A 454,236-nucleotide genomic window follows, 5' to 3' on the forward strand; every position below is an offset into this window, starting at 1 on the left:
GCACATCCTGTTGGTTGAAGGGCCACTCAGTTTATGAGAATCGGCTTAGTATAGCCCGGCGAAGCGGCGCAGTCATTGCGGCAGAATGCTCTGAGAAATAGTTAGCATTCACTTTCATTGTGCTGGGCCTGCGGCAATAACCCTGCGTTTTGTAACATTAAACTGAATCAATTCAGCTAAATCGTTAACAATAGTTCGCAAGCAAATTAATGAGTGCTACAATCGCCTCCGTTTTGAGACTTGGATCACATTAGTGCGGCGAAGCAACCCGATTGCGGCGGGCACAACAGGCGATACATTCTATCGCAGGAATCACCGACTTGTGTAATTTCCAGGCAAACTGGTCAAGGGGTTATATACTTTTGGCAGGTTGCCTGGCTGAAACTTAACAGTTGGACGTCAGGGAGTGACGGGCGCCTGTCCGGCGGAGCCGGGCAGGCCTTTTGGTAATTTTACTTATCGAATAATTCCAGTGAATAAAAAAACCTCTGCTCTCTTTTTGACGCCGCTATTCCTGATGACGCCGGTCGCCATCAGCTATGCGCAATCCTCTGCCGCCGCCACTCAGGAGCAGGAACCCTCCCTGATGGTGATCAAACAGCGTACCGGCCTTTCCGAGCTGGATACGCCTGCCGCCGTCAGCGTGATCGACGGCGATGATATGCGCCACGCCAGCGCTCAGATCAATCTTTCCGAAAGCCTTGGCAGCGTGCCGGGGTTACAGATCCAGAACCGTCAGAACTACGCCCAGGATTTACAGCTGTCGGTGCGCGGTTTCGGCAGCCGTTCGATGTACGGCGTGCGCGGCGTGCGCATGTACGTTGACGGTATTCCGGCCACCATGCCGGACGGTCAGGGCCAGACCTCAAACATCGATATTAATTCGATTGGCAAAGTTGAAGTGCTGCGCGGCCCTTACTCTGCGCTGTACGGTAATGCCTCCGGCGGCGTGGTGAATATCGATACCACCACCGGCACTCAGCCCACCACGCTCGAAGCGGGTACTTACTTCGGCAGTTTTGGCAGCTGGCGTAACAGCGTCAAGGCCAGCGGCGCCACCGGTGACGGCACCCACGCCGGGGATGTGAATTACACTGTTTCCGGCTCGCGCTTCACCACCCACGGCTTTCGTGACCATAGCGGCACGCAGAAGAGCCTCGGCAACGGCAAGTTTGGCGTGCGCCTCGATGACGTCAGTACTCTGACGCTGATGTTCAACAGCGTATCGGTGGATGCCAACGATCCTGGTGGCCTGACCGAAGACGAATACAAAGCCAACCCGCGCCAGTCGCCGCGCGGCGACAACTTTAACACCCGTAAGAGCCTTGACCAGACCCAGCTAGGCCTGCGCTATCAGCGTGAGATGAGCGACAACGACCTGCTGACGCTCACCACCTGGCACGGCGAGCGCCATACCACCCAGTACCAGTCGATCCCCCAGGGGCCGCAGAACAATCCGGCCTATCCGGGTGGCGTAATCGTGCTGGAGCGTAAATATCAGGGCGTCGATACCCGCTGGAAGCACGATGGCCTGCTCGGTGCGATGCCGGTGACGCTGACCGGCGGCATCGACTATGAAACCATGACCGAGCGCCGCCAGGGCTTCCAGAACTTTAATCTGGTGGGGGGCGTGCCGGAGTTTGGCGAGAAAGGGGCGCAGCGTCGCAACGAGAAGAACACCATGTGGAACCTCGACCCTTATCTGCAAACCAGCTGGCAGCTGACGCCGAAGTGGACGCTGGATGCCGGCCTGCGCTACAGCACCGTCAGCTTTGACTCCACCGACTACTACATTACCACCGGCAACGGTGACGACAGCGGCAGCGCGCGCTACCACAAGCTGCTGCCGATGGGGTCGATCAACTATGCCGTCAGCGACGCGTGGAATGTCTACTTCTCCGCCGGGCGCGGTTTTGAAACCCCGACCATCAATGAGCTTTCATATCGCTCCACTTCCGGCACGCAGACCGGGCTGAACCTCGGGCTGAAGCCGGCCACCAGCGATACTTTTGAGCTGGGCAGCAAAACCCGTATCGGCTATGGCCTGCTGACTGCCGCCGTGTTCCAGACCAACACCGATAACGAGCTGGTGGTCGACAGCAGTTCCGGCGGACGTGCGGTATATAAAAACGCCGGGGAGACCCGCCGTCGCGGCGTCGAGCTGGGCTTTGACCAGCAGTTTGCGATGGACTGGCGCCTGAAAATGGCGTGGACGCTGCTGGATGCCACCTACCGTAACGAAACCTGCTCCGCCAGCGGCAGCTGTACTCCTGCGGGCAATCGCCTGCCGGGCATCGCGCGCAATATGGGCTACGCTTCGCTGGAGTATGCGCCGGAAAGCGGCTGGCATGCCGGGGCCGATATTCGCTATATGAGCAGCATTCAGGCCAATGACGCCAACGACGCGCAGGCCGCGACCTATACCGTCGCCAGCCTCAACAGCGGCTATCGCTTCAACTGGAGCCAGTGGTCCCTGGATCTGTTTGGCCGCGTCGACAACCTGTTCGACCGCCAGTACGTTGGCTCAGTGATTGTTAATGAAGGCAACGGGCGCTACTTCGAACCGGCGCCGGGGCGCAACTGGGGCGGCGGCGCGACGCTCGCTTACCAGTTCTGATAGCAAAGAATCCAGCAACAGCCTGCGAACGTTCGCGGGTAAAAAACACCCGATGGATAGGGCAGTACTTACCTTAAATAGTTCGAGTTGCATCAAGGCGGCAAGAGAACGAATCCCGATGAGCTTACATGAGTCAGTGATTCGGGTGAGTGAGAGCAGCCACCGCAGAGGCAGCTTGAAATATGACGGGTAAAAGGGTGTTTTAAAAGATTGGGCTTATGCTCAATCGACGACTTTAAATTTTGGTAAGGTTCAAACTATGCAAAGTAAAGCATCAAGAATACTGATCCTGTTAACGGCTATTTTCGCCACTCTGAGTGGTTTATACCTGTTAATCGGTGGTATCTGGTTGGCTAAATTGGGCGGTTCGCTCTACTACATCATCGCGGGTGTGGTTCTGCTGATTACCGCTTTCCTGCTGTATCGTCGCCGGGGTGCAGCCCTGCTGCTGTACGCACTGTTCCTGCTGGCCACCACAATCTGGTCGCTGTGGGAAGTGGGCTCTGACTTCTGGGCGCTGACTCCGCGCCTCGACGTCACCTTCTTCCTTGGCCTGTGGCTGGTGCTGCCGTTCATCTGGCGTGGCCTGGGCTCTAAAGGCGCGTTCCCGCGCGTGGCGCTCTCTGCCGTGCTGGTGTTCGTGGTGGCGGTGCTGGCTTACTCGGTGTTTAACGACCCGCAGGAGATCAACGGCACGCTTAGCCACGATCAGGCTGCTGCTGCGCCTGCTGACGATGGTATTCCTGCCGGTGACTGGCCTGCCTATGGCCGTACCCAGGGCGGTACGCGCTACTCGCCGCTGAAGCAGATCAACGACGGCAACGTTGATAAGCTGCAGGAAGCCTGGACCTTCCAGACGGGCGACCTGAAAACCGCCAGCGATCCGGGTGAAATCACTAACGAAGTGACCCCGATTAAGATCGGCGACGCTCTCTACCTGTGTACTGCGCACCAGAAGCTGTTTGCTCTGGATGCCGCGACCGGTAAGCAGAAGTGGATGTTCGATCCGAAAATGAAGACCGACCCGACGTTCCAGCATGTGACCTGTCGCGGTGTGTCTTACGTGCAGACGCCGGAAGCGGCGGCCACGCCTGCGGGCAGCAAGCCTGCGCTGTGCTCACGCCGTATCCTGCTGCCGGTGAACGATGGCAGCATGTACGCGCTGGACGCGGAAACCGGTGCGCTGTGCCCGGAGTTTGGCGAAAACGGCAAACTGAATCTGCAGAGCAACCTGCCGTATAACAAAGTCGGTTCTTACGAGCCAACTTCACCGCCGATCGTGACCGATAAAACTATCGTGATGGCCGGGGCAGTCACCGATAACTACTCGACCAAAGAGCCATCCGGAGTAATCCGTGGCTTTGACGTTAACAGCGGTAAGCTGCTGTGGGCGTTTGATACCGGCGCGAAAGATCCGAATCTGATTGCAGAAGGCGATCAGCACTACACGCCGAACTCGCCGAACTCGTGGGCACCTGCTGCTTACGATGCCAAGCTGGACCTGGTTTACCTGCCGATTGGTGTCTCGACGCCGGATATCTGGGGCGGTCACCGTACCCCGGAAATGGAGCGCTTCGCCACCGGTATGCTGGCACTGAACGCCACCACCGGTAAGCTGGCCTGGTTCTACCAGACCGTGCACCACGACCTGTGGGATATGGACGTTCCGGCGCAGCCGACGCTGGCTGACATCAACGATAAAGATGGCAACAAAGTTCCGGTTATCTACATTCCGACCAAAACCGGCGACATCTTTGTGCTGAACCGGACCAACGGTAAGCCCGTGGTTCCGGCACCGGAAATGAAAGTACCGGGTGGTGCGGCGAAGGGCGACCATGTCTCCCCAACCCAGCCTTACTCTGAACTGAGCTTCCGTCCTAAGGCCCAGCTGGCCGGTAAGGATATGTGGGGTGCGACCATCTACGATCAGCTGATCTGTCGTGTGATGTTCCATCAGCTGCGTTACGAAGGTCCGTTCACCCCGCCATCCGAGCAGGGCACCCTGGTGTTCCCGGGTAACCTGGGGATGTTCGAGTGGGGCGGTATTGCCGTCGATACCGATCGTCAGGTCGCGGTGACTAACCCAATGGCGCTGCCGTTTGTCTCCCGTCTGATCCCACGCGGCCCGGGCAATCCCATCGAGCCGGATGAGAATGACAAAGGCGGTACCGGTACCGAGTCTGGCGTGCAGCCACAGTACGGCCTGCCGTACGGCGTGACGCTGAACCCGTTCCTCTCTCCGCTGGGCTTCCCATGCAAGCAGCCTTCATGGGGCTACATCTCTGCGGTTGATCTGAAGACTAACGATATCGTGTGGAAAAAACGTATCGGTACCGTGCGCGACAGCTCACCGGTTCCGCTGCCGTTTAAAATGGGTATGCCGATGCTGGGCGCACCGGTCACCACGGCCGGTAACGTGTTCTTCATCGCGGCAACCGCCGATAACTACCTGCGTGCCTTCAACGTTTCTAACGGCAAACAGCTGTGGGAAGCGCGTCTGCCAGCGGGCGGTCAGGCTACGCCAATGACCTATGAAGTGAACGGCAAACAGTACGTACTGATTGTTGCCGGTGGTCACGGTTCGTTCGGCACTAAGCTGGGCGACTACGTGAAAGCCTATGCACTGCCGGACAGCAAATAACGGGATCGAATAACGGGCGAGGCATGCCTCGCCCCTACTAAAATCGGTAGGGGCCGGGTACGCCCGACCCGCTAAAATCGGTAGGGGCCGGGTATGCCCGACCCGCTAAAATCGGTAGGGGCCGGGTATGCCCGACCCGCTAAAATCGGTAGGGGCCGGGTACGCCCGACCCGCTAAAATCGGTAGGGGCCGGGTATGCCCGACCCGCTAAAATCGGTAGGGGTCGGGCATGCCCGACCCGCTTTATCCCAGTATTCAAAAAGGCGACCTTCACAGGTCGCCTTTTTTTATGCCAGCGCTTTCAGCCCGGCGATTTGTTCGCGCCAGCGCGCCAGCGCGGCGGCTTCATCCTTCAGGCTGAACGTCAGGCCGCTGACCACGGTGGCATACGGTGCGCGGTGGGCGATCACCTGCTTCACCTCGGCGCGAAACACCGCCAGCGCCAAATCCGTCAGCGTTTCCGGGCGCGCGACTGCCAGCGCCTGAATCTCGATCACCGCATCGTTCAGCACCAGCGCCAGGGTGATCTTGCCATCGCGCCTGAGGTTCTGCGTGGTGGTGGAGTGCGGCCAGATGGCGAACAGCAGCTCCGTGGGGGAGGTGGCAATGATTTCGCCGAGGCTAAGCTGCGCGGCATACGGCCAGCCGTTTTCACCGACGCTCGACAGGCGGATCGCCTGAAAGCGATGGCTGGCGGGCAGCGAACCGTCAAGCAGCGTCAGCAGCGCAGGGGGCAGAGTAATACTGTTCACCGTTCGTTCCTTCTGGCGATTAAGGGAGGACTATTTTACCACGAACAATCACTTTGCCCGGCTTGATCGCACTCTCGGTGGCGCGGCGGATCGCCAGATTGATCGCCTGCCAGGCAATTTCATGCAGATCGTGCGCGATGCACGGAAAGTGGAAGCCGTAGATTGCCGCGTGTGAGATCTCATCAATGCTAAACAGGCTGACGTCGCGCATCGGCACCAGCTGGCGGTCGATGCACGATTTGATAATCCCGAGTGAGATCTGGTTATTGCAGCCGACAAACACGTCCGGCGGGGCGTGATTATCGAGGTAGTGACCCGTCACCTGCGCCGCAACATCCATATAGAAATCGGCGTAAAGGACCTCAAGGCTGGCAACTTTCCCCTGCAGCGCGGCGCTCAGCCCGGTGACCCGCTCGCGCGCGACGTTGGAGTCCTCCGGCCCGGAGACCACCACCACGCGCTGCGCCTGCTGCTCCAGCAGATAGCGCCCGGCCTGCAGGCCGCAGTCGAGGTTATCGATATAGACGCCGCTGCACGAGCTGATATCCAGCTCACGGTCAACGAGGATCACCGGAATGTTTAGCGCCTCAAGGCGTTGCAGATAGGCTGGATGATAGTTGCAGTCGGAGGAGAGCACCGAAAGCACAATGGCATCGACGTTATAACCGATCAGCTTATCAATGATGCGGTTCTCCAGCTCCACCGATTCTCTGGAGTCAAATACCAGCGTATCGTAGCCGGCTTTCTCGGCTTCCTCGGTCATCAGGCGCGTCAGCCCGCCAAAGAACGGATTATTCATATCCGGGTTGACGATGCCGATGGTTTTGCTGTCGCGCGCGCGCAGATTGCGCGCGGCGGTATTCACCACATAGCCCATTTCGGCGGCGGTCTCCAGCACGCGCTTCAGCGTTTCAGGATGCACCTTATCCGGATGTGAAAATGCGCGGGATACGGTGATTTTACTGACGTTTGACTGCATGGCCACACTCTCCAGCGTGGCCTTCACTTTCCTGCCTGGCGTCAATTTATGCTCCCGATTCGCGACGTTAAAAAGTCATCATTTTGTACCATTTGCGCATCATGACAGATTGCCTGACAGGTTGCGAATGTTGTCGCGGCTATCCCGCTCTTTTCACCCGGGGATCGGTGAAGATATCCAGATCGTCACGGCTCTCTGACGAGAACTCCGACACCACCGCACCGCAATCGCCTGCCTGGAACCAGTGGCGGGTATTCGGGGCAATGGTGTACTGCTCGCCGGGGCGCAGCAGGATATAGCGTGTGGCGCTGTACCACTGCTCTGCGCCCTCCGGCGGCTGACACGCGCCATTGTTCGGGGTCAGGCTGTCGTCGTCGACAAACAGGTAGACCTCCCCCCAGCGGCAGCGAAAGGTCTCCTGTTTGCCCGGGGTGCCGTTAAACGGCGGATGCCGGTGCTCAGGGCAGGTCTGGCGCGGGAACAGCACCAGCTCTTTCGCACAGTAGCGCGGGGTATTGACGTAGGTCAGCAGCTGCAGCCCGGAGAGCGGATAATCCGGCAGGCCGAAGGTGGCAATCTCAATCTGCTGCTGCTCATCCGGGGTCAGTTCAATCGCCGCTGTTGCGAGGAAATGGCGCGTCTGCTCGCAGGCCTGGTGGAGACTGGGCATGGTAATTCTCCTTATCTGATGTTATCGATATCATCGTTAATAACCGCGTTAGCGCACTGTTTATCGTGCCGTTAGCCATTATTGCCGCGTTTTTTCTGCGGTGAATGTGCTTTTTGCTAAAAATTTAACCAGGTTCACATATTTTTAACGCCGACTCTTTTACTCTCGCTGCTATTGAAATGATATCGATACCATTTAAAACATCACAGGGGAGAGGATTATGAAAGCTCTGGTGCTTGAACAAGCCGGTAAGATTGCCATTGAGGATCGTGAGTTCAGCGAGACGCTGGGCGATGACGATGTGCAGATTAAGATCCACTCCGTCGGGATTTGCGGCAGCGACGTTCACTACTACCAGCACGGCCGCATCGGACCGTTTGTGGTGAAAGCGCCGATGGTGCTGGGGCATGAAGCCTCCGGCGTGGTGCTGGCGCTGGGCAAAAACGTGAAGCACCTGAGCATCGGTGACCGCGTCTGCATGGAGCCGGGCATTCCGGATATGCAGTCACCCCAGTCGCGCGCCGGGATCTACAACCTCGACCCGGCGGTGCAGTTCTGGGCCACGCCGCCGGTGCATGGCTGCCTGCGCGAGACGGTGATCCATCCCGGCGCGTTTACCTTCAAACTGCCGGACAACGTCAGTTTTGCCGAAGGTGCAATGGTGGAACCGCTGGCGATTGGCATGCATGCTTCGACCAAAGCAGGCATCAAGCCAGGGGATATCGCGCTGGTGATCGGTGCCGGTCCGATTGGGGTCGTCACCGCGCTGGCGGCGCTGGCCGGGGGCTGTTCCGACGTGATCATCTGCGATCTGTTCGATGACAAGCTGAGGGTGGCGGCCAACTATGAAGGCCTGCACGCGGTGAACAGCTGCGGGGAAGGCGTGGCGCAGAAAGTCGCCCAGCTCACCAGCGGTAACGGCGTTGACGTGGTGTTCGAGTGCAGCGGTGCCAAAGCCGCAATCCTTAGCATCTGCGACCATATCGCCCCCGGCGGCACGGCGGTGCTGGTGGGAATGCCGATTGATGCCGCGCCGGTGGATATCGTGGCGGCCCAGGCTAAAGAAGTCACCTTTAAAACCATTTTCCGCTACGCCAACATGTACCCACGCACCCTGCGCCTGCTGAGCGCCGGCAAGCTGCGCGTGCAGCCGCTGATCTCTCATACCTACAAATTCAGCGACAGCGTGGCCGCCTTTGAACGCGCGGCGGCGGGCAACCCGACCGACATCAAAATCATGCTGGAAATGGAGTAGGTCATGGCGCTGTATGCGGGCATTGACTGCGGAACGCAGGGCACCAAGGTGGTGATTATTGATGACCAGCAGGGCACCATCCTCGGCAGCGGCAGCGCGCCCCACGCCATGCTCAGCGACGGGCAGGGCAAACGCGAGCAGCACGCCGAATGGTGGATCGCTGCGTTGATCGCCGCCTTTGCTGCGGCAACGGCAGACGCTGACGTTGCACCGCAGCAGATCGCGGCGCTGGCGGTTTCCGGCCAGCAGCACGGCTTTGTCGCGCTGGATGCGGCGGGTGAGGTGCTGCACCCGGTCAAGCTGTGGTGCGATACCTCCACTTCTGCCGAGAATAGCTGGCTGCTGGAACAGCTCGGCGGTGAAGCGGCGGCGCTGCAACGTCTTGGTCTGGTGCCGGCGACGGGCTACACCGCCTCGAAAATCATCTGGTTTAAGCGTCAGCATCCGCAGCTTTGGCAGCGCCTTGCCTGCGTGCTGCTGCCGCATGACTATCTCAATTTCTGGCTGACCGGCGAGCGCGTGGCGGAGTACGGTGACGCTTCCGGCAGCGGCCTGTTCGATATTCGCCAGCGCTGCTGGGACCGTCATACCGTGGCGCTGATCGACGACAGTGGCCGCCTGTGGAATGCACTGCCGCCGCTGATTGCGGCGGAAAAACCGGTCGGTACAGTGTGCCAGCGGGCTATCGATGCGCTGGGTCTGCGCCCCGATACGCTGGTCGCCAGCGGCGGCGGCGACAATATGATGGCGGCGATTGGCAGCGGCAATATCCGCCCAGGGGTGCTGACCATGAGCCTCGGCACCTCCGGCACGCTGTTTGCCTGCGCCGACAGCCCGGTGGTGGCCGATTCCGCGGCCATCGCTGGATTCTGTTCCAGCAGCAACGGCTGGCTGCCGCTGGTCTGTACCATGAATGTCACCTCGGCCAGTAGCGCGGTCCAGGGACTGCTGCAGCAGGATATTGCCGGGTTTAATCAGGCGCTGGAGCAGGCCGAGCCGGGCGCGGGCGGCATGCTGCTGCTGCCATTTTTCAACGGTGAGCGCGTACCGCCGCTGCCGAATGCGCGTGCCAGCCTGCATAACCTCAACAGCGATAATTTCACCGCCGCCAATCTCTGCCTGGCGGTGGTCGAGGGGGCAACCTACGGGCTGCGCTACGGGCTGGATCTGTTCCGCCAGCAGGGCATCAGCCTGGATGAGATCCGCCTGACCGGCGGCGGCGCCAACAGCCCGCGCTGGCGGCAAATCGTCGCCGATGTGATGGGCTGCCCGGTGGTCTGCCCGCAGGAGAAGGAGTCGGCGGCGCTCGGAGCCGCTATCCAGGCCGCGTGGTGCCATCAGCAGGCTGACAGCCCGCAAGCGGCCGACAGCCTGGATTTGCTGTGTCAGCGTTTTGTGCAGCTGGATGAGCGCAGCCGCGCGCTGCCGGATGAGGCTCGTCAGCGCCGCTACGCCGACCTTTATCAACGCTATTTGCATCTGCTGCAAAAAGAATATGGGGTAACGCTATGAGCGACACAGCAGCGGCTTATCTGCTGGAAGTCAGCGGCCTGAAGAAGAGTTTCGGCCCGGTGGTGGCGTTAAAGAATGCCGAGTTCTGCCTGCGTCGCGGCTCAATCCACGCGCTGTGCGGCGGCAACGGCGCCGGAAAATCCACCTTTCTCAGCATTCTGATGGGCTTTATCCAGCCCGACAGCGGCGACATTTTTATCAACGGCCAGCGCTGTGAGTTCTCCCACCCTAAAGAGGCGCTGGCGGCCGGGATTGCCATCGTGCAGCAGGAGCTGAGCACCATTGCCGACCTGAGCGTGGCGGAGAATATCTGGCTGGGGCGCGAGCCGCGTCACTTTGGCTTCGTCGATTTTAAACGGATGAATCAGCAGACCGCCGACCTGCTGGCCGACCTGCACTTCACGCTGTCGCCGACGGCGATTATGCGCAACCTCAGCGTGGCCGAGCAGCAGCTGGTGGAGATTGCCAAAGCGCTGTCGCACGCCAACGCCGACATCATCATTATGGATGAACCCACCTCGGCGATCGGCGAGGAGGACGTGCAGAAAATCTTCCAGGCGATCAAGCGGCTGGCGGAAAAGGGCAAAGGCATTATTTACGTCTCGCACCGCCTGGCGGAGATTTTCCAGATCGCCGACAGCTACACCATTTTCCGCGACGGCAGCTATATCCACGAAGGGCTGCTGGCCGATATCACCCGCGAGCAGCTGATCGAACATATCATCGGCGGCGAGTTCGACAGCGAGTTCGCCAAGTTTAACCAGCCGGGCACGGAAGTGATGATGGAAGTGGACAGCCTGTGCTGGGGCAGAAAGGTGCGCAATATCAGCCTGACGCTGCGGCGCGGTGAGATCCTCGGCATTTATGGCCTGGTCGGTTCCGGGCGCAGCGAATTTCTCGACCTGATTTTTGGCATTGAACATGCGCAGAGCGGCACCATTCGCATGGGCGACAGGACGCTGGCACGCCACTCGCCGCGCCAGGCGATCGACAGCGGCATTGCCTATGTGACGGAAGATCGTAAAGAGACCGGGCTGGTGCTGTGCCGCTCGGTCAATGAGAACATCAACATCGCCTCTTTCCCGGCCATCAGCCGTGCGGGCTTTATCAGCGACCGGATGGAGCAGGAGCGCACCCGCGCGATGATCCAGCGCTTTAACGTTAAAACGCCGGATGGCGAGCAGCTGGTGGGCAATCTCAGCGGCGGCAATCAGCAGAAGGTGGTACTCGGCCGCTGGGCGCTGCTGGACCCGCAGGTGATGCTGCTGGATGAGCCAACGCGCGGAATCGACGTCGGAGCAAAAAAAGAGATCTACCGCTTTATGTCGGAATTTGCGTTGAAAGATCGCGGCATCATTATGGTCTCCTCTGAGCTGTCGGAAATTATTGGTATGAGCGACCGGATATTAGTGTTTAAAGATGGCGCGCTGGCCGGTGAATTATCGGCTGAAAATGTCACCCAGGCAGAATTAATGAAGCTGGCGGTGTAATCTTCAACAATATTGACTCTAAATAATTCTAATCGCAGGAAGGCGGCAAATCCATGAGTCCGCAGGAGCATAGTTAACTATGTGACTGCGGTGAAGGGATGAAGCCAACGCACCTGCGGTTTGAAGTATGACGAGTAGAGAGATAAATTTATGAGTGCAATTCCTTCTCTGAAACCAGGGCCGTATTTCCTTACGCGTAATAAAAGCCGTCTGCATAAATACGGCATTATTATCGCCTTCTTCGTGCTGTGCCTGATCGTCACCGTGATTGGTGAAGTGCAGGTGGCAAACGGGGCGTGGAGCAGCAACTATTTTCTCAGTAACGAAAATATGCTGATTGTGTTACGCCAGATCTCGATTAACGGCATTCTTGCCGTCGGTATGACCTTTGTGATTATTACCGCCGGGGTCGATCTCTCGGTCGGTTCGGTGCTGGCGCTCAGCGGGATTGTCGCGGCGCGTTTTGCCACCACCAACAGCGGGCTGGCGATAGGTGATACCGCCCATGCGCTGATCGTGCCGATGATTATTGCGCTCGGTATTGGCATCGTCTGCGGGCTGCTCAACGGCACCATTCTGGCGCGCTATCGCCTGCAGCCGTTTATCGTCACCATGGGAATGCTCTCCGCCGCGCGCGGCCTGGCGCTGCTGACCACCGACGGTAACCCGGTGTCGCAGCTCAACCCGGACTTCCGCTGGCTGGGGAATGGCTATGTGCTGGGCATTCCGGTACCGGTGCTGATTTTTGTGCTGCTGTTTGCGCTGGCCTGGGTGCTGCTTAACCGCACCCTGTTTGGCCGCTACGTCTATGCGGTGGGCGGCAACCAGAAGAGCGCGCGCACCTCGGGCATCAGCGTGGTGAAAATTAAAGTGCTGGTCTACACCCTGTGCGGTGCGCTGGCCGGGATTGCCGGGCTGATCCTCACCGCCCGAACCGGCTCGGCCCAGACCAGTGCCGGGGCCGCCTACGAACTGGACGCGATTGCTGCGGTGGTGATCGGCGGCACCAGCATGGCCGGCGGCGTGGGCACGCTGGTCGGCACCCTGTTTGGCGTACTGATTATTGGCGTAATGAATAACGGCCTCGACCTGCTGGGCGTGCAGTCCTATTACCAGCAGATCATAAAAGGGGCATTAATTGTCGTGGCAGTACTGCTTGACCCATCGCGTAAGCAACAGCGCGATTAAATTAAATAATAAAACCTCACTCTACAAAACCAGGAGTCACCATGAATAAGATGACCAAAATTGCCTTATTCACCTCGGGCATGTTAATGGCGGGCAGCATGGCCGCCCAGGCTGCGCCGGTAAAAATCGCCGTGCTGATGTATGGGATGAAAGCGGAATTTGTGCAGCTGATGGAAAAAGCCGGTAAAGAACACCCTGCTGTGAAGAGTGGCGATGTGCAGCTGACCGTCTATGACGGGCGCTATGACCCAATGGTGCAGAACAACCAGGCGGAGACCGCCATTCAGACTCATGCTGACGCCATTATTATTAACCCGATGGACTATGAAGCCAATATTGATGTGGTGACCATGGCCAATGAGGCAAAAATCCCGGTTATCGTCACCAATGCGCGGTTAAATACCGACAAAATGACCGCCGAAGTGGTCTCCGATGACGTGCTGGGCGGCTATCTGGAAGCGAAGTCGGTGCTGAAGAAAATGAACTGCAAGGGCAACGTGGTCATTATTGAGGGGCCAAAGGGCGGCAGCGGCGAAATACAGCGCGGGCAGGGCAATGATAAAGCGATTGCCGAGTGCGGCGCAGGCAACATTAACGTGCTGGAGCGTAAAACCGCTAACTGGTCTCGCGCCGAAGCGCTGCCGCTGATGGAAAACTGGCTGCAGAAGCATCGCGGGCAGATCAATGGCGTGATTGCGCAAAATGATGAAATGGCGCTGGGGGCGATTGAGGCAATTAAAGGCGCCAACCTGAACGTTAAAGATTTTGCCATCGCCGGGGTGGACGGAGTTTCAGACGCCATTCGCGCCGTGCAGGCGGGTGAAATGGTGTCGATCCTGCAGGACGCACACGCGCAGATGCAGGGCTCGATTGACGTCGCCCTGCGGGCCGTGAAGGGGGATAGCTATCAACCCCAGTCAGATATCTGGAAGCAGTACGAAGGCAAAATGGCGTGGGATGATGGCAAAGCGAAGCGCTACTCGGTGCCGTGGACCGAAGTGACGGTGGACAATGCTGCGCAGCTGCTGAAAGCGCGTCAGTAAGTTTTCAATAAAGGCCATGTCCCAACCGGCATGGCCTGAATGCTTATTCAGGCTACCCGATTTTTCTGCACATAAACTGTGACAATAATAATAACTTTTAATTAAATTTGAGTTTTTCCTGGCGAAATGAGCGCCGCTGCATTTTCTAGTTAAACCCGCCATCAACCAAACTGATTTAATTCCCCGATTAGCCGGCTCTTAATCTTCCCCTAAGGAATTTCATTTACGCTTTATATACCCAGGCGTTGCTAATCTCGGTAGCGCTAATTTTGCGTAATGATTCTTTGAATGGATTGAAATAATGTCCGAATTTCTCCCTTTCTCGCGCCCGTCTATGGGCAATGAAGAGCTGAGCGCCGTTGAAGAGGTGCTGCGATCGGGCTGGATCACCACCGGGCCGAAAAATCAGCAGCTTGAGCAGGCTTTTTGCCTGCTAACCGGCAACCGCCATGCGATTGCCGTGAGTTCGGCCACCGCCGGTATGCACGTTACGCTGATGGCGCTGGGCATCGGGCCGGGGGATGAGGTGATCACGCCGTCGCTGACCTGGGTTTCCACGCTGAATATGATTGTGCTGCTGGGGGCGACCCCGGTGATGATTGATGTCGATCGCGATACGCTGATGGTGACCCCAGCGCTGATCGAAGCCGCTATCACGCCGCGTACCAAAGCGATTGTGCCGGTGCATTATGCTGGCGCACCCGCTGATATTGCCGCTATTCACGCGCTGGGCAAACGCCACGGCATCGCGGTGATCGACGACGCCGCGCACGCTGCGGGCACTTACTATCACCAACGCCACGTCGGCCACAGCGGTACCGCCATCTTCTCCTTCCATGCCATCAAAAACATCAGCTGCGCCGAGGGTGGGCTGGTGGTCACCGATGATGATGCGCTGGCTGAGCGCGTGCGCAGCCTGAAGTTTCACGGGCTGGGCGTGGATGCTTTTGACCGTCAGACACACGGGCGCGCGCCGCAGGCTGAGGTGATTATGCCGGGCTTTAAATACAACCTGGCGGATATCAATGCGGCGATAGCGCTGGTGCAGCTCGACAAGCTGGCGGCGAACAATGCGCGCCGCGGGCAGATTGCGGCGCGTTATCTGGCAGAGCTGGCGGACACGCCTTTCCTGCCGCTGAGCCGGCCTGTATGGCCGCACCAGCACGCCTGGCATCTGTTCATTCTGCGTGTCGACCCTGCGCGCTGCGGCATCGATCGTGACTCGCTGATGCAGGCGCTGAAACAGCAGGGCATCGGTAGCGGGCTGCATTTCCGCGCCGCGCACACGCAGAAATATTACCGCGAGCGTTTTCCGCAGCTGTCGCTGCCGCACACCGAGTGGAACTCCGATCGTATCTGCTCTATCCCGCTGTTTCCCGGCATGACTGATGACGACTGCAGCCGCGTGATTGCGGCGCTGCGTAAGCTGGCAGGTAAATAATCCGTGAAAGAACAAGAAATTAACAAAGTCTCGATAGTGATCCCGGTCTATAACGAACAGGATAGCCTGCCCGAGCTTATCCGCCGCACCGATGCCGCCTGCGCCCAGCTGGGGCTGCAGTATGAAATTTTGCTGGTGGATGATGGCAGCAGCGATAGCTCGGCGGAGATGCTCAGCGCGGCGGCGCAGGCGCCGGGCAGCCATATTGTGGCGGTGCTGCTCAATCGTAATTACGGCCAGCATTCGGCAATTATGGCGGGTTTCAGCCACGTCAGCGGCGACCTGGTCATCACGCTGGATGCCGATTTGCAGAACCCGCCGGAGGAGATCCCGCGCCTTGTGGCGACGGCACAGCAGGGCTATGACGTGGTGGGAACGGTGCGCCAGAACCGGCAGGATAGCTGGTTCCGCAAGCGCGCCTCGCGCCTGATTAACCATCTGATCCAGCGCACCACCGGCAAAGCGATGGGCGATTACGGCTGTATGCTGCGCGCCTATCGCCGCCACATTGTCGATGCCATGCTGCACTGCCACGAACGCAGCACCTTTATCCCCATTCTGGCGAATACCTTTGCCCGCCGTGCCACCGAGATCCCGGTGCTGCACGCTGAACGCGAATTTGGTGATTCCAAATACAGCCTGATGCGGCTGATTAACCTGATGTACGACCTGATCACCTGCCTGACCACCACGCCGCTGCGCCTGCTGAGCGTCTTCGGCAGCGTGATTGCGCTGTCAGGTTTTGCTCTCTCCCTGCTGCTGATCCTGCTGCGCCTGTTCCTCGGGCCGCAGTGGGCGGCAGAGGGGGTATTTATGCTGTTTGCCGTGCTGTTTATCTTTATCGGCGCGCAGTTTGTTGGCATGGGACTGCTGGGTGAATACATCGGGCGTATTTATAACGATGTACGTGCCCGTCCCCGCTACTTTATTCAGCGCGTTGTCAGCCGTGATGACGCCAACTCTTCACAGGATGAGAAATCATGAAAGCCGTCGTATTTGCCTACCATGACATTGGCTGCACCGGGATCCGTGCGCTGGCTGAAGCCGGATTCGCAATTGAAGCGATTTTCACTCACGCGGACAACGCCGCAGAGAATCATTTTTTTGGCTCGGTTGCGCGCACGGCGGCTCAGCTGGGTATTCCGGTGTATGCGCCGGAAGATGTTAATCACCCGCTGTGGGTGGACCGCATTAAGGGCATGAAGCCGCAGGCTATTTTCTCATTCCACTATCGCCATATGCTGAATGATGAAATCCTTCACTGTGCTGAGAAGGGGGCGTTTAATCTGCATGCTTCACTGCTGCCGAAATATCGCGGGCGCGCACCGTTAAACTGGGTGCTGGTCAACGGCGAACAGGAAACCGGCGTGACGCTGCACCGCATGGTGAAACGCGCCGATGCCGGTGCGATTATTGCCCAGCAAAAAGTGGTTATTGCCGCGGAAGACAATGCGCTGACGCTGCATCACAAGGTGTGCGAGGCGGCGAAACAGCTGCTGGAAAGCGCGCTGCCGGGGATCCAGCGCAATGATTTTGTCGAGCAGGCGCAGGACGAGACTCAGGCCACTTATGTTGGCCGCCGCACGCCGGAAGATGGGCGTATTGACTGGCAGCAGCCGGCGCAGACCGCCCACAATCTGGTGCGGGCGGTAACCGATCCGTGGCCTGGTGCATTCAGCTATGTTGGCGCGGGGAGATTTATCGTCTGGCAGTCAAAGGTGCGCAGCGATCTGCCTGGCGCCAAAGCGGGAACCGTGCTCTCCGTGGCGCCGTTTGTTGTCGCCTGCGGTAGCGGGGCGCTGGAGATTGTCACCGGGCAGAGCGAAAACGGCGTCTACATGCAGGGCAGCCAGCTGGCGCAGACGCTGGGCCTGGTCGAGGGCGCACTGCTGCATAACCAGCCGGTGGCGGCGGTGAAGCGCCGTACCCGCGTGCTGATCCTCGGAGTGAACGGTTTTATCGGCAATCACCTGACCGAGCGCCTGCTGCTGGACGATAACTTCGAGGTGTTCGGTCTGGATATTGGTTCCGACGCCATCAGCCGTTTCCTTGGGCATCCGCGCTTCCACTTTGTCGAAGGGGATATCAGCATTCACTCCGAGTGGATTGAGTATCATATTAAGAAGTGTGACGTGGTGCTGCCGCTGGTGGCCATTGCCACGCCGATTGAATATACCCGTAATCCGCTGCGGGTGTTTGAGCTGGACTTCGAAGAGAACCTGAAGATTATCCGCGACTGCGTGAAGTACAAAAAGCGCATTATCTTCCCGTCGACCTCCGAAGTGTACGGCATGTGCACCGATACCACCTTCGATGAAGACAATTCCAACCTGGTGGTCGGGCCGATCAATAAGCAGCGCTGGATCTACTCGGTTTCCAAGCAGCTGCTGGACCGGGTTATCTGGGCTTATGGCGAGAAAGAGGGGTTGCGCTTCACGCTGTTCCGCCCGTTCAACTGGATGGGGCCGCGCCTCGATAACCTGAATGCGGCACGCATTGGCAGTTCGCGCGCCATCACTCAGCTGATCCTTAATCTGGTGGAGGGTTCACCGATCAAGCTGATCGACGGCGGTCGTCAGAAGCGCTGCTTCACCGATATCAGCGACGGCATCGAAGCGCTGTTCCTGATTATTGAGAACAAGCACCACAACTGTGATGGTCAGATCATTAATATCGGTAATCCGGTGAATGAGGCCAGCATCAAAGAGCTGGCGCAGCAGCTGCTGGAGAGCTTTGAACGCCATCCGCTGCGTCAGCAGTTCCCGCCGTTTGCCGGTTTCCGCGAAGTGGAAAGTAGCAGCTACTATGGCAAGGGTTATCAGGACGTGGAGCACCGCAAGCCGTCGATTCGCAACGCGCAGCGCCTGCTGGGCTGGCAGCCAACGGTGGCAATGACCCAGACCATTGATGCGACGCTGGACTTCTTCCTGCAGACCGTGGAGCCGGGAGAAAACGAAGCATGATCGACGTCGGGCTGCGCATCGATGTTGATACCTGGCGCGGCACCCGCGACGGCGTGCCGCGCCTGCTTGAGATCCTCGACCGCCAGCATACTCAGGCCAGTTTTTTCTTCAGCGTCGGGCCGGATAATATGGGCCGCCACCTCTGGCGGCTGTTGAAACCGCGCTTCCTGTGGAAAATGCTGCGCTCGAATGCGGCATCGCTGTACGGCTGGGACATCCTGCTGGCGGGGACGGCCTGGCCGGGGCGCCGCATCGGGCGCGGGCTGGAAAAAACGATCCGCGCCGCCGCGCGTCAGCACGAGATTGGCCTGCACGCCTGGGACCATTTTGCGTGGCAGACGTGGGCTGGGGTGTGGCCTGCGCAGAAGCTGACGCAGGAGATCCAGCGCGGCGTGGAGTGTCTGAGCGAGATTGTCGGCCAGCCGATCCGCTGCTCAGCGGTGGCGGGCTGGCGCGCGGATGAGCGCGTGCTGGTTGCCAAGCAGCCGTTTGATTTTGCCTATAACAGCGACTGTCGCGGCACGGCCCCCTTTCGCCCACTGCTGCCCGACGGCAGCGTGGGCACGGTGCAGATCCCCGTCACGCTTCCTACCTGGGATGAGGTGGTCGGTAGCGGGGTCACGCGTGAAGGTTACAATGCCTGGATCCTCGATTTAATCGCCAGCCAGCCGGGCGTGCCGGTCTACACCATCCATGCGGAAGTGGAAGGGATCGTGCTGAGCGAAATGTTTGCCGAACTGCTGGTGATGGCGCGGCGACGTGGGATCCGTTTCTGCCCGTTAAGCGAGCTGCTGCCTGCGGATTTGTCGCAGCTGCCGACGGGAAATCTGGTGCGGGGTAGTCTCCCCGGTCGTGAAGGTTGGCTGGGATGCCAGCAATAATCAGAGTGACCCCGGCATGAAATATCTGCGTTATGCGCTGCCGCTACTGTTTTGCTATGCCTTGTATTATCTCATTCCATTAGAGCTGCGCGCGCTGTGGCAGCCCGATGAGCTGCGCTACGCGGAAATCAGCCGTGAAATGCTGGCCAGCGGTAACTGGAGCGTGCCGCACTTCCTTGGTTTGCGCTATTTCGAAAAACCGATAGCCGGGTACTGGGTCAACAATCTCAGTCAATGGGTATTTGGCGGCAGTAATTTTGCGGTGCGCTTTGGTTCGGTGGTATCCATCACGCTCAGCGCGCTGCTGGTCTACTGGCTGGCGCGGCGTATAGGGCAACAGCGCGGCACGGCCCTGCTGGCTGCGGTGATTTTTCTTACCTGTTTTCTGGTGTATGCCATTGGCACTTATGCGGTGCTTGACCCGATGATCACCCTGTGGCTGGTGGCAGCGATGTGCAGCTTTTGGCTGGCGGCGGAAGCAGGCAGCAGCACGCGGCAAAAGGTACTGGGTTGGCTGCTGCTCGGGCTCGCCTGCGGCATGGGTTTTATGACCAAAGGCTTTCTGGCGCTCGCAGTGCCGGTAGTGGCGATTGTGCCGTGGGCGATCTGGCAGCGGCGGTTTAAGGAGCTGCTGCTGTACGGGCCGCTGGCGCTGGTCAGTGCGGCACTGATCTCCGCACCCTGGGCAGTCAGCATTGCGCGCCAGCAGCCGGATTTCTGGCACTACTTCTTCTGGGTGGAGCATATTCAGCGCTTTGCCGAGGAGGATGCGCAGCATAAGGCACCGTTCTGGTACTACATTCCGGTGCTGATTGCCGGCACGCTGCCGTGGCTCGGGCTGCTGCCGGGGGCTTTAGCCCGGGCATGGCGCGAAAGAAACAGCCATCAGGGATCGCTCTATCTGCTGTGCTGGGTGGTGATGCCGCTGCTGTTTTTCAGTCTCGCCAAAGGGAAGCTGCCAACCTATATTCTGCCGTGCTTCGCGCCGCTGGCGATCCTGCTGGCGCACCACGGCGTGCGGCTGGTTTCCGAGGGGGGGCGCGGCCTGAAAGCCAATGGCATCATCAATCTGACGTTCGGCGCGCTGCTGATGCTGACGGTGCTGCTGGTGCTGGCGCCGTGGGGATTGATGCATCATCCGCTCTATCCTTATGCCGAACTGTTCAAGGCTCAGCTGGCCACGCTGGCGTTCCTGTTCTGGGCGGTGATGGGGATGATCACCCTGCTTGGCGGGGCGAAATTCTGGAAGCTGGCGGCGCTGTGCCCGCTGATGCTGGCACTGGTGGTCGGCGCGGCGATACCGGACAAGGTCATCTACTCCAAGCAGCCTCAGCCGTTTATTGCCAGCCTGATGCCTGAACTGGCGCACAGTCGCTTTATCCTGGCGAATAACGTTGGCATGGCCTCGGCGCTGGCGTGGCAGCTGAAGCGCAGCGATATTCTGCTCTTCGACCAGCCGGGCGAGCTGGCGTATGGGGTGAGCTATGCTGACAGTCGCCAGCGCCTGGTCACCGCAGTGCAGTTTGCCCAGTGGCTGAGTGAGCATCGTCGCCAGGGCGAGGTGTCGCTGGTGATGAAGCTGTCGGACGATAAACGCCCGACGGACGATCGTATTCCGCAGCCCGATCGCAGCTTTCAGCACGGCAGAATGCTCTATTACCTGTATCTGCAGCAGCCATGAATATGCTGCTGATCCTCCTTGCCAGCCTGCTCAGCTGTGGCGGGCAGTTATGCCAGAAGCAGGCGACGGTGCAGCGCGCCGCACTCTGGGGCTGGCTGGCATTAAGCGTGCTGCTGCTGGGCCTGGCGATGCTGGTGTGGCTGCGCGTGCTGCAAACCACGCCGCTTGGCGTCGCTTACCCGATGCTGAGCCTGAATTTTATCTTTGTGACCCTTGCCGCCCGCTGGCTGTGGCATGAGGCCATTCCGCTGCGTCATGCGCTGGGGATTATCCTGATTGTTGCCGGGGTTGCGGTGATGGGGAGCTATACCTGATGGGCTGGCTGCTGGCGTATTGTAGCGTGCTGCTGGTCAGCGCGGCGCAGCTATTGCTGAAGTGGGCGATGGTGCGGCTGCCGGCGATCGGCGAGCCATCGGCATTTTTCACGGTGCTGTTCAGTCTGGTCCCGGCGGTGCAGGCGCTGCTCGCCGGAGTGCTGGCTTATGCACTGTCGATGCTGTGCTGGCTGCTGGCTTTGCAGCGCATAGCGCTGAGCCGCGCCTATCCGCTACTCAGCCTGAGCTATCTGCTGGTGTGGGCCGCCGCGCTGTGGCTGCCGGGGCTAAACGAGGAGTTTGTCTGGGGCAAGCTGGCGGGCGGCGGTTTAATCCTCGCCGGGCTGCTATTGATCTGCTGGCCGCAGAAAAAAACGCGCTGACGGTGCTATTATTCTCTCCATTCATTTTTCAGAGTTTCAATAATCTATGACCACCACATCTCCTCTCCTGCAGGTCAGGGAGGTCTCTTTTGCGCTGCAGGAAAAAACGCTGCTGGCGCCGCTTTCATTTGAGCTGCACAGCGGCGAGTTTCTCTGGCTAACCGGGCCGTCGGGCGCCGGAAAAAGTACGCTGTTAAAAATTATTGCCTCGCTGCTGGAACCGAGCGCCGGGGAAGTGCGCTTCAACGGTAAGCCGCTTGCGGACCTGAAGGTGGAAAGCTACCGCCAGCGTGTTTCATACGTGTTCCAGACGCCGCAGCTGTTTGGCAGCACGGTCTATGACAATCTGGCGCTGCCTTACCAGATTCGTCAGCGCTCTGCCGATCGTGCACGCATGATCGAGTGGCTATCCAGGGTCAATCTGGCGGCAGAGCTGCTGGACAAGCCAATTGACCAGCTATCGGGCGGTGAAAAACAGCGCGTGGCGCTGCTGCGCAATCTGCAGTTTCCACCGGATATCCTGCTGCTGGATGAGATTACCAGCGCGCTGGATGAAGAGAATAAGCAGCGGGTTCAGCAGTTGATTGATCGGCAGGTAGAGCAGGGCTGTGCGGCGATCTGGATCAGCCACGATCCCCATGAAATCGGCGGCGAGCGGCGGGTGCTGCGGCTGGAGCCAGCAGTAAAAGGAGAGCAGCATGAACCAGCATAATATTACCAATGAGTCGCTGGCTCTGGCGCTGGTACTGGTGCTGATTGCCCTGCTGTTGAGTAAGAAAGAGCGGCTGGGGCTGGAGAAAGATATCGTCTGGAGCGTGGCGCGTGCCATCGTCCAGCTGGTGATTGTCGGCTACGTGCTGAAATATATCTTCGACCTGAACAACCGCTGGCTCACCATCCTGATGGTGCTGTTTATCTGCGTGAATGCCGCGCTCAATGCGAAGAAACGCAGCCGGGCGATCGACCACGGGTTTGTTATCTCATTTATTGCGATTACGCTGGGCACCACGCTGACGCTGGCGATTCTGCTGCTCAGCGGCGCGATTGAGTTTATGCCGATGCAGGTGATCCCGATTAGCGGGATGATTGCCGGTAACGCGATGGTGGCGGTGGGGCTGTGCTTTAGCAATCTCAATCAGCGCTTCAGCGATAACCGGCAGAAATTGGAGGAGATGCTCAGCCTGGGAGCAAGTGCCAAACTGGCTTCAGGGAGTATCGTGCGTGACAGCATTCGCGCCGCGATGATCCCCACTGTGGACGCCGCAAAAACGGTGGGGCTGGTCAGCCTGCCGGGAATGATGTCCGGGTTGATTTTTGCCGGGATTGATCCAGTAAAGGCGATTAAATATCAGATCATGGTGACGTTCATGCTGCTGGGAACGGCCAGCCTGTCGACCATTGTTGCCGGATATCTGGCCGCCCGCCGTTTCTATACCGCGCGCGTGCAGTTGAAATAACCCACTGGATTGACGACTGAATGCGGAGGGGCGACCGGAAACAAGGTCGCCCCCTGAAGTATCCCCACAAACACTGATTTGAATATTATCGCGGGATGACAGATGCCCGGTTTCAGGAGGGAGGGCTGCTTTCCGCACCGGCATGAATACATCCCTGTAGCCTGGCTCACGGCCATCCCTGGCCGTGGGCCTGCTGCAATCAGCCCTCCCTCCTTGCACCCAAAGCCGCAGCGTCGCGGTTTAAAACCTACAGCGAGCACGATGCGAGTGGGGGATGAGCTTGGCCTGAGGTAAGCCGGACGTCACGCGGCAGGGATGCCGCGTGCCGAGGCCCGCAGGGAGCGTCTTTTGCCGTTCCGGCGTGCTCAGGCTGAGCTCAGACCGGTTAGCGGAGGTTTAGCGAGGGAAGCCATTTCTGGGAATACCTCAGAGGTATCCCCCTATACGTAGTCATAACGGCGGACCCTCTGTTTCGGTCCGCCCGCTGCCTGCGAATTTTCGCTACATCAGAAGTTCACATTGGCGCTCAGACCACCAATAAACGCATCTTTCACGCCGCTGACGCCACCCGGAGAGGCAACGTACTGCAGGCTTGGGCGCAGATTTAGCCAGTTAGTGGCATGCACGTTGTAATACACCTCGTAGTTCCATTCGGAACCGTGCTGGATCGGCAGATAGGTTGGGCTGTTATAGTCGTATTCGCCGTTGAATTCGTTGCTCTCTTTCTGCATTTTGCTGTAGTCACTGTTGACGTGAATACGCGCAGCGCCCAGGCCAATCTCATCCTGCGCGCGCGCAGCAAACGGCCCTTTCCAGGTAAATGAAACGGCCTGATAATTGTCGGTTTTCGAGGTTTTGTGGTCATTCATGACCGCCTGAACCGTCACGCCGAGGCCACGATTGACATCGCCATCCGTTGCCGTCAACTGCTGCTGTAACAGCACGTAGCCGCCGTAAGCTTTGGCCTGATTACCGTAGCTGCCGTTGTGATAGCTGGCGTATTTATCCCCGTTAACCGAGGAGTAGTAACCGCCGATGCGATAGTTACCCGGCAGCTTGTCAGCGCCCAGCAGAGGTTTCCAGCCAAATTCGAACGGCACCAGATTCCCCATGCTTGGGCTGCCATCCAGATAGAAACCGTTGCCGCGATCGTAGTTATTACGGTTCTGATTATAGAAGCCGACCTGGAAGAACATATCGTCCGGCAGGTTTAACTTAATGCGGCCGCCCCATTGCGAAACCGGCCAGTTAAACCAGCGGTCACCGCGCCAGTTACCGGCCTGGCCGCTGCCGAATGCCAGGTTTTCAAATTTGCTGTCGAAAGAGCCAAAATCTTCCCCGACCGTCAGGCGCCCCGCTTTAACCTCCACCAGATGATTAAACAAACCTTTGTTGATCCAGAACTGAGTCAGACGCCAGGTCTGCCCACGCCCCCAGACCTCTTCTACGGAAGAGAGGCCGCCAGTGCGCGGATCGTTGATATGCTGGGTCAGGTCGCGACCGTTACGGCTGGTGATAGTGGTCTGGAACTGGGTATCGTCCCAGTTAAGCAGCTTTTCCAGGTCGAGCGTGGTGCCAAATGCCCACTGGTCGGTGTAGCGTGCAGTCGTGGAGGTATTGTAGCCGCCGGCGAGATTGGCGGCCGACTCCATGGTGTAATTCACCTGGAAATCCACCCCGTCCTCTTTTAACTGGCTACGATAACCGTCCCAGTCACCGAACATATATTGTGAGTCAACGCTCAGCGGAGCCATATCGGCGCAGGCTGCAGCAGACGCCATCAGCAGGGAACTGAGTAATACGGATTTTTTTAGATGCCGCTGGCAACACGCTTTTCTTTTCATTATTCATGCCTTTTAAATTATCAAATCCGCTACGCGTACAATCATCCTGAAAGTGAGAAACCGTGCGGAATGTTGGGTGCTAAATGCTTAATAGGGTATTACCGCACAAAGTTACGCGGCGTTGTATATAACAGCATGTCAGGGAATTATCCCGATTATAGATTTGTGCTAAGTTCCATAAGTGAAAAAACTTATTGTGTATGCGAATGATTTAATTTGTGAGGGGATGTATCAGGTGCGGGTTTGTAGAGTAACGGAATAGCCCGCCCGTTCGGAAGAACGAGCGGTAGTCTGGTCAGAAGTTAATGCCAGCGCCGATACCACCGACAAAACGCTGTGAATGGTCACTGACTGCACCGGGCTTAGTGCTCTGTTGCAGATTAGGGCGCAGGATGATGTGCGGTGTTAAACGGTAGTTGTAATACAGATGATAGTTGAAGCCTTCGCCGCGCATTAACGGTTGTGGTTTGGCGGCGCGATAATCTTCCGGCGGTGCGCTGGGCTGTTTGCTCGCGCTATTTGGCGCTTGGATGAGATAAGGTGCTGTTGGCGTAACCTGATATCGCAGTGCGTCATGTAATACATGCTCTGGCGCTGCAGCGGCCTGGGGGCCGGTCAGCGCTGTGGCTACTGCGATAATGGCAATACCCTTTATCAGACGTGATGTTCTTTCCATGATTCACCTCTTGTTGTGTTTAGCGAATGCAGGGTCCGCCACCAGTACAGCACAACAGCCTGCGCGCATTACTCTGTTTAATGCGCCGCGCGAGGTTTTCAGGATAGCGCCCATAAAAAAACGCCCGCGAAGGGCGTTTGTTTCACAACGCGATGGGGTTAACGGCGGCCGAAGATCTTGGCAGCCAGGAAACCGACACCTGCAGCAATCACCAGTGAAACCAGCGGTGAATCCTGAGTTTTACTCTTCACACAGTCCAGCGCATCATCGATGGCGTAAGAGGCTCTTGCCGCCTGCTGGCGCGCTTTGCCCTTGAATTCATGCTCAGGCGAATCTATGGCTTTGCCAAACTCTTCCTGGCCTTTTCCAACAGCTTCTTGTGCTTTATCGTTCGCTTTATCAAACAGACTCATACTGCCTCCTTTGATGGCATGATTTCCTCAATCAGAACATTAAGCGTAGACCATCATCCGGAGTTTGCCGCTGCGGTTGTATGTAAAAATATGACTGTATGAGCGAAAGATTGACAAAAAAAAGGCGGACTCTGCGGTCCGCCCTGACTGTCAGTGATACCCTTCATCCGGCTTGATTTTGCCGCGGAACACGTAGTAGCTCCAGAAGGTGTACACCAGAATCACCGGGATAATCAGCAGACCACCGACCAGCATAAAGCCCTGGCTCTGCGGTGGCGATGCGGCATCCCAGATGGTGATGGTTGGCGGAATAATATTCGGCCAGACGCTGATGCCCAGCCCGGTAAAGCCGAGGAACACCAGCGCCAGCGTCAGCAGGAACGGCGTATAGTGCGCATGGCGCTTCAGCGCACGCAACAGGCCCCAGCTTGCCACCACTACCAGCACCGGAACCGGCAGGAACCAGAACAGGTTTGGCAGGGTGAACCAGCGGTGCATGATGTCCGCATGCTGCAGCGGCGTCCAGATACTGACAATGGCTATCACCACCAGCAGACCCAGCAGCAGTGGCCTGGTCAGCGCGGTCATCTTGCGGTGCAGCTCATTCTCGGTCTTCATAATCAGCCAGGTACTGCCCAGCAGCGCATAGGCCAGAACCAGGCCCACGCCGCAGAACAGAGAAAACGGCGTCAGCCACGCCAGCTCCGGGCCGCTATAAGTACGATTGGTCACTTCAAAGCCGTTGATGAACGCGCCGAGTACCACACCCTGGCTGAAGGTCGCCAGGAATGACCCACCGATAAAGGCTTTATCCCAGAATGGGCGGTGCTCTTCAGTGGCCTTAAAGCGGAACTCAAACGCCACGCCGCGGAAAATCAGTCCGATCAGCATGATGGTCAGCGGAGCGGCCAAAGCGGAGGTGATGACCGAGTAAGCCAGCGGGAAAGCGCCATACAGAGCAGCGCCTCCGAGGATTAGCCAGGTTTCGTTGCCGTCCCAGACGGGCGCGACGGTGTTAACCATCATGTCGCGCTCAACCGGATCTTTATTGAACGGGAACAGGATACCGATGCCAAGGTCGAAACCATCCATGATGATGTACATCAGGGTGGAGAAAATGATGATCACAAACCAGATAATGGAGAGATCGATTCCCATCTTATTTTCCCTCTTCCGATGAATTAAGTTTTTCTTTCACGGCGGACAGCGGGCGTGAAGGGGTGTGGGAGGTGCCCGGACCGCCATCTGGCGTATGGTCGCCTTCGCCCGTCTCTGGGCCTTTCTTGATCAGATTGGCCAGATAGCTGTAGCCAACGCCGAATACGGCAAAATAGACCAGCAGGAAAGCAATCAGGCTGATGCTCATCTGCAGCGTGCTGTGTAGCGACACGGCATCACGAGTGCGCAGCAGGCCGTAGATGACCCACGGCTGACGACCCATTTCGGTGGTGATCCAGCCTGCGACCAGCGCAATCAGACCTGATGGCCCCATCAGCAGCACAAACCACAGGAATGCACGCGAGGTATACAGACGCTGTCCGCGACGCATCCACAGGCTGACCACGCCCAACAGGATCATCAGCATGCCCAGCGCCACCATCACGCGGAATGACCAGAACACCACGGTGGAGTTCGGGCGGTCTTCTTTCGGGAAGCTTTTCAGCGCCGGAACCTGTTTATCCAGGCTGTGCGTCAGGATCAGACTGCCCAGATACGGAATTTCCACCGCGTATTTGGTGCGCTCTTCTTTCATATCCGGGATACCGAACAGGATCAGCGGGGTCGCTTCTCCCGGTGGGTTTTCCCAGTGCCCTTCAATCGCCGCGATTTTCGCCGGCTGATGTTCCAGGGTGTTCAGGCCGTGGGCATCACCAATCATTGCCTGAATAGGGGAGACAATCAGCGCCATCCACAGAGCCATTGACAGCATTTTGCGCACTGCTGGCGTGTCGTTTTTGCGCAGCAGATGGTAAGCCGCAGAAGCGCCGACGAAGAACGCCGTTACCAGGAATGCCGCGACGGACATGTGCAGCAGGCGGTATGGGAAGGAGGGGTTGAAGACAATTTTCAACCAGTCCACCGGCACCACGATGCCGTTTTGCAGCGCATAACCCTGCGGCGTCTGCATCCAACTGTTGGACGCGAGGATCCAGAAGGTTGAGATAATCGTACCCAGCGCGACCATGCAGGTAGCAAAGAAGTGCAGGCCACGGCTGACACGGTTCCAGCCGAACAGCATCACGCCGAGGAAGCCAGCTTCAAGGAAGAACGCGGTAAGCACTTCGTAGGTCAGCAGCGGGCCGGTAATGCTGCCGGCAAACTGAGAAAATCCTGCCCAGTTAGTACCAAACTGATAGGCCATGACCAGACCGGAAACCACGCCCATACCGAAGTTAACGGCGAAGATTTTCGACCAGAAGTGATAGAGGTCGCGATAAACCTCATTTTTGCTTTTCAGCCACAGTCCTTCGAGCACCGCCAGAAAGCTGGCCAGCCCGATGGTGATGGCCGGGAAGAGAATGTGGAAGGCTACGGTGAAACCGAACTGTATCCTTGCCAGATGGAACGCATCTAATCCGAACATTGCTTACCTCGATCTAACATAAACTGCCTTTTATTTTTTTTACCCACTATTAACAAATAGACTACATTTGATAAAAATGTAGCGGTGCTAATTGGGGACTTCTCATCGAAGGTTTGATCGTAAGACCAAATCAGGTGAAGGAGTAGCAACAATAATATTGATCTGACGTATAACAGTAATGGATATTACGAGAAATTGTTTCGTTAACAGGTTAAATCAGGGCGCTGGAATGTTAAGGCAAGATGGCGGGATGATCCCAATATGTGAAGAAACTGTAACTTTCTGGCGGGAAGGCACTTTTTACCCTCGCAGGATGCATGTTTTCGCCGTGAAACTATGACGGGGCAGCGAATTGATTGCTTATAACCAAGTGGATTTTATATAACGATTAAGCCTGATGGACCGCCCTTAAGTATCAGTTCAGCACAATAACCCTCTGCTTTATCACTTATTATGACCCTGGTGTTGTAAAAATGTTATTAGTTAGCTAATTATTATATTCCTGCGCCGTCAGGCTTAAATCGCTCCCGCTTAATAATATCGTCACGTCACTTTCCCGCGACTTTTGACCGACAAATGTTAAGGTTGTAATACATACAAATATTCATATTGAATCATTTTGTAACACTTTTAAGGCGGTTTACTGGCAAATACTTGTTGGAAATCAAAAACGGTTACCCATGAACGTGCAGGGTGCTTGTGAGATACCTGACGTGCTATAAATCAAGGAGCAATCGTCTACAGCTCAGGGGACAGGATGGACACATTGATAGCGTTGTTGCCGGTATATATGGCCTATTTACTGGGGACAGCCAGCCCCGGGCCAAGCAATATGGCGATTATGGGCATGGCGATGAGCCAGGGACGCGTCCCGGCGCTGATGCTGGCCGCCGGAGTGATCACCGGATCGCTGTGCTGGGCGCTGCTGGTAGCCACTGGGTTGTCGGGCCTGCTGCTGATTTATGCTCAGGCGATTGTGGCCATCAAAATTGTTGGCGGTCTATATCTACTGTGGCTGGCGCTCAAAGCGGCACGCAGTGCGATGCGCAAAGGTGAGGAAAGAGGCGTTCCGCTCGAAACGGTGACGTTAACTCACGGGGCTTTATACCGTCGCGGGCTGCTGCTACATCTCGCGAATCCAAAGGCGATTCTGGTCTGGACAGCAATTATGTCGCTGGGTATCCACCCTGATGCCTCTCCGCTGATTTTGCCCGCTATTGTCGGCGGCTGTGCGGTGCTGGGGGGGCTGGTATTTAGTAGCTATGCGCTGCTGTTTTCTACCCGGGCGATGAGCCGGGGTTATCAGAAATGTCGCCGCGGCATTGAGGGTGCTTTTGCTCTGTTTTTCACGGCGGCCGGTTTAAAGCTGCTTTTTTCCCGTTAGGCGTAAGCCGTTACTGCTTATTTTTAAACGATTAATGGGTGTTTTCCCCTGAAGACCGTACAGAAATAGCGCTCTCATGCGTTTAAATTAGCGGCAAATCAGATGCGGTGTATTGCTAACCGGGCCCCTTGCTACATATACTAGTTCATTGATATTTATTGGTTTTTTTACTAAAGCCAAATTTTTTTATGGTATATGAAGCAGCCTTTGGGGTGAACAGCAGTATGGAAAATGAACAGACAGAGCCCAGCAGCATTCCATTACTGGATCTTGCGGCGATCCCGCGCGATATCATGCTGCTGGGTAAGCGACTGGCCGATACCAAATATCAGATTGATATGCTGGGGAAAAAAGGCTGGGGTGAGCTGACCGCTAATCTGCACGGCCTGGAGGCGAGCGGGGAGTGGAACGGGCCGGATGATGCGCTGACCTTTTTCAGTAAAATTTTCCCCTTTGCCATTTTGCCGTCGGAAACCGAACCGCTGGGCGTGTTTCAGGTGCCGACCGAACGGGTGATTGGCCGCAGCTGGCGCTGGTGGCCGGAGCATCTGAGCGGCAATAGCGAAGAGAAGCTGCGTGAGCACCTTGCCAGCCCAGCCGCTGCGGAAAGCACCTCCTGGTACTTTATCTCGGCGCTGGCGCTACTGTTAGCCGTGCAGGGACAGAGCCGGGTGAACTACTGCCGCATGCGCCATATTCCGCTGATTGCCGCCAGAGTGACTTATCTCTCTTACCCGCCGGCAGACCGCCTGAAGATCTATCATATGAATAAAGGCAAAATCCGTCAGAGCTGGGTAGTGCTCAACGACCGCTATCTGCAGGCGATTCAGTGGCCGCGTATTACGCTGCCTGCACTCAGCACCTATGGGGTGCACAGCGCAACATGGCCACACACCTTTCCAGCGCCCGATTCGGTGTTTGAAGCCCTGTACGATCCGCAGCCTGCAGAAGATTTTGTTGCCCCCTGCGTCGACCTTCAGGCGCTGCAAGAGAAGCTAGAGGCGGAGAAGCAGGCACAGCTGCAGGCCGCCAGACCGGTGAAAATGGCGCTCAGCGATATGGACATTGTCAATATCTGGCCGGTCAGCATGACGCTGATGTTCTTTTTCCTGCTGTCGCTGGTGGCGGCGGGCGTGACCGCCGGCAGCGGCTGGTTAGGGCTGGTGAGCCTGGTGATTTGTGGCATGTCGGGCAGCCTGCTGCTGTTTCTCGCCGCGCCGGTTTTCCTGGTCAGCCAGCGCTTACGCAGCCGCCGCAGAGAGGAGGATGAAGAGGGCGTCAATGAGGAGATCAAAAGTGGGGAGGTGCCTCCCTCGGTTCGATCGTAACGCTTGCGCTTTTGCGGCCAAAAAAAGCCCGCAGGTTATGCGGGCAATAATGCTTTGATTGTGGCTTTGCGATGAGTTGTCGCACTAAAATAATGGCACTATTTAACTAGAAATTATAAGCGTTTATACCGATCGATAGCAGATTATCGATCTAATAATCCGATTGGTTGGATAACCTGCTAATCGTGCGAAGCACCCCAGCTATTTTCTCTGTTAACCCATTCAGTGCGGCTGCTCAAATCCCGCTTCAATCATCTTTTCACGCATGGCGCTGGCGATCACCCGGTTACCGCCAGTGACCGGATAAATCACGTTATTGACCACGTCATCGACATCATGTTCGTTAAATTCCTGCCGGGTGAGCTGTGCTCCGCCCTCATCATTAATCGCAATCGCGCCTTTAATATGGCCACCAGAATTCTGCGCGGTCAGACTGTAACGTCCCATACTGGTACTGATAGTGCTCATAAGGTCACCTCATCGCATTTTCAAGGAAAAGGGTGGCAAGTGAGTCCATAAAACAGCCTGGATAAGTTTAGCCACCCGCCTGCGACTTCTCCCTGGCGCCAGCGTAAAGAAGTGAAAGGTCGCGATCGCGATCGCGAAAATAGGGCGGCAGGATCACTCCGCAATGATCACGCCGACGTCCAGCGTATTCAGTTCCTGACGGGCCGCGCTGGCAAGATGTGGATCGGTGATGATGCTGTCAAAACGCGTCAGCGGCAGCGCGAGAAACGTGGCAATCTTGTTGTATTTCGAACTGTCCGCCAGCAGGACGCGTTTGCTGCTGACCTCGTTCACCGCCCGCTTGACGGCAATTTTCTCTTCGTCAGGCGTGAAGATGCCGCGCGGCCCCCAGCAGGAAGCCGAGATAAAGGCGATATCAACCGACAGCCCGCGCAGAGACTGCGCAGCCGCATCGCCGACGCAGGAGCGGTTATCGCGGCACAGCGTGCCGCCGGTATGGATCATACGGCACTGGCTGGTATCGATAAGGAAATTGGCGATGACAAAATCGTTGGTGATCACCAGCAGGTCGTCACGCGCGCCCAGCTCCCGCGCCAGCGCCAGCGTCGTGGTCCCGGCATCCAGGTAGATGCAGCTGTTGCGGGGAATATGGCGCGCAGCGGCAGCACCGATAGCCTGCTTCTCCTGGCTGAACATGCTGGTTTTATCAAGGTGCGAAGGCTCGCTCGACAGGCGCTCGGTGGAACGTACGCCGCCGGAGACCAGCAGCACGGCACCCTGTTCCTCCAGCTTTTGCAGGTCGCGGCGGATGGTCATATGCGAGACGGCAAGGCGCTCGGTCAGCTCGGCGATGCTGACCACACCGCGCTCCTGTACCAGCGTGAGAATTTGTTGATGACGTTCAATCGGGATCATCGCGGCTCCTGAAATTAACGGTTTATCAGAGTGTAACGGAGCGCAGCGCGGCTCTGCACCACAATTTTTATCAAATTATCACGTTATTCCCTGATGAGCATGATGCTATTCGCATTATCCTTTAGGTAAGTCGTTGAAATTGATTCTATTTGCCAGCGTGAGCGGATGAGTTAAAGATGTTAAGCGTTGTGAAATATGCGCTTTCTCTTGTTAATTAATGTGAGCGTGGTCACCAAATTATCACCATAAAGCGCCTATACTTCACACAACAAAACAAATAATCACCAAAATTAACACGGAGAGCGTATGTCAAACGCAACATCTATGTCGGTCTGTGTCGTTGGCCTCGGTTCTATGGGGATGGGTGCGGCGCAATCCTGTATTAAAGCTGGCCTGAAAACTTACGGCGTCGATCTCAACCCGACCGCGCTGCAAACCCTGCGCGACAGCGGTGCCGTGGCTGCCGAACCCCGCGCCGATAGCTTTGCCGCGCAGCTGGACGCCGTCGTGCTGCTGGTGGTGAATGCCGCACAGGTGAAGCAGATCCTGTTTAGCGAGAGCGGGCTGGCAGCAAAGCTGAAGCCGGGAACGGCGGTCATGGTCTCCTCGACCATCTCTTCTCAGGATGCGCTGGCGATTGAACAGCAGCTGGCGGCCCATCAGCTGATCATGCTGGATGCGCCGGTTTCCGGCGGAGCGGCTAAGGCAGCTAGCGGTGAGATGACGGTGATGGCCTCCGGTAGCGAGCAGGCGTTTACGCTGCTGCAACCGGTGCTGGATGCGGTGGCGGGCAAGGTATATCGCATCGGCGCGGAAATCGGCCTCGGCTCGACCGTGAAAATTATTCATCAGCTGCTGGCAGGCGTGCATATCGCTGCCGGGGCTGAAGCGATGGCGCTCGCCGCCCGGGCCGGTATCCCACTTGATACCATGTATGACGTAGTGACTAACGCGGCGGGTAACTCCTGGATGTTTGAAAACCGCATGCGCCACGTGGTTGATGGCGACTACTCGCCAAAATCTGCGGTCGACATCTTTGTGAAAGATCTTGGCCTGGTTGCCGACACCGCCAAAGCACTGCACTTCCCGCTGCCGCTGGCCTCCACCGCTTTTAATATGTTCACCTCCGCCAGCAACGCAGGCTATGGCCGTGAAGATGACAGCGCGGTGATCAAAATTTTCAGCGGCATTACGCTGCCGGGTAAAAAGGAGCAGGAATAATGCGTCTTGGTGTGATTGCAGATGATTTTACCGGGGCGACCGATATCGCCAGCTTCCTGGTGCAGAACGGCATGTCCACCGTACAGGTGAATGGCGTGCCTGCTGAGGCGCTGGAGCTAAACGCCAATGCGATTGTGGTCAGCCTGAAGTCGCGCTCCTGTGCGCCTGAAAAAGCGGTGGCAGATTCTCTCCAGGCGTTGCAGTGGCTACAGCAGCAGGGCTGCGAGCGCTTCTATTTTAAATACTGCTCCACCTTCGACAGCACCGCTCAGGGCAATATTGGCCCGGTGACCGACGCGCTGCTGGATGCGCTGGGTGAATCGCAAACCATTATCTCCCCGTCGCTGCCGGTCAATGGCCGCACGGTGTATCAGGGGCATCTGTTCGTGATGGACCAGCTGCTGTCCGATTCCGGCATGCGCCACCATCCGGTGACGCCGATGACCGACAGTAATCTGCTGCGCCTGATGGAAGCGCAGAGTCGCGGTAAGGCAGGACTGGTTGCCAGCCCGACGCTGGATCGCGGGGCCGCTGCCGTGCGCGCAGCGCTGAGCGCGCTGCAAGAGCAGGGTGTGCGCTACGTGGTGCTGGATGCGCTGAATGAACAGCATCTGCTGACCCAGGGCGAAGCGCTGCGCGACATGCGGCTGGTCACCGGCGGTTCCGGGCTGGCAATCGGCCTGGCGCGCCAGTGGGCCAACGCAGCGCACGACAGCGCTCAGGCTCAGGCCGCGGGTGCGCCGCAGGGCGAGCGTGCCGTGGTGCTCTCTGGCTCCTGCTCAACCATGACTAACCGCCAGGTAGCGCGCTATCGCCAGCAGGCGGCGGCGCAGGCGGTAGATGTTGAACGTGCGCTCAACCAGCGGGAAGAGTATGCCATCGCGCTATGCGACTGGGTGGCTGAGCATGAAACTGACGCGCTGGCCCCGCTGCTGTTTGCCACCGCCGAACCGCAAGTGCTGCAGCGTATTCAGCAGCAGTACGGCGCCCAGAACAGCAGCGAAGCGATTGAACAGCTGTTTGCTGCCGTGGTGCGCGAACTGCAGCAGCGCGGCTGGCAGCGCTTTATCGTCGCAGGGGGCGAAACTTCCGGCGTGGTGGCACAGACGCTGGGCATTCATGCCTTCCATATTGGCCCGGCCATCTCTCCCGGCGTTCCCTGGGTGCGCGGCGTCGGGCAGCCGGTTTCGCTGGCGCTCAAATCCGGTAATTTCGGCGATGAAAACTTTTTTGCCCGCGCACAGACGGAGTTCACAGTATGACAGAGCAACAGGCACGTGAAGAGATGGTGCGATTAGGCGCCTCGTTTTTCCAGCGCGGTTATGCCACCGGCTCGGCAGGTAATTTATCGATGCGTCTGGAAGATGGCACCCTGCTGGCGACGCCGACCGGGTCCTGTCTTGGCGAACTGGTCGCCGATCGCTTATCAAAAGTGACGCCGGAAGGGGAGTGGATTGGTGGGGATAAACCCTCGAAAGAGATCAGCTTCCACCGGGCTATCTACCTCAACAACCCGCAAGCCGGGGCGATTGTGCATCTGCACTGCCTCTACCTGACCGCGCTCTCCTGCCTGGAAGGGTTGGATACCCAGAACTGCATTCGCCCGTTCACGCCGTATGTGGTGATGCGCGTCGGCGATGTGCCGGTGGTGCCCTATTACCGTCCGGGCGATGCACGGCTGGGAGAGGATCTCGCGAAACTGGCTCCGCACTATAAGGCATTCCTGCTGGCTAACCACGGCCCGGTGGTGGTGGGGAAAACCCTGCGCGAAGCGGCAGATAATACCGAAGAGCTGGAAGAGACTGCCCGGCTGATCTTTACCCTGGGCGACCGCCCGATTCGATATCTCAACGATGCCGAAGTGGCTGAATTACGGAGCTGAACATGCCTAAGTTTGCTGCTAACCTCTCGACCCTGTTTAACGAAGTTCCCTTTATGGAGCGCTTCGACGCCGCGGCGCAGGCCGGTTTTCGTGGGGTGGAGTTTCTGTTTCCCTATGAGTATGACGCCGCGCAGCTGAAGCAGGCGTTATCGCGCAATCGGCTTGAGCTGGTGCTGTTTAATACCGCACCGGGCAACACTGCCGCCGGGGAGTGGGGCGTTTCCGCCATCCCGGGGCGTGAAGAGGATGCGCGTCGCGATATCGATAACGCGCTGGAGTACGCGCTGGCGCTTGACTGTCGCCAGGTGCATATCATGGCGGCAGTGGTGCCGGAGGGGGCCGATCGCCAGGCGTACTGCCGCACCTTTATCGACAACGTGCGCTATGCCGCCGATAAGTTTGCTCCGCACGGCGTGCGCATTCTGCTGGAAGCGTTAAATCCCCAAACCAAGCCGGGCTATCTCTACTCAAGCCAGTACCAAGTGCTGGAGATGGTGAAGCGCATCGACCGGCCTGGCGTGTACAGCCAGCTCGATCTGTTCCACGCGCAGCGGGTGGACGGCAATTTAAGCCACCTGATCACCGCGTTTGCCGGGCAGTACCAGCATATTCAGATCGCCTCTGCCCCGGATCGTCACGAGCCGGATGAAGGCGAGATCAATTATCCCTGGCTGTTCGATCTGCTGGACCGCAGCGGGTATCAGGGCTGGATCGGCTGCGAATATTTCCCACGAACCACCACGCTGGAAGGACTGGGCTGGTTCTCAGCCTATAAATAAGCGGACGTTTAGCTAAACGCTGCGTGTTTATGACGCGCAGCGCTGAAATCTTGCGGCCTGAATCCGGCGGCAATATAACGATAATGAGGTCTGAAAGATGTCCACCGCCCTGCTCTTAACCATTGCTGTGGCCAGCGTGCTGATACTGCTGCTGCTGGTGATTAAAATAAAGATCCACCCGTTTGTCGCTCTGCTGGTTGTCAGCCTGATGGTGGCGATGGCTACCGGCATCCCGGCAGATAATATTATGAAAGTGATCGTCTCAGGAATGGGCGGTCTGCTGGGGTCTATCACCATCATCATTGTGCTGGGGGCGATGCTCGGCGCAATTATTGAAGCCTCCGGCGGAGCAGAATCGCTGGCGCAGCGCTTTACCCATACGCTGGGGATTAAACGCACCGTCGCGGCGCTCACCATGGCAGCATTTATTCTGGGTATTCCGGTCTTTTTTGAAGTCGGTTTTATTATTGTTATTCCACTGATCTACGGTTTTACCAAAGTGGCCCGCGTCTCGCCGCTGAAGTATGGCCTGCCAATGGCGGGCGTGATGCTGACCGTTCATGTGGCGCTGCCGACTCACCCCGGCGCTGCGGCCGCGGCCGGACTGCTGGGGACCGACATGGGCTGGCTGATGCTGCTGGGGATTGCGATATCGATCCCGGTGGGCGTGGTGGGGTACTTCGTGGCGAAAGCGATGAACCGCCGTCAGTATCATCTGTCGCTCAGCGTGCTGGAGCAGCTGCAGCTGGCAAAACCGGAAAACAGCCCGCGCCAGAACCAGGAGAAGCCGCCAGGCGCGCTGCTGATCTCTTCGCTGATTGTCGTGCCGATTGTGCTGATCGTGGTCGGGACGCTGGCGCATACCGTGCTGCCGGAAGGCAATACGCTGCGCCAGCTGTTAACCCTGATCGGTACGCCAGCGATTGCGCTGCTGATTGCGCTGGCGCTATCGGCCTGGCTGCTCGGTCTGCGCCGTGGCTGGAGCCGTGACAAGCTGAGCGATATGCTGGACCGCGCAATCCCCAGCTCTGCCGGAGTGATCCTGGTGGCGGGCGCCGGTGGGGCATTCGGTAAGGTGCTGGTGGAGTCCGGGGTGGGTAAAGCGCTGGCGCTGTCGCTGGAAACCATTCATCTGCCGCTGATCCCCGCTGCGTTTATTCTGTCGCTGGCGCTGCGCGCTTCGCAGGGGTCCGCGACCGTGGCGATCCTCACCACCAGCGGTCTGCTGACCCAGGCGGTAGCGGGCATTAGCGATATTCAGCTGGTGCTTGTCACGCTCTCGGCCTGCTTTGGTGCGCTGGGCCTGTCGCACGTCAATGATGCCGGCTTCTGGGTGGTGACGCGCTATCTCGGCCTGTCCGTGGCCGACGGTCTGAAAACCTGGACCGTGCTGACTACCGCGATGGGGCTGACCGGTTTTGTACTGGTGTGGCTGCTGTCAGCGCTGCTGTAACAGCGGGTAACATCGCAAACCAGGCGAATCAGTTATCTTCTTCTATACTCAAGTCACTACAACGTAGTGACTTTTTTTTACATTAGAGGGCATGGAATGAAAATTATCCTTTGGATTATTGCGATCATCTTTATCGTTGGCTTATTAACAGTGACGGGCGTGTTTAAGTTGATATTCTAAGATTACGTTCTGGCAGCCTGAAGAGTCACTCATTCGGGCTGCCTGTAATTGTATGTTTTGAAATTATAACCACGATTTTGAAATGTAATTTATTATTTATTTTATTGGTTTGTTATTTCCTGAGGTGTCGTTTGACGATTCCTGCGCATAATATCAATGCCGCTTCAATATCACCCTTTCACTACATTAAATATAAAACCCAACAGATATACTCGCACTTCTCAAAATGAAAATGCGGGAAATGCTATGAGCATGAATGAAGAGCAGCTGTTATCAGATGAAGCCAGGTACTGTTCGCACGGTGATACCGTCCACTATGTTAATCCCCCCAAAATCTTTGAACGCTGCCAGGGCAGTTATCTGTTTGATGCCCAGGGAACCCCTTATCTGGACCTGCAGATGTGGTACTCCGCCGTCAATTTCGGCTATGCCAATCCCCGTCTCGACAACGCGCTGAAAAAACAGATCGATGTTCTGCCACAGCTGGCGAGCCAGTATCTGCACCCGACAAAAATTGAGCTGTCGAAGGTGATTGCTCAGGATATGGAGCGCAAATTTGGCCTGCCGGGCCGGGTGCATTTTAACGTGGGCGGGTCGCAGTCCGTTGATGACTCGCTGAAGCTGGTGCGCAATTTCACCCACGGCAAAAGCCGGATGTTTGCTTTTGAAGGCGGCTATCACGGGCGTACGCTCGGCGCTTCTGCCATCACCTCCAGCTATCGTTACCGTCGCCGCTTCGGCCACTTTGGTGAACGCGCCCAGTTTATTCCCTTTCCCTACCCATTCCGCCGTCAAAGAGGGATGACGGCGGAAGAGTATGCCGAGAAGCTGGTGGCCGATTTTGCCCGCCTGTTTGAAAATGAGTATCACGGCGTCTGGGACCCCAGGGTGCGCGAAGCGGAATTTGCGGCTTTTTATATTGAGCCGATTCAGGGCACGGGCGGTTACGTTATTCCACCGCGCAATTTCTTCCCGGCGCTGAAAAAAGTGCTGGATGAGCACGGTATTTTGCTGGTGGTGGATGAGATCCAGATGGGCTTTTACCGCACCGGTAAACTGTGGTCGGTGGAACACTTTGGTATAACGCCGGACGTGCTGATCTTCGGCAAAGCGCTGACCAACGGACTGAACCCGCTCGCCGGAATTTGGGCACGCGAAGAGATGATCAATCCGCAGATCTTCCCGGTGGGTTCCACCCACTCCACCTTTGCCTCTAATCCGCTGGGAACGGCGGTGGGGCTGGAAGTGATGCAGATGCTGGCCGAGAAGGATTATGAAAAGCAGGTATCAGAAAAAGGCGCTTATTTCCTGGAGGGGCTCAAAACCCTGCAGCGCCAGCATAAAGAGATCGGTGATGTCGATGGTCTCGGCCTGGCCCTGCGCGCCGAGCTGTGCCAGGCCGATGGCTTTACCCCGGATAAAGCGCTGCTCGACAAAATGGTGGATATTGGTCTCTCCGGCACGCTGGAGTACCAGGGGCAGAAAACCGGACTGGTGCTGGATGTCGGCGGCTACTATAAAAATGTCATCACCTTCGCACCCTCACTGGAAATCAGTCGGGCGGAGATTGACCAGGCCATAACGCTGCTCGACCAGGCATTGACCCGCGCCAAACAGCAGCGCTAATCCTGCTTTATTTCCGTTGTTGAGGCGCCATCAGGCGCCTCTTTTTATGCTGACTGAGCCACCGCTTCCCCTTTCGCCAGGCAGAGTACGCCGGCGAGAATCAACAGGCCGCCAAGGGCTTTGACCAGCGTTAACGCATCATCGAACAGCCAGACGGAAACCAGCGTCACGCTGAGGATCTCAAGGTGCGAGGCGGCAAACGCCGGGCCGAGTGGGGCAGACCTCAGCAAATTCATCCAGGTAAAGAATGCCCCGGCATAGCCGAGAAGCGCAGCGTAAATCCATAGCTGGCTAAATAGACGTAACAGCCATGCCGCATCCAGCGTCAGTGGGGCCGCGTGAAGTGCGGCAAGCTTAAAACTGACCTGCGCCAGCGTATCGAACATCAGTAGCGCCAGAAAACCGACCAGGTAAAACTTTTTCATCAGCCGAGCCCCACGATAATAACGCCGAGTGAAATCAACAGCATGCCGGCCAGCCGCCAGCGAGTAAGACGTTCGTTAAAGCACCAGCGGGCTGCCAGCATGATCGCTACCACGTTAATCGATGCCAGCAGCACGGCCTGCGACAGCGCGACCCGCGAGAGAAATGCCAGCCACAGCAGAAACTGGACTGCGTAACTGACAAAGCCCAGCCAGACCCAGGGGCGGGCCAGCATATAACGCCACGGCTGCGTGCCTGAGCTGTGGGCGCTGCTTAGCGCTGCGGTCTTAAAGGCGAGCTGCCCGCAGCAGTCGAGCAGGGTAGTCAGTAGCCACAGCAGCAGCGTCAGGCGGCTCATTGCAGCAGGCGGTCGGCATCTACCGCAGGTCGGGGAGTGCCGTCAGGGGATGAGAAGTGATTGATAAAAGCGATGGAACGCTGAAAAAGCTCATGGCGATCGTTATCAATAGTGATCATATGGTAGCTATTGGCCAGCAGCACCAGTTCTGCAGGGCCACTCACGCTGTCGCGCACCAGTTCCGCATTGCGCCGGTGGGAAATATCATCTTCGCTGGCGTGCAGGATCAGGCAGGGTGAAGTGGTGCAGTGCAGCCTGAGACGCACCGTGCGCGACAGCACGATCATTTCGTTCAGCGAAGCCCACGGGGTACCCCGAAGCCCGGCGGCGGCGCTGTTACCGCTCAACATCTTTGCCGCAATTTTTTTACGCAGGCGTTCATTACGAATGCCGTAGGGGGGCTGTTCATCAACGCAACGGCAGCTGCCTATTTTCAGTCGTGCGGCCAACTGCAGTAGCCAGGGGCCGATAATACGTTTTAGCGCTGGGACGCTCCAGCCATCTCCGCGAAAGGTAACGGCATAAACCAGCACACCGTCAACCCGGCTGGGATAGTCAGAGGCGTACTTTAGCGCCAGCAATGCGCCCATTGACAGCCCCGCAACAAACAGCGTACTGACCTGCTGGCGCAAGCGATCCGCACCGTCGATCACGCTCTGATACCAGTCCTGCCAGCGCGTGGCGACCAGGTCTTCAACCGTGCCACAATGCCCGGACAGCTGGAGGGCATAGACAGTAAAACCGGCGCGATTAAACGCTCTCGCTGCGCCGCGCATTTCGGTCGGCGTTCCGGTTAAGCCATGAATCAACAATACCCCCTGGCTGCCCCCGGTTAGCCAATAGTCATATTTCATGAAGATGCCTGCGGGCGAGTGAGCAGAGCCTCAAGATAGGTTTGAGCCTCGCTGAAATCATGGAATGGGGTGAAGGGAAGAGCGGCTCGTTGGCACTCGGCGATCAGGCTGCTTTTGGCCAGCACATGGCTGGCCTTAGCGGCGACGCAGAAATCTGAGCGCCCATCGCCGATCGTCAGTAGATGCTGTCTGGACAGACGCCTGACGAGGGCGCACTTGCAGGTACCGCTGGCCTGGCTGCACAGCGTGTCAGAATAGGGAGAGCTTAACCGCCAGCGCCGCTGCGCAATCTGCTGCAAGCGGTTGGCGAAAATGGGCACCCCGGAAATCCGCTCCCTGCGCAGCAGATACGCGATGGCATAATCCAACCCGTCACTGACAATATAGAGAGGAACATGGTTTAAGCGTGACCAGCGCGCGAAAGCCGCGAAATGAGGATCGAGCTCGATATTATCCAGACAGCTTTCCAGCTGCTGGCGCGATGCATCCAGCAGGGCGACTTGCCCACTCAGACAGGCGAGGGAGCCAATTTCCCCTTGCACCCATCGCTCTTCAAGCTGCTGCCATCCCGGCATACCAAACTGCGCCATCAGCGTGTCAGTCACGTCCTGGCCGCTAATTGTGCCGTCAAAATCGCAAAAAACAGTCCAGCTGGCGTGGCTGCCGGGAGGGATTATTTCGGGAAGCGTCATTGATTTACCCGCAACTTAATTTGATAACTGATTACGCTATATCAGGAGTAAGTTTCCTGATAACTGACCATCTGGCCTGGAGGCCTGGTTTGATGAGGAAAATAACCTCTTCATTTGTCATCCTTAACGCCGTAATTGTCCGCAGCGGTTATTCTTTGGTTTGCAGGGGCAGAGTAAGTCAGCGGATATCAACGGGGGGTAAATCGCGATGAGAGATAATAGGGAGTAGCAGGAAGAGATAAAGAATAATAATGGTGAAAGGCGTTCACCATGAGCCGCTACGGGGTGAGAAAATTTTCAGGTTTTATCAGGATGACGGTAGACAGGTGTGTCATCACCGTAGGTGGCCGGCCAGGTTGAAGAAATTTCCCTAAAATTGATACGTATATCTCGCGCGTTTAGCTGCTTGTGACAAAGCGCGCAGATAGCGCCGTGGGGTTTATCGAATTCATCGCCGGCGGTAGTAAAAATAAACTTACGACACCCGCATCTGCCACACCTTAGCATTATTGACACCTCACCGTTCCCAGTCCCGTGGTTGGTAAGAATTATCTTATCAAAAAAAACGCAGAGATCTATAAATAAAATTAATTGATTTAGTAAAATCCCTTAAATGCATAACTCATTGAATTAAATAATTTAAACTGATTTTTCTCGACATTATAGATTGTTAAATGATAAAAGTTATCAACTGTGATGGCCTTTTGATGATTTCAGTCAATTTTGTTTACATAATGCTTAAAACAAAGTGTAAAGACAGAGCTAAGCTAGTACTGGCGTGATAATCGGAATATGTTTCCTGATAATTGCGAAAATTCCTGGCGTTATAACTCTGCGGGCAGATTCTTTTTTATTCAACCATATCAATAGTTTTGCTCGCTGAGTGAATAAAAATTCATTTTCATCAATCTCTTAATAAGTTAGTGATTAATGGAGTGTTTAGGTGAGTTTGATATAATCATTTCCACAAGCATTGATTATTTTCGGTCGACATTTTTTGACCTTTTCAGGATGCCGTAAGATAGCGCCATCCAGGGAGCTGTGAAATTTAGTATGAAAATCAAAACGATTATATCCCTTTCCGCGCTGGTCGCCGGGGTAGGGCTTCAGGCTGCACAGGCCGCGACTCTGGTAGATGGCATTTCTGATACCTGGCAGGCATTTAGTGATAACGTCAGCGAAACGTGGAACGACCCGCAGACGGTCGATCTCTATGTCCCGGCTATCACATGGCATAACCGCTGGACTTATGACAAAGAGAAAACGGATAAGTACAACGAACGTCCGTGGGGTGCCGGGGGCGGGATCTCCCATTATGATGAAAAGGGTAACTGGAACGGCATCTATCTGATGGCGTTTAAAGACTCCTTCAATAAGTGGGAGCCGATTGGTGGCTATGGCTGGGAGAAAACCTGGCGACCACTGAACGATCGCGATTTTCATCTTGGCCTTGGTTATACCGCCGGGGTGACGATGCGTGACAACTGGAACTATATTCCCATCCCATTAGTGCTGCCATTAGCCTCGGTGGGATATGGACCAGCAACTTTCCAGATGACTTATATTCCGGGTACTTACAATAACGGTAACGTCTATTTCGCCTGGCTGCGCTGGCAGTTTTGATGGCGCCAGGCCTGTCATCAAAATGACATAGGGTAAAAAAAAGTCGATATTTATCACTTTTTCGTCGTCGGCTACTGGACAAAAGCCTTCGCAATTGCTGTACTAACCCTCGACACAGTTTAGTGTCCATTTTTCATGTAAAGGTAATATAGATGTCTAAGATCAAAGGTAGCGTTAAGTGGTTTAATGAGTCCAAGGGATTCGGTTTCATTACTCCTGAAGATGGTAGCAAAGATGTGTTCGTTCACTTCTCTGCCATCCAGAGCAACGGTTTCAAAACTCTGGCAGAAGGTCAGCGCGTAGAGTTCGAAATCACCAACGGCGCCAAAGGCCCATCTGCTGCTAACGTTGCCGCTATTTAAGTTATCAGACAGAATTCTTAAAACCCGCCTGAAGGCGGGTTTTTTTTCGCCTGCAGATCGCTAGCTGAGATACTGTACCAGCCAGACGAGCGTTGCGGCACAGGCCAGAGTGAAGGCAAGTAGTTCGTTTTTACTGCGCGGAAGCCAGTTCATCATTATCCCCTCGGATGGCTGAATGATAACCAGTGTGCCGAAACAGTATTAAGGAAACATTAACGCTCGCCCTCATCGTTAATGAGTAAGCTAAATCTTACATTAATCAGCTTCTGTAACATTACCGTGTGATCTGTCTCCTTGCAGGGATCGCTGCGCTAAGGCTATAAACATAAGCAGAGATGTTGACTGCTAACCTTTGCTGCTGGCTGACTTCGGAGAATGAGTAATGAATATTCGTCTGGCTGAATCGAGAGATGCATTTGCCCTCAGCGCTCTGTTAGCGGAACTGGGATATGCCGATACCGCGCCGTTCATTGAACGGCGTCTTGCCCAACTGATGGCGGATGATACAGAGAGGCTGTTAATGGCCGAGCAGGGTAATACGGTGCTGGGGTTCCTCTCGCTGCATTTTATCCCACAGCTGGCGCTGGCCGGAGATTTTGCGCGCATCAGCTACTTCTGCATTGCCGAAGGAGAGCGTAGCAAAGGGGCCGGGCAGCAGCTGTTGCAGCACGCTGAACGGCTGGCCGCCGAGCGCGGCTGTGACCGTATGGAAGTCCACTGTCACCAGCGCCGTGAAAAGGCCAATGCTTTTTATGCGCGCGAGGGTTATGAAGAGTCCCCGCGCTATCACATCAAAGATCTGACCTGATCGCCCCCGGCTCGCGACCGCTGGCGATCAGCAGCGCGTCGGCAACTTCGTCTACCAGATGTTCAGGCAGCATGGAGGTACTGACGCGCACAAACTGCCCGCTGCCGCTGCGGCAGCGCTCCCCTGGCAGCACGGCAATGCCCCTGGCGGCCAGGGTGATCATCGCAAACTGCTCCGACTGCACCGGCAGATAAATACTTAACCCATCCCGATCCGGCAGCGCCACGCCGCGCAGGTTCAGGGCGGAGAGCAGGCGCTGCCGCCGCTGACGATACACTTCACGCGCCTGCGCGATACTCTTTTGAACCCCCTCGTCAGCCAGCATCCATGCTACGCTCTGCTGCAGAATGCGGCTGGTCCAGCTGGCACCGAAGTTGCGCCATGACCGAATGCGCTTCACCAGCGCTTCCGGCCCCGAAAGCACGCCAAGCCGCAGATCGGGACCATACGCTTTAGAGAATGAACGCACGTGCAGCGTGCGCTCGGGGAAGAAACGCCCCAGGCTCCACAGCGGATGCGCTGACAGTGCGCCGATACCGTCATCTTCAACAATCCACGGCGTTGTGCCGCTCAGCACCGCTGCCAGCTCACTGCTGCGCGCTTCGCTGAGCGTATGGCCGGTGGCGGAGTGGGTGCGCGGCTGGTAAATAATGGCGACCGGGCGCTGGCGCAGCAGCAGGCTTAGCGGGCCGGGCAGCGGCCCCTGCTCATCGCAGGCCAGCGGCAGAACTTCCGCCCCGATATTATCCAGCATATCCAACAGGCGCGTGGCAGTCGGATCTTCGATCACCACTTTATCGCCGGGTGAAAACAGCGTCTGCATAATGCAGTTCATCGCATCATAGCCCCCGTCGGTTGCCAGAAAAGCTTCGGCGACAAAAGGCCAGTCGCCCTGCACGGCGGCCAGCAGGGCCGGGGCGATCGCCTCGCGCTGATAGCTGTTGAGATTGGGCGCCAGGATCCCCTGCTGTATGGCGCATCTGAGATCGGGAAGCAGGTCAGGGTCGGGGGAAGCCATCGCCAGATCGGCTTTGATCTGGCTGCCGTAGTGACCAATTTTTTCAAAGCGCACCGGGCGTGGCGTGACCTGATCGCCACATACCCACACCCCGCTACGGCCCTTACCGGCAATGACCTTATGGCGCTTTAACTCTCCCCATGCGGCGGAGACCGTCGCCGGACTGACGCCGAGCTTCTCTGCCAGATCGCGCACCGCCGGCAGCTGGGTGCCAATCGGGATCTCACCTTCGCGGATCAGCCGCGCAGTCGTCGCGGTGATCCCTTTCACTGAAGCCTCTTCAATGCGGGCACTCAACCAGTTCACATCCAGCAGCGTGGTCATAAGAAATCCATTTGTTCAGTAACAAAGAAAACATTGTACAGATAATATTATCGATCTAGTATCAAATTCAAGCAGGTATTGGTGTTTTTTTGAACGCGGCAGGGCTGCGCTAAACCGGAGAGATTGCACATGGTGACCATCAGGCTGGCGGTACGCGACTGGGACTATTTTACGCCGCTGGCGCTGGGGGATATTCGCCCTCAGGGATTTAAGCTGGAGGTGCATCGCGTTGCGACGCTGGTCGGCGATCTGGCAAACAGCGAGCAGTACGACGCGGCCGAAGTCTCTTTCAGTCGCTTTGCTCAGGCCCGTGCGCGCGGGGATTTCAGCCTGCTGGCGGTGCCCCATTTCCTGATGCGCGGTTTCCGCCAGCGCTGCATTATCACCACCGCTGACAGCCCGCTGACCTCCCTGGACCAGCTGAAAGGCAGGAAAATCGGTCTCACCGGCTGGCAGGATTCGGGCAACACCTGGACGCGCACGCTGCTGCGTGAAGCCGGAGTCGAAATCGATGACGCTTACTGGTTTGTCGGCCGCCTGACGGGTGACCATCCGATCGTCGATCGCCTGAATGGTTTTGGTCGCCCTGGCCGGATAGAGGCCGCGCCGGGAGAACACCCGCTGATCGACCTGCTGCGCGCCGGTGAGCTGGATGCGGTGTTTACGCCTTTTATGCCGGAGGGCTTTTTCCTGCCGGATTCCGGGTTACGTCAGCTACAAACCGACTTTCGCCAGGCCGAGCTGGAGTACTTTCAGCGCTGCGGTTATATCCCCGGCATTCATCTGCTGGCGCTGAAAGGCGGGCTGGAAGAGCGCCACCCGGGTATCGCCAGCGAACTCAGCGCCCTGATTGATGAATCTGCCCGCGTCTGGCAGCAGAAGCGCGAGAAGTATGCCGACACGACCCCGTGGCTGCTCGACGATTTGCGGCGCACCGCGCAGGATTTACCTGCCGGCTGGAATGCCAACGGCTTCCAGGCTAATAAGAAGATGATCAACGATTTCTGCCTGGAGCTGTTTGCTCAGGGGCTGACGGCTGAACGCCTGACTGCGCAAGCACTGTTTCCGGCAATGACCCCAGGAGCATAACGATGAAAGTGGCATTAGGACAGTTCGCGGTCAGCCGCGAGTGGCAGGAAAACGCCGATATCTGCATCGGTTTAATGGCTCAGGCGCAGCAGCAGGGGGCAAGTCTGCTGGTGCTGCCGGAAGGGGTGCTGGCGCGTGATATCACCGATCCGGATCTGGTACTGAAAGCCGCGCAGCCGCTCGACGGGCCGTTTCTCACTCAGATGCTGGCGGCAAGCCGGGAAAATACCCTGACCACCATGATGACGGTACACGTACCTACTCCAGACGGCCGTGCGCTGAACGTGCTGGTGGCGATGCGCAATGGCGAGATTATCGCCCGCTACGACAAGCTGCACCTGTACGACGCCTTTGCGATGCAGGAGTCGCGCAATGTGACCGCCGGTAACGAGGTGCCGCCGCTGGTGGAGGTTGACGGCATGAAGGTCGGGCTGATGACCTGTTATGACATCCGCTTCCCGGAGCTGGCGCGCCGCCTGGTGCTGGACGGTGCGGACCTGCTGGTGCTGCCTGCGGCCTGGGTAAAAGGCCCGCTGAAGGAGATGCATTGGGAAGTGCTGGTGACGGCGCGTGCGCTGGAAAATACCTGCTACGTGGTGGCGGTCGGCGAGTGTGGTCCACGTAATATTGGCAACAGTCTGGTGGTTGATCCGCTCGGCGTGGCGATTGCCAGGGCCGCAGAAGGCCCTGCGCTGGTGTTTGCTGACCTTGATCCACAGCGTATTCAGGATGTGCGCCGTGCCTTGCCCGTGCTGGCTAATCGCCGTTTTGCCCGCCCAGAACTTGACGCCGGGGAGGCGCAATGACCATGAATAAACACGCTATTGCACTGGCGCTGATGCTGACCACGCTGAGCGCGGCCAGCCACGCGGCTGAAGCTATTCCGGTGCAGAAGATGGACCCGGCGCTGCACGATCGCCTGCCGGACGCGGTGAAGAGCGCCGGAAAGATGACCTCGGTAAACAACGGCTCCTTCCCGCCGTATGAAATAGTGGAAGGCCCAACGTCGATGACCGGTGCTTCAGCCGACCTCACCGAAGCGCTGGCACAGCTGCTGGGGGTGAAAATTGAGCACGCCACCGTCAGCGGTCTGCCTGGCCTGCTGGCCGGAATAAAATCCGGCCGCTACCAGCTGGCAATCGGCCCGGTTGGCGACTATCCGGACCGTCAGCAGAAAAATGACTTTATCGATTTTGTACAGGAGTTCGTGGTGTTTGCCGTACAGAAAGGCAACCCGGCTCACATCAACGGGCTGGAAGATACCTGCGGAAAGCGCATTGCGGTGATGGCGGGCGGTTCAGCTGAGCAGGTGATCCGCAAGCAGTCGACCGTTTGTACCACCGCAGGCAAACCGGCGGTGACCGTGCAGTCGTTCACCGACCAGCCATCGTCGATTCTGGCGGTGCGCTCAAAACGTTCCGATGCGTTCTTCTCCTCTCAGGCGCCGCTGGTCTATTTTGTGCAGAAGGCGGAAGGGCAGCTGGAGTTGACCGGCACCGGCCAGAAAAATGGTTTTGGCGATATTTTCCAGGGCACCGTGGTGCCGAAAGACTCTCCGCTCGGGGAAGTGGTGCTTGACGCCTATAAAGTGCTGTTCGCCAACGGGACTTATGCAGCGATCATGAAAAAATGGCAGCTGAGCGGCAACATTATCAGCGCGCCGGGACGTAACCTTGCGCAGGGGGCAGCAAAATGACCCAGCCCGCCACGCAATCTTCAACCAGGGATCGGACAGACGCACAGCGACGCGATGTGGCCTCGGCTCTCAGCGCTCCCCGCTACGGACGACTGCTCGGCTGGCTGCTGGTGCTGGCGGTCGCGGTGAATTTTCTCTGGATAATCGCCACCAATCCTAATTTCGAGTGGAACGTGGTGTACCAGTGGTTTATGGAGGGGTCGGTGCTGACCGGGCTGAAAGTGACGCTCGGTCTGACCGTGGTCTCCATGCTGCTTGGCGTGGCGATTGGCCTGCTGCTGGCGGTGGCGCGCCTGTCCGATAATCGCCTGATGAGCGGCCTGGCCGGTCTGTACATCTGGTTCTTTCGCGGCACGCCGCTGCTGGTGCAGCTGATATTTTGGTACAACCTCTCGACGCTGTTTCCGCAGATCTCGCTGGCGGTGCCGTTTGGTGGGCCGATACTGGCGAGCTGGAATACCAACGATGTGATCACCCCGCTGACCGCGGCGATTGCCGGGCTGGCGTTAAACGAAGCCGCGTATATGGCGGAGATCATTCGTGCCGGGCTGCAGTCGGTGGATAACGGCCAGGTTGAGACCACCCAGGCCTTCGGCATGAGCCGGGCGCGGGCGCTGCGGCGCATCATTATTCCGCAGGCGATGCGCGCCATTATTCCACCGACCGGCAATCAGCTGATCAGCATGATTAAAGCGACGTCTCTGGTTAGCGTCATCGCGATGGGTGACCTGCTGTACTCGGTGCAGGCGGTATACAACCGCACCTTTGAAATTATCCCGATGCTGATGGTGGCGGTGATCTGGTATCTGCTGATCACCTCGGTGCTGAACGTCGGCCAGTCGGCGATTGAGCGCTACTACGCTCGCGGTACGCGCCGGGTGGTTGCCAGCAGTAAAAAGCACCCGCCAGCGATGGCAGTACGTCCCCTGGTCCAGAAGGAAGAACGATGAGCAGAGCTGAACCGCTGGTACGGGCGCGCAACGTACAAAAAAGTTACGGCGATAATCAGGTGCTGAAGGGGATCGACCTCGACGTGCTGCCGGGGGAAGTGGTGGTGATCCTCGGCCCTTCCGGCTCCGGTAAGTCGACCTTCCTGCGCTGCATTAATCATCTTGAAGAGCTTAACGCCGGCTCGATTATGATCGGCGAACAGCAGGTTGGCTTTGAGCTGAAAAAGGGGCTGCTGCATCGCCTGTCGCCAAAGCGTATTGCCCGCCAGCGCCAGGAGATCGGCATGGTGTTTCAGCAGTTCAATCTCTATCCGCATATGACGGTGCTGCAAAATATTATTGAAGCGCCGGTCGGTGTGCACAAGCGCCCGCGGGCAGAAGCGATGAGTGAGGCGCGTGAGCTGCTGGCGACCGTTGGCTTAAGCGATAAGGCCGATGCCTGGCCGCGCCATCTTTCAGGGGGGCAGCAGCAGCGCGTGGCGATTGCCCGGGCGCTGGCAATTAAACCGAAACTGATACTGTTTGATGAGCCGACCTCGGCACTGGACCCGGAGCTGGTCGGTGAGGTGCTGGCCACGATGCGCACGCTGGCCGATGGCGGGCTGACCATGGTGGTGGTAACGCATGAAATTGGCTTTGCGCGTGAAGCGGCTGACCGGGTGGTGTTTATGGACGGTGGACATGTGGTGGAGCAGGGGCCGCCGGAAGCCGTGCTGGTCAACCCGCAGCATCCGCGCACCCAGGCTTTTCTTAGCCGTTTTATCTGATAAGATCGCCGCTGCATATTCTGTTACAGATTGCAGTTGTATTCCCGCACGTTCAGCGCGTTAATACAGGTCGGTTAAAGGCCGTGATGACGGTCAGGTAAATAGAAGAAGGTAAGTATGGAAGGTATCAGTCTCGCCAAACTGCTGATCGTCGGCGCATTAATCGTACTGTTATTCGGCACTAAGAAATTGCGTACCCTGGGTGGCGATTTGGGCTCAGCGATTAAGGGCTTCAAGAAGGCCATGAATGACGATAATGCTGCTGCGGCTGAAGCAAAGCCCGCCGAGAAGATTGCTCCTAAAGAGTGATGTTGTTCAGGCATAAAAAAACGGATGACTGGGTCATCCGTTTTTTTATGCCTGAATCGTAGGGGAGGGGCATGCCCCTCCCGTTTTAAACCGGGTCAGGCATGCCTGACCCCTTCAGGCTTATTTGACCTCTAATCCTTTCGCCTGCATATCGGCATGATAAGAAGAGCGCACAAACGGGCCGCAGGCCGCGTGGGTGAAGCCCATTTCCATTGCGGCTTCTTTCATTTCATCAAACTCAGCCGGGCTAACGTAGCGCTGTACCGGCAGGTGGTGACGGCTTGGTTGCAGATACTGCCCCAGCGTCAGCATGGTCACACCGTGGCGACGCAGGTCGCGCATTACTTCAACGATTTCGGCGTTGGTTTCACCCAGACCGACCATCAGGCCGGACTTGGTTGGAATGTGCGGATGCGCTTCTTTAAAGCGTTCCAGCAGCTTCAGCGACCAGTCGTAGTTAGCACCCGGGCGAACCTGGCGGTAAACGCGCGGCACGTTCTCAAGATTATGGTTGAACACGTCTGGCGGAGTGGCAACCAGAATGTCCAGGGCGCGATCCATACGGCCACGGAAGTCCGGCACCAGCGTTTCGATCTTAATCGTGGGGCTTTTCTCGCGGATGGCGGTAATGCAGTCGGCAAAGTGCTGAGCACCGCCGTCGCGCAGATCGTCGCGGTCAACGGAAGTGATCACCACGTAGCGCAGCGCCATATCGGCGATAGTCTGCGCCAGTTTACCCGGCTCGTTAGCATCTGGCAGGGTTGGGCGGCCGTGTGCCACATCGCAGAATGGGCAGCGGCGGGTACAGATAGCCCCGAGGATCATAAAGGTCGCGGTACCGTGGTTGAAACACTCGGCAAGGTTAGGGCAGGAAGCCTCTTCGCAAACGGAGTGCAGACCATTTTTGCGCATCGCGGCTTTGATGCCCTGAATACGGCTGGAATCGGCGGGGAGTTTGATTTTCATCCATTCCGGCTTACGTAACACTTCCGTATGCTCGGTCACCACGGTTTTCACCGGGATCAACGCCATTTTGTCTGCATCGCGGTATTTGACACCGCGTTCCATCACGATCGGTTTACTCATAATCTTGCAGGTTCCAGGTTGGATTACGGTAGTCAATTCGTTGCCGAATCTGCATTACCGCGAACACTCAATGAGTTGGTGACTTTCAACTTTTTTTGATAAAGCGCAAAAAATTATATCATCTCCGCGCGGCAGATTCAGCACTGGCAGTGCGAGAAGCGTTACAGAATTGTAAATCAATCGCCATTTTATCCGCTATGTTAGCGGGAGTTCTGCGCTATTGCTCCACTGAATGTCAGTAATTGCCAGCTGGCGGGCAAAATTCTCAATCAGCAACGGCTTTACATCAGCCATTTGCACCGTCGGCTTAAGCTGCGACAGCTGGGTCATTTCCAGCCCGGCATAACCGCAGGGGTTGATGCGCAGGAACGGGGTGAGATCCATCGCCACGTTGAGCGCCAGGCCATGGAAAGAGCAGCCGTTGCGAATGCGCAGACCAAGCGAACAGATTTTTTTGCCGTCAACGTAGACCCCGGGGGCATCCGCGCGCGCGCTGGCGCTAACGCCGAGCTGTGCCAGCGTCTCCACCACCGTCTGTTCGATGGCGGTGACCAGCTGGCGCACGCCAACTTTACGCCGCTTCAGATTCACCATCACGTACATCACCTGCTGACCGGGGCCATGATAGGTCACCTGGCCACCGCGATCGCTCTGCACGACTGGAATGTCGCCAGGCATTAACAGGTGCTCGCTTTTTCCCGCCTGACCCTGGGTAAATATCGGGTGATGCTCGACCAGCCAGATCTCATCCGGCGTCGCATCATCGCGCTGGTCAGTGAACTGATGCATAGCGAGGGAAACGGGTGCCCATGGCTGCAGGCCAAGCTGGCGAACGATCAGAGTTTCTGGAGGCAAAGCGAAGGGTCCGGTTGGCAAAACAGGGGGAGTAGTATAACGCTGGTGCAGGGCAAGAACCATGCCCTCACCAGCATTCAGGAATTACAGCACCATGCGAACAATTTCGATTTTGCCTAATTCTTCATACAGGGTTTCGACCTGCTCGATATGCGTTGCGGTGATGGTGATCGACACCGAATGGTAGTTGCCTTTACTGCTGGGCTTCACGTCCGGTGAGTAGTCACCCGGCGCATGGCGCTGCACCACTTCAACCACTTGATCGACCAGCTCTGGCTGCGCCAGCCCCATCACTTTATAGGTAAAAGAGGTGGGGAATTCGAGCAGTTCTTTAAGGTTGGTTTTCATATTGACTCCGGTGACACAAATAAGGACTCCCGCCGTAGCGGGAGTTCACAGATACTAACAATATGGGGATATTTCAGGAAGATTTCAAGTAGGAGCCGATCGGCGCTCGGCCCGTCTGGTGCACGGCGATCGACCCTTAATCACAGCGGGGATCAACCAAACCAGTGATGGAACATCAGCTTAATGTAGTCAACGATGCGGCCGAAGAAACCGCCTTCCGGCATATCGTTCAGAACCACCAGAGGGTGCTGTTCAATGGTTTTGCCATCCAGCTGGAAGTTGATGCTGCCTACCACCTGATTTTTCTTCAGCGGCGCGTGCAGTTCAGTATTGCTCAGGGTGTAGCTGGCTTTCAGGTCTTTCATACGGCCGCGTGGAATCGTCAGATAGACATCTTTCTCGACGCCCAGCTGTACGCGATCGCTGTTACCGAACCACACCGGCTCAGAAGCAAACTCTTTACCGGCCTTCAGTGGCGCAACGGTTTCAAAGAAACGGAAGCCCCAGGTCAGCAGTTTTTTACTTTCTGTTTCACGCCCTTTGTAGGTATGACCGCCCATTACCGCAGAGATCAGGCGCATCTGGCCTTCTGTCGCGGAGGCCACCAGGTTGTAACCCGCCGCATCAGTATGCCCGGTTTTAATGCCGTCAACGTTCAGGCTGGTATCCCACAGCAGGCCGTTACGGTTCATCTGGCGGATATTGTTAAAGGTGAACTCTTTTTCATGGTAAACCGCGTACTCATCCGGCACGTCGCGGATCAGCGCACGGCCAATCAGCGCCATGTCGCGCGCCGAGCTGTACTGGCCTTCGGCATCGAGACCGTGCACGGTCTGGAAGTGAGTATTCTGCAGGCCCAGCGCTTTCACATAGTTGTTCATCAGCCCGACGAAGGCGTCCTGGCTGCCGGCCACATAGTCGGCCATCGCCACGCAGGCGTCATTACCGGACTGCAGCACGATACCGCGCGTCAGCTGGGAAACCGGCACGCGGTCGCCTGGCTTCAGGAACATCAGAGAAGAGCCTTTGAATACCGGGTTACCGGTTGCCCAGGCATCTTTGCCCACGGTGACGATATCATCCTGATGGATTTTGCCCGCTTTCACCGCCTGACCGATAACGTAACTGGTCATCATTTTGGTCAGGCTGGCCGGGTCGCGACGCGCGTCGGAATTCTTCTCTGCCAGTACCTTACCTGAGTTGTAGTCGATCAGAACATAGGCTTCAGCGTCAATGTCCGGCACGCCGGGGATCATGGTTTTGATGTTGACGTCATCGGCAAGAGCGACAGCGTTGAGGCTGAGCGCGATCAGGGTGCCTGTCGTCAGGCGTTTCAGTAATCGGGATGGGTTCAAAGTGTTCATGTAAGGACTACAACATCCATGGGCTAAGTTAAAAAAGTGACTCACTATAGCAAAATCATCCAGCCACAACCCGCCTAATTCAGGCGGGAAAGGGGGGATTTACCTGCTTAAGGTGCGACGGTAATAAACGATTGCTGCTGGGCTTCATTCGCCAGTCGCTGCTGCAAAGCGGCGGCCTGCGAACGCGAGCTGAATTGGCCCAGCTGCACGCGATAAACATTGTTGCGGCTATCGACAGAGCCGGGGACGCCGAACTGCTTGCCGAGGCTGCTGGCGAGCGCGCGGGCGCGGGTGCCGTCGCTCAGCGCGCCGACCTGCACCACGTAGGTGCCGGAGGCGCTGGCAGCTGGGGCAGCAGCCGCTGCTGCGGCCGGAGCGGCCACTGCAGCAGGGGCGGCAACCGGTTCGCTGCCTTCCAGCACGCCGTTTTGCAATGGCTGTGCGGCACCGAGGAAGCCACTGCTGCGCACTGGCGCGCCCATATTGTCTTCGCTATTCAGGGTGCTGTTATCCACCGGGCGCGACTGCTGCTGCTGCACTTCCTGCGGCTGCGGGCTGTTGTATTGCTGCGGCTGCGAGTTGCTCATAACGGCAGCGCCTGCGCCCATGGTCATGCCGCCACCGATATCCGGGCGTGAAGGCAGGGCATAGCTCTGCTTAGCGACCGTGGTCCCGATGGTGCCGGGGCCGGAAAGGCTACCGTCCGGCGCGACGCTGATGAAGTCAACGCGCACTTTGGTGTTGTTCGAGGTATTCAGGCGATCTGCGGCGGCACGCGACAGGTCAATAATACGGCCAGGCGTGTAGGGACCACGATCGTTGACGCGTACTACGATCATGCGGCCGTTGGCCAGATTCGTGACGCGCACGTAGCTTGGCAGCGGCAGCGTCGGGTGTGCCGCCGTCATGGCATTGGGGTCAAACTCTTCACCCGTGGCGGTACGATTGGTGCCCATCTCTTCGCCATACGACGCAGCCAGACCGGTTTGGCTAAAATTCGACGGGTCTTTCACTACCGTGTAGCTTTTGCCGTTAACCGAGTAATCCTGCAGGGTGCCGGGATTAAACGGTTCATAACGCGGCTCTGCACCGCCAATCTCCACCACCGGGCCGTTATAGGCGGCCTGCTGCTGCGTGACCGGCGCCTGCTGGTCGTTGTCTGTAGTACAGGCTGCCAGCAGTGCTGATGCCAGGGCAACCCAAAGCCAATCCTTACGCATGTGTTTATGCCTCTTAAACGCTCTTCGACAACAGTTTTCGGTGGGTGTGAATCGACATTATGATGCCAAACCCGGCCATCAGGACGATCAGTGCGGAGCCGCCATAGCTGACTAACGGTAACGGCACGCCTACCACCGGCAATATACCGCTTACCATGCCAATGTTAACAAAAACATAGACAAAGAAGATCAGCATTAATCCACCGGCCATCACGCGACCAAAGGTGGTCTGCGCACGTGCAGCCATCGTCAGGCCACGCATGATCAGCAGCACGTAGAGTATCAGCAGAATCAGTACCCCGACTAATCCTAATTCTTCGGCCAGTACCGCAAAAATAAAGTCGGTATGGCGTTCGGGCAAGAACTCAAGCTGTGACTGGGTTCCATGCAGCCAGCCCTTACCGCGCAGCCCGCCTGAGCCGATGGCGATTTTCGACTGGATAATATGGTAGCCCGCGCCGAGTGGGTCGCTTTCCGGGTCGAGCAGCATCATCACGCGGTCGCGCTGATAGTCGTGCATCAGGAAGAACCACAGCACCGGAATAAATGCCGCCACCAGCAGCACTGCAATGGCGATCAGCTTCCAGCTCATGCCGGAGAGGAACAGCACGAACAGCCCGGAGGCAGCGATCAATATTGCAGTACCGAGATCCGGCTGTGCCGCTACCAGCAGGGTTGGCATAAAGATCAGCACCAGCGCGATGGCGGTGTTTTTCAAGGTCGGCGGGCAGACATCGCGGTTAATAAAGCGTGCCACCATCAGCGGTACGGCGATTTTGGCAATCTCCGAGGGCTGGAAGCGCACCACGCCGAGGTCCAGCCAGCGCTGTGCCCCTTTACTGATCTGCCCGAAGGCGTCCACCGCGATCAGCAAGATCACGCAGATTATATAGAGGTAGGGCGCCCAGCCTTCATATACGCGCGGCGGGATTTGCGCCATCACCAGCATCACGACCACTCCCATGGCAATCTGACCGAGCTTGCGCTCCATCATGCCCGGATCCTGGCCGCTGGCACTCCACATCACCAGCGCGCTGTAAATCAGCAGCGCGGCGATGATCAGGCAAAATGTCGGATCAATATGGATACGCGTCCAGATTGTCCTTTTCTGATGGCTATCATTCATAACCGGTTATTCACCTTCGTAGCCTGGCGGCGTTGGCGCAGCGTCAGGCAGGTTAGTATTGTTATCGCCAAGAATAATGTGGTCGAGGATCTGGCGCATGATAGTCCCGACGGCCGGACCTGCGCCGCCGTTCTCAAGGATGATAGTGACGGCCACGCGGGGATGATCGTAAGGCGCAAAGGCCGTCATCAGCTTGTGGTCGCGCAGGCGTTCCGTCAGCTTGTGGGCGTTATAGGTTTCATTCGCTTTCAGGCCAAATACCTGTGCGGTACCTGACTTGGCGGCGATTTTATAGGAAGCGTCCGCAAAGCTCTTACGCGCAGTACCGTTTGGACGGTTCGCCACGCCATACATGCCGTCTTTGGCAATTTCCCAGTAGCCGGAGTGGACGTCTGCGACCGGGGCCTCCGGCGGCTGACGCCATGGCACTTTAGTGCTGCCCTGCATGGCGTCCATCATCAGATGCGGAGTTTTAATCACGCCATCGTTAATCAGGATCATCAACGCTTTGTTCATCTGTACCGGCGTGGCGGTCCAGTACCCCTGGCCGATACCCACCGGTATGGTGTCCCCCTGATACCAGGGTTTCTTGAAGCGCTTCATCTTCCAGTCACGGGTGGGCATGTTGCCGGCGGTCTCTTCGATCAGATCGATACCGGAAAGATGGCCGTAGCCGAATTTACTCATCCACTCGCCGAGCCGGTCGATGCCCATATCATAGGCAACCTGATAGAAGAAGGTATCCGCGGACTCTTCCAGCGATTTGGTGACGTTCAGGCGGCCGTGGCCCCAGCGTTTCCAGTCGCGGAAACGTTTTTCGGACCCGGGCAGCTGCCACCAGCCCGGGTCAAACAGGCTGGTGTTGCGGGTGATGACGCCGGCGGTCAGGGCGGACACCGCAATATACGGTTTCACCGTGGACGCTGGAGGGTAGGCGCCCTGTGTCGCGCGGTTAATCAACGGGCGGTTTTCATCATGCAGCAGGCGGTTATAGTCCTTGCTGGAGATACCGTCGACAAACAGGTTCGGGTCATAGCTGGGCATGGAGACCATCGCTAGTAATTCACCGTTACGCGGATCGCTGACCACTACGGCGGCACGACTGCCCGCCAGCAGCGTCTCAATATACTGCTGGAGCTTAAGGTCAATCGTCAGGTAGATATCGCGCCCGGCCTGCGGAGACTGCTCGTGCAGCTGGCGAATAACGCGGCCGCGGTTGTTCACTTCGACCTCTTCATACCCCGTTTTGCCGTGCAGTACATCTTCGTAATAGCGCTCAATACCCAGCTTGCCGATGTCGTGGGTGGCAGCATAGTTGGGCCACTTGCCCTCTTTATCCAGGCGCTCAACGTCGCGGTCGTTAATTTTCGACACGTAGCCGAGCACGTGGGTCAGGGCGGAGCCGTAAGGGTAGTAGCGGCGCTGATAGCCTTTGACTTCAACGCCGGGGAAACGGTACTGATTGACGGCAAAACGCGCTACCTGAACGTCATTCAGGCTGGTTTTCACCGCAATAGAGGTAAAGCGACGCGAGCGTTTGCGCTCTTTTTCAAATGCTTCAATATCTTCATCGGTCAGATCGACGATAGGCTTCAGCTCCTGCAGGACTTGCTGCAGGTTATCGACTTTTTCAGGCACCAGCTCGAGCTGGTAAATGGTGCGGTTAAGCGCCAGGGGGACGCCATTACGGTCGAAGATAATGCCACGGCTGGGCGCGACCGGAACCAGTTTGATGCGGTTCTCATTGGAGCGCGTGCTGTAGTCGTCAAAGCGGGTAATTTGCAGGTGGTAAAGGTTCGCCACCAGCACACCGGAAAGCAGCAAAATGCCAAAAAATGCGATTAGCGCCCGACGAACAAACAGCGTCTGCTCGGCGGTATAGTCACGAAAGGAGTTACGTTGTAATTTCATCCGCTGCTTTTGTCTGTCCGGTTAGCCTTATCCGTTACTCACGATGATAAGGATGATTCGCAGTAATGCTCCATGCACGATACAAACTCTCTGCAACCAACACGCGAACCAGCGGATGGGGCAGGGTCAGCGCTGAGAGTGACCAGCTTTGTTCCGCCGCGGCCTTGCAGGCGGGTGACAGGCCTTCCGGTCCGCCAATCAACAGGCTGACATCGCGGCCATCCTGCTTCCAGCGTTCCAGTTGACTGGCGAGCTGTGGGGTTTCCCACGGCTGGCCGGGTATATCCAGCGTGACGATGCGGTTGCCCTTACCGGTGGCTGCCAGCATCATTTCGCCTTCTTTTTCCAGAATGCGTTTGATATCGGCATTCTTGCCGCGCTTTCCGGCCGGGACCTCAGTCAGCTCGAATGGCATATCTTTCGGAAACCGACGCAGATATTCCATAAAACCCGTTTGAACCCAGTCCGGCATTTTGGTGCCAACGGCGACCAGTTGCAGCTTCACGGCTTAACTCCAGAGCTTTTCCAGTTCGTACAGCTGACGGCTGTCTGCTTCCATGACGTGAAGGATCACTTCACCGAGGTCAACAACCACCCAGTCACTTGGCGCACGGCTGTTAACGCGAAAAGCATCCAGACCGATCTGCTTCGCTTCCTGAACCACGTGTTCAGCGATGGAAACCAGATGGCGGGTTGAGGTGCCGGTGCAAATCACCATATAGCTGGTGATGCTTGATTTGCCCTGAACGTCGATAGCGACAATGTCCTGAGCTTTTAAATCGTCACATTTATCAATGACGAAGTCTTGGAGTGCTTGACCTTGCAAAAGGTTCCCCCTTGGGATTTAAGTCTGAAGGGTTATCGCATATTCACGCGTAAAGCGCTGTCGACAACCGTAACATGATGTTTTAGCCGGGCGAATGCCCCGAAAAATTAGCGGCGAAGTATATCACGCTGTGGCGGGTTGCGATATACACGTCCTACTTCGATCCGCAGGTGCGTTGGCTGCTCGCGCTCACCCGAATCACTTACTTGAGTAAGCTCATCGGGACTCGCTTGTTTGCCGCCTGCCTGCAATTCGAATTATTTTGTGTATAAACCTTCGCGATCGATGTAATCGCTGACGGCCGGGGGTAACAGGTCGCTATCTGACTTGCCCTGATGACGACGCGTGCGGATTTCGGTAGCCGAAATGTCGACCAGCGGAGTGTCGGCGAGAAACACCTTACCGGCGGGCGTTTGTTGCAGGAGCAGCGCGTCGCGCGTCAGATGCTGGTCCAGCCACCGTTGCAGCTCCGGCGTTTCCATCTCGCTGCGATAGCCCGGACGCTGACAGACCAGCAGATGACAGAATGACAGCAGCGCCTGCCAGCGGTGCCACTTATGTAAGGTTAGCAGGGAATCCTGACCGATGATAAAGGCCAGCGGCTGGCGCGCCCCGCGCTCGGCGCGCAGCTGTTCCAGCGTTTCGAGGGTGTAAGAGGGGGTGCTGCGCTGCATTTCACGCAGGTCCAGCTCGAACAGCGGGTTCCCGGCAATCGCCAGCCTGACCATTTCCACGCGCTGTGCGGGCGTGGCCTCCGGCTGCGGGCGATGCGGCGGCACGTTGTTTGGCATCAGCGTGACTTTTTGCAACCCGACCTGTGCGGCCAGCGCTTCAGCCGGCTGCAGGTGACCGTAGTGGATCGGGTCAAACGTGCCGCCGAGCAGCGCGTGCAGTTTAATGGTGTCACACATCACAGAAACTCGGCGGGAAAGCCGGGTGGCACAGCACCAGCGCCAGCGTCTCCAGCTCCGCCCAAACCGACTGGCCGTAATCCTGCTTCAGCGTCAGTTCGATGTGCGTCAGTGCGCGCACGGCCTGGCCCAGCTGCGCGCTGCTCAGGCGCTGCAGCGCATCGCTAAACAGCGTGCGGCGGTTCTGCCATACCCGGTGCTGGTCAAACAGCGTGCGCAGCGGCGTGCTGGCCATCTGGCGCTGCAGCGTCACCAGCAGCAGCAGATCGCGCTGCAGGGTGCGCAGCAGGATCACCGGTTCACTCTCTTCTGAACGCATCTGGCGCAGGATGTGCAGTGCGCGCTTACTTTTCCCGGCCAGCAGGGCATCAACCCAGTGGAACGGCGTGAAGTGCGCGGCATCATTGACCGCCTGCTCAACGCGCGGCAGCGTCAGTTTCCCGTCCGGCCACAGCAGAGCCAGCCGTTCCAGTGCCTGAGACAAGGCCAGCAGATTGCCTTCATAGCAGTAGCACAGCAGCTGATTGGCGGCATCATCCAGCGTCAGCTGCTGTTTTTTAGCGCGGGCCGCGACCCAGCGCGGTAGCTGCGCCTGTTCCGGCGTCTGGCAGGGAACCAGCACACCGTGGGCGCTCAGCGCCTTAAACCAGGCGCTGTTTTCCTGAGCTTTGGTGAGTTTACTGGCGCGCAGCACCAGCAGGATATCGCTGTGCAGCAGCGTGGAGAGCATGAGCAGCTGTTCGCTCATGGCGGCATTTGGGCCGTTTTCCGGCAAAATAAGCAGTAACGTCTGGCGGCTGGCAAACAGGCTGAGCTCCTGGCAGGTGGCAAATATATCCTGCCAGTCGGTTCCCGCTTCCAGCACTACGCTGAAATGTTCAGTAAATCCCTGCTGCTGGGCGGCGGCGCGGATTTCATCCTGCGCTTCCTGCAGCAGCAGCGGTTCATTACCGCTTAACAGATAACAGGCGCGCAGCCCCTCTCGGAGTTGCACGCCCAGTTGCTCAGGGTAAATCCTGATCATCGTGTGTAAGAGCTGTCCGACACGCTGTTGGCAGCACCCGGCAGGTTATCCACCGCTGAAGGCGTGCTGTCGAGCGTGTTAATGGCCGGGTTCTTTTCCGCCGCATGCACCGTCAGCAGCTTACGCACCAGCTGCTCAACCGCCTGAGTACGCATCTCATTCACAATGATCTGCTGCTCGGAGTCTTTTGCCAGCGCGGCCAGCGGGTTATCGAAGAATGAACGGTAGACGGTGGCGCTGATCGGATAGATGCCCTTATTCGGCACCAGCACCGAGGCGCTCACGGTCATCACCATCGAGTACTCGGCGGTTTTACCGTCCTGGAAGATCGAGGCGGTATCGCGGCCGCTCCTCTCACCCTGTAGACGCAGTGAAGGCACATCGGTGCGCTCCGCCGCGTTATCGAGGATGGTGACGTTGTTCAGACGCAGCTGTTCGCGCACGGCACGCGTCAGCGGGCCATACGGGTCAGCGGTATCAAGAACCAGCGTTTTCATCTCCGGCGGCACCGAGGTGGTGCCGCGCAGATGGTAGCCACAACCGGCGGTGATCAACACCGCCATGCCGAGTAATAACGAGACTATCGGATGTCGCACAATTCCTCCTGACATCAGCCCACGACCAGGTTAAGCAGCTTGCCCGGTACGTAAATCACTTTACGAATGGTGACGCCATCAAGATATTTGGCCACCAGATGCTCCTGCGCAGCGCGAGCCTGCACCTGTTCCTGGTTAGCGTCAGCTGCGACGGTAATCTTCCCGCGCACCTTGCCGTTAACCTGTACCACAACCAGCAGTGAATCTTCGACCATTGCCGCTTCGTCTGCCTGCGGCCACGGTGCGTTGTCGATGTCGCCCTCGCCACCCAGCGACTGCCACAGCACGAAGCTGGCGTGCGGAGTGAACGGGTTGAGCATGCGTACCACGGCCAGCAGCGCTTCCTGCATCAGCGCACGATCCTGCTCGCTCTCCTGCGGGGCACGGGCAAGTTTGTTCATCAGCTCCATAATCGCGGCAATCGCAGTGTTGAAGGTCTGACGGCGGCCGATATCATCGGACACTTTGTTAATGGTTTTATGCAGATCGCGACGCAGGGATTTCTGAGCGTCGTCCAGCGCATCAACGTCTAGCGCGACGGTTGCACCTTTTGCGGTGTGCTCAAAGGCCAGTTTCCAGACGCGCTTCAGGAAGCGGTTGGCCCCCTCCACACCGGACTCCTGCCACTCCAGCGTCATTTCCGCCGGGGAAGCGAACATCATGAACAGACGCACGGTGTCAGCACCGTAGCGCTCCACCATCACCTGCGGGTCGATGCCATTATTTTTTGACTTCGACATTTTGCTCATGCCGGCATAAACCAGCTCGTGGCCTGCTTCGTCTGTTGCTTTAGTAATACGGCCTTTTTCATCGCGCTCAACGGTGACGTCAACCGGAGAAACCCAGTTACGTTCGCCGTTGGCACCGCTGTAGTAGAAGGCATCTGCCAGCACCATACCCTGGCACAGCAGGCGTTTAGCCGGCTCGTCAGAGTTTACCAGCCCGGCATCACGCAGCAGCTTGTGGAAGAAGCGGAAGTAGAGCAGGTGCATGATGGCGTGCTCAATGCCCCCCACATACTGATCGACCGGCAGCCAGTAGTTAGCGGCCGCCGGGTCCAGCATGCCTTTGTCATAGTCCGGGCAGGTGTAGCGTGCGTAGTACCAGGAAGACTCCATAAAGGTATCAAAGGTATCGGTTTCGCGCAGCGCAGGCTGACCGTTGACGGTGGTTTTCGCCCACTCGGGGTCGGCTTTAATTGGGCTGGTAATGCCATCCATCACCACATCTTCCGGCAGGATCACCGGCAGCTGGTCTTCAGGCGTTGGCATCACGGTGCCATCTTCCAGCGTCACCATTGGAATTGGCGCACCCCAGTAACGCTGACGGGAGACACCCCAGTCGCGCAGGCGGTAGTTTACCTTACGCTCGCCAACCCCTTTGTCGGCCAGTTTGTTGGCAATGGCGTTGAAACCGTCTTCATAGGACAGACCGTCAAACTCACCGGAGTTAAACAGCGTGCCTTTTTCGGTCATCGCGGCTTCGCTCAGGTCTGGCGCGCTGCCGTCAGCGGCAAGGATCACCGGCTTGATGGCCAGGTCATACTTGGTGGCGAATTCCCAGTCGCGCTGGTCGTGGCCAGGTACGGCCATTACGGCACCGGTGCCGTATTCCATCAGCACAAAGTTTGCTACCCACACCGGCAATTTCTCACCGGTCAGTGGATGTTCAGCAAACAGGCCGGTCGCCATGCCTTTCTTCTCCATGGTCGCCATTTCAGCTTCGGCCACCTTGGTGTTCCGGCACTCGGCGATGAAGTCAGCCAGCGCCGGGTTGGTTGCGGACGCCTGAGCGGCCAGCGGGTGGCCCGCAGCGACGGCCAGGTAGGTCACACCCATAAAGGTGTCCGGGCGCGTGGTGTAGACGCTCAGCTTCTCTGCGCTGTCGATAACGCTGAACTCGATTTCCACCCCTTCGGAGCGGCCAATCCAGTTGCGCTGCATGGTTTTAACCTGCTCAGGCCAGCTTTCCAGCTTGTCGAGGTCATTCAGCAGTTCGTCGGCATAGTCGGTGATTTTGACAAACCACTGTGGGATCTCTTTGCGTTCAACCTTGGTGTCGCAGCGCCAGCAGCAGCCGTCAATAACCTGCTCGTTAGCCAGCACGGTCATGTCGTGCGGGCACCAGTTCACCGCCGAGGTCTTTTTGTAGACCAGGCCTTTTTCATACAGCTTGGTGAAGAACCACTGTTCCCAGCGGTAATACTCTGGCTGGCAGGTGGCGAGTTCGCGGTTCCAGTCATAGCCAAAGCCCAGCAGTTTCAGCTGGTTTTTCATGTAGTCGATGTTGGAGTAGGTCCACGGAGCCGGTGCGGTTTTGTTTTTCACCGCGGCGCCTTCAGCAGGCAGGCCGAAGGCATCCCAGCCGATTGGCTGCAGCACGTTTTTACCCAGCATGCGCTGGTAACGGGAGATCACGTCACCAATCGTATAGTTGCGCACGTGGCCCATGTGTAGGCGGCCAGAAGGATAGGGCAGCATGGAGAGGCAGTAATACTTCTCTTTACCTTCCTCTTCGGTCACTTTGAACGTTTGCTTCTTATCCCAGTGCTGCTGGACGTGGGATTCTATCTCTTCCGGGCGGTATTGCTCTTGCATAGTAGCCAGTGGTCCTTTGTATCGATTTTTTGTGTTCGTTCAGATCCGCATAGCATAGCTGATAAGCAACTGTGGCAACAACAGTAAGCGTCCTGATGGTGGGCATTTCTCTGCAAGCTGGAAGCGCGGCGGCAAAATTTATCGCTGAAACACGGTAAATTTTCAGCAGGCGCTAGAATGAGAGGAAACGCTTTCGTTATCAATAAGGAGAGTCTATGAACAAGGTCGCTCAGTATTATCGTGAGCTGGTATCTTCACTGACAACGCGTCTGGAACGCGGAGAACGCGATATCGATGCGCTGGTTGAGAGTGCGCGCCAGCGGATGAATAATCGTGGAGAGTTAACGCGCAGTGAAATTGATGACGTGAGCCGCGCCGTACGCCGCGATCTGGAAGAGTTTGCCCGCAGCTATGCCGAAAATCAGCAGGAGCTGGGCGACAGCGTGTTTATGCGCGTGATCCGGCAAAGCATCTGGAAGGAGCTGGCGGATATTACCGACAAAAGTCAGCTGGAGTGGCGTGAAGTATTCCAGGACCTCAACCATCATGGCGTGTATCAGAGTGGCGAAGTCGTGGGGTTAGGCAATCTGGTGTGTGAGACCTGCCAGTTTACCCGGGCGATCTACACCCCTGAGGTACTGACCCGCTGCCCGGAGTGCGGCCACGATCACTTCGTGCGTCAGCCGTTTGAACCGTAATACCTTTATTACGGGCGGACCAAAAACTGCGGTCCGCCCCTACATACACTTGACCAGTAGGGGCTGACCCTCTATTTCGGTCAGCCCTCAGGCAGGTTTAATGCAGGATCTTCGCGAGGAAGTCTTTAGCACGCTCCGACTGCGGATTGTTAAAGAACTCATCTTTCGGTGAGTCTTCAACAATCTTGCCTTCATCCATAAAGATGACGCGGTTCGCCACCTTACGCGCAAAGCCCATCTCGTGCGTCACCACCATCATCGTCATGCCTTCGTTAGCCAGTTCGACCATAACGTCCAGCACTTCATTGATCATCTCCGGATCTAGTGCCGAGGTCGGTTCATCGAACAGCATGGCGATGGGATCCATACAGAGCGCGCGGGCAATCGCCACGCGCTGCTGCTGCCCCCCGGAGAGCTGGCCAGGGAACTTGTTGGCATGTGCGCCCAGCCCGACACGCTCCAGCAGCTTCAGACCCTTTTGACGCGCTTCTTCTTTATTACGCTTCAGAACTTTTACCTGCGCCAGCGTCAGATTTTCAACAATCGACAGGTGCGGAAACAGTTCAAAGTGCTGGAACACCATCCCGACTTTTGAGCGCAGCTGCGCCAGGTTAGTTTTCTTATTGTTGACCGGGGTGCCATTAACTTCGATCAACCCCTTCTGCACCGGCTCAAGGCCGTTCACGGTTTTGATCAGCGTGGATTTACCGGAACCGGAAGGACCGCAAACCACCACCACTTCACCTTTTTTCACTTCGGTTGAGCAGTCGGTCAGCACCTGAAAGTGACCATACCACTTAGAAACATTTTTCAGGGTAATCATTTAAGCAGTCCTTTTTTTCTTTAAATAGCTGACCAACAGCGACGCGCTAAGGCTAATAACAAAGTAAACCGCACCGGCAAACAGCACCATTTCAATCTCGGTACCGTTATTCACCCCGATGGTATCGGCGGTACGGAAGAAATCGGCAAGGCTTAAGACATACACCAGTGAGGTATCCTGGAACAGCACGATGCCCTGCGTCAGCAGCAGCGGCACCATGGCGCGAAACGCCTGCGGCAGGATAATCAGCTTCATGGACTGCCACTGGGTCATGCCCAGCGCCAGCGCGGCGTTGCCCTGACCGCGGGCGATGCTCAAAATACCGGCGCGGATTATTTCCGAATAGTAGGCCGCTTCAAACAGCGAGAAGGCCACCATGGCTGAGATCAGGCGGATATCCGTTTTCGGCGACAGCCCCAGAACCTGCTGCAGGAAACTCGGCACCACCAGGTAAAACCACAGCAGCACCATCACCAGCGGCACAGAACGGAACAGATTGACGTAAATCTTGGCAAACCAGCTGATCGGCTTAAACGTCGACAGGCGCATTACTGCCAGCAGCGTGCCCCAGATAATGCCGAAGACCACCGCGGTGACGGTGATCTTAAGCGTGATGACCATGCCATTCCACAGGTAGGGCAGGTTAGGAACGATGGTGCTCCAGTCAAATTGGTACATTATTTGCCTCCCTGGCCCGGCAGGCGGACTTTGCGTTCAACCAGGCTCATCAGCAGCATGATCACCGCGTTAATTGCGATGTAGGCGAGGGTGATAGCAGTGAAAGATTCATAGGCGTGTGCCGAGTAGTCCAGCAGTTTCCCGGCCTGAGCGGCCATATCGACCAGGCCAATCGTCGAAGCGATAGCCGAGTTTTTTACCAGGTTCAGCATCTCCGAGGTCATCGGCGGCACGATCACGCGGTAGGCATTCGGTAACAGAACATAGCGATAGGTTTGCGGCAGCGTCAGGCCCATCGCCAGACCGGCATTCTTCTGTCCAGAAGGCAGCGACTGGATCGCCGCACGTACCTGTTCGCAGACGCGCGCGGCGGTAAATAAGCCCAGGCATAGCACGGAACAGGTAAAGAACTGGATGTTCGGATCGATCTCCGATTTAAACCACATGCCTATCCCTTCTGGCAGCAGCTCCGGCACCACCAGATACCAGATAAAGAATTGCACAATCAGCGGCACGTTACGGAACAGTTCAACGTAACAGGTGCCGAGTGAAGAGAGCAGGCGGTTAGGTACGGTACGTAAAATACCGAACAGTGAACCGACCAGCAGGGCGATTATCCAGGCGCAGACCGAGACGGCAATGGTGACCTGGAAACCAGACCATAACCAACCGAGGTAGGTAGTATTGCCGAAGGGGGCCTCCTGCAGGAATATTCCCCAGTTCCAATCAATAGACATAAAAAGCTCCGGTAAAAAAAGGGTAGCGACCGCTACCCTGAAGATTGATGAGAGGCTCTGCTGTGCTCGCCGGGGAACGACCGGCTTGCACCTTCACCGGGCCGTATGGTTTGAGCCATATCAGCCTGGCTGTGTCTGTCCGAGCCTGTTTTCAACAATCGTAGGGCAGCTACCTGCCCTTAACCCGTCCTAATTAACGTTGCTACTGCGTTGGCTTCACTCTTTCACCCCAGTCACTTACTTTCGTCAGCTCCCGGGGATTCATGCGCTTGCCGCCTTGTCGCCACGCTAATTATTCAGGATTTCTTTTGATTATTAATTCAATGCTTTGTCATTAGGTGTCTTGAACAGGGCTTTCATGTCGTCGGACAGTTCAAAGTTCATGTTCATATTCTTAGGTGGGATTGGCTGCTTGAACCATTTATCGAACCACTTAGCTGCTTCACCGGAAGTCTGTGCCTGAGCGATGGTGTCATCCATCAGCTTTTTAAACTCACCGTCACCTTTACGCAGCATACAGCCGTAGGCTTCTTTCGACTGTGGCGTACCGAGGATCTCCCAGCCATCCGGTTTTTTCGCCTTGGCACGTTCACCGGCCAGCAGGGCATCATCCATCATAAACGCCACGGCGCGGCCGCTTTCCAGCGTGCGGAAAGAGTCACCGTGATCTTTAGCGCTGATAATACGCATGCCCATTTTCTGCTCATCATTCAGCTTGTTCAGCAGAATTTCTGAGGTGGTGCCGGACGTCACAACCACGGTTTTGCCCTTCAGATCGGCGAAATCTTTAATCGGGCCGCCTTTTTTCACCAGCAGTCGGGTGCCGACAACAAAGATGCTGTCAGAGAACGCAGCCTGTTTCTGGCGCTCGAGGTTATTGGTGGTGGAACCACACTCAAAATCGTAGGTGCCGTTCTGCAACAGTGGGATACGGTTCTGAGAGGTGATCGGCAGCATTTTTACCTGCAGATCGGGCTTGTTCAGTTTTTTCTTGATGGCGTCAACAATCGCGTTGGAATAGTCCTGAGAGTAGCCCACCACTTTCTGAGCGTTATCGTAATAGGAGAACGGGACGGATGATTCACGGTGACCTACGACGATGACGCCGTTTTTGGCAATTTTTTCCAGGGTAGGCATTTGCTGTTGAGCATCCGCAGCGGCCTGTGGTTTGGCGTCCTCAGCATGAGCGATACCGGAGGCGAATCCTGCCAGTGCAAGGCAAAGCCCCAGTTTCCGTAATTTCATGTTCCTACTCCTTTGCAGTTGTGGCGCGAAATAAAACTGCGCCGACGTGATGTTGTGTGTGTATTTCCTGCTAATTATCTGTTTTTTTTCACGGCTTAACGCGTGTGGTTCCCCAATAACATAGCTGAATGTTAACGGCATGAAATGAAAAAGTTTCTTTTTTGCGAGGTGCGCCGCACCAAATGTGGGCGGTATTCCAGGCAATGCTCCGCAAGGGTGCAATTAATGCGCCTTAGCGGTGCGGGGACGATTTCATCGTGACATTCGTCGGGGGCCAGCACAGGTTTCCATGGAAACAATCCATAAAAACATAGCAATCATCGTGCCAATGGGGGAGTTTTAACAAAAGTGCAGCATAAACTGTGGGGAAGGGGGAGAGTAGCATGAGGTGGGGCTGACCATTTTTTCCGGTCAGCCCGCAATAGGGCAGGCAAGGGTCGAGCGAAAAGAGCATCGACCCCGACTGACTACTTACGACGACAACGACGTGAACCAATCAGACCGGCAATAGCAAACAGCAATGAGATCGCCCAGATGCCCCAGTTGCCGATGCGGGCATAAGGCGTCAGGCCGGTAGTCGGGGTCACTTTCGCCGCTAACACTTCCGCTTTGAACTGCGGAATGATGTGGATGATGTCACCGCTGGCATCGACCACTGCCGTCACGCCGTTATTCGTGCTGCGCAGCAGTGGGCGGCCCAGCTCCAGCGCGCGCATACGCGCCATCTGCAAGTGCTGCCACGGCCCGATAGAGTGACCAAACCAGGCATCGTTCGAAATCGTGAGCAGGAAGTTGGTATCCGGACGGAAGTTGTCACGCACCTGCTGCCCCAGCACGATTTCGTAGCAAATGGCGGCGGTGAGGTTATAGCCCGCCACCTGCAGCTGCGGCTGGACGTAGCTGCCGCGGCTGAATGACGACATCGGCAGGTCGAAGAAGGGCGCCAGCGGCCGCAGCAGCGACTCCAGCGGGACAAATTCCCCGAACGGCACCAGATGATTCTTCTGGTAGCGGTTGCCGCTGAAGTAGTTGTAAGGCTGCGGGCCGCCCAGCACGATGATGGTGTTGTAATCGTGGTAGCGATTACTCTGCAGGCGTGAATCGACGATGCCGGTCACCAGGCTGCTGCCACTGTCGCGCAGCTGGTCATCCACTGACTTCAGGAACGGCTGCTGGTTGGTTTCCAGATCGGGAATGGCGGATTCTGGCCAGATGATGATCGGAGCTTTACCCACGTACGGGCGGCTGAGCGCCGTGTAGGTTTTCAGCGTATTGATCAGCTGATTCGGGTCCCACTTCAGGGACTGCTCAATGTTGCCCTGCACCATTGCAACGTTCACCGCCCGTTCAGGCAGCGGCTGGAACCAGCTAATCAGACGCAGCGGCCACGGCAGCAGCAGCAGGGCGGCGGCGGCGATAGCAGGGACCAGACGGCGCTGCACCAGGGCATAAACCGCCAGGCCTGCAATCACCATCAGCAGGAAGGTGATGCCTTCTACGCCCAGCAGCGGAGCTAACCCTTTCAGCGGGCCGTTGATCTGGCTGTAGCCAAACTGCAGCCACGGAAAGCCGGTCAGCACCCAGCCGCGCAGAAATTCACTGATCTGCCACAGCACCGGAGCCGCAATCGCCAGGCGCAGCAGCGAGGCTTGCGGACACAGGCGGTTAAGCAGCGTGGTGAACAGCAGCGTGTAGAGCGACAGGTAGGCGGCCAGCAGCAGTACAAGGAAAACATTTACCGGCCCTGGCATTCCGCCGAAGGTTGCGATGCTGACATATACCCAGTTGATACCGCTGCCAAACAGGCCAAAGCCCCAGACAAAACCAATGGCGCTGGCCTGGCGGGTGGTGCGGTTAAGGGTTAATGCCTGCAGGCCAAACAGTGAAACTAAAGCAGCAGGCCAGAAATCATACGGGGAGAAAGAAAGGGTGCCAATGGCACCCGTAATCAGCGCTAAAAGCAGGCGAACCCGCTGGCGCTGGTAGATTGAGGCAATTGCCATACGGTAGTTACTCTTCCAGAGTCGGTTGCGGCGAATTTTCCGGGATACGGACATGGACCTGAATAATACGACGGCTGTCCGCCATCGCCACTTTAAACTGGTAACCGTCAATCTCAATACTTTCACCGCGGGCCGGCAGATGGCCGAAGCCCTGCATCACCAGGCCACCGATGGTGTCGACCTCTTCGTCACTGAAGCTGGTCTCGAAGACTTCATTAAAATCTTCGATCGGCGTCAGTGCCCGGATAGTGTAGGTGTGGCGACTCAGCTGACGAATATCGCGATCTTCTTCATCGTCATACTCATCTTCAATTTCACCGACAATCAGCTCGAGGATATCCTCAATGGTGACCAGACCGGAAACGCCACCGAATTCATCAATCACAATCGCCATATGGTACCGCTGCGAGCGGAACTCTTTCAGCATGCGGTCAACGCGCTTGCTTTCCGGTACCACCACCGCAGGGCGCAGAACCTTTTCGATGCTGAAAGGCTCAGATTCACTGCTCATAAACGGCAGCAGATCCTTGGCCATCAGGATGCCTTCAACATGGTCCTTGTCTTCACTGATTACCGGGAAACGTGAGTGCGCGGAGTCAATAATGACCCCAAGGCACTCTTCCAGCGTCTGGTTACGCTTCAGCGTCACCATCTGGGAGCGGGGGATCATAATGTCACGTACCCGCTGTTCGGCAATATCCATCACCCCTTCCAGCATGTCCCTGGTATCCGGGTCAATCAGGTCATTCTGTTCGGAGTCGCGGATCAGTTCCAGCAGGTCGTCACGGTTTTTTGGCTCACCGTGAAAAAGCTGGTTGAGAATGAGTGAAAAAAATCCCTTTTTACTCGGGGGACTGTCATTATTTTGTGAATGGTCATCGCTCATGGCGTTTTTGAGTTTGTCTCTCTGTTGTGTGATCGGCTGCCCCGAATTATTCAGGGGCAGGCGTGTTTACCCTTGATACTTCGAACGGCAGGTGCGTTGGCTGCGCTCGCTCGTCCCCGTCACATAGCTGACTGTGTTGCCGGGAACTCTCGATCTGGCCGCCTTGCTGCAATTCGAATCATTTTGGGTTAGTTCAGTTATTCTTTCTCCGAAATGTACGGATCGGGATACCCGAGAGCAAGCATTATCTCGGTTTCCAGCGATTCCATCTCTTCGGCTTCTTCATCTTCGATGTGATCATAACCCAGCAGGTGAAGGCTACCGTGGATCACCATGTGCGCCCAGTGGGCCTCCAGCGCTTTTTCCTGCTCTGCAGCTTCCTGCTCAACCACCTGACGGCAGATGATCAGATCGCCCAACAGCGGCAGCTCAATACCCGGTGGTGCTTCAAACGGGAATGAGAGCACGTTGGTCGGCTTATCCTTGCTGCGATAGGTGTGGTTCAACTCACGGCTCTCCGCCTCATCAACCAGACGGATTGTGACTTCGCTTTCCGGCTGGAACTGCGGCAGAACCGCCTCCAGCCAGCGCTGAAAGTCCGACTCTGGCGGCAGACCCTGCGCGTTCTCGCAGGCAAGCTGCAGATCAAGAATCACATTACTCATTTGTTCTCCTGTGAAGCCTGCTGAGCAGCAAGCGCTTCACGTTTACGTTCTTCTGCCTGAGCATCGCGACGTTTCTGGTCGGCGGCTTCCCAGGCTTCATAGGCCACGACGATACGTGCCACCACCGGATGGCGCACCACGTCTTCACTGTGGAAAAAGTTAAAGCTCAACTCTTTCACGTCGGACAGCACCTCAATGGCGTGGCGCAGGCCGGACTTCAGGTTGCGCGGCAGGTCAATCTGCGTCACGTCACCGGTGATTACCGCTTTGGAATTAAATCCAATGCGCGTGAGGAACATCTTCATCTGTTCGATGGTGGTGTTCTGGCTTTCATCGAGGATGATGAAGGCATCGTTCAGCGTACGGCCGCGCATATAGGCCAGCGGCGCGACTTCGATGACGTTGCGCTCAATCAGCTTTTCAACGCGCTCAAAACCGAGCATCTCGAACAGAGCGTCGTACAGCGGGCGCAGGTAAGGGTCAACCTTTTGGCTCAGGTCGCCCGGCAGGAAGCCAAGCTTTTCTCCGGCCTCTACCGCCGGGCGGGTCAGCAGAATGCGGCGGATCTCCTGGCGCTCCAGCGCATCGACCGCTGCCGCCACGGCCAGATAGGTTTTACCCGTTCCGGCTGGGCCGATGCCGAAGGTCACATCGTGGTCGAGGATGTTGGCCACATACTGCGCCTGATTTGGCGTACGTGGCTTAATCACGCCACGTTTGGTCTTGATGTGAATCGCTTTGCCAAACTCAGGCACGCTGTCGGCTGTCTGCTCCAGCACGCGGCTCTCTTTCACCGCCAGATGGATCTGTTCCGGATCGATATCCGGAATGTGGCCGCGTATCGGGGCGGTATCCACATACAGATGGCGCAGGATATCGGCAGCGGCGTCGACACTCAGCGCACGGCCAACCAGCTTAAAGGCATTCTCACGGCGATTAATCTCAATCCCCAGACGGCGCTCGAGCAGCTTGATATTGTCATCAAACGGGCCACACAGGCTCAGCAACCGGGTATTGTCGATGGGTTCCAGAGTTATTTCACGTGTTTCAATATTCAAACTAATCCTTTGGGTCACATAGGGCCAGGTTGAGAAATGGATGGCGAGACGGGCTTTAACAGCAGAGCCATAGCGAAATTATTTATGGCGAAGCGCAAAGCTGCAAGCGTCCGTGTGGATATTTGGGCGCGTGTTTCAGAAAGCAAGTGTAACGCGATGAAATGATGCGGCACATCTGAAGACGTGCCGCAAAAATGGGGGATCAAGGCTGGAACGTTCCCACGCCGAGTTCGTTCTCTTTGCGCGTGCGTGCAATAACGGAGGCTGGGGACTCAAGAGTGCGCAGATCCATCTGATCTTCAGCGCGCACCAGCACGCCACGCAGCGAGTTGGCGTAGACATCAACGATTTCCACATCGACAAACTTGCCGATGTGCTCCGGAGTGCCTTCAAAGTTCACCACGCGGTTACATTCGGTACGCCCGGAGAGTTCCATCACATTCTTGCGTGAGGTACCCTCCACCAGAATGCGCTGCACGGTGCCGAGCTTGCTGCGGCTCCAACTCATCACCTGCTGGTTGATGCGGTCCTGCAGAATATAGAGACGCTGCTTTTTCTCTTCTTCCGAGACATCGTCCGGCAAATCGGCGGCTGGCGTGCCGGGGCGCGCGGAGTAAATAAAGCTGAAGCTGGTATCGAAGTTTATCTCACCAACCAGCTTCATGGTCTGCTCAAAGTCGGCCTGGGTTTCGCCCGGGAAGCCGATGATAAAGTCAGAGCTCATCTGAATACCCGGGCGTGCAGCGCGCAGTTTTCGGATGATGGCTTTGTACTCCAGCGCGGTATGGGCGCGCTTCATCAGGGTCAGAATACGGTCCGCGCCGCTCTGCACCGGCAGATGCAGGAAGCTCACCAGCTCCGGCGTATCGCGATAGACATCAATGATATCGTCGGTGAATTCAATCGGATGGCTGGTGGTAAAACGGATACGGTCGATGCCATCAATGGCAGCGACCAGCCGCAGCAGCTCGGCAAACGAGCAGATCCCGCCGTCATAGGTGGCTCCGCGATAAGCATTGACGTTCTGGCCCAGCAGGTTAACTTCACGCACGCCCTGCGCGGCCAGCTGAGCAATTTCAAACAGAATATCGTCAGAAGGGCGGCTGACCTCTTCACCGCGGGTGTAGGGCACCACGCAGAAGGTACAATATTTGTTGCAGCCTTCCATGATCGAGACAAAAGCGGTCGGTCCTTCAGCACGCGGTTCCGGCATGCGGTCAAACTTTTCTATCTCCGGGAAGCTGACATCCACCACCGGGCTTTTACTGCCGCGCACGGTGTTGATCATCTCCGGCAGGCGGTGCAGCGTCTGTGGGCCAAAGACGATATCGACACAGCTGGCGCGCTGGCGCAGCTGGGCACCCTCCTGCGAGGCCACGCAGCCGCCAACGCCGATAATCACATCGGGGTTCGCTTCCTTCAGCTTTCTCCAGCGGCCAAGCAGCGCAAAAACTTTTTCCTGGGCCTTTTCACGAATCGAACAGGTGTTGAGCAGCAGTATGTCGGCATCTTCCGCCTCTTCAGTCAGAACATAGCCGTGTGTGCTGTTTAACAGGTCAGCCATTTTGGATGAGTCATACTCATTCATCTGACAGCCCCAGGTTTTGATATGTAGTTTTTTTGTCATCGACTTGCCATTTGTCATGCAGAAAGAGGAGCAGGGCGCGTATTCTGTCGTGCAGAGACGCCCATTAAGCCCGTGTTGCGGCGATCTGATTGTCACAGAAAATTCCGGTACACTTAATCACGCTCAGGATAACAGAATTCAGCCGCTGAGGTGTAGCCACACAGCACGCCAGGTCAGGCCGGCGAAGGAAAAAAAATGACGGAAATAAAGCAGAAAGTGGACGTGGCCATTGTCGGTGGCGGCATGGTGGGCGCAGCGCTGGCGAGTGGCCTGGCGCAGCACGGTTTTCAGGTTGCCGTGCTGGAGCAGGAAACGCCGGCAGAGTTTGTGGCGGGGAGCGATCCGGATGTGCGTATTTCCTCTATCGGTGCTGCCTCCGCTGCGCTGCTAAAACAGCTTGATGTCTGGCCTGCGGTGCTGGCGATGCGCACAGTGCCTTACCGCAAGCTGGAAACCTGGGAGTGGCAGACCGCAGCAGTTCATTTTGATGCCGAGTCGCTTGGCCTGCCAGAACTGGGTTTTATGGTGGAAAACAGCGTGTTGCAGCAGGCTCTGTGGCAGCGTCTGCAGCAGCAACCGGTTCAGCTACTTTGCCCGGCACGCCTGCGCGATCTGCAAAGTGAAAACGGCGGCTGGCAGTTAACGCTGGATAACGGTGAGCAGCTGCACGCACGGCTGGTGGTTGGCGCTGACGGGGCGAACTCTCAGGTTCGGCAGCTGGCCGGAATTGGTATACACGGCTGGAACTATTCTCAGTCGTGCATGTTGATCAGCGTGCGCTGTGAGCATGACGCCGGCGATACCACCTGGCAGCAGTTCACTCCGGATGGCCCACGCGCATTCCTGCCGCTGTTTGATCGCTGGGCGTCGCTGGTGTGGTATGACAGCCCGGCACGCATCCGCCAGCTGCAGGCGATGAGCATGCCGCAGCTGCAAAAGGAGATCCAGGCACACTTCCCGCCGCGAGTGGGCAGAGTGACCCCGGTCGCCGCCGGTTCCTTCCCGCTGGTGCGCCGCCATGCCACGCGCTATGTGCTGCCCGGTCTGGCGCTGGTAGGCGATGCGGCTCACACCATTAATCCGCTGGCCGGGCAGGGGGTGAACCTCGGCTATCGCGACGTGGACGCGCTGATTGAGGTGTTGAGTGAGTCGCGGCTGCGTGCGGAGGACTGGGCATCCGCAGCGGTATTACAGCGCTATCAGCGCAAACGCCTGAAGGACAACCTGCTGATGCAGAGCGGGATGGACCTGTTCTATTTTGCCTTCAGCAATCAGTCGGCACTCCTGAAGGTGTTGCGTAACCTTGGATTGATTGTCGCGCAGCATTCGGGCGTGCTTAAGCGTCAGGCATTAAGGTATGCGTTAGGTTTGTAGCAACGGTGGGATGGCGGGCTGACCGAACCAGAGGGTCAGCCTCTACCGTTAGCAACAGTGCCCGGTCATTTCGTCGGGGCCGATGTTTTTCCGATCGCGCCATTATTCAGACGTAAAAAAGCCCGCTTGCGCGGGCTTCTTTACTAATTGGCTGGGGTGCAGGGATTCGAACCCCGGAATGCTGGTATCAGAAACCAGAGCCTTACCACTTGGCGACACCCCAATTATTACTTATGCGACTGGCGAACCAGGCGTCTTTTTCTTTGCGACTCGTATTACCAGCCGTCTAAATATGGCTGGGGTGCAGGGATTCGAACCCCGGAATGCTGGTATCAGAAACCAGAGCCTTACCACTTGGCGACACCCCAATAAAATTGGTGGCTACTACGGGAATCGAACCTGTGACCCCAGCATTATGAGTGCTGTGCTCTAACCAGCTGAGCTAAGTAGCCTAATTTTACTGCTTTACTGCTAATACATACTACCAAAAAAAATGGCTGGGGTACCTGGATTCGAACCAGGGAATGCCGGTATCAAAAACCGGTGCCTTACCGCTTGGCGATACCCCATCCGTGCAAACCGCGCTTGGAAATGGTGCGGGAGGCGAGACTTGAACTCGCACACCTTGCGGCGCCAGAACCTAAATCTGGTGCGTCTACCAATTTCGCCACTCCCGCGCAAAAAAGATGGTGGCTACTACGGGAATCGAACCTGTGACCCCAGCATTATGAGTGCTGTGCTCTAACCAGCTGAGCTAAGTAGCCATCTTTTTTCGCGTAACCTTCTGCGGCGTTGCGGGGCGCATTATGCGGAGTTGGTCCAAAAGCGTCAACAAGTTTTTTGCCGTTTTTTATCACAAGCGTGTTGTTTGCACGCCTTGTAACCATCATGCCGATAAAATCAACGAATTCTGATGCTAACAGACGCAACGGGTAAATAAAAACGGGCCTGAGCGGCCCGTTTTAGCTTTTTAATCCATGACTTATTAGTAAGCGGACTGGTGCACGCCTACGGCACGGCCAGACGGATCGTCCATGTTTTTGAACGCTTCGTCCCATTCAATCGCTTTAGCGGAAGAACAGGCCACTGACGGGCCACCCGGCACGCACTCTGCCGCGCTGGCCAGCGGGAACAGCTCTTCAAAGATTTCACGGTACAAATACGCCTCTTTCGAGTTCGGCGTGTTGTACGGGAAGCGGAAGTTCGCGGTTTGCAGCTGCTGATCGCTGACCTGCTCTTTTGCCACTTCTTTCAGGGTATCAATCCAGCTGTAGCCAACGCCGTCAGAGAACTGCTCTTTCTGGCGCCATGCCACGCTCTCCGGCAGGTAAGATTCGAAGCATTCGCGCAGGATGTGTTTTTCCATCTTGCCGTTGCTGCCGCACATTTTATCCTGCGGGTTGATGCGCATCGCGACATCAAGGAATTTCTTATCAAGGAACGGGACGCGGGCTTCAACGCCCCAGGCAGACATCGCCTTGTTAGCGCGCGCGCAGTCAAACATATGCAGCGCGTGCAGCTTACGCACGTTCTCTTCGTGGAATTCCTGGGCGTTCGGTGCTTTGTGGAAGTAGAGGTAGCCACCAAACACTTCATCAGCACCTTCACCGGACAGCACCATCTTAATGCCCATTGCTTTAATCTTGCGTGACATCAGGTACATCGGCGTGGAGGCGCGGATAGTGGTCACATCATAGGTTTCAATGTGATAGATCACGTCGCGGATAGCATCCAGACCTTCCTGCACGGTGAAATGAATTTCGTGGTGCACGGTGCCAAGATGTTCCGCTACCGCTTTTGCCGCTTTCAGGTCGGGTGAACCTTCCAGACCGACCGCGAAGGAGTGCAGCTGTGGCCACCAGGCCTCGCTCTTATCCTGGTCTTCAATACGCTTGGCAGCAAAACGCTTGGTAACAGCCGAGATAATTGATGAGTCCAGACCGCCGGACAGCAGCACGCCATAAGGTACGTCTGACATCAGGTGACTTTTTACTGACTCTTCCAGCGCGCTTTTCAGCGCCGCGGCGTCCGTGACGTTGTTTTCGACCGCAGCGTAATCAAACCAGTCGCGCTGCCAGTAGCGGCGGATTTCACCGTCGGTGCTCGACAGGTAGCTGCCCGCCGGGAACTCTTTAATGCTGCGGCACACCGGCACCAGCGCTTTCATTTCTGAGGCAACATACAGGTTGCCGTGCTCATCATTGCCCATATACAGCGGAATGATACCGATATGGTCACGACCGATCAGCCAGGTGTTTTTCACGCTGTCATACAGAATGAAAGCGAACATGCCTTCCAGGTCGTCGAGAAAGTCGATGCCCTTCTCCTGATACAGCGCGAGGATCACTTCGCAGTCAGACTCGGTCTGGAACTCATAGCGATCGCTCAGCTCAGCACGCAGCGCCTGATGGTTGTAGATTTCACCGTTTACCGCAAGAACATGGGTATGTGCTGCGTTGTACAGCGGCTGTGCGCCGTTGTTCACGTCAACGATCGACAGGCGCTCATGGACGAGGATCGCTTTATCATCAGCATAGACACCGGACCAGTCCGGGCCACGGTGACGCATCAGGCGGGAAAGCTCCAGCGCTTTCTTACGCAGTTCAACCGGATCGCTTTTCAGATCGAGTACACCAAAAATAGAACACATAAACAGCTCCCTAACGACTTACCTTGCGGTGGTGATATTGGTTTAAGCGACAGTTGCCGCGTGATGTATAAGAAAATGCGCTAACGCGGCAGGTGATGCAAGTAATTTAGCTAATAGGTGAAAAATAGGCTGTTGACGTGCGCGAATCCTTAACGGATTTTCAGTTTATGGCTTTTTTTATTGTGGAATCGATAATAAACGCCGGAAAGTGGATGAAAACTATCCAGTAGGGCGGGGAGAGCCCGGTAAACCGGGCAGGGGATAACTAAATAATGTCGATGTCGGCCACAGAGGGGTAAACCCAGGTCGGACGGAACGGCATAGCGTCGATATCGCTAAGCGTTGAGACGCCGGAAAGTACCAGAATCGTTTCCAGCCCTGCCTGAAAACCGGCGAGGATATCGGTACGCAGATTATCGCCAACGATCACCGTCTCTTCCGAGTGCGCCTGCATCTTATTCAGCGCGGCGCGCATAATCCACGGGCTGGGTTTACCAACGTAAAATGGCTGGCGACCGGAGATCTTTTCAATACCCGCGCACAGTGCGCCGCAGGCCGGGGAGAAGCCGTGGCCGTGGCTGTCCGGGTTGGTGGCAATAAAGCGCGCGCCGTTCGCCACGAAAAAGGCCGCTTTATGCATCATGTCCCAGTTAAACGACCGGGTTTCGCCAACGATAACAAAGTCAGGATTAATGTCGGTAATGGTGAATCCGGCTTTATACAGCTCGTGGATAAGTGCGCCTTCACCGACCACATAGGCTTTTTTACCTTCCTGGCGCTTAAGGAAATCAGCGGTGGCCATGGCCGAGGTGTAGAACACGCTGTCCGGCAGTTCGATTCCGGCAGAGGCAAAGCGGTTCGACAGATCCATCGCCGTTTGCGAAGGGTAGTTGGTCAGCACCACCAGCGGCATATTATTGCCAATAATACGCTGGAGAAATTCACGCGCACCCGGCACGGCGGTATTGTCGTGCATCAGTACGCCGTCGATATCGCAGATGACGTTCTTTATAGTCATTCGTTCGGAATCCATTTTTTATTAACCTTCCAGCAGACGTTGCAGCAGGATGCCATTCAGCATGGCGCGTTTCGCCAGGGCAAAGGCGCCAATAGCCGAGCGGTGATCAATTTCGGAACGGACCACCGGCAGATTTTTTCGGAATGCTTTCAACGCCTGAGTATTAATGCAGCCTTCAATAGCGGGCAGCAGCACTTTATCGGCTTCGGTAATTTCACCCGCAATCACAATTTTCTGTGGATTAAACAGATTGATGGCAATCGCAATCGCCTTGCCGAGATGGCGGCCCACGTGTTCAATCACTTCAGCCGCCAGCGCATCGCCGCGGTTTGCGGCCCGGCAGATCGGCTGAATATGACAATCGTCGAGGGTCAGGCTGCTTGGATAGCCCTGAGTCAGCAGGTGGCGCACGCGGTTTTCAATCGCGCTGTTGGCCGCGATCGTCTCCAGACAGCCAAAATTCCCGCAGTGGCAGCGCTCGCCGAGTGGGTCAACCTGGATATGCCCAATCTCGCCCACGTTGCCGTTGCTACCAAGAAAAATATGCCCGTTAGCGATAATACCGGCCCCGGTTCCGCGATGCACACGCACCAGAATGGAGTCTGCGCAGTCGCGCGATGCGCCAAAATAGTGCTCCGCCAGCGCCAGGCTGCGAATATCGTGACCGACAAAGCTGGTAACGTTGAAGCGCTTTTCCATATTGGCAACCAGCGGCCAGTGGCTGACGCTGATATGCGGCATATAGCGGATAATGCCATTTTTAGGGTCAACCAGGCCGGGCAGGATCACTGAAATGGCAATCAGCTCGCGAAGCTTACGCTGGTGCTGCTCACTGAAATCGGCAATGGCGTTGAACAGGGCATTTTCCAGGGTTTCCTGGGTACGTTCCGGTAGCGGGTAGTGCTCTTCCGCCAGCGATTTTCCGCTCAGGTCGAACAGGGTGACGGTGGCGTCATTGCGCCCAAGGCGCACGCCAATAGTATTGAAGCCGCGTGTTTCCGTAATGATAGAAATCGCCCGGCGGCCCCCGGTGGAGGCCTGCTGGTCGACTTCACGGATCAACCCGCGCTCAATGAGCTGGCGGGTGATCTTGGTGACGCTGGCGGGCGCGAGCTGACTGTGCTCGGCTATCTGAATGCGTGAGATAGGTCCTTGCTGATCGATCAGCCGGTAAACGGCTGCGCTATTAAGTTGTTTAACGAGATCAACATTTCCAATTTGAGCCTGGCCGCCGGTGGTCATTAAATCGCTACTCGCTTAAGACCTCGTTACCATTAACGATGGTCCGAATGATTTTGTAATCGCGGGTGAACACGGTCAGATTTGCCACTTTTCCGGCTTCAATTGAACCTAACTGGTTATCCACCCCCATTGCGCGGGCTGGGTAAAGTGTTGCCATTCTCAGCGTCTCATCGAGGGAGATGCCAACATGTTCAACGCTGTTCTCTACAGCTTCAATCATAGTTAGCGCAGAACCACTCAGAGTGCCGTTCTCATCAACACACAGCCCGTTGCGATAGTATATTGTTTTACCAGCAAAAATGAACCGATCAATACTGGCTCCGGCAGGGGCGGTAGCATCGGTCACCAGGATCAGCTTGTCGCCTTTGATCCGTTTAGCGTTACGAATGTTAGCGTAATGCACATGTAAACCGTCGGCGATCACGCCACACCATACATCTGGTGAATCAAACAGCGCACCAATCAGCCCCGGCTCGCGTCCGCTGGTGGCAGGCATGGCATTATACAGATGAGTAGCAAAGGTCACGCCTGCATCGATTCCGGCGGCAGCTTCCTCATAGGTCCCGTGCGAGTGTCCCGCAGAGATGACGATCCCGGCTGCGCGCAGCTGGCGGATTATTGCTGCATCCACTTTTTCCGGGGCAAGGGTGATTTTAGTAATCACATCGGCATTCGCGCAGAGAAAATCGACCAGCTCTTGGTCTGGCGCACGGATCAGGGCAGGGTCATGGGTGCCTTTTTTCAGCGGGTTGAGCCACGGCCCTTCCAGGTGCAGTCCCAGTGCCTGGTTGGCATTCTGCGCCAGATAAGCGCGCATCACTTCAACTGCGCGCTTCATTAATTCGTCGGTGCTGGTAATCAGGGTAGGCAGGAAACTGGTGCAGCCTGATTTTTCGTTGGCTTTCTGCATGATTTGCAGCGTTTCTACACTGATCGCCGCAATGTCATCGTTAAACTGCACGCCGCCACAGCCGTTGAGCTGCAGGTCGATAAATCCAGGGGCAACAATCGCACCACCGACATCGCGAGTTTCGATGCCAGCGGGCAGATCTTCCAGCGGGCAGACTCGCTCGATCAGACCATCGGCAATGACAACAGCATGGTTATCGAGGATTTTGTGGCCGGTGAAAATGCGGCCCTGGGTCAACGCGTACATAATTTTTCTCCTGACTTTCCTGATAATTCCGGCTCTGCCCGGCGGTTATTGCGCTCAGGCAGAGCCGTTCAGTGATGCGGGCATCACAGATCTTTAATATTTCCTGCTTCCATTTCGCGGAAATACTTCACGGTTTTGACTTTCAGTTCTGAGGTGGCGGGCTCATCACAGACCACGACTGCTTTGGCGTGCAGCTGCAGGCAGCTAATGGTCCACATATGATTCACATTGCCTTCAACGGCGGCCTGCAGGGCCTGAGCTTTCACGTGGCCGGTCACCAGAATCATCACCTCTTCCGCGTCAAGCAGCGTACCCACGCCGACGGTCAGCGCATATTTTGGTACCTGATCAACATCACCGCCGAAGAAACGTGAGTTGGCGATACGGGTATCGTGAGTCAGCGTTTTAATGCGGGTGCGTGAAGCCAGTGATGACGCCGGCTCATTGAAAGCGATATGACCGTCGTTACCGACACCGCCCATAAACAGGTGGATTTTGCCATAAGAACGGATCTTCTCCTCATACTGGCGACATTCTGCGTCAATATCCGGGGCATTGCCATTGAGAAGATTGATGTTTTCACTTGGAATATCAACATGATCAAAAAAGTTACGGTACATAAAGCTGTGGTAACTTTCCGGGTGCTCTTTTGGCAGGCCTACGTATTCGTCCATGTTGAAAGTGACAACGTGTTTAAAGCTAACCTGGCCCGCTTTATGCATATCGATTAAATGCTTATAGGCTTCAAGCGGCGTACCGCCCGTCGGCAGACCTAATACAAAAGGACGGTCGGCAGTCGGGTTAAAAGCGTTGATGCGGTTAACAATGTGGCGTGCTGCCCACTTGCCGACCTGAGTTGGCGTTGCCAGAGGAATCAGTCTCATGTTGCACCTCATTTTATGCAGAGTTGGAATGGGTTAAAAACGGTGCTCTGTAATGGCTCAGGGTAAGCGTAACGTGATTACCGCAGGAGAACAGAGGGATTTATCCGTTATGATTTTTCGAATCATAAAATAAGTTTGTGCCGATCGCCAGCTGCATGCTAAGAATAATGCGTTTTTTGGTGATTTTAGTCACAGATACGGTGCTTTAATTTGCGAAGCGAATTAATTTTTTTTTACACTTCGTCTCGTGGTGTGTAGTGTCATACAAATTCCAAAAAACCGTGTAAAAAAATCAAAGCGGTTTTTGGTGCTATATCGGGTCTCATAGGGGGAAATGGTGAATATTCTAGGCTTCTTTCAAAGATTAGGGCGGTCGTTACAGCTGCCGATTGCCGTGCTGCCAGTCGCAGCACTGATGCTGCGCTTCGGCCAGCCCGACTTACTCAACATGCCGTTTATTGCCCAGGCGGGTGGTGCGATTTTTGACAATCTCGCGCTGATCTTCGCTATTGGTGTGGCATCAACCTGGTCGAAAGATAACGCCGGTGCAGCTGCGCTGGCGGGCGCGGTGGGGTACTTTATCCTCACCAAAGCGATGGTCACCATTAACCCAACGGTCAATATGGGCGTGCTGGCGGGGATTATTACGGGTCTGGTTGCCGGTATGACTTACAACCGCTGGTCCGACATCAAACTGCCTGACTTCCTGAGCTTCTTTGGTGGTAAACGCTTTGTACCGATTGCCACCGGCTTCTTCTGTCTGGTGCTGGCCGCCATATTTGGTTACGTCTGGCCACCGGTGCAGGCGGGCATTCACGCAGGCGGTGAGTGGATTGTCTCTGAAGGCGCGTTAGGCGCGGGTATCTTCGGTTTCGTTAACCGTCTGCTGATCCCAACCGGTCTTCATCAGGTGCTGAATACCATTGCCTGGTTCCAGATTGGTGAGTTTACCAATGCGGCCGGTGCGGTATTCCACGGTGACATTAACCGCTTCTATGCGGGCGATGGCTCGGCGGGCATGTTTATGTCTGGCTTCTTCCCGATCATGATGTTTGGTCTGCCGGGTGCCGCGCTGGCGATGTATCTGGCCGCGCCGAAAGAGCGTCGTCCAATGGTCGGTGGCATGCTGCTGTCCGTTGCGGTTACCGCCTTCCTGACCGGTGTCACCGAGCCGCTGGAATTCCTGTTCATGTTCCTGGCGCCGATGCTGTATCTGATCCACGCCCTGCTGACCGGTATCAGCCTGTTTGTTGCCACCACTCTGGGCATCCACGCGGGCTTCTCGTTCTCTGCCGGCGCTATCGACTACGTATTGATGTACAAACTGCCTGCGGCCAGTCAGAACGTCTGGATGCTGCTGGTGATGGGCGTTATCGCCTTCCTGGTTTACTTCGTGCTGTTCAGTGCGGTTATCCGCATGCTGAACCTGAAAACGCCGGGTCGTGAAGATGCGAGTGACCTGGTGGTGACCGACGAAGCGAATAGCAATACCGAAGAGGGGCTGGCCCAGCTGTCGCGTAGCTACATTGGTGCGATTGGCGGCTCCGAAAACCTGAACGTGATTGATGCCTGTATTACCCGTCTGCGTCTGTCGGTGAAAGATGCTTCCCTGGTTAATGATGCTCAGTGTAAGCGCCTTGGTGCTTCCGGTGTGGTGAAACTGAACAAGCAGACGATTCAGGTGATCGTCGGTGCGAAAGCCGAATCGATTGCTGAAGAGATGAAAAAGCAGATTGCTAAAGGCCCGGTGGCTGCGGCTTCTGCTGCCAGCGCAGCACCTGTGGCACCGGTTGCGGCTCCACAAGCCGTGCCAAACGTGGCGAAAGGCATTATCGGCACGCTGGTTGCGCCGGTCAGCGGCAAAGTTGTCGCCATTGACCAGGTTCCGGATGAGGCCTTTGCCAGTAAAGCGGTAGGCGATGGCCTGGCGATTCTGCCAACCAGCAGTACCGTTGTATCCCCTGCTGCAGGCACCGTGGTGAAAATCTTCAATACCAACCATGCCTTCTGCCTGGAAACGGAAAAAGGGGTTGAAGTAGTGGTGCATATGGGGCTGGATACCGTGACGCTGGAAGGAAAAGGTTTCACCCGCCTGGTGGAAGAGGGCAGCCAGGTGGTCGCCGGTCAACCGGTGCTGGAAATGGACCTTGAGTTCCTCAATGCCAATGCCCGTTCGATGGTCAGCCCGGTCGTGGTCAGCAACATCGATGATTTCGCTGGCATCACGCTGCTGGCGGGCGATACGGTGGTTGCCGGTGAGACCCGGTTATACGAAATTAATGGCTAAGCCACCCGGCTGAGGCTTGATTAAAAGGGCGGGAAGCAATTCCCGCCCTTTTTTTATGAGATTCCCGCAACAAACGGTTGTTTCGCCTCCCCGCTTTGTGGATCATACTCCGTTATTTGACAGCTAATTTATACTCGTCATTCTTCAAGTTGCAGCTGTGTTGGCTGCGTGTGTTCACCCCAGTCACTTACTTTGTAAGCTCCCGGGGATTCTCACACTTGCCGCCTTGCCGCAACTCGAATTATCTAGAGTAAATGCCATGCATTATTGAGGAAATTGAGATGAGTGAGGCTGAAGCCCGCCCAACTAACTTTATTCGTCAGATCATCGACGAAGATCTGGCGAACGGTAAGCATGCCACCGTGCATACCCGCTTCCCGCCTGAGCCGAACGGTTACCTGCATATTGGTCATGCAAAATCTATCTGCCTGAACTTTGGCATCGCGCAGGATTATCACGGGCAGTGCAATCTGCGTTTTGATGACACTAACCCGGTGAAAGAAGACCTGGAGTTTGTTGAGTCAATTAAACGTGACGTGAAGTGGCTTGGCTTTGAGTGGAGCGGCGAAGTACGCTACTCATCTGACTATTTCGAACAGCTGCACAACTATGCGGTTGAGCTGATCGGTAAAGGTCTGGCTTACGTTGACGAACTGTCACCTGAGCAGATCCGTGAATACCGAGGTAGCCTGACGGCGCCGGGTAAAAACAGCCCTTACCGCGACCGTAGCGTGGAAGAGAACCTTGAGCTGTTTGCCAAAATGCGCGCCGGTGGTTTTGCTGAAGGCACCGCCTGCCTGCGTGCAAAAATCGATATGGCGTCCAACTTTATCGTGATGCGCGACCCGGTTATCTACCGCATTAAATTCGCCGAGCACCACCAGACCGGCAACAAGTGGTGCATCTACCCGATGTACGATTTCACCCACTGCATCTCCGATGCGCTGGAAGGGATCACCCACTCGCTGTGTACGCTGGAGTTCCAGGACAACCGTCGCCTGTATGACTGGGTGCTGGACAACATCACCATCCCGGTGCATCCGCGTCAGTATGAGTTCTCACGCCTGAATCTTGAATACGCCATTATGTCCAAGCGTAAGCTCAACCTGCTGGTCACTGAGAAAGTGGTTGAGGGCTGGGATGACCCGCGCATGCTGACCGTGTCTGGCCTGCGCCGCCGCGGTTACAGCGCGGAATCAATTCGTGAGTTCTGCCGCCGTATTGGCGTGACCAAACAGGATAACAACGTGGAAATGGCCGCGCTGGAATCCTGTATTCGCGACGATCTCAACGAAAACGCGCCGCGTGCGATGGCCGTTCTTGACCCGGTAAAAGTGGTGATCGAAAACCTGCCTGCGCATCATGAAGAGATGATCAGCATGCCGAACCATCCGAGCAAGCCGGAGATGGGTACGCGCGAAGTGCCGTTCAGCCGTGAGATCTGGATCGATCGTGCTGACTTCCGTGAAGAAGCGAATAAGCAGTACAAGCGTCTGGTGATGGGCAAAGAAGTGCGCCTGCGTAATGCCTACGTGATCAAAGCTGAGCGCGTAGCCAAAGATGAAGAGGGCAACATTACCTGCCTGTTCTGCACCTGCGACGTGGATACGCTGAGCAAAGATCCGGCCGATGGTCGTAAAGTGAAAGGCGTGATCCACTGGGTGTCCGCAGTTCACGGCCTGCCTGCGGAGTTCCGCCTGTATGACCGTCTGTTCAGCGTGCCAAACCCGGGCGCAGCAGAAGATTTCCTGACCACCGTTAACCCGGAATCCCTGGTGATTCGTCACGGTTACGTCGAAGCGGGCATGCAGCAGGCTGAAGCTTCTGCACCTTACCAGTTCGAGCGTGAAGGTTACTTCTGTGCCGACAGCGTCTATTCCAGCGCCAGCAATCTGGTGTTTAACCGCACCGTTGGCCTGCGCGATACCTGGGCGAAAATGGGCGAATAAGCCGTAATCAGCTATATAAGAGGGCGATGATTCGCCCTTTTTTTCGTCCGCTGGATACCGCTATCAGCGACGTATCGACAATCTCACCTGAAGGATATTGCATGTCTGGATTAGCCGAACAAGCCAGCCGCAGCGTGATTGTGCTGCATGAACTGATCGCCGAAGTGTTTCACGGCGACGGCAGTAAAGTGCCCGAACTGCTCGCTCATTTTGCCCCCGAATTCACCATGGTCACTCCCGGTGGAAAAATGCTGGCGCTGGCAGACGTTGCCGCACTGTTTACCCGCCTGACTGGCGGACGTCAGGGCGTGGAGATTCGTATTGAGCAGTGCCAAATTATTTCGCAGTCAGAGCAGGATGTGGTGATTCATTACCATGAGCTGCAGCAGCAGGGGGATGTGCATACTCATCGTATCTCGCTGGCGGTGATTGACTGTAGCGCAACCCCACCACGCTGGCGCTATTTGCAGGAAACGATGGTTGCCGACTAGTTACCGTACTAGTTCGCGAGTGTGATTTTGTGTAGACTATGCGGCATTAATGCCGTTTAGCCAGTGGAATATCCCGGCGCGTGCGTTTTGTTACCGTTTCTCGCTAAGGATTTGCCATGGCTCTGCCTGCTTCTGCTGCTCCGTTACCCTCCACGCTGTGGGGGACCTTAATCATCAGCGGCACCATTATCGGTGCCGGGATGTTCTCCCTGCCGGTGGTCATGTCGGGGGCGTGGTTCCTCTGGTCTTCACTGTTGCTGATCCTCACCTGGTTTTGCATGCTGCTTTCCGGGCTGCTCTATCTTGAGGCCAGCCTGCATTATCCGCCGGGCGCCAGCTTCGATACCGTTACGCGCGACCTGTTAGGGCGCGGCTGGAATCTGGTTAACGGGTTGTCGGTGGTTTTTGTGCTCGGCATTCTGACCTACGCCTATATCTCTGCCAGCGGGGCGATTATTCAGCACAGCCTGAGCCAGCTGAGTGTCGATCTCTCTGCCCGCACCGCCGGGCTGCTGTTTGCGCTGCTGGTGGCGCTGTTTATCTGGCTGGGTACGGCCGTGGTCAGCCGCATGACGCTGATCTTTCTCGGTGCGAAGGTGATCACATTCCTGATGATTTTTGGCGGCTTGCTGTGGCACATCGAGCCGGTGAATCTGCTCGACAGCGCGGCGGAAGACGGCCACTACCTGCGTTATCTCTGGGCGGTAGTGCCGTTCTGCCTGGCCTCATTTGGCTACCACGGCAATATTGCCGGGCTGGTGAGTTACTACCGTAAAAACGCCGGGCGCGTCAGCCGCTGCCTGGTCTACGGCACGCTGCTGGCGCTGGCAATTTACCTGGTGTGGATCGTCGGCACCATGGGCAATATTCCACGCCATGACTTTAAAGCGATTGCCGCACAGGGGGGGAATATCGATGTGCTGGTTGCGGCGTTGTCCGGCGTACTGCACAGTCAGTACCTGAATCTGCTGCTGGATATCTTCTCCAACTTTGCCGTGGCCTGCTCATTCCTCGGCGTCAGCCTGGGCTTTTTTGACTACCTTGCCGACCTGTTTAAGCTGGATAACTCTGCCACAGGGCGCCTGAAGACCACCGTGCTGACCTTTATTTTCCCGCTTACTGCCGCGCTGATCTGGCCCAACGGCTTTCTACTGGCGATAGGTTATGCCGGGTTGGCTGCTACCCTTTGGGCGGTGATCACGCCCGCGCTGCTCGCCTGGCAGTCGCGCCGCCGCTTTGCCACCGCGGCCTGGCGGGTGAGGGGCGGCGTTGCGCCCATCGTACTGGTGCTCTGCTTTGGCGTGCTGAATGCCCTGGTATCACTGCTCTCATACGGTCACTGGCTGCCGGTATTCGGCGAATAGCAGGCATAAAAAAACCGCTGGCAGGCAGCGGTTTTTACACAATCATGGAGATTACTGGTCGTGCAGAGTCTCGTCTTCGCGGCAGTCGCCCAGAGCACAGTGACCGTAAAGATAGAGGCTGTGGTTGCTCAGTTTGATGCCGTGGCGCTTAGCGATTTCACGCTGGCGCTCCTCGATGTATTCATCACGAAACTCGATAACTTTACCGCAGTCCAGGCAGATCAGATGATCGTGATGGTGCTGCTGGGTCAGTTCGAAAACGGATTTACCGCCTTCAAAGTTATGGCGGGTAACGATCCCCGCGTCGTCAAACTGGTTCAGCACGCGGTAAACCGTGGCCAGACCAATTTCTTCGCCCATATCAATCAGGCGTTTGTACAAGTCTTCCGCACTGACGTGATGGCCCTCTGGTTCCTGAAGCACTTCCAGAATTTTCAGTCGGGGAAGCGTGACTTTCAGGCCGGCCTTCTTTAATGCGGTGTTATTGTCAGTCATGCGGATATTGTCCTGTTACTTTGCTAGTCACTTAGTGGCTGAAAAGCCATGAACATCGGTCGACGCTAAAGCTGAATGCGTCTCAGTATAGAGCTGATAGTTCGAAATGAAAACTAAAAGGGATGCCTGAACCGCTGAGGGATGTAAGGATTAATGTCGTTACATCCTGGGAAGCGCGCGCCCGAATTATGCTGGGTTAACATTTCGTTCTCCCTCATCTCATCACACTCGGTAAACCAAGTGTCGTCAAACAGTGTGACGGGCGCTGAGTAAGCGGGTAACCGATGGGGTTATTGTACAGTTTTGCAGGTGAAAGTTACAAACATGTATCTATTACTTCTATAGGAAAAACCACTGACTTGATGTGAGATAACTCCCACATCAAGCCGCTGTGGTTAGGCTTCGATGATTTCTTTCAGCTGAAGTTCATCAAAAATCTGTTTTACCCACTTTTCAACGCGTTCGTTAGTGAGTTCTGGCTGGCGGTCTTCATCAATCGCCAGACCGAGGAAGTTGTTGTCATCTGCCAGGCCTTTAGAGGCTTCGAAGTGATAGCCTTCGGTCGGCCAGTGACCAACGATAATCGCCCCGTTCGGTTCAATGATGTCGCGAATGGTACCCATCGCATCACAGAAATATTCAGAGTAATCTTCCTGATCGCCGCAGCCAAACAGCGCGACCAGCTTACCGTTGAAGTCGATCTCTTCCAGCGTTGGGAAGAAGTCATCCCAGTCGCACTGGGCCTCACCGTAGTACCAGGTGGGAATGCCCAGCAGCAGAATATCAAAGGCTTCAAGGTCTTCTTTGCTGCTTTTGGCAATATCACGAACTTCTGCAACATCTTTACCCAGCAGTTTCTGGATCTGTTTTGCAATGTTTTCCGTATTGCCTGTATCGCTGCCGAAGAAAATGCCGACGAGTGCCATGAGTTTAATAACCTCTTGAATCTTAATGATATGGTGACTGCTGAATTTTTCGCAGATATCGCTAATGATAACAGACCGCCGGAAGCGGATAAACGTGTAATGCTGCTGGTTTTGTCGCTGAGTGCTTAAGCCAGGCGATCAGGATTGATGACGCTGCAGCTGTTCCAGCAGCATCTCTTCAATCAGTTCGCTGCGACTCATATTGCGCTCTTCTGCCAGCTGGTTCAGGGTATCAACCGCGTCGCTGTTCATTTTCAGCTCAACGCGCTTCAGGCCGCGCACTTTATCCCGCTTCAGCTGGTTGCGCTTGTTGATGCGTAGCTGCTCATCACGCGTTAGCGGATTCGTTTTAGGTCGTCCCGGGCGACGTTCATCTGCGAACAGATCGATCGTTGTGCGGTCCGTGTTCTCTTTTGCCATAGGGATAGTGATACTGAAAGGCTGAATTTCTGAAGACCAGGGTCGTTATGCCGCGTGAAGAATCAGCAGCGGCAAATTTTAGCGCGCCATCATACCCCAGCGAAAGTGATGACGACAATCATTTATACCCTTCATTCTTCAAGCCGCAGATGCGTTGGCTTCATCCATTATTCGGCCCATCCCTGGACCTCCCCCCTTCGGGACCACTGTAGACAGCGTTCAAATCTGCTCCGGGCAGATTTGTCACCCCTGTCACAGAGCGATCTATGCTGCCGGGGACTCATGGCCTTGCCGCCTTTCTGCAGCTCGAATTATTTTGGCTATATCAACCCGAGGAAATAATTGTTTTTACAGCGCAAAAAATCGACGGATTGCGCGTAACACGGCATCAGGTTTTTCCGCATGTACCCAGTGGCCGGCTCCGGCTATCACATGCGCACGCGCCTGAGGGAACTGAGCTAGCAGGGCATCACGGTACTCATCCGCCAGATAAGCCGAGCGTTCGCCGCGGATAAACAGTGCCGGATGCGGGCAGGGGGCCAGAGGCTGCCAGCCAATAATCTGGTCGTAACACTCCCACAGCACCGGCACGTTGAAGCGCCAGTCACCTTCATGGAATGATTTCAACAGAAACTGGATCACGCCTTCTTCATCTATATGCAGGCGCATCAGCGCGGCGGCTTCGCTGCGCGTTTTAATTCCGGCCTGCGACACCGCTTGCAAGGCGGCAAAAATGTCGTCGTGATGGCGAGTGCTATAAGCCACGGGGGCGATATCGATGACCACGATCTCACCTACACGCTCGGGGGCCAGCGCGGCCAGCGCCATCGCGATCTTGCCACCCATGGAGTGGCCAATAAGGCTGAAGCGTTCAACCTTGAGTTCATCGAGCGTATCGAGGATATCCTGCGCCATCAGCGCATAGCTCATCTCATCAGCCCGCGGCGAAAGCCCATGATTGCGCACATCAATTTGAATCAGACGACGGTCATCTTTTAACCCTCGCGCCAGCACGCCAAGGTTATCCAGGCTGCCAAACAGACCGTGGATTAGCACCAGCGGAAGATCGTTTGATGCGGATTGTTCAGATTGCAGGCGGAAGTTTAAATTCATAGAGAAAGTTCTTACAGTTGATGTGAAGGCTTAGGGTATCATGGATCCCACAATTTCTGCCGCAGGCGCCATATGCGGTTACGATCTTTTTGCGGCATATTCCGACTTTTGCCCTGAAATGGGTCTGGCGCTACAACCCGGCAGGATTTAACTTTATAATCCTGATGTTAGAACTGGATCGGTTGAGCACGGGCGATCCCGACGATCGTTTTCGTCTCTGTGACCCGCGTTCTGACACAAGCACTAACCGTACTGGATAAAGATGAAAACGATAGAAGTCGACGAAGAGCTATACCGTTATATTGCCAGCCACACTCAGCATATTGGTGAAAGCGCATCGGATATTTTGCGCCGCATGTTGAAGTTCACTGCGGGTCAGACGGCTCCGGCTACAGCGGCAACATCCGCTGCAGCGGCGGGGAAAGAGCCAGCAGCGAACACGGCGGTGAAAACTGAAGCCCGTCCGCAGGATCGTGTGCGTGCGGTACGTGAACTGCTGCTTTCTGATGAGTATGCCGATCAGAAAAGAGCAGTGAACCGCTTTATGCTGGTTTTATCGACTTTATACAGTCTGGATGCCAAAGCGTTTGGCGCAGCGACAGAGTCTCTGCACGGTCGCACGCGCGTTTACTTCGCGGGCAATCAGCAAACGCTGGTAGAAAATGGCACCCATACCAAGCCGCAGCACGTTCCGGGCACGCCGTACTGGGTGATCACCAACACAAATACTGGCCGTAAACGCAGCATGGTTGAACACATAATGCAGTCGATGCAGTTCCCGACGGAACTGACTGAGAAAGTTTGCGGTACCCTCTAACTGAAGCGTCAGGGAGAAGCGCCAATGGCCAATCACCCCCGTGCCGGGCAACCCGCCCAGCAGAGCGATTTGATTAACGTTGCACAATTAACATCTCAGTATTATGTCCTGCAGCCTGAACTGGGCAATGCAGAGCATGCGGTGAAATTTGGCACCTCCGGCCATCGCGGTAGCGCGGGTCGTCACAGCTTCAACGAGAATCACATTCTGGCTATCGCGCAGGCGATTGCCGAAGAGCGTAAAAAGAACGGTATTACCGGCCCTTGCTACGTGGGTAAAGATACCCACGCGCTGTCTGAGCCCGCCATTATTTCCGTGCTGGAAGTGCTGGCTGCCAACGGGGTGGATGTGATTGTCCAGCAGGATAATGGCTATACGCCAACGCCGGCGATCTCCAATGCTATCCTTGAGCACAACAAATCTGGCGGCGCACAGGCGGACGGCATCGTCATCACGCCTTCGCACAATCCACCAGAAGATGGCGGCATCAAGTACAACCCGCCGAACGGTGGTCCGGCGGATACTAACGTCACCAAAGTGGTGGAAGATCGTGCCAATGCGCTGATCAAAGATGGCCTGAAAGGCGTGCAGCGCATGACGCTGGATCAGGCCTGGGCCAGCGGCCACCTGACGGAAAAAGATCTGATCCAGCCTTATATTGAAGGTCTGGCCCAGATCGTTGATATTCCGGCGATCCAGAAAGCGGGTCTGAAAATTGGTGTGGATCCCCTTGGCGGTTCCGGTATCGCCTACTGGCAGCGTATCGCGGAGTTCTACAACCTCGATCTGACTATCGTAAACGATGCTGTCGACCAGACTTTCCGCTTTATGCATCTGGACCATGACGGCGTGATCCGTATGGACTGCTCGTCTGAATCTGCCATGGCTGGCCTGCTGGCGCTGCGTGACAAATTTGACCTGGCCTTTGCCAATGACCCGGACTACGACCGCCACGGTATCGTGACTCCGGCCGGTCTGATGAACCCGAACCACTATCTGGCGGTGGCGATTCAGTATCTGTTCCAGCACCGTCCACAGTGGGGCAAAGACGTCGCCGTGGGTAAAACCCTGGTGTCGAGTGCGATGATTGACCGCGTGGTGGACGATCTGGGCCGCAAGCTGGTGGAAGTTCCGGTTGGCTTCAAGTGGTTTGTGGATGGCCTGTTCGACGGCAGCTTCGGTTTCGGTGGCGAAGAGAGTGCGGGAGCTTCCTTCCTGCGCTTCGACGGTACCCCGTGGTCGACTGACAAAGACGGCATCATCATGTGCCTGCTGGCGGCTGAAATCACGGCTGTGACCGGTAAGAACCCGCAGCAGCATTACGATGAGCTGGCGGCCCGTTTTGGCGCACCGAGCTATAACCGTATTCAGGCTCCGGCAACCTCCGCGCAGAAAGCCGCGCTGTCAAAACTGTCGCCTGAAATGGTCAGTGCCGACACGCTGGCGGGCGATCCGATCACTGCGCGTCTGACGGCGGCTCCGGGTAACGGTGCTTCCATCGGTGGCCTGAAGGTAATGACTAAAAACGGCTGGTTTGCCGCGCGCCCTTCGGGTACTGAAGACGCTTACAAGATCTACTGTGAAAGTTTCCTCGGTGCCGAGCATCGTGCGCTGATTGAAAAAGAAGCCGTGGAAATTGTCAGTGCGGTGCTGAAAAACGCCTGATTGCTGACACGCTGAATAAGGGCTGCTCACGCTGTGAGTGGCCCTTTTTTTATTGCAGAATTACGGAATAAAGCGGTAGCCGACGCCGGTTTCCGTGATCAGATGCTGCGGCTGTGCCGGGTCGTGCTCCAGCTTCTGGCGCAGGTGGCCCATATAGATGCGCAGATAGTGGCTGTGCTCAACCGCATTGGGTCCCCAGACCTGAGTCAGCAGCTGGCGCTGAGTCATCACCTTGCCGGGATGATTAAGCAGGCTGACCAGCAGGCGAAATTCTATCGGCGTCAGATGCAGCTCTTCACCGTGACGGGTAACGCGACGGGTGGCGATATCCACGCTGACGCTGCCAAAAGTGACCTGTGCGCTGAGGCTGTCACTGCTCTGGGCCGGACGGTGGCGGAGCGCCACGCGCACCCGCGCCATCAGTTCGCCCACGCCGAAAGGCTTGGTGAGGAAATCATCGGCCCCGGCATCCAGCGCCGCGATTTTATCCTGCTCATCGCTGCGGGCGGAGAGCACGATAACCGGCATGCTGCTCCACTGGCGGATCTCACGGATAAACTGGCTGCCATCACCGTCCGGCAGCCCGAGATCGAGGATCGTCAGCTCCGGCTTGCGCGTTGCTGCTTCAATCAGACCGCGGCTCAGCGTGTCTGCATCAACGACACGAAAACCTTCCCCCTCCAGCGCCAGGCGCAGAAAACGGCGGATCTCTTTTTCATCTTCCACAATCAGAATGGTGACCACATTGCCTCTGCTGCATAACCGCGTAATAGAAGCTAATTTAGCAAAAAGTAGACAGAGCGTCTGTGATAGTTCGCAATCACCTGAGGGGTTAACAGAGTCGCTTTAATCATGCTATTCACGCTACGATTTTAACAATCATGTAACTAAGTTTCAGTCAGGCTGAATTAATAGGCTTTTTTTTCGCCAAAAGTGGTCTGATCAGTAGTAAAATTACACCAGAAGCGCTACTATTTTAGTCAGATTACAGACAGCATCTTTTCAACAATTATTCAGGAGGACGTATGAGTCTTTATCACAACTATTCACCCACACGGATTTTCATGCGTCGTGCCGCCGTCGTGGTTTGCGGTGTGCTGGCCCTGCCGGTGATGTTATTCCGTAGCGATCGCGCACGTTTCTATAGCTATCTGCATCGCGTATGGGTTAAAACCAGCGACCAGCCGGTCTGGCTGGCGCAGTCAGAAGCCGCAGGGTGTGAATTCCTGTAACTTTTGGGGTTGACCGACCGGTAGCGGGCCGACCTTTTTTCCGGTCGACCCTCCTATACGAATAGTTTCCCGCCCGTTGGCGGGATTTTTTTTGCCTGTCGTCGGGCTTTTTCCGCTACACTAAAAGTTGTACATGGCTTTAGGGGTTGTATAACTATGGGCGAAAAAATTCCGGTGGGTATCAGTGCCTGTTTACTGGGCGAAAAAGTGCGCTTCGATGGCGGTCATAAACGCAATGCTTTTGCTGCCGAGCAGCTGGCACCGTTTATACGTTATGAGCCCGCCTGTCCTGAAATGGCGATTGGCCTGCCAACACCACGCCCGGCACTGCGCCTGACAGAGGAGGAGGGCGGAGAAGTCTCCCTGCGCTTCAGTAACGGCCAGGCGGATCCGGTCACAGAAGCGATGAAGGCATTCTCTGTCGAAAAAGTGCAACGTCTGCGCCACCTTTGCGGCTATATCGTTTGCGCTAAATCTCCCAGCTGCGGGATGGAGCGGGTACGCGTCTATCAGCCTGATAACAATAACAACCGTAAAGAAGGCACGGGACTATTTACCCGCGAGCTGATGGCACAGATGCCGTGGCTGCCGGTGGAAGAAGATGGTCGCCTGCACGATCCTAATCTGCGTGAGAATTTTGTGGCGCGGGTGTATGCCCTGCACGAGTTTAACCAGCTGTGGAGCAGTGGCCTGACGCGCGCCAAACTGATGGCCTTTCATACCCGTTACAAGCTGCTGCTGCTGTCTCATTCACAGCCTGCCTACCGCCAGATTGGCCCGTTCGTCGCCAAAATGGACCAGTGGGAATCGCTGGAAGAATTTGCGCTGGAGTATCGTCAGCGCCTGATGGACCTGATGAAGCATGAAGCTACGCGCAGCAATCACACCAACGTATTGATGCACGTTCAGGGCTACTTTCGCCGGGAGCTGACTTCAGCCCAGCGCCAGGAGCTGGCTAACCTGATCGACCACTATCGCCAGGGCCTGCAGCCGCTGCTGGCCCCGATAACCCTGCTTAAACACTATATGGCGGAATACCCGCACCCGTGGCTGGCCGAACAGCGCTACTTTGCGCCTTATCCGGAAGCACTGCGCCTGCGGTATGGACAATAATTTCAGGGAGCATTATGACAACTCATCTGGTCTGGTTGCGCAATGACCTGCGCATCAACGACAACCATGCGCTGTACGCCGCCTGTCGTTCTGACAATGCACGGGTTATTGCCCTGTTTATCGCCACGCCCGGGCAGTGGCAGTCACACCATATGGCACCGAAGCAGGCGGAGTTTATCTGGCAAAGCCTGCAGGAACTCCAGCAGTCGCTGGCGGCAAAAGGTATCCCACTGCATCTTGAGCAGTGCGCCGACTTCGACGCCTCCGTTCCGCTGCTGCGGCAGTTTTGTCAGGAACACCAGGTTGACCGCCTGTTCTACAACTATCAGTACGAGGTGAATGAGCGCCAGCGCGATGCTGCGGTAGAACGCACGCTATTGGAAGACGAGGTGACGGTACAGGGCTTCGACGACAGTCTGCTGCTGCCGCCAGGCAGCGTGCTGACCGGCAGCCGCGAGATGTACAAAGTTTTCACGCCTTTCAGTAAAGCCTTTGTGAAGCGGCTACAGGAAGGATTGCCCGAATGTCTGCCAGCGCCGGCCTGTCGTGCGGAAGGTGCGGTGAACCCCCACCGGCTGAAAGTGTTTGACTATCCGCGCGAGGATATCAACAGCGCGCTGTTTCCTCCCGGAGAGAAGGCCGCCATCGCCCGGCTGCGCGAATTCTGCCAGACCCCGGTGACCCACTATCAGGCACAGCGTGATATCCCGGCGCTTGACGGCACCAGCCGCCTGTCGGCTTATCTCGCGACCGGGGTGCTGTCACCCCGCCAGTGCCTGCATCGCCTGCTAAAGCAGCATCCGCGCGGGCTGGAAGACGGCAAAGTGTTTGTCTGGCTTAACGAGCTTATCTGGCGCGAGTTCTACCGCCATCTGCTGGTGGCTTACCCGTCGCTGTGCCGTCATCAGCCGTTTACCCGCTGGACGCGCGGCGTCAAATGGCGCGACGATGCCGAGGGGCTGAAGGCGTGGCAGCAGGGAAAAACCGGCTACCCCATTGTCGATGCTGCGATGCGCCAGCTTAATACGCTGGGCTGGATGCATAACCGCCTGCGCATGATTACCGCCAGTTTCCTGGTGAAAGATCTGCTGATCGACTGGCGGGTGGGTGAGCAATATTTTATGTCGCAGCTGATTGATGGTGATCTGGCCGCTAACAATGGCGGCTGGCAGTGGGCAGCGTCTACCGGTACCGATGCCGCACCCTATTTTCGCATTTTTAACCCCACCACTCAGGGTGAGCGCTTCGATGAAAGCGGTGAGTTTATTCGCCACTGGCTGCCGGAACTGCGCGATGTGCCGGAGAAATATATCCATCAGCCGCAGGAGTGGGCAAAGAAAAATCAGCAAACCCTCGATTATCCGCAGCCGATCGTGGAACATAAACAGGCACGCCTGCAAACCCTGGCCGCTTTTGAAGCGGCACGCAAACAAACGGACTGATTATGCTGAATACTGAACTGGAACGGCTGGTTAACCAGCTGCTCAACACTGAGAATTTCAAAGATTACGCCCCCAACGGATTACAGGTTGAAGGGCGGGGCGAAATTAAAAAAGTGGTGACCGGCGTAACTGCCTGCCAGGCACTGCTCGACGAGGCGGTGCGCTTAGATGCCGATGCCGTGCTGGTGCATCACGGTTATTTCTGGAAGAGCGAAGCCCCGGCGATCAAGGGCATGAAGCGCCAGCGTCTGAAAACGCTGCTGGCCAACGATATCAACCTGTTTGGCTGGCATTTGCCGCTGGATGGTCACCCCGAGCTGGGTAATAACGCGCTGCTGGCGAAGATGTTCGATATCGACGTCAAAGGTGAGATCGCGCTGCTGCTGCCGTGGGGAGAGCTGAAAACGCCGTTAAGCGGCGAGCAGCTGGCGCAGCGCATTGCTCAGGTATTAGGCCGTGAGCCGCTGCACTGTGGGGATAATGCACCGGCATTGATTAAGCGCGTCGCCTGGTGCAGCGGCGGCGGTCAGGGCTACATTGATGACGCCGCGGCGTTTGGCGTCGATGCCTTTATCAGCGGAGAAGTCTCTGAGCAGACCATCCACAGCGCGCGCGAGCAGGGGCTGCATTTCTTCGCCGCCGGGCATCATGCTACCGAGCGCTGCGGTATTCAGGCGCTGGGCGACTGGCTGGCGCAGCATCATGGTCTGGATGTCACCTTCGTCGATATTTTCAACCCTGCCTGATCCTCTTTGTCACTGCCAATGACCTTCAGCGCGCAGCATTAAGGCCGCGCTGAAGGTTGACAGCCACGCGACAATTCCGCATAACTACCTGTCATAATTGATATTAAGTATCACTTTTTCCTATTTGTCAGGAGGCAGCTTTTGCAACGAGCACGTTGTTACCTGCTGGGCGAACGCGCAGTGGTGCTGGAGTTAGAACCTCCGGTCTCACTTGCCAGCCAGCAGCGTATCTGGGGGCTGACACAACGCCTGCAGGACCGTTCGGAAGTAGCGGAAATCGTCCCCGGGATGAACAATATCACCGTGATGTTAAGCAACCCGCAGCAGAGCGCGCTGGACGCGATCGAATGGCTGCAGCAGTGGTGGGAAACCAGCGATGCGCTGGAGCTGGAGTCGCGCCTGATAGAGATCCCGGTGGTCTACGGCGGCAAGCTGGGGCCGGACCTCGACGAAGTGGCTCATCACAGCGGGCTGAGCGCCAGCCAGGTGGTGGCCTGCCACGCATCAGTGGATTACGTGGTCTATTTCATCGGCTTCCAGCCTGGCTTCCCGTATCTGGGCGGACTGGATGAGCGCCTGCATACCCCGCGCCGCGCCGAACCGCGCGTGCAGGTACCGAAGGGTTCTGTCGGCATTGGCGGCAGCCAGACCGGTATCTATCCGGTCGTCGCCCCCGGTGGCTGGCAGCTGATTGGGCAGACGCAAACGGCACTGTTTGCCCCGGACCAGCATCCTCCGGTGCTGCTGCGCCCCGGCGACCGCGTGCGCTTTGTGCCGCAGAAGGAGGGCGTATGCTGAAAATTATTCGTGCCGGAATGAGCAGCAGTATCCAGGATGCGGGCCGTATCGGCTGGCGGCAATATGGTATTAGTCTGAGTGGCGTACTTGACCACCCGGCGATGCAGACTGCCAATATGCTGGTGGGAAATGCGCCCGACAGCGCGGTGCTGGAAATTACCCTCGGGCAGTTTTGTGCCGAGTTCCAGCGCGACGGCTGGATTGGCCTCGCGGGTGCAGGCTGCCAGGCCCAGCTTGATGGCGAACCCGTCTGGACGGGCTGGCGCACCGCGGTGAAAAAGGGCCAGCGCCTGACGTTGAGTATGCCGCAGCGCGGAATGCGCAGCTATCTGGCGGTCAATGGCGGTTATGCGGTTGAGCAGCGGCTCGACTCAGCCAGCACCGATCTGAAAGCCGGATTCGGCGGCTTTAACGGGCGTCAGCTACAGGATGGTGACAGCCTGCCGCTGGGCGAGCCAACCTGCGACTTTAGCCAGCCCGCAGGCGTACGACAGCTGCTGTGGGGGAATCGGGTGCGGGCGATGCCCGGCCCGGAATATCATGAGTTCAGCGCAGACAGTCAGGAAGCCTTCTGGCGCAGCGCGTGGCGGCTTAATCCACAGAGTAACCGTATGGGCTACCGTTTTCAGGGGCGCAAACTGACGCGCAACGTCGGCCGCGACCTGCTCTCCCACGGGCTGATCCCGGGGGTGATTCAGGTGCCGCCGAACGGTCAGCCGATCGTGCTGCTGGCCGATGCGCAGACCACCGGCGGCTATCCGCGCATTGCCTGCGTGATTGAAGCCGATCTCTACCACCTGGCGCAGCTGCGGCTCGGCGAGCCGATTCACTTCGTCTACTGCACGCTGCAGGAAGCGCTGCAGGCGAAGCGTGAACAGCAGCGCTCACTGGAACAAATGGCCTGGGGGCTTGCCAATGAAAGTCGATCTTAATGCCGATCTCGGCGAAGGGTGTGAAAACGACCGCGCCTTATTGCAGCTGGTCTCCTCGGCAAATATCGCCTGTGGCTTCCACGCGGGTGATGCGGAAACCATGCTGCAATCCGTGCGCTGGGCGCTGGAGTTTGGTGTGGCTATCGGTGCGCATCCCAGCTTCCCGGACCGGGAAAACTTTGGCCGTACCGCCATGCAGCTGCCGCCGGAAACCGTCTATGCCCAGGTGCTGTATCAGGTCGGGGCGCTGAAGGCGCTGACCGAGAGTGAAGGTGGCAAGCTGGTCCACGTCAAGCCACATGGCATGCTGTATAACCAGGCCGCACGCGACCCCCAGCTGGCCGATGCGATTGCGCGGGCGGTGAAGGCGGTTGATCCGGCGCTGGTGCTGGTCGGGCTGGCGGGCAGCGAGTCGATTCGCGCCGCCGAACGTCACGGCTTAACCACCCGCCAGGAGGTGTTTGCCGATCGCGGCTATATGGCGGATGGTTCGCTGGTGCCGCGTAGTCAGCCCGGTGCGCTGGTGGAAAGTGACGAGCAGGCGATAAGCCAGACGCTGACCATGGTTCAGAAAGGTCAGGTGAAAAGCCTGAGCGGCGAGTGGGTGAAGGTGCAGGCCGACAGCGTTTGCCTGCATGGCGATGGGGCGCACGCGCTGGCGTTTGCCCGCGAGCTGCGTCAGGCATTTAGCCAGCAGAATATCGACGTGACCAGCCGCTAAACGTCGGCGAATTTTCATTCTGCCCCGTCCACCGCGTCGGGGCATTTTTTTCTGAGGAATCAACATGGACGCTGCTATTAATCTCTGGCCGCTATTGGGCATTGCTGCCATCGTCGTCGGCTTTATTTTACGTTTCAACCCGGTCATTGTCGTGGTCGCCGCCGGCGTGATCACCGGACTGACCGCACAGATGCCGGTTAGCGACATCCTGGAAAAGCTGGGCTCCGGCTTCCTGAATACCCGTAACCTGCCGTTTATCCTGCTGCTGCCGCTGGCGGTTGTTGGCTTGCTGGAGCGCCACGGGCTGAAGGAGAGGGCGCAGGCATGGATTGCGCGGATACGCAGCGCCACTGCCGGACGTCTGTTAATTGTCTATCTGCTGGCGCGTGAGCTGACGGCCGCCATGGGGCTGACCAGCCTCGGCGGGCACCCGCAGATGGTGCGTCCGCTGCTGGCACCGATGGCCGAAGGCGCCAGCGAGAACCGCTATGGTGAGCTGCCGCCTCAGGTGCGCTACCGCCTGCGGGCAATGGCGGCGGCAACGGATAACGTTGGCCTGTTCTTCGGTGAGGATATCTTCGTGGCATTCGGCGCGATTATCTTTATGCACAACTTTATGCAGGAATCGGCGGGTATTCAGACCGAACCGCTGCATATTGCCCTGTGGGGTATTCCGACCGCGGTCTGTGCTTTCCTGATCCATGCGGTGCGCCTGCATCGTCTGGATAAAAAACTGGCGGCTGAACTGGGTAAATTAAATACCAGTGCCTTACAGCAGAAGGGGGCTAAATAATGTTCCAGCAGGCTTATCTCTTCTGGCTGGCAGGCACTATTCTGCTGATCGTGGCGCTGATGTCATGGCGTGATAAAAGTAATCCGCGCCGCTTAACTACCGGGCTGTTTTGGGCGCTGTACGGCCTGGTTTTCTTTATCGGCGACTGGGCGACGGCCTGGATCGGCGCACGCACCCTGCATATTGGTGTGGGCGTGGGCGTGGTGGTGATGGCGCTGATAGCCGGCTGCGGCGGCGTCAGGCTGGGCAGCTACTCTACCCGCACGCCGCAGCAGCGCGAAGAGAGCGCGAGTCGCCTCGGCAATCGCCTGTTTTTACCGGCGCTGGTTATTCCCGTGGTCACGGTGATTGGCGTGCTGGCGTTCAATAACATTCCTGGCCTGCAGCTGGCAGTGTTCGGCGCGGGGAATCACTCGACGCTGGTGACACTGCTATCGATGTCGGTTGGCTGCCTGCTGGCGTGGCTGATAGCGCTGAAGATGACGCATGAAGCACCGGCACAGTCTTTACAGGAAGCGCGCCGCCTGCTGGACTCGATCGGCTGGGCGTTTATCCTGCCGCAGATTCTGGCGACCCTCGGGTTACTGTTTACCAGCGCGGGGGTGGGGTCGGCGATTTCTCATCTGACCGAAAGCTATCTGGCGGTTGATAACCGCTTTATCGCCGTGGTGCTGTATACCGTGGGTATGGCGCTGCTGACGATGGTGATGGGCAATGCCTTTGCCGCATTCCCGATAGTGACTGCCGGCATCGGCATTCCGATTCTGGTGCTGCAGCATCATGGCAATCCGGCGGTTATGGCGGCGATTGGCATGTTCTGCGGTTACTGCGGCACGTTAATGACGCCGATGGCAGCGAATTTCAACATTGTTCCGGCGCGCCTGCTGGAGCTGCCGGACCGAAATGCGGTGATCAAAGCTCAGATCCCAACCGGTGTGCTACTGTTAGTGGCCAATACCTTCCTGCTCTATTTCCTGATGTTTTTGTGAGGGAACGATGAAAACTGTATTGATTACCGGCTTTGAACCCTTCGATGGCGAGCTGTTAAACCCGGCCTGGGAGGCAGTCAGCCAACTGAGCGACCGGATGATTGGCTCGACCAAAGTGGTCGCCAGACAGCTACCCTGCGTGTTCGGTACTGCGATAGATGAGATCACCCGCATTATTGATGAGCTGAAACCCGAACTGGTGATTGCGGTGGGGCAGGCGGGCGGCAGAGCCGATATCAGCGTGGAGCGCGTCGCAATCAACGTGAATGATGCCCGCATTCCCGACAACGCCGGGGCGCAGCCGGTTGATGAACCTATCGAGCCGCAGGGACCGGCTGCCTATTTTGCCACGCTGCCGGTAAAAGCGATGGTGGCGGGTATTCGCGAGGCGGGGATCCCCGCTTCGGTCTCGCAGACCGCGGGCACCTATGTCTGTAACAACGTGATGTATGGCCTGCTGCACCACCTGCGGCGCCGTAAAACTCGCGGCGGCTTTATCCACATTCCCTATCTGCCGGAACAGGCGATAAAGCACCCTGGCGTACCCAGCATGTCGCTGACCACGGTGACGCTGGCGCTGGAGATGGCCATCGGTATTGCGCTGACGGTGAAAGAGGATATCCCTCTCGAGGGCGGCGCCACACATTAATTCGCAGGGAGGAGAGCATGCCAGAGGGTCCTGAAATCCGTCGCGCGGCGGATCGGCTGGAACAGGCGATTAAGGGCAAGGTGTTAACCGACGTCTGGTTCGCCTTTCCGGCATTGCAAACTTATCAGCAGGCGCTGGTGGGTGAACGGGTCATCGCAATCGAAACCCGTGGCAAAGCGCTGCTAACTCATTTCTCAAACGGGCTTACGCTGTACAGCCATAATCAGCTGTACGGCGTCTGGCGCGTGGTGGATAGCGGTACTGAACCTGCCAGCAAGCGCGTATTGCGGGTGAGACTGGCGGCAGCGGATAAAACCCTGCTGCTCTATAGCGCTTCGGAAATTGAGCTGCTGGATGCAGACGGGTTGGCCAGCCATCCGTTTTTGCAGCGCGTCGGGCCGGACGTGTTAGATATGACCCTGACAGAAGCACAGGTGCGCGAGCGTTTATTATCAAAGCGTTTTCGCCGACGTCAGTTCAGCGGGCTGTTGCTGGACCAGTCATTTTTGGCCGGGCTGGGAAACTACCTGCGGGTGGAAATTCTTTGGCAGGCCGCGCTGGCGCCGCAGCATAAAGCGGAAACGCTTAATGATGCTCAGTTAAATGCGCTGGTTACGGCACTGCTGGCGCTCCCGCGACTCTCTTACCAGACGCGCGGACAGGCGGATGAGAATCATCATCACGGCGCTCTGTTTCGCTTTAAGGTGTTTCATCGGGAAGGGAGGGCGTGCGAGCGCTGTGGTGCCACCATTGAACGCACCACGCTGTCGTCGCGGCCGTTTTACTGGTGTCCGGGCTGTCAGAAATGAAAAAATAAGGGCCGATCAAAACGATCGGCCCCTATGTCAATCTACTCTGTTACTGTAGGAGCGGACTCTCATTTTCGCTCCGCCCGCAAATTACTTCTTAATATTCGACGTAAAATCGCGCTGATCGTAGCCAGTATACAACTGGCGCGGACGGGCAATTTTCACGCCGTCGTCATGCATCTCTTTCCAGTGTGCAATCCAGCCCACGGTACGCGCCATCGCGAAGATCACGGTAAACATGGAAGACGGAATGCCCATCGCTTTCAGAATGATGCCTGAATAGAAATCGACGTTTGGATAGAGTTTACGTTCGATGAAGTACGGGTCGTTCAGCGCAATGTGTTCCAGCTCCATCGCCACTTCCAGCAGGTCATCTTTCATCCCCAGCTCATTCAGCACTTCATGGCAGGTTTCACGCATGACGGTGGCGCGCGGGTCATAGTTCTTATACACGCGGTGACCGAAGCCCATCAGACGGAACGAATCGTTCTTATCTTTGGCGCGGCGCAGGAACTCAGGAATATGCTCAACGGTGCTGATCTCTTCCAGCATGCGCAGACAGGCTTCGTTGGCGCCGCCGTGTGCGGGTCCCCACAGGGAGGCGATCCCTGCCGCGATACAGGCAAACGGGTTAGCCCCGGAAGAGCCGGCAGTACGCACGGTAGAGGTGGAAGCATTCTGCTCATGGTCAGCGTGCAGGATCAGAATACGATCCATCGCACGCTCCAGCACCGGGTTCACCACGTACTCTTCGCACGGCGTGGAGAACATCATGTTCAGGAAGTTACCGGCATAGGAGAGGTCGTTGCGCGGATAAACAAACGGCTGACCAATGGAATATTTGTAGCACATCGCGGCCATGGTCGGCATTTTCGACAGCAGGCGGAAAGCGGCGATTTCACGATGGCGCTCAATGTTGACGTCCATCGCATCATGGTAGAATGCTGCCAGTGCACCGGTTACACCGCACATCACGGCCATTGGGTGTGAATCACGACGGAAACCACGGAACAGATGGTGAATCTGCTCGTGCAGCATTGTATGGCGCGTCACCGTGGTCTTAAATTCTTCGAACTGCTCTGCGCTTGGGGCTTCGCCATTCAACAGGATGTAGCACACTTCCAGGTAGTTGGAGTGCAAAGCCAGCTGATCAATCGGAAAGCCACGGTGCAGCAGAATGCCTTCATCGCCGTCGATATAGGTGATTTTAGATTCGCAGGACGCAGTAGAGGTAAAGCCGGGGTCAAAAGTGAAGTAACCTTTTGAGCCGAGAGTGCGGACATCAATTTCTTCCTGACCCAATGTGCCTTTTAGCACATTAAGCTCAATAGGAGCTTCGCCATCGAGGGTTAGCGTTGCTTTTTTATCAGCCATTTTACAGTCTCCTTAGCGCCTTATATAGGGATCGTAATCAACAGAATGCGGCATTTCCCCAGCCTCTTGCCTGGCGCATGAGGTAATCAACTCTGTGGCATCTTTTTACGTGCAGGGTACAGAGTGACGGGCGCGTGCTGGCCGGAGTGGCGCAATTCTGATGTGTAACATGGTCGTTCATCGATGCGGTATGGCTATAACAAAAAGTGATAACCAATCCTGATAGTCTATTGATGATCCTGACCAATGTTACATAACTTGTGCTTAGGGGAAAGTGTATCCCCATAACTTTTGTGCATCATAGAACTTTTATCCGTCCGTTTGTAACAAGAATGTTGAACTTTTGTCAAATCAGATAATTAAAATTGTATCAATTGTGAAAATCGTGAGGCTGATCACTGTTCCGCCGAAATGTTCCCAAAGTGTTTGTAGGGGAATTGTAATGAGAATGTGATCCACCTATACTGCCGCCAGGTCTCCGGAAATACCCTGCAGTAGGAGCCACCCAGCGTTTCATACGCGTCGTTTTTGACACTGGACGTTCGTTGTTGTTTTGGTGCCTGGCGCGAATGCTTGCCTTATTAACGCTGTCTGACCCGCCTTCAGGACCGGAGGAAGCAAAATAAGAAAGGCTGTGTGGGCAAAACCGTGAAAAAACAAAGACCTGTCAACTTGGATCTCACTACGATCCGGTTTCCCTTAACTGCAATTGCGTCCATTCTCCACCGCGTCTCCGGCGTGATCACCTTCGTGGCGATCGGGATTCTGCTCTGGCTACTGGGTCTCTCGCTCTCTTCACCCGAAGGCTTCCTGCAGGCATCTGCCGTGATGGACAGCTTTATCGCTAAATTCATTATGTGGGGCATCTTAACCGCACTGGCGTATCATATCGCCGGCGGCATTCGCCATATGATGATGGACTTTGGCTTCCTGGGTGAAACCTTGCAAACTGGCAAGCTCTCCGCGCAAATTGCATTCGGTATCACTGTCGTGCTCTCAATCCTGGCTGGAGTCCTCGTATGGTAAGCAACGCTTCTGCACTGGGTCGCAACGGCATTCATGACTGGTTGCTGCTGCGTGCTGCCGCCATGGTTATGACCCTGTATGTGCTGTATATCCTCGGTTTTATTGTGATGTCTGGGACCCTGACCTATGACATCTGGCGCGGATTTTTTGCATCCTCCTTTACTAAAGTGTTCACCCTTCTGACGCTGTTCTCCATTTTGGTGCACGGCTGGATCGGCATGTGGCAGGTACTGACCGACTACATTAAACCACTGGCGATGCGCATGATGCTGCAGCTGGTGATTGTGGTTGCGCTGTTGGTATATGCGATTTATGGAACTGTAGTAGTGTGGGGTGCGTAATGAAGTTGCCAGTAAGAGAATTTGATGCCGTGGTAATCGGCGCAGGCGGCGCAGGTATGCGCGCCGCGTTACAAATTTCCCAATCGGGCCAGAGCTGTGCCCTGTTGTCTAAAGTTTTCCCAACCCGTTCCCATACCGTGTCTGCGCAGGGTGGTATCACCGTTGCCTTGGGTAATACCCATGATGACAACTGGGAATGGCACATGTACGACACGGTGAAAGGTTCCGACTATATCGGCGACCAGGATGCGATTGAGTATATGTGTAAAACTGGCCCGGAAGCGGTGACCGAATTGGAACATATGGGGCTGCCTTTTTCTCGTCTGGAAGATGGCCGCATCTATCAGCGTCCGTTCGGCGGTCAGTCGAAAAACTTCGGCGGTGAACAGGCGGCACGTACTGCCGCTGCCGCTGACCGTACCGGGCATGCTCTGCTGCATACGCTGTATCAGCAGAATCTGAAGAACAAAACCACTATCTTCTCCGAATGGTATGCGCTGGATCTGGTGAAAAATGCCGATGGCGCTATTGTCGGCTGCACTGCGCTGAATATTGAAGATGGTGAAGTCGTCTACTTTAAAGCGCGAGCCACTGTTCTCGCAACCGGCGGAGCCGGGCGTATTTATCAGTCGACCACTAACGCCCATATCTGTACCGGCGATGGTGTCGGCATGGCGCTGCGAGCCGGTGTGCCGGTGCAGGACATGGAAATGTGGCAGTTCCACCCAACCGGCATTGCCGGGGCGGGTGTACTGGTAACGGAAGGCTGTCGTGGTGAAGGCGGATATCTGCTGAATAAACACGGCGAGCGCTTTATGGAGCGTTACGCACCGAATGCCAAAGACCTCGCCGGTCGCGATGTGGTCGCGCGCTCAATGATGATCGAGATCCGCGAAGGGCGCGGCTGCGAGGGGCCTTGGGGGCCACACATCAAACTGAAACTGGATCACCTGGGCAAAGATGTCCTTGAGTCCCGCCTGCCGGGTATTCTGGAGCTGTCCCGCACCTTTGCTCACGTTGATCCGGTAAAAGAGCCGATTCCGGTCATTCCTACCTGCCACTATATGATGGGCGGTATTCCAACACGCGTGACTGGCCAGGCGTTAACCGTTAACGACAAAGGCGAAGATGTGCTGATCCCGGGGCTGTTCGCCGTGGGAGAAATTGCCTGCGTGTCCGTGCACGGTTCAAATCGACTGGGCGGAAACTCGCTGCTGGATCTGGTGGTATTTGGTCGTGCGGCCGGTGTGCATTTGCAAGAGTCGATTGCCGAACAGGGCGAACTGCGCGATGCCACCGAAGAAGAGGTCGACGCTTCTCTGGCACGTCTCAACCGCTGGAATAACAACGTGACCGGTGAAGATCCGGCAGAACTGCGTAAAGCGTTGCAAACCTGTATGCAGCATAACTTCTCGGTATTCCGCGAAGGCGATGCCATGGCAAAAGGTCTGGCAGAGCTGAAAGTGCTGCGTGAGCGCCTGAAGAATGCCCGCCTGGATGACCGTTCTCCAGATTTCAATACTCAGCGTGTTGAGTGTCTGGAGTTGGATAACCTGATGGAAACGGCTTACGCAACCGCAGTTGCAGCTAACTTCCGTACCGAAAGCCGTGGGGCACACAGCCGCTTCGACTATCCTGACCGTGACGATGCAAACTGGTTATGCCACAGCCTGTATCTGCCGCAAAGTGAAAGCATGACGCGCCGTGAGGTGAACATGCAGCCGAAACTGCGTGCGGCCTTCCCGCCGAAAGCGCGTACATACTAGTTTGCGGAGATAATCATGAGACTCGAATTTTCCATCTATCGCTATAACCCGGAAGTCGACGATGCTCCGCGTATGCAGGAATATACGCTGGAGTCAGAAGACGGCCGTGACATGATGCTGCTGGACGCGCTGATGCGTCTGAAAGAGAAAGACCCGACGTTAGCGTTCCGCCGCTCCTGCCGTGAAGGAGTGTGTGGTTCCGACGGTATCAACATGAACGGTAAAAATGGTCTTGCCTGTATTACCCCAGTCTCTGCATTGGGCAATGGTAAACAGAAGATTGTCATCCGCCCGCTGCCCGGTTTACCGGTAATCCGCGATTTGGTGGTAGACATGGGGCAATTCTATACTCAATATGAGAAAATTAAGCCTTACCTGTTGAATAATGGGCAGAATCCACCAGCAAGGGAGCATCTGCAGGAGCCAGAACAGCGTGAAAAGCTCGATGGCCTGTACGAATGTATTCTTTGCGCCTGCTGCTCCACCTCATGCCCGTCATTCTGGTGGAATCCGGACAAATTTATTGGTCCGGCAGGCCTGCTGGCCGCTTACCGTTTCCTGATTGACAGCCGCGACACCGAAACCGATGCGCGCCTCGACAATCTGAATGATGCTTTCAGCGTTTTCCGCTGTCACAGCATTATGAACTGTGTAAGCGTATGTCCGAAAGGGCTGAACCCAACGCGTGCGATCGGCCATATTAAGTCGATGCTGCTGCAGCGGGGCGCATAGCGTTAAACACCGGGAGCCTCAGGTTCCCGGCGTTTTACCAGGCGATCTTTGTAAGGTGTTTTCGGTACTGAATCATGCCGGAAACCCTTTGCAAAGGTTCCCTTACGGGCCTTTCGCTCGTATCGAAGAACCGTACCACGGTAAGCCGTTAACGCGGCGGGGACTTGCAAAGGTTCCACTAATACAACCACGGCGAAAAAAAAAGCACACATATGCTTAAGGGATCACAATGCAGAACAGCGCGATGAAACCCTGGCTGGACTCCACCTGGCTGGCCGGCGCGAACCAGTCCTACATAGAGCAGCTCTATGAGGACTTTTTAACCGATCCTGACTCTGTCGATGATGCCTGGAAGACGCTTTTCCAGCAGCTTCCTGGCACTGGGGTTAGACCTGAGCAATTTCACTCCACCACTCGCGAATATTTCCGCCGTCTGGCGAAAGATGCTTCGCGCTATACGGCCTCTGTTAGCGATCCTGAAACCAATGCCAAACAGGTTAAGGTACTGCAGCTGATCAACGCGTTCCGATTCCGCGGTCATCAGCAGGCAAACCTCGATCCGCTTGGCCTGTGGAAACAGGAAGATGTTCCGGATCTCGACCCAGCCTATCACGGCCTGAGCGATGCAGATTTCCAGGAGAGTTTTAACGTCGGGTCCTTCGCCATTGGCAAAGAGACGCTAAAACTGGCGGACCTGTATGCTGCACTGAAACAGACCTATTGCGGTTCGATCGGTGCGGAGTACATGCACATCACCAACACGGAAGAAAAGCGCTGGATCCAACAGCGTCTGGAATCCGTAGTGGGGCAGGCCTCTTACTCTGTTGAAGAGAAAAAGGGCTTCCTCAAACAGCTGACCGCAGCAGAAGGTCTGGAGCGTTACCTCGGGGCGAAATTCCCGGGTGCCAAACGCTTCTCACTGGAAGGTGGCGATGCGCTGGTGCCAATGCTCAATGAGATGATCCGCCATGCCGGTAAGAGCGGCACGCGCGAAGTGGTGCTGGGTATGGCGCACCGTGGTCGTCTGAACGTACTGATCAACGTGCTGGGCAAAAAGCCTCAGGACCTGTTCGACGAATTCTCCGGCAAGCATAAAGAGCACCTCGGTACCGGCGACGTGAAGTACCATATGGGCTTCTCTTCTGATGTGGAAACCGAAGGCGGCATGGTTCACCTGGCGCTGGCGTTTAACCCATCGCATCTGGAGATCGTCAGCCCGGTAGTGATGGGATCGGTACGTGCCCGTCTCGACCGTCTGGATGAACCGAGCAGCAACAAAGTATTACCGATTACCATTCACGGCGATGCCGCGGTAATCGGGCAGGGCGTGGTGCAGGAAACCCTGAACATGTCCCAGGCTCGCGGCTATGAAGTGGGCGGTACCGTGCGTATCGTGATCAATAACCAAATTGGTTTCACCACCTCAAACCCGAAAGATGCTCGCTCTACGCAGTACTGTACTGATATTGGTAAAATGGTGCTGGCACCTATCTTCCACGTCAATGCCGACGACCCGGAAGCGGTGGCCTTTGTTACCCGCCTGGCGTTGGATTTCCGTAACACCTTTAAACGCGATGTGTTTATCGATCTGGTCTGCTATCGCCGTCACGGTCACAACGAAGCTGATGAGCCAAGCGCCACGCAGCCGGTGATGTACCAGAAAATCAAGAAGCACCCGACACCGCGTAAAATCTATGCTGACAAGCTGGAAGCTGAAAAAGTCGCCAGCCTGGAAGATGCCACGGAAATGGTCAACCTGTACCGTGATGCGCTGGATGCCGGTGAGTGCGTTGTGCCGGAATGGCGCCCGATGAGCCTGCACTCCTTTACATGGTCGCCTTATCTGAACCATGACTGGGATGAAGGTTATCCTGAAACCATCGAACTGAAGCGCCTGCAGGAACTGGCTAAGCGCATCAGTACGGTGCCGGAAGCGGTGGAAATGCAGTCGCGCGTTGCCAAGATTTACAATGACCGTGCAGAGATGGCGGCCGGCAACAAAATGTTCGACTGGGGCGCTGCAGAAAACCTCGCTTATGCCACGCTGGTTGATGAAGGCATTCCATGCCGTCTCTCCGGTGAGGATATGGGGCGCGGAACCTTCTTCCACCGTCATGCCGTCATCCACAATCAGGCTAACGGCTCGACTTACACGCCGTTGCAGCACGTTCATAACGGTCAGGGCATCTTCAAAGTCTGGGACTCCGTCCTGTCGGAAGAAGCCGTGCTGGCATTTGAATATGGTTATGCGACTGCGGAACCGCGCACCCTGACTATTTGGGAAGCGCAGTTCGGTGACTTCGCCAACGGTGCTCAGGTGGTTATCGACCAGTTCATCAGCTCTGGCGAACAGAAATGGGGCCGTATGTGTGGCCTGGTGATGCTGCTGCCGCATGGTTACGAAGGCCAGGGTCCGGAACACTCTTCCGCACGCCTTGAGCGTTATCTGCAGCTTTGCGCCGAGCAGAACATGCAGGTTTGCGTGCCTTCAACGCCAGCACAGGTTTACCACATGCTGCGCCGTCAGGCTCTGCGCGGCATGCGCCGTCCGCTGGTGGTGATGTCACCGAAGTCACTGTTACGTCATCCACAGGCAGTATCTTCACTGGAAGAGCTGGCCAATGGTGCGTTCCAGACGGCAATTGGTGAGATCGACGACCTTGATCCTCAGGGCGTGAAACGCGTTGTGCTGTGCTCCGGTAAGGTCTACTACGACCTGCTTGACAAGCGCCGCAAAAATGAACAAACCAACGTCGCCATCGTGCGTATTGAGCAGCTCTATCCGTTCCCGCATAAAGCGGTGCAGGATGTGCTGCAACAGTATTCCCACGTGCATGACTTTGTCTGGTGTCAGGAAGAGCCACTGAACCAGGGTGCCTGGTATTGCAGCCAGCACCATTTCCGCGAAGTCGTGCCGTTTGGGGCTTCATTACGTTATGCCGGTCGTCCTGCATCTGCATCACCGGCAGTAGGCTATATGTCCGTTCACCAGACGCAGCAGCAAGATCTGGTTAATGACGCGCTGAACGTTGAATAATTAAGGATAAATAATGAGTAGCGTAGATATCGTTGTTCCTGACCTGCCTGAATCCGTCGCCGATGCCAGCGTGGCAACCTGGCATAAAAAGCCCGGCGACAGCGTTAAGCGTGATGAAGTGCTGGTAGAAATTGAAACCGATAAAGTGGTGCTGGAAGTTCCTGCACCTGCGGATGGTGTGCTGGAAGCGATTCTGGAAGAAGAAGGCGCGACCGTGCTTTCTCGCCAGGCGCTGGGTCGCCTGAAAGAAGGCAACAGCGGCGGTAAAGAGACCTCAGCTAAAGCAGAAAGCAATGATTCTACTCCGGCACAGCGCCAGACTGCTTCGCTGGAAGAAGAGAGCAATGACGCACTGAGCCCGGCGATCCGTCGCCTGATTGCTGAGCACAGCCTTGATGCCGCAGCCATTAAAGGCACGGGTGTCGGTGGCCGAATCACGCGTGAAGATGTGGAAAAACATCTGGCTAAAGCACCTGCGAAAGCGGAAGAACCTAAAGCGGCACCTGCTGCTGCTGCTCCAGCAACTTCACTCGGCAACCGTAGCGAAAAACGCGTTCCGATGACGCGCCTGCGCAAACGCGTCGCTGAACGTCTGCTGGAAGCGAAGAACAGCACTGCCATGCTGACTACCTTCAACGAAGTGAACATGCAGCCAATCATGTCACTGCGTAAGCAGTACGGTGAAGCGTTCGAGAAACGTCACGGTGTGCGTCTGGGCTTTATGTCCTTCTACATCAAAGCGGTGGTTGAAGCGCTGAAGCGTTACCCGGAAGTGAATGCCTCCATTGATGGCGAAGATGTGGTTTACCACAACTACTTCGACGTCAGCATCGCGGTTTCCACGCCGCGCGGTCTGGTGACGCCAGTGCTGAAAGATGTTGATGCGCTGAGCATGGCGGATATCGAGAAGAAAATTAAAGAGCTGGCGGTGAAAGGGCGCGACGGTAAGCTGACCGTTGACGAACTGACCGGCGGTAATTTCACCATCACCAACGGTGGTGTGTTCGGCTCGCTGATGTCTACCCCGATCATCAACCCACCGCAGAGCGCGATCCTTGGCATGCACGCCATTAAAGATCGTCCAATGGCGGTGAATGGTCAGGTGGTGATCCAGCCAATGATGTATCTGGCACTCTCTTACGATCACCGTCTGATCGATGGCCGCGAATCTGTCGGCTATCTGGTCGCAATCAAAGAACTGCTGGAAGATCCACAGCGTCTGCTGCTGGATGTCTAACCCCCTGGGCACGGCCTTGCGCCGTGCCCAACCCTATGTGTAGCCACAACGTGGCTAAGTCTTTTCAGACCTGAATGGATAGAACATCATGAACTTACACGAATATCAGGCAAAACAGTTGTTTGCACGGTATGGCTTACCGGCACCAACCGGTTATGCCTGCACCACGCCACGCGAAGCAGAAGAAGCCGCCTCTAAAATTGGTGCCGGCCCGTGGGTAGTGAAATGTCAGGTTCATGCCGGTGGCCGTGGTAAAGCGGGCGGTGTGAAAGTGGTAAACAGTAAAGAAGACATCCGCGCATTCGCTGAAAACTGGCTGGGCAAACGTCTGGTGACCTACCAGACAGACGCACATGGTCAGCCGGTTAACCAGATTCTGGTTGAATCTGCGACCGACATCGACCAGGAGCTGTACCTGGGCGCGGTAGTCGACCGTGGCACGCGTCGTGTGGTGTTTATGGCCTCTACTGAGGGCGGCGTAGAAATTGAGAAAGTCGCGGAAGAAACCCCGCACCTGATCCATAAAATGGCGCTGGACCCGCTGACCGGACCACAGCCCTATCAGGGCCGTGAGCTGGCGTTCAAACTGGGTCTGACCGGTAAGCAGGTTGGCCAGTTCACCAAGATCTTCATGGGTCTGGCAACGCTGTTCCTGGAGCGTGACCTGGCACTGGTTGAGATCAACCCGCTGGTCATCACCAAGCAGGGCGATCTGGTCTGCCTGGACGGTAAACTGACTGCCGACGGCAACGCACTTTTCCGTCAGCCTGAGCTGCGCGAAATGCGTGACCCAAGCCAGGAAGACTCACGCGAAGCACACGCAGCGCAGTGGGAACTGAACTATGTGGCACTGGAAGGTAACATCGGCTGCATGGTAAACGGCGCCGGTCTGGCAATGGGCACCATGGACATCGTGAAGCTGAGTGGTGGCCAGCCAGCTAACTTCCTGGACGTTGGCGGCGGCGCAACCAAAGAGCGCGTCACCGAAGCGTTCAAAATCATCCTGTCTGACGACGCGGTGAAAGCCGTATTCGTTAACATCTTCGGCGGCATCGTACGCTGCGACCTGATTGCTGACGGTATTATTGGCGCGGTCGCTGAAGTGGGCGTGAACGTACCGGTAGTGGTCCGTCTGGAAGGTAACAATGCCGAGTTGGGTGCCAAGAAACTGGCAGACAGCGGCCTGAATATTATTGCAGCAACCAGCCTGAGTGACGCGGCGCAGCGCGTTGTTGCCGCAGCGGAGGGTAAATAATGTCTATTTTGATCGATAAAAACACCAAAGTTATCTGCCAGGGCTTCACCGGTGGGCAGGGTACTTTCCACTCCGAGCAGGCATTAGCTTATGGTACTCAGCTGGTTGGCGGTGTCACCCCAGGCAAAGGCGGTACTGAGCACCTCGGTCTGCCGGTATTCAACACCGTACGCGAAGCCGTAGAAGCCACGGGGGCAACTGCCTCTGTGATCTATGTTCCTGCTCCGTTCTGCAAAGACGGTATCCTGGAAGCTATCGATGCAGGCATCAAGCTGATCATCACCATCACTGAAGGTATTCCAACGCTGGATATGCTGACGGTAAAAGTGAAGCTGGATGAAGCTGGCGTGCGTATGATCGGTCCAAACTGCCCGGGTGTTATCACCCCAGGCGAGTGCAAAATCGGCATCATGCCAGGTCACATCCACCAGCCGGGCCGTATCGGTATCGTTTCCCGCTCTGGTACGCTGACTTATGAAGCCGTTAAGCAGACTACAGACATTGGCTACGGCCAGTCTACCTGCGTGGGTATCGGTGGTGACCCGATTCCGGGCTCTAACTTTATCGATATCCTGAAGCTGTTCCAGGATGACCCACAGACTGAAGCGATTGTGATGATCGGTGAGATCGGTGGTAGCGCAGAAGAAGAAGCGGCTGCGTTTATCAAAGAGTACGTCACCAAGCCGGTTGTCGGTTACATTGCAGGCGTGACCGCGCCTAAAGGTAAGCGTATGGGCCATGCGGGTGCAATTATTGCAGGCGGTAAAGGGACAGCTGACGAGAAGTTTGCTGCACTGGAAGCGGCAGGCGTGAAAACCGTGCGCAGCCTGGCTGACATCGGTGACGCGGTGAAAGCGGTTCTGCCTCAGTAAGCACGCTGTGCAATACAGCAAAAAAAGCCACCTGCGGGTGGCTTTTTTATCTTCTTATGCCACACTTTTATCAGCTTAAGATTTAACTTTATTTTTTATCCATCCATCGGGTAAAAATCATTTAACCTAAAATAACCACGATCTTGTGTTTATTTTTAACGCCCATCTGGAAAGCGCATACAATAACTTAACATCTCCTTTTTGCTACCATATTAATGCCAGTCATTATCTTAATCTGGATCAAGAAAAGCAGGTTTATTTATCGTCTTTATTGCTGGAAAGTGTCTTAGCTTTTAGTTTAAATTGCGCTGTATCAATTTGGCGGGTTTACCTATATCGCTCAGCAAATTGATGTGAAAAGGGAAAAATAATACTGTCGTCACAAAACCGCTTTAAAGTTGTGTGTATAAAGGCGTACAATAGTAAAACCTCTAAAATTAGCGTGTTTAAGCCGTTGGTAACCTTTAGTCGTCAGGCTAAGGCGTCGCGCCCTGCGTCGAAAACTACCATGGGATAAAATTTCATTTGTTGGAGATTTCGTCGAGAATAACTGAGTGTTTTACTCGGGTATTATTCAGCGCGATCTGCTAGCGGAGCAAGGAGTCGAAATGTTGGATATTGTCGAACTGTCGCGATTACAGTTTGCCTTGACTGCCATGTATCATTTCCTGTTTGTGCCATTAACGCTGGGTATGGCGTTTTTACTGGCAATCATGGAAACCGTATATGTTCTGTCCGGCAAACAGATCTATAAAGATATGACCAAATTCTGGGGCAAGTTATTTGGTATTAACTTTGCTCTGGGCGTCGCCACCGGGCTTACCATGGAGTTTCAGTTCGGCACCAACTGGTCTTACTACTCTCACTATGTCGGGGATATCTTCGGTGCTCCGCTCGCCATTGAAGGTTTAATGGCGTTCTTCCTTGAATCCACCTTTGTCGGTCTATTCTTCTTCGGCTGGGATCGTCTGGGTAAAGTACAGCATATGGCTGTGACCTGGCTGGTGGCATTAGGCTCAAACCTTTCCGCCCTGTGGATTCTGGTGGCAAATGGCTGGATGCAAAACCCGGTTGCCTCCGATTTCAACTTCGAAACCATGCGCATGGAGATGATCAGCTTCTCTGAACTGGTCCTCAACCCCGTTGCTCAGGTTAAATTCGTTCACACCGTGGCGGCAGGCTATACCTGCGGTGCGATGTTTATCCTTGGGGTCAGCTCCTACTATCTTCTGCGCGGGCGCGATATGGCCTTTGCCAAACGCTCCTTTGCCATTGCCGCCAGCTTTGGCATGGCCGCTATCCTCTCCGTCATCGTGCTGGGTGATGAGTCAGGCTACGAAGTCGGTGACGTGCAGAAAACCAAACTGGCGGCTATTGAAGCCGAATGGGAAACCCAGCCAGCCCCGGCGGCGTTTACCCTGTTTGGTATTCCCGATCAGGAAGCACAGCGCAATAACTATGCTATTCAGATCCCCTGGGCGCTGGGCTTAATTGCCACTCGCTCCGTGGATAAGCAGGTGACCGGCCTGAAAGAGCTGATGAGCGAGCACGAAGTGCGTATTCGTAACGGCATGAAGGCTTATCAGCTGCTGCAGCAGCTTCGCACCGGCAATCAGGATCCTGCCGTACGTGCTGAATTCAATGCGGCCAAGAAGGACCTCGGTTACGGGCTGTTGCTGAAACGCTATACGCCGAACGTAGCGGATGCCAGCGAAGCACAAATCCAGCAGGCCACTAAAGATTCGATTCCTGCCGTGGCGCCGCTCTACTTCTCATTCCGCATTATGGTGCTGTGTGGCGTACTGATGCTGTTGATTATCGGCCTGTCATTCTGGTCGGTGATCCGCAATCGCATCGGCAAGTGCCCGCTGCTACTCAAATGCGCGCTATACGGTATTCCGTTACCGTGGATCGCCATTGAGTCAGGCTGGTTTGTTGCTGAATACGGCCGCCAGCCGTGGGCCATCGGTGAAGTGCTGCCAACCGCCGTGGCGAACTCGTCACTGACCATTGGCGATCTGCTGTTCTCCATCGGACTGATTTGCGGTCTGTATACGCTATTCCTGGTCGCTGAAATGTATCTGATGTTCAAGTTTGCGCGCCTTGGCCCAAGCAGCTTGAAAACCGGGCGCTATCACTTTGAACAGTCCGCCACCGCGCCGCAGCCGGTTCGATAAGACAGGAGTGCACACATGTTAACTTATGAACTAATGCGTTTTATCTGGTGGCTGCTGATTGGCATCCTGTGTATCGGATTCGCCATCACCGATGGTTTCGATATGGGGGTGGGGGTGCTGTCGCGCATTCTCGGCCGTACCGATACCGAACGCCGCATCATGATCAACAGTATCGCCCCGCACTGGGACGGCAACCAGGTTTGGCTGATCACTGCCGGCGGTGCACTGTTTGCCGCCTGGCCTACCGTCTATGCGGCGGCCTTCTCCGGCTTCTACGTGGCGATGATCCTGGTGCTGGCCTCGCTGTTCTTCCGTCCGGTCGGTTTTGACTACCGCTCGAAAATAGAAGATCCGCGCTGGCGTGGAATGTGGGACTGGGCAATCTTTATTGGCAGCTTTGTACCACCGCTGGTGATCGGGGTGGCGTTCGGTAACCTGCTGCAGGGCGTGCCTTTTCATATTGATACTGACCTGCGCTTGTTCTACACCGGCAACTTCTTCCAGCTGCTTAACCCGTTTGGCCTGCTGGCAGGTATCGTTAGCCTGATGATGTTCCTGACTCAGGGGGCAACTTATCTGCAGATGCGTACCGTGGGTGAGCTGCACCTGCGCGCGCGTATTACCGCGCAGATCTGTGCGCTGGTTATGATGGTGTGCTTTGTGCTCGCAGGCGTCTGGGTGGTTTATGGAATTGACGGTTACGTGGTGACCTCGGTACTGGATCATAACGGCCCGTCCAACCCGCTGGTGAAAGAAGTGAGTCAGCAGGCGGGTGCCTGGATGGTGAATTTCAACAATGCACCGATTCTCTGGACCATTCCGGCGCTGGGCGTGGTGCTGCCGCTGCTGACCATTATGTGTTCGCGGCTGGAAAAAGGGGCGTGGGCATTTGTCTTCTCTTCCTTAACCATGGCGTGCGTGATCCTGACGGCGGGGGTAGCGATGTTCCCGTTCGTGATGCCTTCCAGCACCGTACCTAACGTCAGCCTGACGATGTGGGATGCCACGTCGACGCTGCTGACCCTGAAAGTGATGACCGTGGCAGCCATTATCTTTGTGCCAATCATCCTGGCTTATACAACCTGGTGTTACTACAAGATGTTCGGTCGCCTGACCAAAGAGCATATTGAAGGTAACAGCAATTCTCTCTATTAACAGAAGGAGCGTCATCATGTGGTATTTTGCCTGGATCCTCGGCACGCTGCTGGCCTGTGCCTTCGGTATTATTACAGCCCTGGCGTTAGAGCAGGCTGAAGCGGCAAGCGCTGAAGAGAAATCGTAATGGGGGAGGGCATCGCTCGTCTTTATCAACTGATGGATAAGGGCCCGTTACGGGCGCTGTCCCTGGCGGCGGCGTTGCTGCTGGCGGGCTGCATGTTTTGGGACCCGTCACGCTTCGCAGCCAACAGCAGCGAACTGACTATCTGGCAGGGGTTACTGCTGATGTGGGCGGTGTGTGCCGGGGTGATCCACGGTGTTGGATTCCGCCCCCAGCGTCTGCGCTGGCGTGGGTTATTTGCGCCACTGCCCGCGCTGCTGATATTGCTGAGCGGGGTCGGCTTTTTCTTCCTTTAAGCATGCCATGGGCCAGGTTTCTCTGGCCCATAATTTTTCCCGCTAAATTCCACTTCATTCCCGCCTTCGCCAATCTTTTTTTACCTGCTTTTTTGTCAATCATTGTTTAACAAATATGCTGAAATCAGTGAAGTTGTTACCGCCGGATAATTATTTTCGTAACCCTCTGGCAATCCATTCCCAAGCAGTTAGCTCTTGCGTATAGTAGCAACGTTTTCCTGTACCAATGATTAGCATTACCGGGATGTAGAGTGAGTACAACGCTGTTTCGATGGCCGGTGCGTGTCTATTACGAAGATACCGATGCCGGTGGTGTGGTTTACCATGCCAGCTATGTCGCTTTTTATGAACGGGCACGGACTGAAATGTTGCGCCAGCACCATTTCAATCAGCAGGCTTTGCTGGAACAGCAGGTCGGCTTTGTCGTGCGTCGTATCACGGTCGATTACCTTGCAGCTGCCCGTCTCGATGATATGCTCGACGTGCAGAGCGAGGTCATTGCCATGAGCAGAACGACCATGACATTCGCACAACGCATCGTTAATGCAGAAGGCCGTGTGCTCAATGAAGCAGAAGTCCTTATTGCCTGCATCAATCCACATCTAATGAAGCCGATAGCGCTTCCCAAGTCTATTGTCGCGGAGTTCAAGCAGTGACTGACATGAACATTCTTGATTTGTTCCTGAAGGCGAGCCTTCTGGTCAAACTTATCATGTTGATTTTGATCGGGTTTTCTATCGCCTCCTGGGCCGTTATCATTCAGCGTACCCGTATTCTGAATGCTGCCACGCGTGATGCGGATGCCTTCGAAGATAAGTTCTGGTCCGGTATCGAGCTGTCTCGTCTCTATCAGGAAAGCCAGGCCCGTCGCGATGAGCTGGGCGGTTCTGAGCAGATTTTCTACGCAGGCTTTAAAGAGTTTGCCCGTCTGCATCGTGCCAACAATCACGCGCCGGAAGCGGTCGTAGAAGGCGCGACGCGCGCTATGCGCATCTCCATGAACCGTGAACTGGAAGCGCTTGAAAACCACATTCCTTTCCTTGGCACCGTCGGTTCAATCAGTCCGTATATCGGCCTGTTTGGTACGGTGTGGGGGATCATGCATGCCTTTATCGCGCTGGGCGCGGTGAAGCAGGCCACCCTGCAAATGGTGGCACCGGGTATCGCTGAAGCACTGATCGCCACGGCGATTGGTCTGTTTGCAGCCATCCCGGCGGTTATGGCCTATAACCGCCTGAGCCAGCGCGTTAACAAGCTGGAGCAGAACTACGATAACTTCATGGAAGAGTTCACGGCTATCCTGCATCGTCAGGCATTCTCAAGCGACGTCAGCAAGTAAGTCGGAGGTTAGCATGGCCAGAAAACGGGGTCGCGGTGGTCGCCGCGAAGTTAAGTCCGAGATAAATATCGTACCGCTGCTGGACGTGCTGCTGGTGCTGCTGCTGATTTTCATGGCAACGGCGCCCATCATCACCCAGAGCGTGGAAGTCGATCTGCCGGACGCAACGGATTCTAAGACCGTCTCCAGCGATGATAACCCTCCGGTGATCGTCGAAGTTTCCGGAGTCGGGCAGTACAGCCTGGTGGTTGATCACGATCGGATGGAGCAGCTGCCACCGGAACAGGTGGTTGCCGAGGCGCAGCGTCGCATTACGGCTAACCCGAAAACCGTGTTCCTGATTGGCGGAGCCAAAGAAGTGCCTTATGACGAGATCATCAAGGCGCTTAACTTGCTGCATCAGGCCGGCGTTAAGTCTGTCGGATTAATGACGCAGCCGATTTAATTCATTCGAACCGTTTTTGGGAACCGAGAGTGTCGAAGGCAACCGAGCAAGACGAAAAGTTAAAACGTGCCATAACCGTATCAGTCATTTTGCACATCATTTTGATTGCACTACTGGTATGGAGCTCGTTTGACGAAAACATCGACGCCAGCGGCGGCGGTGGCGGTAGCGATATTGATGCAGTGATGGTCGATTCTGGCGCGGTGGTAGAACAGTACAATCGTCAGCAAAATCAGCAGAGCGAAAGCAAACGTGCCGAACAGCAGCGCCAGAAACAGGCGCAGCAGCAGGCGGAAGAGCTGCAGCAAAAGCAGGCTGCTGAACAGAAGCAGCTAAAGCAGATGGAGAAAGAGCGTCTGCAGGCGCAGGAAGAAGCCAAACAGCAGGCCGCACAACAGGCGGCTGAGCAGAAACAGGCAGCGGACGCGGCGAAGCAGGCGCAGCAGGAGCAAAAACAGGCAGAAGCCGCCGCGGCAAAAGCGAAAGCCGATGCCAAAGCTCAGGCGGATGCCCAGGCGAAATCTGCGGCTGACGCCCAGAAAAAAGCGGCAGAAGAGGCTAAAAAAGCCGCTGCTGATGCGAAGAAACAAGCTGAGGCCGAAGCGAAGCAGGCCGCCGCAGAAGCCGCTAAAGAGAAAGCCGTGGCCGATGCGAAAGCCAAGGCGACCGCGGAAGCCAAAGCGAAAGCAGCGGCGGAGGCGAAAGCAGCCCAGGAAGCGAAACAGCAGGCTGCTGCCGATGCGAAAGCCAAAGCCGCAGAAGAGGCGAAAGAGAAAGCCGCTGCTGCTGCGAAAGAAAAAGCCGAGGCCGCTGCCAAAGCCAAGGCTGATGCTGCCGCTCAGGCAAAAGCTGACGCTGCGGCGAAAGCCAAAGCTGATGCCGCCGCCAAGAAGAAAGCCGCAGCGGAAGCCGCGAAAGAGTCTGGTGATGTCGGTGACCTGCTGGGTGACCTGACTTCAGGTAAAAATGCGCCGAAGTCCGGTAAAGCTGCCGGAGGCGGTGGGGCTGCGGGGCAGGGTACGCAGAAGAAATCCGGTGCGTCTGGTGCTGCTATCGACAGCTATCTGGGCCAGGTAAAAGGCGCAATACAGAGCAAGTTTTACGACGCGGATACCTTTGCAGGGAAAACCTGCGATGTGAAAATTAGTTTGGCAGAGGATGGATTCTTGAAATTTGCTAAGGCAAGCAGTGGTGACCCGGCATTGTGTCAGGCGGCAATTAACGCTGCCAATATGGCGAAAATGCCGAGACCGCCAAGCCCAGAAGTCTGGCAGGCAGTAAAAAACGCCACGCTCGAGTTTAAGCCGTAAGTATTCGGTAATAAGCGGCATGTTGAACTATGTTCACCATGTCGTACTCTTAGGTTTGTTGATTACAAGGCTATTTACCACGGGTGCTATGTCCGGGTAAGGGAGAAATAATGAAGCAGGCATTTCGTGTAGCGCTGAGCGTTTTAATGCTGTTTGTCGCGGTTGCGCATGCAGAAGTTCGCATTGAAATTACTCAGGGTGTGAACACCGCGCGTCCTATCGGCGTTGTGCCGTTTAAGTGGGACGGCCCGGGTGCAGCACCGGAAGATATTGGTGGCATCGTTGCTGCCGACTTACGTAACAGCGGTAAATTTAACCCAATCGATCGTTCACGTTTACCACAGCAGCCTACCTCTGCTGCCGAAGTGCAGCCTGCTGCATGGACCGCGCTGGGTATTGATGCGGTGGTTGTGGGCCAGGTTCAGCCGGGCGCTGACGGTAGCTATACCGTCTCTTACCAGCTGGTCGACACCTCGGGTAACCCTGGTGCGGTACTGGCGCAAAACCAGTTCAAAGTCACCAAGCAGTGGCTGCGCTACGCCGCACACACCGCCAGTGATGAGAGCTTTGAAAAGCTGACCGGGATTAAAGGTGCATTCCGTACGCGTATTGCTTACGTGGTGCAGACCAACGGTGGCCAGTTCCCGTATGAACTGCGCGTTTCCGACTACGACGGCTACAACCAGTTTGTGGTTCACCGTTCACCGCAGCCATTGATGTCCCCTGCCTGGTCTCCAGACGGGAGTAAAGTGGCTTATGTGACCTTTGAAAGCGGTAAGTCTGCGCTGGTGATTCAGACGCTGGCTAACGGTGCAATTAAACAGGTAGCCTCATTCCCGCGTCACAACGGTGCGCCTGCATTCTCACCCGATGGTTCTAAGCTGGCATTCGCACTGTCGAAAACCGGCAGTCTGAATCTCTACGTGATGAACCTCGGTTCAGGCCAGATCACTCAGGTGACCGACGGTCGTTACAACAGCACTGAACCGACCTGGTTCCCGGACAGCCAGACTCTGGCCTATACCTCCGACCAGGCCGGTCGTCCGCAAATTTATAAAATTGGTGTTAACGGCGGCACGCCGCAGCGCATTACCTGGGAAGGCGGTCAAAACCAGGATGGCGACGTAAGCACTGATGGCAAATCAATGGTGATGGTCAGCACCAACAGCGGCGCTCAACACGTCGCTCGACAAGATCTGGTAACGGGAGCCGTTCAACAATTAACGGACACGTTCCTGGATGAGACGCCAAGTCTCGCACCTAACGGCACGATGGTAATCTATAGCTCTACTCAGGGGATGGGTTCCGTATTGCAGTTGGTTTCGACGGATGGGCGTTTCAAAGCGCGTCTTCCGGCAACCGATGGACAGGTCAAATTTCCTGCCTGGTCGCCGTATCTGTGATGCATGTGTAAATATGTATGGCAAACTATAATAGGAATTAAATAATGCAACTGAACAAAGTGCTGAAAGGCTTACTGCTGGCACTGCCAGTAATCGCAGTGGCTGCATGTAGCTCTCACAAGAACAACAACAATGACCAGACCAACGGTATGGGCATGGGTGACGGTTCTAACAGCGGCATGAACAGCGGTAACATGTCTTCTGACGAGCAGGCACGTCTGCAGATGCAAGAACTGCAGAAAAACAACATCGTTTACTTCGGTCTGGACAAGTTTGACATCCAGTCAGAATTCGCTCAGATGCTGGATGCACACGCAAACTTCCTGCGTAGCAACCCATCTTACAAAGTGACCGTTGAAGGTCATGCGGATGAGCGCGGTACTCCTGAGTACAACATTTCACTGGGCGAGCGTCGTGCTACTGCTGTGAAAATGTACCTGCAGGGTAAAGGCGTTTCTGCTGACCAGATCTCTATCGTTTCTTACGGTAAAGAAAAACCTGCAGTACTGGGTCACGACGAATCAGCTTATGCTAAAAACCGTCGTGCAGTACTGGTTTACTAAGAGAATCACATGATTAGTAGCTTCAGAACTCACCTGTTGAGTCTGTCGTTACTGATTGGCGTAGCGGCCCCCTGGGCCGCTAATGCCCAGGCAACAATCAGTAACGTTGGCTCTGGCTCGGTTGAAGACCGCGTCACCACTCTTGAGCGTATTTCTAATGCTCAGGCACAGCTCCTCCAGCAGCTTCAGCAGCAACTTTCCGCTAACCAAAATGATATTGACCAGTTACGTGGTCAGATCCAGGAAAACAGCTATCAGCTGAACCAGGTTGTGGAACGTCAGAAAGGCCTTTACCAGCAGATCGACAGTCTGAGCAGCGGTGGCGCAAATGCTAACGCAGCCGCAGCTGGCGGCGATGCTGCGGCAGGCAATAGCGGTGCGTCAGGTAGCGACGCGGCGGCGGCTCCTGCCGCCGCTGCTGCTGCGCCTGTGCAAAGCGGTGATGCCAACACCGACTACAATGCCGCAGTGGCACTGGTGCTGGAGAAAAAGCAGTACGATCAGGCGATCGCCGCTTTTCAGGCCTTTGTGAAGAAGTATCCGGATTCCACCTTCCAGCCGAATGCCAATTACTGGCTGGGACAGTTGAATTACAACAAAGGTAAAAAAGACGACGCGGCCTATTATTTTGCCACCGTAGTAAAAAATTACCCTAAATCACCGAAGAGTGGCGATGCGCTGCTGAAGGTGGGGGTGATCATGCAGGAAAAAGGCGACAAGGCAAAAGCCAAAGCGGTGTATCAGCAGGTGGTAAAACTTTACCCTAATACTGATGCAGCGAAACAGGCGCAAAAACGTTCGGCCGCTCTGTAATTTGCGCCATCTGGCCAGATTTCGCCTGAATTCTGGTCTTACCGCGTGAAAGCTAAGCAGTTGAACAGCTTAACCTGAAATAGTGGTTGCGCTGGAAATTCAAATCAGTAATATATGCCGCCGTTGCCGGGGGATATGTTAAGAGACGCCAGCAGCACAAAAGTGGGTCGTTAGCTCAGTTGGTAGAGCAGTTGACTTTTAATCAATTGGTCGCAGGTTCGAATCCTGCACGACCCACCACTATTAAGTTTTACGCGGTGTAAACCGTGAAGGATGAGAACCGTAAAGGTTCGAGTCGAGCGAAAGCGAGACAACGTTGCGTCAGCAACGGCCCGAAGGGCGAAGTCATCCTGCACGACCCACCACTATTAAGTTTCAAGCGGTGTAAACCGTGCTTTAAAGTTTCGATATGGGTGATTAGCTCAGTTGGTAGAGCATCTCCTTTACACGGAGGGGGTCGGCGGTTCGAGCCCGTCATCACCCACCATATCGGGTCGTTAGCTCAGTTGGTAGAGCAGTTGACTTTTAATCAATTGGTCGCAGGTTCGAATCCTGCACGACCCACCAAACTTTAAAGCGTGAAAGTAGCAAAGATTAACCGCATTGCGGGTCGTTAGCTCAGTTGGTAGAGCAGTTGACTTTTAATCAATTGGTCGCAGGTTCGAATCCTGCACGACCCACCACTATTAAGTTTTAAGCGGTGTAAACCGTGCTTTAAAGTTTCGATATGGGTGATTAGCTCAGTTGGTAGAGCATCTCCTTTACACGGAGGGGGTCGGCGGTTCGAGCCCGTCATCACCCACCATATCGGGTCGTTAGCTCAGTTGGTAGAGCAGTTGACTTTTAATCAATTGGTCGCAGGTTCGAATCCTGCACGACCCACCAATGTAAGAAGGCGCCCTAAAGGCGCCTTTTTGCTATGTGCGATTCGGGCGGGGTTCGAACCTGCAGCAGGTTCGGGTCGAACGCAGTGAGACAGCGTTGCGCCAGCAACGACCCGAAGGGCGAGGCGAAGCCGAGTTATCCTGCACGACCCACCAATGTAAGAAGGCGCCCTAAAGGCGCCTTTTTGCTATGTGCGATTCTGTGCGATTCTGGCTGACCGAAAAAGAGGGTCAGCCACTACGAGCCGGTAAGTCGCATATCGCGCCGGGTTTCGTAGGGGACGACCGCTTTTCTGGTCGTCCCGGGTTTTTTGGCTGACCCAAAAAGAGGGTCAGCCACTACAGGCTGGTAAGTCGCATATCGCGCCGGGTTTCGTAGGGGACGACCGCTTTTCTGGTGGTCCCGGGTTTGGGGGCCGGTGTTTCGTAGGGGACGACCGCTTTTCTGGTCGTCCCGGGTTGAGGGCCGATCGAAAAAGAAGATCGGTCCCTGCGCATATTTCATATTACCCCAACTTGCCGCTCTTCCAGATATGCATCACCGCATAACTGCGCCATGGCCGCCACGCCTGTGAACGAACCTCTGCCTGCTTCGCGCTGATACCCCCCAGATTGTTACGTACCACGATATCCCCGGCGGGGAAGGCATCCGGCCAGCGTAGCGCACGCATTGCCAGATACTGCGCTGTCCATTCGCCAATCCCCGGCAGGGCTAACAGCTGCGCCACGGTTTGCTCCGGCTGACTGGCAGCGTCTAGCTGCAGCGTTCCATCCGCACAGCTTGCCGCCAGCGCCAGAATGCAGCGGGTGCGGGCGCTGACAATGCCCAGGCCGGCAATCTCATCTACTGAACATTGAGCAACGCGAGCAGGCAGGGGGGAGAGGTGGGTTAACTGCGCAAACGGCGTGGTCAAGCGATCGCCGAACGCCGTGGCGAAACGTCCCCCGAGCGTCGCTGCGGCCTTTACGGTGATCTGCTGACCAAGGATGGCGCGCACCGCCATTTCGAAGCCGTCAAAAGCCCCGGGCACGCGCAGGCCAGGGCTGGCATTCAGCGCGGGCTTTAACAGCGGGTCGAGCGCCAGATGTTCAGCAATCAGGTCCGGACGGGCGCTGAGATCGAACAGATTACGCAGGCGACGGAGCAGAGCGGGCAGCACCGGCGTCAGCGAATGGGTGAACTCCACCAGCAGCACACTCTTCGCTGCCGCCTGAGTGACCCTGATCCACCCCTGATGCGCTCCCAGACGCACGGTACGCGCATAACTCTGCTCATCAACATATTCCACGCCCAGCAGTGCACGCAGCCGCAGAAAGCCGAGCATGGCCTGCCAGTCGTAGGGGGGGCGATAGCTCAGCTGTAGCGTAGAGGTATCACTGCCGTTCAGCTCGCGCTCTTCGCACTCGCTGGCCTTGCGCAGGCGGGTGGGTGGCATCCGGTACTGAGTGCTGAAGGCAGCGTTAAAACGGCGCAGGCTGGCAAATCCGCTGGCAAAGGCGATCTGCGTGACCGGCAGCCGCGTTTCACTCAGCAACTGCTTAGCCAGCAGCAGGCGGCGCGTCTGGCGCAGCTCCTGCGGCGATACGCCCAGCTCCTTCTGCACGATACGCCGCAGCTGGCGCAGGCTTAGGTGAAACTGCGCGGCGATCTCTTCCAGACTCTCCACCTGCTCAATCAGCCCCTCGTCAATGCGCTGCATCAGCCGCCCCGCGATGCGCTGGCTGTTATCCACCGGGGCGTTGCCGGGGGCCAGCTCCGGGCGGCAGCGCAGGCAGGGGCGAAACGATGCTTTCTCCGCTGCCTCGGCGCTGTCGAAGAACAGGCAGTTTTCCGCGTAGGGCGGTTTCACCGGACAAATCGGGCGACAATAGATACCCGTCGAAGTCACCCCGACGTAAAATACGCCGTCGAAGCGAGCATCGCGGGAAGTGAGGGCACGATAGGCAGAGTCTGGGTCAATCATGATATTGTCCTGTGGAACGGGAATCTCTCCAGGTTAGCGCACCGGGATGCGTTGCACTCGCCATATTCGGTCATATAACGATTTTAACCCGGTGACCGAAAACGGCCAGTGCTGCATGTCAGAACGCGCATAATCAGGGCAGAGACGGTATCAGTTAAGGAGAGGCAAAATGGCATTCTGGTACAAGATGATGCAGTCACCGGTCGGTGAGCTGAAGCTGGTCGCAACCGAGCGCGGGCTGGCGGCGATCCTGTGGGAAAACGACGATCCCAAGCGCGTGCGCTTCCTGCCGCAGGACGAAGACCCGACAAACGCGATCCTGCTGGAAGCTGAAAAGCAGCTGCGCGAGTATTTCTCCGGGCAGCGTCAGCAGTTCAATGTAACGCTCGACTTTATCGGCACTGAATTCCAGCGCAAAGTCTGGGCGGCGCTGGTCAACATTCCGTTTGGTGAAACGCGCAGCTATGGTGAAATCGCGCGCCAGGTGGGCAGCCCGGCTGCCGTCAGGGCCGTCGGGGCCGCCAATGGTCGTAACCCCCTCTCGATTATTGCTCCATGCCATCGGGTTATCGGCGCCAACGGCAAGCTAACCGGGTTCGCCGGCGGGCTGGAGACCAAAGCGTTCCTGCTGCGTCTGGAAGGTGGCCAGCTGTGGTCGCAGGAAGCGCTATTATGATCGGCGTCACATCCTGCGGTGAAAAGTAAATAGTCGGCGACATCGGTTCATTTTTCAGCTATCGTGTTTAGCATATAAAACAAACCAACCGTAGAGTTGGCGCCGGACCGGCCATCTACGCTAATTCGGTTAAGTTGAAGAAACGAGAGTCGCCTTATGAGCCTGATGTTCGATCCCGAATCCGCCGTATATCCTTTCCCGCCCAAACCGGCCCGTTTATCCGTTGATGAGAAACAGTTTTACCGCGAAAAAATTAAGCGCCTGCTGAAAGAGCGGGATGCGGTGATGGTGGCGCATTACTATACCGACCCGGAAATCCAGGCGCTGGCCGAAGAGACCGGCGGCTGCGTCTCTGATTCACTGGAGATGGCGCGCTTTGGCAGCCAGCATCCGGCTTCCACGCTGCTGGTCGCCGGGGTGCGCTTTATGGGCGAAACCGCCAAAATCCTCAGCCCGGAAAAAACCATTTTAATGCCGACGCTGCAGGCGGAGTGCTCGCTCGACCTCGGCTGCCCGATTGAAGAGTTCAGCAAATTCTGCGACGCCCACCCCGACCGTACCGTTGTGGTGTACGCCAATACCTCCGCAGCGGTCAAGGCGCGCGCCGACTGGGTCGTCACCTCCAGCATTGCCGTTGAGCTGATCGAGCATCTTGATAGCCTGGGCGAGAAAATCATCTGGGCCCCGGACCGCCATCTTGGTCAATATGTGACGCGCAAAAGCGGCGCGGACGTGATCTGCTGGCAGGCCGCCTGCATCGTCCATGACGAATTCAAAACTCAGGCGCTGCAGCGGATGAAAGCGCTGTATCCCGATGCCGCCGTGCTGGTGCATCCTGAGTCGCCGCAGGCTATCGTTAATCTTGCCGATGCGGTCGGTTCGACCAGCCAGCTGATTCAGGCAGCGCAAACCCTGCCGCACAAGCAGATGATCGTCGCCACCGATCGCGGCATCTTCTATAAAATGCAGCAGGCCTGCCCGGACAAAGAGCTGCTCGAGGCACCAACGGCCGGCGAGGGCGCCACCTGCCGCAGCTGCGCGCACTGTCCGTGGATGGCAATGAACGGGCTGCAAGCCATTGCTGACGGTCTGGAGCAGGGCGGCAGTGATCATGAGATCTTTGTTGACGATGCACTGCGAGAAGGTGCGTTGATCCCGTTGAATCGTATGCTAACCTTTGCTGCAAATCTTAAACTCAATGTGAAGGGTAACGCCTGACGTTACGCTCTGGACAGGATGGCAATATGGATTTTTTCAGCACGTCGAATATTCTGGTTCATATCCCTCTTGGGGCCGGTGGCTACGATCTGTCCTGGATTGAAGCCATCGGTACCCTTGCCGGGCTGCTGTGCATCTGGCTGGCGAGCCTGGAGAAGATCGTCAACTACGCTTTCGGCCTGATCAACGTGACGCTGTTCGCGGTCATCTTCTTCCAGATCCAGCTGTACGCCAGCCTGCTGCTGCAGCTGTTCTTTTTCGTCGCCAATATCTACGGCTGGTATGCCTGGAGCCGCCAGACCAGTGATAATCAGCAGGCGCTGAAAATTCGCTGGCTGCCGCGTGCGCAGCTGCTGGCCTGGACAGCGGTGATTGTTATCGCCATTGCACTGATGACGCTGTATATCGATCCGGTATTTGCGCTGCTGACGCGTGCCGCGGTAAACATTATGCAGGGTATGGGCTTCAACGTGGTGATGCCGCAGCTGCAGCCGGATGCTTTCCCGTTCTGGGATTCGTGCATGATGGTGCTGTCGATTGCGGCGATGATCCTGATGACGCGCAAGTACGTTGAAAACTGGCTACTGTGGGTGGTGATCAACCTGATCAGCGTGATGATATTCGCCCGTCAGGGAGTGTACGCCATGGCGCTGGAGTATGTGCTGCTGACGCTGATCGCGCTGAATGGCTCGTGGCTGTGGATGAAAAGCGCCCGCCAGAGAGGATAATTGGCCACGGGTCGACCGAAAAAAGGGTCGACCCTCACGGTTAATGATGGTGGTGATGCTGGTGCTCGCCGCCGCCCTGAATCCACCCCACATCACAATCATCGCCATCGCAACGCTGATACTCCATCTGCACCGTGGCGTGCTCAATCTGATAATGCTGGTGCAGATACTCGTGAATGCGCTGCAGCAGCGCGTCATGATCGTAAGGCGGGATCACCTGTACATGCAGCGTGATCACCGGCTTCTCGCCCACCTGCCACAAATGCACATGATGCACGTTACGCACCTCCGGGATGCTGCGCGCCAGCGCACGCTGTAGCTTAGCCACATCAATATCCTGCGGCGCCCCCTCCAGCAGTTCGTGACCGCTCTCCTTGATCAGCATCCAGCCGCTGCGCAGCACCAGCAGGGACACCACAATCGACAGAATGGGGTCGATCGGCGTCCAGCCGGTAAACATAATAATCAGCGCGGCGGCAATCGCCCCGACCGAGCCGAGCAGGTCACCGAGCACGTGCAGCGCCGCCGCGCGCACGTTAAGGTTCTTCTCGCCGCTGCCGTGATGCAGCAGCCAGAACGCCAGCAGGTTTGCCAGCAGCCCGCCGATAGCCACAATCAGCATCATGCCACCCGCCACCGGCTCCGGCTGCCAGAAACGTCTCAGCGCCTCCCAGACAATCAGCACGGTAATCACCAGCAGCGCGATAGCATTGACAAAAGCTGCCAGCGTGGTCAGGCGCAGCAGGCCAAAGGAGTGGCGCTGGCTGGGCTTGCGCTGCGCAAAATGCGTGGCCAGCAGGGCCACCAGCAGCGCGGCGGCGTCGGTCAGCATATGCCCGGCATCGGCCAGTAGCGCCAGCGAGCCGGAGAGCAGACCGCCCGCCACCTCGGCCAGCATAAACAGGGCCGTGACAACAAAGGCTGCCAGCAGACGTGAACGGTTACCGTTCTTTTCAGTGTGGGTGTGAGCCATAGGATCCCAATTGAGTTAACAGGCTTTCGCTTAATGATATCAATAAATTCATTGCAGGCTTAGGGTTCTGGTGCAGGCGGGCAGCCTCAATGATTTGCTGGCACAGGGTTTCCCCTTCACTGTAGTTCAGCAGCAGCCAGCTGCCTTTCATTCTGTGCGCCGCTTTCTCAACCTGCTGCCACTCTTCTGCCGCTATTGCCTGCCTGAGCGCGGCGCAGTCGCGCTTCAGCGTCTCGCCTAGCGTCTGGCACAGGCGTTGAAAATAGTGCTCATCGTGATGCGCCAGCTGATTTAAACGCTGCGGCAGGTCGGCAAACGGCGCGGGCGCCTCCGCCTGCAGCAGAGCGGCAAGATCCGCTAACGAAACTGGCTTCACCAGCAGGCGGTCAGCAACCTGTCGCGCCTGTGGCCGGTTGAGGATCTGCGCATCGGCAGAGCACAGCACCACCCGGGTATGATGCGGCTGATGGCGTTCGCCACGGCGCACTATTTTCGCCAGCTGCACGCCGTCCGGGTGCGGCATGCTGTAGTCAACAAACAGCAGGTCCCACTGGCGACCGTCTTTCAGCAGCGCCCGGCCATCAGCGAAGGTTTCCGCCTGGATACCGCAGTGCGCCAGCTGTTGCTGCATCACCAGCAGATTGGTCGGATGGTCGTCGACAATCGCCACGCGCAGATGGCTGACCGCCTCGGTAATGCACTGCTGCGGTTCGGCATCTGCGGCAGGCAGTGGCGAGGGGATAAGCTGCCACGGTAGCAGCACGCTGACGCAGGTTCCCTGGCCGGGGGTGGATTGCAGCGTGATAGTGCCGCCCATGCGGCTGACAATTTCGCGGCAGATCGACAAGCCCAGCCCGCTGCCCTGCACTGAGAGCTGGCGACCGGAAGGGGTCTGATACCAGGGTTCAAACAGACGCTGCTGCTCATCCAGCGGGATGCCACTGCCGCTATCGCTGACCTGAAAATGCAGCTGTGGCGGCGTGCTTAGCGCTTCCAGCGTCAGCCGGATCTCACCCTCGCGGGTAAATTTGATCGCATTGGCAATCAGGTTGTTGGCAATCTGCTGCAGGCGTTCGCCGTCAATCAGCACCCAGGCGGGCAGGGGATTCAGTGCGCTGACGCTCAGCCGCGGTCCCTGTTCGCGCATCAGCGGGTGGTAGAACACCGCCAGCCGCTGCAGCCATTTTTCCGGCTCCAGCGGACGGGGGGCCAAGCTGAAGCTGTTGCTCTCAACCCGGGCGTGATCCTGCAGATCGCCCAGCAGCGTCATCAGGCTGGCGGCGCTGCTGTGGATCAACGCCAGGTTATGGCTCTCAGGCTGCTGCATCAGCTCCAGCTCCAGCAGGCCAAGCACCGCCTGCATCGGCGTGCGCAGCTCGTGGCTGACGGTGGCGAGGAACTGACTTTTCATGCGGTTTTCCCGCTGGGCCACTTCGCGCTCCTGCTCCAGCAGCAGGCGCTGCTGCCGCTCACGCCGCTGCTCCAGATAGCGTCTCAGCAGCAGGATCAGCAGGAAGACGATGGCGAACAGCGCGGCGACCAGTACGAAGAGGGAGATCGGCCGCATCTCGCCGCTGTTGCTATCGCTAAAGCTGTCCGGCGTGCTGCTCCAGGTTTCGCGCAGCCGCTGCCAGCTTTCCGCTGGGATCTGCTGCAGGCTGTTATTCAGCAGTGCGCGCAGCAGCGGCCGATCGGGGGCGATGCCGATGGTCACCGGCCATGCGGTGTCGCTGGCGGCAAACGCCAGCTGCAGAGTATTGGCAAAACGCCCCTGGATGCGCCAGCGCGCTGAGAGCACATTGTCGACCAGCGCGTCGATCTGACCGCTGGCCAGCGCATCGTACAGGCTGCTGGCATCCTCAAATGTCTGGGTTGTGCTGCCTGCGGGCAACAGGCGCCCGGCGATATCCCCGCGCAGCACGCCGATGCGTTTACCGCGCAGATCCGGCCAGCCGGTGACGTTATGCGCCGCCGCCTGAACATAGACTCCCCACAGCGCACGCCACACCGGCTGGGTATTATTCAGCATGGCATCATCACCGGTCAGCGGCAGATTGAGTTGGATCAGCGCCCGCCCCTGCTGCACCAGCGCGCCCGCCTGCTGTGCATTGCTGACCCAGTATGGCTGAAAGCGCAACCCGGTAATCTGGCCGATGCTGTTCAGCAGGTCAACACTGTAACCGGCGGGCTGCCCGCTGGCATTGCGGTAGCTCCACGGATAGTCGTCGCTGACGGCGGCATAAATCACCACCGGATGCTGCGCTATCCAGCTGCGCTCCATCGGCGTCAGGTGGGCGGTATTGCTGTCCTGATAGCGCGGCAGCGCACTGCTCCAGCGCCCCTGAATGCCGTTCACCACCTCCATCGGCAGCTGACGAATAGCGTTATCAAGCTGCTGCGCCAGTGCGGCATCCGCTGTGACCGCCTCCAGCTGAAGCACCCCTGGGTCAAGAGAAGAGGCGAGCTGATAAACTTCGCCCTGCTGCAGCTGGCTCAGCAGGAATCCGGCGCTGGTCTCATCCGCCACCACATAGTCGCTGTGCTGATTGAGCAGGGTGGAGAGGGCCTGTAAATCACTGGGCAGCACCTGCCAGTGATGCTTGCGCGCAAACTCGGGGTCAACGCGCGCCAGGGTGTCGCGGCTGACGCTGAGGCGGGCATCGCCAGAGTTGAACATCACCGGCCGCAGGTTATTGCGATTACGGTAAATACGCAGCGGGCTGGAGAACCACGGTTGCGTCGCGCTGAGGCCCGCAGGCAGCGTCTGCTGCGGAACGCCAAACAGCACATCCAGCTTTCCGCTCTGCAGTGCCGCCATCATCGCCTGCTGCGTGCTGAACCCCTGCACGCTGACGTGCAGGCCGCTGGTCTGCTGCAGCGCCACCAGATAGTCGGCATTGATACCGTACAGGTCGCTGCCAACGACAATATTCCACGGCGAGCTGTTGTCCTGTAATACGCCGACGCGCAGGGTTTTTCCCCATTCGACCGGCATCGGCATCATCTCCTGCGGCAGGGCGATGCTGCTCACCGGGCGCAGCGTCGCCAGCGCGCTGCTGGTGAACAGCAGCAGCATCAGCAGTAGCGTTCTCACTGCTGTGACTGCCACAGCTGAGCCAGTTCGACGACCGAACCCGCTCCGGTTTTTTCCATGATGTTCTTTTTATGGGTGCTGACGGTTTTATTGCTGATATGCAGCTGCCCGGCGATCTGCAGATTAGACAGGCCGCGCGCCAGCAGCGCGAGGATCTGCTGCTCTTTGGCCGTCAGCACCGCGTTAAGCGTGTCGCCATGCTGGGCAGGGAAGACGCGCTGGCCGCCGAGCACGGCAAGGATGGCGGAGAGCAGCTGGCTGAGCGGCTGACGCTTGGCAACATAGCCAGATGCCCCGGCGGCTTCCGCCAGACGCGGATAGACCTGCTCCTCCTGTGCTGAGTAGATCACCACCGGCAGCGGCGGGTAATGGCGCTTAATCAGCTTAAGCAGCTGTAAGCCGTCGCTGTCCGGTAAGCCAATATCGAGGATCACCAGCCCAATAGCGCGATCGCCGAGCAGCGCCAGGGCATCGCGCTGATTATCCGCCGCCAGCAGCTTAAGCGGGAAGGGCGCGTGTACCAGGGCCGCTTCCAGCGCCACCTGGACCAGCGGATGATCGTCAATCAGCAATAGGGTGGTCATGAACAGTTCCAAATCAGGCAGGGGGTTCAGGATAGCCGAAGGTGGGCGGGAAAAAAACGAGAAAAGGAGAGCCGAAGCTCTCCTGGGTCATGCACCGGCTGACATTCTGCCTCGATCTACGGCTGACATTCTGCCTCGATCTACCGGCTGACATTCTGTCTCGACGTATGGCTAACGTTCTGCCTCGGTCATGTAGTGGCTGACCCTCTTTTCCGGTCAGCCAGCTTTTCCGGTCAGCCAAATGCTTTTTTTGGCGAGCCAGAATCGGCCAGCCAGAATTCAGCAAACGTTACTGCGAAGTACCGTCAGTTTTGGTATTCGCATCAGCGCCGACTTTTTTGTTAATGTCCGGACATTTACCATCTTTGCACTGAGTGTTTTTGTTGATCTCATCAGCACTCATTTTCTTATGGTGCTTCATGGTTTTATGCTGAGTTTCATGGCCAGTGTTGATTTTGTCGTTATCAACTTTGTTAGGCGCAATATTTTCTTTTGCGCTGCCAGCCACTGCGCCGGCATCGGCCGCTGCATTTGCTGAACCGTCGGCCATTGCAGCGGTGCTGCCCAGAGTCATTGCGGCTGTCAGTAGTACCATAGAGAACTTATTCATTATTATGCTCCTTTAATTTTTGAATACGACATCATCAAGATCTAACGGTGTTTGAAACAAAATAGTGTGATTGCGGCGTTCGCCAATCATAAGTTGTGCAAATAGATTTATTTCAAGAGGTAATGATTAAAAGTGTAGTAGGGCTCCCAGAAAAAGCAAATCACGTCAGCAACGAATCCGCGAAAGGCGATTTACAGTCACCGGGAGTCACGATAAATTGGAGGAGATGCGCCTGGTGTGCAGTATGGCAATGAAATAACCTGGAAATATTATGAATTATCAAAACGATGATTTAAGAATCAAAGAGATAAAAGAACTTTTACCTCCGGTTGCGTTATTTGAAAAATTCCCCGCCACGGACAAGGCTGCTGCAACAGTATCCTCGGCCCGCCAGGCAATCCATAACATTCTGACTTCCCATGACGATCGCCTGCTGGTGGTGATCGGCCCCTGCTCTATCCATGATACTAAGGCAGCTAAAGAGTACGCTGGCCGCCTGCTGGCGCTGCGTGACGAGCTGAAAGACTCGCTGGAAGTGGTGATGCGCGTCTATTTTGAAAAACCCCGTACGACCGTGGGTTGGAAAGGGCTGATCAACGATCCCCATATGGACGGCAGCTTCCAGATTAATGACGGCCTGCGTATTGCGCGCCAGCTGCTGGTGGAGATCAACGACAGCGGCCTGCCGGCGGCGGGTGAGTTCCTCGATATGATCACGCCACAGTACGTCGGCGATCTGATGAGCTGGGGCGCCATCGGCGCGCGTACCACGGAATCGCAGGTCCACCGCGAGCTGTCATCCGGCCTCTCCTGCCCGGTAGGTTTCAAGAACGGCACCGACGGCACCATCAAAGTGGCTATCGACGCCATCGGCGCGGCCAGTGCGCCACACTGTTTCCTCTCCGTGACCAAATATGGCCACTCGGCGATTGTGGAAACCAGCGGTAACGAAGACTGCCATATCATCCTGCGCGGCGGCAAAGAGCCAAACTACAGCGCTCACCACGTCAGCGCGGTGAAAGCCGGTCTGGAAAAAGCCGGCCTGCCTGCCCAGGTGATGATCGACTTCAGCCATGCAAACAGCAGCAAGCAGTTTAAGAAGCAGCTGGATGTTGCCACTGACGTGGCGCAGCAGATTGCGGGCGGCGAGCAGGCAATTATCGGCGTAATGATTGAGAGCCATCTGGTCGAGGGCAATCAGAACCTGGAGAGCGGTGAACCGCTGGTGTACGGCAAAAGCGTCACCGACGGCTGCATCGGCTGGCAGGACACTGAAACCGTGCTGCGCCAGCTGGCCAGCGCGGTGAAAGCCCGCCGCGCGTAACGGCTTGCAGGCAATAAAAAACCCGCCATCTGGCGGGTTTTTTTCAATCAAATCAGCAGCAATTATTTTGCTTTACCCTGGTTCGCGACGGCTGCGGCTTTCGCAGCAATCTCGTCGGCATCGCCCAGGTAGTAGTGTTTGATTGGTTTGAAGTTTTCGTCGAACTCATACACCAGCGGCACGCCGGTTGGGATGTTCAGCTCGAGGATCTCTTCTTCGCTCATGTTGTCCAGGTATTTCACCAGCGCACGCAGGGAGTTACCGTGGGCCGCGATGATCACTTTCTCGCCGCTTTTCATACGTGGCAGGATAGATTCGTTCCAGTATGGCAGAACGCGATCGATGGTCAGCGCCAGGCTTTCGGTGGTTGGCAGCTGCTCAGCGGTCAGTGACGCGTAGCGCGGGTCGTGGCCAGGGAAACGCTCATCGGCGCGGTCCAGCTCTGGTGGGGTCACGGCAAAGCCACGACGCCACTGCTTAACCTGATCGTCACCGTATTTCTGTGCGGTTTCTGCTTTATCCAGACCCTGCAGCGCACCGTAGTGACGCTCGTTCAGGCGCCAGGATTTCTCGACCGGCAGCCACACCTGGTCAACTTCATCCAGAATGTTCCACAGGGTGTGGATGGCACGTTTCAGCACGGAGGTGTAAGCGAAATCGAAGGTGAAACCCTCTTTCTTCAACAGCTGACCAGCGGCTTTCGCCTCGGTGCGGCCTTTGTCTGACAGGTCAACGTCGTACCAACCGGTGAAACGGTTTTCGTTGTTCCACTGGCTTTCGCCGTGACGTACCAGAACCAGCTTAGTTACAGCCATAGCTTAACTCCTTAATAACTTTACGTTTCTATGATAATGGTGACCGGTAAACTGCCGGAAAGAACCGCACGGCAATTTTAATGTGCATTACCATAGCTGAATTCTGCGCAGCGCGTAAGCCCGTAACGCTCGCGATGCGCGATTTTCATGCGCTTTATCAAACCGCCGTCAGTTGGTAACGCGTCACTGACTGATACGATTCACCTGGCTGCAGCCAGCAGTCGGGCTGCGGATACTCAGGATGATGCGGCGAGTCGGGGAGAAACTCGCTCTCCAGCGCAATCCCCTGGAAAGCAGTATAGACGCCCTGTTCGCGTGCCGGGGTGCCTTCCAGATAATTCCCGCTGTAGAACTGCAGCGCCGGGGCGGTGGTAAACACCGTGAGGCGCAGTTTGCCATCGGCGGACCACAGCTGAGCAGCCGGACTTTCGCCATCCTGGGTATTTAACAGGAAGGCGTGGTCGTAGCCTTTTACCGCACGCTGGTCGTCATCCTGCAGGAAATCCTGCTGCACGCTCTTCCGCTGGCGGAAATCAAAGCTGCTCCCCGCCACGTCCTTCAGCGGCGCATTGGGAATGCCCGCGCTGTCCACCGGCAGATAGCGATCGGCATTGAGCAACAGCTGGTGCTGGCGGGCATCGCCGTGCTGCGCATCCAGGTTGAAGTAGGCGTGGTTGGTCAGATTGACCGGGCAGGCTTTATCCACCGTGGCGTGGTAGTGAATCGCCAGGGTGTTGTCGTCGCTCAGCTGATAGCGCAGGGAGACCAGCAAATTGCCCGGAAAGCCCTGATCGCCATCCGGCGAATCAAGGCGATACTCCACCTCGCTGTCGCTTTGACTGACAATCTGCCAGCGGCGATTGTGGAAGCCACCCGGGCCGCCGTGCAGCTGATGCTCGCCCTGATTGGCGGCCAGCGGGAAGGTCACGCCGTCGTGCGCGATCTGCGCATGGGCGATGCGGTTAGCGTAACGGCCCACCGTGGCGCCGAGATAGGCCGACTGCTGCAGATAGTCGGACGGTGTGGCGCAGCCGAGCAGCGCTTCGCGCACGCTGCCGTCACCCATCGGTACGCGGGCGGAGAGCCAGGTCGCGCCCCAGTCCATAAATGTTGCCACCATCCCGTTGCGGTTGCGCAGGGTGGTGATGCGCCACGCCGCGCCGTCGGGGGCGTGCGAGTTGCGGTTGAGGTTTAGCATTCACCCGCTCCTTCAGACGCTTTGCAGACGTAGAAGGTCTCTTTGATGCCGGACTGCGCTTCATACTGCGCTTCGACGGCGGCTTTCACCTCATCGACCAGGTCCAGCGGCATTAGCGCCACGATGCAGCCGCCAAAACCACCCCCGGTCATTCGTACGCCGCCGCGTTCGCCGAGGGTCTGTTTGACAATGTCCACCAGCTGGTCGACCGGCGGCACGGTAATCTCGAAGTCGTCACGCATCGATGCGTGGGATTCCGCCATCAGTACCGCCATGCGCGCCAGGTCACCTTTCGCCAGCACGTCGGCGGCTTCCAGCGTGCGGGCATTTTCGGTCAGCACGTGGCGCACGCGTTTCGCCACCAGCGGGTCAAGCTCGTGCTCGCGCGCCTCAAATTCGCTCAGCGAGACGTCGCGCAGCGAGCTTTTACCAAAGAACTGCGCTCCTGCTTCACACTGCTGGCGGCGGGTGTTGTACTCGCTGCCCACCAGGCTGCGGCGGAAGTTGGAGTTGATAATCACCACGGCAATATCGGACGGCATCGGCACCGGGCGCGTGCCCAGCGTGCGGCAGTCGAGCAGCATGGCGTGATCCTGCTTGCCCAGTGCGGAGATCAGCTGATCCATAATTCCGCAGTTACAGCCGACGAACTGGTTCTCCGCTTCCTGGCCGTTGACCGCGATAGCCGCGCCGTCCAGCGGCAGCTGATAAAGCTGTTTGAACACCGTGCCGACCGCCACTTCCAGCGAGGCAGATGAGCTTAAGCCCGCGCCCTGCGGCACGTTGCCACTAATCACCATATCCACACCGGCAAAATCCGGGCAGCGGGTCAGCAGGTGCTTCACCACGCCGCGCACGTAGTTTGACCACATCTGGTCGGGGTGGCTTTCGATCGCCTCGTCCAGCGAGAAGATATCCTGCTGATTTTCGTAATCGGCGGCGATAACCCGCACCTGACGATCGCTGCGTTTCGCGCAGGCGATCACCGTCTGGTAATCAATGGCGCACGGCAGCACGAAACCGTCGTTGTAATCGGTGTGTTCGCCGATCAGGTTGACGCGGCCCGGTGCCTGAATAATGTGGCCTGGAGCATAGCCAAACGCGCTGCTGAAAATCTGCTGGGTAGAGGTCTGTAAACTCATGGTTATGCTCCCGTCTCACGGAAATGAATATCGCTGACGGCGCGCAGACGTTCTGCCGCCTGCTCCGCCGTTAAATCACGTTGGGTTTCAGCCAGCATTTCATAGCCGACCATAAATTTACGCACCGTGGCCGAGCGCAGCAGCGGGGGATAGAAGTGCGCGTGCAGCTGCCAGTGGTCGTTGGCGTCATTGTTAAACGGCGCGCCGTGCCAGCCCATGGAATAAGGGAAAGAGCACTGGAACAGATTGTCATAGCGGCTGGTGAGTTTTTTCAGCGCCAGCGCCAGATCGTCGCGCTGCGCCTCACTCAAATCGGTGATGCGTTTAATATGCGCCTTTGGCAGCAGCAGCGTTTCAAACGGCCACGCTGCCCACCACGGCACCACGGCCAGCCAGTGTTCGGTTTCGACCACCGTGCGGCTGCCGTCTTTTAGCTCGCGTGCGGCGTAGTCCACCAGCATCGGCGCACCGTTTTTGCTGAAATACGCGCGCTGCAGATCGTCTTCACGCTTCGCTTCGTTAGGCAGGAAGCTGTTCGCCCACACCTGGCCGTGCGGATGCGGGTTGGAGCAGCCCATCGCCGCCCCTTTGTTCTCAAACACCTGCACCCACGGATAGTGCTGACCGAGGTCGGCGCTCTGTTCCTGCCAGGTTTTCACCACCTCAACCAGCCCGGCAACCGTCAGCTCGGGCAGGGTTTTGCTGTGGTCGGGGGAGAAGCAGATCACCCGGCTGGTGCCGCGCGCGCTCTCGCAGCGCATCAGCATATCTTCGCTTTCCGGCGCGTCCGGGGTATCGGTCATCAGCGCGGCAAAGTCATTGGTAAACACGTAGGTGCTGCTGTAGTCGGGGTTTTTATCCCCGGTGACGCGCGTATTGCCGGGGCAGAGGAAGCAGTCAGGATCGTGCGCCGGCAGTTTATCCTGCGACGGGGTTTCCTGCGCACCCTGCCAGGGGCGTTTGGCCCGGTGGGGTGAAACCAGAATCCACTGATCGGACAGTGGGTTATAACGGCGATGCGGGTGATCGACCGGATTAAATGTCTGCATGTTGAGTTCCTGGTAACCTTTTTTATGCATTTTTTGCTGTGAAGGAAAATAGCACAGAGTCGCTGCGGAAAGCGTGATCAAGTCTGTATAAATGGAATCGTTTACACAAGCTGAAAAATCCGAAGTATCAATAAAAGTAGTGCAGGGATGAGGGATAACCAGGCAAGGCGGGGGAAATAATGGTAGCGGTTACATCATGATTATGGGCTGACCGAAACAGAAGGTCAGCCCCTACGCGGAACCCTGTAGGGGGCGACCATTTTTTCCGGTCGCCCCGTGTGGATGATTATCGACGAAGGTAATGACGACCATTTTTTCCGGTCGCCCCGTGCGGATGAATATCGACGAAGGCAATGGCGACCTTTTTTCCGCTTGCCCCGTTAAACCTACAATGCCTCTTGCGTATAACGATAGCCGTCGCCGTCGGCCACAAAGCTCAGACGATGGGTAATACACTGCGGCGCATCTTCGGCATGGTGGGAGACAAACAGCAGCTGGGTGCGGCCTTCGCCAATCAGCACATCGATAAAGCGGCGTACCAGCAGGCGGTTGATCGGGTCCAGCCCCTGCAGTGGCTCATCGAGGATCAGCAGCGCCGGATGTTTCACCAGCGCGCGCGCAATCAGCACCAGCCGCTGCTGGCCCCACGACAGATCGTGGAACGGAGAGTCGGCCAGCGCGCCGTGCATTCCCAGCAGCGCCAGCCACTCGCGGGCCAGCGCCTGCTGACGGTCCGACACCGCCTGATAAATGCCAATTGAGTCAAAATAGCCGGAGATCACCACGTTGCGCACGCTGCTGCTGACGCGGTAATCAAGATGCAGACTGCTGCTGACGTAGCCGATATGCTGCTTGATATCCCAGATGGTTTCACCGCTGCCGCGACGGCGGCCAAACAGGGTTAAATCGTTGCTGTAACCCTGCGGATGATCGCCGGTAACCAGGCTCAGCAGGGTCGATTTCCCTGCGCCGTTCGGGCCGACAATCTGCCAGTGCTGGCCGCGATCCACCTGCCAGCTCAGCTGGTTGAGGATCGGGCGATCGTTATAGCAGACCACGCCGTCGCGCAGCACAATCAGCGGTGCCCCGGCCGCCAGCGCTGGGATGGCGGCGGCATCGTCAGCTTCCGGCAGCGTCATGCCGGCCAGCTGCTCGCTGTGCGCCAGCTGTGCCACCAGGGCTTGCGCGAGGATAGCATCACGCGCGCCGACGTGGGTCAGGGTACACTCCGCCAGCACGCCGACGTGCGCGATAAAATCGGGGATGTCATCAAAGCGGTTCAGCACCAGCACCAGGGTAAACCCGGGCTGCTGCAGCTCACCCAGCACGCTTGCCAGGTTGGCGCGCGAATCGACGTCAAGGCCGTCAAACGGCTCATCGAGGATCAGCAGGTCCGGCTGCGCCATCAGCGCCTGGCACAGCAGCGTTTTGCGCGTCTCACCGGTTGAGAGATATTTAAAGCGGCGCGTCAGCAGGTGCGCAATGCCAAACTGCGTCGCCAGCTGCTGGCAGCGAGCGGGGTCTTTGACCTCTTCCTGAATAATCTCAGCGGCGGTGCGGCCGGTATCGTCTTCGCCGGGGCTGAGCAGGTCGGTGTTATTGCGCTGCCACTCATCGGAGACCAGCTTTTGCAGCTGCTCCAGCGACAGGCGCACCGGGCGCTGGTAGTGGCTGCTGACGCTGCCTTTGGACGGCGCCAGTTCGCCGGAGAGCGCGCGCGCCAGCGACGATTTACCGCTGCCGTTAGCGCCGACAAACGCCCAGCTTTCACCGGCGTTAAGGGTTAAATCATTCAGGTTCAGGGTTCGGGTATCGCTCAGGCGAAAGATGCCCTGCGTAATTTGCAATGTTGACATTGTTCATTCCATTTTATGCATTACAAAAACATTAGGGGCTTCCTGCTGCTGATTGTCAAACCTGCACCCGGGATTCAGAGCAGCGTCGCGATGATGGCGCGATCGGCATTAAAATATGCTGTCACCGCCGCGCCCGGCTGCAGTTTTTGCTGGGCAATATGCTGATTGTCCACGGTGGCGCACAGGGTTTCACCGCCGCTCAGCGCGATGAGGACTTCGCTGTGCGTCTCACCCTGTTCAATCTCGCGCACGGTGCCGGAGAGCTGGTTGTCCGCCTCGACGCGCTGGCGGGACACCTCAACCCACGGCGCCTTAATCAGCACCAGCACCTCTTTACCGCTCGTAAGCCTCAGGCGCTCGGCGCTCTGAGCGGTCAGCGCGACCTGCACCCGGGTGACGCCATCGGCCAGCTGCACGCTGACGTGCTGCTGCACCGGCTGATTGTCGCGGCTGATGATGGTGCCAAAGAACTGGTTGCGCGCGCTGGTCTGCAGGGAAAAGCGCGCAATCGCGGCTAACAGACTGCCGGGCGCGGCATCCTCCTGCAATACATCAAATGCTCTCTGCTGGATCTGCTCAAGCAGGGCGTACAAATCCAGCAGGCGCTCTCCCCAGGCGGTCACCTGCGCGCCGCCGCCGCCTTTCCCGCCGGTGGCGCGCTCGACCAGCGTGCGCTCTGCCAGCTGGTTCATCTCATTGATGGCATCCCAGGCGCTTTTGTAGCTGATGCCCGCCAGCTTCGCGCCCTGACTGATCGATCCGCTCTCTTTCACCTGGCGCAGCAGTTCAATACGGCGCGGGTCGGCGAACAGCCGCTGCTGTCGTTTCAGTATCAGGGCAATTTCAGCCTGCATAGATCCTCCGGGTGATAAGTTTTGGCCGGCGATTGTAGCAGCTACTGCCGCATTAGAAGCACTGGCAATAAAAAGCGCACGAAAGCACAAAAGGTCAGTGCATTCTTACAGACTACCGTTACAATAACTTTTTTCTTCAGCAAGATGAGGCTTCCATGCTGGAATTACTGAAAGGCCTGGCCGTAGCAATTATTATGGTGCCAATCGTGATGGCAATTATTCTCGGCCTGATCTGGGGACTGGGTGAAGTCTTCAACGTGATCTCGAAAATCGGTCACCGCAGCGAGCATCCCGCGAAGAAAGACCGCATCGTTCAGTAACACTGATTGCGCCATTCTAAACGCCCGGACCTCCGGGCGTTTGCTTTTCTATCATCCCACTTCCCGCCGATTAAACTTCTTCCCGCCAATGCCGATATTTACTGTGGCAGAGGGTAATGCATCGCTATATCATAAAGTATATAACGTAACCCCTGAAACCGGAGAAACATCATGTCTGTAAACTGGAACTCGTGGCTGGCTGCGGCGGCCGTCAGTCTGAGCGTTGGCGGCCACGCGATGGCGGCCGAGAACATCACCGTGTTTGCCGCCGCTTCCCTGACCAATGCACTGCAGGATATCGCCAGCCAGTATGAGAAAGGCAAAGAGGTCAAAATTGTCTCTTCTTTTGCTTCCTCGTCAACGCTGGCGCGCCAGATTGAGCAGGGCGCGCCGGCCGATCTGTTTATCTCCGCCGATCAGCAGTGGATGGATTACGCCTCCGGGAAGAAAACCATTGATGACGCCAGCCGCTTCACCCTGCTGGGCAACGATCTGGTACTGGTGGCGCCGACCGCGACGCAAGCGCAGGCCGTTACCATCAGTGAAAAAACCGACTGGAAAAGCCTGCTGAAAGGGCAGCGTCTGGCGGTTGGCGATCCGGATCACGTTCCGGCTGGGATCTACGCCAAAGAGGCCTTACAGAAACTGGGCGCCTGGCAGCAGGTCTCGCCGATGCTGGCCCCGGCTAACAGCGTGCGTGCCGCCCTGGCGCTGGTTGAACGTGATGAAACCCCTTACGGTATCGTGTATGGTTCAGACGCTATCGCCAGTAAAAAAGTGACGGTCGTCGGCACCTTCCCGCAGGCCAGCCACAAACCGGTGGAGTACCCGATGGCCATGGTGAAAGACCATAACAGCGCCAGCGTCACCGCGTTCTACAACTATCTGAAAGGGCCGCAGGCCGCAGCCGTGTTCAAACAGTATGGATTCTCCCCGTTAACCAAAAGCTTTTAAGCTGCAGCAAGGCGGCAGTTGAGTGAAGCCCCAGGTGCTTACTCAAGTCAGTAACTGGGGTGAATGAGAGCAGCCAACGCAGCTGCAGTTTAAAGGATGAAGGTTAAAATGATGTTTCTCAGTGAGCCAGAATGGCAGGCCGTCGCCCTCAGCCTGAAAGTGTCCGTGGTCGCGGTCGCCTGTAGCCTGCCGTTTGGCATCCTGTTGGCCTGGATCCTGGTTCGTCGCCAGTTTCCCGGCAAAACCCTGCTCGACAGCGTTATCCACCTGCCGCTGGTGCTGCCCCCGGTGGTGGTGGGCTATCTGCTGCTGCTCGGATTCGGGCGCCGCGGATTTTTGGGGGAATATCTTTATGACTGGTTTGGCTTCAGCTTCGCCTTCAGCTGGCGCGGGGCGGCGCTGGCTTCGGCGGTGATCGCTTTTCCACTGATGGTGCGCGCCATCCGTTTGGCGCTGGAAGCAGTTGATAGCCGGCTGGAGCAGGCGGCGCGCACGCTGGGCGCCGGGCGCTGGCGGGTGTTCTTTACCATCACGCTGCCGCTGACCCTGCCGGGGATTATCGTCGGCACCGTGTTAGCCTTCGCCCGCTCGCTCGGCGAGTTTGGTGCCACCATTACTTTTGTCTCTAACATTCCCGGCGAGACGCGCACGCTGCCGTCCGCCATGTATACGCTGATTGAAACGCCCGGTGCGGAAGGGGCGGCGGCGCGTCTGTGCGTCATTGCTATCCTGCTGGCGCTGGTTTCATTGCTGCTTTCCGAATGGCTGACCCGCTGGGGTCGTAAGCGTTTAGGTCTCTGATGTTAGAACTCGATTTCAGCCAGCAGCAGGGCGACCACACCCTGACGATTAACGCCAGCGTGCCCGCTCATGGCGTAACCGCCATTTTTGGCGTCTCCGGCGCCGGAAAAACCTCGTTAATTAACGCCATTGGTGGCCTGACCAAACCGCAACGCGGCACCATCGCCCTCAACGGGCGCCTGCTGAGCGATGCGGAAAACGGCGTCTGGCTGCCGCCGGAAAAACGGCGTATCGGCTATGTGTTCCAGGATGCGCGTCTGTTCCCGCACTACCGGGTGCGCGGCAATCTGGAATATGGCATGGCGAAGTCGATGCGCGCGCAGTTCGATTCGCTGGTGCGGCTGCTGGGTATTGAAGCGCTGCTGGATCGCTATCCGTGGTCGCTGTCCGGCGGCGAAAAACAGCGCGTGGCGATCGGCCGTGCGCTGCTGAGCGCGCCGGAAATCCTGCTGATGGATGAACCGCTGGCCTCGCTGGATCTGCCGCGCAAGCGCGAGCTGCTGGCCTGGCTGCAGACGTTGGCACGCCAGGTGGAAACGCCGATCCTTTACGTCAGCCACAGCCTCGACGAACTGCTGCATCTGGCGGATAACGTGATGGTGCTGGATAAAGGTGAGGTGAAAGCCTTTGGCCCGCTGGAGCGCGTCTGGGCCAGCAGCGCGATGCGCCCGTGGCTGCCAAGAAGCGATCAGAGCAGTATCCTGCGCGTGATGGTGCTGGAACAGCATCCTCACTACCAGATGACCGCGCTGTCGCTGGGCGATCAGCATATCTGGGTGAACCGGGTGGATGCCCCGCAGGGTACGCCGCTGCGTATTCGCATTCAGTCGGCGGATGTTTCGCTGATATTAAAACCCCCGGTCAACAGCAGCATTCGCAATGTGATCCCGGCGAAAGTGGCAGAACTGCTGGAGATTGACCATCAGATCGAAGTCAAGCTGCTGGTGGGGCAGAGCGAGCTGTGGGCGCGCATCACGCCCTGGGCGCGCGATGAACTGATGATTAAGCCCAATATGTGGCTATATGCGCAGATCAAAAGCGTGTCGATCACCACCTGATCGACACGCTCTGATTACAGCACTTCGCGGTAAAGGGTATCGGCAATCCCGCTCTCGAGGTTGGTGCCAATGACGCGTTTCGCCCGCGCTTTGATGGCATCGTCCGCATTGCCCATCGCCACGCCTAAGCCAACGGTCTCCAGCATGCTGAGATCGTTATAGTTATCGCCGAACGCAATCACCTCGCTCATCTGGTAGCCGTTCGCGGCTACCCACTGCGCCAGGCGCTTGCCTTTGCTGTTGCCCGCTTTGGCAATATCCACCTGGTCATGCCAGGACCACTCGCAGGCCAGCCCCATTTCAGCTTCAACTTTTTGCGCGAACTGCTGCAGCGCGTCGGTGTCTGCATGGGACAGGGCAAATTTCCAAATCGATTCAGCACTGCGTGCCGCGTCGGCCAGGCTGTCAACCTGTAAGAATGTCGGGCGCTGGTGTTCCGGCAGCGACAGTCCCCAGTTAATGGTGCGCGTCACGTGGCCGGTTTCAGTCTGATACAGCATGGCATTATCGACATACAGCAGGCCGTGGATGCCCGCGTCGTCCAGCATCTCCACGACGCGCAGCGCCTGCTCCTGCGGCAGCGGATCGCTCTCGAGCACCGTTTTAGTCTGATAATCATACAAATAAGTGCCATTACAGCAGATTGCAGGTGTATCGAGCGCCAGTGCCTGATAAAAAGGGTGGATGGCAACGTGATGGCGACCGGTCACGATCAGGATTTTTATTCCCGCCTGCTGCGCTTTTTTCAGCGCGGCAAGCGATTCTGGCAGAATGGTTTTCGTCGGGGTTAACAGCGTGCCGTCCAGATCGAGGGCGATGATGCGATAGCTCATGTGCGATTCCGTGACTCGAAGTAAGCCAGTAAGTGTACACCTTGTGACGCCAGCTTTAAAACTGGCGGTGCAATAATCCATTCACCTGATATCCCGTTCAGAACAAGGAGCATTCATGAAACAAGTTGTTTATACCGCCAGCCCGGAAAGCCATCAGATCCACGCCTGGCAGTTGCATGATGACGGCGCACTGACGCTGCTGCAGGTGGTTGATGCACCGGGCCAGGTTCAGCCAATGGTGGTCAGCCCGGACAAAGCGTTTCTGTATGTGGGCGTGCGCCCGGATTTCCGCGTGGTGGCCTATCAGATTGATGCCGAAGGTAAGCTGAAAGAAGCCGGCCATGCGCCGCTGCCTGGCAGCCCGACGCATATTTCTACCGACCGTAACGGGCGCTTTATTTTCGTGGGTTCCTATAACGATGCCTGCGTCAGCGTCAGCCCGATTGCTGCCGATGGCCTGCCGGGTGCGCCGCTGGAGGTGGTGAAAGGGCTGGAAGGCTGCCACTCTGCCAATATCGATCTCGGTAACAACACGCTGTTTGTTCCGGCGCTGAAGCAGGACCGCATCTGCCTGTTTACGCTGGGTGAAGACGGCAAGCTGACGGCACGCCCGCAGGCGGAAGTCAGCACCACCAAAGGTGCCGGTCCGCGCCATATGGTGTTCCACCCGAACCAGCGTTACGCCTACTGCGTCAACGAACTGGACAGCAGCGTCGACGTCTGGGACATCAGCGCCAGCGAAGTGCAGAAGGTGCAGAGCCTGGATATGATGCCGGAAGGCTTCAGCGACACGCGCTGGGCGGCAGATATTCATATCACCCCGGATGGTCGCCATCTGTACAGCTGTGACCGTACCGCCAGCATGATTACCGTGTTCAGCATCAGCGCCGACGGCGCGGCGTTAACGATTGAAGGCTATCAGCCAACCGAAACCCAGCCACGCGGTTTTAATATCGATCGCAGCGGCCAGTATCTGGTGGCGGCAGGGCAGAAGTCGCATCATATTGAGGTGTACAAAATCACTTCCGATCGTGGCCTGCTGCAGCCGCTGGCGCGCTACGCAGTTGGTCAGGGCCCGATGTGGGTGGTGATTCACTCACTGGCTTAATGCCCGTAGCGGTCAGGCATGCTAGGGGATCGCTGTAGGGGCGGGTCATGACCCGCCCGGTCCAGGCATGCCTGGACCCTACGTTAATTCTCGAACATTCATGACAGATCCACGCATGCCTGGAGCCTGGGTTAATTCTCTCATCAGGCAGCGGCGCAACGAAAAAGGGGCGGACCCAAACAGCGGTCCGCCCCTACAGGTCTTAAGCCAACCCGTCCATCCAGCTTAACTACGAATAGATCGCCGTAATGGAAGCGCTGCCCAGCGAATGGAAATGCACGTTGAAACCGACCATAGCGCCACTGGCGTTCTCATCCACTTCCAGCGTCTCTACATCAATGGCATGCACGGTAAAGATATAACGGTGCGATTCGCCTTTCGGCGGTGCCGCGCCGCCGTAACCTGCGCTGCCGAAATCGGTGCGCGTCTGCACCGCGCCGGCTGGCAGCTCCGCTTTGCCGGAACCGGCGCCCTGCGGAAGCTCGCGCACCCCGGCTGGCAGGTTCGCCACCACCCAGTGCCACCAGCCGGAGCCGGTGGGGGCATCGGGGTCATAACAGGTGATAACAAAACTTTTGGTGCCGGCAGGCACGTCATCCCACTTCAGGTGCGGCGACAGGTTATCACCCTGATAGCCCATCGCATTCAATACCTGGCGCTCCGGCAGCTTATCGCCGTCGTTAAAATCGTGACTCAAAAGCTTCATTCCAACTCCTTAACTTTCATATTTGAGGCTGCATCTGCGTTAACTGCGCTCGTTATTCGGGCCATCCCTGGCCCTCACCCCTTAGGGGGCCGCTGTAAACAGCGTTCAAATCGGTTCCTGACTGATTTGTCATTCTCTTGTCGCCTTGATGCAACCTCAACTATTTTGGTTAGCAATTATTGATGTAACAACTTCAGCAGCTCTTCGGCCGCAGCAGCGGAGGAGGCCGGGTTTTGTCCGGTGACCAGGTGGCCGTCGGTCAGGACATAAACACCCCAGTTATCCGTGTGTTCAAACTGGCCGCCAAGCTTTTTCAGCTCGTCCTCAACCAAAAAAGGTACCATATTCGTCAGCCCAACGGCATGCTCCTCGCTGTTGGTAAAGCCGGTCACCCGTTTGCCCGCCACCAGCGGCGTACCGTCCGGTTTCCTGGCGTGGCGCAGCACGCCCGGCGCGTGGCAGACGGCGGCAACCGGTTTACCGTTGGCGAACAGCGTTTCGATTAAAGCAATACTGGCTTCATCTTCCGCTAAGTCCCACAGCGGGCCGTGGCCCCCGGGGTAGAACACCGCATCGTAATGGCCGGGATCGATATTTTTCAGCTGCTGCGTATTGGCCAGCGCCTGCTGAGCAATGGGGTCCTGGCGGAAGCGTTCGGTATCGGGAGTTTGTGCATCCGGGGCGTCGCTGACCGGGTCGAGCGGCGGCTGCCCCCCGGCGGGAGAAGCCAGCACCACATTGATATGGGCGTCAAAAAAGACATAGTACGGCGCGGCAAACTCCTCCAGCCAGAAGCCGGTCTTTTTACCGCTATCGCCCAGCTTATCGTGGGAGGTTAATACCATCAGGATCCTCACGGCCGATCCCCCGCAACGCGAATCACCACCTTGCCGAAGTTTTCCCCCTGCAGCATGCCGATAAAGGTTTCTGGTGCCTTATCCAGACCGTCGACAATATGTTCGCGGAACACCAGGCGATCTTCCGCCACCCACTGGCTCATCTGGCGGAAAAACTCGTCAAAGCGGTGGCCGTAGTCCTGGTTAATGATAAAGCCCTGCACGCGCAGGCGTTTGCGCAGGATCGCACTTTGCAGCAGCGGCAGACGGTCAGGGCCGGCAGGAACGCCGGTGCTGTTGTAGTCGGCTATCAGCCCGCAGACCGGGATGCGCCCTTTGGTATTCATCAGAGGTAATATCGCATCGAATACCCGCCCACCGACGCTTTCAAAGTAGACATCGATACCATCCGGGCAGTGGCGCTTCAGCTGCTGTTCCAGATTGTCATCGCGGTGATCCAGGCAGCGGTCGAAGCCCAGCTTCTCTTCGGCGTAGCGGCATTTCTCCGCACCGCCCGCAATCCCGACCACGTGGCAGCCCTTGATTTTGGCGATCTGCCCGACCAGCGAACCGACAGCCCCCGTGGCGGCCGCGACCACCACCGTCTCGCCCGGCTGCGGGTTACCGATATCCAGCAGGCCCATATAGGCGGTGAAGCCCGGCATGCCCAACATGCCCAGCGCCCAGGAAGGGTGTTCCAGCACCGGGCCGCTGAGCTTAAGCAGGTCTCGCCCGTCAGACAGCGCGAAATCCTGCCAGCCGTTGCCGCTCACCACCCAGTCGCCCGCGCTGAAATCAGGATTTTCTGAGCGCTCAACAATCGCTACCGTGCCGCCGCACATCACCTCATTCAGCGCGACCGGCGGAACGTAGGAAGGGGCGTCGCTCATGCGCCCGCGCATGTAAGGGTCGAGGGAGAGCCAGACGGTGCGCAGCAGCACCTGTCCCTGAGCGGGCTGCGGCACGTGCTGAGATTCCAGGCGGAAGTTCGCCTCGGTCGGCGCACCGTGCGGGCGTGAGGCCAGCAGCAGGCGGCGGTTGGTCTGTTTATCTTGTGGCATAGTTCCTCCGATTTCTTAATGCGGCAGTAGTGCCGCTTAAAAACGTTCTAAAAGCGTAGCGCATCACGCTTTTGCCTGCCGGGAGGGTGAGCCGATCCTGATTAATTAAACAGGGCCGGATGAGCAATAGCTTCGCTGATGGCGTGCGTTAACTGCGCCAGCGCCGCCGGGGAGATGATATAGGGCGGCATCAGGTAGATCAGGTGACCAAACGGACGGATCCACACGCCCTGTTCGACAAAGAACTGCTGCATCGCCGCCATATTCACCGGTCGCTGCGTCTCTACCACGCCAATCGCGCCCAGCACCCGCACGTCCGCCACGGCAGGGTGGTCGCGCAACGGCAGCAGCGCGGCGGCCAGCTGGCTTTCAATTGCGGCGACCTGAGCAGGCCAGTGGTTCTCCTGCAGTATCGCCAGGCTTTCGGCGGCCACCGCGCAGGCCAGCGGATTGCCCATAAAGGTTGGCCCGTGCATAAAGCAGCCGGCAGTGCCCTGGCTGATGGTATCGGCCACATGGCGGCTGGTCAGCGTGGCGGAGAGCGTCATGCTGCCGCCGGTTAGCGCTTTTCCAACGCAGAGAATATCCGGGGCGATCTGCGCGTGTTCACAGGCAAACAGCCTGCCGGTGCGGCCAAAACCGGTGGCGATCTCATCGGCAATCAGCAGCAGCGAATAGCGGTCGCACAGCGCGCGCACCCGTTGCAGATAGCGCGGATGATAAAAGCGCATCCCGCCCGCGCCCTGCACGATCGGTTCGAGGATGACGGCGCCGATCTGCTGATGATGTGCCACGATCAGCTGCTCCAGCGCATCGGCATCGCTCTCCTGCCACTCATCGTCAAAGCGGCAGGCCGGGGCCGGGGCAAACAGATGCTCGGGCAGATAGCCCTGATACAGGCTGTGCATCGAGTTTTGCGGGTCGCACACCGACATCGCCGCGAAGGTATCGCCGTGATAGCCGTGGCGCAGGGTGAGAAACCGCTGCCGCTTTTCACCGCGCGCCTGCCAGTATTGCAGCGCCATTTTCATCGCCACCTCCACCGCCACCGAGCCGGAATCCGCCAAAAACACGCACTGCAAATTCTGCGGCACCATGGCCAGCAGCCTGCGGCACAGCGCCACCGCCGCCGGATGGGTTATGCCGCCAAACATCACGTGTGACATCTGCGCCATCTGCGCCTGCAGCGCCCGGTTGAGGCGCGGATGGTTATAACCGTGGATCGCCGACCACCAGGACGACATGCCGTCGACCAGCTGGCGCCCGTCGGCCAGCTGTAGCGAGGTCTCCTGCGCGGCGACGATCGGGTAGCAGGGCAACGGCGCGGACATCGAGGTGTACGGATGCCAGATGTGGTCACGGTCAAAGGCAAGATCGGCTGGGGTCATAAAATCACTTGTAAACCAAAAATAAAATATTTAGTTTACAAGTATAACCAGGCCGTGAAGATAAATGACAGACTTTTTTGGAGCAAGCAATGGCACATCGTTGGACTATTTCTCAGGCGCAGGCGCTGTTTGAAAAACCCTTTCTCGAACTGATGTTTGAGGCGCAGCAGGTACACCGCCAGCATTTCGACCCGCGCCAGGTGCAGGTCAGTACGCTGCTGTCGATCAAAACCGGCGCCTGTCCGGAGGACTGCAAATACTGTCCGCAGAGCGCGCGCTACAAAACCGGGCTGGAGTCCGAGCGCCTGATGGAAGTGGAGGAGGTGCTGATCTCGGCGCGCAAGGCCAAGGCCGCCGGCTCCGGCCGTTTCTGCATGGGGGCGGCGTGGAAAAATCCGCACGAGCGCGATATGCCGTATCTGGAAAAGATGGTGCAGGGCGTGAAAGCGATGGGGCTGGAAACCTGCATGACGCTGGGGTCGCTGAGCGAGCAGCAGGCGCAGCGCCTGGCCGATGCCGGGCTGGATTTCTATAACCATAACCTTGACACCTCGCCGGAATTTTACGGCAGCATTATCACCACGCGCAGCTACCAGGAGCGCCTGGATACGCTGGGCAAGGTGCGCGATGCCGGGATTAAAGTCTGCTCCGGCGGCATTGTCGGATTGGGCGAAACGGTCAGCGACCGCGCCGGGCTACTGGTACAGCTGGCGAACCTGCCCACCCCGCCGGAGAGCGTGCCGATCAACATGCTGGTCAAGGTGAAAGGTACGCCGCTGGCGGATAACGATGACGTCGATCCGTTTGATTTTGTGCGGACCATCGCGGTGGCGCGCATCATGATGCCTGGCTCCCATGTGCGGCTCTCCGCCGGGCGTGAGCAGATGAGCGAACAGACTCAGGCGATGTGCTTTATGGCCGGCGCCAACTCGATCTTCTACGGCTGTAAGCTGCTCACCACGCCGAACCCGGAGGAGGACAAAGATCTGCTGCTGTTCCGCAAGCTGGGTCTCAACCCGCAGCATACGGAGACCCACCGCGGCGATAACGAACAGCAGCAGGCGCTGGCGGCGCAGCTGATGACGGCCGATAACGACCTGTTTTACAACGCGGCACGATAATGGCCTGGTCACAGCGAATGAAGCAGGCGCTGGAAACCCGCCGCCTGCACGGCCAGTATCGCCAGCGGCAGGTGAACGAATACGCCGATGCGCGCAGCCTGCGGGTCGACGGCCATGATTACCGCAATTTCTCTGCCAACGACTACCTCGGGCTGAGCCACGATGCGCGCATTGTGGCCGCCTGGCGCACGCGCTTGTCGTTGAACGGCTTCTCGCGCGTATTCAGCAGCAGGAACCACACGTGTGGGCCAACCGCCTGGTGCATCTGAAACTGCGGGTTACCGGCAAAGGTTTTCACCGTATCCGGCGGCACTTCCACCATTGCATCAATGCCGCCGGAGAGCATCTCCGCGGTGCGGGTATTGCCATCGGTGATGGGGCGGAAGACGGCTGCCTCAAGCTGTGGCGCGCCGTCCCAGTAGCTTTTATTTGCCGTCAGCACCACGCGCTGATTGGCCTGCCACTCGGCAAAACTGAAGGCGCCGGTGCCGACCGGATGGCGGCCATACTCTTTGTCATACTTTTTCACCGCCGTCGGTGAGACGATCAGCCCGGCAGGGGTGGCGAGATTGGAGAGCAGCGGAGCAAAGGGCTGTTTCAGGGTAAACACCACCGTGTGCGCATCCGGCGTGGCGATCTGGTCGATTGACGAGAAGAAGAAGCTGAGCGGGAACGGGCCGGTGTGATAGTAGGGATGCTGCTTGTTGAGCATCCGTTCGAAGGTGAACTTCACCGCGTCGGCATCCAGCGGGGTGCCATCCTGGAACTTCACGTTGTCGCGCAGATGGAAGGTGTATTTCAGCCCGTCGGGGCTGATCTCCCAGCGGCAGGCCAGCGCCGGTTCAATCGACAGCGAACCGGGTGCGTTACGCACCAGCCCGTCGTAAATATTCACCAGAATGCGCGAGTCGTTCGCGGCGGTAGCCACCTGCGGGTCAAGGGATTGCGGTTCTGCCACCTGGCCAATCACCAGTACGCCAGGCGGCGTATCGGCATAAGCCGCAGGCAGGGTAGCCAGCAAGCTCAGGCAGACGGGAAGAGAGTGCAGCACGGTGCGTAGCGATCTCAACATGGTGGTCCTCGTTAAGCAGAGTGTTCAGGCCGCAGTGTTAACACGCGGATGAACAAAATTTGTCCTGTATGTTATTTATGCGTATAAATAGCGGTGAGTGCAATAATTTATCCATATAAATTTCATCTGACTGGCAGAAGGGGGGGCGATGACCTTTTCGATTGTGGCGCGCGATGCCGTAAGCGGTGAGCTGGCAGCGGCCACTGCAACCGGCGGTCCGGCGGTGGGAGCGTTGGTGATCCACGGCCGCAGCGGGACAGGAGCTATCGCGACTCAGGCGCTGACCAATCCGCTGTACGGCAGTCGCGGGCTTGAGCTGCTGGCGGGCGGGCTTAATGCCGGGCAGGTGCTGCACCGGCTGTTGCAGGAGGATGACCAGTGCCAGCGGCGGCAGGTGCTGATTATTGATAACGCAGGCAGCAGCGCACACTGGAGCGGTCGTCTGTGCGGGCCGTGGTTTGGCAGCGTGGCGGGAACACAGGTGGCGGTAGCCGGCAATATGCTGGTCGGCGCCGGGGTGACGGGCGCCATGCTTGACGCCTTTGAGAAATTTAGCGACTTACCGCTGGCCGACCGTGTGCTGGCGGCTTTGCATGCCGCACAGCAGGCCGGTGGCGACCAGCGCGGCATTCGCTCTGCCGCGCTTAAAGTCTGGCATCAGCGGCGCTATGCCGATATCGATCTGCGGGTTGACTGGTCAGATGCGCCGCTGGAACAGCTGGCTGAGGTATTAAAACAGGTGCGCGCCCCGGCCTACGCCGATTTTTTTCGCTCTCTACCCACAGGTATTCCGTAGGGGCCGATCTTTTTTTCGATCGGCCCGCTGTTACTTATCGCGGCGCTTCAGCGCAATGCGAATACCCCAGACAATCGCGACCGCCAGCACCACCCAGAAAATACGCTTCAGGTGATGATCGAGCGTATGCAGCCACGGGGCGATCACCTGGCCGCCAAGGTAGCCGAGCGAAACGAAAATCAGCGCCCACAGTGCGGCACCAATCACATTAAACAGCAGAAATTTGCGTGGGCTGAGGCGGCTGGCCCCGATAATAATCGGGCCGACAATGCGCAGCCCGTACATGAAGCGCACGCCAATCACGAACAGCACCGGCCTCTTGCGGATCAGGCGGTTGGCCTTATCGATCTGTTTCTGGTGCTTCTTAAAGCGTTTCAGGATCGGCTCACCGTAGCGGCGGCCAACGAAAAACAGCGCCGTATCCCCGAGGATACCGCCGCACATCGCCACCAGTAGCACCCAGCCAAAGCGCAGCAGCCCTTCATGGGCCGCCACGCCGCCCAGCAAAGTAAATGTCTCCCCCTCGGCCAGGCAGCCAATAAACAGGGCCCAGTAGCCATACTGGGAAATTAACGCGTTCACATCCATCGGTAATTCAGGCCTCCATTTCGACATCAAGCCGCTAAGTCTAACCGTTCCTGGTAAATCCGCCGTTAAAATTGCCAAAATCGCACTTTATTTTCACTCTGAAATGAAGTGCTTACCCGCTATTTGCATCGGTTGAAAAATAAACAACCCAAGGCCACGTATACTTGAAGAGATGCCGCCCGGGACAGTGCCAGTTGGCGGTCCGATGTTCAGAGGAGTAATGATATGAACCATGTCTGGGGACTGCTGGCGCATCCGAATCGTGAGATGCGCGACATCAAAAATGAGAACGAAACCGTTTCTCACCATTACACCCATCACGTGCTGCTTTTGGCTCTGATCCCGGTGGTATGCGCATTTATCGGCACCACGCAAATCGGCTGGGATGTGGGCGTCGAGCGCACCATTCCCCTGTCGTTATCCAGCGCGTTCGGGCTGGCTATCCTGTTCTATGCCTTAATGCTGGCCGGTGTGGCGGTGATGGGGCGGGTGATCTGGTGGATGGCGCGTGACTATCCACAGCGGCCTTCGCTGGCCAGCTGCATGGTATTCGCCGGATACGTCGCCACGCCGCTGTTTATCAGCGGGCTGGTGGCGCTCTATCCGCTGGTCTGGCTCTGTGTGCTGGTTGGCGCACTGGCGCTGGTGTATACCGGCTATCTGCTGTACGTCGGCATCCCCCTGTTCCTGAGTATCGACCGCGAAGAGAGCCTGCGCTTTTCCGGTTCGACGCTGGCCATCGGTATCCTGGTACTTGAAGTGCTGCTGGCGCTGACGGTGGTCATCTGGGGCTACGGCTACCAGCTGTTCTGAACGCGGTAAGTTGCTGAAAACCGCCGGGCCACCGGCGGTGATTTGGTAATGCCCGGAAACGAATATCCTGTAGGAAAATGCTTAACATCCGGCGTATTATGCGCAGGCCAGCCCCCGCTGTAGTGCGGGCAGCGGCGTGTGGTATCCACACTGTCATCATCAGCCGTTAAGTTTCTACGATGCCTGCAAAAATTCGTTTATCGCTGTTAAGTCTGGTTCTGCTGTGTTCCGCTCAAAGCATCCTCACGCCGGCTGCTGCCCGTACTCATCAGCCCGCGGTGGCTGGCGCTGCCGCTCAGCCAGAAATTGCTTCCGGCAGCGCGATGATTGTCGATATGAATACCAATAAAGTGATCTACTCCAGCCATCCGGATCTGGTGCGCCCGATCGCCTCTATTACCAAGCTAATGACGGTGATGGTGACGCTCGATGCCCATCTGCCGATGGATGAGATGCTGGCGGTAGACATCAGCCACACGCCGGAGATGCGCGGCATCTATTCCCGCGTGCGCCTGAACAGTGAGATCAGCCGCAGAAATATGATGCTGCTGGCGCTGATGTCGTCTGAAAACCGGGCGGCGGCCAGCCTGGCGCACCACTATCCGGGCGGCTACGATGCGTTTATCAAGGCGATGAATGCCAAAGCGCGGGAGCTGGGGATGAACAACACCCACTACGTTGAACCGACCGGCCTGTCGATCAAAAACGTCTCGACGGCGCGCGATCTCAGCAAGCTGCTGATCGCCACCAAGCGCTATCCGCTGATCGGCCAGCTGAGCACCACCCATGAAGATATGGCCAGCTTCCGCAACCCGACCTACACGCTACCGTTCCGCAACACCAACCACCTGGTGTATCGCCCGGACTGGAATATTCAGCTGACCAAAACGGGCTTCACCAACGAAGCCGGTCACTGCCTGGCAATGCGCACGGTGATCAATCAGCGCCCGGTATCGCTGGTGGTACTGGATGCCTTTGGTAAATACACCCACTTTGCCGACGCTAACCGCCTGCGCAGCTGGCTGGAAACCGGCAAGATCTCCCCGGTGCCGCCGGCGGCGCTGAGCTATAAAAAGCAGAAAGCTTCGCAGATGGTGAGTAACCGTGCGCCGGATGACAGCGCGGTAGATTAATTTATAGGGGGCGACCTGTGAGGTATCCCAGATATGACTTCTATCGCTAAACGTCCGATAACCGGTCTGAGCTCAGCCTGAGCACGCCGGAACGGCAAAAGACGCTCCCTGCGGGCCTCGGCATGCGGCATCCCTGCCGCGTGACGTCCGGCTTACCTCAGGCTGAGCCCATCCCCCGCTATCATCGTGCTCGCTGTGGCTTTCAAACCGCGACGCTGCGGCTTTGGGTGCAAGGGGGGAGGGCTGATTGCAGCAGGCCCACGGCCAGGGATGGCCGTGAGCCAGGCTACAGGGATGTATTCATGCCGGTGCGGAAAGCAGCCCTCCCTCCTGAAACCGGGCACCTCTCATCCAGCGATAAAATACAGAACAATTTTTTGTGGGGATACCTCAGGGGGCGACCTTCTTTTTTGCTCGACACAATTTCGGTCAGTCCGTTATAACGCCAGCTGCATCAATAGCGTATCGCGCCATTCGCCGTGCTTAAACCCGACTTTACGGAAGTTGCCGACAATCTCGAAGCCCATTTTTTTATGCAGACTGACCGAACCCGCATTACGCTCGCCGTTGCCGATAATCGCCAGCATCTGCTGATAATTGCCCAACTGGCAGCGGGCAATCAGCGCCTGCATCAGAGCCGTACCTACGCCACGCCCCGCCATTTCGGCATCGATATAAACCGAGTCCTCAATGGTGAATCGGTAGGCGGGGCGCGGGCGATATTGGGTGGCATAGCAGTAGCCGACTACCGCGCCGTCGATTTCGGCCACCAGCCACGGCAGGGCGAATGAGTGCACCTTAGCCAGCCGGGCGGCCATTTCTACGGCATCGGGCGGGATCTTTTCAAACGAGCCGCAGCCGTGCAGCACGTGCCAGGCATAGATACGGGTAATAGCGTCAATATCGGCAGGTGCGGCATCGCGCACTACCATGGCAGAACCGGGAAGGGACATCATTGCTCCATGCACTTTTTTTTATTCAGTTTGCCACTGGCGGCTGAAGTTGCGGTCATAGATTATTCTTATGACGGCGAACAGGTTTTTACATCGCAAATCCTATAGTCCCGGCCAGGGCAAAAGCATAAACTAGCCGGCAAATTGACTGGCGCATCGCAGCGTCTACTTCAGTATCAGGAACCTTTTTCATGTCTGGCTTGTTAACTTTTCTTCGCATCTGTCTGCTGGCGCTGGTCGCACTCTCCCCGCAGCTGGTGCTGGCTGCCGATAATAGCGATTCGCAGCAAACTGAGGATGCCGCACCGAAGGTCAATGCGGCCGTCGAACTGCCAAAAATGCAGAAAGTGCTGGATAAAATCAAGCAGCAGGTTTCAGGCGAGACTAACGACAGCAAGCTCAGCGCGCTAAATGATATGGCGCTGGAGCTGTCCGGCGATGCCGATACCCTGGTCCAGAGCATTACCCCGCAGCGTGCGCAGCTGCAGGCGCAGCTGGCGGTGCTTGGCCCGGCCCCCAAGGCCGACAGCGGGGTGAAAGAGACCGCTGAAGTCACCAGCAAGCGTACCAAGCTGGAAAACCAGAAAAGCAAAATGGACGACCAGATCAAGCAGGCCGAAGCGATTAAAAGTGGCTCGATTAATCTGTCGGCACAGATTGTTAACCTGCGACGCGACGCGCTGAAAACCCAGCTGGCGCTCAACGCGGGCAGCATCTTTGGCCCGCGCTTCTGGGCTCCGCTGTTCAATACCCAAAGCGATGACAGCAGCAAGATCGGTGATTTTGTCGATGAGCTGACATCAACCGCCGCGCTCTCCTGGGAGCCTGGCTGGCGTTTAGGCACGCTTGCCTGGCTACTGGCTGCCGTGCTGGTCGCCACGCTGGGCCGCCGTTACCTGGAAGAGTTCCTCGCCTGGGTCGGCATCCATCATCTGCCGGAAGGGCGCCTGCGCCGCAGCTTCCTTGCGGCCGCCACCGCGATGACCACGCTGGCTGCCGTGGTGCTGGCGTTTAACTTCCTCGACCAGGCGTTTACCCGTCACGATGAAGTGATCGATGACGTGCGCGACTTCGCCGATAAGCTGGTCGGCCTGAGTATTTTCTGCGGGCTGATTGCCGGGCTGGGGCGCGCTTTCCTCTCCACGCGCCGCCCGTCCTGGCGCCTGCCCAATATCTCTAATGAAGTGGCAATGGCGTTAAAACCTTTCCCGCCGCTCACTGCCGCGCTGGTGTTTATCTTCCAGACGGTGGAAATTTTTAACAGCAGCGCCAACACCAGCGTTGGCACGACGATTTTTGCTAACGGCATGACCGCGCTGTTGATTGGCGCGACCGCGCTGTCGATCAGCATGCGCACTAACCGCGTGCGCCGCCGGATGATCCAGCAAGGGCAGCAGCCGGAGGCGAAGTCGACGCTGGTCGGCTTGATCCAGATGGCGCTGACGCTGATTGGCGTGGCGATTATGATTGCGCTGACGATCGGCTATATCACCATGGCGCGCTTCCTGAGCTACGAGCTGATCTGGATGGGGCTGGTGTTTGGCACCTTCTATATCTTCAGCCAGCTGGTAGCCGACGGCTGTGAAAGCCTGTTTTCGACCAACAATGCCACCGGTAAGCGTATCCAGACCTCGCTGAATATTGACGAGCGCCACCTGGGGCAGATTGCCGCGGTGCTGGGCGCTATCGGCAAAACCCTGCTGGTGCTGGCCGCTGCGATGGCGCTGCTCAACGGCACTTTCGGTAGCTCAACGCCGATTGAGCTGGTGCAGAAAGCCATTGAGTTTTGGGGCGGTAAAGGGCTGGAGTCGCTGAATATCGTGCCGGCGCATATGGTGAATGCGCTGATCTGCCTGGTGGTCGGTATCTGGGTGCTGCGCTCGGTGAAGCGCTGGCTGGAGCACGACTTCCTGCCGAAAACCACCATGGATACCGGCATGCGCGTCTCGCTGATCACGCTGTTCAGCAACATCGGCTTTGTGCTGGTGATCCTGATGACGCTGTCGATTATGGGCCTGCAGTGGAACAAACTGGCGTGGATCGTCAGCGCCCTGTCGGTAGGTATCGGTTTTGGTTTACAGGAGATAGTGAAGAACTTTATCTCTGGCCTGATCCTGCTGACCGAGCGCCCGGTGAAGGTCGGCGATCTGGTGAGCATCAGCGGTATCGAAGGCGATATTCGCCGGATTAACGTGCGCGCCACTGAGATCCAGCTCAGCGATAAATCGACGGTGATTGTGCCGAACTCGCAGCTGATCTCACAGAATGTGCGCAACGCCACCATGGGCAACGCGCAGGGCGTAGCGACCATTACGCTGACCTTCCCGCTGGATATCGACCCGCAGCAGGTACGCCAGCTGCTGCTGGATGTGTATAACGAAAACGAGCGCATTCTCGAGAACCCGGAGCCGTCGGTGTCGTTCAAAGACCTGACCACCAGCGGCATTGTGCTGTCGGTAACCGGTAACGTGGCCAGCCCGCGCCAGGTGAGCGGGGCGAAAAGCGATCTGCTGTTCGATATCCTTACCCGCCTGCGTAAAGAGGGCGTGGTGCTCTCCACGCCGCAGACCATGATCATTGAACGCAAGAATGGTCAGGTGGTATTGCAGGAACCCAAAGAAGAATAACCCGGCCCGTGATAATCCGTAGGGGACGACCATTTTTTCCGGTCGTCCCGTGCCGAAGGTTTGCACCAGCCGTAATGAAGACCTTTTTTCCGGTCGTCCCGTGCCGAAGGTTTGCACCATCCGTAATGAAGACCATTTTTTCCGGTCGTCACGTTCAGATCGGCAGCGGGTTTTGGTTGCGGGCTGACCGAAAAAGAGGGTCAGCCCCTACAGGTGGACTGTTACGGTTTATCGCATCCGCACTCACCCCAGTGTTTCGCACGCGTGGTTTTGCCAATCCCCGGATTAAAACTGTTGGTCGGGTCGAGCTGCTGGTAAAACGCCTTCAGCTGCGGCTTGGCCTTGTACAGATGGCCAACATTGTGCTCGGCCGGGTACTCCGCGCCGCGCGCCGCCAGAATCTCCAGCATCTTCTCTTTTAACGCGTGCACATCCACGCCTTTCTTCACGATATAGTCCTGATGGAACACGTGGCACAGGAAGTGGCCGTAGTAGAGGCGATGCGTCAGCGCCGCATCAAACTCCGGCGGCAGCCGCTCGAACCAGTCGCGGTCGTTGCGGCGCAGGGCGATATCCAGCGCCAGGATATCCTCCACCTCGTTATGGTGCACCGCGTGATAGCGCACCGCCGCACCCGCCGCCGCAAAGCGATGCAGGAACGCGTGCGCCCCCTCTTTGCCCGCACATTCGAAATATTCGCCTTCGGCCTGCTGGAAGAACGTTTGCAGATAGGCGCGCGCTTCCGCCACGCCCTCACCGGACATTTTCAGCATCAGGTGATGTTCAAAACGGTCGCGATACTGCTTCATGCGCGCGGGCAGATGCGAAGGCAGCAGCGCGGCCAGTTTCTGCAACAGGCGGTCGCTGAAGTGCGGCTTCAGCCACGGGATACGCGCCAGCAGCGCATCGGCACGCCCTTTCAGGGTGAAAAACAGCGGCATTTTGTCGGTACCGAGCTTGTCGATCATCACAAAGGTATCTTTGCCGTAGGTCTCGGCGATATCGAAAATATCGCGATGCATATATTCGCCCGCCACCGGCAGGTTACTGAAGTTAGCGAGCATATGGCGACGCAGCTGGTCGAGCACCGCCGTGTCGTTGGTGCCGATATAAAACACCTGCTGGGCGCTTTCACTGGCAAAGGTGTCAAGGCGAACGGCAAACAGCGCCAGCTTTCCGGCGCAGCCGCTGGCTTCGAACAGGCGGCGTGCGTCGGCGTTAAAGCGGGAGGGGGTATCGGCATCAACATCGCGCACCCGCTCGGCGTAATCGGGGTCGGAGGCGTGGCGCTCATCGTGCTGCACGTCAGCGGGCTGCCAGCTTTCATCATCCAGCTTGCTGAGGATCTGCTCCGGCGAGCTGCCAAGTGCGATCCCCAGATGGTTAACCAGCTGCAGTTTGCCCTCGGCGGTAATCTGCGCATACAGCGCCATCTCGCTGTAGGCCGGGCCGCGCTTCACCAGCGAGCCGCCAGAGTTATTGCATATCCCGCCCAGCACCGAGGCACCGATACAGGATGAACCGATCACCGAATGCGGTTCACGCCCCAGCGGCTTCAGCACTTTCTCCAGCTGATACAGCGTGCTGCCCGGGAAGGCCAGCACCTGCTTACCGCCGTCCAGCAGCTGAATTTTGTCCATGCGCAGGGTGCTGATAATCACGATATCGCGCGGATAATCATTGCCGTTCGGCGTGGAGCCTTCCGTCAGGCCGGTATTGGCCGCCTGCATCAGAATAATCACATCAGCGGCAACGCAGGCTTGCAGAATACGCCACTGCTCCAGCAGAGTGCCTGGAAACACCACGGCGAGGGCATCGCCTTCACCCGATCGGAAACCCTTACGGTAGCGTTCGGTTTTTTCCGGTTCGGTGAGCAGATGGTTGCGGCCAACGATACGGCCCAGTTCAGCAATCAGTTTTTGTGCGGCGGGTTGAGAGGTGTGCATGTCATGTCCTTGTCAGTATCACCGCTTTACTGTAGCACTCGTGAGCGAGCAATAAAGCCCTGGAGGCGAGCGCTGTGATTCATCACCTGAAAACTAGCTGCTATTCTCAAGGTATGACACACTGCACCCACTTGTTACCTCAGGGTAAAAAAAATCAAACAACCTAGTCACTTGAGAGAAAATCATCTGATGAAATGGATTTGTTCTGTCAGCCTTGCCGTCACTCTGTCTATGCAGCCCGCTTTTGCCGAAGAGCTTATCGGCCCGCATCAACTGACCCCGCAGGCGCGCGACGCTTTCGTCAGCGGGCTGCTGAAAAAAATGACGCTCGATGAGAAGATTGGCCAGCTCAGGCTGATCACCGTCGGCCCGGATAACCCGAAAGAAGCGATCCGCGACATGATCCAGCACGGTCAGGTCGGGGCGATTTTCAACACGGTGACGCGTCCCGATATCCGTGCGATGCAGGACCAGGTGATGCAGCTCAGCCGCCTGAAGATCCCGTTGTTCTTTGCCTATGATGTGATCCACGGTCAGCGTACCCAGTTCCCGATCCCGCTGGCACTGGCCTCCAGCTGGGACACCGATGCGGTGGCGCAGGTTGGGCGCATTGCGGCCTATGAAGCCGCCGATGATGGCCTCAACATGACCTGGGCGCCGATGGTTGATGTCACCCGTGAACCGCGCTGGGGCAGGGGGTCGGAAGGCTTTGGTGAGGATACTTACCTGGCGTCCGTGATGGGCCGCACCATGGTTAAGGCGATGCAGGGCAAAAGCCCGGCTGACCGCTACTCGGTGATGACCAGCGTTAAGCACTTTGCCGCCTACGGCGCGGTGGAAGGCGGGCGGGAATACAACACGGTGGATATGAGCCCGCAGCGCCTGTTCCAGGACTATCTGCCGCCGTACAAAGCGGCGCTGGATGCAGGCAGCGGCGGGGTGATGGTGGCCCTGAACTCGCTGAACGGCGTACCGGCCAGCGCCGACAGCTGGCTGCTGAAGGATGTGCTGCGCGATGACTGGGGCTTCAAGGGGATTACCATCAGCGACCACGGTGCGATCAAAGAGCTGATTCAGCACGGGGTGGCGCGTGACCCGCAGGACGCGGTGCGTATCGCGCTGCAGTCCGGCATTGATATGAGCATGAGCGATGAGTACTACAGCAAATATCTGCCGGGCCTGGTGAAAAGCGGCGCGGTGAGCGAGCAGGAGATTGATAACGCTGCACGTCACGTGCTCAATGTGAAATATGATATGGGCCTGTTTAATGACCCGTACAGCCACCTCGGGCCGGTGGGGAGTGACCCGGCGGATACCAATGCCGAAAGCCGCCTGCACCGCGCTGAAGCACGCGATGTTGCGCGCAAGAGTATGGTGCTGTTGAAAAACCGTCTGGAGACGCTGCCGCTGAAAAAATCCGGCACCGTGGCGCTGATTGGCCCGCTGGCCGACAGCCAGATTGATATTATGGGCAGCTGGTCCGCCGCGGGCGTCGCGAAGCAGTCCGTGACGCTGCTGCAGGGGATGAAAAATGCCACCGCCGGCAAGGCCACGCTGCTGTATGCCAAAGGGGCAAACGTCACCGACGATAAAGGCATTCAGGACTTCCTGAATCTGTATGAGAAGGCCGTCACCATCGATACGCGCACGCCGCAGCAGATGCTGGACGAAGCCGTTGCCACCGCGAAAAAAGCTGATGTGGTGGTGCTGGCGGTTGGTGAAGCGCGCGGCATGGCGCACGAAGCCTCCAGCCGGACGGACCTGACGTTGTCCCACAGCCAGCTGCAGCTGATTGATGCGGTGAAAGCCACGGGTAAACCGATCGTGATGGTGCTGATGAATGCCCGCGCGCTGGCGCTGACCCACCAGCTTGAGCAGTCGGATGCGATGCTGGAAAGCTGGTATCCAGGTACCGAAGGCGGTAATGCGATTGCCGACGTGCTGTTCGGTGATTACAACCCGTCGGGCAAGCTGCCGATGTCCTTCCCGCGTTCCGTCGGCCAGATCCCGATTTATTACAACCACCTGAATACCGGCCGCCCGTATAACTATGAGAAGCCGAACAAATACACCTCTCACTATTTTGACGAGGCGAACGGTCCGCTGTTCCCGTTCGGCTATGGGCTGAGCTACACCACGTTCACGCTGTCGCCGGTGAAATTGTCGTCCGCAACGATGGCGCGTAACGGCACGGTCAATGCCAGCGTGACGGTCACGAATAGCGGCAAGGTCGACGGCGCCACGGTGGTGCAGCTCTACCTGCGCGACGAAGTAGCGAGCATCAGCCGCCCGGTGAAGGAGCTGAAGGGCTTCCAGCGCATTATGCTGAAGGCTGGAGAGTCGCAAACCGTGACCTTCCCGATTGACGTCAGTGCGCTGACCTTCTGGAATGCCAGAATGCAGCAGGTGGCCGAACCGGGTAAATTCAGCGTGATGATCGGGCTGGATTCAGCGCGCACCGTCGATGCGGAATTTGATTACCTGTAACGAGGGGCGGGCATGCCTGAACGATGGGGCGGGCATGCCCGCCCCCTACGCGCCCGGTTTAAGGAATAGCATCATGGTCACTATGCGCGATAAAATTCAGCAGCAGGTCTTCCGCTTAAATGGCCTGTCGCTGAATGAGTTTGACCTGTCAAAGCCGGCGGGCGACCCCGGTCTTTACGGGCCGGACAGCGTGATCTGGCGCGTGCACGGTGACTTTACCTCCATGCTGTGCGGCGGCATCTGCGCGCTGCTGCTGCAGATGCTGCATCCGCTGCCGCTGGCGGGCGTCTGGGATCACTCCACCTTTCGCGAAGATATGATGGGGCGGCTGCGGCGTACCAGCCAGTTTATCGCCGTCACCACCTTCGGCAACACCGCCGATGCTCATATCCTCATCGAGCGCGTTAAGCGCATTCACCTGAAGGTCAGTGGCGTCGACGCGCACGGTCAACCCTATGAGGCCAGCGATCCGCGGCTGCTCACCTGGGTTCACGTTGCGGAGACCAGCAGTTTCCTCGCCGCGCACCTGCGCTATAAAAATCCGCAGCTCAGCCTGGGCGAGCAGGATCGTTACTATGCCGAGGCCGCAGTGGTTGCCGAAGCGCTCGGCGCGCAAAACGTGCCCAGGAGCGTGGCGGCCGTCGAAGGGTATCTGCAGGCGATGCGTCCGCAGCTGCGCTGCGATGAACGCACGCGGGAAGTGCTCTCCCTGCTGATGAACGCCCCGGCCCCAAGCTGGCAGGCGCGCCCGGCAATGAAAGCGATAATGACCGCGGGCATTGAGCTGCTGCCTGGCTGGGCTTTACAAGACTTTGGCCTGCATTTTTCCCCGATAAAGCGCCGGATTATTCACGGGCGTATTCATACTCTTGCCGCGCTGCTGCGCTGGGCTATTCAACGCGGCGCCTGGCAGCGTGCCATGGCGCGCGTCGGACGTGAGCATTAATCACCATAAGGATATCATCATGAAAAAAATCGTTACCGTGGCGCTGTTGCTGCTGAGCGGAAGTGCCAGCGCTGCAGGCATCCTGCGTCAGGATCTGGATACTCAGCTGGAAAACTGTCAGCAGCAGGCGGTCAGCACCCTGGCCAATCTGCAATGCTATGACGCGGCGAATAAAGCCTGGGATGCCGAGCTGAACAAGCAGTACAAGCTGCTGCTGGCCGGACAGTCAGCGGCGGCGCAGAGCGCGCTGAAAGCCTCGCAGCGTGCCTGGGTTAGCTATCGCGATAGCTACTTTGAGGGGATGAATAAGTACTATCAGCAGCAGCAGGGGACTATCTGGGGCCTGGTGGCGTCGGAGTCAAAGCTGAACGTGGTTAAAGAGAAGGCGCGCGATCTGTATCGCCTGCGCAATAGCACCCATATGGAAGGGTAGGCGTTCAACCCGGGTCAGGCATGCCTGACCCCTATTGTTATATGCCACCCTCGTAGCCATTTTGAGACTTTTACCCTTGCCTCCGGCGGCCTTCAGGCGCCATCCTCTCTTAATATCCTGGCCTATGCTTCAGGAATGGATCCCGCCACACACCGTCGAGGCGTTATGACACAGCCCTACCCGATTGCTGAAGTCACCAATCAGCAACAGACGCTGATCGCGATAGTCGAACAGGATGCGCGCACAGCCTATTTCTATATCTGGCCGGCCGAAGGCTTCCGCACCCAGTTTGCCGTGCGTGGCTGCTGGCTGCGCAACCTGCTGCCTGCGCCCATGCAGGAAGATGTCGAAGCGATGCAGCAGGGCACGCCGCCGCTGCTCAGCGCCGAATATTGCCGTACGCTGGAAGCCGAACCGATGCTGGATCCGGCCGGATTGCAGATTGTCTGGGAACCGACGGATGACGGTGCTGCCGTTTGGTATCAGGGCCAGCTGCTGGCCGTGATCCCCGGCTGGAGCCTCTATCAGGATAAGCAGGTCAGTTACTCCGCCAGCTGCATCAAAGCCAACCGCCTCACCGCGCCGCTCGGATCCGCATCCACCAATGAGTACTACGCCGCCGCGCAGCAGCACCGACAGTTCTGGCGCGACTGGCACGACGGCCAGCTGTGGGAGCCGATCCAGCAGGAGATGCTGCAGTGCTATGAAGCGCAGTATGGCGAGTCGCTGAAATATTACTCCATCGATCAGGGTAACTGGCCGCCGATGGCGATCTCGCAGCACTACCACGAGGGCTGCTGGTATTTCCTGACCCTGGGCATGAGCATTCGCCCGATGCCGTGGGTCGATTTTCTCTATGAAGATCTGGCGCCCCAGTATCGGCGCGCCGAGCTGGCGCTGGCGATCGATGCACAAGTGATGACCGAAGAGAATGCGGTGCAGATGGCCAGCGCGCTAGCCGGATTCGCACATGTGCCCTGGGCACGTCTCAGCTGGCTGGGCGAGGGTCACACTCTGGAGTCGTCGGTGGCACCGATGGGCTTTGAGGGCTTTATTCTCTCCAGCGCGCTCGGGCGCGAAAGCGGACAGTTCCCGCTGCCGAAGCGCGAGGGTGAGAAGGTGAATCTGCTGTGGGCGGCCCCGGTCACCACGCTGGAGCGCGAGTTTGCCCAGGCGGAAGAAGATGGCGGACTGCAGCTGGTCGCACGCCTGCTGCAGTACGGCAGCGGCCATATTTTTCGCGCCCGCCAGCAGGTGGTTGAAGCCGGGGAGTGATCCCCCGCTGCGCTGTTTGTTAAATTTGTGAAGCCTGTCACTCAAGTAATTCATTAACACGCCGTTAACACGATCAGGCAATTGTGCCTTTTTCGCGTTGAGTGGTGTGCTCATGTTTAAAACAACCCAGGCCAGATTTACCCTGCTGATCGTCAGCTTCTTTCTGTTACTGCTGCTGATCACCGTGGTGGTGATCAAACTGTTTGTAGCGCCTCAACTCGCGACCAATGAGAGTCGTCTGGTGCGCTACGAGGTAGAAACTATCGCTGCCAGCATCACGGAAATGATGAATCGCGTGCAGGCACAGCAGCGCAGTATTACCGAGTCCGTTGCCGTGCTCGACAGCAACAATATTGATGCCGTGCTCCCCGCGCTGGTGAATCAGTATCAGGACGTCGACGTGTTTGGCGGCGGCGTCTGGCCGCTGGCGCGTCAGCGCGATCCCGCGCGCGACAAATTCAGCAGTTTCTTCGCCCGCGACAGCAGCAACAAGCTGCAGGTCAACACCTACTGGAACTCCGCCGAGGCGCCTAATTACTACGAGCAGTCGTGGTACAAGGATGGCATGGCAGCGGCAAAGGGCCAGTGCGCCTGGGCTAAAGCCTATCAGGATGCCGCCAGCCCGCAGCCGCGTACTAACTGCGCCATGGCGATTTATCGCGACGGCAACGCGTGGGGCGTCGCGACTATCGACGTGACGCTGGGCTTCTTTAACCATCTGGCGAAGCAGATGGGCGAAGCCATTCACGGCAACACGCTGATTGTTGAAGCAGACGGCAAAGTGGTGGGGGATGCCAGCCTGGTCGACGGCGCGCCAAAACTGCGCAATCTGTCGGAGCTGAACACGCCGATGGCGAGCGCACTCAGCCAGATGCTGGGCAAAGTCAGCGGCAGTGAGCCGCAGCAGAGCAGCTATGATGGCGAAGACGGCAGCCATACGCTGCTGGTGCAGCAGATCGGCGGCAGCCCGTGGTTCCTCGCCAGTGATGTGCCGAGCGCGCTGTTAGCGCAGCAGACCAGCTCGATTCTCACCCGCCTCGGCCTGGTCCAGATCCCGCTGGCTGTTGTACTGCTGCTGGTGCTGCTCGGCTTTATTCGCGCCATGATGAAGCGCCTTAGCGGGCTTAACGACAATATTCTGGCACTCTCCACCGGCGGTGCCGACCTCACCCAGCGCCTGCCAGCCAGCTCCAGCCCGGAATTCAACGCGGTGGCGCAGAGCTTCAACCAGTTTATCGCCAGTCTGCAGGGGCTGATGCGCCAGGTCGGTGACAGCGCGCTGGCGATTACCACCGCTTCGCGTGAGATCGCCAGCGGCAACCTCGATCTCTCCGCCCGCACCGAAGAGCAGTCCAGTTCGATTGTGGAAACGGCGGCGTCAATGGAGGAGTTGACCGGTACCGTGCGTCAGAATGCCGATAACGCCACGCATGCCAACCAGCTGGCGGCGGATGCATCGCAGGTGGCGGAACGCGGCGCGCAGGTGGTGCAGAGAGTGGTGTCGACGATGGGGGAAATTAACGTCTCGTCGCGCAAAGTGGTGGATATTATCAGCGTCATCGACAGTATCGCCTTCCAGACCAACATTCTGGCGCTCAACGCCGCGGTGGAAGCCGCACGTGCGGGCGAGCAGGGGCGCGGTTTTGCGGTGGTCGCTTCAGAGGTGCGTAATCTGGCGCAGCGCTCGGCGAACTCGGCGCGTGAGATTAAAAAGCTGATTGAGGAGTCGGTGGCGAATATCGACGAGGGCAGTCTGCTGGTGCAGCAGGCGGGCACCACGATGGACGAACTGATGAGCGGCGTCAGCAGCGTCAATACGCTGATGGCCGAGATTATGTCGGCCAGTCGCGAGCAGAGTATGGGTATCGATCAGATCAACACGGCCATCACCCAGCTCGACAGCACCACCCAGCAGAATGCCGCGCTGGTGGAGCAGGTTTCCGCCGCTGCGCAGGCGATGGAAGAGCAGAGCGTACAGCTGGAGCGCGTCGTCAGCAGCTTCAAACTGTAATTAAAGCCGCATCCGGCGCAGCCAGCGCCGGATACGCTTCTGCCGTTATTGTCACACACCGCACGATTTTATGCAGATCAATGTCGACTTCTTATGCCAGAATAGTGGCATTCGTCTTAAGGAGTCGGCATGTCTGCAATTGAAGTTATCCTCGTCGATCGCCACGATCGCCCCACGGGTAAAATGGAAAAAATGGAAGTACACGAAAAAGGCTTACTGCATCGGGCGGTCACCGTTTACGTGTTCAATTCCCGCCATCAGCTGCTGTTGCAGCAGCGCGCCAGCGGTAAATATCACTGTGGCGGGCTGTGGAGCAACACCACCTGCGGGCATCCTTACCCCCAGGAATCGACTCAGCATGCCGCTGAACGCCGACTGTATGAAGAGATGGGCTTGCGCCTGACGCTGCAACCGATGTTCGAACTGAGCTATAACCTGCCGCTCAGCAACGGGCTGACCGAGCACGAGTACGGCCACGTCTATTTCACCATCAGCGATGCTGTCCCGGTGGTTAACCCGGAAGAAGCCGACGGCTGGCGCTACAGTTCGCTGGCGGATATTCAGCGTGAAATTGACAGCCACCCGGAGCGCTTCACGCCCTGGTTCCTGTTCACTTTCGCCCGCATCCCGCAGGAATTTGCCCGTTTTGTCGGGCAGCAGTAAGACGCGCGTTACTCTTCAAGATAGAGCCCCATTCTCTCCGCCAGCGCCAGCAACTCCTCCACTACCGGGCGCTCAGTAATCTTCTGCGTTTTACTTTCGCTGAGCAGCATAGTGCTGTCGATACGGTCACCAAACAGCAGCCAGGCGTTACCCTGATGCTGGCGCGAGGGCCACATCATTCCCTGAATACGCGGATACTGCTGATGGATTGCCTCAGCCCACTGGCGGGTAATCCCATATTCGCTGGCGTCGGAATGGATGAGTTTTTTCCCGGCGCGCATCTTTACCAACGAGGGCAGGTCGAGGTTGGCAAGCTGTAACGCGGCAGCCGTGGTCAGGCGCGTATGGCGAAAGGTATCCAGCGCCGCAACAGGGTAACTCAGACAGGGCGAAGTCAGGTCGAGGTCGTGGAAGATCACTTCGCACAGCGCGACGCGAGGACTCTCCCCGGCATACAACGTGGGGATCACCGTTCCGTCAGGGGTAAAAATGGGGCTGAAGCGGGCATTGCCGCCGACCGTGTTGTTAAAGCTGCTGCCGGAATAGCGCTGGCGGTGCACGCGACACAGCGTCGTGCCCGCCGGCAGGCTGAACGTATTGATTGCCACGGGGTGAGAAGGCGGGGCGAAACGTGAAACTCCCTTTTCGGACTGGCTCTCCTTAGCCATGCTGCGCCCCCTCTTTTGCCTGCCGTGCGGCGGCAATCACCGCCTGCGGATCGCTGCTCAGCAGATCTTTCGGCCGGCGACCGCCCAGCCAGCTATTGCTGCCGGCAAACCAGGCGGCCAGTGACCAGGGCGTGCGCGAGCCGTCAAAAATAGCCAGCACCTGTTTCACCGCCGGCAGCGGCTGCCAGGCTTCATCAAAAGCATAATCCGGGTAGCGGTCCTGACCTTCAACGCTGATGGCAAAGGTTCTGCCACGGCGTTTCCAGGCGTTGGGGCCGGCGCTGCGGTTGGCGTTAGTGAAATGTGCTTTGTCTGACAGTTCGCTGGAGCTGAGCCACTGCCCGTCCGCCAGAATGAATGCGCGCAGGTCCTCTTTGCGCTGCTCATTATTGATTCGATACTGTTCGAAACCGCTAAAGATACTGTCACTGTTTTTTGCCGTCGGCGTGGTTTTAGCCCCGGCACGTGATGGCATTAGCAGGTTCTGGGCGATTTCAAAAAAGGCCAATGCCAGCGAAGGATCGAGGCGGGGATTGCTAACCAGCTTTTCCAGCTTTTTACGCAGCGCATCGCGGGTCCCGTTTTTGGACGGCGCAGCATCTTTCAGCTGATCGACATTGATCACCAGATATTCAGCGCTCTCTTCAGCTACCATGCTGCGCAGCTGCTGCCCGCTGAACAGGCTAACCGTTTCTATTTGTGCTGCACTGTTTTTGGCTGACATCGATCACCCCGTCTGGATAGATTGCATATATTGAATATATCGCATATCCAACGGAGTGTCTAAACTTTCGCCAGCTTAGCAATTATTCAGGCGAAGTCTTCGGCATCGACATCTCTAACGCGTCGTGCGCCGAAGAAGTGATTTCAGTCATGATATTGAGTTTTATGTTCGGGAGTAAACTCAGAGCATAACGACCCGACTGGCAGAGAGAAATTCCAGCTGGTTATGTGCTACAACGAAATGATCAAAGCCGGGCGGCCGGGGATTACCGCCAGTGTTTGCGCTCAGGAACGAACGATGAAGGTGTATCCAGCCAGCATCACGCCGCCGACGCCGCCAACGGCCATCAGCAGAAAAATAAACACCACACCAATTTTTTGCCAGTTCATAGCGAAGCCTGTTTTCTTAAGGGAGGGCGAAGTATAGCGCCTTCGCCCAGCGGAATTAAGCTGAAAGCGGCATTTTATTGCCCGCTGGCCGCCTGCTTAGAGAAAAACAGCGTGACGCGCGCTACTTCGACGCCAAACTTTTTCATCGAGGTGACGTTCATCAGGTGCTGCGCATCCTGCTGGTAAATCCAGTCGTCAAAGTTCAGTTTGTAGCTGCTGTCGTCGGTTTTCACCGTCATGGTATAGCGCCAGTTAAAGGCGTTGCCACGGGAGTGCCCCTGCGCGGTGCCGATAATATCCCCGGCGGTACCGACATAGCTGCCGTCGCTCAGGCGGCGGATATGCCAGACGCGCTGCTGCTTCTCGCCGTCGTCATAGACGAAGTGTTCATTCAGGGTCAGGGTATCGCCGACCACCTGGCCGTTAATGGTCACTTCAAAGCGGCGGATCTGTTTGCCGCTGTAGTCCTGTACCATCCCCCAGGCGCGGGAGTCGCCGTTGAACCAGCTGAAGATATCGATTTTCGGCTGGGCTTGCTGATAGTCCTCAATTTTGGCACCGCAGCCTGCAATCAGCAGGCTCAGCGTCAGCAGCAGGAATTTCCACATGGTTAACCTCCGGTCAGTTTCCGACGAATATCGGGATAGGTGGTGTTCGGCGCGAGCCAGATACCCAGGAAAGCATCACGGAACTCACGATTAAAATATGGGCCGATGGGTTTCATGGCGCCCTGCATCCCGGCGGGCTGCCAGTAAAACTGGCCGCCGTCGGCATCGGCAGTAAAGGCCAGCCGCGTACCGTCGCTGACGTCCGGCCAGATGGCACCAAGCTGCTGCAGCCACTGCTGTTGCTGGCTGCTGCTGCCGGTTTTCTGCGCCTGCCACTGCTCCAGCGTGGCGTCCAGCAACGCCTGGCGGGTGATGTCGCGGCGGTAAACGATCACCAGGGAGACGGGCCACTGCTGCGGCTGCCAGCGCCCGTTCGGCGTCAGCAGCTGTGAGTCGTAGACGGTGAACGGCCCCCAGGTCAGCGTGGCCTGGCCGACCGTACGCCAGCTCAGCCAGTCAGCGGCCTGGACAAGGGGGGAGAGCAACAGCAGGAGCAGCAGTAATTTTTTCATCAGTCGCGTCCTGAAGCAGTTGTGACCTGTTTTATCGGGCTGACCGGAACAGAGGGTCAGCCCCTACAAAAAATCATCACTGTGGCAGGGGCCGATCATCTTTTCTGCTCGGCCCGTGGCTGGCACTCGCTCGAGCCGAGACAGGCAGACACCAGCGGCAGATAGATCGCCCAACCCACCGCCAGCACGCCAAACACCAGGAGCGCAGGCTGATGTAGCTGCATCGCGCCCAGCCGTTCCCCGACGAAATAAGCAAACGGGCCGCCCAGCGCCCCCACCAGCGCCAATAGCGGGGAACGTAAAGCAAAGCGCTGCTGTAGCAGCCACCACCAGCAGGCGAACACCAGCCACAGCGCCAGCATCCAGGGCGGGAAAAACGCAACGCCGCTAAAGCTGAACAGCCCGCTCCATAGCCACAGGCTGTCGAGGGCAACGCCACCCGCGGCTACCAGCAGTAGCCGGACTTTTACCTCGCGCGGGCAGAGTAGCCACGCCAGCAGCGCCACCGCCGATAATGCCAGCCAGATGCGCTCGCGCAGCGCGACAGCCAGCCCCCAGTAGAGATCAAAGCCCAGGGTCAACAGCCAGAAGCGCCAGCGGCTCATGCGCGCTGCAGCGTCAGCTGGACAGTGCCAATGGTGTTGGAGCGGAAGCCCGCTTCGCAGTAGCACAGGTAATAGAGCCACATGCGGCGGAAGCGCTCGTCGAAGCGGCCCTGCGCCAGCTGCGGCCAGGCGTTGTCAAAGCGCCGCCGCCAGTGTTGCAGGGTCTGCGCGTAGTCATGGCCAAGCTCAAACTGGTCGAGCACGCTGAAATCACTCACGGCTTTCAGGGTCTTCTGCAGCAGGCTGACCGAAGGCAGGAAGCCGCCGGGGAAGATGTAGCGCTGAATAAAATCGACGCCGCGCGCGTAGCTGGCAAAGCGCTCCTCGCTGATGGTGATGGCCTGAATCGCCAGGCGTCCGCCCGGTTTCAGCAGCTGCTGGCAACGTTCGATAAACAGCGGAATATAGGCTTTGCCGACCGCTTCGATCATCTCAATCGAGACGATTTTGTCGTACTGCCCGGTCAGGTTACGGTAATCCTCGCACAGCACCGTGACGCGGTCGCTTAGCCCGGCGGCGGCGATGCGCTGGCAGCTGTATTCATACTGCTCCTGCGAGATGGTGGTGGTCGTGACGCGGCAGCCGTATTCGCGCGCGGCATATTCGGCCATTGCCCCCCAGCCGGTGCCAATCTCCAGCAGGTGATCGTGCGGGCTAAGTGCCAGCTTGACGCACAGCCGCTTCATTTTGGCCTGCTGTGCCTGCTCCAGCGACATCTCCGGCTGCGGGAACAGTGCGCTGGAGTAGAGCATCTCTTCGTCAAGGAAGCTGGTATAAAAGTCGTTGCCGAGGTCATAGTGCGCGGCGATATTGCGTTTCGCCTGACGCACGTTGTTGCGGCGCAGGGCATGCACCAGCTGATTGAGCGGGGCGCTTATCCAGCTGAGGCGGGACTCCAGCTTATCGACGACGCGGCTGTTGTTCGCCAGCGTCAGGATCACCGCCGTCAGGTCCGGGGTCTCCCAGTCGCCGTCCATAAAGGATTCCGCCGCCGCGATACTGCCGCCGAACAGAACCCGGCGGTAAGCACGGCAATGATGCACCACCACTTCCGCCTGCAGCGCTGCCTGCTCGTCGCCGAAGAACTGGCTGCCCAGATAGGGATCGTGCAGCGTCAGCCCGGCATCCTCAATGTGCTGCAGCAGGGAGAAGACCACCCGGCGCGAAGCACAAAAACGTTTACCCGTTTTTCTGCGGGTGGTCAGGCTGATATCGCTGCCAGTCATCACTTATTTCTCCAGCTTGCTGTGGTCATATACAGGCGCACCTTTGCGCCAAAGTTTCCACGCCTGCCAGTAAATCGCCAGCGCGGTTCTCACGGTCATCATCGGGAAGCGCCAGAGGAAATGGCGCAGGGTTTGTCGGGTAAGCGGCTGGCGGCGCAGATGCAGGGTGGCATCAAACTCACGGCCTTCGCGGTGATTTTCAATATGCACCAGCAGCGATTTACCCGGCGGCGAGAGCCGCCAGTGGTAGATCATCTCCAGCGGATTAAACGGCGAGACGTGAAACACTTTTTCCGTGGTTTCGCTGCCGTCCGGTTTCACTGCATAGGTGTGTCGCTCATTCCACGGCGTGTTGCGTACTTCGGCCAGCATCCAGCGCAGGGTGTCGGCGTCATCGTACAGATAGTAAAAATTGACCGGGTTAAACGAGCAGCCGAAGTAGCGCAGCTGGGTCAGCAGCATTACCCGCCCGGAAAGCTGCTCGCCGGTGAGCTGGGCAATACGCGCCTGTGCCCGCTGCTTGATATCGCCACCGCCGAGGTAGTCGTCGCTGCTGAAGCTGGCGGCGCGCAGGCGGCTGTGGCCAATGCCGACATTTTTCAGCAGCGGCAGCTCGTCGAGGTCAATCAACGGCATAAAGATCCGGTAGCTGAACTGGTGGTCGACCGGCGTAAAACGGCGGTGGCGCACGTGGCCGCTGTACAGCACGCTGTTCACAGCAGCTCCCCCTGTTCCATCGCCGCGATCACGTCGAGCGCGCTGCGGATACCGTCTTCATGGAAACCGTTATAGCTCCACGCGCCGCAGAACCAGCTGCGGTTGCTGCCATTGAGCAGCAGGCGCTGCTGCTGGGCGTGAAGGCAGTCGGGGCCAAACTGCGGATGATGGTACTCAAAACGGCGCAGCACTTTTGCCGGATCGATGGGCTGCGTGGGGTTCAGGCTGACGCAGAAAGTGTGCGGCGCTTTGATCCCCTGCAGGATATTCATGTTGTAGGTGACGCTGGCGCCCAGCAGCTCGTCTCCCGCCTGAGTGTCTTCCAGCCGGTAGTTCCAGCTGGCCCAGGCGGCGCGCGCTTTCGGTAACATACTGATATCGGTATGCAGCACCACTTCATTGGCGCGATAGGGGATGCCCGCCAGCATCGCCGCTTCGGCCCCGGAGGCATCGCCCAGCAATTGCAGCGCCTGATCGCTGTGACAGGCAAATATCACCTGGTCATAGCGCTCGCTGCCGCGTGCGCTTTCCAGCGTGACGCCGGCCTCATCGCGCAGGACGCGGGTCACCGGCGTGTTAAGATAGACAGCGATCTTCTCGCCAATCAGCTGCATCAGGCGGCGGATGTACTCGCGCGACCCGCCGGGGATGACGAACCACTGCGGGCGCTGCGCCAGATCGAGCAGGCCGTGGTGGTTAAAGAAGTGCAGAAACTGCGCCAGCGGCATGCGGCGCATCTCCGCCAGCGAGGTTGACCAGATAGCCGCGCCCATCGGCAAAATATAGTGCTGAGCAAAGAAGGCGCTGAAGCCGTGCAGACGGAGAAAATCATCCAGCGTCCCCTGATCCTGCTGGTGCTCCAGCCACTGCTTGCCGCAGCGGTTAAAGCGCACAATCTCAGCGAGGAAGCGGTAAAACGAGGGTTTTAGCAGATTGCTGCGCTGGGCAAACAGGCTGGTCAGCGAGTGGCCGTTATACTCCAGCCCGCTGCGCTGATTGCGCACTGAAAAGCTCATCTCCGTTGGCTGACTCTCCAGCCCGAGCTCGGCCAGCAGCGCCAGAAAGCGCGGATAGGTGCGGTCGTTATAGACAATAAACCCGGTATCAATCGCCCAGCGTTTACCCGCCAGCTCGACATCTACCGTGGCGGTATGACCGCCAGGCGTTGGGCCAGCCTCGTACAGATGTACCTCAGCGCGCGCGGCAAGTTTCCACGCACAGCTAAGACCCGAAATACCACTACCGATAATTGCAACCCGCACGGGCTACCTCGCTATTCGCTGCGTGAGCAGGCGCTGAAGGGCAATGGGCAGGCGGGATGTGACCCGCAGAATAAAGGCAAACAGGCGGGGGAAAGCGATTTCCGCTTTGCCCTTCTCCAGACCGTGGCGAATAAAGCGCGAGGCCTGAACCACGTCGACAATCATCGGCATGGCGAAATCATTGCGCCGCGTCAGCGGGGTATCAACAAAGCCGGGCAGCACCAGGCTGATGCCGACCTGCTGGCGCGAGACGTCCTGTGCCAGGCTGCGGGCGAAATAGGCCAGCGCAGCTTTCGATGCGCCGTAGGCTTCGGCCCGGGGCAGGGGCACCAGGCTGGCGGTGGAACCCACCAGCGCCACACGGCTGCCGGGCTGCATCTGCGGCAGCAGGCTGTCGAGGCAGTTAATCGGGCCGCTAAAGTTAGTCTGCATCACGCGGTGGACTTTTTCCGCTTCCACCAGACCATGATCAAGGTATTCACAGGTGCCGGCGCACAGGATAGCGAGATCAACCAGCTTGTTGCTGAGGGCTGAACGCGTCTGCGCCAGATCGGTAATATCGAATTCGCACAGTTCAATTTGTGGATGCTGAACCTGCAGGGCTTCCAGCCGTTCGCGGTTGCGGCCACAGGCGGTGACGTGCCAGCCAGCGGCGGCATAATCCTGCGCCAGCTGCTGGCCAATGCCCGAACTGGCACCGGTAATCAGAACGCGTTTCATGGCTGTAGCCTCTTTTTGATCCGGTTGACCACTGAGCCCAGCAGCGGCAGTTTCTCATACAGCATTGCGCCCATATCGTAGTAGTCGCGCTGGAAAACGATCTTATCCGCGCGAAAGCGCAGATAGCTGCTGCCCTCCAGGCTCTGCTCCGCGCCGCGTTGTAGCGCCGGATGGGCATACTCCATACGCCATAGCAGCAGGGCATCATTGTCGAACTCGCGCACCAGCGTGACGATAAAGCGGCAGTAGCGCATATTTTTTAGCAGTTCGGCAAAGTAACGTTCCACCACCGCCAGCCCCTGATGTTCACCCACCGGATCGCACAGGCGAATATCGTGATGGTAAATCTGTGGCAGCTGCGCAAGACGGCTGCTGTCCAGCGTTTCATAAAATTCTACCAGCTGGTTCAGTGTCGCCTGTTGCGTCATGCCGTGCCCCTTCAATTACCGTGTGAGGTGATGGAGAATCCCTGTTCCTGCCAGTGAGCCAGCTGCTCCTGCTGGCGTTTGGTCAATGCTTTACCTGTGTAAACAAAGATATGCTGGCCGGGAAAGAGCTCAGGTCGCGGGGACTCCAGCGGTTCCGCCAGCACGTCAATACGCCAGCCCTGCTGCGCCAGGCGCCATGCTTCCATCCACAGCCGCGTGCGGTCGCTAATGCCCCAGCCTACCAGCAGGGCATCTTTACCTGCCTTCTTGCGCGAACCGGCTAAACAGAAGCAGATATAATCAATTAAAGCACCATCCAGCAAACTGCACATAGCGCGAGCCGTATTTTGATCCAGCCCTAGCCGTTGACGGATAGGAACAAAAACGTGATCGATAAGCGATTCGGCCGGATTTTCCTTGCCAATACTGGCAATTTTGACGCGTAGTTTGGACGGACGCACCATGCGCAGCACGACCATCAGTTCTTCCTGAAGGGTAAACCACCCATCATCAACATTAACGTTTTCGCCTTCCAGCAAGGCCTTAACTTTGCCGACCGGCACGCCGCTCTCTATCCAGCGCTTGATCTCCTCAATGCGCTCTATGTCTTCTTCGTCGAACTGGCGGTGGCCACCCTCTGTGCGCTGTGGCTTGAGCAGGCCATAACGACGCTGCCAGGCACGCAGCGTGACCGGGTTAATACCGCAGCGTTCGGCGACATCACCGATGCTGTACAGAGTCATGCATTACCTCTTACTGACGACATTCCTGACACCAACGTAACCAATTACGCCAGGTTGTACAATTTATTTATAGTTGTACAACTTGAAACTGTCAGGTTTTCCGGTTAAATCTCATATGTGAGATTAATTCCCTGATATGAGAAGATAAAGTGAAACAGACTCCAACGGAACAGCGGCTTGCTCAGCGTCTGGCCGATCTGCGTGATGAAAAGGGCTGGTCGCTGGAGGTGCTGTCAGATCTTACCGGGATAAGCCGCGCTTCGCTATCGCGTATCGAGCGTGCTGAGAGCAGCCCGACGGCGGCACTGCTTAATCGCCTGTGCAGTGCCTATGGATTAACCATGTCTCGCCTGCTCAGCGAAGTGGAACAGGGCGGGGTACAGCTTTTGCGTCCTGAACAGCAGAGCCTGTGGCGCGATGCGGAGAGCGGCTACCAGCGCCGCAGCGTCTCGCCTCCGGCGCAGGCGTTTCACGCGGAGCTGGTGGAGGCCCACCTTGAAGCCGGGGCGTGCATCGACTATGACATCCCGCCGGTGGCGGGACTGGAGCAGCATATCTGGATGCTGGATGGCGTGCTGGAACTGCGCATGAACGATCGGCAGTGGCGGCTGGAGAAGGGCGACTGCCTGCGCTTCCACCTGTTTGGTCAAACCTCTTTTCATGCGCCGGAAGCCAGCGGCGCGCACTATGCCCTGGTGGTGGCGCGCTCATGAATGAACTCGAATATCAGTGGTTAGACGCACAGCAGGCTCATTCTGAGCAGGAGGCACTGTACCGGGTGCTGGACGGCTGCGTGGCGCACGGTGCCAGCGTCGGCTTTGTCAATCGCGACCCGGCAGTGCTCAGCCGATTCTGGCAGGACGTGGTGCTGAGCCTGGCGTGCGGCGATAAACAGCTGCTGGTGGCGCGCCTGCAGGGGCGGATTGTAGCCACGGTGATGGTGGTGCTGGCGATGCCGCCTAACGGCGCGCACCGGGCGGAAATCGTCAAGCTGCTGGTGCATCCTGAAGCGCGGCGGCGCGGTATTGCCCGGGCGCTGATGCAGCAGGCAGAGGAGCGTGCGCGTGCCGCCGGGCGCAGCCTGCTGGTGCTGGACACCCGCAGTGGCGACGTTGCGGAACCGCTGTATGCCTCCCGCGGCTGGCAGGTCGCCGGGCAGATCCCGGACTATGCGCAGTCGGTAGCGGGAGAGAGGGAAGCCACAACGGTGATGTACAAGCGGGTCTGAAACGCCTGGCAAACTGCGAGCCGTCTCGGGAGAATAGTCATTGCAGGCTGACGCCGCGGCAATACTGTGTAAAAATACAGCCTTGTTCAGCAGGAAGTGGTTGTCATGGCGTTAACTGTCGCGTTAAAAACGCAAATTGCCGGGTGGTATAAAGCCCTGCAACAGCAAGTCCCCGATTTTATTCCGCGTGCCCCCCAGCGGCAGATGATTGCTGAAGTGGCTAAAACGCTGTCGGGGGACGACGGTCGTCATCTGGCTATTGAAGCCCCCACCGGCGTGGGTAAGACGCTCTCCTACCTGATCCCCGGCATTGCCGTTAGCCGCGCTGAAGAAAAACCGCTGGTGGTCAGTACCGCCAACGTGGCGCTGCAGGACCAGATTTTCAGCAAGGATCTGCCGCTGCTGAAAAAAATTATCCCCGAACTGAAGTTCACCGCCGCCTTTGGCCGCGGGCGCTACGTCTGCCCGCGCAACCTGTCGGCGCTGGCGACGGATGAAGAGAATCAGGGCGATCTGCTGCTGTTTCTCGACGACGATATGACCGCCAGTAAAGATGAGCGCGCGATCTGCACCGAACTGGAAAAATCCCTTAAGCGCTATCAGTGGGACGGCCTGCGCGACCACAGCGCGGAAAATATCGAAGATTCGCTGTGGCAGCGCCTCAGCACCGATAAAGCCAACTGCCTTGGCAGTAACTGCAACTGGTTCCGCGAGTGCCCGTTTTACGTGGCGCGGCGTGAAATTGAGAACGCCGACGTGGTGGTGGCGAACCACGCGCTGGTGATGGCGGCGCTGGAAACCGAATCGGTGCTGCCGCCGCCGAAGAACCTGCTGCTGGTGCTGGACGAGGGCCACCATTTGCCCGACGTGGCGCGTGATGCGCTCGAAATGAGCGGTGAGATCACCCCGGGCTGGACCATGCTGCAGCTCGACCTGTTCTGCCGCCTGGTGGAGCAGTGCCTCGCGCAGTTCCGCCCGAAGCGCCCGCCGCCGCTTAGCCACCCAGACAAACTGAAAGCGCACTGTGAAGAGGTGCGTGAGCAGCTGCAGATGCTGTCACAGATCCTCGGGCTGTATCTGCCGCCGGACGGCCAGGAGGGCGAGTACCGCTTTGAGATGGGCCTGCTGCCTGAGGAGATCCTTACCCTTTGCGCCCGCCTGTTCAAGCTCAGCGATGCGCTGCGCGGGCTGGCGGAAGGGATGATGAACGACCTCAGCGAGAAGAGCGGCCAGTTTGACGTGGTGCGGCTGCAGCGCACGCTGATCCAGATGAACCGTGCGCTGGGCTGGTTTGAAGCCAGCAGCAAGCTGTGGCGGCTGGCGGCGATGGAGCAGGCTTCCGGCGCGCCGGTGTCAAAGTGGGTGGCGCGGGAGATCCGCGATGGCAATGCTCACCTGCTGTTTCACTGCGCCGGGATCCGCGTCAGCGATCAGCTGGAAAAGCTGCTTTGGCGTAAGATCCCTCACGTGGTGGTGACCTCCGCCACGCTGCGATCCCTTAACAGCTTCCAGCGCCTGCAGGAGATGTCCGGCCTGAGTGAAAAGGCGGGCGATCGCTTTGTCTCCCTCGACTCGCCGTTTAACCACGTCACGCAGGGCAAGCTGGTCATCCCGCAGATGAAATATGAGCCGATGCTGGCGAATGAAGTGATGCATCTGGCCGAAATGGCGCACTTTTTTCGCCAGCAGATCAAAGAGGCGCAGCACAAGGGGATTCTGGTGCTGTTCGCCAGCAATCGGGCGATGCAGCAGTTTATCGCCTATCTGCCCGAGCTGCGCCTGATGATGCTGGTGCAGGGCGACAAGCCGCGCCCGGCACTGGTGGCGCTGCACCGCAAACGCGTGGAGCAGGGCGAAACCAGCGTGCTGGTAGGGCTACAGTCGTTCGCCGAAGGGCTGGATCTTAAAGGTGAACTGCTATCCCAGGTGCATATCCATAAAATTGCTTTCCCCCCGGTCGACAGTCCGGTTATTTTGACCGAGGGCGAGTGGCTGAAAAGCCTTAAGCGCTATCCGTTTGAAGTGCAGAGCCTGCCGAGCGCATCGTTTAATCTTATCCAGCAGGTTGGCCGCCTGATCCGCAGCCATGACTGCTTCGGCGAGATTATTATTTATGACCGCCGTTCTGATCAGCAAAAGCTATGGTGCGCGCCTGCTGGGTGCGCTACCGGTATTCCCAATAGAGCAGCCGCCCATGCCGGAGGGCGAGCTGCCGAAAGCCGTGACGCCTGCCGTGAGGCCAAAACCCGCAGGCAGGCGGCGTCGTTAATCGAGACAATTAGGCGTGAGCATGGAATATAACAAGATTATTAAAGAGGTCGGGCGCGGCAAAAATCACGCGCGCGATATTGATATTGATACCGCCCGCGACCTGTATCGCCAGATGCTGGCCGGCAACGTGCCCGAGCTGGAGCTGGGCGGGATCCTGATTGCGCTGCGCATCAAAGGCGAAGGTGAAGAGGAGATGCTCGGCTTCTACCAGGCGATGCAGGAGCAGATGCCGCGTTTGACGCCGCCTGCGCACCTGCCTATGCCTGTTGTCATCCCCAGCTACAACGGTGCACGCCGCCAGGGCAACCTTACGCCGCTGCTGGCGCTGCTGCTCTCTCACCTTGGTTTCCCGGTGCTGATGCATGGCGTTAGCGACGATCCGACTCGCGTTACCAGCGAAGCGGTGTTCGCCGCACTGGGTATCGCGCCGGTGGCTTCAGCGGCTGAAGCGCAGGCGAAGCTGGACGCCGGTGAACTGGCGTTTATCACCATCGGTACGCTGTGCCCGGCGATGGAGCAGCAGCTCTCGCTGCGCTGGCGTATGGGAGTGCGCAACAGCGCCCATACGCTGGCCAAGCTGGCGACGCCGTTTGCCGAGGACGCTGCGCTGCGCCTCGCCAGCGTATCGCACCCGGAATATATCCCGCGCGTCGGTAAGTTCTTCAGCGATATTGGCGGGCGCGGGCTGCTGCTCAACGGCACAGAAGGGGAGGTTTACGCTAACCCGCAGCGCTGCCCGTCAATCAGCCTGATTGCCGGTGCACAGCCGGAACAGCTGCTGGGGCGTCAGGAAGAGGTGGTGCTGAGCGACGGTGCGTTGCCGGGGGCAAAGGATGCCGAAACCACCGCCGCGTGGATCCATCGTTGCCTGGCACAGGAAGTCCCGGTGCCGCAGTCGCTGCGGCTGCAGATCGCCTGCTGCTACCTTGCCACCGGGCGCGCCGCGGACCTCGATGGGGCGTTAGAGTTGATTGCTCAGGCGGGGTATTAAAGCGTAAAGGGACGACCGGAAAAATGGTCTTCATCACCGGGGCAACTCTCGGCACGGGACGACCGAAAAAAATGGTCGTCCCCTACGGGGAGTAATATGGCCGTTCTGTACATTGTCTTGTGTAGGGGCGGACCCTCTTTTCCGGTCCGCCCGCTGCGTTGATCAGCGCGGCAACAGCTGCTCCGCCAGCGCGGTCCACAGCGCAATACCGGGGCCGATCAGCGCATCGTTAAAATCGTAACGTGCATTGTGCAGCGGCGCTGACGGCGTCTCTCCATCCGCACCCAGCCAGAAATAGGCGCCCGGGCAGGCTTCCAGCATGCAGGCAAAATCCTCTGATGCCATCGACGGGTTCACATTCCACTGCACTTTTTCCGCAGGCAGTAAGGTTAATGCACAGTCGCGCACCCTGGCGGCTTCCTGCGCGTGGTTTGCGGTTACCGGATAATCGGTCTGATAGTCGATGCTGCCGTCAATACCCAGCGGGGCGGTAAAGGTGGTGACAAACTCGTCAATCATCTGACGCACGCGCTGGCGCACATCGGCCTGCAGGCAGCGCAGCGTGCCGCGCAGCACCACATTTTCCGGGATCACGTTAATCGCTTCACCGCCGTTAATCTGCGTAATGCTGACCACCGCAGATGCCAGCGGTGACAGGCGGCGCGAAGGAATGGTTTGCAGCGCCAGGATCAGCTGCGCGGCGGCGACAATCGGGTCCGCGCCGTTTTCCGGCATCGCCGCATGGCAGCTGCGACCGCGCAGGGTAATTTCGAACGAATCGAGCGACGCCATCATCGCCCCTTCATTAACCGCAACGTGCCCGGCGGGCAGCCCCGGCCAGTTGTGCATGCCGTAAATAGCATCCATCGGGAACAGGTTAAACAGCCCCTCTTCCACCATGCGTCGTGCGCCGCCGAGGTTTTCCTCCGCAGGCTGAAAGACAAAATGCAGCGTGCCACTAAAGTTGCGCGTGCTGCTCAGGTGCCTGGCAGCGGCCAGCAGTATCGCGGTGTGGCCGTCATGGCCGCAGGCATGCATCACGCCGGGGCGGGTCGAGCGGTGAGCGGCGCTGCCTAATTCGGTGATCGGTAATGCATCCATATCCGCCCGCAGGCCTATCGTTGGGCCGGGGCCGTTTTCCAGCGTGCCCACCACGCCAGTGCCCGCCAGTCCACGATGTACCTGTAGCCCCATTGCGGTGAGCTGTTGCGCCACCATTTGAGCCGTTTGATGTTCCTGATAGCCCAGTTCAGGTTGGGCGTGCAGCATCCTGCGCCAGCCTGTGGCTTCTTCAATCAGCGAAAGGGGAATGGCCATCGGTTACGTCTCCTGTGCGGGGCGCTATTCACTTAGCGGGCAGGAAATAAGTTAGCATAAAACGCGGGTAAGAGGGGCAGTGATGCGATGAAAAACGGGCCTGCAGACCAGGCCCGTTGCGGCGTTATTTGACCATCGGCAGATTGAGCTCGTGCTGATGAGCGCAGTTTTTGGCGATGTCATAACCGGCATCCGCGTGGCGCATCACGCCGGTGGCGGGATCATTCCACAGCACGCGGCCCAGGCGCTTGTCGGCTTCTTTGGTACCGTCGGCGACAATGACGACCCCTGCATGCTGTGAGAAGCCCATACCCACGCCGCCGCCATGGTGCAGGCTGACCCAGGTCGCGCCGCCTGCGGTATTCAGCAGGGCGTTAAGCAGCGGCCAGTCAGAAACGGCATCTGAACCGTCCTTCATCGCTTCGGTTTCACGGTTTGGCGAGGCGACCGAGCCGCAGTCAAGGTGATCGCGACCGATGACGACGGGCGCCTTCAGCTCGCCGTTGCGCACCATTTCGTTAAAGGCCAGGCCCGCCAGATGACGCTCGCCGAGGCCCAGCCAGCAGATACGCGCCGGAAGGCCCTGGAAAGCGATGCGCTCCTGCGCCATATCCAGCCAGCGGTGCAGGTTTTTATGGTCCGGGAACAGCTCTTTTAGTTTGGCATCGGTCTTATAGATATCCTCCGGATCGCCAGAGAGAGCCACCCAGCGGAACGGGCCTTTACCTTCGCAGAACAGCGGACGGATATAGGCAGGAACGAAGCCCGGGAAATCAAAGGCGTTTTTCACTCCTTCATCCAGCGCGACCTGACGAATATTGTTGCCGTAGTCGACGGTGGGAATGCCCATATGGCAGAAGTCGAGCATCGCCTGCACGTGGACCGCCATCGAAGCGCGTGCCGCTTTTTCAACGGCTTTAGGATTCGTTTTGCGCTCGGACTCCCAGCGTGCCAGATCCCAGCCCGCAGGCAGATAGCCGTTAATCGGATCGTGCGCGGAGGTTTGATCGGTGACGATATCCGGCTTCATGCCGCCTGCTTTAGCACGCTTAACCAGCTCCGGCAGGATTTCGGCGGCGTTACCCAGCAGGCCAACGGAGATGGCACGCTTCTCTTTATTGGCTTTAGTGATGATATCCAGCGCTTCTTCAATGCTGTAAGCCTTGTAGTCGAGGTAGCGGGTGCGCAGGCGGAAGTCGATACGCGACTCCTGGCACTCCACTGCCAGCACTGATGCCCCGGCCAGCACGCCCGCCAGCGGTTGCGCACCGCCCATGCCGCCCAGCCCGGCGGTGAGGATCCACTTACCGCTTAAGTCGCCGTCAAAGTGCTGGCGGCCGGCTTCGGCGAAGGTTTCAAACGTTCCCTGCACGATGCCCTGGGCACCAATGTAGATCCACGACCCGGCGGTCATCTGGCCGTACATCATCAGGCCCGCTTTATCCAGCTCGTGGAAGTGGTCCCAGGTCGCCCAGTGCGGCACCAGGTTGGAGTTGGCGATCAGTACGCGTGGCGCATCGGCATGTGTGCGGAAAACGCCCACCGGCTTGCCGGACTGCACCAGCAGCGTCTCTTCCGGCTGCAGCGCTTGCAGTGAACGCAGGATCTGCTCGAAGCACTCCCAGTTACGCGCCGCTTTACCAATACCGCCGTATACCACCAGATCTTCCGGGCGCTCGGCCACGTCCGGATCGAGGTTGTTTTGGATCATGCGGTACGCGGCTTCAATTAGCCAGTTGGCGCAGTGCAGAGTGCTACCATGCGGGGCACGAATGGTACGCGCGACGGCTTTGCTTACGGACTCGGTCATAACAGTTTCCTCCAAAGGATTAAGGCTTAGCGAGCGCGTGCGGGCAGCAGCGCGGCAATCATTTCCGGCCAGGTATCCTGGCTGGCCCACAGGCGCATCTGTTCAATATCAGGCGCCATCAGGCGATCTTTTTCGAGGTAAGGCACGCGCTGGCGAATGCTGGCCAACACCTGCTCCAGCTGCGGTGAACTGCGCAGCGGGCGATGGAAATCAATACCCTGCGCGGCGGCCATCGCTTCGATACCGACCACAGCGGCGGTGTTAAAGCACATGGCGCCGAGGCGACGCGCGGCGTAGGTCGCCATCGACACGTGATCTTCCTGGTTAGCTGAGGTTGGCAGGCTGTCGACGCTGCCCGGATGAGCAAGGGATTTGTTTTCTGAGGCCAGCGCGGCGGCGGTAACCTGGGCGATCATAAAGCCGGAATTGACCCCGCCATCGTTCACCAGGAACGGCGGCAGCCCGGACAGCCCGGTATCCAGCAGCAGCGCGAGGCGACGTTCGGAAATGGCACCGATTTCGGCCACCGCCAGCGCGATAATATCGGCGGCAAAGGCTACAGGCTCTGCATGGAAGTTGCCGCCGGAGATCACTTCACCCGTATCGGTGAACACCAGCGGGTTATCGGATGCGGCGTTAGCTTCGATCTGCAGCACTTTTGCTGCGTGATTGAGGTTATCGAGGCAGGCACCCATCACCTGCGGCACGCAGCGAATCGAGTAGGGATCCTGTACGCGCCCGCAGTTGGCATGTGAAGGCAGAATATCGCTGCCCTCCAGCAGGGCACTGACCGCTGCGGCAACGTCAATCTGCCCCTGCTGGCCGCGTGCTTCATGAATGCGATGGTCAAAAGGTTTAAGCGAACCTTTAATCGCTTCCAGCGACAGCGACCCGGCGACCAGCCCGGCGGCGAAGGCGTTTTCAGCTTCGAACAGGCCGCGCAGTGCCAGCGCAGTAGATACCTGGGTACCATTGAGCAGCGCCAGGCCCTCTTTAGGCCCCAGCACAAAGGGCTCCAGCCCGGCGAGGGCTAACCCCTGCGTGGCTGGCATCAGTTTGCCCGCCACGCGCACTTCGCCTTCACCCAGCAGCATCAGCGAGAGATGCGCCAGCGGGGCGAGATCGCCGGAGGCACCGACCGATCCTTTCTCTGGAATGCACGGCATAACACCCGCGTTAAACAGGCTAATCAGGCCGTCCACCAGTTCAATACGAATACCGGAGTGGCCGCGAGAAAGGCTGATCACTTTCGTCGCCATGATCACACGCGCGACATCATCCGGCAGCAACTCTCCGAGCCCGACGCTGTGCGACAGGACCAGGTTGCGCTGCAGTTCGGCCAGACGCTCGTTGGGAATGGTGGTTTGCGCCAGCTTGCCGAAGCCGGTATTAATGCCGTAGGTAACCTTGCCGGAGCTGACGATAGCATCCACGGTCGCACTCGCCTGCTGAATACGGCTGCGTGATGGCTCGTCCAGCGCCAGTTTTACCCCACCGCGATAAATCGCTTTTAGGGTGGCCAGGTCCACCTTGCCCGGTGTGAGCAGGCAATGATGTGTAGTCAGTGACATGGTATACTCCTGTATAGACAAGTGCGTGTGCGATGATTATGAGTCGAAGACATCATTGAGTGAATCACATGTGTATAGTCTTGTCTATACAACCAGCAAGAGTTGTGCCACCTGCGTCACAAATATGAATTTGGCTGCTTTGAGCGCACTTTTAAACTCGACTGACGCGCAGCAGGCGCCCTGCGCGACGCTGCGCTGCACCATGCGGGTTCAATTTGCCATTTTCCGGTGCAAAGAGGATGTATATACATTTAAGAATGAAGTCAGTAAACTGCCCGTTATTACCACTATAAGGAACTTGCTATGGTCGTGCAGACTGCGATTTCACAACTCTCCGCCGCCATGAGCGATCAGCCCGCGCCGATCTATCAGCGTGTCAAGCAGGCGATTATCAGCCAGATTAGTGAAGGGGTATGGAAAGCCAACCAGCGCGTGCCGTCCGAAAGCGAACTGGTCAATGAACTCGGCGTCAGCAGGATGACCATCAACCGGGCATTGCGCGAGCTGACCAGCGAAGGTTATCTGATGCGTATGCAGGGCGTGGGGACCTTTGTCGCGGAGATGAAAGGCTACACCGCGATGTTGGAAGTGCATAATATTGCTGAAGAGATTGCCCAGCGCGGTCATCGCCACAGCTGCAAAATTCTCACGCTGCGCGAAAGCAAAGCCGATCCAGAGCAGGCGGCGGTGCTCGGATTAAGCACCGGGCAAACGCTGTTCCAGTCGCTTATCGTCCATTTTGAAAATGACCTGCCGGTGCAGCTGGAAGAGCGCGTGGTCAACCCGCTGGTGGCGCCTGATTATCTGCAGCAGGATTATCACAGCCAGACGCCTTACACCTATCTGATGCGCGTCGCTCCTTTAACCGCCGGGGAGCATATCGTTGAAGCGGTGCTGCCGGATGCCCAGCAGTGCCAGCTTTTGGCCATTGAAGCGCAGGAGCCCTGTCTGCTGATCCGCCGCCAGACCTGGAGCGACAGCAAAGTGGTGACCTATGCAAAGCTGCTCTACCCGGGGTCGCGCTATAAGCTGCTGGGGCGTTTTAAGGGCCACGGCTGAAGTTTAGCGGGGAATTAACGTTCCCCACAGCAGCTGCGCGTTTTCGCTCAGCGGGACAAACATCCCGGCACCATCCTCCCACCAGGCGCCCTGGCCTGCGGCCAGCACCCCATCTGCGCACTGCCACTCTCCGGCAACCACATACACCACGCCGCTAACCTCATCCTGCGGGGCAAAGCGCTGGGTGGCGATCCCCGCCTCCGGCTGATAGCGGCTGCGGCGCGCCATAATATTGAAGTCAGTGCTGCAACCGCCTGCCAGACGGGCGGCAATAGCCTCTTCACCCGGAAAAGCGAACGGCTGATTAAGGGCAAGATGCTGGATAAGCGCGCCCTGGCGGTAGAGTGCGACATCGCCGCTCAGCAGAGTGATAATGCGATCAATGCCGGGAAACGTGGAAAAATCGCCGTCGCTGGCGATGGTGGCGATGCTGATGCGCCAGTCGAAATCTACCACGCCTAGTGGATAGCTGATGATTTCCCGCGTCTCACCGCCGCCGTTGCGCCAGCGGCTGACGGGTAACTGCTCACTGTCATAACGCTGGATCATCGCAGTGCCTCCAGGGCTTCGCGCAGGTCGGCATCGATCTCAGCCTGCTGCGCATGCATACCGTGGTTAATCCGCTGCTGCCCGGCGACAAACACGTCCTGAATCTGCGCGCGGTTGCCGGCAAACAGCCAGCGGTTCAGCAGTGACGCATCCGGCGTGCTGGCGAGCAGGGCGTCGTCGGCCAGCACCAGCCAGTCGGCACGATAGCCCACCTGCAGGCTGCCAATTTTCATCCCGCAGGCCTGCGCACCGCCGCTCAGCGCCTGCTGATAGAGCACATCACCCACCGAGGGTTGCTGCGCGGTAACGATGCGGTTGCGGCGGCGGTCACGCAGGCGCTGGGCGTACTCCAGCCAGCGCAGCTCCTCGACGACATCCAGCGAGACATGGCTGTCGGAGCCAATTCCCCAGCGGCCACCCTGCGCCACATACTGCGTGGCGGGGAAGATGCCGTCACCGAGGTTCGCTTCGGTGGTCGGGCACAGGCCAGCAACGGCCTGGCTGGCGGCGAGGCGCGCGATCTCAGATTCATCCAGATGCGTGGCGTGGATCAGGCACCAGCGCGCATCCACGGCAAAGCGGTCCAGTAACCAGCTAACCGGGCGCTCACCGCTCCACGCCAGCGAGTCGTTGACCTCTTTCTCCTGTTCGGCAATATGAATATGCACCGGCAGGTCGGATGGGCTATTTTCCAGCACCTGGCGCATCTGCTGCTGGTTAACGGCGCGCAGTGAGTGGAAGCACAGTCCCTGATTCAGCAATGGCTTAGCGGCGATTTTCTCTCGCAGGCGATGCTGCTGCGCCAGGTAGCTGTCGGCATCCTGAATAAAGCGCTTTTGCCCGGGCTGCGCGGGTTGGCTACCGAATCCGGCAAAGCTGTACAGCACCGGCAGCATAGTCTGGCCGATGCCGCTGCGCTCTGCAGCGAGGATCAGCGCATCCAGCATCGCGTCATCAGGGTAGGGTTGACCGTCGGGCTGATGGTGAAGATAGTGGAATTCCGCCACCTGGGTATAGCCGCCTTTCAGCATATCGACATAAAGGTGGCTGGCGATCGCTGTCACTTGCGCAGGCGTCAGGCGCTGCACCATGTGGTACATCAGTTCGCGCCAGGTCCAGAAGCTGTCCTGCGGATTACCGGCAACTTCGGCCAGCCCGGCCATGGCGCGCTGGAAAGCGTGAGAATGCAGGTTAGCCATCGCCGGAAGCACGCTACCCTTAAGACGCAGTGCATCCTGTGGCGTACTGTTGGCGGTGAGAGCGGCGATGTTACCCAGATGATCGACTTCAATCAGGACATTATGTTGCCAGCCTTCAGCCAGCAGGGCGCGGGGCGCAAAAAAGCGAGTCATGGTTGCTTCCTGTGCAATGAGGTTGTATATACATATACATACTTATGAAACAACAGTAAAGCGCACAACGCAGGAGAGCGGATGAACCAGCAACTCAGCTGTGACCATTTATGGTTCGGCGCCGATATCGTCACTATGCGCGACGGGCGCTATAGCATTATTGAACAGGGCGCGATCGCCGTGAGTGGCGAAAAAATCGTCTGGATCGGGCCTTTATCACAAAGTGCGCATATTGTGGCGCAGCAGCGTACCGACCTTGGCGGCGGCATCGTGACGCCAGGGTTGGTGGATTGTCATACCCACCTGGTTTTTGGCGGCGACCGCAGTCACGAATTTGAGCAGCGACTGAACGGCGTCAGCTACAGCGAGATCGCTGCGCAGGGCGGGGGGATTATCTCCACGGTGCGCGCGACGCGGGCGGCGTCGCAGGATACGCTGGTGGCCAGCGCCCGTCAGCGCCTGGGGCATCTGCTGGCAGAGGGCGTCACCACCGTCGAGATCAAGTCCGGTTATGGGCTGGAGATTGACAGTGAGCTGCGCATGCTAAAAGCCATCCGTCAGCTGGCTACAGAAGTGCCCGCGCAGGTGGAAGCTACCTGTTTAGCGGCGCATGCGGTGCCGCCGGAATATAAAGACCGGCCCGATGCCTGGGTCGAGGTGATTTGCCAGCAGCTGCTGCCGCAGGTTGCTAAAGAGAAGCTGGCGGATGCGGTTGATGCTTTCTGTGAGCATCTGGCGTTTTCACCTGAGCAGGTTAGCCGGGTGTTCAGCGCTGCACAACAGCTTGGCCTGCCGGTTAAACTGCACGCTGAGCAGCTCTCTTCCCTGGGTGGCGGTGCGCTGGCTGCAGGGTTTAACGCGCTGTCAGCTGACCATCTTGAATACGCCACTGAACGTGACGTGGCGGCGATGGCGCAACACGGCACGGTAGCGGTGCTGCTGCCGGGTGCCTTCTACCTGCTGCGCGAAAAGCAGCATCCCCCGGTTGAACTGTTCCGCCGCTATCAGGTGCCGATGGCGCTGGCGAGCGATGCCAATCCGGGCACTTCGCCCGCGCTGTCGCTGCGTCTGATGCTCAATATGGGCTGTACGCTATTCGGCATGACGCCGGAAGAGGCGCTGGCAGGCGTCACGCTGCACGGCGCGCGCGCGCTGGGGCTGGCCGAGCGGATAGGCTCGCTGGAGGTCGGTAAGCTGGCGGACTTCGTGCACTGGCCGCTGACGCGCCCGGCAGAACTGGTTTACTGGCTCGGCGGGCAGCTGCCGTGCCGGGTGGTGTTTAGAGGTGCAGACCGAGGAGAACAACGATGAACGCTTTTCAATTCAGCGCCGGTAAACTGCCGCTGCTGCTAAGTATTCCCCACGCGGGAACGCTGTTAACGCCAGAGGTGGAAGCCGGGCTGAGTGATGCGGCAAAAGGTTTGCCGGATACCGACTGGCATATTCCAAAACTGTACGATTTCGCCCGTGAGATGGGCGTCAGCGTGCTGGTGGGAAACTATTCACGCTTTGTGATCGATTTGAACCGTCCGCCGGATAATCAGGCACTCTACACCACGGCCACCACGGGTCTGTACCCGGAAACGCTGTTTGACGGCACGGCGACTTTCAAGCCGGGCATGACGCCAACTCCGCAGCAGCGGGCGGGCTATCTGCAGCATATCTGGCAGCCGTATCATGGCAAAATTCAGCAGGAGCTGGCGCGTATCAAGCAGCAGCACGGCTATGCGCTGCTGTTTGATGCCCACTCGATCGCTTCAGCGATCCCCCGCCTGTTCGAGGGGCAGCTGCCTGACCTGAATCTCGGCACCAACGACGGGGCAAGCTGCAGCCCACGTCTGGCGCAACAGCTGACCGCGCGCTGTGGCGCACAATCGCAGTTTAGCTGGGTGCTGAACGGGCGCTTCAAGGGGGGATACATTACGCGCGCCTATGGCAAACCGCAGGAGAACCAGCACGCGGTGCAGCTGGAACTGGCGCAGTGTAACTACATGGAAGAAGCACCGCCGTTCAAATGGCGTGGGGATAAAGCGGCTCAGCTGCAGCCGCTGCTGCAGCAGCTGATTGAGACGCTGTTGCAGTATCACTACCGCTAACGCGCCTGCGGTCAGGCCCTGCTGCTACAGCAGCAGGGTTTCAATATCTCGCCAGTTTTCCACGCGACGGTAGCCCGTAACCAGAACGGTTGTGTGGCGCAGAATAGAGAAGGCCTTCCCCGCAGAAATTGACGAAGTTAAACGCATTGTCGTCGATCATATAATCGGCATTGATAATACTTTTGTTGCCGCAGAACACAATATTGCTTGGTCTGATATCAGGGAAATGCGTCTTCAGCCACTGAAATTTGGCGTTAAACGAGGTCGGGACCTCCATTGCGGCGGTGGTAATAAAAATCTCGTACCGCTCGCTCAGCCGGGCAATCACCCGCTGGCTGTCTTCGATAACGTCGAGGTCAGCAAAAAATGTCGGGTCGCCAACCAGCTCGAAAATCTCACCCAGCTTGTCAGGATCCTCCTGATGCAGCCTGAACAGATTCAGCTCATCGAGCGTCAGCTGCTGAGAGAAATGGCTGTTCCATGTTTTTACCATTTTAGGATGAAAGTCAGCGATAACCTCATCCATATCGATAGCAATGCGTTGCATAATCACTCCATGACTTCTTGTTGTTAAGCCCCGCATGATAACAAAAAAGCCCATCGCGTAAAGGCGACGGGCTTCATTTACATCCTCAATGCGCTGAAATTCAGGCCAGTTCCAGCACCCCTTCCTGCGGTTCAAAGCGCAGGCTTAGCATATCCAGCCGTTCAACCCGTATCCAGTGCAGCACATCACGGATAATGGGGTGGGTGAGTTCGGTAATGGTAAACGCCAGCGCCCGACACCGATCGCAAAAAAGCGGTCAATATCTACTTGCGCGCATCCGGCCTGACCAAATCAAAGCGTAGCGCCTCGCTGATGCCGTAATAGGCGCTTGGGCCGCCGGCACGCAGGATCGGTTCGGCCTTCGCCGTCTGATAGATACCGTCGACCAGCAGCTCATCATCAATATGAATCGCCACCACTTCGCCCAGCACCAGCCAGGTCGGGATCTGTTCACCGTCGGCACTCTGCAACTGAATGCACTGCGACAGGCGGCACTCAAAATTGACCGGGCTTTCCGCCACCATGCTGACATTCACCTGCGTGGCAGGGACAGCCGTCAGACCGGCATAAGTGAACTCATCTTCGCCGTGCGGCAGCGAGGCTGAGCTTTCATTCATCGGCACCGCCAGCGGGCGGGTCGCGAGGTTCCAGACAAATTCGCCGGTCTCCTGGATATTGGCCACGCTGTCTTTCCAGCCGCTGCTGGCGAAGCCGACGATCGGCGGGCGGTAGTTAAAGCAGTTAAAGAAGCTGTAGGGCGCCAGATTGCGCTGCCCGCTGGCGTTTTGCGAACTGATCCAGCCAATCGGGCGCGGGCCGATAATCGCATTCAGCGGATCGTGCGGCAGGCCGTGGCCCAGCTTCGGTTGATAGGAATAGCGTGTACGTGACATAAAACCTCCCTGAAAAAATTGTGTAACGCGGAAAAATGGCGTCAGTGGTTTACCATTATTACCACAGCAGGTATCTTACGCGCCTGCCGATAAGAGAGCCGCCAATGAAAACCCCCGTCGAAAAAAATGTGCTTCACCCGCGTAACCGCCACAGCGGCCGCTATGATTTCGCTGCGCTGATTGCCAGCCATCCCCCGCTGGCACCGTTTGTGGCGGTCAACAACTGGGGCAGCGAGTCAATCGACTTCGCCAACCCGGACGCGGTGAAGGCGCTGAATCAGGCGCTGCTGCACCATTTTTACGGCATCGCCCACTGGGATATCCCACCGGGTTTTCTCTGCCCGCCGGTGCCGGGGCGCGCTGACTACATCCACCACCTGGCCGACCTGCTGGCGGAAGATAACCGCCGCGTGGTGCCGCGTGAAATTAACGTGCTGGACGTCGGCTGCGGCGCCAACCTGATCTACCCGCTGATTGGCCACAGTGAATACCAGTGGCGCTTTACCGGCAGCGAAGTGAACGAGCAGGCGATGGCCGGCGCTAACGGCATTATTGCCGCGAATCCGGGCCTGAATCGCGCTATCCGTCTGCGCCGCCAGAAAGACCCCAAAGCGATCTTCAACGGCGTGATCCACAAAAGTGACTTCTATCAGGCCACGCTGTGTAACCCGCCGTTCCACGCCTCGGCGGAAGAGGCGCATCAGGGCAGCCAGCGTAAGCTGCGCAACCTCGGCCTGGACCGTAAATCCCCGCTCAACTTCGGCGGCCAGCAGGACGAACTGTGGTGCGAAGGTGGCGAAGTGGCCTTTATCCTGCGCATGATCGAGGAGAGCGTCAGCTTTGCCCGCCAGTGCGTGTGGTTCACCACGCTGGTATCGCGCAAAGAGCACCTGCCGGAGCTGTGGCGTGCGCTGGAGGAGGCCGACGTCGCCGCCGTGCGCACCATTGATATGGCGCAGGGGCAGAAGCAGAGCCGCTTTATTGCCTGGACTTTTATGGAACAGCCACAGCGCACTAAGTTACTCAGCAAATAATGCCTTACTCCGGTGCCGTCAGTGCTTGATAACTGGCGGCACCTTCAATATCGACCCCGCTCTGCATCACCTGCACCGTCTGGTGCGGTGCCTTAATGCCTGCCTTATCAAAGTGCTTCTTCACCATGCCATCCAGCGCGAAACGCACCGTCCACTGCTTCAGTGGTTGAGTAGTAAACGACACGCGCACGGTAAATGACTGATTGGTCAGCCCGACCAGCCCGGCAAATGACGGCTCGCCGATCACCATACCGCGAATGCTCTCGTCTTCCAGCAGCTCCTTCACCGCCGCCTGCAGCGTGGCGTTCACCTTTTCAGCCTCTTCACGACGGTCAACATCATAGTTGGCGACAAACGAACCGATGCCGCGCACGAAGTTGGCAAAGGTGGTAATCGAAGACCACGGGATAATATGGTAAGCCCCGGTATCCTGACGCACGCCGACCGAGCGGATAGACATGCGCTCCACGGTGCCGGTGATGGCGCCAATGGTCACCAGATCGCCGGTATTCATGCCATTCTCGAACTGGATAAAGATGCCGGTAATAATATCCTTCACCAGCGTCTGCGAACCAAACGACACGGCCAGGCCCAGCGCCCCGGCCCCTGCCAGCAGCGGGGCGATATTCACGCCAATCTCCGACAGCAGGATCATGATGGTGATGGTACTGATAATTACCGCCAGCGCATTACGGAACAGCGTCAGCAGGGTACGCGCGCGGGCGCTCGGCATCGGCCGCCCGTGCGAGTCAGACGCCAGCCGGCTTTCGATCATGCTGGCCAGCAGCGTCCAGCCCACGGCGGAGAAGAACAGGATCACCACGATGCGGATCAGAATATCCACCAGCTTCTCGCCCGCGCCGACCGTCAGCCAGTGCCACAGATCAAACAGGTTCCAGGCATTAAGCAGCAGCAGGGTGACGGCAAACACGGTGATCACGCGCGCCAGCTTGAGCATTGCCGACACCCAACCGTTGACCCGGCTTTGCAGCTCGGGGTAGTTACGCCGCAGCTCCGGGGAGAGCACGATAGTTTTGCCAATCCAGCGCGTCAGCATGCCGGAAACCAGCGCGCCGATGCCGACAATCGCCAGCGAGCGCACTGTGGCGGCCATCATAAACTGCAGGCTGTCGCCAGGGTTGAACATTGAAAACAGGAACAGCGCAATAAAGTAGGCGCTCGCCAGCCAGTGCCACACCAGCGCAAACGCACGGATAAACAGCGCAAAGAAAGAGAGCGAGCGGTCTGCCAGACGCGCCAGCGCCTGCTGGATATTGCGCCGGTTATGGAAAATCAGATACAGCGCCCACAGGGTGATCAGCCCCATGATCGCCACGTTAACCAGCGCTGCAACCTGCACGTTCACCTGATTCGCCACAATCGGCACAATCACCAGCAGGCCATAACCAATCAGCCCGCTCAACCAGCTCAGGCGCGTATTCCAGTAGTGAGCGCGGCCGTCGGAGAGGTGGAAGAAGCGCAGCTCGGGAAAGCGCGGGCAGAACATCAGGCGCAGGATGGCCTTGAAGAATTCAATGAGCGCAAAGGCGTTAAGGAACAGCCCCTGCTGATAGGCGATGGTGCGGCTCCCGGCATTCATATTGTCACTGAGGATCTGCCCGACGACCAGCGCCAGCGCCAGCAGCAGCAGGTCGATGATAAAGGCCGCGGCAATCATCCCCGGCAGGTGCAGCCAGCTGCGGCGGTCGGCATTCTTCTGCCGCCCCCACGCGCCCATGCGGCGGTACAGCGGGGAGACCGCCCAGCGCACCAGCCAGTAGAACGTAAATAGCGCGCCCGCCAGCATGGCGAAATGGCTCAGGGCGTTGAAAAATGTCTGATGATTAAAGGGCTTATGCGGGGCATTAACGATGCTGCTGTGCAGCTGCTGCAGGCGTGAGGCAAACTCGGCGCCAAAGTGGCGGCTGACGTCGGTGACGCCCTGCAACACGGTTTTATCTTCATCCTCTTTCGGGGGCGTGAGCACCGGCGCTTTGCCCGATGGCTGCGCGGCAGCGGCGTTTCGCAACTGTGCAATAAGCTCCTGGCGCGACGGGTCGTCAGCGAGAATATTTGCCAGCGCAGCATAGGCGGCTTTTTTATCATTAAGATCCGGCTCGGACTGATTATCGCTGTTCTGCTGGGAGTGTGAAGCGGCAACGGCGGCGGCGGGCAGGCTGACGGCCTGTGACTGCGGCACACCGATAAACAGCAGCAGCAGCAATGTGATACGCAGCGTGCTGGCGAATCCTGTCATCCTCTTCTCCTCGGGTAGCGCAAAGCAGAAAAGTATAGACCCTGATTATCGGGTGGGGGAGGAAGAGGGCATTTTGCGATAAATTGAAAGCAGGGGCAGCGGGCGCCGCCCCTGAACAGATTACGACACGTGCTGCAGGAACTCACGCAGACGGTCGCTTGGCGGGTTGCTGATCAACTCGTCAGGATTACCATCCTCGGCGATGCGGCCCTTATCGATAAAGATCAGGCGCGAAGCCACTTTCTGGGCGAAGCCCACTTCGTGCGTGACGATCACCATCGTCATGCCTTCTTCGGCGAGGTCCTGCATCACTTTCAGCACCTCGTGGCGCAGCTCCGGGTCGAGGGCCGAGGTTGGCTCATCAAACAGCATCATCTTCGGTTTAACCGCCAGCGCACGGGCAATCGCCACGCGCTGCTGCTGACCACCGGAAAGCTCGGAAGGGAAGTGGTTGGCGCGCTCGGCCAGCCCGACTTTGCCCAACAGCTCACGCGCCAGGCGCTGGGCTTCGGCTTTCTTCGTGCCGCGCACGCGGATAGGGCCAAAGGCGACGTTATCCAGCGCGCTCATCTGTGGGAACAGATGGAACTGCTGGAATACCATCCCGGCTTCCTGACGGATCAGGCGGTCATCAACTTTTGGATCGTTAACCTTTTTGCCATCGACGATCAGATCGCCGCTGGTGATCTCTTCCAGCTTGTTAATGCAGCGCAGCAGCGTAGATTTACCGGAGCCGGATGGCCCGATAATCACCACCACTTCACCCTGATTGATTTTCAGATCGATGTTGTGCAGCACCTGGGTAGCACCGAAGTGCTTGGATACGTTTTTAAATTCAATCACAGGATTTTCATCCTTCTCTCAAGGCGACGCAGAACAAAGCTCAGCACCAGCGTAATAATCAGATAAATAACGGCAACGGCGCTCCAGATCTCCAGCGCGCGGAAGTTACCGGCAATAATTTCCTGGCCCTGACGGGTCAGTTCCGCCACGCCAATGACGATAAACAGCGAGGTGTCTTTGATGCTGACAATCCACTGGTTACCCAGCGGTGGCAGCATGCGGCGCAGCGCCAGCGGCATAATCACGTAGCGCAGCGTCTCGCGGCTGGAGAGGCCCAGTGCCAGACCGGCTTCACGGAAGCCACGGTTGATCGACAGCACCGCACCACGGGTAATTTCCGCGATGTAGGCGCCGGAGTTGATCATGATCGTGACCACTGCAGCGGTCAACGCATCGATTCTGAAGTCAGGCAGTGCCATAGGCAGAGCAAAATAGATAAACATCACCTGCACCACAATCGGGGTGCCACGGATCAGCTCGATAAAGACCAGCGCGATGTTACGTGAAATCCAGCCACCGTAAGCGCGGGCAAAGCCAGCGGCCAGGCCGATAATCACGCCGCCCAGCAGGCCCAGGACCGAAATCCACAGGGTCATTTTGGCGCCTTCAAGCAGGATTGGAATAGCAGGCCAGATGGCGCTCCAGTCAAACTGCATGTTAATTCTCCGGATCTAAAACCATTTTTGTTGAAGTGGAAAAAACGCAGAGGCAGAAATCCCGTTCTCTGCGTTTAAGCTAAAAGCTGTTTTTATAATTATTTAGGTTCGCTGCCGAACCATTTTTTGTACAGTGTGTTGTAAGTGCCGTTGTCGCGCAGCGTTTTCAGCGCGCCGTTCACTTTTTCACGCAGGTCGTCGCTGCCTTTCGGGAACGCGATACCGTACTGCTGTGCTTCAATAGAGTCACCGACGGTTTTGAACTTACCTTTACCAGCGGTATGGATGTAATAGAGGATATTTGGCGTATCGTGCAGCACGCCGTCAGCACGGCCAATACCGAGCTCCATATAGGCGTTGTCAATGTTCGGGAACTGACTCAGCTCTTTGGTTTTGATGTGCTCTTTTGCGTAATCAACCGAACCGGTGCCGCTTTTCACTGCCAGCACTTTGCCTTCCATGTCTTTGATGCTTTTCACTTTGTCGTTATCGGCACGCACCATCAACAGCAGGCCGCTTTTGTAATAACCGTCGGAGAATTCGATCGCTTTCTTACGTTCGTCAGTAATGGTGATACCGGCCAGCGCAAGGTCAACATTACGGGTTTGCAGTGCAGGAATAATGCCGCTGAAATCCATTGGCTTCAGGGTGTATTCCATATTCAGCTGCTTCGCGATGGCATCCCACAGGTCGATGTCGAAACCGACATACTTGTCACCCTGTTTGAATTCAAAAGGGACGAAAGCGGTGTCGGTAGCAACGACCAGCTTTTTGTCGGCGGCTGTGGAAGACATAGCAAATGCCAGCGTCAGCGCGGCAAGTGAAACCTTAAAAATTGACTTCATCATTTTATCCTTATCGCTTTTCAGGAAAGGTCTTTCCCAATTAAATGCCCGCAGCCCTATGGAAGAATCGTGCCAGGTTTGCAATGACGATGAAAAACAGCGGGTTAATTGCGATTTTTCTTAAAGCAGCTGATACGATTCAGGCTGTTGCACTCTTTTGGTGCCTTATTTTGGTGCGTGATGTTTTTTGTGGTGCAGGGCAGTTTTAACAAATTATCGGATAAAGACAACAGATAATGTCGCACGGTAACAATTTATTGCTATGGAGTTCTGATTTTTAACCTGAAAAGGGGGGAGAAGCGCTCAATTTGCCGGGCAGCTGCTGTGAGCGGTGGGTAAAAAAAAAGCAGCTGACGCGGCAGCTGCTTTGGGGTTCAGGGTTTCCAAAAGCTGCGCCGGACAGGGCGCAGTAACGGAATTATTCGATGTTAGATTCGATAAACCACAGGAACTTATCGAGGTCGCGAGAGGCCGCGGTGAAGATATCGGCGGTGTCTTCATCCGGCACTTCGCTAATCGCTTTGCGCGTATCGTTAGCAACCACTGCGTAGCGGTCAGCCAGCGCTTTCAGGTGATCCTGCACGCTGTGAATATTCAGCGGGTAGCTTTTCAGCGGAGTTTTATCCTTCACGATCTGCACTGTGCCCAGCGCCACGCCACCTAACTGCACCACACGTTCTGCAATGGTATCCTGGTGCTCGGTAATTGCGGTGCGGAATCCATCCAGCATCTCATGCACGCCGATAAAGTTCGCGCCACGCATGTTCCAGTGCGCCTGCTTGGTGATCAGCGACAGATCGATAAACTCGGTAACCAGACGATTAAGCACCTCGATAGTGGCTTTTTTCTCGTCTTCAGCCACGTCGTTACGGGTGTAAATCAGATCGGAAGATTTTGCTTTGACCAGTTTAGCGGTACTCATATTAATATCCTCTTAATAGCCAGGTTGTCCTAAATACGGGATTAAGTATAGCACCGCTTTTAAGGCCTGCTCGGAAGTTAGCGCCTATTGATGGGATAGCAGCACGCTGTTGACTAAATAAACGTAAACAGGTCCTTTTTTAAATAAGGATAAGAATGATTTTCATTGTTATTCTGGTTTTATCTTGCTGTTTTATAATGATTTTAATTTAATTTGCGTTATTGGGGTTATTTTTTAATTGAAAGGATAACAAAATATGTCAGAGAGGAGTAATTAACCTTTTATTCACCTGAGGGTATTTTGTTATTAACTAATAAGATAATTCTCACCCGACAGCGATTATACCAGCAGGTGAGAACCGTTTATTCTCTTAGCTCACTGACCGGGTCGATTTTTTGCTTCGACGGGCGCATGGTCAGGGTAGAGCCCGCCGAGGCGGCAATGATAGCCAGCAGCGCCAGCCACTGTACCAGGCTCAGAACCTCACCCAAAAACAGCATGCCCGAAATGGCCGCCATCGCCGGTTCCAGGCTCATTAACGTCCCGAACGTTTTAGCCGGCAGGCGCGTCAGGGCCACCATTTCCAGCGAGTAGGGCAGGGCGCTGGAGAGCACGGCTATCGCCAGGCCAATCGGAATTAAAGAGAGCGTCCAGACCCCGGGGTTGGCATAAATCAGCCCGAGCGGAACAAACACCAGTGAACCAATCAGCGACCCCGCCGCGACGGTGGCTGGTCCGTGCTGACTGCCCGCCCGCTGCCCGGCAAGGATATACAGCGCCCACAGTGCGCCCGCGGTGAGGGCCAGCAACGCCCCTTGTGGATCAACACTTCCGATGTCGTGGCCGATTGGCAGTAAGAAGTAAAGGCCGACCACCGCCAGCGCCACCCAGATAAAATCCAGCGGTCGGCGCGAACCCATCAGCGCCAGCACCAGCGGACCGGTGAACTCCAGCGCCACGGCAATGCCGAGGGGAACGGTGCGGATCGCCAGATAAAAGCTATAATTCATCCCGCCGAGCGCCAGACCATAGATTGCCAGCGGTACCAGCTGGCTGCGGCTGAATCGCAGGCGCCAGGGTTTGAAAATCAGGCACAGTATCAGGGTGCCCAGCCCAAGTCGCAGCGCAGTGATACCCGGCGCGCCCACGGTCGGAAACAGGGTTTTCGCCAGCGCGGCGCCTCCCTGAATCGAAGTCATTGCAATGATGAGTACCAGAACCGGTAACCAGACAGCGTGCTTTGCATGAGTTAAGGACATCCTGTATTCCAGCCTTTGTTGATCCGTGACATGAAAATGACGGCCTCAGTGTACTGTAAGGCGAAAAAAAACGCTGTGAGCGGGCAAAAAAATTGTCAGGAAAGGGTGAAAATAGGGCCATTCTGGTAAAGAAATGTCAAAATCAATTAGGAATTATCTCAATGAACCTTTTTTTACAGTGATAATTGCCCGGCAGGATTTGGTGATAATCATAAGTAAAAAGAATGACATACATTGCATCATTAACTTTCTGTTACACCAAACTTTTCATTAGACAATGAAATCAGGGCAGAGTTTCTTGCTGTTTTTTGTTATATTTTCAGCGTTGTCAGGAGAGAAGTACTTTCACATTTGAGGTGGTTTATGAAAAAAATTGCATGTCTTTCAGCACTGGCTTGCGTTCTGGCAGTATCTGCTGGTTCAGCAATGGCAAAAAGCACCGTTTCTGCTGGTTATGCGCAGAGCGACTATCAGGGCGTTGCTAACAAAGCTAACGGCTTCAACCTGAAGTACCGCTACGAAAACGGCAGCGATGCTCTGGGCTACATCGGCTCTTTCACTTACACAGAGAAAGATCGTACTGACGCAGGCGACTACATCAAGGGCCAGTACTACGGCATCACTGGTGGTCCAGCTTACCGTTTGAACGACTGGGCAAGCATCTACGGCGTTGTAGGTATCGGCTACGGTAAATACCAGTACAACGAACCAAACCGTGAAAAATCTGATTCAAGCGACGTAGGTTTCTCCTACGGTGCTGGCCTGCAGTTCAACCCAATCCAGGACATCGCTCTGGACGTGGGCTACGAGCAGAGCCGTATCCGCAGCGTTGACGTTGGCACCTGGACTGCTGGCGTAGGTTACAGCTTCTAAGTTGTCACCGCCAGAACCGTTTACCGGTTCAGCGCTGAAGAATCCGCCCCAAGGGGCGGATTTTTTTTTCTATTTTCCGAACGGATCCTGCTGAAGCTGGCTGAACGGCAGGCGCTGAAGCTTGAAGTTGGTCACTTCAATCGGCGGCGCTTTATCAGCGGAAACAAACCGATAGCCCGGCGCAATTTCCCGCGCCTGGATGCCGCTCCACTGGGAGAACAGCAGCAGGAAATCATTTGCCGAACGTGCAGCAGGGATCAGCTGGTGTCGGCTGTCGTCGCTGGAAGTGATAAACAGCGGTACCTCAAAATTCTGGCGATACTTATCGTCATGAGTCAGATACTCATTGCGCGTCCCTTTCTCCTTCAGTGCCAGCCCGTGATCGGAAAAATAGATCAGGGAGAAGCTCAGGCCGCTGCTGTGCAGCTGTTGCCACAGCTGCTGCAGAAAACCGTCGGTCTGGGTGATGCTGTAGAGATAACAGGAGGTTTCCAGCGAGTGCAGGCGTTCTACGTAACGGCCGCGCGTGCGGTCGCAGGCTTTCGGATGCGAGCCAACCAGGTGATAAACCAGCAGGCGCGGGCGATCCACCGGGCGGGCAAGCGCCTCAGGGGTGTACTTCAGCAGGTCCTCATCGCGCGTGGCTTTATCCGCTTCGAAATCCCCATCTTTCAAAAAGTGCACCGTTTTTGCCCGGCGGGCAATGCTGGCAATCGGGGTATCGAACTGGCCAATTTGCCCCTGGTTGGAGAGCCACCAGGTATCGAATCCGGCGCGGTTAGCCAGCGTAATAATATTGTTCTGATATTCCGGCTTACCGCCCACGACCTGAGTCAACGTCAGGCCGAGAGACTTTTGCGTGGATGAGGCCGCAGCGCTGTAGTGGGTGAAAAACTGCCCGTTGAGCTGGCTGGCGAACGGCGTGTTGTCCCAGCGGCCACCGAACGCGCCCAGCGCATCGCGGCGGGCGCTTTCACCGATCACCACCACGTAGATCTGCTGGTGCGGCTTTACCGCGGTCACGTGCCAGTCATCTTTCAGCGTTGCCAGCTGGTTCATGCGGTCGATCTCTTTGTCGACCGACAACTTGCTCTCCACGGTGTCTTTAACGAAGCGCGCCAGCGGAATACCGGTGTCTTTCAGGTTGAACACGCCGCCGGTCATCTGGTTGAGCAGCGGCTGGGTCAGCCATGCCACCACGACAAATGCCAGGCAGGCGCTCTCCTTATGGCTCCAGCCTTGCGCTGGCATCGGTTTACGCCATAGCGCGACGAGACCCAGCGCCAGAATAGCCAGCCCAATCAGATAGTCGTGCAGCGGGAAGATGGCCAGGATCTCACTGGTTTCTTCAGCGTTAGTGGCGTGCAGTGACAGTAGGGTATTGAAGTTCGGCGGGCCATAAACCTGGCCAAATGGGTAGTAAAATCCGGCAAGCAGCGCAGCGATAGCAATCAGGCACTTCTGCGCTCTGGGCGCAACTGCTGCCAGCAGCATCAGCAGCGCGCAAAATGCCAGGCTGTAAAGGCCGCTAAGCGGGTAGCCAAAAGACAGATTGATCAGGACGGACAACAGCAGATACAGCCCAATATACGGGCTAAGCCACGCACGGTAACGCACCGCCGTCGCAGTTTTAATTAAGGTCAGGTTCATTATGGGTTCTTATCAGGTCATTCCAAAGCGGCCGCTTCGATGCACACCGAAGCCACTGACTGCCGATACAGCTCGTAAGACATCAGAAGATAAGGAGGAGGGGGGGGCCCGACTGCCTGCACTCTTTACGAAAGGCTGGCAAGATAATCGCTGTTTTGAATAAAGGCAACCAGCAATATCAATACGTTCTGTGAAGCAGCAAACAAAATAGTGAAGGGCAGCGTCTGCGGGTTTTAAGAAGCCTGGGGACCAGGCTTCGGATGCGTCAACATTTCCAGCAGCATTAAGCGCAGCGTAAACGGCGAGCGGCTAAATAATTTCAGGATTAGGGGTAATTTCATCTGATGGCCCTCCGGTCAGTCAGGATATGAGTGAATTATCTACAGGTATAGCACAGGCTATAACTCTTAACCAGTGCTATTACGCTAAATTTTGTGCTTCTCAGTGGTTCGTTTACAATGTGCCACCAATGACCGCTGCGGCAGGGTTATAGTCGTAGTGGATAAGAACAAGAGGAAGCTGAATGAGTCGTCGCGCAAAAGTTGCAGTGCCCGCGCCACTGAAAGATATCGAAGAGCATGTCGAAGGCTTCCGCCAGGTACGTGAAGCACATCGTCGTGAGCTGATCGATGACTATGTTGAACTCATCTCAGATTTGATTCGGGAGTTTGGCGAAGCTCGCCAGGTCGATATGGCCGCCCGCCTGGGCGTGTCACAGCCCACCGTGGCAAAAATGCTTAAGCGCCTTGCTACCGTAGGCCTGGTAGAACAGGTGCCTTATCGCGGCGTCTTTTTGACGCCGGAAGGTGAAACGCTGGCTGAAGAGAGCCGCGAACGCCATCATATCGTCGAATCTTTCCTGCTGGCCTTAGGCATCAGCCCGGATACGGCGCGCCGCGATGCGGAAGGTATCGAACATCACGTCAGCGATGAGACGCTGGCAATATTCCAAAAATTCAGCGAAAGCCGTCAATAACGCCAGGTGCGCCAGCATGACCTCACTGCTCAGACCTTTTTTGCACGATCGATTTCTGCATTTGTTAGTGGTTCTGGGCCTGCTGCTGGCCTGCTTCGTTCCTTTTAAACTGGCCGAACTGCCGCGTGCCGTTGACTGGCCTACCATGGTGACCCTGTGCGGCCTGCTGATGCTGACCAAAGGCATCGAAGCCAGCGGCTATTTCGATGTGCTGGGGCGCCGACTGGTGCAGGGCTTTCACCATCAGCGCCAGCTGGCGCTGTTTCTGGTTGCTGCCGCCGCGCTGCTGTCCACCTTTCTGACCAATGACGTGGCACTGTTTATCCTGGTGCCGCTGACCTTATCGCTGCGCAAATACTCCGCACTGCCGATTGCCCGGCTGATCATCTTTGAAGCGCTGGCGGTCAACGCCGGTTCGCTGCTGACGCCGATCGGTAACCCGCAAAACATCCTGTTATGGCGCCACGGCGAGCTGGGATTCGCCGGTTTTATCTGGCAGATGCTGCCGCTGGCAGCGTGGCTGGTGCTGAGCCTGCTGCTGCTGACCGCTATCTGTTTCCCGCCAAAGAGAATCGAGCGCCATGCCGGGCAGGAAGACGCTTCCTGGCAACGCCGGCTGCTGGTGGCAAGCGCGCTGCTCTATGTGCTGTTTATCGTGGCACTGGAGCTGGATGTGGCTGCCTGGGGACTGCTGCTGGTGTTTGTCAGCTTCCTGCTGCTGTCGCGCCGCATCCTGCTCAGCATCGACTGGAGCCTGCTGGTGGTGTTTATCGCCATGTTTATTGACGTGTTCCTGCTCACCCGCCTGCCGGTGCTGCAGAGCGCATTAGCCTCCGTGGGGCAGCTCTCCCACGGCGGGCAATATCTGCTGGCCGCCGGGCTGTCGCAGGTTATCAGCAACGTACCGGCCACCATCTTGCTGCTTAGCAGTCTGCCGCCTTCTCTGCTGCTGGCCTGGGCGGTCAATATCGGTGGCTTCGGGCTGCTGCCGGGTTCGCTGGCGAATCTGATTGCGCTGCGTATGGCGAAAGATCGCACTATCTGGTGGCACTTCCACCTCTACTCTCTGCCGATGCTGGCCTGGGCGCTGGCGAGTGGATGGATTCTGCTTATGGTAATTCGTGCGGCCTGACCTCAGGCAAATCTGTATTCGTCAAGAAAGCCTGGCATTTGTCAATTTAGCCTCTATCGTTATAGAGGCTTTGCTCCGTAATTGTGCCCCAGTCCTTCGGACCACGATCCACTGCGGGACACAGCCTTGCGTAGATAATTGCGGCTACGGTTTCGTACCGCCTTTTGATTGATGGATATTATGGCTAATCAGACACCTTCCGTTCCCGATGATGAAAACCAGCAGCAAAATGACCACCCGCAGGACGATGAGACACCGCGCAAAAGCCCCGGCAAGAAGCCACTGATTATTCTGGCGGTGGTCGTGGTGGTGATGGTTATCGTCGCGCTGTTCTTCTGGCTCACCACCCGCAATATCGAAACCACTGACGATGCCTTCACCGAGGCGGACGCAGTGACCATTGCCCCGAAAGCATCGGGCTATGTCACCGAGCTGAAGGTGAAGGATAACCAGCGGGTGAAGAAGGGCGATCTGCTGGTGGTGATAGACCCGCGTGACGCCACTGCCCAGCGCGAACAGGCGCAGGCGCAGCTCGGTCTGGCACAGGCGCAGCTGCATCAGGCGCAGGCGCAGTTAGCGCTGGCCCGCGTGCAGTATCCGGCGCAGAAAGACCAGGCGCTGGCACAGCAGGCGCGTGCGCAGGCTAACTATAATAACGCCCAGGAAGACTATAAACGTCAGCGCGGCGTTGACCCGCGTGCCACCTCGCAGCGCAATATCGATGCCGCCAGCGCGCAGCTGCGCAGCGCCCGTGCCGAGCTGACGAACGCCCAGGCCCAGGTGGAAGTGGCCTCGCAGGTGGCATTGCAGATCCGCCAGCAGGAAACCAACGTCGAAGCGCGTCAGAGCCAGGTAGAACAGGCGCAGGCGCAGCTGAATACCGCCAATCTCAACCTCTCTTACACCGAAGTGCGCGCGCCGTATGATGGCTTCGTCACTAAGCGTAACGTGCAGGTCGGCACGCTGGTGCAGGCCGGTTCTTCGCTATTCTCGCTGGTCTCTGCCGATACCTGGATTGTGGCAAACTTCAAAGAGTCGCAGCTGGCACGCATGAAGCCGGGTGATAAAGTGGAGATCGGCATCGACGCCTGGCCGGACATGAAAGTGGAAGGGCACGTCGACAGCGTACAGATGGGCTCCGGCTCACGCTTCTCGGCCTTCCCGTCTGAAAATGCCACCGGCAACTACGTGAAAATCGTGCAGCGCGTGCCGGTGAAAATTGTGATTGATAAGGGACTGGATGCCAGTCATCCGCTGCCGATTGGCCTGTCGGTTGAACCGAAGGTGACGGTGGAATGAGTTCCGGCCAGAGCTGGAAACCAGCCAGTAACCCGTGGCTGGTCGCGATGACCGTGACGCTGGCGGTGTTCATGGAGATCCTCGACACCACCATCGTCAACGTGGCGCTGCCGCATGTGGCAGGTTCGCTGTCGGCCAGCTATGACGAATCAACCTGGGTGCTGACCTCGTACCTGGTGGCGAACGGCATCGTGCTGCCGATCTCGGCGTTCCTCAGCCGACTGCTCGGGCGCAAGCAGTTCTTCCTGATCTGCATTGTGATGTTCACCGTCTGCTCGTTCCTCTGCGGCATCGCCACCGAGCTGTGGCAGATCATCCTGTTCCGCGTGCTGCAGGGCTTCTTCGGCGGCGGCTTACAGCCGGTGCAGCAGTCGGTCTTGCTTGACTATTTCAAGCCTGCCGACCGGGGTAAAGCGTTTGGCCTGTCATCGATCGCGGTGATCGTTGCGCCGGTGCTCGGCCCGACGCTCGGCGGCTGGATCACCGATAACTACAGCTGGCGCTGGGTGTTCTTTATCAACATCCCGGTCGGTATTCTTAGCGTGCTGGCGATCTACCAGCTGCTGGAAGATCCGCCGTGGGAGCGGAAATGGGCCAAAGGCAAGCTGCGCGTCGACTATATCGGCATCAGCCTGATTACCCTCGGCCTCGGCTGTCTGCAGGTGATGATGGATCGCGGCGAAGATGAAGACTGGTTCCAGTCGAGCTTCATTGTCACCTTTGCCCTGCTGGCGCTGACCGGCATTGTCGGGGCGATCTACTGGCTGCTGTATGCCAAAAAACCGGTGGTTGACCTGCACGTGCTGAAGGATAAAAACTTCGCGGTTGCCAGCCTGCTGATGGCGGGCATGGCGGCGATCCTCTACGGCAGTTCGGTGGTGATCCCGCAGCTGGCGCAGCAGGATCTGGGCTATACCGCCACGCTCTCAGGGCTGGTGCTGTCGCCCGGTGCGGTGCTGATCGTGCTGTCGATCCCGCTGGTGCTGAAGCTGATGCCGATTATCCAGACGCGCTGGCTGATTGCCTTCGGCTTTACGCTGCTATGCGTGTCGTTTATCTACTCGGCCACGCTCACCCCGAATATTGATTTCACCACGCTGGTGTTGATGCGCAGCTTCCAGACTATCGGGCTGGGCTTCCTGTTCGTGCCGCTCACCACCATCGCCTTTGTCACCATTCCGCAAAAGCTGAATGCGGATGCCTCGGCGCTGTTCACGATGTTCCGCAACGTTGCCGGATCGATCGGTATTTCGCTCTCCACCGCGATGATCACCGAACGCTCGCAGGCGCGCAGTGCGGAGATGGTGCATAACATGACCCCGCTCAATGAGCCGTTTAACCTGGCGGTTGAACGCTGGGCGCAGGGCGTCAGGGACTTTGCGCATACGGTCGGTGACCCGGTGACTATCGCCACCGGCCAGCTCTATCAGCAGATGATCGTGCAGTCGCGGTTCCTCGCCTATATCGATGTGTTTATGGGGCTGAGCCTCCTCGCCCTGGTTCTCATTCCATTTTGTTTACTGCTGGCGCCAATCAAAAGCGAGGGCAGTGCAGGTGCACACTGACATGAACGTTTCTTCCATTTTTATGCGCTCGCGTAGCGCGCTGCTGGTCGCGGCAACGCTGGCGCTCGGCGCCTGTGCGGTGGGGCCAGATTACCAGGCGCCGAAGCCGGTTACGCCGGGCAGTTTTAACAGCATGCAGTCTGAAGGCGGTTCTCGACCGCTGGCGGCATCCACTAACCCCAACTGGTGGAAATCGTTTAACGATCCGCAGCTCGACAGCCTGATCGAGCGGGCGATAAAAGGTAACCTCAGTCTGCAACAGGCGGTGCTGCGCATTGCCGGGGCACGTCAGCAGCTGAATCAGGCGCGCGGCGCGTGGGCACCGTCGGTAAACGGTAATGCGCGCTTTACCCGCCAGCAGCTGGGGATCAAGGGTGAGCTGGAGTCCGAAGGGGTTTATGACCAGCTTGACCAGGCCAATACGGAGACCGATCTGCGTCCGGCGCTCGACAGCCTGTCAAAACCTGTCGGGTTATATCAGGGCAGCTTCGATGCCTCGTGGGAGCTGGATCTGTGGGGCAAAGTGCGCCGCCAGGTTGAGATGGCCGACGCGCAGCAGCAGCAGTCGGTGGAAAATCGCAACGATGCGCTGGTGTCGTTAGAAGCGGAAGTGGCGCGCGCCTACCTGCAACTGCGCGGCGCACAGGCCATTACGCAGACGCTGCAAACCCAGATTGACGTGGCGCAGCAGACGCTGGAATTGACGCAGAGCCAGCAGAAAAACGGCCTGGCGCCGCAGACCGACGTGGAGAATGCCCGCGCCCAGCTGAACTCCCTGCGCGCACAATTGCCGCAGTATCAGGCTCAAATTCATCAGGCGATGAACGGGCTGGCGGTACTGACCGGCAGAGTACCCGGCGCGCTGGATAGCGAGCTGATGGCAAGCAAACCGCTGCCTGCGCTGCCTAAAGCGGTGCCGGTTGGCGTGCCGTCACAGCTGGCACGCCGCCGCCCGGACGTGCGCCAGGCGGAAGCCAGCCTGCACGCAGCAACGGCCAATATTGGCGTGTCGGTGGCGGAGCTGTTCCCCAGCCTGTCGCTGACCGGACAATTTGGCATGCGCAACAGCGATGCCAGCTATCTGGATAACTGGAGCAGCCACTTCTACAGCTTTGGTCCGTCGGTCACTATCCCAATTTTCCAGGGAGGGCGGCTGGTCTCCAGCGTCAAGCTGGCACGCGCGCAGCAGGCCAGCGCGGCGCTGGGCTACCGCCAGACGGTGCTGACTGCACTGCAGGATGTAGAGAATGCGCTGGTCAGCTACCGCAGCGATCAGCAGCAGGTTGAGGGGCTGGACGATACGGTGGATGCCTTGCAGAACACCTTCAAGCTCGCCAGCGACAGCTACGGTCAGGGGCTGTCGACGTTTATCGAAGCGTTGGACGCGCAGCGCCAGCTGGCGCAGGCGCAGCAGCAGGCCGAACAGGCGAGGGTGCAGAGCAGTCTCGATCTTGTCGCGCTATATAAAGCACTGGGCGGGGGCTGGGAAGCGTATCAGGACGTCGATCTGCCGCAGTATTCGGTGTTCGGCCCGGCGGAAAATCCGTAACCCCATTCCCGTAGGGGCGAGGCACGCCTCGCCCGGCTTTTTTCGGTCGGGCATGCCTCGTCTCTGCGGGACAAAACATCGTCCGGCTAACCTGCTTAAATCCCCTTCTTTGACGCTTAATTAAGTGGCTTATTTTTATCCGCCACTGATGGCTTCCTGTCTTTTCTGATTACAAATGAAACGAAAATCCATAATGAAACATGAGATGAAACGTTCTCAAATTATCCTTGCCGCGCGTAGCTCCCATAAATACAACAGAATTAAGCTAATAATGTCTAATCGATCGCGTTAACGCTGGAATAGCGAGATGTGCACCTCAAAATTTAATTTTCATTGTTGTTTGAAATGAAAAATATGATCTAAATTAAGCTCAGAGGCGGTGAACGGGTAAAATTCATGATGAGTCATCCCTCTTTTCCCAACTCAACCAGGTCGATGAGAGGTCACTGTAGTCACCATGGCAAAAGAACAATATATCACCCCCAACCGGGCGTCTGGGCCTAACAGCACCACCAAAACGGAACCCTTTGTAAAGGTGATTGCGGTGGTTGCCACCCTTGGGGGATTACTTTTCGGTTACGACACCGGCGTTATCTCCGGCGCGCTGCTGTTTATGGGCGACGAGTTACACCTGACGCCATTCACCACCGGGCTGGTCACCAGCTCACTGCTGTTCGGTGCGGCTTTTGGCGCACTGTTCTCCGGGCACTTCGCTGCCGCGCAAGGGCGTAAGAAAATCATTATCGTGCTGGCGATTATCTTCGCCATCGGCGCGATGGGCACCGCGCTGGCGCCGAATGTTGAGTGGATGATTTTCTTCCGTCTTATCCTCGGCGTGGCGGTAGGGGGGGCATCGGCGACCGTGCCGGTGTATATCGCCGAAATTGCCCCGGCCAATAAGCGCGGGCAGCTGGTAACTATTCAGGAGTTGATGATCGTCTCCGGCCAGATGCTGGCGTATATCTCTAACGCGGGGTTCAACGCTGCGTGGGGCGGTCATGAGACCTGGCGCTGGATGCTTGCCGTGGCCACCATTCCTGCGGTGCTGCTGTGGTTTGGCATGATGTTTATGCCGGATACGCCGCGCTGGTACGCCATGCAGGGGAGGTTGGCCGAGGCGCGCCGCGTGCTGGAGCGTACCCGCGCCAAAGAGGATGTGGAGTGGGAGCTGGAAGAGATCGCCGAAACGCTGGAGGAAGAGGACAGGCAGCAGACGCGCGCCAGCGTGCAGGAGCTGAAGAAACCCTGGCTGTTTAAACTGTTTATGATTGGCGTGGGCGTGGCGGTTATTCAGCAGACCTCAGGCGTCAACACCATCATGTACTACGCGCCCACCATGCTGAAGGCGGTGGGGATGAGTACCGATGCGGCGCTGTTTGCCACCATCGCCAATGGGGCAATCTCGGTGCTGATGACCTTTGTCGGTATCTGGCTGCTGGGCAAAATCGGCCGCCGTACCATGGTGAAAATCGGCCAGTTTGGCTGCACCGCCTGCCTGTTCTTCATCGGCGCCGTCAGCTACTTTATGCCGGAAACGGTCAACGGCCAGGTCGACGTGCTGCGCAGCTATATGGTGCTGTTAGGCATGCTGATGTTCCTCAGCTTCCAGCAGGGCGCGCTCTCACCGGTGACCTGGCTGCTGCTGTCGGAAATCTTCCCAACGCGCCTGCGCGGCGTCTTTATGGGCGGGGCGGTGTTCGCCATGTGGATTGCTAACTTCCTTATCTCGCTGGCTTTCCCGATGCTGCTGGCCAGCGTCGGCCTGTCGGGTGCCTTCTTTATTTTCGGTCTGATTGGCATCTGCGGTGCGGTGTTTGTCATTAAATGCATTCCTGAAACCCGCAACCGCAGCCTGGAACAGATTGAACACTACCTGCGTGACTGGCTGAGCAGCGATGAAGAAAGTGCGGTAGTGAGCGCGACAAAACGTAAAGCGGAGAACCATTAATTGCCGACGGGCCTGTGCTGGCTGGCCCGCTCTGCTGCTTGCAGTGCAGCGTTAACCGCAGGCTAACGCTGCTGATGTGAACTGAACTCAGCACCCTGTTAACTGGTCGATGAGAGGTCACTAAAGTCACTATGGCAAAAGAACACTATATCACCCCCAATCGGGCCTCCGGGCCTAATAGCAGCAGCAGAACCGAGCCATTCGTCAAAGTGATTGCGGCGGTAGCCACGCTGGGCGGCCTGCTGTTTGGCTACGATACCGGCGTTATCTCCGGCGCGCTGCTGTTTATGGGCGACGAATTACACCTGACGCCATTTACCACCGGGCTGGTCACCAGCTCACTGCTGTTCGGTGCCGCTTTTGGCGCACTGATCTCCGGCCACTTCGCTAACAGCGCCGGACGTAAGAAAATCATCATCACTCTGGCGATTATCTTTGCACTTGGCTCCATCGGTACCGCGCTGGCGCCGGACGTGGAGTGGATGATTTTCTTCCGTCTGATCCTCGGCGTGGCGGTCGGTGGCGCATCGGCAACCGTGCCGGTCTACATCGCGGAAATTGCCCCGGCTAACAAACGCGGGCAGCTGGTCACCATTCAGGAGCTGATGATTGTTAGCGGCCAGCTGCTGGCCTATATCTCGAATGCGGGCTTTAACGCAGCCTGGGGCGGGGATGAAAGCTGGCGCTGGATGCTGGCGGTAGCCACCATGCCCGCCGTGCTGCTGTGGTTCGGCATGATGTTTATGCCGGACACGCCGCGCTGGTATGCAATGCAGGGGCGTCTGGCGCAAGCGCGCCGCGTGCTGGAGCGCACCCGCGCGAAAGAGGATGTTGACTGGGAGATGGCAGAGATCGAGGAGACGCTGGCCGAAGAGGAGAATCAGGGAAAACCCGGCCTGCGCGACCTCGCGAAGCCGTGGCTGATGAAGCTGCTGCTTATCGGCATTGGTATCGCCGTGATCAATCAGACCTCAGGGGTGAATACCATCATGTACTACGCGCCGACCATGCTGAAGGCCACCGGCATGAGTACCAACGCGGCGCTGTTTGCCACTATCGCTAACGGCGTGGTATCGGTGACGATGGTCTGCGTAGGCATCTGGCTGCTGGGGAAAATGGGCCGCCGTACCATGACGCTGATCGGCCAGTTCGGCTGTACTTTCAGCCTGCTGTTTATCGCGGCGGTCAGCTTCTTTATGCCGGAAACGGTCAACGGCCAGGTCGATGTGCTGCGCGGCTACCTGGTGCTGCTCGGCATGCTGATGTTCCTCAGCTTCCAGCAGGGCTTCCTGTCGCCGGCGACCTGGCTGCTGCTGTCGGAGATCTTTCCAACGCGCCTGCGCGGAATGTTTATGGGCAGCGCGATCTTCGCGATGTGGATCGCCAACTTCCTGATCTCGCTGGCGTTCCCGATGCTGCTGGCCAGCGTTGGCCTCTCCGGCGCCTTCCTGATCTTTGCGCTGATCGGCATCATCTCCGGCATCTTTGTTATCAAGTGCATTCCGGAAACCCGCAACCGCAGCCTGGAGCAGATTGAGCACTATCTGCATGACTGGCTGAGTGACGAGGTGGACACGCCGCCGCTGCCCGTGCCTGAACGTAAAGCAGAAATTCACTAATCCAGATGGCCGGGGAAGACCCGGCCTCTTCTGCTCTCACCGCCCCCTGCCAGACTGCTGTATTCCCCGCCTGTTTTTTTTGGCATAATGCGCGCTGACTCACATACTCACATCGCAAATTAAAGGCTATCTCTGTGCTAGTTTCCAGCAACGTCACCATGCAGTTTGGCAGTAAGCCGCTGTTCGAAAACATCTCCGTCAAATTTGGCGGCGGCAACCGCTACGGCCTGATCGGTGCCAACGGCAGCGGTAAGTCCACCTTTATGAAAATTCTCGGTGGCGACCTGGTTCCTTCCGGCGGTAATGTCTCGCTCGATCCGAACGAGCGCCTCGGTAAACTGCGCCAGGATCAGTTCGCCTTTGAACAGTATTCCGTGCTGGATACGGTGATCATGGGCCACGGCGAGCTGTGGGCGGTGAAGGAAGAGCGCGATGCGATCTATGCGCTGCCGGAGATGAGCGAAGAAGACGGTTATAAAGTCGCTGACCTCGAAGAGAAGTATGGCGAGATGGACGGCTACACCGCAGAAGCGCGTGCCGGTGAGCTGCTGCTGGGCGTGGGTATTCCGCTGGAGCAGCACTACGGCCCGATGAGCGAAGTCGCTCCCGGCTGGAAACTGCGCGTGCTGCTGGCACAGGCGCTGTTCTCTAACCCGGAAATTCTGCTGCTCGACGAACCGACCAACAACCTGGACATCGATACCATTCGCTGGCTGGAGCAGGTGCTGAACGAGCGTAACAGCACCATGATCATCATTTCGCACGACCGTCACTTCCTGAACATGGTCTGCACCCACATGGCCGACCTCGACTACGGCGAGCTGCGCGTTTACCCGGGCAACTACGACGAGTACATGACGGCAGCAACCCAGGCGCGCGAGCGTCTGCTGTCTGATAACGCCAAGAAGAAAGCGCAGATCAACGAACTGCAGTCCTTCGTCAGCCGCTTCAGCGCCAACGCCTCAAAATCCCGTCAGGCGACCTCACGCGCCAAGCAGATTGACAAGATCAAACTGGATGAGGTGAAAGCATCGAGCCGTCAGAACCCGTTCATTCGTTTCGAGCAGGATAAGAAACTGTTCCGCAATGCGCTGACGCTGGAAGCCGTGACCAAAGGTTTCGACAACGGTCCGCTGTTTAAAAACGTCAATATGCTGCTGGAAGTGGGCGAAAAGCTGGCGATCCTCGGCCCGAACGGTATCGGTAAAACCACGCTGCTGAAAACGCTGATTGGCGAACTGCTGCCGGACAACGGCACCGTGAAATGGTCCGAGAATGCGCAAATTGGTTACTACGCGCAGGATCACGCCCACGACTTCGCCGACGACCTGAGCGTGTTCGACTGGATGAGCCAGTGGAAGCAGGAGAGCGATGACGAGCAGGCGGTACGCGGTATTCTCGGCCGTCTGCTGTTCAGCCAGGACGATATCAAGAAGCCAGCCAAAGTGCTGTCCGGTGGTGAGAAGGGCCGCATGCTGTTCGGCAAGCTGATGATGCAGAAGCCGAACGTGCTGATCATGGATGAACCGACTAACCACCTCGATATGGAATCGATCGAAGCGCTGAACATGGCGCTGGAGATGTACGAAGGCACGCTGATCTTCGTTTCTCACGACCGTGAGTTCGTCAGCTCGCTGGCCACGCGCGTGATTGAGATGACGCCGGGCAAACTGAACGACTTTACCGGCAACTACGAAGACTATCTGCGCAGCCAGGGCATCGTGTAAGGCCCGATGTTGTAGGGGCCGACCCTTTTTTCCGGTCGGCCCTTGCCGCAGATTTTGCGGGCTGACCGAAAAAGAGGGTCAGCCCCTACAAATGCCTCGCTGCCAGTCCCCCTGCAAATGCCTTGCTGCAAACGTAGGGGACGACCTTCTTTTTCGGTCGTCCCGTATCCCCCGGTTATTCACCCACCTGGTTTTTTCCCGCGCGTTTCGCCGCATACAACGCCTTATCCGCCTCGGCAATCAGCTGATGGCGCGCGGTTTCGCTGCGGTCGGTCATTGCCACCGCTACCCCAACACTGATCGTCACAATTCTCTCCGGCGTATCGCTGCCTGGGTTAGGAATGCCGAGCTTTGCCACCGCCTCCGTCGCCTGTTCGGCAAAGCGCAGCGCCGCTGTGCGATCCGCCCCCGGCATAATCACCGCAAACTCTTCGCCGCCGTAGCGCGTCACCAAATCTTCCGGGCGGTGCGGCAGGCGTGACAGCGTATGAGCGATCTGTTTCAGGCAATCATCCCCGGCCAGGTGACCGTAGGTGTCGTTAAAGGCTTTAAACGAATCGACATCGATCATCAGCAGCGACAGCGGGGTGCGCAGCTTGTGGGAGCGCTCGACGTTGCGCTGCAGATAGAGGTCGAAATGGCGGCGGTTTGCCAGCCCGGTAAGACTGTCGACCAGCGCCAGCGTCTGTAAAGTGCGGTTCATGGTGGTAAGCTGATCGCGCACCTGAGTCAGCTCCAGCTGATTCCTCAGGTTGAGGGAAATATGGCGCAGCACCAGCAACCCGAGCAGGGAGATCACCAGCAGCAGGATCGCCGACAGCGCGATATAGACGCTGAGAGCGGAGAACCACTCCTGCAGCAGCGCCTTTTTATCGTAGCCGACGGCCACCACCAGCGGGTAGCGCTTCAGGCTGGAGTATCCCAACACCCGTTCAATGCCGTCCAGAGCCGATTTATAGAGCGCGGTACCGTTTGGAGCACTCTTCAGCAGCCGGGTAAAGAGCGGGCTGCCGGAGATATTACGGTTAATGGTATTGTCGGCGAACGGGCGCGCGTAAAGGATATTGCCATCGGCCTGCATCAGCGCCAGCACGTCGCGATCGCCCATATTGTAATAGCCATAAACCTGCTTAAAAAAGCTCAGGCGTACGGTCGCCAGCAGCACGCCGCGAAACGAACCATCGAGATTATTCAGGCGCATCGAAACGGGGATAACCAGATCGCCGGTCGAGCGGCTGCGGATCACCTTGCCAATATGGACATTGCCGTCGAGGTTCTGCTGATGATAGCGAAAATACTCGCGGTCGCTGTTATTAGCGCGCTGCGGAACATTGCCATCGGACGTGACCAGCCAGTTGCCTTCACTGTTGTAAATAAACAGGCCATGCAGCTGCGGCAGGCTGGCTTTGCGGTTGGACAGCAGATCTCTGAGATAGAGGGTGCGTTCATGGCGCAGGCCAATCAGCGAGATGCGGTCGCGCAGATCCTGTAACGTCAGGTCGACCTGCAGGAAAGTGTCCTCCGCCTGGCGCGACAGCGACTGCGAGAGGTTACGGGCATCGTTCTGCGAGCTGGTAATCATCCGGTTCCACGAGTTCCAGACAATCCAGCCGTTGATAACCATCACCGCCGTGACAATCGTCAGCAAAAAAACCACCATCATGCGGCGCAGTGAAGATTTTGTGCCTGCTGAAGTGGCGATCTGTTCATCGATCATAAGCTAATCAATCCTTTCGCTTCCCAGCATTCGCTTAACTATAGTGCTGGAAAGCTTAGCTGCACACCTCGCAGCGCGGATCTTTTGCCACATTCATGCTGCGAAATTGCAGCGTCATGGCATCGTATAGCAATAGCTTTCCAGCTACCGCGCCGCCGTAGTGCGCCAGCGCGCGGATCGCTTCCATCGCCTGGAGTGAGCCAATCACGCCGACCAGCGGCGCCATCACCCCGGCCTCAACGCAGCTCAGGGTCGACTGGCCGAACAGCCGGCTGATGCAGCGATAGCAGGGCTCGTCCTGACCCCAGCTGAACACGCTGACCTGGCCCTCCATGCGGATGGCGGCACCGGAGACCAGCGGAGTTTTGCTGGCAAAGCACTGGCGGTTGAGCTGTTCACGCGTCTCCACGTTGTCGCAGCAGTCCAGCACCAGCTGATGCGAGGCAATCAGGGCTGCCAGGGGAGCGTCATCCAGTCGCGCATTGACGGTGTCAATCTGGATCAGCGAGTTAAGCGCCGCCAGACGCAGCCGCGCAGAGTCGACTTTTGCCATCCCGACCTGCGCCTCAGCGTGCAGCACCTGGCGCTGCAGGTTAGAAACGGCGACGTGGTCGAAATCCAGCAGCGTCAGATGGCCGACGCCCGCAGCGGCGAGATACTGGCTGGCGGCGCAGCCCAGCCCGCCCAGGCCGACCACCAGCACGCGGGCAGCCTTCAGCTGCTCCTGCCCCGCAAAGTCAAAACCGCGCAGCACGATCTGGCGGTTATAGCGCAGCATTTCGTCATCGCTCAGCTCGGGCAGCATCTCAGCCCTCCAGCAGCGCGTTGAATGGCTCAACGTCAACCCATTCACCCGGCTGCACGTCGCCGCGCTCGCGCTCCAGCACGATAAAGCAGTTGGCCTGATGGAAAGAGCTAAAGACGTGCGAGCCCTGGTGGCCGGTGGTTTTCACCTCCAGCTCGCCTGCGGCATTGCGCTGCAGCAGCCCGCGCTGGAAGTCGAGGCGACCGGGTGATTTCTTCAGCAGGTCGGCGCTGCGCACGCGCTGGCGTGGCGGCAGCGCCGGGCCGCTCTGCCCGGTAAGCTTCGCCAGCAGCGGCTGCACCAGCTGATAAAAGGTTAATACCGCCGACACCGGGTTGCCCGGCAGGCCGCAGAACCAGCTGTTGGGCAGGCGACCAAAGGCAAACGGCTTGCCCGGTTTGATGGCCAGCTTCCAGAAGCCGACTTCGCCGAGTTCTTCCAGCATCTGTTTGGTGTAATCTGCCGCGCCAACGGAGACGCCGCCGCTGCTGATCACCACATCGCCCGCTGCATCGGCACGGACGAAAGCCTCACGCAGCGCCGCCGGATCGTCGCGAATAATGCCGAGGTCAATCACCTCGCAGCCGAGCTTATCCAGCATCAGCTGGACCGCAAAGCGGTTGGTATCGTAAATCTGGCCCGCCGCCAGCGGCTGGCCGACCGGCTGCAGCTCATCCCCGGTGGAGAACACCGCCACGCGCAGCTTGCGCACGACCGAAACCTGCGCAATGCCGAGAGAGGCCAGCAGCGGCAGCTCGGCGGCGCCCAGCCTGGTGCCCGCGCTCAGCACCTCGGTGCCCTGAAGGATATCCTCGCCGGCACGGCGGATGTTCTGCCCGGCGCTGACCTCAGCGGTGATACGGACTGTATCGCCAATGCTTTCGGTCTGCTCCTGCATCACCACCGCCTCGCAGCCCTCAGGCAGCGGCGCGCCGGTCATGATGCGGATGCAGCTGCCGGCCGGCCAGGCACCGCTAAACGGCTGGCCGGCAAACGCTTTCCCGGCCACGGTAAGTACCGCACCGGGGGTAACATCGGCCATGCGCAGGGCATAGCCATCCATCGCCGAGTTATCAAACGGCGGTACGTCAATCGGCGAAGTCACCGCCGCAGCGGTAATGCGCCCCACGGCGGCGGGTAGCAGCACGCTTTCGCTGTCGCTCAGGGGGGTAATCTGCGCCAGCAGGGTATTGAGGGCATCGTCGAGGGAGATCAGTCCCGCAGTAAAAGCTTCCATTGTGTCTCCGGTCGCACGCAAAAATCTTAAAGCGCTATTATGGCGTGATTCCCCGCCAGGGTCACGTTTGCGCGTGCTGGCGGGGAAAATGTCGCATTCTGATTTATCTTAGAACCAATAGTTATTATCAGGGTGCGAACTTTCCTCTTTACATCGCCAGACTGCCTGCCTATAGTCAAAAATCGCATTTTCTCAATAAAATCATTCTAACTCAGTGTTTTTCATGCTGATTTGGCACACAGGGTAAATGAATTATGGCCAGAGCGACGATCGCAATTCATGGTGGCGCGGGGGCAATCGCCCGCAGCAGCATGGACAGTGAAAAAGAGCAGCACTATCGCCAGGCGCTGTCAGAGATTGTCGCCAGCGGGCAGGCGCTGCTGGCGGCGGGTGCCAGCGCGCTTGACGTGGTGACCGAAGCAGTGCGCCAGCTGGAAGAGTGCCCGCTGTTTAATGCCGGGCGGGGTTCGGTGTTTACCCATCAGGGTACGCACGAGCTGGATGCCTGCGTGATGGACGGGCGCACGCGGCAAGCGGGAGCGGTCGCGGGCGTTAGCCGGGTGCGTAATCCGGTGCTGGCCGCGCGCGCAGTGCTGGAAACCAGTCCGCATCTGCTGTTTATCGGCGCGGGTGCGGAATCGTTTGCGGCAGAGAACGGCCTCGAAATGGTCGAAAACAGCTTTTTCTCCACGCCGGAGCGCCGCGCCCAGCTTGAGCGCGCGCTGGCCAGCGACCAGACCCTGCTGGACCACGATGGCGATCCCCTTGACCCCGACCGTAAGTTCGGCACCGTTGGCGCGGTGGCGATAGATCTTGCCGGCAGCCTGGCGGCAGCCACTTCCACCGGCGGCATGACCAATAAGCAGGTTGGGCGCGTTGGTGACTCCCCACTGGTTGGCGCGGGCTGCTATGCCAGCGGCGGCGTGGCGGTCTCCTGTACCGGTACCGGCGAAGTCTTTATGCGCACGCTGGCGGCCTATGATATTGCGGCCATGATGGAGTACGGCGGCCTGTCGCTGGATGAGGCGAGTCGTAAAGTGGTGATGGAAAAGATCCCGGCTCTCGGCGGCAGCGGCGGGTTAATTGCCGTGGATGCTGAAGGCAATGTGGTGCTGCCGTTTAACAGCGAAGGCATGTATCGCGGCTATGGCACAGTGGGTGAAGCGCCAGTGGTGGCGATCTACCGGGAGGAGCCCTGATGAGTGAGTTTCGCCATCATGACAATGTGGTGCTGTCGGTGCGCGATCTCAGCGTCAGCTTTCAACAGGAGAGCGGGCGCGTCCAGGCGGTAAACAGGCTGTCGCTGGACGTGCGCCAGGGCGAAACGCTGGCGATCGTCGGCGAGTCTGGCTCCGGCAAATCGGTCACCTCGCTGGCGCTGATGCGTCTGGTGGAGCAGGGCGGTGGCAATATCGACAGCGGGCAGATGTGGCTGACGCGCCGCAATCAGCAGCGGGTCAACCTGGCCGCGCTGCCGCAGTCCGAGCTGCGGCGCATTCGCGGTGCCGATATGGCCATGATTTTCCAGGAGCCGATGACCTCGCTCAACCCGGTGTTCCCGGTGGGGGAGCAGATTGCCGAGTCGATCCGACTGCACCAGGGAAAAAGCCACGCCGACGCGCTGAAAGAAGCGCAGCGCATGCTCGATCTGGTGCGCATTCCCGAAGCGAAAAACGTGCTGTCGCGTTACCCGCATCAGCTCTCAGGCGGCATGCGCCAGCGCGTGATGATCGCCATGGCGCTCTCCTGCCGCCCGGCGCTGCTGATCGCCGATGAGCCCACCACCGCGCTCGACGTGACTATCCAGGCGCAGATCTTACAGCTGATCCGCGTGCTGCAAAAAGAGATGCAGATGGGGGTGATTTTTATCACCCACGACATGGGGGTGGTGGCCGAAATGGCCGACCGCGTGCAGGTGATGTACCGCGGCGACGTGGTGGAAACCGGCAGCGTCGAGTCGCTATTTGCTCATCCCCAGCAACCCTACACTCGCGCACTGCTGGCCGCCGTGCCGAAACTCGGCGCCATGAGCGGGCGCAGCCTGCCGGCCAAATTCCCGCTGATGCAGGAGGGTGAGCAGCAGCCGGAACAGCCGCAGGACACCGTCCGTCAGCAGGAGCCGCCGATTTTACAGGTGCGCGATCTGGTGACGCGCTTTGATATCCGCAGCGGCATCTTTAACCGCGTGCACCGCCGCGTTCACGCGGTGGAGAAAGTCAGCTTTGACCTGCGCCCCGGCGAAACGCTGGCGCTGGTCGGTGAATCCGGCTGCGGCAAATCGACCACCGGGCGCTCGCTGCTGCGGCTGGTGGAGAGCCAGGGCGGCAGTATCACCTTTAACGGCAAGCGCATCGATCGGCTTTCGGGTCAGGCACTGTCGCACCTGCGGCGCGATATTCAGTTTATCTTCCAGGATCCTTACGCCTCCCTCGATCCGCGCCTGACGGTGGGCTTTTCGATTATGGAGCCGCTGCTGGTTCACGGTATTGCCAAAGGGCAGGAGGCCGAAAAACGCGTGGCGTGGCTGCTGGAGCGCGTCGGCTTACTGCCGGAGCATGCGCAGCGCTATCCGCACGAGTTCTCCGGCGGACAGCGGCAGCGTATCTGCATTGCGCGCGCGCTGGCGCTCAACCCGAAAGTGGTGATCGCCGACGAAGCCGTCTCGGCGCTGGACGTCTCGATTCAGGCGCAGATTATTAACCTGATGCTCGACCTGCAGCGCGAGTTTGGCATCGCGTTCCTGTTTATTTCGCATGATATGGCGGTGGTGGAGCGCATCAGCCACCGCGTGGCGGTGATGTATCTCGGGCAGATTGTCGAGATTGGCCCGCGCCAGGCGGTGTTCGAACAGCCGCAGCATCCGTATACGCGCAAACTGATGGCGGCGGTGCCGGTGGCCGACCCCACGCACCGCCGCCGTGAACGAGCACTGTTAGTAGATGAAATACCCAGCCCGATCCGCGCCCTGGGCGACGAACCGGAAGTGGCACCGCTGGTTGAAGTCAGCAGCGGGCATTTTGTGGCACGCCATGCTATCGCCCGCGCCTGAAACTGCATAATGACGACAAGGGATGAACTGAATGATAAATCAACACTCGCGTAAGTTGCTGTTAACCGCTGGCCTGCTCGGCAGTATTGTGGCGCTCCCTGCCTGGGCGGCGAAAGATGTCACCATTGCGGTCGCCTCAAACTTCACCACGCTCGACCCGTATGATGCCAACGACACGCTGTCGCAGGCGGTAGCGAAGTCGTTCTATCAGGGGCTGTTCGGCTTCGATAAAGAGATGAAGCTGGAAAATGTGCTGGCGGACAGCTACCAGGCCAGCCCGGACGGACTGACTTATACCATCGCGCTTAAGAGCGGGGTGAAGTTCCAGGACGGCACGCCGTTTAATGCCGATGCGGTAAAAGCGAACCTCGACCGCGCCAGCAACCCGGACAATCACCTCAAGCGTTTCAACCTGTTCAAAACCATCGCCAGCACCGAAGTGGTCAACCCGACCACGGTAAAAATCACCCTGAAGCAGCCGTTCTCGGCGTTTATTAATACCCTCGCCAGCCCGGCTGCGGCGATGATCTCTCCGACCGCACTGAAGAAATATGGCAAGGATATCGGCTTCCACCCGGTCGGCACCGGCCCTTACGAATTTGTCACCTGGAACCAGACCGACTTTGTGAAGGTGAAGAAATTCGCCGGTTACTGGAAGCCGGGCTATCCGAAACTGGACAGCATCACCTGGCGCCCGATTGTCGATAACAATACCCGCTCGGCGATGCTGCAAACCGGCGAAGCGAACTTTGCTTTCCCTATCCCGTTTGAGCAGGCCAAACTGCTGGAGAAAAACAGCAAGCTCGATCTGGTGACCTCGCCGTCGATCATGCAGCGCTATATCAGCTTTAACGTCACGCAGAAGCCGTTCAACGACCCGAAAGTGCGCGCAGCGATTAACTACGCCATCAACCGTCAGGCGCTGGCGAAAGTCGCCTTCGCCGGTTATGCCACCCCGGCCACCGGCATTGTGCCACCGTCGATTCAGTATTCACAAAGCTACCCGGCCCCGGAATATAACCCGGCCAAAGCGCGTGAGCTGCTGAAAGAGGCAGGCTATCCGAACGGCTTCACCACCCAGCTGTGGTCGTCGCATAACCACAGCACCGCGCAGAAAGTGCTGCAGTTTACCCAGCAGCAGCTGGCGCAGGTTGGCATTAAGGTTGAACTGACGGCCATGGATGCCGGGCAGCGTGCCGCGCAGGTGGAAGACAAAGGCCAGAAAGAGAGCGGCGTGCGCATGTTCTACACCGGCTGGTCTGCCTCGACCGGTGAAGCTAACTGGGCGCTGACGCCGCTGTTTGCCACTCAGTCCTGGCCGCCAACCATCTTTAACACCGCCTTCTACAGCAACGCCCAGGTGGATAAAGACCTCGCTGACGCGCTGAATACCACCGACGGTGCGAAAAAAGCCGCGCTGTACAAAGATGCACAGGACATTATCTGGAAAGAGCAGCCGTGGGCGCCGCTGGTGGTTGAGAAGCTGGTTTCCGCCAACACCAAAAACCTCACCGGGTTTTACGTGATGCCGGACACCTCATTCAGCTTTGATGATGCCGATCTGAAGTAATGCACTGACGCGCCTCCCGCAGGGGAGGCGCAGGGAAGATGATGCTTAACTATTTTATTAAACGACTGCTGGGGCTGATCCCAACGCTGCTGATCGTGGCGGTGCTGGTGTTCCTGTTCGTCCATCTGCTGCCTGGTGATCCGGCGCGCCTGATTGCGGGGCGTGAAGCCGATGCGCAGGTCGTGGCGATGGTGCGCGAACAGCTCGGGCTGAACCTGCCGCTGCCGCAGCAGTTCTGGCACTACATCACCCACGCCCTTCAGGGTGATTTTGGCCATTCAATGGTGTCGAAACGCCCGGTATCAGAAGAGATTGGCCAGCGCTTTCTGCCGACGCTGTACCTGACGCTGACCAGCATGGTGTGGTCGGTGATTTTCGGCATGGCGATAGGCGTCGTCTCTGCCGTGTGGCGCAACCGCTGGCCGGATCGGCTGGGGATGACGCTGGCGGTATCCGGGATCTCTTTCCCGGCGTTTGCCCTCGGCATGCTGCTGATGCAGGTGTTTTCCGTCGAGCTGGGCTGGCTGCCGACCGTCGGCGCCGACAGCTGGCAGCACTATATTTTACCGTCGATCACCCTGGGTGCCGCCGTCGCCGCCGTGATGGCGCGCTTTACCCGCGCCTCGTTCGTGGAGGTGATGCAGGAAGACTATATGCGCACCGCGCGCGCCAAAGGAGTGCGCGAGTCGGTGGTGGTGATCAAGCACGGGCTGCGCAATGCGATGATCCCGGTGGTCACTATGATGGGCCTGCAGTTTGGCTTCCTGCTCGGTGGCTCTATCGTGGTCGAGGTGGTGTTCAACTGGCCGGGGCTGGGGCGCCTGCTGGTCGACTCGGTGGAGATGCGCGATTACCCGGTGATCCAGGCGGAAGTGCTGCTATTTTCGCTGGAGTTTATTCTGATTAACCTGATGGTCGATATGCTGTACGCGGCGATCAACCCCGCGATCCGCTACAAGTAAGGATGTTTGATGATTAACTGGCGACGTAATGCCGTGCTCGCAACGCTGCCCAGCGTGCGGGAGAATCGCGTGCGTACCCCGTGGCGGGAATTCTGGCGGCGTTTTCGCCGTCAGCACGTGGCAATGATTGCGGCGGTATTTGTGCTGCTGCTGATCCTGGTGGCGATTTTTGCCCCGCTGCTGGCCCCGTTCGATGCTGAAAACTACTTTGATTATGACCGGCTGAATGAAGGACCGTCGATGATGCACTGGTTCGGCGTCGATGCGCTGGGGCGCGATATTTTCAGCCGCGTGCTGCTCGGCAGCCGCCTGTCGCTGGTGGCTGGCTTCTTCTCGGTGGCGGTGGGCGCGGTGACAGGTACGCTGCTCGGCCTGCTGGCCGGCTACTACGAGGGCTGGTGGGACCGGATTATCATGCGCATTTGCGACGTGCTGTTCGCTTTTCCCGGCATCCTGCTGGCGATTGCCGTGGTGGCGGTACTCGGTAACGGTATGTCGAATGTGATCCTCGCGGTGGCGATTTTCAGCATTCCCGCCTTTGCCCGCCTGGTGCGCGGTAACACGCTGGTGCTGAAACACCTGACCTATATTGAGTCGGCGCGCAGTATTGGCGCGTCTGATTTGACCATTATCCTGCGCCACATTCTGCCCGGTACGCTGTCATCGATTGTGGTCTATTTTACTATGCGTATTGGCACCTCGATTATCTCTGCTGCCAGCCTGTCGTTCCTGGGTCTTGGCGCGCAGCCGCCGACCCCGGAGTGGGGGGCGATGCTTAACGAGGCCCAGGCGGATATGGTGCTGGCCCCGCACGTGGCGATCTTCCCCAGCCTGGCGATTTTCCTTACCGTGCTGGCGTTTAATCTGCTGGGTGACGGGCTGCGCGATGCGCTGGACCCGAAGCTGAAGGTGTAACCATGGCGGGCGAGGCATGCCTCGCCCCTACCAAACCCCACGCGATCCCTTGCAGGGTCGAGGCATGCCTGCCCCGGTGAAACCCCACGCGATCCCTTGCAGGGTCGAGGCATGCCTGCCCCGGTGAAACCCCACGCGATCCCTTGCAGGGTCGAGGCGTGCCTGGCCCCGGTGAAACCCCACGCGATCCCTTGCAGGGTCGAGGCGTGCCTGGCCCCGGTGAAACCCCACGCGATCCCTTGCAGGGTCGAAGCGTGCCTGGCCCCGGTGAAACCCCACGCGATCCCTTGTAGGGTCGAGGCATGCCTCGACCTTTGTATGTGATATCAAATATTTCTTAATCATTGCTGGTTAACGCCGCTGTGCACTCTATGCTTGAAAGACCTTAATCGTAAAGGAATGTGACAATGCACAATGTGCGTATACCTCTCATCGCGGGCCTGGCAATGGCGTGTCTGGTGCTGGCTGGCTGCTCGTCAAAAGTAGCTGATACCAGCCAGTATTCCGGTTTCCTGCCGGATTATAGCCACCTGAAGCCGGAAAAATCCGCCAGCGGCGTGCAAACCCTGCGCTGGGTGTCACCGGACTATCAATCCGCAAAATACAACGCTATCCATTACACGCCTGCCGTTTACTATCCTGCCGCGAAGCCGACCGCCCGCGTCAGCCAGCAGACGCTCGATCAAATCCGCGCCTATCTCGACCAGACGCTGAAAGCCGCCGTGGCCCGGCACAAACCGCTGGTTAACCACGCGGGGCCGGGCACGCTGGAGCTGAAAACCGCCATTACCGCCGTCAATGCCGAAAATCAGGATATGAAGTTCTATGAGGTCGTGCCGATTGCGGCAGTGGTCGCCAGCACCATGGCGGCTTCCGGCCACCGTACCCAGAACAGCGTGCTGTTCCTGGAGATGCAGCTGGTGGATAGCCAAACCGGTAAGCCCGTGATGGAGGCGGTTCGCAAGGCCTACGGCAACACGGTGCCGAACAATAATGCCCCCATTACTCTTACCCAGTTGAAAAGCGGTATCGACCAGATGGTCAGTGACGTAGTGAACTTCCCCGATAAGTAATTCCTGTTTTATGGGCTGACCAATAAAAGGTTGGCCCCTGCCCGGAGTGATTACGATGACGCGTTATCTGCTGCTGCCTGCACTGGCTGCCTCCCTGCTGTTAAGCCCCGCCCTCAGAGCTGAAAAAATCACCGTACAGGAGCTGCAAAGCGGTCTCGATCACCCCTGGGCGCTGGCCTTTCTGCCGGGCGAAGAGGGGGTGTTGATCACCGAACGCGCCGGCCAGCTCAGGCGCTGGCAGCCCGGCTCCGGCCTCTCCCAGCCCATCAGCGGGGTGCCGCAGGTGTGGGCTCAGCGCCAGGGGGGCCTGCTTGATGTGGCGCTGGCGCCGGACTTTGCCAGCAGCCGTCGCGTCTGGCTCAGCTACACGCTGGCCGGAGAAGATGGCGCGGCTGGAGCTGTAGTCGGTTATGGCCGCCTGAGCGAAGATTACCGCCAGCTCAGTGGCTTCCAGCCGGTGCTGCGCCAACAAGGTTTATCCAGCGGGGCGAATCTTGGTACGCGCATGGCGTTTGACCGCAGCGGTCATCTGTTCATCGCCTTTGGGGATAATTTCCAGGCCGCTAAAGCGCAGGATCTCAACGCACTGCAGGGCAAAATTGTGCGCCTGACCGCCGATGGCAAAATCCCCTCTGACAATCCGCTGGTTGGTCGCCAGGGCGTTCGTAGCGAGATCTGGAGTTGGGGAGTGCGTAACCCGCAGGGGTTAGCGCTCAACCCGCAGAGCGGTGAGGTCTGGGAGAGCGAGCACGGCCCGCGCGGCGGCGATGAGGTGAATATCCCGCGCAGGGGAAAAAACTACGGCTGGCCGCTGGCCACCTGGGGCATTGATTACAGCGGGGCGAAGGTACCGGGTTCAAAAGGCAGCACGGCCGCGGGAACCGAGCAGCCGCTGTTCTGGTGGAAAGTCTCCCCGGCTATCAGCGGCATGGCGTTTTACCAGGGTACGCGGTTTCCGCAGTGGAAAAATTCGCTGTTTATCGGGGCGCTAAAGGAGAAAAGCCTGATCCGCCTGAGCATCAACGGTGAACAGCTGAAAGAGCAGGAGCGCCTGCTGAGCGAGCGCGGGGAGCGCATTCGCGATGTGCGCAGCGGGCCAGACGGCTGGCTTTACGTGCTGACGGATGAAGCCAACGGCAAACTGCTGAAAGTGGGTATTGAGTAAAATAAGCGGGCACTCCGTTGCCTGCCGATCTTATTTCACCCAGTGGCAGATTTCCCAGCCGCGCTGCTGCGCTAGCTGCTGCAGTGGCTCTGCCGGATTGATCACCCAGGCGTGATCGGCATGTTCCAGCATTGGCAGGTCGTTGATTGAGTCGCTGTAAGCCCAGGTGTGGGCAAAGCGGTGCTCCTGCTGCTGTGCCTTCCAGTCGCTGACGCGGCTGACTTTTCCCTCTTTGTAGGTCAGAGTGCCGTAGATTTCGCCGCTGTAGCGGTCATCAATAATCTCCACGCCAATCGCCAGCGCCGCGTGCGCGCCCAGCTGTTGCGCAATAGGCTTCACCAGATGTTCACCGCTGGCGGAGATCACGATGATTTTATCGCCGCGCTGCTGGTGCCACGCCAGGCGTTCGCGTGCGGCGGGATAAACGCGCGGCAGGATATCGCGATGAATAAACCGGCGTATCCAGCCTGCTACCGTCGGCGTGGCCATTCCTGCCAGCGGCGACAGCGTGGTGCTCATATACTGTTCCATAGACAGCGACCCCTGATAGTAGTGCTCCATCAGCGCGCGTTCTTGTTCTATCAGCGCGGCCGGGGCAAACCCCTGGGAAACCAGCCAGCGCAGCCACAGGCCGGTACTGTCTTCACAAATTAGCGTTTCATCAAGGTCAAACAGCGCTAAATCCATCGTCGTCACTCCTCTGGCAGACTTTTCTCAGGTTAGCGGATTTTTGTGACGGGCTTAACTGTTCAGTGAAAATTCGGAATTTAACCTGTTTTCTGCCCGCGCCTGACGGCGATAATTTGGCCAGCTGTCTGGGCAAACCTAAGATTTTTCTAATAAACTCTAAGAAACTTTACGGTTTAAACGTTTTTTTTAAGCTTATAACGTCTTAGTGTAGGGCGGCTAATCGTCAGATGCGCTTTGATAATCATTGTCTTTCAAATGGATACCTGGTCTCGCCATGAAGAAAACGCTCCTCTCTACCGGTGTGTATGCACTGGCTACTACTTCGACGTTATTGCTGTTTACCCTCTCCCCCGCGCGCGCAGAGCAGGCCCCTGCCGCCCCGCAGATCGATGCCAAAGCCTGGGTGCTGATGGACTACAACAGCGGTAAAGTGCTGGCAGAATCCAATGCGGATCAGCGGCTCGACCCGGCCAGCCTGACCAAAATGATGGCCAGCTATGTTACCGGGCAGGCGCTGAAGGCGGGCAAAATCAGCAATGACGACATGGTCACCGTGGGTAAAGATGCCTGGGCGACCGGCAACCCGATTCTGCAAGGCTCTTCGCTGATGTTCCTCAAGCCTGGGGACCGGATCCCGGTGTCGGAGCTGAATAAAGGGATTGTGATCCAGTCCGGTAACGATGCCAGCATTGCGCTCGCCGACCACGTAGCGGGCAGTCAGGACTCTTTCGTTGGCCTGATGAACAACTACGTGCAGGCGCTGGGCCTGAAGAATACCCACTTTAAAACGGTGCACGGGCTGGATTCGGACGGCCAGTACAGCACCGCGCGCGATATGGCCCTGATTGGTCAGGCGCTGATCCGCGACGTACCGGATGAGTACGCGCTGCATAAAGAGAAAGAGTTCACCTTTAATAAGATCCGCCAGTACAACCGCAACCGCCTGCTGTGGAGCACCAATCTGCAGGTGGACGGGATCAAGACCGGGCACACTTCCGGCGCCGGCAATAATCTTGTGGCATCAGCGAAAGAGGGCGATCAGCGCTTAATTTCTGTGGTGCTGGGCGCGGCCACCGATGCTATCCGCTTCCGCGAGAGCGAAAAGCTGCTGACCTGGGGCTTCCGCTTCTGGGAAACGGTGACGCCAATCAAGGCCGGGACGGCGTTTGCCACCCAGCGCGTCTGGTATGGCGATAAGAGCGAAGTGAATCTTGGCGTAGCGAAGGATGCGGCGATTACCCTGCCAAAAGGGCAGATGAAAAACCTGAAGGCGAGCTTTACCCTCAGCCAGCCGCAGCTGACGGCCCCGCTGGCGAAGAATCAGGTGGTGGGAACGATTGATTTCCAGCTGGACGGAAAATCCATTGAGCAGCGCCCGCTGGTGGTGCTGGACGAAGTGAAAGAGGGCGGTTTCTTCAGCCGCATCTGGGATTTCGTCATGATGAAGATGACCGGATGGTTTGGCAGCTGGTTTTCATAATGGATAAGGGCCGATCGAAAAAGAGGGTCGGCCCCTATCTATCCTGCGTAAGGGCCGACCGAAAAAGAGGGTCGGCCCCTACATCTATCCTGCGTGAGGGCCGACCGAAAAGAGGGTCGGCCCCTGCATCTATCCTGCGTAGGGGCCGACCGCTTTTCTGGTCGGCCCTGAACAATCAAAACAGATCGTAAGCCACCGCAGAAATCGCCACCAGGCCGACCAGCACCACGAACACATTACTCAACTTACCGCTGTACTGGCGCATGGCCGGGACCTTGTTGATGGCATACATCGGCATCAGGAACAGCAGCACCGCGATAATCGGGCCGCCCAGGCTTTCGATCAGGCCGAGAATGCTCGGGTCCAGCGTCGCGACAATCCAGGTTGTTATCAGCATAAACAGCGCGGTAAAGCGGTTCAGCTTGTGCTCGGCAAGGGTTTTGCCACGGCTGCGCAACAGCTTATTCACCGTGCCGTTAAAGCCTTCACGCGCCCCAAGATAGTGGCCGAGGAACGATTTGGTGATCGCTACCATGGCGATAATCGGCGCCAGCCATGCCATCAGCGGGGTATCAAAGTGGTTCGCCAGGTAAGAGAGAATGGAAATGTTCTGCGCTTTGGCTTCCGCCAGGTTCTCCGGCGTCAGGCTCAGCACGCAGCTGAACACAAAGAACATCACCGTCAGCACCATCATAATATGGCTGCGCGCGAGGATGCGGGAACACTTCGGCTCTGCCTGGTCGCCGTACTCTTCCCGTTTGGCCACGGCAAAGGCGGAAATAATCGGCGAGTGGTTAAAGGAGAACACCATCACCGGGATCGCCAGCCACAGGGTCATCATCAACCCCTTGCCGCTGCCGCTCAGGCTGGCATTGGCAAAAATCGCGCTGCTCCAGTGCGGGATAAGATAGAGCGCCAGCAGCATCAGCACCAGCACGAACGGATAGACCAGTACGCTCATGGTTTTGACGATCATCTCTTTGCCGAAGCGCACAATGGTCATCAGGCCGACAATCAGGATCAGCGCCAGCAGCGCGCGCGGCGGAGCCTGCATCTGCAGCTGGTGGGTGATAAAACTCTCAACGGTGTTAGTGATGGCGACGCTGTAAACCAGCAGAATCGGGTAGATGGCGAAGAAGTAGAGCAGGGTGATCAGCTTGCCGGCGCCGACGCCGAAGTGCTCTTCTACCACCTCAGTAATATCCTCGCCGGGTTTGCGCCCGGAGAGCACGAAGCGGCACAGCCCGCGGTGGGCAAAGAAGGTCATTGGAAACGCCAGCAGCGCCATAATGACCAGCGGGATAAGGCCGCCAATCCCGGCATTAATCGGCAGGAACAGTACGCCAGCACCAATGGCCGTGCCGTACAGCCCCAGCATCCACATAGTGTCGGTTTTACGCCATGCGCTGGCATCCTGAGACGCTTCGGGGCTGAGCACCGCCGTTTGGGATGTGTCCATTTGATTCTCCAGTGTTTAAAACGATGAAGTTAATCGCGCCATCGACGCGTCGATTGACTTCATTGCTCTGGTTTAATGGCGCACACTCTACCACCAGAAAAAATAGATGAAAGCTCTGCGTCGTGGTTTATTGGAGTTTTTGTGACTTGCGCAACATAGAGATTAATTTGCACATTTATCAAGCAGATTGCGCAATAAACCTTGAGGAAATGGCAGGTTTTTTTGGCAGTTTTTTAGCGGTTAATAGCAATTAGGATGATATAAATCAGGGTAAAGCGGGACCGGTTAATATAGTCCCGCCAGCGAGTTAATGGCGTACCCAGCCCTTGCTGATAGGGAAAGCAAAAACGACGCGATAGAGCGCAGAAAGCAGCGGCATCAAACGTGCGCCGGCCAGCTGCCAGAAAATTTGCGCAAACAGGCAGGAGAGCAGGCCCACCAGCAGGCCGCCCAGCATATCCATCGGCCAGTGGACGCCAAGGTAGACGCGTGACCAGGCGATAGCAGCACCGGTCAGCAAGAGCACGGCTCCCGACCAGGCGCGATGCCAGCTGATAAAGGCGATGGCAAAGGTGAAAATTACCGTGCCGTGATCGCTCGGGTAGGAGTCATCCGGTGCGTGCGACAGGAACTGATGACCCAGACCAATGGCAAACGGGCGTGGATGAGGAAACAGCTGCGCCAGGCACCAGGAGATCGCCAGGGCATAGAGCAGGGCGATACCGGTTTTCACCACCAGCACGCGCTGCGAGGTCAGCTGGCTGCGCGGCCCCCACAGCCACAAGCCCACAATCAGCAGCGGCACAATGGCGATAAGATCGCGGGCAATAAAGGTGGCGAGGGCTATCAGCCACTCGGGGGAACGGCCGTCAGCGTTGATCAATAAAAATAGCGACCGGTTCAACTCATCCATCATGACTTTCTTTACCTTTTGTTCGCAGTAGTAGCACGAATTGCTTAAGGTAAAAGCGTGCGGCGGGCAGGTAAAGGGCCACCCTCTTAATTACCGGGTTCGTTTGGCTTTTGTTGAGATTGAATGACGTTTTTGTGACGTGAAAAATATCGGCAGCAGATCAGATGATTCTGGGCCAAATGACAGGCAGAAAAAAACCCGCTAATCATAAGATTAACGGGCTCCTCAATTTGGGGATTTCAAAGAAAAGCAGTGGCACTAATTAAGACTGTGGCCCGCTATAAAAGTTCTCCCCAATCGATAAATTATTTTTAACCACCAAAAAACGGCCAGATTATCACAATCAGCGTGCCCGCCAGCGTCAGCAAAACGTTAGCAATAGCATAAGTTCCGGCATAGCCCAGTGCCGGAATGTTACTGCGCGCGGTGTCGCTGATAATCTCCATTGCCGGGGCGCAGGTGCGCGCGCCCATGATGGCGCCGAACAGCAGGGCGCGGTTCATTTTCAGTACCCAGGCACCGAACAGGAAGCAGATAATGACCGGCACCAGGCTGACCACCAGCCCGGCCCCGAGCATCAGCAGCCCGGTCTCCCCCAGGCCTTTGGTGATGCCGCTGCCGGCGCTCAGACCAACGCCCGCCATAAACACCATCAGCCCGAACTCTTTCACCATGGTCAACGCCCCCTGCGGGATGTAACCGAAGGTGGGGTGATTGGCACGCAGGAAGCCGAGCATAATGCCGGCGAACAGCAGCCCGGCCGCATTACCAATGCCAAAATTAAAGCTGCTGAACTGGAAGGTGATCATGCCGATCATCAGACCGATGATAAAGAAGGCGCAGAACGCCAGCAGATCGGTGACCTGACTGTGAATCGAGATAAAGCCAATGCGATCCGCCACCGATTTCACCCGGCGCGCCTCACCGCTGATATGCAGTACGTCACCTTTATTCAGGATAATGCTGTCATCGATTGGCATCTCAATCTGGCTGCGGATCACGCGGTTAAGGAAACAGCCGTGATCGGTGAGCTTCAGCTGGCTGAGGCGTTTGTTCACCGCATTGTTGTTCTTCACCACGATCTCTTCATTAACGATGCGCATATCCAGCAGATCGCGGTCGAACACCTCTTTGCCGTTGCGGAAACTCGGGTCAAGGCGCGAGTGCGCATCCGGGTAGCCGACCAGTGAGATCTCATCGCCGGGCTGCAGCAGCGCATCGCCATCCGGATTTGCCAGAATGCCGTTGCGCCGAATACGCTCGATGTAGCAGCCGGTCTGGCGGTAGATGCCAAGCTCGCGCAGGTTTTTGCCGTCGCTCCAGGCGACCAGCTCCGGCCCGACGCGATAGGCGCGGATCACCGGCAGGTAAACTTTGCGCTGGCTGTCCGGGTCGAGGCCGCGCTCACGGGCGATCTGCTGGGCGCTGGTGGGCAGATCCTGATGCTGCAGTTTTGGCAGATAGCGCGCGCCAAAAATCAGGCTAACGAGGCCAATCAGATAGGTCAGAGCGTAGCCGAGGCTGAGGTGGTCCTGTGCCAGGCTCAGGCTCTTACCGTCGCTCAGCGTCTGGCGCAGGGTATCGCCCGCGCCGACCAGCACCGGGGTCGAGGTCATGGCACCGGCCAGCATCCCTGCCGTCAGGCCGATGTCCCAGCCAAACAGCTTGCCAAGCCCCAGCGCCAGCACCATCGCGCTGCTGACCATCACAATCGCCAGCATCAGGTAATTTTTGCCGTCGCGGAAGAAGATAGAAAAAAAGTTGGGTCCGGCTTCGACGCCGACGCAAAAAATAAATAGCATAAAGCCCAGATTCAGCGCATCGGTATTAATCGCGAAATGCTGCTGGCCGAGCAGTAAAGAGACAACTAAAACGCCAATAGAATTACCGAGTTGAACAGAACCTAACCGAAGTTTGCCTAAGCATAACCCCAGCGCCAGTACGACAAATAACAACAGAATGTAATTTCCACTTAACAAATCTGCGACGTTTATATTCACGGTTTAACTTCTTGTTTACCAGTAACCTATTGATGGGAAGGGGTTTATGCGCTAAATTTCACCCACTGATGCGATGAGCGCTATGCTCAATCGGCAATAATCACGCTGAATGGGATAAAAACGCCGCTCATTTTAATCGCAATAGCTTATGACAGCCAGCATTCGCCTGGCTTATTTGTTACGGATTTTAATTTTATCACTGCGCTATCCGTAGGCTTATTTTTATCGTGAAGGGAAAATAGCCTGGAGAAAATTCTATGTGGATAAAAGGGATAAGCTGGCCCGGCCTGGTCGCCTGTAGCATTTTGTATGGCGCGATCTATATTGCCGTGCGTTTTCCGCTACCGGTGGGCTATGTCGGCCATGCTCAGCTGGGGTTGCTGCTGTTTTTATTGCCCGGTGCGCTGGCGGCACTGACCTCGAAAGAGGCGCCGCTGACCGCGATGGCGCTGGCGATTGCCCTCGCTTCTGCACCCTGCCTGGCGCTAATGCAGCTGAGTGCATTTCATCATCTGGAGCTGATTCAGGAGATCGCGTTTATCACCAGCGCAGTGTTCTGGTGTGGTTCAGGGACGTTGGCAGTGATGTTGGGCAGGACGCTGCTGGAGATGCGTCATCAGCAGCGGTTGTAGGGGGCGGGCATGCCCGACCCCTACGGTAACAATAACCGCAAGGCGGTGTGAAAACCGGGCCGATCAGAAAAGCGATCGGCCCCTACGGTAACAATAACCGCAAGGCGGTTATTGTTACTGGTACAGACCGAGGTTTTCTTTGGCCCAGGCCTGGAATTCGGTGCAGCCGCCAATGTGTTTCTCGTCAACGAAGATCTGCGGGACGGTTTCAACGGGCTTACCTACAGTTTTTTCCAGATCGGCTTTGGTGATGCCTTCAGCATGGATATCGATATAGCGGAAGTTGAAATCATCACGCTCTGCGGTCAGTTTCTCTGCCAGCTCTGTTGCACGTACACAGTAAGGGCAGCCCGGACGTCCAAAAATCACTGTAAACATAGCTCTCTCCTCAAAGGTCAGATTCTTTTATGTGACTCAAGTCACACCTTAACGCTTAATGGCGCCTATGATGCCCGCATCAACGAGTGAAATAAAGAAGGAATTGCCTGTCAGTCCGATTGGTCGCTATGCATAACTTGCCGACTTAGGCTTTAATAACCCCACTGCTTTTTATCATGCCGCCTGTCGGAGAGTGTTCATGCGTGCCTTTAGTCAGATGCCCCGTGCCGTACTTATCCTTGAAGTTATCGGCATCCTGCTGCTGGTCCTCTCTTACCTGACGTTGCACGAAGTGCTACCTTTACCGTCGCTGTTACGCGGTAAGCTGGCGGCAACGGTGATGATTTTCGCCGGTATCGCGCTGATGCTGCCTGCGGCCACGGTAATGATGTGGCGCACGGCGAAAGTAATGGCACCCGAACTTTTTAACACGCGCGCTTCGCGTGACACGTCTAAACCAGGAGATTCCCATGACGCCGACCATTGACCTGCTGCGCTCACACCGCTCAATTCGCGCTTTTACCGATCGCGCTATCAGCGACGAGCAGCGCGCAGCCATTCTTGCTGCTGCCCAGTCGGCTTCCAGCTCCAGCTTCCTGCAGTGCACCTCTATCATTCGTATTACCGATCCCGCACTGCGCGAACAGCTGGTGACGCTGAGCGGTGGCCAGAAGTATGTGGCGCAGGCCGCAGAGTTCTGGGTGTTCTGCGCCGATTTTAACCGCCTGCAGCAGATCTGCCCGGATGCCCAGCTGGGTATGGCGGAGCAGCTGCTGCTGGGCTGTGTCGATACCGCCCTGATGGCGCAGAATGCGCTGACTGCTGCGGAATCGCTCGGCCTGGGCGGCGTGTATATCGGTGGTATTCGTAACAATATCGCGCAGGTGACCGAGCTTCTGCATCTGCCGAAATTTGTCCTGCCGCTGTTCGGCATGTGCCTGGGTGAACCGGCGCAGGATCCTGAGCTCAAGCCGCGCATGCCCGCCGCGATGCTGGTGCATGAAAACAGCTATCAGCCGATCAACCCGGAAGTACTGGCGCAGTATGACAACGAGCTGGTGGAATATTATCAGCACCGCGACAGCAATCGCCGCAGCGAGAGCTGGAGCGAACACATCCAGAAAACCATCATCAAAGAGAGCCGTCCGTTTATTCTTGACTACCTGCACAAGCAGGGCTGGGCGACGCGCTAATTCTGACGGCTTCGGAGGCTGCTGGTGAAAATTGCCATTCTTTCCCGCGACAGTACGCTTTACTCCTGTCAACGCCTGCTGGAGGCCGCCCGCAGCCGCGGGCATAGCATTGAGGTGATTGATCCGCTCTCCTGCTATATGAATATCAATCCCGGTTCGTCGGCCATTCACTATCGCGGTCGGCAGCTGGCGCATTTCGATGCGGTGATCCCGCGTATCGGTTCGGCGATCACCTTTTACGGCACGGCAGTGCTGCGCCAGTTTGAGATGTGCGGCAGTTACCCGCTGAATGAGTCGCTGGCGATTGCGCGCGCGCGCGACAAGCTGCGCTCGCTACAGCTGCTGGCGCGCGCAGGGATTGCCATGCCGATCACCGGTTTTGCTCATTCGCCGGATGACACCCGTGACCTGATCGAGATGGTTGGCGGCGCGCCGCTAGTGGTGAAACTGGTGGAAGGGACGCAGGGAATTGGCGTGGTGCTGGCGGAAACTCGCCAGGCGGCAGAGAGCGTGATTGATGCCTTTCGCGGGCTGAATGCGCACATTCTGGTGCAGGAGTTTATTCAAGAGGCGCGCGGCAGCGATGTGCGCTGCCTGGTGATTGGCGGGGAAGTGGTCGCAGCGATAGAGCGCCAGGCGAAAGAGGGGGATTTCCGCTCCAATCTGCACCGCGGCGGCAGCGCCCGGCGCGTGACCATCAGCGACAGCGAGCGTGAAATCGCCATCAAAGCCACGGCCACGCTCGGTCTGGACGTGGCCGGCGTCGATATTTTACGCGCCAGTCGCGGCCCGCTGGTGATGGAGGTGAATGCCTCGCCGGGGCTGGAAGGGATTGAAAAGACAACCGGTCTGGATATCGCCGCCATGATGATTCACTGGGTAGAGCAGCAGGCGCAACCTGGCTTCAGTCTTAAAACCGGTGGTTGACGTCATATTTCTGTCGTAATCGTGGTTTTTGGCGAGGTTTTTACGTAAGCTAGTGCGCAATTTTGTGGCGGCCAGAGAAAGAGACAAAGCCTATGGATTCACTCGTTGTTCCCGATATCGACGTGTTACGACGTTGGTTGGATCAGCAAAGTATCACCTGGTTTGAGTGTGACTCCTGCCAGGCCCTTCATCTGCCTCATATGCAGAATTTTGATGGGGTGTTTGATGCCAAGCTCGATTTGGTGGATAACGTGATCCTGTTTTCCGCCCTGGCGGAAGTTAAACCGACGGCGCTGATCCCGCTGGCGGGCGATTTGTCGCAGATTAACGCCAGCTCGCTATCGGCGAAAGCCTTCCTCGATATCCAGGATGATAACCTGCCGAAGCTGATCGTCTGCCAGTCGCTGAGCATTACCGCAGGCCTGACCTACGGGCAGTTCGCCTATTTTATGAAGCAGAGCGAAGAGCAGATCTCGATGATTGTGATGGAAGCCTTTGCCAATCATCTGCTGATGATCGGTGAAGATGACGATGACCGTACGCCGATGCTCGGCGGCCAACCGATGCTGCATTAAGCGGCTGACGTTTACGGCATTTTTTCCTGCGGGCGGACTCCTAATCCGCCCGTTTTTATTCTGTCTTTCTTACCCCATTCAATTTCTACGCTACTCCCTGTGTTAAATGCTGTTTTTAGCGACACTTCGTTCTGGAGCAATACCACTTTTTATTCTGCATTTTGCCCTCTAATGCCAGATTTCTATCGCCATTTATGCCGTGAATGGCATATCACATAGAGGAAACGTGCATAAAAAATCGATAAAAGGCGTTTTTTACCCTGAGGGCTGGTCTGGCCGGGTGAGTGGGGCTATTCTTGCGTGGCTGCATTAAGCGTGCAACATCCCCAGATATATAGGTTTTTAGTATTAACCACGGGATGAATAATGATTCATTCTGTAGCCTTTAATCTACTGACCTATATTAAGAGGCAGGTGCTAACCAGTTAGCCTGCCCGGCATAAGATTATCCCTGTTCAGGAGGATGGAAGATGTTCAACCAACGTAAAAAATGGTTGTCAGGTGTGGTTGCGGGAACGCTGATGGCGATCTCTGCAGGCTCACTGGCCGCAGACAAGACGCTGCACGTTTATAACTGGTCAGATTATATTGCGCCAAATACCGTGGCGGATTTTGAAAAGCAAACCGGCATTAAAGTGGTGTACGACGTCTTCGACTCCAACGAAGTGCTGGAAGGCAAACTGATGGCGGGCAGCACCGGCTATGATGTGGTCGTCCCTTCCTCCAGCTTCCTGGCGCGTCAGCTGCAGTCCGGCGTGTTCCAGCCGCTGGATAAGAGCAAGCTGCCAAACTACAAGAATCTTGACCCCGATCTGATGAAGAAGCTGGAACAGCACGATCCGGGCAACAAATATGCCATCCCTTACCTGTGGGCGACCACCGGTATTGGCTATAACGTGGAAAAAGTGAAAGCCGCGCTGGGCAAAGATGCGCCGGTCAACAGCTGGGACCTGGTGCTGAAGCCGGAGAACCTGGAAAAACTGAAAAGCTGCGGCGTGTCGTTCCTTGATGCCCCGGAAGAGATCTTCGCGACCGTGCTGAACTACATGGGCAAAGATCCGAACAGCAGCGATGCCAAAGATTACACTGCGGCAACCGACCTGCTGCTGAAGCTGCGTCCAAGCATCCGTTATTTCCACTCGTCCCAGTACATTAACGACCTGGCGAACGGCAATACCTGCGTGGCTATCGGCTGGGCAGGGGATATTCTGCAGGCGAAAAAACGGGCGGTAGAAGCGAAGAACGGCGTCGATATTGCTTACAGCATACCTAAAGAGGGCGCGCTGGCGTTCTTCGATACCCTGGCGATCCCCAAAGATGCCAAAAACCTGGATGCAGCCTATCAGTTCCTCAACTATCTGATGGATCCAAAAGTGATGGCGAACATCTCTAACTCGGTCTACTACGCCAGCGGCAACAAGGCCTCTGTACCGTTCGTTGATGAAGCGATTCGTAACAACCCGGGCGTCTATCCAACGCCGGACACCATGGCGAAACTGTTCACCCTTAAGGTGCAGGATCCAAAACTTGACCGTGTACGTACGCGTGCATGGACTAAAGTTAAAAGTGGTAAGTAACTGATTGCAGTGACTGCATAACTGCACACTGTCAGCCCACAACAGAGGCGCGTTACCGGCCTCTGTTTTGTTATTTTTAGGGTGGGGCACCCGCACAGCCGTCCCCTCTTTTAGCGCCGGAGTAAAATGGTCGTGAACGACGCAACCCCTCGTACTCAAAGCAAAGCAGGCAAGGCGTTAACGCCGCTGCTGGAGATCCGCAACCTGACCAAGTCGTTTGACGGTCAGCACGCGGTGGATGATGTGAACCTCACCATCTATAAAGGCGAAATTTTCGCGCTGCTGGGTGCTTCAGGCTGTGGGAAGTCCACACTGCTGCGCATGCTGGCAGGCTTTGAGCCCCCGACTCACGGGCAAATTGTGCTCGACGGCCAGGATCTCTCTCACGTGCCGCCGTATCAGCGCCCAATCAATATGATGTTTCAGTCCTACGCACTGTTCCCCCATATGACGGTGGAGCAGAATATCGCCTTTGGCCTGAAGCAGGACCGTCTGCCAAAAGCCGAAATCAATGAGCGCGTGGCCGAGATGCTGACGCTGGTGCATATGCAGGAGTACGCCAGGCGTAAGCCGCACCAGCTGTCTGGCGGGCAGCGGCAGCGCGTGGCGCTGGCACGCAGCCTGGCCAAGCGGCCGAAGCTGCTGCTGCTGGATGAACCGATGGGCGCGCTGGATAAAAAACTGCGCGACCGCATGCAGCACGAAGTGGTGGATATCCTTGAGCGCGTTGGCGCCACCTGCGTGATGGTGACGCACGACCAGGAAGAAGCGATGACCATGGCCGGGCGTATCGCCATTATGAACCGTGGTAAATTCGTGCAGATTGGCGAGCCGGAAGAGATTTACGAGCACCCGACCACCCGCTTCAGCGCTGAGTTTATCGGCTCGGTAAACCTGTTCGAGGGGCTGCTGCGCGAGCGGCAAACCGATGGCCTGATTATCGACAGCCCGGGTCTGCTTCATCCGCTGAAAGTGGCGAGCGATGTCTCGATCGTGGACGGCGTGCCGGTCTCGGTGGCGCTGCGCCCGGAAAAAGTGATGCTGTGCGATGATATCCCGGCGGACGGCTGCAACTTTGCCGTGGGTGAAGTGGTGCACATTGCCTATCTTGGCGACCTGTCGATCTATCATGTCCGCCTGCACAGCGGCCAGATGATCAGCGCCCAGCTGCAGAACGCGCACCGTTTCCGCAAAGGTGCCCCGACCTGGGGTGACGAAGTGCGCCTCTGTTGGGAAGCCGACAGCTGCGTGGTTCTGACGGTTTAAGTGGGGGAGAGATGAGTCAATATTCTGAACGTACCACTGAGCCACCGAGCGGCCAGCAAACCGGCTTTAAAGGCCTGCTGACGCGCCTGCAGATGGCGCACGGCCGCAAGCTGGTGATTGCGCTGCCTTACCTCTGGCTGTCGCTGCTGTTTCTGCTGCCGTTCCTGATCGTGCTAAAGATTAGCTTTGCCGATATTGCGCGCGCCATTCCGCCCTATACCGAGCTGCTGAGCTGGGCCGACGGCCAGCTGAATATGGTGCTGAACTTCGGCAACTATATTACGCTGACCGATGATCCGCTGTATGTCGATGCCTATCTGCATTCACTGCAGGTGGCGGCGATTTCAACGCTGATCTGCCTGGCGATAGGTTATCCGCTGGCGTGGGCAATCGCTCATGCAGCCCCGTCGACGCGCAACATTCTGCTGCTGCTGGTGATCCTGCCGTCGTGGACCTCCTTCCTGGTGCGCGTTTATGCCTGGATGGGGATCCTCAACGATAACGGCGTGCTGAACCGCTTCCTGATGTGGACCGGCATTACCGACCATCCGATCGCCATTCTTTACACTAACCTGGCGGTCTATATCGGCATTGTTTACTGCTATCTGCCGTTTATGGTGTTACCGATCTACACGGCGCTGACGCGCATTGACTACTCGCTGGTGGAAGCTTCGCTCGATCTGGGCGCGCGCCCGCTGAAAACGTTCTTTAGCGTGATCGTCCCTCTGACCAAAGGCGGAATTATCGCCGGGTCGATGCTGGTGTTCATTCCGGCGGTCGGGGAGTACGTGATCCCGGAACTGCTCGGTGGCCCGGACAGTATTATGATTGGCCGCGTGCTGTGGCAGGAGTTCTTCAACAACCGCGACTGGCCGGTGGCTTCCGCGCTGGCGGTGATTATCCTGCTGATCCTGATCCTGCCGATTATCTGGTTCCACAAGCATCAGAATAAAGAAGTGGGGGATGAGGGATGAGTAATCTGCCGACCATTAAATCCAAGTGGCGCACGGCGATCCTCTCCGTCTGCTTCTTCTTCCTGTATGCGCCGATGCTGCTGCTGGTGATCTACTCGTTTAACTCATCGCAGCTGGCGGCGTGGGAAAGCTTCTCCCTGCACTGGTACAGCGTGCTATTCCACGACGATGCGATGATTAGCGCGGTGACGCTTAGCCTGTCGATTGCCGCGCTGGCGGCCACGGCGGCGGTGATCCTCGGCACTATCGCGGCAGTAGTGATTGTGCGCTTTGGCCGTTTTAAGGGATCGACCGGGTTTGCCTTTATGCTGACTGCACCGCTGGTGATGCCGGACGTGATTACCGGGCTGTCGCTGCTGCTGCTGTTTGTTGCAATGGCCAATGCATTTGGCTGGCCCGCCGACCGCGGCATGCTTACTATCTGGCTGGCGCACGTGACGTTCTGTACCGCTTATGTCGCGGTGGTGATCAACTCGCGCCTGCGCGAGCTGGACCGCTCGATCGAGGAAGCGGCAATGGACCTCGGTGCTACGCCGCTGAAGGTGTTCTTCGTGATTACCGTGCCGATGATTGCCCCGGCAATTGTCACCGGCTGGCTGCTGGCGTTTACCCTGTCGCTGGATGACCTGGTGATATCCAGCTTTGTTACCGGGCCGGGCGCGACCACGCTGCCGATGCAGATCTTCGCCACCGTGCGCCGTGGGATTAACCCGGAGATTAACGCCCTGGCATCGCTGATCCTGATTGTGGTGGGGCTGGTCGGGTTTATCGCCTGGCGCTTTATGGCGCACGAAGAGAAACAGCGTTTGAAGGATATTCAGAAGGCGCGTGGCGGGCATTAAGGTTAGCGTCGTTGTAGGGGCCGATCCTCTTTTTCGACCGGCCCGTAAAGATTACGCTGCGGCAAGGGGCGACCGGAAAAAAAGGTCGCCCCCTACAAGGTTGTTGAGTGATTTCTCACCCAAGAACCTTCTTCACGCAGGCTTTAAAGATCTTGATGCCGACCGGCAGCGAGTTGAGATCAAAGTGCATATCCGGGTGATGCAGGCCCGGCACCAGCCCCGTTCCTAATCCCCAAAAACCAGCCTTTAGCGATGGGCGCTGGACCGGATAGTGGAAGAAATCTTCGCTGCCCGGCGTGGAGCGCGGCTCCATCAGTGCGTCTTCGCCCAGCACTTCAACAATCGCGCCGGAGATAAGCGCGCTCATCTCGTCATCAATTTCGGCGGCGGGCATCGCTTTTAACGTCAGCACTTCAGCCGTTGCGCCAAAGGCGGCCACGCTGTGTTCGATAGCGCGCTGCACCCGGCTCTGCAACGCCACCATATCCTCGTTTTTCGCGGCGCGCAGGTCGAATACCACGCGTGCTTCATCCGGGATCGAGTTGGTGACGCCCGCGTCGCACAGGAAACGCGTGGCTTTGGCGCTCCAGACGCTGTTCGGGGCCATATGAATAGCGTTGACGGCGTTCACCGCGCTGACTGCGGCATCCAGCGCATTGACGCCGAGATGCGGGCGGGCGCCGTGGGCGGTCTGGCCGCGCACGATCGCCTCAACGGTGACGCAGGCGGAGTAGAAGACGGCCGGGATGGCGGTGCCAACCGCGCACTCTTCCGCCGGGCGCACGTGGAAGCCGAGGATCATATCGACATCGTCGATTGCCCCCCCGGCGATCATCGCCAGCGCGCCGGTGCCTAACTCTTCGGCCGGCTGGAAAATCAGCTTCAGGCGGCCTTTCTTCACCGCCTGCTCGGCGATCAGCTCCTGGGCTGCCGTCAGCACCACCGAGGAGTGTCCATCGTGGCCGCAGGTATGGCGGGCGCAGGGCACGCCGTTAATCACATGGCCGAGGGCATCCATATCGGCACGCAGCGCCAGCGTTGGGCCAGGTATGCCGCTGTCCAGCACCGCGACTATCCCCGTGGTGGCATTGAAATTGTCCTGCACTGCGTAACCGGCGGCTTTCAGCTGCTGGCTGATATACGCCGAGGTTTTAAATTCCTCGAAACCCAGCTCCGGGATTTCATGCAGATAGTTGTAATGCTCCAAAACTTTTAACACGTTATGCACTCCATTCAGCTTTTATTACGCAACGATTCGCATCACCAGCATGGAAATTACCGCATTCATAATGCTGGTCAGCATTAACAGGGGCCAGTACTTTTTCGGCACGTCAGACACGCCCAGCAGGCGGCCCATATACTGTAACTGAGAACCCATCAAAAAGATCGCCGGGGTTAAAATGGTAATATCCGCGCCGCTCAGTACGCCCTTCGCCAGCAGGCTGATCGCCACGCCCGTGCCGGCAGAAGAGGAGAGCCAGGCGGTGAGCAGCACGGTGACCGCTTGCCCCGGCAGGCCAAACAGGCCCATCACCGGGGCAAACACATCACCAATCAGCGTCATCACCCCGAGCAGATTCAGCACCTCGGCAATCACATACGCCATCACGACGTTAGGCATTAAGTTGTGAATGGCAATATGGAAGCCTTTACGCGCCCCCACCACGAAGATATCAAACGGATTATTAGAGACGTTAACCTGAGGGTTATTCTGCATGCTGGAAGTCTCGCTTATACAGGGTATTCAACATCAGGCGCACAAACGCGCCGCCAACAAATTTCAGTACAAACATCAGCACCAGTGGAACCAGCACCGGCGTTGCCAGCGAAGCAAATAGCGCTGAGCCAATCGAGAAGTAGTTATTAATCAGCCCGGCGCCGGAATATTGCCAGGCGCCCATGATCACCACATCTTTTTTACTCACCTGCCTGGTGTCGTACAGCTCTTTGGTTAATGCCGCACCGGCATCGGTGCTTTGCAGATCGGTAATCAGCGCCAGGCCGGTACGACCCGGGATGCCTAATAGCGGGCGCAGCAGCGGCGTCAGCAGTTTATGGGCAGCGCGGATGGCGCCATAGTGGGTAAAGATCTCCAGCAGGCCGAGTGCCAGCATCACCGTGGGCACCAGCGAAAGGGCGAACAGAAAGCCCGCTTTGGCGCTCAGGCCACCGGCGCCAACGAAGGTGTTGTGTGCCGGATCTTTCATGGTGCCGAAGCTGCCGCCGAGGGTAGTGAAATCAAAGGCTCCCAGCCAGCTCATGCCCTCAACGTTAAAAAACAGGCCGGAGAAAAACAGGATGGCCAATATTAATGCCAGCCAGGCGCCTGTGCCGACTGACCATTTTTCAGCCGTAACGGATAATTTATCTTCAGACATCGATCTTGCGACTCCCTGATAGTTGCAAAAATAAACAAAAAAGCTTTCTGGCAATTTTTGTTCCGCATAGTGGAATTAATTACCTATTCAGGCTAAAAATAGAGGGGCCGTTGCCGATATTTAGCCACCCACCTGATACGGACTGCAGGGATCGTGCCAGAAATAAGTGGGTTATTTTATTGCGGCAATAGATCGCGGCAGCAACGGGAAATTTGGCTACGCGGGCAGGGTTAAAAAAGTTAATTTATTTTCACTGGTGAAATAAAAGACGCTTTTTTTCTCATCCTGCCAGGGATATTCTTAGCGGGGCGGCAGTGAGACACCACCATGGATCAGTTGCACCAGCGTGGGGCAAACGTTCGGGAAAGTTGGAGAGAGCGATGTCAGAGGTGTTGAGAGAGGTCAAAGCGGTGTCGCGCACGGCGTCCGGCATTCCGGTGCCGGTGTGGATTGCCGGCAGTGCCATTATTGCCACCCGTTGCCTGGGCGTTGTGCTGCTGGCTAACGAACTGGGCGTTGAAGAGGTGATGAACTTTATCCACCGCAGCGCTCAGGCCTGGGATTCGACGCTGATTTTCATCGCCAGCCAGCTGATCTTCTTTATCGAACTGCGCTGTGCCATCGCCCTGATGCGCGGCCATAACTGGGGGCGCTGGGGGTATCTGCTGACGCAGGTGGTGGTGCTGTTGTATATGTTCGCGGCGTCGATGGGCTGGATTTATCCGGAGATTTTCAGCATCAGCGGTGACACGAATCGCCAGATTATTCAGGCGTTACTGGCGCACAAGTTTCCCGATTTTGTGATAATGCTGCTGCTGTTTGTGCCACTCAGTAGCCGCCACTTTTATCGTAGGCGTGGCTATCGCTAACCCGGCACTGCTATACTCACCGGCTGCATTTCGCTTCCCTGATTAGGCTTTATCATGCATTGCGCGCTTTATGATGCGGGCCGCTGCCGCTCCTGCCAGTGGCTTGAGACCCCGTACCCCCAGCAACTCTCGCAAAAACAGTCACACCTGCAGCAGCTGCTGGACGCGTTTCCGGTCGGCCAATGGCTGCCGCCGGTGGTCTCTGCCCAGCAGAAATTCCGTAATAAAGCCAAGATGGTGGTCAGCGGCAGCGTCGAGCGCCCTCTGCTGGGGATGCTGCATCGTGACGGTACGCCGGTGGATCTGTGCGACTGCCCGCTCTATCCCGACAGCTTCGCTGCCGTCTTTGCCGAGCTGCGCCCGTTTATTGCCCGCGCCGGGCTGACGCCGTATAACGTGGCGCGCCGCCGCGGTGAGCTGAAATATCTCCTGCTGACCGAAAGTCAGCACAGCGGCGAGATGATGCTGCGCTTTGTGCTGCGCTCGACCACCAAGCTGGCACAGCTGCGCGCCGCGCTGCCGCAGCTGCAGCAGGCGCTACCGCAGCTGGTGGCGATCTCAGCCAATATCCAGCCGGTGCCGATGGCGATTATGGAAGGGGAGCAGGAGATCCCGCTGACGGACAATCAGCAGCTGGCCGAACGCTTCAACGATGTGCCGCTCTCCATGCTGCCGAAAAGTTTCTTCCAGACCAACCCGCGCGTGGCCGCTGAGCTGTATGCGACGGCGCGCGAATGGGTGCGCGATCTAAAGGTCAACGCGATGTGGGATCTGTTCTGCGGCGTCGGCGGCTTTGGCCTGCACTGCGCCACGCCGCAGATGGCGCTGACGGGTATTGAGATTAGCAAAGAAGCGATAGCCTGCGCCCAGCAGTCCGCCCGGCAGATGGGGTTAACTCAGGTGAGCTTTGCCGCGCTGGACTCCACCGCCTTTGCTACCAGTGAGGGCAGCGTGCCGGAGCTGGTGCTGGTTAATCCGCCGCGTCGGGGTATCGGCGCCGAACTGTGTGACTATCTGGAGCAGATGGCGCCGCCGTGGGTGCTCTATTCAAGCTGTAATGCCGTGACGATGGCGGCCGATATCGCGCGTCTGCCCGCTTATCGTGTGGTCAGGGTGCAGCTGTTTGATATGTTCCCGCACACCGCACATTACGAAGTGCTAACGCTGTTGCAGCGGGTTTGATGCTGTAAAAAGGGTCGACCGAAAAAAAGGTCGACCCCTACACGTGACAGGATGGCGTCTAAACGTAGGGGCGAGGCATGCTTCGCCCGCCGGTCATTCACCCGGATGAATTATTCCGGGAACCACTGCTTATTAAGTTTCGCGATCGTGCCATTCGCTTTCAGCACCTCGATCGCCGCATTGAGCTTTGCCAGCAGCGCATCGTTGTCTTTCCGCACGGCGATACCAAGACCGGTGCCGAAATAGCTGCTGTCGGTAATATGCTCGCCGACCGGGGCCAGATTCGGGTTGGTTTTCAGCCAGGCACCCACCACTGCGCTGTCGCCTAAAATCCCATCGAGACGGTTATTTTTCAGGTCGAGAATCGCATTCTGGTAGCTGTCGTAGGAGACAGAGGTGACATCCGGGTATTTGTCCTGCAAATATTTCTGATGCGTAGTGCCATTCTCAATACCAATGCGCTTACCGTTAAACTGCGCCAGGCTGGTGAACTTGCCTTTAGGGGCGATCACAATGGCGGAGTTGGCATAGTACGGTTGGGTAAAGCTCACCTGCTTGCTGCGCTCCTCGGTAATATCCATACCGGAAATCACCGCATCATAGCGGCGGAACTTCAGTGCGGGCACCAGGCTGTCAAACGGGTTGTTGGTGAAGCTGCACTCGGCTTTCATCTCGGCACACAGCGCTTTTGCCAGGTCGATATCAAATCCCACGATCTGGTTGTCGCTATTGAGAGATTCAAATGGCGGGTAGGTTGCCGAAGAGGCCAAGCGGATCTTTTCTGCAGCCTGGGTTCCAAAGGCTACGCCGGCAAGCAGGGCTGCCAGAACGAGTTTTTTCATCTGTAAATTCCTTGCGATCTCAAAGTCCAACTCAGTATCAGCCCACCAGCAGGCGAGTCATTGAGTGATTAAGCTGCGGTGAAGGCGTTTTATTCGCCGATGCCAGCCGGAAAACACCGTGCTGGCCGTCGGCATTAGTTTCGGTGCTCAAAACGCAATGCCCGGCGCTCAATCAGCCGCATCAGCAGCGTCAGCAGGCCGTTAACACACAGGTAAACCACGCCGGCAGCGGCAAACACCGTGACATCATAGGTGCGCCCATACAGCAGCTGGCCGTGCCCCATCACTTCCATCAGCGTGATGGTGTAGGCCAGTGACGTGCTTTTAAATACCAGCACCACCTCATTGGAATAGGAGGAGAGGGCGCGTTTAAAGGCATAGGGCAGCAGAATGCGCAGCGTATCCTTGCGGTTCATCCCCAGCGCCGCGCAGGAGTGCCACTGTCCGGCAGGGATAGCCTTCACCGCGCCGTGAAACAGCAAGGTGGTATAGGCAGCACTGTTGAGCGACAGCGCCAGCAGCGCGCACAGCCACGGCTGGGAAAGCAGGTTCCATAGCCAGCCAATATTCTGGATGGCGGGGAACTGGCCCGGCCCGTAGTAAATCAGGAAGATCTGCACCAGCAGCGGGGTGCCGGTAAACAGCGTGATATAGCCGCGGGTAATCAGGCTGAGCACCGGCACCTTCAGCGCGAGGATCACGGTAAACGCCAGCGCCAGAACCAGCGCGAGGAGCAGTGAAGCCACAGTCAGCGTCAGGCTGGTGTGCAGCCCCTTTAACAGTTCGGGAAAATAGCTCAGCATCAGGAGTCTCCGCGCTCAAAACGGGTGGTGCGCAGTTCAATGCGTTTGAGCACCTGCTGGCTGAACAGGGTGATCAGCAGATAGATCGCCGCGGCAATCAGATACCAGGTGAATGGCTCCTGGGTGCGGGTGGCAATACTTTTGGTCTGCAGCATGATGTCGTTGACGCTGATCAGCGAGACCAGCGCGGTATCTTTTAGCAGCACCAGCCACTGATTGCCCAGCCCCGGCAGCGCATGACGCCACATCTGCGGCATCACCAGACGGAAGAAGATCGCTGAGGTTTTCATCCCCAGCGCCTGACCGGACTCCCACTGACCAACCGGCACCGCTTGCAGCGCGCCGCGCAGGGTTTGTGATGCGTAGGAGGAGTAGAGCACGGCCAGGGCAATCACCCCGCAGAGGAACGGGCTGACGTCGAAGTTTTCAATGTTGACCTGCACCGGGATCTGGGTAAATCCGAGGTTAATGTTGAATCCGTCAGACAGCGTCAGCAGCAGCTGCGACGCGCCGAAGTAGACAAACAGCACCACGAGGATTTCCGGCAGGCCGCGAAACAGCGTCACCAGCCCGGTGCCGAGCCACGCCAGCGGGCGCCAGCGTGCCGATTCCCAGACGGCAAACACCATCGCCAGCACCAGGCCGGCTAACAGGGAACAGAGGGCCAGGCCGACGGTCATCCCGGCGGCGCTGACAAGAGGATAAAGTTCGTTCATTAATTACTGCTGAAACCACTTGCTGTAGATAGTTTTGTAGGTGCCGTCGGCTTTCACCTTGTCCAGCGCGGCGTTGAACTTGCCCTGCAGTTCGCTGTTACCCTGGCGAACGGCAATGCCGAGGCCGGTGCCAAAGTAGGCTTTATCCGTCACTTTCTCGCCGATTGGGGCCAGCGTGGTGTTCTGCTTCAGCCATTCGTTCACCACCGCGGTGTCACCGAAGACAGCATCAATACGGCCATTTTTCAGGTCAAGAATAGCGTTCTGGTAGCTGTCGTAAGGGACAACGTTGACACCTGGCAGCTTCTCACCGAGATATTTTTGGTGCGTGGTGCCGTTCTGTACGCCAACGCGTTTGCCTTTCAGCGCCGCCACGTCAGCCACTTTGCCTTTCTGGGTGATAAACAGGGCAGAGTTGTCGTAATAAGCTTTAGTGAACAGCACCTGCTTTTCACGCTCAGGAGTAATATCCATACCGGCCATCACCGCGTCGAAGCGGCGGAACTTCAGGCTGGGGATCAGGCTGTCGAAGGCCTGGTTAGTAAAGGTGCAAGTCGCGCCCATTTCGCGGCACAGCGCGTTCGCCAGATCGACGTCGAAGCCCTGAATTTTGTTATCGGAGTCAACAAACTCAAACGGAGGGTAAGACGCTTCAGTGGCAAAACGAATGGTCTGAGCAGCGCTGGCGCTCAGGCTGAAACCGGCTAACAGTGCGGCAATTACAACTTTTTTCATCATTATTTCCTGCAGTTAGTGCGAAAGATAATTGGCAAACGCGTCGGTTTGCGGCTGTGTAAAGCGGCTGGCATCACCCTGTTCGACGATATAACCGTTTTCCATATACACCACGCGGCTGGCCGTTTTACGCGCCACTTCCACTTCGTGGGTCACGATCACCTGAGTGATGTTGGTCTGCGCCAGCTCGCGAATAATGCTGACGACCTGAGCGGTGATCTCCGGATCCAGTGCGGCGGTGGGTTCGTCAAACAGCAGCACGGCTGGCTCCATCATCAGCGCACGGGCGATCGCCACGCGCTGCTGCTGTCCACCGGAAAGGTGCAGCGGGAAACGGTCGGCAAAGTCTTTCAGACGCAGGCGATCGAGCAATTTCGCCGCCCGCTGATGGGCCAGCTCTTTGCTTAAACCGAGCACGCGGCACGGCGCTTCGATCAGGTTCTGGGTGACGGTCAGATGCGGCCAGAGATTATACTGCTGGAACACCATGCCAACGTTCTGACGCAGTTCGCGGATGGCGCTGTCGGACGGGGGCTTGCTGAAATCAAAGCGGCTACCGGCGATGTCGAGCGTACCGGAACGCGGCATCTCCAGCAGGTTTAAGACACGCAGGAGTGAGCTTTTCCCGGCACCGCTAGGCCCCAGCAGAACCAACGTCTCGCCCTGTGGGCACGTCAGCTGAATGTCAAATAGCGCCTGGTAGGCACCGTAGTAGCAGTTGATACCGTTTAGTTGAATACTCATGCGCAAAAACTGAATAGTAATTAGTGCCGCGAATCTTAACGTTGACAGCATAGTTATGCAATCATCGTGCGTTAAAATTTATTTTTGCGGGCAGGGTGATTAAAGAGTAGCACAACATCGCGTGATGTTACGGCTTTCGCCGCAATGCGCCACTGCGGTTATGCAAATGTGTGCGCGGGATCGTGCCGCCGGTTGGCGGCACGCATAATTTGCCTATTTTAGCAGCAGCTGGCTGAGCGAACCGCCAGCCAGATGCGGGGCTGCCCCAAGGTAGCGCACATCATCGACCGTCCAGCAGGTGCCTTCACGGACCATTAGCACCTCATCCTGCCATTCGCTGCTGCCACGCGATAAGTTGACGCGCAGCGGAATATTGCGCGCATCGGTGTTGGGGATGGTCGAGGCATCCGCCACGCTGGCCGCAGTTGCGCCGTCACGCTGGCTGGAGAACAGATCGCCGCTCAGCAGGCGCGCCTTCTGCGGTTCGCTGCGCTCTTTCAGCAAAGTCTGGTAGAGCTTATCGCTGAGATACGGCCGATATTTCGCCAGCTGTTGCGCATCGGGCACGCCCTGGGTGGGCTGTTGCAGGCGCATGTCGTAGAATTGCTGCGCCACGCTATCGGGGCCGCCGTCGACGCACGGCCCGATGCGGGTGCCGATATCCTTGTAGGCGGGCTCCACGCTGGTACAGGCGCTGAGTAACAGGGCCAGTGGAGCAATTGCAGCAAGTGCTTGGTATTTCATCCTGATTTCCTTATTGTTCTGCAAGAAAGGGTTTTTACCACTGAGTATAGCCGCTCTGCTTAACTGTACGGGCGCTGAGATCTATCAAGGAGAGAGTTATGCAATTTTCAACGACCCCAACGCTGGAAGGCCAGCCGATTACGGGTTACTGCGGTGTTGTGACGGGCGAGGCGATCCTCGGGGCGAATATCTTCCGCGATTTCTTCGCCGGCATTCGCGATATCGTCGGCGGCCGCTCCGGCGCCTATGAGAAAGAGCTGCGAAAAGCGCGACAGATAGCGTTTAAGGAGCTGGAAGAACAGGCGAAAGCGCTGGGCGCTGATGCCGTGGTCGGCATTGATATTGATTATGAAACCGTGGGCAAAGACAGCAGCATGCTGATGGTCAGCGTAACGGGTACCGCGGTCAAACTGAGCCGTTGATGAGCCCGATGTCGATTATACGCCCGCTGCTGGTGCTGCTGGCAGTGTGGCTCTACACCTCGATTACCCCGCAGGGACTGCATCCGCAGCAGGGTTACACAGTTGATACCCGCCAGGAGGCTTACGGCGCCCGCCCGCGCATTAAAGTGCTGGTGATCCACTATACCGCCGGGGATTTCTCTAACTCCCTCACTACGCTGACCGAGCGAGCCGTCAGCGCTCACTATCTGCTGCCCGCCACGCCGCCAAAATATGACGGTCAGCCGCTGGTGTGGCGTTTAGTGCCGGAGTCGATGCTCGCATGGCATGCCGGGATCAGCTACTGGCGCGGCGCCACGCGGCTGAATGATACCTCGATAGGCATTGAGCTGGAGAACCCCGGCTGGCAGCGCACCGCCAACGGCATCAGCTGGACGCCGTTCCCCGCCGGGCAGATGGCGGCGCTGCTGCCGCTGGCGCGTGACATCATCAAACGCTACGGTATTTGTGCGCAGGACGTGGTGGCGCACAGTGATATTGCGCCGCTGCGCAAGCAGGATCCCGGCCCGCTGTTTCCCTGGCAGTGGTTTGCTCAGCAGGGCGTGGGGGCCTGGCCAGATGCCGCGCGCGTGACCTATTTCCTTGCCGGAAGGGCGCCGGGGCAGCGGGTAGATAAAGCGAAGCTGTTGGGTCTGCTGGCCAGCTATGGCTACGAGGTGACTAAAGAGATGGCGCCGTACCAGCAGCAGGCGCTGATTGCGGCGTTTCAGATGCACTTCCGTCCGGCGGATTATCGCGGCGTGGCCGATGCGGAAACCGAGGCCATCGCCGCTGCGCTGGTGGAAAAATATGGGACAGAGTAAGCGCGGTTAGTGTGCGGCGAGGAATGCCTGCCACTCGCTGACCAGCGTCTGCAGGGCGGCGCGATCAACGTCGAGGTGCGTCACGAGGCGCGTGACCGCGCCGGCGCTCACCAGGATACCGCGTGCTTTCATCCACGGTCCCAGCTGCGCGACCTGCGCCTGCGGCAGGCGCAGGAACACCATGTTGGTATCCTGACGCGTGACGTCGACGCCAATTTCACGCAGCGCCCCGGCAAGCCAGGCGGCGTTGTCGTGATCCTCTTTTAAGCGCTCAACATGATGCTCCAGCGCGTACAGTCCGGCCGCTGCCAGAATTCCCGCCTGGCGCATGCCGCCGCCGGTCATTTTACGCCAGCGGCGCGCGCGCGCGATAAACTCATGACTCCCGCACAGCATTGCACCCACGGGGCAGCCCAGCCCTTTTGACAGGCAGAGGGTCAGCGTGTCGCAGTAGCGGGCGAGGGCCTCCAGCGGGACATCCAGCGCCACGGCGGCGTTAAAAATACGTGCGCCGTCAACATGCAGCGCCAGTTTATGTTCGCGGGTAAAATCCCATGCCTGCTGCAGATAGGCGAGCGGCAGCACTTTACCGTTGTGAGTGTTTTCCAGACTGAGCAGGCGGGTGATGGCGAAGTGCACATCATCAGGTTTGATAAACTGCGCCACGACATCCAGCGGCAGCGTACCGTCAGCCGCCGCCAGAATCGGCTGTGGCTGGATGCTACCCAAAACCGCTGCACCGCCCGCTTCGTATTTATAGTTGTGAGCCAGCTGGCCGACAATATACTCTTCGCCACGCTGGCAGTGGCACAGCAGCGCCACGAGATTGGCCTGTGTTGCGCTGGGGAGAAGCAGGGCGGCAGGCTTACCGCTCAGGCGTGCCACTTCAGCTTCCAGCTTATTGACGGTGGGATCATCGCCGTACACATCATCCCCGGTTTCAGCTGCCATCATGGCGGCCAGCATCGCCTGAGTGGGGCGGGTTACGGTATCACTACGTAAGTCGATCACGCTTGCTCTCCTGAAGTAAAAACGGACGCCGCAGCGTCCGTGAAAAGGCTTTAACTCTTTTACCGCAGCCAGTTGGTTTTTGCCAGATCAACCACCTCGTCGCCGCGACCGTTAATGATGGCGCGCAGCATATACAGGCTGAAGCCTTTAGCCTGCTCAAACTCAATCTGCGGCGGCATCGCCAGCTCCTCTTTGGCGGTCACCACATCAATCAGCGCCGGGCCATCGTGCGCCAGCGCCTGCTGGATCGCCTCATCCAGCTGCGAGGCCTGCTCAACGCGGATGCCTTTTACCCCGCAGGCATTGGCGATAGCGGCAAAGTTAGGATTCTCCAGTTCGGTACCGTCGGTGAGATAGCCGCCGGTTTTCATCTCCATCGCCACGAAGCCAAGCACGCTGTTGTTAAACACCACGATTTTGACCGGCAGTTTGAGCTGCGCTAACGAGAGGAAGTCGCCCATCAGCATGCTGAAGCCGCCATCGCCGCACATGGCAATCACCTGGCGCTGCTTATCAATGGCCTGTGCGCCAATCGCCTGCGGCATCGCATTGGCCATTGAACCGTGGCTGAAGGAGCCGAGCAGGCGACGCTTACCGTTCATTTTCAGATAGCGCGCCGCCCAAACGGTTGGCGTGCCGACATCGCAGGTGAAAATGGCATCTTCGCTGGCGTGCAGGCTGAGCTGCTGCGCCAGATACTGCGGATGGATCGGCTGCTTGTCATTGGCGGTCGCGAGGTCGTCCAGCTCTTTACGCGCTTTGGCATAGTGCTCCAGCGCCTTGTCCAGGAATCTGCGCTCTGACTTCACGCTCAGCTGCGGCAGCAGCGCGCTGAGGGTCGCTTTGATGTCGCCGACCAGCGCCATCTCCACGTGGCAGTGGCTGCCGATACTGCCCGGATTGATATCGATCTGAATAATCCTGGCTTTCGGCGGATAGAAGGCGCGATACGGGAACTGGCTGCCCAGCACCAGCAGCGTGTCGGCATTCATCATGGCATGATAGCCGGAGGAGAAGCCGATCAGTCCCGTCATGCCGACATCGTAGGGATTGTCGTACTCAATGTGCTCTTTACCGCGCAGGGCGTGAACCACCGGCGCTTTCAGCGTCTCCGCCAGCTTCACCACTTCGGCATGTGCGCCGGCGCAGCCGCTGCCGCACAGCAGTGTGATATCACCCGCCTGATTCAGCGCCTCCGCCAGCTTTGCCAGCTCGGCGGGGACCGGTTGCACCTGCGGCAGCTGCGGCGGATACCACTCGGATGATGCGCCTTCCGGGGCGGCACTCAGGGCGATGTCGCCGGGCAGCACCACCACTGAGACACCGCGATTGAGAATCGCTTTGCGCATCGCAATCGCCAGCACCTGCGGCAGCTGCTCCGGGTTTGAGACCAGCTCACAGTAGTGGCTGCATTCGCGGAACAGCTCCTGTGGATGCGTTTCCTGAAAATAGTTGCTGCCAATTTCGGCAGAAGGGATATGGGCGGCAATTGCCAGTACCGGAACATGGTTACGGTGGCAGTCGTAAAGGCCGTTGATCAGATGCAGGTTGCCCGGCCCGCAGGAACCCGCGCACACCGCCAGCTCCCCGCTAAGATGCGCCTCTGCACCCGCGGCGAAGGCGGCCACCTCCTCATGACGGGTCGGCATCCACTGGATAGTGCCCATTTTATTCAGGCTGTCACTCAGGCCGTTTAACGAGTCGCCGGTGACGCCCCAGATACGTTTCACGCCCGCGCTCTCAAGGGTTTTAGCCAGCAGTGCGGCAATAGTTTGCTTCATTAAATTCTCCCAGGTCAGAAATCCATTCGAATTGGCGAACAGTGCAAAGCATAGACGACTCTGCCAGACGGGGAGGATGATGTGATGCGTTAGCTCACTTGACCACCAGCAAGCCTGCTACCATCCTGATTAGAAACAACAGGAAAGCGCCCTATGATACTGCAACTGATTGAGATTAGCGGTTTTCGCGGTTTGAACCAGCTCTCACTACCGCTGGAGCAGGATAACGTGCTGATCGGGGAGAATGCCTGGGGGAAATCGAGCCTGCTGGATGCGCTGACCCTGCTGCTGGCACCCGGGGAACTCTACCAGTTTAGCCCCGCCGACTTTCACTGTTCGCCCGATGGCGCAGCAGCGCGCGCGCAGCAGATTGAGGTGCGCTTTACTTTTGCTGAGTATGAGGCCGGGCAGCATCAGGCGGCGCGCTATCAGCCGCTTAACGGGCTGTGGCAGCCCGCGCAGGGCGAGTTAAAACGGCTCTGCTACCGGGTTTGCGGCGAGCTGCAGCCAGAGAAGGCGGTGGTCACGCGCCATGAATTTGTTGATGCGAACGGCGCGGTCATCCCGGGGGATCAGAACGGCGCGGGTGCAGACGCTGACGCGGCTCCATCCGGTTTTGCGCCTGCGCGATGCGCGCTTTAACCGGCGGCTACATCTGGAAGTGGACGCCTCTGGCGACCCGTCGTCATTTAACCAGCTGGCCAGCCAGATTGAGACGCTGACGCGGGATTTACAGTCGCGGCCACAGAATCTCACCGATGGCGCACTGCGTCAGGGGCTGAGCACCATGCAGCAGCTGTTAGAGCACTACTTCTCGGTTCAGCTGCCTGCGGCCTCTTCCCAGAGCGGACGTGCTGCTCATCAGCAGGCATCGCGGCGGGGCTGGCGCTATCTCGACAACATTAATCAGCTGATTGCGGATGCCGACAGCCGCAGCCGTCGCCTGATCCTGCTGCGGATGTTTGCCCTGCTGGTACAGGCGCGCGGCGCGCATCATCTTGACCCGCAGGCCAGGCCGCTGCTGCTGATTGAGGATCCTGAAACGCGCCTGCACCCGATTATGCTGGCGGTGGCCTGGGGACTGTTATCGCTGCTGCCGCTGCAAAAAATGGCCACCACCAACTCTGGCGAACTGCTCTCAATGGTACCGGTCGAGCAGGTCTGCCGCCTGGTGCGCGAGCCGCAGCGGGTCAAAGCCTGGCGCGTGGGGCCGCAGGGCATGAGCGCCGAAGAGAGCCGCCGCATTGCGTTCCACATCCGCTTTAACCGCCCCTCGGCGCTGTTTGCCCGCTGCTGGCTGTTGGTCGAGGGGGAGACGGAGGTGTGGGTGATGAACGAGCTGGCGCGCCAGTGCGGCTATCACTTTGCCGCGGAAGGGGTGAAAGTGATTGAGTTCGCGCAATCCGGGCTGCGCCCGCTGCTGAAGTTTGCGCGCCGGATGGGCATTGAGTGGCATGTACTGACCGACGGCGACGAAGCGGGCAAGAAATATTCTGCTACCGCCCGCAGCCAGCTGGAAGGGGACAGCCAGGCAGAACAGCAGCACCTGACGCAGTTACCCGCACTGGATATGGAGCATTTCCTGTACAGGCAGGGATTCGCAGAGGTATATCATCGTACGGCACGGCTGCCGCCCAATGCGCCGATGAACCTGCGGCGCGTCATCGCCAAAGCGATTCAGCACTCTTCCAAACCGGATTTAGCCATCGCGGTGGCGATGGATGCCGCACAGCGTGGCACGCAATCCGTTCCGCTGCTGTTACGCAACATGTTCGCCCAGGTACAGTGGCTGGCACGCGGCAAAGCGGATTAACCCGGTGGGCTTGAAAACGGGTTAACGCAACCCATATCTGTTGAAGGTCAGCGAGAAACAGAAAAATGCCAGCATCAGTGGCTGGCATTTTATCGTAGGGTTGTACAGAATGATTGTGAAGGGTCAGGCGCTAATTGCCATGGCCTCTTCCACAGGGACGATGAGGCTCGCATGATTGCCTTTTGGCCCCTCATGCACATCGAACTGGACTTGTTGCCCGGCTTTTAGCGTTCTGTATCCGTCCATCTTAATGGTCGAGTAGTGGGCGAAGATATCTTCGCCACCGCCCACCGGACAGATGAAACCGAAGCCTTTGGCGTTATTGAACCATTTAACAGTACCCGTCTCCATGCTTCTACATCCCTCGCAAGACATTCTAATTGAGTGGAGGTGTTCAGGCTTATTGACCTGACGGCTGATTAAAAGATATTCAGCCTGTTGCTGTACTGTAGAGAAATGGTATCAAGGGTCAAGCAAACGGACGGTTATCGCAGGGACAAAATCATCAAAATTTGAAGCAGTTAACGCTATTGCAAATTTTGTGATGAAGGTCGCGAAAGACCAGTTCTGTAGACAATTTCCACCGCGCCGCTCAACATTTTCTTCATGTTATTCCTAACCTGAATGATGTTAGTCTGGCGTAATCAGGTAACGTTGATCACACTGGGTATGTATGGGAAAGACTAACGACTGGCTTAACTTTGAACAGCTTGCTGATGACAAAGTGCGTGAAGAGCTCAAGCCACCATCGATGTATAAAGTTATTCTGAACAATGACGATTATACGCCTATGGAATTTGTTATTGACGTGCTGCAAAAGTTCTTTTCTTATGATGTTGAACGTGCAACGCAACTGATGCTTACGGTTCACTACCAGGGAAAGGCGATTTGTGGTGTTTTCACTGCCGAAGTGGCAGAGACCAAAGTCGCTCACGTGAACAAATATGCCAGGGAAAATGAGCATCCGTTGCTTTGTACGCTGGAAAAAGCCTGAATAAGGCGATCTATTGGGGGAGGTGCCTATGCTCAATCAAGAACTGGAACTCAGTTTAAATATGGCTTTCGCCAGAGCGCGTGAGCACCGACATGAGTTTATGACCGTCGAGCATTTGTTACTGGCTCTGCTCAGTAACCCGTCGGCCAGAGAGGCACTGGAAGCCTGTACGGTGGATATCGTGGCATTACGCCAGGAGCTTGAAGCCTTCATTGAACAAACCACCCCGGTCCTGCCGGTTAGTGAAGAAGAGCGCGACACACAGCCGACGCTCAGTTTCCAGCGCGTACTGCAGCGTGCAGTATTCCATGTCCAGTCTTCCGGCCGTAGTGAAGTGGCTGGGGCAAACGTCCTCGTGGCTATATTTAGCGAGCAGGAATCACAGGCAGCCTATCTGCTGCGCAAGCATGAAGTCAGCCGCCTTGATGTGGTGAACTTTATCTCTCACGGCACGCGCAAAGATGAGCCAGGCCCGGCATCTGGCGCGGAAAATCCGGTTAACGAAGAGCAAGCAGGCGGGGAGGATCGTATGGAAAACTTCACCACCAACCTTAACCAGCTTGCCCGTGTTGGCGGTATCGATCCGCTGATCGGCCGCGATAAAGAGCTGGAGCGTGCTGTCCAGGTGCTGTGCCGTCGCCGCAAGAATAACCCGCTGCTGGTGGGGGAGTCGGGCGTCGGTAAAACCGCGATTGCTGAGGGTCTCGCCTGGCGTATTGTGCAGGGCGACGTGCCGGAAGTGATGAAAGAGTGCACCATCTACTCGCTGGATATTGGCTCACTGCTGGCCGGGACTAAATATCGCGGTGACTTCGAGAAGCGTTTTAAAGCGCTGCTGAAACAGCTGGAGCAGGATAACAACAGCATTCTGTTTATCGATGAGATCCATACCATCATCGGTGCGGGTGCGGCCTCCGGCGGCCAGGTCGATGCGGCTAACCTGATCAAACCGCTGCTGTCGAGCGGCAAGATCCGCGTGATGGGCTCAACCACCTATCAGGAATTCAGCAATATCTTCGAAAAAGATCGTGCGCTGGCACGCCGCTTCCAGAAGATCGATATTACTGAACCTTCGATTGATGAAACGGTGCAGATCCTCACCGGATTGAAGCCGAAGTACGAAGCGCACCACGACGTGCGTTATACCGCGAAAGCGGTGCGTGCAGCGGTGGAGCTGGCGGTGAAATACATCAACGATCGTCATCTGCCGGACAAGGCGATCGACGTCATTGATGAAGCGGGGGCGCGTGCGCGCCTGATGCCAGTCAGCAAGCGCAAGAAAACGGTGAACGTGTCGGACATCGAAACGGTGGTGGCGCGTATTGCGCGTATTCCGGAGAAGAGCGTATCGGCTTCCGATCGCGACTCCCTGAAAACGCTGGGCGATCGCCTGAAAATGCTGGTGTTCGGCCAGGACAACGCCATTGAGGTGCTGACCGAAGCCATTAAGATGAGCCGTGCGGGGCTGGGCCAGGATCGTAAACCGGTCGGTTCCTTCCTGTTTGCTGGCCCTACCGGCGTCGGTAAAACCGAGGTGACCGTACAGCTGGCGAAAGCGCTGGGCATTGAGCTGCTGCGTTTTGATATGTCCGAGTATATGGAGCGCCACACCGTCAGTCGCCTGATTGGTGCGCCTCCGGGCTATGTTGGTTTTGACCAGGGCGGCCTGTTAACCGATGCGGTAATTAAACATCCGCACGCGGTGGTGCTGTTGGACGAAATCGAGAAGGCTCACCCGGACGTGTTCAACCTGCTGCTGCAGGTGATGGATAACGGGATGCTGACCGATAACAACGGCCGCAAAGCGGACTTCCGCAATGTGGTGGTGGTGATGACCACCAACGCCGGGGTAAGGGAAACGGAACGTAAATCTATCGGCCTGATCCAGCAGGACAACAGCACCGATGCGATGGAAGAGATCAAAAAGATCTTTACCCCAGAGTTCCGTAACCGTCTGGATAATATTATCTGGTTTAAGCATCTCGACCAGGCCGTTATTCATCAGGTGGTCGACAAGTTTATTGTCGAACTGCAGGCTCAGCTGGATGCCAAAGGCGTCTCGCTGGAAGTCAGTGATGATGCGCGTGACTGGCTGGCAGAGAAAGGTTACGACAAAGCGATGGGTGCGCGCCCGATGGCGCGTACCGTGCAGGAGAGCCTGAAGAAACCGCTGGCTAATGAACTGCTGTTTGGTTCGCTGGTTGACGGCGGCTCGGTATCAGTGGCGCTGGATAAAGACAAAAACCAGCTGACCTACCACTTCCTCAGCGCCGAGAAGCGTAAAGCGGAAGGCACCGTTCACTAACCGCTAACCGCGATGTGAATAAAAAAGCCTGATGAATATCATCAGGCTTTTTTTTATCTATCGACAGCTGGGTTGCAGCCGCAGTAACGACGGCCAGAGTGCGGCCCAGTCGCCGCCGTGCGTCATTCCCGCCACGCTGACAATACGTACGCAGGGGCTGTGGCTGGCCTGCGCGTAACCCTGCGTCACGCTTGCAGGGACTACCCGATCGTCGCTGCCGGAGAAGTGGATCTGCGGCAGCCGCGCCAGGGCAGGCGCCACCTCTTTGGCATTCAGCGAGCCCGGCATTGCGCTGGCCTGATGCAGCCGGTTCACTTCCTCACTGTCCAGATTGCCCGCCACGGTGCGCAGTGACTGGATATCCTGGCGTTTTGCCGCCACCAGCGCGGCCACCGCACCGCCGCCGGAATACCCGGTCAGCACCACCGGCTGACCGGGCGTCTGGCGTACCAGCTGGCTGACGGCATCGTTCATTGCGTCAATTACGGCGGGCGCAAAGCGCAGATCGGTCCACCAGCGGGTGTCACAGCCTGGGCTGCGCGTCATGGCAATGAACTGGCAGGGGCGGGCGAGGTAGATCACATTGGCAGCGCGATCTGCGGCAGCAAGCCGCAGCGCGACAGGGTTAAAAGGGGTCGGGTCATGGGAAGGCTGGCTGGGCGTGACCCAGGCAAAGCCATCGCCCTCAACGTAGAGATGCAGCGGCTGGCGCGGATCGCTTATTCGCCCCCACCAGCGGAGAATAAAGGGCGCGGCGTGAATTTCGCCGCGCTGGAATCCCGCCGACTGCGCAATGGCATCGGCGGTTTCAGTACGATTGGCTGGGGCACAGCCGCCGCAAAGCAGGCTGCACCCCAGTAATCCTGCGCTTAAAAACGTCAGTCTCATCGGCAGATCAGAACAGCTTACGCACTTGCAGGCTGATGGTTTGCCCCTCAAAGTGCGGAGCGGCCTGCAGGTCATAGCGCGCTTCCAGGCTCAAGTCATCAGCATGGGCCAGCGTGGCACCAATACTGGCTTCGGCACTGTCTTTAGCAGGGCTGGCGCCCGCAGTGGTGAAGCGCGTTTCGCCAATGCTGTCTGCACTGAAGCCGGAGGAGGTTTTCATCGGGCTGCGGTCATACTGATGCGTCCACATCAGCTGTACAAACGGCGACAGCGCTCCGGCACCGGTTGACCAGCTGTGCGCCAGCTTGCTGCCGAGGCTGCTCTCGATCGACTGGCTGTGCGCGCTGTCGACGGATAGTGCACTACCGCCATCGCTGCTCTCCTGGTAGCTGCCCTGATGCAGATAGCTGTAGCTCATGCTGGCCAGCGGGGTGAGCACGGTGGCATCGCCCAGCGCCAGCGGATAGCCAAACTCACCTTTCACTGCGGCCTGCTGACCGTGAAAATGGCTACTGGCGCTGTCGTTAAAGCCGCTAAAGTCAACGGCGCGCTGGCTTTCGTAGGACTGGCGGGTCAGGCTGGTGCTGAGGTTGACAAACCACGGTTCGCCGGTATAGCTGGCGTAAGCGATACCGCCCCAGGCGTCGACATCGCTGCTGTTGCCCTTCAGGTTATCAGCGCCTTTAACCGAGGTACGGCTGTAGCTCAGCGCCACGCCCGCGCGCCAGTTGCCGGGCAGCTGGCGGTCAAGACCCAGCACCAGGCCGCCGTAGTGGGCGCGATAGCCGCTGACGTTATCCGTCATGCCCTGGCGAGCACTGCCGTAGAACGGTTTGCCCCAGGCCGCCCAGTCGAGGCTGTCATCACCGGTGGCGATACCGCGAGCGCTGCCGCTTTGCGCGGTGCGCAGACCGTCCAGATGGCTGCCGACCACGCCCAGCGCATCCATGGATGCGGAGGCGGTTGCGGCGGAAGCCATGCTGTTCTGTGCCGGAGCCAGCTGTTCGCCAATACGGTTAGCCTCAGCCTGCGTGGTAATGGTTTTGGAGGCGTTAAACAGGTCGAGCAGGCCAGCAGAAAAGCCGCTGTAGCTGGAGAGCCCGTTGATCGAGGCAATCGCATTACCGGTGGTGGGCAGCGGTTTGGCCGCTACCGGAGCGGTTGGCGTGGTCGGCGTCACCGGGATTACCGGAATGACTGGCGTTACCGGAGTGACCGGGGTGACAGGCTCTGTCGGCGTGGTCGGAGGTGAAACCGGCACCGTTGGCGTGGTCGGGGTGACTGGCGGTGCTGGCGTCACTGGCGTTGGTGGTGTTGGTGGCGTCACTGGTGGTGTGGGGGCGGGGTCATCGAGATAGAGCGCCAGATCGCTGCTGCTACCGTTATCGACCACTTTCGCCGTGACCACGCCGTTATAGTTATCCACCACGTAGTGCAGGGCGCTGGCATTGTAGGTCGCGCTGCCTGCGCTGATTGCCAGATAGCGCTGGCCGCTGGCAAAGCCATAGCTGCTGCCGGTGCTGCTTAAACGGATGGTCGAGCCGGAATCAATCAGCGCGTTGCCGCTGACGGTCAGGCGGCCATAGCCGATATCCAGCGCGCTGCCCTGGGCAAACGTGGCGTCAGAAACCCCGAGATTAAGGATGGCATCTTGGGTCTGATGGTAGTTGCCGCTAATGGTGAGTGGCTGGGTGACCAGCACATCAGCACTGTTGGTAAGGGTGTGGCTGCCCCCCAGGTCTACATTATCATTCAGCAGCAGCATTCCCCCGCCAAAGCTGACATCGGCGCCGGTGGCGACAATCTGGCCAGTCGGGTTACCCATCATCGGACCGATAAAGAAATGGTTTGCGCCGGTCAGCTGCCCCCGGCGGTCACTGCCGCCGTTAATCACCAGTTCATTGCTGGAGGTGTGGACAATATTGCCGGCAATGGTGCCGCTGTTATTGATAGTGCCGATGGCACCATTAAGACTGTTAGTGATTGCGTTGTTAGTGAATGCATTCAAACCGGGATTGAAGGAGCCGATATAACCGTCGTTGTTCAGCGTGGTTATCTGACCCCGGTTGAAAATCGCCGTTTGGCCGCCGGAAATTATTCCGTTTTCAGTGATGTTCAGCGAACTGATAGTGCCGAAATTGGCGATGCCGATGCCGCTAAATTGTGAGCCTGTAAAGTTGTCACTGTTGATAACACCGTTGTTTATCAGGGTGCCGATGCTGCTATCGTTTTCAATCGCAATGCCCGTAGTGGAAGTGATAGAGCCGGAGTTCTTCAATGAAGCGAGAGAGCCGCTGTTGTACAGGGCGATCTGATTCTGATTATAAATAGTCCCCTGATTCTCGATCAGAGTGGTTATCTGAGCGTTTTGCACAGCGAACTGCTCACTGCCGGTACTCACCACGCCATCGGGCGTGATGGTTAACGTATCGGTCGATACCAGATAAGGGGCCGCGAAAGAGGAATCGTTAATCACATCGGTGGGTACAGGCGTTGCATGAGCCAGGGTGACGCACTGCGCCGCCGCCAGGGCAATCACCAGCGGTTTGAGCGGGAAAGCGTGAAGCGTTGTTTTCATTATTTTGCCACCATCAGAGTTATCAGGGCTGATTCATTCAGCTATTTTTAAGAATATTCTGATTTATCGGCACGGCATGAAGGCACTTTAGCGGGGCTGGAAAATATATCTGGCGCATAAAAAAACCGGACTGAGAGCAGTCCGGTTTGGATTATCAGTGCGGCAAGCGTTAACGCGGCAGCACGGCAGAATGGGGCAAATTAGCGACTACGGAAGACAATGCGGCCTTTGCTCAGGTCGTACGGGGTCAGCTCTACAGTGACTTTGTCGCCCGTCAGGATGCGGATATAGTTTTTGCGCATTTTACCGGAGATATGAGCGGTAACCACGTGACCGTTTTCCAATTCAACGCGGAACATGGTGTTAGGTAACGTATCGAGTACGGTACCCTGCATTTCAATATTGTCTTCTTTGGCCATCGAATCCTCTAGGTGGACTACCTTAGTTTTGAACCGGCAAGATAATGCCGAATTTCACGTATTAAGTAAAGAATTGTGGATGAATTCACCCACATCAACCCCTCTAAAGCGCACACCTGGCGCAGACGGGTTACGTTTAAATCTGGAGTAAATGGCGTCAGCGTGGGGGAACAGCGGGCTAAGAATCTGTTTAAATATGCTTTTGTCGCACGATTAAAACAGTTCTGACAAGGTGCGTTGAGATTCCCAGCCTGGTATTCCGCATCACCATCTTGTACCGGTGAAAGGCGGACGACATACCAAACGCGCATATTATATCACTGTTCTCATCGCCATGCCTGGAAAACATCGGGAGATTGCATTAAAAAAGCCGCTGCGGTTGCCAGCAGTCGGTGATAAGTGGCTGATGTGCCAAGGAATAGACGTACTGCAGATAGCTGGCGCGCGCGATCTCCTCCGCGCCGAGTGAGGCGGTATGAGGGTTAAGCACCTGACAGTCTATCAGCTTACCGCCCTGGCGATGGAACCACTCGCTAAACACCAGCAGCGCCGTTTTGGAGGCATTCTCCCGCCGGCTGAACATCGACTCGCCGCAAAAAATTTGCCCGAGCGCCAGGCCGTACATGCCGCCCACCAGTTCGTCGCCGAGCCACACTTCAATCGACTGCGCATGCCCGAGTTCGAACAGCTTGAGCCAGGCGCGCTTCACTTCAAAGGTGATCCAGGTACCTTCCTCACGATCGCTGGCGCAGCCTTCGATCACCTGCTGAAAGTCCTGATTGATCGTTACCCGGTAGGGCGACCTGCTGTGAAAGCGCTTCATACTGCGGCTGAGGTGAAAGGCTTCGGGTAACAGCACGGCGCGCGGATCGGGTGACCACCACAGGATCGGATCGCCGGGTGAAAACCACGGGAAAATCCCCTTGTGGTAGGCATTGAGCAGACGAGCCGGGCTCAGGTCGCCGCCCATTGCCAGCAGGCCATTAGGTTCCCGCAGCGCCATTTCTGGCGGCGGGAAGTTTAACGATTCGCGTGAAAGCTGTATCAGGCGCATCCGCAGATTCTCAACAGGGCAGAGCTAATGACTATAGCGCAAAGCGCTGCAGAAAAGTCCAGTAGCGACCCTGTTTTGCGACTAATTCGGCATGATTACCCTGTTCGATGATTTCGCCGCTGTCCATAACGCAAATCCGGTCAAAATGTGCCAGGCCGCGCAGGCGGTGGGTGACCATAATAAGCGTTTTGTTTTGCGCCACCTGGCGCAGCAGCGCGAGGATCTGCCGTTCGGTTTCCGCATCCAGCCCTTCGGTCGGCTCATCCAGCAGCATCAGATCGCCGCCGTGCAGCAGCGCACGCGCCAGCCCCAGGCGGCGCAGTTCACCACCGGACAGCTGGCGGCCGCCTTCACCGAGCCAGGCGTTCAGACCCTGGCTGTTTTCCAGCAGTTTCTCCAGCCCGACCTGCTGCAGCGCGGCGCTCAGCTGTTCATCGCTTGCGTCGGGCGCGGCCAGCAGCAGGTTATCGCGCAGCGTGCTGCTGAACAGATGCACGCGCTGGGTGACGACGCTGGTGCGCGCACGCAGGTCGGCTTCGCTGTACTGGTCAAGCGGCTGGCCGCTGAGCTGAATCGTCCCGCGTTGAGGATCCCAGGCGCGCGTCAGCAGCTGAAGCAGCGTCGACTTGCCGCATCCGGTGCGCCCCAGCAGCGCAATGTGTTCGCCTGCTGCGATGTCCAGAGAGAGATCCCTGATCGCCAGCGGGGCGTTGTCTGCGTAGCCGAAGCTGATGTTGCTCAGCGTGAGCGCAGCCTGTCCCGAGGCCTGCGTCGTAGCCTGGCGGAAGGTGACCGCCGGGCGCTGTTCGATTATCTGCGTTACGCGCTGCGCGGAGGCAATCACATGGCCAAGATGCTGAAAAGCGGTGCCCACCGGACCGAGTGCTTCGAACGCGGAGAGTGCACAGAAGACAAACAGCGCAATATACGCACCCGGATACGGGTCGCCACCAATGCCTGCGGCACTCAGCCACAGCATCAGCGTGACGGCAATTCCGCCCATCAGCATCACCAGCCCCTGTGACAGCCCTGTCAGGCTGGCCTGGCGATGCTGTGCGCTCAGCCAGGCCTGTTCCGTGGCATCCATCGCGTCACGAAAGCGCTGTGCCGCACCATACAGGCTCAGCTCTGCCTGGCCCTGGAGCCAGCGCATCAGGCCGCTACGATACTCGCCGCGCAGGCGGGTAAGATCGGCGCCGACGGGCAGCCCGGCACGGTAAAACAGCGGTGGCAGTGCGACCAGCGTCAGCAGCATCAGGCCGCCGAGCGTCAGGGCCAGATAAGTATCAAGGAAGCTCAGGCCAAAAGTGACCACGACAATCACCACCAGCGCCCCGACCAGCGGTGAAATCACCCGCAGGTAGAGGTGATCGAGCGTGTCGACATCCGCCACCAGTCGGTTAAGCAGCTCTCCCTGGCGGAAGCGGGCAATGCCGGCAGGGGAGAGCGGCAACAGCTTACTGAAGGTAAACACCCGCAGATGCTGCAGCACGCGGAAGGTGCCGTCATGGCTCACCAGGCGCTCAAGATAACGCGCGACGGTGCGGCTGATGGCGGCACCGCGTACTCCGGCGGCGGGCAGCATATAGTTAAAGCTGTAAATCCCTGCGACACCGGCCAGTGAGGTAGCGGCGAGGAACCAGCCGGACAGCGTAATCAGGCCGATGCTGGCCAGCAGCGTCACCACCGCCAGCAGCATGCCGAACAGCAGGCGCAGAATGTGGCGACGATACAGTTTTAAAAACGGCAGCAGGGTTTTCATTCAAGCGATCCTCCGCGCTGAGCCAGCAGGTCAGCAAATGCGCCGGGCTGATTCGCCAGCGTCTGCCAACGGCCCTGTTGGACAATTTTACCGTCGCGCATCAGCCAGATTTCATCCCACTGTGACAGGCGGTCGAGCTGATGGGTGATTAACAGCGTGCTTTGCGCATGCGAAGCCGCCAGCAGCGCGTGATTGACGTGCTGCTCGCTGTGTGCATCAAGGCTGGCATCAGGTTCATCCAGCAGCAGCAGCTGGCAGGGCTTCATCAACGCGCGGGCAACGGCAACGCGCTGCGCCTGGCCAACCGACAGGCTGGCAGCCTGATCGCCGGTTTCACTGTCCAGCCCGGCAGGCAGGCGCGGCAGAAACTCATTGATCCCGGCAAGTTCCAGCACCTGCTGTAAACGGGCTTCATCGTGGTTGCCGCTTAGCAGAATATTCTGCCGCAGCGTGCTGGCGGGAAGGTGCGGGTTTTGCCCCACCCACGCCAGCTGCTGCTGCCAGTGGGGCAGGGCAATATCGCGTAATTCGACGCCGTTAACCTGTAACGATCCCTGATAGGGCAGATAGCCGAGCAGCACGTTCATCAGCGAGGTTTTCCCGGCGCCGCTTTGCCCGACCAGCGCCACGCGCTGCCCTGGCTGCAGGGTGAAGCTAAGTGGGCCGGCGAGCTGACTGCCGTCAGCGGTGACGATCGTCAGATCGGTCGCGACCAGGCTTAAGCCATGGTGTAATTCAGGCGTGAGTTCACCACGCTGGAGCGCCGCGCCTTCACTCTCTTCAATAAAGGTTTGTAGTGCATCGGCGGCACCCACAGCCTGCGCCTTGGCATGATAGAACGCCCCCAGATCGCGCAGCGGCTGGTAAAACTCAGGCGCCAGGATCAGCACCAGGAATCCGGCAAACATCGTCACCGCACCGCTGTAGTGGCCGAAGTCGAACACGCCAAGATAGGAGAAACCGAAATAGACAGCGATCAGAGCAATTGAGATAGAGGCAAAGAACTCCAGCACCGCCGAGGAGAGGAAGGCCATGCGCAGCACTTCCATGGTGCGCTGGCGGAATTGCTCGGAAGCCTCGGCAATATTTGCCGTTTCAGCCTCGGCACGGTGAAACAGGCGCAGCGTTTCCAGCCCGCGCAGGCGGTCAAGAAACTGCCCGCTCAGGCGCGCCAGTGCCTGGAAGTTGCGGCGGTTGGCATCTGCGGCGCCCATACCGACCATCGCCATAAACAGCGGGATCAGCGGCGCGGTGGCGAGCAGGATCAGCGAAGCCGCCCAGTTAACCGGGAATAGTAGGATAAGCACCAGCAGCGGGATAATCCCCGCCAGCATCATCTGCGGCAGATAGCGCGCGTAGTAATCCTGCATCTCTTCGATCTGCTCCAGCAGCAGGGTCGCCCAGCTGCCGGCAGGTTTGCCCTGAACCCAGGCGGGGCCGAGATCGGAGAGGCGGTTAAGCACCTGCTGGCGCAGCACCTGGCGGATCGCCTGACCCGTTTTGAAGCCGACCTTTTCCCGCAGCCACGCCAGCCAGGCGCGCGCCACAAAGCAGGCCAGCAGCAGAATAAAATGCAGCAGTTGCGTATCGCGCGGTTGATGATCAACCAGCAGCGCCTGCAGCAGCGAGGCGAGGAACCAGGCCTGCGCGAGGATCAGGAGCGCACTTAACGTGCCCAGCATGTAGGAGAGACGCAGCCAGCGATGGCCGTGGACACTCTGACTTTTCAACCAGCGGGTGAGTTGTTGTTGCCGTGTTTTATTCATCTGTTGCCGTGTTGCCCTGACGTAAACAGTAGTGAGGCAAAGCCCCAGGAAGATCGGTGTCAAGCGCGGCAATGTTACAATGGGGAGGGTGAAAAGGCGACAATTGCTCGTCGCCTTGGGCAAGATTAGCTCAGGGTTTTAACAACTTACTGATTATTTTTAACCAAACCGTCAAGATAACGCTCGGCATCCAGCGCGGCCATACAGCCGGTACCGGCGGAAGTAATCGCCTGACGATAGATATGGTCCATGACATCTCCGGCGGCAAACACGCCCGGGATGCTGGTCTGAGTTGCGTTGCCATGGATGCCGGACTGCACCTTGATGTAGCCGTTTTCCAACTCCAGCTGACCGTTAAAGATTGCAGTGTTCGGGCTGTGGCCGATCGCGACAAACAGTCCGGCAACGTCCAGTGTCTTAGTCTGGTCATCTTTGGTCGAACGCAAGCGCAGGGAGCTGACGCCCATCTGGTCGCCCAGCACTTCGTCCAGAGTATGATCGGTATGCAGCACGATATTGCCGTTTCTGACCTTCTCATTCAGGCGGTCGATGAGGATTTTTTCTGCACGGAAGCTGTCGCGACGGTGAATCAGGTGCACCTCAGCCGCGATATTCGCCAGATAGAGCGCTTCTTCCACTGCGGTATTACCGCCGCCAATCACAGCGACTTTCTGATTGCGATAAAAGAAACCATCACAGGTTGCACAGGCGGAGACGCCGCGGCCTTTAAACGCCTCTTCTGACGGCAGGCCGAGGTAGCGAGCCGAGGCACCGGTAGCGATGATCAGGGCATCCGCCGTGTACTCACCTTCGTCGCCGGTCAGACGGAAAGGGCGGTTCTGCAGGTCGACGCTGTGGATATGGTCGAAGATGATCTCGGTATTGAATTTCACCGCGTGCTCATGCATACGCTCCATCAGCAGGGGGCCGGTCAGTTCGTTAGCATCACCCGGCCAGTTTTCCACGTCGGTGGTGGTGGTCAGCTGGCCGCCTTTTTCCAGCCCGGTGATCAGCACCGGGTTGAGGTTGGCGCGTGCAGCATACACCGCTGCGGTGTAGCCCGCCGGGCCGGAACCCAGAATCAGTAATTTACTGTGTTTCGCCGTACTCATGAGACCCTCATTATTTAACTGGCAAACAGATGCAGCGATTGTAGGGAATTTGCCGGGGCAAAAAAAGCGTTCTGCAATTTTGTTAACAATTAATGAAAAAGGTTTAACCAATCGTGGGCCAGGCAAACGACTGCGCTGTCTGCAAAACAGACTATATGGCCCGGACTATGCCATTTTAAGTCAAAAATAGTCATTGAAAAACAGAGAGACAGCCACTGCTATGGCATGTTGTACTGATTTTATTTGTTTTGCTTTGACAATCGGCTGAGCTTTTGCGAAAACATTATGAGAAGCAGAGGGAATTCGGCCCGGTCTTCCAGGATTTCATCCCGGATTTTCTATTTATGGCCGGATAAACTCAGCCTGTTATGTGCAATGACTCATGGTGTGGACAGACAACATGCGTCAGGTAGATAAAGCGATTAATCCCGCAACAGGCTCACTGTCTTCACTTAGATCAACCCTGTTACATTAATGGCGTTCAGGGTATGGCAGGTAGGGAAGGATTTTAAGAGAGACAATAATAATGGTAGACAATAAAAAACGACCTGGTAAAGACCTCGACAGAATCGACCGCAATATCCTGAATGAGCTGCAGAAGGACGGTCGTATTTCTAACGTCGAGCTTTCCAAACGCGTAGGGTTATCCCCAACGCCATGTCTGGAGCGCGTGCGCCGCCTGGAGCGTCAGGGCTTCATTCTCGGTTATACCGCACAGTTAAACCCGCACTACCTGGATGCTTCTCTGCTGGTATTCGTTGAGATTACTCTGAATCGTGGTGCGCCGGATGTGTTTGAGCAATTTAACGCCGCCGTGCAAAAACTTGAGGAAACTCAAGAGTGTCACCTGGTTTCCGGTGATTTCGACTACCTGTTGAAAACCCGCGTGCCAGACATGTCTGCATATCGTAAACTGCTCGGCGAAACCTTGCTGCGTCTGCCGGGCGTGAACGATACCCGTACCTATGTGGTCATGGAAGAAGTGAAACAAAGTAACCGGTTAGTGATTAAAACGCGGTAACACAGGGCAGGTGCAAAACCTGGTAGTTTTCGGTACACTCCTGTGAATTCATACAGGTTCAGCGTCGGGCATGCCCGGCGCTGTTGCCTTCATAGTTTACAGGCACCTGGAGAGTACTCTTGAGCCAGGAATACACAGAAGATAAAGAAGTTTCGTTACAACCGCTGAGCAGTGGGCGTCGCCTGCTGGAAGCGTTACTGATTATTGTTGCTCTTTTCGCCGTTTATCTGATGGTGGCGTTGATGAGCTTCAACCCTTCCGATCCCAGCTGGTCGCAAACCGCCTGGCATGAACCCATCCACAATTTAGGTGGGGGGGTAGGGGCCTGGCTTGCTGACACGCTGTTCTTTATTTTCGGCGTGATGGCGTACGCCCTTCCTCCGGTGATTTTAGGCCTGTGCTGGATCACCTTCCGTCAGCGTCATTCTCAGGATTACATCGACTACTTCGCGGTAGCACTACGTCTGATCGGCGTGCTGGCGCTGGTAGTGACCTCCTGTGGCCTGGCCGCGCTGAATGCCGATGATATTTGGTACTTTGCCTCTGGCGGCGTGATCGGCAGCCTGCTGAGTAACGCGATGGCCGCCTGGTTCAGCGGTCCCGGCGGCACGTTGACGCTGCTGTGCATCTGGGCGGCGGGCCTGACGCTCTACACGGGCTGGTCCTGGCTGACGATTGCCGAGAAAATTGGCGGGGTAGTGATGGGTGTCTTAACCTTCGCCAGCAACCGCTCGCGCGCCGATGAAAAATGGCATGAAGAGGATGACGAAGCCTATCAGGAAGACGATCGTCCTGCGCGAGAGTCCACCGCGCCAATAATGAAACGCAGCGCGCAGGCGGACGATGCAGACGATGTGCTGCTGGCAAAACCGCAGCCAATTTATGCTGATGTTGAGGATGACGAGCAGCACGATCCGCTGTTGGCGAAACCCGCTGCTGCTGCTGCCGGTGCTGCGGCGGCCAGCGAAGTGGCTGCGGCGCAGCCTGCCGCTCCACAAATCTCCGCGGCGCAGGTTGAAGCTCCTGCCGCAGCGCCAGCGGCACCCGTTCAGGTTTCAACTTCGGTTGAACCCGCTCAGCCGCCGTTATATCGCTTTGAAGTGCCTGCCGCAGCTGAGACCCCGGCACCTTCTGTTCCGGTTCAGCCGATGGAAGATGACGACGGTCCGCAGATGGGCAACTGGCGCGATACGCCAACCTCCTCGCCGTTTGATTTCTCGACGCAGCATGCCTCTCACCCCGCTTCCGTCGCTGCGGCGGCAACCGGTGTGGCCATTGGCGCCGTGGCGCAGTCTGCCACCTCCAATACGCCGTTTATGCCGGGCTTCACCGCCACCAGCGGTGATGAACTTAATCCGCAGGTGAAGCAGGGCATTGGTCCTGAACTGCCGCGCCCGAACCCGGTGAAACTGCCAACCCGTCGCGAGCTGGCTTCCTACGGCATTAAGCTGCCTTCGCAGCGCATGGCGGAAGAGAAAGCTAAACAGCAGGAGCAGAGTCAGGCTCAGCCTCAGGCCTCTTATCACGCTGAAGTCGACGACGAGCAGGATGCAGCGGAACAGGCACAGCTGCGCGAAGCGTTCTTCGCTCAGCAGCAGCAGCGCTACGGCGAAGAGTTTGCCGCTGAAGATGAGGAAGCTCTGGAGCAGGCTGCACTGGCTCGCCAGTTTGCCGACCAGCAACAGCAGCGTTATGCCGCCGAGCCGCAGAACAGCGCGCCAACCTTTAACCTTAATACTGCCGGTGCGTTTGATTTCTCACCAATGGACGATCTGGTTGATGACGGCCCAGCTGAGCCGCTGTTCACGATCGCTGCCGCGCCGGAAGTGGAGCCTGTAGCCCCGCAGCCAGCACAATGGCAGCAGCCGGAAAGCGCGCCGCAGCAACCTGCCGCCTGGCAGCAGCCTGCTCAGGCCCCGGCCGCTCAACAGCCGGTTGCCCCTTCATGGAAGGCCAGTGCGCCTGCAGCGCCGCAGCCGGTTGCCGCTGAAGCACCTAAGCCGCAGGAGCCGGATATGGACAGCCTGATCCACCCGTTCCTGATGCGCCATGAACAGCCGACGTATAAACCGACGACGCCACTGCCTACGCTCGATCTGCTCTCGTCGCCTCCGGCGGAAACCGAGCCGGTCGATCAGTTTGCCCTGGAACAGACCTCGCGCCTGATTGAGGCACGTCTGGCTGACTACCGCGTTAAAGCGGAAGTCGTGGGTTCTTCACCTGGCCCGGTGATCACCCGTTTCGAGCTGGATCTGGCACCGGGTGTCAAAGCGGCGCGTATTTCCAACCTGTCGCGCGACCTGGCCCGTTCCCTCTCAGCCGTTGCGGTGCGTGTGGTGGAAGTGATCCCTGGCCGCCCTTACGTTGGCCTTGAGTTGCCAAACCTGCATCGTCAGACGGTTTACCTGCGTGAAGTGCTGGACTGCCCGGCGTTCCGTGATAATCCGTCGCCGCTATCTATCGTACTGGGTAAAGATATTTCCGGCGATCCGGTGGTGGCCGATCTTGGCAAAATGCCGCACCTGCTGGTTGCCGGTACGACCGGTTCCGGTAAGTCGGTCGGCGTGAACGCCATGATCCTCAGCATCCTGTATAAAGCCACGCCGAAAGAGGTGCGCTTTATCATGATCGACCCGAAAATGCTTGAGCTGTCGGTTTATGAAGGTATTCCGCATCTGTTAACTGACGTCGTTACGGACATGAAGGATGCAGCCAATGCACTGCGCTGGTGTGTGGTGGAGATGGAGCGCCGCTACAAGCTGATGTCGGCACTTGGCGTGCGTAATATTGCGGGCTACAACGAAAAAGTGGATATGGCTGATGCCATGGGCCGCCCAATTCCCGACCCGTTCTGGAAACCGACCGACAGCATGGATATGACGCCGCCAGTGCTGGAGAAAGAGCCGTACATCGTGGTGATGGTCGACGAATTTGCCGACCTGATCATGACCGTCGGGAAAAAGGTGGAAGAGCTGATCGCTCGCCTGGCGCAGAAAGCGCGTGCAGCGGGTATTCACCTGGTGCTGGCAACGCAGCGTCCGTCAGTCGATGTCATTACCGGCCTGATTAAAGCTAACATCCCGACGCGTATCGCCTTTACCGTCTCCAGCAAAATTGACTCACGTACCATCCTCGATCAGGGCGGTGCCGAATCTCTGCTGGGAATGGGTGACATGCTTTATCTGGCGCCAAACTCATCGATTCCGGTGCGTGTTCACGGCGCGTTTGTGCGCGACCAGGAAGTCCACGCCGTAGTGGCTGACTGGAAGGCGCGCGAACGTCCTCAGTATAAAGAGGGCATTCTCAGCGGTGGTGAGGATAGCGAGGCCGGCGGCGGCGGTATCGACGGTGATGAAGAGCTGGACCAGCTGTTTGACCAGGCGGTGCAGTTCGTCGTTGATAAGCGTCGCGCGTCGATCTCCGGCGTCCAGCGTCAGTTCCGCATCGGCTACAACCGTGCGGCGCGCATTATCGAACAGATGGAAGCGCAGGGAATTGTCTCCTCTCCGGGCCATAATGGTAACCGCGAGGTGCTGGCACCACCGCCGCACGAAATGTAACAATCACTCCGGGCCGGCCACGTTGGCTGGCCCGTTGATTTTTTGCCAGCAGTCCCCATATCTGCTCAGTGCCGCCGGGGAATTCAGTTTATTCTTCTGTCGTTCCTGCCAGCGCCTGGCTAAAGTTATCCACGTCACGCTTAACCCGCAACGGGATACAAAAGTTTTAATAAGGATGCCGTAATGAAAAAATTAATGATTTCCTGCTGTTTGCTGGCGGCCTTTACTTCTGCAAGCGTACTGGCAGATGCTGCCAGTGATTTGCAGCAGCGCCTGGATAAAGTGAAAAGCTTCCATGCGACCTTTAATCAAAAAGTGACCGACGGCAGCGGCCAGTCCGTGCAGGATGGTGAAGGTGAGATGTGGGTACAGCGCCCGAATCTGTTTAACTGGCACATGACCGCGCCGGATGAAAGCATCCTGATCTCTGATGGCAAAACCCTGTGGTTTTATAACCCGTTTGTTGAGCAGGTCAGCGCCAGCTGGCTGAAAGACGCCACCAGCAATACGCCGTTTATGCTGATTGCCCGCAACCAGTCGAGTGACTGGAAGCAGTACAACGTGGCGCAAAAAGGCAATGACTTCTCGCTGACGCCGAAAGCGGCGGATGGCAACCTGAAGCAGTTCACCATTAACGTTTCGCCGAACGGTACGATCAACCAGTTCAGCGCGATTGAGCAGGATGGCCAGCGCAGCAGCTACGCGTTGAAAAGCCAGCAAAACGGCTCCGTCAGCGCTGATAAGTTTAAGTTTACGCCGCCGCAGGGTGTGACCGTGGACGACCAGCGTCAGTGAGGTTTGCGTGAGTAATATGTCCCTCGATTTTTCCCGTAATGAATTTCAGCCTCTGGCCGCCCGTATGCGGCCACGCACGCTGGCCGAATATATCGGTCAGCAGCATCTGCTGGCGGCAGGCAAACCGCTGCCGCGCGCGATTGAGGCAGGTCATTTGCATTCGATGATCTTATGGGGACCACCAGGGACAGGGAAAACCACGCTGGCAGAAATTATCGGCCACTATGGCCAGGCCGACGTGGAGCGCATCTCAGCCGTGACCTCAGGGGTGAAAGAGATCCGTGAGGCAATCGAACGCGCCAGACAGAATCGCAATGCCGGGCGCCGCACCATCCTGTTTGTCGATGAGGTGCACCGCTTCAATAAAAGTCAGCAGGATGCTTTTCTGCCGCATATTGAAGACGGCACCATTACCTTTATCGGTGCCACCACTGAAAACCCCTCTTTTGAACTGAACTCCGCGCTGTTATCTCGTGCCCGCGTCTATCTGCTGAAATCTTTGACCGTTGAGGATATCTCAGCGGTGCTCGAGCAGGCGATGGACGACAGCGAACGCGGTTACGGCAAAGAGAACATCGTGCTGCCGGAAAATACCCGCAACATGATTGCCGAGTTGGTTAACGGCGATGCGCGCCGGGCGCTTAACACGCTGGAGATGATGGCGGATATGGCGGAGGTCAACGCACAAGGCCAGCGCGAATTGACGCCGCAGTTGCTCAATGAAGTGTCAGGCGAGCGCAGTGCGCGTTTTGATAACAAAGGTGACCGCTTTTACGATCTGATCTCCGCGCTGCATAAGTCCGTGCGCGGGTCTGCCCCCGACGCGGCGCTTTACTGGTATGCGCGCATTATTACCGCCGGGGGCGACCCGCTGTATGTGGCGCGCCGCCTGCTGGCGATTGCATCCGAGGATGTTGGCAATGCCGACCCACGCGGAATGCAGGTGGCGATTGCTGCCTGGGACTGCTTTACCCGCGTTGGCCCGGCGGAAGGCGAGCGCGCCATTGCTCAGGCGATTGTTTACCTCGCCTGCGCACCCAAAAGCAATGCCGTTTACAGCGCGTTCAAGTCAGCGATGCGCGATGCGCGTGAAAGCCCGGATTACGATGTGCCGGAACATCTGCGTAATGCGCCAACGAAGCTGATGAAGGAGATGGGGCTGGGGGCAGAATATCGCTATGCCCACAATGAACCGAACGCCTATGCCGCCGGTGAAGAGTACTTCCCGGCGCAAATGGCGCAGACCCGTTATTATCAGCCAACCACACGCGGGCTGGAAGGCAAAATCGGCGAAAAGCTCGCCTGGCTTGCTGAACAGGATCAAAATAGCCCGACAAAACGCTACCGCTGACAGTGACGTTGCGGTAAGGTTAGCAATGAATTCAACGTATTCTGCATAAGAGTACGTCCCTTCCTTTGACACTCAAACAATAAGCACAGGACAAGCATGCTCGATCCCAATCTGCTGCGTAATGAGCCAGACGCAGTCGCTGAAAAACTGGCACGCCGGGGCTATAAGCTGGACGTTGATACGCTGCGCGCGCACGAAGAGCGTCGCAAAGTACTGCAGGTAGAAACTGAAAATCTGCAGGCTGAACGTAACTCGCGATCCAAATCCATCGGGCAGGCCAAAGCACGTGGGGAAGATATCGAGCCGTTGCGCCAGGAAGTGAGCGCACTGGGTGAACGTCTGGATGCCGCGAAAGCCGAGCTGGAAACACTACTGACCAGCATTAACGACTTCGCGATGGCTATCCCTAATATTCCTGCGGATGTGGTGCCACTGGGTAAAGACGACAGTGAAAACCAGGAAATCAGCCGCTGGGGTGAACCGCGTAAGTTCGATTTTGCCGTGCGCGATCACGTCGAACTCGGCGAAATGGCTGCCGGACTGGACTTCGCTGCCGCGGTTAAGCTGACCGGTTCACGCTTTATCGTGATGCGCGGTCAGATTGCCCTGATGCACCGTGCGCTGAGCCAGTTTATGCTCGACCTGCACACCGAGCAGCACGGCTACCAGGAAACCTATGTTCCTTACCTGGTCAACCATGCCAGCCTGTACGGTACCGGCCAGCTGCCAAAGTTTGGCGAGGACCTGTTCCATACTCGTCCGCTGGAAGAAGAGGCATCAAGCAGCAACTATGCGCTGATCCCGACTTCGGAAGTGCCACTCACCAATCTGGTGCGCGACGAGATCCTTGAAGAAGAGTCACTGCCGATCAAAATGACCGCGCACACGCCGTGCTTCCGCTCTGAAGCGGGGGCTTATGGCCGCGATACGCGTGGTCTGATCCGCATGCACCAGTTCGATAAAGTGGAGATGGTGCACATCACCCGTCCGGAAGATTCGATGGACGCGCTGGAAGAGCTGGTCGGCCACGCTGAGAAAGTGCTGCAGCTGCTGAATCTGCCCTATCGTAAAGTGCTGTTGTGTACCGGCGACATGGGCTTTGGTTCGCACAAAACTTACGATTTGGAAGTCTGGCTGCCTGCGCAGGATACTTACCGTGAAATCTCTTCCTGCTCAAATATGGGTGATTTCCAGGCGCGCCGCATGAAAGCACGCTGCCGTGCGCGTGGCGAAAAAGCCACCCGCCTGGTGCATACCCTGAATGGCTCCGGCCTGGCAGTAGGGCGTACACTGGTGGCGGTGCTGGAAAACTACCAGCAGGCTGATGGCCGTATTGAAGTGCCGGAAGTGCTGCGCCCGTACATGAAAGGACTTGAGTTTATCGGCTAATCACCTCGCCGATTGCAATGTTCAAAACCCGCCGCTGGCGGGTTTTTTTATGCCGGCGATCGAGCAAAATAAATGATTGAGAGTTTGGTTCGCCCTAAGCCAATTTAAAGAGAATTCAATGAGATAATTCGTGGCGAAAAGTTGTGACTCAGATCTCCCACTCGTTGTAGATAAGAAAATTAAATCGCTGTACTACAAATCGTGCTGTGACTGATTTATTCCGCTTTTACAATTGCTTGCATGGTGGCATTATGCGCGCAAAATCCTCTCTCGCTGCGGTTCTTCACTACTATGTCCACCTGGTCACGCCCTGTTATCGTGCTGCTTTGCGGCTTGCTGCTGATGACGGTCTCAATTGCTGTGCTCAATACGCTGGTGCCACTGTGGCTGACCCATGATGCGTTGCCAACGTGGCAAGTGGGCATGGTCAGTTCCTCTTATTATTGCGGCAACCTGCTGGGCACGCTGATTGCCGGTTGGACGATCAAAAATTACGGTTTCAACCGCAGCTATTATTTTGCTTCCCTGCTGTTCGCCCTGGCAACCGTGGCTTTGGGGCTGGGCACTGGATTCTGGTCCTGGGCGCTCTGGCGCTTTATTGCCGGGGTCGGCTGTGCGTTGATCTGGGTGGTGGTTGAGAGTGCGCTATTATGCAACGGTACGTTGCGCAACCGTGGCCGCCTGCTGGCTGCTTATATGATTATGTACTATATCGGCACCGTCCTTGGACAGCTGCTGGTGAGTAAGGTCTCTACCGAACTGCTGCACGTGCTGCCGTGGGTAACCGGCGTGGTGCTGGCCGCTATCCTGCCGTTGGTATTCTGCCGCGTGACGGCAAACCAGATGGAAGAAGAGGCCACGCCAGGCCGACTGTGGCCGATGTTGCGCCGCCGCAGCGCGCGCCTGGGGATCAACGGCTGCATTATCTCCGGTATCGTTCTGGGCTCGCTGTATGGCCTGATGCCGCTCTACCTTTCCCATCAGGGAATGAGCGACTCGACGATTGGTTACTGGATGGCGCTGCTGGTCAGTGCGGGGATCATTGGCCAGTGGCCGATTGGCCGCCTGGCTGACCGCTTTGGCCGCCTGCTGGTGCTGCGCGTTCAGGTGTTTGTGGTGATCCTCGGTGCGCTGGCGATGCTCGGTAATGCGGCGATGGCTCCCGCCCTGTTTATCCTTGGCTGCGCCGGTTTTACGCTGTATCCGGTGGCGATGTCCTGGGCTTGTGTAAAGGTTGGGCACCACGAACTGGTGGCAATGAACCAGGCGCTGCTGCTGAGCTATACGGTGGGTAGCCTTGCCGGTCCGACGATGACGTCAATGCTGATGCAGAGCTACTCTGACCGCGTGCTGTTTGTGATGATTGCGGCGGTAGCGCTGGTTTATCTGGTGATGCTGCTGCGTAAAGCCGATCATCATGCGACGCCGGTGGCGCACGCATAAAAAAAGGTCGACCGGAACAAAGGGTCGACCTCTACAGAGTTCGTTCGAAATTTTTTGCAGGGGCGGGTCTTCTTTTGCGGCCCACCCTTTAATACATCACGTAGTGGCCGTAACCTTCCAGAATACCCTTCACCCGATCCATGGTTTCGGCTTTCGGTGGGTGAACGCCATCCAGCTTGTACTCCTCCCCCATCGCTATCCATTTATGCTTGCCGAGTTCGTGGTAGGGCAGCAGCTCAATCTTCTCAACGTTACCCATATCGCGGGTAAATTCACCCAGTCGATGCGCAGAATCATCATCATCTGAATAGCCAGGCACCACCACATAGCGGATCCAGGTGCGAATTTTACGCTTTGCCAGGTAGCGGGCAAAATCCAGCGTGCGGTGGTTAGACACGCCGACCAGCACCTGATGCACGTCGTCATTCATCTGCTTGAGGTCAAGCATCACCAGATCGGTTACGTCCAGCAGTTCATCAATCACCGGGTCGTAGCGGCGCACAAAACCGTTAGTGTCGAGGCAGGTATGAATACCTTCGGCATGGCAGGCGCGGAACCAGTCGCGCACGAACTCAGCCTGTAATATCGCCTCGCCGCCGGAAGCGGTGACGCCGCCGCCGGAAGCATTCATAAAGTGACGATAGGAAACCACATCCTTCATCAACTCTTCGACGGTAATCTCTTTGCCACCGTGCGTGTCCCAGGTGTCGCGGTTGTGACAGTACAGGCAGCGCATCAGGCAGCCCTGGAAGAAGGTGATAAATCGGATGCCGGGGCCGTCGACGGTCCCGCAGGATTCAAATGAGTGAATACGGCCGGTAACTGACATTGCGATGAGTTCTCCACGGTGACACAGTCTTTAGCTGTGTTTTAAGTCTGTTTTGGCAGTAGTCCGTGTGGGCGACTGACAAAACGGGCTGAGTGTTGATCTGGCCCCTTTGCAGGGGCCAGCGGTGCTTGTTACATGCTCTGAGTGAAGGTACGGGTGATCACATCCTGCTGCTGTTCTTTAGTCAGCGAGTTGAAACGTACCGCATAGCCCGACACGCGAATGGTTAACTGCGGATATTTTTCCGGGTCTTCCATCGCTTCCAGCAGCATTTCACGGTTCATTACGTTGACGTTGAGGTGCTGACCCCCTTCAATGCTGGCTTCATGATGGAAATAGCCATCCATCAGACCGGCAAGGTTGGTTTTGCGCACGTCGTCGTTTTTACCCAGCGCGTTTGGCACGATAGAGAAGGTATAAGAGATACCGTCTTTGGCGTAGGCAAACGGCAGTTTCGCTACCGAAGTCAGTGAGGCTACAGCACCTTTCTGGTCACGACCGTGCATTGGGTTGGCGCCTGGACCAAATGGCGCGCCTGCGCGACGGCCGTCCGGAGTATTCCCGGTTTTCTTACCATACACCACGTTAGAAGTAATGGTGAGGACCGACTGAGTTGGCACCGCATTGCGGTAGGTCTGCAGTTTCAGAATTTTCTTCATGAAACGTTCAACCAGGTCACAGGCAATATCATCAACGCGCGAGTCGTTGTTACCGAACTGTGGATACTCACCCTCGATTTTGAAGTCCACGGCCAGGCCATCTTCATCACGTATGGTTGAAACTTTGGCGTATTTAATCGCTGACAGGGAATCAGCCGCTACCGACAGACCGGCGATGCCGCAGGCCATGGTGCGGTAAACATCACGGTCATGCAGCGCCATCAGCGACGCTTCGTAGCTGTATTTGTCATGCATGTAGTGGATGACGTTCAGGGCAGTGACATACTGTTTTGCCAGCCAGTCCATAAAGTGATCCATGCGGTTCATCACTTTATCGTAGTCCAGCACTTCATCCATCATTGGCGCTTCTTTCGGGCCAACCTGCATTTTCATTTTTTCATCCACGCCGCCGTTAATCGCGTACAGCATGGTTTTTGCCAGGTTGGCACGGGCGCCGAAGAACTGCATCTGTTTACCGACGATCATCGGGCTGACGCAGCAGGCAATCGCATAGTCATCGTTATTGAAGTCCGGGCGCATCAGGTCATCGTTCTCATACTGCAGTGAAGAGGTATCGATGGAGACTTTCGCGGCGAATTTCTTAAAGTTCAGCGGCAGCTTTTCTGACCACAGGATGGTCATATTAGGTTCCGGCGAAGGGCCCATGGTGTAGAGCGTATTCAGGAAACGGAAGGTGTTTTTTGTCACCATAGTACGGCCGTCAACGCCCATACCTGCCAGTGATTCAGTTGCCCAGATTGGGTCGCCGGAGAACAGCTCATCGTATTCCGGGGTGCGCAGGAAGCGAACCATACGCAGTTTCATCACCAGGTGGTCGATCAGCTCCTGGGCTTCCTCCTCGTTGATGACGCCTGCTTTCAGGTCGCGTTCAAAATAGATATCGAGGAAGGTAGAGACGCGGCCGAATGACATGGCTGCGCCATTCTGCGATTTCACTGCGGCCAGATAGCCGAAGTAGGTCCACTGGACGGCTTCTTTGGCGCTGGTTGCCGGGCCAGAGATGTCGCAGCCGTATTTTGCCGCCATCTCTTTAATCTGCTGCAGCGCATGGTGCTGGTCAGCAATCTCTTCACGCAGGCGGATAGTGGCTTCGAGGTTTACGCCATTTTCCAGGTCGCTTTGCAGTGAAGTGAACTGGGCAAACTTGTCTTTCATCAGGGCATCGATGCCGTACAGCGCTACGCGGCGATAGTCACCAATGATACGGCCACGGCCATAGGCGTCAGGCAGGCCGGTCAGTACGCCAGATTTGCGGCAGCGCAGGATATCCGGGGTGTAAACGTCGAATACGCCCTGGTTGTGCGTCTTACGATATTCCGAGAAGATTTTTTTCACTGACGGATCAAGTTCGCGACCGTAAACCTTACACGAACCTTCCACCATTTTGATGCCGCCGAAGGGGATCAGGGCACGTTTCAGTGGAGCTTCAGTTTGTAATCCAACAATTTTTTCCAGGCTTTTGTTGATGTAACCCGCGTCATGGGAAGTGACGGTTGAGACCAGATCGGTATCAAAATCGACCGGGGCGTGGGTGCGGTTTTCCAGCTTGATGCCTTCCATCACCTGGTCCCACAGTGCGGTGGTGGCCTTAGTGGCACCGGCCAGGAACGTTTCATCGCCTTCATACGGAGTGTAGTTTTTCTGAATGAAGTCACGGACGTTGACGCTGGTCTGCCATTCACCTTGTGCAAAGCTTTCCCAGGCTGATGCCATTTTTTGATTAAGCTCGGTCATTTGATACCTACCTTATAACGTGAAGTTCGTTGTACGTTCCCGCCGGGTAGTGTCACGCCGACGGTTGCAAGATTCTTGAGCTGGGATAATCAGTGATGGTCGCCATCACGCAGATAAATTACCCAGTAGGTCAACCCGACCAGCAAACCACCGCCGATGATATTGCCCAGCGTGACCGGAATCAGGTTGTCGGTAATAAAGTGGCTAACGGTGAGATGCGAAAACTGTTCCGCTGTCGCGCCGGTGGCCTGCCAGAATTCAGGTGAAGCAAAATCTCTAATCACAATCGCCATCGGGATAAGGAACATGTTGGCGATGCTGTGCTCAAAGCCGCTGGCAACGAACATCGCTACCGGCAGTACCATGGCAAACATCTTGTCCAGCAGGCTGCGGCCGGAGTAGCTCATCCATACCGCCATGCACACCATCAGGTTGGCGAGAATGCCGAGGCAGACGGCCTCAACAAAGGTATGGTGCATCTTGTGATCGGCGGTCTGCAGCACATTCAGCCCCCACGCGCCGTTCGCAGCCATGTACTGTCCGGCAAACCAAATCAGCGCAACAAAGAAGATAGCGCCAAGAAAGTTTCCGAAATAGACGATGATCCAGTTACGTGCCAGTTCCAGCCAGCTAATGCGTCCGCTGGCTTTCGCCACCACCGTTAAGACGGTCGAGGTGAACAGGTCAGCACCGCAGACCACCACCAGCATCAGTCCGAGTGAGAAGCAGATGCCGCCAACCAGCTTCGCCAATCCCCAGGGAACCGTGCCTGTCCCGGTGGTGGCCGTGATATAGAAAGCAAATGCGATAGAGATGAATACACCGGCAGTAATTGCCAGAAAAAAAGTCGTGAAGGGGTGTTTCGTTGCTTTATAGACGCCAGCGTCTTCGGCAACTTTCGCCATTTCGGACGGTAATAATAGATCAAAGGGGTTGCCAGCTTTCACACTAACGTTCTCCCAAAAGTAGTCAGCGAGGAAAGTCTAACAAAGGAGTATAGGAGAGAAGTTGATATGGATCATATTGCGCGAGCAATTGCGCCTGTAAAGCCCTGATGTTAAAAGGGTTAATCGGTTTATCTTGTTGTTTTGTATCGAATAAAACTTTTTTAATTATTAAAAATATATTTGAGTCTTAATGGGAAGCTGGCCCGACGTGGGTAAAATACTGGTAGTAAATTTAGCTATATTGTGACAATAAAAAAGGTAACAGCCTGAGCCGTTACCTTTTATTAACCTGGCGCTGAACTCGCGCCAGAAAAATAAAACGGCGGAAGAAATTTATTTTGAATTTTTACGCCGTTTTAAATGGCCTTATTTCCAGTAACGGCGTTTGGCAGCCTGTAGCTTTTCATAGGCCCCTAACAGCGCCTGGTGTGCCGGGAAGGCTTTCAGCTCGCTATCAACACTCTGCAGGCCGTAGAACGGAGCTTCACCGCTAAGCGCAGCAGAAGCGGCGTCAACCGCATCCTGACCGTACATGCGAACAAATGCCGTATGGTACTGCAGCGGATCGCGCTCATCTTCCTGGCTCAGCAGCAGTAGCGTCTGCAGGCAGCGATAGTAGTTAGCGCGCTCCGGGCTGAAAATGGACTGGTTGAATTCCATGGTCCACTCTGTCCAGATCAGCGCCTGCTCCAGATCGCCACCGGCCAGCGCCAGCATAGCCTTCAGTTCGCCAATGCGCAGCGTGTACCAGCCGTTGTCTTTACCGGTAGCCAGGCCCAGCAGTTCACGCACGCGGGTAAAGTCGTCGTGGCCGTCTTCATCCAGCTGCTCCAGCAGTGCAAGGTAGTCCGCTTTCTCCCAGCTGCTTTCCGGCAGGGCGAGCAGCGTATCACGCAGATAAGCGCCCATGCTGTTATTGGCCAGAAGGAGATCTTCCGCCGGGTAAATATCTGACATGCCAGGCACGATAATGCGGCAGGCGTAAACATCCAGATGCTCGTAATCGGCGATGTATACTTCCTGATCTTCGGCCTTGAAGATCGCCATCAGCGTCGCGAACTCTTCCTCAGTTGTGCCTTTGAAGCTCCAGTCCGCGAACGGGTAGTCAGCATCATCTTTGAACATATCCCAGGAGATCAGGCCGCTGGAGTCAATAAAGTGAGTTTCCAGGTTGGCGTGTTCCGCTACTTCTTCATCATCGAAGGTAGGTGGGGTGAAGACATCCAAATCCTTCAGCCCGCGGCCCTGCAGTAGCTCGGTCACGGTACGCTCGAGCGCCACGCCGAAGTCCGGGTGCGCGCCGAATGAGGCGAAGCAGGTGCCGTTAGCCGGGTTGAACAGCACCACGCAGATCACCGGGTATTTGCCGCCCAGTGAGGCATCGTAAGAGAAGATAGGGAAGCCTTCTGCTTCCAACGTGGCAATCGCTTCCACCACGCCCGGATAGCGGTCCAGAACATCCTGCGGGATCAGCGGCAGGCTGATGGATTCCGCAATAATACGATTTTTAATATGGCGCTCAAACACCTCAGACAGACCCTGAACGCGGGCTTCATTAGCGGTGTTACCGGCCGACATCCCGTTCGACACATACAGGTTGCCGATGATGTTCATCGGAATGTAAACGGTCTGCTGGTCAGACTGACGGGTGAACGGCAGGCTGCAGATCCCGCGCGCGGCATTGCCTGACTGCAGATCGATCAGGTCGCTGGCGCTGACTTCATTTTCCGGGTCGTAGAATTTACGCAGACGGGCATCCAGAATGCCCTCAGGCAGCTGGTCATCATCCGGCAGCGGGAACCATTTCTCGTTAGGATAATGAACAAAATCGCCGTTGGCGATCTGCTCGCCTAACCAGAAGTCAGCGAAGAAATAGTTGGTCGACAGGCGTTCAAAATACTCGCCCAAAGCTGAGGCGAGCGCCGCTTTCTCACTGGCACCTTTACCATTGGTAAAACACAGCGGGCAGTCGCGGTCGCGAATATGAACTGACCAGACATTTGGCACCGGATTCAGCCAGGATGCTTCTTCAATGTTGAAGCCCAGATCCTGTAGTTTTTGCTGAAAGCGTGCGATGGAGACTTCCAACGCGGCGTCTTTGCCTGGGATATAAGTTTGAGTCATTTTGCCCACTCGTTTTGAATTGTGCGGAGATTGTGCGGAAAGCGCGCAATGATACGGGTTTTCCTCGGCAATCGCTATCTGACAACGTTAATTTCATTGTCGGAAGAGTGCCATTTTACAGTGAAAAGTTAACCGGTCTGTTTATGAAACAGGAAAATGCCTCACAAAATATCGTTTCTGCTTTCATACGCCCTACAAGCTGTTGCGGCGCGCCTCGGGAAACTGGTCGGCTGACCGGATAAATTATTGCAGCAATGGGGTGGCAATGATAAAACCGATAGAGGAATCAAAACCGATCGATCTGAAAGTGGTGAGGGGAAATGAGTCAGGTTTTCAATTTTAGCTCTGGTCCGGCTATGTTGCCGGTAGAAGTGCTCCGTCGGGCTGAGCAGGAACTCTGCAACTGGCAGGGCTTAGGGACCTCCGTGATGGAGATCAGCCACCGCAGTAAGGAATTTATTCAGGTTGCTGAAGAGGCAGAAAAAGATTTTCGCGATCTGCTGAAAATCCCCTCCAACTACAAAGTATTATTCTGCCACGGCGGTGCGCGTGCGCAGTTTGCTGCTGTGCCAATGAATTTGCTGGGGCAGCATTCGACAGCCGATTATATCGACGGCGGCTATTGGGCTGCCAGTGCGGTGAAAGAGGCGCAGAAATACTGCACCCCTAATGTCATCGATGCCAAAACTACCGTGGCCGGTTTGCGTGGCATTAAGCCTATGAGCGAGTGGGCGCTGTCCGATAACTCGGCCTATGTGCACTTCTGCCCGAACGAAACTATCGATGGTATCGCCATCCATGAAACGCCAGATTTTGGCGATAAAGTGGTCGTAGCCGATCTCTCTTCGACCATCCTCTCTACGCCGCTGGATGTCAGCCGCTATGGTGTGATCTACGCCGGTGCGCAGAAAAATATCGGCCCGGCGGGCTTAACCCTGGTGGTGGTGCGTGAAGATCTACTGGGTCAGGCGCGTAAAGAGCTGCCTTCGATCCTCGATTACAAAGTGCTGGCGGAAAATGAGTCGATGTTTAACACTCCGCCAACTTTCGCCTGGTATCTCTCTGGCCTGGTATTTAAATGGCTGAAAGAGCAGGGCGGTGTGCACGAGCTGGACAAGCGTAATCAGGCCAAAGCCGATCTGCTGTACGGCACTATCGACAGCAGCGATTTTTACCGCAACGATGTGGCCGTAGCGAACCGTTCGCGCATGAACGTGCCATTCCAGCTGGCGGACTCTGCCTTGGACAAGCTGTTTATTGACGAATCGTTTGCAGCCGGCCTGCATGCACTGAAAGGGCACCGCGTTGTCGGTGGAATGCGCGCGTCGATTTACAATGCGATGCCGCTGGAAGGCGTGAAAGCGCTGACTGACTTTATGGTCGACTTCGAGCGTCGCCACGGCTAAGGTGCCCCTGCATTCGCAGTGAGTTTTAAATCTGAAACCTCGCAGCCCTGCGGGGTTTCATTGCAATTATTTTGGAGAATACGTTTCACATGCAGGATTCCCTGACGTTACAACCTATCGCCCTGGTCGACGGCACCGTTAACCTTCCCGGTTCTAAAAGCGTGTCTAACCGCGCGCTGTTACTGGCTGCGCTGGCAAACGGTACTACCCGCCTGACCAATCTGCTCGACAGTGATGATGTGCGCCATATGCTGACCGCGCTGCAGGCCCTGGGCGTGCAGTTCACACTGTCTGCCGATCGCACCGTGTGCCGGGTAGTGGGTCAGGGTGGTGCGCTGAAAGCTGAGGGCGCCCTGGAACTTTTCCTCGGCAATGCCGGAACGGCGATGCGCCCGCTGGCTGCCGCGCTGTGCCTGGGCAGTAACGATATCGTCCTGACCGGTGAGCCGCGCATGAAAGAGCGCCCGATTGGTCACCTGGTAGATGCACTGCGCCAGGGTGGCGCAGACATTGAATATCTTGAGCAGGAAAATTATCCGCCGCTGCGCCTGAAAGGCGGATTCAGCGGGGGGGAGGTAGCCGTCGATGGCAGCGTTTCCAGCCAGTTCCTGACCGCGTTGCTGATGACAGCTCCGCTGGCGGCAAACGACACCCGCATTGCGATTAAGGGTGAGCTGGTTTCTAAACCTTACATCGATATCACTCTGAATCTGATGAAGACCTTTGGCGTTGAAGTAGAGAACGACAACTACCGTTCATTCACCGTGCGGGGTCAGCAGCAGTATCAGGCACCGGGAGATTACCTGGTCGAAGGCGATGCTTCCTCTGCCTCTTATTTCCTTGCTGCGGCAGCGATTAAAGGTGGAACGGTGAAAGTGACCGGTATTGGTCGCAACAGCATGCAGGGAGATATTCGCTTTGCTGACGTGCTGGAAAAAATGGGTGCCCGCATTGAGTGGGGCGATGACTTTATTGCCTGTACCCGTGGCGATCTCAACGCTATCGATCTCGATATGAATCATATTCCTGACGCGGCGATGACCATTGCAACGGCGGCACTGTTCGCTAAAGGCACCACCGTGATGCGCAATATTTACAACTGGCGCGTCAAAGAGACCGATCGCCTGGCGGCGATGGCCACTGAACTGCGCAAAGTTGGCGCAGAAGTGGAAGAGGGCAATGACTACATTCGCATTACCCCTCCCGCCCAGATTCAGTTTGCTGAAATCGGCACCTATAACGATCACCGTATGGCAATGTGCTTCTCGCTGGTGGCGCTTTCGGCCACCCCGGTCACCATTCTCGATCCAAAATGCACCGCCAAAACCTTCCCTGACTACTTTGAGCAGCTAGCCCGCATTAGCCAGCTGGCATAAGGGCTCTGCTGACGCGGTTGCAGCTTCAGCTTTGCAGGGTATAATGCGCGTCGATATTTACCGGGGTACAGGTTGCCCCGGTATCCCACCGACAGGAGAACGACATGACGGCAATAGCCCCAGTGATCACCATTGATGGCCCTAGCGGTGCCGGGAAAGGAACGTTGTGTAAAGCAATGGCCGAGGCATTGCAGTGGCACCTGTTGGATTCCGGCGCAATTTATCGTGTGCTGGCCCTGGCTGCATTACATCATCAGGTCGATATCACCTCAGAAGAAGCGCTGGTGCCTATCGCTGCCCATCTCGACGTGCGTTTTGTCTCTAACGGCGGCGAAATGGAAGTGATCCTCGAAGGGGAAGATGTCTCCTCGGAGATCCGGACTCAGGATGTCAGCAATACTGCCTCCAAAGTCGCTGCCTTCCCGCGCGTACGTGAAGCGCTGTTACGCCGCCAGCGCGGTTTCCGCGAGCTGCCGGGCCTGATTGCCGACGGGCGTGACATGGGTACCGTCGTTTTCCCTGATGCGCCGGTGAAAATCTTCCTCGATGCCAGCTCCGAAGAACGCGCTAACCGCCGTATGCTGCAGTTGCAGGAGAAAGGCTTTAGTGTTAACTTTGAGCGCCTTTTATCTGAGATAAAAGAGCGTGACGAGCGTGACCGTAATCGTGCTATTGCACCCCTGGTGCCGGCCGATGACGCCTTAGTGCTTGATTCGACTACAATGTCGATTGAGCAAGTGATAGAGATTGCGCTAGAATATGCGCGCGAAAAACTCGCACTGGCGTAAAAATCAGCTACGCTTAATGACCTCTGTCTGAGCCCTTGCTCGCAGAATGATTTATCTAACCCTGTGATATGGACGTCATGGGGCATGTGAAACAACCCCACCCGTCAGGATGTCAGGTGGACGTTAAATTGAAGAATCCTGAAGATTATCAATATGACTGAATCTTTTGCTGAACTATTTGAAGAATCCTTAAAAACAATCGAAACCCGTCCGGGTTCCATCGTTCGTGGCGTTGTTGTCTCTATCGACAAAGACGTCGTTCTGGTTGATGCGGGTCTGAAATCTGAGTCTGCAATTCCTGCAGAGCAGTTCAAGAACGCAGCCGGCGAACTGGAAATTCAGGTTGGCGACGAAGTAGACGTTGCTCTGGATGCAGTAGAAGACGGCTTCGGTGAAACCCTGCTGTCTCGTGAAAAAGCTAAACGTCACGAAGCATGGATCACGCTGGAAAAAGCCTACGAAGAAGCTGAGACTGTTACCGGTGTTATCAACGGTAAAGTTAAAGGCGGCTTCACTGTAGAGCTGAACGGTATTCGTGCGTTCCTGCCAGGTTCACTGGTAGATGTACGTCCAGTGCGCGACACGCTGCACCTGGAAGGCAAAGAGCTTGAGTTCAAAGTCATCAAGCTGGATCAGAAGCGTAACAACGTTGTTGTTTCACGTCGTGCGGTAATCGAATCCGAAAACAGCGCAGAGCGCGATCAGCTGCTGGAAAACCTGCAGGAAGGCATGGAAGTTAAAGGTATCGTTAAGAACCTGACTGACTACGGTGCATTCGTTGATCTGGGCGGCGTTGACGGCCTGCTGCACATCACTGATATGGCATGGAAACGCGTTAAGCATCCAAGCGAAATCGTGAATGTTGGCGACGAAATCACGGTTAAAGTGCTGAAGTTCGACCGCGAGCGTACCCGTGTTTCTCTGGGTCTGAAGCAGCTGGGCGAAGATCCATGGGTTGCTATCGCGAAACGTTACCCAGAAGGCACCAAGCTGACTGGTCGTGTAACTAACCTGACCGACTACGGCTGCTTCGTTGAAATCGAAGAAGGCGTTGAAGGCCTGGTACACGTTTCTGAAATGGACTGGACCAACAAGAACATTCACCCATCTAAAGTTGTTAACGTTGGTGATGTTGTTGAAGTTATGGTTCTGGACATCGACGAAGAACGTCGTCGTATCTCCCTGGGTCTGAAGCAGTGCAAAAACAACCCATGGCAGCAGTTTGCAGAAACCCACAACAAGGGCGACCGTGTTGAAGGTAAAATCAAGTCAATCACTGACTTCGGTATCTTCATCGGCCTGGACGGCGGCATCGACGGCCTGGTTCACCTGTCTGACATCTCCTGGAACGCTACCGGAGAAGAAGCAGTACGTGAATACAAGAAAGGCGACGAAATCGCAGCTGTGGTTCTGCAGGTTGACGCAGAGCGCGAGCGTATCTCCCTGGGCGTTAAGCAGCTGGCAGAAGATCCGTTCAACAACTACATCTCTCTGAACAAGAAAGGTGCAATTGTTAACGGTAAAGTGACTGCAGTTGACGCTAAAGGTGCTACAGTTGAATTAGCTGACGGCGTTGAAGGTTACCTGCGTGCTTCTGAAGCATCGCTGGACCGCGTAGAAGACGCAACTCTGGTTCTGAATGTTGGCGACGATGTTGAAGCTAAATTCACCGGTGTTGATCGTAAGAACCGCGTTGTTAGCCTGTCTGTTCGTGCGAAAGACCAGGCTGATGAGAAAGAAGCTATCAATACGGTTAACACTAACAAACCGGAAGAAGGCAACTTCTCTAACGCTATGGCTGAAGCATTCAAAGCAGCTAAAGGCGAGTAATTGCTTTAAGGGCAGCGCAAGCTGCCCTGTAGCGTCGTTAACTGTCAAAACTTTCCCCTAAAGGGATTAACCGGAGGTTTTATGACCAAGTCAGAACTGATTGAAAGACTTGCTGGCCAGCACTCTCATATTCCGGCGAAAGTTGTTGAGGATGCGGTAAAAGAGATGCTGGAGCACATGGCAACGACGTTGTCACAGGGCGAACGCATCGAAATCCGGGGATTTGGCAGCTTTTCTTTGCACTATCGTGCACCTCGCACTGGCCGTAACCCGAAAACGGGTGACAAAGTGGAGTTGGAAGGTAAATACGTTCCACACTTCAAGCCAGGGAAAGAGCTGCGCGACCGTGCCAATATCTACGGCGACTAAAAGCAGTTATGCATAAAAAACGACACTTCGGTGTCGTTTTTTTTTGCCTGAAATTCAGCGCAAGTGGAAGCCGATACGCAAAATCGCCGGCAAACGCGGCAACTTAAAACGATTGTTTGCGAGACGCCCCCAGCATCAGACAGCCTCTGGCTGACCGCGAATCTTTGCTGCGGGAAACTGGGTAAAGGATACGCAGGGAGCCGCAATGTTGTTAACCGTAAACCAGCTGGCGTGGAGTGTTATCGCCGCGACGGTACCGCTGAATTTTTTATCGCAGCTGCCTGGTCGATGGGCCAGCACCGCGCTGCTTTGCCTGGCGCTGTTGCTTGCACAGCTGCGCTGGGCTATGGCCGCAAAAATGGGTTTAGTGCTGCTGCTGTTTGTCTGGTCAGCAGGAAGTGGTAATACGCTGCTGGAAAACATTCAGCAATTAACACGTAAGCCTTTGCAGGCAGAGGTAATCATCGAGAATGTGTTGCCTGATGGCGAGCGCATTAAAATCAGAGTCTGGCGCTATCAGCAACACATGCTTTTTCCCCCGCTGTACGCCGTGGTCAAAGTCAGCCCGCAGCCTATCGCTTTTTGCGCGGGGCAGCGCTGGCAGATGCAGCTGGCGCTGAGATCGGTGCATGCGCTATTGAACGAAGGCAGCTTTGACCGGCAGCGCTTTGCTCTTGCCAATGCGACACCCATGACCGGCAGGGTGATGGCGGCACAGGTCACTGATAACACCTGCAGCTGGCGCGCCAGGGTAATCCGTGCCGCGCAACAGAACTATGGCGGCCTGCCCTGGCAGGCGCTGATTTCTGCATTGGCGTTTGGCGAAAGAGCAGAAGTGGATCGCGCAACGAATCAACTGCTGCGGGAGACTGGGACGGCCCACCTGATGGCGATATCGGGAATGCATATTGCTCTCGCCGCCACGTTCGGCTGGCTGCTGGCCCGTGGCGTTCAATACCTGTTGCCTGCCGGGGCTATTGGTTACCGTTTTCCGCTGCTCTGCAGTTTGCTGGTTGGGCTGCTCTACTGCTGGCTTTCCGGCGGAAATGCCCCGGCGATGCGTGCGATGCTGGCACTGATAAGCTGGAACCTGCTGCGCCTGCGGGCGATCAGCTGCCATGGCTGGCAGGTATGGAGTGTGTGCATTGCCGCGATCCTGTTCGTTGATCCGCTCAGCGTGCTTTCGGACAGCCTGTGGCTGTCGGCGCTGGCCGTGGGCGGGCTCCTGCTGTGGTATCACTTTTTTCCGCTGCCGCCGAAGTTTGCACGAAAAAAACGCTGGTTTCTTCTACGGCTGCTGCATCTGCAGGTGGGCATGCTATTGCTGATGATGCCGCTACAGGCAGTGCTGTTTCACGGGGTCAGCCTGAGTGCGCTGCTGGCGAATCTCTGGGCCGTTCCACTGATCTCGCTGGTAACCGTGCCACTGATGTTGATCGCGTTGATGGCTAATCGGTTGCCCGGTATCAATCTCTGGCTTTGGCAGGGGGTCGATCGTTCGCTGGCACTGGTATTTCTGCCGCTCGGGAGCCTCCCGCACGGCTGGCTCACTTTAGATCAGACACTGACCGCTGCCAGCCTGCTGTGCTGGCTGCTGTTTCTCAGCATAAGGTTTAGCTGGTGGCGTTCCTCTCCGCTTACGCTGTTGAGCGCAGCGTTGTTGCTGAGCAGCTGGCGCTATTTTAGTGAGAAGCCTGCCTGGCGGGTGGATACGCTGGATGTCGGTCACGGGCTGGCCGTGGTGATTTCCCGCCACGGAGAGGCCACGCTGTACGATACCGGCAACCGCTGGCCAACGGGCGATATGGCGCAGAGTCAGATCCTGCCGTGGCTAGCCTGGCAGGGGCTTACCGTGACAAATATTATTATCAGCCATGCACATCTTGACCATATTGGCGGCCTGGAGAGCGTGCAGGCGGCCTTCCCGACAGCCCGCGTGCGCAGTGCGCTGGGGCGTGCCGGTCACTTAACCTGCCGCACGGGCGAGCGCTGGCAGTGGCAGGGGCTGCAGTTTAGCGCTCTGTGGCCGCCAGCCGGGGAAAGGGGCGAGGGCAATAATCAGTCCTGCGTCATTGCCATCACCGATGGCAAATGGCGAGTACTGCTAACGGGTGATATTGAAGCCCCTGCTGAGCTCAAACTGACGGCGACACAGCGGCCACATCTGGCTGCCGATCTCCTGCTGGTGCCGCATCACGGCAGCAGGACATCCTCCTCGCCGCCTTTTCTGCGCGCGGTCAATCCCCGCGTGGCGGTGGCGTCCGCTGCCCGCTATAGCGCCTGGCGTTTACCTGCGGTACAAATTATTCAGCGCTATGGCAAAAATCACGTCGAATGGCGTGATACCGCCCTTTCCGGACAGCTGAGCGCGCGTTTTTACGGAGATTACTGGCAAGTATTAGGATTAAGAGAACAAATAATGAACCGTTGGTACCATCAGTGGTTTGGCGTACTCCGCGATTCCGGCTAGAATAAGCGGCTATTTCATCTAAAGCTGGTTAAATAATGCATCTGGATAAAGATCTCTCCACCTGGCAGACATTCCGTCGTCTCTGGCCAATGATTGTGCCATACAAAACCGGGTTGATTGTGGCAGCCATCGCGCTGGTCCTCAACGCGGCAGGCGATACGCTGATGCTGTCACTGCTGAAACCTTTACTCGATGATGGTTTTGGCAAAGCGGACAGTTCCGTACTGCTATGGATGCCGCTGGCTGTGATTGGCCTGATGCTGATCCGTGGCATTACCAGCTATGCTTCCAGCTACTGTATCTCCTGGGTATCCGGTAACGTAGTAATGGGCATGCGGCGTCGCCTGTTCAGCCACATGATGGGCATGCCGGTCGCCTTTTTCGACCAGCAGTCAACCGGGACTCTGCTGTCACGCATCACCTATGATTCTGAGCAGGTTGCCTCATCCTCCTCCAGCGCGCTGGTTACCGTGGTGCGCGAAGGGGCTTCGATCATCGGCCTGTTTATCATGATGTTTTACTACAGCTGGCAGCTGTCGCTGATCCTGATTGTTCTGGCTCCGATCGTTTCGTTTGCGATTCGCATGGTCTCCAAGCGCTTCCGCAACATCAGTAAAAATATGCAGAACACCATGGGGCAGGTCACCACCAGCGCTGAGCAGATGCTGAAAGGGCATAAAGAAGTGCTGATCTTTGGCGGCCAGGAAATTGAAAGCCAGCGCTTTGATACCGTCAGCAATCGCATGCGTCAGCAGGGTATGAAGCTGGTTTCCGCTTCATCAATCTCTGACCCGATTATTCAGCTGATTGCCTCGCTGGCTCTGGCCTTTGTACTGTATGCCGCCAGCTTCCCAAGCGTAATGGAAACGCTGACCGCCGGTACCATTACCGTGGTGTTCTCCTCCATGATCGCTTTGATGCGCCCGTTGAAATCGCTGACAAACGTCAACGCACAGTTCCAGCGCGGCATGGCTGCCTGCCAGACCCTGTTCTCGATCCTCGACAGCGAGCAGGAAGTGGATACCGGTAAGCGCACTATCGAGCGTGCTAAAGGCGATATTGAATTCCGCAATGTGACCTTTAGCTATCCGGGGCGCGATATTCCCGCACTGCGCGACATTAATCTGAGCATTCCCGCAGGTAAAACTGTGGCGCTGGTTGGCCGCTCAGGCTCCGGTAAATCCACCATGGCCAGCCTGCTGACGCGCTTCTATGATATTCAGCAGGGTGAAATCCTGATGGACGGTCACGACCTGCGCGAATACACCCTGGCATCACTGCGTAACCAGGTGGCGCTGGTATCACAAAACGTCCACCTGTTTAATGACACCATTGCCAATAACATCGCCTATGCGCGTCACGAGCAGTACAGCCGTGCCGATATCGAAAAAGCGGCCACCATGGCGCACGCCATGGACTTTATCGGCAAGATGGATAAGGGACTGGATACGGTGATTGGTGAGAATGGCGTGCTGCTCTCCGGCGGCCAGCGTCAGCGTATTGCCATTGCCCGTGCGCTGCTGCGCGACTGCCCAATCCTGATCCTGGATGAAGCAACCTCCGCGCTGGATACCGAGTCCGAGCGTGCTATTCAGGCCGCACTGGATGAACTACAGAAAAACCGTACTTCGCTGGTGATTGCTCACCGCCTGTCCACAATCGAGAAAGCCGATGAGATCGTGGTGGTCGAAGATGGCCTGATTGTCGAGCGTGGTAGCCACGAAGTGCTGCTGGCGGAACGCGGCGTGTATGCCCAGCTTCATAAGATGCAATTTGGTCAATGATCGAACGCATCTGGAGCGGACGCTCCGCGCTTTACCTGCTGCTGTTGCCTTTCAGCCTGTTGTACGGGCTGATTAGCAATCTGCTGCGCCTCAGCTACCGCTGGGGATGGCGTAAGGCGTGGCGCGCCCCGGTCCCGGTGGTGGTGGTAGGCAATTTGACCGCCGGGGGGAATGGCAAGACGCCGGTGGTCATCTGGCTGGTGCAGGCGCTGCAACAGCGCGGGTTGCGCGTCGGCGTGGTGTCGCGCGGCTACGGTGGCAAAGCCGACAACTATCCGCTGGTGCTGGGGGCGCAGACGACTACCGCCGAAGCGGGCGATGAGCCGGTGCTGATTTACCAGCGTACCTCTGCGCAGGTTGCGGTGGCTCCGGTACGTCGTCAGGCGGTTGAAGCGCTGGTCAACGGCGGGCAGGTGGATATTATCGTTACCGACGATGGCCTGCAGCACTACGCGCTGGCACGGGATATCGAAATTGTGGTGATCGACGGTCAGCGGCGTTTTGGTAATGGCTGGTGGTTACCTGCCGGGCCAATGCGCGAGCGCAGCAGCCGCCTGAACAGCGTCAGTGCGATTATCGCTAATGGCGGCACAGCGCAGCCTGGCGAGCTGGCGATGCAGTTGGTGCCGGGTATGGCGGTCAATCTGCAATCCGGTGAGCAGCGCCCGGTGGCTGAACTGAAGAACGTGGTGGCAATGGCCGGCATTGGGCATCCACCGCGCTTCTTCAACACCCTGCGCCAGCAGGGGGTAACGCTGGAGAAAGAAGTGGCTTTTGCCGACCATCAAAACTACAGCCCCGACGCGCTGAATGCGTTGATCGGCCCCGGGCAAACGCTCCTGATGACCGAGAAAGACGCGGTGAAAGCGCGCGCCTTCGCCGCCGCTGACTGGTGGTATTTGCCGGTGGATGCACGGTTACCACAGTCTGAGTCCGCGGCGTTACTGAACAAAATCAGTGCATTAATTCCTCGCTAAATTCTCCGTCATTACCGACTAAACGCTACACTGAAGCCATCTGAATTTTATGGATGGCATTATGACGGCAGTCACTCTCTCACTGGTTCAGGCTCGCCAGCTGCACCTTGCGGCACAGGGTTTACTGCGGCCACCTTCTCATAAAGCGCGTTTTGACGATCTGCTGGCCGCGATAAGGCGCATGTCGCTGCTGCAAATTGACACCATCCACGTCGTGGCGCGCAGCCCTTATCTGGTGCTGTTCAGCCGCCTGGGAGACTACCCGGTTAGCTGGTTAGAACTGGCGCTGGCCTGCGGTAAACTGTTTGAATACTGGGCGCATGAAGCCTGCTTTATCCCGATTGAAGATTACCCACTGCTGCGCCACCGTATGCTCAATCCGACGGCTTTAGGCTGGAAGTACAATCAGCCATGGATGGATCAGCATCAGCAGGAGATCGCCGATCTGCTGGCGCATATTGGTGAGAATGGCGCGGTGCGATCGGCAGATTTTGCTGCTCCGGCAGGGCAGAAACCGGGCTGGTGGGCGTGGAAGCCGCACAAGCGTCATCTGGAAAACCTGTTTAGCGCAGGCGAGCTAATGGTCAGTGAGCGCCGTAACTTCCAGCGCGTCTACGATCTGCGGCAGCGGGTACTGCCTGAATGGGATGATGCCCTGCATGCATTGACGGAAAAGGATGCCACTGAGCGCATGCTGGAGAACAGCGCGGCCAGCCTGGGTATTTTTCGTCCCTCCTGGCTGGCGGACTATTACCGCCTGAAGCGGGCGCCCGTCACTCAGGCAATCACCCGCTGGCTGGAGCAGGGCACGGTGCGCTCAGTACAGGTCGAAAGCCTTGGAACGCTGTACGTGCACCAGACGCTGTTCGCCCAGCTTGACGCTCCACAGGCCGCCACGCACACCGCCATCCTCTCACCGTTCGATCCGCTGGTATGGGACCGTAAGCGAGCGCTGGAGCTGTTCAACTTTGACTACCGCCTGGAGTGCTACACGCCGGAGGCGAAGCGGCAATACGGCTATTTTGTTCTGCCGATCCTGCATCGTGGCGCGCTGAAAGGCCGCCTGGATGCGCGCATGCTGCGCAAGGAAAAAATATTGCAGGTCAAAACGCTGTGGCTTGAGCCAGAGGTGCGCGTCACGCAGCAACTGCTGGGCGATCTGCAGCGCGCGCTGACAAAGTTTGCCCGCTGGCAGGGCGCTGAAATGATCGAGGTCAATAAACTTCCGGCATCGATGGCAACGGCCTGGCCCGCGCGCTGGAAAATAGCGTGCGGGAGCGGTTTTTTCGTGGCCGGCGGGTAACTGCTCTGGTGCAGCTATGGTATTCTTGAGGCTTGCAAAACTGGGTTCATTGCGGAGGAACCATGGATCATCGTTTACTTGAAATTGTTGCCTGCCCGGTATGTCATGGCAAACTGTATTACAACAAAGATCTGCAGGAGCTGGTGTGCAAACCAGACGGGCTGGCCTATCCGGTGCGTGATGGAATTCCTGTACTGCTGGAAGTTGAAGCGCGTACGCTGACCCTGGAAGAGAGCCATCCATGAGTTTTGTGGCGATTATTCCGGCGCGTTTTGCCTCTACCCGCCTGCCGGGTAAACCGCTGGTGGATATTCACGGCAAACCGATGGTCGTCCACGTCATGGAGCGCGCACTGGAGTCCGGTGCTGAACGTGTGATCGTTGCTACCGATAACCAGGATGTGGCGCGTGCCGTCACGGCAGCCGGGGGTGAGGTCTGCATGACCCGCCCCGATCACCAGTCAGGCACCGAGCGCCTGGCGGAAGTGATTGAGCACTACCAGTTCGCCGATGACACGGTGATTGTCAACGTGCAGGGTGATGAGCCAATGATACCCCCGGTGATTATCCGTCAGGTGGCAGATAATCTGGCTAAAAGCAGTGCCGGTATGGCGACGCTGGCGGTGCCGATCGACTCTGCGGAAGAGGCCTTCAACCCGAATGCGGTAAAAGTGGTGCGCGATGCTAACGGCTATGCGCTCTACTTCTCGCGCGCCACAATCCCCTGGGATCGCGAGCGTTTTTCAGCCTCACGCGACACCATTGGCGACCACTTCCTGCGTCATATCGGGATTTACGGCTACCGTGCCGGTTTTATCCGCCGCTATGTAGGTTGGGAAGCGAGCCCGCTGGAGCAGATAGAGCTGCTGGAGCAGCTGCGCGTGCTGTGGTACGGCGAGAAGATCCACGTTGACGTGGCGAAAGCCATTCCCAGCGTGGGGGTCGATACTCCGGAAGATCTGCTGCGCGTCCGTGCGGCCATGCGTTGAGTTTAATCGGGGGTGCATTCGCAGCCCCGATCTACTGCCTGCAAATTTGATCCCATGCTGAGCAAATCACCACTTTCAGCGCCATGTTAAGCGTGCCTGCCTGAAAGGAGGGCGGATGGAACAACTGCGATCTGAACTCGAACTGGTACTGGGTGAAACTGTCAGCCGGGTTGAATGCATCAGCCAGCAACCCTATGCCAGCCTCTACACCCTCTATGATGACAGCGGCTATTCACTGCCGCTGGTCGCGAAATACTTCTCAATGAAGGGTATTGCCGCTCAGGAAGCCCACAAGCTGTCGATGCTGGCGCGTGAGGGGAAAGTGCGCGTGCCCGCCGTTTACGGGCTGGTGATCAGCCAGCAGCCCCCGCAGCACGAAGTGCTGCTGATCGAGCGGATCGGCGGCGTCTCGGTTGAAGCGCCGACCCGCACCCCCGATCGCTGGCAGCAGCTGCAGGAGCAAATCGTCGAGGGCATGCTCTCCTGGCATCGTATTGACAGCCATGGCCTGGTCGGCACGGTGGACAGCACTCAGCAAAATCGCTGGCCTGCATGGTATACGCAGCGCATTGAGGTGCTGTGGGCGACGCTAAATTATCTGCAGCCGTCAGCGCTGGATATCGACGACCGCCAGATACTGTTTCGCAGCCGTGCCTGCCTCAGTGCCCTGTTTGCCGGTTTTGACGACCCGTGCGTGCTGGTTCATGGCAACCTCGCGCTGAGCAGCATTGTGAAAGAAGCCTGGGGCGACCGGCTGCAGGCGATAATCAATCCCGGTACGGTGCTGTGGGCACCGCGTGAGTTTGACCTTTACCCGCTGTGCGAGTCCGTTGCCGGGGAGGCGATTCTCAGCGCATATCTGCAGCGCGCGCCGGTGGCGGAGGGCTTTGTTGCCCGCCGCTGGCTCTATATCCTGTGGGAGGAGGTGGCGCGACTGATCCACACCACACAATTTGACCCGCCGCGTTTCAAGCTGGCCGCACGCTCCCTGCTGCCGTGGCTCAGCTAGCGCTTTGCGGCTTCAGCCATTGCCACAAGCGGCCCAGGCTCTCATACCACGCCCGCTCACTGTGTCCCAGCCAGAATGAGTTCGGCATCGCCCTTTCCCACAGATTGAGTGGAGAAGTGACCGCCAGCTGATTCGCAGGCGCCGGCCAGGGGTGTAACCCCTGGCGCTGGAAAAAGATCATCGCTCTGGGCAGATGGTTAGCTGACGTCACCAGTGCAAACGGCTGCTCGCCGACAATTTTCGCCACTTCACTGGCTTCCTGCTCGGTATCATGCGGCTTATCCAGGGTGATAATCGCTTCGGCAGGTACGCCCAGCGACTGCGCCACGCGCGACGTCACCTCAGCAGAGCTCAGCGGATTGTTCTGCGCTCTACCACCGGTAAAAATCAGCCTGGCTCCCGGGTTGGCACGCCAGATGCGGATGCCTTCCGTCAGGCGCGGCAGGCTGTTGTTGAGCATGTTAGAGCTGGGTGCCCACGCGTCATTCCAGGTATAACCCCCACCAAGCACCACGATATAAGCGAGCGGCTGCTGATTGTGCCAGGTGGGATAACGATCTTCGATCGGCGCCAGCAGACGATCGGCGACCGGCTGCAGGCTGAGCAGCAGCAACAAGATCCAGCTGGCGGAGATCAAAATTTTGCCGCTCTTTTGCCAGCGACTGAACCAGATCAAGAAAATACCCAGCGCCATGATTAACAGCAGCATGGGCAGGGGCAGCAGCAGGCCGCCGAACACTTTTTTCAGCGCGAAAAGCATGAAAAAGGACTCCTTTTGTCCGAAAAAACGCCACCCGGAAACGAAGCGATGACTGAGAGGTTCATTTATTGCCAGTGTATGCCAAAATACCCGACTGAATCACGCCTGAACGCTGGAGCTGCCTGTATGCAGGATCGCAACTTTGATGATATCGCAGAAAAGTTTTCACAAAATATATACGGTACCACCAAAGGCCGCATTCGCCAGGCGATCCTCTGGCAGGATCTCGACGCGCTGCTGAGTACCTTTCCTGCCGGGCCGCTTGCGGTGCTTGATGCGGGCGGCGGGGAAGGGCAGACCGGCTGCGGCATGGCAGAGCGTGGTCATCAGGTGCTGCTGTGCGACGTATCAGAGGAGATGATCGGCCGCGCCAGCCGCTTAGCGCTGGAAAAAGGTGTGAGCGGCAACATGCAATTTAAACAAATTAGCGCTCAGCAGGTCGTGCAACATTTGGATAAGCCGGTTGATCTGGTATTGTTTCACGCTGTGCTGGAATGGGTAGCCGAACCGCAACAGGTGCTGGCCGCTTTGTATGATGCGCTGAAGCCCGGAGGCGTGCTGTCGCTGATGTTTTATAACGTCAACGGCCTGCTGATGCAGACCATGGTGCTGGGCAATTTCGGCTATCTGCAGGCAGGCTTAAGCAAACGCAAAAAGAAAACCCTGTCCCCGGACTACCCGCGCGATCCGCAGCAGGTTTATGCCTGGCTTGAGGCATGCGGCTTTACCATTGAAACGAAAACCGGCATCCGGGTTTTCCACGACTATCTGCGGGATAAAACCAAGCAGAGTGAGCGGTTTGATGAAGTTCTGGCGCTGGAAAAGCAGTATTGCCGCCAGGAGCCGTTTTTAAGTTTAGGGCGTTACATCCACGTCACAGCGCGGAAACCCATTCAGAAGGACGAACTATGAGTGATTTTTCCCAGACTGTACCGGAACTGGTGGCCTGGGCGCGAAAAAATGATTTTTCCGTCACGTTGCCGACCGAACGTCTGGCTTTTTTGCTGGCGATTGCCACCCTCAACGGGGAGCGCATGGATGGCGAAATGAGTGAAGGCGAGCTGATTGATGCCTTCCGCCACGTCAGCGATGGCTTTGAGCAGACCAGCGAAACGGTGCTGGTTCGCGCCAACAATGCCATCAACGATATGGTACGCCAGCGCCTGATCAACCGCTTTACCAGCGAACACTCCGAAGGGAATGCTATCTATCGCCTGACGCCGTTGGGGATCGGCATTACCGATTACTACATCCGCCAGCGCGAGTTCTCCACGCTGCGCCTGTCGATGCAGCTGTCGATCGTCGCCGGTGAGCTGAAGCGCGCCGCCGACGCCGCCGATGAAGATGGCGATGAGTTCCACTGGCACCGCAACGTATTCGCGCCGCTGAAATACTCCGTGGCGGAAATTTTCGACAGTATCGACATTACGCAGCGCATCATGGATGAGCAGCAGCAGGCGGTAAAAGACGATATCGCGCAGCTGCTGAACAAAGACTGGCGCGCGGCGATCTCCAGCTGTGAGCTGCTGCTGAACGAAACTTCCGGCACGCTGCGCGAATTGCAGGATACGCTCGAGGCCGCGGGCGATAAGCTGCAGGCCAATCTGCTGCGCATCCAGGATGCGACGATGAACAGCCCGGATCTGGGGTTTGTCGACAAGCTGGTTTTTGACCTGCAAAACAAGCTCGACCGTATTATCAGCTGGGGCCAGCAGGCTATCGATCTGTGGATTGGCTACGATCGCCACGTCCATAAATTTATCCGTACCGCCATCGATATGGATAAAAACCGCGTCTTCGCCCAGCGGCTGCGCGTCTCGGTGCAGAACTATTTTGAGATGCCGTGGGCGCTCACCTATGCCAATGCCGAGCGCCTGTACGATATGCGCGATGAAGAGCTGGCACTGCGTAATGAAGAAGTCACCGGTGAACTGCCGTCAGAGCTGGAGTACGAAGAGTTTAATGAGATCCGCGAACAGCTGGCGGCAATGATTGAAGAGGCGCTGGCGATCTACAAAGCGCAGCAGAAGCCGCTGGATCTCGGCGCCGTGATGCGCGAATACCTGACACAATACCCGCGCGTGCGTCACTTCGACGTGGCGAGAATTGTCGTCGATCAGGCCGTGCGCTTAGGCGTGGCCGAAGCAGATTTCTCCGGTTTGTCCGCTGAGTGGCAGACCATTAATGATTACGGAGCCAAGGTGCAGGCACATGTCATCGACAAATATTGAACAAGTGATGCCGGTAAAGCTGGCCCAGGCCCTGGCTAACCCGATTTTTCCGGCGCTGGACAGCCAGTTACGTGCAGGCCGTCATATCGGCATCGATGAGTTAGATCAGCACGCCTTCCTGATGGATTATCAGGAATTTCTCGAAGAGTTTTACGCGCGCTACAACGTGGAGCTAATCCGCGCCCCGGAAGGTTTCTTCTACCTGCGCCCGCGCTCCACCACCCTTATCCCGCGTTCGGTGCTGTCCGAGCTGGATATGATGGTCGGCAAAATTCTCTGCTATCTCTACCTCAGCCCGGAACGTCTGGCCAATGAAGGGATCTTCAGCCAGCAGGAGCTGCATGATGAGCTGATGTCGCTGGCCGATGAAGGCAGGCTGCTGAAGCTGGTTAACCAGCGCTCGACCGGCTCTGACCTTGACCGCCAGAAGCTGCAGGAAAAAATGCGCGCCTCATTAAACCGCCTGCGCCGCCTCGGTATGGTGTGGTTTATGGGCAACGACAGCAGCAAATTCCGCATCACTGAATCCGTGTTTCGCTTCGGTGCCGACGTGCGCAGCGGGGATGATGCCCGTGAAGCGCAGCTGCGCCTGATCCGTGACGGTGAAGCGATGCAGCTTGACGGCGGGCTGGCGCTGGCAGATGAAACCGACGACGGCGAAAGTACGGCAGAACGCAACCAGCCGGACGGCGGAGAGGAAGAATAAATGATTGAACGTGGAAAGTTTCGCTCACTGACGCTGATTAACTGGAACGGTTTCTTTGCCCGTACCTTTGACCTCGACGAGCTGGTGACTACGCTGTCGGGTGGTAACGGAGCCGGGAAGTCGACCACCATGGCGGCCTTTATCACCGCGCTGATCCCCGACCTGACGCTGCTGCACTTCCGTAACACCACCGAAGCGGGCGCCACATCGGGTTCTCGTGATAAAGGCCTGCACGGTAAGCTGCGCCCCGGCGTGTGCTACGCCGCGCTGGACGTGATGAACTCACGTCACGAGCGCGTGATTGTCGGCGTGCGCCTGCAGCAGGTTGCCGGCCGCGACCGCAAAGTGGACATTAAACCGTTCAGCATCCATGGCCTGCCGACGTCGATTAACCCGACTGAAATTCTCACCGAAACGGTGAATGCGCGCCAGGCACGGGTGCTGCCGCTCAGCGAGCTGAAGGACAAATTCGAAAGTAGCGAGAGCGTACAGTTCAAACAGTACAACTCGATTACTGACTACCACTCGGTGATGTTCGATCTCGGTATCGTGGCGCGCCGCCTGCGCTCTGCCGCCGACCGCAGCAAATATTACCGCCTGATTGAGGCCTCGCTGTACGGCGGGATCTCCAGCGCAATTACCCGCTCGCTGCGTGACTACCTGCTGCCGGAAAACAGCGGGGTGCGTAAAGCCTTCCAGGATATGGAAGCGGCGCTGCGTGAAAACCGCATGACGCTGGAAGCGATCCGCGTCACCCAGTCCGACCGCGACTTGTTTAAGCACCTGATTTCCGAAGCGACCAGCTACGTGGCCGCAGACTATATGCGCCATGCTAACGAGCGCCGCATTCACCTCGATGCTGCGATGGTGGTGCGTAACGACCTGTTCACCAGCCGTAAGCAGCTGGCCGCGGAGCAGTATCGTTCGGTCGAGATGGCGCGTGAGCTGGCCGAACATAACGGCGCAGAGAGCGATCTGGAAACCGATTATCAGGCCGCCAGCGATCACCTCAACCTGGTGCAAACCGCGCTGCGTCAGCAGGAAAAAATTGACCGCTATGATGCCGATCTCGAAGAGCTGACCTTCCGCCTGGAAGAGCAGAACGAAGTGGTGGCTGAAGCGCGTGAGCTGCAGGAAGAACACGAAGCGCGCAGCGAAGCGGCCGAGCTGGAAGTCGACGAGCTGAAAAGCCAGCTGGCTGACTATCAGCAGGCGCTGGACGTGCAGCAGACCCGCGCTATCCAGTACCAGCAGGCATTGACCGCGTTGCAGCGGGCGAAAGAGATCTGCCAGCTGAGCGACCTTAGCGTTGATAACGCTGAAGAGTGGCAGGAAACTTTCCAGGCGAAAGAGCAGGAAGCGACCAGTAAGCTACTGATGCTGGAGCAGAAAATGAGCGTGGCGCAGGCCGCGCACAGCCAGTTTGAACAGGCTTTCGAGCTGGTAACCAAAATTGCCGGGCCGGTCAGCCGCAGCGAAGCCTGGCAGGTCGGTCGCGATCTGCTGCGCGATGCGGGCAACCAGCGCTATCACGCTGAACAGCTGCAGCCGCTGCGTAGCCGCATTAACGAACTTGAGCAGCGCCTGCGCGAACAGCAGGATGCCGAGCGCCTGCTGAGCGAGTTCTGCAAGCGCCACGGTAAGCAGGTCGATGCTGAAGAGCTGGAAGCCCTGCAGTATGAGCTGGAAGCGCAGATTGAGCAGCTGAGCGACAGCGTGTCCGACGCCGGTGAGCGCCGCATGAACATGCGCCAGGAGCTGGAACAGCTGCGCGAACGTATTGCCCGCCTGACCAAACAGGCGCCGCAGTGGCTGGCCGCACAGGAGATCCTTTCCCAGCTCAGCGAGCAGACCGGGCAGGTGCTGGAAAACAGCCAGCAGGTTACCGAATTTATGCAGCAGCTGCTGGAGCGCGAGCGCGAAACCACGGTTGAGCGTGATGAAGTCTCTGCCCGCAAGCGTGAAATTGAGCAGCAGATCGAGCGCCTCAGCCAGCCTGGCGGAGCCGAAGATCCCCGTCTTAACAACCTCGCTGAGCGCTTTGGCGGCGTGCTGCTGTCCGAAATTTATGACGATGTCACCATCGACGATGCGCCGTACTTCTCCGCGCTGTACGGCCCGGCGCGCCATGGAATTGTCGTCCCGGACCTGTCACGGGTACGTGAGTTGCTCGACGGCATGGATGACTGCCCGGAAGATCTCTATCTGATTGAAGGGGACCCGCAGTCGTTTGATGACAGCGTATTCAACGTTGAAGAGCTGGAAAAAGCGGTGGTGGTCAAGGCCAGCGATCGCCAGTGGCGCTATTCACGCTTCCCGAAAGTGCCGCTGTTTGGCCGTGCGGCGCGTGAGAATCAGCTGGAGCTGCTGCAAACCGAGCGGGAAGGCCTGGCCGAGCGCTACGCCACGCTGTCGTTTGACGTGCAGAAAACCCAGCGTCTGCACCAGTCCTTCAGCCGCTTTATCGGCAGCCACCTCGCCGTGGCCTTTGAGTCCGATCCGGAAGCGGAAATGCGCCTGCTGAACAATCGCCGCACGGAAGTTGAGCGCGCGCTGAGCAGCCATGAAAGCGAAAACCAGCAGCAGCGCCAGCAGTTTGACCAGGCGAAAGAGGGCGTAGCTCAGCTTAACCGCCTGATGCCGCGCGTCAGCCTGCTGCTGGATGATTCCCTGCGCGACCGTTACGAAGAGATTCTGGAAAAGCTGGATGAAGCGCAGGAAGCCGCACGCTTTATCCAGCAGCACGGCGCTCAGCTGGCGAAGCTGGAGCCGATCCTCTCCGTATTGCAGAGCGACCCGGAACAGCATGAACAGCTGAAGCTGGATTATCAGCAGGCGCAGCAGCAGCAGCGCGATGCCCGTCAGCAGGCGTTTGCCCTGACGGAAGTGGTACAGCGCCGCGCGCACTTTGGTTATACCGACTCCGCAGGCATGCTTGACGGCAACAGCGATCTCAACGAGAAGCTGCGTCAGCGCCTGGAGCATGCCGAGGCTGAACGTGCGCGTGCCCGCGACCAGCTGCGCCAGCATCAGGCCCAGCTGACGCAGTATTCTCAGCTGCTGGCCACGCTGAAAAGCTCCTATGACGCCAAGCGCGACATTCTGAAAGAGCTGCAGCAGGAGATGCAGGACATTGGCGTACAGGCGGACTCCAGTGCCGAAGAGCGTGCGCGTATGCGCCGTGATGAACTGTATAGCGCCCTGAGCAATAATCGTGCCCGCCGTAATCAGCTGGAAAAACAGCTGACCTTCTGTGAAGCCGAAATGGATGCGCTGCAGAAAAAACTGCGCCGCCTGGAACGTGAATACCAGGTGGGCCGCGAGCAGGTCGTCAGTGCTAAAGCGGGCTGGGTGGCGGTACTGCGCCTGGTGAAAGACAACGGAGTCGAGCGTCGACTGCATCGCCGTGAGCTGGCGTATCTTGGCGGGGACGAGCTGCGTTCAATGTCGGATAAGGCGCTGGGTGCGCTGCGTCTGGCGGTAGCGGATAACGAACATCTGCGCGATGTACTGCGCCTGTCGGAAGATCCTAAACGTCCTGAGCGTAAAATTCAGTTCTTTATCGCCGTATATCAGCACCTGCGCGAGCGTATCCGTCAGGATATCATCCGCACGGATGACCCGGTCGAAGCCATCGAGCAGATGGAGATCGAACTGAATCGTCTGACCGAAGAGTTAACCGCACGCGAGCAGATGCTGGCGATCAGCTCGCGCAGCGTAGCGAACATTATTCGTAAAACCATTCAGCGCGAGCAGAATCGTATTCGCCAGCTGAACCAGGGCTTGCAGGCCGTCAGCTTTGGCCAGGTGAAAAGTGTGCGTCTGAACGTCAACGTGCGTGAAGCCCACTCCACCCTGCTTGACGTTTTGTCAGAACAGCATGAGCAGCATCAGGATCTGTTTAAAAGCAATCGCCTGACCTTCTCGGAAGCGCTGGCGAAACTCTATCAGCGCCTGAACCCGCAGATCGATATGGGGCAGCGCACGCCGCAAACCATCGGTGAGGAGCTGCTCGATTACCGTAACTATCTGGAAATGGAAGTTGAAGTTAACCGTGGTTCCGACGGCTGGCTGCGCGCAGAGAGTGGTGCACTGTCGACCGGTGAAGCTATCGGTACCGGGATGTCCATTCTGGTCATGGTGGTGCAGAGCTGGGAAGAGGAGTCACGCCGCCTGCGCGGAAAAGATATCTCGCCTTGCCGACTGCTGTTCCTCGACGAAGCGGCGCGTCTGGATGCCAAATCCATCGCTACGCTGTTCGAACTGTGTGACCGTCTGGAAATGCAGCTGATCATCGCGGCGCCTGAAAACATCAGCCCGGAAAAGGGGACGACCTATAAGCTGGTGCGTAAGGTGTTTAATAATACTGAGCATGTTCATGTGGTGGGTCTGCGCGGCTTCGCTGCCGAGCCGACGGTGACCAGCAATGGCGCCGAAGCTGAGGCATAATCCTGGACTAAAAATATAAAAAATGATGGCGTGCAGTGGTAAAATCTCTGCTGCCAGATTACTCTGGATAACGGCATTTGCAACGGAAGAGGCAGATGCCGTTTTCTGTTTCTATACTTATAACAATGACTAACTGCTGCTGTTCTTTGATTCAGCTGGCTTACACAGGGGGCAAGGGATGTTGCTGAAGAAATCGTTATCCGCTCAGGCCGTTGCGCTTGGCTACTGTTTGATGTTCGGACTGACATACATGTCCCCCGCAGCGGCAGGTATTCCACCTGTTTCCGCACCTGCGTCATCGACCGTTAGCGTGGTTCAAAGCCAGGCACAAATCAGTGCGGCTTTCCCTCATGGGAGCACGCCGTTTTATTTGAAGAATCTCACCCCACTGTATGCCGCAAACGGTATGCGTCTGATGTGGCAGGATCAACAGGCCGTGCAGCAGTTCCAGCAGCAGCTGGCTGAGGTTGCGCTTTCCGGCGTGCAGCCGCAATTTACCCGCTGGGTCAAACAGCTGACCGATCCGCAAATTAGCGGGCTGGCGCGTGATGTGGTGCTGTCTGACGCCATGTTGGGCTATCTGCAATTCACCTCCAATGTGCCGAGCAAGGGTGAAGTCTGGCTGTATAGCAATGCCCCTTACAAGATGGAAGCGCCGTCAATGGCGGCGATCAATCAGTGGCAGCGCGCATTGGCGCAGGGCAATCTTAGCGGCTTTGTGCAGTCCCTGGCCCCGCAGCACCCGCAATATGCCCTGATGCATCAGGCGCTGAAAACCCTGCTGGCGGATGCGCGCCCGTGGCCGCAGCTGCGGGATAAACAAACGTTAAAACCGGGGCAGGTGAGTGATGATGTTCCGGCGCTGCGCGACATTTTACAGCGCACCGGCATGATGTCTGCCGCCAATGAACCGCCGAAACCGACTGCCGAAGTGGTCGGAGCCGTGGATGCCCCGCTGGTGCATGACGATGATAACGCACAGCCGGATGCTGTCGTGCCGCAGCAGCGAGATACCAACGCGGTTGTCAGCCCGTCTGCCACTGCCACCACGGATATTCCCCCACCTGCAGTGCCGAATAACGTCGGTAACGTGCAGGGCGAGGCTATCCCGGTCAATGCTGACAATATCTACACGCCACAGCTGGTTGAGGCGCTGAAACGCTTCCAGCGCTGGCAGGGGTTGGAAGCGGATGGCGCAATTGGCACGCGCACCCGCGAGTGGTTAAACGTCTCGCCGCAGCAGCGTGCTTCGCTGCTGGCGCTGAACATTCAGCGTTTGCGTCTGCTACCCGATGATATGCACAACGGCATCATGGTGAATATCCCGAACTACTCGCTGGCTTACTACGTTAACGGCAGCGAGATTTTATCCTCGCGGGTGATTGTTGGCCGCCCGGACCGTAAAACGCCGTTGATGCGCAGCGCGCTGAATAATGTGGTACTCAACCCGCCGTGGAATGTGCCGACCACGCTGGTGCGCAAAGATATTGTGCCGAAGGTGAAGCAGGATCCGATGTACCTGTATAAACACGGTTATACGCTGCTGTCAGGCTGGAGCAGCGATGCGCAGGTGATCGACCCATCAATGATTGACTGGAGTATGGTTTCGGCCGCCTCGTTCCCGTATCGCATTCGCCAGGCTCCGGGGGCCACCAACTCGTTAGGGCGCTACAAGTTTAATATGCCAAGCTCGGACGCCATCTATCTGCACGACACGCCTAATCACGGCCTGTTTCAGAAAGATATTCGCGCGCTCAGCTCAGGCTGTGTGCGCGTGAACCGCGCCTCGGACCTCGCTAACCTGCTGTTGCAGGATGTGGGCTGGGATGGCTCGCGCATCAGCAGCACCCTGAAACAGGGCGAAACGCGCTTTGTTTCAATCCGCCACCGCATTCCGGTTAATCTCTATTACCTGACCGCCTGGGTAGCAGATGACGGTCAGCCGCAGTTTCGTACAGATATTTACAATTATGATATGACGGCGCGCTCAGGCACTCAGGTGCTGACGCAGGCTGGTCAATTATTGCTCTAATTGTTGATTATCCAGCAGTTCCGCCCGCGGGGAGTTCTCCGCTCAGTTGGCTGGCGCAGCGGCGTTGAGGGCGATCTCTGCGTCACACTCCGCTGCGCCGGGTTGACGGATGTTTTCTCCCCCGGTAAGGTTCGGACGGTGCAGTAAATGCATCGTTCCGAATACTTCAGCCAGGTAATACAGATTCATGGATAAATTTGACTCAAATCGTCGTAAGTGGTTAGCACTGGGCGGCGCTGCACTCGGTGTGGCACTTCTTCCCGGACAGGCTTTTGCCTCGCTCTCTACTGCTCGTCCTCGTGTGCTGACCCTCAGCAACCTCAACACCGGTGAAAGCCTCAAAACTGAGTTTTTCAATGGAAAAAGTTACGACAAGGATGAATTAGCGCGCCTGAATCACTTTTTCCGTGACTACCGGGCCAACAAAAGTAAGAACATCGATCCCCACCTGTTCGATCAGCTTTACCGCCTGCAGACCATGCTTGATACGCGCAAACCCGTGCAGTTAATCTCCGGTTACCGTTCGCTGGCGACCAACAACTCGCTGCGTTCGCACAGCAAAGGCGTGGCAAAGCACAGCTACCACACCCTGGGTCAGGCAATGGATTTTCACATTGAAGGAATTTCGTTAAGCAATATTCGCAAAGCTGCGCTTTCGCTACGTGCAGGCGGTGTAGGATACTACCCGAGCAGTAACTTTGTGCATATTGATACCGGTCCGGTACGGAACTGGTAAAAACGAAATTCCGGGCACCTGTGGTGGCCGGTAACGGAGAGTTATGGACTATCACATTATCCCGGTCACCGCGTTCGCTCAGAACTGTTCGGTGATTTGGTGTGCGGAAACTCGCGAAGCCGCGCTGGTGGACCCGGGCGGTGACGCGGAGAAAATCAAACGAGAAGTCGCTGATTTGGGCGTTAAGCTCACCCAAATCCTGTTGACGCACGGCCATCTTGACCATGTTGGTGCCGCCGCCGAGCTGGCAGAGCATTATCAGCTGCCCATTATTGGCCCACATATCGCCGATAAATTCTGGCTGGACGCGCTGCCGACGCAGAGTGAAATGTTTGGCTTTGCCACTTGCCCACCGCTGACGCCGGATCGCTGGCTGGAAGAGGGGGAGACGGTAACCTTGGGCAATACCCCGCTTGAAATCCTGTTGTGCCCTGGCCATACGCCGGGGCATATCGTCTTCTTTGACCGCGCAGGCCGCCTGCTGGTTTCTGGCGATGTGATTTTCAACGGCGGGGTCGGGCGTTCAGACTTCCCTCAGGGCAGCCACAGCGACCTGATCGCCTCCATTCACCACAAACTCCTGCCGCTGGGTGACGATGTGACCTTTATCGCAGGTCACGGCCCGATGTCGACGCTCGGGCGTGAACGTATCAGCAACCCGTTCCTGCAATAGCCGCATTGAAAAAAGGGGGCGACCGCAAAAACGGTCGCCCCCTTCAATGTAAAGGCTGACCCTTAGTGCCGGTCAGCCCTCTCTCATTTACAGTACCGCGACAATCGCCTCACACAGCGGTGCCATATTGTCCGGGGTCATGCCCGCAACGTTAACGCGCCCGGAGTTCACTGCATACACGCCAAACTCATCGCGCAGGCGAACCACCTGATCTTTGGTCAGGCCGCTGAACGAGAACATGCCGTTCTGATCGATGATAAAGCTAAAGTCGCCTTTCGCCCCTTTCTCCTGCAGCGTATTGACAAACAGCTGACGCATACGCTGAATGCGCTCGCGCATCGCGCTCAGTTCCTGCTCCCACAGCACGCGCAGGGCGCTGTTGCTGAGGATAGTCGCAACCACAGCCGCACCGTGTGCCGGTGGGTTAGAGTAGTTGGCGCGAATGGTGGCTTTCACCTGACTGAAGGCGGTATCTACCACCGCCGCATTAGCGGCGACCAGCGTGAAGGCACCCACGCGTTCGTTATACAGGCCAAAGTTTTTCGAGTAAGAGCTGCAAACGATCAGTTCCTGGTGGGTGGCAGCAAAGGCGCGCAGGCCTTCTGCATCCTCTTCCAGACCGCGAGCGAAGCCCTGATAGGCGAAGTCAAACAGCGGCAGCCAGCCTTTCGCCAGCGACAGCTCAGCCAGCTGTGACCACTGTTCAGCCGTTGGGTCAATCCCGGTTGGGTTGTGGCAGCAGCCGTGGAACAGCACTACGTCACCGGCTTCAGCGGCATTCAGGCTGTTTAGCAGGCCATCGAAGTCCAGCGAGTGATTCGCCGCATCGTAATATTTGTATTCACACACTTCCAGACCGGCGGCTTCAAACACATTTTTGTGGTTCGGCCAGCTTGGGTTACTCACCCAGATGCGTTTGGCTGGGGTCTGCGTGGCGATAAAGTCCGCCGCCACGCGCAGAGCACCGGTACCGCCAGGGGTTTGGGCGGTGCGGGCACGATGATGGCCAATCAGGGCGCTGTCAGCACCGAACAGCAGTTCCTGGGTGCAGCGACCAAAATCAGCAATACCATCAATGCTCAGATAGTTTTTGGTGGTTTCGTTTTCCAGCAGATACTGCTCAGCTTTCTTCACGCTGGTCAGTACCGGCGTGTTGCCGGTTTCATCTTTATACACGCCAATACCGAGGTTGATTTTATTCTGGCGATCGTCGGCGCGGAACAGATCGGCTAAACCAAGAATAGGGTCGGCGGGTGCAGCTGCAATACGTTCAAACATAGTCGAAGTCCGTTAGCTTAATCTAAAGCGAAGTGAGGACTCAGGGTACCGCCTGGAAGGGTAAATTGCCAACCGTTTGCGTGAAAATTGCAGTAGAAAGAGAAAGGGGAAGGGCAGAAAACAAAAACGGGGCCGAAGCCCCGATTATATGTTCAATTAAAACAGCAACTTGCACATAAAACAATGAGTTATGCAGTTAAGGAACCCAATCTAAAGTAAGCAAAAACAAGGCGATTGGGTCAAAATGTGGACGTGTTATGTATTTACTGTATCATGACGTATTTTTTGCCTTGTAACGTTTTCGGTTTTACTCTTTTCGACATAAAATTCATTTCTTCAACTACTCCAGAGTATCCTGGAAATATTGTAGCTTCAGTAATATTCATTTTCCTAAGTAAACTATTAATCTCTGTTGCATGCTTGGAGTTTATTTTTATTTTAATTATCAGTTCGTTAAGTGCTTTATCTGTTAGTTTGGATTTTTCATCTTTGATTTTGTTATAATTACTCACTTCGGAGAGTATCGTTTTTTCCAGCCCCTCATTTCTTTCTGTGAAAATATCTTCATAAGTTGGGTCGTTAATTATAGACGGATCATTCGATAAGTCCTTTAGAAACTTATTATGCTTTTTCCTGTGTTCAGAGCCTATATCGTTTTCTATGTAAGTGAATAATCCTCTCTGAGATAATGCATTTTCGTTCCACTGGTAGTGCGGGTTGTAAAATTTAACAGTAGACTTATTGGTATCAAGTATCTCAGAAAGGGCTCCAATGTTAAGCATCCACACCGATATGTAGCTATCCTTAGATTTATTCTTTACTGTGCTGTTAGAGGCAAAAAAAGCTGCGACATGCGGGCTATAACTCCAGTCTAGAAGGCGTGTCGGTAGGCCGTAATGCTGGGCTATTGTAGCTACTTCTGCTATCTCTTTGCTCATCCATGCGTCACTTTGGTAAAGGCGTAATACGGCTAAACCGTGAACAAATTCCTTTTCCATTGAATGTGCGAGAATTTTTGACTTTGGGACATATAATCCATGAGCATTAGCATTTTTATAAAATGTCCTTAAAACTTTATATTCAACATCGATTTGATGTAATATTAATATCTTGTTGTTTTCAATAACTTTTTTTATTGACTCATAATTAGCGGCATTTTCACGGAATGCTCTTCTTGCAATATTATATATGTCAGGCTGATTTCCACCACGCCTCATTGCTGTAGGAATTAATTTATAATTATCATCTGAATGTCCGCGGAAGACATATTTTTGTATGTCGATATCAGAATTCCATGGTGTTAAGTAATTTAAAAATGATTTTGCGTCATTAAATTCAATTTCCTTGAAGGTTGGTTCTGTCATTATATATCTCGCTCTTAGTGGTTTCTTTAATTGACAATAATTTATTTGTGAAGAGTAAAGTTATTTAGCGGGTTAAATTTCACTGCGTCGTTTAAATAGTCAGGGGCAAAATGGGCGTAAACCATCGTTTGTTCAATCCGGCTATGACCTAGAATTTTTTGCAGTGCCAAAATATTGCCGCCGTTCATCATGAAGTGACTGGCGAACGTGTGACGAAGTACGTGTGTCGCCTGGCCATCTGGTAGATGTGGTGCCAGTGTCTTTATGGCTTCCCTAACTTCCAGATACTTTACAGCTGGGAATAGCAGCCTTTTTTTACCCTCCAGTAATTCTTTAGACAAGGCCGGGGAAATCGGGACCGTTCGATTGCTGCCGTTCTTTGTTTTCGTGTAGGTAACTCGGTTATGAATAACCCGTTCCGATGTGAGCGACGCGGCTTCATCCCATCGCGCACCGGTAGCCAGACATAATTTCGTAACCAGTCGGTTATCACCTTCCAGTACTTCCAGCAGTTCGGTTATCTCTTCCCTGTTAAGAAAGCCCATCTCATTTTTAACCAGCGTGATTTTCTTCATACCGGCCAACGGATTCGGATCGCCGAAATGGCCCAGTTCTATCAGGGTAGAAAACAGACTGCTGAGATATTCCTGTTCAAGGTTAAGCGTCTTAGGACTTCTGCCAGCTGAAATCCGCATAGCCCGGTAATCTGAAAAAGTCGCGGGGTTGATTTTGTCCGCGCTGGGATGCCCCATTTTCTCGTTAATCAGTATCAGCCTGCGATGGGTATCCTCGCCAGCCCTAAGCAGCTGGCCTTTGTGTTTCCACCAGAGGTCAATCAGTTCTGAAAGGGGGCGCTTATCTTTGGGCTTATCCAGCCATTCTTTGTTATGGCCTGTCGCTATAGCCCAGCGCTCAAACTGCACCGCTTCCGCTTTCGTTGGAAACTTCTTCCTGATACGCCTTCCATCGCGACCCCGAGGGCGCACGTCAACTTGCCAGCCTTCTGCGCCCAGTGATTTAACCGTCATTGTTTCAACTGCTCCTGTGATGCTTACTCAGCGCAGGCCGTGAGCCTGAATTAACTTAAATTTGATGGGTATCAAAGCATAAAATTTTCTTAACTTAAGCTATGTCTTCATAAAAAGGGACTTTAATCGTACAGATACCACCCGAACCCCAGTTATTCATAATCTTTTCAATGACTAACCAGCTTTTGTGTTGGTCTGGATTTTCGATATTTCGCTTTGCCCATCAGGGGAGAGAGCAGGCGAAATCTGACCGATGCCTGCTGACGTTTTCCCTGTCATTAGCCACAACGTATATTTCTCAAATCTTTCATGCTGGGTGATTTTTGTTAACGCATCCCCACCAGGCTCAAACTTTCCTTGCTCATACTTTTTTAAAGTGCTTATCGACAACCCTATGATTTCACAGAATTTATTTTGACTAAGGCCCTCAGCTTCCCTGATAGCTTTAATTTTTTCACTCAATTTCATTTGACAGAGGCCCTATATAGGATCTTTAATGGCGATGGGCTACATATAGGACCCAATCAAGCCAATCTAAACCAACCAAAGAGAATAGCTCATGACGGGAAAACAAAGAAGTGATGCGCCTCAGCGTGTTGCAAGAAAAAACCCCATGCGCCGTACCGTTAGTTATCCGGGGGTAGCGAGTACCCAGGAACGTGAGGCAATGGATTTAGCACTCGCACATCTTACCGAGCAGAGCATCAAGCCCCGGCTGACCTTAAAAGAGTTTGCTGATCTGTATCAGATGGACTTGCGGCAGGTTCAAAGCGATGCCGAGCGTGCTTATCTGCCATTGGCTCCACGGACCAATCCTAACCGGAGGGAGCTGCTTCAAGTGAACATGGTGGCTTACTACGCTCGTATGTATCTGGACGGGTTCAGCCATCTTGACAAAGAAACCACTTTTTGAACAGGGGATTAAGTCTGACTTATGAGGGGGCTTAGCATGCATCAGATCGTACCCGTAAATTCTCATTTATCGGTATATCGAGGTTTCTCTATATCCCGAGCGCCCCGGTCACCACTTTTCCCGCGTCACCGCTACATCGTGACAAAGGATGGCAACTATTTCGGGCAGGATTTTGCGCAGGCTGAAGCGGTAAAAATTATCGACAAGCTGTGTGCGGATCAGGATGAATGGCTGAATAAGTTAACCGGATATATTCCAACATCGGAAATTACTCATGCCAGCAACATTAACGAGTGACGACATTATTTTTTTTGTTTCCCTGTGCGCAGTCGCTTACGGATTGATTGAAGGTATTCAGTTAATGATCCGTGACTACGTAGAGCGGGTAAAATCTAAACGCACAGCAAAATAATTCAGAACGGGCATAAAACCATGCGTGAACAATATTCGACTCTGGCAAATAACCTCCTGCATGCTTACCACACGAAGGTCATGAATTTGAAAGCGGCAACCGCAATTGCTGCTGAGGTCCGCGCTAATTCAACCGCCGATCATGCTTTCCGCCTGAGCGTCGGTCTTGAGGGTTTGCAGACGGTGGCGAAAGCCGCTTGTGATGATGAAGCCTATGAGGAAATCGAACGCCTTATTTCAAAGGTCAGCTGTGGTCACTATCCGATTCCGGGTAGCTGGTAACAATCCGGCGCTAAGCGCCGGGCCTATCCGAAATGCTATTTACGAGTGGTATGTCTGATGGGATTCATAGAGAAATTGCTAATGTGGAATACCTCCGGAGATAAAAGTATAAACACGCTCGAGCTTTCCGAGGCTCATTATCTCTTTATCGATTGTATCCGGATCGCTTCCCGTGGAAATGGCGGCTCGGATATACGCTGGTTTAGTGAGGCTTCCAGGTACGGAAGAATCAAACTCAGAGCTGTCAGAAAGACTATTTACCAGTTCATCTCTAGTGATAGAAGGCAATCTGTTGATCAGCCTTTCGTAGCGTTTAGATTGCTGTTTAGCCTTGCTGGCAATTTCTCCAGGCTTGTAAACGAACATGAAAGCAGAAAGGAGCGTAATTACCAAACCCGGAATAAGGCCTTTGGTGAAGTCAGCCATGATCGTTCCGCCCATAACTACCTGAACGAAGGACACGAAATTAAATACACGACGGTTGAACCCTTCTGTCATGTGTTCCAGATAGTAGCTGTAGTGAAGTTGGAAAATTTCAGTGTGGTCTGGTTTATCGTTCATTTGATTAGTCCTCTGAGTCTTCGCCCCCTTTGTCTGAAGGTTGTGGAGCTGGGGCTGGTTTGTGAAGTACGTGGAAGTCTTCTGTATCACGGTTATTAGTTGTAAATGATCTGCTCATGAAAAAATCCTTGTGTTGGTCTGTTTTGTTCGCTGCTCTTGGTCGTGTTGGCGAACGAAGCGAAGATAACACACCATGCGCCGGACATGGATAAAAACCGGCACTTATCCGAGGCATCATTTACGAGTGATGCGCCTGATAAGCAGCGATTAGAGGTGGTGATTATGCGGATTATTGCGGGAGGACGTGGGGCGGTTAACCCTTATGCCGCAATAGCCCAGCCTTACCTTGAAAGGTTTCATGAGCAAGTGGACGCAATGCGGGGCGGGAGCAAGATGGCACTGGCATTCAATAAGCTGAATATGGCTGAGAGAAAGGTTGTTTTTGTGCTGGGTAATTCTCTCGCCACCCTGTCACCGTTGCATATGGACAAGTTAAGCGAAAAGCACGTTTCTTTAAATTACGAGCAGCTGAATGAAAAAGAAAAGCTGACCGTTATTCGCGGAATGAAAGGGATAAAGAAACTGGCTAATAAAATTCCTTACAGCCCGCCGGGCGAAGAGGAAGCCTTAAAAAATCCCCGGAAGATAGCGCCAGCATCATTGGAAGACTATCACGCCGATGATGCCGAAATACCGAGCAGCCATGTAACAAGTGCTGCCGGATTCTGATTTAAACCACAGCTATGAAAACAGGCGCTTTATTTGCGCCGGGATTCTTATTGTCCATTTTCAGGAGACTACACGTGAAAAATCTCGAAACCCGACTGATAGAAGCTAATGCTGAAGTCGTTTTACATACCATGCTGATGAAGGCCAATTCTGACGGCCAGAAAGCTAAATCGCTTTGTGTATCCATCCGCCTCAACGCCCTCGCTATTCACATCCAGCAAATGAAACTCCCTGCGGCTGAAGCCGCTGCGCTTCTCGTAAAAGAAGCTCTGCGGTATGAGTGTGAGGCGGAGGAGGTCCACTGATGGCTGACGCAATGGATTTAGAACAAGAGCGCCAGGCGGAAACGCTGGCGCGTCAAATCAACAATGCTCGCCAGCTGCCAAAGCAGCCCAGCGCATTTTTCTGCCAGGAGTGTGACGAGCCGATCCCTGAAGTTCGTCGCGCTGCCATTTTCGGCGTTACAACCTGCGTTTTCTGCCAGTCGCTGATAGAGCGCCGCGCAGCCCACACTAAGGGCGGCATTCAATGAATAGCACCGTATTAAAATGGGTCGGCAGTAAGTCCAAAGTGATGACCGAACTGAAAAAACATCTGCCGGCCGGTGATCGACTTGTCGAGCCGTTTGCCGGTTCCTGTGCCGTGATGATGAATACGGACTATCGGGCGTATCTGGTCGCGGATATCAACTCTGATCTGATTAATCTCTACGTACAGATCAGGGAGCATGAAAACGCATTTCTCGCGCTGGCGGCTAAGGTCTTCGCGCAGAATAAAACGCGTGAGTGTTACTTGGCTATCCGCGCTGAATTCAATAACGAGCCTGCCCTACCTCTGTTGCATCGCGCTGTGTACTTCCTGTACATGAATCGCCACGGCTATCGGGGTGTCTGCCGCTACAACCTGAGCGGCGGGTTTAACGTGCCTTTCGAGAAAATAGCCAAGCCATATTTCCCTGAGAAAGAGATCCGCGCCTTCGCTGCTAAGGCGCACCTCGCAACCTTCGTATGCGCAGGTTTTGCGGAGACTCTCGCGATGGTTCAGCCCGGTGACGTTATCTATAGCGATTCGCCATATGACGGCACTTTCAGCCAGTACCACACGGAAGGCTTTGGCCGCCCGGAGCAAATTGAGCTGGCCGCTTGCCTTCAGCAGCTGCGCAGCGAGGGCTATCCGGTTGTGGCTTCTAACAGTGATACGGAGTTTACCCGCGAGGCTTATGCCGGTTTCAGCGTGAACAGCATTACGACATTCCGCAGCGTTGGCGTTGCAGCTGGTAAGGGCAAAAAGGCTGCTGAGATTGTGGCTGTCAGCCGTGGTGCAGGGGTGGTGCATGCGTAAGCCAACAATCAGGGAGCTAATCGACAGTGAGATTGCTGATTTTTGTGCTGCGTTGGGGCAACCGGGTTGCTGCGAAACGCCGGAGGCTATCCAGTTTGAATTAGCTAAACGCTTTGCCTATATCTCAGCAGAAGCCGAAAAACTCATAATTGAGCTTTACGGGCGTATCGCAGAGCAAGAGCATTTAAAGCACTGGCTTAGAAGTCGTATGACAGGGCAGTCAGTAGAAGAGTATCAAGCGCACTTAAACGCACCGGCTGAGAATGGCTGAGCATCAGCGTGGTCGCGTAGCCCCGTCACCAACTCCACCATACCCCGGCATGCCGCCCGAGCCTGCCGGGGCTTTTGCGTGGAACGCACGGCGCGAACCTGCATTTGACGAACTGGACCGCTCGCCTTCAGTCATCCGCTATCGCAATCTTGATGGTGAAGAGCGCAGCATCTCAGTGTTCGATTACTGCGGTCAGAAAACGGCAGGTGACTCAGAACCGCGATTGCTGCGCCGCCGGTTGCAGGCGCTGCCGCAGTATATCCGCCGTTATTACGAGCTGCGATTAACCAACATCGAACAGAATCAGGGTAATAAGAAAGCGTCGCAGTGGCTGAAAAACAGCTTTGGGCGCTTTGTTCTTCCCCGCATTGACGATGTTAATAGCAAATATCTCCCGCCGGTGGTGTTGCCCGGGCCGCTGTTTGATCTGCGTGATGACTTCAACCGCATACCGTGGGCAGGTAAGCGTGAGCTGAAAAAGCTGGCTTATCGGCTTGCTGATCGGCTTACCGTCGAGCTAATGCGCGAAGTAGATCACCAGGTCGAACGTCACGGCGATTATGAGTTCGCAATCATTTCCGGCTTTGGTCGCGCTGGCTGGCTGATTACCCACCTGAACATGACGGCACCGGGCTGGCAGGCTTACTGCAAAGAAGAACTTTCCGCTGAAGATGCACTGCGCGGCGCTGCCCGCATAGAGTCACCTTCATGGTGGTTGCGCCGCCTGCGTCGGCTACATGACCAGTGGCGTGAGCATCTTATGGTGGCGGCTGGTTACGTCTCAAAAAAAGCGAAGCCCTATTGCAGCGAGCCGTGCCTCAAGGAATGGGCCGCACAGAAAAAAGCTAACCGCGAATATATCAATGCTCATGAGCTGGAAGATAAGGAAACCGGTGAGCGCATTTCCCTGGCTGACAAAGTTAATGGCAGCGTGGCGAATAAGAACATACGCCGCGCTGAGCTGATGGCTCGCATGCGTGGATTTGAGGATCTGGCTAAAGCTGAGGGGTTAGTGGGTGAGTTTTACACTCTGACCGCGCCGTCAAAGTTTCACGCCATGCAGCACAGCGGCAAGCGCAATAACAAATATAACGGTTCAAGCCCGCGTGAAACCCAGCGTTATCTCTGCAACGTGTGGGCGAAGGTGCGCGCTAAGTGGAAGCGCGAAGGTATCCGCACGTTCGGTTTCCGGGTTACTGAACCGCATCACGATGGTACGCCACACTGGCATGCGCTGCTTTTCTTCCGCCCGGAAGATGTGGATTTTGCGCGTGCTATTTTCCGAAAATATGCGCTGAAAGTTGATGGTAATGAGAAAGGGGCGCAGGAAAACCGGTTTATGCACGTTCCTATCGATGAACAGTTCGGATCGGCAACTGGATACATCGCTAAGTACATTTCCAAAAACATCGACGCGCACGGCATGGATGGCGAGAAGGATGATGAAACCGGTGAGCTGTTAACGGAGATGTCTGCACGCGTTAGCGCGTGGGCCTCGCGCTGGAACATCCGACAGTTCCAACAAATTGGCGGCGCACCAGTCACTGTTTATCGTGAGCTGGGCCGCCTGCGCGATCGAGATCTCTGGTTGTTCCCTGAAATCGTTCCAGCGCAGGTTGCTGCTGGCGAATATGACTGGGCGGGATATGTCACGGCTCAGGGTGGTCCACTGGTTCCCCGCGATCTTCTGCGCGTGCGTCTGAAGTATGAAATCACCGAAAACGGCAATGATTACGGCGATGACGTGAGTCACATCACTGGCGTTTACTCGCCGTTTGAGCCTGCATCATCGGTTATCTATACCCGCACCACCAGTTACCAGATCGTCCGCAAGGTGGAAGAAAGCGCCGAACTGGGTGTTGCCGTGGGTGTTGACCTTGCTTTATCAGGCGGCCCCGCCGCCCCTCGGAGTTCTGTCAATAACTGTACGCGGGAGCCGCGAAAGTCAAAAAAAGCCGCTGTATCGAGCACGGTCAAGGCTGACCATGCGGTACCGAAAGCGTCAGTTACTGACGAGAAAATTTGGGAGGGGGTTGGATTTGAGAAAATGACGCGTAAACAGCGCAGGGCTTTCAATCAGCACTTGGCTAGCCAGTGTGAAAAGCCTCGGTCAGTTGTTGTAAGTGCCAATGATATTAAGCCGGACCGGGCTGCGTATATTACCGATTTTGCAGAAAGTTGCGGCATGAGGCTGACAGAGCTAGAAGCGCAGGCGCTGGCAGCGGGTGAGGTTGTGACGTTGGGCGGAAAACGCTGGCGTGCGCAGGCTGATGGTGCGATCTGCGACGCCGGGCGCGGCGATGAAGAGATTAAAAGCGCGCTTATGAGCCGGGTTTACCAGCTTTCGCACGCAAGTCGGCAATAGCCCGTGCAGAAATGACCGTTCTGGGCGGAAGGTGGAACTAAACAGATAATTCTGAAAATGGCGGTGCTTTGCCGCCTCGTCTGTCGTTTTCTTGACCTGTACCCCGTTCGCAGATATACAGAAAACGAGTCTAACCCGCCCGGAGCGGTCCCCCGATGAAAGTTTACGATACCAATTATCCCCCTGATACTTTTGGCCGCATCCGTATGGGGCTAATCAAAGAGATGTATCTCACATACACCGGCTTCTCTAAACCCGTTCGCGGTGACCATCTTCGCATCAGCTGCACATATCAAGGCGTGGTCCGAGACGTGATCACCCTGAAGATAATTTCTGCGGTCGTAAGCACCGATGCTGATGATACTGTGCTTATAAAAGTTAAAGAGCCGCTGTCTGATATGGCTCGTACTTTTGGGGGTAAAAGTTTTTGGTTCTAACCTGGGTATTTATTTTGATATTAAGTTGGAAGCTCAAGCCAATGTTAATATGGCTTGAGTGGAGTAAGTTACTTTGGAATGCTTTAGGGTATTCAATTAAAATTGAGGTGAAGCATTGATATTTCTTTCGGTAACGATTCTAGTGGTAATGAAATTCTACCGTAATTTGTGTAGTTGGGATAGTTTCCTTTATCTATCTCGGCTCTTCTCTCTTCTTGACTGAGTAGGTGGAAATTTATCATTTCTAATAGATAAGGGTATATTTCATGAGAGTTATACTGTTTGGGTATTTTTAGTTCAGTAATTATACTTGTCATATCTATGCTTCTAAGGTGTATTTTGTTAAGTAATTCATTGTTGTGTACTTTTAAGAAAGCGCATAGCGAAGTGGCAACCTGATAAACTGGAATGTAACTATTTGCTTTCTCGATATTTGTTAATATAGCAAGAAGAGAGTAGCATCTTTCAGTCTCGCGGAGAGAGCAGGAATTAGCTTCTAATAATAAGGCTAATGTTTGAATCAAGTATCCACCTTGTGAAAGGATTTTTTTATTTGAGTCAAGGCGGGTAAGATATTTACTGATGGTTGATGTTGTATATCCTTGCTGGACTTCCCTTTCAAATTCGCTTCTTTTAGGTAGTGAAAACCAGTAGTGAATGAATTTATTAAGATAAACTTTCGAGTTAATATATCCATATTGCTGTTCAATTGATTTTTGAAATTGAGTGCGGCTTAATACAAGAATGAAGATCCATCCCTCGGTTGAAAAAATATGCTTGACTTTCTCCAGTAAAGCAAGAGAGAAATCAGGCCGCGCCCTGTCAAGTTCATCAATTATAAAAATATGCTTTTTGTTGGTTTTTTTGTAAATGTCGGTTAAAGTTTCTTTGAAGTGTATTAATGTATTTTTTTCTTCTTCTAAGGATTTTATTTTTTCAGATATAACTTCTTCTAAAGGGGAGGATAATGCTTCTGATATTTTATCACTAGCGGACTCAATGGCTGATCCACTGAGAACTCCTCCAGTTGCAACACCTATTAGATATTTGGAGCTGCTGGTTAATATTGATGCTCCAACCTTAGTTGAGTATCTAATGAACTTGTCTTTTAAATTTTTTGGTAGTGAGGTTTCATGTTCTAATAATTTGTAGATGTGTGAAGTGAGTGCTAGGAATGCATCGCTCTGATAGTCATTATTAAAAGCATCAAAATATATAGCTCGGAATTCATTGTTGTTTTTGTTTACTTCATTCTCAAGCATTTTTATAAATGAAGTCTTTCCGTTTCCCCACTCATCATCAAGCGCAACTACAAGGTTGCTTTCCCCGGAATGATTCATGACTCGCATCATTTGAGTATAAAGCTCTTTCCTCCCAAATAAGTCATTTTCAGCTGTAAATCCTTCTTCAAATTGGTTGTCTGCAGAATTTCCCATTAAAAAGCCCTTTGCATGAGTGTCTCGTAGGTTAGATATTTTTGATGCACAAAAATAAGCATCTATGCACAGATTTATCATTCTGAACTATTGTGGGTCAAGCAGCATCTGTACTGGGATAACCATGCTTGAAATAGTGCAAAAAAAGGCACCCTTTTTATGCGCGGGCGAGGCGGGGGAGCAGTCGCGCGCTGAGGGGGTAAGGTGGGGGTATTTATTTAAATGGCAAAATTGGCCGAAATTTGGCGCATGGCTCGCCTATCAGAGGTGGGGGTGTGTCGTTGGGTGCGTAAAGAAAAAGCCCCGCAGCGTGGCGCTGAGGGGCTTAGATTGGAGGTGTGATAATCGGGTAGAAGTGGCCGTGTCAGCTGCGGGCCGCGGTCTCCGTCAGCGCGTAAGGTGTGAAGTCGAATACCTCAATGCCTAACCAGTCGTTAAGATCCTTTAGCACTGACTGAATCGGATACAGTTCATTGATGGCGAAAACCTTCGCCGCCTTCTCAATGTCACCCAGGCCGCCAGTGTTGTTAGGCAGCACACCCATCAGCTGCGGCGGTACCCGGTGAATCGCCAGCATGTCATCACGGGTCGCGTCCTTGATGCCGGTGAATTCATCCTTTGCCGCGATCTGGCTGAATGGCAGGATTTGCAGGCCGTCCTTCTTCCCGCCCGCCGCGTAAACGAACAGATTTTTAAACGCGCCGCCGCCCCTGGCATCCTTCAGTGACTTCTTCAGCTTTTCCACGTCCCCGCTGTTTGCAACCGGATCGGTTAGATAAACAATTACCCCCGCATGGCTGCCGTTGATGTAGTAATTGCGGCGGAACAGCGTGGCCTCTCCATTCAGCAGGATTGACTGCATTGCTGACATATATTCAGGTGTGCCGTAAATCTCCTGGTGAATGCTCGGGCTGCGCAGGTGGTACACCTTGCCGGGGGGGAAGGCGTAATCCTCACCGTAATAGGTGACAAACCAATACTGATCGAGATCTTCCCCGCGCCTGGTGTACTTCGCCAGGCTGTGCTTGAGCTTTAACGGCTGGCCGAGCATGTTTTCCCTCAGCTCAAGATAAGCATTTCCAAATACCAGGTAATCCATGATGAAGGCACTGGCATCCTGCCGGGACAGCAGCGGGTGCGGTTTGAAGCAGGACATAATCACATTGCGTTTGAAAATTAGCGGCGACTGGTGGTGAACGGCGCCCTCAACCATACGGGCCAGTCCATAGGTGCTGATCGGTGGTTCGTACCAGCGCCCGTTTTTTGCACACTCCATGCAGTCCTGTAAATCGCGCTGATCCATGATTGCCGTCGGTTCCCCGAAGCTGAATGACTGAATTTCTTCAATTGGTTGCTGAAGTGAGTCGCCAGCTGGCAGTGATTCAGTGGTCGTCGCACTGCTGAGTGTGTTGTTATTTTTACGGCTGCGGCTCATTTTTTAGAATTCCTCTACGAAGCTGTCACTACCGCTGCCAGCATCATTGCCGAGCGGTTCATTTTGTAATGCGTGCATGGTTGCCCAGGCCAGGTCGCCGTGGCTGCTGCCGCGCTTGCGGTCGGATGCGTAAGAGGTGTGCCCGCCCTGAGTAATGAATTTCCTTACCGTCATAAAGCTGCTGACGATATCCATCATTCCGGCGTCATATTCGAAGCGGCCGGCACGTATCACCATCTGCGCTTTCAGCACAAGTTGGCGCTTCACTGACGGGGTGTAGACGTGCATCTGTGCCGCCGGGAAGAACTTCACTACCAGTTGATGAACTGCCGCGCCGATGCCGGTGCCGTCAATATCGATGTGCTGCACGTCATATATTTTTATCAGGCGTTTGATAAATTCGGCCTGCTCTTCAAATTCCATGCCGCGCAGCTGGTGACGCTCAACCACGCGGAACTTACCGCCCGGCACCAGTGGCGGGGCCAGCACAACCAGCCCGGCGCTGTCGCCTTTATCGCTGTTGCCGTTGGGGTCATAGCCAATCCAGACTTTTCGATTACCCAGCGGGCGCGGGGCGTAGGGGTTCCAGTCCGGCCAGATGCCGCTATAACCGTCCACGCCGCAGTTAATCAGGGCGTTATAGTTAAACGCCCGTTCACCCTGCTTAACGAAGATGCAGCGATACAGGTTGTCGAATTCATCCGGGCTGTTCTCACACTGGATCTCTTCCAGGTCGATGAACGGGAAGCCCTGATCGATAACGTCTTGCACCGTCACAATCTGCCGCCAGATATTGTCAGCGCACAGCTGGCCGTCTTTTAACGCCTTATGGCTCAGGTCCAGATCTGCCCGCTCTTTCTTGCCCCGGCCATTGTTGAACAGGTTCCCGCTCCAGAATTCGAAGGCTTCATGCTCTTCACTGGATGGCGTTGAAAAATAGGTACGGCGCAGGCCAACGTGCGTCGCCATCCCGGCGGCCACTTTGCGCAGGTTGAGGAAGTTAGCGACCCAAAAGGCTTCATCAAAATAGAGATCGCCGGTATATGACTGCGCGGTTGCCGCTGACGTGCCGAGGAAGTAAAGCGTTGCCCCGTTCGACAGGATAATTTCGTCACCGCCCTTCAGCTCCACGCCGATGCTTCGCGCAAGGAAGATAATGAATTTCTTAAACTGGAAGGCCTGAGCGCGGGAGGCCGAAAGAAATATCTGGTTCGTCCCGGTTTCCAGCGCCCTCAGCAGCGCTTCGCGGGCAAAGTACCAGCTGGCACCAATCTGACGCGATTTCAGAATGAAGCGGTTACGGCGTTCGCGCTGTTTGTACCAGCGCTTCTGGTGTTCAAACAGCGATTCCAGCACCAGGGCACGCAGCTCGGCGATCTGCTCGTCGCTGAAATGGTTTTTCGGCGTCTTCTCTTTCTTCTCCTGATCCTTCTCTTTGCGCTCGTCTCGCGCCAGTCGCGCCAGCTGGCGGCCAAGCACGTCAAGCGTTTTGAAGTCATGAGCGCTCAGGTCTTCTTTTGCCATCAGTCGCAAATAACGCACGTCGGTACGCTCCAGCGCCCTCTGGATAGGCGTGGTTGCGTCCCATGCGTCACGACGGCGCCAGGAATAAATGGTGTTAGCACTCAGCCCAAGGCGCCGCGCGATTTGGGGAATGCTGTAGGCCTGCCAGTAAAGGCTTTTGGCCTCGTCTCGGGGATCGGTGACTGTTTTCATGCGTACAGGCTATCGCGCCCGCGAGGCCCGGAATATCAGCCGAGATTGTCGCTGGCCGCTCACAATTCCCATGTGTGGCGCGGTTTGGCTGCGGGAAAGAAGATAGGGGTACAGGGTGATACCACTACTAATTAACCGGAGTTTGAACAATGCCAAAGTCGAAGTATTTCCGCGTCGTGGTCGAGGGGGCAACCTGCGACGGCCGCGATGTGACGCGCCAGCAGATTCAGGAGATGGCGGAAAGCTATAGCCCTCAGCTGTATGGGGCGCGCTGCAATCTGGAGCATCTGAAGAGCCTTTCGCCTGACAGCACTTTCCGCATGTATGGCGACGTCGAAGCAGCGAAAGCCGAAGAGATCGCGGATGGCCCGTTAAAGGGTAAGTTGGCGCTTTATGCGCTGATCGATGCGACTGACGAAATGGTTGAGCTGAATAAGAAGCGTCAGAAGGTTTACAGCAGTGTTGAGATTAACCCCAGCTTTGCTGATACCGGCAAAGCCTATTTGATGGGGCTGGCCTTCACAGACTCGCCTGCCAGCCTGGGTACTGAAATGCTTCAGTTCTGCGCGAACAGCCCGGTAAATCCTCTGGCGACCCGCAAAAGTAATCCTGCCTGTCTGTTCAGTGAAGCGATGGAAACGGTTATTGAGTTCGAAGCTGACGCGCCCGCAGCGGAAGCCGGCAATAAATTTTTCAGCACCATCAAAACCCTGCTGACAAAAGGTCAGCGCCAGTTTTCTGCTGAAGCTTCTGAGATCAGCGACGCGGTTGAACTGGTCGCGAAATCGCAGGCGGATACCCTGGACAAAGTTGAGAGATTCAGCCAGCAGCAGCGAAATTTTGCTGACAGTACCGAGCTGAGCAAGGTCCGTGATGATTTGGCGGCGCTGACGGCGAAGCTGGAGAAGCAGGACGGCAACTTTAACCAGCGCCCGACCGCACCAGGCGGAAACGGCATCGATCAGGCAAACCTGGCTGACTGCTGATAACTCATACCCGATTAAAGGAAAAGTACATGAAACATGAAACACGTTTGCTGTGGGATGCCTACAACCTGCGACAGGCCCAGCTCAACGGCGCGAAGCCGGAGCATGTTGCTAACTCAAAGCATTTCAGCATCACACCATCAGTGGCGCAGAAGCTGGAGGACAAGATTCAGGACTCCAGTGAGCTGCTGAAAAAAATCAACGTGGTGCCGGTCTCTGAGCAGGAAGGTGAAAAGCTGGGCCTTGGCATCAGTGGCCCGATTGCCAGTTCCAATACCTCAAGCACCGACCGTCGCACGCCTCGATCGGTCCATACCCTTGATGACGATAAATATCGCTGTGAGCAGACCAACTACGATACGTTTATCAGCTATCCGCAGCTGGACATGTGGGCGAAATTCCCGGACTTCCAGCAGCGCATTACCAACCAGATCATTAAGCGCCGTGCGCTTGACCGCATCATGATTGGCTTCAATGGCACTAGCCGTGCTGGTAAATCGGACCTTGCTGCTAATCCGCTGCTTCAGGATGTAAATATCGGCTGGATGCAGAAATATCGCGCCAACGCCCCTGAGCGAGTGATGAAAGGAGCCAGGTTAACCAGCCGTGATGACTCGAACAAAGTTATTGCGAAGGGTGATTACGGTAGCCTGGACTCACTGGTATTCGATGCGACCAGCTCACTACTAGATGAATGGTTTAAGTCGTCAGACGAACTGGTTGTTTTGTGTGGCCGTAACATCGTTACCGCCCGTGAGTTCCCGCTAATCAACGGCATCAGCGAGAGCAATCCTAACAGCGAAGCGCTGGCGGGCCAGCTTATCGCCTCACGTAAAACTATCGGGAATATCCCGTCGCTTATCGCCCCGTCATTCCCTGACGGCACGCTTTTCATTACGTCTCTCTCCAACCTGTCCATTTACTGGATGGAGGAGAAGCAGCGCCGCCTGCTGAAAGATGAGCCGGAATACAACCGCGTGGCTACCTATGAATCCTCAAATGACGCTTACGTCATTGAAGATTATGGCTTCGGCTGCCTGATTGAAGGCATCACCTTCGCAGAAGCAGCGGGCGAGTAACTTACACACGATGCCGGGGCATCCGTCCCGGCTGACAGGGGGAATCATGCTGACACCGGCAAGACGACATTTTGAGAACGTCATGGCGCAGAACCGTGGCAACGGGGTGGCAACGTTTGCCGATATGACGGCGTATGAACAGATTTTGCATCGCCTGCGCATCGATATGAATCGCCTTAAGGGTATCCAGTCGAATAAGACTAAGGCGGAAGAAAAGCAGAAGCTGCTGCCCGACTATCAGGGCTGGATTGATGGCACGCTTGCGGCTGACAGCGGCCAGGCGGATGACGTGCTGACACGCGTCATGCTGTGGCATATCGATGCCGGGAATATTGCGGAAGCGCTGCGCATCGGCGAGTACGTAATCCGCCATCAGCTTTCAATGCCTGACAGGTTCAACCGCACCGCAGCGGTGACGCTGATTGATGAAATCTGCGATCCGGTACTGGCGGCATTCAAGGCATCGCCGAACGTGGCCCCGCTGTGCGTGGATTTATTAAAGGCGCTGGACGGGTTAACCACCGGGCAGGATGTGCCCGAAGCGGTCCGCGCCAAGCTCTGGAAAGCCATCGGCTATACGCTGCGCACTGTGCCGGAAACGCTACCAGAAGCGCTGGAGTACCTGCAAAAAGCCATTACTGAATTCAGCGAAATCGGCGTGAAGCGTGAGATTGAGCAGCTTGAGCGCCTGCTGAAGAAATCCGCCCTGTCTGATGCCGCAGCTGCTGGCGGCGAAACCCCTGGCATTGATCAGCAGGCTATTCCGACGTCCGCCGTTACAGCGGTGACGGTGATTGATCCTGATCCAGTTGAGCCAACTGAACCAACTGAAGCCGCTGGCCTGCTGGTCGCATCAACGGATGCCGAACAGGTGGCCGCAGCGGCACCGCCCGCGCAACCGGCGGTAAAACGCGGTCGCCCGGCTGGGGTTAAAAAGCCAGCTGCGGCCAAGGCTAAGAAGGTAGTAGCGAAGAAGAAGCCCGCTGCTGCTGAGTAAAGAATGTGCCCCCGCGCACCAGGCGGCACGGCGGAAGTTATCAGCGTGGCTGTTTCACTTCCCGCCGTCCACCGCCTGACCTTTTGAGAGTAAGAGCATGAGTCTGGTAGCCAGCAAAGAGATAAACCCCGTTGAGGGGGAAGCAACGGATATCAACGACGGCGGGGCCAGCGTAAAAAGCGGGACTTTCTGGCCTGAAATCCGCCTGTCGGATGTGCGCCGCGATATGCGTCTGAATGGGCTGGTTACCACTGACCGGCTGAAGCATGCGGCCACTGAGTCGGTGCTGAGTGTAAACCGCCAGCTTGCTGAGTGGCGTGTCGGTCAGCAGGCGGAGGGCTATCAGTCGCTTGAGGCTGTGCCGTCTGAAGAAATTAACGACACGACCGAATACGTTTTCCTGTACCAGCGTGCCGTGTATTGCGCAGCGAAAGCGCTGCTGACTGAGGGCTATCGCGATGTGGACACCACCGGGCAGGGGGAGAAACACGCGGCGGCACTGACGTCGCAAATTGACACGCTCTGGCGCGATTCCAACTTTGCGATTCGGGACATTATCGGAATCAGCCGCGGGCTGGCGGAGCTGGTCTGATGATCGTCAAAGCACTACAGGGCGACACGCTGGATCAGCTCTGCCAGCGCCATTACGGCAGCACACGCGGCATCACCGAAACGGTACTGAAAGCTAACCCCGGATTGTGTGAAAGCAGCCCGTTTATGGCCGCAGGGCAGGAAGTCACATTGCCGGACATTGCACCGGCAGCACAGGCGGAGATGGTGCAGCTATGGGACTGAATTTTGACAGGGTGGTTTCGTTTCTCTCGTACCTGCCTTCAGCTTTCCTGACTACGCTGGGGCTGTTCTCCCTGACGCAGTGGGCGACGCTGATCGGCATCGTGCTGGGGATCCTGACCTACCGGCTCAACAAACGGCATAAGCGTCGGGTGGAGCTGGAGGAGGAGAAGCGCACCGCGATTATGTTCAGCCTTGCTGAGAAGGCAGGCAGCCATAACCTGAATGAAGTCGTTGGCGCGTTTCAGGAGATGGCCCGCACGGAAAAAAGAGGGCGTGCGCTATGAGTATTCGAAAAAAGGCGGTGGTGTGTTTCGTTACGGTGATTATCGGCATTGTCGGGGTTGAGTATTCCGGGCAGGTCAGAACCAGCCCGCAGGGGCTGGAGCTGATTGGAGATGCTGAGGGATGCCGTCGTGATCCTTACATCTGCCCCGCTGACAAACTCACTGCGGGGATTGGTTCAACCACGGATATCCGGGCGGGCCACACCTACAGCGACGAAGAGATTGCCGCGATGTGGGTTGAGGATATTCGACGTGCCGAGCGCTGCATTGACCGCAATTTTAACGGTAGCCTGCTCAATCAGGGCCAGTTTGATGCGATGACCTCAGCCGCGTTCAATATGGGTTGCCTCAACCTGATGTGGTTCACCGACCGTCAGGGCGTTAAGCAGCGCACCACCATCTGGCGTCATGCGCAGGCCAGGCGCTGGGCGGATATGTGCAACAGGCTGCCGGACTTTGTGAACGCCGCAGGGCGCAAGCTACCCGGGCTGGTCAAGCGCCGGGAAGCTGAGCGGCTGATCTGTCTGGCCCCGGAGGAGTGATGAACGTTTCCCGGCTGTTTTATGCGGTGGCGTCAGTTCTGACCGTGCTGGCCATTCTCGGCGGTACGTACTTCAAACGGGCGGCCTCATTAGCAAGGGCTGACCTTGAACGGGTGACCGGCCAGCTCAACGGCGCCAATACGGTGATCGGTAACGTTCAGCTCACCATGAAAATCTTCAGTGTGATAACAGCGGAAAGGGTCCATGAAAAAGAGCGAGACAGGCAGGAAGGAGAAAAGCGCCGCGCAGCACTCCGCGCTGATCTGCAAGGCGATCGCTGTGCCTTTGAGCCTGTGCCTTCTGCTGCTGAACGCCGGTTGCTCAACCGTGCGGCCAGTATACGTCCCGGCACAGTGCCTGCGGATGCCGCCGGAGCTGCTCCAGCCAACGCCAGTGCCTTACCCACACCTCAGCGGTAAGCGCATGCTGTACGGCGAGGCGCTGGAGTGGACCGATTTACTGATTGATGCGCTGGACAGCGCCAACAAAGACAAAGCTGCATTGCTGAAGATTGAGCAGCAGCGCGAGGAGGCCGGTGATGTTGAAAAGTGAACTGATGCGGGCGGCTATCGTGGCGCATAACCCGTTTTTTACGCGGGAGCCAGACCGCCTGGAAGTGTACGTGACAAAAGGCAACATCGTTGCATCCGGCACCCCGTCACCGTCTTTTGCCTATAAGTACGAGCTGAACGTCCTTGCGATGGATTACCCAGGCGAACTGGATGACCTGGCGATTCCGATCCTCGCATGGGCTGCTGAAAACCAGACTGAGCTGCTTTTTAACCCGGCTCGTCGGGAAAGCGGGATCGGCTTCGATGCGCAGATTCTTAACGATGGCACGGCGGATATTCTCTTCGTGATCAACGCCACTGAAAACGTCGTTATCGCGACAGGTCCGGATGGGCGACCGGTTGTCACGCACCGCATCGAACCTAAGATGCAGGATGATGTGATCGGTAAGTGGCTGACCCTGCTGGCCGTCAATGATAACACCGGCGCATCGCAAACGCTTCGGGGCGGTGAGTAATGGCGGATAACCTTCTTTTTCACGAGCTGGGTGCCATTCTCGCTGATGTGCTGGGCGTCACTAAGCCCACGACCCGCCGCAGTATGGCCCGACGTGTGGCAGCCGACTTGCGCCGCAGCCAGCAGAAGCGCATCGGCCAGCAGAAAAACCCCGATGGCAGCGCATACCCGGCACGCAAGCAGAAGAAGCTGCGAACTCAGGGCGGTGTGAGCTTCTTGCATGGCGGCCAGGTGCGCCGGTTGCGTAACTGGCGCAACAGCAAGGGGCGTTACGGCGACCGCATGATCACCGGGTTTGATGAAGACAAGGGCGGCATCCGCTCGTTCATCCGCGCCGATATTGAGCGCTATCTGAGTATTGACCTGTCCCGCAAAACCGAAACGAAAGCGGCTAAAAACCCGATGTTCCGGCGGCTGCGTGCCGCCCGCTTCCTGAAGGCGACGGCGTATCCGGACGCGGCGGTTGTTGGTTTCCAGGGCAATGCCGCGAGGATAGCGCGGGTTCACCAGTACGGCCTTACCGATAAGGTGGCCCACCGTGCCAGTGCGAAGTATCCGGCGCGCCAGCTGCTGGGGCTGACATCGACAGAAATCGACGGCATCGCCGATGCGATCATCGGCGCAATGGAAGGAGCAGGGCAATGAGAGAAGCGGAAGCGGCACGCCTGCTGCAAAACCTGATCCGCGTTGGCACCGTTCAGCAGGTGGATTATGTGGAGTACGTCGCCAGGGTAAAAACGGGCGGTAACACCACCGACTGGGTGCGCTGGGGTGCGCAGCGTGCCGGGGATGCGCAGACGTGGTGGGCGCCATCAGTAGGGGAGCAGGTTGTGATCCTTTCCCCGGGCGGCGATCTGGAAAATGCCTTCATCGCCTTCAGCCTGTACGGCACTGATGCGCTGCCGCCGGATACCAGTCAGACCTCTAATATCACGCGCTACCCGGACGGGGCAAAGGAAGGCTATGACCCTGCCAGCGGCCAGAAGCGCCTGACCGGAATTAAAAACACGCTGGTTGATGCCAGCGGCACCATGACGCTGAATCTGGCCCGGCTGGTGATTAATGCCCCCGAGGTGGTGATTAACGGTGAGGTGACGCAGGGCGGCGGCAGTATGTCTTCTAACGGTGTGGTGGTGCATGCCCACGTACACGGCGGCGTGCAGTCTGGCGGAAGCAAAACGGGAGGCCCGCAGTGAGTAGCGAATGGAAAGGAATGAGCAGCGCCAGCGGCGCAGCGGTGGAAGGTGAAGCGCATCTGAAACAGTCGATTGCAGACATTCTCCTGACGCCGGTCGGCAGTCGACTGATGCGCCGGGAATACGGTTCCGCGCTCTTTTCACTGCTGGACCAGCCTGATAACGATGTAACGCGGTTGCGTCTGATCTCTGCTGCGGTTATCGCGCTGTGGAAGTGGGAGCCGCGTATCACCCCGACGCAGATCACATTTGAGAGTGCGGCGCAGGGTGCCAGGAAAATGACAATCAGCGCACAGCGCAGCGATTCGCTGAGCGCCATTACAACGGATATCACGATATGAGTGGCGTCATTGACCTTTCACAGCTGCCCGCGCCGGAGATCGTCGAGTCGCTGGATTATGAGGTGATTCTGGCCGCCCGCAAGGCGGCGCTGATTGCGCTGTATCCGGCTGAAGAACAGGCGGCTATCGCACAAACGCTTGAGCTGGAATCTGAGCCGATGGTTAAGCACTTACAGGAAAGTGCTTACCGCGAAATGCTGCTGCGTCAGCGCATCAATGAGGCGGGACTGGCTGTGATGGTTGCTTACTCGGGCGGCGCCGACCTTGACCAGCTGGCAGCGAATAACGGCGTGACGCGCCTGACGGTGACCGCGGCGGATACCGAGGCTATTCCACCGGTCGCCGCCGTGATGGAGAGCGATGAGGATTTGCGCAGCCGCATCCCGGCGGCCTTCGAAGGGTTATCCGTAGCCGGGCCGACGGCGGCCTATGAGTATCACGCCAAAAGCGCGGACGGGCGCGTTGCCGATGCACGCGCTATCAGCCCGTCACCGGCGGAAGTGGTGGTCACCGTGCTGAGCAGGGAGGGTAACGGCACCGCCGCTGCTGACCTGATCGCCGTTGTGGCTGCCGCGCTCAATGATGAAAGCGTGCGGCCAGTGGCGGACCGCGTGACCGTTAGCCCTGCTGAGATCGTCAATTATGCGATAGAGGCAAAAATCTACCTGCTGCCCGGCCCGGAAGCTGAGCCGGTGCTGGCCGCTGCCAGCGCAAATCTTACCGCGTATGCGCAGCGACAGTCCCGCATCGGGCGCGATATCAACATGTCAGCGATTTATGCGGCGCTACACGTTGAGGGCGTGCAGCGCGTTGAGCTGGTAACACCAGTCGCGAACGTAGTGCTGGATAACACGCAGGCGGCTTACTGCACTGACGCAGTGGTAACCATTGGGGGAACGGATGAATAGCCTGCTGCCGCCGTCAGCCTCGGACCTTGAGCGCCGCCTGGCCGCCGCCTGTAGCGATATGGCGAATCTTAGCGTGCCGCTGCGGGATCTGCTTAACCCTGACGTCTGCCCCGTGCGCCTGCTGCCGTATCTGGCATGGGCCTGGTCGGTTGATCGCTGGGATGAAGGCTGGACGGAGAGCGTAAAGCGCAAGGTGGTGAAAGACGCGTTTTATATCCATCAGCATAAGGGGACGACCACGGCTATCCGCCGGGTGGTGGAGCCTTTCGGCTTCCTGCTGCGCATCTCAGAGTGGTGGAAAAACGGCGACGCGCCCGGCACGTTTCGCCTGGATATTGGCGTGCAGGATCAGGGCATCAGTGAGGAAACCTATCAGGAGCTTGAGCGGCTTATCAGCGATGCAAAGCCCGTCAGCCGCCATCTGATCGGCATGTCGATTAATTTGCAGACCAGCGGCAGCCTGCCGGTAGCTGCGGCCTGTTATTCCGGGGATGAACTGACGGTTTACCCCTACACACCAGAAATTATTTCCGTGAGCGGCATCGGGTACGGTGCCAGCGCGGTCCATATTATTGACAGCGTGAGAGTGAACGCATGACAGCTAAATACTATGCAATTTTGACCAATCTCGGCGCGGGTAAGCTGGCAAACGCCGCCGCGCTGGGGACACAATTACAGATTACACATATGGCGCTGGGCGACGGTGGCGGCGTGCTGCCAACGCCGAACGCCAGCCAGACGGCGCTAATTGGGGAAAAGCGTCGTGCGCAGCTTAACTCCCTCAGCATCGACAGCGCCAACGCCAGCCAGATCATTGCGGAGCAGGTTATCCCGGAAAATGAGGGCGGTTGGTGGATTCGTGAGATCGGCCTGTTTGATGCTGAAGGCGTGCTGATTGCCGTAGCGAACTGCGCGGAAACGTATAAGCCGCTGTTGCAGGAAGGCAGTGGCCGCACGCAGACCGTGCGTATGATCTTGATCGTTAACAGCACCGACGCGGTGACGCTGAAGATTGACCCATCTGTAGTGCTGGCGACGCGAAAATACGTGGATGACGCTGTGATTGAAGTGAAAGCCTATGCCGATTCGCTGATGTCGCAGCATCTGCTTGCTGCTGATCCACATCCGCAATACGCGCCAAAGGCCAGCCCGGCCCTGACTGGAAAGCCCACGGCACCTACCGCCGCCAAAACCGACAACAGCACGCAGCTGGCAACCACGGCGCACGTTAAAACAGTGGTTGCAGATTACGCGCCACTTGCCAGCCCTGCGCTGACGGGGACGCCCACGGCACCAACGCCCGCGCAGTCAAACAACGGCACGCAGATTGCCACCACGGCATTTGCTCAGCTGCTGGTTTCTGCGCTTAACACCGCGCTGACGAATGCCCTGGCGCTGAAGGCTCCGCTTGCCAGCCCTGCGCTGACCGGTGCTCCAACCGCCCCGACCGCCGCGCAGACGGTAAACAATACGCAGGTCGCGACGACGGCCTATGTTAAAGCCGCACTGGCCGGACTGGTTGACTCCTCTCCGGCGGCGCTGGATACGCTGAAAGAACTGGCTACGGCGCTGGGTAACGATCCGAACTTTGCCACCACGATGACCAATGCGCTGGCCGGGAAAATGGATAAGTCGGCTAACGGCGCGGATATCGCTAACGTGGCGGCTTTTCTGGCTAATCTTGGGCTGGGAAGTGCTGCAAAGGCCGTGATAGGCGAGGGGGCTGGTCAAGTGCCCGATATGTCATTTTTCGTGAATGGAAAAGGCAATAGCGGGTATTTCAGATTACCCGGCGGGCATTTCATTCAATATGGAGTGGTGAATGTTGATAGTTCAGGTTCTGCGGTTAAAACCGTTGATGTGAATTTTGCCGTGCCATTTCCAAGTGCGGCGAAGATTTTAATACCGATTATGCCAACCCAGGATCCTACAAACCGATTTGTGAGTTACGACTCGGGAGGAACCGACCGCACAAAAGTAAGGCTTGTGTATTCGACGCCAACGACGAATTCTATTATTTATGCAGCGATAGGATATTAATCATGGCGATTAACTTTAGCCCTAAAGATTTAGCATTTTATCTGGATGCCCTGAAATCAGATTATGACCGCGCTGGGAGTTGGCCCGGGGATGTTATTCCGGTGAATGAGGCTGTTTATCAGGAGTTTTCTGGTGCAGCTCCTGCGGGTAAACGCCTAATTTCAGATGTTGAAGGCTTGCCTGCATGGGGGGATGCTCTCCCGCCCACTCATAACGAGCTGATACAGGCGGCGGAACTGGAGAAGGACAGTCTTAGGAGTAGGGCCGATGCGATGATAGCACCGTTACAGGATGCGGTTGATTTAGATATGGCGACCAGTGATGAGGCTGCCAGCTATTCAGCCTGGCGGAAATACCGCGTGCTGCTTAACCGGGTGGATACATCCAGCCCGGATGATATTCAGTGGCCGGAAATACCGGAATAAATAAAGGGAGCCATGCGGCTCCCTTTATTGTTTAAATCAGCGACAAAATATCATCTGCCGTAATTCCTGCAAGCTTCTCCCTGATATCCTCACTGACCTTTTTCAGCGTGAGGGTAAACTCAATTTTCTGCGCCTTGCCATCTTTCATAAATTCGGTGCGGTTCTCCGTGATCCCTGCAATGACAAACATCCCATAAATTGAGCCGGTGCCTTCAACCAGCGGCCACGGTCGCCCGCCGTAGGCAATCGTGCGCAGGGTTGCCAGCGACACATCGCCGCCGGTGACTTCGGGGTACAGGGTGCCGGTCAGCGTGATGTTGTCCTCCCCGGTCCCGATATACTGCCACTTTGCCGATTTGCCGATCCTGTCGTTCTTTACGTGCCGCCAGGAGGTTTCCTGCTGGAGCGCCTGATAGGCGGCGGTATCGAGCATAAAAACAAACATGCCGTAAGCCATCATCATCGTGTGTTACTCCCTGTCTCTGAGTTGTGAGCGTCGGCGGGCTTCAGCTTCGCGCATCACCCTTTTCAGTTCGTCCCGTACCATCCGGGCTATCTCTTTAGCGTCGTGTCTTTCCGCGCCGTTAAAATTAATGGTCAGGTTGATATCGCCGATGCCTGCATCGAGTACGGTCGGTTTTGACCGTCCTGCAGGTGTGACGGGAACCGGGATTCCGGGCAGGTTTGACCGTGCCGGCCAGTTCATCACGCTGCTGGTAAAGCCGGATACCGCGCTGCCGATTCTCCCCGTCAGCGATTGCGCCTGACTGTTGGCGGCTGTGATCCGGGGTTCCATGTAAGTACCCGCCACGGGCATAACGGCAGGATGTTTTTTGAAGACGATTTCCCCGAGCTTGTCAGCCGCTGGCGAGGTTGCTGCATCGGCTACCGCGCTGCCGGAACCTGATTTCCGGCCTTTGCTGACCGTGTTTTTCCCGCCCAGCTCCGAAACCGGAACCGGTGCAACTGCCGGGGCTGCCGGTGGGGTCGCTGCGGGCTTGGGCGCACTGGCGGCGGCGGCTTTGACGGCGGGCGCGGCGGGCTTCCACTCCTGCGCTATCATCTTTTTCTGTTTACTGTCCCAGACGTACATCACCGGCGTTTTAGCCTGCGGGGCAACGGCATCCATCGTGCCTGCGACTTCTTTGGCGGCGTTGGCTGCTTCGGGAATGGCGCCCAGCTTTTTCAGCAGCCAGCCAATCCCTTCGGCCACCTTCAGAATGACGCTGACCACGCCGGATATCGCCTTGCCGACAATCTCGCCAAAGACGCGGCCTGCTTCGGTACATTCGCGCAGCGTTTCCGCTGATGCGTTGACCGGCTCAAACAGCTGCTTAAACCAGTTCCACACCCGGCCAATGGCATTGCCGATGCCGTCGAAGATGGGTGCCAGCGGCGCGAACGCCTGCTTAACCGGCGCGATGGCGCTGACAAGCCCGGACCAGAAGCCGCTGAAGAAGGATTTTATCGGCTCCCAGTAGCGCCAGATCATCAGCGCGGCACCGGCCATTGCTGCGACCAGCAGGCCCACCGGGCTGAGCAGAACGGACAGGCCGCCGCCAAGCACGGTTAACACGGTGCGCCCGACGCTCAGCAGGGTGCCGAAGCCGCCGGTTGCCACCGAGCGCAGGCCATTACCGAGTGCTGTCAGGGCGGTGCGCGGGGAGGTGAAGAGGGTGGTTAGCGCTGAGCCGGTGGCGCTACCCATGCGCGATACCATGCCAATGCCATTCCTGCCGGTGGTCAGGATGTTTTTGCCGAGGTTGCCAGCTGCTGCGCCTGCGGATCGGAAGATGGGGATCCAGTCTTTTACGCTGCGTCCGGTGCTGCTGAGCAGCGGGCCGAGTTTTTTCAGTCTTGAGGTCATGCCCCCTACTGATGGTAACAGGCCACCGAAACCACGCCCGCCGGTCAGTAGTGACAGGCTGAGCCTTACGGCAGCCATCGGCAGCAGGATGCTGGCAACGGCCAGCGCCAGCGCACCCAATGCGGCAATTGCCACGCCAACGGCAACCGCGACTTTCAGCAGTGCGCTGACCAGCGCGGGGTTAGCCTCTGCCCATGCCCGGAAGCGCTGGATCATACGGGTGGCGTAACCCATGACCTCCAGCACTGGCCCGCGCAGGGTTTCACCCAGGCTGCTGAAGGAGTTTTGCAGGCTGACCTTTGTGGTCATCCAGCGTGCGTCTACCGAGTCGAGGTTGATGTCTGACTCGCGCTTCATGGAGCCTTTCGACGCTTCACCGTTGACCAGCGCCAGCTGGCGGTAAAGTTCCGGCAGGTTGTTCGCGAGCTTTTGCGCCGAGCCGCCAAACTCTTTACCGAAAATCTGCGTCAGCACGGATGACTGCTGATAATCAGGCAGCTTTTTAACCTGTTCAAGCACGGTAAGAATGGTGCCCATCGCATCGGTTGGCATGCGCTTCTGAATCTTCTCGGCGCTGAGGCCAATGACGTCCAGGCCTTCCATAAACTTATCGCTCTGCTGCGTGGCGATCGACAGTTCGCGCACCATTGCATGCGTTGAGCTGGCTGCGATTTCCGGCGCGGCGCCGAGCGTCAGGAAGGTGGAAGCCATTGCGGCCGCTTTGCGGAAATCGAGCTTGTCAGCGTCACCACCGATGCGCTGAAGGACGTCGATAATATCCGAGCCTTTCGATTTGGCGTTGTCGTCCAGGTAGTTCAGGACGTCGCCCAGCCCTTCAATCTGCTGCGTCGGGATTTTATATAGTCCGGCAATTTTACCGAGGCTTTCCGACAGCTCATTAGCCGGGAGTTCGAACGCGGTTGAGGCCATCGCGGCAGTGTTCGCAAACGACAGCAGGTCAGCTTTCTGCTTTGCCCACGGATCGTCGCCGTTGGCCACGCCCATTCGTGCGCCGCCTTCCACCAGTGCGGCATAGTCCACCGCGCCATTTTCCATCGGCAGATTTTCGCTGGCCGCCTTAATGGCCTTCTGCATCTCGTAGAACTGCGCGGTACGGGTGCCGTCATTCTCGCGCAGGCCGTTGACCTGCTTGGCGACGCCTTTCATGGAGTTTTCAAAGGTGGCGTAGCTGCTAACGAGGCCAATCACCGGCGCAGCAATGGCCGCCCCGGTGGCAACGGCACGCATCCCGCCGCCTTCCAGCTTCTCGCGGGTTTCTTTGGCATGCTGGTACTGCTGCTGCGCCCGCGTGACTGCCGTCAGCCGGCGCTGCTGCTCGGCCAACTGGCGGTTATAGGCGGCGGTGCGGCGAGTGACCTGCTCGGTGGCCGTGCTGCCGCCCTTCAGCAATACGCCGTGCTGCATAAGTGATGATCGCAGGCTGCTGAGTTTGGCCCGCTCTTCATTGTGGGCGCGGGAAAGCTGGCGCACGGCATCTGACTGGCTTTTGAGCGCCGCCGTTTGTTCGTTGGTGCGCTGTTTGGCCGGGCCGAATGAGGCGCGGAGTTCGTCGGCTTTTTTGCGGGCTTCTGCCAGCTGCCGGGCGGTGTTTTCTGATGCTTTCGACAGGCGGTCAAAGCTGCCTGCCTGACGTTCAAGCCCTTTAAGGCTGGTTTGCGTGGATTTAATTTGTGACGCCAGTGAGGCGGCGCTTTTCTGCGCCGCGCTCACCGGGCGGGTGAGGTTGTTGATAGCGCTGAAGGCTACCCGAATACTCAGATTGCGATCTGTCATTCTTCCTGTCCATTACGGGCCAACGCACGCTTATGCCAGGTAAGAAATTCTTCCACTGGCATCGTGTCGTAGGTTGACGGCTGCCAGTGGAAAATAACGGCGATATCGGCGATCAGTTCGTCAGTATCAACCGCCGGACAGCGGATTAAGCTTCTGCCGCTGCTGTCTCGTTCAACGCCGATGGCGGTGCTAAAAAATCAGCAATGCCGGTTGCCAGCTGAGCCAGGTCGGACGGGTGCAGGGCGGTTACTTCCAGTTCGGTCAGCGCCGGGCTGGTGACGCGGGGCAGCAGCTTAATCAGTGAGTCAACATCGCTCACCATCACGTCATACAGCTTCAGGCCACGCAGTGACCCGGTTTGCGCCATAGCATCGGTGATAGTGACTTCTTTGATAACGGTCTTGCCGCGAGTGATTGCGCCAAAAAGTGAGATAGTTTTAGCCATGATAATTCTCTCTATATGGCCGGGCGCGTCATTGCTCCCGGCGGGTTAAAGGTGGTGGCCGGTTACAGGCCGATGTTTTTACGGTGCTGATCCATCATATCTACGCCGTTCACCTTCCAGACCATGTTGAGCGCGTCCAGCTCAAAGGCTTCTGTTCCGTTGAGTGTGATCTTCACGTAGGTATTTTTCAGCGTGTATTTATGCGAGGTGTTATCACCCTGCTTCACGCTGCCCCAGTCCATTTCCTGCACGCGTCCGCGAGTCTGGATCTCGCAGGGGATAGCATTGCCGGTCGAGTCGTCCAGGTATGACCCGGCAAAACGCAGCTGCACGCCGTCGATGGTGCTGCCGTAGGTATTCAGCAGGCGGGCATCCAGACCGCCCAGCGTGATCTCCATATCCGCCGCGCCGGTTTCAAAGCCGAGGTGAACAGAAACCCCCATCGGCATGCCTGCGCCCTGATAGTCTTCGGTTTTACGGCCCAGCTTTGGCGTTGTCAGTTCTTCAGTGATGCCGAGGAAGCTGTCGCCGTTAACATAGGTGTTGAAAGAAAAAAGTTTGCTTGGTAATCCCATGATCTTCTCCTTACACCGTCGCGAACGTAGCGAAGTATTCGTCCGTGAATTCCTGAATCAGCGTCAGGTCTTCAAGCGGCGGAACGGGGGTGTACTTGTAGCGAATGGTGGCCTTGCCATCGCGCAGCGCTTCGGTGGTGTTGTCCCCGGCAAAATCAAACCAGCAACTGAACCCCAACAGGCGATTAGCGGTGACCAGCGCCGCGCCCTTACGGTTGATGCCGTCCACAATGTCCTTAATCAGCGACGGCGTGAGTGGTTTATCGACGTAGGGAAAATGCGCCTCGGCGATGGTGTCAGCGAGGATTTGCGCGGTGCGGGTGTAGCTCTCGAAAAAGTAGGTTTCTTCATCGCAGGTGCGGGAACCCCAGAAGCGGAAGCCATCGCGCTTAATCAGCGTGGTGATGCCTTTGCTGTTAAGGTCGTCGGCATCCGTATCTTCGCCCTGAAGCGTCCAGTAAACGTCTGCCGAAATGCCCAGCACGTTTGATACAGGCACGTTCGACAGCACTTTGTGCCAGCCCTGTTCTGCGTCGATTTTCGCCCGTAGGCCGATGGCGTAAGCCGCTGCCGGGACGGTTTCGTTAGCGGCGGTCAGGCTGTTGTAAGCGATGAAGTCAGGATAAATCACCATGATTTCGCGCTCGCTGAAGTCTTCGCGCCAGGCTTTGGCTTCGGCAATGGTTTTACAGCCGTTGGCGCCGACGTAGGCGAAAGCCCGTAGCTTCTCGGCGATCACCGCCAGCTGAAGCGCCACCACTTTCGTCTCAAGACCCGGTACGGCCAGCACGCGGGGATGTTCACCGACGCGTGGCTCGGCGGTCAGCAGTGCAAACATGCCGGTGTAACGGCCATCGGCACCAACGCCGCCAATAACCAGCTGATCCTGCGTGGGGGCGGTTTCACCCTCAGCCGGAGTAATCTTCGAGGCATCCGCAACGCGGACCACTACCGTTTTCGGGCTGGCTTGGTCAGAAATAGCTTTCAGGGTGGTGTAGAGCGTGCCGCTTTTCCCGGCTTTGCCGAGATAATCCCGGACACGCGTTAGTAATACTGGCGTGTTGAGCGGGAAGGTCACTGCGTCGGCGTCGTCAGCGGTACAGACCACGCCAATAACGGCTGTGTCGATATCGCGGATCATGGTGCTGAGGTCGGTTGTTTCTTTGACCCGGACGCCGTGATGGTAATTTTCACTCATGCTTTGTTGCCTCTGGTTGATGCGTGCAATACATCATCGTGAAGCGTGTCCCCCTTTTCACGCGGTGGCGATTGTCGCTGGCGGCTGACAACCTGCGCCAGCTGACGGCGGCCCTCACGCGGGCGAGGATGCAGGCAGGGGGATATATGCTGACTATTTTTGATGATGATTTATCACCGCAGCCCGCTTACAGGCTGACGATAAAAGGCGTGGTGCTGACGAGTCTGGATGACCGGCTGATGTCGCTGACGTTGACTGATAACCGGGGCTTTGAAGCTGACCGGCTGGAGCTGACGATTGATGATACTGACGGGATGGTTGTAATGCCGTCGCGGGGCGCTGAGATCTCGGTTGCTATCGGATGGACTAACCGCCCGCTGGTTGATAAAGGCGTGTACACCGTGGATGAAATAACCCACCAGGGGCCGCCTGACCGGCTGGTTATCACCGCCCGCAGCGCGGACTTTCGTGAAGACTTCAACGTTAAGCGCGAATACAGCTGGCATGATGTGACGGTCGGCTCGGTGGTTTCCGCCATAGCCGGGCGCTATAACCTGATCCCCGCCGCCAGCGCGTCGCTGAAGGATGTGGAAATTGACCACGCTGACCAGACGAATGAATCCGATATCAGCTTCCTGACGCGGATGGCGGAAATGATTGGCGCGGTCGCCACGATAAAAAATGGCCGCCTGCTGTTTATCGTTCCGGGCATGGGGGTATCCCAAAGCGGGCGTGTGCTGCCCTCCGTCATGATTACCCGCGCCAGTGGTGACGGTCACTCATTCCGGATTGCTGACCGTGACGCTTACACCGGAGTCCAGGCATACTGGCTTGATCTCAACTTCGGCAAGAAAAAGCCCACGGCGATTAAACGCCGGAAAAAAAAGAAGCCGGTAAGCGTCACGCCTGCATCCTCAAAAAAAGAAGGGGACTACGTGGAAGGCGCTGAGGGCAATGTCTTTGTCATGCGCAAGACGTTTAAAACCGAGCGAGCTGCCCGACGTGCGGCAGCGGCAAAGTGGGCGGAGTTACAGCGCGGTGCTGCTGAGTTCAGCATTACCCTGGCGCGGGGCCGCGAAGACCTTTACCCGGAACTGCACGCTAATGTGACCGGATTCAAGCCGCTGATCGATGCTGCTGACTGGGTGATTAACAGTGTGACGCATACCATTGACGATAACGGGTATATTACCGGGCTGGAGCTGGAGGTGCGGATCACCGGCTGGGAAGATGCTGAAGAAACAAGCGAAACGGAATAGATTAATTTTCGGAGTTATCCTAAAATGATGGCGAGTTTAATCAGATTGGTGAGGTTTTATGTTCACCTGCCCGAAATGCAATGCCAGCGCCAAAACCCGTACCAGCGTAAGAATCAGCGAGATGACTCGCCGCAGTTACCACCAGTGCAATAATCTTGCCTGCGGTGCTGCTTTCACTACTCTGGATTCCGTAGAGCATTTTCTGAACCAAGTTAGCCCGGTGGCCGCGCACAGCGTGCCAAAGGATATTTTTCCCGGCTCCCATTATGGGGATGACCAGTTAGCCTTATCACTCTGAAGAAAACAGAACCCCCGCAATGCGGAGGTTGTTGTAAAAAATTCACAACTTTTTTGACATCTATTTTTGTTTTTTATGGGCAAATAATTTTTTGTAATGCATTTTGCTTATGCCATCTTGAATGTAACTTAGGCTATTCCACGTGATAAGTATATTTTCTCTATGGAGTAGCCATTCTTTTTCCCGAACATTTTTATCATTTATCTCCAGTATAAGAAGGGCTTTATGCGCAGCCGAGCCAAAGGCAGTATATCTGTGCAAAAATTTCTTAAAGGCCATGTCGGGGATTAATTTAACACTCCAAATTCTTAGCGACTCCGCTACTAAAACCATGTTGAAAGAGGCCTCATACATTTTTTCGTAAGTCTCGCTTGTGGCTTCAAGTGCGGCATTGAATTTTTTATCATCAGAAGGACGTACGGAGCGAACATTGGTAAGGGATTTAGACAATAGATTTGAATATTTTCTTACCTCTGTGAAGTGCGTTAAAAAGTTCTCTGTTTGTTCAAAGGCTTTGTTTGACATTTTTTCCGACAACCATTTATTAACTTTTGCCAGAGCAATTAACGCAAGAAGTAAAGTTATTGAAGATGTCATGGCTGTTACAGATGCTGGTATTATTGGTTGGAGAAGATATACATCTACAGCAATAGGAATTAAAACCCCGATGTAAACACATATTAAGTGCGAAATGCGGGCTTTATTTAAAATTTTATAAATTAGAATATTATGCATGCTGCGATTGTTTTACATGGTTTAACGAGTTGGATTAAATGTCACGTTTTTTGCTGTGGGGATATTTTTAAAAAGTTGTCATCTGGAACCAAGCGAAGTCAGTATGTGGTCAGCTTTCATAAAAAAACACAGCTTAAACAATAGTTTGCGTAAAGCACAAACGGGGCCGAAGCCCCGTTTTGATGCTCTGATAACCGCGACCGCAGCCGCAGTTAAATGGCAATTAGAACTGGTACTGCAGGCCAACACCAACAACGTCGTCGGTCGCTACGCCCTGAGAACGGGTGTAATCGTTGTCATCCAGCAGGTTGATTTTGTAGTCAACATAGGTAGACATGTTTTTATTGAAGTAGTAGTAGGTACCCACTTCGATATATTTAACCAGGTCTGCATCGCCACCGTTGAAGGTACCGACTGCATCCAGCTGCTTGCCTTTAGACTGCAGGTAAGCGATGGATGGGCGCAGGCCGAAGTCGAACTGGTACTGTGCAACCACTTCGAAGTTCTGAGTTTTGTTAGCAGTCTGACGCGCGGTGTCGCCGTATGCAGTGGTGTTACGTGCTTCACCGTAGAATGCTGCCAGGTAAACGTTGTTAGCATCGTACTTCAGGCCGGTGCCCCACTGATCAGCTTTGTCACCTTTACCGTCAGCTGCCTGCAGGTTAGTACGGTCAGAAGAGGCATATGCGCCTACTACGCTCACGCCCATACCGGTGTCGTAAGCAACAGATGAGCCCCAGCCGTCGCCGTTGTCGTGCAGTACGTCACGGCCTTCGTTTTTGCCCTGGTACTGTACAGCGAAGCTCAGGCCTTCAACCAGACCGAAGAAGTTGCTGTTACGGTAGGTAGCCAGACCGTTTGAACGACCAACCATGAAGTTGTCGTTTTCCTGGTACATGGTGTCATCGCCGAAGATTGGCAGCTGGTCGGTGTAAGACATTGCGTCGTAGATCACGCCGTAGTTACGACCGTAGTCGAATGAGCCTGCATCACCGAATTTCAGACCGGCGAAGCCCAGACGAGTTTTAGAACCTGTAGTACCCTGAGATTCAGCAACGTTCGCCTGAACGTTGTATTCCCACTGGCCGTAGCCGGTGATTTGATCGTTGATCTGGGTTTCACCTTTGAAACCAAAACGAACATAAGTCTGGTCGCCGTCAGAACCAGCGTCGTCAGAGAAGTTGTGGCGCGCATCAACTTTACCGTACAGGTCCAGTTTGTTGCCATCTTTGTTATAGATTTCTGCAGCGTTCGCGGCACCAGCAGCCAACAGAGCTGGGATCACTACTGCAAGAATGTTGCGCTTCATCATTTTTTATTACCCTCATTGGAGTTATTTGGACACCTGCCACTGCCGTCAATAATTCTTTACAGAACTACGATGAGAGTTTGGTGTCTTCCTGTGTCTGCACGCATCTTTCCATTCGCAGCCTGGTTAATCTAGCGCGAAAATGCTACCAATCTCCTATTCTGGTTACAATAGGAAAATATGTATGACAAAATGTAAAAAATACGGAACTTTGTGAGGGAACTCTAAATTTACAAAAATAAAAAAAGGCCAGCGAGGCTGGCCTTAGTATATATATGAATTTCTTATATTTAATGCAGAAATCAGAAGGTGGCGTTGCGCGGAGTACGCGGGAAGGCGATAACATCTCTTACATTTTGTACGCCGGTGACATAGGCGATTAATCGTTCGAAACCTAAACCGAAACCTGAATGTGGCACGGTGCCGTAGCGACGCAGATCGCGATACCACCAGTAATCTTCTTTATTCAGACCCATCTCGGCGAGGCGAGCATCCAGCACGTCCAGACGCTCTTCACGCTGTGAACCGCCGATGATTTCACCGATGCCCGGAGCCAGAACATCCATCGCAGCCACGGTTTTGCCGTCGTCGTTGAGACGCATATAGAAAGCTTTGATGTCTTTCGGGTAGTTCTTCACCACTACCGGCGCCTTAAAGTGTTTCTCGGCCAGATAGCGTTCATGTTCGGAAGAGAGGTCAATACCCCAGGAAACGGCATTTTCGAAGGTCTGGCCAGATGCCAGCAGGATCTCGACGGCCTCGGTGTAATCTACCTGCGCAAAATCGGTAGTCACAAATTTCTCCAGGCGCGAAATCGCTTCTTTGTCTACACGCTCAGCGAAGAAGGCCATATCGTCGGCGCGTTCTTCCAGTACCGCTTTGAAGACATACTTGAGCATCGCTTCCGCCAGCGCGGCGTTATCTTCCAGATCGGCAAACGCCACTTCCGGTTCCAGCATCCAGAATTCCGCCAGGTGGCGGCTGGTGTTGGAGTTTTCCGCACGGAAGGTTGGACCGAAGGTGTAGATCTTAGAAATCGCACTGGCATAGGTTTCGCCGTTCAGCTGGCCGGAAACGGTCAGGAACGCTTCTTTACCAAAGAAGTCTTCGTCGTAATTGACTTTGCCTTCCGGCGTGCGCGGCAGGTTTTCCATATCCAGCGTCGAAACGCGGAACATTTCACCGGCACCTTCCGTATCGGAAGCGGTAATCAGCGGGGTAGAGACCCAGAAGAAACCCTGCTCGTCGAAGAAGCGGTGTAATGCCTGGGCCAGCGTATGACGCACGCGGGCGACGGCACCAATCAGGTTGGTACGCGGGCGCAGGTGTGCAACCTCACGCAGATATTCAATGCTGTGGCGTTTTGCCGCCATCGGGTAGGTATCAGGGTCATCAACCCAGCCAACCACTTCGACCGCCGTGGCCTGAATTTCAAAACTCTGGCCTTCACCCGGGGATTCCACCACTTTGCCGGTAATCACAACCGAGCAGCCGGTGGTCAGGCGCAATACTTCATCCTGATAATTATTCAGAGAATTATTGACCACAGCCTGAACGGGATTAAAGCAGGAACCGTCGTAAACGGCGATAAAGGAAATACCGGCTTTTGAATCTCTTCGTGTACGCACCCAGCCACGTACGGTGACTTCGCTGTCAACCGCGACCCGGCCGTGCAGTACATCCGCTACAGGCACAACGCTCATATAAGTCTCTCACTATTAATCTGAATAACCCCGAAATTAGGGTCTTGCTATGTTACTTGCCAGACGAGGAGAAACAAGAGAAATTCCCGGAAGCGGGAGAGATTTATTAACAGGATGGGGCTATCAGGGGCCAGCACGGGTCTGGCCCCTGGAAACTGTTAGCTGGCTTTCTTGACCAGCGGAAGATCGAAAGCTTTGCGCAGGGCGCGGACAAAGGCTTTATCCTGACAGATAGTTTTACCCGGGCTGTCGGAAAGTTTAGCGACCGGCTTACCGTTGCACTCCACCAGCTTGATGACAATATTAAGCGGTTTTACCTCGGGAATATCGCAGGTCAGGCGCGTACCGATGCCGAAAATGACATTTATACGCTGACCAAACTGGCGATATAACGCCACGGCTTTATCCAGGTCAAGATTATCGGAGAACACCAGCGTTTTGCTCTGCGGGTCTAATTCCAGCTGCTGATAGTGGGCAATGGCTTTCTCGCCCCATTCAAACGGGTCTCCAGAATCATGGCGCAGCCCCTGGTAAGCGGTGGCAAACCCACGACCGAAGTCGCGCAGGAAAGCATCCATAGTGATGCAGTCGGTCAGCGCAATGCCCAGCTGGTCCGGATACTCCTCCAGCCAGGCCTGCAGTGCAGCGCGCTGGCTGTTAGCCAGCACTGGGCTGATCTGCTGATGCGCCTGGAACCATTCGTGCGCCTGAGTGCCGACCGGGGCAATACCCAGCTGACGCGCAACTTCATAGTTACTCGACCCGACCAGCCACGGAAAATCCTGCTTGAGCGTGCTGACAATCGCCAGCTGCACATCGTGAGAGAAGCGGCGGCGGGTGCCGAAGTCCATCAGACGGAAGCGCGACATATCGAGATCCGCCGTCAGGTCGGCAAACTGCACCAGCTTGCTCTTCAGCTTGTCGACCGCCATCTGTGGCGTCACCAGAGGTGAGCGGTGACGATGCACCACTTCACTGATCAGCGCCAGCAGCGGCACTTCCCACATGATGACTTCACGCCACGGCCCGCTGATACGGATATCCAGCTTGCCGTGATGGTTGCGCACGCTCACCTGGCGCGGATCGTAGCGGAAGGTGCGCAGCCAGCTCAGGTAGTCCGCCTTGAAGAAGGGCAGGCCAGAGAGATACGCAAACTCGTCGTCGCTCAGTACCAGCGAAGCCATCGACGCGATTTGCTCGTTAATCTCATCAGCATAGATGCCGAGCATGTCGTCACCACGGCAACGAAACTCGGCGGCGACGGTGACATCGTAATAGCGATGAAACACAGCCTGCTGCATGTGGAGTTTATAAGCATCGGTATCTAAAAGCGTGGTCAAAATCGGGGAAGCGTGTCGTGTCATGGTGCGTTTCAGCATCCTCTGGCGAAGAGCGTTATCCCTGGTTCAAATAAAAGAAAAGTCGCAGGAGTATAACCCGAATACTCATTTAGTGAAGCCGATCACAGCACAATTCGGCTAGTCGGGATGAGGAAGAGCGCGGCGTTTGTTAATGAGATGTACCATTTTCAGGCAATGGCGCCAATTGTCGTCGATTCTACGTGGCAACCAGGGCATAACAGGAATAGACTTGAAAAGGTTAACTAATTACGACGTGAGAAGGACTTATGACGCAACTGCCGCAAGCCAAAAATCGCCATGATTATCGTGCCCCGGATTACACCATTACCGATATCGATCTGACTTTTAACCTTGATGCCAGCACCACGCAGGTCACCGCTATCAGCCAGATTAAACGTCTGGGTGCCAGCACGGCGGAGCTGCGTCTTGACGGCGGTGAAGACCTGAAGCTGGTGTCGCTGCATGTCGACGAGCAGCCGTGGCAGCACTACCGTCTGGAAGAGGGCGCGCTGGTGTTAACCCAGCTGCCTGATGCTTTCACTCTGAAAATCGTCAATGAGACCCACCCGGATAAAAACACCGCGCTGGAAGGGCTGTACAAGTCCGGCGAAGCGCTGTGTACCCAGTGTGAAGCCGAAGGCTTCCGCCACATCACCTGGTATCTGGACCGCCCGGACGTGCTGGCGCGCTTTACCACCACGATTATTGCCGATCAGGCGCTCTACCCTTATCTGCTCTCCAACGGCAACCGCGTGGACGGTGGTCAGATGGGAGATGGCCGTCACTGGATGAAGTGGCACGACCCGTTCCCGAAACCCTGCTATCTGTTTGCGGTTGTGGCGGGTGATTTTGACGTGCTGCGCGACAGCTTCAAAACCCGTTCCGGCCGCGATGTGGCGCTGGAGATCTTCGTCGATCGCGGCAATCTCGACCGCGCTGACTGGGCGATGACCTCGCTGAAAAACAGCATGAAGTGGGATGAAGAGCGCTTCGGACTGGAGTACGACCTCGACATCTTTATGATCGTTGCCGTCGACTTCTTTAATATGGGCGCGATGGAGAACAAAGGCCTGAACGTCTTTAACTCCAAATACGTGCTGGCTAAGGCTGAAACCGCGACCGACAAAGATTACCTCGGCATTGAGGCGGTGATCGGCCATGAATACTTCCATAACTGGACCGGCAACCGCGTCACCTGCCGTGACTGGTTCCAGCTCAGCCTGAAAGAGGGGCTGACGGTGTTCCGCGATCAGGAGTTCAGCTCTGACCTGGGTTCGCGCGCGGTTAACCGCATTGATAATGTGCGCGTGATGCGCGGTTCACAGTTTGCCGAAGATGCCAGCCCGATGGCGCACCCGATCCGCCCGGAACAGGTGATCGAGATGAACAACTTCTACACTCTGACAGTGTATGAGAAGGGTTCAGAAGTTATCCGCATGATGCATACCTTGCTGGGCGAGGAAAACTTCCAGAAAGGTATTCAGCTCTACTTTGAACGCCATGATGGCAGCGCCGCCACCTGTGATGACTTCGTGCAGGCGATGGAGGATGCCTCCAACGTTGATCTCTCGCAGTTCCGCCGCTGGTACAGTCAGTCCGGTACGCCGGTGCTGTCGATTCGTGACGACTACAACCCGGAGCTGGAACAGTACAGCCTGCACGTCACTCAGATGACCCCGCCGACCGCTGACCAGAAAGAGAAGCTGCCGCTGCATATTCCGCTGGATATCGAACTGTACGATGGTGAAGGCAAGGTGATCCCGCTACAGCACAATGGCCACCCGGTCCATCATGTGCTGAACGTCACCGAATCGTTCCAGACCTTTGTGTTTGATAACGTCCATTTCCAGCCGGTGCCGTCACTGCTGCGTGAATTCTCAGCGCCGGTAAAACTCGATTACAACTGGAGCGATGCGCAGCTGACCTTCCTGATGCGCCATGCACGTAATGACTTTGCCCGTTGGGATGCGGCGCAGAGCCTGATGGCTAACCACATCAAAATCAACGTTGCCCGCCAGCAGCAGGGACAGCCGCTGTCACTGCCGCTGCACGTGGCGGATGCCTTCCGTGCCGTGCTGCTGGAGGAGAATACCGATCCTGCCCTGATGGCGTTAATCCTGACGTTGCCATCAGAAAATGAGATTGCCGAGCTGTTTGAGGTGATCGACCCGGCCGCCAATGCGGTCGTACGTGAATCGCTGGTGCGCACGCTGGCAACCGAGCTGGCCGATGAGCTGCTGGCGGTCTACTACGCCAACCAGACGGCGGAATATCGCGTTGAGCACGCAGATATGGGCAAGCGCGCGCTGAAAAATGTCTGCCTGAGCTACCTGGCGTTTGGTGATGCGCAGCTGGCCAATAAGCTGGTGAAAGCCCAGTTCGAAAAAGCCAATAATATGACCGACAGCGTGGCCGCGATGGCTGCGGCCGTGAGTGCGCAGCTGCCGTGCCGTGCGGATCTGCTGGCGGCCTTTGACGAGCGCTGGCATCAGGATGGCCTGGTGATGGACAAATGGTTTGCGCTGCAGGCTACCAGCCCGGCGGCCGATGTGCTGACGCAGGTACGTGCGCTGCTGAACCACCGTTCGTTCACCCTCAGCAACCCGAACCGTATTCGCTCACTGGTCGGGGCATTTGCCCAGCTTAACCCGTCCGCTTTCCATGCCATTGACGGCAGCGGCTATCAGTTCCTGGTGGAGATCCTCACCGATCTTAATACCCGCAACCCGCAGGTTGCGGCACGCATGATCGAACCGTTGATCCGCCTGAAGCGTTACGACAGCACCCGCCAGCAGCTGATGCGCAACGCGCTGGAGCAGTTAAAAGGGCTGGATAAACTCTCCGGCGATCTGTTCGAGAAGATCACCAAGGCGCTCAACGCCTGAACTTAAGTTTCATCCTCAGCGAAAACCAAACCGGGCAGTTGCCCGGTTTTTTTTACTATTTTCTGGATGTTATTGCCTCAAATGCAACATTTGCCAACGGTAGCAAAGAGCAACATAATCGTAACATGCTGACGAATGTTGCTTGCGCACTCAACAACGAGGATGACAGATGAAAATTGGATTGGTCGGATATGCTACGGGCGGCCAGTACTTCCATGCCCCCTATATTTGCGCCGCGCAGGGAGTTGAGCTGGCGGGCATTGTGGCGCGCGCACCGGCAACTGTCGCGCGCGTCAAAGCGGACTTCCCCGAGGTGCCGGTTTACCCCAGCCTGACGGCGATGCTCGCCGCCGGAGTCGACATTGTCACCATTACCACCCCGCCTGAAACCCGTCGTGAACTGGTTCTGCAAGCTATCGACGCGGGGGTGGCGGTGATTGCCGATAAGCCCTTTGCACCTGATGCGCAAACCGGGCGTGAACTGGCCGCCGCCGCGCAAGCAAAAGGCGTGGTGCTGGGCATCTACCACAACCGTCGCTTCGATGCGGATATCGTGACCCTGCGCAAGGTGATGGAGCAGCAGCGCGTCGGCAAGCCGTGGCGGCTGCACAACCGTATGGATCTTGATGACCCGTTAACGCTGGACGGCGGTGAAATGGGCGGCCTGCTGCGCGACATGGGGAGCCACCTGGTCGATCAGGCGGTGTGGCTGCTCGGGCCGGTGAAGTCGGTATTCGCCCAGACCGACATCATCCAGCGCCCGGAGGGGCCAACGGATGCCAGCTTTGTGATTACCCTGATGCACACCAGCGGCGTGCATTCCCACATCTCCTCCAGCAAGCTGAACCACCTCGCCAGCCGCGAACTGCGGTTATATGGTGACAAGGGCAGCTATCTGGCGAACAGTTCTGACGTGCAGGCAACGGCAATTTTCGCCGGCAAGAAACCAGCAGACGACCTGGCCGGCTGGGGCTATGAGCCTGAAGCACTGTGGGGGACATTGCGCACCGATAAAGGTGAGGAGCGGGTACCGTCAGAGCAGGGGCGCTATCACGCTTACTACGAAGCTTTTGCCGCCGCAGTGCGCGATGGCACCGAGCCGCCGGTGACCAGTGAACAGGCGATCCGCACCCTGGAAGTGCTGGATGCGGCGCTGTTAAGCGCGAAGGAAGGCAGGCTGGTAACGCTGACCGAGCCCTGAACAAAAACGGGTTCTCAAGATGAGAACCCGTTTTCACTCTGCCAGCGCGTTATCAGCGCTGGGCATACTGCTTTTCGGCTTCCGCCAGCGGCTTGCGCTTCATCACCCGGTCCAGCACTTCCGCTTCCAGCTCTGCCAGCCTGACCGAACCTTTACGGCGCGGGCGCGGCAGGTCAACCAGCAGGTCCAGCCCGATATTGCCTTCTTCAATCAGCAGCACGCGGTCGGCCATCGCTACCGCTTCACTGACGTCATGCGTCACCAGCAGCACGGTAAAGTGATGCTGCTGCCACAGTGACTCAATCAGATCCTGCATTTCAATACGGGTTAAGGCATCCAGCGCGCCGAGAGGTTCATCCAGCAGCAGCAGGCCGGGGCGGTGGATCAGCGCACGCGCCAGCGCCACGCGCTGTTTCTGGCCGCCGGATAACGCCGCAGGCCACTCTTTCGCCCGGTCAGCCAGGCCAACCGCATCCAGTGCGGCCAGCGCCTGCTCCTTCCAGGCTTTGCCTTTCAAACCCAGGCCAACGTTATCAATCACGCTTTTCCACGGCAGCAGGCGGTCATCCTGGAACATCAGGCGGATATCTTCGCGCGCTTCATTAAGCGGTGCGCTGCCCGCCAGCAGTTCGCCGCTGCTGCTTTTTTCCAGCCCGGCCAGCAGCCGCAGCAGGGTGCTTTTGCCGCAGCCGCTGCGGCCCACCACCGCCACAAACTGGCCGGACGGGATGTGCAGGTCGATATTATTCAGCACCGTACGATTGTTGTACTGCTTGCTGACGCCGTTGATCACCAGCGGCGTACCGGCATTGAGACGCGCCGGAGACGGCGTTAACTCGCTCATGCGTTTTCCTCTTTCAGTTGATACGCCGGGTGCCAGCGCAGCCAGATACGTTCCAGCAGCTGCGCGCTGACGTCCGCCAGTTTACCCAACAGGGCGTAAAGAATAATCGCTACCACCACCACATCCGTTTGCAGGAACTCGCGAGCGTTCATCGCCAGGTAGCCAATGCCAGAGTTGGCCGAAATGGTTTCTGCCACGATCAGCGTCAGCCACATCAGACCCAGCGCAAAGCGCACGCCGACCATAATGGAGGGCAGGGCACCGGGCAGCACCACCTGAATAAACAGGCTCCAGCCGGAAAGGCCGTAGCTGCGCGCCATTTCCACCAGCCCGCGGTCAATATTACGAATGCCGTGATAGGTGTTGAGGTAGATGGGAAACAGAGTCCCTAATGCCACCAGGAAGATTTTGGCGGACTCATCAATGCCGAACCACAAAATCACCAGTGGGATCAGCGCCAGGTGCGGCACGTTTCGCAGCATCTGCACCGAGGTATCCAGCAGGCGCTCACCCAGCTTCGACATGCCGGTGATCAATCCCAGCACCAGGCCGATTGAGCCGCCGATGCTGAAGCCAATCGCCGCACGCCAGCTGCTTATCGCCAGATGCTGCCACAGCTCACCGCTGGCGGATAAATTCCAGAAAGTGACCACGATCGATTCCGGCGACGGCAGGATACGCGTCGACAGCCAGCCGACCGTCGATGCAATCTGCCACACCACCACCAGCAGGATCGGCAGCGCCCAAGGCAGCAGGCCATTGCCAATACGTTTTACCGCTCTACTCATACACCACCTCTAACTCTGTGAGACTTTTTGCGGGGCGAAATCATGGGCAACGGCTTCACCGTGCGCCTTAATCACGCGCGGCTGCGGTACCTCTGGCACCTCAAGATCGAGGTGCGGGAACAGCAGTTCGCCAACGCGATACGCTTCTTCCAGATGCGGATAGCCGGAAAGTATAAAGGTTTCAATGCCGAGGTCGGCATACTCCTGCATCCTGGCCGCAACGGTCGGGCCGTCACCGACCAGCGCCGTACCTGCACCGCCGCGCACCAGGCCAACGCCTGCCCACAGGTTGGGGCTGATTTCCAGCCGATCGCGCTTACCGCCGTGCAGGGCCGCCATGCGCTGCTGGCCGACCGAATCCGTTTTCGCCAGCGCCGCCTGGGCTTTGGCAATGGTGGCATCATCCAGATGAGAGATCAGACGGTCCGCTGCCTGCCACGCCTCTTCGTTGCTTTCACGCACAATCACATGCAGACGGATGCCGAAGCGCACTTTGCGCCCCTGCGCCGCAGCTTTGGCGCGCACCTGCTCAATTTTTTCTTTGACCTGCGCAGGGGGTTCACCCCAGGTGAGGTAGACATCAACCTGCTCGGCGGCCAGATCCTGCGCCACCTCTGACGAACCGCCAAACCACAGCGGCGGTCGCGGCTGCTGAACCGGCTTAAACATTAGCCGCGCCCCGCGCACATGTACATGTTTTCCTTCGTAATCGACCGTTTCACCTTCCAGTACCCGGCGCCAGACGCGGGTAAACTCGGCGGACTCTTCATAGCGCTCGCGGTGGTCAAGAAACACGCCGTCGCCCGCCAGCTCTTCGGCATCGCCGCCGGTGACCAGATTAAACAGCGCACGGCCGTTGGAGAGACGATCCAGCGTAGCGGCCTGGCGGGCGGCCTGAGTGGGTGAGATGACGCCAGGGCGCAGCGCCACGAGGAAACGCAGACGCTGCGTCACCGGGATCAGCGAAGCGGCAACCAGCCAGGCATCTTCACAGCTGCGGCCGGTCGGGATCAGCACCCCGCCAAAACCCAGGCGGTCGGCAGCCTGAGCGATCTGCTGCAGATAGGCGTGATCCACCGGGCGCGCACCTTCGTCGGTGCCTAAATATTTCCCATCACCATGAGTGGGAAGAAACCAGAAAACGGAAAGGCTCATTGCGTTGCTCCTCAATCAGTGGGCTGTCGGGCCATGCCAGATGCGGCTGGAAATATCGACTTTAACCGGCATTAAATGGCTGCTGTAAAACAGGTCGGCGGTCGCCTGCTGGGCAGCGGCGGTTTTGTCACTCACCAGACCGATCGCGGTAGGTGGGCGATGGTCAAAATAGGTGGCGATAACCGTCTTTGGCAGGCCCATCGCCGTTGCCAGCAGCGCCACGCTCTGCTCGCGCTGGCTGCGGGTCAGCGCATCGGCCTGGCTAAAGGTGTCGAGCACCTGTTGCAGAAATGCGCCGTTTTTCTCGGTAAACGGACGGGTAGCTAAATAGAACGAACCGGTAAGATTCAGCGTGCTGCCATCTTTCAGCACGCGCACGCCGCCCTGCTGGATCGCTGCTGAATAGTAGGGGTCCCAGATAGCCCAGGCATCAACATCCCCCTGCTGGAACGCAGCACGTGCATCGGCAGGCGTCAGAAAGGCAGGCTGGATATCGTTAAATCCAAGCCCTGCTTCTTTCAGTGCGCGCAGCAGCAAATTGTGTGAGCTGGAACCTTTCTGGAAGGCAACTTTATGCCCCTTCAGGTCGGCAACGGTGTTTAGCGGGCTGTTTTCGCGTACCAGAATCACTTCAGATTTCGGCTTTGGCGGTTCGGAACCGACGTACAGCAGATCCGCCCCGGCAGCCTGGGCAAAAATTGGCGGAATATCACCGGTGCTACCGAGGTCGATGCTGTTGACGTTTAATGCTTCCAGCATCTGCGGCCCGGCAGGGAACTCAACCCACTTTATTTGCGTATGTGGAAAACGCTTTTCCAGCAGCTGGTGGGACTTTGCCAGCACCATACTGACTGACCCTTTCTGATAGCCGATGCGCACCTGTGCAGGGGCATCCTTGCTTTCCGCCGCCAGCGCGCTGGATGAGATCAGCCCGGCGGCGATAACGGTGGCGAGTATCCGTGAAAACAGCGTCATCTTTCTCTCCCTGATTAAACCGCAGCGGCCAGCGGCTGATGGCGTCGGGCCAGCGCATGCCAGAAGGTATCCACCGCTTCGGCAAGGCGCTCCGCCAGCAGCGGCGACAGCTCAGGCTGGCGGTCATAATGGGTAATCTGGGTGTCATCCGCGAACACGCCGTGCAGCACTTCCTGCGCTTTTAGCGCGTTCAGCACCGGTTTCAGCGCGTAGTCGACCGCCAGCAGATGGGCGACGGTACCGCCAGTTGCCAGTGGCAGCACAACTTTATGTTCCAGCGCGCGCTCCGGTAACAGGTCGAGCAGCGTTTTCAGCGCGCCGGAGAATGACGCCTTATACACCGGCGTGGCGACAATAAATCCATCCGCAGACTCCAGGTCTTCCTTTAATGCCAGCAGGGCAGGGGAGTCAAAGCGTGCGTAAAGCAGATCTTCAGGATGGAAATTATGCAGATTCCACGGAATAACCTCGACGCCGCGTTTTTCCAATGCCTGCTGGCAGAGGGTCAGCAGTGCGGTGGAGCGTGAAGGAAAACGGGGACTACCAGCCAGAGTAATAACGCGCATAACCTCTCCTTATAACCAAAAGTTATTGATTAACCAAATTCAAGAACCGATAGGCTCATCCTGACAGAGCGCGCTATGTGGCTTAAATGATTTATCCGGCAAATTTATGCTGTTTTTGACATATAGCGGTGGCAGGGATGAGCACGCGCTAAAATAATCGTCATTTATTTAGCGGCTTTTGCGCCAGGTCATTTCCCTTTACGCCGCTAAACCCGGATAATACGACCCCGATTTTCCATCGGGACCTCAGGAGTGACCATGTATTACCCTTTCGTTCGTAAGGCGCTGTTTCAGCTCGATCCTGAGCGTGCGCATGACCTGACCTTGCAGCAGCTGATCCGCCTTTCCGGCACCCCTTTTACCGGCCTGATCCGCCAGTCTCTTCCCTTTAAGCCCGTTACCTGTATGGGGCTGACATTTAAGAACCCGCTGGGCCTGGCCGCAGGGCTGGATAAGAACGGCGAATGCATTGATGCCTTTGGTGCCATGGGATTTGGCTTCATTGAGATCGGTACGGTAACGCCGCGCCCGCAGCCGGGTAATGACAAGCCGCGTATGTTCCGCGTGGTTGAAGCGGAGGGGATCATTAACCGCATGGGCTTTAATAATCTGGGCGTTGATAACCTGGTGGAAAATGTCAAAAAGGCCCACTTTGACGGCATCCTCGGCATTAATATTGGCAAAAATAAAGACACCCCGGTCGAGCAGGGCAAAGAGGATTATTTAATCTGCATGGATAAAATCTATCCATACGCCGGTTATATCGCCATCAATATTTCCTCCCCTAACACCCCGGGACTGCGATCTTTACAATATGGCGAAGCGCTGGATGATTTGCTGGCGGCGATTAAAACCCGTCAGAATGATCTTCAGCAGATCCACCATAAATATGTTCCCGTGGCGGTAAAGATCGCACCGGATCTTTCTGAAGAGGAATTGATCCAGGTGGCGGAGAGTTTACTGCGTCACAATATTGACGGCGTGATTGCCACCAATACCACGCTCGATCGCGAGCTGGTAAAAGGGCTGAAGCACGCGGATGAAGCTGGGGGCTTAAGCGGCCGTCCGGTACAGTCGCGCAGCACGGAAATTATCCGCCGCCTTGCCAGTGAGCTGCAGGGGCGCATCCCGATTATTGGCGTGGGAGGTATTGATTCACTGGTCTCGGCGCGGGAAAAAATGGCGGCAGGCGCCTCACTGGTGCAAATATATTCCGGCTTTATTTACAAAGGTCCGCCTTTGATAAAGGAAATTGTGAGCAATATCTAAGACATTTCTGCCCATTAATAAGCCTGGGGCTTTATTTTCGCCGCAGGCTCGTTTATATTTTGTTCTGTTCACTGATTATTCAGTTTTTAGCAGAGTGCGCAGGGTGCTTAAAAGCGCGTTCTGATTTCCGGAAGTGTTATTAAACGCCCCGGCCGTATGTTACTAAGTATTAATACAGGAACCATCATGAGGATAAAACCAGACGATAACTGGCGTTGGTTTTTTGACGCAGAACATGACCGGATGATGCTCGATCTGGCTGATGGTATGCTGTTCCGTTCGCGTTTCCCACGCAAGATGTTAACGCCTGATGCCTTTGATGTTTCTGGTTTTTGTGTTGACGATGCCGCGCTGTTTTTCACCTTTGATGAACGCTGCCGCCACTGTGGGCTGAATGCCGATCAGCGCGCTGAGCTGGTGCTAAACGCGCTGGTCGCCACGCGTTTCCTTAAGCCTTTGATGCCGAAAAGCTGGCATTTTGATACTCATCCTCAGGGAAGCTGGCGCCCGGCAGAGGGTGAACTGGTGTGCGTGAAGGTGTCTGAAAGCGGTGAGCAGGGCAGTTTGCTGGTGGTCGAGTCGGGTGACAGTGCCGCACTATGCCTGGTGGCACAGCCGCAGCTGACGGTAGCCGGTCGTGGTATGGTGCTGGGTGATGCGATTAAAATCATGCATGACCGCTTGCTGCCTCAGGTTAACAACGACGATATCAATTTCGCCCGCGCGGTATAACTCCCCGCGCAGGTTAATCTCATCTAACGCAAGACCAGATCGCCGGATGGGATGCAGCTACAGCTCAGCACCGTCCCGTCCTCTTTGCGCTCCGCGCCCTGCTTCATTGCCTGAACTTCTCCACTGACCAGCGTGACCCGGCAGCTGCCGCAGATCCCGGCACGACAGGAATAAGGCACTTTGATCCCCTGCATTTCCAGCTGTTCCAGTAACACCTGCTGATTATTGCCGGTAAAATGCTGACCCTGCCAGCTGATCGCCACCGGCTGCGCAGCCTTGCGGGCAACATCCAGGGTTTCGGTGACGTCACCCGCACCGTAGGCTCGCGGGGTATGCGTGCTTAAAATTTCCACGGCATCGCCCGCGCGCATGACGCCGCTGTTGCGGGCAATCAGGTTGAGGCCAAAATCGATGTCACCGCTACCGTCCAGCGCGCTGCGGAAGGTTTGCAGGGTGGCCAGTGGCTGTCCGGTTGGATGTTTACGCCCGTGCTGTGGGCTGACGGTGGTGAACACGCAGCGGCTGCACGGCTTGGGCACATCAAAGATAATCTCGCCGATTTTTAGCGATGCCCAGCCGTCTTCCGCCCATGCGCTGGCGCCGCTGACCACCAGATTTGGGCGAAACTGCTCCATTCTTACCCCTGCCGGGCAGCGCTGCTGCAGATCGTGCAGCGAGGCTTCATTCACCAGCAAAAAAGGAAAACCATCGGCAAAACCGAGCGGGACCCGCTCAAAGCGTTTCACCCGGCGCGTCATCTCCGGACCGACCCAGCGCAGCTGCACCGGGCGCGGAAAAAAGCCGCTCAGCCACTGATTGATGCTGTCCGGAGCAATTAACGCGGTAAACTGATTGCCCCAGACTTCGGTAGCTTGCGGATCGTTATGGAAATCAGCAAAACGCACGCTGGCGCTGCTGCCATCCGCGGCGCTGAGATGCAGGCCGTCAACGATAAGTGCCGGAGTAAACAGCACCATCTCCGGATACTGGCGGGCAGTAATAAAGGTGCCATCCGTATCGGTGATCATAAAAATACGGTCAAATGCCAGCCCGGAGGCCAGTGCCTGAGCGTGGGAAACCTGCATGCCGCGCATTGATTTAACCGGATGAACAAACAGACGTGACAAACTGATCATGGCGATTCTCCCTCGCGCCGGGCCGACCCTCCCTGCTATTTGCAGGGTTTCTGCCGCAAAAGAAGCTAACTTTATGACATGCCGCCATGATTAGCTATAATGCGCAGCAATTTTCTGATGACGATAAGTGACGCTATGAATTCTCTGTTTGCCAGTACGGCGCGTGGGCTCGAAGAGCTGTTAAAAAGTGAACTGGAAGCCCTGGGAGCGCAAAGCTGCCAGGTAGTCCAGGGCGGCGTACATTACCAGGGCGACGATCGTCTGATGTACCAGAGTCTGATGTGGAGCCGTTCTGGCTTCGCGTATTCTGCTGCCATTAACCGAATGCGGCGTTTACAGCGACCTGGATCTCTACCTCGGCGTGCAGGCCATTGACTGGCCGGCGATGTTCGGCAGCGATAAAACCTTCGCCGTGCACTTCAGCGGCCTGAACGAGGTGATCCGCAACAGCCAGTACGGCGCGCTAAAAGTAAAAGACGCCATCGTCGACAGCTTTACGCGTAAAAATCTGCCGCGCCCGAATGTCGATCGCGAGCAGCCGGACATCCGCGTCAACGTCTGGCTGAATAAAGACACCGCCAGCATTGCGCTGGATCTTAGCGGTGAGGGCCTGCATCAGCGCGGCTATCGCCAGCAGACCGGCCAGGCACCGCTGAAAGAGAGCCTGGCAGCGGCTATCGTGGTGCGTTCCGGCTGGCAGGCGGGTACGGCGATGGTTGACCCGATGTGCGGTTCCGGCACGTTGCTGATTGAAGCGGCGATGATCGCCTGCGATCGTGCGCCGGGATTACAGCGTAAGCACTGGGGCTTTACCGGCTGGAGTCAGTTTAACCAGCCGCTGTGGAGCGATGTGACGCGCGATGCCCACGAGCGCGCGGCCAAAGGCGTGCAGGCCACCACGTCACGCTTTTACGGTTACGACAACGATTCGCGCGTGATCGAACGTGCGCGTGCCAACGCCCGTAACGCCGGGCTTTCGGAGCTGATCGAGTTTACTACCCAGGATGTGCTGAAGCTGACCAATCCGCTGGGACAGGGCAGCACCGGCACCGTGCTGAGTAACCCCCCTTACGGTGAACGGCTGGACAGCGAACCGGCGCTGATTGCCCTGCACGGCCAGCTCGGGCGCCTGATGAAGACGCACTTTGGCGGCTGGAACCTGTCGCTGTTCAGCGCCTCGCCGGAACTGCTGAGCTGCCTGCAGCTGCGTGCCGATCGCCAGTTCAAAGCGAAAAACGGTCCGCTGGACTGCGTGCAGAAAAACTACCAGCTGGCAGAGAACCCGACGGGTGCTGCGGCCGGGCAGCTGGCGGATGATTACGCCAACCGCCTGCGCAAAAACCTCAAGAAGCTCGATAAGTGGGCGCGCCAGGAAGGGATCGAGTGCTACCGCGTTTATGATGCCGATCTGCCAGACTATAATGTCGCTGTCGACCGCTACGGCGACTGGGTGGTGGTGCAGGAGTACGCACCGCCAAAAACCATCGATCCGGGCAAAGCGCGTCAGCGTCTGTTCGATGTGATTTCTGCCACGCTCAGCGTGATGGAACTGCCGGCCAACCGGCTGGTGCTGAAAACCCGCGAGAAGCAGAAAGGGAAAAGCCAGTACCAGAAGCTGGGCGAAAAGGGCGATTTCTTCGAAGTGGGCGAATTTAACGCCAAACTTTGGGTTAATCTGACGGATTATCTCGATACCGGCCTGTTCCTCGATCACCGTATTGCGCGTAAAATGCTGGGCCAGATGAGCAAGGGCAAAGACTTCCTGAACCTCTTCGCCTACACCGGCAGCGCCAGCGTGCACGCCGGTCTGGGCGGCGCACGCAGCACCACGACCATTGATATGTCCCGCACTTATCTGGAGTGGGCGGAGCGCAACATGCGCCTGAACGGGCTTTCCGGCCGTCAGCATCGCCTGATGCAGGCAGACTGCCTGAGCTGGCTGCGCGATGCCGATGAACAGTTCGACCTGATCTTTATCGATCCACCCACGTTCTCCAACTCCAAACGTATGGAAGAGAGCTTCGATGTGCAGCGCGATCACCTCGATCTGATGAAAGATCTGAAGCGTATTCTGCGCAAAGGTGGCACCGTGATGTTCTCGAACAATAAGCGCGGTTTCAAAATGGATCTCGCCGGACTCGAAGCACTGGGTCTGGCTGCAACCGAAATCACTGCGAAAACCCAGTCTCAGGATTTCGCCCGTAACCGTCAAATTCACAACTGCTGGCTGATTACTCACGCCGGTAAGGAATAAGTTTTTATGTCACTAATCAGTATTCATGGCGCTTACCTCTCATTCAGCGACGCGCCGTTGTTGGATAACACTGAACTGCACATCGAAGAAAACGAGCGTGTCTGTCTGGTTGGCCGTAACGGGGCGGGTAAATCGACCCTGATGAAGATCATCAACCGCGAACAGCCGCTGGATGACGGGCGTATTATCTATGAGCAGGACCTGGTGGTGGCGCGCCTGCAGCAGGATCCGCCGCGCAACGTGCAGGGTTCTGTGTATGACTTCGTCGCCGAAGGCGTGGAAGAGCAGGCAGAACATCTGAAGGCCTATCACGCGATCTCGCACAAAGTGATGGAAGATCCGAGCGATAAAAATCTCAATGAGATGGCGCGCCTGCAGGGGATTCTGGATCACCAGAACCTGTGGCAGCTGGAAAGCCGCATTCACGATGTGCTGCAGCAGATCGGTCTGGACGGCGAAGCGCAGCTCTCTTCACTCTCCGGCGGTTGGCTGCGTAAAGCCGCGCTGGGCCGTGCGCTGGTCAGCAATCCGAAAGTGCTGATGCTCGATGAGCCAACCAACCACCTTGATATTGAGACCATTGACTGGCTGGAAGGCTTCCTGAAAACCTTCCAGGGCAGCATTATCTTTATCTCGCACGACCGCTCCTTTATCCGCAATATGGCAACGCGCATTGTCGACCTTGACCGTGGCAAGCTGGTCTCCTGGCCGGGCGACTACGACCTCTACCTCACCAGCAAAGAGGAAGCGCTGCGCGTCGAAGAGATGCAGAACGCCGAATTCGACCGCAAGCTTGCACAGGAAGAGGTGTGGATCCGTCAGGGCATCAAAGCCCGCCGCACGCGCAATGAAGGGCGCGTTCGTGCGCTAAAAGCCCTGCGCCGCGAGCGTTCCGACCGCCGTGAAGTGATGGGCAAAGCCAACATGCAGGTGGAAGAGGCTTCGCGCTCCGGCAAGATTGTCTTTGAGCTGGAAAACGTCAACTATTCCGTTGCCGGCAAACAGCTGGTGCGTGACTTCTCCCGCCAGGTTCAGCGCGGCGATAAAATCGCGCTGATCGGCTCTAACGGCTGCGGTAAAACCACGCTGCTGAAACTGATGCTCGACCAGCTGAAAGCGGACAGCGGCCGCGTTCATATCGGGACTAAGCTGGAAGTCGCCTACTTCGACCAGCACCGCGCCGAGCTGGACCCGGACCGCACGGTGATGGACAACCTCGCCGAAGGTAAGCAGGAAGTGATGGTTAACGGTAAGCCACGCCACGTGCTGGGCTACCTGCAGGAGTTCCTGTTCCATCCAAAACGTGCGATGACCCCGGTGCGTGCGCTGTCCGGCGGTGAGCGTAACCGCCTGCTGCTGGCGCGCCTGTTCCTCAAGCCAAGCAACCTGCTGATCCTCGATGAACCGACCAACGACCTTGATGTGGAAACGCTTGAGCTGCTGGAAGAGCTGGTTGACGGTTATCAGGGCACGGTTCTGCTGGTCAGCCACGATCGTCAGTTCGTCGACAACACCGTGACCGAGTGCTGGATCTTTGAAGGCAACGGCGAAATCGGCGCCTTTGTGGGCGGCTATCACGATGCGCAACTGCAGCGCAAAGCGTTTAAGCAGAATCGCGCCAGCGCCAAACCTGCCAGCGCGCAGCCACGTCAGGAGAGCGCAAAAAGTGAAGCAGCAAAAAGACCTGCCGCTAAGCTGAGCTACAATTTGCAACGAGAGCTGGAACAGCTGCCGAAACAAATGGAAGCGCTGGAAGCCCGTCTCGAGGCGTACCAGGCGCAGGTTGCCGACGGCGACTTCTTCACCCAGCCGCGTGAGGTGACTCAGCCGGTTCTGGACGCGCTGGCTCAGGCGGAGCAGGAGCTGGAAGTGGCGTTCGAGCGCTGGGAATATCTGGAATCGTTACAAAACGGCGGCTGATACGGCCGTTTTTCCCCACCACAGAGGGTGAAGTATGTGTTCGTCGCACCACGCGCATCACTGGATGCTTTGTCCGCAGTGTGACCTGATGACGCAGTTGCCCGCTATCGGGCCGGGCAGCAAGGCAAGCTGCCCACGTTGTCACACCACGCTTCAGTCTAACTGGGATGAGCCGCGCAAGCGGCCCACCGCCTATGCGCTGGCGGCGCTGCTGATGCTGCTGCTGGCAAATTTGTTTCCCTTTATCAATATGCAGGTTGCCGGGCTGAGCAGCGAGATTACGCTACCGCAAATACCCAGCGTGATGGTTTCTGACGACTACAGCAGCCTTGCGACGTTGTTTCTGCTGTTTGTGCAGGGCGTACCTGCCATTTGTATGGTGGTGATCCTGCTGCTGGTCAACCGGGTGCGCATGCCGTCGCCGCTTAAGCAGCTGATGGCACGCGTGCTGTTCCAGTTAAAAACCTGGGGCATGGCGGAGATTTTCCTCGCGGGCGTATTGGTCAGTTTCGTCAAGCTGATGGCCTATGGCGATATTGGCATCGGCACCAGCTTTGTGCCGTGGTGCCTGTTCTGTCTGCTGCAGCTGCGCGCTTTCCAGTGTACCGATCGCCGCACGCTGTGGGCGCGCGTGGCTCCGCTTCCTGCACTGCCAGCTAAGCCGCTGGCGGGCGTCAGCGGCCTGCGTCAGGGGCTGCGCTCCTGCCGCTGCTGCACCGCGGTGCTGAGCAGCGATACGCTGATCTGCCCGCGCTGCGGCAGTAAGGGGCACGCCCGCCGCAAGGACAGCCTGCAGTGGACGCTGGCGCTGCTGTTTACCTCCATCCTGCTCTATATCCCCGCTAATCTGATGCCGATTATGGTGACCGAGGCGCTCGGCAGCAAAATGACCTCAACGATCATGGCCGGGGTGGTGCTGTTGTGGAGTGATGGCTCCTGGCCGATTGCGCTGGTGATTTTTATTGCCAGTATTATGGTGCCTTCGCTGAAGATGATCGCTATCGGCTGGCTGTGCTGGGATGCCAACGGGCGCGGCAGCAACCGGCAGGACAGCGAAAGAATGCACAAGATTTATGAAGTGGTGGAGTTTGTCGGGCGCTGGTCGATGATTGACGTATTTGTTATCGCCGTGCTGTCAGCGCTGGTGCGCATGGGAAGGTTAATGAGTATCTACCCCGCGATTGGCGCACTGCTGTTCGCGCTGGTGGTGATCCTGACGATGTTTGCCGCCTTGACGTTTGATCCCCGTCTCACCTGGGATCGGGTAAGAGAAAAGAGTACTGAGGAGCCTGCAAGTGACGGACAATAATTACAATACCGCCAAGGTGGAGCAGATTAAGCGCTGGTCACCGGTGTGGATCATCCCCATTGTTACCGTGCTGATTGGGGCGTGGATCCTGTTTTATCACTTTAGTCATCAGGGACCGGAGGTGACGCTGATTACCACCAATGCCGAGGGGATTGAGGGCGGTAAAACCACCATCAAAAGCCGCAGCGTTAACGTCGGGATCGTCGAAAGCGCCGTGCTGACTGACGATCTTCACCACGTGGAGATCAAAGCACGCCTTAATTCCGGCATGGAAAAACTGCTGCGCGAAGACAGCGCATTTTGGGTGGTAAAGCCAGCCATTGGCCGTGAAGGCGTAACAGGATTAGGTACGCTGTTGTCCGGAGCCTATATCGAGCTGCAACCCGGTTCAAAAGGGGAAAAAACGGAGCAATATAAGCTGCTGGACGCACCGCCTCTGGCGCCGCTGGATGCCAAAGGCATTCGTATTACGCTCGACAGTGAAAAAGCCGGGCAGCTCAATGCGGGCGATCCGGTGCTGTTCCGTGGCTACCAGGTGGGCACGGTGGAAACCAGCGCCTTTGACGCGGATAAGCGCATGATGACCTATCAGCTGTTTATCTCTGCGCCTTACGATCGTCTGGTGACCAGCAATGTGCGCTTCTGGAAAGACAGTGGCATTGCGGTGGACATGTCGGCTTCCGGCATGCGCGTTGAAATGGGCTCGCTGACCACGCTATTTAGCGGCGGCGTCAGCTTTGACGTCCCGGACGGCTGGGAGCTGGGTAAACCGGCCGAGAATAAGGCGGAATATCGCCTGTTCAACGACCAGCGCAGCATTCAGGATTCCCTGTATACCGCGCACAAAGACTTCCTGCTGTTCTTCAGCGATTCCATCCGCGGTCTGCAGCCGGGGGCGCCTGTTGAGTTCCGCGGCATTCGTCTCGGTACCGTGGCAGAAGTTCCGTTCACCATGCCTGGCATTGCACAGCGTCTGAACAATGATTATCGCATTCCGGTGCTGATCCGCATTGAACCCGATCGCTTCCAGAAACAGCTGGGCAACGATTTCAACTTTGAGCAGCATCTGAAAGATGGCATTGGGCGTGGTCTGCGTGCTTCCCTGAAATCAGCCAACCTGCTGACCGGCTCGCTGTATATCGATCTCGACTTCTACAGCAACGCTAAACCTTATGCCGGACCGAAAAGCTTTGCTGATTATGAGCTGATCCCAACGGTGAGCGGTGGCCTGGCGCAGATCCAGCAGAAGCTGATGGAGTCACTGGATAAGATCAATAATCTGCCGCTGAACCCGATGCTGAATGAAGCGACCGGTACGCTGAAAGAGAGCCAGCGCACGCTGAAAGAGCTGCAGAAAACCCTGGATAATCTGAACAAGATTACCGCCAGCCAGTCTATGCAGGAGCTGCCGGCAGACATGCAGAAAACGCTGCGTGAGCTGAATCGTAGTATGAAAGGCTTCCAGCCGGGTTCCCCAGCCTACAGCAAGATGGTCGGCGATATGCAGCGTCTCGACCAGGTGCTGCGCGAGCTGCAGCCGGTACTGAAAACCTTAAACAGCAAGAGTAATGCACTGGTCTTTGAAGCAAAACCCGGCCAGGACCCACAGCCGAAGAGGGCGAAATAATGATGAAATGGATCCCCGTAGCCCTGGCGCTGGCACTGAGCGCCTGTAGCGGCACGCCGAAAACCGTCTACTACCAGCTGCCCGCAGCGGGCAGTTCCGTGGCGGCCAGCAGTCAGAATGTGTCCCGCCCGGTGTGGGTGGAACATGTTTCGGTGCCCGATTATCTGGCGGGCAACGGTGTGGTATATCAAAGCAACGATGTGCAGTTCGTTATTGCCGCCAACAATCAGTGGGCCAGCCCGCTGGATCAGCAGCTGCAGCAAACGCTGGTCAGTAACCTGAGTGCTGCCCTGCCTGGCGCGCTGGTGTCATCCACGCCGATGGGTGAGCAGCACGATACGCTGAATGTCAGCGTGACGGGTTTCCACGGACGCTATGATGGGCACGTGGTGGTGAGCGGTGCATGGACGCTGGAGCACGACGGCAAACTGACCAGGCAGCCTTTTGCCTTCGACCTCGCGCAGAACGAAGATGGTTACGATGCGTTAGTAAGAACATTAGCTAAAGGATGGCAGCAGGTGGCGGGGCAGGTGGCTAATGCAGTAATTCACCAACCTTAAGCAAAAATTTACTAACCGCCTAAGCCTTTGATTGTTGCAGATTCAGAATTTTGCACAATCAAGGGCTTTTTTATTGTTAATCAAAAGGCTGGAGGCGCTCGGGGCGGCAGATTAACCGAGACAGCACGCGCGGTCTGATTCAAAATGATGACACTGGCGTGAAATTTGCGCGTTGATCTTTATTTAAAGTCGCGGTAGAACTTATGTGTGGTTGCGCAAACTGTGACCACTGTTTTCTTTCCACCAGAATCCATCAGACTAGAATGAGGGAAACGCGGCATGAAGAGACAGAAACGAGATCGCCTTGAACGAGCAGAATCGCGAGGTTACCACGCAGGCATCACAGGACGCTCTAAAGAGATGTGTCCGTATCAGATGCTGGATGCTCGATCTCACTGGTTGGGAGGCTGGCGACAAGCCATGGAGGACAGGACGGTTACCGCGTAACGCCTGTTATCGATAGGGAAAAGACCTCCGCTGCTGCGGAGGTCTTCGTTTTAGAACGCCGTGGTGTCTTTAAACAGGCCCACTTTCAGGTCGGTCGCGGTATAGATTACGTGACCATCAACCAGCACTTCACCATCTGCCACGCCCATCACCAGTTTACGGTTGATGACGCGCTTGAAATGAATACGGTAGGAAACTTTCTTCGCGCTCGGCAGTACCTGGCCGGTGAATTTCACTTCGCCCACGCCCAACGCGCGGCCCTTACCTTCAGCGCCCAACCAGCCGAGATAGAAGCCAACCAGCTGCCACATCGCATCCAGGCCGAGGCAGCCAGGCATTACCGGGTCGCCGATAAAATGACAGCTGAAGAACCACAGGTCCGGATTGATATCCAGTTCAGCTTCAACGAAACCTTTACCGTAGTTACCGCCGTCTTCGCTCATCTTAACGACGCGGTCCATCATCAGCATGTTGCCTGAAGGCAATGGCGGGCCTTCTGCGCCAAACAGTTCACCGCGACCGGAGGCAATCAAATCTTCTTTTGTATAGGAATCGCGTTTATCTACCATATTCTCAATAAGCCTTATTTTAGTGAATCACGGAGTCTAGCTTACACGTGTACGCCGAACAAGTCCGATCAGCTACGGTTAAACAAGTTTAGCCAGCGCAGCGGCCATGGACGATGGCGCATATCCTGCTGGTTAAATTGGGCAATACGTTCCTGAATGGTGCCAAGCAGGCAGGGGCCTTGCTCTTTATCCCATTCAACGCCGGTGAGTAACGGCAGCGCTTCTTCCACGCTGGAGACAGCCCACAGGTGGAATTTGCCGTCACGCACGGCATCGACCACTTCCTGCTGTAACGACAGATGACGGACGTTAGCGGCCGGGATGATGACCCCCTGAGTGCCGCTCAGCGTGCGCTGGTTACAGATGTGGAAGAAGCCCTCAATTTTTTCGTTCAGTCCACCCACCGGCTGCACGCGACCAAACTGATCGACAGATCCGGTCACCGCCAGCTGCTGGTTAATCGGCTGAGAAGCCAGGGAGCTAATCAGCGCGCACAGCTCCGCCAGCGAGGCGCTGTCACCATCCACTTCAGAGTAAGACTGCTCAAAGACCAGCGAGGCGGAGAAGGGCAGCTGCTGTTCCAGCTCCAGCTCAGCAATCAGCCAGGCCTGCATGATCATCATGCCCTTAGCATGAATATTGCCGCCCAGTTCGGCTTTACGCTCAACGTCATTGAACTCACCGTCACCAATGTGCACCACGCAGCTGATACGCGACGGCTCACCAAAGGCGCGTGGATGCCCCGGGAATTCAATCACCGACAGGGCGTTAATCTGGCCAATCATTTCGCCTTCGGTCTCGATCAGGATCTGATCGAGCAGGATTTCGTCACGAATACGTTCAGCCAGGAAACCTTCACGCCATTCGCGCGTGCTGAGCGCATCCTGCATATTTTCGGCGCTGACGCTGAGGTTATCACTGTACTGAACGGCATCCTGCAGCTGACGGCTCAGCCACATTGGGTCAAGAGGCAGCGTGTCCTGATCGCCGGTATAGCGGGCCGCTTCACGGATCAGCACTGGCCAGAAATCAGCCGCCGGCGCGTCATAACCCAGATTCTGAGCAATATTCAGCACCCACTGCATCCAGTGGCTGAAGTCTTCATCATCAACCAGCTGGATATTGTCCTCAAACTCGCTGTAGAGCGACAGGGAAGCCAGGTCGGGTTCCATCTCCTGGAAGTCAGCCAGCGCATCACGCTCACCAATCAGTACCAGACGGAACTGCATTGGCATCGCAAGGATATCGAGCGGCAGAGGGCGGGTTTCATCCTGGGAGTACCAGTCAAAGCGCTGATTCACCATAATTTGCTTGAGGCGCAGCCACATCAGCGGCTGAGCCAGCAAGGTTCGCAAGGAGAGGATCAGTACGCCACCGTTGGCACGATGTACCAGGCCTGGGGTCAGAGTGATGGCAGATTGATGCAGACGTACGCAGCCAAAAAGCTGTTCCGTTTCAATCCACTCAGCCTGATGTACGCCGCCCACGCTGGCGAAGTTATCCTCTGCCCTTTCGGCCGGGCGCCAGCTGACGGAGTTCCCACTTAGCGTATAGTGGCCACCGTAAAGGGCAGATTCATCGCCATCGTCAGCCGCCATTGAGGTAAGGATATCCTGCAACAGCGTGAGGTATTCAGCGCTTTCAGGACTTTTGACCAGCATCAGCGGCACTTTTGCCGGGGTTTGCAGCAATAAGCTGAGGCCATTAAACAGGCGAGCCTGTACGGTAGCAAAGCACTCTGCGTCGGCAGCAACTGCCTGCGAGAGGAGATGCTGGAAGCGTTCGGTATCGGGCTGTAGGGCGCGCCACTCTAATCGATTGTTGGTCAAAGTTATCGTATTTTTCTGAAATGAATAAAAGCGGCATTATACAAGATTTCAGCCTGTTAAGCACCGTAGACATGCGCCTGAAACCAGGGCGATCTCACATTCCCCCCGCTGGTCCTGTTTTCTTTACAGCCTGATCAAAAAAAGCTGTTATTCTTAACCCGTTATGTGGTCAGCATGAGATTCCGATGAAATATCAACAACTGGAAAATCTGGAAAGCGGTTGGAAGTGGAAGTATCTGGTCAAAAAACACCGCGAAGGTGAATCGATCACGCGCTATATCGAATTAAGCGCCGCGCAGGCAGCCGTGGATGAACTGCTGGTCATGGAAAACCGGCCGGTTGAAGTGTTGCAGTGGATTAGCCTGCATATTAATCCGACGCTCGAAAACCGCATGAAACAGACGATTCGCGCCCGACGCAAACGTCATTTCAACGCCGAGCATCAACACACGCGTAAAAAATCTATCGATCTGGAGTATCTGGTGTGGCAGCGCCTGGCGGGTCTGGCACAGCGCCGTAATAGCACACTATCGGAAACGATTGTGCAGCTGATTGAAGATGCGGAAAGAAAAGAGCAGTACGCCAGCCAGATGTCGTCGCTCAAGCAGGATCTGAAAGCCATTCTGGGCAAGCCGGAATAAGCGCGATTCTGTTAGCTCTGCCGGAAAAGAGACCGGCAATAAAAAACCCCGCCGAGGCGGGGTTTTTTTATGACTGATGGACTTAAGCCTGTGGCTGAGTCACAACGTCTTTGATGCCTTTAACTTCGATTTCTACGCGACGGTCTGGCGCCAGGCAGTCGATCAGGGCATTACGGCCTTTCACGCTGTCACAGGTGCTGCCGGTGACTGGGTTAGATTTACCCTCGCCACGTGCAGAGATCTTGTTAGCAGGGATGCCTTTAGAAACGAGGTAGTCAACAACAGACTGTGCACGCTTCTCAGACAGCTTCTGGTTGTACTGCTCTGAACCGATACGGTCAGTGTAGCCCAGAACAACAACAGAACCATCTTTAGGATCCAGATTGCTCAGCTGGGTGTACAGCTGATCCAGAGCCTGCTGGCCTTCTGGCTTCAGGGTGTTTTTGTTGAAGTTGAACAGCACGTCAGACTTCAGAGTGAAACGCTTGGTTTCAACAACTGGAGCTGGAGCTGGTGCTGGAGCAACAACTGGAGCTGCTGCTTCATCCTGACCGAAGCGGTATGAAACGCCAACGCTCAGCATGGAGTTATCAGGACGCGCACCAACGGTACCTGCGTCACCGATGTTGTTAACCCACTGGTAGTCCAGACGGGTTGCCCAGTTTTTGGTCACTGCGTATTCAACACCAACCGCGGCCAGTGGAGAAACACCGGTGTCGTGGTCGCTGATGCGATCGCCGCCAACAACCTGCTGAGTGGAGTCAGCACGCCATACCATGCCACCCAGACGGGTGTACACGTCCAGATCGTCCATTACTGGGTAGCTTAATTTAGCTGCCAGCTGAACGCCCTGTGCTTTGAATGCGCCGTTAACCTGGTCGCCTTTGTTAGGCATACGGCCTAACCAGTCATAACCCAGCTCGAAGCCCAGGTATGGGTTCGCCTGATAACCCATGAATGCACCAGCACCAAGCTGGCTTTCATGAGATGGGCCGTCGTTATCTTGGTAACCGTTACCGTAGTAACCTTTGTCATGGTACTGAGACCAGCCCAGTTTAGCACCGGTGTACCAGGTGTCATCTTTAGGGGCGGCCTGCGCTACGGTAGCGAAGCCAGCCAGTGCCACTGCAATTGCGATAGCTGTCTTTTTCATTTTTGCGCCTCGTTATCATCCAAATAGGCAATGAGCTTTAAGTTAGCTCTTTGGTTTAATCCTTCGCCGGGTTGTGTAGCTCGATTATGACTCTTCCAAAAAAAGGAGGTTATTGAGCACCCTGGCGAGCTAAAGTCTACAACGTACCAGCAAACTTACAAGTATGATGTGACGGTGCTCAGCAAAAAAACAGGGTTTCATACACATTTTTTAACATTTGAGGGTGAATTCTTTGCTGAAAAAAGGGTCTGTGAACGCAGCTAAACCATTGTCTAGCCGCGTCATAACATAATCAGCGGGTTAAAGCGGGGCAGGGAAAGAAAAAACCTGAGAAAAATCTCAATTTTACTTAATGATACAAACTAGAGTGAATTTTTATTCCATTTAACGGTCTGGATGGAAGATAAGAGGTCTCTTCCGGGCGCATAATCAGTCCGAGAGCTTGTCCAGAATCCGCTGCTTGCTGCAAACGTAGACGATCCGTTTCTGATACTTCCTCTTCCAGCCAGCCCAAAACCACGCTGTAATTTCCCGTGCTCAACGCTTTGATCATCGCTTCAACGGTGGTGATGGTGGTGGAGTGAGGGGACTGCATCACTTTATCCAGCGGTAACCCGGAGCGCTGAAGCCAGTCGCGGCTCAGTTTTTGCTGCGGCGTGAGCCACAGCTGCCAGCGCGACTGCGTACCTAACTGTTGCAACAACGGCAGCAGCAGTCGCTGAGTCATACCAGGTTGATTCTCACTGTAAGTCAGTTCGCTGATCAGACCATTACCGCAGGCAGCTGCGGATGAAGGAACGTGCAGGGCACGAGTAACAGATTGAGATTTCAGGGAATGAGTACGCATGGTGTCTTCGCTCACAGGTGACTGTATGGATATACAGTATATCCACAGTGAGCAAAGATCAACCTTAATCTTGCGTGTGCAACAGCGCTTGTCATGATGGAAGTAGCCATCACCCGCATGAGCAAACGCCGTAACCCGTACGAACTGTTTACCCGCGCCAATCCCGCAGAGAAAAGATCTTCCCCGCCCGCCTCACTCTGCGCCTGAACATACACAGGCTGCAGAATACTACTGCGCTAATTTATCTGCTGACATGTTATTAAATTCAGCTGCAAGCTGCGGGGTTTAATAAAGCGAAATTATTATTCTGCCTGTTAACGCCTGGCTTGGCCGGTTAGGTAAAAATAAATTTTATTGACACTCTGTTCCTGGATATCAAAAGTTAGTGGGATTGAGTTAATTGATAATAATTTAATGTTATTGTGCTGCGATCAATAACTGACATGGTGATTTTTATGGAAAGGCTCCTCGCGGCGTTCATCCGGCATCTCCGCCGTGTCTGCTATAGAAACATGGGTATTCAGCAGCTTGTGATGCATAACATCGGCACTGGCCGTTTTGAAATCCCCTCCCTGTGCGATGGCGGTAGCGGAAACCAGCAGGAAAAAACCGGCTACTAAAGGCGCGCTTATTTTCATCTGTTATTCTCCAAACTTTCTCGGAACTTATTCTGGCGCTACTTTGCCTGCTCTTTTGTCATGATTTGTCATAGTAGATTAAATCTTATCCCTGAGCTGTTTGGAATCTATTCGGCTGTTACGGGTGCAGGGCGGCGCAGGCGTGTTTCTACTGCAATACTCCACCACGGGAAACAGCAGGAAATAGTTATGCGAAAATTAAGAGGGTAATTTCTGCTGCCACGCCTTGATCCGGTTTTTTTTAACCATCGGCTAATCCCTAAAGCCGGGGGCGATTCTGAAAGCGCGTCGCCCAGCACGGCCATCCCTTGCCGCGTGCCGAGGCCCGCAGGGAGCGTCTTTTGCCGTTCCGGCGTGCTCAGGCTGAGCTCAGACCGGTTTGCGGACGTTTAGCGATAGAAGTCATTTGTGGGGATACCTCAGGGATTGCCTCCCCGCAGCAAATCGACCTCTCCTGGTTTTTTATTTTTTCGTTACGTCTCGCAAATCCTTTAGGTAAAACGTGGGAACTGAATTTATTCATTGAACACGTAATTGAGATTGAATACTTTCTAATGCGTTGATTTAAGGACGATAGTTAGAAAAATCTTAAATGTACAGGGAGAGATCATGACTAGCTCAAAACGTAAAATTGAAGAGGCAAAACAGCGTCTGCAGCTGCTGGGGGAAGTTGAATCGCGCACTCAGTTTGGCGGATATTGCCTGACGGTGGAGAAAACCGTTTTTGCGGTCGTCGCTGACGGCGAGCTTTATCTGCGAGCCTGTGAGCAAGTGCGGCCCTATATTGTCGAACGCAAAATGGAGCCGCTAAACCTGAAAAAGCGCGGCGTGCCGGTGGCCCTTCACTATTATCGCGTTGACAGTGATTTATGGTCAGACAGCGATCAGCTGGTGGCGCTTTCCCGCCTTTGCCTGCTGGGGGCCAGGACGCAGCAGTTAGAAAAGCAGAAAAAGCGGCGGCTTAAGGACCTGCCCAATTTGGGGGTTCGAATGGAGATGCTGCTGCACCAGGTGGGAATTAACAACATCGAGACGCTAAAACAGAAGGGCGCGAAGCGGAGCTGGCTGCTGCTACGGACCTGCAACAGCAACCTCGGTTTAACCGTGCTCTACGCGTTGCAGGGGGCGATTGTTGGTCGCCATTACGAAGCTCTGCCGCAGGAGATGAAAGAAGAGCTGCGCATGTGGTTCCATCGCAATGCGCAGCGGGAAGCGAAAAGAGCGCGCGAACGCAACCAGGGGTTACGTTAGCCGCGCTGCGCGATCTGTTTTTTCAGCCGGGCAATTTCTGGTAAAAGAGCCACCAGCAGGCCAACCTGCTGAAGAACCAGTGGCTCTTTCGTTGTCGTATCGGCTTCACTATGCTGAATGCGCTGCGCCAGACTATCCATCATCCGCTGAGCCTTATCCTCTTCCACAACCTCAATGTGCAGCACATCATCGACGTAACAGACGGCGTCATCCATCAGCTGCAGCATCTCGTCACTCTCCAGCTTTTCACGGTGCGCACCGAGCGCTGATATATAGCTGAGGAAAGAGTGATTCAGGCAGAGCAGGCGAAAAGCCGCTTCACGCAGCGTGCGGTCGGCTTTGTTTTCGACCGAAAGATTAGACACCACCGAAGCCAGCTCCGCATCACCATTGTGGGCATCACGACGGGCAACGCGATACTCCAGCCGATTGTCCTTGCCCTGATGGTACTGCACGAGAATCGCATCCAGATATCGGCAGTTGGCGTTCAGGGTGCGCTCTGCCACGGCAGGAAGCCGCCGGAAGCGCCAGTCAGGCCAGATAAATGCCACGGCCAGCCAGGCAATGCCACAGCCAATCAGGGTATCGACAATACGCGGGATCGCCACTTCAAACCCTTCACCCAGCAGATTGAAACAGAGCAGAACCAGCAGGGTGATAAACATCGTGGCGTGGGCGTACTGCACGTTGCGGAAGGCAAAGAATAGCACGCCGGTGACCACCATCAGAATCAGCTGCCCCTCAACTGACGGTACCAGCCACAGCAGCGGCAGCCCCAGAACAATGCCCGCAAGGGTGCCGATAATGCGCAGCGCGAGGCGGCGGCGGGTAGCGTTGTAATTGGGCTGGCAGACAAACAGGCTGGTCAGCAAAATCCAGTAGCCGTGTTGTAAACCGGTCAGCTGGATAAAGGCATACCCGGTACACAGCAGCAGGGACAGGCGCACCGCGTGACGAAAAAGCGGAGACTCCGGGCTCATATGGCGGCTAAGCCGCAGGCGGATATCGCTCCAGCCGGTCAGCCCCTCACTGGAGAGCGTCTGGTCATGCTGTGGCCCGCTCTCTGCCAGCGCCTGTTCCGATTCAATGGTCGCCAGCTGCGCATCAATTGCCTTCAGGTTATTCAGCAGATAGTGCATTGCTTTCACCTCTGCGCTGGCGGGCTGCTGTATCTCCAGGCGCTGCAGCGCGCTGTTGAGATTGGTAAACACTCGCTCAAAGTGGGCAGCGTGCAGATACTTTTCCCGCAGCAGAATCGCACTGGAAAGTGTCTGACAGGCCTGCGCCTGCAGCGTCAGCAGGCGCTGGAAGCGAAACAGAATATCGCTGGAGCCCCAGGCTTTGCGCAGAGCGTGATACTGCACGTGTGACGAACTGGCCCGCTCGTGAATATCCTGAGCGACAAAATAGTAGTGCAGGGTGCGCCGGGTGCCGCGCTGGCCACGGTCGCCGCGCAGACGTGACTGTATAGAGGCCTTTGCCTGATTCAGCAGCGTCACCAGTTGGCTGTTGGCCATGGCAACGCCGACCAGCGTCTGGCGATCGTCGTCTTCAATATCCGGGTCGAACAGGTTCGCCTTGGCTTCAAGATAGCGCGCCAGCTGGGCATAGCAGCGCGATATACTCTCCTGCAGCGGGCGGATGGGGAACAGCAGATGCCCGGCCAGCGTCAGCAGGTTATACCAAACAGCCCCCAGCAGCAGCAGGGCAGGCTGCAGATACCACTGGGCAAACAGGTTGATCCCCAGCATGGTATAGATGGCGATCAGCAGTGCACCGAAGGCGATGGTGGCATAGCGTGGCCCCAGTGCGCCCAGCAGGATAAAGCCCCAGCTAGATACTGCCAGCCCGACGATAAACAGCCATGGATGAGGAAACAGCAGCTCAACGGAAACCGAGGCGATACAGAAACAGATCAGCGTGATCAGCAGGTTGCGCAGGCGTCCGCTCAGGCGATCGTCGAGGTCAGCGAGTGCGGCGGCGACCACGCCCAGCGTCAGCGGAATCGTCCAGGCGATCTGATGCAGCCACCAGGGAACGGCCGCCGTTCCCGCCAGTGCCAGCGTGATGCGGATATTGTAGAGCCAGCTGCTGTTAAAAGCCTGACGCCGCAGGCTACTGAACAGGGATCTCTTCATCGAAGCGGTTATTGAAAGCGTGCGCGCGCATTGGCTTCACGCGCGGCCTGAGCGACTTCCACTGAGACCACCCGGCGCCCGACCGGCCACAGGGCAATGGCGGCAATTTTGAAGTTGGCAATACCGACCGGAATGCCGATCAGCGTAATGCACTGGGCGATACCGATGCAGATATGTGAGATACACAGCCACCAGCCGAAAAAGACCAACCAGACCACGTTCAGCAGCGTTCCACCGGTATTCAGCAGCGCATTCTTACCGCCCGGGTTTAACTCATCAACGTGCATCGCCTCGTTGCCAAAAGGCACCAGCGACAGTTTGGTGATCTCCCAACATGAGCGGGTCAACGGCAGCGTGAAGATGAAAATAATGCTGACCAGCGTCGCGACCAGCCAGGCGAGGGTAGTAAAGAAACCTCCCAGCACAAAATTCAGGATATTTAATACGGTGCGCATAAACGGGTTTCCCTCTTGCGATAGCAATCATCAATGGACAATTCCTTGATTGTAACGCGTTTTAGCGCTGGAGCGGTACAGCACGGACAGTTAAACTGTCAGATGTAGAAAATAACCGCAGCCAGGGTCACCGGAATGGAACTGAAAGCAACATCGCTGGGCAAACATCTGGCACAACATCCTTATAATCGCGTGCGGCTGCTGAGCGCAGGCGTTGAGGTCAGCGGTGAAAAGCATGAATACCTGATCCCGTTTAACCAGCTACTGTCGATCAAATGCAAACGCGGCCTGGTATGGGGCGAGCTGGAATTCACGCTGCCGGATAACAAAGTGGTGCGCCTGCACGGTACGGAATGGAGTGAAACCCAGCGCTTTTATCACTATCTCAATCAGGCCTGGCAGCAGTGGAGCAGCGAAATGAGCGAGGTCTGCGCCGAGGTGCTTAGCGCGCAGGAACAGCAGATCCGTCAGGCAGAACAGCAGGACAAATGGCTGAAGCGCAGCGATATCGCCGCGTGGCAGCAGGCGATTCACAAAGCTTTTGCGGCGGTGCCTCTGCCCGTTGAGCGGCTTGACGAGTTTGATAACTGCCGGGAAGCGTATCGCTACTGTCGCCAGTGGCTGAGCGATAACGATGGGCAGCGCGTGCAGCGTAATAATCAGTGGACCGAGCGTATGCTGGTGCAGCATGCTGATTTTTTCAACCAGGTGGAAACCTCTCCGCTCAACCCTTCGCAGGCCCGCTCCGTGGTCAATGGCGAAGAGGCAGTGCTGGTACTGGCGGGGGCCGGCAGCGGTAAAACCTCCGTGCTGGTGGCTCGGGCCGGCTGGCTGATGATGCGTAAGCAGGCCAGCGCGGGTCAAATCCTGCTGCTGGCGTTTGGCCGCAAGGCCGCCGAGGAGATGAACGACCGCATTCGCGCCCGTCTGCACAGCGAAGAGATTCAGGCGCGCACCTTCCATTCGCTGGCGCTGAATATTATCCAGCAGGGCAGCAACAAAGCGCCGACCATCAGCAAACTGGAAACCGATAATGCCACGCGGCAGTCGCTGTTAATTGACGTCTGGCGTCAGCAGTGCAGCGAGAAAAAAGCCCATGCCAACGGCTGGCGGCAATGGCTGACCGAAGAGCTGGAGTGGGAGCTGGAAGAGGGCAGTTTCTGGCAGGATGACCGCCTGGCGAAACGGCTGGCAAGCCGCCTTGAACGCTGGCTGGGGCTGATGCGCATGCACGGCGGGGCGCAGGCGGCGATGATCGACAGTGCCCCGGAAGAGGTGCGGGAGCTGTTCAGCAAGCGGGTGAAATTAATGGCGCCGCTGATGAAGGCGTGGAAAAGCGCGTTAAAAGAGGAAGGGGCGGTCGATTTCGCCGGGCTGATCCATCAGGCGGTCAATATTCTCGATAAAGGGCGTTTTATCAGCCCGTGGAAGCATATTCTGGTCGACGAATTCCAGGATATCTCCCCCCAGCGAGCGGCACTGCTGGCAGCCCTGCGCCGGCAGAATAAGCAGACCACGCTATTTGCCGTCGGGGATGACTGGCAGGCAATTTATCGTTTCAGCGGGGCGGAGATGACCCTGACCACCGCCTTCCACCACCACTTCGGCGAAGGCGACCGCTGCGTGCTGGATACCACCTACCGCTTTAATGAGCGCATCGGTGAAATCGCCAATGGCTTTATCCAGAGCAACCCGCACCAGCTGAAGAAACCGCTCAACAGCCTGAGCAAAGGCAATAAAAAAGCCGTCTCGCTGCTGCCGCAAACGCAGCTGGAAGCGCTGCTGAACAAAATGAGCGGCTATGCCAAAGCGGATGAGCGCATTCTGGTGCTGGCGCGTTATCACTATTTGCGCCCGGAAGAGCTGGAAAAAGCGCGCACCCGCTGGCCGAAACTCAACATCGATTTTATGACTATTCACGCCAGCAAAGGTCAGCAGGCAGATTATGTCATTCTGCTGGGGCTGGAAGAAGGTAAAGAGGGCTTCCCGGCCGCGGCCAGAGAATCAGTCATGGAAGACGCGCTGCTGCCCGCTGAGGAAGACTTTCCCGATGCGGAGGAGCGCAGGCTGGCCTATGTGGCGATGACACGGGCAAAACAGCAGGTCTGGCTGCTGTACGATCGGGAAAATCCGTCGGTGTTTGTGGCTGAGCTGAGCCGTCAGGGCGTGCCGTTACTGCGCAAGCCCTGACCAAATAGCCGCGCCGGAGCTATTTCAGGCGCTGCTGCAGATAACGTTCGTAATCCGGGATCAGGATCTCCACCGGCTGGGCGAAAAGCGGCGAGTGGATAATAAAATCAGCAGTAGCACGGTTAGTGGCGACCGGGATATTCCACACGGTTGCCAGGCGCAGCAGCGCTTTCACATCAGGATCGTGCGGCACCGCATTGAGCGGGTCCCAGAAGAAGATCAGTACATCAATCTTCCCTTCAGAAATCAGCGCCCCGACCTGCTGGTCGCCGCCCATCGGGCCGCTCAGCATCGCCGTGACCGGCAGGCCGGTCGCGCGCTGCACCAGATTGCCGGTGGTTCCGGTGGCGTACAGCGTATGGTGCTGCAGCTGCTCTTTATGGGTTTCCACCCACTGCATCAGGGAATTTTTACAGTGGTCATGAGCCACCAGCGCAATATGTTTTTGCGGCTGGATAGTACGGGTTGTCTGATCCATTCAGGTATCCTGGTCGGGTGGGACGGGCAAAATCGGGTCAACAGAGGGCTGAGTGTAGCGCTGAGAATAATCTGCGATCAACTGGTATGCAGGGCTTTCATCAGCAGCACAAAGCGCTGGCGGGTGGCGGAGTCAACCTGCTGATACCACAGGCGTAGCATGCGCTCGGCCGGATGCTGGCTGAAAGCGATCTCCGGCATTTGCCCGGTTGCCATGGCAGTCCGGCGCAGCGGCTGGGCAAAGCGCGGAACCGAGGCAATTTTGTCATCGAGGTTATACAGCACCATCGCCTGTTCTAAATCACCCTGCGCCTCACTCTGCAGGCGATCGCGCTTGCTCGCGACCTCGGCGCCATGCTCATCGAGCAGGACAAAGCGCGGGCTTTTATCAAAGTGCCTGCCGTCGCGCAGCGTCTGCAGGGCGGGAAGGGTGATAGTGACCGACTGCGCCTGAGTGGTGAAAGTGACGATTTGAGGAGCAGAAACCCAGTGGGTTGCCATAGGCGTTTGATTTTCCAGCGTGCGCTCAATGCGGAACAGCAGCTGATGTTCCCCGCGCTCCAGTTCCAGGCCATCCGCGCCCTTCAGTAGCGAGCCGGAAATCTTATGTCCATCCAGTACCAGCAGATCAATATCCGGCGATAACTTCAGCGTGGTCGCCTGCACATGGGCAGCGAACAGCACTGTTATCAGTCCGATGATGACCCCGCGTAGCTTCATTGTTTCTCCGGCATGGTGAGTGATGGCTGGTCGTTGAATGTATCAAAGTCTTTCAGTATGACAGTATAGTAACATTTTAACATACTTATTCGTGCTATAAATCATGAAACGCAGCAGATGCTATTTTCCATGCGCTGACCAGGCCACAATTAGCGGCAGGCAGGTTAACCAGGTTAAGGGAGGCAACAATGAGTGATGAGACGATTGCACAAGTGCTGAAAACCACCAGAACCATTGCGCTGGTCGGGGCCAGTGACGATCCCTCGCGCCCCAGCTATGGCGTGATGGGCTATTTACTGGCGCAAGGTTATCAGGTTACGCCGGTCAGCCCGAAGCTGGCAGGGCAGACGCTGCAGGGGCAAAAGGTGTATGCCACGCTGGCAGATATTCCGCATCCGGTGGATATGGTCGATGTGTTTCGCAATGCACAGGCAGCATGGGGCGTGGCGCAGGAGGCGATAGCCATCGGTGCGAAGTCACTGTGGTTGCAGATTGGCGTTATCAACGAGCAGGCGGCCGTGCTGGCGAAAGAGGCGGGTTTGCAGGTGGTAATGGATCGCTGCCCGAAAATAGAGATCCCGCGCCTCGGCCTGACGAAGCAGGCATAAAAAACCCCGCGCCAGCGGGGTTTTATCAGTTTCTCAGGCGGGGAGCGGTCAACTGCTGGCGGATGGATGCCGCAAGCTCGTCCAGCGAGGCGTTATCCGGGTGTTCACCGGGCAGTTCCCACGACAGCTGCGCTTCAGCCAGATAGGTTTGCACCGTCTGGCCATCATCATCTTCCATCACCACGTGATACCAGGGGGCTGAACGCATAGCATCGCTATCCACGACGTCATCAATGGCGGGTTCTTCCAGTGAATATTCCGGGTCGACATCCACCACTACACCGAGAAAACCGAGCAGCTGATGGCGTACCTGTTGTCCGATACCAAATTTGCTGGCAATCATTATTACCTCCTGAGAAATATTGCTCTTACCTGAAATGGGGGCGCGAGCAACGTTTTCAAGTCACAATACGCGGCAGGCAAAACCTTTCAAATACATCCCTTCAGGATAGCTGGTAATCACCGGGTGATCGGCGGCCTGGCGGAATTGCTCAATAAACTGCACGTCACGCCCCGCATCCACGGCAGCATCCGCGATAAGCTTCTGGAACAGATCGGTGGACATCAGGCCGGAGCAGGAGAAGGTCATCAGCATCCCGTTAGGGTTAAGCAGCTGCATGGCCAGCATATTGATATCTTTGTAGCCACGGCACGCGCCCATCAGCTGATTTTTATTCTCAACGAATTTTGGCGGGTCCATGATGATCAGATCAAACTTCTCGCCTTCATCACGGTAGCGACGCAGCAGCTTGAACACGTCATCGCGCAGGAACTGGGCCTTAGAGAGGTCCAGGCCGTTCAGCTCAACGTTCTGACGCGCCACGTCCAGCGCCGCCTGCGACGTATCTACGCTGATCGCTTCAGCGCAGTTACCCATCAGTGCGGACACGGCAAAGCCCCCGGTATATGAGAAGCAGTTCAGCACGCGGCGGCCTTCGGCATAGCGGCGCGTGGCCAGGCGGCTGTCGCGCTGGTCAAGGTAGTAACCGGTTTTGTGCCCGGTCTGGATATCGACCAGCAGCTTCATGCCGTGTTCAGTAATCGGCAGCAGTTCCGGTGGCATCTCCCCCAGCACTAAGCCCTGGGTCAGCTCCAGACCCTCTTTCTTGCGCACGCTGACGTCGGATCGGTCATAAATGGCGCAGCCCGGATAGCAGGTCTGCAGCGCAGCGATCAGCGCGGCACGCTGATACTCTGCACCGGCGGACAGTAGCTGCAGCACGAGGAAGTTGCCGAAGCGGTCGATGGTCACCCCTGGCAACCCATCAGACTCACCGGCGATAATACGGTAGCTGTCGAGATTATCACGCTGTGCCAGCCAGTCGCGCAGCTGCTGAGCGGCTTTCAGGCGGCGCACGAAGAAGTCGATATCAATCGATTCATCCTGCTGCCAGCTCCAGACGCGGGCGCGGATCTGTGATTCAGGCGACCAGGCGGCGCGCGCCAGCCATTTACCGCTGCTGTCGCAGACATCAATCGTTTCACCGGAGGAGGCTTTGCCCTCCATCCGGGCAACCGCGCCAGAGAAAACCCATGGATGGCGGCGAAGTAAGGACTTTTCACGTCCCTTGGCAAGAATTAATCGTACGGTCATGTTTTGCTATGCTTACTTTCAGAGAATCAGGCGATATTGTCCGGTGCCGACCGTCAAAAAGCAATCGGTGATAGGTAGAGGAGGAGAAATGGCAACGATCTGTGTGCGCGTATGGGTTCATGGCAGGGTGCAGGGGGTAGGATTTCGCTACAGCACCCAGCGCGAAGCGAAGCAGCACGGGCTGAGCGGCTATGCTAAAAACCTGGATGACGGCAGTGTGGAGGTGCTGGCGTGCGGTGAACAGTCTGGAGTGGAAGCCCTGTTGGCCTGGTTGAAAGCCGGAGGACCACGCAGCGCCAGGGTGGATAAGGTGCTGACTGAACCTCACCACCCCACGCATTTTCCGCAGGGTTTCAGCACCGCTTAGCTTTACAGGCACTTAGCCGGTTTGGGTAAACCGGCAATTTTGGTGGCCTGCTTTGCCGGACCTTTCGGGAACAGGCGGAAGAGATAACGGCTGTTGCCTTTCTCCTCGCCGTACTTCTGCGCCATCGCTTTTACCAGCATGCGCACCGCCGGGGAGGTATTAAACTCCAGATAAAATGCCCGCACGAAGCGCACCACTTCCCAGTGGGCCTCGCTCAGTTCGATGGACTCTTCTGCCGCCAGCGCCAGCGCCAGCGTCTCATTCCAGTCCGCAACTGATTTCAGATAGCCCTGCGCATCGCGCTCAATCTCTTTACCTTCAAACTGCACTCTCTTGCCCCACGCTATTTAACCGGCGCCCAGTTTAGCAAACTTTTAGCGGCAAAAAAAAAGCCCCGCGCTGCGGGGCTTGATGCCAACCGGTCGCGGCTTAGTTATTACGCGACATGCCGAGCAGGCTCAGCAGGCTGACGAAGATGTTATACAGCGACACATACAGGCTCACGGTGGCGCGAATATAGTTGGTTTCGCCGCCGTGAATGATGTTGCTGGTCTCCCACAGGATCGCGCCGGCAGAGAACAGAACAAACAGCACGCTGATCGCCAGGTGCAGAGCAGGGATGTTGAGGAACAGGTTGGCGACAACAGCCACCAGCAGCACCACAAAGCCGGCCATCATCATGCCGGAAAGGAATGACATATCCTTGCGCGTGGTCAGCACATAGGCAGAACAGCAGAAGAACACCAGCGCGGTGCCGCCCAGTGCCAGGCCGATCACATCGCCCATACCGGCAGACAGGAAGCTGTTAAGAATCGGGCCAAGGCTATAACCGAGGAAGCCAGTGAAGGCAAACGCCGCCAGGATGCCGGCCGGGCTGTTAGCCAGACGGTAGGTCAGGAACATCAGGCCGTAAAAACCGACCAGCATCAGGATCAGTCCCGGTGCCGGTAGGGCATATACGGTGCTCAGCGTGGCGGTGAGCGCGGAAAATGCCAGCGTCAGGCCGAGCAGGAAATAGGTGTTGCGCAGAACTTTGTGCGTGCTGAGCAGCGAGCTTTCACGTGTGCTTGAAACGATGCGATCCATAAAACACCTCTTCTGGGTCACTAAAAAATAGCGATGGTAATATAGCAGCGAGAATAAGGAGCACAGCGCAGCGGGGAAAGGCGTTTTACCCTTCTTTACGCGCTAAAACGCTGATTCCGTGAGCAGGCTGGTGATAAATTCAACAAACAGCTGTCGATTGACGTTTTTTCACGCGATTGAAACAAAAGCCACTTTACAAGCTCTACGGGGATGTTTATAGTGCGCCCCATTGTGGAAGCGTGGCCGAGTGGCTGAAGGCACCGGTCTTGAAAACCGGCGACGGGAAACCGTTCTAGAGTTCGAATCTCTACGCTTCCACCACCAAATTCAAACGGGTTAGCGAAAGCTAGCCCGTTTTGCTATGCGCGCAATAAACAGACCGACCCACGCCTCTCTCTGCTGCTTTCTTATCCATTTTGCTACGCGTTGCTGGTTTTTCCGGCAAACGAACACAAATGCTCACAAAATCAACAAAGTAGATAAAAATAGTCTTGGCAAATGCGCAAACACCCCCTATACTGCGCCCCATCAGTTAGCGAGACACGTCTCAACAGCTGGTACGTGTGGAAGCGTGGCCGAGTGGCTGAAGGCACCGGTCTTGAAAACCGGCGACGGGAAACCGTTCTAGAGTTCGAATCTCTACGCTTCCACCATCAAATTCAGAACCCCGGGCTTAACAGTCCGGGGTTTTTTGTTTTAGCGCATTCCCGCCAGGCCGTGCTCCACGGTGGCCAGATAGATACAGAAGTAATCTTTGACCATCTCGATAAACGCCGGTGACAGCGTCAGGTCATTGGCACCCTCTTCGATCTTCAGCATGCCAATATCTTCAGCGGCCTGCAGGCAGCGGCGAATATGTGAACGGGAAACGCCGCAGCAGAATGCCGATTTCAGAATATTGAACTTGATGGTCAGGCTCTGCTGCTTAATGGTTTCCAGATAAAGATTAAACATCATCATGTGACCGCCGTCGCGGCTGAGAAATTCAGCGCTGCCCGGCACCATATCGTGGATAAACAAACGGTTAAGCGTGATTTCCGCGTAGGTGCGGAAAAACTCAGGCACGAAATTTTTGTGCTGCTGATAAAATTCAAGGTCAAAAGAGTCGGTCAGCATCGCGCAGGGGATAATCATGGTGTTGATCATACTCTGCGTTTCAGTCAGCGCTTTCGGCGTCGGCTTATAATTCAGTTTGCGCTTATCTTCACTGTCGCGATAAACCTCCAGTCTTCCGCCAACCCGCAGAAAAAGCAGGAATGAATCCAGAGAGTTACTGCTGAAAAGATCGTTACTGATACAAAAGCGTTTTACATCTTTAAAGGTGCTGCTTTTACGAATGTAGTAGATGCCGAGTATTGCCGATCCGACAATAAATCGATTCGCTTTAAATAGCGTTTTGAAGTAAAGCGGATTAGTTAAGTACAGCTTAAGTAAAAGCTCATAATGACACTGGATCGCGTCATTGAGTTCCCCTCGTGCTTTGTACTCTTCAGCTTTGCATTTTAGCTTTTTTTCTAATTCTGGCTTCTTTTTGCTTATAAAAGGCATATATCACTTTCTTAGTTATATTATCTTCCGTGGTGTAAGAATTATCTTATTTTGCTATTTCGACTCTGTCAACCGAAGCGGGGTTTTTTTACTTATTTTAACATGACTAAGTGTTAATAGTAGCCGTAAAACATTTGTATTACATGCACTTAAGTTGCGTAAGATCTTTCTTAATTGCAAATATTTCTGGCTGGGTAATCTTAAGCCTTCGTAACATATTGTTTTTGATCTGATTTAAATTAACAACAAAAATGGACAGTGACTTGGGTAGTGGACTGATTAGTATTGCCTCGCTTTTAAAGGAATACCGGGGATGAGGTGGTCGATTATTGTAATTAATAACCGACGGCACTTTCATGACGAGGCTCATTCTTTCAGTTAAATATCAGTCAAGGACAATTAAATGGAAATCAAAAAAATCACCGCTGTTGCACTGTTCGCTTTGGCCACTACTGGCGTCGCTCATGCAGCCGATCAGGGCAACGGTAAAGTCACCTTTTACGGTTCAATCGTCAATGCTCCCTGCTCAATCGCACCAGGTGTGGACGATCAAAAAATTCCATTGGGTCAGGTCTCTAATTCGGACCTGGCGAACGGTGGCGAGCAGAAAGCCGTCGACTTCACCATCGATCTACAGAACTGTGACGATGCAACTAAGCACACGGTAACCGCGACCTTCACCGGTATGGCGGGCGTTGATGGCCGTCTCGGTATTACCGGGGAAGCGAAAGGCGCCAGTATTTTACTGCGCGACGGCAGCGGTAAGAAAATCGAGCTGGGCACGCCAACCACCGCGCAGACGTTAAACGGTAACGCGAACACGCTGCAGTTTACCGCCGCCCTGAAGGGTGATGGCACCAAAGATGCGCCAGTTGAGATTGGCACCGGTGCATTTACAGCAGTTACTAACTTTACACTGGCCTATCAGTAATTCACCTCCGCCAGATAAATAACAGAGCGCCTGCAATAGCAGGCGCTATTTATCGCCCGTTGAGCATCAACCAGTGACGATTTGTGGGACCATGGGAAAAATGACCTTTACAATCAAATCGCCAGCATTCCTGGTTATTTCCATTTTTCTGGCGCTAAGTTCAACTTTGAATAGGGTTCATGCTGAAGATATTCAGTTTAACACCGATCTTTTAGACGTCGACGATCGTAATAATATTGACGTCACTAATTTTGCGCGCAAAGGCTACATTATGCCTGGCCGCTATACCCTTAATGTCCGGCTGAACGGTGACGCACTGGGCGACCGCAGCGTGGATTTTTACACCCCCAAAGAGCATCCCGATGAGAGCCTTCCCTGCCTGACACCGCAGCTGGTGGATGAACTGGGTCTGAAATCGGCGGCGACCGATGCCCTTAAATGGTGGCACGGCGGCGAATGTCTGGCAACCAGCAGCCTGGCAGGAACGCTGGTGCGCGGCGAGCTGGCTAACTCGACGCTGTCGATCAGTATGCCGCAGGAGTTTTTGCAGTATCAGTCCGCCAACTGGGACCCGCCCTCGCGCTGGGATAACGGCATTCCCGGGCTGCTGTTTGACTACAACCTCAATACCCAGGCGCGCTTTAACGCCCACTCCGGCGACCAGCGCAGCCTGAGCGGCTCCGGTGTCGCGGGTGCCAATGCCGGCCCCTGGCGTCTGCGTGCTGACTGGCAGGGGCGGCGCGACAGCCAGCGTGGTGAAACGCGCAGCAGCTTTGACTGGACGCGCTATTACGCCTACCGCGCGCTGCCGCAGCTGGGGGCCAAGCTGACGCTGGGCGAGGATTATCTGGTCTCCGATATTTTTGACAGCTTTCGCTTTGCTGGCGCCAGCGTGGTCACCGACAGCAATATGCTGCCGCCCAACCTGCGCGGTTATGCACCGGAAGTGACGGGCGTCGCCCGTACCAATGCCCGCGTGGTGGTGATGCATCAGGGCCGCGTGCTTTATCAGTCCCAGGTCGCTGCCGGGCCATTTCGCATTCAGGATATTGATGATTCAGTGATTGGCGAACTGGATGTGCGGGTGGAGGAAGAAGACGGCACGGTGCAGACCTTCACGCTCAATACCGCCACGGTGCCTTATCTGACGCGCCCGGGACAGGTACGCTACAAAATGGCGCTGGGCCGACCGGTAAACTGGCAGCACGCGGCCAACGGACCGGAATTTGCCAGCGCGGAGTTCTCGTGGGGAGTCAACAACGGCTGGTCGCTGTACGGCGGCGCAATTGGCAGCGATAAATATCAGGCGCTGGCCGGCGGTATCGGTCGCGATCTGCTGGCATTTGGCGCGATGTCGTTTGACGTCACGCACTCAATGGCGCAGCTGGCGACGGGGGAGTCGCGCGCGGGAAATTCCTATCGCCTGAGCTACTCAAAGCGTTTTGATGATTACGGCAGCCAGGTGACCTTTGCCGGTTATCGCTTCTCTGAAAGCCAGTTTATGACCATGGACGAGTTCCTGGATGCGCAATCGCAGCGGGACCGCACCAGCAACAGCCGCGAGATGTATATGGTAACGCTGGCACAGGATATCCGCCCGCTGGCCGCCAGCGTGCAGCTGAGCTATAACCGGCAAACCTGGTGGGACAAGCCCGATACGGAACGTTTTAGCCTGGCCATGTCACGCTATTTTGATCTGATGGAGTGGCGCAATCTCAGCCTTTCGCTCTCCGCCTGGCGCAACCGGGATAATCAGAGCAGTGACAAAGGGCTCTATTTATCGCTCTCGCTACCTTTTGGCGACAATAAGACCATCAGCTACAGCGGTTCAACCGGGCGTGATAACAACACTCAGCAGGTCAATTATTATCAGCGGCTGAATAATAGCGACAGCTATAGCCTGAGCGCCGGCAGCAGTAATAACAGTGCTGCGATGGCGGGATATTACATTCATGAAGGTAATGCCGGCCAGATGACCGCCAGTGCCAATATTCAGCCGGGTAATTATCAGGCGTTTGGCGCCACGATGAAAGGGGGCATAAGTGCCACAACTGAGGGCATGGCGCTACACCGCCAGAATAGTCCTGGCGGCACGCGCTTATTACTGGATACCGACGGCGTGGCGGATATTCCGGTGAAATCAACTTCAGGCACGGCCCGTAGTAATCGCTTTGGCAAAATGGTGATATCCGATGTCAGCAGTTATTACCGCAACCAGGTAGGCATTGATATTAACCGATTACCTGAAAATGCCGAAGTCACCTCCTCAATGGTGCGGGTAACCCTGACCGAGGGGGCCATCGGCTACCGGCACTTTTCCGTGCTGGCAGGGCAGAAGGCTATGGCGGTTATCCGCCTGGCTGATGGGAGCTTCCCGCCTTTTGGTGCCCAGGTATTTAACGCGCGCCAGCAGGAAGTGGGGCTGGTCGCTGATGGTGGCAGTGTGTACCTCAGCGGGCTGCAGTCCGGGCAACAGATGTCAGTGCACTGGGATGGAAAAACGCAGTGCACGCTGACGCTACCGCAGCTGGATTCAGCATCGCTGGCGAACCTGCTGCTGCCTTGCTTCAAAGCCGTAGCAAAAAACACCGAACTTTCGCAGGCTGCAAAATAAAGGAACAGTAAATGAAATCATTAATCAAGCCGGCTGCGCTAAAAACCATCGCGGCCACCACTCTGTTTATCTCCTCATTCTCATGGGGCGCTATCGCACTGGACCGTACGCGCATTATTATGGATGCCGATAATCCCTCCGTCAGCCTGACTGTCACCAATGAGAGCCAGCGTTTACCCTATCTGGCACAGGGGTGGCTGGAAAACGAGCATGGAGAGAAAATAACCACGCCCTTAACTGTCTTGCCACCGGTTCAGCGCATTGAGCCGGGCGAAAAAAGCCAGGTTAAAATCCAGTCGCTTCCCAGCGCTAATTTACTGGCGCAGGATAAAGAGACACTTTTTTATTTCAATCTGCGCGAGATCCCACCGCGCGCCGATAAGCCGAATACTTTGCAAGTGGCGCTGCAAACCAAAATAAAGCTGTTTTACCGCCCGGCATCGCTGCAGCTGTCACCAGGTGCCTATGCCAATCCGGTACAGCTGCAGGTCAGACTGACGCGCGTTGGCGATGATTACCGTATTGAAAACCCGACGGGATACTACATCACCTTCGTCGGAGCCAGCCGCCATGAGGGGGAAGAGTCGGTCCGCGGGTTTGCGCCGCTGATGGTCGGCCCGCGGCAGAATGTGATGCTGGGCGGCAGCGCGGCAGCGCTGGGAGATGCCCCGGTGCTGCAGTACGTTAATGATTTTGGCGGACGCGTCGCGCTGCACTTCCGTTGTCAGGCGGGCAGCTGCAGGGCGGTGGCTAAATCATGAGGCGGGCACTGGTTCTGCTGCTGGTGCTGCTGCTGCCGCTGCACGCGCTGGCATTTGAGTGTATCGACAAGCGCGATGGCAAACCGTTTGATGCGGTGGGGCAGCGCAATATTGACGTCACCGTCAATCTGTCACCAGAGATTATTATTGGCGACGTGGTGGTGTTTGACCTCTCGGACACTTTCACCTGCCGCAATACTAACCCCAGAGTCTATGTCGACTATATGCGCCTTAACTCGGGGACCTATCAAACTTCGCTGGATGAGTCATTCAGCAGCGGACTGGAGGTTAACGGCACCCGCTATCTTAATCCGATCAACTCGCCGATTACCGTATTCGAGCTGCGCGACGGCAACTGGCACGATCTGCAGGTAAAAGCCTTTTACCAGTTAAAGAACAGCCCGGGGCGCGGCGTGTTTATCAAGGCCGGGACGGTGGTCGCCAGCATGCAGATGTACAAATGGAGTGCGCCAGCGGGCGGGGTGTTTACCGCCAACTGGCGCATTCTTGCCGCCAACGATGCCTATTACACCGCCGGCACCTGCGAGATCAACAACAGCCAGGACATTAATATCGATTTTGGCTTTGTCGCCCGCAATCAGCTGACGCAAAGCGCCAGTCTCAGTCCGTTCAGGCAGCAGGTGAATATTCCCTATCGGTGTAAAGACACCAGTAACTGGGCGGTGAAGCTGACGCTGTCGGCGGATGCCAGCAGCTTCTCCTCGCAGGCAATCAAAACCACCAACCCCGATTTGGGGGTAGAGCTGTACCACGACGGCCAGCTGATCAAGCCTTTCGACAGCATCAACAGCCGTATCGTAAACGGTATCGGCAGCGACGATTTCACCTTTGCTCTGGTGAGGTCGGGCAATGCTCAGGTGGCGACCGGCGAGTTTAACGCCACCGCGATATTAGTGATGAGCCTGCAGTAGGGGCCGGAACGCTGGAACAAGGATGCACTATGACCGACCGTGCTTATATTACCGTCATGATGTTGGACAGTGACCGCTATTTTCAGGAGGGCGTAGTGCAGGTGCTGAAGAATCAGCTGCCGCACACGGTGGTCAGGCACAGCGCACAACTTCAGGGCAACGTCGATCTGCTGATCGCCGGGTGTGACGCGGTTTCGCTCTGTGCCGCGCAGCATTTCGCCGCAAGCATGTCGCCGCACGGCCAGCTGATCACCATCACCGATACCGCGCAACAGCGCTGGCAGTCGTTACCGCCGCTGCTGCAGGCCTGCCCGCAGTGGCTGTTGCATCGTCGCCAGTCGGAGGCCCAGCTGGCAGCGCTTTTGCGCCGGGTTATGCCGCCCGATACCCGGCTTATCATGATAGTCGACCCGCGTGCGCACAGTGAAGAGAAGCTGACGCCGCGGGAAAAAACGCTGATCGAATTGCTGCGCGTTAATGCGACACCGCACCAGATAGCGAGGTGTATGGCGCTGCATCCGAAAACGGTCAGCACCTATAAACGGTCGGTAATGCACAAGCTGGGGATGCAGAAGAATCTGGAGCTGTATCACTGGTTACTTTATTCATAAGGATGCAAATCATGAGCGGATACAGGCAGTGGCTGTGGGCCATCATGCTGGCGGCGAGCGGCGCCGTGGCGGCGGATAACAGTAATGGGTTCGGTAAAATTAATATGCGCGGGGTGGTGATCGATGCGCCCTGTTCGCTTGCACCGGAGTCGGCCAGCCTGGAAGTGGACTTCGGCCAGCTAAGCAGCGCCGCGCTGCGTAACGGGCGCGAATCTCAATCCGAAGAGTTCGTGCTCATTTTGCAACGCTGTTCCAGCATGCTGAAAAATCAGGTGCGCGTCACTTTTCAGGGGACCGCCTATTCAGACGGCCTGTTTGCAGTCGGCAGCGGCAACGAATCGATTGGACTGGTGCTGCGCGACCGTAATGGGCAATCGGTATTAAATAACCAGCCGGTTGCCTGGCAGCGCATTAATGATGGCGATAATAAGCTGGTTTTTTCTGCGGCAGTGAAAGGGCGCGAGGCCACCATCGATACGGGGAATTTTCAGGCCCAGGTATTATTCCTGATTGAGTACAACTGAAGCTGAATAAAAGCGCTTATCACCGTGCTTAACGTCTTCTGTTTTGCCCGACATCCTGCTATTTTCTTGCGAGGTGGTGATGATTAGAGCATTCCTAAAAACATCCTGTTTCTTTTCAATCCCCTGAAGCCACTAAACCGCCGGGGTCAGAGTCTGCTATATTCTCAATATCAATGACTAAACCCAGTCTCTGGCCTTATCTTGAGAGCGGTGGTGGTGAGTCAGCGCAGCGCGCTGCTCTTCTTTCTGCGCTGCAGGTTTTTGCCGGCCGGTAAGTTCACCCTTTGAATCAATGGAATAAATAGATGATTAACAAGTTCAGTCTCTGCGCGTTAGCGGTTTACTCCGCATTCTCCGGTGCTTCTGCCTGGGCTGCCGACGGCGATTATCAGCTGGAACAGGTGCTGATGATGAGCCGCCATAACCTGCGCGCCCCGCTGGCAGATAACGGCAGCGTACTGGCGCAGGCCACTAAAAAAGCCTGGCCGAAATGGGAAGTTCCGGGCGGCCAGCTGACCACCAAGGGTGGGGTGCTCGAAGTTTACATGGGGCGCTATACCCGCGAATGGCTGGCGCAGCAGGGGCTGGTGAAAGAGGGCGAATGCCCATCTTCTGACGACATTTACGCCTATGCCAACAGCCTGCAGCGCACCGTTGCCACCGCGCAGTTCTTTATTACCGGCGCTTTCCCAGGCTGTGATATTCCGGTTTCGCATCAGGATGAGATGGGCAGCATGGACCCGGTATTTAATCCGGTGATCACCAACGACAGTGAAGAGTTCAACAAGCAGGCGCTGGCGGCAATCAATGCCGAAGGCGAAAAGCTGGCCCTGAAGCCGGCCTTCCAGCGTCTGGAAAAAATCATCGATTACAAAAACTCCGCGGCTTGCAACGGTAAGAAGCAGTGCGACCTTTCCAGCACCAATCAGAACCAGTTCAGCGCTGATAATGGCAAAGAGCCAAATGTTTCCGGCCCGCTGAAGGTGGGTAACTCGCTGGTGGATGCCTTCACGCTACAGTATTACGAAGGTTTCCCAATGGAGCAGGTGGCCTGGGGGCAGATCAAAACGCCTGAGCAGTGGCAGGAGCTGGCCGCGATTAAAAATGGTTATCAGGATGCGCTGTTCACCTCCCCGGCCGTCGCGCACGAAGTCGCCGCGCCGCTGGTGGACTACATTCGCAGCATGCTGGTCGACCAGGATAAAGCCAGCGCGCCTAAAGTGACGCTGATGGTGGGGCACGACTCCAACATTGCTTCACTGCTGACCGCTTTGGATTTCAAACCGTATGACCTGCCGGGCCAGAATGAGCAGACGCCAATCGGTGGCATGGTGCAGTTCCAGCGCTGGCACGACAAGAAAAATGACAAGGAGCTGGTCAAAGTGGAGTACGTCTACCAGACATCCGGCCAGCTGCGTGATGCAGAGCCGCTGTCGCTGGACAATCCACCGAAGCGCGTCACGCTGCAGATGGCCGGATGCCCGACCGATGCCAACGGCTTCTGCTCGTGGGATAAGTTTACCGAAGTGCTGAACACGGCACTGCAGGGCACGCCGCTGCAGGTGGCTACCCCGGCTCCCGCTGCTGCTGCGCCTGCTGCCGATGCCAAACCGGCCGACGAGAAAGCCGTAGTAAACAAAGCCCTGGCCGATAAAGCGGCCGCGGATAAGGCCGCAGCGGAAAAGGCAGCGCAGGCGAAAGCATCAGCTGAAAAAGCAGCGGCAGACAAAGCCGCTGCGGAAAAGGCCGCGAAAGAGAAGGCCGCAGCCGACAAAGCTGCCGCAGACGCCGGCAAAGCCACTGCCGACAAAGCTGCTGCCGACAAGGCAACGGCGGATAAAGCCGCCAGTGACAAAGCCACGGCAGAGAAACCCTCCCCTGGCGCGGCAGAGACTAAACCCGCCCCGGCGGCGGCCCCTGCGGCCAACTGATGTAGCCGAGAGTGTGACAACAGGCCAGCAGCTGATGCTGGCCTTTTTTTTTCTCCGCTGGGCAAATGCTGCCGCCAGCGGTTAGGCATTTAACGTCTCTCCTCAGTGTAAGCAGCGATATACCCTGATTTTGTTGTTCATCAGGTGCTTTGGCACCCGACTTAACGAATCAGGAGACGCATTCAATGACCCGTTCAACCCGCTATGGTGAGATTCAGCGTAGCGAGCATAAAACGCTTATTCCCGGCGTAATGCTCTCTGACTCTCCCTACTCTTCCCGCTTACTTCTCCTCACCTTCAACGAAGAGATCACTCAGGCTTTTCTACAGGCAGCGCGCACCTTGCCGGTTCAGGCGCTGGAGTACAAATCGATGTTGCGCTTTCACCTTGGCAAACTGCTGGACGACCTCTGCGGCAATCAGCTGCGGTCGCTGCTGAGCCGCACCCTGCAGTCGCGCCAGCAGGGGGCACTGTTAATCAATGCGCAGGGGTTGATCAGCGTTGACCGGGCAGAGGATATGGTCCGTCTGGCCACGGCGATCGCGCATCTGATTGGCCGCGCAAATTTCGACTCGATGAGCGGACAGTACTACGCACGCTTTGTGGTGAAAAACAGCGACGATTCCGACAGCTACCTGCGTCAGCCGCACAAGCCGCTGGAGCTGCATAATGACGGCACCTACGTGGATGAACCGACGGATTTTGTGCTGATGATGAAAATCGACGAGCAAAATATGCAGGGCGGTGAGTCGATTCTGCTGCACCTTGATGACTGGGCGCAGCTCGACAGCTGGTTCAGCCATCCGCTGGCGCGGCGTACGATGCGCTGGTCGGCACCGCCCAGTAAAAATACGCCGCACAGCGTTTACCACCCGGTATTTGGCGTGGACGAACGCGGCCGGCCGGTGATGCGCTACATTGACCAGTTTGTTCAGCCAAAAGATTTTACCGAGGGCAACTGGCTGACCGCGCTGTCGGACTCGCTGGAAAACAGCGGAGGTAAAATCTACGTTCCGGTGCCGGTGGGCAGCATGCTGTTGATCAACAATCACTTCTGGCTGCACGGGCGCGATAAATTTCTGCCGCATCCGGCGTTACGGCGCGAGCTGCTGCGCCAGCGCGGTTACTTCACACCGGTGCTGTAATCGTCGGGCAGGGAGGGCTGCGCACAATGTATGATTTCGTGATTGTTGGCGGGGGCATTATCGGGATGTCGACGGCTATGCAGCTGATGACCGCCTATCCGGATGCGAGGATAGCGGTGCTGGAGAAGGAGACCGGGCCAGCCCAGCACCAGACCGGTCACAACAGTGGCGTGATCCACGCGGGGGTCTATTACACGCCGGGCAGCCTGAAGGCGCGCTTCTGCCTGGCCGGCAATCAGGCGACCAGGAAATTCTGCTCACGCCATCAAATTCCCTGGCAGGCGTGTGGAAAAATAGTTGTCGCCACAACGCCGCTTGAGATGGATCGCATGGCTACCCTGTGGAAGCGTTCGGCGGCAAACGGGCTGCAGCGGGAGTGGCTGAATGCAGAACAGCTGCAAGAGAGGGAGCCAAATATTGTTGGCCTCGGCGGCATTCTGGTGCCCGCCAGCAGTATTGTTGACTACCGTCAGGTCACGGTCACGATGGCTGAGATATTCACCCGCCGGGGCGGTGAAATTATCTATCAGGCTGAGGTCACGGCGCTGCATGAGGAGAGCCAAAGCGTGGCGATCGCCACGGCGCGCAGCGAGTTCAGCTCACGCTATCTGATCGCCTGCTCAGGGCTGATGGCCGATCGGCTGGTGGCTATGCTGGGGATCGATGCGGGCTTTATCATCTGTCCGTTCCGCGGCGAATATTTCCGTCTTGCCAGCCAGCACAACCAGATTGTTAACCATCTTATCTATCCGGTGCCCGACCCTGCGGTGCCGTTTCTCGGCGTTCACCTGACGCGGACGATTGAGGGTAGCGTCACCGTCGGCCCCAATGCGGTGCTGGCCATGCAGCGGGAAGGCTATCACAAACTTGATTTCAGCTGGCGCGATCTCCGGCAAATGGCGGCCTATCCGGGAATGCGCAAAATGCTGCGCAGGCACTTTCAGGCGGGCGTGCAGGAGATGAAAAATTCACTCTACAAAAGTGGCTATTTGCGGCTGGTGCAGCGCTATTGTCCCACTCTACAAAAGCAGGACCTGCTGCCGCATCCGGCGGGCGTGCGCGCCCAGGCAGTCACGCGTGAAGGGGAGCTTATCGACGACTTTCTGTTCGTCAGCACTGCCCGCACCCTTCACGTCTGCAACGCGCCGTCGCCTGCTGCCACCTCAGCCCTGCCGATCGGCGAGCATATCGTCAGCCGGATTAAGGCGCTGGTGGGGTAGCCGCAGCATCGCGATCAGTGCGGAGAGCAGCGGCCGTTGTTCAGCGCTGTTCCAGACGCAGAGCGAGGGCAACAGCAGCGAACTCTGCGGCAGCGGGCAATAGCTGACGCCGGCCATCGCGGTAAAACGCAGGCTGGCGGGAACCAGTGCGATACCGCAACCGCGCGCCACCAGCGACACGACGCCCAGCCAGTGGCGTGCCTCCCAGCGCGTGTCGGGCTCAATATCTGCGGCCAGCAATACTGACTGAATGCGGTCGTAATAACGCGGGGAAAATCGGCGCGCGAAGAGAATAAACGGCTCCTCTTTGAGCTGGTTGAGCGCCAGCTCACCGGCAGCTGCCAGCGGATGCTGCACCGGTAAGCAGAGTGCCAGCCTGTCGTGGGAAAAACGCAGTGAGGAGAGGCCTGCGGGCAGGGGGGAAGTATGAATAAACCCCACGTCCAGGCTGCCGTGAGCCAGCTCGCTTAGCTGGTTGCAGGTATTGAGCTCGCGCATACTCAGCTGCACCCCCGCGTGGCGCTGCTGAAACTGCTGCATCAGCTCGGGCAGTCCCTGATAGAGCAGCGCGCCGACATAACCGATACGCAGATGGCCGGTCACCCCGTGCGCCACGTTTTGCACCTCAAGAAGCATGCTTTCCATCCGGTCCAGCAGCGCCTGGGCCGCAGGGATCAGCGCCTTACCTGCGGCAGTCAGCCGCACCTGCTGGTGGCTGCGTTCAAACAATTTTGCCCCGATCGACTCCTCCAGCTGGCGAATGCTGACGCTCAGCGGCGGCTGTGAAATAGCCAGACGCAGGGCGGCACGGCCAAAATGCAGCTCCTCGGCCAGCACCAGAAAATAGTGTAAACGACGAGTATCCATAAGCGGCAGTTCACTCCTCCGGTGGCGACATCATCTGAATACAGTATCAGCCGATACAGCGTCGGTATTGGACAAAGCTGCGCCATTTGCCAACAGTGGTCCTCAGACAACGCAATGGAGGTCACATGTCTCTCTTCAATTCTCAAGCGGAAAACATTCCGGATCGTCACGACGTCAATCTGTTTACCAGCGACACCACGCTTCAGGCTCTCCTGCCGCTTTATCTCTCTGACGCACTGCGCAAACAGCTGCATGCCCGGCTGCAAACCCTGGGGGCACTGGCCGGGGGGCGGCTGAATGCACTTGCCGAGAGCGCCGATAAAAATCCACCGCAGCTGAAGATGCGCAGCCGCACCGGCAGCGACCAGCAGAGCATCATCAAGCACCCGGCGTATAGCGAAATGGAACAGCTTGCTTTTGGTGACTTTGCCATGGCGGCGCTCTCACACCGCACCGATCTTCCCGGCTGGCCGGGGCCCTGCCCGCCGCTGGTGAAATACCTGTTTACCTATCTGTTCGTGCAGGCCGAATTTGGTCTGATGTGCCCGGTTTCGATGACCGACTCGCTGGCGCGCACGCTGAAAAAGTTTGGCTCGCCGATGCTGACGCAGCGTTATTTGCCGCGCCTGACCTCCCTGGATGCCGCAACGCGTCTGCAGGGAGCGATGTTTATGACCGAGCAGGACGCAGGCTCTGATATTGCCGCCACCACCGCGCTGGCGGTGCCAGCGCAAGACCACTATCTGCTGTATGGCGAAAAGTGGTTCTGCTCGAACCCTGACGCCGGGCTGGCGATGGTGCTGGCACGTATTGAGGGCGCTCCCGAGGGGATAAAAGGGGTGTCGCTGTTTCTGCTGCCGCGCACGCTGGAGGGGGGAGCCGCCAACGCCTACCGAATTCTGCGGCTGAAAGATAAGTTGGGCACGCGCTCAATGGCCAGCGGAGAGATCCGGCTGGAAGGTGCCCAGGCCTGGCTGGTGGGTGAGGCAGGTCGTGGCTTTGTACAGATGGCGGATATGATTAACAACTCGCGCCTGTCAAACGGCGTGCGCTCCGCCGGGCTGATGCAGCGGGCGGTCAGCGAAGCGTTCTACATCGCCCGGCAGCGGCGTGCCTTCGGCAAAACGCTGATTGAGCAGCCGCTGATGCGGCGCCAGCTGTTAAAAATTTTACTGCCTTGTGAGCAGGCGCGCAGCATGGTGCTGCAGAGCGCAGAGATACTGCGCCGGGCTGACAGCGGTGATAAACAGGCTTACGCGCTGCTGCGTATACTGACGCCGCTGATTAAGTTTCGCGCCTGCCGCGATGCGCGTAAGGTCACCGCAGATGCCATGGAGGTGCGCGGCGGCTGCGGTTATATCGAAGAGTGGGGCGACCCACGCCTGTTCAGGGACGCGCAGCTTGGCTCGATCTGGGAAGGGACCAGCAACATTGTGGCGCTGGACGTGCGGCGCGCCATTCTGCGGGAGCAGTCGCTGGAGGCGCTGGCGCCCTGGCTGGCGCACTACCTGGCTGAGGCAAAGCTGGGCAGCGAGCTGCAGCAGCAGTTTGCCGCGGCGCAGGAACAGGTGTGGGCGCTGGCCGCAGCGAGCGCTCAACCCGAGGGCACGGCGCTGGCCCGTGCCGCAGCCAGCGGACTCTATCATTTCATCAGTGCGGTCATCATGGCGTGGGAGAGCCAGCAGGCCGGGCTGCCGGCCAGACGCCTGCTGGCCCAGCTAATCCTTATTCATAAGCTGCTGCCGCATAACCCGCTGGGCCGTGATGCAGCGATGGCGCCTGAGGTTGAAGCGCAGCTGCTGGCCGACGTCGGCGATGCCGGGCGGGAGCAATAGCCATGACGGCGTTAACCACAGGTTCACTGGCGGGGATCCGCGTTATCGATCTCTCGCGCGTGCTGGGGGGGCCCTGGTGCGGCCAGCTGCTGGGCGATCACGGTGCCGACGTGATAAAAGTCGAGCCGCCGCAGGGCGATGAAACCCGCCGCTGGGGGCCGCCTTTCAAACAGGGGGTGGCGGCGTACTACCTGGGTCTTAACCGCAATAAACGCCGCGGTCCATCTCTGGATTTATCGCAGCAGAGCGGGCGCGAAACGCTGTTTGAGCTGCTGGCCGATGCGGATGTGCTGATTGAAAACTTCAAGACCGGCACGATGGAGAGGTGGGGAATAGGCTATGAGAGCCTGGCAAGGCGCTTTCCGCGCCTGATCCACTGCCGCGTGTCGGGTTTTGGTGGCGATGGTCCGCTCGGCGGATTAGTCGGCTATGACGCCGCGCTACAGGCGATGAGCGGCATAATGAGCGTCAACGGCGAAGCAGACAGCGGTGGCGTACGCGTCGGGATACCGATAGTCGACCAGTCTGCCGGGATGAATGCGGCCATCGGTATTCTGCTGGCGCTGTTTGAGCGCACCCGCAGCGGGCTGGGGCAGTTTATTGAAGCCAGCCTGTATGATACCGCGCTCTCGATGCTGCATCCCTATTCGACTAACTGGCTCACCAGCCAGCAGCCGCCGCAGCGCAGCGGCAATGCCCATATCAGCGTCTATCCCTATGACGTTTTCCCAATGGGTGGCGTGGCGGTATTTATTGGCGCAGGCAACGACAGGCAGTTTCACACGCTGTGTGAATGCCTGCAGGCGCCCGAGCTGGCAGGCGATGAGCGCTTTGCTACCCCTGCCGCGCGCTCGGTAAACCGGCGACAGCTGCGCACTTTACTGATTGCGCAGCTGGCTGGCTATGACGGAGCCGAATTTTCAGAGCGGCTGCTAAGGGCGGGGGTGCCCAGCGCGCCGCTGCTCACGGTTGATGCCGCCCTGTCACATCCGCACACCCTCCACCGTAAGATGATCATCCGTATCGGTGACGGCTATTGTGGCGTCGCCTCGCCGATTAAGCTCAGCCGCACCCCGGCCAGCTATCGCCTGGCGCCGCCGATAAAGTCGTAAGCTAATGATAACGGGAGGTAAGCGACCATGAAAAACAACCGTCAGCAGCTACGCGGGCGTGGGGGAATAGCGCTGGCGCGTCAGGGGACGATTTTGATCGCCACCCTTGATAATCCACCGGTCAACGCCATCAGCGCAGCGGTGCGCACTGCGCTTCAGGCGCTACTGCTGCAGCTGAGTCACGATGATGAGATTGCGGCACTGCTGCTGCTGGGTCGCGGTGGCCACTTTTCGGCAGGAGCCGATATTCGGGAATTTAGTCAGGCCCGCCCGCCGCCCGCACTGCGCGATCTCTGCGACCAGCTGGAAGCCAGCGATAAGCTGGTGGTGGCGGCAATTTCCGGCAACGCACTTGGCGGCGGGCTGGAGCTGGCGATGGCGGCCCACTATCGGCTGGCACTGCCCGACGCGCGTCTGGGGCTGCCGGAAATCAGGCTCGGCCTGCTGCCGGGCGCCGGGGGCAGCCAGCGCAGCGTGCGGCTGACAGGCGTAAAGGCGGCGCTCGACATGATGCTCGGCGGTGATCTGCTCTCGGGTGAACAGGCGCTGGCGATCGGGCTGGTAGATCGCCAGGGGCATAATGCGCGCGAAGATGGCCTGACATGGATCCGCGAACTGCTGGCGGCAGGCGGGGAAGTGCGCCGCAGCGCGACGACAAGCGCCAGAGCAGAGAGCCGCGAGTCGGTGCAGGCAGCGCTCAGCGCCGCGCGTGCGCAGCTGGCGCTACAGTTCAGGGGGCTGTTCTCTCCCGCGCTGATTATTGACTGCGTGGAGGCGGCCAGCTGCAGTACATTTGCCGCGGGCTGTCGCTTCGAAGCGGCACAGTTTCAGCGCTGCCTCTTCAGCCCTCAGCACCGCGCGCTGGTGCACATTTTTCTGGCGGAGAAAAGAGCAGCAAAATTTCCTCTGCCGCCGGGGGTTACGCCAGCAAGCTTCAGCGCTGCGGGGGTAATTGGCGGGGGAACGATGGGGGCGGGTATCGCGGTGGTGATGCTGAACGCCGGTCTGCAGGTCACTCTGATTGAGCGTGACGCGCTGAGCCTGGAGGGCGGGCTGGCGCGCATCAGGGGCTATTTCCAGCGCCAGATCGCGAAAATGCGGCTGACGCCAGGCGAAGTGCAGAGCCGGCTGGCGCGACTGCAGGGGACGCTTGAGCTGAGCGCGTTGCAACCTGCCGATCTGGTTGTCGAAGCGGTGACGGAAGATCTGGCCGTTAAACAGGCGCTGTTTCGCCAGTTAGCCGTTCACTGCCGCGCCGATGCGCTGTTGGCCAGCAATAGCTCCTACCTCTCTATTACCCAGATAGCGGCGGGAACCGCCTGCGCCAGCCACAGCCTGGGGCTGCATTTCTTTTCTCCCGCGCCGGTCATGCGGCTGCTGGAGGTGATCGCCCCGGAGAGCGTCCCGCAGCGTATTGTTGCCAGTGCGTTCAGTCTGGCACGGCGGCTGGGCAAAATAGCGGTGCGCAGCGGCATCTGCGATGGCTTTATCGGCAACCGTATTATGTCTGTGACTCGCCGGGCTGCCGAGGCCATGCTGGTGGACGGGGCCTCACCGTATGAGATTGACAGCGCGCTGCGCGGCTTTGGCTTTGCTATGGGGCCGTTTGAAACCAGCGATCTGGCCGGTGGTGACATCGGCTGGGCCACGCGCAGGCGGCGCGCGGCGACCCGCGATGCGCGCGAGCGCTATGTCAGCATTGCCGACCGCCTGTGCGAACAGGGATGGCTGGGGCAAAAAACCGGGCGTGGATGGTATCGCTACGCTGCGGGCGAGAAAAACGGGCTACCTGACCCTGAAGTGCTGGCCGTGGTTGATGCCGAGCGCCGCCGGGCAAATATTGTGCCGCGCAGCTTCAGCCCGCCTGAGATTGTTCGACGCTACCTGCTGGCAATGATCAATGAGGGGGCAAAAGTGGTGGAAGAGGGCATCGCCCGCTGTCCGGGAGATGTGGATGTGGTCATGGTCGCGGGCTTTGGCTTCCCCCGCTATCGGGGCGGCCCGCTGTTTTACGCCGACACCCTTGGGCTGGACCGGGTAGTGCGTGATTTAACCCGATTTGCGGAGGAAGATCCCCACTTCTGGCGTCCCGCAGCACTGCTGTTGCAGCGGGCCAAACAGGGCCGGCCCATTTCTCAGGCCTGACCGAGGTAAAAAAAAAGCCGACATTATGTCGGCTTTACGTTTACTGGTGAGGAGAGGTTATTCGTCGTTACTGATCACCACCAGTTTCTGATTCACAAACTCTTTAATGCCAAGGTCGGAGAGCTCGCGGCCATAGCCGGAACGCTTAACGCCACCAAATGGCAGCTCGGCTGCAGTGTTACTTGCCGAGTTGATATAAACCATGCCGGTCTCGATGCGCGAGGCCAGCGCCCTGGCACGCGGGATATCGCGGCTAAATACCGCACCGCCCAGACCGTAGTGGGAATCATTGGCCAGCTTCACCACTTCATCGTCATCTTTCACCACGTAGACCTGCGCCACCGGGCCAAAGAACTCTTCGAAGTAGGCCGGGTTGTCACGCGTAATGCCGGTCAGAATGGTCGGCTGGTAGAAGCAGCCTTCACCCGCTACCGGTGCGCCACCCAGCAGCACCGTGGCACCTTTAGCTTTCGCCTGTTCAACCTGCTTCTGCAAGCGATCGCGGGCATCGGCTGATGAGAGCGGGCCGAGGGTGGTGCTGGCGTCAAGCGGATCGCCGATTTTTACATCCTTAAACGCCGCGCTTAGCTTCTCGATAAAGCTATCGGCCACTTTTTCATGCACCAGGAAGCGTTTAGCAGCGGTACAGACCTGGCCACAGTTGCTGAGACGCGCGCCAACCCCGGCCTTCACCGCTTTGTCCAGATCGCAGTCGTCAAGCACCACGAAGACGTCATTACCGCCCAGTTCAAGGGTGGTTTTCTTCAGATATTTACCGGCCTGCTGCGCCACGGCGCTACCGGCACGTTCAGAACCGGTCAGCGCGGCACCCTGCACGCGATCGTCGGCAATCAGTGTGGCAATCTGATCGTTGCTGGCAAACAGGTTGGTCCAGGCCCCGGCGGGCGCGCCGGCTTCTGTTACCAGCTCCTCAAACAGCGTGGCGCAGTGCGGCACGTTAGGGGCATGCTTCGCCAGCACCGGGTTACCCGCTGCCAGGTTAGGGGCCAGTACGCGCATCAGCTGGTAGAACGGGAAGTTCCACGGCTCAACCGCCACCAGAACACCGATCGGATGATTTTCTACCCAGGCTTCACCCAGTTCACTCGGGTAGCGGGTGGGGGCGAGAAAGCGCTCGGCATTCTCGGCATAATAACGGGCGATCTGCGCGCAGAGTTCAACCTCGCCTTTGCTCTGGGCGATCAGTTTGCCCATTTCAATGCTGGCGGTCTTAGCCAGTTCGTCGACGCGGCTGTCGATCAGGTCAGCCAGCTTTTTTAGCACCTGCAAACGCGGCTGGATCGGACCTTTTGACCATGCTGAATGATAGAGCTGGTCCGCAGTCGCCAGCGCTTTTTCGACGTCGCTGTCGCTGTGGGAAGGCCAGGATTTAATGAGCTCGTTACTTGCAGGATTGATTGTCTGATAGGACATAGAAACTTTCCTCTGTCAGTAAGCAGCCGGATTCTGGCTGTCAGTGAAACGTGGGATCAAGCGTAGTAGAGAAAACAGGGGATGTTCAGTTATCGGATGAGTCCTACGCGTGAAAGGGCGGGTTAGACCCGCCCTGATATCGTTAAACGTTCCTGCGCTCAACCACTTTGCTGTCCCAGGTCAGAACGTCCTGATCCGTTTTTTCGAAGGCGCGAATAAGGACTTCGTCGCTACCCTGCTGCTCCCAGATCTGCTCAGCGAGCTTTTCATCGTAATTTGCCACTTCGAAAATAGCCTCAGCAATCTCCTTAGAGGTATTACGGACGGATGCAAATTCCCCGACGTGATGTTCTTTCGATTTCTGCGTTAGCATATTGCTCTCCTGTGGTTGAGATTATCCGTTAAGTTTTACCGCCAGCCCGGCAACGTACTCACCCTGATAGCGGGCAATATTCAGCTCTTCGGCACTGGGTTGACGTGAACCATCGCCTCCGGCAATGGTGGTAGCACCGTAGGGCGTTCCTCCGCGCACCTGCGAAATATCAAACAGCTCTTTGGTACCGTATCCGATGGGGACAATCACCATGCCGTGGTGGGCAAGGGTCGTCCAGGTTGAAGTGATGGTCTGTTCCTGACCGCCGCCGGTGCCGGTGGAGGCAAACACGCTGGCAAGCTTGCCGTACAGCGCGCCCGATGCCCACAGCCCGCCGGTTCGGTCAAGGAAGCTGCGCATCTGCCCGGCCATATTGCCGAAGCGGGTAGGGGTGCCAAGCAGAATGGCATCATACTGCGCCAGTTCATCCGGGGTGGCTTCTGCGGCAGCCTGCCCGGTTTTGCCGCCCACCTCGGCGAAGCGGGTGGCATCCATGGTCTCCGGTACGCGCTTGATAGTGACTTCGGCGCCGGAAACGCGTTTTGCGCCTTCGGCGACGGCCTGAGCCATGGTCTCAATGTGGCCGTACATTGAGTAATAGAGCACCAGTATTCTTGCCTTAACACGTTCTTCGTCTTGCATGATAATATGCCCTTAGCGAATGAACCCAACGGAAAGCGTAGCACATGAAATTGCTTGTATCTTACGTGCGATGGAGCACCAAGGCCCAAGACTCTGGTGATAGCCTACGTAGGCAGAACGATATGATCGATGCTTTTTATCGTAAGAACAGCCAGGAATATTTCATGTCTGTAACCCATCGTTACGTTGACAAAGGTAAGTCTGGATTCCACCAGCAGCACAAGGCTGAAGGGGGGGATTTCAAGCGCATGTTAGACAATGTTCTGAGTGGGTGATACCAGCGGGTAGTCTTATCGTACTGGAAAACTTTGATCGTTCCAGTCGTGCGGATATTGATAGCGCCAGTGATGATATCAGGCAGATTCTTAGAAAGGATGTTGAAATTCTGACCTTGGGTGACAATGAACGTTACGACAAATCGTCACTTAGTGACCCTATCCGTCTAATCAAACACATCCTTATTGCTGAAAGGGCGCACCAAGAGTCTGTAGTCAAACAGGCCCGAACTGTTGCTGTCTGGAAAGCCAAAACTGATAAAGCAGTCATGTCAGGCTTACCTATGGGGAAACAGACACCAGGCTGGATAGAAATAAGCTCAGACAGGCAATCATTCACCGTGATTGAAGACAAAGCAGCCATTGTCAGAATCATATTTCAGATGCGTTTAGCGGGTCACAGCATGTTTGCCATCTGCAAATATCTTAACGAAAACAACTATCCCACGATTAATGATCGTAAAGTCCGTATCTCAAAAACGATCAAGCCTGCTTGCGGAAACTGGTCAGCCATATCTGTTAAGCACATACTGACTTCGCGCAGCGTTATCGGTTACCTTCCCGCCAAGTTCAGCACACTGGATAGAAAGATAATCCTGCGTGATGAGATACCCGACTATTACCCCAAGATTATTGACGATCAAACGTTCAGTGCTGTTCAAACGCTTCTTGAACAGGGAGGGAAGGGGAGGCTGGCAGCAGGTGAACACTGGCAATACGTTAATATCTTCAGGACATTGTTAAGTTGCAGATGTGGCCTGACGATGACACCTTCAGGTATCCGTAAACCTGTTTACCAGGGTACATACAGATGCAATGGTATGCATGAAGGACGCTGTAAATATGGTTCAGTGTCCCGTAAAAAGCTTGATACAGTACTCTGTACCAGACTGTTCAGCAAGCTTAGCCAGCTCTATGACAGCAACACAGACCAGTCACAGATAAACGATCTGAAACGCAGGCTTCATATGGTTGACCGAGAACTACAGACTCTCACAGAGACCCTGCTACAACTCCCCAATATCACCCAGATACGTGATGCGCTTGCAGATAAACAACGTGATAAAGAGTCTATTCAGTCTGAGCTGAGGCGTGAAACCATGCGCATTGCATCGGTCACAGACTTGGATTTATCAAAGCTTAACCTTGAGAATGTGCAGGGCAGGGGAGGGCAGGGCAGGGCAGGGCAGGGCAGGGCAGGGCAGGGCAGGGCAGAAGCTCATGTCATCATCAAGAAGCTGGTTAAGAGAATCACCGTTGATGGGCGTGAAAAGTTGGTAGATGTATATCTGCACAATGGGAATGTGATCAAAGGGTTTTCACTGGAAGGTGAGCGTAACCTTACCCTGACCTTTGAACAAGCAACTGACGACACACCTGATCAGGATTTCATTGCAGTAATGGGGAAAGAGTTGCCCAAAGTGTTTCCTGCTGAAGAATTTAAGGGAAGGGGTAATCCTGATTTTATAGAATGGCCTGAAGCTGATGAGCCAGACTATCCAAATGCACAAGGTGATAAAAATGAATGACGATTATGAAGCTTACGAAAACATGATGAATCCGCAACCACGAAATGAGGCGTTGAGACGTGAGCAACTATCCAGTGTTCAACGGGATTTGGAACCTAAAGGCCCAGAAACTCTTTACACAGATGAGAAGGGTAGAAAGTTCTATTTCAAGCAGGGTAATAGGCACTATATAAGTTAACCAGTTCGTATGACCTTAATTATTGTCAATTCTAAGCAGCCTGCACATTAACCAGTACAAACTCTCAAGTTTAACGTCAAAGGGGCTTCTATGCCCCTCTGGTTAGCCCTGTTGCTGCTCATGCATTCTCTTAACAGCCTCTTCCCAAAGCTTATGGCAGTCACTGCACATATGTACTTCCATATCAGGTTGAGTGTCACCACATTTGGCTGTGATGAAACCACCCATTGGTTTGCCACAACCGCCTTGTAGGCGTAATTCTGCTTTACTATACGGGCTGAGATGTCCCATTGGTCACCACCGTGATTATTAGGTAAGGGTGTAATTTCAGGTTTTCATTAAAAATACTTATAAATTTTGACACATACTTGACACCATCTGAAACTATCCAATTGGGTTTGAGTTAACAGTTACCCCTTAACAGTATTCTTTACAGTAGTCTGAACAGACAAGCAAACTGGTGAGCGATCCAGCAACGTACAGGCGGTAAGCCAGTTGCTACTATGTTCCTTAACTGAGCATACCTGCAACCTACCTATACAAAAATAGAAGAATATGGATTTCCAGAGTTACAGCTTTAGTCAGCACCTTTCAGATCTCCTTCTAACTGGACAACAGTTCATCTCTACGGTAAATCCTTCCTACCTGACATCTGGTGGCGTTTACATGCTCAGAAGCTTCGACAGGGCAGGTGAGTCAGTAACTGTCCCCAGAGTGCTGGATAGTGGCCCTGACGGTATTCTCTACATAGGCATGGCTAAGATCTTTTGCCATCGTGTAAGTATCCCGCTTAACCGGACCATTCACTTTTAGAGATCTTCCGACATACTGATTATGTCCTTCGAGGAGATCACCATGCGAAAAGCCCGATACACTGAACACTAAATCATCGCCGTTCTGAAATCCGTCGAAGCCGGACGCACCGTCAAAGATGTCTGCCGCGAAGCAGGAATATCTGAGGCCTAGTACTACAACTGGAAAGCAAAGTACGGCGGGATGGAAGCCTCTGATATCAAAAAGATGAAGGATCTTGAGGACGAAAATCGCCGTCTCAAACAAATGTTTGCCGATCTCAGTCTTGAATGCCGGGCGCTGAAAGATGTCATCGAAAAAAAGCTTTAAAATCAGCGATAAAGCGTGAGCTCGTCAACTATCTGACCGCGCAGTTTACGATGAGCATACGCCAGGCATGCAGGACGTTATCGCTGAGAAGGACGGTGTATTTTTACCAGCCCGATACCCGGCGTGATGAAGCGGTGATCCAGGTGCTGACCGGGTTGGCAGAGCGCTATCCCCGCTACGGCTTTAAGAAGCTTTTTCAGGTGCTGCGCAGGCAGGGGCACGTCTGGAACCACAGCGCGTACACCGGATTTACTGTCTGCTGAAACTGAATTTTCGACGCAAGGTAAGCAACGTCTTCCGGTGCGCAATCCGGCTCCGCTGGCAACGCCGGAAGCGCTAAATCAGAGCTGGTCTATCGATTTTTTGCAAGACACGCTGGTCTGTGGTCGGCGTTTTCGGACCTGCAACGTGGTGGATGATTTTAACCTCGATGCCCTTGCGATAGAAATCGATCTGAATATTCCTGCGCAACGAATGGTGCGGGTTCTGGACAGGATAGTGGCGAATCGCGGATATCCGCTGAAGATGCGGATGGATAACGGCCCGGAACTGATATCACTGGCTCTGGCGCAATAGGCTGAAGAACATGGTGTGATGCTGGAATTTATCAAGCCGGGTAAGCCGACACAGAACGCGTTTATTGAGAAGTTTAACAGGACGTACCGGACAGAAATACTGGATTTTTACCTATTCAGAACGCTGAACGAAGCACGGGGAATCACAGAGCGCTGGCTAAATGAATACAACAGTGAGCGGCCCCATGAATCCCTGAATAACCTGACACCGGAAGAATACCGGCTGATGGCTGAGAAACCGGAAATCTCAAAAAGTGTGTGGAACTTAAGCTGGGATACTTACAATTCCACAGTTCCAGAAATATGCTCATGAGCAGTTCGGATGGGGCGGTAAAGACGGGACAGAAACGACTCACGGTGGCAATGTGATTAAGGATTCTTGGGTAGATAAGGCTCTAACCTTCCTACACGATAATGCTATGGCTGCTACTTCTGGTATACCTACATCTGGTTATCCACCCTTAAACAGCGGTCAGTCCTCATACCTACCACCAGCTAAGCAATATCTGACTGTTAAGCAAGACCCTATCCAGATTGCTCCGTTCAGAATTGATATCCCACTACCAAACGGTGACACCTACAGCCAGATGATTACACCAATCGTTCAGCAGCAGGTTCAGCAGCAGCACGAAGTTTAGATGATGTCTGCTCAGGGACTTCAGGGATCTTGGCAGGGGACTGGCAACAATGCAGGATTTACACCTTCATCAATAATGCGGTCAAAGTGACAGTACAGTTCTTGAAAGCGCATCCTGACAGGTTTTCTCACCAAAGTGAGCGTATAAAAACGCTCATCTTTCACTCAAATATACGGTTGACGTATTCGTCAGTAATAGCTTACTATCCTAATGGTATCCGAAAACGGATATCACCTACCTTTCATTCGGAGATACGAAAATGGCAAAAGCTAAAGCAAGAACTGTATCTACTGGTATGAGTAGGGAACAGCTCAATGCACTCGTGAAGACTACCAGAGCGGTTGCTCGTCGTAGTTCTCGTGAAACAGATTCACGCTTAGCCGAGTACAATAAAGTTCATGCCGCTTGCAATTAATATTGAATGCTGCCCTAAACTTGCTGCTGATGGGCAGTTTAAACCTTTCTATGCTGAGTTTGAAGCTTACAAACTGAAAAGCGATACCCACTCTCGTCCTACCACTAAAGAACAACAAGAGTATGAATCTGTCTCTGAATTGTTTGGTAGAGATCGTGCAAATGTTGATGAAGAACATCCCTATTACCAGAGACAAGAATCTCTTAGTCATCTACACACTAAGCAGGAAGATAGTGAGTGGGAGGACGAAGATGGTGATCGACTTGTTCAATGGGAATGCACAAGTGATAGCTACTTAATCTACTCTTATTTCGTTTTCAGAGAAGTGCGTTACTATTATGTTGTTGATTTCATTGATAATGGTGCTCACGCCAATTGGGATAACGCAGAAGCCAAAATGATGTGGATTCAAGAAGCTAAAGCATACCGCGAATCAAAACAAGAAGCTGCGGCTTAAACTTTTAACGCAAAGCTATTGTAATAACCCCGCAGGAAAATATCCTTTGGGTTTTTTTGTTTTATGGATTCTGCGGTTTTCTGGCTGCTTGCTTTTCATCTGCTAACTTTTTCATCTTGTCAGCCCGCTGATCTCTATCGTGTCTTGCTATATACCACTCATCCAAAAGCATCTCTATCATTTCAATAAGTAACATTGCCTCATCGGGACTCACTTCAACAATAGTGTTGATGTCTCTCTCCATGTGAGCGCCGATGTTACCAACCTTCCTGACACCATCGATTGCGTCCCAAATATTACTGTCTACTTTACCTTCAAGAGCCTTTATTGCTTTGCTTAAATTTTCTTCTTTAAGCTGCCAAAAGTCTCTGATCATACCCTGCAATGCGCGTCTTGCTAAAGTAGCTGAGGACTTCGGTGATAATTCGACTATGGAGCACGCTTCTTGATAGTCCTGCCTGATCACGGAGGGTATATAGTCAGGGTAATTCTTTATGTTTGGTACCAGATTAGAAGGGATGATAGGGATATGAGTGGGTACTTCATTAGTAGTTGATATTACACCAGAAAAATTATAAAGCGAGTTGATCTTGAGTGATACGGTCGCTCTTAAACAATCTGGATTGGGACATTTTACACCCTCAACAGTATAACGTTTAAAACCATCGCTGGTTGAAAAGTCGAAATGAGCATCTTTAGTATCACCTTCTCTGATAACGGACGCATGATTACAGTGTGAACACACCCAAGACATGATCTCTCTCCATAGATGAAAAACTTTTCTTCAATCTACCTAAATTTTATCTTTAAAATCAATTAGATTTTATTGTGTCGTTTAGATAAGTAAGGTGACTAAAATCTTTGCCATTTTGCTACTCCCAGATTAACGCTGAGAAGTGATCGTTTGTCCGATTTGTCAGTATAGAAGATGCCCTGTCTTATGCCCGCCGTCTGAACAATATTTGCTCACCCACCGCCCGTTTAGCTTATTATTTCGCATTATTCATTAATGAAAATTAAAGGGTAAATCAGGCTGTTCGCGGCAATCGGGGCGTCATCAGAACCACGTTTATCACGACGTTCCGCTTAATACACTATGCTTAACAGCGCGGCGGGCATCGTGGCCTGTGCGCGAAACAGCCGGCGGCAGCATCAGCGGTCGGGGCAATTCAGTATGATGTCTTAACTATTCGGAGGTAAGAAATGGCCGAACATCGTGGTGGATCTGGAAATTTCGCTGAGAACCGTGAAAGAGCATCAGAAGCAGGGCGGAAGGGCGGAAAAGTGAGCGGGGGCAACTTCAAAAATGACCCGCAGCGCGCCTCCCTTGCAGGGGAAAAAGGTGGCCGCAACAGTCGCGGCAGCAGAAGCAAAACGGAAGAGCACTGATCTATCCCACCCGCAGCCCGCCGCCGGGCTCGCCCGGCGGCTCATCCTTACGTAGACAATAACGGCACTTGATTCCGTAAAGCGAACCCCGCACACTGACGCCAAATTTTCAGCTGGGCGCACCATGTCTGCTTTTCTCTCTCGTTATAAATTCGCCGTCAACCCGCAGGAAGGGGTGCTGATCCTCATTACCATGATTTGGGGCGGGACCTTTCTTGCCGTGCATCATGCAATGACCGTCAGCGGGCCGTTCTTTTTTATTGGCGTACGCTTTGCAACGGCCGCGCTGCTGCTGGGGGCGATCTGCTGGCGCGTGCTGCGCGGGGTGACCTGGTATGAGATCAAAGCCGGTGCGCTGATAGGCCTGGCGATTGGCTGCGGCTACGGCCTGCAAACCTACGGCATGCAGACCATCTCCAGCAGTAAATCGGCGTTTATTACCGCGCTGTATGTGCCGCTGGTTCCGCTACTGCAGTGGATGTTTCTCGGCAGAATGCCGGGGCTGATGTCGTGGGTGGGCATCGTCCTGGCGTTTAGCGGCCTGCTGCTGCTGGCCGGGCCGGACGGCGGCGAACTGGCGTTTAATGCGGGGGAGATTGCCACGCTGCTCAGCACGCTGGCCATCGCCGCCGAAATCATTTTGATCAGCGCCAGTGCCGGCAAGGTGAACGTTCAGCGCGTCACGGTGATCCAGCTGGCTGCCGCGTCGCTGTTTGGCTTTCTGATGATGGTGCCCAACGGAGAGTCGCTGCCGCCGTTCAGCCCGTACCTGCTGTACAGCGCGGTCGGGTTGGGGGTCGCCAGCGCGTTGATTCAGGTCACGATGAACTGGGCGCAGCGCAGCGTATCGCCAACGCGTGCCACGGTGATTTATGCCGGTGAACCGGTGTGGGCAGGGATTGTTGGGCGTATTGCCGGGGAGCGCCTGCCCGCCGTTGCGCTGCTGGGCGGGGCGCTGATTGTGTTGGGCGTATTAATCAGCGAATTGAAGCTGAAAAAACGCAATAAATCGGCGCTATCGTAGGGATCGGGCATGCCCGACCCGCAGCCGATGGGATTAAACGTCCTGACGTACCACGCTGCTACCGCTTAAGGCCGCAGCGCGCTTATGGCTCAGAATGGCGTTCAGCAGGATAGCGCCAAAGGTTGCCGTACCGATCCCACCCAGCGTGAAGCTGCCAATTTTCAACGCGAAATCCCCGGCGCCCAGCACCAGCGTCACCGCCACCATAATCAGGTTGCCATTCTGGCTCAGATCGACCCTGTTCTGCACCCAGATACGTGCGCCCGCCACGGCAATCAGACCAAATACCACAATCGATGCTCCACCGATCACCGGGCCGGGAATGGTATGGATCAGCGCGCCGAATTTCGGCGAGAAGCCAAGCACCATCGCAATCATCGCCGCCGCAACAAATACCAGCGTCGAATAGACTTTGGTCACCGCCATCACCCCGATATTCTCTGCGTAGGTCGTTACGCCGCTGCCGCCGACGCCGCCGGACAGCATGGTTGCCAGACCGTCGCCGACAAAGGCACGCCCCATATACGGGTCAAGATTGCGCCCGGTCATGCCCGCCACGGCTTTAAGGTGTCCGAGGTTTTCCGCCACCAAAATTACCGCCACGGGTGCAATCATCACCATCGCCTGGCTGCTGAAGGTGGGAGAGGTGACCAGCGGCAGGCCGAACCACGGTGCGTGGGCCAGCAGGCTGAAGTCGACCGGTTTGCCAAAGCCAAAGCCGTTGGTCAGCACCGCATATATCGCCCAGGCAACGATAAGCCCGACAAGGATCAGCAGGCGCTGCACCATGCCGCGGGTAAATACTGCCACCACGCCGATGCACAGCACCGTCATCACCGCCATCCAGCTGTCAAACATCGAGGCCGACACGCCGCGCACGGCAATCGGCGCCAGGTTGAGGCCAATCGCCATCACCACTGCGCCAGTAACCACCGGCGGCATCATCTTCTCAATCCAGCGCGTGCCGGCTTTCATCACCACGACTCCAATCAGGGTGTAGAGCAGGCCGCAGGCGATAATCCCGCCCAGCGCAACGCTGAGATTGGGGTTCAGCCCCTGGCCATTGAATCCGGTAACGGCAATCACCACCCCCACAAAAGCGGCGCTGGAGCCGAGATAGCTCGGCACGCGGCCGCCCGTTACCAGGAAGAACAGCAGCGTACCTACCCCGGACATCAGAATAGACAGGTTGGGATCCAGCCCCATCAGCAGCGGCATCAATACCGTCGCACCAAACATCGCCACCGCGTGCTGCAGACCCATAATCACCGTCTGCCCTAAGGGCAGGGCTTCATCCGGTGCAACGATACCCGTGGAGGATGCCGTTGTTTTCGACCATTTGGGAAACCAGGAAGCTGCCATCGTTATCTCCAGAGTGTGAGCACTGCGTGAAAAATCAGAAACTGCGTGGGGGTAGTGGGTGATAGCCGCGATCGAACCAGATCAGGCCATGGCTGCTGTCGTTGATGACCAGCGCCTGCGCCTCGCATACCAGAATGTCATGGGTGCCGACGCTCATCGTCTGCGTGACGAGGCAGTCAAACGAGATCAGCGCGCCGCTGAGGATCGGCGATCCGGTGACGCCCGTCGTCCAGTCGGCGGCAACAAAGCGCTCGGCCATTGGCGTTTTACCGCCGAACAGGTTGGACAACGCCTCATGCCCGGCGGCCAGCGTATTGACGCACAGCTGGCGGTTCTGGCGGAAAGCGTCATATACCGAGGCGGAACGGTTCAGGCATACCAGCAGGGTTGGCGGCGAATCGGTGACGCTGCACACTGCCGAAGCGGTAAATCCGGCACGGCCGCCAGCCCCGTCGGTGGTGATAATATTGACCGCCGCGCCGAGGCGGGCCATCGCATTGCGAAACTGCTGTTTGTCCACCAGCGTATCGGGGACGGGAATTTTCAGGGCTTCAGACATAACGGCTCCCTTTCGGCGGTATTGGCGGCCAGGCTCTCATCTTGCAGCCAGCTCATCAGCAGGTGATTAAAAGTAGTACTGTCGGTGACGCTCATGGCATGGCCACCCCAGTTCATGCGCTGTAGCGTGGCGTCAGGTAGCGCGGCCAGCAGCTGTTCGGAGCAGGTCCAGGGCACCAGCAGATCGTCACGCGCGCACAGCAGCAGCACCGGCTGGTGGATACGCTGCGCTTGCGCGCTGTAATCACAGGCCATCAGCGCATGCAAACGTTTCAGCAGGTTCTCACGCCCCTGAAAATGCGCCGCGTGCAGCGTGTCTTCAGCTTCAATGCGCTCCTGATGCTGCGACAGCCAGTCAGCCGGATAGAGGAACAGCGGCTGAGCCCGTACCCAGGCTTCAACGCCCACGTTGATCAGCAGATCCTGACGCACGCGGAAGCAGCGACGGGTGTGGGCATCCAGCTGTAGCCAGCCGTTAACCAGCACCAGGCGCTGCACGCGTTCGGGGTAGTCGAGCGCCAGCTGCAGCGCCACCATGCCACCCAGCGCGTGACCGATGATGTCGTAGCGTTCGATGCCCTGCGCGCTGAGCGCCTGCGCCAGTTCACTGGCCATATCCTGCATGCTGTAGCCCTCAGGCAGGGTGTCCGGGCTGCGGCCGGTGCCGCGCTGGTCATACACCACCACGCGATACGCGGCACGCAGAGCATTCATCTGCGGTAGCCAGAAACTGCCCAGCCCGCCCAGCCCGGCGGAAAGTACCACGGTCGCGGCGCCGGCATCGTCGCGGCCTGAAAGCTCAATATGCATGCGTCACTCCTTATTGACCGATATGCGCGACGCTGGCGATCTCAATCAGCGCATCGGGTTTCACCAGCCCGCACTGAATACAGAAGCGCGCCGGTTTTTCGCCGGGGAAGAACTCGGCATACACCGCGTTAACCGCCGCGTAGTGGCTCCAGTCGGTGATAAAGATCGAGTTAAAGGTCACGTCGTCCATCGTGCCGCCCGCCGTCTCAATCACGCTTTTGATCGTTTCCAGCACGTGACGCGTCTGCGCGGCAGCATCACCGACATGCACCACGTTGTTGTCCTTATCGAATGGCAATGTCCCGGAGACATACACCACGCCGTCGGCCAGCGTTCCCGGCACAAAAGGCGCAATCGGCACGCTGGTGCCCGGTGGGGTGATAATCGTTTTTGGCATGCTCTTGACTCCGTCTCAGAAATGCAGTTTTTATGCCGTTTGTTGTGCGGCGGTAGGTTCATGCTGTAATGCGCGACAGAAGCTGCCGACGTCAGAGACCCAGCCAAAGAAGGTTTCGATATTGAAAATCGCCGCCTGCTGGGCAAACAGCGGCCCGGCCTGATAGGTCGCGTCTTCCAGCACGATGCCAAAGTATTCAAGGAAGAAGCCGTCGCGCAGCGTCGACTCCACGCAGACGTTGGTCGCAATGCCGGTAAACACCAGGTGGCGAATTCCGCGGCTGCGCAGCATGCTGTCGAGCGCAGTGTTGAAGAAGCCGCTGTAGCGCGGTTTTGGCAGCACAATATCGCCCGGCTGCGGCGTCAGTTCGTCGACCAGCTGATAATCCCAGCCGCCCTTCGCCAGCAGGGTGCCCTGCAGCTCCGGCTTCTGGCGCATGGTTTTCAGCGCGTTGGATTTATGCCAGTTCGGTGAGCCGGGGCCACCCGCTTCCACGTACTGATCGTCCCAGCCGTTCTGGAACCAGATAATCTGGATCCCGGCGTTGCGCGCCGCTTTAACCGCCACGTTGATCTGGTCGATCACCGGGCGGGTGGCGGAGACATCAAAGCCGGCGAGATCGAGATAGCCGCCGGTGGTGGCGTAGGCATTCTGCATATCTACCACAATCAGCGCGGTCTGCTCCGGCGGAAAGACAATCGCTTCCGGGCGAGCGGGCAGGGTAATGGCATTCTGGCTTGAGGCGGTGGTACAGACCACGGCGGGTTTGCTCTTCATTACGCGACCTCCTGAGTAGCATCAATCACATCAAGGCGGCACTGCATCAGCGGCTGGATGCGCTCGCCGAAGTTCTCAATGCCCTGTAGGAAATCATCAAAGGTCAGTAGCACGCCGTGAGTGCCTTCAACCGTTGCTACCTCATCCAGCATGCGCGCGACGCTGGCGTAAGAGCCGACCAACGTGCCCATATTGATATTCACCGCAGAAGTCGGGTCAGCCATCTGGCGCACGTTGGTATCGCTGCCGGATTTCTTATCCTGCTGGCTCTGCGTGGTCAGCCACGCCAGCGCTTGTTCGTCTGCCCCCTCTTTGTAGTGCTCCCATTTCGCCCGCGCCGCCTCGTCGGTTTCATCGGCGATGATCATAAACAGCACATAGGAGCCGACATCGCGCCCTGCGGCATCGGCCGCCGTTTTCATCCGCGCAGCGGTCGGGGCGAATGCGGTCGGCGTATTCACCCCTTTACCGAAGCAGAAGTTGTAATCGGCGTGCTTCGCGGAGAAGGCCATGCCCGCATCGCTCTGTCCGGCGCAGATCACCTTCATCGGCTTCTGCGGCTGCGGGCTGAGGCGGCAATCGTTCATGGTAAAGAACTCACCTTTGAGATCTGACTTACCCGTGCCCCACAGATCGCGCAGCACGCTGACGTATTCGGTCAGATAGTCGTAGCGGCGCGAGAAGTACTCATCGCCCGGCCACAGGCCCATCTGGTCATATTCCGGCTTCTGCCAGCCGGTCACCAGGTTAACGCCGAAGCGTCCGCCGGAAATGGAGTCAATCGTTGAGGCCATGCGCGCCACGATAGCCGGAGGCAGTGTCAGAGTGGCGGCGGTGGCGTATATTTCAATGCGTGAGGTGACGGCGGCCAGTCCGGCCATCAGGGTAAAGGACTCCAGGTTGTGGTCCCAGAATTCGGTCTGGCCACCGAAGCCGCGCAGCTTGATCATCGACAGGGCGAAATCAAAGTGATAGTGCTCGGCTTTCTGCACAATGGCTTTGTTCAGTTCGAACGTGGGCATGTACTGCGGCGCGTTGTTGGAGATCAGCCAGCCGTTGTTACCGATAGGGATAAAGACACCAATTTTCATGTGAAATCCTCTGATTAAGCGAAAGATTGACTGCGATACGCTGTGCAGGAATATTGCAAAGGCTGTGCCATAATCAGAAAAGTCATTAAAAACAGCGTGTTGCTTAAAGGTTGTGAAATTGTACTGGAGTGGATGGTCCAAATCAGACCATTTGGTCAAAACTATCTGCACAAAAAGCAGGCAGGCGTGGTCAATATAAGTGCATCCCTCTGATTAGGTATGCTTCGGGCGATTTGATATTATCCCCGCAACCCACATGGATCATGGAGTCACGGTGAATTCGACTGATAAGCCTGCGGCAAAAGCCTCAACCCGCCGTTCCCGCGCGGTAGCCGCCAAGCGCAACGCTATTCTGGCGGCAGCGCTGGAGTTTTTTTCCCAGTTTGGCATCCACGGCACCAGCCTGGATAAAGTGGCTGAACGCGCTGACGTTTCCAAAACCAATCTGCTTTACTATTTCCCGTCGAAAGAAGAGCTGTATATCGCGGTGCTGAAAGATCTGCTGGACGTGTGGCTGGCGCCGCTGCGTGCGCTGCGTGCCGATCAGCATCCGCTGGAGGCGATACGCGACTACATCCGCCTTAAGCTGGAAGTGTCACGCGATCATCCGCAGGCCTCACGTCTGTTCTGTCTGGAGATGCTGCAGGGGGCGCCGCTGCTGAAGGCCGAACTGGCGGGCGATCTCCGTCACCTGGTGGAAGATAAAGCGGCGGTGATTGAGGCATGGGTGGTGCAGGGCAAGCTGGCGGCGGTCCAGCCGCACCATCTGATCTTTATGCTGTGGGCCACCACGCAGCACTATGCCGATTTCTCCACGCAGGTAGAGGCGATAACCGGGCAAACGCTGCAGGATGAGCAGTTCTTTAACCAGACGGTAGAGAACGTGCAGCGCATGGTGATTGAGGGTATTCGCGTACGCTAACCGCAGGCTGAACAGGACAGGTTTATGGATTCCGTTTCACAATTTGTGTTGGGCGCTGCGGTAGCCGTTGCCGTGATGGGGCGCAAAGCACCGGTATGGCAGGCTGCGGCCGTGGGCGCGGCGTGCGGCACGCTGCCGGACCTTGATGTATTTATCGACCACGGCGATGCTATCCGCAATATGACCCTTCACCGTACTGAAAGCCATGCGCTGCTGTGGTTGACCCTGGTTTCGCCGCTGCTGGCCGCGCTGTTTGCCCGCCTTTGCCGCCAGCAGCAGCACTTCGCCCGCTGGTGGGTGGCGGTGTGGCTGGCGCTGATCACTCACCCGCTGCTGGATTTGACCACGGTCTACGGCACCCAGCTGGCGCTGCCATTTACCGATCGGCCGTTTGCCATCGGCAGCATGTTTATTGTCGATCCGCTCTATACGCTGCCGCTGCTGGTGGGAATGGTTGCCGCGCTGGCGTGGCGCGGGGAGCGCGGGCGACGCTGGAATCGCATCGGGCTGAGCCTCAGCTGTGTTTATCTGCTGTGGAGCATGGTCGCGCAGGCGTGGGTGACGCATGAGGTGAAGCAGCAGCTGGCGGCAGACCGCGATGACGTTGAGCAACTGCTGGTCACGCCGACAGCCTTAAATACCCTGCAGTGGCGCGTGGTGGTCATGAGGGAGGACAGCTATCAGGAGGGGTTCTATTCACTGCTCAGCCCGCACACACCGCTGGCATTAACCACCCACGATCGCGGTACGGCGCTGTATCAGCAGCTGGCGTCGAACTGGTACGTGCAGCGCGTGGCCTGGTTTAGCCGCGGCTTCTTTGCCATGAAGCAGGTCAATGGCTATATCACCATCACCGATTTGCGGATGGGGGAGGAGCCGGACTACACCTTTACCTTTGATCTCGGTCCGCTGCCGCTTAAAGAGGGGCCTTATAAGCCATCGCGTCTGGCGGTACAGCGCCCACCGCTCGGGCAGGCACTGCATAAACTGTGGTCACGCTTCTAAACCTACCGTGCCGGGCATCATGCCCGGCACGGGCGACAGAGTTACCCCGCCTTACGCTTGCGCAGGAACCAACCCACCGCCAGCATCAGGAACCACAGCGGCGTTACCATCAGCGCCTGGCGCGTATCGGTTTCCAGCGTCAGCAGCACAATGACGAAAGCGAAGAAGGCGATGCAGATCCAGCACATGAATTTGCCCAGCGGCATCTTGTAGCTCGATTCAGCGTGCCGCTGCGGGTACTTCTTACGGTACGCCAGGTATGAGCACAGAATAATGGTCCAGACAAACATAAACAGAATCGCGGATACCGTGGTGACCAGGGTAAACACCGTCATCACGTTCGGGATCAGATAAATCAGCGCAACCCCGCCCAGCAGGCACAGGCAGGAGAAGAACAGCCCGGTGGTCGGCACGGCGCGGCTTGACAGCATGCCGAAACGACGATGGGCCACGCCCTGTTGCGCCAGACCGTACAGCATGCGGCTGGTCGAGAAGATACCGCTGTTCGCCGAGGAGGCTGCCGAGGTCAGTACCACAAAGTTAACGATGCTTGCCGCCGCCGGCAGGCCGATCAGCACAAACATCTCCACGAACGGGCTGCGGTCCGCGACCACCTGATCCCACGGTGTTACCGCCATAATCACCATCAGCGCCAGCACGTAGAACATAATGATACGCAGCGGAATGGCGTTAATTGCACGCGGCAGCACGGTTTTTGGATCGTGCGTTTCAGCGGCAGCGGTGCCGACCAGCTCAATACCCACAAAGGCAAAGACCGCGATCTGGAACCCGGCAAAGAAGCCGCTCAGCCCTTGCGGGAACATTCCGCCGTGATCCCAGATATTGCTCAGGGAAGCGGTGCCGCCGCCCGGAGAAGGGTAGTGCATGGCGACCAGCACGATACCGGTGGCGATCAGCGCAACGATGGCGACGATTTTAATAATCGCAAACCAGAACTCCATTTCGCCAAACAGTTTTACCGTGGCGATATTCAGCGTTAAAAATATCGCGATGCACAGCAGGGCGCTCATCCAGACCGAGAAGTCGGGGAACCACAGCTGGAAGTAGGAGGCAATAGCCACCACATCAGCAATGCCGGTTACCACCCAGCAGAACCAGTAGGTCCAGCCGGTAAAATACCCCGCCCAGGGACCGAGCAGGTCGGCGGCGAAATCGCTAAAGGATTTGTACTCCAGATTGGAGAGCAGCAGCTCGCCCATGGCGCGCATGACAAAGAACAGCATAAAGCCGATGATCATATAGACGAAGATGATTGACGGCCCGGCCAGGCTGATAGTTTTACCCGACCCCATAAACAGACCGGTACCGATCGCACCGCCGATAGCAATCAGCTGAATATGACGATTATGCAGGTTACGCCGGAGTGTATCCGGTCCTTCCTCCGAGACGATTGCCTCTTTTGATTGATCAACCATATTGGGTTTCCTGTCCTGTGGTGATGATGTTTAAGCTCTGATGGCTTTTAATAAATCGATGATGTCGAGGTTAGTGCGGTCAAGAGCTTAACGCAAAAGACCGGAGGATAAAGCAGAAATTGCGGCTAAACTGCGAGAAGCACGCATCGCCTGCTTAAAAACCCGGCGTTGATCTCACCCACACAATAAAAGGGGAGGGAAATGAAGCAATTAATCGCATTTGCACTACTGGCTTTGCTTGGCTGGCTGGCGTTGCCCACCCTGCTAAAAAAACTGCCCGCCGAATGGAATCCCGCTACCCCGCTGGCGGTGACCGACCCGCCCACGCTGGTGACGCGCTACAAGCTGAAGCGGCTGGCGAGTGACGGCGCTGGCTGCCTGGCGGTGCTGCAGCAGGCCGAGAGTGCGGGCTATATCAGCTATACGCGCCCCGGCAACCTGCAGGGGCAATGCCCGCTGGTCGACCCGGTGCGTATCACAGGCTTTGGCGAGGTCAAACTCAGCTCAAGCTTTCTCGCCAGCTGGTGATGGTGGCAAGCAGGGTGTGTGCTGCTCCAGCCTCCAGCCCTGCCCAGCTCAGCCTCAGGCTTGTCGGATCCCATTTTGAGCCTTATGTGTGACAGAGGAATTCACTTCATTTTGCTTGGCCAAGGTGGCTCAGCCAGGCAGGCTGGAAGTGGTGATGCCTTCAGGCCCATTGCTCAAAGAGGCTGGCAGATCAGGTGGCTGATGGAGGAAATCATCAGGCTTGCTGGCTGTTGAATGGTTGTTCAATGGCCAACAGAATGTGATGCTGGAATTCCTCATTTTATTTGGCAGGCTGGGCTCAAGCTTGCCCACTAATCTCTGTAGGTGATGATGATGAGATGAATGAAAAATTAGAAATAAATTATGATGAGGATGATGTGCCTTCTGATGATACACACACACACACACACACACACACATATATATATATATGACTAATTAAACTAAATCAGCATGGCAGAGAGAGAGAAATAATTAGTTACTGAAACAGGGAAAGGAGGCTAGGAGAGAGAAAAATAGGGAGGCAGAGGCAGCAGGTGTGTGTGTGGCTCACTCTGTCACTGTGAGATGAGACTAGAATGAGAAAAAAAAAAAAGACTGCTGGCATGGCATGGTGGCATGGCAGAGAGAAAATTAAAAAAAAAAAAAAAAAAAAAAAAAAAAAAAAAAATTAAATTATATTTTCTTCTCTCTCTCTCTCTCTCCTAATTAAATGATGATGAAAAAAAAAATTATTTTAAAAAAAAATGTGATGTTACTGAAATTATTCTGATGGTGGTGGTGGAATTGATGCTTGAAATGAACAGAGACTGTACTAAAAAAAAAAAAAAAAAAAATTAACCAGAGGAAATGGCTATAATTTTAAATTTTTTTTTTTTTTATGATCATGGCAGAAAAAAAAAAAAAAAAAAAAAAAAAAAATGGCTAATTAAATTCATGGCATGGCAGAAATCATGGCAGAAATCATGGCATGGCATGGCAGAAAAAAAAAAAAAAAAAAAAAATGGCATGGCTGGAGAAATTATAATGGCAACAGAAATGGCATGGCATGGCTGGCAATGGCTACAAATTGAGAACTACCAAAGAGACCAAATCAAAAAAAAAAAAAAAAAAAAAAAAAAAAAAAAAAAAAAAAAAAAAAAAAAAAAAAAAAAAAAAAAAAAAAAAAAAAATACAGGCATAATGGTTAATTTTTGTGTGTTGTTGTGGCGATGATGATGATGATGCTGCTGATGATGGCTGCTGTTGGAGGCTGGAGGTACTGAAATGGCATCTTCTCTGTTCAGATGATGATGAGGATGATGATGTTACTCACCAACCAGAGAAAAACATGGCCAGGCACCACCATGGCATGGCAGGTCACCAGGCAAGTAATGTTTATTTGGTGATTGTTTTAATTTATCACTGTCTGAATGGAATTTTTTTTGATGTTGTTGTGTGGTGGCATGGTGGTGGCATGGCAGGCTTCTGTTGCAGCACCAGGCAGATGCTGTTGAAACAAATTATTTGGGAGGAGGCCAGCACAGAGACTCTCACTGCTTTAAAGCAACTGCTTGGTCGTTCTGAAGGATTGGCAGCAGATGATGAAACATCATCAGCATCCATTAACCACCACCTCATCAACGAAATTAAATAAACCACCAGGAACCTGGAGCTTCAACTTCAGAACCTGGCCGAACTGAGCCTTGCTGCGCTGATCGAGATGGATGATATCTCGATGACGGCCGCTAAACTGGAATTAAGTGAACGAGAATTGGAGATACTAAAATGGACAGCGGAGGGAAAAACTTCTGCAGAAATATCCTTAATACTCTCAATTTCAAAAAATACGGTGAACTTTCACCAAAAAAACATGCAAAAACGATTTAATGCACCAAACAAAACGCAAATCGCCTCTTACGCTGCAGCAATCGGTTTAATCTGAAAGAGGATGCAACTACTAATTTTGGTAGTTTCGTATTGCTAACCGGTTGTCTACCCTGCGCCCAGGGTGACAACCCTGCCCGTGCCGTCAGGAGCGGCGCTCACGAGGGAATGCGACAGGGGATTATATGAAGATTATCCAGACCAGATTGAAGGACATGCCATCGTCGTTGCTGGCAGAATTAGGAAGTTATCGGTATAGCGTTTTTGCCCGCGGTGAGGGCTGGTCAATTCCTTCACGCCTGAGCACTCCGGGACAGGAGTACGACCGCTATGACCGATCTGATGTGATCTGGTTGATCGCCTGGAAAGCGCAGCATGGTATTTGCGGCTGCGTACGCCTGATGGCGTGGCACAACCCCGATAATAATTCGTCGGAGATGATCGGTGAGAGTGAGTCTGACGACAGCGAAATTGTCTGGGAAATGTCGCGCTTTTCCGCCCGGCTTGAGATTGACGCCGAACTGCCACTCAATATTTTATGGCATGCGGTACAGCTGGCGGCGCAGTCCGGCGTGAAATACCTTTACAGCGCGGCAACGCCAATGCTGGAACAGATGTTTGAACAGCATCAGGTGAATTATGAACCCCTCACGCCGGGGATTATCCAGTCAGAGGATAATCTGTTTGCGGTGAAAATCCCGGTGCAGCAGCCCAATCTGGCGGAAAAATTCCACGGCGCGCGGCGTTTTCGTCCTGAGGAAGTGCTGCCCACGCTGGGCGTTTCGGTTAGCTGGGGAGCGCGCGGGCGTTAGTCGCTCAGTGACCCTGCCACTTTGACCACAGCGTGATTAATAACCACGCTGCCGCACACCAGCACACTACGGCTGCCAGTAGCGCCCACGGCAGCCGCATCAAATTGATCAAATACCATAGCGACAGCAGATAGACAAAATAGGGAATAATCGCCCACATCCCAAAAAGAATGGTGGTGCGCAGTGCTTCAACACCGCGTTCACTGGCAACAATATAGTGAGCCAGCAGGGCGAATGTGGGAAACAGCGGGATCAGACCGGCAAGATAGTAATTGCGGGTTTTGGACAGAATGCCAATTAACACCACAACGAAAGCGCCGAGTAATGCTTTGAAAAGTAAGGCCATTGCTTTATTCAGTCAGCGAAAACCTTAAGATGTGACAAAATCACTGAAAAAGCAATGGACCTTTTATGAGCCAGCGTGCGCCAGCGCAAGGGGATTACTGGCGGAACGCGAACTTAATTTGCTTAACGGTGTTGCTAAATACTTCCGCCTGCTGCCGATCTTCGAGATCGGCGATGTAGCGTTCCATCTTGATAATCACTTTCCCGGCATCGGCCTGACCCATTCCCTTCAGCATCAGCGTAACCAGTGCCTTCATACAGGTCACTTCGTTGGCGAGTGCCTGCACTTCTTCGCTGGTTGTAAAGTCAATCTGACTCATGATCTCTCCCAATAGTCATTGAAAACAGTGCACCTGGCAGGTGGACCAGGCACTAAAAGTTGTTAAAAGTATATCACATAATGGTATGAAGGAATCCCCTGCGCGGGGCGCTTAAGATTAAACTGAACTCATCACTCAGGCAGCGGCGATTAACATTGATGGCAGAATAGGATGGCGAATCGGCTGCCGCATAAAAAGAGTGAGCTATTATTTTTTCAAAATTTAAACTATTGCCGGGTAAATCTATCTATTTGTAATATATGTGATAATTTACTATGATTTGAATCTGTTATTGATGGCGCGAGTTATCTGGCCCTGATAGTTGTGCTAATACAGTGGCAATGTTGTTGGATTTTCACGCGAATAAAATGCGCTGGATAATTATTTTTTCTGCGCTATGTATCATTATTTCTGTTCTAACACTGCTGGAAAAGTAGTAACATAACGGCCCTGCCAATGTCTCTACTGTCACCCGCCTCAGCCATCTAGGGAGCCTCTTTTGATAAGCGTATTTCTTGTTGATGACCACGAACTGGTACGTGCAGGTATTCGTCGCATCCTGGAAGATATCAAAGGTATCCAGGTCGTCGGCGAAGCCAACTGCGGTGAGGATGCGGTAAAGTGGTGCCGTAGCAACAGTGCCGACGTGGTGCTGATGGATATGAACATGCCCGGCATTGGCGGCCTTGAGGCCACGCGTAAGATTGTGCGCTACGCCCCGGACAGCAAAATCATCATGCTGACCATCTATACGGAGAACCCGCTGCCGGCGAAAGTCATGCAGGCTGGGGCTTCCGGCTATCTGAGCAAAGGTGCCGCGCCGCAGGAAGTGGTCAGCGCGATACGCTCCGTTAACGCCGGGCAGCGCTACATTGCTTCAGATATTGCTCAACAGATGGCGTTAAGCCAGCTTGAACCGCAAAAAGCGGAATCCCCTTTCAGCTGTTTGTCGGAACGCGAATTGCAGATTATGCTGATGATTACCAAAGGCCAGAAAGTGACGGAAATTTCCGAACAGCTTAACCTGAGCCCGAAAACCGTTAACAGCTATCGCTACCGCATGTTCAGCAAGCTTAACATTAGTGGTGATGTAGAGTTAACGCACCTGGCCATTCGTCATGGCCTGTTCAATGCGGAGCCGTTAATCAGTAGTGAGTGATCTGTTTGATGCTAAATCTTTCCTGAAAACCGTCACCAGTCAGCCTGGCGTCTACCGGATGTATGATGCCGGCGGCACAGTCATCTATGTCGGTAAAGCGAAGGATCTCAAAAAGCGCCTGACCAGCTATTTTCGCGGCAATCTCGCCAGCCGGAAAACCGAAGCGCTGGTGGCACAAATTCAGCAAATTGATGTGACGGTAACGCACACGGAAACCGAAGCGTTACTGCTTGAGCACAACTACATCAAGCTCTACCAGCCGCGCTATAACGTGCTGCTGCGTGACGATAAATCCTATCCCTATATCTTTCTGAGTGCGGATACCCATCCACGCCTTGCCAGCCACCGCGGCGCCAAGCATGCGAAAGGGGAGTACTTTGGCCCTTTTCCCAATGGCTATGCGGTGCGTGAAACCCTGTCGCTGTTGCAAAAAGTCTTTCCGGTTCGCCAGTGCGAAAACAGCGTATACCGCAATCGCACGCGTCCCTGCCTGCAGTATCAGATTGGTCGCTGCCTTGGGCCCTGCGTCGCAGGACTGGTTTCGGAAGAGGAGTATGCGCAGCAAATTGATTACGTCCGGCTGTTCCTGTCCGGTAAAGATGATCAGGTGCTTAACCAGCTGGTGGGACGGATGGAAAACGCCAGCCGCGATCTGCGCTTTGAAGAAGCGGCCAGGCTGCGCGATCAAATTCAGGCCGTGCGCCGGGTAACCGAGAAGCAGTTTGTCTCAAACCAGGGCGATGACCTTGATGTGATTGGCGTGGCCTTTGACTCGGGCATGGCCTGTCTGCATGTGCTGTTTATCCGCCAGGGGAAAGTGCTGGGCAGCCGCAGCTATTTCCCAAAAGTGCCGGGTGGCACCGATCTGTCAGAAGTGGTGCAAACCTTTGTCGGTCAATTCTACCTGCAGGGGAGCCAGGCGCGCACGCTGCCGGGAGATATTCTGCTGGACTTTACGCTGCCGGAAAAAGATCTGCTGGCGGAGTCGCTGACCGAGCTGGCGGGGCGGCGCGTGTCGATTCAGAGCAAACCGCGCGGCGATCGTGCCCGCTACCTGAAGCTGGCCCGCACCAATGCGGCCACTGCGCTGGTGACGCGTCTGGCGCAGCACTCGACCATCCATCAACGGCTGGCTGCGCTGGCGCAAACGCTGGAGCTGCCGCCAATCCGGCGTATGGAGTGTTTCGATATCAGCCATACCATGGGCGAGCAGACCGTTGCTTCCTGTGTGGTGTTCGATGCTAACGGGCCGCTGCGCAGTGAGTATCGTCGTTACAATATTACGGGAATTACCCCGGGTGATGACTACGCGGCAATGAATCAGGTGCTGCGCCGCCGCTATGGCAAAGCGATTGAAGAGAGCAAAATCCCTGATGTGATCCTGATCGATGGCGGAAAAGGCCAGCTGGCTCAGGCGAAAACAGTGTTTGCCGAGCTGGATGTTCCCTGGGATAAAAATCGCCCGCTGCTTCTCGGCGTCGCGAAAGGGAGCGATCGTCGGGCAGGGCTGGAAACGCTGTTCCTCGAGCCGGAAGGTGAGGGCTTTGCTCTGCCGGCGGACTCCCCGGCGCTGCATGTTATCCAGCATATTCGTGATGACTCTCACAATCACGCAATTACGGGTCATCGTAATAAACGGGCAAAAGTGAAGAACACCAGTGCACTGGAAACCATCGAAGGCATCGGCCCGAAACGCCGCCAGTCGCTGCTTAAGTACATGGGGGGCCTGCAACCGCTGATTAATGCCTCGGTTGAGGAGATTGCCAGCGTGCCGGGAATATCGCACGCGCTGGCGGAAAAAATCTTCCATGCGCTGAAACACTAAGCATTGCAACACCCGGGGCAATGTAGCAACATAGGGACAAATTCTACTCTGTCCAGACAGTTAGCGTAATTATGCCATTTAATATTCCGACCTTACTTACCCTGTTTCGTGTAGTGTTAATCCCATTCTTTGTGCTGGCGTTTTATCTGCCATTTCAATGGGCTCCGCTCGCCTGTGCGCTGATTTTCATTTTCGCTGCGGTGACTGACTGGTTCGACGGTTATCTGGCGCGCCGCTGGAAACAGACCACGCAGTTCGGCGCCTTCCTCGACCCGGTAGCGGATAAAGTGATGGTGGCAATGGCGCTGGTGCTGGTGGCGGAATATTTCCATGCCTGGTGGATTACGCTGCCTGCCGCCACCATGATTGCCCGCGAGATTATCATTTCTGCTCTGCGCGAGTGGATGGCTGAAATCGGTAAACGCAATAGCGTGGCCGTATCCTGGATCGGTAAAGTGAAAACCACGGCGCAGATGCTGGCGCTGTTTGCTCTGTTATGGCATCCAAATGATGTGATTGAAGGCGTCGGCGTCGCCGCTTTATATATCGCAGCGGTGCTCACTTTCTGGTCAATGTTCCAGTATCTCAGTGCGGCGCGCGGCGATCTGCTCGAACGGTGATCGAAGCGGTTCAAAAAGCAGCAAACAGATGCTTTGTGAGGATAATTTTATTGACTCGCCTGGTGAGAACAGTAGAATGCAACGCATCGAAAGGCAGCATGGTCTGCCAGAAGATAAAGTAAGTCAGAGAGTTAACTTAACTTTTTGATTGCTAAGCGGGAATAGCTCAGTTGGTAGAGCACGACCTTGCCAAGGTCGGGGTCGCGAGTTCGAGTCTCGTTTCCCGCTCCAAATTTAGTCAGCAGAGGTGAAGCTCTGATGACAGAAAAGAATAAAAGGCGCGTTGGCAGAGTGGCCATGCTACGGATTGCAAATCCGTCTACCTCGGTTCGACTCCGGGACGCGCCTCCACTTTACACCCAAGCCCGGGTGGTGAAATCGGTAGACACAAGGGATTTAAAATCCCTCGGCTTATGGCTGTGTGGGTTCAAGTCCCACCCCGGGCACCATCTTCGAACTACCGATTAAAACGAATAAAAACAAGCTGTAAGCAATGTCGTAACCGCCCCTGAAAGGCGGTTTTTTTATGCCTGAAATTCCTCTTCCCCACTATTTCTGCTTTGCCCACGTTAATAACGGGCGACTGGCGCAGTGGCTAAGAATTATCTAAACTCTCTGGCAGTAGCTTCCATTCTTTATCTGAGCGTGCTTATAATTGCCGGATAATTTTAGTTAGACCTCTAATCATCAGGCATCGATACATTGAACTCTCAGGAACTAAACTTTTCCCGTTTACTGCATCTGACGGCTCATGCCTGGCGTCAGGCGATCGACCGTCGTATGAAAGACAATGGGTTGAGCATGAGTAGCTGGATGGCCGTTGCCACCATTGCTATTCAGGATCAACCCATGAGTCAAAAAGAGCTGGCGCAGGCGCTGGGGCTGGAAGATGCCAGCGTAGTCCCGCTGATCGATCGGCTGGTGAAGCAGCAGCTGGTTGAGCGCGTTCAGCCTGCGGAAGATCGGCGTAAGCGGCTGCTGCACGTCACCCCGAAAGGGGAGCTGCTCTATCAGCGTTTAAAAACACAAGCCGACGCGCTGCGTAATGAACTGCTGTCAGGGGTTAATCCCGCCGAGCTGGCGGTCACCCAGCGCGTACTGCAACAACTGCTGGCGGCAACTGAGGTGAAGTAGGGTGCGTCGCAATAAATCCAATCCTTATGCACCGGTTGAGTGGGCGCCCGGTGAAAAACCGATGCTGCCTGGCTCCCCCTCCACGCCAGTTCATCCCACGCATAAACGTATTGCTTTTGGTATTGTTGGCCTGCTGATCTGTATCACCGGGGCGTTGAGTAATGCGCTGGTAACGGCGAATCTGACCAATTTACAGGGCGTATTCGGTGCTTATAACAACGAAATTGCCTGGCTTCCCGCCGTCTATGTGATGGGCAATATTTCGATCAACCTGCTACTGGTCAAGTTTCGCCAGCAGTTCGGCCTGCGCGTGTTTACCGAAGCCTTCCTTGTCCTGTATGTGCTGGTGGCGTTTTTCCATCTGCTGGTCAACGATCTCAGCTCGGCAATTATCGTGCGTGCCGCGCACGGCATGGTGGGCGCGGCGCTCAGCTCGCTGGGAATTTACTATCAGGTGCAGGCATGGCCCGCAAAGCACCGGCTGAAAGCGCTGGCGATTGGCCTGGGCGCATCCCAACTGGCGATCCCCCTGGCGCGCCTGTTCTCCACCGAGCTGCTGCAGCTTGACGAGTGGCGCGGACTCTACCTGTTTGAGCTTGGCCTGGCACTGATGGCGCTGGGCGCGGTATTAATCCTTAAGCTACCGCCCGGTGAGCGGACTAAAGTTTTTGAGAAAAAAGATTTTCTCACTTTCTTCCTGATGGCACCCGGTATGGCACTGTTCTGCGGCGTGCTGTCACTCGGGCGTATCGAATGGTGGACCAGCACGCCGTGGCTGGGGATCTGTCTGGCGCTGGGGCTGGTGCTGGTCACCGCCGCGGTGCTGGTGGAGCACAACCGCAGCAACCCGCTTATTAATACGCGCTGGCTGGGCAGCGGGGCGATATTCCGTCTCGGCATTGTGATGATCCTGCTGCGTATCATGCTGGCTGAACAGAACACCGGGGCGATTGGCTATCTGCAGCAGCTGGGGATCCAGAATGACCAGATGCAGGGGCTGGCGCTGGCGATCCTCGCCGGTGTCGCCGCCGGGATTGTCTGCAGCGCGCTGACCATCAATCCGCAGCATCTTAGCTGGCCGATTGTCATGTCGCTAATTATTGTGATGGTCGCCTCGTTGATGGATGCGCAGTCCAGCCCGCTGACCCGTGCCAATAATATGTACTTCAGCCAGTTTCTGCTGGGTTTCAGCACCTCATTCTTTATTGCTCCGGCGATGCTGCTGGGCGTGGGTAGCGTGGTGACGCAGCCGAAAAATTTAGTCAGTTTTGTGGTGCTGTTCGGCATGAGTCAGAACCTGGGGGGCCTGATGGGGTCGGCGCTGTTAGGCACCTTCCAGACGTGGCGTGAAAAATATCACTCCAGCCTGCTGGGCGATCAGCTCTCCCTGCTCGATCCGAATGTCACCGATCGGCTGGCGCAGTACAGCAATCTGTTCTCCAGCCTGCTGGGTGACAGCACGCTGCGCAGTGCAGAAGGCACCTTGCAGCTGCAAACCGTTGCCACCCTGCAGGCCAACGTGCTGGCCTATAACGATGTTTATATTCTGACCGCTGTGATGGCAGGGGTCACTTTACTCTGGGTGTTATGGCGGCTGTCGCGCCTGCGCTACCTCAACTGGCAGCAGGCTAAGCGCGAAGCGGAAGCGGAACAGCGAGCTATGCAAAATACTAATATTGCGAACGTAGGTAACTAATGAGTCAACAGGACCAGCAGCTCCAGGAGCGCCAACGAAATAACAAGCTGCGTATTGTCTCCATCGCCCTTGGCTCCGGCATTGCGCTGGTCGGGGTGCTGGTGATCCTTTATGCCTGGCAATTGCCGCCTTTCACCAGTGAGACGCAGTCAACGGAAAACGCCTACGTGCGCGGCCAGGTGACCTTTATCAGTCCGCAGGTGAGCGGCTATATCACCTCGGTGGACGTGCTGGACTTCCAGCCGGTACATCGCGGTGACGTGCTGATGACCATTGATGACCGCATCTATAAGCAGCATGTGCATCAGTCTCTCGCCCAGCTGGAGATGAAAAAGGCCGCGCTGGCCAACAACCTGCAGCAGCGTCGCAGTGCTGAAGCGGTGATCAAACGCAATGAAGCGGCACTGATCAATGCCAAAGCTCAGGCGGTGAAAGGCGGGCTGGATCTTAAGCGGGTAGAGAACCTGGTGGCGGATGGTTCGCTGTCGCTGCGCGAGCGTGATGCATCGCGCGCCAGCAACAGCCAGACGCTGGCCGATGTGCAGCAGGCGCAGGCTACGCTGGAAGTGTCGAAGCAGGATCTGCAAACGGTGATTGTTAACCGCGCCTCGCTGGAGGCGGACGTCGCCAGCGCCCAGGCGGCGCTGGAACTGGCGCAGATCGACCTGGACAACACCAAAATTATTGCCCCACGCGACGGGCAGCTGGGGCAGATTGCCGTGCGCGAGGGCGCATATGTCTCCGCCGGGACGCGCCTGACGTCGCTGGTTCCGCAGCAGATGTGGGTGATCGCCAATATGAAAGAGACGCAGATGGCGCGGGTTAAACCGGGCCTGCCGGTGGTGTTTACCGTTGATGCTCTCGATGGCGAGCGCTTCAGCGGCGAGGTTGAGTTTATCTCACCGGCGGCAGGTTCCGAATTCAGCGCGATCTCACCGGATAACGCTACCGGTAACTTTGTCAAAATAGCCCAGCGTATTCCGGTGCGTATCAAAATCACCAGCGATAACGCGACCCACCTGCGACCGGGCATGTCGGTGGAGGTGAATATCGATACCGCAGCCAAACCACGCGACGGGGAGCAGCAATGATGGCGGCCAGACAAACGCTGCTGGTGGTCATGATGACGGCAGCCCTGGCCGGGTGCGCCACCCAGGTGGAAAAAGCGCCTTCCTCGTTGCCCATTCCCGCGCAGTGGCGCAGCCAGGTCGGGCCGGGTGCAGCGGTGGAAGCCAGCTGGTGGCGGGCGTTTAACGATCCCTCTCTCAATCAGCTGGTTGAGCAGGCGCTGCGCAACAACCCGGATATTCTCACCGCCCGCTCGCGTGTCGATCAGTACCGCGCCCAGCTGCGCGGAGCAGAGGGGGATGACTTCCCGACGCTGGATGCTGGCGTGGCGGCGACGCGCGCGCGTGCTATCTCAGCGGTGACCGGTCAGCCTTATCAATATTCGGTATTCCAGGGGCTGCTGCAGGCTAACTACAATGTCGATTTGTGGGGTGAGCGCAGCAGCAGCGTCGATGCGGCGAAAGCCTCGCTGGCGGCACAGCAGGCAGCGGCCAGCGCCGCAGAGCTGACGATTGCCAGCTCGGTGGCATCCGGCTATATGACGCTGGTGTCGCTGGATGAGCAGCTGCGCGTGACCGAGGCGACGCTGGCCACGCGTGCCAACTCGCTGAAGCTGGCGCAGCGCCAGTATGAAACCGGCTATACCTCTAAACTAGAGTGGGTGCAGTCGCAGTCTGAATACCAGACGGCGAAAGCGCAGATCCCGCTACTGCAGCATCAGATCGCCCAGCAGGAGAATGCGCTCAGCATCCTCGTTGGCATGAACCCGCGCCAGATCGCGCGGCAGAACCACTTCGAGCACCTGGCGCCGCAGACGCTGCCGTCGGTGATGCCATCGCAGCTGCTGCAGCGCCGCCCGGATATTGTGCAGGCCGAGCGCCAGCTGCTGGCCGCCGATGCCTCACTGCAATCCTCGCGCGCCGCGCTGCTGCCATCGCTTAACCTGACGGCGAGCGGCACCCTGCAGAGTTCCATCCTGCACGATCTGGTCAGCGATCCGTTCCGCCTGTGGAGTATTGGCGGCAGCGTGCTGGCCCCGATACTCAATCGCGAAGCGCTGACGGCGCAGGTCGATGTTTCGATGGCAACGCGCAATCAGGCGCTGTACAGCTATGAGAAAGTGGTGCGTAGCGCGTTTAGCGAAGTGAATGACGATCTGGATGCCATCGCCCGTTACCGCGAGCAGCTTGGCGAACTGCAGGCGCAGGAGAAGGTGGTGCAGGAAGCACTGCGCATTGCCAGCAACCGCTACCAGAATGGTTACGCTTCCTATCTTGATGAGCTGGACGCACAGCGCACGCTGTTCAGTACCCAGCTCAGCGTGGTGCAGGCAAAAAACAACCTGCTGCTGGCGCAGATCGATCTGTATCGCGCACTGGGCGGCGGCTGGCAGCCTGAATGATTGCCGGGTCGGGCATGCCCGACCCGCTTTACCCGCCTCTGATAACCAACAGCTTTAGCTTGCCCGTGAGCTTGCGCCGCGCGTTTGCTGGTCAATGAGAGCTGCTATTACTTAGGATTTACCGGGGGAAGTATAAGTGAAAGTTGATAATCATTTGCTCTGACTGTTCACGGGCTAAAGCACTGTTTTGCCTGATTCTGCATACCAATACGCTATATCTTATTCCCTTTTCAGCAGCCTGAAATCAATTTATTACGTTAAACAACTGCGCCATTGTGCTACTCTTTAGCGCGATAATCAGACAGTTTCTTTCTGCTGGCAAGGTCACCCTTGTGCCTGCGACAAGCTGAGTTTTCGTTAGTATTCCTTATTTTTATTCATGAAATGGATGTCTTTCATATTTTTACTGGCGCCTTTACAGGAACGTTTTGCCGGTATGCTGTGGCTGATAATGAAAAACCGTTCTAAACCCGACCCTGAAAAAGAGAGCCGGGTCCCATTAGATGATGCACAGTTTGCGATTGTCGTGCTGGCAATCACCTCTTTTACCCTGATCATTTTCGTGCTGACTATCACGCTGTGGATGTCCTGACAGGCTCCTGCTTCAGTTTGATCTGCTGGCTGCGTAACGCCAGGGCAAACGGCTCATTAACGGTGCGGTTGCCGTTGGCATCCGGCAGGCCAAACAGCCCGGCGGGTGAACGGCGGTCATCGTCCCAGGCGGGATAGTCGACCAGCGGATAGATCGATACCCCCTCCAGCGCTACCCCGGCCTCCAGTGCCAGCGCAGCCTCCTGACTGACCCGATTAAACCAGTCCGGACATTTACCGATCTCTGCCCCGGTTTCAGCTATCAGCAATGGGCGTTGATAACGTTGCCAAACTTGCTGTAAAAGATGATGCAGCGGCAGGTAGTCGGGGTGATGGGGTTCCAGCGGGTCACCATTGTGGAACCACTCATTGTCCGGGTACCAGGTGAATCCGATAATATCCAGTAACTCCTCTGAACCTCCCAACTCCGCCGCGCTGCGTCCACTGATCCAGTCCCAGACTTCAAACTGTGCCTGATGCTGCTGCAGTGCCTGCTGCTTTGCGCTGCTGGAGTAACCGGAAGCCGCAACATGGACCAGCGGGTCGGTAATGACGAAACGCACTCCGGGCAGCTCTTCACGCATTGCGCGCATGGCGGCGATACTGGCTGCGACCAGCTGACGCTTCAGTTCAATACGGCGCCCGGTAACAAAGGGGTTAAACCAGGCAATATCGGCGCCTGCCCACGACCAGAAAGAGATTTGATTCATCGGGCTGATAAAGGGGGCGGCCTGTCCTCGCGCGCGCAGCAGGCAGGCAAAAGCGCGGGCGAAGGCGGCAAAGCGCTCAACAAATTCTGGCTGCCAGATATCCAGCCAGTCCGGCCAGCCAAAGTGCGCCAGCTCCCAGATCATTTCGATATGGTATTTTTCGGCTGCTTCCAGCTGCGGCAAGAAACTTTGCCAGTTATATTCACCTGCCTGTTTTTCAACCAGATACCAGCGTGCGCCATCGCGCGCTGTCAGTAGCTGATGCTGCTGTAACAGGGCATAATCTTTCTCCAGCAGGGTATCATGTCCGCTGCTGAGCATCAGATCCGCACGTTTCCCCGGGGTGCGGCAGGCGGTGGAGCAGGCAAAACTGCCCTGATAAAAGCTGTTAAACAGGCTGGCCTGGTGGCGTTTCTGATTGTGCTGGCTGCCAACATGCATGATGCTCTCCTGGTCACTGGGACTGTCGCAGGGCGATGGGCTAAGTCTAGACTATATGTCTGGTCAGACGGGGAGAGATCGTCGGAAGATACCGGATGAACAACCGTAAACCTGTTAAGGATAGTTGATGACCGACACGCTTCACTCGCCGCAGGAAGAGAGCCTGGCCGGCACGCGACTGGCTCATGCCATTACGCCTCTGGTTGAACAACATCCTGAGCACAGCGGGGTCTATCCGCTGGCGGAGGGGCTGGATGCCTTTGCAGCACGCTATCTGCTGATTTCTCTGGCGGAGTGCACGCTGGATATCCAGTACTACATCTGGCAGAACGATATGTCAGGCCGGCTGCTGTTCAGCGCCCTGCTGGAGGCGGCCGCACGCGGGGTAAAAGTGCGCCTGCTGCTGGACGACAACAACACCATGGGGCTGGATAAGACGCTGAGCGAGCTGAATCGCCATGAGAATATTGAAGTGCGTCTGTTTAACCCGTTCTCATTTCGCAGCCTGCGCATGCTCGGCTATCTGACCGATTTTGCCCGCCTTAATCGCCGCATGCACAACAAGAGTTTTACCGTGGATGGCATGGCGACTATTGTGGGCGGGCGCAATGTCGGCGACGAATATTTCGGTGCCGGTGACGAACCGCTGTTCTCCGATCTCGACGTGCTGGCCGTCGGCCCGGTCGTGCATGATGTGGCGCTGGATTTCGACCGCTACTGGCAGAGCCGCGCCGTGGCTCCCCTTAACAGCGTGGTGGAGGATGAGCAGAGCAGCCCTTCAGCCGTGGTGCTGCCCGAGGAGTGGCGCGCCAGCGAGCAGGTGGTGCGCTATCTCGATCGGGTGGAAGCCTCCAGCTTCGTTAGCCAGCTGGAGAGCCGCAGCCTGCCGTTTACCTGGGCTGATACCCGCCTGCTGAGTGATGACCCGCGCAAAGGGCTGGGCCGTGCCCGCAGCAGTACGCTGCTGCCTCAGCGCTTGCTGGAGGTTATTGGCCAGCCGCAGCAGCAGTTCGATATCATCTCGGCCTATTTTGTACCGACCCGGGCAGGGGTGGCGCAGCTGCTGCGGCTGGTGCGCAAAGGCGTCAAAATCTCGATTTTGACCAACTCGCTGGCGGCGAACGATGTCTCTATCGTGCACGCGGGCTATGCTAAATGGCGCAAGAAGCTGCTGCGCCACGGCATTCACCTGTATGAGCTGAAGCCGCACATGGCTGCACGTGAACCGAGCCACGACCGTGGCCTGACGGGGAATTCCGGTTCCAGCCTGCACGCCAAAACGTTCAGCGTCGATAATCAAAAAGTCTTTATCGGATCGTTTAACTTCGACCCGCGCTCCGCCGTGCTGAACACCGAAATGGGGCTGGTGATTGAGAATGAGGGCCTGGCAACGCGAATTCATCAGCGCTTTATCAGCAGCATGCGCGAACGGGCCTGGACGCTGCGTCTGGATAAGTGGGGGCGGGTAAACTGGGTGGAATACCCGGGGGAGGGGGCGAATGAGGTGGTACACAAGCACGAGCCGCGCACCCGGCTGATGCAGCGGATCCTGGTGCGGCTGGTGTGGCGTTTACCGATTGAGTGGCTGCTGTAGGGGCCGGTCAGGCCCAATCCGGGGCGAGCCGGGCCATCGGCCCGACCACACCCGATGGCTCAGTTTGCTATGTGCGCTGTGGCTTGCCAGAAAACAGGAAGCGCAGCAGCGGAATGCGCAGGTGGATCTCATACAGCAGGAAAGAAATCCCGAAGACAAATAGCAGCCCGGCGAAAAAGCCCAGCGTGTTACTGCCAATCACCGGCACAAAAAGGATGCCGTAGATAATGGTTAACGGATGGTGGACCAGATAAATAAACAGCGATGCATTCACCAGGTAGGTGACGCGCGGCGAGTGGGAGTTCAGCAGGCGATGCCCAAGGGAGAACACCACGTTAACCATCCACAGCCCCATCAGCATCGATACCAGGGTATCAATCTCATACAGCCAGCCTTCACCCTTGTTCCAGGTTTGGTTAGCAACATAGGCAGCGAAGGCCAGTGCCGAACCGACAAAGGTCCAGGGCACCGGGCGCACAAACAGCGCTTTAATCGCCGGGTACTTAAAGGCCATCCCACCCAGCATAAAGAACGGCAGGTAAACCAGGGTTTGCATCACGGCCATATTGAACAGGGCATCACCCAGGATCTGCGGCGCAAAGATAAACATCAGGCGGCGGAAAATACCCCAGGCGAGGCCGCAAAGCAGGATCCACAGCGTTAATTTCCCCCAGGTTAGCTCGGAATAGTCTGTTTTTTCCCGCTGGCTATCGCGCAAAATACGGAACAGCCAATAGCCCGCCACAGTCAGTATTACCAGAACCAGCAGAAACCACAGGTGTGAAATCAGATCCCAAACCAGCGCGTTGTACTTTTGATAGGGCGTTAATTTGCTCCAGTCGCCAATCTTACTGGTCCACTCCTTCAGCAGGAAAAACTGCGGCAGGGTGATGAGCGGGATCGCGGTCAGCATTGGGATGCCAACCCGCTCCAGGCGCACCTTCAGCCAGTCTGACGGGCGGTAGCGCAGGAATAGCATGTAGGAGAAATAGCCTGAAATGACGAAGAACACCTGCATGCGAAACGCATGGATAAAATCATTAAACAGGGTGAGCCATTCAGAAGGGTGCAGGCTGTTTACTGACCACGTCTGAGTGGAATAAATGAGCGAAACATGGAATGGCACGCCTAATAACATCAGATAGGCGCGAATAGAGTCGAGAAAATATTCTCTTGGCTGCGTTTTTTTAGTCATAAATGTCCGATATTCAACATGTTAATGTCTTGATTCACCCTGAACCAGACTAAAGTTTAGCGCTTACTTTAATAGTTGAAACCCGGGTATACTATCAGCCAAATCTGTTTCCGTTAACCGCTTGAGAATAGGGCGCTTAACACGATCGGATTCATGGAACAAAAACGTGGTCAGGCTGTCGGAATGCTGGATTATCCTTTAAGATGGATGCAATTGATTTAAGCACCCGAAAGGGGGGGAAGTGCGGAATAAAATGAACAATAAACCAGAACTGATGAAATTGCGCTGGCTTGGCGCAGCAGTTTTGCTTTCAATGTATGCCAACACCAGTTGGGCGTTTAACATTGATGATGTGGCAAAACAGGCGCAGGAGTTAGCCGGGAAAGGCTTCGAAGCGCCTAAGAGTAACCTGCCATCACAGCTGCGTGATATGAAATATGCTGACTATCAGCAGATCCAGTTCAATCACGATAAAGCGTACTGGAGCAATCTTAAGACCCCTTTCAAACTTGAGTTCTACCATCAGGGAATGTATTTCGATACCCCGGTGAAACTCAATGAAGTCACGGCGACCAGCGTGCGTGAGATCAAGTACTCCCCGGACTATTTCAACTTCGGCAACGTTAAGCACGACCCTGATACCGTCAAAAACCTCGGGTTTGCTGGCTTCAAGGTGCTTTACCCGCTGAACAGTAAAGATAAGAAAGACGAAATCACCAGCTTCCTCGGCGCGAGCTACTTCCGCGTTATCGGTGCCGGACAGGTTTACGGTCTCTCTGCCCGCGGCCTGGCCATTGATACTGCGCTGCCGTCCGGGGAAGAGTTCCCGCGCTTTAAGCAGTTCTGGATTGAACGCCCTAAACCCCAGGATAAACATCTGGTCATTTATGCGCTGCTGGATTCACCACGTGCGACCGGTGCTTACCGTTTCCTGATCACCCCGGGTAAAGACAGCACGGTCGACGTGCAGTCTAAAGTTTACCTGCGTGACAAAGTGGGCAAGCTGGGCGTGGCCCCACTGACCAGCATGTACCTGTTTGGCGCCAACCAGCCATCGCCAGTGCCAAACTATCGTCCGGCGCTGCATGATTCTAACGGTCTGTCGATTCACGCCGGAAACGGTGAGTGGATCTGGCGTCCGCTGAACAATCCAAAACACCTGGCTGTCAGCACCTTCACCGTGGAAAACCCACGTGGTTTCGGTCTGCTGCAGCGGGGGCGCGATTTCGATAAATATCAGGATCTCGACGATCGCTACGATATGCGTCCAAGCGGCTGGATTGAGCCGAAAGGCGACTGGGGCAAAGGCCGCGTAGAGCTGGTTGAGATCCCAACGTCCGACGAGACCAACGATAACATCGTGGCCTTCTGGACCCCGGAAAGTCTGCCAGAGCCAGGAAAAGTGATGAACTTCTCCTACCGCCTGCACTTCACGCGTGACGAAAGCGCGCTGCATTCACCGGAAACGGCGTATGTGAAAAGCACCCTGCGTTCAACCGGTGATGTGAAGCAGTCGAACCTGGTGCGTCAGCCTGATGGCACCGTGGCATTTATCGTCGACTTCGTTGGCCCGGAAATGAGCAAGCTGCCGCAAAACACCCCAGTGACCCCTCAGGTCAGCATCGGTAACAACGGTGAGCTGGTGGAAAACAGCGTGCGCTATAACCCGGTCACCAAAGGCTGGCGTCTGGTGCTGCGCGTGCGCGTAAAAGACAACAAACAGCCGACGGAAATGCGTGCTGCACTGGTTAACGGTGACAAAACGCTGACTGAAACCTGGAGCAATCAGCTGCCTGCCAATGAATAAGTCTACCGTAATACCCGATGAGTATATCGACGCGCTGCCCCTCTCCGCTGAGCGGAAAGGGGAGCTGCGCTCGGCACTGCCGCCTGAATCTGACGACGCCTTTGGCCAGCTGCATCACCTGCTGGCCGAAGAGGGTCCGGTTGAAACGCGTGCCGATGACGCACCGCAGGAGTCGGTAAAAACACGCGTCGAACAGAGCTGGCCGGATTCCGTTGATGACGGCAAGCAGTTCGATAAAGATGCGCTGGACCGCACCACGCTGAAAGCGATGCCGAAGCATACCCGCTCTTCCATGTACCCGGAAGAGTGGCGTACCAACCCGGTGGCGCGCGCGTGGGATTCCGTGCGTGGCCGTAAAACCACCCCGCGTTTTGCCAGCCGCGAAGAGCAGAAAAGTGAAGATAAGTGGCGCCATGTCGGCTCCATCCGTCGTTATATTCTGCTGTTCCTCTCTGTTTTCCAGACGGTTGTCGCCACCTGGTATATGAAGACCATTCTGCCTTACCAGGGCTGGGCGCTGATCGACCCAATGGAGATGATCAACCAGAACTGGCAGCAGTCGGTGCTGCAGATCCTGCCTTACGTGCTGCAGACCGGGATCCTGTTCCTGTTTGCCGTGCTGTTCCTGTGGGTCTCCGCCGGTTTCTGGACTGCGCTGATGGGCTTCCTGCAGCTGTTGATCGGTAAGGATAAGTACAGCATCTCCTACCTGACCAACGGTGACGAGCCGATCAACCCGGATCACCGAACCGCGCTGATCATGCCGATCTGTAATGAAGACGTTGAGCGCGTGTTCGCCGGCCTGCGTGCGACCTGGGAATCCGTGGTGCGTACCGGCGAGCAGGACAATTATGACGTCTACATCCTTAGCGACAGTTACAACCCTGATATCTGCATGGCCGAGCAAAAGGCGTGGATGGAGCTGGTACGTGATGTCGGCGGGGAAGGGCGCATTTTCTACCGCCGCCGCCGCCGTCGCGTAAAACGTAAATCCGGTAACATCGATGACTTCTGCCGCCGCTGGGGTAGCCAGTACAGCTACATGGTGGTGCTGGATGCGGATAGCGTAATGAGCGGCGAGTGTCTCAACGGGCTGGTGCGTATGATGGAAGCGAACCCGAAAGCGGGTATCATTCAGTCTTCGCCGAAAGCATCCGGGATGGATACGCTGTATGCGCGCTGCCAGCAGTTTGCTACCCGCGTTTACGGCCCGCTGTTTACCGCTGGTCTGCACTTCTGGCAGCTGGGCGAGTCGCACTACTGGGGCCATAACGCCATTATCCGCGTTAAGCCGTTCATTGAGCACTGTGCGCTGGCACCGCTGCCAGGTGAAGGCTCATTCGCCGGTTCAATCCTGTCGCATGACTTTGTGGAAGCTGCACTGATGCGTCGTGCGGGCTGGGGCGTGTGGATCGCTTACGATCTGCCGGGTTCTTATGAAGAGCTGCCGCCAAACCTGCTGGATGAACTGAAGCGTGACCGTCGCTGGTGCCACGGTAACCTGATGAACTTCCGTCTGTTCCTGGTAAAAGGCATGCACCCGGTGCACCGTGCGGTGTTCCTGACCGGCGTGATGTCTTACCTGTCTGCTCCGCTGTGGTTTATGTTCCTGGCGCTGTCGACCGCGCTGCAGGTGGTGCATACGCTGATGGAGCCGCAGTACTTCCTGCAGCCGCGCCAATTGTTCCCGGTGTGGCCGCAGTGGCGCCCTGAACTGGCGATAGCGCTGTTCTCAACCACCTTAGTGCTGCTGTTCCTGCCGAAGCTGCTGAGCATCGTGCTGGTGTGGTGCAAAGGGGCGAAGCCTTACGGCGGAGCGCTGCGCGTGCTGGCCTCCCTGTTCCTGGAGATGCTGTTCTCGGTGCTGCTGGCGCCGGTGCGCATGCTGTTCCACACCGTATTCGTGGTCAGCGCGTTTCTTGGCTGGGAAGTGGTGTGGAACTCGCCACAGCGTGATGATGATGCCACACCGTGGAGCGAAGCGTTCAAACGCCACGGCTCGCAGATGCTGCTGGGCCTGGTGTGGGCGGGCGGTATGGGCTGGCTGGACCTGAACTTCCTGTGGTGGCTGTCGCCAATCGTGTTCTCGCTGATCCTGTCGCCGTTTGTCTCGGTGTGGTCAAGCCGTCGCACGCTGGGTCAGGCTTCGAAACGCGGCAAACTGTTCCTGATCCCGGAAGAGTACGATCCGCCGAAGGAGCTGCTGGATACCGACCGTTACGTTGAGCTGAATCGTGAACGTGCGCTGGAAAATGGCTTTATGCACGCCATGTTCCATCCGTCGTTCAACGCACTGGCCAGCGCAATGGCGACCTCGCGTCACCTTAACAGCGATATTCTCGACTATGCCCGCGACCGCCGCATTGAGCAGGCGCTCAGCGAGTCACCCTCTAAACTGGATCGCGATCAGCGCCTGGCGCTGTTCAGTGACCCGGTGACGCTGGCGCGTATGCACTACCGCCTGTGGCAGAATGCGGATAAGTACCACGACTGGTTAGATTATTACCATTCGCTGGAACTGAACCCGAAGGCGCTGAATAACGCCAACTAGTTTGCGGGGCGGGCATGCCGCCCCCGACGACGCGATAAGCCGGAACTCAGGTTCCGGCTTTTTTTTTACGTTTAATTTGCAGTTGCCGCTCTGGTCAAAACTGGACCAGACTGTAGAATAGTGCGTTTTTTACTCTGGGGCAGCGATGGTGGCAATGATAGTGCGGGGATTAGCGGTGGGGCTGTGCGTGCTGGTGCTGAGCGGCTGCGGCAGTATTATCAGCAGAGCCGTGCCCGGACAGGGGCACGGCAATCAATACTACCCCGGCGTACAGTGGGATATTCGCGACAAGCCGTGGCGTTTTCTCGCCATTATTGACCTGCCGCTGTCGCTGGTGGTGGACACATTACTGCTGCCGGTTGATGCCAGCCACGGGCCTTACGAGTAATTATTGTCGGCGTCGGTGTTATCGTCTTCCCACTCTCCCGCTGCCGCGTCGGCCTCTTCGCTGCCGGCAGGCGGTTCCAGCTGGAATTCGCCCTCATCCCACTCGTACAGCGTCTTCTCCGGCAGCCACTCCTGACGCAGTTCAACCTCATCGAAATCATCTTCAAAGATGGCCTGCGCCGCATCTCCACTGCGGAAGGCCAGTAGCTCTCCTTCATCACTGTCATCGGTGAGAAACTCCGCCTGCCACATGATATCCCCATCCTGCATCACAAACTTCTGCAGATTGAACTGGTTAACAGAGGCTTCACCCTCGTCCAGCTCCGGGTTATCGGCAAGGTACTCTTCACGTGCCATCTCAATCGCTTCTTCCAGCGTGGCATACATGCTCATGGCATCTCCTCAGGTCAAAAATGACTAAAGAGTAATTGTTGTCGCTATGGGCAAAGATGCAAGGCGGGGGAGGAGAAATATTTTCGTGGTGATTTATTGCACGGGTATTGTCAGGGTTTATCCCTGAACCCCCATCCACTGCTTCAGCTTGGCCACCGAGGCAGGGGCCTGATAAACCAATCCACGCCCATCTTTGAGCGAACGCAATAAACCGCGAGCGGCCAGTGTCTTCAGGCGACTTCTGGCGGTGTTATCCGAGAGTGACAGACGCTGGCTGACGCCGGCGGCGCTCAGCAGAGAGCCGGGAGCGTTTAGCGCGAGTGCCAGAATATCCTGCGCGGTTTTATCCAGCATGAAGATATTTACTGTCGCTGGCGCTATGCTGCGCCAGTAGTGCAATAAGCTCCTCAGCGCTAAGTTCAGCCTCAGCCACTGAGGGCGGCGTTTTGATTCTCATCTCAGACAATCTCAAAAAGGCTATTATTTGAGATTACTTGAGATGAGCCGCCACCGCAATTCCCTTTACTCTGCTTCCGATAGCGGGCGCTGTTCTTCTTCCCGCACCACCATTCTTTCGGTTCGTTTTCTCAGCGTGTACCAGGTGTACCCCACGTTGAACAGCACGATGCAGGCGGTGACCAGAAACACCGCACGGAAACCGTAATGGGCCGACACCGCGGCGCCCATCAACGGGCCACTGACGTTGCCGATGTCGCGGAAAGACTGGTTATAGCTGAAGATGCGCCCGGCGACCTGATTGCTGGCGTTGTAGATCAGCAGCGACTGCACCGCTGGCAGTAATGCACCGTCGGCGGCGCCGAGCAGAAAGCGCAGGATCCCCAGCTGCCACGCACTCTGCACAAAAGCCATCGGGATCAGTAGCACGACTGAAATCAGCAGCATGGCAACGAGGATTCGCTCCGGGCCGATGCGATCCCCCAGCCTGCCAAGGCGTGGCGCACTCATCAGCGCCGCCACGCCAGGCACCGAGGCAATCATGCCGCTAATAAAGGCCAGATTCGCCACGTTGCCCGCCAGCTCGCGCACGTACAGCGTCAGAATGGGGGCAATCGAACCGGTAGCGACCTGGATTATCAGCGTGGTGACGAACAGTGCCAGCACCAGCCGGGGATTTTTCAGCGAGGAGAACACCTGGCGGGCGTGCAGCAGATCTTTTTTCTGCACCGGGGTGAAGCTCTCACGGATGCAGAACAGGGTCATCAGGAAGCAGGAGAACAGCACCGCCGCAGTAATATAGAACACCGGGCGCAGGCCAAAGCTGTCGGCCAGCAGGCCGCCGATTAGCGGGCCGATCAGCGCGCCGCTGACCGCCCCGGTTGACAGCCAGCCCATCGCCCAGCCGGTTTTATTACGCGGCACCTGGGTGGCGATCAGCGCGTTGGCGTTGGGCACAAACCCCCCGAGCAGGCCGAGCAGTGCACGCAGCGCCAGAAACTGCCAGACGGAAGTGGCCATACCCATCAGCATCATCACAATTGCCATGCCCAGGGCGGAGCGCAGCAGCATGATTTTGCGGCCTTTACGGTCGGCAAGTCCGCCCCAGAAAGGGGATGCAATAGCAGAGAACAGGAAAGTGATGCTAAAAACCAGCCCGGACCAGATGTTCAGCGCCTGGGGATCGGTAATGCCCAGCTGCTCGACATACAGTGGCAGAAAGGGCATAACCAGGCTGAAACCGGCGCCGGTGAGGAAACATCCCACCCAGGCGACAAAGAGATTTCTCTGCCAGTTGATGATAGTTGAGGGCGTATCGGCCGTAGACATAGCGTGTGCAGTAACCTTAGAAGTTAACGTCGCAAATTAACCATTAGCTGGCTAAGTATGCGCCTTTAAATGCTCACTGCCTAGCCACTGCAGAAATAAATGAAAAACGGTTTCAAATAGTGGAACAGGCCGGATAACCGGCCTGTGGAGAGGGATCAGTAAAGGGAAGGTTGACCTTCCGGGCGGGTCTTAAAGCGGCGATGCAGCCACATATACTGATCTGGCGCCATCAGTACGCCGTGCTCGACCACGCGGTTCATCGCGGCGGCTGTGGCGACTTCATTGTCCAGTGGGATATCCTGAACTTCCGGCAGGATCACCATCTCATAGCCTTTACCCGACGGCAGGCGGCGTGGCACAAAAGGGATCACTGCCGGATTGCCGCTGCGGATCAGCAGGTAGCTGCCTTTAGTGGTTGCCGCCTGGTCAACGCCGAAAAACGGTACAAATACGCTGCTGCGCGGACCGTAGTCGTGGTCCGGAGCGTACCAGATAATATCGCCGTTTTTCAGGGCGCGGATCATGCCTTTCAGATCCTTGCGGTCCAGCATGCTTTTATTGGAACGCATACGGCCCCAGGTTTGCAGCCAGTCAATCAGCGCGTTGTCGTTGGGGCGGTAAACGCCAATACCCGGGTTGTGGATGCCGAAAATACGCGCGCCCAGTTCCAGGGTTAAAAAGTGCATGCCAATCAGCAATACGCCTTTACCGTCGGCAGCTGCTTTGCTGATGTGCTCCAGGCCGCTGACGCTGAACCATTTTTTGATGCGCCAGTCAGGCCAGAACCATGCCATGCCGGTTTCTATCAGGCCCATGCCGAGCGATTCGAAGTTGCGTGTTACCAGAGCTTCACGCTCGGCGGCAGGCATCTGCGGGAAACAGACTTCCAGGTTGCGCCGGGCAACCTCCACACGGCGCTTCAGAAAGTGCATTGACAGCCGACCCAGCCCGCAACCAATGTAGCGGAGCAGGGGGTAGGGCAGCATCACCAACAGGTAAAGCAGGGCAATACCCAACCAGGTAAACCAATAACGGGGATGCAGCAATGCGCGACGAAATTGAGGCAGCTGAGTCATGATTTTCCAGATCGCAAAAAAAGGGGGAACATTATAGTGCCCGTTTAAAATGAGTTATGGCCTATTGTGCCATTTTATTCGCATCAGATGAAATAAGCGCCTGTTCAGATTAGGTTTTCACGGGCAGGTAGGTCAGGTGTGCTGCTAATAGCATAGTCATAATGCGCATATTGCGCATCGCTTTTTGCGCCGACTGCTGCTATTTACAGCG

Annotated in this window: 417 protein-coding genes, 17 tRNA genes, 2 other RNA genes and 8 pseudogenes; 254 read left to right on the forward strand and 190 right to left on the reverse strand. The window is 56.6% G+C overall.

Going from position 1 to position 454,236, the window contains the following annotated elements; translation table 11 throughout:
* Window positions 1-517: 517 nt before the first annotated feature.
* Both pqqU and ACLI4M_RS15880 read left to right on the forward strand, forming a co-directional pair.
* Window positions 518-2,617 (forward strand): TonB-dependent receptor PqqU, encoded by a 2,100-nt coding sequence (pqqU, locus tag ACLI4M_RS15875; protein ID WP_366521328.1) that lies wholly within the window; start codon window positions 518-520, stop codon window positions 2,615-2,617.
* A 259-nt stretch (window positions 2,618-2,876) separates the two neighbouring features.
* Window positions 2,877-5,258 (forward strand): glucose/quinate/shikimate family membrane-bound PQQ-dependent dehydrogenase, encoded by a 2,382-nt coding sequence (locus ACLI4M_RS15880; RefSeq protein WP_133624213.1) that lies wholly within the window; start codon window positions 2,877-2,879, stop codon window positions 5,256-5,258.
* Window positions 5,259-5,545: 287 nt separating this feature from the next.
* Here the strand turns inward: ACLI4M_RS15880 and ACLI4M_RS15885 are convergent, their stop codons facing one another.
* The 3 genes from ACLI4M_RS15885 to ACLI4M_RS15895 all read right to left on the reverse strand — a co-directional run bounded on the left by ACLI4M_RS15885 (window position 5,546) and on the right by ACLI4M_RS15895 (window position 7,659).
* Window positions 5,546-6,010: a hypothetical protein gene (locus ACLI4M_RS15885; RefSeq protein WP_048916814.1), complete on the reverse strand. Its 465-nt coding sequence runs from the start codon at window positions 6,008-6,010 to the stop codon at window positions 5,546-5,548.
* Between the two features lie 19 nt (window positions 6,011-6,029).
* Window positions 6,030-7,034 (reverse strand): LacI family DNA-binding transcriptional regulator, encoded by a 1,005-nt coding sequence (locus tag ACLI4M_RS15890; protein WP_224750504.1) that lies wholly within the window; start codon window positions 7,032-7,034, stop codon window positions 6,030-6,032.
* Between the two features lie 94 nt (window positions 7,035-7,128).
* Window positions 7,129-7,659, reverse strand: a complete 531-nt coding sequence (locus tag ACLI4M_RS15895; RefSeq protein ID WP_133624212.1) for a D-lyxose/D-mannose family sugar isomerase — start codon at window positions 7,657-7,659, stop codon at window positions 7,129-7,131.
* A gap of 220 nt (window positions 7,660-7,879) precedes the next feature.
* Here ACLI4M_RS15895 and ACLI4M_RS15900 point away from each other — a divergent pair, with 220 nt between their 5' ends.
* The 14 genes from ACLI4M_RS15900 (at window position 7,880) to fetB (ending at window position 23,267) form a co-directional block, all read left to right on the forward strand.
* Complete coding sequence (locus tag ACLI4M_RS15900; RefSeq protein ID WP_133624211.1) at window positions 7,880-8,914, forward strand: NAD(P)-dependent alcohol dehydrogenase; 1,035 nt, start codon at window positions 7,880-7,882, stop codon at window positions 8,912-8,914.
* Between the two features lie 3 nt (window positions 8,915-8,917).
* Entirely contained in the window at window positions 8,918-10,426 is a 1,509-nt protein-coding gene (xylB, locus tag ACLI4M_RS15905) for a xylulokinase (protein ID WP_133624210.1), read from the forward strand.
* Entirely contained in the window at window positions 10,423-11,916 is a 1,494-nt protein-coding gene (locus ACLI4M_RS15910; protein WP_048916810.1) for a sugar ABC transporter ATP-binding protein, read from the forward strand. The genes xylB and ACLI4M_RS15910 overlap by 4 nt, the downstream gene beginning before the upstream one ends.
* Before the next feature lie 150 nt (window positions 11,917-12,066).
* The gene (locus ACLI4M_RS15915) at window positions 12,067-13,104 is read left to right on the forward strand and encodes an ABC transporter permease (protein WP_133624209.1); all 1,038 of its coding nucleotides are present in this window, start codon (window positions 12,067-12,069) and stop codon (window positions 13,102-13,104) included.
* Between the two features lie 50 nt (window positions 13,105-13,154).
* Window positions 13,155-14,147, forward strand: coding sequence for a substrate-binding domain-containing protein (locus ACLI4M_RS15920; RefSeq protein WP_413449798.1), 993 nt, complete (start codon window positions 13,155-13,157; stop codon window positions 14,145-14,147).
* 301 nt (window positions 14,148-14,448) lie between these two features.
* Entirely contained in the window at window positions 14,449-15,588 is a 1,140-nt protein-coding gene (arnB, locus tag ACLI4M_RS15925) for a UDP-4-amino-4-deoxy-L-arabinose aminotransferase (RefSeq protein ID WP_133624207.1), read from the forward strand.
* Window positions 15,589-15,591: 3 nt separating this feature from the next.
* Window positions 15,592-16,572 (forward strand): undecaprenyl-phosphate 4-deoxy-4-formamido-L-arabinose transferase, encoded by a 981-nt coding sequence (gene arnC, locus ACLI4M_RS15930; RefSeq protein WP_133624206.1) that lies wholly within the window; start codon window positions 15,592-15,594, stop codon window positions 16,570-16,572.
* Window positions 16,569-18,551: a bifunctional UDP-4-amino-4-deoxy-L-arabinose formyltransferase/UDP-glucuronic acid oxidase ArnA gene (gene arnA / locus ACLI4M_RS15935; RefSeq protein WP_133624205.1), complete on the forward strand. Its 1,983-nt coding sequence runs from the start codon at window positions 16,569-16,571 to the stop codon at window positions 18,549-18,551. Before arnC ends, arnA begins: the two co-directional genes overlap by 4 nt.
* Complete coding sequence (gene arnD, locus ACLI4M_RS15940; RefSeq protein ID WP_133624204.1) at window positions 18,548-19,432, forward strand: 4-deoxy-4-formamido-L-arabinose-phosphoundecaprenol deformylase; 885 nt, start codon at window positions 18,548-18,550, stop codon at window positions 19,430-19,432. Before arnA ends, arnD begins: the two co-directional genes overlap by 4 nt.
* Before the next feature lie 16 nt (window positions 19,433-19,448).
* The gene (gene arnT / locus ACLI4M_RS15945) at window positions 19,449-21,113 is read left to right on the forward strand and encodes a lipid IV(A) 4-amino-4-deoxy-L-arabinosyltransferase (protein ID WP_133624203.1); all 1,665 of its coding nucleotides are present in this window, start codon (window positions 19,449-19,451) and stop codon (window positions 21,111-21,113) included.
* A complete protein-coding gene (arnE, locus tag ACLI4M_RS15950) occupies window positions 21,110-21,427 on the forward strand; it encodes a 4-amino-4-deoxy-L-arabinose-phosphoundecaprenol flippase subunit ArnE (protein WP_133624202.1) in 318 nt (105 codons plus the stop codon). Before arnT ends, arnE begins: the two co-directional genes overlap by 4 nt.
* A complete protein-coding gene (gene arnF / locus ACLI4M_RS15955) occupies window positions 21,427-21,810 on the forward strand; it encodes a 4-amino-4-deoxy-L-arabinose-phosphoundecaprenol flippase subunit ArnF (protein ID WP_133624201.1) in 384 nt (127 codons plus the stop codon). Before arnE ends, arnF begins: the two co-directional genes overlap by 1 nt.
* 46 nt (window positions 21,811-21,856) lie before the next feature.
* A complete protein-coding gene (gene fetA / locus ACLI4M_RS15960) occupies window positions 21,857-22,522 on the forward strand; it encodes an iron efflux ABC transporter ATP-binding subunit FetA (RefSeq protein WP_099754947.1) in 666 nt (221 codons plus the stop codon).
* Window positions 22,509-23,267, forward strand: a complete 759-nt coding sequence (gene fetB / locus ACLI4M_RS15965) for an iron efflux ABC transporter permease subunit FetB (RefSeq protein WP_133624200.1) — start codon at window positions 22,509-22,511, stop codon at window positions 23,265-23,267. Before fetA ends, fetB begins: the two co-directional genes overlap by 14 nt.
* Window positions 23,268-23,773: 506 nt before the next feature.
* Here fetB and ACLI4M_RS15970 read toward each other — a convergent pair.
* The 5 genes from ACLI4M_RS15970 to ACLI4M_RS15990 form a co-directional block, all read right to left on the reverse strand.
* The gene (locus ACLI4M_RS15970; RefSeq protein ID WP_133624199.1) at window positions 23,774-25,111 is read right to left on the reverse strand and encodes a carbohydrate porin; all 1,338 of its coding nucleotides are present in this window, start codon (window positions 25,109-25,111) and stop codon (window positions 23,774-23,776) included.
* A gap of 295 nt (window positions 25,112-25,406) precedes the next feature.
* Window positions 25,407-25,787, reverse strand: coding sequence for a carbohydrate porin (locus ACLI4M_RS15975; protein ID WP_133624198.1), 381 nt, complete (start codon window positions 25,785-25,787; stop codon window positions 25,407-25,409).
* Between the two features lie 158 nt (window positions 25,788-25,945).
* Window positions 25,946-26,200, reverse strand: coding sequence for a CsbD family protein (locus tag ACLI4M_RS15980; protein WP_099753376.1), 255 nt, complete (start codon window positions 26,198-26,200; stop codon window positions 25,946-25,948).
* Window positions 26,201-26,350: 150 nt separating this feature from the next.
* Entirely contained in the window at window positions 26,351-27,358 is a 1,008-nt protein-coding gene (cydB, locus tag ACLI4M_RS15985; RefSeq protein WP_133624197.1) for a cytochrome d ubiquinol oxidase subunit II, read from the reverse strand.
* Between the two features lies 1 nt (window position 27,359).
* Window positions 27,360-28,784: a cytochrome ubiquinol oxidase subunit I gene (locus ACLI4M_RS15990; protein ID WP_048916794.1), complete on the reverse strand. Its 1,425-nt coding sequence runs from the start codon at window positions 28,782-28,784 to the stop codon at window positions 27,360-27,362.
* A gap of 757 nt (window positions 28,785-29,541) precedes the next feature.
* Between ACLI4M_RS15990 and ACLI4M_RS15995 the strand changes: the two genes are divergently transcribed.
* Both ACLI4M_RS15995 and ACLI4M_RS16000 read left to right on the forward strand, forming a co-directional pair.
* Window positions 29,542-30,168, forward strand: a complete 627-nt coding sequence (locus ACLI4M_RS15995; protein WP_208864890.1) for a LysE family translocator — start codon at window positions 29,542-29,544, stop codon at window positions 30,166-30,168.
* A 224-nt stretch (window positions 30,169-30,392) separates the two neighbouring features.
* A complete protein-coding gene (locus tag ACLI4M_RS16000) occupies window positions 30,393-31,496 on the forward strand; it encodes a hypothetical protein (RefSeq protein ID WP_133624196.1) in 1,104 nt (367 codons plus the stop codon).
* Between the two features lie 222 nt (window positions 31,497-31,718).
* Here the strand turns inward: ACLI4M_RS16000 and ACLI4M_RS16005 are convergent, their stop codons facing one another.
* Window positions 31,719-31,964: a hypothetical protein gene (locus ACLI4M_RS16005; RefSeq protein WP_099753374.1), complete on the reverse strand. Its 246-nt coding sequence runs from the start codon at window positions 31,962-31,964 to the stop codon at window positions 31,719-31,721.
* 153 nt (window positions 31,965-32,117) lie between these two features.
* Entirely contained in the window at window positions 32,118-32,879 is a 762-nt protein-coding gene (gene ygbI, locus ACLI4M_RS16010; protein WP_133624195.1) for a DNA-binding transcriptional repressor YgbI, read from the reverse strand.
* A gap of 306 nt (window positions 32,880-33,185) precedes the next feature.
* On the opposite strand from ygbI, the gene ltnD reads away from it, so the two are divergent.
* From ltnD to ACLI4M_RS16040, 6 genes are all read left to right on the forward strand, one after another.
* On the forward strand, window positions 33,186-34,100 hold the full coding sequence (ltnD, locus tag ACLI4M_RS16015; protein WP_048916791.1) for an L-threonate dehydrogenase: 915 nt from the start codon (window positions 33,186-33,188) through the stop codon (window positions 34,098-34,100).
* Window positions 34,100-35,362 (forward strand): 3-oxo-tetronate kinase, encoded by a 1,263-nt coding sequence (otnK, locus tag ACLI4M_RS16020; protein ID WP_133624194.1) that lies wholly within the window; start codon window positions 34,100-34,102, stop codon window positions 35,360-35,362. Before ltnD ends, otnK begins: the two co-directional genes overlap by 1 nt.
* Window positions 35,359-35,982: a 3-oxo-tetronate 4-phosphate decarboxylase gene (otnC, locus tag ACLI4M_RS16025; RefSeq protein ID WP_048916789.1), complete on the forward strand. Its 624-nt coding sequence runs from the start codon at window positions 35,359-35,361 to the stop codon at window positions 35,980-35,982. The genes otnK and otnC overlap by 4 nt, the downstream gene beginning before the upstream one ends.
* Before the next feature lie 2 nt (window positions 35,983-35,984).
* On the forward strand, window positions 35,985-36,761 hold the full coding sequence (locus ACLI4M_RS16030; RefSeq protein ID WP_133624193.1) for an HPr family phosphocarrier protein: 777 nt from the start codon (window positions 35,985-35,987) through the stop codon (window positions 36,759-36,761).
* Between the two features lie 97 nt (window positions 36,762-36,858).
* Window positions 36,859-38,214 carry a GntP family transporter gene (locus ACLI4M_RS16035; protein ID WP_099753373.1) on the forward strand — a complete coding sequence of 452 codons (1,356 nt, stop codon included), beginning with the start codon at window positions 36,859-36,861 and terminating at the stop codon, window positions 38,212-38,214.
* A 426-nt stretch (window positions 38,215-38,640) separates the two neighbouring features.
* Window positions 38,641-40,020 carry an aspartate aminotransferase family protein gene (locus ACLI4M_RS16040; RefSeq protein WP_048918648.1) on the forward strand — a complete coding sequence of 460 codons (1,380 nt, stop codon included), beginning with the start codon at window positions 38,641-38,643 and terminating at the stop codon, window positions 40,018-40,020.
* 44 nt (window positions 40,021-40,064) lie between these two features.
* Here the strand turns inward: ACLI4M_RS16040 and ACLI4M_RS16045 are convergent, their stop codons facing one another.
* Genes ACLI4M_RS16045 through ACLI4M_RS16060 form a run of 4 tightly spaced genes read right to left on the reverse strand, consistent with a single transcriptional unit; the run spans window position 40,065 to window position 42,347 of the window.
* Window positions 40,065-40,445: a DMT family transporter gene (locus tag ACLI4M_RS16045; protein ID WP_133624192.1), complete on the reverse strand. Its 381-nt coding sequence runs from the start codon at window positions 40,443-40,445 to the stop codon at window positions 40,065-40,067.
* Window positions 40,445-40,801: an EamA family transporter gene (locus ACLI4M_RS16050; RefSeq protein ID WP_099753370.1), complete on the reverse strand. Its 357-nt coding sequence runs from the start codon at window positions 40,799-40,801 to the stop codon at window positions 40,445-40,447. The genes ACLI4M_RS16045 and ACLI4M_RS16050 overlap by 1 nt, the downstream gene beginning before the upstream one ends.
* Window positions 40,798-41,655: an alpha/beta hydrolase gene (locus ACLI4M_RS16055; RefSeq protein ID WP_208864888.1), complete on the reverse strand. Its 858-nt coding sequence runs from the start codon at window positions 41,653-41,655 to the stop codon at window positions 40,798-40,800. The genes ACLI4M_RS16050 and ACLI4M_RS16055 overlap by 4 nt, the downstream gene beginning before the upstream one ends.
* Window positions 41,652-42,347 (reverse strand): MtnX-like HAD-IB family phosphatase, encoded by a 696-nt coding sequence (locus ACLI4M_RS16060; RefSeq protein WP_133624190.1) that lies wholly within the window; start codon window positions 42,345-42,347, stop codon window positions 41,652-41,654. The genes ACLI4M_RS16055 and ACLI4M_RS16060 overlap by 4 nt, the downstream gene beginning before the upstream one ends.
* Window positions 42,348-43,400: 1,053 nt before the next feature.
* Between ACLI4M_RS16060 and pagP the strand changes: the two genes are divergently transcribed.
* The 3 genes from pagP to ACLI4M_RS16075 all read left to right on the forward strand — a co-directional run bounded on the left by pagP (window position 43,401) and on the right by ACLI4M_RS16075 (window position 45,140).
* The gene (gene pagP, locus ACLI4M_RS16065) at window positions 43,401-43,970 is read left to right on the forward strand and encodes a lipid IV(A) palmitoyltransferase PagP (protein ID WP_048916785.1); all 570 of its coding nucleotides are present in this window, start codon (window positions 43,401-43,403) and stop codon (window positions 43,968-43,970) included.
* A 152-nt stretch (window positions 43,971-44,122) separates the two neighbouring features.
* The gene (cspE, locus tag ACLI4M_RS16070) at window positions 44,123-44,332 is read left to right on the forward strand and encodes a transcription antiterminator/RNA stability regulator CspE (RefSeq protein WP_004156612.1); all 210 of its coding nucleotides are present in this window, start codon (window positions 44,123-44,125) and stop codon (window positions 44,330-44,332) included.
* Between the two features lie 382 nt (window positions 44,333-44,714).
* Complete coding sequence (locus tag ACLI4M_RS16075; protein ID WP_062818354.1) at window positions 44,715-45,140, forward strand: GNAT family N-acetyltransferase; 426 nt, start codon at window positions 44,715-44,717, stop codon at window positions 45,138-45,140.
* Here the strand turns inward: ACLI4M_RS16075 and ACLI4M_RS16080 are convergent.
* A complete protein-coding gene (locus tag ACLI4M_RS16080) occupies window positions 45,124-46,482 on the reverse strand; it encodes an aminotransferase class I/II-fold pyridoxal phosphate-dependent enzyme (protein WP_133624188.1) in 1,359 nt (452 codons plus the stop codon). The genes ACLI4M_RS16075 and ACLI4M_RS16080 overlap by 17 nt on opposite strands.
* Before the next feature lie 129 nt (window positions 46,483-46,611).
* Between ACLI4M_RS16080 and ACLI4M_RS16085 the strand changes: the two genes are divergently transcribed.
* The 6 genes from ACLI4M_RS16085 to tatE all read left to right on the forward strand — a co-directional run bounded on the left by ACLI4M_RS16085 (window position 46,612) and on the right by tatE (window position 51,293).
* Complete coding sequence (locus ACLI4M_RS16085; protein ID WP_133624187.1) at window positions 46,612-47,571, forward strand: PhnD/SsuA/transferrin family substrate-binding protein; 960 nt, start codon at window positions 46,612-46,614, stop codon at window positions 47,569-47,571.
* A gap of 2 nt (window positions 47,572-47,573) precedes the next feature.
* The gene (locus ACLI4M_RS16090; protein WP_133624186.1) at window positions 47,574-48,377 is read left to right on the forward strand and encodes a deaminated glutathione amidase; all 804 of its coding nucleotides are present in this window, start codon (window positions 47,574-47,576) and stop codon (window positions 48,375-48,377) included.
* A gap of 2 nt (window positions 48,378-48,379) precedes the next feature.
* A complete protein-coding gene (locus ACLI4M_RS16095; protein ID WP_048918784.1) occupies window positions 48,380-49,267 on the forward strand; it encodes an ABC transporter substrate-binding protein in 888 nt (295 codons plus the stop codon).
* Entirely contained in the window at window positions 49,264-50,217 is a 954-nt protein-coding gene (locus tag ACLI4M_RS16100) for an amino acid ABC transporter permease (RefSeq protein WP_062818352.1), read from the forward strand. The genes ACLI4M_RS16095 and ACLI4M_RS16100 overlap by 4 nt, the downstream gene beginning before the upstream one ends.
* Window positions 50,214-50,984 carry an amino acid ABC transporter ATP-binding protein gene (locus ACLI4M_RS16105; protein ID WP_062818351.1) on the forward strand — a complete coding sequence of 257 codons (771 nt, stop codon included), beginning with the start codon at window positions 50,214-50,216 and terminating at the stop codon, window positions 50,982-50,984. Before ACLI4M_RS16100 ends, ACLI4M_RS16105 begins: the two co-directional genes overlap by 4 nt.
* 117 nt (window positions 50,985-51,101) lie before the next feature.
* Window positions 51,102-51,293 carry a twin-arginine translocase subunit TatE gene (tatE, locus tag ACLI4M_RS16110; RefSeq protein WP_048916781.1) on the forward strand — a complete coding sequence of 64 codons (192 nt, stop codon included), beginning with the start codon at window positions 51,102-51,104 and terminating at the stop codon, window positions 51,291-51,293.
* Between the two features lie 120 nt (window positions 51,294-51,413).
* Here the strand turns inward: tatE and lipA are convergent, their stop codons facing one another.
* The 13 genes from lipA to leuS form a co-directional block, all read right to left on the reverse strand.
* Entirely contained in the window at window positions 51,414-52,379 is a 966-nt protein-coding gene (gene lipA / locus ACLI4M_RS16115) for a lipoyl synthase (protein WP_133624185.1), read from the reverse strand.
* Window positions 52,380-52,574: 195 nt separating this feature from the next.
* A complete protein-coding gene (lipB, locus tag ACLI4M_RS16120) occupies window positions 52,575-53,234 on the reverse strand; it encodes a lipoyl(octanoyl) transferase LipB (RefSeq protein WP_133624184.1) in 660 nt (219 codons plus the stop codon).
* Between the two features lie 84 nt (window positions 53,235-53,318).
* Entirely contained in the window at window positions 53,319-53,582 is a 264-nt protein-coding gene (gene ybeD / locus ACLI4M_RS16125; RefSeq protein ID WP_048916777.1) for a DUF493 family protein YbeD, read from the reverse strand.
* A 152-nt stretch (window positions 53,583-53,734) separates the two neighbouring features.
* Entirely contained in the window at window positions 53,735-54,946 is a 1,212-nt protein-coding gene (gene dacA / locus ACLI4M_RS16130) for a D-alanyl-D-alanine carboxypeptidase DacA (protein ID WP_133624183.1), read from the reverse strand.
* Window positions 54,947-55,053: 107 nt separating this feature from the next.
* Window positions 55,054-56,166, reverse strand: coding sequence for an endolytic peptidoglycan transglycosylase RlpA (gene rlpA, locus ACLI4M_RS16135; RefSeq protein ID WP_133624182.1), 1,113 nt, complete (start codon window positions 56,164-56,166; stop codon window positions 55,054-55,056).
* A gap of 13 nt (window positions 56,167-56,179) precedes the next feature.
* Complete coding sequence (gene mrdB / locus ACLI4M_RS16140; protein WP_048916774.1) at window positions 56,180-57,292, reverse strand: peptidoglycan glycosyltransferase MrdB; 1,113 nt, start codon at window positions 57,290-57,292, stop codon at window positions 56,180-56,182.
* Window positions 57,293-57,298: 6 nt separating this feature from the next.
* Window positions 57,299-59,203, reverse strand: coding sequence for a peptidoglycan DD-transpeptidase MrdA (gene mrdA / locus ACLI4M_RS16145; RefSeq protein ID WP_048916773.1), 1,905 nt, complete (start codon window positions 59,201-59,203; stop codon window positions 57,299-57,301).
* A 34-nt stretch (window positions 59,204-59,237) separates the two neighbouring features.
* The gene (rlmH, locus tag ACLI4M_RS16150; protein ID WP_012442067.1) at window positions 59,238-59,708 is read right to left on the reverse strand and encodes a 23S rRNA (pseudouridine(1915)-N(3))-methyltransferase RlmH; all 471 of its coding nucleotides are present in this window, start codon (window positions 59,706-59,708) and stop codon (window positions 59,238-59,240) included.
* Between the two features lie 3 nt (window positions 59,709-59,711).
* Window positions 59,712-60,029: a ribosome silencing factor gene (gene rsfS / locus ACLI4M_RS16155; RefSeq protein WP_048916772.1), complete on the reverse strand. Its 318-nt coding sequence runs from the start codon at window positions 60,027-60,029 to the stop codon at window positions 59,712-59,714.
* Between the two features lie 257 nt (window positions 60,030-60,286).
* Window positions 60,287-60,940 (reverse strand): nicotinate-nucleotide adenylyltransferase, encoded by a 654-nt coding sequence (gene nadD, locus ACLI4M_RS16160; RefSeq protein WP_133624181.1) that lies wholly within the window; start codon window positions 60,938-60,940, stop codon window positions 60,287-60,289.
* Window positions 60,933-61,964, reverse strand: coding sequence for a DNA polymerase III subunit delta (gene holA / locus ACLI4M_RS16165; RefSeq protein WP_133624180.1), 1,032 nt, complete (start codon window positions 61,962-61,964; stop codon window positions 60,933-60,935). The genes nadD and holA overlap by 8 nt, the downstream gene beginning before the upstream one ends.
* Window positions 61,961-62,560: an LPS assembly lipoprotein LptE gene (gene lptE / locus ACLI4M_RS16170; protein WP_048916769.1), complete on the reverse strand. Its 600-nt coding sequence runs from the start codon at window positions 62,558-62,560 to the stop codon at window positions 61,961-61,963. The genes holA and lptE overlap by 4 nt, the downstream gene beginning before the upstream one ends.
* Before the next feature lie 14 nt (window positions 62,561-62,574).
* Entirely contained in the window at window positions 62,575-65,157 is a 2,583-nt protein-coding gene (leuS, locus tag ACLI4M_RS16175; protein ID WP_133624179.1) for a leucine--tRNA ligase, read from the reverse strand.
* A 215-nt stretch (window positions 65,158-65,372) separates the two neighbouring features.
* Here leuS and ACLI4M_RS16180 point away from each other — a divergent pair, with 215 nt between their 5' ends.
* Window positions 65,373-65,855: a zinc ribbon-containing protein gene (locus ACLI4M_RS16180; RefSeq protein WP_048916767.1), complete on the forward strand. Its 483-nt coding sequence runs from the start codon at window positions 65,373-65,375 to the stop codon at window positions 65,853-65,855.
* 97 nt (window positions 65,856-65,952) lie between these two features.
* Here ACLI4M_RS16180 and ACLI4M_RS16185 read toward each other — a convergent pair whose 3' ends face one another.
* The 9 genes from ACLI4M_RS16185 to miaB all read right to left on the reverse strand — a co-directional run bounded on the left by ACLI4M_RS16185 (window position 65,953) and on the right by miaB (window position 75,577).
* Window positions 65,953-66,678: an amino acid ABC transporter ATP-binding protein gene (locus tag ACLI4M_RS16185; protein ID WP_048916766.1), complete on the reverse strand. Its 726-nt coding sequence runs from the start codon at window positions 66,676-66,678 to the stop codon at window positions 65,953-65,955.
* Window positions 66,679-67,356 carry a glutamate/aspartate ABC transporter permease GltK gene (gltK, locus tag ACLI4M_RS16190; protein WP_099753574.1) on the reverse strand — a complete coding sequence of 226 codons (678 nt, stop codon included), beginning with the start codon at window positions 67,354-67,356 and terminating at the stop codon, window positions 66,679-66,681.
* Entirely contained in the window at window positions 67,356-68,093 is a 738-nt protein-coding gene (locus ACLI4M_RS16195; RefSeq protein ID WP_048916764.1) for an amino acid ABC transporter permease, read from the reverse strand. The genes gltK and ACLI4M_RS16195 overlap by 1 nt, the downstream gene beginning before the upstream one ends.
* Before the next feature lie 315 nt (window positions 68,094-68,408).
* On the reverse strand, window positions 68,409-69,338 hold the full coding sequence (locus ACLI4M_RS16200) for an amino acid ABC transporter substrate-binding protein (RefSeq protein WP_048916763.1): 930 nt from the start codon (window positions 69,336-69,338) through the stop codon (window positions 68,409-68,411).
* Between the two features lie 467 nt (window positions 69,339-69,805).
* Window positions 69,806-71,341 carry an apolipoprotein N-acyltransferase gene (gene lnt / locus ACLI4M_RS16205; protein WP_133624178.1) on the reverse strand — a complete coding sequence of 512 codons (1,536 nt, stop codon included), beginning with the start codon at window positions 71,339-71,341 and terminating at the stop codon, window positions 69,806-69,808.
* Window positions 71,342-71,348: 7 nt separating this feature from the next.
* Window positions 71,349-72,227, reverse strand: a complete 879-nt coding sequence (gene corC / locus ACLI4M_RS16210; protein ID WP_048916761.1) for a CNNM family magnesium/cobalt transport protein CorC — start codon at window positions 72,225-72,227, stop codon at window positions 71,349-71,351.
* 197 nt (window positions 72,228-72,424) lie between these two features.
* Window positions 72,425-72,892, reverse strand: a complete 468-nt coding sequence (gene ybeY / locus ACLI4M_RS16215) for an rRNA maturation RNase YbeY (RefSeq protein ID WP_048916760.1) — start codon at window positions 72,890-72,892, stop codon at window positions 72,425-72,427.
* A complete protein-coding gene (locus tag ACLI4M_RS16220; RefSeq protein ID WP_048916759.1) occupies window positions 72,889-73,950 on the reverse strand; it encodes a PhoH family protein in 1,062 nt (353 codons plus the stop codon). The genes ybeY and ACLI4M_RS16220 overlap by 4 nt, the downstream gene beginning before the upstream one ends.
* 202 nt (window positions 73,951-74,152) lie before the next feature.
* A complete protein-coding gene (gene miaB / locus ACLI4M_RS16225) occupies window positions 74,153-75,577 on the reverse strand; it encodes a tRNA (N6-isopentenyl adenosine(37)-C2)-methylthiotransferase MiaB (RefSeq protein ID WP_133624177.1) in 1,425 nt (474 codons plus the stop codon).
* Window positions 75,578-75,772: 195 nt separating this feature from the next.
* Between miaB and ubiF the strand changes: the two genes are divergently transcribed.
* Entirely contained in the window at window positions 75,773-76,951 is a 1,179-nt protein-coding gene (gene ubiF / locus ACLI4M_RS16230) for a 3-demethoxyubiquinol 3-hydroxylase (protein ID WP_133624176.1), read from the forward strand.
* A 148-nt stretch (window positions 76,952-77,099) separates the two neighbouring features.
* On the opposite strand, the gene ACLI4M_RS16235 is transcribed toward ubiF, so the two are convergent.
* The 11 genes from ACLI4M_RS16235 to nagB all read right to left on the reverse strand — a co-directional run bounded on the left by ACLI4M_RS16235 (window position 77,100) and on the right by nagB (window position 83,901).
* A tRNA-Gln gene (locus tag ACLI4M_RS16235) sits at window positions 77,100-77,174 on the reverse strand.
* A 70-nt stretch (window positions 77,175-77,244) separates the two neighbouring features.
* Window positions 77,245-77,319, reverse strand: a tRNA-Gln gene (locus ACLI4M_RS16240).
* A gap of 7 nt (window positions 77,320-77,326) precedes the next feature.
* Window positions 77,327-77,403: transfer RNA gene (locus ACLI4M_RS16245), tRNA-Met, on the reverse strand.
* Between the two features lie 42 nt (window positions 77,404-77,445).
* Window positions 77,446-77,520, reverse strand: a tRNA-Gln gene (locus ACLI4M_RS16250).
* A gap of 23 nt (window positions 77,521-77,543) precedes the next feature.
* Window positions 77,544-77,628 (reverse strand) — tRNA-Leu (locus tag ACLI4M_RS16255).
* 10 nt (window positions 77,629-77,638) lie between these two features.
* Window positions 77,639-77,715, reverse strand: a tRNA-Met gene (locus ACLI4M_RS16260).
* 221 nt (window positions 77,716-77,936) lie between these two features.
* Window positions 77,937-79,601: an asparagine synthase B gene (asnB, locus tag ACLI4M_RS16265; RefSeq protein WP_048916756.1), complete on the reverse strand. Its 1,665-nt coding sequence runs from the start codon at window positions 79,599-79,601 to the stop codon at window positions 77,937-77,939.
* A gap of 265 nt (window positions 79,602-79,866) precedes the next feature.
* Window positions 79,867-80,619, reverse strand: coding sequence for an HAD-IIA family hydrolase (locus ACLI4M_RS16270; protein ID WP_062818349.1), 753 nt, complete (start codon window positions 80,617-80,619; stop codon window positions 79,867-79,869).
* 21 nt (window positions 80,620-80,640) lie between these two features.
* A complete protein-coding gene (gene nagC, locus ACLI4M_RS16275) occupies window positions 80,641-81,861 on the reverse strand; it encodes a DNA-binding transcriptional regulator NagC (protein WP_048916754.1) in 1,221 nt (406 codons plus the stop codon).
* Window positions 81,862-81,868: 7 nt separating this feature from the next.
* Window positions 81,869-83,017, reverse strand: coding sequence for an N-acetylglucosamine-6-phosphate deacetylase (gene nagA / locus ACLI4M_RS16280; protein WP_133624175.1), 1,149 nt, complete (start codon window positions 83,015-83,017; stop codon window positions 81,869-81,871).
* Window positions 83,018-83,100: 83 nt separating this feature from the next.
* Window positions 83,101-83,901: a glucosamine-6-phosphate deaminase gene (gene nagB / locus ACLI4M_RS16285; RefSeq protein WP_048916752.1), complete on the reverse strand. Its 801-nt coding sequence runs from the start codon at window positions 83,899-83,901 to the stop codon at window positions 83,101-83,103.
* Window positions 83,902-84,238: 337 nt separating this feature from the next.
* Here nagB and nagE point away from each other — a divergent pair, with 337 nt between their 5' ends.
* The 4 genes from nagE (at window position 84,239) to mtr (ending at window position 89,992) form a co-directional block, all read left to right on the forward strand.
* Complete coding sequence (nagE, locus tag ACLI4M_RS16290) at window positions 84,239-86,188, forward strand: PTS N-acetyl glucosamine transporter subunit IIABC (RefSeq protein WP_133625102.1); 1,950 nt, start codon at window positions 84,239-84,241, stop codon at window positions 86,186-86,188.
* A 281-nt stretch (window positions 86,189-86,469) separates the two neighbouring features.
* Window positions 86,470-88,137: a glutamine--tRNA ligase gene (gene glnS / locus ACLI4M_RS16295; RefSeq protein WP_048916751.1), complete on the forward strand. Its 1,668-nt coding sequence runs from the start codon at window positions 86,470-86,472 to the stop codon at window positions 88,135-88,137.
* A 101-nt stretch (window positions 88,138-88,238) separates the two neighbouring features.
* Window positions 88,239-88,628: a hypothetical protein gene (locus ACLI4M_RS16300; RefSeq protein ID WP_133624174.1), complete on the forward strand. Its 390-nt coding sequence runs from the start codon at window positions 88,239-88,241 to the stop codon at window positions 88,626-88,628.
* A 116-nt stretch (window positions 88,629-88,744) separates the two neighbouring features.
* Entirely contained in the window at window positions 88,745-89,992 is a 1,248-nt protein-coding gene (gene mtr, locus ACLI4M_RS16305) for a tryptophan permease (protein WP_133624173.1), read from the forward strand.
* A gap of 51 nt (window positions 89,993-90,043) precedes the next feature.
* Here the strand turns inward: mtr and fur are convergent, their stop codons facing one another.
* From fur to ybfF, 4 genes are all read right to left on the reverse strand, one after another.
* The gene (fur, locus tag ACLI4M_RS16310; RefSeq protein WP_048916748.1) at window positions 90,044-90,487 is read right to left on the reverse strand and encodes a ferric iron uptake transcriptional regulator; all 444 of its coding nucleotides are present in this window, start codon (window positions 90,485-90,487) and stop codon (window positions 90,044-90,046) included.
* A gap of 395 nt (window positions 90,488-90,882) precedes the next feature.
* Window positions 90,883-91,413, reverse strand: coding sequence for a flavodoxin FldA (gene fldA, locus ACLI4M_RS16315; RefSeq protein WP_048916747.1), 531 nt, complete (start codon window positions 91,411-91,413; stop codon window positions 90,883-90,885).
* 138 nt (window positions 91,414-91,551) lie between these two features.
* Window positions 91,552-91,833 carry a LexA regulated protein gene (gene ybfE / locus ACLI4M_RS16320; protein ID WP_048916746.1) on the reverse strand — a complete coding sequence of 94 codons (282 nt, stop codon included), beginning with the start codon at window positions 91,831-91,833 and terminating at the stop codon, window positions 91,552-91,554.
* Between the two features lie 348 nt (window positions 91,834-92,181).
* The gene (gene ybfF / locus ACLI4M_RS16325) at window positions 92,182-92,946 is read right to left on the reverse strand and encodes an esterase (protein ID WP_133624172.1); all 765 of its coding nucleotides are present in this window, start codon (window positions 92,944-92,946) and stop codon (window positions 92,182-92,184) included.
* Window positions 92,947-93,208: 262 nt separating this feature from the next.
* On the opposite strand from ybfF, the gene seqA reads away from it, so the two are divergent.
* Window positions 93,209-93,763 carry a replication initiation negative regulator SeqA gene (gene seqA / locus ACLI4M_RS16330; protein WP_048916744.1) on the forward strand — a complete coding sequence of 185 codons (555 nt, stop codon included), beginning with the start codon at window positions 93,209-93,211 and terminating at the stop codon, window positions 93,761-93,763.
* A 24-nt stretch (window positions 93,764-93,787) separates the two neighbouring features.
* Entirely contained in the window at window positions 93,788-95,428 is a 1,641-nt protein-coding gene (pgm, locus tag ACLI4M_RS16335) for a phosphoglucomutase (alpha-D-glucose-1,6-bisphosphate-dependent) (RefSeq protein WP_048916743.1), read from the forward strand.
* 60 nt (window positions 95,429-95,488) lie between these two features.
* On the opposite strand, the gene kdpE is transcribed toward pgm, so the two are convergent.
* Entirely contained in the window at window positions 95,489-96,172 is a 684-nt protein-coding gene (gene kdpE / locus ACLI4M_RS16340; protein ID WP_048916742.1) for a two-component system response regulator KdpE, read from the reverse strand.
* A 281-nt stretch (window positions 96,173-96,453) separates the two neighbouring features.
* Between kdpE and ACLI4M_RS16345 the strand changes: the two genes are divergently transcribed.
* The 11 genes from ACLI4M_RS16345 (at window position 96,454) to nei (ending at window position 105,652) form a co-directional block, all read left to right on the forward strand.
* On the forward strand, window positions 96,454-96,660 hold the full coding sequence (locus tag ACLI4M_RS16345; RefSeq protein WP_133624171.1) for a YbfA family protein: 207 nt from the start codon (window positions 96,454-96,456) through the stop codon (window positions 96,658-96,660).
* A 156-nt stretch (window positions 96,661-96,816) separates the two neighbouring features.
* Window positions 96,817-97,773, forward strand: coding sequence for a YbgA family protein (locus ACLI4M_RS16350; RefSeq protein ID WP_133624170.1), 957 nt, complete (start codon window positions 96,817-96,819; stop codon window positions 97,771-97,773).
* A gap of 14 nt (window positions 97,774-97,787) precedes the next feature.
* Window positions 97,788-99,215, forward strand: a complete 1,428-nt coding sequence (gene phrB / locus ACLI4M_RS16355) for a deoxyribodipyrimidine photo-lyase (RefSeq protein ID WP_133624169.1) — start codon at window positions 97,788-97,790, stop codon at window positions 99,213-99,215.
* Between the two features lie 2 nt (window positions 99,216-99,217).
* Window positions 99,218-99,961 carry a type 2 GTP cyclohydrolase I gene (locus tag ACLI4M_RS16360; RefSeq protein ID WP_048916738.1) on the forward strand — a complete coding sequence of 248 codons (744 nt, stop codon included), beginning with the start codon at window positions 99,218-99,220 and terminating at the stop codon, window positions 99,959-99,961.
* 141 nt (window positions 99,962-100,102) lie between these two features.
* Complete coding sequence (gene pxpB / locus ACLI4M_RS16365) at window positions 100,103-100,759, forward strand: 5-oxoprolinase subunit PxpB (RefSeq protein WP_133624168.1); 657 nt, start codon at window positions 100,103-100,105, stop codon at window positions 100,757-100,759.
* On the forward strand, window positions 100,753-101,691 hold the full coding sequence (gene pxpC / locus ACLI4M_RS16370) for a 5-oxoprolinase subunit PxpC (RefSeq protein ID WP_048916736.1): 939 nt from the start codon (window positions 100,753-100,755) through the stop codon (window positions 101,689-101,691). The genes pxpB and pxpC overlap by 7 nt, the downstream gene beginning before the upstream one ends.
* Window positions 101,675-102,412: a 5-oxoprolinase subunit PxpA gene (gene pxpA / locus ACLI4M_RS16375; RefSeq protein ID WP_133624167.1), complete on the forward strand. Its 738-nt coding sequence runs from the start codon at window positions 101,675-101,677 to the stop codon at window positions 102,410-102,412. Before pxpC ends, pxpA begins: the two co-directional genes overlap by 17 nt.
* Before the next feature lie 64 nt (window positions 102,413-102,476).
* Window positions 102,477-103,205 carry a DUF969 domain-containing protein gene (locus tag ACLI4M_RS16380; protein WP_133624166.1) on the forward strand — a complete coding sequence of 243 codons (729 nt, stop codon included), beginning with the start codon at window positions 102,477-102,479 and terminating at the stop codon, window positions 103,203-103,205.
* Window positions 103,205-104,194 (forward strand): DUF979 domain-containing protein, encoded by a 990-nt coding sequence (locus tag ACLI4M_RS16385; RefSeq protein WP_048916733.1) that lies wholly within the window; start codon window positions 103,205-103,207, stop codon window positions 104,192-104,194. Before ACLI4M_RS16380 ends, ACLI4M_RS16385 begins: the two co-directional genes overlap by 1 nt.
* Before the next feature lie 7 nt (window positions 104,195-104,201).
* Window positions 104,202-104,843, forward strand: a complete 642-nt coding sequence (gene pcp, locus ACLI4M_RS16390) for a pyroglutamyl-peptidase I (RefSeq protein ID WP_048916732.1) — start codon at window positions 104,202-104,204, stop codon at window positions 104,841-104,843.
* Window positions 104,844-104,860: 17 nt separating this feature from the next.
* Complete coding sequence (gene nei / locus ACLI4M_RS16395) at window positions 104,861-105,652, forward strand: endonuclease VIII (RefSeq protein ID WP_133624165.1); 792 nt, start codon at window positions 104,861-104,863, stop codon at window positions 105,650-105,652.
* 90 nt (window positions 105,653-105,742) lie between these two features.
* Here nei and ACLI4M_RS16400 read toward each other — a convergent pair whose 3' ends face one another.
* The gene (locus ACLI4M_RS16400) at window positions 105,743-107,026 is read right to left on the reverse strand and encodes a citrate synthase (RefSeq protein WP_048916730.1); all 1,284 of its coding nucleotides are present in this window, start codon (window positions 107,024-107,026) and stop codon (window positions 105,743-105,745) included.
* A gap of 636 nt (window positions 107,027-107,662) precedes the next feature.
* Between ACLI4M_RS16400 and sdhC the strand changes: the two genes are divergently transcribed.
* From sdhC to ACLI4M_RS16535, 27 genes are all read left to right on the forward strand, one after another.
* Window positions 107,663-108,052, forward strand: a complete 390-nt coding sequence (sdhC, locus tag ACLI4M_RS16405) for a succinate dehydrogenase cytochrome b556 subunit (protein WP_048916728.1) — start codon at window positions 107,663-107,665, stop codon at window positions 108,050-108,052.
* Complete coding sequence (gene sdhD, locus ACLI4M_RS16410) at window positions 108,046-108,393, forward strand: succinate dehydrogenase membrane anchor subunit (protein ID WP_048916727.1); 348 nt, start codon at window positions 108,046-108,048, stop codon at window positions 108,391-108,393. Before sdhC ends, sdhD begins: the two co-directional genes overlap by 7 nt.
* Window positions 108,393-110,159: a succinate dehydrogenase flavoprotein subunit gene (gene sdhA, locus ACLI4M_RS16415; RefSeq protein ID WP_133624164.1), complete on the forward strand. Its 1,767-nt coding sequence runs from the start codon at window positions 108,393-108,395 to the stop codon at window positions 110,157-110,159. Before sdhD ends, sdhA begins: the two co-directional genes overlap by 1 nt.
* A gap of 15 nt (window positions 110,160-110,174) precedes the next feature.
* The gene (locus tag ACLI4M_RS16420; RefSeq protein WP_048916725.1) at window positions 110,175-110,891 is read left to right on the forward strand and encodes a succinate dehydrogenase iron-sulfur subunit; all 717 of its coding nucleotides are present in this window, start codon (window positions 110,175-110,177) and stop codon (window positions 110,889-110,891) included.
* 229 nt (window positions 110,892-111,120) lie between these two features.
* Window positions 111,121-113,928: a 2-oxoglutarate dehydrogenase E1 component gene (gene sucA / locus ACLI4M_RS16425; protein WP_133624163.1), complete on the forward strand. Its 2,808-nt coding sequence runs from the start codon at window positions 111,121-111,123 to the stop codon at window positions 113,926-113,928.
* A 13-nt stretch (window positions 113,929-113,941) separates the two neighbouring features.
* The gene (gene odhB, locus ACLI4M_RS16430; protein ID WP_048916723.1) at window positions 113,942-115,165 is read left to right on the forward strand and encodes a 2-oxoglutarate dehydrogenase complex dihydrolipoyllysine-residue succinyltransferase; all 1,224 of its coding nucleotides are present in this window, start codon (window positions 113,942-113,944) and stop codon (window positions 115,163-115,165) included.
* 88 nt (window positions 115,166-115,253) lie between these two features.
* The gene (gene sucC / locus ACLI4M_RS16435; protein WP_048916722.1) at window positions 115,254-116,420 is read left to right on the forward strand and encodes an ADP-forming succinate--CoA ligase subunit beta; all 1,167 of its coding nucleotides are present in this window, start codon (window positions 115,254-115,256) and stop codon (window positions 116,418-116,420) included.
* Window positions 116,420-117,292: a succinate--CoA ligase subunit alpha gene (gene sucD / locus ACLI4M_RS16440; RefSeq protein ID WP_048916721.1), complete on the forward strand. Its 873-nt coding sequence runs from the start codon at window positions 116,420-116,422 to the stop codon at window positions 117,290-117,292. The genes sucC and sucD overlap by 1 nt, the downstream gene beginning before the upstream one ends.
* Window positions 117,293-117,900: 608 nt before the next feature.
* The gene (gene cydA, locus ACLI4M_RS16445) at window positions 117,901-119,469 is read left to right on the forward strand and encodes a cytochrome ubiquinol oxidase subunit I (protein WP_099753589.1); all 1,569 of its coding nucleotides are present in this window, start codon (window positions 117,901-117,903) and stop codon (window positions 119,467-119,469) included.
* Window positions 119,470-119,484: 15 nt separating this feature from the next.
* A complete protein-coding gene (gene cydB, locus ACLI4M_RS16450) occupies window positions 119,485-120,624 on the forward strand; it encodes a cytochrome d ubiquinol oxidase subunit II (protein WP_133624162.1) in 1,140 nt (379 codons plus the stop codon).
* A 16-nt stretch (window positions 120,625-120,640) separates the two neighbouring features.
* Entirely contained in the window at window positions 120,641-120,751 is a 111-nt protein-coding gene (gene cydX, locus ACLI4M_RS16455; RefSeq protein WP_099753591.1) for a cytochrome bd-I oxidase subunit CydX, read from the forward strand.
* Window positions 120,751-121,044: a cyd operon protein YbgE gene (gene ybgE, locus ACLI4M_RS16460; protein WP_133624161.1), complete on the forward strand. Its 294-nt coding sequence runs from the start codon at window positions 120,751-120,753 to the stop codon at window positions 121,042-121,044. The genes cydX and ybgE overlap by 1 nt, the downstream gene beginning before the upstream one ends.
* Window positions 121,045-121,295: 251 nt before the next feature.
* Window positions 121,296-121,700, forward strand: coding sequence for a tol-pal system-associated acyl-CoA thioesterase (gene ybgC / locus ACLI4M_RS16465; RefSeq protein WP_048916717.1), 405 nt, complete (start codon window positions 121,296-121,298; stop codon window positions 121,698-121,700).
* Window positions 121,701-121,705: 5 nt separating this feature from the next.
* On the forward strand, window positions 121,706-122,383 hold the full coding sequence (gene tolQ, locus ACLI4M_RS16470; RefSeq protein WP_180276721.1) for a Tol-Pal system protein TolQ: 678 nt from the start codon (window positions 121,706-121,708) through the stop codon (window positions 122,381-122,383).
* Between the two features lie 13 nt (window positions 122,384-122,396).
* On the forward strand, window positions 122,397-122,828 hold the full coding sequence (gene tolR / locus ACLI4M_RS16475) for a colicin uptake protein TolR (RefSeq protein WP_048916715.1): 432 nt from the start codon (window positions 122,397-122,399) through the stop codon (window positions 122,826-122,828).
* Window positions 122,829-122,857: 29 nt separating this feature from the next.
* Window positions 122,858-124,138: a cell envelope integrity protein TolA gene (gene tolA, locus ACLI4M_RS16480; protein ID WP_133624160.1), complete on the forward strand. Its 1,281-nt coding sequence runs from the start codon at window positions 122,858-122,860 to the stop codon at window positions 124,136-124,138.
* 110 nt (window positions 124,139-124,248) lie between these two features.
* Window positions 124,249-125,541, forward strand: a complete 1,293-nt coding sequence (gene tolB, locus ACLI4M_RS16485) for a Tol-Pal system beta propeller repeat protein TolB (RefSeq protein ID WP_048916712.1) — start codon at window positions 124,249-124,251, stop codon at window positions 125,539-125,541.
* 44 nt (window positions 125,542-125,585) lie between these two features.
* Window positions 125,586-126,104 carry a peptidoglycan-associated lipoprotein Pal gene (pal, locus tag ACLI4M_RS16490; RefSeq protein WP_048916711.1) on the forward strand — a complete coding sequence of 173 codons (519 nt, stop codon included), beginning with the start codon at window positions 125,586-125,588 and terminating at the stop codon, window positions 126,102-126,104.
* Between the two features lie 9 nt (window positions 126,105-126,113).
* Window positions 126,114-126,917, forward strand: a complete 804-nt coding sequence (gene cpoB / locus ACLI4M_RS16495) for a cell division protein CpoB (RefSeq protein WP_133624159.1) — start codon at window positions 126,114-126,116, stop codon at window positions 126,915-126,917.
* Window positions 126,918-127,081: 164 nt separating this feature from the next.
* Window positions 127,082-127,157 (forward strand) — tRNA-Lys (locus ACLI4M_RS16500).
* A gap of 12 nt (window positions 127,158-127,169) precedes the next feature.
* A non-coding RNA gene (locus tag ACLI4M_RS16505) (RtT sRNA) lies at window positions 127,170-127,282 on the forward strand.
* 46 nt (window positions 127,283-127,328) lie between these two features.
* Window positions 127,329-127,404, forward strand: a tRNA-Val gene (locus tag ACLI4M_RS16510).
* Window positions 127,405-127,408: 4 nt separating this feature from the next.
* Window positions 127,409-127,484, forward strand: a tRNA-Lys gene (locus ACLI4M_RS16515).
* A gap of 40 nt (window positions 127,485-127,524) precedes the next feature.
* Window positions 127,525-127,600 (forward strand) — tRNA-Lys (locus ACLI4M_RS16520).
* Between the two features lie 46 nt (window positions 127,601-127,646).
* Window positions 127,647-127,722 (forward strand) — tRNA-Val (locus tag ACLI4M_RS16525).
* Window positions 127,723-127,726: 4 nt separating this feature from the next.
* Window positions 127,727-127,802 (forward strand) — tRNA-Lys (locus ACLI4M_RS16530).
* Between the two features lie 31 nt (window positions 127,803-127,833).
* Window positions 127,834-127,957, forward strand: a non-coding RNA gene (locus tag ACLI4M_RS16535) — RtT sRNA.
* Between the two features lie 350 nt (window positions 127,958-128,307).
* Here the strand turns inward: ACLI4M_RS16535 and ACLI4M_RS16540 are convergent.
* Complete coding sequence (locus tag ACLI4M_RS16540) at window positions 128,308-129,765, reverse strand: AlkA N-terminal domain-containing protein (RefSeq protein ID WP_133624158.1); 1,458 nt, start codon at window positions 129,763-129,765, stop codon at window positions 128,308-128,310.
* A 169-nt stretch (window positions 129,766-129,934) separates the two neighbouring features.
* Here ACLI4M_RS16540 and ACLI4M_RS16545 point away from each other — a divergent pair, with 169 nt between their 5' ends.
* The 3 genes from ACLI4M_RS16545 (at window position 129,935) to pnuC (ending at window position 132,387) form a co-directional block, all read left to right on the forward strand.
* Complete coding sequence (locus ACLI4M_RS16545) at window positions 129,935-130,441, forward strand: methylated-DNA--[protein]-cysteine S-methyltransferase (protein WP_133624157.1); 507 nt, start codon at window positions 129,935-129,937, stop codon at window positions 130,439-130,441.
* 156 nt (window positions 130,442-130,597) lie between these two features.
* Window positions 130,598-131,659 carry a quinolinate synthase NadA gene (nadA, locus tag ACLI4M_RS16550; protein WP_133624156.1) on the forward strand — a complete coding sequence of 354 codons (1,062 nt, stop codon included), beginning with the start codon at window positions 130,598-130,600 and terminating at the stop codon, window positions 131,657-131,659.
* Between the two features lie 26 nt (window positions 131,660-131,685).
* Entirely contained in the window at window positions 131,686-132,387 is a 702-nt protein-coding gene (gene pnuC / locus ACLI4M_RS16555; protein ID WP_048916706.1) for a nicotinamide riboside transporter PnuC, read from the forward strand.
* Window positions 132,388-132,427: 40 nt separating this feature from the next.
* Here the strand turns inward: pnuC and zitB are convergent, their stop codons facing one another.
* The 4 genes from zitB to ACLI4M_RS16575 all read right to left on the reverse strand — a co-directional run bounded on the left by zitB (window position 132,428) and on the right by ACLI4M_RS16575 (window position 137,651).
* Window positions 132,428-133,360, reverse strand: a complete 933-nt coding sequence (zitB, locus tag ACLI4M_RS16560; RefSeq protein WP_048916705.1) for a CDF family zinc transporter ZitB — start codon at window positions 133,358-133,360, stop codon at window positions 132,428-132,430.
* Entirely contained in the window at window positions 133,341-136,436 is a 3,096-nt protein-coding gene (locus ACLI4M_RS16565; protein ID WP_432759791.1) for an ATP-binding protein, read from the reverse strand. Before ACLI4M_RS16565 ends, zitB begins: the two co-directional genes overlap by 20 nt.
* 14 nt (window positions 136,437-136,450) lie before the next feature.
* Window positions 136,451-137,038 (reverse strand): response regulator transcription factor, encoded by a 588-nt coding sequence (locus ACLI4M_RS16570; protein WP_133624154.1) that lies wholly within the window; start codon window positions 137,036-137,038, stop codon window positions 136,451-136,453.
* Between the two features lie 289 nt (window positions 137,039-137,327).
* Window positions 137,328-137,651 (reverse strand): protein YbgS, encoded by a 324-nt coding sequence (locus ACLI4M_RS16575; protein WP_062818343.1) that lies wholly within the window; start codon window positions 137,649-137,651, stop codon window positions 137,328-137,330.
* Window positions 137,652-137,919: 268 nt separating this feature from the next.
* Between ACLI4M_RS16575 and aroG the strand changes: the two genes are divergently transcribed.
* Window positions 137,920-138,972, forward strand: a complete 1,053-nt coding sequence (aroG, locus tag ACLI4M_RS16580) for a 3-deoxy-7-phosphoheptulonate synthase AroG (RefSeq protein WP_133624153.1) — start codon at window positions 137,920-137,922, stop codon at window positions 138,970-138,972.
* A gap of 62 nt (window positions 138,973-139,034) precedes the next feature.
* On the opposite strand, the gene gpmA is transcribed toward aroG, so the two are convergent.
* The 6 genes from gpmA to modE form a co-directional block, all read right to left on the reverse strand.
* Entirely contained in the window at window positions 139,035-139,787 is a 753-nt protein-coding gene (gene gpmA, locus ACLI4M_RS16585; protein WP_048916699.1) for a 2,3-diphosphoglycerate-dependent phosphoglycerate mutase, read from the reverse strand.
* A 157-nt stretch (window positions 139,788-139,944) separates the two neighbouring features.
* Entirely contained in the window at window positions 139,945-140,985 is a 1,041-nt protein-coding gene (gene galM / locus ACLI4M_RS16590) for a galactose-1-epimerase (RefSeq protein ID WP_133624152.1), read from the reverse strand.
* Entirely contained in the window at window positions 140,979-142,127 is a 1,149-nt protein-coding gene (galK, locus tag ACLI4M_RS16595) for a galactokinase (RefSeq protein WP_133624151.1), read from the reverse strand. The genes galM and galK overlap by 7 nt, the downstream gene beginning before the upstream one ends.
* Before the next feature lie 2 nt (window positions 142,128-142,129).
* Entirely contained in the window at window positions 142,130-143,176 is a 1,047-nt protein-coding gene (galT, locus tag ACLI4M_RS16600; RefSeq protein ID WP_133624150.1) for a galactose-1-phosphate uridylyltransferase, read from the reverse strand.
* Between the two features lie 386 nt (window positions 143,177-143,562).
* Complete coding sequence (gene modF / locus ACLI4M_RS16605; protein WP_133624149.1) at window positions 143,563-145,032, reverse strand: molybdate ABC transporter ATP-binding protein ModF; 1,470 nt, start codon at window positions 145,030-145,032, stop codon at window positions 143,563-143,565.
* A gap of 74 nt (window positions 145,033-145,106) precedes the next feature.
* Complete coding sequence (modE, locus tag ACLI4M_RS16610; protein WP_133624148.1) at window positions 145,107-145,886, reverse strand: molybdenum-dependent transcriptional regulator; 780 nt, start codon at window positions 145,884-145,886, stop codon at window positions 145,107-145,109.
* A 155-nt stretch (window positions 145,887-146,041) separates the two neighbouring features.
* Here modE and ACLI4M_RS16615 point away from each other — a divergent pair, with 155 nt between their 5' ends.
* The 4 genes from ACLI4M_RS16615 to modC all read left to right on the forward strand — a co-directional run bounded on the left by ACLI4M_RS16615 (window position 146,042) and on the right by modC (window position 149,019).
* Window positions 146,042-146,206: an AcrZ family multidrug efflux pump-associated protein gene (locus ACLI4M_RS16615; RefSeq protein WP_133624147.1), complete on the forward strand. Its 165-nt coding sequence runs from the start codon at window positions 146,042-146,044 to the stop codon at window positions 146,204-146,206.
* A 171-nt stretch (window positions 146,207-146,377) separates the two neighbouring features.
* Window positions 146,378-147,160 carry a molybdate ABC transporter substrate-binding protein gene (gene modA / locus ACLI4M_RS16620; RefSeq protein ID WP_133624146.1) on the forward strand — a complete coding sequence of 261 codons (783 nt, stop codon included), beginning with the start codon at window positions 146,378-146,380 and terminating at the stop codon, window positions 147,158-147,160.
* A gap of 111 nt (window positions 147,161-147,271) precedes the next feature.
* Window positions 147,272-147,961: a molybdate ABC transporter permease subunit gene (gene modB, locus ACLI4M_RS16625; RefSeq protein WP_133625101.1), complete on the forward strand. Its 690-nt coding sequence runs from the start codon at window positions 147,272-147,274 to the stop codon at window positions 147,959-147,961.
* Entirely contained in the window at window positions 147,961-149,019 is a 1,059-nt protein-coding gene (modC, locus tag ACLI4M_RS16630) for a molybdenum ABC transporter ATP-binding protein ModC (protein WP_253538663.1), read from the forward strand. Before modB ends, modC begins: the two co-directional genes overlap by 1 nt.
* Before the next feature lie 14 nt (window positions 149,020-149,033).
* On the opposite strand, the gene ACLI4M_RS16635 is transcribed toward modC, so the two are convergent.
* Window positions 149,034-149,852 carry a pyridoxal phosphatase gene (locus tag ACLI4M_RS16635; RefSeq protein ID WP_133624145.1) on the reverse strand — a complete coding sequence of 273 codons (819 nt, stop codon included), beginning with the start codon at window positions 149,850-149,852 and terminating at the stop codon, window positions 149,034-149,036.
* Between the two features lie 115 nt (window positions 149,853-149,967).
* Here ACLI4M_RS16635 and pgl point away from each other — a divergent pair, with 115 nt between their 5' ends.
* Window positions 149,968-150,960 carry a 6-phosphogluconolactonase gene (gene pgl / locus ACLI4M_RS16640; protein ID WP_133624144.1) on the forward strand — a complete coding sequence of 331 codons (993 nt, stop codon included), beginning with the start codon at window positions 149,968-149,970 and terminating at the stop codon, window positions 150,958-150,960.
* A 229-nt stretch (window positions 150,961-151,189) separates the two neighbouring features.
* On the opposite strand, the gene ACLI4M_RS16645 is transcribed toward pgl, so the two are convergent.
* From ACLI4M_RS16645 to bioA, 4 genes are all read right to left on the reverse strand, one after another.
* A complete protein-coding gene (locus tag ACLI4M_RS16645; protein WP_048916689.1) occupies window positions 151,190-151,666 on the reverse strand; it encodes a kinase inhibitor in 477 nt (158 codons plus the stop codon).
* 176 nt (window positions 151,667-151,842) lie between these two features.
* Complete coding sequence (locus tag ACLI4M_RS16650) at window positions 151,843-152,523, reverse strand: type 1 glutamine amidotransferase domain-containing protein (protein WP_133624143.1); 681 nt, start codon at window positions 152,521-152,523, stop codon at window positions 151,843-151,845.
* Window positions 152,520-153,563 (reverse strand): NADP-dependent oxidoreductase, encoded by a 1,044-nt coding sequence (locus ACLI4M_RS16655; RefSeq protein ID WP_133624142.1) that lies wholly within the window; start codon window positions 153,561-153,563, stop codon window positions 152,520-152,522. Before ACLI4M_RS16655 ends, ACLI4M_RS16650 begins: the two co-directional genes overlap by 4 nt.
* Window positions 153,564-153,664: 101 nt before the next feature.
* Window positions 153,665-154,951, reverse strand: coding sequence for an adenosylmethionine--8-amino-7-oxononanoate transaminase (gene bioA / locus ACLI4M_RS16660; protein WP_133624141.1), 1,287 nt, complete (start codon window positions 154,949-154,951; stop codon window positions 153,665-153,667).
* Window positions 154,952-155,040: 89 nt separating this feature from the next.
* On the opposite strand from bioA, the gene bioB reads away from it, so the two are divergent.
* Together bioB and ACLI4M_RS16670 are read left to right on the forward strand one after the other, a co-directional pair.
* The gene (gene bioB / locus ACLI4M_RS16665; RefSeq protein ID WP_048916685.1) at window positions 155,041-156,072 is read left to right on the forward strand and encodes a biotin synthase BioB; all 1,032 of its coding nucleotides are present in this window, start codon (window positions 155,041-155,043) and stop codon (window positions 156,070-156,072) included.
* A pseudogene (locus ACLI4M_RS16670) lies at window positions 156,072-156,260 on the forward strand (8-amino-7-oxononanoate synthase); the annotation flags it as partial. The gene bioB and the pseudogene ACLI4M_RS16670, both read left to right, overlap by 1 nt.
* Here ACLI4M_RS16670 and ACLI4M_RS16675 read toward each other — a convergent pair.
* Window positions 156,251-157,144, reverse strand: a pseudogene (locus ACLI4M_RS16675) (ABC transporter substrate-binding protein); the annotation flags it as partial. The pseudogenes ACLI4M_RS16670 and ACLI4M_RS16675 sit on opposite strands and share 10 nt — an antisense overlap.
* Window positions 157,145-157,292: 148 nt before the next feature.
* On the opposite strand from ACLI4M_RS16675, the gene ACLI4M_RS16680 reads away from it, so the two are divergent.
* Window positions 157,293-157,940 (forward strand): DUF1028 domain-containing protein, encoded by a 648-nt coding sequence (locus tag ACLI4M_RS16680; RefSeq protein WP_133624139.1) that lies wholly within the window; start codon window positions 157,293-157,295, stop codon window positions 157,938-157,940.
* Window positions 157,941-157,970: 30 nt separating this feature from the next.
* Here ACLI4M_RS16680 and ACLI4M_RS16685 read toward each other — a convergent pair whose 3' ends face one another.
* Complete coding sequence (locus tag ACLI4M_RS16685) at window positions 157,971-158,528, reverse strand: DedA family protein (RefSeq protein WP_187498383.1); 558 nt, start codon at window positions 158,526-158,528, stop codon at window positions 157,971-157,973.
* A gap of 225 nt (window positions 158,529-158,753) precedes the next feature.
* Here ACLI4M_RS16685 and ACLI4M_RS16690 point away from each other — a divergent pair, with 225 nt between their 5' ends.
* Both ACLI4M_RS16690 and pbpG read left to right on the forward strand, forming a co-directional pair.
* A complete protein-coding gene (locus ACLI4M_RS16690; RefSeq protein ID WP_133624138.1) occupies window positions 158,754-159,341 on the forward strand; it encodes a Yip1 family protein in 588 nt (195 codons plus the stop codon).
* Window positions 159,342-159,520: 179 nt separating this feature from the next.
* A complete protein-coding gene (pbpG, locus tag ACLI4M_RS16695) occupies window positions 159,521-160,474 on the forward strand; it encodes a D-alanyl-D-alanine endopeptidase (RefSeq protein WP_048916647.1) in 954 nt (317 codons plus the stop codon).
* Window positions 160,475-160,911: 437 nt separating this feature from the next.
* Here the strand turns inward: pbpG and ACLI4M_RS16700 are convergent, their stop codons facing one another.
* A complete protein-coding gene (locus ACLI4M_RS16700; RefSeq protein WP_133624137.1) occupies window positions 160,912-161,430 on the reverse strand; it encodes a GNAT family N-acetyltransferase in 519 nt (172 codons plus the stop codon).
* 188 nt (window positions 161,431-161,618) lie between these two features.
* Here ACLI4M_RS16700 and ACLI4M_RS16705 point away from each other — a divergent pair, with 188 nt between their 5' ends.
* Window positions 161,619-164,054 (forward strand): DUF3772 domain-containing protein, encoded by a 2,436-nt coding sequence (locus ACLI4M_RS16705; protein ID WP_133624136.1) that lies wholly within the window; start codon window positions 161,619-161,621, stop codon window positions 164,052-164,054.
* A 221-nt stretch (window positions 164,055-164,275) separates the two neighbouring features.
* On the opposite strand, the gene dld is transcribed toward ACLI4M_RS16705, so the two are convergent.
* Window positions 164,276-166,000 carry a D-lactate dehydrogenase gene (gene dld, locus ACLI4M_RS16710; RefSeq protein ID WP_133624135.1) on the reverse strand — a complete coding sequence of 575 codons (1,725 nt, stop codon included), beginning with the start codon at window positions 165,998-166,000 and terminating at the stop codon, window positions 164,276-164,278.
* A 189-nt stretch (window positions 166,001-166,189) separates the two neighbouring features.
* On the opposite strand from dld, the gene bglX reads away from it, so the two are divergent.
* From bglX to idi, 6 genes are all read left to right on the forward strand, one after another.
* Window positions 166,190-168,487, forward strand: coding sequence for a beta-glucosidase BglX (gene bglX, locus ACLI4M_RS16715; protein ID WP_048916643.1), 2,298 nt, complete (start codon window positions 166,190-166,192; stop codon window positions 168,485-168,487).
* Between the two features lie 73 nt (window positions 168,488-168,560).
* Window positions 168,561-169,433: an oxygenase MpaB family protein gene (locus ACLI4M_RS16720; RefSeq protein ID WP_133624134.1), complete on the forward strand. Its 873-nt coding sequence runs from the start codon at window positions 168,561-168,563 to the stop codon at window positions 169,431-169,433.
* Window positions 169,434-169,452: 19 nt separating this feature from the next.
* Entirely contained in the window at window positions 169,453-169,866 is a 414-nt protein-coding gene (locus ACLI4M_RS16725) for a lysozyme inhibitor LprI family protein (RefSeq protein ID WP_099753724.1), read from the forward strand.
* A 165-nt stretch (window positions 169,867-170,031) separates the two neighbouring features.
* Window positions 170,032-171,141, forward strand: a complete 1,110-nt coding sequence (locus ACLI4M_RS16730; protein ID WP_099753723.1) for a suppressor of fused domain protein — start codon at window positions 170,032-170,034, stop codon at window positions 171,139-171,141.
* Window positions 171,142-171,253: 112 nt separating this feature from the next.
* Window positions 171,254-173,152 (forward strand): methyl-accepting chemotaxis protein, encoded by a 1,899-nt coding sequence (locus ACLI4M_RS16735; RefSeq protein ID WP_133624133.1) that lies wholly within the window; start codon window positions 171,254-171,256, stop codon window positions 173,150-173,152.
* A 129-nt stretch (window positions 173,153-173,281) separates the two neighbouring features.
* Window positions 173,282-173,815, forward strand: a complete 534-nt coding sequence (idi, locus tag ACLI4M_RS16740; RefSeq protein ID WP_048916638.1) for an isopentenyl-diphosphate Delta-isomerase — start codon at window positions 173,282-173,284, stop codon at window positions 173,813-173,815.
* 8 nt (window positions 173,816-173,823) lie between these two features.
* Here the strand turns inward: idi and ACLI4M_RS16745 are convergent, their stop codons facing one another.
* From ACLI4M_RS16745 to ACLI4M_RS16800, 12 genes are all read right to left on the reverse strand, one after another.
* A complete protein-coding gene (locus tag ACLI4M_RS16745; protein ID WP_133624132.1) occupies window positions 173,824-174,483 on the reverse strand; it encodes an RES family NAD+ phosphorylase in 660 nt (219 codons plus the stop codon).
* Window positions 174,476-175,207 (reverse strand): integrase, encoded by a 732-nt coding sequence (locus ACLI4M_RS16750; protein ID WP_133624131.1) that lies wholly within the window; start codon window positions 175,205-175,207, stop codon window positions 174,476-174,478. The genes ACLI4M_RS16745 and ACLI4M_RS16750 overlap by 8 nt, the downstream gene beginning before the upstream one ends.
* A gap of 284 nt (window positions 175,208-175,491) precedes the next feature.
* Window positions 175,492-175,596 carry a protein YohO gene (locus ACLI4M_RS16755; RefSeq protein ID WP_048916636.1) on the reverse strand — a complete coding sequence of 35 codons (105 nt, stop codon included), beginning with the start codon at window positions 175,594-175,596 and terminating at the stop codon, window positions 175,492-175,494.
* 74 nt (window positions 175,597-175,670) lie between these two features.
* Window positions 175,671-176,204: a DUF3833 domain-containing protein gene (locus ACLI4M_RS16760; RefSeq protein WP_048916635.1), complete on the reverse strand. Its 534-nt coding sequence runs from the start codon at window positions 176,202-176,204 to the stop codon at window positions 175,671-175,673.
* A gap of 2 nt (window positions 176,205-176,206) precedes the next feature.
* Complete coding sequence (locus ACLI4M_RS16765; RefSeq protein ID WP_133624130.1) at window positions 176,207-176,716, reverse strand: hypothetical protein; 510 nt, start codon at window positions 176,714-176,716, stop codon at window positions 176,207-176,209.
* 95 nt (window positions 176,717-176,811) lie between these two features.
* Window positions 176,812-177,321, reverse strand: a complete 510-nt coding sequence (locus ACLI4M_RS16770) for a DUF2878 domain-containing protein (protein ID WP_133624129.1) — start codon at window positions 177,319-177,321, stop codon at window positions 176,812-176,814.
* The gene (locus tag ACLI4M_RS16775) at window positions 177,318-178,547 is read right to left on the reverse strand and encodes an SAM-dependent methyltransferase (protein WP_133625100.1); all 1,230 of its coding nucleotides are present in this window, start codon (window positions 178,545-178,547) and stop codon (window positions 177,318-177,320) included. The genes ACLI4M_RS16770 and ACLI4M_RS16775 overlap by 4 nt, the downstream gene beginning before the upstream one ends.
* Window positions 178,548-178,550: 3 nt before the next feature.
* Complete coding sequence (locus ACLI4M_RS16780) at window positions 178,551-179,264, reverse strand: DUF1365 domain-containing protein (RefSeq protein WP_048916632.1); 714 nt, start codon at window positions 179,262-179,264, stop codon at window positions 178,551-178,553.
* On the reverse strand, window positions 179,261-180,526 hold the full coding sequence (locus ACLI4M_RS16785) for an NAD(P)/FAD-dependent oxidoreductase (protein ID WP_133624128.1): 1,266 nt from the start codon (window positions 180,524-180,526) through the stop codon (window positions 179,261-179,263). Before ACLI4M_RS16785 ends, ACLI4M_RS16780 begins: the two co-directional genes overlap by 4 nt.
* Window positions 180,527-180,529: 3 nt before the next feature.
* Window positions 180,530-181,246, reverse strand: coding sequence for an SDR family NAD(P)-dependent oxidoreductase (locus tag ACLI4M_RS16790; protein WP_133624127.1), 717 nt, complete (start codon window positions 181,244-181,246; stop codon window positions 180,530-180,532).
* Window positions 181,243-181,674 carry a nuclear transport factor 2 family protein gene (locus ACLI4M_RS16795; RefSeq protein WP_048916629.1) on the reverse strand — a complete coding sequence of 144 codons (432 nt, stop codon included), beginning with the start codon at window positions 181,672-181,674 and terminating at the stop codon, window positions 181,243-181,245. The genes ACLI4M_RS16790 and ACLI4M_RS16795 overlap by 4 nt, the downstream gene beginning before the upstream one ends.
* A gap of 11 nt (window positions 181,675-181,685) precedes the next feature.
* Window positions 181,686-182,417, reverse strand: a complete 732-nt coding sequence (locus tag ACLI4M_RS16800; protein ID WP_133624126.1) for a MerR family transcriptional regulator — start codon at window positions 182,415-182,417, stop codon at window positions 181,686-181,688.
* 149 nt (window positions 182,418-182,566) lie between these two features.
* Here ACLI4M_RS16800 and ACLI4M_RS16805 point away from each other — a divergent pair, with 149 nt between their 5' ends.
* From ACLI4M_RS16805 to ybiB, 4 genes and pseudogenes are all read left to right on the forward strand, one after another.
* Window positions 182,567-183,130, forward strand: coding sequence for a helix-turn-helix domain-containing protein (locus ACLI4M_RS16805; protein ID WP_133624125.1), 564 nt, complete (start codon window positions 182,567-182,569; stop codon window positions 183,128-183,130).
* Entirely contained in the window at window positions 183,127-183,645 is a 519-nt protein-coding gene (locus tag ACLI4M_RS16810) for a GNAT family N-acetyltransferase (protein WP_133624124.1), read from the forward strand. Before ACLI4M_RS16805 ends, ACLI4M_RS16810 begins: the two co-directional genes overlap by 4 nt.
* Window positions 183,646-183,750: 105 nt before the next feature.
* Window positions 183,751-185,914 (forward strand): annotated as a pseudogene (gene dinG / locus ACLI4M_RS16815) (ATP-dependent DNA helicase DinG).
* Between the two features lie 21 nt (window positions 185,915-185,935).
* Window positions 185,936-186,907, forward strand: a complete 972-nt coding sequence (gene ybiB / locus ACLI4M_RS16820) for a DNA-binding protein YbiB (protein ID WP_133624122.1) — start codon at window positions 185,936-185,938, stop codon at window positions 186,905-186,907.
* A gap of 162 nt (window positions 186,908-187,069) precedes the next feature.
* On the opposite strand, the gene ACLI4M_RS16825 is transcribed toward ybiB, so the two are convergent.
* The 3 genes from ACLI4M_RS16825 to hutH all read right to left on the reverse strand — a co-directional run bounded on the left by ACLI4M_RS16825 (window position 187,070) and on the right by hutH (window position 191,605).
* The gene (locus tag ACLI4M_RS16825; RefSeq protein WP_133624121.1) at window positions 187,070-188,224 is read right to left on the reverse strand and encodes a M20 aminoacylase family protein; all 1,155 of its coding nucleotides are present in this window, start codon (window positions 188,222-188,224) and stop codon (window positions 187,070-187,072) included.
* Window positions 188,225-188,348: 124 nt separating this feature from the next.
* Window positions 188,349-190,034, reverse strand: coding sequence for a urocanate hydratase (gene hutU, locus ACLI4M_RS16830; RefSeq protein ID WP_133624120.1), 1,686 nt, complete (start codon window positions 190,032-190,034; stop codon window positions 188,349-188,351).
* 26 nt (window positions 190,035-190,060) lie between these two features.
* Window positions 190,061-191,605: a histidine ammonia-lyase gene (gene hutH / locus ACLI4M_RS16835; protein WP_133624119.1), complete on the reverse strand. Its 1,545-nt coding sequence runs from the start codon at window positions 191,603-191,605 to the stop codon at window positions 190,061-190,063.
* A gap of 303 nt (window positions 191,606-191,908) precedes the next feature.
* Here hutH and hutC point away from each other — a divergent pair, with 303 nt between their 5' ends.
* Window positions 191,909-192,664: a histidine utilization repressor gene (gene hutC, locus ACLI4M_RS16840; protein ID WP_133624118.1), complete on the forward strand. Its 756-nt coding sequence runs from the start codon at window positions 191,909-191,911 to the stop codon at window positions 192,662-192,664.
* Between the two features lie 3 nt (window positions 192,665-192,667).
* On the opposite strand, the gene ACLI4M_RS16845 is transcribed toward hutC, so the two are convergent.
* Window positions 192,668-193,213, reverse strand: coding sequence for a HutD/Ves family protein (locus tag ACLI4M_RS16845; protein ID WP_133624117.1), 546 nt, complete (start codon window positions 193,211-193,213; stop codon window positions 192,668-192,670).
* Entirely contained in the window at window positions 193,210-194,565 is a 1,356-nt protein-coding gene (locus ACLI4M_RS16850) for a formimidoylglutamate deiminase (RefSeq protein ID WP_133624116.1), read from the reverse strand. Before ACLI4M_RS16850 ends, ACLI4M_RS16845 begins: the two co-directional genes overlap by 4 nt.
* An 81-nt stretch (window positions 194,566-194,646) precedes the next feature.
* Between ACLI4M_RS16850 and hutI the strand changes: the two genes are divergently transcribed.
* Together hutI and hutG are read left to right on the forward strand one after the other, a co-directional pair.
* Window positions 194,647-195,876: an imidazolonepropionase gene (gene hutI / locus ACLI4M_RS16855; RefSeq protein ID WP_133624115.1), complete on the forward strand. Its 1,230-nt coding sequence runs from the start codon at window positions 194,647-194,649 to the stop codon at window positions 195,874-195,876.
* A complete protein-coding gene (hutG, locus tag ACLI4M_RS16860) occupies window positions 195,873-196,661 on the forward strand; it encodes an N-formylglutamate deformylase (RefSeq protein ID WP_133624114.1) in 789 nt (262 codons plus the stop codon). Before hutI ends, hutG begins: the two co-directional genes overlap by 4 nt.
* Before the next feature lie 24 nt (window positions 196,662-196,685).
* Here hutG and ACLI4M_RS16865 read toward each other — a convergent pair.
* Window positions 196,686-197,208, reverse strand: a pseudogene (locus tag ACLI4M_RS16865) (5' nucleotidase, NT5C type).
* Between the two features lie 263 nt (window positions 197,209-197,471).
* Window positions 197,472-198,101 (reverse strand): flavin reductase family protein, encoded by a 630-nt coding sequence (locus tag ACLI4M_RS16870; protein WP_133624112.1) that lies wholly within the window; start codon window positions 198,099-198,101, stop codon window positions 197,472-197,474.
* A 104-nt stretch (window positions 198,102-198,205) separates the two neighbouring features.
* Between ACLI4M_RS16870 and rlmF the strand changes: the two genes are divergently transcribed.
* Entirely contained in the window at window positions 198,206-199,135 is a 930-nt protein-coding gene (gene rlmF / locus ACLI4M_RS16875; RefSeq protein ID WP_166643188.1) for a 23S rRNA (adenine(1618)-N(6))-methyltransferase RlmF, read from the forward strand.
* A 4-nt stretch (window positions 199,136-199,139) separates the two neighbouring features.
* On the opposite strand, the gene ybiO is transcribed toward rlmF, so the two are convergent.
* The 4 genes from ybiO to glnH form a co-directional block, all read right to left on the reverse strand.
* A complete protein-coding gene (gene ybiO / locus ACLI4M_RS16880; RefSeq protein WP_133624110.1) occupies window positions 199,140-201,392 on the reverse strand; it encodes a mechanosensitive channel protein in 2,253 nt (750 codons plus the stop codon).
* A gap of 120 nt (window positions 201,393-201,512) precedes the next feature.
* Window positions 201,513-202,235 (reverse strand): glutamine ABC transporter ATP-binding protein GlnQ, encoded by a 723-nt coding sequence (gene glnQ, locus ACLI4M_RS16885; protein ID WP_048916611.1) that lies wholly within the window; start codon window positions 202,233-202,235, stop codon window positions 201,513-201,515.
* On the reverse strand, window positions 202,232-202,891 hold the full coding sequence (gene glnP, locus ACLI4M_RS16890; protein WP_048916610.1) for a glutamine ABC transporter permease GlnP: 660 nt from the start codon (window positions 202,889-202,891) through the stop codon (window positions 202,232-202,234). The genes glnQ and glnP overlap by 4 nt, the downstream gene beginning before the upstream one ends.
* Window positions 202,892-202,989: 98 nt before the next feature.
* Window positions 202,990-203,736 (reverse strand): glutamine ABC transporter substrate-binding protein GlnH, encoded by a 747-nt coding sequence (glnH, locus tag ACLI4M_RS16895; RefSeq protein WP_048916609.1) that lies wholly within the window; start codon window positions 203,734-203,736, stop codon window positions 202,990-202,992.
* Between the two features lie 83 nt (window positions 203,737-203,819).
* Between glnH and ACLI4M_RS16900 the strand changes: the two genes are divergently transcribed.
* Window positions 203,820-203,945 (forward strand): hypothetical protein, encoded by a 126-nt coding sequence (locus ACLI4M_RS16900; RefSeq protein WP_290369425.1) that lies wholly within the window; start codon window positions 203,820-203,822, stop codon window positions 203,943-203,945.
* A 209-nt stretch (window positions 203,946-204,154) separates the two neighbouring features.
* On the opposite strand, the gene dps is transcribed toward ACLI4M_RS16900, so the two are convergent.
* Entirely contained in the window at window positions 204,155-204,658 is a 504-nt protein-coding gene (gene dps / locus ACLI4M_RS16905; RefSeq protein ID WP_048916608.1) for a DNA starvation/stationary phase protection protein Dps, read from the reverse strand.
* A gap of 362 nt (window positions 204,659-205,020) precedes the next feature.
* Window positions 205,021-205,917 (reverse strand): threonine/homoserine exporter RhtA, encoded by an 897-nt coding sequence (gene rhtA, locus ACLI4M_RS16910; RefSeq protein ID WP_133624109.1) that lies wholly within the window; start codon window positions 205,915-205,917, stop codon window positions 205,021-205,023.
* A 363-nt stretch (window positions 205,918-206,280) separates the two neighbouring features.
* Between rhtA and ompX the strand changes: the two genes are divergently transcribed.
* Window positions 206,281-206,790, forward strand: coding sequence for an outer membrane protein OmpX (gene ompX, locus ACLI4M_RS16915; RefSeq protein ID WP_048916606.1), 510 nt, complete (start codon window positions 206,281-206,283; stop codon window positions 206,788-206,790).
* 69 nt (window positions 206,791-206,859) lie between these two features.
* Here the strand turns inward: ompX and ACLI4M_RS16920 are convergent, their stop codons facing one another.
* Complete coding sequence (locus ACLI4M_RS16920; protein WP_133624108.1) at window positions 206,860-208,440, reverse strand: phosphoethanolamine transferase; 1,581 nt, start codon at window positions 208,438-208,440, stop codon at window positions 206,860-206,862.
* Between the two features lie 523 nt (window positions 208,441-208,963).
* Between ACLI4M_RS16920 and mntR the strand changes: the two genes are divergently transcribed.
* The 8 genes from mntR (at window position 208,964) to ACLI4M_RS16960 (ending at window position 220,255) form a co-directional block, all read left to right on the forward strand.
* A complete protein-coding gene (mntR, locus tag ACLI4M_RS16925; RefSeq protein ID WP_048916604.1) occupies window positions 208,964-209,416 on the forward strand; it encodes a manganese-binding transcriptional regulator MntR in 453 nt (150 codons plus the stop codon).
* Between the two features lie 16 nt (window positions 209,417-209,432).
* Window positions 209,433-210,548, forward strand: a complete 1,116-nt coding sequence (locus ACLI4M_RS16930) for an SLC13 family permease (protein WP_133624107.1) — start codon at window positions 209,433-209,435, stop codon at window positions 210,546-210,548.
* A gap of 171 nt (window positions 210,549-210,719) precedes the next feature.
* The gene (locus ACLI4M_RS16935; protein ID WP_133624106.1) at window positions 210,720-211,847 is read left to right on the forward strand and encodes an HlyD family secretion protein; all 1,128 of its coding nucleotides are present in this window, start codon (window positions 210,720-210,722) and stop codon (window positions 211,845-211,847) included.
* The gene (locus ACLI4M_RS16940; protein ID WP_048916601.1) at window positions 211,844-213,412 is read left to right on the forward strand and encodes a DHA2 family efflux MFS transporter permease subunit; all 1,569 of its coding nucleotides are present in this window, start codon (window positions 211,844-211,846) and stop codon (window positions 213,410-213,412) included. Before ACLI4M_RS16935 ends, ACLI4M_RS16940 begins: the two co-directional genes overlap by 4 nt.
* 1 nt (window position 213,413) lies before the next feature.
* Window positions 213,414-214,961, forward strand: coding sequence for an efflux transporter outer membrane subunit (locus ACLI4M_RS16945; RefSeq protein WP_133624105.1), 1,548 nt, complete (start codon window positions 213,414-213,416; stop codon window positions 214,959-214,961).
* Between the two features lie 457 nt (window positions 214,962-215,418).
* Window positions 215,419-216,909: a sugar porter family MFS transporter gene (locus ACLI4M_RS16950; RefSeq protein WP_133624104.1), complete on the forward strand. Its 1,491-nt coding sequence runs from the start codon at window positions 215,419-215,421 to the stop codon at window positions 216,907-216,909.
* Between the two features lie 131 nt (window positions 216,910-217,040).
* Entirely contained in the window at window positions 217,041-218,528 is a 1,488-nt protein-coding gene (locus ACLI4M_RS16955) for a sugar porter family MFS transporter (protein WP_133624103.1), read from the forward strand.
* 134 nt (window positions 218,529-218,662) lie between these two features.
* Window positions 218,663-220,255: an ABC-F family ATPase gene (locus ACLI4M_RS16960; protein WP_048916597.1), complete on the forward strand. Its 1,593-nt coding sequence runs from the start codon at window positions 218,663-218,665 to the stop codon at window positions 220,253-220,255.
* Between the two features lie 175 nt (window positions 220,256-220,430).
* Here ACLI4M_RS16960 and ACLI4M_RS16965 read toward each other — a convergent pair whose 3' ends face one another.
* The 3 genes from ACLI4M_RS16965 to moeA are packed head-to-tail and all read right to left on the reverse strand — an operon-like array spanning window position 220,431 to window position 224,014.
* Window positions 220,431-221,972 (reverse strand): sensor domain-containing diguanylate cyclase, encoded by a 1,542-nt coding sequence (locus ACLI4M_RS16965; protein ID WP_413449732.1) that lies wholly within the window; start codon window positions 221,970-221,972, stop codon window positions 220,431-220,433.
* A gap of 55 nt (window positions 221,973-222,027) precedes the next feature.
* Window positions 222,028-222,777, reverse strand: coding sequence for a molybdopterin-synthase adenylyltransferase MoeB (gene moeB, locus ACLI4M_RS16970; RefSeq protein WP_133624102.1), 750 nt, complete (start codon window positions 222,775-222,777; stop codon window positions 222,028-222,030).
* Between the two features lies 1 nt (window position 222,778).
* Window positions 222,779-224,014, reverse strand: a complete 1,236-nt coding sequence (gene moeA / locus ACLI4M_RS16975; RefSeq protein WP_133624101.1) for a molybdopterin molybdotransferase MoeA — start codon at window positions 224,012-224,014, stop codon at window positions 222,779-222,781.
* A gap of 254 nt (window positions 224,015-224,268) precedes the next feature.
* Between moeA and ACLI4M_RS16980 the strand changes: the two genes are divergently transcribed.
* The 7 genes from ACLI4M_RS16980 to ACLI4M_RS17010 all read left to right on the forward strand — a co-directional run bounded on the left by ACLI4M_RS16980 (window position 224,269) and on the right by ACLI4M_RS17010 (window position 232,748).
* On the forward strand, window positions 224,269-225,213 hold the full coding sequence (locus ACLI4M_RS16980; protein ID WP_133624100.1) for an isoaspartyl peptidase/L-asparaginase: 945 nt from the start codon (window positions 224,269-224,271) through the stop codon (window positions 225,211-225,213).
* The gene (gsiA, locus tag ACLI4M_RS16985; RefSeq protein WP_133624099.1) at window positions 225,213-227,063 is read left to right on the forward strand and encodes a glutathione ABC transporter ATP-binding protein GsiA; all 1,851 of its coding nucleotides are present in this window, start codon (window positions 225,213-225,215) and stop codon (window positions 227,061-227,063) included. Before ACLI4M_RS16980 ends, gsiA begins: the two co-directional genes overlap by 1 nt.
* 31 nt (window positions 227,064-227,094) lie before the next feature.
* Window positions 227,095-228,633: a glutathione ABC transporter substrate-binding protein GsiB gene (gene gsiB, locus ACLI4M_RS16990; RefSeq protein ID WP_133624098.1), complete on the forward strand. Its 1,539-nt coding sequence runs from the start codon at window positions 227,095-227,097 to the stop codon at window positions 228,631-228,633.
* Window positions 228,634-228,674: 41 nt separating this feature from the next.
* On the forward strand, window positions 228,675-229,595 hold the full coding sequence (gsiC, locus tag ACLI4M_RS16995) for a glutathione ABC transporter permease GsiC (RefSeq protein WP_133625098.1): 921 nt from the start codon (window positions 228,675-228,677) through the stop codon (window positions 229,593-229,595).
* Between the two features lie 9 nt (window positions 229,596-229,604).
* Window positions 229,605-230,510: a glutathione ABC transporter permease GsiD gene (gene gsiD, locus ACLI4M_RS17000; RefSeq protein WP_048916589.1), complete on the forward strand. Its 906-nt coding sequence runs from the start codon at window positions 229,605-229,607 to the stop codon at window positions 230,508-230,510.
* 407 nt (window positions 230,511-230,917) lie between these two features.
* Entirely contained in the window at window positions 230,918-231,583 is a 666-nt protein-coding gene (locus tag ACLI4M_RS17005) for a DUF3313 domain-containing protein (RefSeq protein ID WP_133624097.1), read from the forward strand.
* Between the two features lie 55 nt (window positions 231,584-231,638).
* Window positions 231,639-232,748, forward strand: coding sequence for a PQQ-dependent sugar dehydrogenase (locus ACLI4M_RS17010; RefSeq protein ID WP_133624096.1), 1,110 nt, complete (start codon window positions 231,639-231,641; stop codon window positions 232,746-232,748).
* Between the two features lie 30 nt (window positions 232,749-232,778).
* On the opposite strand, the gene ACLI4M_RS17015 is transcribed toward ACLI4M_RS17010, so the two are convergent.
* Window positions 232,779-233,435 carry an HAD family hydrolase gene (locus ACLI4M_RS17015; RefSeq protein WP_048916586.1) on the reverse strand — a complete coding sequence of 219 codons (657 nt, stop codon included), beginning with the start codon at window positions 233,433-233,435 and terminating at the stop codon, window positions 232,779-232,781.
* 277 nt (window positions 233,436-233,712) lie between these two features.
* On the opposite strand from ACLI4M_RS17015, the gene ACLI4M_RS17020 reads away from it, so the two are divergent.
* Window positions 233,713-234,918 carry a serine hydrolase gene (locus ACLI4M_RS17020; RefSeq protein WP_048916585.1) on the forward strand — a complete coding sequence of 402 codons (1,206 nt, stop codon included), beginning with the start codon at window positions 233,713-233,715 and terminating at the stop codon, window positions 234,916-234,918.
* Between the two features lie 175 nt (window positions 234,919-235,093).
* On the opposite strand, the gene ACLI4M_RS17025 is transcribed toward ACLI4M_RS17020, so the two are convergent.
* The 3 genes from ACLI4M_RS17025 to ACLI4M_RS17035 form a co-directional block, all read right to left on the reverse strand.
* The gene (locus ACLI4M_RS17025) at window positions 235,094-236,377 is read right to left on the reverse strand and encodes an HAAAP family serine/threonine permease (RefSeq protein WP_133624095.1); all 1,284 of its coding nucleotides are present in this window, start codon (window positions 236,375-236,377) and stop codon (window positions 235,094-235,096) included.
* A 307-nt stretch (window positions 236,378-236,684) separates the two neighbouring features.
* On the reverse strand, window positions 236,685-237,290 hold the full coding sequence (gene ybjG / locus ACLI4M_RS17030; protein ID WP_133625097.1) for an undecaprenyl-diphosphate phosphatase: 606 nt from the start codon (window positions 237,288-237,290) through the stop codon (window positions 236,685-236,687).
* Window positions 237,291-237,601: 311 nt separating this feature from the next.
* On the reverse strand, window positions 237,602-239,290 hold the full coding sequence (locus ACLI4M_RS17035) for an aspartate:alanine antiporter (protein ID WP_048916582.1): 1,689 nt from the start codon (window positions 239,288-239,290) through the stop codon (window positions 237,602-237,604).
* Window positions 239,291-239,547: 257 nt separating this feature from the next.
* On the opposite strand from ACLI4M_RS17035, the gene ybjM reads away from it, so the two are divergent.
* Window positions 239,548-239,922, forward strand: a complete 375-nt coding sequence (ybjM, locus tag ACLI4M_RS17040; protein WP_133624094.1) for an inner membrane protein YbjM — start codon at window positions 239,548-239,550, stop codon at window positions 239,920-239,922.
* 114 nt (window positions 239,923-240,036) lie between these two features.
* Here ybjM and ACLI4M_RS17045 read toward each other — a convergent pair whose 3' ends face one another.
* Window positions 240,037-240,300, reverse strand: coding sequence for a GrxA family glutaredoxin (locus ACLI4M_RS17045; RefSeq protein ID WP_048916580.1), 264 nt, complete (start codon window positions 240,298-240,300; stop codon window positions 240,037-240,039).
* 199 nt (window positions 240,301-240,499) lie between these two features.
* On the opposite strand from ACLI4M_RS17045, the gene ACLI4M_RS17050 reads away from it, so the two are divergent.
* The 8 genes from ACLI4M_RS17050 to potI all read left to right on the forward strand — a co-directional run bounded on the left by ACLI4M_RS17050 (window position 240,500) and on the right by potI (window position 247,654).
* Complete coding sequence (locus ACLI4M_RS17050; protein WP_133624093.1) at window positions 240,500-240,787, forward strand: YbjC family protein; 288 nt, start codon at window positions 240,500-240,502, stop codon at window positions 240,785-240,787.
* Window positions 240,771-241,493 (forward strand): oxygen-insensitive NADPH nitroreductase, encoded by a 723-nt coding sequence (gene nfsA, locus ACLI4M_RS17055; protein WP_048916578.1) that lies wholly within the window; start codon window positions 240,771-240,773, stop codon window positions 241,491-241,493. Before ACLI4M_RS17050 ends, nfsA begins: the two co-directional genes overlap by 17 nt.
* 24 nt (window positions 241,494-241,517) lie before the next feature.
* A complete protein-coding gene (rimK, locus tag ACLI4M_RS17060; RefSeq protein WP_133624092.1) occupies window positions 241,518-242,420 on the forward strand; it encodes a 30S ribosomal protein S6--L-glutamate ligase in 903 nt (300 codons plus the stop codon).
* Window positions 242,421-242,512: 92 nt separating this feature from the next.
* Window positions 242,513-242,995, forward strand: a complete 483-nt coding sequence (locus ACLI4M_RS17065) for a YbjN domain-containing protein (RefSeq protein WP_048916576.1) — start codon at window positions 242,513-242,515, stop codon at window positions 242,993-242,995.
* Between the two features lie 470 nt (window positions 242,996-243,465).
* Window positions 243,466-244,572 (forward strand): spermidine/putrescine ABC transporter substrate-binding protein PotF, encoded by a 1,107-nt coding sequence (potF, locus tag ACLI4M_RS17070; protein ID WP_048916575.1) that lies wholly within the window; start codon window positions 243,466-243,468, stop codon window positions 244,570-244,572.
* Window positions 244,573-244,698: 126 nt separating this feature from the next.
* Window positions 244,699-245,838, forward strand: coding sequence for a putrescine ABC transporter ATP-binding subunit PotG (gene potG / locus ACLI4M_RS17075; RefSeq protein WP_133624091.1), 1,140 nt, complete (start codon window positions 244,699-244,701; stop codon window positions 245,836-245,838).
* A gap of 11 nt (window positions 245,839-245,849) precedes the next feature.
* A complete protein-coding gene (gene potH / locus ACLI4M_RS17080) occupies window positions 245,850-246,812 on the forward strand; it encodes a putrescine ABC transporter permease PotH (protein WP_133624090.1) in 963 nt (320 codons plus the stop codon).
* Complete coding sequence (potI, locus tag ACLI4M_RS17085; RefSeq protein WP_048916572.1) at window positions 246,809-247,654, forward strand: putrescine ABC transporter permease PotI; 846 nt, start codon at window positions 246,809-246,811, stop codon at window positions 247,652-247,654. Before potH ends, potI begins: the two co-directional genes overlap by 4 nt.
* Before the next feature lie 115 nt (window positions 247,655-247,769).
* Here potI and ACLI4M_RS17090 read toward each other — a convergent pair whose 3' ends face one another.
* The 3 genes from ACLI4M_RS17090 to ACLI4M_RS17100 are packed head-to-tail and all read right to left on the reverse strand — an operon-like array spanning window position 247,770 to window position 250,032.
* Window positions 247,770-248,873 (reverse strand): amidohydrolase, encoded by a 1,104-nt coding sequence (locus ACLI4M_RS17090; protein WP_133624089.1) that lies wholly within the window; start codon window positions 248,871-248,873, stop codon window positions 247,770-247,772.
* Window positions 248,874-248,897: 24 nt separating this feature from the next.
* Complete coding sequence (locus tag ACLI4M_RS17095) at window positions 248,898-249,371, reverse strand: nucleoside recognition domain-containing protein (RefSeq protein WP_133624088.1); 474 nt, start codon at window positions 249,369-249,371, stop codon at window positions 248,898-248,900.
* Complete coding sequence (locus ACLI4M_RS17100; RefSeq protein WP_133624087.1) at window positions 249,361-250,032, reverse strand: nucleoside recognition domain-containing protein; 672 nt, start codon at window positions 250,030-250,032, stop codon at window positions 249,361-249,363. The genes ACLI4M_RS17095 and ACLI4M_RS17100 overlap by 11 nt, the downstream gene beginning before the upstream one ends.
* Before the next feature lie 380 nt (window positions 250,033-250,412).
* On the opposite strand from ACLI4M_RS17100, the gene ACLI4M_RS17105 reads away from it, so the two are divergent.
* Both ACLI4M_RS17105 and rlmC read left to right on the forward strand, forming a co-directional pair.
* Entirely contained in the window at window positions 250,413-250,901 is a 489-nt protein-coding gene (locus tag ACLI4M_RS17105) for a YbjO family protein (protein ID WP_133624086.1), read from the forward strand.
* Between the two features lie 54 nt (window positions 250,902-250,955).
* Window positions 250,956-252,083, forward strand: coding sequence for a 23S rRNA (uracil(747)-C(5))-methyltransferase RlmC (gene rlmC, locus ACLI4M_RS17110; RefSeq protein WP_133624085.1), 1,128 nt, complete (start codon window positions 250,956-250,958; stop codon window positions 252,081-252,083).
* A 110-nt stretch (window positions 252,084-252,193) separates the two neighbouring features.
* On the opposite strand, the gene ACLI4M_RS17115 is transcribed toward rlmC, so the two are convergent.
* The 6 genes from ACLI4M_RS17115 to ACLI4M_RS17140 form a co-directional block, all read right to left on the reverse strand.
* Window positions 252,194-252,925: an arginine ABC transporter substrate-binding protein gene (locus ACLI4M_RS17115; RefSeq protein ID WP_133624084.1), complete on the reverse strand. Its 732-nt coding sequence runs from the start codon at window positions 252,923-252,925 to the stop codon at window positions 252,194-252,196.
* Between the two features lie 134 nt (window positions 252,926-253,059).
* Window positions 253,060-253,728 (reverse strand): arginine ABC transporter permease ArtM, encoded by a 669-nt coding sequence (artM, locus tag ACLI4M_RS17120; protein ID WP_133624083.1) that lies wholly within the window; start codon window positions 253,726-253,728, stop codon window positions 253,060-253,062.
* Complete coding sequence (gene artQ / locus ACLI4M_RS17125; RefSeq protein ID WP_133624082.1) at window positions 253,728-254,444, reverse strand: arginine ABC transporter permease ArtQ; 717 nt, start codon at window positions 254,442-254,444, stop codon at window positions 253,728-253,730. The genes artM and artQ overlap by 1 nt, the downstream gene beginning before the upstream one ends.
* Before the next feature lie 3 nt (window positions 254,445-254,447).
* Window positions 254,448-255,179: an arginine ABC transporter substrate-binding protein gene (artJ, locus tag ACLI4M_RS17130; RefSeq protein WP_048916563.1), complete on the reverse strand. Its 732-nt coding sequence runs from the start codon at window positions 255,177-255,179 to the stop codon at window positions 254,448-254,450.
* 15 nt (window positions 255,180-255,194) lie between these two features.
* Entirely contained in the window at window positions 255,195-255,923 is a 729-nt protein-coding gene (gene artP, locus ACLI4M_RS17135) for an arginine ABC transporter ATP-binding protein ArtP (RefSeq protein ID WP_099754071.1), read from the reverse strand.
* 213 nt (window positions 255,924-256,136) lie between these two features.
* Window positions 256,137-256,667, reverse strand: a complete 531-nt coding sequence (locus tag ACLI4M_RS17140) for a lipoprotein (RefSeq protein ID WP_133624081.1) — start codon at window positions 256,665-256,667, stop codon at window positions 256,137-256,139.
* Window positions 256,668-256,765: 98 nt separating this feature from the next.
* On the opposite strand from ACLI4M_RS17140, the gene ACLI4M_RS17145 reads away from it, so the two are divergent.
* Both ACLI4M_RS17145 and ACLI4M_RS17150 read left to right on the forward strand, forming a co-directional pair.
* Entirely contained in the window at window positions 256,766-257,089 is a 324-nt protein-coding gene (locus tag ACLI4M_RS17145; protein WP_048916560.1) for a heavy metal-binding domain-containing protein, read from the forward strand.
* Window positions 257,089-257,931: an N-acetylmuramoyl-L-alanine amidase gene (locus ACLI4M_RS17150; protein ID WP_133624080.1), complete on the forward strand. Its 843-nt coding sequence runs from the start codon at window positions 257,089-257,091 to the stop codon at window positions 257,929-257,931. The genes ACLI4M_RS17145 and ACLI4M_RS17150 overlap by 1 nt, the downstream gene beginning before the upstream one ends.
* A gap of 6 nt (window positions 257,932-257,937) precedes the next feature.
* On the opposite strand, the gene ltaE is transcribed toward ACLI4M_RS17150, so the two are convergent.
* Together ltaE and poxB are read right to left on the reverse strand one after the other, a co-directional pair.
* On the reverse strand, window positions 257,938-258,942 hold the full coding sequence (gene ltaE, locus ACLI4M_RS17155; protein WP_062818332.1) for a low-specificity L-threonine aldolase: 1,005 nt from the start codon (window positions 258,940-258,942) through the stop codon (window positions 257,938-257,940).
* 59 nt (window positions 258,943-259,001) lie between these two features.
* A complete protein-coding gene (gene poxB, locus ACLI4M_RS17160; RefSeq protein ID WP_048916557.1) occupies window positions 259,002-260,723 on the reverse strand; it encodes a ubiquinone-dependent pyruvate dehydrogenase in 1,722 nt (573 codons plus the stop codon).
* A 153-nt stretch (window positions 260,724-260,876) separates the two neighbouring features.
* On the opposite strand from poxB, the pseudogene ACLI4M_RS17165 reads away from it, so the two are divergent.
* Window positions 260,877-262,536, forward strand: a pseudogene (locus tag ACLI4M_RS17165) (DUF2813 domain-containing protein).
* Between the two features lie 123 nt (window positions 262,537-262,659).
* On the opposite strand, the gene cspD reads toward ACLI4M_RS17165, so the two are convergent.
* Window positions 262,660-262,887, reverse strand: coding sequence for a cold shock-like protein CspD (cspD, locus tag ACLI4M_RS17170; RefSeq protein ID WP_048916555.1), 228 nt, complete (start codon window positions 262,885-262,887; stop codon window positions 262,660-262,662).
* A 322-nt stretch (window positions 262,888-263,209) separates the two neighbouring features.
* Here cspD and clpS point away from each other — a divergent pair, with 322 nt between their 5' ends.
* Both clpS and clpA read left to right on the forward strand, forming a co-directional pair.
* Entirely contained in the window at window positions 263,210-263,530 is a 321-nt protein-coding gene (gene clpS, locus ACLI4M_RS17175; protein WP_133624078.1) for an ATP-dependent Clp protease adapter ClpS, read from the forward strand.
* 28 nt (window positions 263,531-263,558) lie between these two features.
* Window positions 263,559-265,835 (forward strand): ATP-dependent Clp protease ATP-binding subunit ClpA, encoded by a 2,277-nt coding sequence (clpA, locus tag ACLI4M_RS17180; protein ID WP_133624077.1) that lies wholly within the window; start codon window positions 263,559-263,561, stop codon window positions 265,833-265,835.
* Between the two features lie 57 nt (window positions 265,836-265,892).
* Here the strand turns inward: clpA and ACLI4M_RS17185 are convergent, their stop codons facing one another.
* The 7 genes from ACLI4M_RS17185 to trxB form a co-directional block, all read right to left on the reverse strand.
* Entirely contained in the window at window positions 265,893-266,723 is an 831-nt protein-coding gene (locus ACLI4M_RS17185) for an alpha/beta hydrolase (RefSeq protein ID WP_133624076.1), read from the reverse strand.
* Between the two features lie 7 nt (window positions 266,724-266,730).
* On the reverse strand, window positions 266,731-269,301 hold the full coding sequence (locus ACLI4M_RS17190) for an autotransporter domain-containing protein (RefSeq protein WP_133624075.1): 2,571 nt from the start codon (window positions 269,299-269,301) through the stop codon (window positions 266,731-266,733).
* A gap of 200 nt (window positions 269,302-269,501) precedes the next feature.
* On the reverse strand, window positions 269,502-269,720 hold the full coding sequence (infA, locus tag ACLI4M_RS17195; RefSeq protein WP_002211347.1) for a translation initiation factor IF-1: 219 nt from the start codon (window positions 269,718-269,720) through the stop codon (window positions 269,502-269,504).
* 361 nt (window positions 269,721-270,081) lie between these two features.
* Window positions 270,082-270,774: a leucyl/phenylalanyl-tRNA--protein transferase gene (gene aat, locus ACLI4M_RS17200; protein WP_133624074.1), complete on the reverse strand. Its 693-nt coding sequence runs from the start codon at window positions 270,772-270,774 to the stop codon at window positions 270,082-270,084.
* A 31-nt stretch (window positions 270,775-270,805) separates the two neighbouring features.
* Window positions 270,806-272,536: a heme ABC transporter ATP-binding protein/permease CydC gene (gene cydC, locus ACLI4M_RS17205; RefSeq protein ID WP_133624073.1), complete on the reverse strand. Its 1,731-nt coding sequence runs from the start codon at window positions 272,534-272,536 to the stop codon at window positions 270,806-270,808.
* Window positions 272,533-274,302, reverse strand: a complete 1,770-nt coding sequence (cydD, locus tag ACLI4M_RS17210) for a heme ABC transporter permease/ATP-binding protein CydD (RefSeq protein WP_133624072.1) — start codon at window positions 274,300-274,302, stop codon at window positions 272,533-272,535. The genes cydC and cydD overlap by 4 nt, the downstream gene beginning before the upstream one ends.
* Window positions 274,303-274,448: 146 nt before the next feature.
* Window positions 274,449-275,414 carry a thioredoxin-disulfide reductase gene (trxB, locus tag ACLI4M_RS17215; RefSeq protein ID WP_048916547.1) on the reverse strand — a complete coding sequence of 322 codons (966 nt, stop codon included), beginning with the start codon at window positions 275,412-275,414 and terminating at the stop codon, window positions 274,449-274,451.
* A gap of 526 nt (window positions 275,415-275,940) precedes the next feature.
* Between trxB and lrp the strand changes: the two genes are divergently transcribed.
* From lrp to ACLI4M_RS17245, 6 genes are all read left to right on the forward strand, one after another.
* The gene (gene lrp / locus ACLI4M_RS17220) at window positions 275,941-276,435 is read left to right on the forward strand and encodes a leucine-responsive transcriptional regulator Lrp (RefSeq protein WP_006118610.1); all 495 of its coding nucleotides are present in this window, start codon (window positions 275,941-275,943) and stop codon (window positions 276,433-276,435) included.
* A gap of 119 nt (window positions 276,436-276,554) precedes the next feature.
* Window positions 276,555-279,995, forward strand: a complete 3,441-nt coding sequence (locus ACLI4M_RS17225) for a DNA translocase FtsK 4TM domain-containing protein (protein WP_133624071.1) — start codon at window positions 276,555-276,557, stop codon at window positions 279,993-279,995.
* Window positions 279,996-280,178: 183 nt separating this feature from the next.
* Window positions 280,179-280,790 carry an outer membrane lipoprotein chaperone LolA gene (lolA, locus tag ACLI4M_RS17230; RefSeq protein WP_048916545.1) on the forward strand — a complete coding sequence of 204 codons (612 nt, stop codon included), beginning with the start codon at window positions 280,179-280,181 and terminating at the stop codon, window positions 280,788-280,790.
* Window positions 280,791-280,797: 7 nt separating this feature from the next.
* Window positions 280,798-282,141, forward strand: a complete 1,344-nt coding sequence (locus tag ACLI4M_RS17235) for a replication-associated recombination protein A (protein WP_133624070.1) — start codon at window positions 280,798-280,800, stop codon at window positions 282,139-282,141.
* 96 nt (window positions 282,142-282,237) lie between these two features.
* On the forward strand, window positions 282,238-283,530 hold the full coding sequence (gene serS / locus ACLI4M_RS17240; protein WP_099754065.1) for a serine--tRNA ligase: 1,293 nt from the start codon (window positions 282,238-282,240) through the stop codon (window positions 283,528-283,530).
* A gap of 291 nt (window positions 283,531-283,821) precedes the next feature.
* Window positions 283,822-284,973 (forward strand): MFS transporter, encoded by a 1,152-nt coding sequence (locus ACLI4M_RS17245; RefSeq protein WP_133624069.1) that lies wholly within the window; start codon window positions 283,822-283,824, stop codon window positions 284,971-284,973.
* 88 nt (window positions 284,974-285,061) lie between these two features.
* Here the strand turns inward: ACLI4M_RS17245 and pflA are convergent, their stop codons facing one another.
* The 4 genes from pflA to ycaO form a co-directional block, all read right to left on the reverse strand.
* Entirely contained in the window at window positions 285,062-285,802 is a 741-nt protein-coding gene (gene pflA, locus ACLI4M_RS17250; protein WP_048916541.1) for a pyruvate formate lyase 1-activating protein, read from the reverse strand.
* 131 nt (window positions 285,803-285,933) lie between these two features.
* Window positions 285,934-288,216 carry a formate C-acetyltransferase gene (gene pflB, locus ACLI4M_RS17255; RefSeq protein ID WP_133624068.1) on the reverse strand — a complete coding sequence of 761 codons (2,283 nt, stop codon included), beginning with the start codon at window positions 288,214-288,216 and terminating at the stop codon, window positions 285,934-285,936.
* 89 nt (window positions 288,217-288,305) lie between these two features.
* On the reverse strand, window positions 288,306-289,163 hold the full coding sequence (focA, locus tag ACLI4M_RS17260; protein ID WP_048916539.1) for a formate transporter FocA: 858 nt from the start codon (window positions 289,161-289,163) through the stop codon (window positions 288,306-288,308).
* Between the two features lie 366 nt (window positions 289,164-289,529).
* Window positions 289,530-291,287: a 30S ribosomal protein S12 methylthiotransferase accessory factor YcaO gene (gene ycaO, locus ACLI4M_RS17265; RefSeq protein WP_099754064.1), complete on the reverse strand. Its 1,758-nt coding sequence runs from the start codon at window positions 291,285-291,287 to the stop codon at window positions 289,530-289,532.
* A 320-nt stretch (window positions 291,288-291,607) separates the two neighbouring features.
* Here ycaO and serC point away from each other — a divergent pair, with 320 nt between their 5' ends.
* The 12 genes from serC to ACLI4M_RS17325 all read left to right on the forward strand — a co-directional run bounded on the left by serC (window position 291,608) and on the right by ACLI4M_RS17325 (window position 305,587).
* Window positions 291,608-292,693 (forward strand): 3-phosphoserine/phosphohydroxythreonine transaminase, encoded by a 1,086-nt coding sequence (gene serC, locus ACLI4M_RS17270; RefSeq protein WP_048916537.1) that lies wholly within the window; start codon window positions 291,608-291,610, stop codon window positions 292,691-292,693.
* Window positions 292,694-292,782: 89 nt separating this feature from the next.
* Window positions 292,783-294,069, forward strand: coding sequence for a 3-phosphoshikimate 1-carboxyvinyltransferase (gene aroA / locus ACLI4M_RS17275; RefSeq protein ID WP_133624067.1), 1,287 nt, complete (start codon window positions 292,783-292,785; stop codon window positions 294,067-294,069).
* 104 nt (window positions 294,070-294,173) lie between these two features.
* Window positions 294,174-294,857 (forward strand): (d)CMP kinase, encoded by a 684-nt coding sequence (gene cmk / locus ACLI4M_RS17280; protein ID WP_133624066.1) that lies wholly within the window; start codon window positions 294,174-294,176, stop codon window positions 294,855-294,857.
* A 153-nt stretch (window positions 294,858-295,010) separates the two neighbouring features.
* On the forward strand, window positions 295,011-296,687 hold the full coding sequence (rpsA, locus tag ACLI4M_RS17285) for a 30S ribosomal protein S1 (protein WP_048916534.1): 1,677 nt from the start codon (window positions 295,011-295,013) through the stop codon (window positions 296,685-296,687).
* Between the two features lie 81 nt (window positions 296,688-296,768).
* Window positions 296,769-297,056 carry an integration host factor subunit beta gene (gene ihfB / locus ACLI4M_RS17290; RefSeq protein WP_048916533.1) on the forward strand — a complete coding sequence of 96 codons (288 nt, stop codon included), beginning with the start codon at window positions 296,769-296,771 and terminating at the stop codon, window positions 297,054-297,056.
* Between the two features lie 205 nt (window positions 297,057-297,261).
* A complete protein-coding gene (locus ACLI4M_RS17295) occupies window positions 297,262-299,526 on the forward strand; it encodes a ComEC family protein (RefSeq protein ID WP_133624065.1) in 2,265 nt (754 codons plus the stop codon).
* 35 nt (window positions 299,527-299,561) lie between these two features.
* The gene (msbA, locus tag ACLI4M_RS17300; RefSeq protein WP_133624064.1) at window positions 299,562-301,310 is read left to right on the forward strand and encodes a lipid A ABC transporter ATP-binding protein/permease MsbA; all 1,749 of its coding nucleotides are present in this window, start codon (window positions 299,562-299,564) and stop codon (window positions 301,308-301,310) included.
* A complete protein-coding gene (lpxK, locus tag ACLI4M_RS17305) occupies window positions 301,307-302,287 on the forward strand; it encodes a tetraacyldisaccharide 4'-kinase (protein ID WP_133624063.1) in 981 nt (326 codons plus the stop codon). The genes msbA and lpxK overlap by 4 nt, the downstream gene beginning before the upstream one ends.
* A gap of 61 nt (window positions 302,288-302,348) precedes the next feature.
* Window positions 302,349-303,590 carry a winged helix-turn-helix domain-containing protein gene (locus ACLI4M_RS17310; RefSeq protein ID WP_133624062.1) on the forward strand — a complete coding sequence of 414 codons (1,242 nt, stop codon included), beginning with the start codon at window positions 302,349-302,351 and terminating at the stop codon, window positions 303,588-303,590.
* A gap of 62 nt (window positions 303,591-303,652) precedes the next feature.
* The gene (locus ACLI4M_RS17315) at window positions 303,653-303,835 is read left to right on the forward strand and encodes a Trm112 family protein (RefSeq protein ID WP_048916529.1); all 183 of its coding nucleotides are present in this window, start codon (window positions 303,653-303,655) and stop codon (window positions 303,833-303,835) included.
* Window positions 303,832-304,578, forward strand: a complete 747-nt coding sequence (gene kdsB / locus ACLI4M_RS17320) for a 3-deoxy-manno-octulosonate cytidylyltransferase (RefSeq protein WP_048916528.1) — start codon at window positions 303,832-303,834, stop codon at window positions 304,576-304,578. The genes ACLI4M_RS17315 and kdsB overlap by 4 nt, the downstream gene beginning before the upstream one ends.
* A gap of 115 nt (window positions 304,579-304,693) precedes the next feature.
* Window positions 304,694-305,587, forward strand: coding sequence for a YcbJ family phosphotransferase (locus ACLI4M_RS17325; protein WP_048916527.1), 894 nt, complete (start codon window positions 304,694-304,696; stop codon window positions 305,585-305,587).
* Here ACLI4M_RS17325 and elyC read toward each other — a convergent pair.
* Window positions 305,580-306,347, reverse strand: a complete 768-nt coding sequence (gene elyC / locus ACLI4M_RS17330) for an envelope biogenesis factor ElyC (RefSeq protein WP_133624061.1) — start codon at window positions 306,345-306,347, stop codon at window positions 305,580-305,582. The genes ACLI4M_RS17325 and elyC overlap by 8 nt on opposite strands.
* A 126-nt stretch (window positions 306,348-306,473) precedes the next feature.
* Between elyC and cmoM the strand changes: the two genes are divergently transcribed.
* The 7 genes from cmoM to ACLI4M_RS17365 all read left to right on the forward strand — a co-directional run bounded on the left by cmoM (window position 306,474) and on the right by ACLI4M_RS17365 (window position 317,174).
* Window positions 306,474-307,259 (forward strand): tRNA uridine 5-oxyacetic acid(34) methyltransferase CmoM, encoded by a 786-nt coding sequence (gene cmoM / locus ACLI4M_RS17335; RefSeq protein ID WP_133624060.1) that lies wholly within the window; start codon window positions 306,474-306,476, stop codon window positions 307,257-307,259.
* The gene (gene mukF, locus ACLI4M_RS17340) at window positions 307,256-308,578 is read left to right on the forward strand and encodes a chromosome partition protein MukF (RefSeq protein WP_048916524.1); all 1,323 of its coding nucleotides are present in this window, start codon (window positions 307,256-307,258) and stop codon (window positions 308,576-308,578) included. Before cmoM ends, mukF begins: the two co-directional genes overlap by 4 nt.
* Complete coding sequence (gene mukE, locus ACLI4M_RS17345; RefSeq protein WP_133624059.1) at window positions 308,559-309,284, forward strand: chromosome partition protein MukE; 726 nt, start codon at window positions 308,559-308,561, stop codon at window positions 309,282-309,284. Before mukF ends, mukE begins: the two co-directional genes overlap by 20 nt.
* On the forward strand, window positions 309,285-313,733 hold the full coding sequence (gene mukB, locus ACLI4M_RS17350) for a chromosome partition protein MukB (protein ID WP_133624058.1): 4,449 nt from the start codon (window positions 309,285-309,287) through the stop codon (window positions 313,731-313,733). It abuts the gene before it with no gap.
* A 178-nt stretch (window positions 313,734-313,911) separates the two neighbouring features.
* On the forward strand, window positions 313,912-315,765 hold the full coding sequence (gene ldtD, locus ACLI4M_RS17355; protein ID WP_133624057.1) for a L,D-transpeptidase: 1,854 nt from the start codon (window positions 313,912-313,914) through the stop codon (window positions 315,763-315,765).
* Window positions 315,766-315,952: 187 nt separating this feature from the next.
* The gene (locus ACLI4M_RS17360) at window positions 315,953-316,501 is read left to right on the forward strand and encodes a YcbK family protein (protein WP_048916520.1); all 549 of its coding nucleotides are present in this window, start codon (window positions 315,953-315,955) and stop codon (window positions 316,499-316,501) included.
* Between the two features lie 43 nt (window positions 316,502-316,544).
* A complete protein-coding gene (locus ACLI4M_RS17365; protein WP_133624056.1) occupies window positions 316,545-317,174 on the forward strand; it encodes an MBL fold metallo-hydrolase in 630 nt (209 codons plus the stop codon).
* Window positions 317,175-317,261: 87 nt separating this feature from the next.
* Here the strand turns inward: ACLI4M_RS17365 and ACLI4M_RS17370 are convergent, their stop codons facing one another.
* From ACLI4M_RS17370 to ACLI4M_RS17385, 4 genes are all read right to left on the reverse strand, one after another.
* On the reverse strand, window positions 317,262-318,452 hold the full coding sequence (locus ACLI4M_RS17370) for an amino acid aminotransferase (RefSeq protein WP_133624055.1): 1,191 nt from the start codon (window positions 318,450-318,452) through the stop codon (window positions 317,262-317,264).
* A 263-nt stretch (window positions 318,453-318,715) separates the two neighbouring features.
* Window positions 318,716-319,816, reverse strand: coding sequence for an FRG domain-containing protein (locus tag ACLI4M_RS17375; protein ID WP_133624054.1), 1,101 nt, complete (start codon window positions 319,814-319,816; stop codon window positions 318,716-318,718).
* Between the two features lie 41 nt (window positions 319,817-319,857).
* On the reverse strand, window positions 319,858-320,844 hold the full coding sequence (locus ACLI4M_RS17380; RefSeq protein WP_133624053.1) for a phage integrase: 987 nt from the start codon (window positions 320,842-320,844) through the stop codon (window positions 319,858-319,860).
* Between the two features lie 174 nt (window positions 320,845-321,018).
* Entirely contained in the window at window positions 321,019-321,312 is a 294-nt protein-coding gene (locus tag ACLI4M_RS17385) for a helix-turn-helix domain-containing protein (RefSeq protein WP_133624052.1), read from the reverse strand.
* Window positions 321,313-321,403: 91 nt separating this feature from the next.
* Here ACLI4M_RS17385 and ACLI4M_RS17390 point away from each other — a divergent pair, with 91 nt between their 5' ends.
* The 3 genes from ACLI4M_RS17390 to ACLI4M_RS17400 all read left to right on the forward strand — a co-directional run bounded on the left by ACLI4M_RS17390 (window position 321,404) and on the right by ACLI4M_RS17400 (window position 322,450).
* Window positions 321,404-321,757, forward strand: coding sequence for a hypothetical protein (locus ACLI4M_RS17390; RefSeq protein ID WP_133624051.1), 354 nt, complete (start codon window positions 321,404-321,406; stop codon window positions 321,755-321,757).
* Window positions 321,758-321,793: 36 nt separating this feature from the next.
* Window positions 321,794-322,054: a hypothetical protein gene (locus tag ACLI4M_RS17395; protein WP_208864886.1), complete on the forward strand. Its 261-nt coding sequence runs from the start codon at window positions 321,794-321,796 to the stop codon at window positions 322,052-322,054.
* A gap of 135 nt (window positions 322,055-322,189) precedes the next feature.
* On the forward strand, window positions 322,190-322,450 hold the full coding sequence (locus ACLI4M_RS17400) for a hypothetical protein (protein WP_133624050.1): 261 nt from the start codon (window positions 322,190-322,192) through the stop codon (window positions 322,448-322,450).
* Between the two features lie 78 nt (window positions 322,451-322,528).
* Here the strand turns inward: ACLI4M_RS17400 and ACLI4M_RS17405 are convergent, their stop codons facing one another.
* A complete protein-coding gene (locus ACLI4M_RS17405; protein WP_133624049.1) occupies window positions 322,529-323,011 on the reverse strand; it encodes a hypothetical protein in 483 nt (160 codons plus the stop codon).
* A gap of 204 nt (window positions 323,012-323,215) precedes the next feature.
* On the opposite strand from ACLI4M_RS17405, the gene ACLI4M_RS17410 reads away from it, so the two are divergent.
* The 7 genes from ACLI4M_RS17410 (at window position 323,216) to ACLI4M_RS17440 (ending at window position 328,154) form a co-directional block, all read left to right on the forward strand.
* Window positions 323,216-323,740 carry a hypothetical protein gene (locus tag ACLI4M_RS17410; RefSeq protein ID WP_133624048.1) on the forward strand — a complete coding sequence of 175 codons (525 nt, stop codon included), beginning with the start codon at window positions 323,216-323,218 and terminating at the stop codon, window positions 323,738-323,740.
* 74 nt (window positions 323,741-323,814) lie between these two features.
* Complete coding sequence (locus tag ACLI4M_RS17415; protein WP_133624047.1) at window positions 323,815-324,045, forward strand: DUF2732 family protein; 231 nt, start codon at window positions 323,815-323,817, stop codon at window positions 324,043-324,045.
* Window positions 324,045-324,272, forward strand: coding sequence for a TraR/DksA C4-type zinc finger protein (locus ACLI4M_RS17420; protein ID WP_133624046.1), 228 nt, complete (start codon window positions 324,045-324,047; stop codon window positions 324,270-324,272). The genes ACLI4M_RS17415 and ACLI4M_RS17420 overlap by 1 nt, the downstream gene beginning before the upstream one ends.
* Window positions 324,269-325,081 (forward strand): DNA adenine methylase, encoded by an 813-nt coding sequence (locus tag ACLI4M_RS17425; protein WP_133624045.1) that lies wholly within the window; start codon window positions 324,269-324,271, stop codon window positions 325,079-325,081. The genes ACLI4M_RS17420 and ACLI4M_RS17425 overlap by 4 nt, the downstream gene beginning before the upstream one ends.
* A complete protein-coding gene (locus ACLI4M_RS17430) occupies window positions 325,074-325,352 on the forward strand; it encodes a hypothetical protein (protein ID WP_133624044.1) in 279 nt (92 codons plus the stop codon). Before ACLI4M_RS17425 ends, ACLI4M_RS17430 begins: the two co-directional genes overlap by 8 nt.
* Window positions 325,345-327,717: a replication endonuclease gene (locus ACLI4M_RS17435; RefSeq protein ID WP_413449733.1), complete on the forward strand. Its 2,373-nt coding sequence runs from the start codon at window positions 325,345-325,347 to the stop codon at window positions 327,715-327,717. Before ACLI4M_RS17430 ends, ACLI4M_RS17435 begins: the two co-directional genes overlap by 8 nt.
* Before the next feature lie 155 nt (window positions 327,718-327,872).
* Window positions 327,873-328,154 (forward strand): hypothetical protein, encoded by a 282-nt coding sequence (locus tag ACLI4M_RS17440; protein WP_133624043.1) that lies wholly within the window; start codon window positions 327,873-327,875, stop codon window positions 328,152-328,154.
* A gap of 92 nt (window positions 328,155-328,246) precedes the next feature.
* Here the strand turns inward: ACLI4M_RS17440 and ACLI4M_RS17445 are convergent, their stop codons facing one another.
* The 3 genes from ACLI4M_RS17445 to ACLI4M_RS17455 form a co-directional block, all read right to left on the reverse strand.
* Window positions 328,247-329,590, reverse strand: a complete 1,344-nt coding sequence (locus ACLI4M_RS17445; protein ID WP_166643187.1) for a KAP family P-loop NTPase fold protein — start codon at window positions 329,588-329,590, stop codon at window positions 328,247-328,249.
* Window positions 329,591-329,954: 364 nt separating this feature from the next.
* Complete coding sequence (locus tag ACLI4M_RS17450) at window positions 329,955-331,025, reverse strand: phage portal protein (RefSeq protein ID WP_133624041.1); 1,071 nt, start codon at window positions 331,023-331,025, stop codon at window positions 329,955-329,957.
* Window positions 331,026-331,028: 3 nt separating this feature from the next.
* A complete protein-coding gene (locus ACLI4M_RS17455; RefSeq protein WP_133624040.1) occupies window positions 331,029-332,741 on the reverse strand; it encodes a terminase large subunit domain-containing protein in 1,713 nt (570 codons plus the stop codon).
* Window positions 332,742-332,890: 149 nt separating this feature from the next.
* Here ACLI4M_RS17455 and ACLI4M_RS17460 point away from each other — a divergent pair, with 149 nt between their 5' ends.
* The 17 genes from ACLI4M_RS17460 to ACLI4M_RS17540 all read left to right on the forward strand — a co-directional run bounded on the left by ACLI4M_RS17460 (window position 332,891) and on the right by ACLI4M_RS17540 (window position 343,360).
* Entirely contained in the window at window positions 332,891-333,727 is an 837-nt protein-coding gene (locus tag ACLI4M_RS17460; RefSeq protein WP_133624039.1) for a GPO family capsid scaffolding protein, read from the forward strand.
* 29 nt (window positions 333,728-333,756) lie between these two features.
* Entirely contained in the window at window positions 333,757-334,806 is a 1,050-nt protein-coding gene (locus ACLI4M_RS17465) for a phage major capsid protein, P2 family (protein ID WP_133624038.1), read from the forward strand.
* Window positions 334,807-334,852: 46 nt separating this feature from the next.
* Entirely contained in the window at window positions 334,853-335,803 is a 951-nt protein-coding gene (gene gpM / locus ACLI4M_RS17470) for a phage terminase small subunit (RefSeq protein ID WP_133624037.1), read from the forward strand.
* Between the two features lie 97 nt (window positions 335,804-335,900).
* Entirely contained in the window at window positions 335,901-336,395 is a 495-nt protein-coding gene (locus ACLI4M_RS17475) for a head completion/stabilization protein (RefSeq protein ID WP_133624036.1), read from the forward strand.
* On the forward strand, window positions 336,395-336,598 hold the full coding sequence (locus ACLI4M_RS17480) for a tail protein X (RefSeq protein WP_013200147.1): 204 nt from the start codon (window positions 336,395-336,397) through the stop codon (window positions 336,596-336,598). Before ACLI4M_RS17475 ends, ACLI4M_RS17480 begins: the two co-directional genes overlap by 1 nt.
* Window positions 336,589-336,882 carry an HP1 family phage holin gene (locus ACLI4M_RS17485; protein ID WP_013200148.1) on the forward strand — a complete coding sequence of 98 codons (294 nt, stop codon included), beginning with the start codon at window positions 336,589-336,591 and terminating at the stop codon, window positions 336,880-336,882. Before ACLI4M_RS17480 ends, ACLI4M_RS17485 begins: the two co-directional genes overlap by 10 nt.
* Window positions 336,879-337,424 carry a lysozyme gene (locus ACLI4M_RS17490; protein ID WP_133624035.1) on the forward strand — a complete coding sequence of 182 codons (546 nt, stop codon included), beginning with the start codon at window positions 336,879-336,881 and terminating at the stop codon, window positions 337,422-337,424. Before ACLI4M_RS17485 ends, ACLI4M_RS17490 begins: the two co-directional genes overlap by 4 nt.
* Entirely contained in the window at window positions 337,424-337,843 is a 420-nt protein-coding gene (locus ACLI4M_RS17495) for a hypothetical protein (RefSeq protein WP_133624034.1), read from the forward strand. Before ACLI4M_RS17490 ends, ACLI4M_RS17495 begins: the two co-directional genes overlap by 1 nt.
* Window positions 337,788-337,976: a hypothetical protein gene (locus tag ACLI4M_RS17500; RefSeq protein ID WP_422389087.1), complete on the forward strand. Its 189-nt coding sequence runs from the start codon at window positions 337,788-337,790 to the stop codon at window positions 337,974-337,976. The genes ACLI4M_RS17495 and ACLI4M_RS17500 overlap by 56 nt, the downstream gene beginning before the upstream one ends.
* Window positions 337,963-338,451, forward strand: a complete 489-nt coding sequence (locus tag ACLI4M_RS17505) for a phage tail protein (RefSeq protein ID WP_413449734.1) — start codon at window positions 337,963-337,965, stop codon at window positions 338,449-338,451. Before ACLI4M_RS17500 ends, ACLI4M_RS17505 begins: the two co-directional genes overlap by 14 nt.
* Window positions 338,451-339,095: a phage virion morphogenesis protein gene (locus ACLI4M_RS17510; protein WP_133624033.1), complete on the forward strand. Its 645-nt coding sequence runs from the start codon at window positions 338,451-338,453 to the stop codon at window positions 339,093-339,095. Before ACLI4M_RS17505 ends, ACLI4M_RS17510 begins: the two co-directional genes overlap by 1 nt.
* Complete coding sequence (locus ACLI4M_RS17515) at window positions 339,092-339,646, forward strand: phage baseplate assembly protein V (protein ID WP_133624032.1); 555 nt, start codon at window positions 339,092-339,094, stop codon at window positions 339,644-339,646. Before ACLI4M_RS17510 ends, ACLI4M_RS17515 begins: the two co-directional genes overlap by 4 nt.
* Window positions 339,643-339,987, forward strand: coding sequence for a GPW/gp25 family protein (locus tag ACLI4M_RS17520; RefSeq protein ID WP_413449735.1), 345 nt, complete (start codon window positions 339,643-339,645; stop codon window positions 339,985-339,987). The genes ACLI4M_RS17515 and ACLI4M_RS17520 overlap by 4 nt, the downstream gene beginning before the upstream one ends.
* Window positions 339,984-340,895 carry a baseplate assembly protein gene (locus ACLI4M_RS17525; protein WP_133624031.1) on the forward strand — a complete coding sequence of 304 codons (912 nt, stop codon included), beginning with the start codon at window positions 339,984-339,986 and terminating at the stop codon, window positions 340,893-340,895. Before ACLI4M_RS17520 ends, ACLI4M_RS17525 begins: the two co-directional genes overlap by 4 nt.
* Window positions 340,888-341,493, forward strand: coding sequence for a phage tail protein I (locus tag ACLI4M_RS17530; RefSeq protein ID WP_133624030.1), 606 nt, complete (start codon window positions 340,888-340,890; stop codon window positions 341,491-341,493). The genes ACLI4M_RS17525 and ACLI4M_RS17530 overlap by 8 nt, the downstream gene beginning before the upstream one ends.
* Window positions 341,490-342,935, forward strand: coding sequence for a phage tail protein (locus ACLI4M_RS17535; RefSeq protein ID WP_133624029.1), 1,446 nt, complete (start codon window positions 341,490-341,492; stop codon window positions 342,933-342,935). The genes ACLI4M_RS17530 and ACLI4M_RS17535 overlap by 4 nt, the downstream gene beginning before the upstream one ends.
* A 2-nt stretch (window positions 342,936-342,937) precedes the next feature.
* Window positions 342,938-343,360 carry a tail fiber assembly protein gene (locus ACLI4M_RS17540; protein WP_133624028.1) on the forward strand — a complete coding sequence of 141 codons (423 nt, stop codon included), beginning with the start codon at window positions 342,938-342,940 and terminating at the stop codon, window positions 343,358-343,360.
* A gap of 31 nt (window positions 343,361-343,391) precedes the next feature.
* Here the strand turns inward: ACLI4M_RS17540 and ACLI4M_RS17545 are convergent, their stop codons facing one another.
* From ACLI4M_RS17545 to ACLI4M_RS17570, 6 genes are all read right to left on the reverse strand, one after another.
* Complete coding sequence (locus ACLI4M_RS17545) at window positions 343,392-343,823, reverse strand: phage tail protein (RefSeq protein ID WP_133624027.1); 432 nt, start codon at window positions 343,821-343,823, stop codon at window positions 343,392-343,394.
* A gap of 6 nt (window positions 343,824-343,829) precedes the next feature.
* Window positions 343,830-347,021, reverse strand: a complete 3,192-nt coding sequence (locus ACLI4M_RS17550) for a phage tail tape measure protein (protein WP_133624026.1) — start codon at window positions 347,019-347,021, stop codon at window positions 343,830-343,832.
* Entirely contained in the window at window positions 347,018-347,203 is a 186-nt protein-coding gene (locus tag ACLI4M_RS17555; protein WP_413449799.1) for a GpE family phage tail protein, read from the reverse strand. Before ACLI4M_RS17555 ends, ACLI4M_RS17550 begins: the two co-directional genes overlap by 4 nt.
* A complete protein-coding gene (locus ACLI4M_RS17560) occupies window positions 347,167-347,466 on the reverse strand; it encodes a phage tail assembly protein (RefSeq protein WP_133624025.1) in 300 nt (99 codons plus the stop codon). The genes ACLI4M_RS17555 and ACLI4M_RS17560 overlap by 37 nt, the downstream gene beginning before the upstream one ends.
* A 62-nt stretch (window positions 347,467-347,528) precedes the next feature.
* Window positions 347,529-348,041: a phage major tail tube protein gene (locus ACLI4M_RS17565; protein ID WP_133624024.1), complete on the reverse strand. Its 513-nt coding sequence runs from the start codon at window positions 348,039-348,041 to the stop codon at window positions 347,529-347,531.
* 10 nt (window positions 348,042-348,051) lie between these two features.
* Window positions 348,052-349,239 carry a phage tail sheath subtilisin-like domain-containing protein gene (locus tag ACLI4M_RS17570; RefSeq protein WP_133624023.1) on the reverse strand — a complete coding sequence of 396 codons (1,188 nt, stop codon included), beginning with the start codon at window positions 349,237-349,239 and terminating at the stop codon, window positions 348,052-348,054.
* 146 nt (window positions 349,240-349,385) lie between these two features.
* Here ACLI4M_RS17570 and ACLI4M_RS17575 point away from each other — a divergent pair, with 146 nt between their 5' ends.
* A complete protein-coding gene (locus ACLI4M_RS17575; protein ID WP_208864885.1) occupies window positions 349,386-350,498 on the forward strand; it encodes a phage late control D family protein in 1,113 nt (370 codons plus the stop codon).
* A 58-nt stretch (window positions 350,499-350,556) separates the two neighbouring features.
* Window positions 350,557-350,796 carry an ogr/Delta-like zinc finger family protein gene (locus ACLI4M_RS17580; protein WP_133624021.1) on the forward strand — a complete coding sequence of 80 codons (240 nt, stop codon included), beginning with the start codon at window positions 350,557-350,559 and terminating at the stop codon, window positions 350,794-350,796.
* Between the two features lie 60 nt (window positions 350,797-350,856).
* On the opposite strand, the gene ACLI4M_RS17585 is transcribed toward ACLI4M_RS17580, so the two are convergent.
* The 4 genes from ACLI4M_RS17585 to pncB all read right to left on the reverse strand — a co-directional run bounded on the left by ACLI4M_RS17585 (window position 350,857) and on the right by pncB (window position 355,907).
* Complete coding sequence (locus ACLI4M_RS17585; RefSeq protein ID WP_133624020.1) at window positions 350,857-351,531, reverse strand: hypothetical protein; 675 nt, start codon at window positions 351,529-351,531, stop codon at window positions 350,857-350,859.
* 223 nt (window positions 351,532-351,754) lie between these two features.
* Entirely contained in the window at window positions 351,755-352,843 is a 1,089-nt protein-coding gene (gene ompC / locus ACLI4M_RS17590) for a porin OmpC (protein ID WP_301292153.1), read from the reverse strand.
* 299 nt (window positions 352,844-353,142) lie between these two features.
* A complete protein-coding gene (gene asnS / locus ACLI4M_RS17595; protein WP_048916513.1) occupies window positions 353,143-354,543 on the reverse strand; it encodes an asparagine--tRNA ligase in 1,401 nt (466 codons plus the stop codon).
* Window positions 354,544-354,701: 158 nt separating this feature from the next.
* A complete protein-coding gene (gene pncB / locus ACLI4M_RS17600) occupies window positions 354,702-355,907 on the reverse strand; it encodes a nicotinate phosphoribosyltransferase (protein ID WP_048916515.1) in 1,206 nt (401 codons plus the stop codon).
* Between the two features lie 263 nt (window positions 355,908-356,170).
* Here pncB and pepN point away from each other — a divergent pair, with 263 nt between their 5' ends.
* Together pepN and ACLI4M_RS17610 are read left to right on the forward strand one after the other, a co-directional pair.
* Window positions 356,171-358,789 (forward strand): aminopeptidase N, encoded by a 2,619-nt coding sequence (gene pepN / locus ACLI4M_RS17605; protein ID WP_133624019.1) that lies wholly within the window; start codon window positions 356,171-356,173, stop codon window positions 358,787-358,789.
* A 169-nt stretch (window positions 358,790-358,958) separates the two neighbouring features.
* The gene (locus tag ACLI4M_RS17610; RefSeq protein ID WP_133624018.1) at window positions 358,959-359,990 is read left to right on the forward strand and encodes a Gfo/Idh/MocA family protein; all 1,032 of its coding nucleotides are present in this window, start codon (window positions 358,959-358,961) and stop codon (window positions 359,988-359,990) included.
* A 52-nt stretch (window positions 359,991-360,042) separates the two neighbouring features.
* Here the strand turns inward: ACLI4M_RS17610 and ssuB are convergent, their stop codons facing one another.
* Genes ssuB through ssuE form a run of 5 tightly spaced genes read right to left on the reverse strand, consistent with a single transcriptional unit; the run spans window position 360,043 to window position 364,318 of the window.
* Window positions 360,043-360,834, reverse strand: a complete 792-nt coding sequence (gene ssuB, locus ACLI4M_RS17615) for an aliphatic sulfonates ABC transporter ATP-binding protein (RefSeq protein ID WP_048916510.1) — start codon at window positions 360,832-360,834, stop codon at window positions 360,043-360,045.
* Window positions 360,831-361,622 (reverse strand): aliphatic sulfonate ABC transporter permease SsuC, encoded by a 792-nt coding sequence (ssuC, locus tag ACLI4M_RS17620; RefSeq protein WP_048916509.1) that lies wholly within the window; start codon window positions 361,620-361,622, stop codon window positions 360,831-360,833. The genes ssuB and ssuC overlap by 4 nt, the downstream gene beginning before the upstream one ends.
* 9 nt (window positions 361,623-361,631) lie before the next feature.
* Window positions 361,632-362,777, reverse strand: a complete 1,146-nt coding sequence (gene ssuD / locus ACLI4M_RS17625; protein WP_099754052.1) for an FMNH2-dependent alkanesulfonate monooxygenase — start codon at window positions 362,775-362,777, stop codon at window positions 361,632-361,634.
* A gap of 15 nt (window positions 362,778-362,792) precedes the next feature.
* Entirely contained in the window at window positions 362,793-363,752 is a 960-nt protein-coding gene (locus ACLI4M_RS17630) for a sulfonate ABC transporter substrate-binding protein (RefSeq protein ID WP_133624017.1), read from the reverse strand.
* A 14-nt stretch (window positions 363,753-363,766) separates the two neighbouring features.
* The gene (gene ssuE, locus ACLI4M_RS17635; RefSeq protein WP_048916506.1) at window positions 363,767-364,318 is read right to left on the reverse strand and encodes an NADPH-dependent FMN reductase; all 552 of its coding nucleotides are present in this window, start codon (window positions 364,316-364,318) and stop codon (window positions 363,767-363,769) included.
* Between the two features lie 258 nt (window positions 364,319-364,576).
* Here ssuE and pyrD point away from each other — a divergent pair, with 258 nt between their 5' ends.
* Both pyrD and ACLI4M_RS17645 read left to right on the forward strand, forming a co-directional pair.
* Window positions 364,577-365,587: a quinone-dependent dihydroorotate dehydrogenase gene (gene pyrD, locus ACLI4M_RS17640; protein WP_133624016.1), complete on the forward strand. Its 1,011-nt coding sequence runs from the start codon at window positions 364,577-364,579 to the stop codon at window positions 365,585-365,587.
* A 186-nt stretch (window positions 365,588-365,773) separates the two neighbouring features.
* A complete protein-coding gene (locus tag ACLI4M_RS17645) occupies window positions 365,774-366,319 on the forward strand; it encodes a cell division protein ZapC (RefSeq protein ID WP_048916504.1) in 546 nt (181 codons plus the stop codon).
* Window positions 366,320-366,342: 23 nt separating this feature from the next.
* Here ACLI4M_RS17645 and ACLI4M_RS17650 read toward each other — a convergent pair whose 3' ends face one another.
* On the reverse strand, window positions 366,343-367,455 hold the full coding sequence (locus tag ACLI4M_RS17650) for a YcbX family protein (protein ID WP_133624015.1): 1,113 nt from the start codon (window positions 367,453-367,455) through the stop codon (window positions 366,343-366,345).
* A gap of 135 nt (window positions 367,456-367,590) precedes the next feature.
* Here ACLI4M_RS17650 and ACLI4M_RS17655 point away from each other — a divergent pair, with 135 nt between their 5' ends.
* The 7 genes from ACLI4M_RS17655 (at window position 367,591) to rmf (ending at window position 375,572) form a co-directional block, all read left to right on the forward strand.
* The gene (locus ACLI4M_RS17655) at window positions 367,591-367,830 is read left to right on the forward strand and encodes a hypothetical protein (RefSeq protein ID WP_413449800.1); all 240 of its coding nucleotides are present in this window, start codon (window positions 367,591-367,593) and stop codon (window positions 367,828-367,830) included.
* Entirely contained in the window at window positions 367,799-369,709 is a 1,911-nt protein-coding gene (gene rlmKL, locus ACLI4M_RS17660; protein WP_413449801.1) for a bifunctional 23S rRNA (guanine(2069)-N(7))-methyltransferase RlmK/23S rRNA (guanine(2445)-N(2))-methyltransferase RlmL, read from the forward strand. Before ACLI4M_RS17655 ends, rlmKL begins: the two co-directional genes overlap by 32 nt.
* A 6-nt stretch (window positions 369,710-369,715) precedes the next feature.
* Entirely contained in the window at window positions 369,716-371,629 is a 1,914-nt protein-coding gene (locus tag ACLI4M_RS17665) for an ABC transporter ATP-binding protein (RefSeq protein WP_133624013.1), read from the forward strand.
* Window positions 371,630-371,663: 34 nt separating this feature from the next.
* Window positions 371,664-372,938 carry a membrane integrity-associated transporter subunit PqiA gene (gene pqiA / locus ACLI4M_RS17670; protein WP_048916501.1) on the forward strand — a complete coding sequence of 425 codons (1,275 nt, stop codon included), beginning with the start codon at window positions 371,664-371,666 and terminating at the stop codon, window positions 372,936-372,938.
* Window positions 372,925-374,565, forward strand: coding sequence for an intermembrane transport protein PqiB (gene pqiB / locus ACLI4M_RS17675; RefSeq protein WP_048916500.1), 1,641 nt, complete (start codon window positions 372,925-372,927; stop codon window positions 374,563-374,565). The genes pqiA and pqiB overlap by 14 nt, the downstream gene beginning before the upstream one ends.
* Window positions 374,565-375,125 (forward strand): membrane integrity-associated transporter subunit PqiC, encoded by a 561-nt coding sequence (pqiC, locus tag ACLI4M_RS17680; RefSeq protein WP_133624012.1) that lies wholly within the window; start codon window positions 374,565-374,567, stop codon window positions 375,123-375,125. The genes pqiB and pqiC overlap by 1 nt, the downstream gene beginning before the upstream one ends.
* Window positions 375,126-375,404: 279 nt before the next feature.
* Window positions 375,405-375,572, forward strand: a complete 168-nt coding sequence (rmf, locus tag ACLI4M_RS17685) for a ribosome modulation factor (RefSeq protein WP_099754048.1) — start codon at window positions 375,405-375,407, stop codon at window positions 375,570-375,572.
* Between the two features lie 50 nt (window positions 375,573-375,622).
* Here rmf and fabA read toward each other — a convergent pair whose 3' ends face one another.
* Window positions 375,623-376,141: a bifunctional 3-hydroxydecanoyl-ACP dehydratase/trans-2-decenoyl-ACP isomerase gene (gene fabA, locus ACLI4M_RS17690; RefSeq protein ID WP_048916498.1), complete on the reverse strand. Its 519-nt coding sequence runs from the start codon at window positions 376,139-376,141 to the stop codon at window positions 375,623-375,625.
* 68 nt (window positions 376,142-376,209) lie between these two features.
* Window positions 376,210-377,970 carry an AAA family ATPase gene (locus tag ACLI4M_RS17695; RefSeq protein ID WP_133624011.1) on the reverse strand — a complete coding sequence of 587 codons (1,761 nt, stop codon included), beginning with the start codon at window positions 377,968-377,970 and terminating at the stop codon, window positions 376,210-376,212.
* Between the two features lie 185 nt (window positions 377,971-378,155).
* Here ACLI4M_RS17695 and matP point away from each other — a divergent pair, with 185 nt between their 5' ends.
* The gene (gene matP, locus ACLI4M_RS17700; RefSeq protein WP_048916496.1) at window positions 378,156-378,611 is read left to right on the forward strand and encodes a macrodomain Ter protein MatP; all 456 of its coding nucleotides are present in this window, start codon (window positions 378,156-378,158) and stop codon (window positions 378,609-378,611) included.
* Window positions 378,612-378,693: 82 nt separating this feature from the next.
* Here the strand turns inward: matP and ompA are convergent, their stop codons facing one another.
* The 3 genes from ompA to ACLI4M_RS17715 form a co-directional block, all read right to left on the reverse strand.
* Complete coding sequence (ompA, locus tag ACLI4M_RS17705) at window positions 378,694-379,764, reverse strand: porin OmpA (RefSeq protein ID WP_048916495.1); 1,071 nt, start codon at window positions 379,762-379,764, stop codon at window positions 378,694-378,696.
* 349 nt (window positions 379,765-380,113) lie between these two features.
* Window positions 380,114-380,611: an SOS-induced cell division inhibitor SulA gene (sulA, locus tag ACLI4M_RS17710; RefSeq protein ID WP_133624010.1), complete on the reverse strand. Its 498-nt coding sequence runs from the start codon at window positions 380,609-380,611 to the stop codon at window positions 380,114-380,116.
* A gap of 431 nt (window positions 380,612-381,042) precedes the next feature.
* Window positions 381,043-381,249 (reverse strand): hypothetical protein, encoded by a 207-nt coding sequence (locus ACLI4M_RS17715; RefSeq protein ID WP_224750355.1) that lies wholly within the window; start codon window positions 381,247-381,249, stop codon window positions 381,043-381,045.
* Between the two features lie 609 nt (window positions 381,250-381,858).
* Between ACLI4M_RS17715 and ACLI4M_RS17720 the strand changes: the two genes are divergently transcribed.
* A complete protein-coding gene (locus tag ACLI4M_RS17720) occupies window positions 381,859-382,500 on the forward strand; it encodes a TfoX/Sxy family DNA transformation protein (protein WP_048916490.1) in 642 nt (213 codons plus the stop codon).
* Here ACLI4M_RS17720 and yccS read toward each other — a convergent pair.
* Both yccS and ACLI4M_RS17730 read right to left on the reverse strand, forming a co-directional pair.
* A complete protein-coding gene (gene yccS, locus ACLI4M_RS17725; RefSeq protein WP_133624009.1) occupies window positions 382,497-384,638 on the reverse strand; it encodes a YccS family putative transporter in 2,142 nt (713 codons plus the stop codon). The genes ACLI4M_RS17720 and yccS overlap by 4 nt on opposite strands.
* Before the next feature lie 8 nt (window positions 384,639-384,646).
* A complete protein-coding gene (locus ACLI4M_RS17730) occupies window positions 384,647-385,093 on the reverse strand; it encodes a YccF domain-containing protein (protein WP_048916488.1) in 447 nt (148 codons plus the stop codon).
* 135 nt (window positions 385,094-385,228) lie between these two features.
* On the opposite strand from ACLI4M_RS17730, the gene helD reads away from it, so the two are divergent.
* On the forward strand, window positions 385,229-387,283 hold the full coding sequence (helD, locus tag ACLI4M_RS17735) for a DNA helicase IV (RefSeq protein ID WP_133624008.1): 2,055 nt from the start codon (window positions 385,229-385,231) through the stop codon (window positions 387,281-387,283).
* A 19-nt stretch (window positions 387,284-387,302) separates the two neighbouring features.
* On the opposite strand, the gene ACLI4M_RS17740 is transcribed toward helD, so the two are convergent.
* Together ACLI4M_RS17740 and ACLI4M_RS17745 are read right to left on the reverse strand one after the other, a co-directional pair.
* Complete coding sequence (locus tag ACLI4M_RS17740) at window positions 387,303-387,761, reverse strand: methylglyoxal synthase (RefSeq protein WP_133624007.1); 459 nt, start codon at window positions 387,759-387,761, stop codon at window positions 387,303-387,305.
* 77 nt (window positions 387,762-387,838) lie between these two features.
* Window positions 387,839-388,480 (reverse strand): DUF2057 family protein, encoded by a 642-nt coding sequence (locus ACLI4M_RS17745; protein ID WP_133624006.1) that lies wholly within the window; start codon window positions 388,478-388,480, stop codon window positions 387,839-387,841.
* Between the two features lie 188 nt (window positions 388,481-388,668).
* On the opposite strand from ACLI4M_RS17745, the gene ACLI4M_RS17750 reads away from it, so the two are divergent.
* On the forward strand, window positions 388,669-389,088 hold the full coding sequence (locus ACLI4M_RS17750) for a CoA-binding protein (protein ID WP_133624005.1): 420 nt from the start codon (window positions 388,669-388,671) through the stop codon (window positions 389,086-389,088).
* A 25-nt stretch (window positions 389,089-389,113) separates the two neighbouring features.
* On the opposite strand, the gene hspQ is transcribed toward ACLI4M_RS17750, so the two are convergent.
* Together hspQ and rlmI are read right to left on the reverse strand one after the other, a co-directional pair.
* Window positions 389,114-389,431 carry a heat shock protein HspQ gene (hspQ, locus tag ACLI4M_RS17755; protein WP_133624004.1) on the reverse strand — a complete coding sequence of 106 codons (318 nt, stop codon included), beginning with the start codon at window positions 389,429-389,431 and terminating at the stop codon, window positions 389,114-389,116.
* Window positions 389,432-389,491: 60 nt separating this feature from the next.
* Window positions 389,492-390,682 (reverse strand): 23S rRNA (cytosine(1962)-C(5))-methyltransferase RlmI, encoded by a 1,191-nt coding sequence (rlmI, locus tag ACLI4M_RS17760; protein WP_133624003.1) that lies wholly within the window; start codon window positions 390,680-390,682, stop codon window positions 389,492-389,494.
* A gap of 88 nt (window positions 390,683-390,770) precedes the next feature.
* Here rlmI and yccX point away from each other — a divergent pair, with 88 nt between their 5' ends.
* Window positions 390,771-391,049 carry an acylphosphatase gene (yccX, locus tag ACLI4M_RS17765; RefSeq protein ID WP_048916481.1) on the forward strand — a complete coding sequence of 93 codons (279 nt, stop codon included), beginning with the start codon at window positions 390,771-390,773 and terminating at the stop codon, window positions 391,047-391,049.
* 2 nt (window positions 391,050-391,051) lie between these two features.
* Here yccX and tusE read toward each other — a convergent pair whose 3' ends face one another.
* Together tusE and yccA are read right to left on the reverse strand one after the other, a co-directional pair.
* The gene (tusE, locus tag ACLI4M_RS17770; RefSeq protein ID WP_048916480.1) at window positions 391,052-391,378 is read right to left on the reverse strand and encodes a sulfurtransferase TusE; all 327 of its coding nucleotides are present in this window, start codon (window positions 391,376-391,378) and stop codon (window positions 391,052-391,054) included.
* Window positions 391,379-391,478: 100 nt separating this feature from the next.
* Complete coding sequence (gene yccA / locus ACLI4M_RS17775; protein WP_048916479.1) at window positions 391,479-392,135, reverse strand: FtsH protease modulator YccA; 657 nt, start codon at window positions 392,133-392,135, stop codon at window positions 391,479-391,481.
* A gap of 233 nt (window positions 392,136-392,368) precedes the next feature.
* Here yccA and ACLI4M_RS17780 point away from each other — a divergent pair.
* Both ACLI4M_RS17780 and ACLI4M_RS17785 read left to right on the forward strand, forming a co-directional pair.
* Window positions 392,369-392,456: transfer RNA gene (locus ACLI4M_RS17780), tRNA-Ser, on the forward strand.
* A gap of 244 nt (window positions 392,457-392,700) precedes the next feature.
* A tRNA-Ser gene (locus tag ACLI4M_RS17785) sits at window positions 392,701-392,788 on the forward strand.
* Between the two features lie 43 nt (window positions 392,789-392,831).
* Here the strand turns inward: ACLI4M_RS17785 and ACLI4M_RS17790 are convergent.
* Window positions 392,832-393,683: a hypothetical protein gene (locus tag ACLI4M_RS17790; RefSeq protein ID WP_133624002.1), complete on the reverse strand. Its 852-nt coding sequence runs from the start codon at window positions 393,681-393,683 to the stop codon at window positions 392,832-392,834.
* Between the two features lie 403 nt (window positions 393,684-394,086).
* Here ACLI4M_RS17790 and ACLI4M_RS17795 point away from each other — a divergent pair, with 403 nt between their 5' ends.
* From ACLI4M_RS17795 to lhgO, 9 genes and pseudogenes are all read left to right on the forward strand, one after another.
* Window positions 394,087-394,614, forward strand: a complete 528-nt coding sequence (locus ACLI4M_RS17795) for a fimbrial protein (RefSeq protein ID WP_048916477.1) — start codon at window positions 394,087-394,089, stop codon at window positions 394,612-394,614.
* A 100-nt stretch (window positions 394,615-394,714) separates the two neighbouring features.
* Window positions 394,715-397,228 carry an outer membrane usher protein gene (locus tag ACLI4M_RS17800; RefSeq protein ID WP_301292154.1) on the forward strand — a complete coding sequence of 838 codons (2,514 nt, stop codon included), beginning with the start codon at window positions 394,715-394,717 and terminating at the stop codon, window positions 397,226-397,228.
* An 11-nt stretch (window positions 397,229-397,239) separates the two neighbouring features.
* Window positions 397,240-397,989, forward strand: coding sequence for a fimbria/pilus periplasmic chaperone (locus ACLI4M_RS17805; RefSeq protein ID WP_048916475.1), 750 nt, complete (start codon window positions 397,240-397,242; stop codon window positions 397,987-397,989).
* Window positions 397,986-398,921, forward strand: a complete 936-nt coding sequence (locus tag ACLI4M_RS17810; protein ID WP_133624000.1) for a fimbrial protein — start codon at window positions 397,986-397,988, stop codon at window positions 398,919-398,921. The genes ACLI4M_RS17805 and ACLI4M_RS17810 overlap by 4 nt, the downstream gene beginning before the upstream one ends.
* A 29-nt stretch (window positions 398,922-398,950) precedes the next feature.
* The gene (locus ACLI4M_RS17815; protein WP_048916473.1) at window positions 398,951-399,532 is read left to right on the forward strand and encodes a helix-turn-helix transcriptional regulator; all 582 of its coding nucleotides are present in this window, start codon (window positions 398,951-398,953) and stop codon (window positions 399,530-399,532) included.
* A gap of 11 nt (window positions 399,533-399,543) precedes the next feature.
* Window positions 399,544-400,056, forward strand: a complete 513-nt coding sequence (locus ACLI4M_RS17820) for a fimbrial protein (RefSeq protein WP_166643186.1) — start codon at window positions 399,544-399,546, stop codon at window positions 400,054-400,056.
* A gap of 305 nt (window positions 400,057-400,361) precedes the next feature.
* The gene (gene agp / locus ACLI4M_RS17825) at window positions 400,362-401,987 is read left to right on the forward strand and encodes a bifunctional glucose-1-phosphatase/inositol phosphatase (RefSeq protein ID WP_133623998.1); all 1,626 of its coding nucleotides are present in this window, start codon (window positions 400,362-400,364) and stop codon (window positions 401,985-401,987) included.
* 185 nt (window positions 401,988-402,172) lie between these two features.
* Window positions 402,173-403,132: a glutarate dioxygenase GlaH gene (glaH, locus tag ACLI4M_RS17830; RefSeq protein ID WP_133623997.1), complete on the forward strand. Its 960-nt coding sequence runs from the start codon at window positions 402,173-402,175 to the stop codon at window positions 403,130-403,132.
* Window positions 403,133-403,158: 26 nt separating this feature from the next.
* A pseudogene (gene lhgO, locus ACLI4M_RS17835) lies at window positions 403,159-404,346 on the forward strand (L-2-hydroxyglutarate oxidase); the annotation flags it as partial.
* Here the strand turns inward: lhgO and ACLI4M_RS17840 are convergent.
* Entirely contained in the window at window positions 404,296-405,219 is a 924-nt protein-coding gene (locus ACLI4M_RS17840) for a LysR family transcriptional regulator (protein WP_133623995.1), read from the reverse strand. The pseudogene lhgO and the gene ACLI4M_RS17840 overlap by 51 nt on opposite strands.
* A 125-nt stretch (window positions 405,220-405,344) precedes the next feature.
* Between ACLI4M_RS17840 and ACLI4M_RS17845 the strand changes: the two genes are divergently transcribed.
* The 3 genes from ACLI4M_RS17845 to ACLI4M_RS17855 are packed head-to-tail and all read left to right on the forward strand — an operon-like array spanning window position 405,345 to window position 410,311.
* Window positions 405,345-407,054, forward strand: a complete 1,710-nt coding sequence (locus ACLI4M_RS17845; protein WP_133623994.1) for an acyl-CoA dehydrogenase family protein — start codon at window positions 405,345-405,347, stop codon at window positions 407,052-407,054.
* Between the two features lie 2 nt (window positions 407,055-407,056).
* Window positions 407,057-408,166: a CaiB/BaiF CoA transferase family protein gene (locus ACLI4M_RS17850; protein ID WP_133623993.1), complete on the forward strand. Its 1,110-nt coding sequence runs from the start codon at window positions 407,057-407,059 to the stop codon at window positions 408,164-408,166.
* Window positions 408,167-408,193: 27 nt separating this feature from the next.
* Window positions 408,194-410,311: a 3-hydroxyacyl-CoA dehydrogenase NAD-binding domain-containing protein gene (locus ACLI4M_RS17855; RefSeq protein ID WP_133623992.1), complete on the forward strand. Its 2,118-nt coding sequence runs from the start codon at window positions 408,194-408,196 to the stop codon at window positions 410,309-410,311.
* 57 nt (window positions 410,312-410,368) lie between these two features.
* Here the strand turns inward: ACLI4M_RS17855 and ACLI4M_RS17860 are convergent, their stop codons facing one another.
* The 3 genes from ACLI4M_RS17860 to wrbA all read right to left on the reverse strand — a co-directional run bounded on the left by ACLI4M_RS17860 (window position 410,369) and on the right by wrbA (window position 412,760).
* The gene (locus tag ACLI4M_RS17860) at window positions 410,369-411,745 is read right to left on the reverse strand and encodes an NAD-dependent succinate-semialdehyde dehydrogenase (RefSeq protein WP_133623991.1); all 1,377 of its coding nucleotides are present in this window, start codon (window positions 411,743-411,745) and stop codon (window positions 410,369-410,371) included.
* Window positions 411,746-411,887: 142 nt separating this feature from the next.
* Entirely contained in the window at window positions 411,888-412,118 is a 231-nt protein-coding gene (locus tag ACLI4M_RS17865; RefSeq protein WP_048916465.1) for a YccJ family protein, read from the reverse strand.
* Between the two features lie 21 nt (window positions 412,119-412,139).
* Window positions 412,140-412,760 (reverse strand): NAD(P)H:quinone oxidoreductase, encoded by a 621-nt coding sequence (wrbA, locus tag ACLI4M_RS17870; RefSeq protein ID WP_133623990.1) that lies wholly within the window; start codon window positions 412,758-412,760, stop codon window positions 412,140-412,142.
* 44 nt (window positions 412,761-412,804) lie between these two features.
* Here wrbA and ACLI4M_RS17875 point away from each other — a divergent pair, with 44 nt between their 5' ends.
* The 4 genes and pseudogenes from ACLI4M_RS17875 (at window position 412,805) to ACLI4M_RS17890 (ending at window position 417,949) form a co-directional block, all read left to right on the forward strand.
* On the forward strand, window positions 412,805-413,035 hold the full coding sequence (locus ACLI4M_RS17875; protein WP_253538758.1) for a recombinase family protein: 231 nt from the start codon (window positions 412,805-412,807) through the stop codon (window positions 413,033-413,035).
* The gene (locus ACLI4M_RS17880; RefSeq protein WP_413449736.1) at window positions 413,032-414,564 is read left to right on the forward strand and encodes a recombinase family protein; all 1,533 of its coding nucleotides are present in this window, start codon (window positions 413,032-413,034) and stop codon (window positions 414,562-414,564) included. The genes ACLI4M_RS17875 and ACLI4M_RS17880 overlap by 4 nt, the downstream gene beginning before the upstream one ends.
* 1,063 nt (window positions 414,565-415,627) lie before the next feature.
* Window positions 415,628-416,752, forward strand: a pseudogene (locus tag ACLI4M_RS17885) (IS3 family transposase).
* Window positions 416,753-417,475: 723 nt separating this feature from the next.
* On the forward strand, window positions 417,476-417,949 hold the full coding sequence (locus tag ACLI4M_RS17890) for a type II toxin-antitoxin system YafO family toxin (RefSeq protein ID WP_133623988.1): 474 nt from the start codon (window positions 417,476-417,478) through the stop codon (window positions 417,947-417,949).
* A gap of 61 nt (window positions 417,950-418,010) precedes the next feature.
* Here ACLI4M_RS17890 and ACLI4M_RS17895 read toward each other — a convergent pair whose 3' ends face one another.
* Window positions 418,011-418,703 carry a DUF4145 domain-containing protein gene (locus tag ACLI4M_RS17895; protein WP_133623987.1) on the reverse strand — a complete coding sequence of 231 codons (693 nt, stop codon included), beginning with the start codon at window positions 418,701-418,703 and terminating at the stop codon, window positions 418,011-418,013.
* 449 nt (window positions 418,704-419,152) lie between these two features.
* On the opposite strand from ACLI4M_RS17895, the gene ACLI4M_RS17900 reads away from it, so the two are divergent.
* A complete protein-coding gene (locus ACLI4M_RS17900) occupies window positions 419,153-419,338 on the forward strand; it encodes a general stress protein (RefSeq protein WP_048916463.1) in 186 nt (61 codons plus the stop codon).
* Window positions 419,339-419,462: 124 nt separating this feature from the next.
* Window positions 419,463-420,362 (forward strand): DMT family transporter, encoded by a 900-nt coding sequence (locus tag ACLI4M_RS17905; RefSeq protein ID WP_133623986.1) that lies wholly within the window; start codon window positions 419,463-419,465, stop codon window positions 420,360-420,362.
* Window positions 420,363-420,395: 33 nt separating this feature from the next.
* Here ACLI4M_RS17905 and rutG read toward each other — a convergent pair whose 3' ends face one another.
* The 6 genes from rutG to rutA are packed head-to-tail and all read right to left on the reverse strand — an operon-like array spanning window position 420,396 to window position 425,357.
* A complete protein-coding gene (rutG, locus tag ACLI4M_RS17910; protein WP_133623985.1) occupies window positions 420,396-421,724 on the reverse strand; it encodes a pyrimidine utilization transport protein G in 1,329 nt (442 codons plus the stop codon).
* A gap of 34 nt (window positions 421,725-421,758) precedes the next feature.
* Window positions 421,759-422,283 carry an NADH-dependent FMN reductase RutF gene (rutF, locus tag ACLI4M_RS17915; RefSeq protein WP_048916460.1) on the reverse strand — a complete coding sequence of 175 codons (525 nt, stop codon included), beginning with the start codon at window positions 422,281-422,283 and terminating at the stop codon, window positions 421,759-421,761.
* Window positions 422,268-423,092 (reverse strand): pyrimidine utilization protein D, encoded by an 825-nt coding sequence (gene rutD, locus ACLI4M_RS17920; RefSeq protein ID WP_133623984.1) that lies wholly within the window; start codon window positions 423,090-423,092, stop codon window positions 422,268-422,270. The genes rutF and rutD overlap by 16 nt, the downstream gene beginning before the upstream one ends.
* Window positions 423,093-423,102: 10 nt before the next feature.
* On the reverse strand, window positions 423,103-423,489 hold the full coding sequence (gene rutC, locus ACLI4M_RS17925) for a pyrimidine utilization protein C (protein ID WP_133623983.1): 387 nt from the start codon (window positions 423,487-423,489) through the stop codon (window positions 423,103-423,105).
* A 30-nt stretch (window positions 423,490-423,519) separates the two neighbouring features.
* A complete protein-coding gene (gene rutB / locus ACLI4M_RS17930; RefSeq protein WP_133623982.1) occupies window positions 423,520-424,266 on the reverse strand; it encodes a pyrimidine utilization protein B in 747 nt (248 codons plus the stop codon).
* Window positions 424,266-425,357 (reverse strand): pyrimidine utilization protein A, encoded by a 1,092-nt coding sequence (rutA, locus tag ACLI4M_RS17935; RefSeq protein ID WP_133623981.1) that lies wholly within the window; start codon window positions 425,355-425,357, stop codon window positions 424,266-424,268. Before rutA ends, rutB begins: the two co-directional genes overlap by 1 nt.
* A gap of 256 nt (window positions 425,358-425,613) precedes the next feature.
* Here rutA and rutR point away from each other — a divergent pair, with 256 nt between their 5' ends.
* Both rutR and ACLI4M_RS17945 read left to right on the forward strand, forming a co-directional pair.
* A complete protein-coding gene (rutR, locus tag ACLI4M_RS17940) occupies window positions 425,614-426,279 on the forward strand; it encodes an HTH-type transcriptional regulator RutR (RefSeq protein WP_048916455.1) in 666 nt (221 codons plus the stop codon).
* Between the two features lie 24 nt (window positions 426,280-426,303).
* A complete protein-coding gene (locus tag ACLI4M_RS17945) occupies window positions 426,304-427,284 on the forward strand; it encodes a metal-dependent hydrolase (RefSeq protein ID WP_133623980.1) in 981 nt (326 codons plus the stop codon).
* 41 nt (window positions 427,285-427,325) lie between these two features.
* On the opposite strand, the gene cycA is transcribed toward ACLI4M_RS17945, so the two are convergent.
* Window positions 427,326-428,720 carry a D-serine/D-alanine/glycine transporter gene (cycA, locus tag ACLI4M_RS17950; protein WP_133623979.1) on the reverse strand — a complete coding sequence of 465 codons (1,395 nt, stop codon included), beginning with the start codon at window positions 428,718-428,720 and terminating at the stop codon, window positions 427,326-427,328.
* A 201-nt stretch (window positions 428,721-428,921) separates the two neighbouring features.
* Between cycA and ACLI4M_RS17955 the strand changes: the two genes are divergently transcribed.
* The 5 genes and pseudogenes from ACLI4M_RS17955 to ACLI4M_RS17975 all read left to right on the forward strand — a co-directional run bounded on the left by ACLI4M_RS17955 (window position 428,922) and on the right by ACLI4M_RS17975 (window position 431,926).
* Window positions 428,922-429,248 (forward strand): hypothetical protein, encoded by a 327-nt coding sequence (locus ACLI4M_RS17955; protein ID WP_413449737.1) that lies wholly within the window; start codon window positions 428,922-428,924, stop codon window positions 429,246-429,248.
* Window positions 429,249-430,097: 849 nt separating this feature from the next.
* Window positions 430,098-430,463 (forward strand): hypothetical protein, encoded by a 366-nt coding sequence (locus ACLI4M_RS17960; RefSeq protein WP_413449738.1) that lies wholly within the window; start codon window positions 430,098-430,100, stop codon window positions 430,461-430,463.
* Complete coding sequence (locus ACLI4M_RS17965; protein WP_413449739.1) at window positions 430,444-430,884, forward strand: hypothetical protein; 441 nt, start codon at window positions 430,444-430,446, stop codon at window positions 430,882-430,884. The genes ACLI4M_RS17960 and ACLI4M_RS17965 overlap by 20 nt, the downstream gene beginning before the upstream one ends.
* Before the next feature lie 12 nt (window positions 430,885-430,896).
* A pseudogene (locus tag ACLI4M_RS17970) lies at window positions 430,897-431,172 on the forward strand (LuxR C-terminal-related transcriptional regulator); the annotation flags it as partial.
* Between the two features lie 127 nt (window positions 431,173-431,299).
* On the forward strand, window positions 431,300-431,926 hold the full coding sequence (locus ACLI4M_RS17975) for an acyl-homoserine-lactone synthase (protein WP_133623976.1): 627 nt from the start codon (window positions 431,300-431,302) through the stop codon (window positions 431,924-431,926).
* A gap of 4 nt (window positions 431,927-431,930) precedes the next feature.
* Here the strand turns inward: ACLI4M_RS17975 and ACLI4M_RS17980 are convergent, their stop codons facing one another.
* Window positions 431,931-432,272, reverse strand: a complete 342-nt coding sequence (locus tag ACLI4M_RS17980; RefSeq protein WP_048916450.1) for a GlpM family protein — start codon at window positions 432,270-432,272, stop codon at window positions 431,931-431,933.
* Window positions 432,273-432,366: 94 nt separating this feature from the next.
* Window positions 432,367-432,591: a DUF2594 family protein gene (locus ACLI4M_RS17985; RefSeq protein WP_048916449.1), complete on the reverse strand. Its 225-nt coding sequence runs from the start codon at window positions 432,589-432,591 to the stop codon at window positions 432,367-432,369.
* Between the two features lie 499 nt (window positions 432,592-433,090).
* Here ACLI4M_RS17985 and uvrY point away from each other — a divergent pair, with 499 nt between their 5' ends.
* The 11 genes from uvrY to ACLI4M_RS18040 all read left to right on the forward strand — a co-directional run bounded on the left by uvrY (window position 433,091) and on the right by ACLI4M_RS18040 (window position 442,087).
* On the forward strand, window positions 433,091-433,750 hold the full coding sequence (gene uvrY, locus ACLI4M_RS17990; RefSeq protein WP_133623975.1) for a UvrY/SirA/GacA family response regulator transcription factor: 660 nt from the start codon (window positions 433,091-433,093) through the stop codon (window positions 433,748-433,750).
* Window positions 433,743-435,575 carry an excinuclease ABC subunit UvrC gene (gene uvrC / locus ACLI4M_RS17995; protein WP_048916446.1) on the forward strand — a complete coding sequence of 611 codons (1,833 nt, stop codon included), beginning with the start codon at window positions 433,743-433,745 and terminating at the stop codon, window positions 435,573-435,575. Before uvrY ends, uvrC begins: the two co-directional genes overlap by 8 nt.
* A gap of 71 nt (window positions 435,576-435,646) precedes the next feature.
* Window positions 435,647-436,195 carry a CDP-diacylglycerol--glycerol-3-phosphate 3-phosphatidyltransferase gene (gene pgsA / locus ACLI4M_RS18000; protein ID WP_048916445.1) on the forward strand — a complete coding sequence of 183 codons (549 nt, stop codon included), beginning with the start codon at window positions 435,647-435,649 and terminating at the stop codon, window positions 436,193-436,195.
* A 155-nt stretch (window positions 436,196-436,350) separates the two neighbouring features.
* Window positions 436,351-436,426, forward strand: a tRNA-Gly gene (locus ACLI4M_RS18005).
* Window positions 436,427-436,472: 46 nt separating this feature from the next.
* A tRNA-Cys gene (locus ACLI4M_RS18010) sits at window positions 436,473-436,546 on the forward strand.
* A gap of 12 nt (window positions 436,547-436,558) precedes the next feature.
* Window positions 436,559-436,644, forward strand: a tRNA-Leu gene (locus tag ACLI4M_RS18015).
* A 253-nt stretch (window positions 436,645-436,897) separates the two neighbouring features.
* A complete protein-coding gene (locus ACLI4M_RS18020; protein WP_133623974.1) occupies window positions 436,898-437,329 on the forward strand; it encodes a MarR family winged helix-turn-helix transcriptional regulator in 432 nt (143 codons plus the stop codon).
* Window positions 437,330-437,390: 61 nt separating this feature from the next.
* A complete protein-coding gene (locus ACLI4M_RS18025) occupies window positions 437,391-439,025 on the forward strand; it encodes an MFS transporter (protein WP_133625090.1) in 1,635 nt (544 codons plus the stop codon).
* Window positions 439,025-440,116, forward strand: a complete 1,092-nt coding sequence (locus tag ACLI4M_RS18030) for an HlyD family secretion protein (protein ID WP_099753384.1) — start codon at window positions 439,025-439,027, stop codon at window positions 440,114-440,116. The genes ACLI4M_RS18025 and ACLI4M_RS18030 overlap by 1 nt, the downstream gene beginning before the upstream one ends.
* The gene (locus tag ACLI4M_RS18035; protein ID WP_413449802.1) at window positions 440,116-441,495 is read left to right on the forward strand and encodes an efflux transporter outer membrane subunit; all 1,380 of its coding nucleotides are present in this window, start codon (window positions 440,116-440,118) and stop codon (window positions 441,493-441,495) included. Before ACLI4M_RS18030 ends, ACLI4M_RS18035 begins: the two co-directional genes overlap by 1 nt.
* A gap of 388 nt (window positions 441,496-441,883) precedes the next feature.
* Window positions 441,884-442,087 (forward strand): hypothetical protein, encoded by a 204-nt coding sequence (locus tag ACLI4M_RS18040; protein ID WP_062818133.1) that lies wholly within the window; start codon window positions 441,884-441,886, stop codon window positions 442,085-442,087.
* On the opposite strand, the gene ACLI4M_RS18045 is transcribed toward ACLI4M_RS18040, so the two are convergent.
* Window positions 442,068-443,237, reverse strand: coding sequence for a beta-glucosidase (locus ACLI4M_RS18045; RefSeq protein WP_133623972.1), 1,170 nt, complete (start codon window positions 443,235-443,237; stop codon window positions 442,068-442,070). The two genes, ACLI4M_RS18040 and ACLI4M_RS18045, sit on opposite strands and share 20 nt — an antisense overlap.
* Before the next feature lie 127 nt (window positions 443,238-443,364).
* Here ACLI4M_RS18045 and ACLI4M_RS18050 point away from each other — a divergent pair, with 127 nt between their 5' ends.
* Window positions 443,365-444,831, forward strand: coding sequence for a phospholipase D family protein (locus tag ACLI4M_RS18050; protein WP_048916438.1), 1,467 nt, complete (start codon window positions 443,365-443,367; stop codon window positions 444,829-444,831).
* Window positions 444,832-444,898: 67 nt separating this feature from the next.
* On the opposite strand, the gene mdoC is transcribed toward ACLI4M_RS18050, so the two are convergent.
* Entirely contained in the window at window positions 444,899-446,026 is a 1,128-nt protein-coding gene (mdoC, locus tag ACLI4M_RS18055; protein ID WP_048916437.1) for a glucans biosynthesis protein MdoC, read from the reverse strand.
* A 271-nt stretch (window positions 446,027-446,297) separates the two neighbouring features.
* On the opposite strand from mdoC, the gene mdoG reads away from it, so the two are divergent.
* The 3 genes from mdoG (at window position 446,298) to ACLI4M_RS18070 (ending at window position 450,772) form a co-directional block, all read left to right on the forward strand.
* Window positions 446,298-447,833: a glucans biosynthesis protein MdoG gene (gene mdoG, locus ACLI4M_RS18060; RefSeq protein ID WP_180276706.1), complete on the forward strand. Its 1,536-nt coding sequence runs from the start codon at window positions 446,298-446,300 to the stop codon at window positions 447,831-447,833.
* On the forward strand, window positions 447,826-450,384 hold the full coding sequence (gene mdoH / locus ACLI4M_RS18065; RefSeq protein ID WP_048916435.1) for a glucans biosynthesis glucosyltransferase MdoH: 2,559 nt from the start codon (window positions 447,826-447,828) through the stop codon (window positions 450,382-450,384). The genes mdoG and mdoH overlap by 8 nt, the downstream gene beginning before the upstream one ends.
* A 145-nt stretch (window positions 450,385-450,529) precedes the next feature.
* Complete coding sequence (locus ACLI4M_RS18070) at window positions 450,530-450,772, forward strand: YceK/YidQ family lipoprotein (protein WP_133623970.1); 243 nt, start codon at window positions 450,530-450,532, stop codon at window positions 450,770-450,772.
* On the opposite strand, the gene ACLI4M_RS18075 is transcribed toward ACLI4M_RS18070, so the two are convergent.
* From ACLI4M_RS18075 to ACLI4M_RS18090, 4 genes are all read right to left on the reverse strand, one after another.
* Window positions 450,763-451,164 carry a MysB family protein gene (locus ACLI4M_RS18075; RefSeq protein ID WP_048916433.1) on the reverse strand — a complete coding sequence of 134 codons (402 nt, stop codon included), beginning with the start codon at window positions 451,162-451,164 and terminating at the stop codon, window positions 450,763-450,765. The two genes, ACLI4M_RS18070 and ACLI4M_RS18075, sit on opposite strands and share 10 nt — an antisense overlap.
* Before the next feature lie 117 nt (window positions 451,165-451,281).
* Window positions 451,282-451,518: a helix-turn-helix transcriptional regulator gene (locus ACLI4M_RS18080; protein ID WP_133623969.1), complete on the reverse strand. Its 237-nt coding sequence runs from the start codon at window positions 451,516-451,518 to the stop codon at window positions 451,282-451,284.
* Window positions 451,519-451,686: 168 nt separating this feature from the next.
* The gene (gene mdtG, locus ACLI4M_RS18085) at window positions 451,687-452,949 is read right to left on the reverse strand and encodes a multidrug efflux MFS transporter MdtG (protein WP_133623968.1); all 1,263 of its coding nucleotides are present in this window, start codon (window positions 452,947-452,949) and stop codon (window positions 451,687-451,689) included.
* 155 nt (window positions 452,950-453,104) lie between these two features.
* The gene (locus ACLI4M_RS18090; RefSeq protein ID WP_133623967.1) at window positions 453,105-454,025 is read right to left on the reverse strand and encodes a Kdo(2)-lipid IV(A) acyltransferase; all 921 of its coding nucleotides are present in this window, start codon (window positions 454,023-454,025) and stop codon (window positions 453,105-453,107) included.
* Window positions 454,026-454,236: the final 211 nt, after the last annotated feature.

The organism is Erwinia sp. LJJL01 (assembly GCF_047300805.2).
Classification (GTDB): domain Bacteria; phylum Pseudomonadota; class Gammaproteobacteria; order Enterobacterales; family Enterobacteriaceae; genus Erwinia; species Erwinia aphidicola.

Bases quoted from the DNA above. Each gene is read 5' to 3' on its own strand.
- poxB (WP_048916557.1), bottom strand. From the start codon at position 260,723: ATGAAGCAAACTATTGCCGCACTGCTGGCTAAAACCCTTGAGAGCGCG.
- ACLI4M_RS15900 (WP_133624211.1), top strand. From the start codon at position 7,880: ATGAAAGCTCTGGTGCTTGAACAAGCCGGTAAGATTGCCATTGAGGAT.
- ACLI4M_RS16900 (WP_290369425.1), top strand. From the start codon at position 203,820: ATGACGATGAAAAACAGCGGGTTAATTGCGATTTTTCTTAAAGCAGCT.
- clpA (WP_133624077.1), top strand. From the start codon at position 263,559: ATGCTCAATCAAGAACTGGAACTCAGTTTAAATATGGCTTTCGCCAGA.
- ACLI4M_RS17450 (WP_133624041.1), bottom strand. From the start codon at position 331,025: ATGAGCCGCAGCCGTAAAAATAACAACACACTCAGCAGTGCGACGACC.
- ACLI4M_RS16775 (WP_133625100.1), bottom strand. From the start codon at position 178,547: ATGACTGGCAGCGATATCAGCCTGACCACCCGCAGAAAAACGGGTAAA.
- hutI (WP_133624115.1), top strand. From the start codon at position 194,647: ATGAACCAGCAACTCAGCTGTGACCATTTATGGTTCGGCGCCGATATC.
- ACLI4M_RS17485 (WP_013200148.1), top strand. From the start codon at position 336,589: ATGGGACTGAATTTTGACAGGGTGGTTTCGTTTCTCTCGTACCTGCCT.
- ACLI4M_RS16725 (WP_099753724.1), top strand. From the start codon at position 169,453: ATGAAAAAAATCGTTACCGTGGCGCTGTTGCTGCTGAGCGGAAGTGCC.
- gsiA (WP_133624099.1), top strand. From the start codon at position 225,213: ATGAGTGAGTTTCGCCATCATGACAATGTGGTGCTGTCGGTGCGCGAT.
- nagB (WP_048916752.1), bottom strand. From the start codon at position 83,901: ATGAGACTGATTCCTCTGGCAACGCCAACTCAGGTCGGCAAGTGGGCA.
- ACLI4M_RS17445 (WP_166643187.1), bottom strand. From the start codon at position 329,590: ATGGGAAATTCTGCAGACAACCAATTTGAAGAAGGATTTACAGCTGAA.
- ybfF (WP_133624172.1), bottom strand. From the start codon at position 92,946: ATGAATTTAAACTTCCGCCTGCAATCTGAACAATCCGCATCAAACGAT.
- ACLI4M_RS17440 (WP_133624043.1), top strand. From the start codon at position 327,873: ATGAAAGTTTACGATACCAATTATCCCCCTGATACTTTTGGCCGCATC.
- ACLI4M_RS16685 (WP_187498383.1), bottom strand. From the start codon at position 158,528: ATGGATGTGAACGCGTTAATTTCCCAGTATGGCTACTGGGCCCTGTTT.
- ACLI4M_RS16005 (WP_099753374.1), bottom strand. From the start codon at position 31,964: ATGAGCACTATCAGTACCAGTATGGGACGTTACAGTCTGACCGCGCAG.
- pgl (WP_133624144.1), top strand. From the start codon at position 149,968: ATGAAACAAGTTGTTTATACCGCCAGCCCGGAAAGCCATCAGATCCAC.
- ACLI4M_RS16635 (WP_133624145.1), bottom strand. From the start codon at position 149,852: ATGAGCTATCGCATCATCGCCCTCGATCTGGACGGCACGCTGTTAACC.
- bioB (WP_048916685.1), top strand. From the start codon at position 155,041: ATGGCACATCGTTGGACTATTTCTCAGGCGCAGGCGCTGTTTGAAAAA.
- ACLI4M_RS16825 (WP_133624121.1), bottom strand. From the start codon at position 188,224: ATGGCCATTCCCCTTTCGCTGATTGAAGAAGCCACAGGCTGGCGCAGG.
- ACLI4M_RS17025 (WP_133624095.1), bottom strand. From the start codon at position 236,377: ATGGACACATCCCAAACGGCGGTGCTCAGCCCCGAAGCGTCTCAGGAT.
- nagA (WP_133624175.1), bottom strand. From the start codon at position 83,017: ATGTACGCGTTGACCCAGGGCCGCATTTTCACCGGCCACAAAATCCTC.
- pgm (WP_048916743.1), top strand. From the start codon at position 93,788: ATGGCCAATCACCCCCGTGCCGGGCAACCCGCCCAGCAGAGCGATTTG.
- ACLI4M_RS17500 (WP_422389087.1), top strand. From the start codon at position 337,788: ATGCCGCCGGAGCTGCTCCAGCCAACGCCAGTGCCTTACCCACACCTC.
- ACLI4M_RS16870 (WP_133624112.1), bottom strand. From the start codon at position 198,101: ATGTCACGTACACGCTATTCCTATCAACCGAAGCTGGGCCACGGCCTG.
- ACLI4M_RS16980 (WP_133624100.1), top strand. From the start codon at position 224,269: ATGGCCAGAGCGACGATCGCAATTCATGGTGGCGCGGGGGCAATCGCC.
- nfsA (WP_048916578.1), top strand. From the start codon at position 240,771: ATGACGCCGACCATTGACCTGCTGCGCTCACACCGCTCAATTCGCGCT.
- ACLI4M_RS17900 (WP_048916463.1), top strand. From the start codon at position 419,153: ATGGCCGAACATCGTGGTGGATCTGGAAATTTCGCTGAGAACCGTGAA.
- ACLI4M_RS17895 (WP_133623987.1), bottom strand. From the start codon at position 418,703: ATGTCTTGGGTGTGTTCACACTGTAATCATGCGTCCGTTATCAGAGAA.
- cpoB (WP_133624159.1), top strand. From the start codon at position 126,114: ATGATTAGTAGCTTCAGAACTCACCTGTTGAGTCTGTCGTTACTGATT.
- sucD (WP_048916721.1), top strand. From the start codon at position 116,420: ATGTCTATTTTGATCGATAAAAACACCAAAGTTATCTGCCAGGGCTTC.
- ACLI4M_RS17665 (WP_133624013.1), top strand. From the start codon at position 369,716: ATGTCACTAATCAGTATTCATGGCGCTTACCTCTCATTCAGCGACGCG.
- ACLI4M_RS17380 (WP_133624053.1), bottom strand. From the start codon at position 320,844: ATGACGGTTAAATCACTGGGCGCAGAAGGCTGGCAAGTTGACGTGCGC.
- mtr (WP_133624173.1), top strand. From the start codon at position 88,745: ATGGCTCTGCCTGCTTCTGCTGCTCCGTTACCCTCCACGCTGTGGGGG.
- ACLI4M_RS15910 (WP_048916810.1), top strand. From the start codon at position 10,423: ATGAGCGACACAGCAGCGGCTTATCTGCTGGAAGTCAGCGGCCTGAAG.
- ACLI4M_RS17105 (WP_133624086.1), top strand. From the start codon at position 250,413: ATGTCAGAGGTGTTGAGAGAGGTCAAAGCGGTGTCGCGCACGGCGTCC.
- ACLI4M_RS16690 (WP_133624138.1), top strand. From the start codon at position 158,754: ATGAACCATGTCTGGGGACTGCTGGCGCATCCGAATCGTGAGATGCGC.
- nadA (WP_133624156.1), top strand. From the start codon at position 130,598: ATGAGCCTGATGTTCGATCCCGAATCCGCCGTATATCCTTTCCCGCCC.
- rlmF (WP_166643188.1), top strand. From the start codon at position 198,206: ATGAAAACCCCCGTCGAAAAAAATGTGCTTCACCCGCGTAACCGCCAC.
- aroG (WP_133624153.1), top strand. From the start codon at position 137,920: ATGAATTATCAAAACGATGATTTAAGAATCAAAGAGATAAAAGAACTT.
- ACLI4M_RS17550 (WP_133624026.1), bottom strand. From the start codon at position 347,021: ATGACAGATCGCAATCTGAGTATTCGGGTAGCCTTCAGCGCTATCAAC.
- ACLI4M_RS17400 (WP_133624050.1), top strand. From the start codon at position 322,190: ATGCGTGAACAATATTCGACTCTGGCAAATAACCTCCTGCATGCTTAC.
- pflB (WP_133624068.1), bottom strand. From the start codon at position 288,216: ATGACCGAGCTTAATCAAAAAATGGCATCAGCCTGGGAAAGCTTTGCA.
- nagC (WP_048916754.1), bottom strand. From the start codon at position 81,861: ATGACCACCGGCGGCCAGGCTCAAATTGGAAATGTTGATCTCGTTAAA.
- serS (WP_099754065.1), top strand. From the start codon at position 282,238: ATGCTCGATCCCAATCTGCTGCGTAATGAGCCAGACGCAGTCGCTGAA.
- cspD (WP_048916555.1), bottom strand. From the start codon at position 262,887: ATGGAGACGGGTACTGTTAAATGGTTCAATAACGCCAAAGGCTTCGGT.
- pqiA (WP_048916501.1), top strand. From the start codon at position 371,664: ATGTGTTCGTCGCACCACGCGCATCACTGGATGCTTTGTCCGCAGTGT.
- ACLI4M_RS16680 (WP_133624139.1), top strand. From the start codon at position 157,293: ATGACCTTTTCGATTGTGGCGCGCGATGCCGTAAGCGGTGAGCTGGCA.
- ACLI4M_RS17890 (WP_133623988.1), top strand. From the start codon at position 417,476: ATGCCGCTTGCAATTAATATTGAATGCTGCCCTAAACTTGCTGCTGAT.
- ACLI4M_RS15970 (WP_133624199.1), bottom strand. From the start codon at position 25,111: ATGAAAAGAAAAGCGTGTTGCCAGCGGCATCTAAAAAAATCCGTATTA.
- ybeY (WP_048916760.1), bottom strand. From the start codon at position 72,892: ATGAGTAATGTGATTCTTGATCTGCAGCTTGCCTGCGAGAACGCGCAG.
- ACLI4M_RS16200 (WP_048916763.1), bottom strand. From the start codon at position 69,338: ATGAAATTACGGAAACTGGGGCTTTGCCTTGCACTGGCAGGATTCGCC.
- ybiO (WP_133624110.1), bottom strand. From the start codon at position 201,392: ATGACAGGATTCGCCAGCACGCTGCGTATCACATTGCTGCTGCTGCTG.
- ybgE (WP_133624161.1), top strand. From the start codon at position 120,751: ATGGGGGAGGGCATCGCTCGTCTTTATCAACTGATGGATAAGGGCCCG.
- modE (WP_133624148.1), bottom strand. From the start codon at position 145,886: ATGCAGGCTGAAATTGCCCTGATACTGAAACGACAGCAGCGGCTGTTC.
- ACLI4M_RS17525 (WP_133624031.1), top strand. From the start codon at position 339,984: ATGAGTGGCGTCATTGACCTTTCACAGCTGCCCGCGCCGGAGATCGTC.
- glaH (WP_133623997.1), top strand. From the start codon at position 402,173: ATGACCCGTTCAACCCGCTATGGTGAGATTCAGCGTAGCGAGCATAAA.
- lpxK (WP_133624063.1), top strand. From the start codon at position 301,307: ATGATCGAACGCATCTGGAGCGGACGCTCCGCGCTTTACCTGCTGCTG.
- ACLI4M_RS17390 (WP_133624051.1), top strand. From the start codon at position 321,404: ATGACGGGAAAACAAAGAAGTGATGCGCCTCAGCGTGTTGCAAGAAAA.
- mdoH (WP_048916435.1), top strand. From the start codon at position 447,826: ATGAATAAGTCTACCGTAATACCCGATGAGTATATCGACGCGCTGCCC.
- ACLI4M_RS16790 (WP_133624127.1), bottom strand. From the start codon at position 181,246: ATGAAACGCGTTCTGATTACCGGTGCCAGTTCGGGCATTGGCCAGCAG.
- sdhD (WP_048916727.1), top strand. From the start codon at position 108,046: ATGGTAAGCAACGCTTCTGCACTGGGTCGCAACGGCATTCATGACTGG.
- ACLI4M_RS17015 (WP_048916586.1), bottom strand. From the start codon at position 233,435: ATGGATTTAGCGCTGTTTGACCTTGATGAAACGCTAATTTGTGAAGAC.
- ACLI4M_RS15895 (WP_133624212.1), bottom strand. From the start codon at position 7,659: ATGCCCAGTCTCCACCAGGCCTGCGAGCAGACGCGCCATTTCCTCGCA.
- ACLI4M_RS16795 (WP_048916629.1), bottom strand. From the start codon at position 181,674: ATGACGCAACAGGCGACACTGAACCAGCTGGTAGAATTTTATGAAACG.
- ACLI4M_RS16420 (WP_048916725.1), top strand. From the start codon at position 110,175: ATGAGACTCGAATTTTCCATCTATCGCTATAACCCGGAAGTCGACGAT.
- tolB (WP_048916712.1), top strand. From the start codon at position 124,249: ATGAAGCAGGCATTTCGTGTAGCGCTGAGCGTTTTAATGCTGTTTGTC.
- seqA (WP_048916744.1), top strand. From the start codon at position 93,209: ATGAAAACGATAGAAGTCGACGAAGAGCTATACCGTTATATTGCCAGC.
- ACLI4M_RS16540 (WP_133624158.1), bottom strand. From the start codon at position 129,765: ATGATTGACCCAGACTCTGCCTATCGTGCCCTCACTTCCCGCGATGCT.
- elyC (WP_133624061.1), bottom strand. From the start codon at position 306,347: ATGCTTTTCGCGCTGAAAAAAGTGTTCGGCGGCCTGCTGCTGCCCCTG.
- sdhA (WP_133624164.1), top strand. From the start codon at position 108,393: ATGAAGTTGCCAGTAAGAGAATTTGATGCCGTGGTAATCGGCGCAGGC.
- ACLI4M_RS16035 (WP_099753373.1), top strand. From the start codon at position 36,859: ATGTCCACCGCCCTGCTCTTAACCATTGCTGTGGCCAGCGTGCTGATA.
- ACLI4M_RS17805 (WP_048916475.1), top strand. From the start codon at position 397,240: ATGAAATCATTAATCAAGCCGGCTGCGCTAAAAACCATCGCGGCCACC.
- bglX (WP_048916643.1), top strand. From the start codon at position 166,190: ATGAAATGGATTTGTTCTGTCAGCCTTGCCGTCACTCTGTCTATGCAG.
- ACLI4M_RS16380 (WP_133624166.1), top strand. From the start codon at position 102,477: ATGGACGCTGCTATTAATCTCTGGCCGCTATTGGGCATTGCTGCCATC.
- miaB (WP_133624177.1), bottom strand. From the start codon at position 75,577: ATGACAAAAAAACTACATATCAAAACCTGGGGCTGTCAGATGAATGAG.
- fldA (WP_048916747.1), bottom strand. From the start codon at position 91,413: ATGGCACTCGTCGGCATTTTCTTCGGCAGCGATACAGGCAATACGGAA.
- serC (WP_048916537.1), top strand. From the start codon at position 291,608: ATGAGTCAGGTTTTCAATTTTAGCTCTGGTCCGGCTATGTTGCCGGTA.
- ACLI4M_RS17580 (WP_133624021.1), top strand. From the start codon at position 350,557: ATGTTCACCTGCCCGAAATGCAATGCCAGCGCCAAAACCCGTACCAGC.
- artP (WP_099754071.1), bottom strand. From the start codon at position 255,923: ATGAGTATTCAACTAAACGGTATCAACTGCTACTACGGTGCCTACCAG.
- mukF (WP_048916524.1), top strand. From the start codon at position 307,256: ATGAGTGATTTTTCCCAGACTGTACCGGAACTGGTGGCCTGGGCGCGA.
- ACLI4M_RS16930 (WP_133624107.1), top strand. From the start codon at position 209,433: ATGACCTCACTGCTCAGACCTTTTTTGCACGATCGATTTCTGCATTTG.
- ACLI4M_RS16055 (WP_208864888.1), bottom strand. From the start codon at position 41,655: ATGAAATATGACTATTGGCTAACCGGGGGCAGCCAGGGGGTATTGTTG.
- wrbA (WP_133623990.1), bottom strand. From the start codon at position 412,760: ATGCAAGACGAAGAACGTGTTAAGGCAAGAATACTGGTGCTCTATTAC.
- ACLI4M_RS16100 (WP_062818352.1), top strand. From the start codon at position 49,264: ATGACCCAGCCCGCCACGCAATCTTCAACCAGGGATCGGACAGACGCA.
- gpmA (WP_048916699.1), bottom strand. From the start codon at position 139,787: ATGGCTGTAACTAAGCTGGTTCTGGTACGTCACGGCGAAAGCCAGTGG.
- ACLI4M_RS17460 (WP_133624039.1), top strand. From the start codon at position 332,891: ATGCCAAAGTCGAAGTATTTCCGCGTCGTGGTCGAGGGGGCAACCTGC.
- ACLI4M_RS16195 (WP_048916764.1), bottom strand. From the start codon at position 68,093: ATGTCTATTGATTGGAACTGGGGAATATTCCTGCAGGAGGCCCCCTTC.
- ACLI4M_RS17095 (WP_133624088.1), bottom strand. From the start codon at position 249,371: ATGCAGAATAACCCTCAGGTTAACGTCTCTAATAATCCGTTTGATATC.
- ACLI4M_RS16705 (WP_133624136.1), top strand. From the start codon at position 161,619: ATGTCTGGCTTGTTAACTTTTCTTCGCATCTGTCTGCTGGCGCTGGTC.
- rutC (WP_133623983.1), bottom strand. From the start codon at position 423,489: ATGCCAAAAACGATTATCACCCCACCGGGCACCAGCGTGCCGATTGCG.
- ACLI4M_RS17045 (WP_048916580.1), bottom strand. From the start codon at position 240,300: ATGTTTACAGTGATTTTTGGACGTCCGGGCTGCCCTTACTGTGTACGT.
- ACLI4M_RS17975 (WP_133623976.1), top strand. From the start codon at position 431,300: ATGAAGATTATCCAGACCAGATTGAAGGACATGCCATCGTCGTTGCTG.
- pqiC (WP_133624012.1), top strand. From the start codon at position 374,565: ATGATGAAATGGATCCCCGTAGCCCTGGCGCTGGCACTGAGCGCCTGT.
- ACLI4M_RS17730 (WP_048916488.1), bottom strand. From the start codon at position 385,093: ATGCGCACCGTATTAAATATCCTGAATTTTGTGCTGGGAGGTTTCTTT.
- ybjG (WP_133625097.1), bottom strand. From the start codon at position 237,290: ATGGATGAGTTGAACCGGTCGCTATTTTTATTGATCAACGCTGACGGC.
- arnT (WP_133624203.1), top strand. From the start codon at position 19,449: ATGAAATATCTGCGTTATGCGCTGCCGCTACTGTTTTGCTATGCCTTG.
- artM (WP_133624083.1), bottom strand. From the start codon at position 253,728: ATGCTGAGCTATTTTCCCGAACTGTTAAAGGGGCTGCACACCAGCCTG.
- ACLI4M_RS17370 (WP_133624055.1), bottom strand. From the start codon at position 318,452: ATGTTTGAACGTATTGCAGCTGCACCCGCCGACCCTATTCTTGGTTTA.
- ACLI4M_RS17020 (WP_048916585.1), top strand. From the start codon at position 233,713: ATGAAGAAAACGCTCCTCTCTACCGGTGTGTATGCACTGGCTACTACT.
- tatE (WP_048916781.1), top strand. From the start codon at position 51,102: ATGGAAGGTATCAGTCTCGCCAAACTGCTGATCGTCGGCGCATTAATC.
- modB (WP_133625101.1), top strand. From the start codon at position 147,272: ATGTTTCTCAGTGAGCCAGAATGGCAGGCCGTCGCCCTCAGCCTGAAA.
- bioA (WP_133624141.1), bottom strand. From the start codon at position 154,951: ATGACCCCAGCCGATCTTGCCTTTGACCGTGACCACATCTGGCATCCG.
- cmoM (WP_133624060.1), top strand. From the start codon at position 306,474: ATGCAGGATCGCAACTTTGATGATATCGCAGAAAAGTTTTCACAAAAT.
- ACLI4M_RS15975 (WP_133624198.1), bottom strand. From the start codon at position 25,787: ATGGAAAGAACATCACGTCTGATAAAGGGTATTGCCATTATCGCAGTA.
- phrB (WP_133624169.1), top strand. From the start codon at position 97,788: ATGACAACTCATCTGGTCTGGTTGCGCAATGACCTGCGCATCAACGAC.
- rlpA (WP_133624182.1), bottom strand. From the start codon at position 56,166: ATGCGTAAGGATTGGCTTTGGGTTGCCCTGGCATCAGCACTGCTGGCA.
- ACLI4M_RS18045 (WP_133623972.1), bottom strand. From the start codon at position 443,237: ATGCATGTTGGCAGCCAGCACAATCAGAAACGCCACCAGGCCAGCCTG.
- ACLI4M_RS17985 (WP_048916449.1), bottom strand. From the start codon at position 432,591: ATGAGTCAGATTGACTTTACAACCAGCGAAGAAGTGCAGGCACTCGCC.
- ACLI4M_RS17385 (WP_133624052.1), bottom strand. From the start codon at position 321,312: ATGAAATTGAGTGAAAAAATTAAAGCTATCAGGGAAGCTGAGGGCCTT.
- arnF (WP_133624201.1), top strand. From the start codon at position 21,427: ATGGGCTGGCTGCTGGCGTATTGTAGCGTGCTGCTGGTCAGCGCGGCG.
- ACLI4M_RS16720 (WP_133624134.1), top strand. From the start codon at position 168,561: ATGGTCACTATGCGCGATAAAATTCAGCAGCAGGTCTTCCGCTTAAAT.
- ACLI4M_RS17745 (WP_133624006.1), bottom strand. From the start codon at position 388,480: ATGAAGCTACGCGGGGTCATCATCGGACTGATAACAGTGCTGTTCGCT.
- ACLI4M_RS17065 (WP_048916576.1), top strand. From the start codon at position 242,513: ATGGATTCACTCGTTGTTCCCGATATCGACGTGTTACGACGTTGGTTG.
- modA (WP_133624146.1), top strand. From the start codon at position 146,378: ATGTCTGTAAACTGGAACTCGTGGCTGGCTGCGGCGGCCGTCAGTCTG.
- gsiB (WP_133624098.1), top strand. From the start codon at position 227,095: ATGATAAATCAACACTCGCGTAAGTTGCTGTTAACCGCTGGCCTGCTC.
- rmf (WP_099754048.1), top strand. From the start codon at position 375,405: ATGAAGAGACAGAAACGAGATCGCCTTGAACGAGCAGAATCGCGAGGT.
- ACLI4M_RS17545 (WP_133624027.1), bottom strand. From the start codon at position 343,823: ATGATGATGGCTTACGGCATGTTTGTTTTTATGCTCGATACCGCCGCC.
- ACLI4M_RS17865 (WP_048916465.1), bottom strand. From the start codon at position 412,118: ATGCTAACGCAGAAATCGAAAGAACATCACGTCGGGGAATTTGCATCC.
- rutG (WP_133623985.1), bottom strand. From the start codon at position 421,724: ATGGCAGCTTCCTGGTTTCCCAAATGGTCGAAAACAACGGCATCCTCC.
- hutH (WP_133624119.1), bottom strand. From the start codon at position 191,605: ATGTCACTGACTACACATCATTGCCTGCTCACACCGGGCAAGGTGGAC.
- ACLI4M_RS18030 (WP_099753384.1), top strand. From the start codon at position 439,025: ATGAGTCAACAGGACCAGCAGCTCCAGGAGCGCCAACGAAATAACAAG.
- ACLI4M_RS16770 (WP_133624129.1), bottom strand. From the start codon at position 177,321: ATGAGCCGCTGGCGCTTCTGGCTGTTGACCCTGGGCTTTGATCTCTAC.
- xylB (WP_133624210.1), top strand. From the start codon at position 8,918: ATGGCGCTGTATGCGGGCATTGACTGCGGAACGCAGGGCACCAAGGTG.
- ACLI4M_RS17840 (WP_133623995.1), bottom strand. From the start codon at position 405,219: ATGGATACTCGTCGTTTACACTATTTTCTGGTGCTGGCCGAGGAGCTG.
- ACLI4M_RS16050 (WP_099753370.1), bottom strand. From the start codon at position 40,801: ATGAGCCGCCTGACGCTGCTGCTGTGGCTACTGACTACCCTGCTCGAC.
- dps (WP_048916608.1), bottom strand. From the start codon at position 204,658: ATGAGTACCGCTAAACTGGTCAAAGCAAAATCTTCCGATCTGATTTAC.
- ssuE (WP_048916506.1), bottom strand. From the start codon at position 364,318: ATGCGCGTTATTACTCTGGCTGGTAGTCCCCGTTTTCCTTCACGCTCC.
- ACLI4M_RS17365 (WP_133624056.1), top strand. From the start codon at position 316,545: ATGGACTATCACATTATCCCGGTCACCGCGTTCGCTCAGAACTGTTCG.
- potH (WP_133624090.1), top strand. From the start codon at position 245,850: ATGAGTCAATATTCTGAACGTACCACTGAGCCACCGAGCGGCCAGCAA.
- pepN (WP_133624019.1), top strand. From the start codon at position 356,171: ATGACGCAACTGCCGCAAGCCAAAAATCGCCATGATTATCGTGCCCCG.
- cydD (WP_133624072.1), bottom strand. From the start codon at position 274,302: ATGAATAAAACACGGCAACAACAACTCACCCGCTGGTTGAAAAGTCAG.
- ACLI4M_RS16385 (WP_048916733.1), top strand. From the start codon at position 103,205: ATGTTCCAGCAGGCTTATCTCTTCTGGCTGGCAGGCACTATTCTGCTG.
- mdoC (WP_048916437.1), bottom strand. From the start codon at position 446,026: ATGACTAAAAAAACGCAGCCAAGAGAATATTTTCTCGACTCTATTCGC.
- helD (WP_133624008.1), top strand. From the start codon at position 385,229: ATGGAACTGAAAGCAACATCGCTGGGCAAACATCTGGCACAACATCCT.
- ACLI4M_RS17955 (WP_413449737.1), top strand. From the start codon at position 428,922: ATGAAGCAATTAATCGCATTTGCACTACTGGCTTTGCTTGGCTGGCTG.
- ACLI4M_RS17410 (WP_133624048.1), top strand. From the start codon at position 323,216: ATGGATAAAAACCGGCACTTATCCGAGGCATCATTTACGAGTGATGCG.
- fetA (WP_099754947.1), top strand. From the start codon at position 21,857: ATGACCACCACATCTCCTCTCCTGCAGGTCAGGGAGGTCTCTTTTGCG.
- ACLI4M_RS17245 (WP_133624069.1), top strand. From the start codon at position 283,822: ATGTCCACCTGGTCACGCCCTGTTATCGTGCTGCTTTGCGGCTTGCTG.
- zitB (WP_048916705.1), bottom strand. From the start codon at position 133,360: ATGGCTCACACCCACACTGAAAAGAACGGTAACCGTTCACGTCTGCTG.
- nadD (WP_133624181.1), bottom strand. From the start codon at position 60,940: ATGTGTGACACCATTAAACTGCACGCGCTGCTCGGCGGCACGTTTGAC.
- fetB (WP_133624200.1), top strand. From the start codon at position 22,509: ATGAACCAGCATAATATTACCAATGAGTCGCTGGCTCTGGCGCTGGTA.
- pncB (WP_048916515.1), bottom strand. From the start codon at position 355,907: ATGACACGACACGCTTCCCCGATTTTGACCACGCTTTTAGATACCGAT.
- ACLI4M_RS16080 (WP_133624188.1), bottom strand. From the start codon at position 46,482: ATGACCACGCTGCTGGATGTGAACTGGTTGAGTGCCCGCATTGAAGAG.
- ACLI4M_RS15915 (WP_133624209.1), top strand. From the start codon at position 12,067: ATGAGTGCAATTCCTTCTCTGAAACCAGGGCCGTATTTCCTTACGCGT.
- mntR (WP_048916604.1), top strand. From the start codon at position 208,964: ATGAGTCGTCGCGCAAAAGTTGCAGTGCCCGCGCCACTGAAAGATATC.
- ACLI4M_RS17435 (WP_413449733.1), top strand. From the start codon at position 325,345: ATGGCTGAGCATCAGCGTGGTCGCGTAGCCCCGTCACCAACTCCACCA.
- ACLI4M_RS17845 (WP_133623994.1), top strand. From the start codon at position 405,345: ATGTCTCTCTTCAATTCTCAAGCGGAAAACATTCCGGATCGTCACGAC.
- potG (WP_133624091.1), top strand. From the start codon at position 244,699: ATGGTCGTGAACGACGCAACCCCTCGTACTCAAAGCAAAGCAGGCAAG.
- hutU (WP_133624120.1), bottom strand. From the start codon at position 190,034: ATGACCGAGTCCGTAAGCAAAGCCGTCGCGCGTACCATTCGTGCCCCG.
- ACLI4M_RS16180 (WP_048916767.1), top strand. From the start codon at position 65,373: ATGAACAAGGTCGCTCAGTATTATCGTGAGCTGGTATCTTCACTGACA.
- ACLI4M_RS17430 (WP_133624044.1), top strand. From the start codon at position 325,074: ATGCGTAAGCCAACAATCAGGGAGCTAATCGACAGTGAGATTGCTGAT.
- moeB (WP_133624102.1), bottom strand. From the start codon at position 222,777: ATGCTGCCCGAGCTGAGCGATGACGAAATGCTGCGCTATAACCGCCAG.
- sucA (WP_133624163.1), top strand. From the start codon at position 111,121: ATGCAGAACAGCGCGATGAAACCCTGGCTGGACTCCACCTGGCTGGCC.
- fur (WP_048916748.1), bottom strand. From the start codon at position 90,487: ATGACTGACAATAACACCGCATTAAAGAAGGCCGGCCTGAAAGTCACG.
- ACLI4M_RS17655 (WP_413449800.1), top strand. From the start codon at position 367,591: ATGAATTCTCTGTTTGCCAGTACGGCGCGTGGGCTCGAAGAGCTGTTA.
- pgsA (WP_048916445.1), top strand. From the start codon at position 435,647: ATGCCATTTAATATTCCGACCTTACTTACCCTGTTTCGTGTAGTGTTA.
- ybjM (WP_133624094.1), top strand. From the start codon at position 239,548: ATGTGGATAAAAGGGATAAGCTGGCCCGGCCTGGTCGCCTGTAGCATT.
- ompC (WP_301292153.1), bottom strand. From the start codon at position 352,843: ATGATGAAGCGCAACATTCTTGCAGTAGTGATCCCAGCTCTGTTGGCT.
- ACLI4M_RS16570 (WP_133624154.1), bottom strand. From the start codon at position 137,038: ATGACCACCCTATTGCTGATTGACGATCATCCGCTGGTCCAGGTGGCG.
- pbpG (WP_048916647.1), top strand. From the start codon at position 159,521: ATGCCTGCAAAAATTCGTTTATCGCTGTTAAGTCTGGTTCTGCTGTGT.
- ACLI4M_RS16045 (WP_133624192.1), bottom strand. From the start codon at position 40,445: ATGAAAAAGTTTTACCTGGTCGGTTTTCTGGCGCTACTGATGTTCGAT.
- pagP (WP_048916785.1), top strand. From the start codon at position 43,401: ATGAAAATCAAAACGATTATATCCCTTTCCGCGCTGGTCGCCGGGGTA.
- ACLI4M_RS16085 (WP_133624187.1), top strand. From the start codon at position 46,612: ATGGTGACCATCAGGCTGGCGGTACGCGACTGGGACTATTTTACGCCG.
- mukE (WP_133624059.1), top strand. From the start codon at position 308,559: ATGTCATCGACAAATATTGAACAAGTGATGCCGGTAAAGCTGGCCCAG.
- ompA (WP_048916495.1), bottom strand. From the start codon at position 379,764: ATGAAAAAGACAGCTATCGCAATTGCAGTGGCACTGGCTGGCTTCGCT.
- yccX (WP_048916481.1), top strand. From the start codon at position 390,771: ATGGCAACGATCTGTGTGCGCGTATGGGTTCATGGCAGGGTGCAGGGG.
- ACLI4M_RS17740 (WP_133624007.1), bottom strand. From the start codon at position 387,761: ATGGATCAGACAACCCGTACTATCCAGCCGCAAAAACATATTGCGCTG.
- mdtG (WP_133623968.1), bottom strand. From the start codon at position 452,949: ATGTCTACGGCCGATACGCCCTCAACTATCATCAACTGGCAGAGAAAT.
- fabA (WP_048916498.1), bottom strand. From the start codon at position 376,141: ATGGTAGATAAACGCGATTCCTATACAAAAGAAGATTTGATTGCCTCC.
- hutG (WP_133624114.1), top strand. From the start codon at position 195,873: ATGAACGCTTTTCAATTCAGCGCCGGTAAACTGCCGCTGCTGCTAAGT.
- sulA (WP_133624010.1), bottom strand. From the start codon at position 380,611: ATGCGTACTCATTCCCTGAAATCTCAATCTGTTACTCGTGCCCTGCAC.
- ACLI4M_RS16950 (WP_133624104.1), top strand. From the start codon at position 215,419: ATGGCAAAAGAACAATATATCACCCCCAACCGGGCGTCTGGGCCTAAC.
- potF (WP_048916575.1), top strand. From the start codon at position 243,466: ATGTTCAACCAACGTAAAAAATGGTTGTCAGGTGTGGTTGCGGGAACG.
- ACLI4M_RS17960 (WP_413449738.1), top strand. From the start codon at position 430,098: ATGGCTATAATTTTAAATTTTTTTTTTTTTTATGATCATGGCAGAAAA.
- ACLI4M_RS17190 (WP_133624075.1), bottom strand. From the start codon at position 269,301: ATGAAAACAACGCTTCACGCTTTCCCGCTCAAACCGCTGGTGATTGCC.
- ACLI4M_RS17145 (WP_048916560.1), top strand. From the start codon at position 256,766: ATGCAATTTTCAACGACCCCAACGCTGGAAGGCCAGCCGATTACGGGT.
- ACLI4M_RS17005 (WP_133624097.1), top strand. From the start codon at position 230,918: ATGCACAATGTGCGTATACCTCTCATCGCGGGCCTGGCAATGGCGTGT.
- ACLI4M_RS16935 (WP_133624106.1), top strand. From the start codon at position 210,720: ATGGATATTATGGCTAATCAGACACCTTCCGTTCCCGATGATGAAAAC.
- ACLI4M_RS17715 (WP_224750355.1), bottom strand. From the start codon at position 381,249: ATGAAAATAAGCGCGCCTTTAGTAGCCGGTTTTTTCCTGCTGGTTTCC.
- ACLI4M_RS17480 (WP_013200147.1), top strand. From the start codon at position 336,395: ATGATCGTCAAAGCACTACAGGGCGACACGCTGGATCAGCTCTGCCAG.
- cycA (WP_133623979.1), bottom strand. From the start codon at position 428,720: ATGGTTGATCAATCAAAAGAGGCAATCGTCTCGGAGGAAGGACCGGAT.
- ACLI4M_RS16765 (WP_133624130.1), bottom strand. From the start codon at position 176,716: ATGAAAAAATTACTGCTGCTCCTGCTGTTGCTCTCCCCCCTTGTCCAG.
- ACLI4M_RS17140 (WP_133624081.1), bottom strand. From the start codon at position 256,667: ATGAAATACCAAGCACTTGCTGCAATTGCTCCACTGGCCCTGTTACTC.
- ACLI4M_RS16920 (WP_133624108.1), bottom strand. From the start codon at position 208,440: ATGAACCTGACCTTAATTAAAACTGCGACGGCGGTGCGTTACCGTGCG.
- leuS (WP_133624179.1), bottom strand. From the start codon at position 65,157: ATGCAAGAGCAATACCGCCCGGAAGAGATAGAATCCCACGTCCAGCAG.
- ACLI4M_RS16090 (WP_133624186.1), top strand. From the start codon at position 47,574: ATGAAAGTGGCATTAGGACAGTTCGCGGTCAGCCGCGAGTGGCAGGAA.
- ACLI4M_RS17455 (WP_133624040.1), bottom strand. From the start codon at position 332,741: ATGAAAACAGTCACCGATCCCCGAGACGAGGCCAAAAGCCTTTACTGG.
- ACLI4M_RS15880 (WP_133624213.1), top strand. From the start codon at position 2,877: ATGCAAAGTAAAGCATCAAGAATACTGATCCTGTTAACGGCTATTTTC.
- odhB (WP_048916723.1), top strand. From the start codon at position 113,942: ATGAGTAGCGTAGATATCGTTGTTCCTGACCTGCCTGAATCCGTCGCC.
- ACLI4M_RS17980 (WP_048916450.1), bottom strand. From the start codon at position 432,272: ATGGCCTTACTTTTCAAAGCATTACTCGGCGCTTTCGTTGTGGTGTTA.
- glnP (WP_048916610.1), bottom strand. From the start codon at position 202,891: ATGCAGTTTGACTGGAGCGCCATCTGGCCTGCTATTCCAATCCTGCTT.
- ACLI4M_RS17530 (WP_133624030.1), top strand. From the start codon at position 340,888: ATGAATAGCCTGCTGCCGCCGTCAGCCTCGGACCTTGAGCGCCGCCTG.
- ACLI4M_RS16400 (WP_048916730.1), bottom strand. From the start codon at position 107,026: ATGGCTGATAAAAAAGCAACGCTAACCCTCGATGGCGAAGCTCCTATT.
- ybfE (WP_048916746.1), bottom strand. From the start codon at position 91,833: ATGGCAAAAGAGAACACGGACCGCACAACGATCGATCTGTTCGCAGAT.
- ACLI4M_RS17150 (WP_133624080.1), top strand. From the start codon at position 257,089: ATGAGCCCGATGTCGATTATACGCCCGCTGCTGGTGCTGCTGGCAGTG.
- ACLI4M_RS17310 (WP_133624062.1), top strand. From the start codon at position 302,349: ATGACGGCAGTCACTCTCTCACTGGTTCAGGCTCGCCAGCTGCACCTT.
- ACLI4M_RS16965 (WP_413449732.1), bottom strand. From the start codon at position 221,972: ATGATCGATGAACAGATCGCCACTTCAGCAGGCACAAAATCTTCACTG.
- ACLI4M_RS16655 (WP_133624142.1), bottom strand. From the start codon at position 153,563: ATGCCACAAGATAAACAGACCAACCGCCGCCTGCTGCTGGCCTCACGC.
- arnD (WP_133624204.1), top strand. From the start codon at position 18,548: ATGATCGACGTCGGGCTGCGCATCGATGTTGATACCTGGCGCGGCACC.
- ACLI4M_RS16750 (WP_133624131.1), bottom strand. From the start codon at position 175,207: ATGTCAGCCAAAAACAGTGCAGCACAAATAGAAACGGTTAGCCTGTTC.
- ACLI4M_RS17420 (WP_133624046.1), top strand. From the start codon at position 324,045: ATGGCTGACGCAATGGATTTAGAACAAGAGCGCCAGGCGGAAACGCTG.
- pflA (WP_048916541.1), bottom strand. From the start codon at position 285,802: ATGTCAGTTACCGGCCGTATTCACTCATTTGAATCCTGCGGGACCGTC.
- ACLI4M_RS17475 (WP_133624036.1), top strand. From the start codon at position 335,901: ATGAGTCTGGTAGCCAGCAAAGAGATAAACCCCGTTGAGGGGGAAGCA.
- ACLI4M_RS17570 (WP_133624023.1), bottom strand. From the start codon at position 349,239: ATGAGTGAAAATTACCATCACGGCGTCCGGGTCAAAGAAACAACCGAC.
- ACLI4M_RS17575 (WP_208864885.1), top strand. From the start codon at position 349,386: ATGCTGACTATTTTTGATGATGATTTATCACCGCAGCCCGCTTACAGG.
- ACLI4M_RS16800 (WP_133624126.1), bottom strand. From the start codon at position 182,417: ATGACTCTGTACAGCATCGGTGATGTCGCCGAACGCTGCGGTATTAAC.
- gpM (WP_133624037.1), top strand. From the start codon at position 334,853: ATGCTGACACCGGCAAGACGACATTTTGAGAACGTCATGGCGCAGAAC.
- ACLI4M_RS17515 (WP_133624032.1), top strand. From the start codon at position 339,092: ATGAGAGAAGCGGAAGCGGCACGCCTGCTGCAAAACCTGATCCGCGTT.
- cydX (WP_099753591.1), top strand. From the start codon at position 120,641: ATGTGGTATTTTGCCTGGATCCTCGGCACGCTGCTGGCCTGTGCCTTC.
- yccA (WP_048916479.1), bottom strand. From the start codon at position 392,135: ATGGATCGCATCGTTTCAAGCACACGTGAAAGCTCGCTGCTCAGCACG.
- hutC (WP_133624118.1), top strand. From the start codon at position 191,909: ATGGTCGTGCAGACTGCGATTTCACAACTCTCCGCCGCCATGAGCGAT.
- ACLI4M_RS17875 (WP_253538758.1), top strand. From the start codon at position 412,805: ATGAAATTGCTTGTATCTTACGTGCGATGGAGCACCAAGGCCCAAGAC.
- gltK (WP_099753574.1), bottom strand. From the start codon at position 67,356: ATGTACCAATTTGACTGGAGCACCATCGTTCCTAACCTGCCCTACCTG.
- ACLI4M_RS17810 (WP_133624000.1), top strand. From the start codon at position 397,986: ATGAGGCGGGCACTGGTTCTGCTGCTGGTGCTGCTGCTGCCGCTGCAC.
- lipA (WP_133624185.1), bottom strand. From the start codon at position 52,379: ATGAGTAAACCGATCGTGATGGAACGCGGTGTCAAATACCGCGATGCA.
- ACLI4M_RS17585 (WP_133624020.1), bottom strand. From the start codon at position 351,531: ATGCATAATATTCTAATTTATAAAATTTTAAATAAAGCCCGCATTTCG.
- ACLI4M_RS16845 (WP_133624117.1), bottom strand. From the start codon at position 193,213: ATGATCCAGCGTTATGACAGTGAGCAGTTACCCGTCAGCCGCTGGCGC.
- trxB (WP_048916547.1), bottom strand. From the start codon at position 275,414: ATGAGTACGGCGAAACACAGTAAATTACTGATTCTGGGTTCCGGCCCG.
- ACLI4M_RS17560 (WP_133624025.1), bottom strand. From the start codon at position 347,466: ATGGCTAAAACTATCTCACTTTTTGGCGCAATCACTCGCGGCAAGACC.
- otnC (WP_048916789.1), top strand. From the start codon at position 35,359: ATGACAGAGCAACAGGCACGTGAAGAGATGGTGCGATTAGGCGCCTCG.
- rlmC (WP_133624085.1), top strand. From the start codon at position 250,956: ATGCATTGCGCGCTTTATGATGCGGGCCGCTGCCGCTCCTGCCAGTGG.
- kdsB (WP_048916528.1), top strand. From the start codon at position 303,832: ATGAGTTTTGTGGCGATTATTCCGGCGCGTTTTGCCTCTACCCGCCTG.
- ACLI4M_RS17860 (WP_133623991.1), bottom strand. From the start codon at position 411,745: ATGTCCTATCAGACAATCAATCCTGCAAGTAACGAGCTCATTAAATCC.
- rutR (WP_048916455.1), top strand. From the start codon at position 425,614: ATGGATCATGGAGTCACGGTGAATTCGACTGATAAGCCTGCGGCAAAA.
- ssuB (WP_048916510.1), bottom strand. From the start codon at position 360,834: ATGAGCGAGTTAACGCCGTCTCCGGCGCGTCTCAATGCCGGTACGCCG.
- cspE (WP_004156612.1), top strand. From the start codon at position 44,123: ATGTCTAAGATCAAAGGTAGCGTTAAGTGGTTTAATGAGTCCAAGGGA.
- moeA (WP_133624101.1), bottom strand. From the start codon at position 224,014: ATGGAAGCTTTTACTGCGGGACTGATCTCCCTCGACGATGCCCTCAAT.
- ACLI4M_RS17490 (WP_133624035.1), top strand. From the start codon at position 336,879: ATGAGTATTCGAAAAAAGGCGGTGGTGTGTTTCGTTACGGTGATTATC.
- ACLI4M_RS16730 (WP_099753723.1), top strand. From the start codon at position 170,032: ATGACACAGCCCTACCCGATTGCTGAAGTCACCAATCAGCAACAGACG.
- ACLI4M_RS16095 (WP_048918784.1), top strand. From the start codon at position 48,380: ATGAATAAACACGCTATTGCACTGGCGCTGATGCTGACCACGCTGAGC.
- yccS (WP_133624009.1), bottom strand. From the start codon at position 384,638: ATGAAGAGATCCCTGTTCAGTAGCCTGCGGCGTCAGGCTTTTAACAGC.
- rutB (WP_133623982.1), bottom strand. From the start codon at position 424,266: ATGAAGAGCAAACCCGCCGTGGTCTGTACCACCGCCTCAAGCCAGAAT.
- ubiF (WP_133624176.1), top strand. From the start codon at position 75,773: ATGACGGAAATAAAGCAGAAAGTGGACGTGGCCATTGTCGGTGGCGGC.
- rpsA (WP_048916534.1), top strand. From the start codon at position 295,011: ATGACTGAATCTTTTGCTGAACTATTTGAAGAATCCTTAAAAACAATC.
- ACLI4M_RS17395 (WP_208864886.1), top strand. From the start codon at position 321,794: ATGCATCAGATCGTACCCGTAAATTCTCATTTATCGGTATATCGAGGT.
- galM (WP_133624152.1), bottom strand. From the start codon at position 140,985: ATGCTAAACCTCAACCGCAACTCGCACGCCCCCGACGGCGCGGCGTGG.
- clpS (WP_133624078.1), top strand. From the start codon at position 263,210: ATGGGAAAGACTAACGACTGGCTTAACTTTGAACAGCTTGCTGATGAC.
- ACLI4M_RS16185 (WP_048916766.1), bottom strand. From the start codon at position 66,678: ATGATTACCCTGAAAAATGTTTCTAAGTGGTATGGTCACTTTCAGGTG.
- pcp (WP_048916732.1), top strand. From the start codon at position 104,202: ATGAAAACTGTATTGATTACCGGCTTTGAACCCTTCGATGGCGAGCTG.
- ihfB (WP_048916533.1), top strand. From the start codon at position 296,769: ATGACCAAGTCAGAACTGATTGAAAGACTTGCTGGCCAGCACTCTCAT.
- ACLI4M_RS17425 (WP_133624045.1), top strand. From the start codon at position 324,269: ATGAATAGCACCGTATTAAAATGGGTCGGCAGTAAGTCCAAAGTGATG.
- rutD (WP_133623984.1), bottom strand. From the start codon at position 423,092: ATGCATATTGAGCTTTCAGGCCGCGACGATGCCGGCGCCGCGACCGTG.
- lnt (WP_133624178.1), bottom strand. From the start codon at position 71,341: ATGGCAATTGCCTCAATCTACCAGCGCCAGCGGGTTCGCCTGCTTTTA.
- nei (WP_133624165.1), top strand. From the start codon at position 104,861: ATGCCAGAGGGTCCTGAAATCCGTCGCGCGGCGGATCGGCTGGAACAG.
- aat (WP_133624074.1), bottom strand. From the start codon at position 270,774: ATGCGCCTGATACAGCTTTCACGCGAATCGTTAAACTTCCCGCCGCCA.
- asnB (WP_048916756.1), bottom strand. From the start codon at position 79,601: ATGTGTTCTATTTTTGGTGTACTCGATCTGAAAAGCGATCCGGTTGAA.
- ACLI4M_RS17185 (WP_133624076.1), bottom strand. From the start codon at position 266,723: ATGAGACTGACGTTTTTAAGCGCAGGATTACTGGGGTGCAGCCTGCTT.
- modC (WP_253538663.1), top strand. From the start codon at position 147,961: ATGTTAGAACTCGATTTCAGCCAGCAGCAGGGCGACCACACCCTGACG.
- mrdB (WP_048916774.1), bottom strand. From the start codon at position 57,292: ATGAATGATAGCCATCAGAAAAGGACAATCTGGACGCGTATCCATATT.
- ACLI4M_RS18035 (WP_413449802.1), top strand. From the start codon at position 440,116: ATGGCGGCCAGACAAACGCTGCTGGTGGTCATGATGACGGCAGCCCTG.
- ycaO (WP_099754064.1), bottom strand. From the start codon at position 291,287: ATGACTCAAACTTATATCCCAGGCAAAGACGCCGCGTTGGAAGTCTCC.
- dacA (WP_133624183.1), bottom strand. From the start codon at position 54,946: ATGAACACTTTGAACCCATCCCGATTACTGAAACGCCTGACGACAGGC.
- ACLI4M_RS16615 (WP_133624147.1), top strand. From the start codon at position 146,042: ATGCTGGAATTACTGAAAGGCCTGGCCGTAGCAATTATTATGGTGCCA.
- galT (WP_133624150.1), bottom strand. From the start codon at position 143,176: ATGCAGACATTTAATCCGGTCGATCACCCGCATCGCCGTTATAACCCA.
- ACLI4M_RS17650 (WP_133624015.1), bottom strand. From the start codon at position 367,455: ATGATCAGTTTGTCACGTCTGTTTGTTCATCCGGTTAAATCAATGCGC.
- pnuC (WP_048916706.1), top strand. From the start codon at position 131,686: ATGGATTTTTTCAGCACGTCGAATATTCTGGTTCATATCCCTCTTGGG.
- ACLI4M_RS17315 (WP_048916529.1), top strand. From the start codon at position 303,653: ATGGATCATCGTTTACTTGAAATTGTTGCCTGCCCGGTATGTCATGGC.
- ACLI4M_RS17565 (WP_133624024.1), bottom strand. From the start codon at position 348,041: ATGGGATTACCAAGCAAACTTTTTTCTTTCAACACCTATGTTAACGGC.
- ACLI4M_RS17535 (WP_133624029.1), top strand. From the start codon at position 341,490: ATGACAGCTAAATACTATGCAATTTTGACCAATCTCGGCGCGGGTAAG.
- pyrD (WP_133624016.1), top strand. From the start codon at position 364,577: ATGTATTACCCTTTCGTTCGTAAGGCGCTGTTTCAGCTCGATCCTGAG.
- ACLI4M_RS15990 (WP_048916794.1), bottom strand. From the start codon at position 28,784: ATGTTCGGATTAGATGCGTTCCATCTGGCAAGGATACAGTTCGGTTTC.
- ACLI4M_RS18080 (WP_133623969.1), bottom strand. From the start codon at position 451,518: ATGCTGGATAAAACCGCGCAGGATATTCTGGCACTCGCGCTAAACGCT.
- ACLI4M_RS15995 (WP_208864890.1), top strand. From the start codon at position 29,542: ATGGACACATTGATAGCGTTGTTGCCGGTATATATGGCCTATTTACTG.
- ACLI4M_RS17465 (WP_133624038.1), top strand. From the start codon at position 333,757: ATGAAACATGAAACACGTTTGCTGTGGGATGCCTACAACCTGCGACAG.
- ACLI4M_RS16105 (WP_062818351.1), top strand. From the start codon at position 50,214: ATGAGCAGAGCTGAACCGCTGGTACGGGCGCGCAACGTACAAAAAAGT.
- glnH (WP_048916609.1), bottom strand. From the start codon at position 203,736: ATGAAGTCAATTTTTAAGGTTTCACTTGCCGCGCTGACGCTGGCATTT.
- ACLI4M_RS16850 (WP_133624116.1), bottom strand. From the start codon at position 194,565: ATGACTCGCTTTTTTGCGCCCCGCGCCCTGCTGGCTGAAGGCTGGCAA.
- pxpC (WP_048916736.1), top strand. From the start codon at position 100,753: ATGCTGAAAATTATTCGTGCCGGAATGAGCAGCAGTATCCAGGATGCG.
- pal (WP_048916711.1), top strand. From the start codon at position 125,586: ATGCAACTGAACAAAGTGCTGAAAGGCTTACTGCTGGCACTGCCAGTA.
- asnS (WP_048916513.1), bottom strand. From the start codon at position 354,543: ATGAGCGTTGTGCCTGTAGCGGATGTACTGCACGGCCGGGTCGCGGTT.
- ACLI4M_RS16565 (WP_432759791.1), bottom strand. From the start codon at position 136,436: ATGCTGCTGCTGTTCACCAGCAGCGCGCTGGCGACGCTGCGCCCGGTG.
- ACLI4M_RS18075 (WP_048916433.1), bottom strand. From the start codon at position 451,164: ATGAGCATGTATGCCACGCTGGAAGAAGCGATTGAGATGGCACGTGAA.
- ACLI4M_RS16955 (WP_133624103.1), top strand. From the start codon at position 217,041: ATGGCAAAAGAACACTATATCACCCCCAATCGGGCCTCCGGGCCTAAT.
- ACLI4M_RS15980 (WP_099753376.1), bottom strand. From the start codon at position 26,200: ATGAGTCTGTTTGATAAAGCGAACGATAAAGCACAAGAAGCTGTTGGA.
- otnK (WP_133624194.1), top strand. From the start codon at position 34,100: ATGCGTCTTGGTGTGATTGCAGATGATTTTACCGGGGCGACCGATATC.
- ACLI4M_RS16945 (WP_133624105.1), top strand. From the start codon at position 213,414: ATGAACGTTTCTTCCATTTTTATGCGCTCGCGTAGCGCGCTGCTGGTC.
- ybeD (WP_048916777.1), bottom strand. From the start codon at position 53,582: ATGAAAACCAACCTTAAAGAACTGCTCGAATTCCCCACCTCTTTTACC.
- ACLI4M_RS17610 (WP_133624018.1), top strand. From the start codon at position 358,959: ATGAAAATTGGATTGGTCGGATATGCTACGGGCGGCCAGTACTTCCAT.
- ACLI4M_RS17100 (WP_133624087.1), bottom strand. From the start codon at position 250,032: ATGTCTGAAGATAAATTATCCGTTACGGCTGAAAAATGGTCAGTCGGC.
- ACLI4M_RS18025 (WP_133625090.1), top strand. From the start codon at position 437,391: ATGCTGCCTGGCTCCCCCTCCACGCCAGTTCATCCCACGCATAAACGT.
- modF (WP_133624149.1), bottom strand. From the start codon at position 145,032: ATGTCAACATTGCAAATTACGCAGGGCATCTTTCGCCTGAGCGATACC.
- ACLI4M_RS18070 (WP_133623970.1), top strand. From the start codon at position 450,530: ATGGTGGCAATGATAGTGCGGGGATTAGCGGTGGGGCTGTGCGTGCTG.
- rlmI (WP_133624003.1), bottom strand. From the start codon at position 390,682: ATGACCGTACGATTAATTCTTGCCAAGGGACGTGAAAAGTCCTTACTT.
- idi (WP_048916638.1), top strand. From the start codon at position 173,282: ATGTCTGCAATTGAAGTTATCCTCGTCGATCGCCACGATCGCCCCACG.
- ACLI4M_RS17050 (WP_133624093.1), top strand. From the start codon at position 240,500: ATGCGTGCCTTTAGTCAGATGCCCCGTGCCGTACTTATCCTTGAAGTT.
- artJ (WP_048916563.1), bottom strand. From the start codon at position 255,179: ATGAAAAAAGTTGTAATTGCCGCACTGTTAGCCGGTTTCAGCCTGAGC.
- ACLI4M_RS17010 (WP_133624096.1), top strand. From the start codon at position 231,639: ATGACGCGTTATCTGCTGCTGCCTGCACTGGCTGCCTCCCTGCTGTTA.
- ACLI4M_RS17630 (WP_133624017.1), bottom strand. From the start codon at position 363,752: ATGACGCTGTTTTCACGGATACTCGCCACCGTTATCGCCGCCGGGCTG.
- aroA (WP_133624067.1), top strand. From the start codon at position 292,783: ATGCAGGATTCCCTGACGTTACAACCTATCGCCCTGGTCGACGGCACC.
- msbA (WP_133624064.1), top strand. From the start codon at position 299,562: ATGCATCTGGATAAAGATCTCTCCACCTGGCAGACATTCCGTCGTCTC.
- mukB (WP_133624058.1), top strand. From the start codon at position 309,285: ATGATTGAACGTGGAAAGTTTCGCTCACTGACGCTGATTAACTGGAAC.
- ssuD (WP_099754052.1), bottom strand. From the start codon at position 362,777: ATGAGCCTTTCCGTTTTCTGGTTTCTTCCCACTCATGGTGATGGGAAA.
- galK (WP_133624151.1), bottom strand. From the start codon at position 142,127: ATGAGTTTACAGACCTCTACCCAGCAGATTTTCAGCAGCGCGTTTGGC.
- ACLI4M_RS17820 (WP_166643186.1), top strand. From the start codon at position 399,544: ATGAGCGGATACAGGCAGTGGCTGTGGGCCATCATGCTGGCGGCGAGC.
- ACLI4M_RS17795 (WP_048916477.1), top strand. From the start codon at position 394,087: ATGGAAATCAAAAAAATCACCGCTGTTGCACTGTTCGCTTTGGCCACT.
- dld (WP_133624135.1), bottom strand. From the start codon at position 166,000: ATGCACACCTCTCAACCCGCCGCACAAAAACTGATTGCTGAACTGGGC.
- ACLI4M_RS16645 (WP_048916689.1), bottom strand. From the start codon at position 151,666: ATGAAGCTTTTGAGTCACGATTTTAACGACGGCGATAAGCTGCCGGAG.
- ompX (WP_048916606.1), top strand. From the start codon at position 206,281: ATGAAAAAAATTGCATGTCTTTCAGCACTGGCTTGCGTTCTGGCAGTA.
- rhtA (WP_133624109.1), bottom strand. From the start codon at position 205,917: ATGTCCTTAACTCATGCAAAGCACGCTGTCTGGTTACCGGTTCTGGTA.
- ssuC (WP_048916509.1), bottom strand. From the start codon at position 361,622: ATGAGTAGAGCGGTAAAACGTATTGGCAATGGCCTGCTGCCTTGGGCG.
- ACLI4M_RS16735 (WP_133624133.1), top strand. From the start codon at position 171,254: ATGTTTAAAACAACCCAGGCCAGATTTACCCTGCTGATCGTCAGCTTC.
- ACLI4M_RS17750 (WP_133624005.1), top strand. From the start codon at position 388,669: ATGAGTGATGAGACGATTGCACAAGTGCTGAAAACCACCAGAACCATT.
- ACLI4M_RS17505 (WP_413449734.1), top strand. From the start codon at position 337,963: ATGTTGAAAAGTGAACTGATGCGGGCGGCTATCGTGGCGCATAACCCG.
- ACLI4M_RS17790 (WP_133624002.1), bottom strand. From the start codon at position 393,683: ATGCCTTTTATAAGCAAAAAGAAGCCAGAATTAGAAAAAAAGCTAAAA.
- ACLI4M_RS16760 (WP_048916635.1), bottom strand. From the start codon at position 176,204: ATGTGGAAATTCCTGCTGCTGACGCTGAGCCTGCTGATTGCAGGCTGC.
- lrp (WP_006118610.1), top strand. From the start codon at position 275,941: ATGGTAGACAATAAAAAACGACCTGGTAAAGACCTCGACAGAATCGAC.
- ACLI4M_RS16000 (WP_133624196.1), top strand. From the start codon at position 30,393: ATGGAAAATGAACAGACAGAGCCCAGCAGCATTCCATTACTGGATCTT.
- mrdA (WP_048916773.1), bottom strand. From the start codon at position 59,203: ATGAAATTACAACGTAACTCCTTTCGTGACTATACCGCCGAGCAGACG.
- ACLI4M_RS18050 (WP_048916438.1), top strand. From the start codon at position 443,365: ATGACCGACACGCTTCACTCGCCGCAGGAAGAGAGCCTGGCCGGCACG.
- ACLI4M_RS17510 (WP_133624033.1), top strand. From the start codon at position 338,451: ATGGCGGATAACCTTCTTTTTCACGAGCTGGGTGCCATTCTCGCTGAT.
- pxpA (WP_133624167.1), top strand. From the start codon at position 101,675: ATGAAAGTCGATCTTAATGCCGATCTCGGCGAAGGGTGTGAAAACGAC.
- rutF (WP_048916460.1), bottom strand. From the start codon at position 422,283: ATGTCTGAAGCCCTGAAAATTCCCGTCCCCGATACGCTGGTGGACAAA.
- ACLI4M_RS17405 (WP_133624049.1), bottom strand. From the start codon at position 323,011: ATGAACGATAAACCAGACCACACTGAAATTTTCCAACTTCACTACAGC.
- ACLI4M_RS17375 (WP_133624054.1), bottom strand. From the start codon at position 319,816: ATGACAGAACCAACCTTCAAGGAAATTGAATTTAATGACGCAAAATCA.
- ACLI4M_RS16350 (WP_133624170.1), top strand. From the start codon at position 96,817: ATGGGCGAAAAAATTCCGGTGGGTATCAGTGCCTGTTTACTGGGCGAA.
- ACLI4M_RS16270 (WP_062818349.1), bottom strand. From the start codon at position 80,619: ATGACTATAAAGAACGTCATCTGCGATATCGACGGCGTACTGATGCAC.
- ACLI4M_RS15920 (WP_413449798.1), top strand. From the start codon at position 13,155: ATGACCAAAATTGCCTTATTCACCTCGGGCATGTTAATGGCGGGCAGC.
- ACLI4M_RS17495 (WP_133624034.1), top strand. From the start codon at position 337,424: ATGAACGTTTCCCGGCTGTTTTATGCGGTGGCGTCAGTTCTGACCGTG.
- ACLI4M_RS17360 (WP_048916520.1), top strand. From the start codon at position 315,953: ATGGATAAATTTGACTCAAATCGTCGTAAGTGGTTAGCACTGGGCGGC.
- ACLI4M_RS17540 (WP_133624028.1), top strand. From the start codon at position 342,938: ATGGCGATTAACTTTAGCCCTAAAGATTTAGCATTTTATCTGGATGCC.
- ACLI4M_RS16040 (WP_048918648.1), top strand. From the start codon at position 38,641: ATGAGCATGAATGAAGAGCAGCTGTTATCAGATGAAGCCAGGTACTGT.
- arnA (WP_133624205.1), top strand. From the start codon at position 16,569: ATGAAAGCCGTCGTATTTGCCTACCATGACATTGGCTGCACCGGGATC.
- ACLI4M_RS16940 (WP_048916601.1), top strand. From the start codon at position 211,844: ATGAGTTCCGGCCAGAGCTGGAAACCAGCCAGTAACCCGTGGCTGGTC.
- ACLI4M_RS18040 (WP_062818133.1), top strand. From the start codon at position 441,884: ATGTCTTTCATATTTTTACTGGCGCCTTTACAGGAACGTTTTGCCGGT.
- ACLI4M_RS17905 (WP_133623986.1), top strand. From the start codon at position 419,463: ATGTCTGCTTTTCTCTCTCGTTATAAATTCGCCGTCAACCCGCAGGAA.
- potI (WP_048916572.1), top strand. From the start codon at position 246,809: ATGAGTAATCTGCCGACCATTAAATCCAAGTGGCGCACGGCGATCCTC.
- ACLI4M_RS16300 (WP_133624174.1), top strand. From the start codon at position 88,239: ATGTCTGGATTAGCCGAACAAGCCAGCCGCAGCGTGATTGTGCTGCAT.
- holA (WP_133624180.1), bottom strand. From the start codon at position 61,964: ATGATCAGGATTTACCCTGAGCAACTGGGCGTGCAACTCCGAGAGGGG.
- ACLI4M_RS16545 (WP_133624157.1), top strand. From the start codon at position 129,935: ATGGCATTCTGGTACAAGATGATGCAGTCACCGGTCGGTGAGCTGAAG.
- ACLI4M_RS16030 (WP_133624193.1), top strand. From the start codon at position 35,985: ATGCCTAAGTTTGCTGCTAACCTCTCGACCCTGTTTAACGAAGTTCCC.
- sucC (WP_048916722.1), top strand. From the start codon at position 115,254: ATGAACTTACACGAATATCAGGCAAAACAGTTGTTTGCACGGTATGGC.
- artQ (WP_133624082.1), bottom strand. From the start codon at position 254,444: ATGAACGAACTTTATCCTCTTGTCAGCGCCGCCGGGATGACCGTCGGC.
- agp (WP_133623998.1), top strand. From the start codon at position 400,362: ATGATTAACAAGTTCAGTCTCTGCGCGTTAGCGGTTTACTCCGCATTC.
- arnB (WP_133624207.1), top strand. From the start codon at position 14,449: ATGTCCGAATTTCTCCCTTTCTCGCGCCCGTCTATGGGCAATGAAGAG.
- infA (WP_002211347.1), bottom strand. From the start codon at position 269,720: ATGGCCAAAGAAGACAATATTGAAATGCAGGGTACCGTACTCGATACG.
- cydB (WP_133624162.1), top strand. From the start codon at position 119,485: ATGTTAACTTATGAACTAATGCGTTTTATCTGGTGGCTGCTGATTGGC.
- ACLI4M_RS17855 (WP_133623992.1), top strand. From the start codon at position 408,194: ATGAAAAACAACCGTCAGCAGCTACGCGGGCGTGGGGGAATAGCGCTG.
- ACLI4M_RS16700 (WP_133624137.1), bottom strand. From the start codon at position 161,430: ATGATGTCCCTTCCCGGTTCTGCCATGGTAGTGCGCGATGCCGCACCT.
- glnS (WP_048916751.1), top strand. From the start codon at position 86,470: ATGAGTGAGGCTGAAGCCCGCCCAACTAACTTTATTCGTCAGATCATC.
- ACLI4M_RS16360 (WP_048916738.1), top strand. From the start codon at position 99,218: ATGCTGAATACTGAACTGGAACGGCTGGTTAACCAGCTGCTCAACACT.
- ACLI4M_RS17720 (WP_048916490.1), top strand. From the start codon at position 381,859: ATGACTAGCTCAAAACGTAAAATTGAAGAGGCAAAACAGCGTCTGCAG.
- ACLI4M_RS17295 (WP_133624065.1), top strand. From the start codon at position 297,262: ATGTTGTTAACCGTAAACCAGCTGGCGTGGAGTGTTATCGCCGCGACG.
- ACLI4M_RS16755 (WP_048916636.1), bottom strand. From the start codon at position 175,596: ATGAACTGGCAAAAAATTGGTGTGGTGTTTATTTTTCTGCTGATGGCC.
- ACLI4M_RS17325 (WP_048916527.1), top strand. From the start codon at position 304,694: ATGGAACAACTGCGATCTGAACTCGAACTGGTACTGGGTGAAACTGTC.
- cydC (WP_133624073.1), bottom strand. From the start codon at position 272,536: ATGAAAACCCTGCTGCCGTTTTTAAAACTGTATCGTCGCCACATTCTG.
- ACLI4M_RS16810 (WP_133624124.1), top strand. From the start codon at position 183,127: ATGAATGAACTCGAATATCAGTGGTTAGACGCACAGCAGGCTCATTCT.
- ACLI4M_RS17850 (WP_133623993.1), top strand. From the start codon at position 407,057: ATGACGGCGTTAACCACAGGTTCACTGGCGGGGATCCGCGTTATCGAT.
- cmk (WP_133624066.1), top strand. From the start codon at position 294,174: ATGACGGCAATAGCCCCAGTGATCACCATTGATGGCCCTAGCGGTGCC.
- ACLI4M_RS18090 (WP_133623967.1), bottom strand. From the start codon at position 454,025: ATGACTCAGCTGCCTCAATTTCGTCGCGCATTGCTGCATCCCCGTTAT.
- pqqU (WP_366521328.1), top strand. From the start codon at position 518: ATGACGCCGGTCGCCATCAGCTATGCGCAATCCTCTGCCGCCGCCACT.
- cydB (WP_133624197.1), bottom strand. From the start codon at position 27,358: ATGGGAATCGATCTCTCCATTATCTGGTTTGTGATCATCATTTTCTCC.
- ACLI4M_RS16745 (WP_133624132.1), bottom strand. From the start codon at position 174,483: ATGGCTAAGGAGAGCCAGTCCGAAAAGGGAGTTTCACGTTTCGCCCCG.
- ACLI4M_RS17800 (WP_301292154.1), top strand. From the start codon at position 394,715: ATGACCTTTACAATCAAATCGCCAGCATTCCTGGTTATTTCCATTTTT.
- lolA (WP_048916545.1), top strand. From the start codon at position 280,179: ATGAAAAAATTAATGATTTCCTGCTGTTTGCTGGCGGCCTTTACTTCT.
- tolQ (WP_180276721.1), top strand. From the start codon at position 121,706: ATGAACATTCTTGATTTGTTCCTGAAGGCGAGCCTTCTGGTCAAACTT.
- ACLI4M_RS16075 (WP_062818354.1), top strand. From the start codon at position 44,715: ATGAATATTCGTCTGGCTGAATCGAGAGATGCATTTGCCCTCAGCGCT.
- ltnD (WP_048916791.1), top strand. From the start codon at position 33,186: ATGTCAAACGCAACATCTATGTCGGTCTGTGTCGTTGGCCTCGGTTCT.
- ybiB (WP_133624122.1), top strand. From the start codon at position 185,936: ATGGAATATAACAAGATTATTAAAGAGGTCGGGCGCGGCAAAAATCAC.
- ygbI (WP_133624195.1), bottom strand. From the start codon at position 32,879: ATGATCCCGATTGAACGTCATCAACAAATTCTCACGCTGGTACAGGAG.
- tolR (WP_048916715.1), top strand. From the start codon at position 122,397: ATGGCCAGAAAACGGGGTCGCGGTGGTCGCCGCGAAGTTAAGTCCGAG.
- hspQ (WP_133624004.1), bottom strand. From the start codon at position 389,431: ATGATTGCCAGCAAATTTGGTATCGGACAACAGGTACGCCATCAGCTG.
- rutA (WP_133623981.1), bottom strand. From the start codon at position 425,357: ATGAAAATTGGTGTCTTTATCCCTATCGGTAACAACGGCTGGCTGATC.
- ACLI4M_RS17945 (WP_133623980.1), top strand. From the start codon at position 426,304: ATGGATTCCGTTTCACAATTTGTGTTGGGCGCTGCGGTAGCCGTTGCC.
- ldtD (WP_133624057.1), top strand. From the start codon at position 313,912: ATGTTGCTGAAGAAATCGTTATCCGCTCAGGCCGTTGCGCTTGGCTAC.
- cydA (WP_099753589.1), top strand. From the start codon at position 117,901: ATGTTGGATATTGTCGAACTGTCGCGATTACAGTTTGCCTTGACTGCC.
- ACLI4M_RS17645 (WP_048916504.1), top strand. From the start codon at position 365,774: ATGAGGATAAAACCAGACGATAACTGGCGTTGGTTTTTTGACGCAGAA.
- matP (WP_048916496.1), top strand. From the start codon at position 378,156: ATGAAATATCAACAACTGGAAAATCTGGAAAGCGGTTGGAAGTGGAAG.
- ACLI4M_RS16345 (WP_133624171.1), top strand. From the start codon at position 96,454: ATGAGTCTTTATCACAACTATTCACCCACACGGATTTTCATGCGTCGT.
- ACLI4M_RS17115 (WP_133624084.1), bottom strand. From the start codon at position 252,925: ATGAAAAAACTCGTTCTGGCAGCCCTGCTTGCCGGCGTAGCCTTTGGA.
- ACLI4M_RS17815 (WP_048916473.1), top strand. From the start codon at position 398,951: ATGACCGACCGTGCTTATATTACCGTCATGATGTTGGACAGTGACCGC.
- ACLI4M_RS16060 (WP_133624190.1), bottom strand. From the start codon at position 42,347: ATGACGCTTCCCGAAATAATCCCTCCCGGCAGCCACGCCAGCTGGACT.
- gsiC (WP_133625098.1), top strand. From the start codon at position 228,675: ATGCTTAACTATTTTATTAAACGACTGCTGGGGCTGATCCCAACGCTG.
- gsiD (WP_048916589.1), top strand. From the start codon at position 229,605: ATGATTAACTGGCGACGTAATGCCGTGCTCGCAACGCTGCCCAGCGTG.
- arnE (WP_133624202.1), top strand. From the start codon at position 21,110: ATGAATATGCTGCTGATCCTCCTTGCCAGCCTGCTCAGCTGTGGCGGG.
- corC (WP_048916761.1), bottom strand. From the start codon at position 72,227: ATGAGCGATGACCATTCACAAAATAATGACAGTCCCCCGAGTAAAAAG.